Here is a 461,373-nt window from a genome sequence, read left to right as displayed (position 1 = left end):
TCAATTGATTCCGACAACATCCATTTATTTGATTTGAAAACCGAAAAGCGCTATACAGTCTAGGCTTGTCATCAAACTACTTTTAAAGAACTTGTAATCTTCATCTTGTTTGCATATCTCTCATTTAAAATGAAAATATGAATAATAAAATCTCACTATTTTTAACACTATTATTTTATTTTTTTGGATGCTCTAGTGTTCAAGCCCTTGAGGATAGCAGTGAAGGACCCATGCCAGTAGTTGACTATGTTGACCTTGACAGGTTCATGGGTGATTGGTATGTCATTGCAACTATTCCAACGTTTCTTGAGAAGGACGCTTACAATCCTGTGGAGACTTACAAAAGAGATAACGATGGGACTATTGCAACGACTTTCACTTTCAACAAAGGTAGTCTCGATGGCCCATCCAAGGTATTTCGACCTCGCGGATTTGTAATGGATGAAACAACCAACGCGATCTGGGGTATGCAGTTTGTCTGGCCAATCAAGGCAGACTACAGAATCGTCTATTTAGATGACAATTACCAGCAAACTATTATTGGTAGAAATAGTCGTGACTATGTATGGATTATGGCTAGAACGCCATCAATTTCTGAGCAGGACTACACAAAATTGGTTGATGTAGTGGAGTCTCTTGGGTATGAACTCGATGCTTTACAAAAAGCAATCCATGCCAAGTGAAAATAAATAAGAACTTTATACTCTGGATGCTCTTTAATATTCTTGCCAGCGTTATTTTTCTAGCCATTGTTCATAGCTAGAAAATAGGATTTATAAACAGGATTTTTTGGCTTTGCTTTTAGAGTACGTTGTCAGCAGAAACCTCAATAGCATGAAGCATTGAACGACCAAAAGAGCGCATCGTTAAGAGAACATAAGAGTCATCACCGTCTCTAAAGATTATGGTTCCTATATGCTCCATAATAGTTCTAGAAACTCTTCCAACTGTGAAAACCTCAGGACTTAAATCAATCGGACAGATCCTCTCAAGTACGTCTCTGCTTCTCTTGCCACTTACCCTAATCATTGCCCAAGTATCAGACTGGTCAGTATAGTATGCCGGAGCATTTAATTGACTAGAGAGGTGTGACTCTGCATCATGGCCCTCATAAGTATAGTAAGCCAAAACCTGATTTTTTTGTAAACGCCAGAGGGTAATGGATGAATCCTTTGACTCAGTTGAATTCTCCATTTCAGGAAGCTTTAATCCGCAGGACTTGTCAATTGAAGATTCAATATCGCTAAACTTATCTCTTGGAAGCGCTAACATCACTAGAGATTTATCTGTGACTTCAGTTATGTTAAAACCTTCAAGCTCTATTTCAACGCCGCCTAGTGGCGACTCTGGTAATAATTCGTAATCAGACACGTAAACGCCCTCCTTCAGGATCATAGAAGTGCGGGCTACAAATTTCGACCTCTATGTCACTTCCTCTAACTAAATCAACAGCTCGAACAAACTCACCTTTTCTATTTAGTCCGTTTTTAATGAATCCGAGACCGATATAGCACCCAAGCATGGGTGAATAGATTGATGAAGAGATCCAACCCTGATCATTCTCAGTGGTCGGCTTCTCTCTGAGATCAAGCAGATGAGATCCAGCCATTGAATGACCTTTGTCAACAAGGTCTGCTTTGTTGACCGGCTTAAAACCAACCATCTGCATACGATCACTTCGCTGCAACTCTTCTCGCAGGCCAAGCTTGTATCCAATAAAGTCTTTTTTGCCCGAAACCATACCGCCCATTCCAAGATCATAAGCACTGGTTTGACCATTCAGCTCAGGTCCTGCCGCGTGCCCTTTCTCAATTCTCATAACACCGAGCGCCTCAGTTCCGTATGGAACGACATTAAACTCCTCTCCTGCTTCCATCATCGCCCTCATGAGTGAGTCTCCATAGCGCGTTGGGACAGCAATTTCATAGGCTAATTCGCCCGAAAAAGAGATTCTAAAAAGTCTAGCTGGAATGCCTCCACAGACTGAAATCTCGCCTGCAGCCATAAATGGAAAACCCTCATTAGAGATATCATGCTTTGAATCAACAATCTTCTCGAGAAGTTTACGAGAATTTGGACCTGCTACTGCGTATTGGGCGTACTGCTCAGTTACAGAAATCATGTGGACATCTAAGTCAGGCCACAAGACCTGATGGCAGAACTGAAGGTGCCTGTATACACTGACTGCGTTTGCAGTTGTTGTGGTCATCACAAAATGATCTTCAGCCAGTCTAGCGGTTGTTCCATCATCCATAGCCATACCGTCTTCTCTTAACATTAAGCCGTACCTAGTCTTGCCGACTGGAAGCTTAGCAAAAGCATTCACATAGACTTTGTTTAAGAATTCTGAGACGTCAGAACCCTTAATATCAATTTTTCCTAGAGTAGTTACGTCACATATACCAACAGATGAACGCGTTTGAATGACCTCACGATCAACGGATTGACGCCAGTGAGTCTCACCAGGCTGAGGGAACCACTGAGAGCGGTACCACATCCCTACCTCAACAAATACAGCACCCTGCTCTTCCGACCATTTGTGGCTTGGCGTATAACGCGTTGGATAGAATTCCATTCCTCTTCTTCTTCCAGCGAACGCTCCAACAGCCACTGGGTTGTATGGCGGCCTGAATATGGTTGTTCCGGTCTCTTGCATGGACTGACCCATGTTTTCGGCCATAATACCTATACCTAAGACGTTGGCTGTTTTACCTTGATCAGTCGCCATACCTAGAGTGGTATACCTCTTGACATGCTCAACTGATTTAAATCCTTCTTGATTCGCTAGCTTGACATCTTTAGCTGTCACATCATTCTGAAAGTCGACCCAGGCACGATTTTTGCCACTCGGAACGCCCCAGTTAGCAACAACGTTATAAGCAACTGTTGGTGTTGTCGCTGGCTCCAGATCTGAAGCTTTGAAGCCCAACTCCTCAGCAACAAATGAACCTAAATCATGAGCCTCTTTAATTGCATCATTAAGAACCATCGTCCCTTTTGCTCTTCCAGCAACTGACATACCCGGAGGCGTATTATCATCAGGCACAAAAGAAGCAATGTCTTCATTCCACTTTGGGATTCCTCTGTGGTGGCAAGTTAAATGTAAGTTAGGATTCCAACCGCCAGAAACGGCCAGTGAATCGGTATCGATACTTTTGCCGTTGGAGAGCTTAATTGATTTAAGAGCCCTTCTACCTTTAGTATCAACAACATCGGTACCCATAAAAATTTCTGCGCCCTGAATTCCCATGACTGGACTTATAGAACGTGAATCTATCACTGCAACTACCTTCACTCCCTTAGACCTTAAATCTTTTGCAGTTTGCCATCCGTCATCGTTATTAGTATAAACCGAGACCTTTTTACCCGTGGCAACAGCAAACCTGTTCATGTAAGCTCTGACGGCTCCAGCTAACATAATTCCTGGACGGTCGTTATTTCCAAAAGCAATTGAGCGCTCAATTGCGCCAGCGCAAAGAATGGAGCGCTTGGCATAAATTCTCCAGTTGACCTGTCTTGGCTTTTTAGATTCAGCTCTTGATTCAGAGGAGCGATTTTCGAGTGCACCATAAATACCGTGGTCGTAAACTCCAAAAATAGTTGTATCTGACATCAATGTGACGTTGTCCATTGCGCTCAGTTTATCGACTGCATTTTTTGCCCATTCGCTTCCTGCTTTACCATCAATCTTTGCAGTCTCAGAATTTAAACGTCCACCCATCAGGAAGTCTTCATCAGCCAAAATGACCTTTGCTCCTGAGCTGGCAGCAGTCAATGCAGCAGACAAACCAGAAGCTCCCGCACCGATAATTAATATATCGCAGTAACGGAACCCTTTGTCGTAAGTGTCAGGATCTGGCTCAGTTGAGAGCGTTCCTAGACCAGCAGAATTTCGAATGGCTGGTTCATAAAGTTTTTCCCAAAAGGCTTTTGGCCACATAAAAGTTTTATAATAAAAACCTGCACCGAGCATTGGCGAAAAGAAATCAGTGATGGCCATCAAATCAAAGCTAAGTGGCCCTCTATGGTTTTGACTGTTTGCTTCAAGGCCGTTATAAAGCTGTGTTACGGTCGCACGCGTGTTTGGCTCTTTATGTGCTCCGCTTCCAATCTCCATGATTGCATTTGGCTCCTCAGAGCCTACAGTAACTATACCGCGAGGTCTGTGATACTTGAATGATCTTCCGACCAGTTGTTTATTGTTAGCGAGAAGTGCTGATGCAAGCGTATCACCCTCATACCCTCTTAAAATTTGACCATTAAAGGTAAAGGTTAAAGTTTTTTCTTTGTTTATTAGACCGCCGTCTTTTCTATTCGTCTGACTCATTTCCCTCTACCCATTTTTCTTGAGACATCTTGAGCAAGCTCTACATTTGTAATCTCATGTGTTAGCGTATTTCTGGAAACAACAAGCCATGACTGGTCACCTTGCTCGTGATACCAGAGCTCCTGGTGATCCCCAGCAATGTTGTCTCTGATGTATTGATACTGGTAGAAATCTTCAGCTGAGGCCTCTTCTTCCCAATTGGTTGGTCTGTTGATCAGATCGGTCGAACCAAGATAAACAAACTCTTCTGAATCTCGAGGACCTAGCAGTGGATGATTTATGATCATGTCTTGTTCCCCTTAGTGTAAGTTTGGTTGAGCGCCAACGCCCTTTTCATCAATAATCGCGCCTCTCCTAAATCGATCCAGCTTGTAAGCAGATGCAACTTCGTGAGAATTATTCGTTGCTAATAAGTGCGCGTAACAGTAGCCGCTCGCAGGGGTCGCTTTGAATCCTCCATAACACCAACCACCATTAAAGAAAAGCTCTTCTACTTCTGTACTATCAATAAAGGGGGATCCGTCCATCGACATGTCCATGATTCCGCCCCACATTCTTAGCAGCCTGGCACGACCAATTGATGGCATGATCGCCATACCTCCAGAGCATACATCCTCTACAACAGGGAGATTACCTCTCTGAGCATAAGTGTTGTATCCGTCTATATCACCACCAAAGACAAGGCCTCCCTTGTCTGACTGCGAACAGTAAAAGTGCCCAGCACCAAACGTAATCACGTTGTCCATGACTGGCTTGAGTCCTTCAGTTACAAAGGCTTGGAGAACATGGCTTTCAATCGGTAATTTGATACCTGCTTTAGCCATAACTCTTCCGGATGATCCAGCGACACAAACGCCAACCCTGCCTGCCTTAATTTCACCTTTGGAGGTTTGAACACCTAAGCATTTTCCATTTTCAATATTAAAGCCTGTCACCTCACAGTTCTGAATAATATCAACACCAAGGTCACTTGCGCCCCTGGCATAACCCCAAGCAACAGCATCGTGCCTCACAGTTCCACCGCGAGGCTGAGCTAGCGCTGCCTTAATAGGAAATCTTGGATTATCCATATCGAGGAATGGGTATCTCTCTTTCACTTCTTTAGCCTCAATATACTCGCAACCTGCATCAGCAAAAAGCATCGCATTGCCTCTTCTGATAAAGGCGTCTCTCTGAGCGTCTGAGTGAATTAAGTTCATGATTCCGCGCTGTGAGACCATCGCGTTATAGTTTAAATCTTGCTCAAGATTCTCCCATAGCTGCAGTGATAATTCATAAAATGGCTCGTTTCCTGGAAGCAGATAGTTAGAACGAATAATGGTTGTGTTTCTTCCAACGTTACCCCCACCAATCCAGCCTTTTTCAAGGACCGCAACATTGGTAATGCCATGATTTTTTGCTAGGTAATAGGCCGTTGCTAATCCGTGGCCACCTCCGCCAACGATGATGACATCATAGCCATCAGCTTTTGGTTCAGCGTCTCGCCAAGTAGGCTCCCAGCCTTTATGGCCAGTTAACGCCTCTTTTAAAACTTTAAAGGCAGAATAACTAGTTTTACTCACAATTTAACTCCAAGGATAAGGACTGTTAGAAACTGGGTGTAATTTACCCTCTTTAAAACGACTGAACCTGAAAGGCTCAAGAAGCTCTTGCTTCTCGCCTAGCAATTCCTCAGCAACTAAGCAACCAACACCCAACATTTTATAGCCGTGGTTACTATCTGCAATGATTGTTACATTATTGTTAAAGGTATCAATGACAGGGAAGCTGTCCGGAGTAAAGCAACCAATTCCACCCGATGGCTCCTTGTGATAATGAGGCATCATGCCCTCAAATCTTTTGTGGCAATGCGCAAGCGCTGATACCCACATTTCTGGAAAATCTTTACTTGCTGTAAACTCTTTACTTTCTGGACCATAAGGGTCAATAGCCACTTCATTTACTGGCGTATCGACAGTGTAAGGTGAGGCTCCGCCCTGAATACCCCCAAAACCCCAGTCAGGCTTATAATAAATACCCCACATTTGATCGGTGATGAGTGAACCATCTACTGTTGAATATAATGGCGCATCCGTATCTACATGAAGAACTGGTGGAATCTTGCCATCGTTAGTAACCAGAGTTTCAGGTGGAATTTCTAAGACACCCTCTTCCAATTGCCAAAAACGCCACATATCAATATTTTCATGGACCTGACCCTCCAGGTCTTTAAGCTCAATTTGTGTTGGTAAACCCAGCATATTCCAAAAATCACGAACCCAAGGCCCAGCCCCAACAATTAAATTGTCACACTGGATGGTTCCTTTGTTAGTCACAACAGCGGTCACGCTCTGCCCAGCACCTTCGGTTTCGAAGCCCGTTATTTCTGTCTCGAGTGCAACAGTTACGCCAAGGTCTAGTACTTTCTTTGAGAGACCCTCCATGGCCTTCACGTTGTTTGCATAACCGCCCGGCTTCTCATGAAGAACAGAGGTAATGCCCTCAGCCTGCCAATCCTCAAAAAGGTTGAGCATGTAGTCACGAGACTCATCTTCACCTTCAATAAAGACACTTTCATATCCAATTGCAGCCTGCTCAGCATGAATTTGTTTAACGTCTTCTCTCATTTTTTCACATGAAATTTGCATATACCCATTAGCGTGATAACTAAATGCCTCTGGATCGCTTTCCCAAATGCTAACCGAGTGAGCCATCAGCTTACGCATGGCAGGTTGGAAATAGTTGTTACGGACAACCCCGCATGCGATACCAGTTGCACCCGCCGCAATTCTGTCAGCTTTATCAATAATTACGATTCGACCTTCAACATTCTCGCCTTTTTCAATGAGACGTTCTGCGAGGCGCCATGCAGTTGATAATCCGTGAATTCCTGCGCCAGCAATAACGTATTCGGCTTGAGTTGGTAAAGACATATTAATCTCCTTGTGATTTTAGTGTTTTTGAAATATTAAACAAACATATAAATGATTTTTCAGTAAGCATAATTATCAATATTTTGAAAGGCATGTCAGGTTAAAAAATTCAAATCGAATTGAAAATAATTCTATATACTTGAAAAAAATGTATATAGACTCTATTCACACAATATGAAAGGGGTTTCAGTTGAGTTGTGTTTTTTATTAAATCTCTATTTTAATAGCTATTAAAGCATCTAGCGCAAATATGCTCAAGATATTTTAGCAGCTTCTTTGATAGATAAAAAGGCTCAACATGAACACAAAATGTAAAAAGTAAGTATACTTGTATTCAACATTAGGGAAATATTTATGTCACGTAGATATTACAAATTACCGCCGTTAACTTCGCTAGCGACATTCGAGACAGCTGCACGTCATAGAAGTTTTAAAGGTGCAGCAGAAGAGCTTGGAGTCACTCCAGGGGCGGTCAGTCACCAAATAAAGTTTTTGGAAACTGAACTTGGACTCTCTCTATTTGATAGAAAGCACCACGGTAATAATTTAACTGATCATGGCGAATCTTTGTTTGCTGTTCTCCAAAGTAGTTTTACTGCGGTATCCTCAACACTTGCCAATCTTAGACGTTCTGCCAGTGATAAAGAGGTTATTATTAGCGGAACAACAGCGGTTTCATTTATGTGGCTTCCACCTCGATTAGCTGAATTCTGGAAGCAGCACCCGGAGATTCCGGTTAATCAGCATGTAACTGACAATCCTGACTCACAAGGTGTTGCTGTTGACCTGAAGATTTGTTACGGGTTTGTTGAAAACGAGTCGACTCAAAAACATACGCTGTTTCAAGATGAATTGGTTCCTTTGTGCAGCCCTTCATTTGCAAAAGAATTTCCATATAACTCTATCGAAGATTTAGCTCGGGCTCCATTAATTCATCTCCGGGCTAAAGATAAAAACTGGTCGAATTGGTTTTCTTGGTTTAATGCTCTAGGATACAAAGGAAAGATTGCACCGGGCACCCATGTGAATAACTACATGATTGGGCTTCAAGTTGCCAGTGACGGCATGGGAATTGTTCTAGGATGGAAACATCTTTGTAAACCTAAGATTGATAGTGGTGAACTTATAATCTATGGAGACACATCGATCCCTGCGCCTTCTGCTCTCTACATCATGAGTGAAAAAGAAGAATTGCTTCCGGAAAACGTCAAAATACTAAGGGACTTCTTAATCGCTAAACCCTAGTTTAATTTCACGCAAATGAAAAATATTCAATTTTTTATTTGAATTTTATTGTCTTTCTTTAAAATCAATAAACAGTATGATGTCATTTTAAGACGTTTCTAGAAATTTATTGTTAATATTAAGTTAAAGATGGGCATTTCAGAGGACACAAAAGAATTAAATTCTTATATTAATGAGCGAGTTGACATAGCTTCTGTTGCATCTTTTAAGGGCAATGAGCACATCGTAAAGCTCAAGCTTAAGTTTGACATAAAGAGAATACGGAAAGCACTAGATGATATAAAAGCTGGCGCACAGTTCAAAACTGCTGCATCTGGTTTTCATGCTCTTGCAATGACTAAAAGAAAAAATAGCTCTATAGATGCGGACAAAGATTTAGTTGGTCGCTACTACACTCGAATTGACGAGAGCTATCAAGAGATTGCGAAGGATGAACTCGTTGACGAGGCATCATTCTCTGAGCTTGTCGATATTTTCAAGGGCACCTATTTTGAAACAATCTATGATGAGCTAACTGCGCGCTACCCCATTGGAAGAGTTCGAATTCTTGAAAAAGATAGCTTTAATTGTAACTCTTGGCATAGGGATCCAGAGCCAAGGCTTCACATCCCAATTTATACCAACCCTGGCTCGTTATTCATAGTGAATCATCACTGCACTCATCTTCCTGCCGATGGCTCAGTCTATTTCACGGATACGCGCGGCTACCATACCGCTCTCAATGGTGGAGACAAACCTAGAACGCATCTCGTTGCAACCTTGGCATACCCAGAGTACGAGCCTTAATCTTTTAGAACCATGAACAAATCTAATTTAAGCAATCTTGATGCTGTGCTCACTTCAACCGACAAAGCAAAGGGTTTACCGAATCAGCATTATGTAAGCCAAGAGGTCTTTGAAGAAGAGAAACAAGCCATTTTATTTGATAACTGGTCGGCCATAGGAACAGGAAAAGATATTCCAAACCCAGGCGATGTAAAGCCAATAAATTTTTTAGGTATGCCTTTGATTATGGTTCGTGACAGTGATAGCAATATCAATGTCTTTCAGAATACGTGCCGTCACAGAGGAATGATCTTAATTAATGAACCCACCAACATCAAAGGAGTCATACGCTGCCCTTATCATAGTTGGTGCTACAATCTAACTGGAGAGCTCTGCGCCACCCCAATGGTTGGAGGGACTGATACAAATAGCCATGAGTCAATTAAAAATGATGAACTGGGTTTGTTTGAAATCCGATCTGCAGTTTGGCAAGACATCGTCTTTGTCAATATATCCAATAACGCACCAGAATTTTCAGAATACGCCTCTAAAGTTATTAAGAGATGGTCAGAGTTTGTCAAACCTCTCTTTCATGGCGGCGAGCACTCTTCCTTCTCATTGAGCCTGGATACAAACTGGAAGCTTGCTGTTGAGAACTATTGCGAGAGTTATCACTTGCCGTGGGTTCATCCCGAGCTCAACATCACCTCGAGCATAGAAGATCACTATCACATCGAAGAGAAGGGATACTTTTCTGGGCAGGGTTCTCACGTATACAATCAAATCAAGGATGACAACGGAAATGTGTTTCCAGATTTTGAAAGCCTCTCAGAGAAATGGGATACTACCAGTGAATATATTGCGCTCTATCCAAATGTACTTCTGGGTGTTCATAGAGACCACTTCTTTTCGATAATCATTGAGCCACTCTCTACCCATAAAACAGTCGAACATGTATCGCTTTACTATGCAAAAAATCCATCTGAAATGCCTCAATTAAATAGCCTAATCGAATCGAATGCATCTTTTTGGAAAACGGTCTTTAGCGAGGATATAGGCGTTGTCGAAGGAATGCAGAGTGGAAGAAGCGGCTTAATGTTCGATGGTGGTAAGTTTTCTCCAGTAATGGATAGCGCTACGCATTGCTTTCATCACTGGGTTGCAACGAAAGTACAAGAGTTTAGATTAAAGAATGTCACTAATTTATAGTTTTGCTTGATAGGCAATCAGAGTATTCTCAAGAAGAACAGCAATCGTCATCGGCCCAACACCGCCAGGCACTGGTGAGATTGCAGAGGCTATATCCTTAACATCATCAAAATCGACATCGCCGGCAAGAGTGCCATCATCAAGACGATTGATGCCAACATCGATAATCACGGCGCCCTCCTTAACCCAGTCCGATTTAACAAGGTTCGCTACTCCCGCAGCAGCAATAATGACATCAGCTAATTTTGTTTTTTCAGTGATGTTTTTTGTGCCTTTATGACACACCTGTACTGTTGCCCCAGCATTGAGAAGCTCCATCGACATGGGTCTACCTACAATATTAGATGCACCAATGATGACGCAGTCCTTACCGCGCAAGTCATACTTGATTGATTCAAGCATTTTCATTACGCCTTTGGGCGTACACGGACTAATAAATGACTTATTTAGACTTAGCTTGCCAACATTTTCACTACTAAAGCCGTCCACATCCTTTTCAGGAATTATTGCTTCGATAATTTTATTCGAGTCGATATGGGGTGGCAATGGAAGCTGAACCAAAATACCATCTATGGTTTTATTTTCATTCAGGCGATTAATCTCTGAGAGCAGCTCCTCTTCTGTTATATTTGCTGATTTGTGAATTTGATCTGAATAAAAGCCAACCTCAACGCAGGCTCTTGTTTTGTTTCTGACATACACCTGAGAGGCCTCATCATCCCCGACTAGAACGACTGCTAACCCAGGAGGTCTCGAATACTGCTTCACCTCATTTGCAATATTTTTTCTAAGATTTTGAGCCAGTGTTTTGCCGTCAATAATCTTCATTTAAAGATCTCCAATATATTAGTTTGCATGATCGTTATTATCGATGGAATGTCAAATAAAATTATTAATTAATTTCAATTAGATTTGAATTTTAGGGATAGTCCAGATTGTTTGTTTAGTCAATTCCTAAAAGCTTTCTTCTCTGAGTCGCCCAGGTCTGAATCAGATGATCAACAGTCAGTCCTATTGCAGCAACACAAAGCCCAAGCAATAGGCCATTACCAATTCCTTGCTTATCAGACAAGGCTTTAATAATGTATTGACCTAAATCTTCTGTACCAATAAAGGCGCCGATAATGACCATAAATAAAGCGAATATGACAGTCTGATTAATCCCTAAAATGATGTGAGGGAATGCGAGCGGAAGTTCAATCTTGAGCCATCTCTGCATCTTGGTCACTCCAGACATTGAGCCTGCGTCTTGGAGTGATTCAGGAACGCTGATAAGACCTTCTACGGTATATCTCGTTGCTGGAATCGTAGCATACACAATAACTGCAATTAGAACAGAAGTATCAGTGATTCCAAATAAAATCATGACTGGAATTAAGTAGACAAAGGATGGGAACGTCTGAAAGGTATCACAAATTAACAAGATGACTTTAGTTGCAGCTCTGCTTTGTGCACACAATGAGCCAACAGTGATACCAATAATGCCTGATACTATAACTCCAAAACTAGCCATATAGGCGGTAATTAAGGCTCTTTCCCACCACTCCAGAACGGCAATAAACAGTAAAAAAGATCCAACAATGAGAGCTGACCTTACTCCGCCAACAATGTAACCAATACCCATGACTAAAAAGAATGTTGCAACAACAGGCATCGACAAATATGCCTCCCTCATAGGAAATAACACATCCACAATAAGCCATTCATTGAAGCCTTGAAGGGCAAAAAAGAAAGTATCTAAAAACCAATCGATTCCTCCTTGCAATATTGGCTCCAGAGTGACGCCCTTGTTATGAGGAATTAAGTAGAAGTAGTTAATACCCCCATTAAATACAAAAGTACCAACATAAGCAATAATTGAACCTGAAAAGAGAATCACTACAAATAAAAGGGACCATTTATGCCTTTGAATAAAAGGAAGATCTGCAAAGTAGTCAGTCTGTTTGTTCGCCCAAGCAAGTGACAATTTGTCCAGCAATACAGCAATCAGAACAATACAAATACCAAGCTCCATTGCTAAGCCTACCCTGAGCTGATTCAGCGCTAAAAGCAGATTAAAACCAAGTCCTTTCGCTCCAATAAAGGATGCTATAACCGCCATAGCTAGGCACTGCATAATGACTTGGTTTACACCAATTAAAATGTCACGCCTTGCAGTTGGAATCAGAACTTTAAACATGAGCTGGGAACTTGTACAGCCACTCATCATCCCAGCATCCAAAACCTCAGGTGAAACTTTTTTGAGGCCAAGCAAAGTGAGCCTAATCATTGGAGGAGTCGCAAAAATAATGGTCGCAATAGCACCTGCCTGATCTCCAATTCCAAAAAATACCATAACTGGTACTAAGTAAGAAAAGTGAGGCATTGTCTGCGCAATGTTAAGAAACGGTGTCAGGGCAGATTCAACTGTCTTACTCTTGAAAGACCACACTCCAAAAAATAAGCCTAGTGCGAAAGATACTGGAGCAGCAATTAACACAAACGACAAGGTTTCCATTGAGGGTTGCCACTGCCCAAAAACAGAGATATAGATAGTTGAAAAAGCAGCTAAAATAGCCAGACCTCTTCCCTGCAGGGCATAACCCATCATCGTTGCAGTTACACAAACCACAGTCCAAGGAAGTGCTGGCCAAACGGCCCATGGGTTTTCATCAATCCAGTCCCAACTTGTAAAAGTAACAATCGTCTTGATTCCACCTAAAAGAATTTCACGTATTAGCTCAATACTAAATAAAAGCCCAGCAGAGATGCCCCTTGTAATTTGAAAAATTAATGCCTTATCTTCAAATTCCTCAATATCGGGGTCATAAACCTGAACTGGAAACCAGTCATACATTAAAAAGTTTGCAAAATCAGTCACAATGGTAGGTAGATTCCAAAAACTGCTCGAACCTGGATTACCAAAAATCCAAGTGACTAAAGTTGGAATAATAAACAAACCAGCAAAAAAAGAAACTATCGAGTAGGAGAACAACTTTGTCCAGTTCTCCTTAAACCAACCGGCTGGGTTGATAATTTTAGATTGAGAAACCGAATAATAATTTCTGAATACTAATCCCAGAATTATCATCAAAGAAACGAATAGATAAATCCCAGAATTACTGAAAACAGGATTCAAAAAATTGAGCTGAGGTATTCTCACCAGTTGAGGGGGTAACTGCCCACTCATAATCATACTGATGGACTCTGAAAATCCAGTCACTGCAACTATCTTGCCATCCTCAACTGCATTAGTAAAGCCGTCGCGAACATCAATGATTTCGCTGTACTGCCCTGTCATTAAAACTAGAACAAAGAAGCCAAAAAACACTACAGCTAACTGAACTAGTTTTTTATTCTTTGTTAAAAACTCCATAATTTAGTCTTTCTGTTCGCCAGAGCGATCACCGAAGAGTATGTGAAGAATCGTAGAGCAATTCAGTAACCCAATTGTCTTTCCATCATCATCAAGCACTGCAACAGGCTTCTGTTGACTCAGCACTTCTTCAGCAACCGTTTCAATAATGGCATCTTTAGACACCTGAAGATCACTCAACTCTGCATTGTCATCGACAGGATCCATGACAGATTCAATTTTGAGAACCTTTTCCCTTGGAACCTCTTCAGTAAATTTACGAACGTATTCTGTTGCTGGGTTAAGAACAATGTTTGCAGGCGTATCTAATTGCTCAATAATGCCATCCTTCATAATAGCAATTCGGTCTGCCAGCCTTAAAGCCTCATCAAAATCATGAGTCACAAACAAAATGGTTTTATTAAGTACTCCTTGAAGTCTCAGAAACTCATCTTGCATCTCTTTACGAATTAACGGATCAAGTGCAGAGAACGGCTCATCCAGAAACCATATATCTGGCTCAACTGCAAGCGATCGTGCAATTCCTACGCGCTGCTGCTGACCTCCAGATAGCTCTCTTGGAAAGTAATTCTCTCGGCCTCCAAGACCAACCAATTCAACCATCTCCATGGCACGGGTCATACTATCTTGGGTACTGCTGCCTTTGACTTGCAATGGAAAAGCTATATTCTCTAGAACCGTCTTGTGGGGTAGGAGCGCAAAGCTTTGAAACACCATCCCCATTTTGCTTCTTCTGAGCTCAATGAGCTCTTTACCGTTCAGACTAAGTAGGTCCTCACCGTCAATAAAAATTTTTCCAGCAGTTGTATCTGTTAACCTTGATATGCATCTTAGAAGGGTTGATTTGCCTGAACCAGACAAACCCATAATGACAAGCATTTCGCCATGATAGACCTCAAACGAGGCGTTATTAACTCCGACTACACAACCTGCATCTTGGAACTCTTTAGCGTCAACCTTTCCGTTGGAGCTTTTCAAAAGCTTTTCTGCATTTTCTCCGAAAATTTTATAGACAGATTCGCACTTAACGACGGGCTCTTGTGAAGGCATAAATTGTTTTCCTTAATTTGACAATATATCTTGTTGATATATTTTTATTATATGTAATTTTAAGTATCACAGACGAAAAAAAACCCCCATTCCTAGCTAGGTTAGTTCACTTTTATCAATTAAAATGATTGAGAAGAGTGTAACTTAGTTAAATAGTTATGGAGGTATTTCCTCCTGGGTTTGACCCAGGAGAATTTTTACACAATTAAGTGTTTTTGTTACATTCCAACACCTGTCATAGCTCTCCAAGTGTCTTCGTTGTCAGCTAACCACTTCTTAGCAGCATCTTGATGAGTCATACCATCTAGGTCAACAAGAGCAGCCATAGAACCAATCATACCAGCATCAAAAGACATTCTAGAGAACGCCATGTAAGCATCTGGGTGAGTTTTAGGGAACTTATAGTTCGCCGCTTTCTTCAACCAACCTTTAGGTGATCCACAACCACCGTCACCACCATCAGCTACTCTACAACCTTGGTAGTACTCAGGCCACTCGATGAAAACAAAGCCATCAGCATCAGTAAAGTTAGGAGTCCAGTTAAAGATCAATGTAGCACGTCCTTCTCTCTTAGCTGAGTCGAGTTCTGCCCAAAGTGCATCACCACTTCCAGCAAACTTAACCATCCATTCGTCTCCTAGAAGAGCTTTTACACGGTTAGGATAAACATCACCATGCCAACTTTGTGGTCCCTCTAAGATACGACCTTTTCCGCCTGAGTCAGCAGTTGAAAATACATCTGCACAGTTCTTAAGCGCTTCATAGTTTGGTAGACCTGGGCACATGTTTTCATCAATTACCCACTGCGGTACACCAACTTCTTCTAGAGTCATTGCCTCATGAGTTCCAGCATCAATTAGTCCACCCTTTGCCATAGCAGCATAGAATGAAGCACCAAAAGTTGATTGCCAAACTTCATGAGAGATAGTTACGTCACCATTACGAATAGACTCGTAAACACCTTGAGTATCAGCTGAAACGTACTCAACGTTGTTACCCATGTCCTCAAAGATTCCACCGATAACATAAGCCATAACTACCTGGCTTGACCAGTTATGTGTCGGAATAACAATTGGCTTTGATGAGTCAGCAATAGCCTGACCGGATACCGTAGCCAAAGTCATCGACAAAGCAGCTGCAGCTACTTTAGTTGTAAACTTTTTCATTTACTTCTCCTTTATTTTGTTACATTAAATATTTAATAAACATTTAACAAAAAATGGTTCTTTAACAAATACTACTAAAAAACCATACTAACACCCTCAGAAATCAATTACTTTTCTAAGATTGTCTCTCCCTTTAAGAAAACTACATTCTTACTCGAGTCTTCTCAGGATCATAAAATGGAAATCTGACTACCTTTGCAGGTAAGCGTTTTTGATGCCCATCTAATTTTCCTACTTCAACTTCAGTACCAATGTCTGATTCCGAAACTGAAATTCTGCATAATGCAATGTTCTTTTTGAGTATCGGTGAACGCGTTGCACTTGTAATTATTCCTATCTGTTGTTTCCCAATATACACCCCATCACCATGGAGCGCAACCTCATTACTTTCTAATTCTAACCCAACCAAAACCCTTTGGGGAGAATTCTTGCGAAGAATTAAAGATTCTTTTCCGGAAAAATCATCCTCTTTAGTCTTGAGCGGAACTGTAAACGAAATACCAGCCTCAAATGGATCTGTCTGGTCACAGAACTCATAACCTGCAAAGATTAATCCAGCCTCAATTCTCAATATGTCAAGTGCATATAGCCCTAGAGGGCAAATGCCAAACTCTTCACCAGCCTCAGAAATAGCATCCCAAACAGCCTCGCAATCTTTAGGATGAGCGAACACTTCATAACCAAGTTCACCAGAGTAACCCGTTCTGGAAACCATGACAGGTATTCCAAACTCTCCCCCTATACGACCTATTGTGAAACGAAACCATTTAAGATCTTCTATCGTGGTCTGTAATTTGGGTGTCCAAATAATCTTAGAGAGCGTCTCTCTACTTTTTGGCCCTTGAACTGCGACATTGTGAAGCTGATCTGTAGAGGACTTAACACGAACATCTAGACCTCTATCCTCTGCAATCTTTCTGAGTAATTTGCCTCCATCATCAGAACCACCAATCCATCGGAAGTTGTTTTCATCCAGGCGGAAAAGCGTTCCATCATCGACCATACAGCCGTTGTCATAGCACATTGCTGAGTAGACCACCTGTCCAATGGCTAGCTTACGAACATCCTTAGTAATGGCATACTGCATCAAAGCTTCTGCATCTTGACCATACACTTCAAACTTTCTCAGCGGCGCTAGGTCGATCATGACTACCCCTTCACGGCATTGCCAGTACTCTTTGATTGCCCCCAAATTTTCATATTCAAGCGGTAACCAATAGCCGTTATAGTTGTCAAAGTTTTTAGTTAGTTTGGAAGTATTTTTGTGAAAACCGGTTTCTTTTGTCATAGTCGGAATGGATTGTGGGTCAGGCCTAAATGCCGTTGCCGATGAAAAATTATTAGATTCGTCATAAATCCTAACATGAATATCAGTTGGATTCCAGCCATTGGCTGAGGTTGTGTCATCTGGACAAGCTGAAGAGACGCATACAAGGTCGTCAACCGCTCTCAATAAAACGTAATCTCCAGGCCTTGACCAAGAGACATCTGAGGTCAATGAGTGACACTCTTCGATAGCGGTATTAAAGAAGAGATTCACTGCAGCCCAATTTCTTCTGGGTTTGACACCATATTCAGCGAGTGAAGAATTAAAGTTATCTGTACAGCTTATGTGTCCTGGGAAGCCTCGATCTTCGTAATATTTGGCATTACAAGCCAAACCAAAAGTATCGTGACGACAAACCGTATCTTGAATCACCTCAACAAGTGGTATCGAGTTTTGGTTATAAAACTTATCATGCGTTCCTGGGGCAGGATAGCTGGCCAGCATTTGTGAGCGAGTCACAGTAGGATCAAGACACAACTCTACATTATTATTTAAATCTTCAACTAAAAAAGCTTGAAAATCTGAACACTGTTGGCCTTCAACATCTATGATTTGAATGTACTCTCCTGCTTTAACTTTATAAGCAACCGCAGTGGAATCTTTGATTCTAATCTCTTGTGTTGGTTTTGCTAAAGGTTCAGGTAAACGTTCAGAAGGTTTTGTTGGATTTTTTCGAAGAACATTAATCAAAATCTCTGTTGGAGAATTTTGCTGATCGACCAGCATCGGACCACCCTCAGCATCAAACACACACATTAGGTCATTATCTATGTAGAAGGATTGACGCGATTCAGCCGGACTTGAATCTGAAAATAGCTCGGCGCTATTAAGCTCTTTTGAATTAATGTTATTTGAATTGAGCACCTCTATGAGTACTTCTGAGCAATCTTTAGAGGGAATTTTGTTTGTTTTTTTGTTTGGCTTTGTTCTCCAATTTAAGGAGTTTAATGCGGAGGTTTTTTTAGAGTCAAATGCTAAAACACTGCAATTTTGATCTCCTTCGACATCTACAACTTCAACTGAATCGCCCTTTTTTAAATCAATCGAGATCGCTTCACCACCATGGATTTGGTAAGTCTCAAAATCTCCATCATATTTAATATTCGAAACTCTCATTTATTAAAAACCCCTTTTAATAATGTTTGAGTATACATAGAATTATCTGTTGATTATTTTGAATAAATTCATTTTTAAGAATAACTCCATACTCAAAAGAATATTTTTTAGTTTATTCAGCACCTCAGGGGGTGAGGTGCCGAAAAACCAAGGAGAAAATTTAAAGAGAGAAACTCTCTTAAATCTTCCCCTTTTTGTTGCTTACTGTAATTAGAATTTACGGTAAGCGTTATTAAGATCTACCATTGGATGGTTTTCTGACATTTGAAACTTAATTAAAAGTTCGCGTGCAATCATGTCTCTTTCTTGCTGATTGTCAGGGAGTTTAATTGAATCAGGAATTGTCACCCAGCCATTGATATTTCTGTCAAATACAGCGGCTTGATCCTCTTCATAACCCATATGAACGTCCTCTAACCAGTTCAAATCTTTCCAACCCATCTTGTCGATATACTTCTGCAAGAAAGGAGTAATAAACTTAAGGTCAGGAACAAGGTTTACGTCATATCGATAACCAATATGCTGACCAATATCTTTTTCACGATCAGTGTCAAGACCATCAGCTCCAACAACAAACTCTTCTTCTTTATTGCTCATAATTTCTCCTATCTTTAAAAGCGTGTCAAATCTGGACGACCAACAGTGTGCTGTGAACCTGCAATAGGAACTTGAGCACATGCTGATGCTTCCATAGTTAAAGCAGCCAAATCTTCTGGCTCTAGTGAGTGAATATTTGTCTTACCGCAAGCACGAGCAAAAAGCTGGCACTCTATCGCTAAGGTATGTAAAAAGTTATAGACTCTCTCTGAAGCCGCATCTGGATCTAGTCTCTGCCTTAGAACTGGATCTTGAGTCGCAACACCAACAGGACAACGACCTGTATGACAGTGATAACACTCGCCCGCATTAACACCCATTTCTTTAGGATAATCTGCTTCAGGAATATCCCTGTTACAGTTAAGCGCCATAAGCGAAGCATGACCGATCGCAACTGCATCAGCACCTAAAGCTACAGCCTTTGCAACGTCACCACCGTTACGAATACCTCCAGCATAAACCAGTGAGATTCTACCTGTCATGCCGACATCGTCAATCGCTCTTCTAGCCTGACGAATCGCAGCGATTCCTGGTACGCCAGTTTCTTCAGTCGCTAGATGAGGTCCAGCAGCGGTTCCGCCTTCCATGCCATCAATATAGATACTGTCACAACCAGTTTTAGCAGCCATACGAACGTCATCGTAGACTCGAGCAGCGCCCAGCTTTAATTGAATTGGGATTTGTCCATCTGTTGCTTCACGAATCTCTTCGATTTTAAGCGCCAAATCATCCGGTCCTAACCAATCCGGATGCCTAGCAGGAGAACGCTGATCAATACCTGCTGGTAAAGAACGCATCTCAGCAACCTGATCTGTCACTTTTTGACCCATTAGGTGTCCACCAAGACCAACTTTACAGCCTTGTCCAATGAAAAACTCAACACTGTCAGCAAGACGTAAATGGTTTGGGTTAAAACCATAACGAGACTGAATACACTGATAAAACCACTTGTCTGAATAGCGTCTCTCATCAGGGATCATTCCGCCCTCTCCAGAACAAGTTGCAGTTCCAGCCATAGTTGCACCTCTTGCCAAAGCCGTTTTGGCTTCATAGCTTAAAGCTCCAAAACTCATACCTGTAATGTAGATAGGAATGTCAAGCTCTAACGGTCTTGGCGCCTCAGGACCAATGATAGTTTTAGTTAAACACTTCTCTCTGTAGCCCTCGATAACGAAACGCGTCAGAGTTCCTGGCATAAAAGTCAAATCGTCCCATGTCGGAATCTTTTTAAATAGAGAGAAACCTCTCATTCTGTAACGACCCAAATCAGATTTGATATGGATGTCATCCATCACACCTTTAGGAAAGATAAAACTTTTACCTAGTATGCTTTTTTCGTCTATATCACTCATAATATTTCCTTTAGTTAAATTTGTTAAAAGTCCGATTAAAGAATAAGTTTTTTCTCGTTAGGCTCTAAATTGTCATAGTTCCATAACGTCTTACCAGAAACATACTTTTGCATCTTCTCTACACCATTTGGAGCCTTCATACCGTAGTTACCTAATTTTTCAGTAAGATAACGAATATCAAGTTCAGTCATCTCACCTGGAACGCAGTCCACCCCGAGATCTTCAACTTCACCGCCCACATAAATAGTGCCGTCATACATTGAGTCACCTAGGTTCATTCCTGCATCGCCAAGTATGATCATTCGACCACGCTGCATCATAAATCCAGAGAAAGCACCTGTCTTACCGCCAACGATAATGGTTCCGCCTTTCTGATCAATCCCTGTTCGTGCACCAACACTTCCTTTACAAACCAGGTCGCCGCCACGAATCGCAGCACCAAAAGTTGAGCCAGCGTTGCCATCAATAACAACGGTTCCAGCCATCATGTTCTCAGCACATGACCATCCAACTCGACCCTTGATATGCACGTTTGGTCCATCGATCAATCCACAACCAAAATAGCCCAAGCTATCACTGAATGTTAAGTTGAGACGGTTCAAGATACCAACACCAACGCCATGTCTAGACATCGGGTTATCAACTGTAATATCACCGATACCTTTTTCCATTAATGCTCTGATTTCACGATTAATTTCTCTAGGAGTCATATCTAAAGCATCAATCGTCGCACTCTTGCTTGTATCGACTTCAAAGGAATGAAAATACGTCAGATTTTCACTCTCATCAATCGAGAAAAATCTCTGCTGAGTTCTTCCTTTTAACTGCTCCTCATGAAGTCCCATTTCATGAGACTTATCCTGTTTTAGTTTTGCCATACTTTTACCTCCCCGTGATATGGGTCAAATGTTTCAATGTGATGATCAAACAACGTTCTGATTGCCACCTCTTCAGAAGCCAAAGCAATCATGTCATCACCCTCGTAGACAACCATAGGTTTGGCGGCCATAACGTCCTTAGCCATGCCAAGTTGATCCCTAGTTGCAACCAAATATGTAAATACACCGTCTAGATATTCAACAGAATCCTTCATAGCCGTTTCAAGGTCTGAACCTTGATTCATTCTGTCAGCTATATAAACCGCAATAAGTTCAGAGTCACAGTTTGAAGAAAAGCGATGCCCTTTAAGCTCTAGAGCACGTCTATTCGTCCAGTAGTTTGTTAGCTGTCCATTATGAACAACAGAGACATCACTGAATGGATATGCCCAGTATGGGTGTGCAGAGCGAATATCAACATCTGACTCGGTTGCCATTCTCGTGTGTCCAATTCCGTGTGTGCCATTAAAATCATTCAGTCCATACTGCTCAGAAACTTCTGCAGCATCCCCAAGATCCTTAATTAATTCGAGTGAATTTCCAATTGAAAGGATCTCAACACCTTCAATATCTTCAACAAAGTCAGCCAACTTTTTCATATCTCCAGAGAATTGAATCTCATAGCGATGCGAGTACTCAGTTGCGCTCTCTTTCTTTACAATCTTTGCACCTAGATCTTCCATTCTCGAGTTAACAGCAGCGATTCTATCTTCAATCGCAGCGTGTATATCAAAACTTCCCTCAAGGTCAGCTGCCTCAGCAACCTTAAACCTAACCACATGGTTCCCATTATCTTCACCATACATAGCATATCCAGTTGAATCTGGACCCCTATGCTTCAAAGCCTGCAACATTGCTGTCATTTGCTCACCAATGTTGACATCTTTGCCGGCATTCTTATGAATAATTCCTGCTATTCCGCACATATAATCTCCCTTTCCCTGAAAATTGCCCGCCGTTAGGCGGGCACTCTAAATAAACTTAAAAGAAACTGGCCTATGGCAAGCAGTCCAAATAAGTTTCAATATCCCAATCTGTAACTGTGTGATTGAAACGCTCCCACTCATCAGTCTTGTAATGGTGGTAAACCTTATACATCTCATCCGGCATAGCAGACTTAATGACCTCATCATTGGCAAGCTCGGTCATTGCCTCACCAAGAGACATTGGTAATTTCTTAACGTCTTTACCAGCCTCCATCGCCTCATAAATATTTCTCTCTTCAGCCTCACCTGCGTCGATATTGTTATCGATTCCATCACCCATTGCTTTAAGAAGCGCAGAACCCATTAGGTATGGATTAACCATAGAGTCAACAGAGCGGTACTCAAAACGACCTGGCGCAGAAACACGAAGCGCACAAGTTCTATTTTGATAACCCCAGTCAGCAAAGATTGGAGCCCAGAAACCTGTATCCCATAATCTTCTGTATGAGTTCACTGTTGAAGATCCAATTGACGTTAATGCTGGTAAATGCTTAATCACACCTCCAATTGAATTCAGACCAATTGGACCAGGCATTTTTTCATCAATAGATGGATCTGGCATAAATGTATTTTCACCACCTTCTTTATATGTAAAGACTCCTGGCATTCCAGGAAGCTCACCATCGCCTGCAGCAATCTCAGGATGAAAAACATCTTTACCACCCTTCCATAATGACATGTTGTGGTGACAGCCTGAAGCCGAAACACCCATAAAAGGTTTACTCATAAAACATGCAATAAGGCCAAACTCACGAGCCACCTGAGCACAAATTTGACGGTAAGTTGTCAATCGGTCTGCATTTCGTAAAACGTCATCAAACTGAGTGTTAAGCTCTAACTGACCTGGTGCGTCTTCGTGGTCACCCTGGATAATATCAAGGCCCATTTGCTCAGAGTACTCAATTACCTTCATGAATACTGGGCGAAGCTCTTCAAATTGATCGATGTGGTAACAGTTCGGCTTCGTGACTCCGCCATTAGTACCACCATCTTCGCCTCGCTTAAGCCACATCATTTCAGGCTCAGTTCCACAACGCATATCTAGTCCGTACTGATCTTGGAATTCTTTGTGCAGTCTGTAAAGATTTCCTCTACAGTCAGAAGTTAAGGCTGCCCCCGGATTTTCACGCTCTTCACGGTTCCTGTAAAGTCTACAAAAAACTCTTGCAACTCTCTTGTCCCACGGAAGTTGACAAAAAGTATCTGGGTCAGGAATGCCCACAAGTTCTGATGACTCTGGACCATAACCAATATAATTTCCATGGCGATCCACAAATAAGTTTGCTGTTGATCCGTAAACTAATTGAAATCCCTTCTCAGCCAATCTTTCCCAGTGGCGTGCAGGGATACCTTTACCTACAATACGGCCGGTTACTGATACAAATTGATAATATACATATGTAACACCTAAAGCATCGATTTTTGCTTTTACTTCTTTTACAAGTTTATCGCGTCCAGGTTCATTAACGTGTTGTTCTAAATCTGTCATTTAATCTCTCCGAAAAAATAAAAAAAATCTTTTTAAGATTTGCCCCCTAGTAGATTCTATTTAGATTCGTAATTAATTAACCCAAATAAAAACCAGACAATTTACCTTTAATAATTGATAAAAACACTCCAAACTTGAATCAATTTATAACCCTAAAAAAGCTAGGTTTCAGTAAATTAAGATTGGAGTATACTCCTGTTGATATTCCATTGTCAAGAAATTTTTTTTATTTTAAAGAAATTAAATAAAGTTTTGATTTTCTTCTATTTTTTTAACAAAAAACAAGAAAAAAACTGCAAAGTTTTTATATAAAGGAAGGTTTTTTTTGATTATAAATCGACTAAATCATTAATGATTTGATCAGTCAGACGTATTGGAGGAGATAATGGTCAGAAACTGGCACTCATCACTAATAATCTTTTTAGGGCCATGGGGCGTATCAGAATCAAAATAGAGCGAGTCACCTTTTTTGAAGTGGTAGACCTTGTTACCATAAAAATAATCCATCTGCCCTTTGAGCATATAGATGAACTCTACCCCTTTATGCTGAAACTCAGGAAACTCATAATCTCGAGAAGTGATTGTAATTAAACAAGGTTCAACCTTTAGGGACCCTCCAACAGTGTGCCCAAGCAATTGATAGTGTCGACTCTCATCAGAACCAGCCCTCTCTATCGTTAACCCGTTACCTGATTTGATAAAGGTCGGCTCTACATCTTTATCATGCTGCTTAAATAGTGAGGTAATAGAAATATTGAGTGCATGACAAATCAACTGGATTGTTTTAAGGGATGCACTAATCTGGCCATTCTCAATTTTTGAGAGCATACTTGCAGAGAGGAGTGACTGCTTCGACAGTTGCTGGAGCGTTACCCCGGCATTTTTTCTTGCCATACGCACCTGCTTACCTATAGAAGCCTCTAACTGCTTATCACTTCCAAAACTTGGAAGATTTTTATTGATAATGGATACGCCCTTCTCTTTAGGTATTGGTTTATTTGAGGTAGCCACAATAGAATAATTTACTAAGAATAAAAAAAATTATACTACAGGGAAAATTAATAGATTAAAGTATTTTAAATTTTATAGAGGAATAATCCAACTAAGCTCTCGAACGCCTACTTCTTCTCTGCTTTTTGGGCTTAGAGTCATCACCCTGAAAAATTGACTTTGAGCCTTCAGACATAGGCCCAACCCTTGCTTCTATTTCTTCGAGCGATGGAGGAGGGGAAACAACATGCTCATCCATTGCTTTTCGCATGGCCTTTACATGATCAAAACTAGTGCCGCAGCAACCCCCAATAATTTTGGCACCAGAATTTATAGCAATCTGCACATACTCAGACATGAGCTCTTCGGTCCCTGAGTATGTAATGTTGCCGTCAACAAATTCAGGAATGCCGCAGTTGGCTTTCGAAATAACAATGGTTCCAGGGTCAACATTTTTAGAAATATCGTTGATGGTTGCTAAAAGATCTGGCGCACCAATGCCGCAGTTAGCACCGAAACCACTCAAATTAAGATCCTTAGATTTTTTGGCAAGGTTGGACGGGGTAATGCCCATCATCGTCTTTCCAGCCGTATCAAAACTCATTGTTGCGCAGACTGGAAGCCCAATATCCTTAACAGCCTCCATTGCAGCTTCTAACTCTTCCATCGCGTACATGGTCTCAAGCCATAATACATCTGCTCCGCCCTCTGCCAGACCTTCAGCTTGGGCCCTAAAGGCGTCTGTTGCCTCCCGAGGTGTCATCAAACCATGTGGCTCAATCATTTCACCAGTAGGCCCCATAGAGCCGGCAACAATAACCAACCGATCGGCCTGATCAGCCACCTCTCTTGCAATAACTCCTGCCGCTTTGTTGAGTTCAAAGACTCTCTTTTCTAGATTATGTAGTTTGAGTCTATAAGAGGTTCCCCCAAAACTATTCGTTAAAAACAAATCTGAGCCCGCATCAACGAAGCCTTGGTGCAAAGATCGTATTCGATCTTTGTGATCTATGTTCCATGGCTCTGGAGGGTCACCAGTCTCGAGACCCATCCCGAATAAATTTGTACCAGTTGCTCCATCAGCTAAGATGTGGCTCTTGTCTTGAAGCATCTTAAGAAAATTGTTCATGGTATTCATTTAACTCAAATTGCTTTAAATTTTACTGTTTCTCTGAAGATGTTTATATTTTAAATTGATATTTAAATTTTTTTACTATGAATAACTTAGTTTGGATGATTGTTTTCTATGAAAACTGTATATTCAAGAAAACAGAATAAACAAACTCAATAAAAGTCTTATTTTTGATCTGGATTTCCCTACTATTTGTAATGCAAATTTTTAAATAATTAAGCAATGGGAGCGCCTAATCTCTATATAATTTGATTAAAAAAATTAAACTCACAAATTGTGAATATTTTAATTCAACAGCAAATGCAAAATTGCATGCTAATAATCAGCAATATTGGCGAACTTCACCTGTACCAAAAAATTAAAAAACATCACAAATCTTCTCCCATAAATCATAGGAATAATGAAAGAGAATTCTAACTCGCATGAGGATGTGGTCAGTCGCTTTATAAGTTATGGCGAATCAAATTTTGAATCTAATGTAGCGCAGACGAGACCAACCCAAAGCGCCGCTCAACTGGGCGTTTTAAGGCTGATCTATGCGTTTCGATTTTCTGGCCACTTAAGAGCAAAGTTGGACCCTCTGCAAAGACCCAGACACCACTCCACACCACCCTTTACTTTAGAGGAGTTTGGACTCAATGAGTCCGATCTAGATAAAACGTTTGATATGGGCTCTTACCAAGGTCCAAACTGCACAACCCTAAGAGAGCTATTTGACTCTCTCAACAAAACTTATTGCAGTAGTCTTGGCGTCGAATACATGCATATTCCCAATCTTGAAGAAAGAAAATGGATTCAAACTAAAATTGAAACCATGTCGTTGGAGAGTGATAATACTCCAGAATACAAAAAATGGTTACTTCAGAGGATCACTGCTGCCGAAGTATTTGAGAAGTTCCTTCACAATAAGTATGTCGGTCAAAAAAGATTTTCACTAGAGGGGAGTGATACGCTTATTCCGCTCCTGAACGTTTTGATTGAGCATTCTGGTGAGCACGCGATGAAGCGGATTTGTCTTGGAATGGCTCACAGAGGCAGGCTCAATGTACTCATCAATATTATGGGCAAAAGAGCGGAGAATCTTTTTAAGGAGTTTGCTGGCGATCTTGGCCTCAGTAAAAAGCAAACTGGAGATGTCAAGTACCACCAAGGCTTTTCCTCAGACATTCAAACTTCAAAAAAAGATGTTCACCTTGCTCTCATGTTTAACCCCTCTCACCTGGAGTTAGTCAATCCAGTAATTGAGGGCTATGCAAGATACCATCAAGATAAAAATGACGAGTCTGAGAGACAGCAAATTCTTCCAGTCCTTATTCATGGAGATGCGGCCTTCTCGGGACAGGGAGTGGTCATGGAGACACTCAATATGTCTCAATCCAGAGGCTATAGAACTCAGGGAACGGTTCACATTATTATCAACAATCAAATTGGATTTACAACATCCAAGCAGGATGATGCCAGGTCAACAGATTACTGCACGGATGTTGTTAAGATGATCAATGCTCCTGTCTTTCATGTCAACGCTGAGGATCCAGAGATGGTGAGCTTTATCACAAAGCTAGCACTGGACTACCGGATGCGCTACAAGAAAGATGTCGTGATTGATTTGATGTGCTATCGAAGACATGGTCATAACGAGGCTGATGAACCTGCGGTAACTCAGCCACTGATGTATGAAGCGATTCGTAACTTACCTACTACCAGAGTTAATTATGCAGCATCACTGATGAAGCAAGGTGTTATTTCTCAAACAGAAGTAGACGCCATGGTCAAAGATTACCGCAAAGAACTCAAGGCAGGAAACAGAGTCGCTTACAACATTTTAGAGCCCAAAAACAAAAGGGCTTGGGAGCTGCTTTGGGCGGATTACTTTGATGTTACTTGGCATGACCCTTATGAATCAGCTATTAGTAAAAAGCGCATTAAAGATTTAAACAAAAAACTACAACACATTCCTGATGGATTTGAAATTCATCCCCGCGTTAAAAAAATAATGCAGGATAGGCAAAAAATGGCGGATGGCAAAATTAATGCTGACTGGGGGTTTGCCGAAACTCTAGCCTTTGCCAGCCTGACAGAGAATGGTGTTCCGATCAGATTAACCGGACAGGACTGCGGAAGGGGAACATTCTTTCATAGGAATGCGGTCCTTCATAATCAACTTGTAAATGAACAGTATACCCCGCTCAAAAATATTAGCGAAAAGCAAGGCAGAGTCCAAATCTTTGACTCAATCTTGTCTGAGGAGGCAGCTCTTGGGTTTGAGTACGGTTACGCAACCGCTAACCCAGAATCACTAGTCATCTGGGAGGCACAGTTTGGTGACTTTGTTAATGGAGCGCAGGCTATCATTGACCAATTTATATCGTCCGGTGAGGCCAAATGGGGTCGCCTTTCGAACCTTGTTATGCTTCTGCCTCATGGCCTTGAGGGACAGGGACCTGAGCACTCTTCAGGTCGACTTGAGCGTTTTCTTCAGCTTTGTGCCAGTCACAACATGCAGGTCTGCGTGCCATCGACTGCAGCTCAAATATTTCATCTCATGAGAAGACAGATTTTGAGAAAGTTCCGAGCGCCGCTTATTATCATGACGCCAAAGAGCTTACTTCGAAATCCACTTGCCTCATCTCCTCTCTTTAGGTTTACAGATGAAAAATTTAAAGTTGTAATTGAAGAGCGTTATGACAACATCAAACCCAAAAAAGTCGATAGAGTCGTTCTTTGTAGTGGCAAGGTCTTCTATGAACTTTTAACTAGGCGTCAGGATGATCAACTCAATAATGTAGCAATTCTCAGAGTCGAGCAGCTCTACCCGTTCCCTCACGAAGCCCTCACATTGGAAATTAAAAAGTTTACCAATGCTAAGGATATTATTTGGTGCCAGGAAGAGCCGATTAATCAGGGCGCATGGTACACTTCCAGACATAACTTTATGAGAAACCTTACCAAAGGTCAAACCCTTCATGTTGTTGCTCGTGATCTCTACGCCGCACCTGCAGAAGGCAGTGTCAGACTTCACAACATCAATCAGAGTCATATCATTGAAAAAGCATTAGGTCTTCAGCCTATAGATAAAGCCAGGAGCGTTAAAAAATGAAAGAAATAAAAGTACCTGTTCTGCCAGAATCAATAACTGAGGCAACGGTTGCCGCATGGCATAAGAAACCAGGTGACTACGTTGAGCTTGATGATGTCATTGTTGAAATAGAGACGGACAAAGTTGTTTTAGAGGTCCCTGCAGAAGAAGCTGGCGTTTTATCTGAAATTACAGCTGAAGAAGGAGAAACTGTATCTGAGCAACAGGTACTAGGACTCATTGATGACGAGGCTGATTCTGAAGATATTCAATCTAAAGAGAGTCAAGATCAGTCTGAAGAAAAAGTGGAAGAGAGCTCTCCTATAAAGAGCAATGAACCTGAAGCAATTCAAGAGAGTACTGCAAAAGAACAAGACAATACTCCAGACACTCCTGAAGTTGCCTCTGAGCCCACTCCCGAGCCTTCCAATTCAAAGCCGATAGGTAACCGAATGGAAGAGAGAGTGCCTATGACACGAATTCGAAAGACTATTGCCAACAAGCTTCACTCAGCGACACAAAATACAGCAATGCTGACAACCTTTAATGAGGTTGATATGACTGAGATACTCTCAATGAGAGCGAGCTACAAAGAGGCCTTTGAGAAAAAGTATTCTGTTAAGCTCGGCTTTATGTCTTTCTTTGTCAAAGCTGCAGTAGAAGCGCTCAAAAAGTTTCCAACGGTCAATGCCTACATTGATGGCGAGGATATTGTCTATCATGCTTACTGTGACGTTTCTGTGGCAGTGTCATCTGATCGCGGCCTGGTCGTTCCAGTGCTTCGTGATGCCCATAAAATGGGCATGCATGACATTGAGAAAGGCATTGTAGACTTTGCTGTTCGTGCCCAAGATGGAACCCTAGGCATTGAAGAAATGAGCGGGGGTACCTTTACCATATCCAACGGCGGGGTCTTTGGTTCACTCATGTCTACTCCGATCTTGAATTCACCACAAAGCGCCATTCTTGGCATGCATAAAACTCAGGATCGCCCTGTCGCTGTGAACGAAGAAGTTGTCATCAGGCCAATGATGTATCTCGCATTGTCTTATGACCACAGAATAATTGATGGCAAAGAAGCGGTTCAATTTTTAATATCAATCAAAGAAGCGCTTGAAGATCCAGCAAGACTATTGCTAAAAGTTTAGAATAAAAACTCAATCCACAATAAAAAAAGGGCGGTATATCAATACCGCCCTTTTCATTTTTCACTTGTTACAGATTTTTACTTATAGTGGTCCTGCTCGTCAGAGTTGCCTTTAACTAAGACTCCTACCAACATGACTACAGCAATAACTGTCCACCAGCCAGCGGCTGATGAGCCAGAACCGATATACATGCCCATGTCCATCCAAGCACCATCAGCATCCATAAGCTCTGTAAAAGATTCAGCAAAATATCCCATATTAATTCTCCTTAAAAATTAAGATTCAGATTCAGGGCTCGTCATACCTTGAGGGTATGCCTGTGCAGGTACTTTCACTGCATCAAGTCCTCTTTCTTGAACTGCGTCTGGGATACGTAACATTCCAGCTTTGTTCACGATCCAAGACACAACGTATCCTGGAACAAAACCTAGCAAGAACATGACAATTGCACCAACAATTTGGCCAAATAGGCTAATTGCAACAGTGTCTTCCGGAGCAAAAGCGCCAAGTCCTGGAACTCCAGAACCCAAGATACCAAGCATTACAACGCCAAATAGTCCAATCGTTCCGTGAACTGTTACACAGCCAACAGCGTCATCGATACCAAGACCCTCTAGCCAATCCGCACACGGCTTCAGAATAATACCCGCAAGCATAGAAACAGCTATGACAGTTGAACCAAAGTAAACATCAAGACCCGAGGCTACTGAAATAATACCTGCTAGACAGCCAGACATCATCCAGAAAGGATCTCTTGTCATAACCCAAGCACCAATAATACCGCCAGCAGCAGCTAGAGGAACGTTAAACGCTAGCGCTGAAAGTGTCATTGGAGTACCATAAATGGTAGTCGCTCTGTCGCCATACCAACTCCATCCTTCTCCAGGCAGAATGATACAAGCCATGAGGAATCCAAAGAATCCAACAATAATCAGCATTAAGCCAGTTACTGTAAGCGGCATATTGTGACCCGCAAGATGATTCGCAGAGCCGTCAGCGTTGAATTTTCCGACACGTGGACCTAAGTTCAATAGAACACCCAGCGCGAAGAATCCAGCCACAGCGTGCACAAGACCAGCAGCACCAAAGTCGTGATATCCAAACTCAGTGACTAACCATCCGTCAGCGTGCCATCCCCATGCAGCTGCAATACCCCAAGCTGCAGTACCTAGCACAACCGCACAGATTACAAAACCTACGGTTTGTATTCTCTCGATGAGTGCGCCAGATGCGATCGATGCAGTTGTTGCAGCAAATAAGGCGAAAGCACCCCAGAATACACCTGAAGCATTGTCACCCATATTTGGCCCCATGTACTGAGCAGAATCGCCCCAAGCCCATGCGATAGCATTTGCATACTCTAGACCCGATATCTCCATATATCCGGCACCAGCACTAAAGTCTAATGGCCAAGTTGGCAGGGCCCAGTAGAACCACCAGCCAAATAGATACCATGCAGCGATAGTAAACGCGAACGCGAGTAAATTTTTAACACCCGATGACAGTACATTCTGTAAGCGTGTAGCACCCATCTCATAGAGAAGGAAGCCAGCATGAATGAGAACCATCAAAGGAATTGTTACGTAATAGTACGCCTCAGCAAACATCCTGTTTGTGACCTCGGCAGCACCTTTTATAGCGGCTACTTCAGCCGTTAAAGCTAATATTTGATCTTCCAAAACATTATCTCCTTTTTTAGTTTAATCAATCTCTCTCCGTTTTTTTTACTTGCAGGAAATTTTATATCCCTACAAGTAATGAGTATATAGAAAGAATATTGCTAAATCTATCAAAATTATCTTTAAATGAAGTAAAAAATAGAAACTTTCTAAAGATATATATGAAATAACAATTGGTTATTGAAATGATAAAAAATCAAATTTTTTTTATACTAGATTTCAAATTGAACTACATTAATAAAAAATACTGATTTAACTGCCATACAGATCGACTATGCTGATGACTTGCTGCCTGAATTCATCTTCGTAATGCTCTGAAAATTCCTCAAGCGTTGTAAGTGAACTAGAGTCAGGCATCCGGTCAGTATAGATGAGCCCATCGAGGTGATCTAGCTCATGCTGAAAGGTTCCTGCACTGATTCCTTTTGAGGTGAAGCTAACCTCATCACCATTTCGATCCAGAGCCTCAATTAAAATTTCAGGGCAACGCTCAACCCTACCCCTCATGTTGGGAACCGATAGGCAGCCTTCATAGACATTAATTCTATCCTCTGTTAAGAAGGTGACTTTCGGATTGATTAAAACAGTCAATGGAATATCAGGCTTGTATGGGTAGCGAGGATTTTTTTTCACCTCAATCACGCAGATTCTTTTTGGAACTGCAATTTGAGTAGAGGCCAGACCTGCGCCGTTGGCATCCCTCATGGTTTCAATGAGGTCATCGATGAGGTTTTTAATCTCAGCTGATTTAATTTCATCTCTCTTAACCTCGTCTGCTATTTGACGAAGCGCTGGGTTTCCAATGTGTACGATTTTCCTAATCATTGCTTTAGTTTGCTAATTCTATCGAATAGTATTAAACAAAATTAACAATAAGAATCAATAGAAGTAACAGGCTAGCAACCCAAAACAATTGATAAGCCTTGCTCATAATGCCGCGAATATCTCTGAGCTCTTTAATAATTTTGTCAACCTGATCATCGTTCATATTCTTATTCCTTTTTATATTTTAAAAATTAATAGGGGCAATTTTTACAGCCGTTATTGCAGCACTTGCCCTGCTTTACTAGGTACCATTTACTGAACACATAGAGCCCATTATCAATAGTATAGTCTACATTTTTAATGAGTTTTGTTTGGGAGCGGTATGGCTCAACAAATTTCTGAAAGCTCTCCATGCCCTTTTCCTCAACTAAAAAATCTATACGATCATTAATAGCTAATCCAAGGCAGGATGGACAAAAGCAGTCCTCTTCAAGAGTTGGAGACATTACTGGAGGAAAGACCATGCACCAGCAGTTTCCAGTTCCAGCACCGCATCCAAATTCCTGATCACATTTTAAGCAATTCTTAGCTGTCATTTTTTCAGTTGAAACTAAATTTTTTATATTTTAGAGCATTCCATTAAAAGATATATTCAATCAAATATATTTAATGGAAGACTATGCCACACCAGTTCTTAAATAGTTTGTGTGAAGCCTTTCGATTGGACTTTAAGTTTTTTTCAACCTCACCCTCAAAGTCACTCAAACCCTTAGCGCCTAGAAGGTCTTCAAGTGCCTCTGGAATTCCGGGTATGCACATCCATCCCCCGAAAGTATGACTGCAAACTTCGGGATGAAATTGACAAGAATAGGCGTTCTCTGAGACCTGCATGATATGATTCTTACATTGATTTGATGAAGCTAGAATTCTAGAGCCCTGGGGAGCCTCTGTGACCTCTACTAAATGAACATTAACCCATTTTTCTGATGAATCAAAACCATTCAATAGTGGATGATTTTGCCCTTCTATAGTTGGTGTTATTTCGAACAAACCGACTTCATGATTATCAGCTTTCTCTGCCTTTCCGCCAAGAGCTTCAGCGAGTAGTTGATGACCCAGACATATTCCAAGAAAAGGCATTTTCAGATCCTTGACAGCTTGACGAATGGCTTCTTTTTCTTCGATAAGCCATGGATACTTATCCTCCTCCCAAACGTTCATAGAGCCGCCCATGACCCAGAGTGCATCATAATCTCTTAATTCAGGAATTTTCTCGCCCGCATGAAGATCAACCTCATGAAATGAAATATTTTGACTCTCCGCAAAGTCTCTAAAAATGCCAGGATTCTGAGAAGTCATGTGTTTGAAAACAAGGATTTTCTTTTTCAATTCAAATCTTATTTAAATGATGAAGTGATATTGTAAGTTATGAGAAATATAAACGTCTGTTAATATTTTATTGGCAAGATTTAGATAAATTCAATTTAGAAGCTGTATTTATAAGATATTTCGGCTTGCTTTAAAGCGTTCGTTGAGTCAACGTTGTAACCTAATTTAAGATCTTTATAATTCAGACCAACATAACTTGATCTTGCAATCTTGGCGTCTTCTATATGGTTTAGATTGGAGGTCAAAATATGTTTCAATGAAAAACCAAAGTGATCATCAAAATCTCTGCGATAAGATAAGCCATAGGCCATTTCTTTACCCCCAGCCCTCAAACTAATACTTTTATTTTTGTATGATATTGTTCCATCAGATTCAGCTAAATTAGCCATTCTGATTGACATCTCCCCACTATTGATTCTATTGGGCTGACTAACTGACAATGAAAATTGATCGTCTCCTAAAATATTTTTTTGACTTGCCACTAATGCCAGACTTGAAGACTTAACGTTGCTAGCTGAATCAATAAAACTAGAATCAGGTCTTGACATATTTGTTGTGGCTAGAGTTGCCAAACCCGTTAAAGTTAAGTTTTCATTAATATGACTTTGTGCTTTTAAAGCACTAAAAATGGTACTTGTCTTCGCGCCAACTGTTGAAAATGCCTTGCTTCCTTTAAGCCCTAGTAAATTATCTTCCTCTAAAGTAATACCCGTCATGATTGCGAAGTTTGCCTCTTCAGTATCTCCATATTCCAATGAGGCAACAATGGATTGTCTTGACCCAATTGAACTGCTCTTATCATAACTACTTTTAATTGGACTTGAAGCACCAATCAATAACTGTGCATTCTCAAGCTTATAATTCGCATTGATACCCAAATCATCAATATTTGAAGCAAGATATGGCGTTTTAAAACCAGACAAGTCGACCGTTGGGTCTGAGCCCTTTCCAAAGAAACTTTGGACTGGTAGCGTATTATTGCCAAGTGTCAGGCTTGTCTCTAAATTATTACTACTAAATAATGGCGCTGCATTTCCAATGAATTTTCTCTCTGTAGAGTGAATATTTAGGTCAGTGATTGGAGTATCTAAACTTGAAAGCTCTTCTGACAACTTTATTGGTGCTTCGTGATTACTTGGAGTTCCTACTCTTGAAGATATGTCAAAATTAAAACCGCCATTTAAATCATCATAGGCGTATCCAACTTCGCCAATTAAACCATTAGAAACTGCATCACCAAAAGAACTAGATGGCAATATGTATGATGAGCCAAGCGAATTAGACTCACTTGATTGAATTGAGTTGCCAGTATAGACAGACATTGAAGCTGGATTTCCATCAGAAGTGATTGGGCTCAAAGCCGCATAGAAATCTGGAATTCCATGACCCCAAGTGGAGTGATAACCATGCTTTACACTATTGCCATGCGTTGTGAACGTTGTATTGCCTTCCGGTGTAAACCATACATTATTAGCCGAGGCCAATATTCTATCTACTAGTTGTTCAGATGTATGGTTAGGAAAAGCTTGAGCCATCAATGCAACTCCTCCAGAAATCATGGGGGCTGACCAAGATGACCCATAAGATATTCTAGAAGAATTATATTCACTTGTTCCACTGTCCACATAGGTTGCTGCATAAACATCATATCCATCAACTGACAAACAATACTCTGCTGTTGAGCCACATTTATTTCCTTTTAATGTAAATTCTGATGAAGTTGCATTTGATAAGTCCGAGTCACCAGTATATTGAACAACATTAGCAACTATCCATGCCTCACCAAGATCAGGAAATAACTCGGGCAAACCTGCCATTGCGCTTGCATCGGACTCAGCAACATCATTGCCTGCAGACCAAACCATAACCCCAGAGGATTCAAAATTATTTAATGCTGTAACGTAAGTATTGGCATCAGTCAAAGCTTGACCAGAAGATGAGCCGTGCATTAGGGTTGCCAAACCTTGAGCATTCGTTAAGCTATTGCTCGATATGAGCGATTCAAGTTCAGAGATATTGTAACTAGTGCCTCCTGAGGTATAACCCCAGCTTTGGTTTGAAGCTATTGCGCCAGCTGCTCTAGCTGCGTCTAGATCACTTGCATAATCATCTCCCTCGTTAGAACCCTCATATTTTCGAATACTGGATAAAACTAGATCTGCATCTGGTGCCACGCCGCTTCTGGCGCTCACGTCTCCAGCAGCAAACATAGCTACGCCTTGGCAATGATTATTACTTGAAGTGGCTGCGTCAAAGGTACTTTCTCCAGAACCACCATCGTCTAAATTTGTTATTGTTTTATTATCATAAATATCATGATTAACATCACAGTAGAAATCTGCTATGTGTATTGTTTCCCCAACACCAGTCAAAAAAGTTCCATCTTTAGAAAAAGATTGGGCCTTATGCACCCCCATTTGCTCATAAGGGTGAGTCGCTCCGCCAGCTTCTATAGCTGTCCACGTTGATCTGCTTTTTATAGTGTTTTGTGAGGAAGAGCTGCCTTCTGTGAAAGATGTTGACTCAGCTAAAGCATAGTTTGTTGAAGAGGTTGATGGCGAATTGACAGTTGAGGATGAGGAACTACCTCCTCGACATCCAATCAACGAGAGCAATATTGCAACAATAATTAGTTTTTTAAGAATCACTTATATACCAATTAAAGATTCAAAGCCAATATACCTTAGTAACGGGTTATATAGACTGAATTATTGAATATATTGAAAAGATGACTTTCAGCTTTTGTTATCTGCAACAAAGTTAATCCAACTATAATTTAATATTTTCTCATTAAGACTTATTAGTAATGGCATTAAGGTCGATAGAAGCAGTTCTTCCCCCAGACAATCTTCATTTCGTTGGAGATGGGTTTAGAGTTTATGGAATTTTAGGCAGAAGAGAACCTCTAACCATGAAACGTATGAGTCCATTCCTTTTGATGGACTACGCTCCAGTTCATTACTTTCCACCAAATAATGGGGCTCCTCGCGGCGTTGGATCTCACCCTCATAGAGGCATTGAAACAGTCACTATTGCATACAAAGGTAAAGTTGAGCACAATGATAGTACGGGTGCAGGTGGCGTTATTGAAGAAGGTGGTATCCAGTGGATGACCTCAGGCAAAGGAATACTTCACAAGGAATATCACGAAAAAAATTTCAGTAAAAAAGGTGGTGAGATGCAAATGGTTCAGCTCTGGGTTAACCTTCCTGCAAAAGACAAAATGACTGAGCCAAAGTACCAAAATATTGAAAATAAAGATTTAGCGAAAGTAGACCTTGGTAATGGAATTGGAACCATTGATATTATTGCTGGGGAATTTGAAAAAAGTAAAGGGCCAGCTTCATCTTTTACTCCAATGAGCCTCTTTAACGTCAAACTCAACAAAGGAAAGGGAACGAGTTTAAGTTTCAATGAGAGTCATAATACTGGGCTTCTAATTATTAAGGGAAATGTCACCATAAACAACAAAGAGAGAGCTCCAACAAACCACTTTGTGCTTTTTGAAAATAAAGGTAAAGAATTTACAATAAAAGCTGAAGATGAGGCAGAAATATTGGTCCTAAGTGGCGAACCGATTGATGAACCTATAGCCTCTTATGGACCATTTGTGATGAATACAAATGATGAAATTAGGCAAACCATTGATGATTTTAATAATGGCAAATTTGGGCACCTAGACTAAACTGTTTGAATTTATTTACTTTCAACAGAAGCCTCAAGCTTTGGGTACTTGAAACCTAATGTAATTCCCCTTGCGATTGAAAAAATAATGAGTGATGCCCATAGTCCATGATTTTCATACTTAGGTAACAATAATGCCAACATCAACAAATAGACACAGAAAGAAATAAACATCATATTTCTCATATCCGCTGTTCTCGTAGCTCCAATAAAAATTCCGTCTAGCATCCAAGCAGCAGCACCAGCTAGTGGCGCTAGAACCATCCAAGGCAAGTATTCTCGGCTCACTTCTCTTACATTTTCAGCAGTAGTCATGACATCAATAATATTACTTCCAAAAACTGCAAAAATAATCGCCATGACAACAACAGACCCAAAGCCCCACTGAGTTGTCATAATGGCTGACTTTCGAAACAGTAATCTATTTCGAGCTCCAAGCGCTTGCCCAACAAACGCTTCAGCTGCAAAAGCAAAACCATCCATAGCGTAAGCTGTTATATTTAAGAACTGAATGAGCACCTGATTCGCTGCCAGAGTAGCATCATCAAAGCTCGAACCAAGAAAGAGAAAACTCACAAATGCTATCTCAAGCAGAACCGATCGAATCAAAATATCACTATTCACTTTGGCCATCTTGATTAGCCTAGATCTGTCAAATATTTGATTCCAGTTTCTCCAGTAGCCGTTTTTAAATCCCTCCTTTGAAAGCCATAATCCAAAAATCAATCCTGTCCACTCTGCGACAATAGTGGCAAACGCAACCCCTTCAACACCCCAACCTAGCCTCAGAACAAAAACAAAATCTAAAACTATATTGATGGAATTAATAAGCAACATTAGAACCAAAACAGCTCGAGTTCTCTCATTTGCAATAAGCCAACCAGTAATTCCAAAGATTGCTATTGCAGCCGGTGCACTATAGACCCTAATTTGCAAATACTCTTTTGCCAAAGACTCAACCTCAAGGGAAGCTGGAGCCAAACCAAGTGCTGCGCCAAAAAGAGGCACTTGAGTCAGTATTAGAGCTAGGCCAGCACTAAGACCAATGAGGATTCCTCTTACTAGGAGGGCTGATGTCTCTAAATCATCCTTTGACCCAATGGCCTGAGCTGTCAGCCCAGTGGTTCCCATCCTTAGAAATCCAAAGAGCCAATAAATAGCTGAAATAATAATAGCACCTATTCCAACAGCGCCAATTGGCGCAGCTAAGCCCATCTGACCCACAACTGCTGTATCAACAGCTCCCAGAATTGGAATGGTTGCATTGGCTAAAACAATTGGAGCAGCGACACTTAAAACTCTTTTGTGAGTAAGCGTTGTTGAGCTCTTAACCATATAGAATTATTCTAGACTTTAGCTAGAAAGAGTTCGATTGAAAATTTTGAAACGCCAGTAAAGAATGAATGCAAGAATGGCATACAAAAACTTTGCAAAAGTAAACACGCCAGGCAAACTCACAAACTTTGCAAGCCAGCCATAGCCCTTGGTGTTGCTCCAGACATAAATGAAAGCTTCAACTCCCTTAATTTCAGTTCCATCTGGGAACTCTACATAGAGTGCTTTTAGGTATTTGTCACCTTTCTGGCTACAGTTCTCATATTGAAGCTGAGACCTTTTCTTATAATGCTTTATTTCAAAGTTGCAGATACTGCACTCTTCGTTGAATAAAACCTTTCCTTCTGAATCACTTTTCATAATCAGGCCAATATAAAAAAATATGTATCTTTTAGATGATTTATTTAAAGCCCTCAACTACTTGCCAAGAGCTTATTTCTTTGAGTTTAACTGAATTATCCAAACAGCTAAATGTTAAAAAGCTTAGTGCAACTAAAGTAGAAATTTTAGAAATCTTTTTAATTGTATCTAAAGCATTTTTCATACGGATATTATATATTACTAATCATTCAATCTAAATAGCATGAGAAAGTTTCAGTCTTATTAAGGTATAGTTTGATTATTAAAAATTTGAGACTTTCAATTGTTCAAAAAACAACCAAATAATCTGAAAATCGTTCGTTTCTTTTTATTGCAAAGTGCTCAAACTAAGGCAATAATTTTAAATATTTTGTCTATAGTTTTATTTTCAATCATGGTTGTTTTAATTAGGAAAGCATCCGAAAACTTACATGTTCTTGAAGTTGTTTTTTTTCGAAATCTACTCGCTTTGATTGTAATGCTGCCAATAATAAGATCTATTGGTATGACTGCTATAAAAATGAAAAATACAAAGCTATTTTTTATGAGAGCTTTTGTTGGCGCTATAGGTATGATTGCTGGCTTTACCTGCTTAACCCTAATACCTCTTGCACAGGCAACAGCAATCAGCTTCTCTCAACCACTTTTTATTACAATTGGAGCGACTCTATTTTTAGGTGAAATAATTAAAGCTAGAAGAATTGCTGCCATTATTGTTGGAATTATTGGTATGCTAATTATTGTTCAACCTGGCTTTAACGGTTTTACATTTGGAATAATACTAGCAATTATTTCAGCTTTAGCGCTCTCAATAAATGCACTAATTGTCAAAAAGCTTACTCTGACTGACACACCTCAAGCAATCATAATTTGGATGGTAATCATGCTTATACCAATTACTCTAACTACAGCCATACCGGTTTGGCAGTGGCCTAATTTTCAGACTTGGTTATATTTATGGGGGATTGCTATATTAGGGACATTGGCACATTTTGCATGGACTAAGTCCTATGCAATGGCTGAGATTACAAGTCTTGAGCCAATTGGCTTCATAAAACTACCTATTATTGCTCTTTTGGGATGGATGATTTTTTCAGAAATTCCTGGTACCTGGACTTGGGTTGGAGGTTTAATAATTTTTATGTCGACAATTTATATCAGTCATCGAGAGACAAAAGCTGCAGACTCACTGAAGCCAAATGATGGCGCTCAAGAACCTAAACTTTAACTTAGTTATTTAATTTGGTCGGGACGGCAAGATTTGAACTTGCGACCACTTGACCCCCAGTCAAGTGCGCTACCAGGCTGCGCTACGCCCCGAAAAACTATAATACTTAGTTTCTAAATTTGCCGTATAGAAATCCAAAAACAAAAGCAAATATGGCAAATGGCGCCGACATAATAAACCAATAGATTATATTATTTATATTTTGATCTACAACAAATGGCCTAATATAAAACGATGTGGATGCAAAAAGGCTCCATGCTAAGAATGTTCGTCCATAAAATACAGATTTAGATGACAACTCATTCTTTGGTCTCGCAATTCTAAAAAAGAGATAGCCAAAACCTACAGAAATTAAAATACTAATAAAATTGATCATCATTCACTCCTAAATAATGTGTCTTTTTTCTAGTTACAGATAGGGCATTTAGAATCCTTACCAATTTTTACCTTTCTAAAACTTAAATCCATTGCATCAACTAAAAGCAGTGATCCACTCAACTGATCTCCCAAGTTCAATATCACTTTGATTGCTTGCAAGGCCTGCAAAGTTCCAATCAATCCAGCAACGGGAGCTAATACACCATTCTCGATACAGCTATCGTTTTCTTCGCCCTCTTCAGAGTAGAGGCACTGATAACAGGGAAGCTCTTTTTCATGACCCTTAAACACAGATACTTGCCCTTCAAACCTAACTACAGCGGCAGAGATCAGCGGCTTCTTATTCTCCACACAGACCTTGTTGATCTCAAAACGACTTTCAAAGTTATCGGTTCCATCTAGAACAATATCAACCCCCTTGATTAATTCATTAAGGTTGTCAGTATGAATAAGCTCATTAGCAATCGTCACTTTGATTTCTGGATTGAGCTCAGTCAATTTATTTTTGGCTGAATTGACTTTATCATCGCCAATATCCTTAGTTTGATGAATGATTTGCCTTTGCAAGTTGGATAGCTCAACTTGATCAAAGTCTGCAATCACAATATGACCCACTCCTGCTGCAGCTAGGTAGAGCGCTGTTGGAGAACCAAGACCTCCCATGCCAATAATAAGCACAGTTGAGTCCATAATTTTCTGTTGACCCTCAACGTCAACCTGAGGCAGCATAATTTGTTTAGAGTATCTAAGTAGTTCCTGATCTTCCATGGACGTCAGTCTCTAAAATACTTTTGAATTTTTGGCAAAATGACCATTCGACAGTAAGGTTGGTTTGAATTGTCGTTAAAGTAGTTTTGATGGTAGCCTTCAGCTGGATAAAAAACATCGAGCTCGGTAATTTCAGTGACTGCACCTTTGATATTACCAATCACTGAGGTTGCAATCTCCTTCTGTGACTCACTTACATAGAAGATGGCTGAACGATACTGTGTTCCTTTGTCAGCGCCCTGTTGATTAAGGCTGGTCGGGTCATGAGTTGCATTAAAGACATCAAGTAATGCCTCAAATGAGACTACGCTTTCATCAAAATCAATTTTAACGACTTCAGCGTGCCCAGTTTGGCCCGTGCAAATGGATTCATAAGAGGGGTTTTGTGTCGATCCATTGCAGTAACCACTTTTCAATTCAATGACCCCGTTTACGCGCTGAAAAATTGCCTCAACGCACCAAAAACATCCGCCGGCTAGATAAGCTGTTTCCATGTATTTTTCTTTAATATTTAAAACAATATAGTATACTTTATCTCAGTAAGTAGAGATAACTTCAAGGAGTCTATGTGGCTGAAAGTGTTAACAACCGTCATGGTAATGGTCTAGTATTAATACTTCTAGCTTTATCCATTCTAGCCATAGTTTGGCTTTTTACCCCATTCATTGCCTACCTCTTCCTATCGCTTTTAATCTGCATCTCAACCTTTGGAAGTTATAGCAAACTTTCTGAGAAAAGATCAAAAAAAATAGCAGCGCTGATGATGACGCTATTGGTAACCATTCTCTTAATTCTCCCGCTTGGATACATTCTTCTTGTGAGTGGTATCGAAACTACAGCCCTAATTAATAAACTACAGAGCGACTTTCAGCTCAGCGAAATTAGCAGGATTACTGATGAAATCGTTATGAGCCTCCCTTTAACAGACTCAGTTCGAGAGTTTCTGGATAGCTCACTAAGAAATAACTTAGAGAGTATTGCTGTAGGTATAACAGACTTTTCAATCGTTATCCTAAAAAGCATAACAAGCCTATCAAGCCAGTTCATCTTTTTTGTGATTATCACTATCATTTCACTCTACTACTTTTATATTGACGGACCCTCTTTTATTGAAAAGGTAAGAAAAGTCTCGCCACTGGACAACAAGATAAATGACTTGCTTCTGAATCAGTTCTCAGGCCTCTCTTTAACACTTGTTGGTAGCGTTTTTCTTGTGGCCATTACGCAGGGAGTTGCTTTTGCAGTTGGCGTCATGATGGTTGGGCTACCTGCTTTGTTTTTCGGAGTTGCAATGGCTCTAGCAAGCTTTATTCCAATCCTTGGAGGTGTTCTAGTTTGGCTACCTCTCTCAATCTATCTATTTGCAATTGGCGAGCCAACAAGCGCATTTATCATTATATTTTTTGGTGCAATCATAGCGGGCACCTTAATCGATAACTTGTTACGGCCAATTATAATTACGAAACTCTCAAGCTCTATGAAGCATCAGAGCCCTTTGAACCATACACTCATTACTGTCCTCTCGACGCTTGCAGGTATTATCAAGTTTGGTATCTTGGGTTTATTTATTGGCCCCATTATTGCCGCAATGTCGATTACTATCTTTGATATTTATCAAATTCAATTTGGTAAATCAAAGTAAATCTTTGTTAAAATTCTCACCTTAATCTTAAAACCTAAAAATCATGCTGAAAGAGCTCATCGAATACATCAAAGAACACGAAGGTGATAACGAGCTCGGAGACTATCTAGATACTCGCTATGTCAGGCTTACTGATCAGCATTATGATCAGATTGCGAGCGCTATGAGTGAGGGTGAACTGGAATCCAAAAATTCCTCCAAGTGCCCTGCTGAGCGCTTCTTTCTTCACTTCAACGAGACCATTCTGTTTGTCAACAAGCAGACCGAAGAGGATAGTGCAGTCTATGATGTTGAGATGGTCCAGAATGAAGGCGAGTCTGATGACTCGATGGAGCTTCTTTTTGCCTCATTTTCAATTGATGATGGTTACGCACCATCACTAAAAAAGAGAGTAACAAGTGGTAAAACAGCAGATGAGAACGAGCAGCAACAGTTAATGCAATCTGTGATTCCAATTTTAAAAGGGTTTATGGTTGCGATAACCGACTAGGTTTATTTTTTACCGTTTTGAGTCGCTAATTTGAGCTTTGGGCCAGCCTTAAAGGTAACCACTTTTCTTGCACTAATCATGACCTCTTCACCAGTCTTCGGGTTTCTGCCAGGTCTTGGCGTTTTTTCTCTGACAACAAAGTTACCAAAACTTGATAATTTGATTTCCTCTCCAGTCTTCAGTGTCTCTATGATTTGATCAAAGAATTGATTGGTAAGCGCTAATGCTTGAGTTTGAGTGAGTTCTGTTTTCTTGACGAGGGTGTTGGCTATATCTTGTTTTGTAAGGGACATTTGATTATCTTAATTTAGCAGAAAATTTTGTTTCTAAATGGCCTACTATTTTACTAACTTTTTTAGCTAGCTGTTCATCAGTTAGGGTAACTTCTTTCGATTGATAAGTTAAATTTAAGGCTACACTTTTACTGCCCTGCTCAATATGCTCACCTTCGTAGACATCAAACAAGTTGACATCAATTAAATCATTTTGCTTTAAGGACTGAATGGATTGGATCAGTTCGTCACTCGAGATCTCTTTTGAAACCACGATTGCAATATCTCTTTGTGATGCCTGAAAGGATGAGAAAGACTCATAGATTGGCTTTTCGCCTTGCGCAATTTCTGACTGAGTGAGCTCAAAGAGGAAAGCTTTAGGCATCGATAACTTCTTTTGAAGTTTCGGAGAAATAGCGCCTAGCCAACCAATGTGGTTGTCTCCTTTCATTATTTTTGCTGTTTGCCCCATCTGCAGAGCTGGATGCTCAGCCGCCTCAAATTTAAACCCCTTCTTACTGAGATTTAAAAGGGACTCGACATCAGATTTAGTATCAAAGAAGTCGACCTCTCGATCTGAGTCAGCCCATTGCGAGTTATGACGGTTACCCGAGATAATGCCTGCAATTTTCTGTGTCTGACCCTCTACCTCGATGCCAGAGAAGCATAGACCAAGCTCGAAGAATCGCAGGTTGTGGTGCCCTCTTCTGAAATTGGATTTGGCTGAATCAATCAGTCCAGGCCATAAACTTGAGCGCATGACCGCCATGTCATCTGAGATTGGATTTTGCAGTAAGATTTTCTTTGCATCAGGGTCCACTAAATCATGCATCTCATTTGAAATAAAGCTATAGGTGATCACCTCTTGATAGCCCCTATGAACAAGCGCACTGGAAAGATCATTAGAGTTAATTTTGGTCTGAGCTGCATGAGAAATGTTTGCATCGACAGAGAGTCTTTGCACTGGAATCTTGTCGTAACCATAGAGCCTAGCCAGCTCCTCAACGATGTCAGCTGGAATACGAATATCAAAACGGAAGCTTGGCGGAGTAATAGTCCAAGAGTTGTCTTTATTCTTTTTGAAATCGAAATCAAGAAACTTGAATTTCGACTCCACCCAGGCAGGGTCGAGATCAAAGCCGAGCACTTTTGATATTTTTTCAATCGATATTTGAATGGGCTCAAGTTCCGGAAGTGATTTTGCATCAACTGTTTCATTGATTTCTGATGCCTCTCCGCCGCAAATTTCTAGGACAAGCTCTGTCGCCCTATCCATTGCATGGCCAGCCATCTTGAAGTCTACTCCCCTCTCAAAGCGGAGTGAAGCCTCAGTATGTAGACCATAGGACCTTGCGACTCCAGAGATTGCAACGGGCTCAAAGAACGCAGCCTCTAGTAAAATTTCAGTCGAGCTCTCTAGTGTTGAGCTACCCATTCCGCCAATCACTCCAGCGATCGCTATGGCAGATTTTTCATCAGCGATAACGAGCGTATCTTCTGACAATGTAACGCTTTGCCCGTTGAGAAGCTCTAGCTCTTCATTCTTTTTAGCTGACCTGACATTGATATTGCCATTAATTTTGGATAAATCAAAGGCGTGCATCGGCTGACCGAGCTCCAACAAGACATAGTTAGTAATATCAACAATGGGTGAGTGGAGCTGCTGATTAGCGCGTTGAAGTTTTTGAGCCATCCAGTCTGGCGTTGATGCATTGTTATCAACCCCCTCAATAACCCTCGTTAAATACCTTGGACACTCTTTAGGATTGCTGACTGTAGATTTGAAAGCCCTTTTGCCTTTTTGATTCGCTTTAAATTCTAACGCTGGAAGAGATAAGTTATAGTTGACGCAGACCTCTCTTGCAACACCGAGAACGCTAAAACAATCGCCCCTATTCGGAGTAATGTCGAGCTCAATAATTTGATCATCCAGATCAAGAACGGATCGAACATCATCACCAATTTTAGCCTTCGAATCCAGCTCGATGATGCCGTCATGAGCCTCGGATATACCGATTTCAGATTCTGAGCAGAGCATTCCATTTGACTCAACGCCTCTTAATTTAGCGCGTTTAATTTTGAGCCCATTGGGAAGAGTCGATCCGACAGTTGCAACAGCGACCTTTAAGTCTTGCCTAACATTCGGAGCGCCGCAAATAATTTGCAGGTTTTCGCCTGTTCCCACATCAACCTCGCAAAGACTCAGCTTGTCTGCATTGGGGTGCTTACCGCAAGCAACAACATGACCAACAACCAGTCCTTCAAACGGCGGCGCTACAGGTGCAATTTGATCCACCTCTAGTCCAGCCATTGTTAATTTTTCTGAGAGCTCTAAATCGCTCACATCAGGATTAACCCACTCCCTTAACCATCTAGTTGAAATATTCATAATTGATACCTTCTCACTAGAACTGATTTAAAAAACGAACGTCATTTTCAAAAAATAGCCTAAGATCGTTGACGCTATATCTGAGCATCGCGAGCCTCTCTACGCCCATTCCAAAGGCAAGTCCAGAGTACTCCTCTGAATCAATGTCGACCGCTTTCAGTACGTTTGGATGCACAACGCCGCACCCTAAAACTTCGAGCCAGCCAGACTTTTTACAGACTCTGCAGCCCTCTCCTCCACAAATCACGCACTCAATATCGGCCTCAGCGGAGGGCTCAGTGAACGGGAAGTAGGAAGGTCGGAATCTAACCTTGAGGTCTTCCTTCTCAAAGTAGGCTCTCAAAAAGTCAATCAAAAGGCCTTTGAGCTGAGAGAATGAGGCCTCTTTATCAACGATCAGACCTTCAACTTGATGAAACATTGGTGTATGCGTGACATCTGAGTCACAGCGATAGACTTTGCCCGGAACAATCACCCTGACTGGCGGCTTTTGCCTTTCCAGAGTTCTGATTTGAACAGGGGAAGTGTGCGTCCTTAATACGGTATTAGAATCAAAATAGAACGTATCATGCATCGCTCTTGCAGGATGGTGCTCTGGAATGTTGAGCGCGCTGAAGTTATGAAAATCATCCTCAATTTCAGGGCCTAGCTCTATCTCAAAACCAGCCTTAGTGAAAATATCTTGAATGTGATTGAGCGTTTGAGTGATAGGATGAAGGCTTCCTTTTTCTGAGTTCCTGCTTGGTAGCGTAACATCGATTTTTTCATCAAGAAGTCTCTGATTAAGAAGCTCCACTTCGAGCTCTTCTTTGCGAGATTCGATGAGTTTCTGGATTTGGACTTTGGCTTCATTAATCGCCTCGCCCATCTTAGGTCTCTCTTCTTTAGAGAGCTTTCCAAGACCCTTAAGGAGGTCTGTTAGCTCACCCTTTTTACCCAAGTACTGGACTCTTGAATCGTCAAGAGCCTTTAAATCCATAGCACTGGCTATAGATTTGGTGGCGTTGGTGATAATTTTGTTAATCAAAATGCCTACTTGTATTATTTAAAAGACTGCAACCTATGTTACAGTCTTTTAGTAAGATTTTTCTACTGTGCTAATCCAGCTTTTGCTTGATCAGCAATTTTAGCAAAGGCGTCTTTATCGAAGATGGCAATATCTGAGAGAACTTTACGATCAATCTCAACACCAGCCTTGTTCAAGCCATTGATAAATTGTGAGTAGCTTAGGCCATTATTTCTTGCCTCAGCGTTGATACGAACAATCCACAATCTACGGAACTGACGACGACGCTGACGACGGTCACGGTATGCGTACTGTCCTGCTTTGATGACCGCTTGCTTGGCAACGCGATAAACTTTAGAACGAGCACCATAGTAACCTTTGGCCTTCTTTAAAACTTTTTTGTGTTTGGCGTGCGCCTGCACACCTCTTGAAACTCTTGCCATAGTAATACTCCTTTAACTGTAAGGTAACATTCTTTTAACCATAGGTACATCAACCTTCTCAATCGTATCAGGCGAACGTAGCGAGCGCTTTCTGGAAGTACTCTTTTTGGTCAAAATATGTCTCAGATGAGAGTGTTTACTTTTGTAACCACCACTGGCAGTCTTTTTGAAACGCTTTGCGGCGCCTCTATTGGTCTTTAACTTCGGCATCATTTACTCCTTGACCCTCTTCGGGTTCAACTTTTCGGGCTTTCGCCTTACTTTTCTTAGACTTGGGTGCTAGCATCATGCCAAGCTGGCGACCCTCCATTTTTGCCTTCTGCTCAACAGTGGCAAATTCTTCTGTTTCACTTTCAATTCTATCCAGCATCTCCATACCTAACTCACGGTGCTGAACCTCTCGACCACGAAACCAAATCACTACTTTGACCTTGTCGCCGTTCTCAATAAATTTAACCAAGTTTCTAAACTTGATTTGGTAATCCGCTTCCTCAGTTCCAGGACGATACTTAATCATCTTGACGTGAGTCTTTTTCTGTTTTTTCTTAGCGTCGCTCTTTTGTTTCTTCAGTTCATACTGAAACTTTCCAAAATCCATCACACGGCATACCGGTGGATCTGCATTTGGCGAAACTTCAACTAAGTCTAAACCTTCGTTAACTGCTAATTCAAGAGCATCATCATTACTTAGGATTCCTAACTGGTCACCTCTGTCATTTATCACTCGGACTTTGGGTGCACTAATATTTTGATTAATCCTAGTCTTTACCTTTGCTGGGCTTTTAATAATTACTCCTGATTTATTAATTCTGTCAACGCCTCTAAAGACATTGAACCCAAGTCCTCTCCGCCCCTTCGACGAACAGATACTTGATTGTTTTCTTGCTCTCTGTCGCCAACCACTAAAATGTATGGGTAGCGTTGCATTGAGTGCTCGCGTATTTTAAAGCCTATCTTCTCATTCCGCAAGTCCGAAATGACTCTAAGGCCCTGATTTTTTAGATTTATCTCAACATTTTTAGTATATTCCTCTTGTTTTTGAGAAATATTGATAATCACTGCTTGAATCGGCGCCAGCCAAGATGGAAATGCTCCCTCGTAATGTTCAATTAAAATGCCAGTAAATCGCTCGATTGAGCCCACTATGACTCGGTGAAGCATCACGGGTATCTGCTTGGAGCCATCCTCAGCAATATAATGAGCATCAAGACGATCCGGCATAGAGAAGTCGGCCTGAATCGTTCCGCACTGCCACTCACGGTCAAGGCAATCTTTCAATACAAATTCAACCTTAGGTCCATAAAAGGCGCCCTCACCCTCCTGGAGCTCCCAATTGATACCTTTTGCATCTAAAGCCTCTGCGAGTGCAGCCTCAGCCTGATCCCATACCGCATCGGAGCCAACCCTTTTTTCAGGACGCGTCGAAAGTTTGATGTCAATGTTTTCAAAACCGAAATGCTTGTATACCTTAAACGTTAGATCTATAAAAGCTGACACTTCACTTTGTATCTGATCAACGGTACAAAAAATGTGTGCATCGTCCTGAACAAAGTTGCGAACGCGCATAATGCCGTGGAGCGTACCAGAAGGCTCATTACGATGGCAAGAGCCGAACTCTGCAAGCCTTAAAGGTAAATCTCTGTAGGACTTGAGGCCTTGATTGTAAATCTGAACATGGCCTGGGCAATTCATCGGTTTAACTGCATAATCTCTGTTCTCTGAGCTAGTCGTAAACATAGCGTCACCAAACTTATCCCAGTGGCCTGACTTTTCCCACATCGTTCTGTCCATGACCTCAGGCGTATGGACTTCTTGGTAGCCGTTATCTTTAAAGACCTGGCTCATATACTGAACGATAATTTGATAGAGCGTCCAACCCTTGGGATGCCAGAAGACCATACCCGGGGCTTCTTCCTGGGTATGAAATAAGTTTTGGAGTTTTCCAATCTTTCTGTGATCTCTCTTCTCAGCCTCCTCGAGTCGGTGAAGGTGTGCTGCTAGGTCATCTTTATTCTCCCAGGCAGTGCCGTAGACTCTTTGTAGCATCTCGTTATTCGAGTCGCCTCGCCAATAAGCACCGGCCAGTTTCATGAGCTTAAAGGCTTTGAGCTTGCTCGTTGATGGTACATGAGGACCTCTACAAAGATCTACAAAGTCTCCCTGCTTGTAAAGAGACAAAACTTCATTGGTTGGAATCGACTCAATAATTTCTGCCTTGTAATGCTCACCCATGCCCTTGAAAAACTTGACCGCTTCTTCTCGCGTCATCTCCATTCTCTCAATCGGAAGATTTTGCTTGACAATAGCATTCATCTTTTTCTCTATTTTTGCAAGGTCTTGCTCAGAGAAACCCTCCTTGTATGCAAAGTCGTAATAGAAACCATTATCAATCACAGGTCCAATAGTGACCTGAGCTTTTGGATAAATTTGCTGGGTTGCTTGAGCTAAGAGATGCGCAGTAGAATGACGAATCACCTCTAGTGCCTTTTCATCTTTATTGGTAATGATAGCAACGTCTGAGTCACCCTCTATCATGAATGAAGTGTCAACAAGCTGGCCATCCACCTCGCCTGCAATTGCTGCCTTTGCAAGACCTGAACCAATCGATGACGCCACCTCCGCTACAGTCAGTGACTGATCATATGACTTAACTGTGCCGTCAGGCAGTGTTACATTAGGCATAACTCATGAAAAAAACAAAAAATCCAATTTTACCTTGATAGATGACATACCTTTACAAAAAATAAGACTTTAAATCACTTTAGGATGTCAGCTTTAAAGTATATTAGGCCGATATGAAAATCACGCGTCAATCACCCGAATTTTTAATTCTCTTAATGACTATCGGCTCTGCAATCAGCTGGGCTGTTTGGCTGAATCTTCTGAACAACTTTGCGATCGAAGAGATTGACTTCACCGGCGCTGAAATGGGAATTCTACAAAGCCTGAGGGAGGTTCCTGGCTTTCTGGCATTTACTGTCATCTTTGTTTTAGCCTTTGTCAAAGAACAGAAACTGGCCTATATTTCTTTAGCAATGCTTGGAACGGGAATAGTTTTAACAGGCTTTGTTGAAACCAATCTGACCTTCTACCTGGCAACAATTGTGATGTCGATAGGGTTTCATTACTTTGAGACCATCAATGGCTCGCTCACACTTCAGTGGATCGATAAAGACAAAACGGCTGAATTTTTGGGCCGGGTTATTGCAACCAGATCTGCTGCCTCAATCATCGCCTTTAGCTTTGTATGGGTTCTCTTCCAGCAGTTCGAGCTCAGCTATATGTGGCTCTACACTCTGGGCGGCGGCGTAGCCATTGTGATCGTTTTTTATTGCTGGCAAAGCTTTCCATTGTTCCCAGAAAAGGTGACTCAAACTAAAAAGATTATCTTAAGAAAGCGCTACTGGCTCTATTATGCACTTCAGTTTATGAGCGGCGCAAGAAGACAGATATTTGTCGTATTTGCAGGCTTTTTGATGGTTGAAAAGTTTGAGTTTACGGTCGCTGAGATTTCAATGCTGCTCATTGCAAACGCTGCCATTAATGTGGTCTTTGCCCCCAAAATTGGAAGACTTATTCAAAGGTTTGGAGAGAGAAAATCTCTCATCTTTGAGTACATTGGACTGAGCCTTATTTTTGCAGGATATGCCTTTGTAGAGAGCAGTGAGTTTGCGGTCTTTTTGTATATTGCGGATCACCTCTTTTTCTCTATCGCAATTGCACTCAAAACCTACTTCCAAAAGATTGCAGATCCAGCGGACATAGCATCCAGCTCAGGCGTTTCCTTTACTATCAATCATATCGCTGCGGTCTTTATTCCGGTTGCCTTTGGTTTGGTTTGGCTTTACTCTCCATCACTGGTCTTTTTGGCAGGTTCTGGAATGGCCATTATCTCACTCATCCTGGCGCTCAACATGCCGTCAAAACCGGCACTAGGGAATGAGGTTTTATTGGGTAAGTTTTCTTAAAAACTATAGTTCACTCTAAGTTTTTATACTGCCGTTTGAAACCGGATTTGAAAAAAGTAAACTTGTTGTTTACGCTAGCGTTTCTGGATAATAAATCTTTAAACTAATCTTTATTGAAAATTATTATTTTAAATCTATTGTCAAATCAAAGCCGGCGGGAGACATGCTCCAAATACCAGTAGAATTATGGCTAATGGTATTACCCCAAGAAACTTTAAACTGTATATCAAGGCCTTTAGTAAGTGGAGTGACGGTGATGCCTCTTCCTGAGTCGATTCCCCTTCCAGCTAGCCAGTACTTTGTATTGGTCGTACTATCAAAATCATATGGCGCGGAGCTGGTATAGGCCGCAGCATCTAGGTTAGAGTCCAATAAAATATTGGTCCAGCCACCATCCCAATTTGGGAAATTGCGCTCTAACGCAGGTATGTTTGGATTACCTGCGTCAGCAAAGAGATGGTAAGATCGCGAGTTCCATTGCGGATTTGATTCAGCCAGGGTGCCGCACTCGGCACTCCACTTAGTTCGATCACTAGAGTCTACATCATAAAATTTGCGACCATTGGACCAGCAGTAAGTGCCGGTTCCTGTGCTTCCGGTCTGCGCTTCAGTAAACTGTGCTAAACCTTTGGTTGCGCTGTTATAGTCGAGTAACAAAACCGAGTGGGTGAACAATTTATCATGTGTCAGGAAAAAATCACCAATTCCACTGACTGAACTCGTGACGCCTTTTTCTGCAATTAGCTCGAGAGCTGCATCAGATTCATAAATAAATTCGCAGACACTTTGAAAATTATTAGCGTAAGGTAGTTCAGTGCAAAGACCAAATTTATAAGCTGAAACTTTGCGCGCTAAAGAATCCCTTTCTAGGCACCAACCATCGCCAGACACGTCAGTAGTGATTTGATTATCTGAGTTATAAGTACATTCGGTATTGGCAGTCACAACTCCGCTTAAGGTTAATAAGAGTAATACTGCAAATGCTCTAGAGAATTTGTTAGTGATTATTGTTTTCATATTAAATTCCAGTTAAGGTTACTGATGCAGATAATTTCTTGACAATCTTGTTTTCACGCTGAACTAAGCTATACCGTTCATCTCCCAATTTTTCAAGCTTATAGGCTGTGCTAGATAAATCAAATAATTTGGGCTTTGTGCTTTTTTGTCCAAAGCTCCAAGTGTATTTTAGATTGATGCTATTGGTGTCTTTAGTCGCTGCATCTTTATAGTCAGTTCGAACATAGTTAAGTGTGAGGTTGTCTGATAGATTTCCACCTAAGGTGTACTTTCTACCTTTTTTATCTTTCATGCCATCAATGCCTTTCCATGCAAAAGCATTCATTCCAAACTTCATTCCAGGTAGATACGGAAGTGCTACCTTAAAGCCCATATCTCTGCCATCTAAGGCTTTAGAATCTGTACCACTTTTATCTTTCTTATAGCCCGTTGTTCCGTTATAAATATTGACTCTTGACTCCAAAACAGAACTCACAACTTCAAAGCCAACACCATTTCTTTTGTGATCATCTGGAAACTCGTGATCATAAAAAGCGTTAACTCCAGTCATCCAAGTTTCATCATCATTTAGTCTTCGATAGCCCAATCCTAAATTCAATGTAGTTCGCTCATCATATCGATTTAGATTGATCTGATTAAAAAGAAACGAGTTCGGGTTATCACCATAGGCTTTTAGAACTCCAATATCTACGGTTGAATCACCCTCTTTTAGATTCGTGCTGACCTCTACCGTGTCAAAATTGGGGCTTAGCATTGCCCCAATACCTGATGAGATAAGTGAGTTAGTCGCACTCGTCATTCTGCTCATGAGTGAGGACTTAATTTGTTCTGAGTCGTCTGCATTGACACTCAGAGAAACACCAAGAGTCATGGTAAGAGCAGCGCTTAAAATAGTTTGAGTTAGCTTTGAACTGGATATTCTCATATTATTTTTATAGATTTAATAATGCTAATATTTAAATATAAAAATAAGTGTCAAAATCCACTATTTTTGTAGGTCTTTATAACCTATACTTAATCAAACATTTAACCCATTGAAAATTAATAAATAATTAAGTAATCCTCGTTTTTTATTTTGATTTTAGTAGATGATATAGACATCCTCTCTGAGACAATAAAAGACATTTGTACTCTTTTTGAGCTATAATTTTTTCATGAATGAACAGTTTAGAGTTGCTCAAAAATTAGGCCTCATGTTTCGATCTGAAGAATCCCTTCCGGTAGACATCAAATCTTGGGCCATTAAACAACTGAATGCACCCTCACCAGTTCTTGGAACAGAAACGGTTTACTCTGAAATCAAACCTTGGCCTAAATCTCTTCAGCCCAACCTTGATGAGCGAGCCGCTATGATGAGGCGCCACTGGGAGAACACAAAAAAGAGAAGACAAAAAATCAAGGGTTATGACACTGAGGCCGCTAAGCAAGCAAACGATAGAGAGAATCGGATGCATAAAAAAGACATGCTCAAGTTTGCTCACCAAAATGCTTACGGTTCAGATCAAATTCGTCAGAGGCTTGTCTCATTTTGGACCAATCACTTTACGATGGGCGGCTTTGAGTCAAGAGAGCTTTCAAGCCATGCCATGGAAGAAGGCATCCTAGCAAGCTTTGATGACTCATTTTCAGACATGCTATACAAAGCAACAACCCATCCAGCAATGCTCATGTATCTTGATAACCACATCAGCGCTGGACCTAATTCGAACCATGTGAGATGGGCTCGCTCTAGGAATGAACAGGCAGGTCTTAATGACAACCTCGGCAGAGAATTGTTGGAACTTCATACCGTGTCACCGAGCGCGAACTACAGTGAAGATGACATAAGAGATGCAGCAAAAGTGCTAGCAGGATGGGGAATGGATGTTCAAGGAAATCCCCCTAATTCTCTCATCGAGCAAGGTGGCACGACTAATCATTGGGACATGTACAAAAAGAACTGGGCAGAGCCTGGCAGTAAAGTTGTCCTTGGCAAAACTATTTATCAGGGCAAGCAAGGGCTTAGGCAGCTCACTGATTTTTTGGCTAATCATGAACACACAATTACTCATTTATCTTATAAGCTTGCTGAACACTTTGTAAGTGATGAGCCAAAACAGAGTGATGTTGATTTTATTGCTAATGCATGGCGAAAAAATAATGGCAGTTTAGAAAGCATTCATACAGCGGTCATAGAAAGAGCAATAGAATCAAAAGAGCCTAAGTTTCAATGGCCAATGACCTGGCTTTTTCAGGTTGTAAGGCTCACAGATTCGAGGTACTTTAAAGGTTGGAGCGAGGTTGATACTTATTTAGATAGGACCATGGAAACCAGAAGGATCTTTGAAGAGTTGGGGCAGTCTTTTTGGGTTCAAAGGCAACCTAACGGATACTCAAGTAAGAAAGAAGACTGGATATCTGGAGAGATGTTTGAGAGGCGTATTCGTTTTTCAGAGTCCATTTATAATTCAGGTGGTGGCATAAGGGATCCTGAAGTCATTATGGATCGTATCGGAGCAAACAGGGAAACACGAAATTTGATTACCAGTCTTGGTTCTTCTAGAAAAAATCAGTTCATTGCTCTGATGTGCAGTCCAGAACTTATGGGGCTTGATCATGCATAATATAAATTTAACAAGAAGGGATTTTTTAAAGGCATCAGGTGCCTCACTATTCTTATCTGGTATCCCTCTGCCAGGCTTTACTAGTGATAACCCTCCTGGAAACATTTCAGTGATTATCTTAGAAGGCGGAATGGATGGTTTGACTGCAGTTCCTCCGTTTGGTGACCCTAACCTTGAAAAAATGAGAAGCTCTCTCATTCCAGAGGATTACTTGAAACTTAACTCATTCTTTGGACTTCATCCCTCTCTGAAAAAACTGTCATCCTTCATGGCTACGAACAATGCCTCTATAGTTCATGCAACGTCGTTTCCATACAAGAAGAGATCTCACTTTGAAGGTCAAAATCTGATTGAAGGCGGCGGTTTAAGTCCGTTTTCTGAAAAAACAGGCTGGCTTGGACGATCTCTTGAGTTGGCAAAAATCCCTGGTAGAGCGCTTTCACTTGACATGCCTTTAATTTTGAGAGGATACAATGAAAATGATAATTTCTTTCCAGCAAACATACAAAATTCAAACAAAATAAACAATAACCTTGTTGATACACTCTCAAAAGTCCACAGCATGGACAGCGCAAAAATCTTTCAAAAAGTGAAGCAGAAGAGTATTGAAAATCTTGGAGATATACCCAGAGATGCTGAGAGTTTGGCAGAATATGCTGGAAATGCTATGTCAAAAAAAGGAGGTCCAGTCGCATCAGTCATTAGGCTTGATGACTTTGATACGCATGCAAGCCAAGGTGATGGCGAGGGAAAGGATCATGGCGATAGGTTAGCGAAAGTTGATAACGTTATTGCAGCCTACAAGAGAGGACTCGGCACTGCATGGGATAGAAGTATTATCTTGACACTGACTGAGTTTGGAAGGACTGTTGCAATGAACGGCACTTGGGGAACTGATCATGGCTATGGAACCGTTGGTCTGATTGCCGGAGGGAGCATTAAAAAGTCTAGGGTGATAGCGAATTGGCCTGGACTTGCCAAAAATGAGCAGTATGAACAAAGAGATTTGATGGCAACGATAGATTATCGATCAGTCTGCGCTGCATGTATTGAAAAGTCCCTAGGTCTCGATCATGATTTGATTGCAAGTCAAGTGTTCTTTGACTCAAAACTCCCTAGAGTATTTGATTTCATTTTTTCTTGAATCTTAATCAAAAGGACTCTTTAGGTCGCAATTTATGAGACGACTCAAGACATTACTTGTTTTTTTATTATTATTTACAGCTAATATTGTCAATGCTAACTACCTTGATGATTGGCCTGATGATGCGCTTTGCGGTTGGATGCAGCAATCTTCTCCACCTGAGTACATTGCTGATGAGGTTAAAAAAAGAGGCATTCTTTGTACCGACGGCATTGCATCAATTGATCCCAATGCATCATCAGATCAAAGCTCTGATAATTCAGGAATAGAAATTTACGACATTGTCTTTAGTGAAGATGTTCTAGAAGAACTGATTCAAATCGCACCGCAGGAGAATGCTGCAGACTTTACGAAATCTTTTAAACAATACCAGCTAGCTAATCTTCAAAGTCAACTCATCTGTGGATTTAGGCTTCGACGCGTTGTTTATGAAAACAATCCGGAAGGAGAGATTGAAGACTGGAATTTGGCCCACGGATCATTAATTATCAATGGCTCTAAGGTTACGCTGGATGGCAGATGGAAAACAGGTGGACTCTCTAATGACCCCAAATATATGAAAGATGAAGTTAATTTACGCTTAACAAAAGATGGGCACATTGTTGGCAAAATGGCCTACTTTCATTTGTTTGTTAATAACGGCGAGGCAGCAGAAAAACCACTTTTTATTGAACTAAAAAAACACCAAAAATCAAAGACGCTCAATTACAGATCTATAGACTCATACTCGGCTGCAGAAATTTGGATTGATGTTCAGGATTGGGCTGGTGGGGTCATGACTATCTTTAATTGTCTGGATAGTAAAGAGATTGAGAAAAAGAAACTCGCAAAAGATAATGCTGAAAAACTTTACAAAGAAGCGCTAGCTAAAGAAAAAGCTGAACTTAGGCTCTTGAATAAGATTTACCAACCATATGTTTTAGGACCAAATACAGTGTTCAATATCAAATATTTAGATGGAGTTTTTAAAGCAAATGCACCCCCTGAAGATTCTAAAAAACTTCACGATGATGAGCTCCATAAAGCGCATATTAGTGGAGTAATAGAAAGTGATAATTTGAAAAAAAATTTAGCTATTAACTCTCTTGCCTCAATTCGTGAAAGCGAGGACTTTACTGTCTTAGTTCTAATTACCAATGAAAATGAAATAGCGCCTTTGAAAGATTTTGCTAAACCTTCAATTGAGCATTGCGGGAAACTTCCTGGTTGGTGGTGGGATAAGCTGTCCTTTGTCATTTCAACTTATGATATTGAAATTGCTAAAAAACAAAAATGTTACTTTGATTTCTTTAACAATCAAACCAATTCAGAAGCTAAAAGCCTTTACAGGGCAATTCTTTCTGCATCTCCAAGTATAGTTTCTTACCTTGAATCAAATGTAGATCGATAGCTTAAAAGTAACAAAATTACTTTGGTGCCTTGTAGAGCATTATCAGAAAACTTTTAATAGATAAACGCAAAATAATTAAATCCTTAAAAAAAATATATATATTTTCAAAAATATAATCTAGTCCAAAGTGATATACTTTGAGTATTGTAGTTTATTTTGAATTATTTTATGAATGAGCAGTTCAGGATTGCACAGAAGCTTGGCCTTATGTTTAGAGGTGAAACACCACTACCTGATGACATTAAGTCCTGGGCAATAAGCCAACTCAATGCCAAGTCGCCAGCACTTGGAATCAAAAGCTTTAAATCCATGAACTCTGATATTAAGGAGTGGCCTAGAGAGCTCCAGCCTAACCTTAAGAAAAGGGCAGAGATGTGGACTCTTTACAGAGCGAATCGAAAGAAAGAGAGAGAGAAGATTGATGGCCAAGATACTCAGGCAGCTAAAACAGCGAATGAGGAAAAAAATCTGATGGGACAAAAAGATTCTTTGAAGTTTTCTCATAGAAATGTTTATGGTCAGGACCAAATAAAAATTCGCTTTATGAATTTTTGGGCAAATCATTTCACAACGGGCAACATACATGACAATCAAAACGTCATTGGTCACTTAATAGATGAAGCGATACTAGCTAACTTAAATAGCTCATTTTCAGAAATGCTTTACAAGGCCACCTCTCATCCTTCGATGCTGATTTATTTAGACAATATCTGGAGCTCAGGTGAGGACTCAACTGAAACTAGAGAGCAAAGAAGAAACGGCAGACAGGCAGGCCTTAATGATAATTTAGGGAGAGAGCTTTTGGAGCTTCACTCTGTGTCCCCATCAGCAAAATATTCTGAGACTGATATTAGGAATGCGGCAAATGTTCTAGCGGGATGGGGAACTGAGCTAGAAAAACCATTAAACGAAATGAGAGCGTTAGCTAATACGACTGATCATTGGGATGTATACAAGAGAACCTGGGCCCAGCCAGGAGTTAAAAGAGTAATGGGTAAAACCATCAACCAGGGCAAAGGAGGTTTAAGAGAGCTGACAGATTTTCTAGCAATGCATGAGCATACCATTTCTCACCTTTCAATCAAACTTGCCCAGCACTTTGTGAGTGACAATCCTAGCCAATCAGATGTTAGCTATATCGAGAATGCCTGGAGAAAAGGAAATGGTAATTTAGATCAAATTCATACCGCTGTTATTGAAAGAGCAATTCTATCGAAAGAGCCAAAGTTCCAATGGCCAATGACTTGGCTATTTCAAACCATTAGGCTGAGCAATGCTACTTTTTTCATGGGCTGGGATGAGGTCTTTGGATATGATAATAACCTCATGAATCACCGTAAAACTTATGAAGAGCTGGGTCAGAGTTTTTGGCTTGCAAGGCAGCCCGATGGATACTCGAGTGATAAAAATGAATGGCTCTCAGGTGAAATGTTTGAGCGAAGAATCAGGTTTGCTGATGCTATCTATAGAGTTGGACGCCCTCAATTCTCGTCATCAGAAATTATGGATCGAATTGGAGCCAATAGTGCCACTCGAGATCTCGTTAATCGAGTTGGAAAGTACGAGAATGAAAAATTCATTGCTTTAATGTGTAGTCCTGAACTTATGGGGTTAAAAAATGCCTAATATCAATTTAACAAGAAGAGATTTTTTAAAAGCATCTGGTGCTTCTTTATTTTTAGCTGGCCTCCCGATTCCAGGCTATTCTCAGGACAAACCTCCTGGAACTATTTCAGTAATTATTCTAGAAGGAGGAATGGATGGACTGACTGCTGTCCCCCCATTTGGAGACCCAAATTTATTAAAGATGAGAAAAGATCTGGTATCGCAGAACTATCTAAAGCTGAACTCATTTTTTGGGCTGCACCCCTCTTTTAAATATTTTGCTGGTTTGATGGCTAAGAACAATGCAGCCGTCATTCACGCTACTAATTTTCCATATGTGTTAAGGTCTCATTTTGAAGGACAAAATTTAATGCAAGGAGCAGGATTGACTCCTTTTTCTGAAAAGACCGGCTGGCTCGGCCGAGCACTAGATCTTGCAAAAACACCTGGACGAGCTATGTCTCTTGATATGCCTTTAATTTTAAGAGGTAGCAATGAAAATGATAACTTTTATCCAGCAAGCATTTTGAAATCTGGTGACTTAATAACCAATCTAATTCAAAATATTTCAATGACTCACGAGGGTGATGGCGCAGAAGTTTTCAAAAAAGTCCAACAAAAAAGTACTCAGTCAAATGTAATCGTTCCTAGAGATCCTGCCAGTCTTGCCCAATATGCTGGCAAAGTCATGTCCCAAGAAGGTGGTCCACTGGCTTCTGTAATCAAAGTTGATCAGTTTGACACTCATGCTAATCAGGGCGCTGAAGAAAATGGGCAACATGGAAATCAGCTAGCCGTTGTTGATGACATTATTGCTGGTTACAAGGATGGTCTCGGAGATGCCTGGGATAGAAGTATTATCCTTACCCTCACTGAGTTTGGAAGGACGGTCTCTGAGAACGGAACAAGGGGGTCTGATCATGGTTATGGATCCGCTGGGCTTTTGGCGGGCGGCGCCATAACTAAAAGCAATATTATCTCCCAGTGGCCTGGACTTTCTAAGAGTGAACAATTCGAACAAAGAGACCTCATGTCTACTATAGATTACCGCTCTGTCTGTGCAGCTTGCATTGAAAAAGCACTCGGACTGGATCACGATCTGATTGCTGATAAAGTTTTCTTTACCCCTAAATTGCCGCGACTATATGATTACATTTTTTCATAAGATTTGATCACGCTTTAAAGTGATATTAAATCGCTTTAAATATGAAAAAAAATTAAAAAAATTATTATGAAAAAATTATTTTTAGCATTTACTCTATTATTTTTTTCAACTTTTAGCTTTGCTGGTGATTGTCCAGATGGGAGTGATCCAGTCAGATCTATTTCTGATGACGGGACATACTTTGTTTATAATTGTGCTGGTGGGAGTAATAATTCTTCAAACTCATCAAGTCAAAGCTCATCCTCCTCTAGCAGCTCTTCACTCACCAGAGATTCTTCAATAGTAACCTATGAGGTTGTTTTTGCTGCAGACATACTTCAAGAATTACTTGAAAGAGTTCTCTCCAAAACTGATTTTGACTTTAGCAAACACAAGCTCACAAGTAACGCTGACAATTGGCGTTGTAATTTTGATATGAGAAGAGTCAACTACGAAGATTCTGTTGGCGGAACTATTGAGTCATGGTCTTCAGCGCGAGGTGCAATTGTTATTAGTGGCTCCAAGGTAAGCTTTGCAAAAGGATCAGCTTGGGATATGGGCGGTCTGTCAACTGATCCAAGTTATTTGCAGGATGAGGTGAATCTTAAGCTTACTCATGATGGACATATTGTTGGAAGGATGGCCTACTTTCTTTATGGTGTTCAAGAGGGAGAAGTCCCAGTAAGGCCAAGTTATGTGAGCCTAACGAAGCACAATAGATCTAAGCCAATTGATCCCAGTAACATGAAAAAAACAAATGCTGAGCTTTGGATTGATGTTGAGAATTGGGCTGGAGGAATTATACGAATAAAAGGTTGTAAACAAACCAGCGCTCCTAAAACGAATAACAACCAAAGCTCTTCCTCTACTAAAGTAATCGCTACCTCGGATAAGGATCCAACAGTATCTAACATTATTGAAGTCATTCAAGGCGACAGGATTATTGTTGATATTGCAGAGCCGCATGAACTTGCTGGCAGCGGTTTAACAATATTTCTGAAGGATATTGATGCTCCAGATGCCATTAAATCCTGTCCAAAGCAAATGGAGCTTGGTCAAAAGGTTAAGGACATTGTTGCTCAAAAATTAGCAGATGCACAAAGTATTAAACTAAAAAACTTTAGAAAAACAAATAAAGGTATTCGCACTCAAGTCATTGTGGATGGTAAAGACCTAGGGGAAGAATTAATATCTAAGGGTTATGCATCAAATGAATGGGGATACTGGAAAGCTTATATCTGTAGCTCTTTGACGGCCTATTTATCTGCAGAGCAGCACATGTGGAACAAGGATTTTGATAAAGCCATTTTTTGGTATGAGCGCGCAATCGTAATGGAGCCTGATAGCTCTCAAAGAGGAAAAGCAGAATTTGAACTCAACATAGCATATAGAAGTTTGGGTGATTCTATCTCTGCTAATAATCATCTCATCGAATCTGCAAAACAAGGATGGAGTGAAGGTGAATTTCAGCTTGGTGAAAACTATCTTAATGGATGGGATGGATTTACTAAAGACTTAAGCGAGGCCAAATATTGGCTCAAACAGGCTTATGCACATGGCGAAGATAGGGCAGAAAAAGTTTATTGCAGCTCTCTTACCCCAGACAAACAAGCAACATGTAAGTTTTAAATTCTTAGTGTGTATTGCTTAATATGAAAAAAATATTCCTTCTTTTAATTCTATCTTTTTTCTCATTACAAAGCTATGCAGGCTCTTGCCCTGATGGTAGTGATCCAGTAAGGAGTATTTCTGCGGATGGGACTTATTTTGTCTACAATTGTGCCGGAAGCAGTAATGATGCTTCTTCATCAACTAATTCTTCATCCAAAGCTTCAAAGTCATCTAACAAACAGAGCTCTAAAAAAATCGACCGATTTGGAGGTATATCTGAAATACCAGAAGATGCTAACCCAAATTTTGAAACCTTACAATATTATCTTTATAGATACTTATATTCTTTTAATATTCACCCTTTTTGTGGCCCAAATAGTAAAGAACTGCATTGTGAAGATAGTTCACCAAGATATCCCTACTTAGTTGAACCTTCTGATAATCCTTATCAATTTCAATCTAATCTTCGAGAAGATAGATACATAAAAAAACAATTGCAAGATACTGGGTTATTGAGCTATTTACTATATGAAGATGGAGAAATTGTAATTGATGAAATAACGCCTAAAGATAGGTTTGGCGGTATGTTTAGAGATTCAAGTAAATTTCATTCACAATCAGTTGCAAAAACCCTCATTGGTTATGTTGCAGGTCATGCAATATGTGAGGGGTATATTGATAGTGTTGACTCGAGATTAAATGACTGGCCGATACTTGAAAACACGCTTTATCATAATCAAAAATTGATAGATGTGTTGAATATGGCATCAGGCACTCAAGCATATTTCAATGGGTCTAACAGATTTACGAATTCAAATCGAGCTGTCACAAGCCCTACTGTCGAAGACATCATGAAAAGGGAGTTTAAAGGCTCGAAAAAATCAAACTCCATCTACAATTATAATAATTTAAATCCAAATGTTGTCGGCTCGTATCTTATTTATAAGTTAGGTGCTGATAACTTTCAAGCGCTCTTGGATGATGTTTTTAAGAACAAAGCAAGAATTGAAGGTGAGGTCTTCTTTCTTAAAAATGAAGACGCAAAAAAAGATGATCTAAGTATATGGAGTCAATTTTACGCAGCCCGATATGACTATCTAAGAATAGCAAAGGCCATGCTCGATGATTGGGAAAACGATACTTGTGCTGGTCAATATTTAAAAACTATTCATGAAAGAAGGATACCAAAAAATGGCTCCCAAGGCTACGAAGGAAGGGTTGGCTTACCTCAAAGTTATGGAGGTTTTTTTCATACTGGCTATAAAGGAATGGAAAATAGGCCTGTCATGGGTATGGATGGATATGGAGGTCAAACTGTATTAATCGACTTTGAAAGAGGAAGAATTATTGCCACTCAAGCCATTCATGACAATATGAAATTTCCTCAACCAGGTGGTATTGATTTTAAAAAAATGTCATATGAAAGAATAAAAAATGGCAAGCCTAGTTCAAAATCCAAGCCATCTACTGAGCCTGTTGTTGATTCTCAGCAAATAATTAAGGAGAGAAATGCCGCTATAGAGGCTGAGAAAAAAGCAAAACAATACTGGGACGATTATTATGATTGCACTGAAACTACTTCCGGCAAATCAAATATAGATGCCTGTATAAAGAATATTGTTAAAAAACGAGAAAAAACAATTAATTCTAACGATATTAATTTATATGGGGACGCTTTTAAGATGTCAGGAGGAACAGTCTCGATCCCAGAAAGCGCCAATCCAAATAATGAAACTTTGAGATATTTCCTTTATAAATATTTATATTACGCGCCTCAATGCTGCGAAAGTTTTCATAAAGTTGAAGCCTCAAATCCTTACAACTTTCAATTTGATCTTCGAGAAGATAGATACATCAAACAACAAATGCAAACAACGCCATTATTGAGTTACCTCTTATATGAGGACGATAAAATTGTAATCGATGAAATCACTCCTAAAGATAGATTTGGAGATATGTTCACAGACTCATCTGTTTATCATTCAAGGTCAATGGGCAAAAGTATCACTTCCTATTTGGCTGGCCATGCGATATGTGAAGGGAAAATTGAAAGTGTAGACTCCAGATTAGATGACTGGCCGATACTTCAAAATACGCTTTATCATAATCAAAAATTAATTAACCTTTTAAATATGTCAGCAGGTGACTCAGCCTACATTAAAAATGATAACTTCATTAACCCAAAAGGACTAAATACTTTCAATGACTCATCCCTTCAAATGATGATGAAGAATGAGTTCAGAGGCTCAAAAAAATCTTTTGCTCAATACAGTTATAACGATGCGAATCCAAATATAGTTCTGAGTTATCTTTGGTATAAGTACGGTGAAGATGATTTTAAGCGCCTCTTAGATGATGTATTTGCCAAAAAAATAAGAATTGGAGATGAGATCTTTTTTAACAAAACTGGAGTTGCTAAAAAAGATGAAAAATCTCTAATGCATACTTTTTACACGACCCGTTATGACTATCTAAGAATCGCAAAAGCCATGCTTGATGATTGGGAAAACGATACTTGCGTTGGTAAATATTTAAAAACAATTCATGAAAGAAGAATACCAAAAAATGGCGCACAGGGAAGCACTGGAAGAGTTGGCATCCCAGGCAGTTATGGTGGTTTTTTTCATACTGGATTTAAAGGGATGGAAAATAGACCAGTCATGGCCATGGATGGTTATGGTGGACAAACTATAACCATAGATTTTGAGAGAGGCAGAATTGTAGTGACTCAAGCTATTCATGACAGTATGAAATACCCCAAACCAGGAAGTTTCGATTGGAAAAAAATAGTTTATGAGACAATTAGAAATGGCAAGCCAGCTTCAACATCAATTGTAAAAAAACCCGCAGAACCAGCCATTAATCCTGAGCAGATTATTTTAAATAATAAAGCCCGACAAGAGTCTCAGAAAAAAGCAAAAGAATATTGGGACAATTACTATGCTAAGTTATTTTGGGGAACAAGTGCCAAAGGCGCCTCTACTGATGGCTCAGCATCCTTCAGCGAGGACTTTGAAAATGCAGATCAGCGAAAGATAAGAGTAGTCGATGAGCAAAACAACTGGTTCATTAAGCAGGACAATGATGGTAATGCAATGTATTGCAACAAGGCAACCAATAATTGGACAGATTTTATGCTTGGAAGTGCTAATTGGAAAAATTATTCTATCTCATACAAAGTAAAACTTTCTAGTAAAAAATTAGGGACTTTAGAAACACATATTAGAAAAGGTCGAAATAATGGACCTCAATATAGAGCTATTAACAAAATACCTGGCCGCGCTTCAATAGAATTCGCTCACCCTTCTAATAGAGTCAATCAGGGAATAGCAAGCGGTGAAAGAGCAGCCATAGGTGATCAATGGTCAGATATTAAGCTCATTGCTTTAGGGAACAGTATTAAGTACCTCGTTAATGGAAAAGTTGTTGCTAGCACTAATGATGATAGAGCTAAAGAAGGTGCTGTAATGATAGCGGCCTCTAGAAACCTAGAAGTATGTATCGATGACATTGTTGTCAAGACAGAAACTGTAACAGAAGAAAAAGAAACACCTGTCGTTAAAGAAATAACAGAAGATAAATTTAGCTCTGAAAAATCAGAACTATTTAAAAATATTAAATCTACAGATGCCTTGGATGGCTATTATTCATTTACACTTGTTCAGTCTCCTATGACTCAGCTTGGAAGTGGCTCACTTGAAGTCAATAATGGTATAGTCACCATCACTCAAGACAGTAAGGGCATCGTTACGCCAAGTTATGCTAGTTTTGAGGGTCGAATAAATCAAAATGGAGACATTAAAGCTCTATTTTATTTTCACCCTTGTAGCGGCTGTGAAGATCAATTAGTTGAGTTTGAAGGAAACCTCAATAAGAAAAAGTTGAGCGGAAAGTATAACGACTCACAAATTTATTTTTATCTGACAGCTAAAAAAGGTGATGTTATCAAAAAAGTGGCAAAAACAGAAGAGACAAAAACGACAGTGGCAAAGAAAGTTGAGACATCAGACTCTGACCCAACAGTCTCTAAAGTTATTGAAGTAACTCATGGCGATAAACTGATTGTTGATATTGCAGATCCCCACGAACTCGCTGGCTCTAATATTAAGGTAAGTCTAAAAGACATTGATGCACCTGATGCGACGCGCTCTTGCCCCAAACAGATGGAATTAGGACTTAAAGTGAAGGATTATGTCGCTCAAAAACTTGAAAATGCATCAAGCATCAAACTCACCAACTTAAGAAAGACTAACACAAAAATTATTGCGCAAGTCATCGTTGACGGGGTAGACCTCGGAGAAGAACTTGTATCAAAAGGTTATGCCTCTGAAGAGTATGGCTACTGGAAGCCTTATTTTTGTAGTGCACTGAGTGCAACCAATCAGGCTGATCAATATGTTGATACGGATCAAAAGAAGGCTATCTTTTGGTATGAAAGATCCATCGTTCTTGATCCTAAAGGAAGCAAGAATCAGGAATCTCACTTCGCTCTCTCTCAAATGTATTCCAATTTTGGTAATACTGATAAATCGTTAGAGAATCTTAAAAAATCTGCCTCTCTTGAGTGGATTCCAGCAATGGAGCAGCTTGGCTCTCACTACCTGAATGGTAATGGCGTCAAGAAAGATCCTAATCAGGGTAAAAAGTGGCTTAAGAAGGCTTTTGATAAAGGAAGTCAAAGAGCAGAGGATATATATTGTGGATCACTTCCGAAGGCCAAACAAAAGACCTGTAAGTTTTAGTTAAGCACTTTCAATAGACTCAATCATCAGCTGTAAGGACTCGTTTCCTCTAAATGAATTGACGTTTAGTTTATATGCCGCCCTAACCTTCTTGGAATCAAGCTTTTCTTGAAAAAAAGCAATCCCCTCCAGAACTGAATTAGTACCTTGGAGCTTTAGATTGCACTTCAGGTGCTTTTCACCAATAACTCTTTGCTCCAACAGTTCGAAGTCTCCATAGAAGATAGGCTCTTCAAATCCCTGCCCCCATGGAGAGGCTTGACGCAAAAGATCTGCATTCTTAAATGTGATTTCTGATAAGTCAAGTTGGCCATCAGTTAAGAGCTCAATGATGGGTTTTTTGCCTTTGAGATGCCTTGTTATTGCCTCAGTAAATGCATTTTTAAACTTTTCAAAGTTTTGAGGTTTAATCGTGAGGCCTGCAGCCATCGCATGCCCTCCAAACTTCTCAATGAGTCCTGGATTGTCTCGATCTACAAGGTCCAATAAGTCTTTGATATGAACATCAGGAATAGAGCGTATAGACCCCTTTAAAACATCATCAGCTTTGGCAAATACAGCCGAGGGGCACTGATAGGTTTCTTTGAGTTTTCCAGCTACAATGCCAACTACTCCTTCATGCCAAGACTCATCATAAAGCACAATGGCGAAATCACTCTGATCAATGGCTTGACTTTCAACAATAGCGAGCGCCTCATCCTGCATTCTTGTCTGCTCTTTGCGCCTTTTAATATTGAACTCTTCAAGCGTTTGCGCATACCTTCTTGCATCATTCATATCTTCTGAGAGAAGACACCTTATCCCTTGTGAAATATCACTCAGCCTTCCTGCTGCATTAATTCTTGGAGCTACAGTAAATCCTAGGTCTGAAGCCTGCAATGTTTCAATTGGACGCTTAGTAAGCTCAAGGATTGCCAGGATGCCTTTTGAGCAGTTCTTTTGACGAATACGCTTAATTCCCTCATTTACCAAAATTCTGTTGTTTTGATCCAGTTTTACAACGTCAGCTACCGTTCCAAGTGCAACTAAATCTAAAAGCACTCTCAGGTCAGGATTTTGAATGTTATTTTTCTCAAAATAGCCCTGCTTTGCAAGGTGAGTCTTAAGAGATGAGAACAAATAAAAACTAACGCCAACCCCAGCTAAATTTTTCGAGGGAAAGTCACACCCTCTGAGATTTGGATTAATTATTGCATTGGCATTTGGAAGTTCATTTGGCGGAAGATGATGATCTGTGATGATGACATCAATATCAAGTGATCTCGCTAATGCAGCTCCCTCATTACTCGATATGCCGTTATCAACAGTAATAATGAGGTCTGGCTCTTTGTCACGCTTAGCCTCCTTCACAATCTCAGGACTCAATCCATAGCCATGCTTGAACCTGTTAGGAACCAAAAAGTCAACATACTTTGCGCCCATAAGTCTGAGCGCTCTAATAGCGACAGCGCTGGCAGTTGCGCCGTCTGCATCAAAGTCTCCAACGATTAAAATACGCTTATCTTCTATAAGGCATCGCTCTAGAAGCTCGAGGGCAATATTGAGCTGATCAAAGTTCGGTTTAAGGAGCCCTGGAAGAGCCATCGAAAGTTGAGATTCAGACACCCCTCTTGCAGCGTAGATTCTTTTCAGAAAAAGAGGAATATCATCAGAGTAAGACTCATACAATGATTGATCGATCTCTCTAGTCAGCACTTCTGACAAGTCTTACAAAAGTGTCAATGGTCTTATCGCGAGCCATCGAGCCGCCATAGAAGAATGGTGTTTCATAGGCCATTTTAGGGATAGAGTTAACAGAAGTAGAGGTCCAGTATCCATCCATCTGAGTGTTTGGAAAGAAATCAGCATCAATCAGTAAATCACCCTCTCCGTAATAGTCAACAATTGAGTTAAGCTCCTCCCTAGTTGGCAGTCTCCAATCTGAATAGCCACAAAGTTCTGCCTTATTAATGTCCTTAATAAAAGATTGAGTGTTACAATTTTTGCCCCAGTAGCAATTTTTACTGAAGGTGCCATTATCCCTCCCACTCACTCCATCAAACCAGGTGTATGTATTAAGAGCATATTGAACGCCCTTCTTGTCAGTTTTAACTTCCCAAACGAGTGATGTTTCATTATCCAAAACGCATGACCAACTCTCACTCTCTAAAGGAAGCGTTTCACCAGAATTAGAGATCTTGTTAAAGCCAGCATTGGCTGCAATACTGAAAAGTAACATTAAGGGCAATAGAAGACTGTTTCTCATCAAGTTCATCATTCATTCATTAAGTTATTATTCTACCATTTCTATGCTTTCATTAAAGCACTCGAATTCTACTGAGCAGATGATTTTCTCTCAAATATGATGAGTGCAACACCAATAAAAATAAAACTATCCGCCAAGTTAAAGACAGGCCAATAGAAACTGTTCACATGCAGATCAATAAAATCAATGACATATCCGTATAGCGCTCTGTCAATTAAATTTCCAACCGCACCAGAGAGAAGAAAAAACTGTCCAAACAACTTCTGTTTAAATATTGCAGGTGTTTTCTGAGCCCACCAGATAACCCAAAGAGAGACCAAAATAGACACCCCTAATAGGAATATTTTTCCTATCCAGCCACCATCAGACAAAATACTAAAAGCCGCCCCTGTATTATGAAGATAGGTCCAACTCAGATACGGATTAATAGCCACTGACTGGCCTAATTCAAATGAAGCCATAAAGATTTGCTTAGTGAATTGGTCTGACAAAACCAAAACTAAAAATAAGAGAAAGTACTCCTTATGCTTCATAAATAATTCGATTAAAAAAATAAAGTTAACCACTTTAGATTAATATGCACTCAATTAGGCTCAAATACTAACTAAAGGGCAACTATTGAGTCAATGTGTTTATAATTAATCTCTGATTCTATTATAAATATTGTGGAGGTTTCATGGGTTTTTTAACAGGCAAAAAAGCACTCATTGTTGGTGTTGCATCAAATCGCTCAATCGCTTGGGGGATTGCTGAATCAATGGCAGCGAATGGTTGTGAGATTGCCTTTACCTACCAAACTGAAAAACTCAAGGGTCGCGTTGAAAAATGTGCTGAGATTTGTAACTCGTCAATCGTCATTCCCTGCGACGTATCAAGTGATGAGCAAATTAATGAAACCTTTGGTGAGCTTAAAAAGTCATGGGACAGCTTTGATATATTAATCCATTCGGTTGCCTTTGCTGAAAGGTCAGAACTGGATGGCAATTATCTTGAGGTTACAACGCGTGAAGGCTTTTTGAAGGCTCATGAAATTAGCTCATACAGCTTTACCGCGCTTGCAAAAGCAGCAATGCCAATGCTTAATGAAAATGGTGCCTTACTGACTCTAAGTTACTTAGGTGCACTGAGAGCGATACCAAATTACAATGTCATGGGTATAGCTAAAGCCTCACTTGAGGCAAATGTTAGATATATGGCTGCAGCTATGGGCGCTGAGAAAGGCATTAGAGTCAACGCTGTATCAGCAGGAGCTATTAAAACTCTAGCAGCGAGCGGCATCAAAGGTTTTGGTAAACTCCTTGATCATGCAGCAGAAAGCTCCGCGCTTAAGCGTAATGTCAGTATTGAAGAAGTCGGCAATGTAGCTGCATTCTTGTGCTCTGATTTAGCATCAGGCGTTACAGGAGAGGTGACCTATGTAGACGCAGGATATAACTTTTATGAAAAAGGACCTGATCTTTAGAGCAGGTCAGTAAAAACTTTTATCTCAGCGTTTTCTCTTAGTTGTTTAATTAAGGAGACAAACATTTCATTATTCTCCTGGCTTAAATAGAGAGCTGATATACCTGTATCCGATTCACCCTCCGGAGTTCTTACACCAGCCAAATCAATAACCAATGAAGTGAATCTATTAGCACTCTCAGCACTGTAAGTGTGTCTACCCTCTTCAGGTTTTGCAAGAGTAAAAGATAAAGAAGTCACATCATATGGCAACTCATTTGCTCTTGAAATCCAACCTTCATTAACCCACTCTAAATTATTTTCAGAAATGATTTGATTCGCAGTCTGCTCATCATCACTAGAGAGTGCTGAGGCAATATTTTCGGCTAAATTATCGACAACCTCTTTTGCTGCATCGGTCTTCAATGCTACTTCAATTTGACCTTCTACCTCACTTAACTCTCTTTCGCGCTCAGATTGAAGATCAGATAGAGTTAAAACGACAAATTTTTCTGGGCTCATCTCCATGACCTCAGAGTTTTCGCCCCCATCAATCACAGCAGAGCTAAAGGCGGAGGCTACAAATTTTGGATCATACTGGTCGCTTCTCTCAGAAAAATACTCACTCGTTTGAAGCTCTAAACCAAACTGGTCAGCAACCATGTCTAATGACTCTTCATATGACAAGTTCATGAACTCCTCAAGAGAGCCAAACAGTGACTTTTCTTTAGCTTGTTTGATATACAACGAAACAAGTTGGTCTTCGACCTCATCAAAAGATTGCATTGTTTCTGACTCAATACCGGTTAGCTTAATAATATGAAAATAACCATAATCTGTTGGAACAACCTCGCTGACATCACCAATATTCATAGCAAATACAGCCTCATCAAATTCAGCGCCCATTAACTCTCTTTCGAAAAAGCCAAGGTCACCGCCCTCTTCATTCGATGAGGTGTCTTCAGAGTTTACTTTAGCAAGCTCAGCAAAATCAGCGCCCTCTTTAATTTGACCTAACAAATCATTTGCTAACTCTTCACTCTCAACCAAAATATGCTGTGCTCTTCTTCTCTCTGGATTGGTAAACAGTTCAGCATTGTCATCATACAAACTTTTAAGCTCGTCATTAGTTGGGCTTTCCGGCTCTTCCATCGCATCCAATGTGAGCTCAACAAAATCTACCTTGACCTTTCTGCCTTCGATAAAACTGGACCTGTTATCATTAAAATAATCTGAAATTTGGCTTTCAGAGACTCTAACCTGATCAATGTAGTTTTCAGTATTAAGAGCCAAATAAGAAACCTCTCTTTGCTGAGATGCAAGATCGTTTAATTGCTGTGTTTGAGTTACAGACATGAAGGCTGAGCCGCTCAAATTTCTTTTGACTTGTTCGCGATTAAGCGCCTTAGACTGTGCTATTTCATATCCTGCTGGGGTATAACTATTGAGCCTTAGTAGTTGAATATAACGGTCTTGTGAGAACTCTCCATCAACCAAAAATGCTTGGTTCATTTCAATAACTGACTTCACCTCATCATCCAGTGTAACAATGTCTAAGGAGTTGGCATAGTTTTCGATAAGCTTTTCATTAATTAAAGAATCTAGAAGAGTTTGCTTCAGCGTATTATCAATTTCCTGTGTGTATGCAGCACCCAGTTGCTGCTGCAAATTAAGTTGCTGAGAATTCAATTCTTGGTAATATATATTTATGTCAATATCCTCTCCATCAACTTTCGCAATTGAAGTGTTTGCAGAGCGTCCAGCATAATCCTGAATGCCCCATAACGCAAATGGAACTATAAGTATTCCAACGATAAGATAAGATATCCAGCCTTTTGATTTATTTCTTATTGCACCTAACATAATAATTTTTACCGATATTGTTAAAGTCTTTGCTAATTTGAGGATTCTATAAATTTATATCTCTCTAATAGCTTTTGTGAAGCATTATACAAGGCTAAGCGAATCATCTTAAGAAGTTTTATGCCAGAAGCTTTATTGATATTTTTGAGCTAGTTTTTCTAAGAGATTTTCAATATCTTCCAGTTTTGTATCCCATGCAGTTACAAATCTGACAGCTTTTCCATCGAGCTCTTCCTCATTGACATCATATCCATAACTATTCAGATAATCAATGACATCTCGTGGAAGATGAACAAAGACTTCGTTAGATTCTGTGGGATAGGCTAATTCAATATTTGAAAAATGGTTGAGCCCTTCACTTAAAATCTTTGCCATAGCATTAGCATGCTTGGCATTTTTTATCCACACATCATCAGAAACATAAGCATTCATCTGAGAAGAAATAAAGCGCATTTTAGATAGCAGTTGCCCAGATCTCTTATGAAGAAAAGGAAAATCACCAACCATTTCTGGCTTAAAAAATATAATGGCTTCTGCTGCAAGACAGCCATTTTTAGTGCCGCCTAAAGTCAGAACATCCACACCAGATTTCCAGGTCATCTCAGCTGGACTGACATCGAGAGACACCAGCGCATTAGCAAAACGGGCTCCATCCATATGGACACTCATTGCATGTTCATGAGCTATTTTTGCAATATCTCTTATCTCTTGGAGCTGATAGACAGTGCCCGTTTCACAAGATTGAGTAATGCTGACAACTGAAGGCTGAGTAACATGAACATTCCCTGAGCCACGAATAATCTCTTCTAAATCTTTTGCCTGAACCCTTCCATTGCTACTTCTCATAGGATTTAGTTTTGCACCACCTGTAAATAATTCAGGTGCTCCGCACTCATCCGTATTAATATGAGAAAGCTCATGGCAATATATTTTTCCATAGACTGGTGCCAGCGCTGAAAGTGCCAGCGCATTTGATGCAGTTCCAGTGACGGCTAAATAGACTTCCAACTCAGTTTCAAAAACTTCAGATAATGTTATTTTTAAAATTGACGACCATTCATCATCGCCATAAGAGTAAGCAATTCCTAGGTTAGCTTCAATAAGCGCATCCATGACCTCTGGGCATGCGCTAGTGACATTGTCTGATGCAAATAATGGGTTCATGAAATCTCCTTGATTAGATAGGCACTGCAATGACACCTAAGAAATCACCATTAACCACAAGTCCAGGGAAATGCTTACCAGTGAATATCCCATCAATCTTTGCATGATATTCATCTGGTGCAGAACCTGTTCTTTCAATATTATGAACTTTAGCAACTAACTGACCAGCCTGAACTTCATCTCCAAGATCAACGCAGTGCTCAACCAGACCCGTTGATTCACTAAAAATATAACAGCTATCATCAGGCATATCCAAATTTAAGGTTTCATCAACCTCCAATTCGCCCCTGGTTATACCTGCATGTCTTAGAATATTCCTGATGCCTTTTTTTGCAATCTCAACTGTGTAGGCGGAAGTTGATCCGCCCCCGCCAAGCTCTGTACTAATAAACACTTTACCCATGTTTTCAGCAGCAGTATCATACATATTAACGGCATCAATCTCTAAAAGCATTACAGAGTGTGGCGCATTAAATGCCTTCATAGCTGCAATACATTTCTTTTGCTGCTCCTTATCATCTAAAACATGGGCACAGCAAAAAGGCAAGAAGTCCAGTGTCTTACCGCCTGAGTGAAAATCAACAACATAGTCTGCAAGGGGTAACAGAGTTCGTTTAAAATAATCCGCAATTTTTTCAGTAAAAGTTCCCTCTGGATTTCCAGGAAAAACTCGATTCATGTTGCCGCCATCAATAGGCGAAGTTCTTTTTCCTGCTTTAAAAGCTGGATAATTCATTCCAGGAATAATTATCACTCTACCGGAAATTTCATCAGTCTTTATCTGGTTGGCTAAATCAAATAGTGCAATGGGTCCTTCATATTCATCACCATGATTTGCTCCTGTTAAAAGAATTGTTGGACCTTTGCCATTCTTAGCAACTGTAATAGGAATGACAATTGATCCCCAAGCTGAATCATCATGTGAATGAGGCAGTTTTAAATAGCCGTGCTGAACCCCATCTTTCTCAAAATCGACAGTAGAACTAATTGGGTTTTTTTTCATGAATAAGTACTTACAAAAAGCAAAGTGTCATTGTACTTCAACACTTTGATATTTACAATCAAGTGTTAAACCTGATGGGTAAGCTAAATCCTTACTTCAGATTATATAACAAGAATTAATAAATGATTTTCAGTATTTAGTGCTTTAATAATAAAGTTTGCTAATTCTATATCACAATTATTTCTATTCTTGATTCCGAGATAAATATGGATTCAAATACTAAAAAATTAATTTGGAAAAATAGGGTCTGCTATTTTTTTTATTTCTTCTTCAGATTTTTCTTGCTTAAATGCAACCATTGCTAATTCACCGCCAGGCTTAGGAAGTCTGCCACCATACCTAGTTTTAAAGCCCGCAGCAGAAAATGTTGCATCCAACGCAGCATAAGTGAAACCCACTTTTTTAGCCATATATTTATTCCCAGCCTCTATTTGACCCCTGTGGCCATATAGAATATCTATTGGATAAATTGGCCCAAGTGGTGACTCATAAATAACTTCTAAATATTTATCATTAGCAATCAATTCACAAATTGTTTGAAGATCAGGGCATATAATTACAACAAAGCCATCTTCACTAAGAACTCTGTAAAACTCTTTAAGCGCTATTGGAACCTCATGAGCATAAATATGATCTAAGTTATAGGATGAGTATATGGCATCAATGCTTGCAGTTTTAACCAAACTCATGTCTGTCAATGTTCCTAGAACATCAGGTTCGACCACTTCATCAATGTCGAACCTAATTTCTTTCCAATTGCCATTATTAAATCCCTTAAGTTCAGAGATATTTGATAATCCGCAACCTACATTGAGTAAAGTTTTCATTAGTCAAAATATTAATAAAAAACCACATTATATCTAAATACAAAAATCAATTTAATACTATATAAATCGAGGCTTACAAGAGAATTATTACAAAAAGATTTGTATAGAGGATTCAAACAGATTCACTTGCACTAAAAATGCTAAGAATCAATGTTTTGGCGGAGTGGACGGGATTCGAACCCGCGACCCCCTGCGTGACAGGCAGGTATTCTAACCAGCTGAACTACCACTCCGTTTTTGGTGGGCGCTACAAGACTTGAACTTGTGACCCTCGCCTTGTAAGGGCGATGCTCTCCCAACTGAGCTAAGCGCCCAAAAAAATGCCCGAATCAAATCAGGAAACGGGCATATTATACTGACAAAAAATCTAATTAGTTAACAGATTCCTTTAATAATTTTCCTGCTTTAAATGCAGGTACATTTGATGCTGAAATTTGAATAGCAGCGCCTGTTTGGGGGTTTCTACCAGTGCGCGCTGCGCGTGCTCTTACAAGGAAACTACCAAAACCTGTTATGGCAACAGAGTCACCACTTGCTAGTGCACCAGAGATAGCACTAGTTGTTGCTTCTAAAGCTCTAGCAGCATCAGCTTTAGAAAGACCTGAGTTATCAGCAATTGCTGAAACTAAATCTGATTTATTCATTATTCTAACTCCTTAATTTAAAAAAGAATTGATATAAAACCTTGAAAAAAATTTAAAAGGTTTCAATTTTATTATCCATTTATAAACCCTTATGTCAAGCGTCATTCAGGGTTATTTAAGAAAATTTTCAGTAGGAAAATACTAAAAAAATTAACTTTCAGATACATTAATAAGAGGTAGAAAATTTTCATTCCAGATCTCTTTTGTTATTTCTCCTATATGTTTATGAATAATCAAACCCTCTCCACTAATTAGAAAAGTTTCTGGAGTAGCATAAACCCCTAGCTCCATTCCGATTTCACCATTAGGATCAAAAACTATCTCATCGAAAGGGTTACCCATAACCTTAAGGTACTCCATTCCATCACTTTTTGTATCCTTATAATTAATTCCAATGAGCTTTAGATTGGTATTTTTAGCTACATTCATTATCACTTGATGCTCTTTTCTGCAGGTCACGCACCATGAAGCCCACACATTGACAAGCGCTAAATTATTGTCCATTAAATCATTTAATTTAACAGTTTCATTTGAGTAAAAATCAGTGCCTTCAATTATTGGAAACTTCTTTCCAACAAGTGGAGAAGGTAACTTATTTGGATCTGAATTTAAGCTTAGAAACAGAAAAACTCCAACCACTAGAAAAACTAATAAAGGCAGTATTTTTTTCATTCTTTTGCCTCTTGCGATTCAAGTGCAGCTGCAACCTCAGGTGGCATATAATTCTCATCATGCTTTGCTAAGACTTCTGTTGCAATAAAGGTATTTTTACAGGTCGACCTTACACACTTATTTACTATTGATCCTGAAGCTACAACTCCTTGACCTTCTCTAAAAAGGTCAGGCAATATACCTTCATAAGTAACCTCAATTGATTCCAAATTATCTGATACAGAAAAATTAACTAGCATTCCGTCTCTTTTTACGCTGTCATTCTCTACAAGACCGCCCACTCTGAAACTTTTTTCGGTTGGAGCCTTTCCATTAACAATATCTGAGGGCGTATAGAAATATAATAAGTTCTCACTGAAGGCTTTAATTCCAAGATATCCTGCCAAAAATACTCCAGTTACAAGAAGCCCCACCAATACCATTCGGTTTTGTCTTTTAGTCATTTACTTCTTGAAAATTTATTAGTCAGAGATAACAAAGTATTTGCATGATTTCGCTTGGCAGAAACAAAAAGAGCAATGATTGTTAAAGCTGAAACACCATAAGCTAGCCATACATAGAATGCATATTTACCATAAGGAAGAAAAGAAAAAAACTCTACCATAGTCATAACATTAAACTCCTTACTTCCTCTTGAACCCATCGAGAGTTTTGTTCACGAATAAGCACCTCAGTCCTAGCCTTAATTGCAACTAGTAACGCATATAGTAAAATTGACGCAACAAACATCAATGCAAGTGCAATCTGCATATCCAGATCTTTGATGCCTCCAGTTCCTACAGAGTAGCCTTGGTGAAGTGTATTCCACCACTTGACAGAGTAGTGAATTATAGGAAGGTTAATCAGACCAACTATTGCAAGAATTGAGCTGGATTTAGCCGCCGTTCTAGGATTATCAAATGCGCTATTAAGGGACATATAAGCAAGGTACAAAAAAAGCAACACAAGCTCTGATGTTAGCCTTGCATCCCACACCCACCAAGCCCCCCACATAGGCTTACCCCATATTGCGCCTGTAGCCAAAGCAATAATTGTAAATCCAGCCCCGATCGGAGCTGAAACTTTTGCGACAACCTCGGCCATCTTGATTTGCCAAATAAGTCCAATTCCTCCAGAAATTGCCATGACTGCATACACCATCATTGAAAGTATGGCGCTAGGAACGTGAATAAAAATTATTCTGTAACCATCACCCTGTTGATAATCAGCAGGTGAGATCACAAGAGACCAATACAGGCCTAATATTAACAAACTTAAAAATGGCCAAAAAAACCAGGGAGTAAGCCTGTTACAAGTCTGATAAAAAACCTTTGGAGAGGCTTGCCTTTGAATCCATTTCCACATAAATTTATGCAGTTAGAAAAAAGGTTTTATTTTAATGATTTTTCAGCCACGTTGTTTCGTAAATAGATTGGTTGAGGGAGATCCAAAGTTCCCTCAAAACCCTCATTCATTGCCTGAAGTGATAATTCTATTAACGCTGATGATTCTGGTTTAATTGATAAGTCAATTTTACTTATGTTTGAGGCTATTTTTAGCGCTTCACTGCAGGCCTTCCAGCCACTTCCAACTCCAACAAAACTTGAATCTAAATCATCAACCTCTTGAGGATTACATATCTTCATATTATCTATCAAACCGTCAACATAAGTTGCCCAATAAACTTCCCTCATTCTGGCATCTAGTGCGACTGCAATTTTTTTTGATTTTGTAATCTGCATCGCTCTAAATCCGATCAACTCCAATGTTGTAAAACCCATTGTTGGAATTTGCATTGACAAAGACAATCCTTGAACAACACCAATACACATTCTGACGCCAGTAAATGAACCAGGACCTTTCGAATAGGAAATTAAATCAACCTCTTTGAGTTGAGTTTTGGACTCTTTAAAAACTTCATCACAGAGCTTCAGAATATGTCCAGAGGTTTTCTCAACTCCAGACATCGCCCTACTAGTAAACTCTCCAGACTTATACAATGTAACCGATGCTATATCTGTGCAAGTATCAATAGCTAATATATTCAATTTATTATTCTCTTATATTTTTTATGCATCGACAAAATCATATTGACGCGCTTATTAAGCCTCTCAGGATAGTTATCTGGATTTAAGTATGTAGGTCCTTTCAGCAAGGCAACAAGTGTTGCCATTTCCTCAAGACTTAAATCTTCAACATTTTTATCAAAGTAAAAAAGACTTCCACTTGCAAAGCCATGAAAAGCGACGTCCCCTCTTTGAGCTAAATATACCGTATTCATATACCTCTCAAGAATTAAATCTTTATCATAAGATGCCTCTAAAAGAATTGCCATCAAAGCCTCTTCTAACTTTCTGGATAAGGTTTTTTCTCTAGATAAAAGAGAATTTTTAATCAGTTGCTGAGAAATGGTGCTTGCACCCCTAAGTGCTTTATCTTCAAACAAATAACCATAAAGGACTCTAGCGATTTCTTTAAAGTCAACACCATGATGGCTATAAAAAGATTGATCCTCGACCATAAGTAGCATATTAATTAAATTCTCTGGATACTCATCTAATCCATATTCAATCTGATTAACATTGCTTGGAGGCTCCAGTGGTTTTGAAAATTCAGCCTTAACTTCAATATTTAATTTAAATATATAAACAGTCAGGGTGGCTAGAAGAAGAATGACTGCAATCTTGAAAAACCTTTTTTTAATTAATTGCATTCTTAAGACCCTTAATTAATTTCATATCAGTCAATTTGTGACCATTTTTTTCAATGGAGCAGGAAGAATGAACCCAATCAAAATGGCAATTTTTTAGGATTTGCTTAACGCTTTTTGAGTTGACCCCTGATCCCGGCATAATGTTAATTTTTCCGGAGGCTAACTTGTGCATTTCAGACAAAACTGATAAGCCCTCTAATGCTGTATTTTTACCTCCCGATGACAAGATAGTATCAAACCCAAGCTGAATGCCTATCCGAACAGAGTCTTTTGTTTTAGGTATTGTATCTACTGCTCTATGAAGAGTTTTCTTAAGGCCATCTGAATAAGAAATTAATTCTTCTAATAAATCTTGATCAAGACTTCCATTAGATAATATCGCACCAAAAACAACACCTTCAATATTGAAAGATCGAACCATATCGATATCATTTTGCATTTTTTTTAATTCTTCTAAAGAATAAACAAAGTCGCCTTTTCTCGGTCTAATCATTGATCTAGCTTGAATGCCGCACTCGGAGGCATGTTTTAAAACCTCTATGGTGGGTGTTAAACCGCCATACTCTAATGAACTGCAAAGTTCTATTCGATCAGCGCCTCCCTCAACAGCTGCATCAATTCCAGAACAGCTGTCTATACATATTTCAAGATTAGTTTTCATAATTCAAGTTTATATTATTGCTTGATGTAATGCGATAGGAACAGCAATTAATTGATATATGAGATATAACTAGTATAAAATACCCACTTCCTTGCTTGACCTGCAGATGTTGGCAAGCTTTTTTTAATCCATAAGGAGATATAGATGAGACATTATGAAGTAACTCTCATTGTCCATCCTGATCAAAGCTCTCAGGTGACAACAATGATAGAAAAATACAAAGAACTAATCACCACAGGCGGTGGTGTTGTTCATAGGGATGAAGACTGGGGTCGTAAACACTTGGCCTACCCAATCAACAAGATTTATAAAGCGCATTATTTAATGATGAATATTGAGTGTGACAAAGAAACTCTCGATAAATTAAACTATAACTTCCGTTTTAACGATGCTATTCTTCGAAACTTAATCATTTCTAAGAAAGAGGCTATTACTGAGCCATCAATAATGGTAACGGAAGCTGACAAAGATAAAGTCAAAGAACCAAGCAAAGAGAAAGCTACGGTTCAAGACTCTGATCAGAAATAGGAGGAAGTAATGGCTAAAAAACAAGTAACTAAAAGACGTAAGTTCCAAATTCCTGTTAACCGCTTTTGTCGCTTTACCAAAGCTGGCGTCAAAGAGATTGATTACAAGGATGTGGATATTCTTCTAAAGAATATAGACGAGAGTGGAAAAATAACTCCTTCAAGGATCACTGGAACTTCTGCAAAGTTTCAAAGACAATTGACCACTGCCATTAAGAGAGCGAGATTTCTGGCGCTGATTCCGTACACTGACAAACACAAAAAATAGGAGGCCTTATGCAAGTAATTTTGTTAGAGAAAAATGAAAAACTAGGCAACCTTGGTGATATAGCAAACGTCAAATCTGGGTATGCTCGTAATTATCTTATACCTCAAGGAAAAGCAAAGCCTGCTAACAAGGCCAATATGGCTGTCTTTGAAACGCTTCGTGCCGAATTAGAAGCTAAAGAAGCAGCTGCACTCTCTGATGCACAGACTTTAGAGACTGCAATGAAAGATATTGTCTGTACAATTTCTGCTAACGCTGTAGAAGAGGGCAAGCTTTATGGTTCTGTCAGCACAGCTGATATTGCTGAAAATCTTTTGGAGCAAGGTTTCGAAGTCGAAAAGAGAGACATCAACATGCCTGAAGCTATTAGAAACACTGGCGAGTACGAAATTACAGTTTCATTATATGCTGAGGTTGTTGTCCCTGTTAAGGTTGTCGTTATTGCTGCTACTGAAACAGAATAACTCAATTCAATTCAGTTAACTGAGTTAAAATAAAAAGCCCTCATCGAGGGCTTTTTATTTTTCTAAATCATAATAATGGATATTGATAACGCAAAAATACCACCTAACTCAGTGGACTCAGAGCAGTCTGTTCTTGGTGGTCTATTGCTTCATAATGACTCTTGGGACAACGTAGTAAATATTCTTGGATCTGATGACTTCTATCAAACCTCACACCGAATCATTTATGATGCGATAGTGACTCTTTTAGAGCATGATAGACCAGCTGATATTCTTACAGTAAAAGAACAGGTCATAAAGTCTCATGATGAAGATTCTATTGGAGGCTTTGCCTATCTTGCCCAAATAGCTGAGAACACGCCCAGCGTCTCAAATATCGAAGCTTATGCGAAGCATGTTAGAGAGCTTTCGATCTACAGACAGCTTACAAAAATTGGTAAAGAACTAGCCGATACCGCCTTCAATCCTAAAGACATTGAAGTGAATGATCTACTAGACTTGTCAGAGAGAAAAATATTTGAAATAGCTGAGCAGGTTAGCCGGAATAAGCAAGAGATTACGAATGTCAAAGACATTATTAAAGATGTCGTGAATCGTGTTCATGAAATGCAAGAGTTAAAAGGTTACAAAGGTGCAGAGACTGGCTTCTCAGAATTCGACAAGCTCACTTCAGGTCTTCAAAATGGTGACTTAATTATCATTGCTGGAAGGCCTAGTATGGGCAAAACTGCGCTTTCAATGAATATTGTTGAGCATGTAGCAATCCACAATTCAACACCGGTAGCAGTGTTTAGTTTAGAAATGCCAACAGAGCAGTTAGTCATTAGAATGATTTCATCTTTTGGAAGGATTGATTCAAGCAAATTACGCGATGGTGACATGTCTGAGATTGATTGGAATAGTTTTAATCATGCTGTTAGAGCGTTTGAAGAAAACACAATCTTGATTGATGAGACTCCCTCAATAACACCAACAGAAATTAGAGCCAAATGCAGAAGACTCAAAAGACGATACCCAGACCTTGGCCTTATCATGGTGGACTATCTTCAGCTCATGACTGTTCACGGCAAGTCAGAAAACCGAGTTCAGGAAATTTCAGAGATATCTCGATCCCTTAAGTCACTTGCAAAAGAAATCAACGTGCCTGTCATTGCACTCTCTCAGCTCAATCGAGGGGTTGAATCTAGAGCAAAAACTGGGAAAGGTAGAATTCCACAGATGGCTGATTTAAGAGAGTCTGGATCGATTGAGCAGGATGCTGACATTATTGGCTTCATTTATCGAGATGAGGTCTATCATGATGACGCCTATACCAATCCAGAAGAGGTTGGAAAGGCTGATCTCAGAATAGCTAAGCATCGAAATGGTGCAACTGGTAATATCAAACTTGCCTTCGTTGGACAGTACTCAAGGTTTGAGGATTTAGCTTTTGAAGATAGATTCCAGGGAGTCAGTGATGATCAGATGGATGCCTCATACGTTAATAATATGTCAAATTTTGATCAAGGTGATTTTTAAATTCAAATTAATTTATACAGTTTTCAATAGAATTTAATACAAGCCTTTTGTTAGTTAAACATTAAAATGTTGAATTGATGATGAATGATCAAGCACAAACCAAACTAATTTATAACAAAGAAAAAGTAACTTATTCAAGCTTATCAGAGGTTTTTGAACTTAATTTTAAAAAAATATCAAGACTAGTCCCTCTTCTACCATCAGTTAAAGGGGATCTAATTGGAATCAAAAAACCTTCCAATGACCTTTACCTTATCTGTCACGATAAATCTAAATATACTGGCACCTATACTCTCACGCACAGAATTAATTCGCCTCATGGAGTCATTAATAGGCCCGATATTCGATTCAAACTCTATTTTGATGCAAAGCTTTTAGAAGTTGATTCAATTTGCAAAGAGACGAGGATTAATTCTCATCATCCATTAATCAATGACTGTAGCGACTTAGCATTCCAATTAGAGCTCAATGTATTTATGCTTAGATGGCTTGATTACTGCTTGGATAGGTACAATGGAGCAGAATGGGTAGTAAGAAAGTAAAATCGCAGAGCAGTAAATTAGTCATTGCAATCTCCTCGAGGGCTTTATTCAACCTTGATCACTCTCATAAGATATTTAAAGAAGAGGGTATTGAGGCATATGCAAAGCATCAACAAGAGAATGAGCATGTCGTTTTAGAGCCTGGAGTAGGATTTACTCTAGTAAAAAAATTACTTAAGCTCAATAGCAAAAAAACACCAATCGATGTCATTCTTTTATCAAGAAACAGCGCTGATACTGGCCTTAGAATTTTTAACTCGATAGAGCATTATGGCCTTAACATTTCTAGAGCAGCCTTTACTCGTGGTGAGAGCACGCACCCTTTCGTTGGTGCCTTTGAGGCTGATTTATTTTTATCAAGCAACTACAATGACGTACAAAAAGCACTTCAGTCAGGCTACGCAGCAGCATCCATTGTAGAGTCAAAATCAAACAATAGTCACCCTTCCCAGCTCAGAATAGCCTTCGATGGAGATGCTGTTATCTTCTCAGATGAGGCTGAGAGAATTTTCCAAGAGAAAGGCCTTGAGGCTTTTCATAAAAACGAGGTTTTGTCTGAAAAAATTGAACTAAAAGCTGGACCTTTCAAGTCCTTCTTGGTATCGCTGCAAAAAATCCAGTCTACGTTCCCGGAGGAGAACAACCCAATAAGAACTGCTCTAGTCACAGCAAGGTCTGCCCCATCGCACAAAAGAGTAATCCATACGATGCGAGAATGGGGAATTCGTATAGATGAATCATTCTTTCTTGGTGGCCTAGATAAAGGCGTCTTTTTAAGACAATTCGCAGCAGACATTTTTTTTGATGATCAGCAACAGCATTGTGACTCTGCCTCTCAATATGTTCCAACAGGTCATGTCCCAAGTGGAATAAAAAACAACTAAGATTTATTTATCAGTTGGTTACTGCTTTGAGCTCATCTTCAAATATAATTGGTAAAATAAGATTATTTAAAGATAGAAATTATTGATGTCAAAAAAAATTCAAGCTATCCGTGGTATGAATGATCTTCTACCTGCAGATTCACAAATCTGGGGGTTTTTGGATAACACTATCAATAATCTCCTGCTATCTTTTGGCTACAAATACTGCCGCACTCCAAACGTTGAGAGCACTGAAACTTTTTCAAGGGCGATTGGAGAGGTGACAGATATTGTTGAAAAAGAAATGTACACCTGGAAGGACAACAACGGAGACTCTCTGACATTGAGGCCTGAGGGTACAGCTGGAGTGGTCAGAATGATGATTGAACACAACTTACCTAGAGAAGGCATCCAAAAAGTTTTTTATAATGGCCCGATGTTTAGGCATGAGCGACCACAAAAAGGAAGGTATCGTCAATTTCATCAGGTTGGTGCTGAAGTTTTTGGCGCATCGGATGCAAAAATTGATGCTGAACTTATCTCTATTACTGATTCTCTTTGGAAGTCATTACAAATTAATGCTCAACTTGAAATTAACTCACTTGGCTCAGCAGCGAGTAGAGCTTCATATCGAGAAACTCTAACTGGGTACTTTAGTGACAATAAGGACAGACTTGACGAGGACAGTTCAAGGAGGCTTAAAACAAACCCATTAAGAATTCTTGATAGCAAGAACAAGGATCTAAAGGTGCTCATTGCCGAAGCACCTAAGATGATTGATCATCTTGATAGAGAGTCAAATGAACACTTTAAATCATTAAAAAATTATCTGGATCATCTTGAGATTCCTTATAAGGTGAACCCAAAGCTTGTGAGAGGTCTCGACTACTACAACCAAACTGTTTTTGAATGGGTATCTAATGAGCTTGGCTCTCAAGGTACAATTTGTGGTGGAGGAAGGTATGACGGCTTAGTTGAAAAAATGGGAGGCAACCCAACTCCAGCAATAGGCTTTGCAATGGGACTAGAGAGAATTGCTCTTCTGATTCACGATAAATCTAAACAACTTATTTCAGATAGGCCTCATTTATACTTTTTGTCTATGGGAGAGAGCGCTCATTTTGAATCAATGAAGATCTCAAGACAGATCCTTGAAGTGATGCCAAACATAACCATTACAAATGATATAACCATAGGAACTCTTAAAAGTCAGATGAAAAAAGCGAACAAGTCTGGCGCCGACTATGCATTGATACTTGGAGAGGAGGAGTTGGCAAAAAATGTTCTAGGTTTAAAGCCTTTAAAGGGCCAAGGAGTTCAGCAATCAATTGAACTTGAGGGTATCATTCAGCATCTTCAGGAGATTTTATGAAAAACTTTATAGAAATTAGCGATTCGGAAGAAGAGCAAGTTGACAAATTAAAAAAGTGGTGGGATTCCAACGGCAAGCAAATAATTGCTGGAGCAGTTCTTGGTCTTGCAGGGATATTTGGGTGGAATTATTATGTAGATTATCAAGACAGTCAAGCCTTGAATGCTAGGGCATTATATTTAAGCTATGCTTCAGATTCAGCCAATGTGGGTGCTTATGACAAATTAATCAAAGATCACCCTTCCAGCTCATATTCAGACCAAGCAACACTGTTAATGGCTAAATACTTGTTTGAAGCTGAAAACTACTCTTTAGCGTTGGACGCTTTAAAGCCTTTAATGAGTCGAGAGAATTCTGTCATTGCATCTACTGCAGCCCTTCGTTCAGCCTCGCTCTATTTAGAGCTTGGACAGCATCAAGAGGCTCTGGCTGTTCTAAATATGGATAATGCTAACGAGTTTTCAGGTTTATTTTATAACCTTGCTGGTGATGTGCATTTAGATCTCGGCAACAACGAAGAGGCAAGAAATAGTTACGCTCTCGCAATTGAAAACATTACTGATAATTCAAGCTTATCTCAATTAATTCAGATCAAACTTGACGATCTGAATTAATTCCTTTCAGGTTATCCATTGTGAGCTACCCTATCATCTCTCTGGTCGGTAGGCCTAACGTAGGTAAATCGACACTGTTTAATCGTCTCAGTAATTCTCGTCAGGCTCTGGTTTCGGATTATGAAGGCCTAACGCGAGATCGTCAGTATGCAAACATTGAGCTTGAGGATGAGCGCTTCTGCACAATTGTAGATACTGGTGGTCTGACAAATGAAGACTCGGTCATTGATTCAGGTATTCAAAACCAAGTTTTGAGTGCGCTCGATGAGTCCAATGTCATTTATTTTATTGTTAGTAACAAAGATGGCGTTACAGCACTAGACCTTGATATTTCTAGTCAGCTCAGAAAGCTCAAAAAAAATATAATTTTGGTTTGCAACAAGGCAGAGGGATTGAATCTGAGTTCAGCATCTGAATTTTATGAGCTCGGATTAGGAGAACCCACACTCATTTCAGCTGAACACAACCAAGGCATCCAAGATCTTATTGAAAAAACATTACCCCTATTGCCAGAGTCAACTGACATAGAAAAGCAAGACATTGATGGTATTGCGGTAGCAGTATTAGGCAGACCAAATGTAGGCAAATCAACACTAATTAATCGAATCTTAGGTGAGGAAAGAGTAATGGCAGTGGATCTTCCTGGAACGACCCGAGACAGCATATTTATCCCTTTTGAAAGGGAAGGAGAGCAGTTCACACTAATTGATACTGCAGGCATTCGAAGGAAGCGAAGCGTTGATGAAAAAATAGAGAAATTTAGCATCATAAAAGCAATCAGTGCTTTAGAAGATTCCCAAGTTGTAATTCTAGTCTTGGATGCTCACGAAGGAGTGACGGAACAGGATGCCACATTGCTTGGAATGATAGCTGACAAAGGCAGAGCCTTATTGATAGTCGTCAATAAATGGGATGGACTGGATGAGTATCAAAAAAGTGAAGTCAAAAGGAAGCTTGATGTGAAACTCTCTTTCGTTAGTTATGCCTCCATTCACTTCATTTCAGCGCTTCATGGCTCCGGTGTTGGAAAACTATTTGAACCCATCAAAAGGTCCTATGAGCATGCAGGTAAAAGATATCCAACATCACTTCTAAACAAAATCTTAGAGCAGGCAAATAGTTCTCATCAGCCGCCCCCTGTTGCAGGAAGAAGACTTCGACTGAAGTTTGTGAATCAAACTGATGTATTCCCCCCAACGCTCATGTTTCATGGAAATCACGTTCAAAATGTACCAAAGAGTTATGAACGATTTTTAATGAATTTCTTTACTACTTCTCTCAAGCTTACCAATACTCCGATAAAAATCAACTTCAAGAGTGGTGACAATCCATTCAAAGATAAAAAAAATGTCTTGTCTGCGCGCCAAATTCAGAAAAAAAGACGCCTCATGAAATTTGTAAAAAAGAAGTAGTTTAGTAAATGAAATTAAAACCTTGTTGCTGAGAACTCAGATATTGATATAGGGGTCTTAGTCTTTGTCAGTATTGACTCAACAATTTCTGCTGTGATTGGTGCTAAGGTAAGTCCTATGTGCCCGTGTCCAAAAGCATAAACAATATTGTTTCCTTTGCTTGACTGAGAGATTACTGGCCTACTATCAGGGATTGATGGGCGAAATCCAAGCCATGTCCTGCTTGGATTGCTAAGTGTTGGAAAAAATTGCCTAGCGCCTTTTTCTAAGTACTTGATTCTGTGCTGAGAAATTTTAGGACTCAAGCCGCCAAGCTCAACAGTTCCAACTACTCTCAGCCTACCAGACATTGGCGACATATAGAAACCTCCGGCAGCATAGCAGCATGGCCTATTTAGAAGAGGCTCCGCCATGTCATACTCAACATGATATCCGCGCTCTACATCCAGTGGAATTTTATCGCCTGCTTGTTGAGCAAATTTTTTAGAGTAAGCACCTGCTGCAACTACCAACTGTTTAGTTAATATTGTTGACTTGTTATCAAGATGGACTTTGATACCATCATTTACTCTCTCAATTTTTGTTGCGGTTTGACTTATAATCTGACAACCCTTATTGATTGATGCATTTAAAATTAGCTTGACCATTTTTCCAGGGTCATTCATATACGCTCCATCCGGAAAGAAAGAGGCTCCACCCTCAGATAAATCAAGTTTTGGCTCCAGCTTTTTAAGTTCATCAATATTTAAAATCTCTGCATTTAAGCCAAGCTGTATTCTTTTCTCAATATCCCTTATTCCATACTCTAAAAGCTCCTCTTTAGGATAAAGATAGACATTACCATCTGTTTTTATGAAGGACTCTCCACCAACTTGTGAGGAAAGCTCCTCCCATCGCATCCTTGAACCTTGAACTAATGAGGCAATCGCTTGAGCATTTCTCGCGGCGTTCTTTGGCATTGACTGGTATAAAAATTTTATAAGCCAAGGGCATAAGGATAGAATTGCAGAGCGCTTGATTGCTATAGGACTATTCTTATTAAATAGAAGCGAGGGTAGCTGTTTAATTACCTCTGGAGATCCAACTGGCAGAACAGCGTATTCCGCGATAGTGCCAGCATTGCCAAATGAAGTCCCAGTCCCAGGCTCCTCAGGATCAATTAAAGTAACTTCTCTTCCTGCATTCAACATTCTTAATGCAACAGAGAGACCTATAACACCTCCACCCAAAACCGTAATCTCTGTTTTTTTCAAAGACATAATTGAAATTATAAAATCAAAAGATTTTTTTAATTAAGAAAGTATTAAATTATGTGCTTCCTTAGCGGCATTTATAAAACTCTCAAAGAGTGGGTGTCCATCCCTTGGCGTTGAGGTAAACTCAGGATGAAACTGGCAGGCAACAAACCAGGGATGGTTAGTTATTTCAACCATTTCCACAAGAGAGCCATCATTTGACCTTCCAGAAACAGTAAGTCCAGCATTTTCAATTTGTGATATCAGTTTATTGTTTACTTCATATCTATGCCTGTGTCTTTCAGTTACCTTCTCTGAGCCATAGATTTTTTGGGAATGGCTGCCTTTAACTAATTGGCACTCTTGACCGCCAAGTCTCATGGTGCCCCCCAAATCAGAATCAGAATCCCGCGTCTGGGTGTCACCATTCTCATCTTGCCACTCTGTTATTAGACCAATTACAGGATAGTTAGTATTTTCATCAAACTCCGTACTATTGGCTCCCTTCATATTTGCCATATGACGAGCATACTCAATCACTGCAACTTGAAGACCCAGACATATCCCTAAATATGGAATATTATTCTCACGTGCAAATTGAACAGCTTTTATTTTTCCTTCAATGCCTCTTATGCCAAATCCTCCTGGAACCAAAATGGCACTCATATTGCTTAAACTTTCTGCTCCATTTTTTTCAATTTCTTCTGAGTCAAAATAGTGAATATTGACTTTAGTTTGCGTATGAACTCCTGCATGAATAAGTGCCTCTGAAAGAGATTTATAAGATTCTGTTAAATCCATATATTTTCCAACCATTGCAATATCTACACTATGGTTTGGCATTTCCAATCTAGAGACTACATTTTTCCATTCTGTAAGATCGGCTTTTTTACACTTAAGACCTAATTTAGAGACAACAGCATCGTCAAGGCCTTGGCTATGAAGGTCCTCTGGTACTTTATAAATGGTATCTTTGTCAAGCGATATAAATACTGAGTCTTCAGCTACGTTTGTAAATAATGCGATTTTTTTACGCTCAGAATCTTCTAATTCATGCTCTGATCGACAAATAAGTATATCAGGCTGAATTCCTATCCCTCTTAGCTCTTTAACTGAGTGCTGAGTAGGCTTTGTTTTTAATTCACCAGCCACCTTGATATAAGGGAGAAGCGTTAGATGAATAAAAACAGCATTTTCTCGACCCAATTCTAGACTCATTTGTCTAATAGCTTCCATAAAAGGAAGAGACTCAATATCACCTGCAGTACCACCAATTTCAACAAGAGCAATATCCGCTTCCTCGGCACCCTCTTTCATTAATTTTTTTATTTCATCAGTGATGTGCGGAATAATTTGAACTGTCGCACCAAGATAATCCCCTCTTCTTTCTCTTTCAATAACGTTCTCGTAGACTCTTCCAGCAGTAAAGTTGTTCTTTTTTCCGAGCTTAGTTCGAACAAACCTTTCATAGTGACCTAAATCTAGATCAGTCTCTGCACCATCATTGGTTACAAAAACTTCACCATGCTGGAATGGGCTCATCGTTCCAGGATCAACATTTATATAGGGATCAAGCTTTAGGAGTGTGACATTAAGGCCACGATTTTCAAGAATTGAAGCTAATGAAGCGGAGGCAATTCCTTTACCCAAAGAGGAAACAACGCCACCAGTGATAAAGATGTATTTTGTCATCTAAAACTAACAAAGTTTGAAATAGCTATGATACACAAATTTGTGTAGAATATGGGCACATCCAATAAACAATTCATAATGGGTTATAAACAATTCGTAAAGAGACTCTTTCCATATTTAAAAAAGCATCTAGGAAAATTAGTCTTTACCTCAATAATGATGGTTTTTGCTACTCTATTAGAGACGGCAATACCAGAGATTACTGGTCAAATTGTTGATACATTGTTTTCTAACAATCGTTCCAGCAATAAAGCCTTTTATTATTCAGTAATTCTTTTCTCAGTAATTGCCTTAAGTTCTTTGTTTGCATTAACATCTATCAGTGCGAGCTCTTGGATTTCTAATAAAGTCATTTTAGATTTGAGAGTCAATATGTTTTCTAAGCTTATTAGACTACCTAAAGCCTACTTTGATAAACACACAACTGGTGAGACGCTTTCAAAGTTGACATTTGATGTTGAGCAAATATCGGCCGCTGCATCAACCATTTGGCTTGAATTTATTAAGTCTTCGTTCACTGTAATCATTCTAACTGGCTATTTATTCTATAAAAGCTTTCTCTTAAGTCTTATTCTTTTAATTCTGCTTCCGTTGGTATATTTGGCGGTTAAATTATCTACTTCTAGAATTCGCAAAGGATCTATAAAAGTTCAAGAATCTATGGGGAAAATGACTCACCTTTTGGATGAAAATATCTCTGGAAATGATTTGATTAAAATTTATAACGCACAGACTAGCGAAAAAAATAAATTTTTCAAGATTATTAACACCATTAGGCAACAAAGATTTAAAGTTGATCTCGCTGGAGGCCTGAATACCTCAATTGTAAATGCACTGATTGGACTATCTTTGGCCTGTGTAGTTTATTTTTCCTCAACTTTTCTGATCATGACTGCTGGTGATTTTCTAGCTTATTTCACTGCAATGGGTATGCTTGTTAAACCTGCAAAGACTTTAATCAACATAAATAAACCCTTGCAGCAAGCAATTGTAGCTGGGAAAAGTGTATTTGATCTCATAGACGAAATGCCAGAGGATAATTCAAGTAGCAAGCCTATGAATACTGTTTCTGGTGATATTAAATTTGATAAAGTTAGCTTTTCATATGACAGTGAAAAGTCCTCGTTAAATCAAATTGATTTAACAATTAAAAATGGCGAAACTGTTGCACTCGTTGGCTCTACAGGAAGCGGTAAGACAACCTTAGTTAACTTACTAACACGTTTTTATGAACCTTCAAGTGGCAAGATAAGCATCAATAATGAAGACATCAGTTCGTTTGATTTGACCTCATACAGATCAAATTTCTCATATGTAGACCAAAATGTTCGTCTATTTAATGATTCAATCAGTGGCAATATAGCTTTTGGTCAGAAAGATACAATGTCAAAAGAAACTATATTAAATGCTGCAAAAATTTCTAATTCAAGTGAATTTATTGAAAAACTAGTTAATAAGTACGATTCTGAAATTGGCGAGGACGGCGTCACTCTATCTGGAGGACAGAGACAGAGACTTTCGATTGCGAGGGCTATTGCAAAAGATAGCCCAATTTTAATTCTTGATGAGGCAACATCAGCTCTTGATTCAGCAACAGAAAAGCTTGTTCAATCTGCAATTAACAAAATGCAAAAAGGCAGAACAACAATAATTATTGCCCACCGATTAAGCACCATCAAAAATGCTGATCGTATCATTGTGCTTAAGGACGGAGAAATTATTGAACAAGGAACTCATTCAGAACTAATCGAAGCGTCAGGCGAGTATCTGACATTAACACAGCAGCAGACATAAATAGTGCGCTTTTTAATTTATTAGAAAAGGGTCCAGATTCTATTGCTATCGAGTTGTTCTCGACACTGAGATAACTGAGATTTATAGGTGTTTGATTTGTTCTCTACCTTCTTAGCAATTGAAATAAGCCAATCCTTCTGCTCGTAGCTCTTCTTGTTGTAGCCGCCATGTCCTTCATGGTAAGCTAAATATTGTCGATATGCATCTGTCTTGCTAATCTTAGATCTGAGGTTAGATTGGTTAGCGTACCAGCCAACGAAGTCTATAGCATCAGCAAAGTTATCTCTTCGGGCATCTTTTTTACCAGTTTTAAGTTGGTACCACTCCCATGTTGCTTTTTTAGCTTGAGTGTATCCATATGAGTCAGTTGGTCTTGAGCCAGGAATAAATCCGAAGATTTTATTGCGTGGTGGTTTAGCTCTTGAGGCAAAGCGCGACTCTTGATGAATGATAGCCATTTGCAAGTGCATTGGCACTTTCCACTTTTCTTCACTTAATTTAGCTGCACGATACCAACTTACCTTTTCATCAAGCAAGGTACAGATATTTGTTACCTCTCTTGCAGGTGTGGAAAGACATCCAGAGATTGAAATTGCAACAAGTAAACCTAAGACTAGTAGTTTTTTCATTTATCCAAAAAATACAAAGTACGCGATAATAATCTGGAAAACTAGCAAAACACCAAACATTGCTTTAATGTCATTGTCGGTTAGTGGCGCTGACTCTTCAACTATCTTCTCTAACTTAACATCAACAGCAACCAGGCCTTTTTCCGAGGTTTCAACTTTAAATTTAACTCTGGTATCACTTCTTAAACGAGACTTATTAAAAACATTTTTTTGGTGAACAAAGTATTTCTCTCCGTCATCACCTGTAATAAATCCATACCCTTTAGTACCAAATTGGGCGACTATGCCCGTCATTTTTTTTGCCATCACATTCTCACTTTTTGCAGCAAATACACTGCCTTTTCAACAAAATCTACTCCAAGATTTTGGAACATCGGTTCATTTTCAATATCCTCAATACAATGCAATTCTTGAATATCAAATGAACCATTAAATAATTGTTTGACCTCTTCTTTACTGACTGCAAAAGGTGGGCCAGATCTCTGATGCTGAGGATAGTTTAAAGTCAAGAGTAAAATCCTAGCATCAAATTCTATTATATCACTTAAATGTTTAGCATATTTTTGTCTTAAGCCTTCATCCAAGGCAATGAGTGACGCCCGATCATATATTGCTTTCACATTCTCTAAATACCTCGAATCTAAATCAAAAAAATCACCACAATAAAGTTTAATTCCATCACCCTCATACAGTACAAATTGACCAAGGTTTGAAACCAAATAATCCAGATTATTTTCTGAAAAAAATTGCTCAATAGCGATATTACTCATCTCAACGCCAATAACCTTTATATTTTTCTCAAGAAGGTATTGCATGTCATTTGTTTTCCCACAAAGTGGAACAAAGACTGACTCTCCAAATGACAACTCAAACCTATCAAGATATTTATTCAGATGTCTGTTGACCTGCTCTGCATGCCAACCAATTCTGTTACTCTCCCACCTACTGATCCAATCAGTCATTACCAATCCTTGATATAATACAAATGTTCTTTAACCTTGCAAATTAATTTGCACATCATTTAAGAACATAATATATTTTATGGCTTTCAAATGCAATTTTATGATTACTTCAAAAAAGTCAATCTACCAATAAAATAAAATGACTCAAGATATTGGCGACTGGGCTCCTTACTTATCTGACGAAAAAAATAAGGATTATTTTGGCTCTTTACTATCATTTCTCAACTCCAGAGTTGATTATGAAATTTTCCCTCCTCGGGGAACATGGTTTAAAGCCTTTGAGTACTCAAGTTTCAGGGCTACAAAGGTTGTCATTCTTGGGCAAGACCCTTATCATGGAGAAGGTCAGGCAGAAGGTTTAAGCTTTTCTGTTCCAAAGGGAATAGCTGTTCCGCCGTCCCTCAGAAATATTTATAAGGAGCTTGATCAAGATAATGTTGATTTTAATAATCCAGGACATGGTCACCTCGAAAATTGGGCCAAACAAGGAGTTTTACTGCTCAATAGCGTCCTTACAGTAGAAAAGAACTCCCCTGCCTCTCACGCTAATCATGGCTGGGAGGTCTTTACCGATCAGGTTATCACCCTACTAAACGACAATAAAGAGAATTTAGTGTTTTTACTCTGGGGCGCTTATGCAAATAAAAAATCAGTATTAATTGATAGTAATAAGCATTTGATTCTAAGTGCGGCTCACCCTTCTCCATTTTCTGCCCATAAAGGTTTCTTTGGCTGCAAACATTTCTCAAAAACAAATAGCTACCTCAAAGCATCTAATCAGGAATTGATTGATTGGAGCTTATCCATATGAAATTACTGATTGATGACGCAGTCTGGGGCTCTAATCAAATTTTTTCAGAATTTGGCGAAGTGTTTACACTTCCTGGAAGAGAGATAAGAAGCGAAAGTCTAAAGGATTTTGATGCATTAATAGTCAGATCTAGAACTAGAGTCGATGAAAAGCTTCTGAGAGACGCTAATATAAAGTTTGTCGGATCTACTGTTGCGGGATTAGACCATATAGATAAAAACTATCTCGAAGATAATGCTATAACTCTCTCATCGGCTCAGGGGTGTAATGCAAATGCTGTCTCAGAATATGTTATCAGCGCAATTGCAAATTTATCTAAAGACTATGGCTTCAAATTATCTAATAAGACCCTTGGAATCATTGGGGTAGGAAATGTAGGGAGAAGGCTTGAAGTTAAAGCAAAACAACTTGGAATGAAAACGCTTTTAAATGACCCACCTCGAGAGGCTCTAGAGGGAAGTGATAATTTTACTTCTCTAGAAAGTGCCCTAAGTGCTGACATAGTGACGTTTCATACCCCTTTGAAATACTCAGGTCCTCATCCTACTTACAAACTTTTAGATAGTCACAATTTTAAACATATAAATAATGATGCAATAGTCATCAATGCTGCAAGAGGAGGAATCATTAATGAAACGGTCTGGGAAACAACCCAAACAAAAGCAAACATAATTGACTGTTGGGAAAATGAACCCAATATTAACTTAAATCTTCAAAAATCAGCTTACTGGGCAACGCCTCATATTGCAGGGCATTCTATTGATGCTAAATTTATGGGCAGCTTCATGATCTATAAGGATCTCTGCAAATATATCAAAAAGCCACTGAATGATAACATCGAGCATCTAATCAATCCAGAATTAAAAATCATCAGGGAGAACAATCTTCATGAGACTCTTAATTCAATTTACTCATTCCATGCTGATGATAAAGCAATTCAAGACATATCTAATTTTGAAAATTATAGAAGAAATTATCCTGAGCGCTATGAATGGAGGCACTTTGAGACTGAATACAAATTACCAAAAGGTATCTAAACTTTTTAAATTTGGGAGTTGTAAGTATCAAAAGGTACAAAAGAAAATCGCTTTATTCTTAAAGCGTCTTTAGACTCTTTGTCCATCAAATTAAGTGCACTATTAAGTGCTCTGATTAAACCCCTCGAAGAGCATAATGGATTATCCTTATGAGTAACTAAAGGAGGGGCAGGAGAAATAATTGAGCGCCCTATTATCCTTAACTTATCCCCAATTTCAGGCTCTGCTCTATTTATATTTTTATAACTTATTGCGTCGATACAAGCAATATCAACTTCATTATCGATAATTTTTTGAATGCTGTTTTTATGAGAGCCAGTAGTGACAATTTTTTTGTAAAAGTCATCAAAAAAATCAAGCTTTTTTGCAACCTCAATCTCGTTTCGAAAAACATTACTGCCGCTTTGAGAATCATAGCTACTGATTGCGGCAACTAGCCCCCTAGATCCTGTCACGGATCTAATTTGGCTTTTTTTAGAAACCATAAAGTAACTAAAGTAGTTTGGCCCTTCAAGACCTTCAAGATCAAAATGAGGAGTACAAATTGGAATTAATTTTTCTTGAAATTGACTTACCAACGGTAAACCACAGATATGACTAATTCGGGTCTGACTTGATACAATAACATTTTCCTCAATACTGTTCAAAAAATGAATTGGGAGACCCAGACCAGGACTTAATTTTCCAGCTATAAGAAAAAGGTCCTGCCAAGCTTTCTCAAGCTCATCATTTATTGAGTACATTCCAATACCTATAAATTCTTTTTCCATAACTCAGTTAAAAGGCTGGGTGTTTTGGCTTATCAACAGGCTTAAATAGATATTTTTTAAACCAAGTAAAGTAACCTTTTTCTAAGAAATAACTATTAGATTGTTTATATTTTTCTGAATTAGATTTGTATTCTCTTGGTATTTGATGCCAACTCATATTAGGATTTTTATGATGAACAAAATGGTAGCTATTATTTAAAAATAAAATTCTCATTAGTAATGAGGTGTGCATTATTATCGAGCGGTGATTTGGGTTGGAGCTAGGACGGTGCTCATAAAAACTTCTTAACATTGTCAATGCTTGTGCCATATAAGCGCATCCAATATAAACTAAAAAGTGAATATTAAAAAAGGACCAAATGAAATATAAAAATATTACTACAAAGACTTCATGAGAGAACCAAATTAGAAAATTGATTGAAAAAAAATTTTTAAAACTCATCACAAATTCTTTTTTAAGTGCGATGAAATACCAAAAAGGTCCGAGTATTAATCTTCCTAACAAAGTCATGTTAAATTCTGCAAGTTTTTGTCGATAACCGCCTAACATATCCCATTCATCCTTACTAATAAAATAGCTTTCAGGGTCAACATTTGGAATTGTTAAATTTATATCCTCGTGATGCTTGAGATGAGAGCTTTTATAAACCAAGTAAGGTGACCAAAGAGCTAGTGACGGGTAAGCCAATAAATCATTAAATCCTTGATATCTAGTAGGGTGGCCATGAAGGATTTCATGCTGAACAGATCCATGGAAAGTTAAGATGATAATTAGAAAAAGATGCGCGAACGGAATAGTAGAAAAATTGCTCAGCACAGCCCACCATAGAAAATAAACTGAAAAGATGATAACCCATGTGGGAAATTCAGTTTTTAAATCTATTTTGTTATTTTTCATCAGACCAAAGAGCTCATATACTTAGCTAACATCGATAAGGAAGTAATAACTATTAATACTCTAATCAATTTTGGATTAGCCTTTAGTAAATAATGCGTTCCCAAAAAAGAGCCAATCAATTGTCCCAGCATCATAACCAATCCCACAACAAAGGCGATGTGTCCAAATATAAAGAAAACTATAAAACCTGCCACATTAGATGCAAAGTTAAGTGGCTTTGCTAATATTGTGGCTTGAATAATTTCAAGTTTTTTAAGCATCACTCCCGTCATAACAAAAAAAGAACCGGCGCCAGGGCCAAACATCCCATCATAAAATCCCACGCCTGGAACGACATATGATTCAAATCTCTTGTCAGACTTGGAGCTAGAACTAATTGCTTTAGGTTTCGGAGAAACAATAAAGTAAATTGCAATAAAAACAAGAACGATCGGAATTACAAACGAAAGAACCTCGGTATCAACAAACTGAACAATGATGCCACCTAGGACCGAACCAATGAAAGATGCGATCATTAATTTTTTGACCATTTGCCATTCTAACTTTTTTTTTCGAAATAATAAAAAGGTGGCAATACCTGTACCCATGCTGCCTTGCAACTTATTCGTTCCAAGAACATAGATAGGCGGAATACCACTCAGTAAAAGCGCTGGAACTGCAATCAACCCTCCGCCTCCAACAAGCGTATCAAGAAAGCCAGCTATTACTCCAACAAAGAATAAAAACACAAGAATCTCTGTTGTCAAGTTTGAAATTTCCATTGATATTATTATCTGCAGAGAGTAGGAAACCAGTCCTCTCTGAGGCGCTCCCCATTTTTTTGACTTATACCGGGAAAACTTGGTGAAGTCCTTCCTGGACGCTCATTATAAACAACATCGTCCCCCAGCAACCTAAAGGATAGAGTTCTACTCATCTTTTTTTCTAGATTTGCATTTGCAGCATGAATCGTCTTGAAATTGAACGCAATGACATCTCCGGGCTCTGTCTCCCATTCTCTTATTTCATATGCTTCAATATCTGGCATATCCATAAAAACCCCACTATCATCATAAAAACTCTCATTATTAGCCCAGCTAGTGGGTCTAATTTCTCTGTCTAAAAGATGGCTTCCAGCAAGAGATCTCAATGAAACATTTTTGTGTCTTGACTCTAGTGGCAGCCAAAAACTTACGGTTTGATGGCCAGAAACGCAGTAGTAAGGCATATCTTGATGCCATGGGGTAGGCACTCCAGAGTTTGCCTCTTTATAAAAAAAATGATCATGAAAAAATTGCACAGATCTTGACTCCATTAAATTGGAGGCGATGGTGGCTAGAGAAGAATTAAAGACAAAATCCGTATATTCAGGAATACGCTTCCAATTGCAAAAATCTTCTAAGAATTGTCCCTGGTGTTTTTCTTTTTGGTGAACCAAGGATCGATCGCTTGGGTTTTTGAGATGAAAATCAGCACCATTAGCTAATACATCAATCCAATCTTTGAAAAACCCTCGAAGAATAACAACGCCATCCTCTCTAAAACTTTGAACATCGGATTGTTTGATTAATAGTGACATAAGCCTAAAGTAGTTTTTAATTCAAATTAAACATAGCTTAAATAATAACTAAATTCTCAAACCAAAAAGATACATTTTATAATTTATACTTCCTTAAAGAACAAGTAAAAACATCTGTATTATTAACCTAATTTTTACTTTACTATCCACCAATGAAGCTAATTTCAGACACCTTTACTATCAAAAAAATTCCCAAAGTGGTCTGGAGCTCTGAAGACTCTTTTAACTTAAAACCAAAGCCCTTAACCTTCATCTTTCTAGTTTTTGGTTTATTTTTATTTGGATTGGGAGAGAGTCTCCTCATAACTAGCGGAGCTGGTGTTGGGCCCTATACTGTTTTTGCACAAGGAATTTCAAACCTTACTAATTGGTCCTTGGGACTTTCTACATTTGTGATCAGTATTTTTGTTCTTATGTTGTGGATACCGTTGAAACAAAAGCCTGGAATGGGAACAATATTAAATGCTTTTATTATTGCCCTGACAATTGAGTTTTCAGTTTATTTTTTGCCATATCCTGAGCTCTATCCACTTAAGGTATTACAAGTAGTTATTGGTGTCTTGACTATTGGAATTGGAAGTGGGTTCTATTTAATTTGCAATCTTGGAGCTGGCCCTAGGGATGGCCTAATGATAGGACTGCAAAAGGTTACCAATATGCCAATTTATTCTATTCGAACTACAATTGAGATTAGTGTGGTTGTTTTAGGTTCAATATGTCTTTTGAATAATTTAGATAAACTATTAGGAGAAGTTGTTGGACTTGGAACAGTCATATTCGCTCTAGGCATTGGGCCTTCAGTTGCTCTAGGTATTACAATTGTCGGAAAGCTCTCTAAAGAGGCCTAACTATTCAAAAAACGGTTAGGTAACATAATTTCTAACCATAAAATTTGATGAGTCCCACTCATTAGATTGCATAATTTTTTTAAGGTGCATTATTGCATTCCAAACATCTTCATACCTCATATAAAGAGGCGAAATACCAAACCTCAAAATATTGGGCTCACGATAATCACCAATAACTCCTCTTGAGATTAGTGACTGCATAATTGGATAGGCATTTTCGTGCATATATGAAATCTGACTGCCTCTAAGGTTGGAATCATTTGGAGAAAATAATTTAAACTCAAATTCGTCACACTCTTGGTTAATCAGCTCAATAAATACCTCAGAGAGTTGAATACTTTTTTCTCGAACTTGTTCCATAGATATGCCCTCAAAAACATTAAGGCCGCTCTCTACTGCCTTATAGGCAAGAATAGATGGTGTCCCACAGATGAATTTATTAATATTATTTGCAGGCTTGTATTCACGATCAAACGCAAATGGATTGCTATGCCCAAGCCAACCTGATAGTGGCTGCGTTACTTTCTCAATTAAATCATTACGAACATATAAAAATCCTGGCGCCCCTGGCCCACCATTGAGGTGCTTATAGGTGCAGCCAACAGCAAAATCTACTCCGATATTATGCAAATCCATTGGCATTACACCAACACTATGACTAAGATCCCAAACAACGAGCGCTCCTTTATTGTGCGCATAATCAGTAATTTTTTTCATATCACTAATTCGACCAGTCTTATAATCAATATGAGAAAGCATCACTACTGCAGTGGATGAATCTATGTATTTTTCAATATTATTGTCATCATCTTCAATTAACACACACTCATACTGATTATTTGAAATTCGATTTAAACCCTCAAGAATGTAGAGGTCAGACGGAAAATTTGTTGATTCGCTTAAAATTTTTTTTCTATTTTCATTTAATCTTAAAGCGGAAGTAAGTACCTTAAATAAATTAATTGAAGTGCTATCAACCACTATAACTTCTCCAGCCTTAGCTCCAAGAAGTGGTGCAATTTTGTTACCCAGTGTTTGAGGCAAGTTAATCCAATCAGCCTTGTTCCAACTATTTATTAAGTCGCTACCCCACTCCTCGTTAATTGTGTTATTAAGATTATTCAGAGTTGTTTTTGGGACAGGGCCCAGTGAGTTTCCATCAAAATAAATTGTATTTTTTGGAAGATTAAACGCCTCTCGATATTCTGAGAGTGGGTCTTGCTGATCTAGATTCTTTAAATCTTCAAGTTTCAGTGTTTTCATTAAGACTTGATTATTGAATTATCGATAAAATTATAGTCTATATAAAAAAAATCAAAGATCATTCAGCAGGTCCCAAAAGCGATAAAATTAAATGATGGATAAAATTGTTGTTCAAACTGATGACTTTGACCTAACTTCTGAAGTTGAGTTAATTAAGTCAACTAACTCCAGCATTGGGGCAGTAGTTAGCTTTATTGGAACTGTTCGAGATTTAACAAGCGAATCTCTCATCTCCTTGACCTTAGAGCACTATCCAGGGATGACGGAAAAATCACTTAGATCAATTGCTGACAAAGCAAGAAAAAAATGGGAAATTGAATCTGTTACGATTATTCATCGTGTTGGAACTCTTGTCGTTGGTGATCAAATAGTTTTAGTTATTACTTCAAGCAAGCATCGACAAGCAGCTTTTGATTCATGTAACTATATAATGGATTTCTTAAAAACGGATGCCCCATTCTGGAAAAAAGAGGTTTCTGACAAGGAAGAAAAATGGGTTTGCAAGAGAGAAAGTGATGAAGAACAAAAAAAACGCTGGTGAGCTTCAAAAATTCATATCTTCTAGGCTATTAAGATTAGTTAACACCTCCAAACGATCAGATACATCAACCCTTTCTAAATTCTGTTGGCGATACCAATGAGCCATTTTACGACCCCCATCTTTAAGAAAAGAATCAAGACTTTTACTCAAGTTTGACCTCATCAAAGCGAATGTTGCATGCATGATTGAGCCATCATGTGCTACACAAATATCTGCATCTTTTTGTTCCATTTTAATTATTAAGTCATCGATAAGCTTGGAATCAACTAGGGGGCTATCGCATGGAAGAACGAGGAGATACTTAGTTGAACAAACCTTTAACGCTTTTGAAATTCCAGCAAGGGGTCCTTGGAAGTTCATTAAATCATCTGAAATGACTTCTCCATAGGTTGAGTAAGAATCAAAACTTCTATTCGCACTAATATATATCTTATGAACTCTTGAATCTATAACACTTATAAGATGAGCAACCAAAGGTAGTCCCCGAAATTCCACCAAACCCTTATCTACTCCATTCATTCTTAGTCCTTGACCACCCGCCAAGATCACTGATGAAATCTCACGTTTTAAAATTTTTTTCAATTAATTAATGTCCTTTTTTCAAGTTTTTTGTAATTTGGAAATTTTCTTGCAATTGTATAATACACAGTATAGATAAAAAAAAATTGGAACATCATGAATGATCAATCAAACAAATCGAGCTCTCCAATGTTCAGCAATTCTCTCATGAGTGCTGATGATGCGCTCGAATTTTTAATTGATTCAGCTCAGGTTTCAGAGCATACTGAAATTACATCTTTAGATGACTCAATTGGAAGAATACTCTCTGAAGACATTCACTCTAAAATTAATGTGCCAGGGTTCGATAATAGTGCAATGGATGGATATACAATTGCGCTCGATGAGAAAAAACTGGATTCAATAAATCAAACCTTTAGCGTTGTTGATAGAATTGCTGCCGGTTCCACTGGAAAGGAACTTAAAAAAGGGAATGCTGCAAGAATCTTTACGGGGGCACCCATACCAAAAGGGGCAAATACAGTTATCATGCAAGAGGAGTGTCAAGCCTCTGAAGATGGCTCAGAGATAACAATTAGTAGATCTATTGAATTGAATGAAAATATTCGTCCAACAGGCAATGATATTTTAAAGAATGATGTAATCCTTAAAACTGGAAAAAAAATTAAACCTGAAGATATATCCCTTGCAGCATCAGTTGGCATCGGAGAGCTTCACGTCTTTAAAAGGCTTAAGGTTGGAGTCTTCTTCACTGGAGATGAACTGGTTGAGCCTGGTAACTCCTTAACAGTAGGAAAAATTTATAATTCGAATCGATATGCGTTAGTCGCTCTTTTAAAAAACGCTGGGTGTGAAGTTCTTAATCTTGGCAACATTAAAGATAATTTTGATTCAACCTGTGGTGCACTTGAAAAACTATCGAACGACTGTGATTTGATTATGACGACTGGGGGAGTTTCAGTGGGTGAAGAAGATCATGTTAAGCCTGCAGTTGAAAAACTTGGCTCACTTAGTCTATGGAAAATTAAAATGAAGCCTGGTAAGCCACTCGCCTATGGTCAAGTGAAGAATATTCCTTTTATTGGTCTTCCAGGAAATCCTGTATCTAGCTTTGTTACTTACTGTATTTTTGCCCTACCTTACATTAAGAAAATACAAGGAAACAGCAATTTCAAAAATGAGCCAATTAAAGTGAAAACAAATTTTGACTGTAAGCGTGCTAAACCTAGAAGAGAATATGCGCGGGTAAAGATTGACTACTCATCAGAAATTCCTATTGCGAGTTTATATCCAAAACAAGGCTCAGATGTAATGAGCTCAGTTGTTTGGGCAGATGGAATTATTGAGATACCTGAAAATACTGTATTTGATACTGGTACCATTCTTGATTACTACCCACTAAGTGAGCTAACAAGATGAGCAAATTAACACATATCAATTCAAATGGCGAAGCGCAAATGGTTGATGTTTCGGACAAAGAAAGCACTATGCGAGAAGCCAAAGCTGGAGCTAGAGTTGTAATGCAAAGCAACACTCTAGAATTGATAGTCTCAGGCTCTCATAAAAAAGGTGATGTTCTCTCAGTAGCAAAGATAGCAGGCATACAAGCTGCAAAGAAATGCTCAGAACTTATCCCACTTTGCCATCCGTTAATGCTCACAAAGGTCAACGTTGAACTTACTCCCAACACTGATAAGAATTGCATTGAAATCACTGCTACTGCAAAGCTTAATGGAAGAACAGGTGTTGAGATGGAAGCACTAACTGCGGCAAGTATTGCTGCTCTGACTGTTTACGATATGTGCAAAGCAGTTGATCGCTTTATGGTTATTGATAATGTTCAACTTTTAGAAAAAAAAGGTGGTAAGTCAGGCCACTGGATTTTAGAATCATGAATCAAATAGTTGATCCATTCAACAGAAAAATTACCTACTTGAGAGTCTCAGTTACTGATCATTGCAACTATCGTTGTCATTACTGTAGAGATGAGGATCACCAAACTCATACTAAAAAAGCGCAGGTTTTGACCTTCGAAGAAATTGCAAGAATTGTTCGATTGTTTGCTGAACTAGGAGTGACCAAAGTTCGACTCACTGGAGGAGAGCCATTGCTCCGAAAAGATATTCTTGATTTAACTAGAATGCTCGGTGGTATCCCCGGACTGAGTGACATTCCCCTGTCAACTAATGCCCATCTTTTGCCAGCGATGGCTTTGAAGTTAAAAAATCATGGCATCAATAGAGCTAATATCTCTATCGATTCTCTTATCCCTGAGAGGTTTAAAGAAATTACAAGAGATGGAGATTTGGAAACTGTTATCAATGGAATCGATGCTGCGATATCAGTTGGGATGAAACCAATCAAGCTTAATATGGTTGTCATGAAGGGTACTAATGATGATGAAATTGAATCAATGATTGAGTTTGCAATTAATAGAGGCCTAGACCTTCGATTTATTGAAACAATGCCCATTGGTCTTGCTGGAATAGAGGCAGTAGATAGACACCTCAGTGAAAAAGATATTTTAGAGCGGGTTTACTCGGCTTATGGAGATAGACTCATATCCCAAGACTCTAAGCAAACTGATGGCCCTGCAAAAGCGCTTAAAATTGAAGGCACAAACACTAGTATAGGAACAATTTCTGCAGTATCTAATAACTTTTGTAGTAGCTGCAATCGAGTCAGGTTGACTGCCAAAGGTGAATTAATCCTTTGCCTTGGTCAGAAAGACTCTGTTTCTCTTAGAGATGCAATTAGATCTGGTATGAAAGATCAGGAAGTTAAGCAATTAATTCTCAATGCAATTACAAAAAAACCTGAAAAACATTTTTTTGACTCAGTTGTTGATAATATTAGTAATCGACAGATGGTGGAGATGGGAGGATGAAAATTCTTTATTTTGCCTCACTCAAAGAAAACTTAAATACCTCTGATGAAGACTTTTCTTTTAAATCACCAGTCAAAATATCAACGATTAAAGAACAGCTAATTCAAAAATACGGGGAACATCACTTCCCAAAAAATATACTATGTGCAGTCAACCAAGAGATAGCTTCTGAAGATACATTAGTTAATGATTCAGATGAGGTCGCCTTCTTCCCACCAGTGACTGGAGGTTAAAAATATATATGGCAAATAATAAAATTAAGATTGGTTTTCTTACGATTTCAGACAGAGCAGCTAGGGGAGTATATGAAGATATAAGCGGACCAGCAATGCAGGACTGGATTGCAAATGCTGTTACCTGTCCTTATGATACTGTTACGAAAGTGATTGAAGATGAGCAGCCACTAATTGAAGAATCTTTAATCGATATGAGTGATAATCTAGGATGCAATCTTATTCTAACTACTGGAGGAACAGGACCAACAACAAGAGATGTCACCCCTGAGGCGACAGAGGCAGTATGTGAGAGAATCTTTGATGGCTTTGCCGAACAGATGAGGATAGTGTCACTTCGAACAGTTCCAACAGCAATTCTATCGAGACAGATTGCTGGGACTCGAGGCAAAACACTCATGATTAATCTTCCAGGAAAGCCTGTAGCTATTGCGGTTTGTCTTGGAGCTGTTTTTCTTGCAGTGCCAAAATGTATTGAGCTACTTGATGAATCAATAATTACAATCGACAAGTCATTTGTATCTCAAGTATTTGAGTAAATTTTGCATATTTTATGTCTAATCATAGAGACACATCCCTTGACTTAATGAGAGGAACAGCAATCATTATGATGATTGTATTCCATTTTATCTATGATCTAAACACTTTTGGTTTTACAGAAATTCCTTTATTTACGCATTGGCTAGGTATAGCCTGGCGATGCTTGATAGTTTTTTTATTTTTGAGCGCGGTTGGAATTAGCTTAGTCATTGCTCACAGCAAAGGCATTCAATACAAAAAATTCCTCAGACGACTCTCCTATCTTGGAATGGCTGCTCTCATCGTATCATTTGGGACCTTCATTATGTTTCCTGATGGATGGGTTTATTTTGGCATTCTTCATTTGATTTGGGTTTCATCTTTAATCGCTTTAGCATTTGTAAACCAGCCTAAAACCTCACTTTTGATAGCCATATTAATTCTGATTGGCATAATTTTTGATCAACCCAATCTTGGTTTTCTTTCAAATATTTTTGAGTCATTTTTACCTAATGGAAGTGTTGATTACTACCCATTGTTTCCATGGCTATCCTTTGTATTTATCGGAATATTTCTTGGTCATCACCCTTTTTATCAAAAGGTATTTACTTTTCGTTCAAGATTGCTTGAATTAATGGGCAAGCATGCATTATTCATCTACCTATCGCATCAAATAGTTTTATTTGGTATAGTTGCTTTTGTTTACTTTTTGCTTAACTAATAAGCCAAGAGTTTTTTCTTTTTGCTTTGAACAGATTTAGTAAGCTTGGATGATACTGCTATAGGCTCTTTGTTAGCATATGACTCATGATTTTTGGCAACAAGATCTAAATCGTAAAGGTAATTCACCATCACTCCCCAAGAGTCGTCTTTAGCTATTTGATTACTATTTGCAGCTGCATGGATTTTATAGATTGAAGCACCGTTTCCTAAATGAAAATGCGCAACGTGATTAATTGCATCACCACTTTTATTTTTAATTTGAGTCAGATAATGATAAGTAAGTCTGATTAAGGTTGACTGATCAACCTCTTCTTTATTGCAGCAATCGCTTATATCTTTGGAGATGCTATCTGAAAACTCTGCATCTTTTGAGGTATTCATCTTAAGAGCCCATTTCCTAAGTCCTGGAACTGGAGATAGGGTGACAAACTGCTTTATTTCTTTAAACTCCTGCTGAATTTCAGATACCACTTGTTTTATGAGGAAGCTACCAAAAGAAACTCCCTTTAGAGCCATTTGGCAATTAGAGATGGAATAAAAAACAGCTGTATTTGCCTTATGTGGGTTAATAGGTTCAACAGATAAATCCAGAATTGGCATAATAGAATCCGGAACATCGTTCATTAATGCAACCTCGATAAAAATAAGTGGCTCATCCGGCAATGCTGGGTGAAAAAAAGCATAAAGACGCCTATCGGCAGCAGCTACTCTATTCTGAAGATCTTGCCAGTCAGATATATCATGAACAGCCTCATACTCCATTATTTTTTCAAGAACATTTGCACTGGTAGACCAATCAATACGCTCCAATCTTAAAAATCCACGATTAAACCAGGACTTAAATAAGTGTACAAAATCAAAATCTAGCGACTTTAATTCAGGAGAATCCTTAATACATTTTAATAAAGATTCTCTCATTTTTAATAAAGACGAGGTTCCATTAGGAGCTTGATTGAGCCTTCTGAGTAATTCTTGACTCTTTGGTTCTATTAACTTATGCAGCTTTCTTAATTGCCCTTCATCGTTATAGTCTAGATCCTTTAACGCTTTTTTTAATGATGTGCGATTAACACTGAACTGTTTAAGTAATTCTATAAAAAATGTTTTCTTTTGATCATTTGAGAGACTTTCAAATCCCTCTAGAATAGACTTTGCAAGTGAAAAAAGAGTCGCCTCACCATTTTTGCTTACAAGCTGATTACAAAGACTGATTAAATTCTCTGAATTTAGGCTCTTTTTACTTGGACTTCCAATACCTAAACGCTGGATAACTGTATTTAAAAAGTTTTGATGCTGGTTCATATTTGCCCCATTACTAATGGAGCAATAATTGTACAAGATTTTTTATTCAATTGCGCTAAAACGAAAAACGTTGACTGCAATGTAATCATTATAGGCTGTTCCTGACTGCAGCCAATTTTTGGCTTTAACAGCTGAAATTTGAGGATTCAATTTTTCATCAAGTTTAAGATAAAGGCCATACTTAAATACATAATCACTTTCAGTCAAAATTGATATTTCACCATTCGTAACCATAATACTTTTCTGAGGCATACCTTCAGGTTGTGATGAAAATGACTCCTCCCCATATTCAAGCATTAATTCTAATAATCTTTTTTCAAAATATTCCCTACTTAGGGGGCTATGAACATAATAATTTGAAAGCAAATCCTCTGCCTCAAAATCTAAATACTCTTTCAATTCCTCGACGGAACTAAAAGTTTCATCCTCTATCCAAAAAATAACAAAGGCGCCACTAGAGTTTCCAAGATCAAGGAACTCATCTTTATCCATCACTAGAGCTGAGCCATCAAGAATAGACTGTAAAAAATCCTGGTCTAATTTATTAATTTCAGTTTTAAAAGTTGCAAGATTCATATTTTTATCTTGTTTGAAAAAGAAGAGATTTAACTGATTGATAATTAGTAGCAATTCTTCTTAACAACTGTTCACCAACATCATTGTTTATTTTCCCAGACTCTAATTCTTTTACTTTTTGTGCGTACATTTGCTTAAGCGTATTTGATGTAGCTAAGATCTCATATACTGTTGGCGCTCTTCTATCTTTCCAGTCATCAGTAAGCAAAAAAGGATAGTCTGGATCAAAGTTAATTAATTTTTCATCTTTAAGTTGCTTCATTATTTTGTTAATGAAATAAATAATTGGGGAAGCCTTTCTGGAAGTTTTTGAAGATTATCAATCACCATAAATCTATTTTTTCCAAAAATTCTAGACACATACTGATCAGCATAAGGATCTAAGCTAATGCAAAAAGTAATAATCCCATGACTCCTTAACTCTTCAACAGCTTTTTTTGCATCCATTCGAAGATGCTGAGGATCATCAACGTCGATATCTGATGGTTCTCCATCCGTCAAAACTAGCAATATTTTTTTGGCTGAAGACTGCGTCAACAAATCTATTCCGGCATGTCTCATTGCTGCGCCCATTCGAGTTGAAAGCCCTCCCTTTATTCCTGCAAGTCTACCCTTCACTTCATCATTAAAACTATAGTGAAATGGCTTAAATCGATAGTACTGGACATCATGCCTCGAATCTGAAGCAAAGCCAGTTATTGTAAGCTTGTCTCCAATTTTATCGATTGCCCAGGATAAGAGAGAGGTAGCCTCTTTCATCAACTGTAAGATCGTTTTATCACTTCCTACAACCATGTCATTTGTCGATTCCGATAAATCCATGAGAAGGTTTACTGAAACATCTCGTATATGTTGAACTTTTTTTATATAAATCCTATCAGAAGGAGTTGAGCCAGACCTTATGTCAGCAAGCGCCGAAACGCAAGAATCTATATCAAGCTCACTACCCTCCTGTTGCTTCTTTAATTTAACCAAACCTTGAGGCTGCATTTGATCAATCGCATTTTTGAGTTGATTAGCAATTGGCTTATGCTCTTTCAAGATTTTATTAATTGTCTCAAAGTTGCCTTTTTTTAGCCTTCTTTCGTATAAAGTTGCCCAATTTGGACGATACAACTGTAACTGATAGTCCCACTCATTGTAGTGAAAAGGCTCACTTACTGGCTCCTTGCCTTCGATTTCATTAAGACTAACTCCATCAAGCTCATCAGGAAAATACTCAGTCTCAAGAGTCCAAATTTCTTGGGCATCATCACCAGCTGTCTCAACATCTAATTCGTTATACATTTCCATAATATTAGCTTTTCGTCGAATCTGTCTTTGGCTTGCAGGAACATAGTCATTGCCTTCAGAAATCCAATCAAGCTCCTCATAGTCCCAAATATATCGATTATCATCTCTATATGGAATTGGAGCAGCTACAAGAGCCGAAGCACTAATTTTTACATCTGTTTCAGATTTGATTAACTCATAATATTGCATACCCAGGTCAAAACTCATTTCAGATGAATCACTAGACTCTAACATCTTTTCATTAAATAGCTTTAAAAACTCCAAATTGAATGGCTGTTTAGCTCTATATTTTTTGTCAAGTGCTGCTCTAGAAAAATCGACTAGATCAGATATGAATGGATTTAATTCTTTGAGATCGTCATCTTCTGGATGAAGTGCAATCCATATTTTCTTCATGCCAGGGAACTTTTTAATTGTATTGAGTTCGACCCTTAGGTCTTCAATAAGAGAAACGCAGGCAACCTCAAGGGGGTTTAATGTATCTCCCTTAAAAGCAGATTCTGTCTCCATTATATGGGCTGCTGCATGAGAGCAGACAGCTCTGTAGCAATCAATACCTGAAACAATTTTTCCTGAAGCATGTTTATAGTCATCATAGGCATCAGGTATATGCATAACGCCATACTCTATATACGGCTTTAAACCTTTTTTTGTTTCATAATCACCTGCAGTAGGGCGAAGAAAAAAATCACGGTTATAAAATGCCCTAAGATAGAACTGCAATTTTCTTTGATTATCAATAAATAAGGTGCCTCGCCTTTCTTGTTCAATAATTTGTAAAGACTCAGCACTGCTCAATTCAAAGTAGGCAATCTGCGCTTTGAAGTCACGGTTAAATGTTTCAGCGCCATATAATACCCATCGCCTTAAACCACCTAGGGTGAGCTTGCTAGTCAATAAATCGATATTATTGAGCATTGGTCTCATTCCTCTTGGTGCAAGAGCAATCATTCTTTCCAATAATCTAAGATAACCTTTTAATAAGTCAAAATCACTCATTCGCCTAGCGACATTAGGAAGACTAGAAATCATTAAGACTATTACTGCTGCAGAAGTTTGTGATGACATCTTCATTATTGAGAAGATAATTTCACCAATTATTGATTCACCAACTTCCTTTACAACCATTGGTGTTTCCTCAAGGAAGGAAATCACCATATCTTCTCCTTTCCCCATTGCATGAAGAGCGCCAGCTCCATCTAAATAGACCTTAAGGCCATTCGGCGTCATAACCTTTGAAGCCTCTAAAAAGCTCCCGTTGAGAGCATCATGAAGAACATCGGAAGGATTTTTAAATTTATCCTCAAAGTCCGAAAGTTGAACAGAACTCATAATAAGTTTTACTCAAAGAATGTATCTATTGCAGCATTTAAAGTATCAACAATATCCAAATCATCAGTGATTGGATTCACCATGGCAATCTTACAGGCTGATTTTTCACTTACTTTATCTGCAATAAGCTGTCCTGCATATACGCATAGTCTAGTTGAAATACCCTCATCAAGACCATGACCCACAAGGTTTCTAGCCCGTTGAGCTATCTGAACTAACTTTAATGCTATTTCTTCATCAACGCCAGACTCTTTAGTGATAATGTGTGCTTCGGTTTTCTCATCAGGATGCTGGAAATTAAATCCACAAAATCTCTGTTTGGTTGACTGTTTAAGATCCTTCATCAAATTTTGATAACCTGGATTGTATGAAATGACGAGCTGAAAATCTGGATGGGCGTCAATTAACTCACCTTTTTTATCAAGAGGAAGGGTTCTTCGATAATCTGTCAAAGGGTGAATTACAACTGTAGTATCTTGCCTAGCCTCAACCACTTCGTCTAAATAACATATGCCGCCATATCGAGCTGCCATAGCTAAAGGTCCATCTTGCCAAATTGTTCCATCCTTATCGAGCAAGAATCGACCTACTAGGTCACTTGCGGACATATCCTCATTACAAGCGACAGTAATTAATGGCTTATCTAACTTGTAGGCCATGTACTCAACAAAACGAGATTTTCCACAACCTGTGGGTCCTTTTAACATTACTGGCATGCGATTCATGTAAGCTGCCGTGTACATATCAATTTCATCTTCTTGTGGCTGATAGAAAGGCTCTTCAGCAATTTTGTATTGATCTAATTCATTCATTTTTTATTCCTTCAGAAAAAAAACCCCTGCTTAGAGACAGGGGTTTATCCAATCAAGCTAACATGATTTTACTTGATTATTTAAATCCTTTGCCTCTGTAAATAACCATTGATGCGCCTTGAGACTGTGCATAGTTATCGTATCCTATTAAACGGACATGATTATCAGGATTTGCGTCATGACAAGCCTTACATTCAGCCAAAATGGTATCAACATCTGTTTCACCAAACATTGGAAGCTTCCACATATACCAATAATTTCCAGTTGCATTTTCAACTTCTGTATGCTCTACTCCTGGGTTGTATCCTTGGTCAACAATGTACTGAACCTGCTCACGAATTTGCTTATCAGTCATTGCAGGTAAGTAAGAAAAAGTTTCAAACTTTCTGCTAGCATTGTCACTCAGTCGTGATGGATAATCTTGAACTTTACTCATAGTCTTTTCCTTTTTTTAATATTAATTTACGATTCGCTAGATTATTTATGCTGAATATCTAATTTGTCTACCGTATCAAACTCAAATTTAATCTCTTTCCAAGTCTCCATTGCTACCTTGAGTTCTGGTGAGTGTTTCGCAGCACTCGTAAGAATGTCCTTTGATTCTTTTTCTAATTCGCGCCCAGCATTTCGTGCCTCTACACATGCTTCAACTGCAACCCTATTCGCAGCTGCACCAGCCGCATTGCCCCATGGGTGGCCAAGCGTTCCGCCTCCAAACTGAAGAACAGAGTTATCACCAAAAATATTCACAAGTGCCGGCATATGCCAAACATGGATACCACCTGATGCGACCGGTAACATTCCTGGCATTGAGCCAAAATCTTGATCGAAGAAAATTCCACGCGAACGATCCTCTTTAATAAAACTATCACGCATACAATCGATCCATCCAAGTGTAGAATCACGGTCACCCTCAAGCTTTCCTACAACAGTTCCAGAGTGCATGTGATCACCGCCAGAAAGTCGCAAACATTTTGCTAAAACTCTGAAGTGGATACCATGGTTAGGATTTCTATCAACAACTGCATGCATTGCTCTATGAATGTGAAGCAATAAGCCGTTATCACGACACCAATTGGCAAGACCAGTATTTGCAGTAAAACCAGCTGTAAAGAAATCATGCATAATAATTGGAGTGCCTAGCTCCTTTGCATACTCCGCACGCTTATACATCTCTTCTGGAGTAGGTGCAGTAACATTTAGATAATGTCCTTTACGCTCTCCAGTTTCTTTTTCAGCTCTCTCAATAGCATCCTGAACAAAACCGAAACGATCTCTCCAGCGCATAAATGGCTGAGAATTAACATTTTCATCGTCTTTGGTAAAGTCTAAACCTCCTCTAAGACCCTCATAGCAAGCTCTTCCATAATTCTTAGCTGATAAACCCAGTTTTGGCTTTATTGTGCAGCCCAATAAAGGTCGACCATATTTATTCATCTTGTCTCTTTCAACCTCAATTCCATTAGGAGGGCCACCACAAGTCATAACATATGCTATTGGAAAACGAATATCCTCTAATCTCAATGCTCTAAGAGCTTTAAAACCAAACACATTACCAACAAGAGAAGTTAGAACATTTACAATTGAACCTTCCTCGAATAAATCAATTGGGTAGGCAATAAATGCATAGATTGCATCGTCCGAACCAGGAACATCTTCAATTCTGTATGCCCTTCCCTTGTAATGATCAAGATCAGTTAGCAAATCAGTCCAGACTGTTGTCCAAGTTCCTGTTGAGGATTCAGCAGCTACTGCAGCGGCCACTTCTTCTCTAGGTACGCCTGGCTGTGGAGTTATTTTAAAACATGCAAGAATATCGGTATCAACTGGCTCGTATTCAGGCATCCAGTATGTGTCTCTATATTCCTTAACTCCAGCGTCATATCCTTTCTTGGCCATTGGTAATTCCCCTTATTATTTGTCTAAAATGAAGTCATTATAGTTGTTGATAAAAATAATGTAAAATAATATTTATTTATATAATCATTAGTTTTAATTATGATTAATTACACGCTTAAACAGCTTTATAGTTTTGAATCCGTAATAAGGCTTGGAGGCTTTACTAGCGCAAGTAAAGAGCTCCATATCACTCAGCCTGCTGTTTATATGCAAGTCCAACAATTACAGGAAAATATTGGTGCGAAGTTATTTCATATTAATGGAAAGAAAATAAGCCCTACTTTTTTAGGTAAGAAAATATATCAAACTGCAATAGAAACCATAAATACTCTTGAAAACTCCAGGCTTGAAATAAATGAAATACTTAATCCTGACTCTGGTCATCTTCAAATAGCTGTTGCTACTACTGCCAATTCTTTTATCAGCACATTACTCTCGAAATTTAAAAAAGAATTTCCTAAAATGACTTTTTATATTGATGTAACTAATCGGCATGCACTTCTTGATAATTTAAAAAATAATAATGCTGATTTAGTAATTATGGGTGAGCCGCCTAAAGATATCCCATTAATATCGAAAGCCTTTATGGAGAATCCATTGATTGCTATTGCTCATCCTCAAAATGATTTACTTAACAAGAAAAAGGTAACTATTAAGGACCTTTCCAAAGAAACTTTGCTAACTAGAGAGATTGGATCAGGAACTCGAATTACTATTGAGAGGTTTACTGGATTGAATTTTAATTCCGAAATTCAAATTAACTCCAATGAAGCAATTGTAGAGGCTGTACAAGCTGGATTAGGAATAGGATTTGTTTCAATGCATTCAGTAAGTCTTCAGCTCAAAAACAAAATCATTAAACAGCTTAATGTTGAGCCATTCCCAATTATTAGAAAATGGCATATAGTGCATCATGCTGATGCAGAACTATCCCCAATTGCTAGAAGATTTAAACAGTTCATTATCGACAACACCTAGGCTTATGTATATCTATAGCTTAGCTTCGATATTCAGCATTTATCTTTACATATTCATACGAAAGATCAGTTGTCCAGACGCTTTCATTCGTTTTAAAGCCACCTAAATCAATCCGAATTGTGATTTCAGGTTTTTCCATTTCACGACTTCCAGCTTCCTCAGAATATTGGTCACTAATTTCTCCTGATGAGATAATCTGAACTTCATTCAGAGAAATGTTAATATTTTCAAAAGATATTCCCTTTACTCTAGCGCGTCCAACTGCAGCAAGTATTCTTCCCCAATTAGCATCACTGGCAAATAAAGCTGTTTTTACTAGTGGTGAATGGGCAACTGTATAAGCCACCTCTAAACAGTCTTCATTTGACTCTAGTCCACTGACGCTTACTTCAACAAATTTTGTTGATCCCTCTCCATCCTTCACAATCTTGTGAGCAAGATTTCTAGTTAACTCATTCAAAGCTTTTTGAAACTCTTCTTTACATTGAGAATAAAGAATGCCAGATTGATTCGTAGCGCTAAGTGTACATGCATCATTTGTTGAGGTATCGCCATCCACTGTAATACGATTAAATGACTGATTAACTGAAATATCAAGGCATTGCTGCAATTCATCTTGAGAAGCCCCAATATCAGTAACTATAAAACTAAGCATGGTTGCCATGTTCGGCCTAATCATTCCAGATCCTTTTGCAACTCCGGAGAGATTAACTGCAACACCATCGACATTAAATGAGACTGAATAATACTTTTCTACTAGGTCTGTAGTTAAGATACCTTTTGCAACATTACCTAATCCTTCTTTTGTAAGAGAATTAACGAGTTTATTTGCACTTTTTTCAATAGACTCAACAGGAAGCAATTGACCAATTACTCCAGTTGAGAATGGCAAAACCTGTTCAGGTTTGATGCTGAGCTCTTCAGCTATAATTTCGCAGGATTTATAGCTATCTTCCAGACCTTTTTTACCAGTACCAGCATTGGCATTACCGCTGTTAATTAAAAGGGCTTTTATATTAGAATTTAGGTGGTTTTTGGCAACTAAAACAGGAGCAGCACAAAAGATATTTTGAGTAAAAACTGCAGCAGTATTAGTGCCATCAATTAGTGAAATTAGAGATAAATCTAATGAATTATTATTCTTTATTCCCGAAGAAACAGAAGAGCATTTAACGCCATTCACACAAAGTAAATCAATGCTCATAAGTAATTAAAAAGAATAAGTTCTAAAAAATATTTTACCTAATTCGAATAAGATCTATTCTTTTTTAACAAGTCAGGTCTTGAGTATTAATATTTTTCACTGTCCAGTCGAATAAAGAACAGCATAATAATCGCTCCTAAAAATACCATTATTAGAGCAGGAATAGCTGCCCTATCATAAAGTCCTTCTGAGCTCAATTCAAAAACCCTAATGGCTAGAGTATCCCATCCAAAAGGCCTTAATAGGTAGGTTGCAGGTAGCTCCTTCATCACATCTACAGCTACCAACAAGCCTCCAGCTAATATTCCAGGCGTCATCATTGGAAGGTATATTTCCTTGATTAAACGCATTCTTGATGATCCTAAAAGTCTAGCACTCTGTTCAAAAACAGGCTTAATCTGCTCACTGGAGGCGCTGGTTGAGTTATAGGCAATTGCCATAAATCTAGAAATGTATGCAAATAGAAGTAATGCCACTGACCCAAAAAGAATATGATTAATTGATGAACCCCCAAAATGAATGCTCACTAATGAAATATTTTGCACACCATACAAAAGTCCAACAGCCATGACTGATCCCGGTAATGCATAACCTAATGTCGAAAACCTTATAAGAAGCTGCAATGCTTTACTTTCGTCCTTCCGACGACTTGGCAAGGCTAGCATTGTAGCTACAGCAACAGTTAAGATTGTCGCACTCACAGTCAAAATCCCTGTAGAAGAAAGATAATTAAGGTAGAACTGACTAATTTCTTCGCCATATTTTTCAATACTCCAAATAATAAGTTGGAGCATAGGCATTGCAAAAGACAGCATAAATACACCAAAAACGAATAAAAAAGTAATCCAGCCTAAAATTCCTTCTGCACTATAGGGTCTGATATGGGATACATCTGATGAGTAATATTTAGCTTTACCTCGGGCTTTTTTTTCAAAATAAATAAGAAAAAATGCAATTAAAACGAGTATTGATGCTAGTTGTGCAGCAACTTCTATAGAGCGAAAGTCTCCCCATGCTGAATAAATTGCTGTTGTGAAAGTTGAGTAGTTAAAAAGTGAGACTACTCCAAAATCTGCCAATGTCTCCATAAGAGTAACAAGTAAACCAGCGGCAATAGCTGGTCTTGCGAGAGGTACAGAAATCTTCCAAAAAACCAGAAAAGGTTTTGCACCAAGCATTTTTCCAGCCTCAATCATCTGAATCTTTTGTCGCTTAAATGAGGCTCTTGCCATCATGTAAACGTAAGGATAAAAAACCAATACAAATGTTAATATAATTGCCCAACTCCCAGCTCTGATATCAAATCCAGATATTCCAGTAAAATCCCTAAGCCAGACCTGGGCGTAGCCTGAATAGTCAAAAACCCCAAGATAAACAAAAGCTAGAACATAAGCGGGTATTGCAAAGGGCAAGAATAGTGCCCACTCTAACCATCTTCTTCCTGGAAACTCAACCATGACAACTAAATATGCCAGAACGGTTCCTAGAATACTTACCCCTAAGCCAACACCTAGAAGCAATATAAAAGTTGATACAATGAGTTCAGGTAATAAATTTTCAAGAAAATGCCCCCATAGCTCAGTTCCTGGAAAAAACCAAGCTGAACAAACAACAATGATTGGGAACGAAACAGATAGTGCTAGAAGGCCCATTAAAAAATTAGAATTATTTTGCTTACTATTCATTGGGCTTTGATTGCATTACCTACATAATTATTTATAGCCTTCTCTCTGCATGAGTGAAACCGAATCAGCCTGATTTTTTCCAGCAAAAGAAAGATTCATTTTATCCTGATTAAAATCTCCCCATAAGGCAATCAAATTATCTGCTTTAATTTTTTGAGTTGCTGGATACTCTTTATTTAAGCCAACATAGATTTTTTGAGCTTCAATTGAAGATAAAAACTCAAGTAATCTTATTGCGTCATCTGGATTCTTTGAATGTTTTGTGACTCCAGCTCCTGAAACATTAACATGCGTTCCAGTAGTATTTTGATTAGCCCAAAAGAGTTTAAGGGGAGCGTTCGGATCCTCTGCTTGCAGTCTTCCAAAATAGTAGCTATTTACAATTCCCACATCACACTGGCCCGCTAGGATTGAAGTCATTATATGAACATCTTCAGCGTGAGGAGTGGCAGCAAGGTTATCAACCCAGCCCCTCACTACATCAGTTGTTTTTTCCATTCCATCATGATGGATTAGTGAGGATACAAGAGACTTTGTATATACTTTCTTACTTGTTCTCAAACAAAGTTTGCCTTTCCATTTTTTATTTGCTAAATCTTGATAAGTTGATAACTCACTTGGATTAACTCTTTCAGTGCTATAGATTATTGTCCTTGCTCTAACCGATAAGCCACTCCAAAGACCTTCAGGATCTCGAAGATGCTCAGGAATATTATTTTTAATGATTTCACTACTTACTGGTTGAAATAAATTTTGAGATGCGGCATACCAAAGATTTCCAGCATCAACTGTCATAAATAAATCAGCCTTGGTTTTTTTGCCTTCCAATTTAATGCGCTCTATTAACGCACCCCCCTTTCCAGTAAGGTACTTTACTTTTATTCCAGTTTTCGCAGTAAATGCATCAAATAAAGGCTTAATTAAGTGTTCTTTCCTTGTGCTATACACTGTCAGAATATCATTACTTGCCGCTTGCACTGCTGCTGAAAAAGATGTTGATAAAATTGATATTACTATTATCGAAAAGATTGATACTTTTTTGTTCACTTGATACTCCACAGGATTAAGTCAAAAGTTATTTATTTAACTCTTGAGGCAAATATTAAGACCCAATAATTAAGTTTTTAAGTTTGTGCGCATTTTCAGACTGGTCTTTAAGTCCAAATTTAATGTCTTGATTTTTTTCTGACACTATACAACTACCACCAATATTATCCCATACTGCAAGAACCGCGCCAAAGTTACAGTCGTAATGTTTTGGATTGATTGAATGATGCAATTGATGCTGTGCGGGAGAAACTAGAATCTTTTCTAGCCAACTCCAATAACTAAGATTGACATGTGAATGCCTTAAATTTGATCCTAATGAATGAAATATTACAACAAAGGCACTTGAACCAAAAATTTCAATAAGTGACACACTTTCTGCAAAGAAAAAGAAACAAACGCCAAGGCATAATGAGTGAACAATGACCGCTCTAAGACTAAAAAGAATTGCCTCAATTGGATGAGTCCTAAGAACAGTCAATGGAGTTAGATTAGTAGCAGAATGATGAGCCTTGTGAAACCGCCATAATATTGGAACCCGGTGCATTAAACGGTGCAAAAAATACCTTGAGAAATCATCAAGAATAAAAAGAACAGTGGTGAATATTATCATTACCATCCAAACCGGTATAGATGATGAGGGTCTAGAAAATATGAAATGCATATTCTCAAAAATAAATACTGTAAGCGCCAGTTGACCAATTAGTATTGGCGCTAGTATTTTTATAAAAAACTGGTTAATGACCATTAGTTTATAGTCAGCTAATGCAGACTTTGATAGCCAGACCTGAGTACTAAAAAAACCACTGACAATTTCTGTCAGTGGTTTTTTATTAATTACTCTGAGCCAGATTACTGCTATGAAAGCAGCGCTTATTAAATACCCTATAAATAAGCGTTTCTCTGGATTAATAAAGTTAGCAAAAAAATCAGTCATTCTCCGCGCTAGATTTTGCCCCCAGAGAGTTAACTAAATCAGACAAACCTGCAGTTTGATCATTTGACCTGGCAACTACTCCAAATTCATCAACCATGAGGTTTTGTACTTTCAACATATGGACCATATACCCGCCCCATGTCTCTGAATCACTCTGAATATACTCACCGTTTGAGTCTATTCCAGTAACTTGCGTGCTACCTAAAAGAAGAGGACTATAACCAATCAAACGATTTAGCTTAACTGAGGTTGCACCCATGTCTTTTCCACCAACCTGAAGAGCTAAAGCAAAACCTTTTAGCTCGCCCCAATGTTTAGAATAGTTTCGCCATTCTTTAGATACGTCGCCACCAGATTCTAGAATCGCTTCAATTTTCATCATGTCTTTGTATGTTGAGCCTGCATACTTAAATACGGCCTCAGCGATAACTTTTTCCCAGTTGGTTTTAATTGTTTGAGCATAACCTTTTAACTCATCGCGCTCGGAGTCACTCAAAGCACGTCCATTGACTGAAGTTATGAGGTCTCTTCCATCCATGTACGCTCCAACAATATCATGGAGGTAAGTTGTTTTTCCACCCTTGTCAAATGAAGATGCATAGTAAGCATGTCCAAAAGCCATTTCGTTATAAAGATCTACCTTGCCATCATAGTTGTAGTCAGCTACAGCTGCGTCTTTTTGCTTTGCAATATCATAGACATTTTGAGCAGTAAGAGTTAATGTGTGTGCAGGAGCTCCAAAGTAACCAAACGCTTCATCCCAAACATGCTCTTTACCCGTGTATGCTGCACCATCCTTATAAGGCTTGTTGTTTGGTTTATTGTCAGCTTCAAGTTTTTCATCAAGATAATTATCTACTGCTTGATTATAAGTCACAGCTCCCATCAAGAACTTAGAAACTAGTTGAGTATAATCCATAGCGTGCGAAGGATCATAGCCACCCTCAGATTCTGCAGCTTTTTCAAACATAAATGCAACTACTTCAGGCCCAGTCATACTTCCAACCCATCCAGGAACTAGACCTTTGTAAGTTTTACCACTTAAGTTTTTATTAGAAAGTTCTCCAATAGTAGATTGCTTAATGACAAAATCGCCTTTTGTAGCAGGAGCAATAATAGCCCTGCTTGCATCATCACCTGAGAAGTAACTCTGCATAGCACTCATATCACCTTTTGAAATAAGTTTTTTGAGTGAACTCTCAAGAGCATGTCTTGCCATTTGCCCCTTATAAGAAACAGACGTTGTTGAACTACCCGAGTAATCTTTAAGTGTAATTGGAAAATCAGCATATACATTTGACCTAGCAAATGCAGATGTTGAAATTAAAATTGCCGATCCAAGGACGACAGTTAGAGGAACCGCTTTGGCGGTCAATCGCTTATTAAACATTGCTTATTCCTTAAAAAGTTATAGTTTAAATTTTCTCTTATTGCAAATGATAATGACTATCATTTGCGTATGATACCTATTTTCATTTAATAAGCAACTTCTTTTTATTAATTATTCCTACTTTATCTGCGAATACTTCTGCTTCAGTTTCGTCATGAGTGACTAGGATTGATGTAACACCAGCATTTTTTAGAATCTCCCTGACTTGTTTGACAAGTTGATCTCTATTAGATTTATCTAAACTTGAAAATGGCTCATCAAGTAATAATAACTTTGGAGAGGTCGCAAGCGACCTAGCGAGTGAAACTCGTTGTTGTTCACCTCCAGATAACTGATGAGGATATTTTTTTTCAATACCACTAAGACTAATCAAGTCTAAAAGGTTTTTTACCTTTTCTATCCTTTCTTTTTTAGAAAGTTGATTGATTCCAAAACTGATGTTTTCAAAAACTGTCATGTGCGGAAAGAGAGCATAATCTTGAAACACCATTCCAATTTCTCTTAGTTCTGGTTTAACTGAATGAGCACCACCATCACTTAAATTATTTCCATCAAGCGCAACAGATCCTAGATGTGCCCTTTCAAGTCCAGCAATAAAACGAAGAGCTGAACTCTTTCCACTTCCGCTATCACCCAATAAAGCAAAAATATCACCGCTCTCTAGATTCAGATTGAATCCATCTAGGACATGATTATCTTCAAATGAAATTTTTAAATCGCTGACAGTTAACAATTGTAAATACAAATAATAATGATTCGCATTATTATATAAGATAAGGTTTTAAATGGAAACCCTTATTTGAAAATTAGAGTTATTGAATAATTGGTAATTCCTCTGCAGCCCTAATGCTTAGCCACTTAGGACCATCTTCTGTGATGACTATATTTTCCTCATGAACCATTTCCTTTCCTGGCAGGAATGCCATACCTGGCTCTAGGGTCAAAACAACTCCTGGCTCAAGAACAGTATTGTCACTCGCAGTATTAGACGGCCATTCAGTTAATTGCATGCCTAAACCATGCCCAAGTCTGCCAACCGTATTACCAAGCGCTCCTCCCTTTTGAAGAACTTTATTCATGGCATTAAATATATCTGAAGTTGTATTTCCAACCTGTGCAGCTTTAAATCCTGCCTCCGTCGCCTCATAGGTTACTCTGTATGCTTTCTTCGCTTTTTCACTGATTGAACCGAAAGCATAGTTTCTATCAAAGTCACAGTAATAGCTATCAAAAACCGAGCCAGTGTCGATTATGAATAGATCGCCCTCTTCTATGATCTTGTCTGTTGGACCCATAATGATTGAGCCGTAGCCCTCTTGACCAGATCCAGAGACAATATAGGGTGAGTCATCCACACCAAGCTTCAACAGGTGCTGCTTAAAACGTCGACAGTTCTCTTGTTCACTCTCACCTGCTCTGAGAAAACCTTCCAAATCAATAAATCCTTGGGAGGTAATCTGACATATGTGCCTAATCTTCTCTATTTCAGCTTCAGATTTAATGAATCGAACGCGGCGCATAATTTTATTTGCATCTTTGATTTCTATTCCAGGAAGGTTATTGATAAGAGTCTCATAATCCTCCAGAGGCATTCTTAGAGTGCTCTCGAGAGTTTTTGGAACGCCTAACGACTTGTGATTTACCATTAGTAATTTGATGGTTGAAAGCAAAATGCTTACTCCATCATCTTCTGGGTTTGGAGAGGTCCACGTCTGAATATCATCAATCCACGTCGCCCTCATCCCAGATTCTCCGATTGTGGGAATAATGGCTTTTGGCTTTCCTGAACTAGGTATCAGAACATACCAAGGCCTGGTAGGACTCTGAAAAAATTGAGATTTAAAGCCAGTGTAGTATTCAATATCAACTTGTGTAGTTAATAAGATAGCATCCATTTTTGCCTCAAACATCAATTTCTGAATGCTTTCAAGCCTATTCTCATACTCATTGACTGTAAAGCCTCTCTTTGGAATATTCATTTTCTCTCCTTACTTATCAAAGACCATTCAAAACCTGTTCAGATGATTTACCTACTAATTGCTCGTACATCTCTTCATCAGTATCACCCTCAGTTCCAAAGAACAAGACCTTTGAATTCTCATTAATCATGAGTTTAGATTTAAGGCTAGCATCATTACAAGCAATTAAAAATCCTGCCAGGCCTGTAATAGCTGACTCGCCCGCTACAATTGGTGTTTCTCGGTTGGCAAGAAGTTGCATTGCTTTTGGAATTGATTCGTCAGTAATCGACATAAAGTGAGGGACATGACTTTCAAGAATTGACCATGCTAGAACTGAAACCTCACCGCAGGCAAGGCCAGCCATAATTGTATCTAAGTCGCCATGAACTGCTGTTGGCTCTCCATTGGCAGCGCTTTGAAACAAACAGTCAGCGTTAACAGGCTCCACAACAACGAATATGGGAGGACACTCCAGACTCTCCTGCAGAAAAGACACCATCGCAGCTGGAAATCCTCCAACACCGCCCTGTAAGAAAACATGTGTTGGGATATCACTCATTTGCTTCATAGCCTCATCCACCATCACGGTATAGCCCTGCATTACATCTTTGGGTATGTCTGTATAGCCCTCGTAGGAAGTATCAGAAACCACAGTGTAACCATTTGAGTCAGCTACCTCAGCAGCAATTCTAACGGAGTCATCATAGTTTCCTTTGATTCTATTAACAACAGCACCATACTTTGCAATTGCTTTCTCTCTGCCTGGACTTACATTTCGGTGAATATAAATCTCACAATTGCATCCAAATTGCTGGGCTCCCCATGCCACTGATCTTCCATGATTGCCGTCAGTTGCACAACAAACAGTAAGCTCTGAAGTTTTATTTCTGTATGTTCCTTTAATCAAGTCAGACGAATTGGCATTAATACCTTCCTCTTTGAGTTTCTGAATTAATAGATTCGCAACGGCATATGCACCACCAAGCGCTTTAAAACTTTTCAGAGTGAAGCGAGGGTTTTCATCTTTATAGAAGATTGATGCAACGCCAGTCCCTTCAGCCATATCATCAAAGGAATGAAGAGGTGTTGGTTTGTAATTATCCCAAGAGGTAATTTCTTTATTTGCTAACTTAAAGCCCTCTAAGCTTAATATGTCCTGATGCTCGTAATGCGCACCTGACTGAACTTTAGGATTCAGAATATGAGAGAATGATAAAGCGAAGTCACTGTAACTGTTTGGCATAATTTTTCCTTTAAATAGGCAGGAGAATTAAAAGTCTTATTCCCCAGCAGAATTTTTTTGTATTAGTTGTCTCTTTTCTATAGTAATTGAAGCTAGTGCAACCATTATGACACCAATACCTTGAATTATAGTGATTGTATCTAGATATGCAATAAAACCGAAAATTAAAACAAGTAAAGGCTCAGTATAACCAATATTTGCAGTCCTAACAGGACCATATTTCTTTACAGAAATATGATAAAACATCATGCCAATTGCAAAGAGTGTTCCAGAAATAAAACAAAGCAATAACGCTTCTTTTTGTGGCCAATAAAAACCCGTTTCACTTAAAAACAAAATTAAGAAACTAAGCGCAGGGATAAGCGTTGTAAATTTAACAATCTCCCAGTTCCTGAGGCTACCCATTTTTGGTGTAATAATTAAGATTAAAGAGTAAGACAATGCAGAGAGTAACGCCAAAATAATTCCAATAGCCATGGTATAAAATCCCTCATCACTCTGAGAGATTGCAGCAATCCCAGCTATTGCTATTAAAAACATCAGGATTGTAGTCAAATCAAGAGACCTTTTCTTTGTTATCGAAACAATTAAGTAAGTTAGCAGAGGATAAGTAAACAAAACGACGCTCGCAAGTCCAACCGACATATATTTAACTGCCTCAACATAGAGCCAGGACTGCACAGCAAAAAGTAATGAAAGCAAAAAAATCCAAAGACCTAACCTTTGTTGTTTAATTTTTTTAAATGAAAATAAACTTTTAGTTACAAATAGGGAACTACAGAAAGTTGTTCCAAAACGAATAAATAAAAAGAGAAAAACACTCACCTCAAAAGAATAGATTAATGGAATCATGCTTACATTTAAAGCATAAAAAAGAGATGATAAAAGTGCAAATCGAACTAAGAACATTTGTGAATTAAATGTTAATCATTAAGGAATTTGATTTTATAAGATAATTTTCTAGTTAATTTAGTTCATTTCACCTCAAATTAGGGATTTTTTTTCCACTTTTTAGATACTTTAGGATATCATTGCCGCTTCATTTTATTTAAAGGAGAAAAAATGAATTTCGATCAAAATTTGATTGCCCCAGCACTCGGCGTTTTAGGCCTATTGATAGTAGTAATTATCTATCAATGGATTACTAAACAGGATGGTGGAAGTGGCGCTGTTAAAAAAATTGGTGAACAAATTCATATTGGCGCGATAGTATTCATGAAGCGTGAATATAAAATGCTTAGTATTTTTGCATTAGTGTTGCTCGTTCTACTTTATATCTTTCTTGGTGCAGCTAGTGCCTTATGTTTCGTTGTGGGTGCTTTAACTTCAGCTACAGCGGGTTATATAGGTATGAATACTGCCACTATTGCAAACGTCAGGACTGCTCAGGCTGCTCATGAAAGTGGAAGCTCTGCTGCTCTAACAGTTGCTTTCTTTGGTGGCTCAGTCATGGGCCTTTCAGTTGCAGCGCTTGGACTCCTAGGTCTTGGCGGCCTTTATTACTTTTTTGGCGCTGAACATTCTGAAGCTCTCCATGGTTTTGCGATGGGTGGCTCAGTCGTAGCTCTCTTCTCTCGTGTTGGTGGAGGCATCTTCACAAAGAGTGCTGATGTTGGTGCTGACCTTGTTGGAAAAATTGAAGCAGGTATTCCTGAAGATGACCCACGTAATCCTGCCGTTATTGCAGATAACGTTGGAGATAATGTTGGTGATATTGCTGGAATGGGTTCAGACATTTTCGAATCATACTGTGGATCAATGATTGCTACAATTGCGATTGCTTCAACTCTTTCTGCAATGGCTTTAGATATGCTGGGTGGTAACAGAAGTGAGCTTATGTTTCTTCCACTAGCTCTTGCATCGCTTGGTCTTGTTTGCTCGATCATTGGAATCATATTTGTTAAGCTTTCTTCAAACAAATCTCCTGAGTCAGCATTAAGAATGGGTACGATTGGTTCAGCTGTCTTATTTATTGTGACTTCATACTTTTTGATTAGCTCTCTGGACGTTTCAAATAATATCTGGGCTGCTGTTCTTATGGGAAGTATTGGTGGAATTATTATTGGTCTAGTCACTGAGTACTATACTGCTGGAAAGCCTATCAGAGATATCGCAGAAGCAGGACAAACTGGCTCTGCTACAGTTATGATTAAAGGCCTCTCAGTTGGCATGCAATCTGTTGTAATACCAGTCTTGATGATTTGTTTAATCATTTATATCTCGAACCTTTTTGTTGGTTTGTATGGTGTTGGTATTGCGGCAATTGGTATGCTTGCTACAGTGGGCATGACAATGGCAATTGATGCCTATGGACCAATTGCTGACAATGCTGGTGGTATTGCAGAAATGGCTGGCCTTGGTGAGGACACAAGAAATATTACTGACTCACTAGATGAACTTGGAAATACAACTGCAGCAATTGGAAAGGGATTTGCTATTGGTGCTGCTGCACTTGCTGCTCTCGCCATTATTACTGCATATACAGAAACTGTTGCTGCCAACTCTTCAGATTTCTTACTTCAACTTAACAGTGCTGAAGTATTAATTGGTTTATTTATTGGCGGAACTATTCCATTTTTAATTGCATCTCTTACGATGACAGCGGTCGGTGATGCTGCTTTTGAGATGATTGAAGAAGTCAGAAGACAGTTTAAAGAAATCAAAGGTCTTCTAGATGGAAAAGCTGAGCCTGATACAGCTAAGTGTGTTGATATTGCAACTACTGCTGCACTTAAAAAAATGATTCTTCCAGGAGTTATTGCTGTCGCAGCTCCAGTTCTGGTTGGCTTTTTAATTAGCCCAGAGGCTCTTGGTGGTATGCTTGGTGGCGCTCTTTTAGGGTGCGTACTTATGGCGCTTATGATGGCTAATGCTGGTGGTGCTTGGGATAATGCTAAAAAGCACGTTGAAAAGGGTAACTTTGGCGGTAAAGGAACCGATGTTCATGCAGCAACTGTTGTTGGAGATACTGTTGGTGACCCTTTCAAAGACACTTCTGGTCCATCTATGAATATTCTTATTAACGTAATGGCAATTGTTAGTCTTGTGATTGCCCCTCTCCTGTAAATAAGAATCAAATCTATTTCAGCCCTTCTTAATTGGAGGGCTTTAAACCCTTCTTACTGTCTCCAGAAAGCTTTATGGAATATGGCAATAATTGTTAGTACTTCCAACCTTCCAATGAGCATTGAAAAACTCAAAATCCATTTCGCAACCTCTCCCACAGAACTATAATTCTGAGCAACATCGCCAAGGCCTGGGCCTAAATTGTTCATTGTGGCTGCTGTAGCTGAGTATGCAGTAACTTGGTCAAGCCCTGCAAACATTAAAAGCATCAGTATGAGGAAAAAAGATATTGCATAAAGTGAGAAGAATCCAAGAACTGAAACTAAAGCCTTTTCGTTAATACTAGATTTATTTAGTTTAACGCTGACCTGAGCGTTAGGTCTGATGAATTTATGAATTTCTTTCATGCCAAGCCTAAACATGACTAAGATTCGAACAACCTTAATACCCCCTCCTGTTGAACCTACACAGGCCCCAATAAAACTCATCATAATTAGGAATACTGGAATTGCAGCTGGCCAACTACTATAGTTTTGGGAAGTAAAACCAGTAGTTGTAGCAATAGAGATTGTTTGAAATAGACTGTGTCTTACTGTCTCATTTGCAGATTCATACTGGCCATTTAAAGAGAGCGCTGTAATTACTATAATTGAAGAACAAATCAGAACCATAGCGTAGGTTTTAAATTCTGAGTCTTTAATGTAGTCAACCAATGAACGATTATTCCATGCTACAAAATGAAGTGAAAAATTAATACCTGCCAGAAACATAAAAATCATAGCAATTGTTTCAATTGTTGCAGAATTAAAATAACCAATAGAACCATCATGAGTAGAAAATCCGCCTATTGCAACAGTAGAGAAACTATGACTAACCGCATCAAAAATTGACATGCCCGATAAAAAATATCCAACAGCGCATAACACTGTTAATGACAGGTATATTTTCCAGAGGGCTATTGCGGTGTTTCTTAGTTTAGGCGTCAGTCTGTCTTTAGCAATTCCACTCGATTCAGCATGGTAGAGCTCCATACCACCAACCCCCAAAAGAGGCAGGACTGCAACTGCAAGAACAATAATTCCCATTCCACCAAGCCACTGAAGTTGTTGCCTGTAGAAAAGGATACTTTTTGGCAATTCATCAAGCTGATTCAAAACAGTTGCTCCTGTAGTGGTCAAACCTGACATTGACTCAAAGAATGCTTCAGAAAAAGAGAGGCTGCTAATTGAATCGGTAATTAAGAATGGAAGCGTTCCAAAGAGCGACAAAACGATCCAAAAGCAAACTACGATGAGAACACCCTCTCTGAGTCTAAACTCTTTTTTAACCTCTTTAAAAGGCCACCAAAGAATTAAACCCCCTAAAACAGTTAAGGCAAATGAATAGACAAAGGATAGATACTCACCTTCCGAGTATATCAAGTCGACAATTAGAGGTGGGATCTGTGCAAAGCTAAAAACCATAAGAAGAAGGCCAATGGTTTTTGCAACAATACTTAACTGCATTTAAATTTCTACCTTGATTGAAGGGCTAATTAATTTATCATTCATTCTCTAAAAACAAAGCTTCGACTTCATGAATTTTGCCTACATCAATAAGAACCATTAAAACGTGGTCACCACTCTCAATGACTAATTTTTTTGACCCCATCAATAACTCTTCATCTCGAACTATTGCGCCAACAACAACTCCTTCTGGCAACGGAAGATCCTTAACACACACACCAACAACTTGAGACGTATTTTCGTTACCATGAACAACAATTTCTATTGCTTCAGATTTGCCATGCTGTAAAGAATGAACTTGCATAAAATCGCCCTTTCTTAGGTGAGACAAAATCCCACTCACAGTAATCTGATCTGGTGAGACAATAATGTCCACATCCCCACTCTGCTCAGCAAGGTTTGCATAAACATCCCTTTTGACTAGTGCGATGGTTTTATGAGCTCCGAGACGTTTTGCGAGAATTGAAACAATGACATTCACTTCATCAGAGTCTGTCAAAGCCAAAAATAAATCAGTATTTTCAATGCCTTCTTCTTTTAATAAATCCTCATCAGAAGCATTACCTTGAAGGACAAGAGTATTATTAAGCTCTTCACTGAGATATTTGGCTCTATTTTCATCAAGTTCAATAATCCTTAGATTGTGACTCTCTTCAAGAAGCTTTGCTACATTTAAGCCAACACTACCTCCGCCCGCAATAAAGATTTTTTGATAAGTGTTTTCTGCCCTTCTGAACTCCTTAAGGGCTCTTGAAATATCATTTTTCTTTGCAAGAAAATAAACATGATCACCCTCTCTGATTACGGTATCACTTTTTGCAGGAATAGCTCTTTCATTCCTATAAAGACTGACAATGCGTATTTTTACTTCTGGCATGTGCTCTTGGAGCTCTTTAATAGGTCGATTCACAATTGGAGTTCCAATAAAAGCACGAGTCTCAACTAGCTGCACTAGGCCATTCTCAAAGTCAAACACTTGAGATGCTCCTGGCTCATCGACAATGCCTTGAATGTAGTCCGTAATTAGGTTCTCAGGTGTAATTAAGAAATCAATTGGTAGAGCGTCATTTGAAAAAATTTCTGGTCTTAAGAGGTACTCAGTTGTTCTAATTCTTGCAATTTTTTTCTCAACATGATACAAAGTATGGGCCATTCGGCATGCCACCATATTTCTCTCATCAGAATTCATAACAGCAATAACCATATCCATGGACTTAATACCTGCTTTTTCTAAAACACTTGGATATGCACCATAGCCAATAACTGTTTTTATATCTAAGTGCCTTTGAAGCGGTATAAGCATCTCTTCTTTCTGGTCAACAATAGTGATGTCGTTATCATCATCTAAACAGAGATACCTTGCTAAGGTAGAGCCAACCTGGCCAGCACCTAAAATGAGTATTTTCATTTTTTATCTATCCCTAAATCTTTAAGCTTCCTATAGAGTGTTGTTCTCTCAAGGCCAGCAATCTCTGCAACAACAGCAATATTATTATCATTAGCAGCCAGGTGATGAAGCAGGTATTGACTCTCAAAAATATTTCTAGCCTCTTTAAGCTTTAATTCATAGTTGATTCCACTAACATGCTGGGTTTCTTGCTCAGACTCATCTGGAGTCATTATATTTCTTAATATAGGGAGAAAGTCGTGCAAAGGTTTTTTTAGAAAGTCAACTGCGCCTAACTTCATAGCCTTAACTATATCACTAGGCTCAGCATGACCTGACATCATAACAACTGGCGTATCAAGACCTTCAGAATGCCACTCTGACAACAAGGAAATTCCGTCTTGCCCAGGCATCCAAACATCCATGAGGATCAAATCAAAATGATTTGCTGCTAGAACAACTTTGGCTTCTGCTGCACTTCTAGCAAGCATAGTTGAATAGTTAACATCCTCAAGAATATCTTTAATAATCTCAGTATTATCTTTCTCATCATCAATGATCAAGATTTTTCCAAATGTTTGCTCTTCAGTCACTTATCCCCCTTTAAAAATTCGATTATACTCAATTCAATAGTGATTCTTGCACCATGAGGCTTGATATTGCTTGCAAATATTTGGCCATCATGCTGCTCAATAATATTTTGAACAATGGCAAGACCCAAGCCGCCACTCTTCTCTTTGGTGGTGATGTATGGTTCAAATACATGGTCAATAATTTCTTCAGGAAATCCTTTGCCATCATCGATAATTGTTATTTGAACCAACCCCTCTTTGGCTTTCAAAAGTGTTTTGATTTTGATATTGAGAGCCGAGGAATCCTTCTTAGCTTCTATTGCGTTTTTAATAAGATTAATGAGTACCCTTGAGATTGCATCTTGGTCAAGCTGAATCTTTGGCAAATCACCACTTAAATCAAGATCCACTCTAACATCATCGTGATTATCATAAAGAGAGGCCGACTTATTAATTAAAGTATTTAAAGAGGACAAGGTTTTTCTAATTTCTGGTGTATTTGCGTAATCTGCAAAGGCGCTCACCATTGAATCCATAGATGCAACTTGGTCAATTATGGTTTGTGTAGTTTTATCAATAACTCGAGAATCTTTTTCATCCAGCTTATCTAGAAACAAATTACGAAGCCTCTCTGCAGACAATAAAATTGGCGTCAGCGGGTTTTTAATTTCGTGCGCCATGCGAACAGCAACCTCACCCCAAGCCGCCTTCTTTTGAGCTCTGTTAAGCTTAGAAATGTCATTAATAATAATCACATAACCAAGAGATTTTTTTTCAATATCAAGAAAAGCCCCTTGGCAATAAAGAAGACGATTTCTATCATTGAGTGATAATTCAATTTCATGATTCCATTCTAGAGAGTCACTTTCAATCTTGCCATCGATATAATCGAAGAGAGGATTAAGATTTGGATAATCCTTAACAATTGCATCATAAGGCTCAGAAGTATATTTCGAGACATCATCTATTTGAAGCATTTTCCCAATTACTGGGTTAATGATCTGTATTTTCTTTTTTTCATTGAGTGCAATAACACCAAAGGAATATTGAAGAATTGTTTCTAGATATAAATTATGAGTATCCAGGCCCTCTCTAGAAAGCTTAATTCTTCTACTCATCTCATTGAAGTGCCCAATGAGATCATGCATATCTTTGAACTTTGAGTCACGCTCAATCTCAACGTCATAGTTACCAGCAGAAATCTCTCTTGTAGCTATAGATAAGTTATGCATCGGCCTCATGAGCTGATCAATCATTCTTAAAACAATTAATAATGCGCTCAAAACTGCCAATAAAATGGTTGAGGTGAAGTCGATCATAAATCGAGTTTTAATGATTGATGAGTTCAGTGTCAATTCGGCATCTTTTGCAGCATCTCGAAAGCGTGTCATTCTCGAAGTTAGGCTCTCAATATTAATGTCTGGTGCGAAGTGAGCGATTAAGGTAAACTCATCTGTCGACGCTGTAAATCCATCTGCCGAACAATTGGAGTCCGCACGTTTACTTGATGCAGCTAAATTCATCTCACTATCATAAAGCTTAAGCTCACATGCCCAAAAATCACTGGTTAAAAGACTTAAAACAGTTTGCATTTTTTCATTAGAGGCTCGAGGTGCATCAAAATAATTTACTAGTTTGGCAATATTTCGAATACGATCCTCAAAGTACTTAATTGCAATATTATTTGTATTACGATAGAGCTCATCTACTTCACCACCAACCTTCAAATTAAACTCATCAAACTGATTTTCAGCAATTTGAAGGTTGTCTCTGATTGAGCCAAATGAAAAAAGGTAGAAAGATAGTACTGGAAGCAAAACTAAAACTGGAACAATCCTTATAAAAGACCAGGTAAACCTTGAGCCAATCACACCCTCCTCAGTATTTTGTTTTAATTTTTTCATTGAGAGTGTGATGTAGAAAATGGCAACGCCACTCATAATCACATTGAATAAAACTAAAACTAGATACCATTTCTCAATTAATTCTGGATTTAGACCAAGGTAGAACATCCCAAAAAACGAAATTAAGAAAACGCCTATCCAAAACAAAGCACGGGGAGCTTCTTTCAATGAAAAAGCCTGATTAAGCAACATAAATTTTGTTAACCAAAAATTAAAGTATTTCGATTATCTCATAAATGCATTATTTCTAACACAAGTTGTTGATAAAATACAACAACACAACATTTTCAATTCTTTTGATAGAAACCGACAACCAGCTTAGTCTTTACCTAAATCATATTAAGAATGAGGCTCTTCTTGCTATAGACACCGAATTTAGAAGAGTTGATTCTTATTTGCCTGAGTTATGCTTGATCCAGATTGCTACGAAAGATAAACTAGAGTGTATTGACGTACTGTCACTAGATAATCTTGAGCCTTTATTTGTAAAACTTTATGGCAAAAAAACTAAGTGGATTGTTCACTCTGCTAGACAGGATATAGAAGCTCTCTATTCATTATCTAATCGAATTCCCAGTGCGATCTTTGATACTCAAATTGCCGCATCTTTTCTTAATTATCCATTGCAAATCTCTTATCAAAGCCTCACCGAATCACTTGAGGATGTTAGATTGGAAAAAAAATTTACAAGATTTGATTGGAAAAAACGTCCACTTCCAGCTGATGTTTTGCAGTATGCACTTGATGACGTTAAATATTTAATGCCGATCTTTAATAAGCTCTCTAAAGAGCTTATTGAGCATGGAAAGTTAGAATGGGCTGAGGAAGATTGTCAATTTTTGCTAAAAAAAGAAACCTACAACCCCAATCTCAAACAAATCATAAAAAAAACAAAAGGTATTTCGAAAATCTCTAAGAAGCATAGAGATATGGCAATCAACTTAATTTTATGGCGTGAATCAATAGCCCAGACAAAAAACAAGCCTCGTAAATGGGTCATGTCAGATGAAAAAATTATCAACTATGCAACTGGAAATATTAATTTTTCCTCTAAAGAATGGAATCAATTTGACAGCTTCATAAAGAAGAATAAGCAGGAGTTTAAGGATTTAAACCTAATTAAGTCAACAAAACCTCTTTCAGAACAAGAACTTATAAGAAAAGATGAGTTAAAAAGACAAATTACTAATCTTTCAATCGAACATAATTTACCAACTGAATTAATCTGCACATCTAAAAAACTTGTTAAATTTATAAGGGGCAGTGACTCAACTTTATTAAATAGTGGATGGAGATCCAAAATATTTAAAATATAATATTATCTTGTATTCAAACAGATTGGAAAACTATTAAAACAAACACCTTTAGAATTATTTCGGGAAGTCTGAAAGGAAGAAAATTTTCCTTTAAAGACTCTGATAGACTTCGCCCAACTTCAGGCAAAGCTAGAGAAACATTATTTAATTGGCTTCAGTTTGAGATTCATAACAAAACTATTCTAGATCCATTTGCTGGGACTGGAGCTTTGGGTATTGAGGCAATCTCGAGAGGCTCTGGAAAGGTATGCTTTATTGAAAAAGACTTCAATACTCATAAAATACTTGACTCTAATCTAAAACTTTTAGAGTCTGATCGTTACGACCTAATTAACCAAGATTCACTAAAATATCTTGAGAAAGAACAACTTCAACCTTTCGATTTTGTTTTCTTAGACCCTCCCTTTAACCAAGAATTAATTCCTTTGACATTGTCTTTAATCTCGAAACAGAATCTTGTAGATTCAAAAAGTAAAATTTACGTTGAGTCAGAGTTTGAGATAGACCTAGAGCTCTTAAATTCAAACATAAAGTATAATTGTACGATTGAAAAACAAAAAAAATCAGGGAATGTCTATTATTGTCTGATAAGCTTGGTTTAACTATGAAAAAAATTGCAATCTATCCTGGATCATTTGACCCCATAACTAATGGGCACATTGACCTTATAAAGAGAGCCTCTAAACTTTTTGATGAGGTCATTATTGCAATAACACAAAATGCTAGCAAATCTAGTTTTCTATCTATAGAAGAAAGAGTTAGCGCTGCCGAAAACTCAATCAGTTCCCTTAAAAACACCAAAGTCCTAAGCTTTAACTCACTATTGGTTGATTTTGCCAAAGAACACAACGCGCAAATTATCATCAGGGGTTTAAGGGCTGTATCTGATTTTGAGTACGAGTTTCAATTAAGTGGAATGAATAAACGTCTGAATTCTGAAATTGAGACCTTATTTATGACCCCCTCCGAAGAATTTGCCAACATTTCCTCATCTCTAGTTCGTGAAATTCTCCTTCTTGGAGGCGATATCAGCCCTTTTGTGCCTGGTGAAGTTAAAAAAATTCTTCTCGATATAGCAAAAAAATAATTTCCTTATTACCTTGAAATTGGATTTTGTATCCCTAAATAGGGTTTATACAAAAAAACAAGGAGTAAATGAAATGTCTAAAATGATTGGAATTGATTTAGGTACAACTAATTCATGCGTCGCTGTGATGGATGGTGGTGTTGCTAAGATCATTGAAAATTCTGAAGGAGCAAGAACTACACCGTCAATTATTGCATATCCGAAAGATTCTGATGAAATCTTGGTTGGGCAACCTGCAAAAAGACAGGCTGTAACTAATCCTGAAAACACACTATATGCTATTAAGCGCCTGATTGGTCGCCGCTTCGAAGAGGAGGCTGTCCAAAAAGATATCGACTTGGTTCCATATAAAATAATTAAAGCTAAAAATGGCGATGCATGGGTTGAAGTCAAGGGTAAAAAAATGGCTGCACCTGAAATTTCTGCAAGGGTTATCCAAAAAATGAAGCAAACAGCAGAGGATTACTTGGGAAGTGAAGTTACTGAAGCTGTCATTACAGTGCCTGCCTACTTCAATGATTCTCAGCGTCAAGCAACAAAAGATGCTGGAAAAATCGCTGGTCTAGATGTTAAAAGAATCATCAACGAGCCAACTGCTGCTGCTTTGGCCTATGGAGTCGACAAATCAACTGGTGATAAGAAGGTTGCTGTCTATGACTTAGGCGGTGGTACATTTGACGTCTCTATCATTGAGATGGAGGATATTGATGGAGAAAAGCACTTTGAAGTCCTTTCCACTAATGGTGATACATTCTTGGGTGGTGAAGATTTTGATCAAAGAATTATTAATTTCTTGGTTGATGAATTCAAAAAAGAGCAAGGCCTTGACCTAGCAAATGACGCTATGGCTCTTCAGAGACTCAAGGAAGCTGCAGAAAAGGCAAAAATTGAGCTTTCATCCTCTGAGCAGACTGAAATAAGTTTGCCTTATATTACTGCTGATGCCTCTGGCCCGAAGCATCTTAATATTAAAATGACTCGATCTAAGCTAGAGTCACTCGTAGCAGATCTTTTGAAGCGCTCTATCGATCCATGTAAAACTGCTCTCAAAGATGCAGGGCTATCAAGTGGAGATGTTGATGAAATTATTCTCGTAGGTGGCCAAACTAGAATGCCAAAAGTTCAGCAGATGGTTAAAGATTTCTTTGGAAAAGAGCCTAAGAAAGATCTAAACCCTGACGAGGCAGTTTCCATGGGCGCAGCTATTCAAGCTGGTGTTCTTGGTGGTGATGTAAAAGATGTATTGCTACTTGACGTAACACCTTTATCCCTTGGAATTGAAACTATGGGTGGTGTGATGACAAAGCTTATTGAGAAAAATACAACTATTCCAACGAATCAGTCGCAAATTTTCTCAACTGCTGCAGACAATCAGTCTGCTGTTACAGTTCACGTTCTCCAAGGTGAACGTGACGTCGCTAGTGCAAACAAGTCTCTTGGACAGTTCAACCTAGAAGGTATTGCGCCGGCTCCAAAAGGCCAACCTCAGATTGAAGTAACACTGGACTTGGATTCAGACGGCATCTTGAATGTCTCTGCCAAGGATAAGAATACTGGCAAGGAGCAATCGATTACTATTAAATCATCTAGTGGACTATCAGATGAAGAGGTTGACAAAATGATTAAAGATGCAGAAGCTCATGCAGATGAAGATAAGAAGTTCCAGGAGCTTGTCTCATCTAGAAACATGGCTGACTCTCTTGTTCACTCTACAAAGCAATCGCTTGAAGAGTTAAAAGACGAAATCTCCGAAGATGAAAAAACTGCAATCGAAGGAGCTGTTACTGAGTTAGAAGAAAGCATTAAGGGTGACGATAAAGAAGCAATCGATGCTAAAGTGCAAAATCTAAGTGAAAAAGCGCAAGTTCTGGCCCAGAAAGCACAGGAAAAAGCTGGTGCAGAAGGCTCTGCTGAAGCGGGCAATGCAGATACAGGTGAAGACGTTGTAGATGCCGACTTCGAAGAGGTAAAAGAAGAAAAGTAAGTAGCTTTATTTGCTGATTTAAAAAACCTCTCTTGTCTTGAACAAGAGAGGTTTAATATTTTAAGGGAAATATGTCAGAAAGAGATTATTACGAAGTTCTAGGTGTCGATAAAAATGCTGATGAAGCTAAGATAAAAAAGGCCTACAAACGTCTTGCTATGAAGTACCACCCAGATAGAAATGCTGGAGACAAAGCTGGTGCAGAAAAAAAATTCAAGGAAGTTCGCAAGGCATACGATATCATTTCAGATCCTCAGAAAAGATCCGCCTACGACCAATTCGGGCACGCTGGGGTTGAACAAGGTGGTCAGGGCTTTGGTGGTGGAAATCCATTTGGAGGTGCTGGAGGATTTGGTGATATTTTTGGTGATATTTTTGGTGGCGGTAACTCTAAGCCAGATAATCGAGGATCTGACCTTCGTTATGACTTAGAAATTGACTTAAAGCAGGCTGCTGAGAGTGACACAGTAAAAATAAGAGTCCCTAAAAATGATACCTGTGGAACTTGCACGGGAACTGGAGCAAAACCAGGCACCTCTGTAAAAACTTGTGGAAATTGCCGTGGTACTGGTCAAACTACAATGCAGCAAGGATTCTTTGCTGTCCAAAGGCCATGCAGCCAGTGCAATGGTACCGGAGAAAAGATTGAGTCTCCATGTGGAACCTGTCGTGGTCAAGGTGTTGTTCGAAATCAAAAAACACTTTCTGTAAAAATCCCTGCAGGGGTCGATACAGGCAATAGAATTAGACTCAGTGGTGAAGGCGAAGCTGGAGTTCGAGGTGGGCCTCATGGTGATTTGTATGTACAAATTCACATCAAAGATCACCCAATTTTTCAGCGCGAGGGCAACGATCTTTATTGTGAAGTTCCTATTGACTTTGCTACCTCAGCACTCGGAGGCTCTATCGAGGTTCCAACCTTAAAAGGAAAACTCAAAATTAATGTTCCAGCTGGAACCCAGACCTCAAAGTTGTTTAGACTTCGCGGAAAAGGCATGCCAGCAATGAGACACAATGGCTCTGGAGATCTACTCTGTCAAGTTAAAGTTGAAACTCCAGTCAATTTGAATTCAAAACAGAAAAAACTTTTAAAAGAGTTTTCTAGCTCATGTGAAGCGAAGCATCACCCTGAGTCAGATTCTTTCTTTGGTAAAATGAAGTCTTTCTTTGAGTAAGCTTGAAACAATTTGACACAAAGAATTAGTGGGTTATATTTAAAATCTCATTTTTTTATTCAATCTATAATTTATGATAATTAAGAACATCAAAGCTCGCGAGCTTTTAGATTCAAGAGGAAATCCAACTGTTGAAGCTGAAGTCTACTTAACTAATGGAGTGAGTGGAAGCGCAATAGTGCCATCTGGAGCATCAACAGGTCAAAGAGAGGCGCTAGAGCTTAGAGATGGTGATAAAAACCGATATCTAGGTAAAGGGGTTCTTAAGGCAGTTAATTATATTAATTCCGAAATCAATTACGCCTTAAAGGGCATGGATGTATCTAAACAAGAGACTGTTGATCAAGCGATGATAAAACTAGACGGAACTGAATCAAAATCTAGGCTTGGTGCTAACTCAATACTTGCTGTCTCCTTAGCTTGTGCTAAAGCAAACGCAAATGCTTTGGGTGTTCCTTTATATCGCTCGTTTAACTATTCGAATTCGTATGCTATGCCGGTTCCTATGATGAATATTATTAATGGCGGCGAACATGCAAACAATAGTGTTGATATTCAAGAATTCATGATTATTCCTGCAGGCGCTCCAAGCTTTAAAGAGGCCCTCAGATATGGAACTGAGGTTTTTCATCAGCTTAAAACTGTGCTTGATAATAAAGGGCTAAACACTGCTGTGGGTGATGAAGGTGGATTTGCGCCCGATCTTCAATCAAATGAAGAAGCACTCGAGGTTATTATTGAAGCAATCAATAACGCAGGATACAAGCCTGGAAAAGACATTTTTATTGGTATTGACGCTGCAAGCTCAGAATTTTATAGTGATGGAGCCTATAATCTTAGCTCCGAGGGCTTAAAGCTCACAAACGCTGAGTTTACCGATTACCTTGCAAATTGGACAGAAAAGTATCCAATCATCTCAATTGAAGATGGGATGGATGAAAATGATTGGGAAGGATGGGATATGCTATCCAAAAAACTATCGAAATCTGTTCAGCTTGTTGGTGACGATCTTTTTGTTACCAACAGTAAAATTCTAGCCAAAGGCATTGAAAACAATATAGCAAACTCAATTCTAATTAAAGTGAACCAAATAGGAACGCTGAGCGAAACATTTGAGGCGATGAGACTTGCCCACAACGCAAACTATACTTGCGTTATGTCCCATAGAAGTGGCGAAACAGAAGACACCACAATTGCAGATCTTGCGGTAGCAACTTGCTGTGGTCAAATTAAAACAGGCTCACTCTCACGTTCAGACAGACTGGCAAAATACAATCAACTATTAAGAATCGAGGAGGATTTGGGTGAAAAAGCCTCATATCCTGGCCTAAACGCATTCAAAAATCAATCAATAGATTGAGAACAATCTTGTTTTAATACTTAAAGTTAATTTAAGGTTAAAATAGTACATCAATGACTATTATGGGTAACTGATTGGAATCACTGTCCACTTTTTGGCTAAGTGTTTTACTTTTCATTTTAATATTGGCTTCCGCTTTCTTCTCATCTTCGGAAACTTCGATGATGGCTATAAATCGGTATCGCCTTAAAACATTAATCTCAAAAAACAATGTCCAAGCCAAAAGGGTTGAAAAGCTTCTGAATAACATTGATTATTTGATTGGTGCTATTCTTTTAGGTAACAACTTTGTCAACATTTTAGCTGCAAGTATAGCTACTCTGTTATCTATAAAGCTTTATGGTGAAGGCTCGGTCATTATTGCCTCAATGATTCTAACAGTGGTGATTTTAATTTTTGCAGAAAACACCCCTAAAACCTTTGCAGCAAAAAATCCTGAAAGAGTTGCTCTTCCAGCTTCATGGCTTCTTGATTTATTCATAAATCTTTTTAAACCAGTAATTTTTTTAATATCTCTCATATCAAAATTTATTCTTAATATCTTTGGCCTAAAGACTGAAAGTAAAAATGATTTAAATTCTGAGGAGCTTCGCATGGCAGTCAAAGACTCTAAGTCCATGATGTCTAATAGCTATCAGAGAATGCTTCTCAACATCATAGACCTTGAGAAAGTTAAAGTTGAAGACATCATGATTCCTCATAATGAATTAGTAATTGCTGATATCAATGATGAGGAGGAGTTATTTGATCAATTCAAACGAATCCAGCATAACCGACTACTCATTTTTGAAGGGTCTGAGAGTAATATAATTGGAACAATTCATATGAGAGACCTAGTCAATAACTATGCTAAAGATGAAGTGAATATGTCACAAATTAAAGAGCTCATTAGAGAACCTTATTTTGTTCCAGAAGGAACGCCTTTATCGCAGCAACTTGAACACTTTAAGAACCAGAAAAGAAGGTTAGGAATTGTTGTAGATGAATATGGTGAGGTTCAAGGAATGGTTGTGCTAGATGATATCCTAGAAGAAATAGTAGGACAATTCACCTCATCTCAAGGTGAGAGCATTGATGAGATAACTTTGCAAGAAGACGGAAGCTACCTAGTTGATCCCAAAATAAGTATTCGAGAGCTCAATACTGAACTCAAAATAAAGCTACCATTTGACAATGCCAAAACTCTGAATGGACTAATTTTAGAGCAACTTCAAAGCTTTCCTCAACACAATGTTTCTTTGAAAATTGATCCATTGATCATTGAGATTATTCAAGTCAGCAAGCAGGGAGTTAAACTAGTCAAAATCACAAAATTAAATTAGGTATGATTTAAATTAAAAAAAATAATGACTCCAATAAATAAGGAAAAAAATGTTTAAATTTTTTACAGAAAAACAATGGGCATTATGGGCCTATCTTGGTTCAATAATAATTCTATCTTCGCTATGGGTTCAAGTCCAAATTGATGTTAAGATCAATGAATGGTTTGGTGAATTCTACGATATGATTCAGAAAGCATTAGCGGAGCCAAATACTGTTACCATTGAAGAGTACTTTGGTGGATTATGGTCGTTTATAAGCCTTGCTATGATTTATGTAGCAATTGCTGTTCTTGTTTCTTTTTTTACAAATCATTTCTTATTTAGATGGCGAACTGCAATGGTAGATTGGTACCACAGCGTATATGACAAGGCCCGTAAAATTGAAGGAGCCTCCCAGCGTGTTCAGGAAGATACAATCAAGTTTAGTAGAATCATGGAGTCACTTGGCACTAGCTTTATTTCAGCTGTCATGATTATTGTCGAGTTTTTGCCGATCTTATTTGGCCTTTCTATTGGTATTCCAATTTTCTTTTTTGGTGATTGGGAGTATGGACTGGTTGTTGGCGCCCTTATTTGGTCTGTTGGAGGCACGCTTTTTCTAGTTGGACTTGGATTAATTTTAAGGCTTGTTGGTGTTGAATATGATCTCCAAAAACAAGAAGCGGCATACCGAAAAATACTCGTTATTGCTGAAGATGATGCAGATGTTAGACCAAAAACGCTCAATGAATTATTTGATGACGTTCGAAAAATTCACTTTGTAAGCTATTTGCGTTATTTGTATTTTAATATTGGAAATATAGCTTATCTTCAATTAAATGTATTGAGTGCGTATGTTTTTCTAGCGCCAGCAATTGTCGCAGGTGCTGTTACATTAGGTGTCATGCAACAAATCATTAGGGCATTTGGAAGAGTTGAAGGTAGTATGCAATACTTATTAAAAGCATGGCCTACAATTATTGAGCTAGCCAGTGTTTATAAACGCTTAAGAGAATTTGAAACTCAGATTGAATTAATGGATGAAAGACTAACTGAATAGTTTCAAGTTAATGATTGTCCCATTTTAAGAGTCTTATTAAACTCAAAATTCATCCTTGGTACATTATGAGGAAGCAAGAGAATAACTGTTGAGCCCATATTGAACCTGCCTAGCTCCTCTCCCTTGGATAGTTTTATTTGACGAGAATCGTATTCAAAAGTTTTAACTGACTTGTTATAGGGAGGCGTTATTTGACCCTCCCACATAGTCTCCATAGATCCAACAAAAATAGCCCCAACCATGACTAAAGCAATTTCACCGTAATCTGAATCAAAATAACACACAAGTCTTTCATTGCGTGCAAAGACCTGATCAATGTCATCAACTGTCCTTTGATTTACTGAAAAAAGATTGCCAGGAATGTATTTCATTGATTTCAAGCTGCCATCAAGGGGCATATGAATTCGATGATAATCCTTGGGTGACAAATAGATTGTTACAAAACTGGTATAAAGATCGTTTTTAGAATTTTCTGCAAGTAAAGCTTCGACTGAGTACTTCTTGCCTTTTGCCTGGACAATCAATGACTCTTTTATGTTCCCATACTGAGAGACCACACCATCAACAGGTGAGACTACTTTTGATTCAGATATGGGTCTTGAACCGTCCTTGAGAGCTCGAGTGAAAAAGTCATTAAAGTGCTTATATTCATCGATATCTTCAAGCAGTGCCTCATTCAAATTAACCTTGTACTTCGAAACAAACCATGAGGTAAAGCTATTCTTTATCCATGGCGTTTGTATTCTTGCAAATCGAAACATAAGTCTCGATAAAAGATGCTGAGGTAGTAAAAACTGTAAAAATGTCATTAGACAAGCTTATCTAGAATAAAGCTAACGGCGTCCTTAAAATCAATTTCAGCTTTATCTGGAAGAGCTCTTGATTTGTATTCAATTTTTCCATTATCAGCATGAGTATCACTGATAACCAAGCGATGAGGAATGCCTAAAAGTTCTGAGTCAGCAAACATGATTCCAGGTCGCTCTTTTCGATCATCAAGGAGTACATCAATATTTTGCTGTTGACAGTCAACATAAAGCTGGTCAGCAAGTTCTTTGACGCGCGATGATTTATTGTAATTAATTGGAACTATGACCAGTTCAAAAGGGGCAATTGTCCTAGGAAAAATAATCCCTCTTTCATCATGATTCTGCTCAATACATGCAGCAATAATTCTGGTCACTCCAATGCCGTAGCAGCCCATATTCATATTAACCGCCCTGCCATCTTCACCAATGACATTGGCATTCATTGAATCTGAGTATTTTGTGCCTAGCTGAAAGATATGACCAACCTCAATTCCTCTCTTGATTTCAATCAAGCCCTGGCCATCTGGTGAAGGGTCACCTGAAACGATATTACGAAGGTCGCAAGGTGTCATTTTTTGAACATCCCTTTGCCAATTCACCCCAGTAAAGTGCTTATCATTTTCGTTAGCCCCACAAACAAAATCTGACAGACAGGCCGCTGCATAATCAACCAAAATTGAAATATCTATATTTACAACGCCAATAGAGCCAAAGTTGCAACCCAACTTTTTGATCACTTCTTCTTCCTCTGCCATTTGCAGTGGTTGCTTAATGCCCTCAATTTTTGATGCTTTGACTTCATTCAGCTCATGATCGCCTCTTAAAACAAGGGCGACTAGATTATCATCATCACCCATTACTACAAGAGTTTTAATAGAATTCTCTGGCTTAACGTTCAGCAGATTACAGACATCACTGATGGTCTTAACATTAGGAGTTTCAACAATGGTTAAATCCTCTTTAGGCTCTTCTGGAGCTCCTTGAGGAAGAGTTTCAGCCCTATCAATATTTGCAGCATAGTCTGAACTGTCAGAAAAACAGATTGCATCTTCACCTGACTCAGCGAGGACATGAAACTCATGAGAACTATCTCCACCAATTGCCCCTGAGTCAGCTAAAACAGGCCTATAATCAAATCCAAGCCTATCAAAAATATTACAATAGGTCCGGTGCATCACTTGATAAGTCTCGCCAAGAGACTCCTCATCCATATGAAAAGAATACGCATCTTTCATAATGAATTCTCTTGAACGCATTACTCCGAATCGAGGTCGAATCTCATCTCTAAACTTTGTTTGAATTTGATAAAAATTAATCGGGAGCTGTTTATAACTTCTGATGTACTGTTTAGCAATATTAGTAATTACTTCCTCATGGGTTGGGCCCATACAAAAATCTCTATCATGCCTATCCTTAAATCTTAGTAACTCTGGCCCATATTCATCCCATCTTTTTGATTCTTGCCAAAGTTCAGCTGGCTGAGCAACTGGCATCAATAATTCTAATGCCATCGACTTATTCATTTCTTCTCTGATAATTTTTTCAACCTTCTGAATAATCTTTAAACCTATTGGTAAGTAAGAATAAAGACCTGAAGCCAATTTAGCTATAAGTCCCGCTCTTATCATTAATTGATGCGAGATAATCTTGGCATCATTTGGCGCCTCTTTAACTGTAGAGATTAAAAAATCACTGCTTTTCATATAAAATGCTTATAAGCCACTAAATATTTTGATTTTACCTAATGCCTGATTTTCAAACTTTATTAATTTATATTATTCCATTGCTTTTCGCAATTACTCTGCATGAGGCTGCTCATGGCTGGATAGCTAGCAAACTTGGTGATCACACTGCAAGAATGATGGGCAGAGTTACACTTGATCCCACCAAGCACATTGATCCTATTGGAACCATAGCAATTCCTTTAGTTTTATTGATCTCATCATCAGGATTTATCTTTGGTTGGGCTAAACCCGTTCCAATCAACTTCAATGCACTTCGCAATGGGAAAAATGGCATGATATGGGTAGCTTTGGCGGGACCTGTGGCTAATATTGTTATGGCGGTTTGCTGGTTATTTGTAATGATTATTGCGATTAATATGAATATAGCTGTACTCATTGAGATGGGTAGGATCGGTATTCTTGTGAATTGCGTTCTTGCGGTTTTTAATCTATTACCCATCCCTCCCCTAGATGGCTCAAGGGTGATAAGTGCGCTTCTTCCTAATCGATTGGCCTATCAATACAACCAGTTAGAGCAATATGGTCTATATATCCTTTTAGGTTTAATGTTTCTTGGGGGTTTTAACTACCTAGTCAGGCCATGGGTTGAGCTAATTTTAGGTTGGTTTAACTATGCACTGATTGTCCTAGGATGAGCAACTAAGCTCAAGATTTTTAGCCCAATCAGGTGGCTCACTATCATATGACTCATAGTCAAGATGGTTATCAAAGGGCTTTTCAAGAAGCCTAAACAGAATATCAATTTCTTCATATTTTTGAAGGTCTTCGGCTTCTCTAATTGCAACCTCAGCCAAGTAGTTTCGAAGAATATATTTTGGATTAAACTGCTTCATCAAATTTAAGCTCTGTGTTAAATTTTCCTCTTTATTCATTCTTTTTTTATAATCTTTAAGCCAAGATTTAAAATTATCTCCCAATAAATTCTCGTTCTGATTTAAAAGCATTCTCATTGATCTGTGATAGTCTTTTTTCTGAGTATAAAGAAGGTCTAAAAAGTTATTTATCAGGTTATTATCACCTTCATCTTGGAGGATTAAACCGAACTTACTCCTCATCAAATACGAGTACTCTTTGACTAATATTTTTTCATAAGTTGATAAAGCATCCTTTAGCTGGTCTTCTTGAATGAGCGACTCTAAAGCACCAGCTAGTCGCTGTAAGTTCCATAATGCAACTGATGGCTGTCTCTCAAATGAGTATCTTCCTTGAGTATCTGAATGATTACAGATAAAGGCTGGATCATAAGTTTCCATAAAACTGAAAGGGCCATAATCAATTGTTAATCCTAGAATAGACATATTGTCTGTATTCATAACTCCATGAGAAAAACCCTGAGCTTGCCACCTTGCTATCATTATTGAGGTAGATTCTATCACCTGTTTAAAGAGTCCTAAATAATCACCTTGCTCAAGCTCAACCATATGATATTTAATTACAAAATCTGCTAATTTTTTTACGTTTTCATTATGACCTTGGGATGCAAAATATTCAAAGTGACCAAACCTTATATGGCTCTCAGCAACTCTGGTAACGATTGCTGCATTTTCAACATGCTCTCTATAAACTTGTGAGGTACTATTCACTAGTGCAAGAGCCCTTGTTGTTGGAATATTAAGCCCTTGCATTGCTATTGAGCATAGGTACTCACGTATACTTGACCGAAGGACAGCGCGTCCATCAGCGCCACGTGAAAAGGGCGAGGTCCCAGCACCCTTGAGTGAGAGCTCTAACCCATCTATCTCACCAATCAAGCAAGAACGCCCGTCACCTAGCTGAGGGACAAAATATCCAAATTGGTGCCCTGCATAGACAGTAGATATTGGACTTTCATTAGCAAGAGGCTTTTCACCAGAGCAGATACTTAGAAGCTCAATTTCATTGGCTTTGATGCTTAATTCCTGCCTAAGACTCTCATTAATATGAATCAAAGAAGAATTTTCTAGCTTTTGAGTATGTACTTGTGCAAAAAAATCACTACCTAAATCTTTAAATTTAAGAGAGCTTTGCATTTAATATCTCGTTAACTTGTTTTGGGTTAGCTTTTCCTTGGGAAGCCTTCATGACCTGACCAACAAAAAAACCAAGTAATTTAGAATTACCATCTTTAAACTGTTGAACTTGTCCAGGATTATTCGCGATAACATCATCAATGATTAACTCGATAGCGCTTGAATCTGTCATCTGCTTTAAGCCTTGCTTGTCTATAATTTCATCTACTGATCCTTTACCATCCCACATTAATTTGAAAACATCCTTAGCAATTTTTCCAGAAATAGTGTTGTCAGTAATTCTTGAAATCAAAAGAAACAACTCATCTGCAGAGATCGGTGAATCGACAATTTCAATTTGACTTTTATTGAGAGCTGCAGAGAGATCTCCCATGACCCAATTAACAGTAAGCTTTGCATCCGCACCTTGTTTTATAATACTTTCAAAATACTCAGCCACTTCTTTTTGTGATGTTAAAACTTCTGCATCGTAGGGACTTAACCCAAGTGATTCAATAAATCTTATCTTTTTTTCAGTTGGAAGCTCTGGAAGCGCTTTCTTAATCTCTTCCAGAAGTTCATCACTGATGGCAACGGGTAAAAGATCAGGATCTGGGAAATATCTATAGTCATTAGCCTCTTCCTTAGATCTCATAGACCTGGTCTCGTTTTTAATTGAATCATAGAGTCTGGTTTCCTGAACTACAGAGCCGCCCTCCTCCAAAATATCAATCTGTCTTTCAACTTCTATATTAATAGCCTTCTCTAAAAATTTGAATGAATTAATATTCTTCAGTTCTGCTCTTGTTCCAAGACCCTCACCTTGCTTTCTGACTGAAACATTGGCATCACATCGAAAAGAGCCTTCCTGCATATTGCCATCACAAATACCAATGTACTGAACTAAGGCATGAATTTTCTTAGCATAGGCAACTGCCTCTTTTGCACTGCTCATGTCAGGTTCAGAGACAATTTCAAGCAATGGGGTTCCAGCACGATTAAGATCAATTGCAGTGAAGTCGTCATAAAGATCATGGATAGATTTTCCAGCATCCTCCTCTAGGTGGGCACGAGTAATGCCTACTGTTTTATGGTCTCCACTCTCTAAAGTGATTTCAATAGCACCCTCACCAACGATTGGAATCTCAAATTGTGAGATTTGATAGCCTTTGGGTAAGTCAGGATAGAAATAGTTCTTTCTCGCAAAAATCGAGTTTTTATTGATAGCTGCATTAACTGATAGGCCAAAACGGAGAGCCATTTTAACGACCTCCTCATTTAAAACCGGCAATACTCCAGGAAATCCAAGATCTACAGCACAAGCCTGAGTATTTGCTTTAGAGCCAAACGCAGTAGAGGCACCAGAAAATATCTTTGATTGAGTTCTTAATTGTGAGTGAATTTCTAGACCAATTACAGTTTCCCAAGTCATAGACAAGCCCCTAGCTTCCTGCTGGCGAATGTTTATGCCAGTCAGTCCTCATTTGAAATTGATGTGCTGCATTTAAGAGCAGTTCTTCTGACCAGTGGTTTCCAATTAACTGAAGCCCTACAGGCAAGTTACCTGAAAATCCAGCTGGAATGCTCATACCTGGAAGCCCCGCCAAGTTAACTGAGAGAGTATATATATCAGCCAAATACATCGAAACAGGATCTTTAACTGACCCTAATTTAAAAGCAACAGTAGGCGAGACAGGCCCCATGATAAGATCAACCTCTTTGAATACCTTTTTAAAATCTTCACTTATAAGCTGACGTACTTTTTGTGCTTTTAGGTAGAAGGCATCATAGTAACCTGCTGATAATGCATAAGCACCTATCATTATTCTTCTTTTGACTTCCTCCCCAAAACCCTCAGAACGTGATCTTAGATATAAATCATTTAAATCCTTTGGATCTTCACAACGATAGCCATACCTGACTCCATCAAATCTAGAGAGGTTAGATGAGCATTCACATGGAGCAACAATATAGTAAGCCGGTAGTGCATGAATCGAGCTTGGAAGTGAGACCTCTTTAATCTCAGCCCCCATTGACTCATATTCTTTAATAGACTGCATCAATATTTTTTCAACGCCTGATTCAAGCCCCTCAGAAAAGTACTCTTTTGGCAAACCAATCTTTAGACCGTTAACACTATCTTTGAGGCACTGCGTATAGTCAGGAACCGCTTTATTAGCACTAGTAGAGTCATGCTTATCAAAGCCAGCCATTGCATTTAGAATAATCGCAGCATCTTCTGCAGTTTGAGTCATTGGCCCTGCTTGATCAAGGCTTGATGCATATGCAATCATCCCATATCGAGAAATTCTCCCATAGGTTGGCTTAAGCCCAGTAATGCCACAAAGACTTGCTGGTTGGCGGATACTCCCCCCTGTATCAGTTCCTGTTGCAAACGGTGAGAGACGCGCTGCAACAGCTGCTGCTGAGCCTCCTGAGGATCCTCCTGGAACTTTACTGACATCCCAAGGGTTTTTAACAGGGCCGAAATATGAGTTCTCATTCGATGATCCCATGGCGAATTCATCCATATTGGTCTTTCCAAGCATAACCATATTTTCATTATTCAGTCTCTTTGTGACAGTTGCGTCATAAGGAGAAATAAAAGAATCCAACATTTTCGAACCAGCAGAAGTCTTGACTCCCTTAGTACAAAAGATATCTTTATGGGCATAAGGTATACCTGTAAGAATTGAGCTGTCCCCCTGTGTTATTTTTTTATCAGCGTCCTTTGCTTGAGAAAGCGCCTCATCTTCAGTAATAGAAATAAAAGCGTTCAGCTCTGAGTTGTTGATTCTATTTAAATAATGCTGGGTTAGCTCCAGAGAGGAAAAATCCTTATTTTTTAGACCTTTTATTAGCTCTGCAACGGTTAAATTATGCATGATTACTCAATTACTGTTGGTACGAGAAAATGACCTTTACCGGTCTTTGGGGCAATCGCTTGAAACTCTTCAAAAAGATCATCTTCCGACACCTTGTCCTCCCTTAATCGTTGGGACATTTTTAAGGGGTGGGCCATTGGTTCGGAATCACCAGTATCTATTTCGCCTAGTTTGTCCATCAAACTTAGAATATTATTCAGCTCAGCAGTAGCCTGCTCAATGTCTGTATCTTCAATATTGAGCCTGGCTAGGTAAGCAATTTCTTTAACTTTTTTATGATCTAATGACATATTTAAAATAAATTAGTGGCAAAAATTATTGACCACCCCATTAAAATTTTCCTTTGAGTATGAGTCTGTTAGGTATGACTCACCAAGGGCCTTTAAAAGAACTAAGCGTATCTTGCCATCAATTGATTTTTTATCCAGTGACATTGCCTCTATCAAAGTTTCGCTATCAATACTCTTTTTGATAGCTATTGGTAAATTAGCTTTTGAGAGAATATTTTCAACTCTTATCGCATCTTCATTTGATAGATGCCCTTCATCCATAGAGAGTTTGGCCGCCATGACCATTCCTATTGAAACAGCCTCTCCATGAAGATAATTACCGTAACCAAATGCATTTTCTATTCCGTGGCCAAATGTGTGGCCCAAGTTCAATAGTGCCCTCTTACCTCTTTCAAATTCATCGAGTGCCACAATGCTAGCTTTATCTTGACAAGAGTTAAAAATAATCTCTATGATTAAATCTTTATTGCGAGCCATAATTGATTCAATGTTATCCTCAAGCATGGATAAAAAGTCAGCGTTTCCAAGAAGACCATACTTAATGACCTCAGCCATTCCAGCAGAATATTCTTGCTCGCTCAAAGTATCTAGTGTATCAACATCGATAATAACTGCTTTTGGTTGGTAGAAGGCACCAATCATATTTTTACCCAATTCATGGTTGACCCCAGTTTTACCGCCAACGCTTGAATCGACTTGTGAGAGCAGTGTTGTAGGCACTTGAATAAAATTAACCCCTCTTTGATAGGAAGCAGCAGCAAAACCAGTAATATCTCCAACTACGCCACCACCTAAGGCAACAAGTGTAGAACTTCTATCAAATTTAGCCTTCAAAAGTGCATCAAAAACTTTATTTAACGTCTCTAATGTCTTAAATTTCTCTCCATCTGGCAGAACAACAGACTCAACATTAAAGCCTTCCAGAGCTGCTTTAAGCTTTTCAAGATACAAGGGAGCAATGGTTGTATTTGTTACAATCATAACCTGCTTGCCTTCAATGTGATCAGTCATCAATGAGTTCAAAGATAGTAAATCAGTACCAATATAAATTGGATAGGATTTATCAGCAAGCTCTACATTAAGAATTTTTGTTTTATCTGACATTAAGCAAATATCCTATGTTCACCTTCTCCAGATACATTTTCTATGCAACGCCCACATAAATCAATATGGCTCTTATTTTCTCCTATTTCAGGGCGATGATGCCAGCAACGAACGCACTTTTGATGAACACTCTTTCTTACTCTTATTGAAAGAGAACTATCAATCTCTTTGGCATCAGTTGATTTATTACTGAGTTCATGGAGATTTGCTTCTGAAGTAATAAAAACAAATCTTAACTCATTCTTAAGCTCTAACAATGCCTGATAATTCTTTTGATCACAGTAGATATCAACCTCAGCGTCTAGTGATGAGCCGATGTCCTTATTACGGCGCATTTCCTCAAGCTCTTTTCTTAGGTGCGTATTAATATCTCTGGCTGTTTCAATCGCCATATTGTCAAAATTACCTTTTAAGCCCTTGTACCAGGTCTCTAAAAAGACACTCTTCTGACTTGCGCCAGGTAAAAACTGCCAGATCTCCTCAGCTGTAAAGGAAAGGATTGGTGAAAGCCACCTTACCATGGCATGAGAGATATGGAACAATGCACTTTGCGCTGATCGCCTTGCCAATGAATCAGTCTGAGTTGTGTACTGCCTATCTTTAATGATATCGAGATAAAAACCCCCAAGATCGTTAGTACAAAAATTTAGAATTAATTTCATGACAAAATGAAAATTATAATTATCGTATTCTGAAATAACATTCTGCTGAAGATCAAATGTTTTAGAGACAATCCATCGATCTAATAAAATCATTTCTTCATTTTCAACTAAATCTTTATCTGGATCAAATCCTTGCATATTGGCCAACATAAAGCGCATAGTGTTTCTGATTCTTCTATAGCTATCTGCACTTCTATTGAGGATTTCATCTGAGACAGTCATCTCACCCGAATAGTCAGTACTGCCTATCCAAAGTCTTAATATATCAGCACCAAGAGAGTTAACAACTTTTTGTGGAGGTATTACATTTCCTAGAGATTTGCTCATCTTGTGCCCGTTTTGATCAACCGTAAAACCGTGAGTTAAAACTTGTTTGTAAGGCGCTTTATCATTAATTGCACATGAGGTCAACAAAGAAGATTGAAACCAGCCACGATGCTGATCAGAACCCTCTAGATACATATCAGCAACATCAGGCAGGTATTCACTTGCATTCAATACCGCATAATGGCTGACTCCAGAATCAAACCATACATCTAGAGTATCCGTTGTCTTCTCGTAATCTTTTGCGTCAGATCCTAACACCTCTTCTGCGTCAAGCTTAAACCATGCCTCTATACCTTCAACCTCAATTTTTTTTGCTATGACTTCAAATAAAGATTCGGTGTCTGGATGCAGCTCACCAGTATTCTTATTAACAAATAACGTAATCGGCGAACCCCAATACCTTTGACGAGAAATGCACCAGTCTGGTCTATTACCTACCATCAATTCAATTCGTTTTTGACCCCAATTAGGAATCCATTTAACCTTTGGAATCTCTTCATTAACCCTCTCTCTCAAGTTTTTCTGGGTCATTGAGACAAACCACTGAGGTGTAGCTCGGAAAATGACAGGGGTTTTGTGTCTCCAACAGTGGGGATATGAATGCGTTATTGGTTCATGCTTTACAAGGGTGCCTTTTTCATCAAGGATTCCAATAATAGTTGAATTAGCTCTAAAAATATACTCTCCACCAACTCCCTCAGTAGATTCAATAAATACGCCTCTGCCATCAACAGGACAGTCTACTGGCAGGTTATATTTAAGACCAACTATATAGTCATCTTGTCCGTGTGCTGGAGCTGTGTGAACTGCCCCTGTTCCTGCATCCGTAGTGACGTGTTCACCGAGTATGACAGGGACCTCTTTATCATAAAAAGGATGCTCAAGCATAATTCCTTCGAGTTCAGAGCCCTTATAAACCTTGTTCAATTTTTTAAATTTTTGTATACCGTATCTCTCGAGAGAAGATTCTAGCAAATCCTCTGATAAAAGAAAAAGACTCTTTCCTACATCAACAAGTGCATAATTAAATTCAGGATGCAAAGATACCGCTTCATTTGCAGGGAGTGTCCATGGGGTTGTCGTCCAAATGATCAGAGATACCGGTTTTTCTTGCGCAAAAAAATCGCCCTTAACTTTGAATGCAACATCGACCGTATCTGAGTTCTTATCCTTGTAATCCACCTCTGCCTCTGCTAATGCAGAAGAGCACTCAGTGCACCAATGAACTGGCTTGAAGCCTTTTGTAATATGACCATTTTTAACAATCTTTCCCAGTGAGCGAACAATGTCAGCCTCATATTTGAAATTCTTTGTCAAATAGGGATTGTCCCAGTCACCAATAATTCCCAGTCTCTTAAAATCAACCTTTTGTTTTTCAATTTGCTTATCAGCGTAATCTCTGCAAGCAGCTCTGAACTCATCAGCAGTGATTTTATGCCCAACCTTGCCTTTCTTTTTCTCAACCATATGCTCGATTGGAAGACCATGGCAGTCCCATCCAGGGACGTAGGGAGAATCAAAACCGGAGAGTGTTTTACTTTTTACAATGACATCCTTTAGTACCTTATTAACTGCATGGCCAATATGAATATCGCCATTTGCATAAGGCGGCCCATCATGCAAAACAAACAAGGGACTCCCTTTGAATTTATTTCGAATCTGTTGATTTAAATCTTGATCATGCCACTCCTTGAGAAATCCGCCTTCACGGTTAGCTAAGTTGGCCTTCATTGGAAAATCTGTCGCAGGCAAGTTTAAGGTGTTTTTATAGTCAGACATTCTGGCTTATAGTTATTTAAATCTAAAGACGCCATTATACTTGACCCATAGGCTATATCAAGAATGATAATCCATCCAAGATATGAATTTTAGTCTAGAAAAAAATTATAATTTTGGCCTATAAGTCGACTGAATTTAAGAGCGCCTGAACCTGTTTAGGTTTTAGATATTCTGATTGATTCGCCCTCAATTTTTCAGGCAAACGTATGTCACTAAATCTTGTTCTGATAAGACGAGACACTTTAAAGTCTAGCGCCTCCCAGAGCCTTCTGACTTCTCTTTTTCTTCCTTCTCTAACGACCACGTGATACCAGCGGTTAGCGCCCTCACCTCCCCCAATTGTCACTCTATGAAATTTAGCGAAACCATCCTCTAACTCGATACCGTTTGTGAGTTTATTGATGTGCTCATCTTCTACCTTACCTAAAACGCGAACTGCATATTCTCGGTCTATTTCAGAGCTTGGGTGCATTAATTTATTAGCCAAGTCACCGTTGTTTGTAAAGAGAAGAAGGCCTGATGTGTTAAGATCCAATCGACCTACCATAACCCAACGAGTGTTATCGGGTAAGAATTCAAAGACACTTTGTCGACCTTCTTCATCCTTATTGGAACAGATGACACCTGCCTGCTTATTCAGGATCAATACCTTTGTTTCTTCTTCTGAGTATCTACGAAGGTCAATTAACCTTCCATCGATAGTAACTTTATCCGTAATGATAGCTTTATCACCAAGCTTGGCTTCCAGATTATTAATTGATATCCTGCCCTGCTCGATTAATCTCTCAGCCCAGCGTCTTGAGCCATAGCCAGCATTGGCAATGAGTTTTTGTATTCTGTCAGACATAATTTATCTTACTCAGTAAGTTATTCCCATGGCATCTCTGACCTCTTCCATTGTGCTTCTAGCAACAACCCGAGCCCTTTCAGAGCCCTCAAAGATTATTTCTTGAATGAGGTTTGGATTAGACTCATACTTAGCTACCTCCTCTTGGATCGGCTCTAACTCTGAAACAATAGAATCCACAATGGGTTTTTTGCACTCAATACATCCAATTTTGGCACTTTGACAGCCATCCTTGACCCAATTTTGAGTTTGCTCAGATGAATAGATTTGATGCATTTGCCATACTGGGCATTTGTTTGGATCGCCTAGGTCTGTTAATTTGATTCGAGCGGGATCAGTTGGCATTCTGTTGACTTTTTGCTTGACTGTCTCGGGATCCTCTCTTAATGAAATCGTGTTATTGTAGGACTTAGACATTTTTTGCCCATCTAGGCCTGGCATTTTTGATGCCTCAGTTAAAAGCGCTTCGGGCTCTACAAGAATAATCTTTCCTAAGCCCTCTATAAAGCCTAGAAGCCTTTCCCTATCTCCCAGAGTAATATTTTGCTGCTCTCCGAGCAGAGCTTTGGCTTTTACAAGAGACTCATCATCACCAGTCTCCTGATAACTCTTCCTTAATTCTCTGTAGAGTTTTGCCTGCTTTTTGCCCATCTTAGTAATGGCTGACTCAGCCTTCTCTTCAAAATCAGACTCCCTTCCATATACAAAGTTAAACCTTCTTGCTACCTCTCTAGTGAATTCGACATGTGCAACTTGGTCCTCACCAACAGGAACGAGTCCGGCTTTGTAGATCAAAATGTCTGCACTTTGAAGAAGCGGATACCCCAAAAAACCATAGGTCGAAAGGTCTTTAGATTTAAGTTTCTCTTGCTGATCTTTAAATGATGGAACACGCTCGAGCCAACTGAGAGGCGTAGTCATAGATAAAAGCAAATGGAGCTCTGCATGCTCTGGAACCTTTGACTGAACAAATAAAGTAGCTGTGTTGGGGTTGAGTCCTGTTGCAAGCCAGTCCACAATCATATCTGAAACATTTTTTTCAAGATCAATTCTATCCGAGTAGTGCGTCGTGAAAGCATGCCAGTCTGCAACAAAATAGTATGAATCATATTCATTTTGAAGCCTAGCCCAGTTCTTAAGGACTCCGTGGTAGTGGCCCAAGTGGAGTTGTCCTGTTGGGCGCATTCCCGATAGTACGCGATGATCTTTCATTGTATTTTTATTAGTATTATATGGTTAATTATATGGTTAAAATTATTATCCCACAGTTTGGCTATAACATTCCAAACCATCAAGAACCAGATTGTCAAAGATTTGGACAGAGTTGGGAAGTTCATTTTTTATCTCATCAACAAAACCTCCACAAATTGTGACTATTCCATCTGAAAACATTTCATTAAATTTTTCAATTTGATTATTGATGGATGATATAAGCATTGCCTGTGTTCCGTTTTTCCATGAATCTTTTGTGTTACTAGCCAAGCCATCAATATTAGTAGACAAATCTGTCGTTTCGAACTTTGAAAAACTAATTCTAAGGGCTCCAAGACCAGGCATGATTAAACCACCCTGATGAATACCATCCCCATCGATAACATCAAAAGTCGTTGCAGTGCCTGTATCAATTACAAGCAAAGGTTTTTTAGGAAATTGGTTCATTGCGCCAAGCATGGCGAAGAATCTATCTGAACCTAGGCTTGATGGATCATCATAGGCGACTAGCAAATTGTTACATTTTTTTTGAGAGTTTAAAAGATGAAATTCTTTAAATAGACTCTTAATATCTTCGACAATGTCTAAATTAGCAACAGCACTGACCCAAGCTGTATCAGCTTGAGGCAGAGTGCTTAATAAAAATTCATCTACCCTCTTAGAATAGACATCTGACTCTCGAGTGCGCCACTTAATAGCAGAGTTCCCTATATCGATGTAGATGTTAGATTGGGACATCAAAAAGAGCTGCATTAATCCAGAGGTGCGTCACAATACTTGCGCCGTAACCCAGAGCAATAGCCCAAATCCATTTCAGGTGAGATACAAAAGTGTAGTAACCTTTGGATTGTCCCATAAGGGCAACGCCGGCGGCCGATCCAATTGATAGGAGGCTGCCGCCAACTCCAGCTGTCAGGGTTACAAGAAGCCATTGACCTAAGGACATGTCAGGAGTCATGGTTAGAACCGCAAACATTACCGGGATGTTATCGACAATGGCAGAGAGTATTCCTACAAGCACGTTTGCATAGGTCGCACCTAGTTCCACATACATAGCCTCAGAGACTAGAGCCAAATAACCCATAAAGCCAAGGCCGCCAACACTTACAATGACGCCAAAGAAAAATAAAAGTGTATCCCACTCCGCTCTAGAGACCATCGTAAAGATATCAAATCTTTCTGATTTATCTTCATTAGGATTATGACGCTTCACAAAGTAACTGACAATCATCAGGTAACCGAGGCCTGTCATCATTCCCATTGCTGGCGGGAGATGAAGGAAGTTATGGAAGCTTACTGCTGTTGCAATTGTTACAAGAAACATAAAAGTGATTAGTATTCCGCCAGTTTTAATGTCAACTTGTTCACTAATTGCCTTGGGCTTTTCATTTTTGATTGCAAAATGCATAATAGCTGCAGGTATAAGATAGTTGACCGCTGATGGAACAAATAGTACAAAGAACTGCTGAAAGTCAACTAGGCCTTTTTGCCATACCATCAAAGTTGTAATATCTCCAAATGGGCTGAATGCACCACCCGCATTAGCAGCTACAACAATATTCACAAAGCCAATGGATATAAAGCGTGCATTACCAGCACCTACTGCTAATACAACTGCGCCCATTACCAGAGCAGTCGTTAGGTTGTCTGCGATTGGAGACATAAAGAAAGCTAAAATTCCAGTTAGCCAGAAAAGCTGTCTATAAGAGAATCCCCTTGATATAAGCCAAACTTTGAGCTTATCAAAAACCAAACGCTCCCTCATTGATTCGATGTAAGTCATTGCCACTAATAGGAATAAGAATAGCTCTGCAAACTCCAAAAAATTATGTCTAACTGCAGCCTCAGCAGCATGTGGAATATCATTTACAGCATAAATCCATCCAATAATGGCCCAGATAATACCTGCAGCCAGAATCACTGGCTTAGACTTTCTAAGATGGGTGAATTCTTCGATCATCACAAAGAAATATGCACTTACAAATATGATTAACGCAATGTATCCCGCAGCATGGTCAGTTAAATCGATACTTTCGTAGGATGAGGCTGCAAAACTTAGGCTTGGGATTAAGGTGATTAGTAGTAATATGATTTTATTCATTGTTATTAATTTTTAGAATTGGTCCATGTTCATCGTTAAGAGTAATTTCTCTGTCCAGCAAGTCGATATCCAGAGTTGCAATACAGTAAAAATACGAATTGAATTTTACACTATTAACGACAATACCGCTCCCTTTATAACGATTCCCTCTTGCTTTTGCAGCCTTAGAGGATGAACAATAAAGACTGTCGCCAACTTGCATTTCAAAATCAGATTTGAAAGCAAATAATCTTCTCTTTGCCTCTCCCAGATAATGAAGCCTTGCCACAACCTCTTGTCCTGGATAGCAGCCTTTTGAGAAATTAACACCAATTTCATTTATATCTAAATTAAGCATTTGAGGAACAAACTTTTCACTTGAACTTAAAAATACTTCAGGGATTTTATAGTCAATACATGCTTTAGCCCATAGATCATAACCTGAAGAGAAATCTTTTTTCATTAATTCATTGGAATCAATCAACAATGACAAATTTTCATTAATAGAATAAGCATTAGAGTTACTTTCATTGATTAAGCCAATTTGGTTGTATTGACTCGAAATATCCTCAATTTTCACATCTGACATAATCACAAACATCTTGAGTCTTGAGATTACTTTTTCATTTAAATCCTCTGGGAATGAGAGCAGAAAGTCATCACCAGATCTCATTACCCAGAATAAGGCGATTATTTTCCCTTGATGCTGACAGAAACTACTTAACTGAACACCTTTTTTAAGTAGGTTTATATCATTAGATAATTGTGACTGTAAAAAGACTTCAGCATCAGCCCCTGAAACCCTTAATAATGCTCTATTAGTAACAACAACAGTCATTTAATAAGCTCCTTGATAGTTTGAAAGGCTATTTTATCAACTTTATTGATTTGAATTGATTTTTGAACAAAAAAAACCCAGGGCAAGCCCTGGGTTTAACACTAACTTATTACTAAGTTAACTGCTGTATCTAAATCTAGATTTAGAATGCAACAGAAGCCTTAAGTGTAAGTGCATCGTCGAATGAATCATACGTTGCAGAAATCGCAGCACCTGAAGTTAGGTCACGAGATACAGCAATCGTAGTGAAAGCATCTTTCTGAGATGTATTCCAGTGCGTATTAGTGTTAGTTGGAGTAGTTGCAGCACGCTCAGAAGTATGAGTCACAACAACAGTATTTCCTGTAACACCAAATGTTGCAGTTACGTTTGCATCACTGTCTAAAGTTACTGCAGTTCCAGCAACAGTAGTACCTAGAGTCCAAGTAGTTGAACCATCATCATTAGTCAAGCTAATGTCCATTCCAGCGATTGAAGCTGAACCTGTTGTAGAATCACCATCATCAGACAATGTATGCGCAACAGTAACACCTGAGAAAGTACCAGTAACAGTAACATCACCACCATCATTAAGACCGATAGTAGCATCACCAAGAGGCGCATCCAAGCTTACAGTTACAGATCTGTTATCACCACTGTCAGTCTTACGACCACCAGTTGTAGTTACAGTAGTTGAATCATCTTCGTCATACATATCAGCAGATACAGTCAAAGGACCAACAGTTGTAGCAAGAGTTGTTGCAGTAACACCTACAGCAGTATCAATATCCATTGACTGTGTAAATGTTGTAGCACCAGCAGTACCAGTAACTGTTAAATCAGCATCATACGTTGTAGCAGAAGCAGCTGCACCTTTATCATCATATGATACAGAAGCTGTTCCACTTAACGCGATAGCACCCATAGCAGAACCAGAGGCTACTGCTGTAGTTGCGAATAGTGCGATTAGTTTTTTCATTTTATTCTCCATTTAGAATATTTAATTGTTGGTTTTACCAACACCCTTATGCTATCTATAAAAAATAACAATGTGCACATAATAACTATTTTTAATTATCTTGTCAACAACTAATTGAAAAAATAATACAAAAAGTTGTTTTTTTTCAACAATGCTAATAATTTTTCCCCAATTATATTGCTAGAGCTTGATTTAACTTGAATTTAAAAAAACTATTATTATTAAGCTTTTAATGAAAAAAGCTGTAATTTAATTAGATATTTAAATAACTATAATCCTTATTTGTTGCAAATATGAGATTTGTTGAAAAAAAACCGGGCTGTGCCCGGCTTTTTTCGATTTAAAGATACTTATTTTAAAATAGATATCCGCCATGTCCTGCACCTATCATACACAGAAGCATTGGAACTGAAAGAACAACATTAGTTCTGGAGGCCATTGCAGCTGTGAACTTTGCCTTTGCAACATCATCAGCACTTGCCTCAACAATACCGAGAACTTTTTTCTGATTAGGCCAAATAAGAACCCATACGTTAAAGAGCATAATCGTACCCATCCATGCCCCTAAACTCATCATGGCACCCGCGGGAGCTTGAAATAGAAAAGTATCTACAAATCCATACTGTGGTGAAATTGATAAAGCCCATGCGCCTGTCAGCCATGTTGCTGCTGCAGCCATTCTGAACCATAAGAGCGCTCGTGGTGCGACATATTTTCCAATTGCTGCTGGACCTGGCCCACCCTCATCAGCTAATGCATCAGCCAATGCTGGCACCTGAACAAAATTAAAGTAATACAGAAGACCAATCCAGGTTACACCAAACAATACATGAAGCCAAATACTTAAATTTCTGGTAATTAGAGATGAGTTTTCAGGTGAAAGAAAAATTGCTATAAGAATTGCAAGAACAAAACCACTGATTATTGTTCCTCTTACTGAAGTTAATGGATTCATAGTATTAAAATTTAGTTGAATTGATGTAATTATAAATAGTTCAAAATCATTTAATTGTTTTTTTATGATTTATATTTATATTTATAATTATAGTCTTATAAATAAATTAACAACAAAGTAAAGAAATATGCTATTAAATTTTAAGCGTCTTACTTATTTAATATTCTTAATTGGTTTCCTCTCAGCCTCATCAATAATTGCAAATGAAGCTCCTGAAGTGATAGAGTACCAAGGAAGTAAGTTAATTATTAATGGTCAAGGCACTCGTGTTATTTTCTTTATGAATGTATACGAGGGAAGCCTCTACCTTGAAACTAAAAGCTCTGATGCTCAAAAAATAGTTACTGATAATTCATCAATGGCTATTCGTATTGATGTCAAATCAGAAATGGTCACAGCTGATGCTATGAAAAAAGCTTTAAGTGAAGGGCTTGAAAAAGCAACTAATAATAATACAGCCCCAATATCAAAAGAATTAGAGCAATTGTCATCAGCATTTAATTCTTCAGTTTCATCAGGTGATTTCTATGAATTTATTTACATTCCAGAGATTGGTATGCATGTTTTAAAGAATAATGAGCTTGTTGAATCAATACCTGGACTTGATTTTAAGAAAGCTTTCTTTGGAATATTCTTGTCAGACAACCCTATTCAAAAAAATTTAAAAAAAGCGATGCTCGGAGTTTAATACAATATGTCAAATCACCCTATCTCATTCGATGACTGGCAAGACTATCCATCAACCCTTGATCCTATTCATGTGTCTTGGCTTAAAAATGCAAAAAAATCTAAAACTGCTTTTTCAGTTGCTGATATTGAGGGTGTAGAAATTTCTCATAAAAGATTTTTAACTGGAGTTTTGCTGTTCTCTAAAAAAATTGCTGAGTACAGCCCTGAGCAAAATGTTGGTTTACTTTTGCCTAGTAGTGGCGGAGGTGCAATTGCTTTAATAGCAATCCTTTCACTTGGAAAAACTATCGTTAACCTAAATTTTACAGCCGGGAAAAAGGCACTTCAATCTGCAGCTCAACAAGCTGAAGTTAAACACATTTATACTTCTCGTAAATTCTTAGATAAGATGCTAGAGAGAGGTATGGATTTAGAGTCATTTTTTCCTAATGCCAAACTTTTGATGCTTGAAGATATTCGTGAAGAAATTTCAACTATATCCAGAATTGCTACTCTTTTAAAAGCGATCTTATTTCCTGTTAGTTTGATTCGAAAAAGTTACTTTAAACAGGTTTCAATGAGTGATACAGCTGCCATTTTATTTTCAAGTGGTAGTGAGGGCTCTCCAAAAGGCGTTGAACTATCACATAGTAATATTGCAGCGAATGCTAAACAAGCAGCTCTTGAATTGGGTGCTGTTGAGAGCGATGTCATTATGTCTACGCTTCCAACCTTCCATGCATTTGGTTTTGCGATTACAACATTAATGCCTCTATCGGAAGGCATCCCTATTGTTTGCCATGCAGATCCCAAAGATGTAACAACAATTGCGAGTGGAATACAAAAATACTCAGGAACAATATTAGTTGGAACACCAACTTTTCTCAGAATGTATACACTAAGCAAGAAAGTAAACACTAAATCCATGAAATCACTGAGGCTTGTCGTAGCAGGTGCGGAAAAATTAAGATCTGAAGTTAGGGATGGTTTTGAAAAAAAATTTAATATGCCAGTTTTTGAAGGCTATGGAACAACAGAAACATCGCCTGGTGCATCTGTAAATTTACCAGATATTGACTCTCCATTTAAACTTAGAAATAGACCAGGAACCGTAGGCAAGGCATTTAGTGGAACAGAATTTAGGATAGTTGATCCTGACTCTTTGGAGCCTATTCCTACTGGAGAGGATGGATTGATTTTAATAGGAGGCCCTCAAATAATGAAAGGCTATCTAAAGATGCCCAAGAAAACTGCCGAAGTTATTGAGATTATTGATGGCTACAGATGGTATCGAACCGGAGACAAGGGTCATTTGGATGATGATGGCTTTTTAACAATTGTTGACAGGTACTCAAGATTTGCAAAAATTGGGGGTGAGATGATAAGCCTCACAACTGTTGAAGAAGAAATTTTAGACGCTCTTAATGATAAAGACTTGGAGATTGCAGCCACTTGCTTGCCAGACCAACGTAAGGGTGAAAAAATTGTTCTTCTCTCAACCAATAAAATTGAGAAAAGTGCGCTTACAAAAATTCTTTCAGATGCAAAAATTAACCCGCTATATCACCCATCTTCTGTACTTGTTGTTGACGAGATACCAAAACTTGGAAGTGGCAAGACAGACTTTGGTGCTACTAAAAAAATTGCATTAGTCAATGACCAATAATTAGATGAATGCCAGAGTTGCCTGAAGTCGAAACTACCCGTAAAGGCCTAGAGCCACTAATTACTAGTAGAAAAATAGTATCTGTTCATATATATAAACATAGGCTTCGATGGGAGATACCCTCTCATCTTAAAAACACATTAAAGAATCGTACTATAAAAAAAATCTCAAGGCGTGCAAAGTATTTGTTAGTCCACTTTGATCATGGACAGTTGATTATGCATCTTGGAATGTCAGGATCCATAAGCGTAGTCAGCTCTTTTGAGCCATTAAAAAAACATGAGCACTTCGAACTTAAATTAGATAACAGCTCAAGTTTAAGATTTCATGACCCTAGAAGGTTTGGATCAATTCTTTGGCAAAACCTTAACGAAACCATCACTCTTTTAAATAGCCTAGGGCCAGAACCATTGAGCTATGAGTTTGATAATGACTCGCTTTTTAACTCATCTACTGGAAGATTAAGAAATATTAAATCTTTTATTATGGATAGTAGTGTAGTTGTTGGAGTTGGTAATATATATGCATCTGAGAGTCTATTCCTGGCTGGAATATCACCAAAAAGAGAGGCTGGCAAAACATCCAAAAAGCGCTTCAAAGTTTTAACTAATTCCATAAAAAATGTATTAACAGATGCAATTAATAATGGCGGTACAACCCTAAATGATTTTTCAAATGTTGATGGCAATCCTGGATATTTTTCACAAGTGCTTAATGTTTATGGCAGGGAAAATATGCCATGTTTGAGGTGCAGTGGTAAAATTAAAAGAATTATTCAAAATCAACGTGCAACTTATTACTGTCCTAAATGTCAACATTAGACAATCCAAAAGCTTTATATCAGAGTAACTGCTCCACAAACTCTGAGCCTTATGCACTTCAAAATATTGGTGATATGATGTCACCAGAGTTTAGTGAAAATTGCATTATCATCATTGATCCATCAATGCAAGTTCACCATAAAGCTTACGTCATTATTGAGCTAGATAATGAGCTTTATTTTCGTCAATATTTTGAAGAAAATGATAGGAAATTTTTAAGATGTATAAACTCCTCATATGCTGAAATTGAACTAAACAATAACTTTGAAGTTCGAGGGTGCATAGTTCAGCAAAAACAAAGAAAACAGAAGTCACTCCATTATTACCTTCCTAATGTATTTTCTGGAGAAATTGAATTTACCTCAAAGGGAAAAGAGAAGCCTAAATAATAAAACGAGCCCTATTCCATCCAGATAAGATGTGCCATTCTGCCAGAATTCAACCCATCTCTCCGATAAGAAAAAAAATCTTCTGATTCATGAAAAGTACACCTATCGCCACCAGAAATTGAATTTATGTGCAAACCCTCAAGAATCACTTTGGCTGCATCGTATAGATCAAGATAAATTTTATTATTTTTAATTAAAAAAGAACGCTCAAAGTTGACATTTTTGGACAAATAAAGCCTCATAACTTCCTCTCCAACTTCAAAGTAATGCTTTGAAATTGCAGGGCCAAGATGAACGATTAGATGTTCTCCATCCGAATTAAAGGATTTGATTAGATTATCAATAACTCCAGAAACCAGCCCTCTCCAACCAGCATGGGCAAGGCCAACCATTGTCCCATTTTTTTTACTTACAAAGACTGGCAAGCAATCTGCAGTCATAATTCCACAAACAATTCCCACTCTAGATGTAAAACTTGCATCAGCTTCAATAATTGTATTTGTTAATGCAGCATCTATACAAATAGATGAGTGTACTTGATTTATCCATACTGGTGAAGAAGGTAAATTAAACAGACCTTCGAGAATATTTCGATTTTCTATTACATTTTCTTTATTATCATTAACATGTAAAGCTAAATTGAAATTATTAAAGTTTCCAGAGCTTCTGCCTCCATGAATAAATCTTTGTGTAGATATAAGTTTGACATTTTTAGGAAATCCGTCCATTCCTAATAATTAAATTGAATTCATCCTACTAAGAACCTCAAGAAGCTGCTTCATATCATCTGGAAGCTCAATTTTCCAAGTCATGGAATTTCCATTTTCTGGATGTTTTAAGGTTAATTTTTTTGAGTGAAGGGCCTGCCTTTCAAAAGTTTTTAAAGCATCCTTTAAATCCTGTTTTGCTTTTTTTGGAAACCTTAGCCTGCCTCCATAGGTTGGGTCACCAATTAAAGGGTGGCCAATATGAGATAAATGAACCCTTATTTGATGAGTTCTCCCAGTTTCAAGAATAGCTTTTACATGTGTATGATTATCATAACGATTCACAACTCTATAATGAGTTATAGCATCTTTTCCACTTCTGAGAACTGCTTGCTTAACCCTGTCTCGAGGGTGCCTTCCAATTGGTTCATCAACTTTACCGCCGGAAATCATTTGCCCATAAACTATAGCTGAATATTCTCTCTTTACCAAGTGTTGTTGCAGTTGTTCAACAAGATTTTTTTGTGACTTAGAGTTTTTTGCTACTACCATTAAACCTGATGTGTTTTTATCTAACCTATGAACAATTCCAGCTCTGTCAAGTTTAGATAAATTATCATCATAGTCTAATAGCGCATTTGCTAGAGTTCCAGTCCAATTTCCAGCTCCAGGATGAGTAACCATGCCCCATGGCTTATTAATCACAATAATGTCTTCATCTTCAAAAACAATATCTAAAGGAATTTTTTCTGCAGTCCAATTATTATTCTTTTTTTTGTCTATAACAAGACTAACAATTTCATCACCAACAACTTTATCATTTGACTTAAAATTTTTATCATTAATCCGTGCTTTGCCAGATTTAATCTGTAAAGATATTTTTGAGCGCGAAATATTTGGCAACAACCCAGATATTGCAGAGTCAAGTCTTTCCCCTTTGAGTCTTCTAGGAATTATTACTTTAATACTGTTCAATTAGTGCGTCCTTAAATTAATCAAATTACTTTGAAATGTTATCAATACATTTTTTTAATGAATCCTTCCAAGAAGTAGTCTTAATATTAAATTCATTCATTACTTTTTTTTTGCTCATTGAGGAATTTTTTGGTCTTATTGCTTTTGAAGGATATTTTTTTGACAATATGGGATTAATTATGCATTGGTTTCCAGAAATTTTTATCACTTCTCTGGCAAAATCATACCAACTGCAACTACCTTCATTAGAATAGTGAAATATTTCTGATGACTGATCAATCGAATTTATTTTATCGCTCATTATAATTTTCATAATTAATTGACTTAAGTCTCTTGCATATGTTGGGTTTCCAATTTGATCAGTAACAACATTTAAAGTGTCATTTTTTCTTGAAAGTCTTAGAATTGTATCAACAAAATTATTACCGTATTCTGAATACATCCAACTAGTTCTTAAGATAATAGCATTCGTCTTCATAGCCTTTAGAATTGCTTGCTCACCAGCATATTTACTTTTGCCATAGATATTTATAGGAAAAGCATTATCATTTTCATTATAGGGTTCATTTTTACTACCATCAAAGACAAAATCTGAAGAGAGATGGATTAACTTTATTTGATTTTTTTTTGAAATTTCTGCAATTCTTTTCACTGCCAAGTGATTGATTATATAAGCTTGTTTTTTATTGTTTTCTGCTTCATCAACACTTGTATATGCGGCAAAATTGACAATAAAATCAAAGTTTCCAGATTCTATGAAAATTTCAAGCTCAGTTATAGATGATAAATCTAGTTGCTCTCTAGAAGTAAAAACAAAATTATTGGAAATATTTTTTTCATCAGAGAGTTGTTTTAGAGATTTTCCAAGTTGGCTATTTGATCCAGTTACTAAAATATTCATTAACAGCTAAAGCAAAAATTGATTATTTTTCAACGAAGAGTAGCCTTGATCTGCAACTGATAGAATCAACTCTTCTTCAGATATGTGCCAATCGATGTTGATGTCTTTATCATTGAATATCAAGCCTCTTTCATGCTTTTTGGAGTAATACTGATCAACCTTATAGGAAAAAATCGCATCTTCACTCAAAACAACAAAGCCGTGGGCAAATCCTTTTGGTATAAAAACTTGTCTTTTATTCTGATCACTCAGCTCAACTGCAACATATTTACCAAAAGTTGCACTATCTTTTCTAATATCAACAGCAACATCTAAAACTCTTCCTTTACTTACTCTCACTAACTTACTTTGAGTAAATGGAGCTATTTGATAATGTAGGCCCCGTAGAATGCCCATTTGATTTGATTTTGATTCATTATCTTGAATAAAATTTACTTGGTAACCCAGTTTTTTTTCAAGCAAGTCTTGCCTAAATGATTCTATAAAATAGCCTCGCTCATCAAAATGAACTAGGGGTTCTATAACTAAAACTTCTGGAATGGACTGGGCAATAAAGTGCATTTTATTTTTTTTCTTCTAACCTTCTATACAAATATTTCCCATATTGATTGTTACTCATTTGACTAGAAATTATTGATAATTGTTCTTTAGAAATATAACCTTTTTCAAATGCAATTTCTTCTATACAAGCAACCTTCAAGCCTTGTCTTCTCTCAATTGTTTCAATAAAAGTCGAAGCCTCCAAAAGATCTTCATGTGAACCAGTATCTAACCAGGCATAACCTCTTCCAAGTAATGAAACCTTTAAGCGCCCTTCCTTAAGATACATTTCATTAACACTAGTAATCTCTAATTCACCTCTTTTTGATGGCTTGACGGTTATAGCTTTTTTCACTACATCATTTGGATAAAAATATAAACCAGTGACTGCATAATTACTCTTTGGCTCCTTGGGCTTTTCTTCAATACTTATCGCTTTATCATTTTCATCAAACTCCACAACCCCATAGCGAGAAGGATTATTGACATGGTAAGCAAATACAGTTGCTATATTATTTTTTAGGACATTTGATACACCTTGTTCTAAAAAACTAGTTAGTCCCTGTCCATAAAAAATATTGTCTCCCAGAATTAAGGCAACATTATCTGACCCAATAAACTCCTCTCCTAAAATAAATGCCTGAGCTAACCCATCTGGTGCAGGCTGAGCTATATATTCAAAATTCATACCTAAATCAGAACCATTACCAAAAAGACTTTGGAATCTTTGCAAATCCTCTGGAGTCGAAATAATTAAGACATCTTTAATTCCAGCAAGCATCAGAACTGACAATGGGTAATAAATCATTGGTTTATCATATACAGGCAATAATTGCTTAGAAACACTTTTAGTTAAAGGATAAAGTCGAGTTCCTGATCCTCCTGCCAAAATAATTCCCTTCATTTAAATTTCTCCAAGACGAATAAACTTATAATTTCCATTTTGAACGTTACTACACCATTCATTATTATCTAAATACCAAGATATGGTTTTTTCCAAACCTGATTCAAAGTTTTCTTTCGGAATCCACTCAATTTCAGTTTGAATTTTACTAGCATCAATCGCATACCTTAAATCATGTCCAGGTCTATCCTTAACAAAACATATTAAATCACTAAAAGATTTCAATCCATTTAATTTATTTGGAATTTTTGAATCTAAAATAGTACAAATTCTCTTAACTACATCAATATTCTGAATTTCATTATTACCACCAATATTATAGGTTTGACCAGGCTTACCTTTCATTAGAACAGCTACCAGTGCTTGGACATGGTCTTCAACATACAGCCAATCCCTGATTTGCTTTCCATCACCATAAACTGGTAACTTTTCTCCTTTTTGGGCACTAAGAATAATATGGGGAATTAATTTTTCAGGAAATTGGCATGGTCCATAATTATTTGAGCAATTAGTAATTAGAGTTGGGATTTTAAATGTTCTAAACCATGCTCGTACAAGGTGATCTGAACTCGCCTTAGACGCTGAATATGGAGAGCTCGGATTATATGATGTATCTTCAGTAAAAAAATCACTTGTATTCTCCAAATCACCGTAGACTTCATCTGTTGAGACATGAAGAAATCGAAAATTTTCTTTTTTAAGATCTTTAAGCTGCTCCCAATAGCTTTTAGCTGACTCCAAGAGATTGAATGTTCCAATTACATTTGTTTGGATGAACTCAGCAGGACTATCTATTGAGCGATCGACATGCGACTCAGCAGCAAGATGAACTAACATATCTGGCTGATAGTTATTCAGGATTCTATTTAAGTCATTAATATTGCATATATCAGCATTCTCAAAAAAGTAATTTTTATTATTTTTGACTGATTCTAGAGACTGTAAATTTCCAGAATAAGTTAGTTTATCAACGTTTATGACGGTTGAGTGTGTACTATCAATTAAATGTCTAACCATTGCAGAACCTATGAAACCGGCACCCCCAGTGACTAATATTTTCTTATTGATTTTCATATGTAGGTATTAATAATAACCTTATAAATTTATAGCACTTTCTCTACCATCCAGATTTGATAACAAAACAAACCCGCTTAACATCATTTTCTGTCATTTTTGTGTGGAGAGGTAAAACTAGATAGTCTTCTTCAATTTTATCCATATTTGGAAAAATTTTTCCATAAGTGAATTCTTTAAAAATTGAATACCTATCATTTCTAAAATGGACCTGATTGCTTTCAATCCCATGATCTCTTAATTTTTTTTGAAGTGTATATCTATCTTCAACAATAACTGTGAACAACCATGCACCATGCTCTCTGTCATTGAATCCACTCCCAATTATTTTTAACCTTTCACATTTACTTAACTCTTCTTCATAAACTTTGAACAGAGTTTTACGATGATTTGAATGACTATCAAATTCATTAAGTGATGCGATACCCATTGCAGCAGCAATATCAGTCATTTGGTATTTATAGCCAACTTCTGTAATATCATTTTCCCAAATGCCCGCCTGTTTTGACTTCCTATCTATCCCAAACCATCTAATACGCTCTGCTTTATCCAGCAACTCTGTATCTTTAACGATTAACATCCCACCATCACCAGTGGTGATATGTTTTATAGCCTGAAAAGAGAACATTGTAAAATCCGAAATACTTCCAATAACAGCTCCTTTATAACTTGCCCCAACTGCATGAGCAGCATCCTCAATAATTGGCACATTCCATTCATTTGCTATCGTTTGTAACTCATCCATATCACAGGGAAGTCCGCCATAATGAACACAAACAATTGCTTTGATTTTTTCATTCATTAAATCACGTACATGATTAACATCAATGTTCATAGTTTCAGGGTCAATATCTGCAAAATTAATTTTCACCCCCATATAAAGAAAAGGGATGTTTGTTGCGGTACATGTAAAAAGAGGTGCGATAACTTCATCACCAGGTTTCAATCCAGCTAATATATATGACAAGTGTAATGCGTCTGTCCCTGAGCCCACAGCAATAGCTGGCCGATTGGATCCGAATTTTTTACTAAATCTGTCTTCAAATAATTTAACTTTTGGGCCTTGTCCAATCCAGCGAGAGTTTAACGTGTCCACAACATACTGTTTTGCTAGGTCAGATACCTGGGGATAAAACAAAACTATATTGTCAGATTTATCCTCCATAGTAGACATATCTTGCACTGGCTTTTTCATTATCTGGGTCTCTAATATAATCTTGAAAACATCTATAGGCTATATTTTAATACTCTTAAGTTTTTTAATGTTCAATAATAATATTTTCTGGGTTTTGATTTTTGCGATTTATCTCATACATTTGCTGATAAGCGGATTCAATATTTTTGGTAAATTTGGCAGTATCGAATAGAGGTGCAGTTTCAAGATTAGTATTTAATTTTTCTTTAATTTGCTTTAATTGTTTTTTATTTAATGCAAGCTCAATAGCAAGAGACTCATACTCTTTATGGTTATTTGTTATTAATTCATTTAAATGGACTGCATTTAATATGCTCGCTGCCATTCTACTTGGATATGCATTTCCTTTCATAGTTAAAACAGGCAACCCCATTCTGAGAGCATCACTTGCTGTCGTGCCTGCATTATAGGGAGATGTATCTAAAAATAAGTCAGCAACGCGGTATCTCGCTAAATATTCTGGCCTTGGTAAACTTTTTCCAAAAATAAGCCGATTAGAATCTATATTTCTTTTTATTATTTCTGTTGTTAAATTTTTTTGAGAAGACTCGTTATTCACATATATCAATAAAACACTATTCTCAACTCTTTTCAGAATACGAGCCCAACTATCAAAAATAGCTGGTGTTATTTTATATGTGTTATTAAAACAACAAAAAACAAAGCTATTCTCTGGTAGATTAAGTTCTGCTCGGGAAATTTCAATATCTGGGGGCAATTCTTTTGAATCATTTACTTGAAAATTAGGTAAATAGACTATATTTTCGGAATAGTATTTTTGATTTTCCTCTGGAATCATTATTTTATCTGCAATTATATAATCATAATAATCCGCCCCCATTGTTCCAAGATATCCTATGTAACAAATTTGTATTTCAGCAACTGACATCGCAAAAATTTCAGTTCTAGACTTAGCTGTATATCCTCCCAAATCAATTGCAATATCAATTTCATTTAATCTTGCCAACCTAACTATCTCATCATGAGAAGAATTTAATACATCATGAAAGAAGTCAACACCAGCCTTAATTCTTAAATTCATTGGATCTTGTGTATCTGGCCCAAATGAAAATGCGTGAATTTCAAATTTGCTTCTATCATGCAATTCATAAAGTTCAGCAGTTAATGTGGCTACTGGATGCTGCTTAAAATCTGCGGAAAAATAACCTATCTTTATTTTTTTATGTTTTTTATGTTTACTAGTTACAGGAAAAGAATTGTTTTTAGGATAATAAAAACTTGCAAATTGTTCTGACGCTTTTTGTTGAATCTGAGGATCATCAATAAGGCTGAGCAAAGGAAAAGGACCAATGATTTTTTGATTATTTTTTAATCCAAGTTTTAATTCTTCAATTTTAGAGTCCAGACCTTCCCAGATACATAAATTCATTTGAGTATTAATTATATCGCCCAGAAGAAAATCAATCTTCGGATCAATACTGTATGCTTTTTCATAGAAAACTAATGCTTTTTCTTTGTTTTTTTTATCACTAAAAATTGTCCCAAGATTACTTATTGCTTCGGCATAATCTGACTTAATTTCTATTGCTTTTTCATAGTATTTTTTAGCAGCATCAGACATCCTTAAATCTTTGAGAATATTGCCAAAATTATTATATGCCTCTGCATAATTAGGTTTTAGTCTAATTGCTTTTTCACAATATTCAATCGCCTTTGAAGTTTTTCCTAGAGCAATAAGTGAGCTAGCTAGATTATTGTAAGCTTCAGCAAATTCGGGATTAATTTCAATTGCTTTATTGAGACTCTTAATAGCAAGATTTAACTTTCGTTGACGCTTTAGAACTATTCCTTTATTGTAATAAGCTTCAGAAAAATTTGAACTAATTTCTATTGCTTTCTGGTAACTATTCAAAGCATCATCTAGTCTTTCAAGGTCTTTTAAAGTATTTCCAATATTATTATAAATTTCAGCAATATTTGGATTTATTGCTATTGCGCTTTCATAGCTTTTAAGAGCATCATTTAGATCACCTTTCTCTCTTAAAGCATTCCCAAGATTATTATATATTTCTGCAATATTTGGATTAATCAGTATTGCGCTTTTATAGTTAGTAACCGCATCATCAAAATTTTCTAAATCATTATAAGTATTTGCTAAGTTGTAATATGCATCAAGATATTTTGGATTGATTTTTAGAGCATATTTAAAACAATTAATTGCTTTATCCAAGCTACCAAGGGCCTTAAATGTAAGGCCTAAATTCTTATGTGCTTCATAATAATCATCTTTAATATCTATTGCTCTCTGAAACATAATTATCGCCTCATTAAGATGATTTAATGACTTATGACATACACCTAAAATATTATATAAAAGGGGAACATTAGGATACTCCACATTTAGTAAATTAATTGCATCGATTGCTTCAATAAATTTTCCCGAAGAATATAATGACACAACAGAATCAATTTGCTCTTTTGAAAGATTTTTTTTATCCTCGATATTTTTCATTTACTTGCTAACATATATATATTCTGTTTTTAAGTCATTTTGATATCTTGCATAGATCTCTTTTAGGGCAGACTCAAGATTTTTTGTAAATAATTCAGTATCGTATAGTGGAGCAGAAGTTAAATTGATAGATAATTTATCTTTAAGGTCTCTTAATTTTCCTGGGTTTTTAGCCAACTCAATAGCTACTGACTCGTACTCTTCCTGAGAATTTGTTATAAGCTCAGATAAATTTAAAGACCTGATAACACCTGAAGCCTCTTTACTATTAAAAGAATTACCCTCTAAAGTTAAAACAGGCAGCCCCATTCTGAGAGCATCACTTGCTGTCGTGCCCGCATTATAGGGAGATGTATCTAAAAATAAGTCAGCAACGCGGTATCTCGCTAAATATTTTTGTCTAGACAAATTACCACCAAAAAAAAGTCTGCTTGTATCAACATTCCTTTTATCGATTTCTTTAATCAAGTTATTTTGTGATGTTTCATTGTTAACATAAACCATCAGAACACTATTCTCAACTCTTTTAAGAATACGAGCCCAACTATCAAAAATAGCTGGTGTTATTTTATATGTGTTATTAAAACAACAAAAAACAAAGCTATTCTCTGGTAGATTAAGTTCTGCTCGGGAAATTTCAATATCTGGGGGCAATTCTTTTGAATCATTGACTTGATAACTAGGGAGATAAATAATTTTTTCAGAGAAATATTTCTGATTCTGCTCTGGAATCATCCCTTCGCCAGCAATTATATAGTCATAATAATCAGATCCCATTGAACTCAATAAGCCAATATAACTTGCTTGAATTGGAGCAGCTGACATAGAAAATATTTTAGTTCTACAGCCTTCCGTGTAACCTGACAAATCTATTGCAATATCTATTTCAACTGATCTAGACAATAATGCAATTTCTTTATCGGACATTTGGCTTACTTCATGAAAGTAATCAACTCCTTTTTTTATTCGAAGATTCATTGCATCATTTGTATCAGGACCAAATGAAAACGCATGAATTTCAAATTGATTTCTATCATGAAGTTCATAGAGTTCAGCAGTCAAATTAGCGACAGGATGATCTTTAAAATCGGCAGAAAAATACCCAATCTTTATCCTACTATGATTTCTATACTTCTCAAGCTTTGGCAAAATATCACTTGAAGGATATTCAAAATTGGCAAAAATTCTTGAGCTTTTGAACTGAAGTTCTGGATCATCAATTAGGGATAAAAGATCCATTGGTAATATAGCTTTCTCATTGTTATTTATCTTAATTATTAATTCATTCAGCAAATTTTTCAAGTTGCTCCAATCACACATTCGCATCTTAGTTTGTAAAATACTTCCTAAATTAAATTCAATATCAGGTTTGATCTGATGAGCCCTCTCAAAACTTAGTAGAGCCCTCTCAAGATCATTTTGCATTGACAGAATTCGGCCTTGCGTTATGTAACCTTCGACGAAATCTTTCTTAAGAGTCAAACCAATTTTATTGAATTTGTATGCTTCATCTAATTGATTGAGCTTCATTAAAGCAACACTCAAGTTATTATGAGCTTCTGCAAAATTAGGGCTTAACTGTATCGCTTTTTCAAACGATTCAACAGACTCATTTAAAATTTCAAGTTCAGATAGAATATTTCCTAAATTATTTAATGTATCAGCATCATTTGGATTGATGTTGAGTGCATATTGATAAGATTTTACAGCGTCATCTAAGCGGCCAATTTTTTTTAAAACAACACCAAGATTATTATATGCATCAGCATAATTTGGGCGAATCTCTAAAGCTTTTTCATATGAATTAATAGCTTTTTCAATTTGACCTAAGTCTTTATAAACAGTTCCAATATTATTGTGTGTCTCAGCAAATTCTGGGTCAATATCTAATGCATTTTGATATGATTTTTTTGCATCTTCAAGCCTTCCTAAATCAAATAAGGCAATACCTAAATTATTATGAGTTTCTTGATAATTTGGACTAATTTGAATTGCAGTCTGATATGACTCAATAGCTTCCTCTAATCTTCCTAGTTCTCTTAAAACATTGCCAAGGTTATTATGCAGGGTTGGATAATCAGCGTTAATTCTTAAAGCCCTCTCATATGCTTCTTTTGCATCCTCAAATTTCCCAAGGTCTCTTAAAGCATTACCCAAATTATTTAAAGCTTGAGCATAATTTGGATTGATTTTTAAAGCTTTATTGTATGATTCAACCGCCTCATTAACTTGGCCAATGTCCTTTAATGCAACGCCAAGGTTATTGTGAGCTTCTGCAAAGTCTGGTTTCATATCTAGAACTTTTTCAAAATGATCTATAGAGTCTAAATCTCCTAATTTTTGAAGGACAATCGCAAGTGAATAGCGTGCCTCAATGTAGTCTTGATTAATGGTTAAAGCTTTTTCAAAACTTTTGGCAGCTTCATCTAGATTACCAAGATCTCTAAAAACATTGCCAAGATTGTTGTGGGCTTCTGCATAGTCTGGCTCAATACTGAGAGCGCTTTCGTATGAATGAACTGATTTATCTAAATTTCCAATTTCATGCAAAATGCCGCCCAAATTATAATGGGCTTTAGCATAATCTGGCTTTAAAGTGATTGCAGTTTTATACGATTTCACTGAATTATCAGACTGCCCTAAAGCAGCATAACAGGCACCCTGAATATTAAATAACAAAGACTCTTCGGGATAGTCTTTGATTAAAATTGCAATAGTCTCTAGACATTTTTCTAAATCCCCATTAGAAAAAAGATTAATGATAGAGTCAATTTCAATTTTGGATGGTTTAGATGATGGAACATTTAAATGCTTCATAAATTAATCAATATAAATATGATCTGGATCAAGTTTTTTTTGAGACCTATCGATCATCTTTTCAAAAGCAGATTCAATATTTTTAGTAAATATTCCAGCATTAAATAAGTTGGATGTGGATAAATTTAAATTTAATTTAGACTTAATGGCATGAATCATCTCAGGTTTTTTTGCAAGTTCAATTGCAAGAGATATATATTCATCTTCTGAATTAACAACTAACTCATTTAATTGCAGAGCATTATTTAAACTTGTTGCCACCCTACTTGCAAAAGAAGAGCCCTCATAAGTCAAAACTGGAAGCCCCATTTGGAGAGCATCACTAGCTGTTGAGTGAGCATTATATGGGTGAGTATCTAAAAACAAATCTGCTAATTTGATTCTGTTAAGGTGGTCTCCCCTTAAATCCAAACGAGGTGCAAAGATCAGACGGTTTGGATCAATATCTTTTTTTTCTGCTTCCTTTTTAAGGTTGTTTAACGCAGATCTATCTCCACTTGGGAGCCATAAAACACTTTTATCAACGCTCAATAAGATCTTCATCCAGCTAGAAAAAACATTTTCAGTAAATTTATGATGAGAATTAAAACAGCAAAATATAAAACTATCTGATGGTAATCCAGCCTCGGCCTTATTGAATATTTTTTCAGATTTTGCCACTTTTGTATCATTAACCATAAAGCAATCAGGCAAATAAACAATTTTTTCCGAATAGTTAATCTTCTGATCTTCACTAATTATGGTTCTGTCAGCAACTATATAATCCATATATTTAGCGCCCATTGTGCATGAATACCCAAGATAATTTACCTGAATAGGGGCTGCTCTTAAAGCAAAAATTCCTGTTCTCGCTCCAGCAGTATAACCTCCCAAATCAACTGCTATATCGATCTTTAAAGATCTTGAAAGCATGGCAATTTCTTTATCCGACATTTCGCTTACTTCATGAAAGTAATCAACTCCTTTTTTTATTCGAAGGTTCATTGCATCATTTGTATCAGGACCAAATGAAAACGCATGAATTTCAAATTGATTTCTATCATGAAGTTCATAGAGTTCAGCAGTCAAATTAGCGACAGGGTGCTCTTTGAAATCTGCAGAAAAATAACCAACACGAGTTTTTGAAGAAATTGGATATATTTGAATTTGAGGAAGAAGGTGGCTTTCTGGGAAGTAAAACTCTGAATATATTTCTGCAGCTTTATGTTGAAGCGTTGGATCATCAATCAATGCACTTAAAAGCATAGGTCTTATTAATTTTTCACTGTTATTTAGCTTCCTTGGCAAATCACTAACTAAATCTTCAATTCCATCCCAGTCACAAAGATCCATTTTCATATTTAAAATTGAACTTAAGTTAAAATCAATTTTTGGATTAATTGTGTTTGCCTTTTCAAAACTAATTAATGCTTCTTCCTGCTGATCAATTTCAGAAAATAATCGACCTTGAAAAACATACCCTTCAGCAAAATTTGGATTTAATGATAATGCCTTCTGATTTAACTTAAATGCATCATCAATTCTTCCTTGCGTCAACAAAGTAATCCCAAGGTTATTATAGGCATCTTCGAAATCAGGATTAATTTCGATCGCTTTATTAAAGCTTTTAATTGCCTCATCATAATTTCCAATTTCTGACCAAGCATTTCCTAAGTTATTATGAGTTTCAAAATTTTGATTGTCAATCACTAAAGCCGTTTGATAATAATCAACCGCCTTATCAAATTCACCTATTTTTTTATAAGCAGCGCCTAAATTATTATGTGCATTATCAAAATTTGGGTTAATAATTATTGCTTTTTTATAAGCTCTAATTGCAGAATCTAAATCACCAAGCGTAAAAAAAACTACTCCTAAATTATTAAACGAATCAGGATTATCTTCATTAAGAGATATTGCAGTCTGATATGACTCAATAGCTTCCTCTAATCTTCCTAGTTCTCTTAAAACATTGCCAAGGTTATTATGCAGGGTTGGATAATCAGCGTTAATTCTTAAAGCCCTCTCATATGCTTCTTTTGCATCCTCAAATTTCCCAAGGTCTCTTAAAGCATTACCCAAATTATTTAAAGCTTGAGCATAATTTGGATTGATTTTTAAAGCTTTATTGTATGATTCAACCGCCTCATTAACTTGGCCAATGTCCTTTAATGCAACGCCAAGGTTATTGTGAGCTTCTGCAAAGTCTGGTTTCATATCTAGAACTTTTTCAAAATGATCTATAGAGTCTAAATCTCCTAATTTTTGAAGGACAATCGCAAGTGAATAGCGTGCCTCAATGTAGTCTTGATTAATGGTTAAAGCTTTTTCAAAACTTTTGGCAGCTTCATCTAGATTACCAAGATCTCTAAAAACATTGCCAAGATTGTTGTGGGCTTCTGCATAGTCTGGCTCAATACTGAGAGCGCTTTCGTATGAATGAACTGATTTATCTAAATTTCCAATTTCATGCAAAATGCCGCCCAAATTATAATGGGCTTTAGCATAATCTGGCTTTAAAGTGATTGCAGTTTTATACGATTTCACTGAATTATCAGACTGCCCTAAAGCAGCATAACAGGCACCCTGAATATTAAATAACAAAGACTCTTCGGGATAGTCTTTGATTAAAATTGCAATAGTCTCTAGACATTTTTCTAAATCCCCATTAGAAAAAAGATTAATGATAGAGTCAATTTCAATTTTGGATGGTTTTATCTTATTCATATTATTTTTTGTAATAATCTAATACAGTAATCAGATCCTCTAGGTGGTTTTCATATTTTTTCCAAACTTCTGAACTACCCTGATACATTTTCTGTCTTACTTGAAGAGCACTAGTTGTTTTAACAGCCCCTTTGTTTTTATAAAAGTTCAAACAATTTTCATCCCAATCTAGCCCACAGTAATCAATAAGCTTCCGAGTTTCTTGCTCTTGATTGAGAGTAAGATCTTCATATGAAATATTATAAATTTTTGTTGGAAATTTTTTGTCCCAATACCTCATAAGGTCCTCATATAATTTATAGTACTTCCCTAAATCTTTTTGATTATAAGAGTATAGGTTGCCATTAAAGTAATACTTATAAATTGACCAACAAGTAGCCATACTATCTCTTTTCATGTGAATAATCTTTGCTTCTGGAAAAGCTGCAAGAATAAACCCAATATGCCGAAAATTTAAAGGCATTTTGTCAATAAAAATATTATTATTTATCTTTAATGAAGAAATATACTGTAAATAGTTGTTTCTTATCAAAAGCAACTCCTCATTAGAAATAACATCATCAGAATCATGTTGTCTAAAAAACTGGTTAATTATTTTTGACAAAATAGTTAACTCTCCTAAACCACTTACTTTTTGATGACTATCGATAATTTGATGAACTAGAGACGTTCCAGATCGAGGCATGCCAACAATGAAAATGGGTCTCTTATCTTTTGATTTAGTTTTTAACTTTTCAAGGCTAACTGGACTTGAATTAAACAAAGCTTTAACTAATGCAAACCTATTTTTATCTATTGAAAAAGAATAATTTGCCTCTTGTTTTCTCAGTTTGTTTGCTTCGTTTAAGAATTTGAATTGTTTTTCATGATTTCCAAGCTTATCATAGGCGTGAGCTAGAGCAAAATTTAAACCTATTTGATCCGTTAATTCTAAGTTATTTATTTTCAGCAATGACTCCATTTTCTTGATGTGAGGATCCCCATTGGAATAGTCTTTAACCTGACTTAAATTGAAATTTGCCTCTCCCCAATTTGGCCTTAATTGAACTGATTTTTCAATATATTTTAGGTAGGCATTTTTATTGCCTATATCTTTATGAGCAGATGCAAGATTATAGTATGCTGATGAATAATTTGGATTATGCGTGATAGCTTTTTTAAAGCTTTCTATTGCTTCACTTACTTTTCCAATGTCATTAAGGACATTTCCAAGATTATTGTGAGCTTCTGAAAAATCGTGTTTGTAGGCGATAGCCCACTCTAATAAATCAATTGCTTCATCATACTCCCCAAGTTCGTGTAAAGCTCTTCCAAGATTATTAAGTGCATCGGGATATTTATGATTAATTGCTATTGCATTCCTATAAGATTGAATTGACTCATTATCTTTGTTTAATATCTTTAGTACTGCTCCAAGATTGAAGTGTGCTTCAGCATAATGTGGCTTAATGTTTATTGCATTTTCAAACATCTTTGCTGAACCCTCAAGGTGTCCTAATTCTTTGTAACATGCCCCAATTAAATTAAATAATATAGGTACATTTGGAAATTTGTTATTTAATTCTTTAATTTTTTCAACTGCCTCCTTAAATTGGCCAGTTGAATATAAATCCATAACCAAATTAATTTCACTTTTTGAGATTTTTGGTTGTAGATTATTCATAAGCAAGATAGATTTTTTTATGATTCATTCTGAAAATTTGGATGAATAAATTGAACAAAAATTGTTTAAACAAAACAAATGAATTTTAATAATCACTAAATTTTTAATTTTAAACTAGGTTTTTTTTGTAAGCCTCTCTTTTTATAAATTAAAGTGAGTATGATCATAAAATTAGATAAATTGTTAAGACTGAAAAAAAGTTGAATATAATGAGATAAACAAGTTTTTAAAAAACTTTTACTTATCATTAACCTAGAAATAATATCAAATGTCCCTGAAAATACAAAGAATTTTATCTAGTGCAAAAAAAAATACTAAAAAGGGTGATTTAAAGAAAGCTGGAGACTTATATAGATCAGTTTTATCTATTATTCCTGATAATCAAGAAGCAAAAAAAGGGCTACTTTTACTTGAAGAAAGTAAGAGCAAGAGTCCCTCAAAGAAAGAGTTAGACAATGCAATGCGTCTCTACTCTTCAGGCCTAGTAAAGGAATCTTTAGATTCAATAAATCTTCTCATTGAATTACATCCTCATCAGCCACTATTATTTAATTTTGCTGGCGCTTGTTACAGTCAAATTGGTCCAGTTGATAATGCAATTAGTTGTTTTGAAAAAGCTATCACGTTGAAATCTGATTATGCTGAGGCTTATTATAATTTAGGCGTTGCACTCCAAAAGGTTAAGCAAACTGATAAAGCTTTAAAAAACTATCAAAAAGCAACTTCAATTAAACATGCATATCCTCAGGCACATAATAATGCTGGATTAATTGAAATGAATAATGGAGACTATGAGTCCGCTATAAAAAGTCTTGAATGGGCTGTTGCCTACAATCCAAATTATGCTGAAGCATTCAATAATCTTGGAGCTACGTATCAGGAAATAATGAATTATGATGATGCATTGAAGCAATTTAAGAAAGCGACAGTTATTGATCCAAAATATGCACTTGCTCATAACAACTTAGGTATTTTGTTTCAAATGTTAGGCTTTCAAGAGAACGCATTAGAAAGCTATTCTAAGGCTATTGAAATCAATTCTAATTATGCTGAAGCGCATAAAAACATTAGTTCAATAAAAAAATATGATGAAAGAGACTCACAAGTTAAAATCATGGAAAAACTGTATTCGATTGACTCAACAAATAATTCAGACAAAATCCAATTATGCTTCGCACTTGCAAAAGTCAATCAAGATTTAAATAAAGAAAAAGATTTTTTTAAATATTTAAATGAAGGAAACAACCTCCAAAAAAAAGAGCTGGGTTTCTCTTTTGAGTCTTATAAAAAAATACAATCTAATATTATTGATATTGCAAAAGCCTCACCATCTATTGCAAAAAATATTTTGGACAAAAAAAACTCAATCAAAAAACCTCTTTTTATTGTTGGAATGCCAAGATCAGGATCTTCGCTAGTTGAGCAAATCTTATCAAGTCACTCAGAGGTCTTTGGAGCTGGTGAGATGAATAATTTTAAAAATGCTTCAAACCCTTTTATAGAAAAAATTCTACAAAGTAGTTCAGAGAATCTTACTGATAAAAATATTCTTTCCATCGGAACAGAGTATTTGAACTCGCTTGATAAATACAGTATTTCGGAAAAATTTTTTACAGACAAAATGCCATTAAATTTTGAATACATTGGCCTAATTTTAAAGGCTTTTCCTGAGGCAAAAATAATCCATGTTACGAGAGATGCTAGAGCTATTTGTTGGTCAATATATAAGCATTACTTCAGCGTTACAGGAAATAGCTGGGGTTATGACATGAATGATTTGGTTAATTTTTACAGCTTATATGTCAAAACAATGGATACTTGGAATGAACTTTTTCCAAATAAAATTTATGAAATTAACTATGAAAAACTCATTAATGAACAAAAAAGTGAAACTAAAGATCTATTGAATTTTTGTGATTTAAAATGGGATGATAATTGCCTAGAATTTCACAAGAATACTCGTGCAGTAAAAACTGCAAGTCATTCACAAGTTAGAAAGAAAATTTATAAAGGGAGCTCTGAGGCATGGAAGAAATATGAGGCTTACCTAAAACCACTTATTGATGGACTTAGTGATTACTAATTAATAGATCAAAAAAATTTAAATATTTTATAATTTAAAATTTTTATCTTTTAACTTTTAAAAAACATATGAGATTTGATTTTGTACCCTTCTTCAACCCCGGTGAAAATATCCCATGGGAACGAGTGGTTAAAATGATGCGTGAGCAAACTCAAATTGCAGAACAAGGTGACTTTACAACTGTTTGGCTTACAGAACATCACTTTGCTCATAATGGATATCTGAATGCTCCCCCCAACCCCATAATGATGTCTCTTGATTTGGCATCTCATTCAAAAAAAATTCGTGTTGGTCAGGCTCCTATTGTTTTGCCAGATTGGCACCCTCTTAGAGTTGCTGAGGATATCGCGCTTTTAGACAATATGACAGAAGGTAGAGTTGATTTTGGAGTAGCTAAAGGTATTAATGAGAGAGTTACACTCCAATTCAATAAAGAGGCGGATCGCCGTGATAATGAAAAAAGTTATAGACTTTTTATGGAGTCGCTTGAAGTTATTTTAAAGGCATGGACTGAGGATCCTTTTACTCATAAAGGAGAATTTTATGAATTCCCAGTTCCAGGCTGGAAAGAAACAAATCGTTTTTTGATGCCTCTAGAAAAAGAGTACCACTCTGAAGATGGTGAATATAAAGGGATGTACATACATCCAAGACCTTATCAAAATCCTCATCCTCCAGTATGGCTGATGTCAAACTCGCCACATACTTATAAATTGGCATCTGAGAGAGGTTTTAAGGTGATAGGCATGTCAAGCCCTCCGGGAAAACTCGTTAGCTGCTGGGATGCATATGCAGATGCAGAGTCACATGATGGAACTATCCATCAAAGAGGGGACGGTGTGGGAGTATGCACAGTAATCTATGTAGCTGAAACCATGGAGCAAGCTGATAAAGATGTTAGACATTCAATCAATGGTTACTATGAGTATCTGAGTGGCTCGAGACCAGAAGGGAGCTGGACCCGCAAAGCTTACCTTGATGATGATGCAAATCCGACTGATGATGACCTTAATGGTGAGTGGTTTGATTTTCTAATGAAGTATGAACTCATCTGGGTAGGTGATGCTGACTATGTTGCAGAGAAAATTCAAAAATATAATGAGTCGATTGGTCTTAAGCATATCATGCTGCTTCAACAGTTCCCTGGATTTGACTATCAAAATATTCTCAAAAGTATGACTTTGTTTTCTGAGCGTGTTATGCCGAGATTTAGCCCTGATGGTGTATAAAAATTTGGAGATTAATTAATGTTAGAAATTTGGGGAAGAAAAAACGCTAATCAAGTCATTCAAGTTCTTTGGACTCTCTCAGAACTAGGAGTTGAATACAAAAGATCCTCAATTGGCACTAAATCTGGAGATCTTGAAACAGAAGAATATAAGTCTCTCAACCCGAACTCAAAAATACCAACCATTAGGGATAATGGTTTTGTCATGTGGGAATCTCATGCAATCATTCGATATCTAGCCAAGCAATATGGGCTTGGCAGTCTTTATCCTAAAGATCCTCAAAAAGCTGCCATTTCTGATCAGTGGATGACCTGGTCAACAGATAGCTTTATGGGTACTTTTTTTCCAGTCTTCTGGCAACTTGTAAGAACTGAAGAGAAAGATAGAGATTATAAAAAAATAGCTGAAATGGCAAAGCAGAGTTCAGATATTCTTAAGGTTCTTGATGATCACTTAATTAACAATCACTATGTTGCTGGAGATGCCTTTACTTTTGGAGATATTCCGCTCGGAGTTTTAATCCATAAGTACTTTGTGCTTGATATTGAAAGGCCTTCCTTACCTGGAGTTGAGGCTTGGTATAAAAGACTAACCAATCGCCTCCCTTTTCAAGAGCATGCAATGCAGCCCTTTGGCAATTCACCATCAGAATTCTTTGCACTTCAAAAAAAAGGCGAAGAGAATGATAAATAGGAACTATATATGTCAATATTTAACTCAAAAACTTCAACTCAAGATGCTGGAATTACTCCTGCTCTATTGGATAAGATAACAGATGCGTATAATCGAAATGATATAGATGCAGTCATGTCTTTCTTTGCAGAGGATGCTGTCTTTGACCATGCTGCAGGGCCAGATGTGAATGGTACTCGTTTTACTGGTCTTGATACAATAAGAGGTATTTTCCAGGGTCTTTTTGATAATGTTCAAAGTGTAAACTGGACGCCAATTGATACAAGGGTCTCTGGTGACAAGGCCTACTGCGAGTTTCATCGTGTTGCTAAACTAAAATCAGGCGAGGTCCAAGACTTTTTAAGTGTGGATATTCTTACTTTTAGAGAGGGTTTAATCATCCACAAAGATACTTTTTATAAGAACCGTACAAGCTAATTTTAAAGGCACTACTATGGAAAGAACAATACCAATTGATCCAACACTTGAAAAAGGATACAACGTAAGATTGCTAGTGGATGACTTTGATGCCCTCATTGAAAAGTGGTCTAACTGGAGTGAAGATTTTAGGGCTAATGTTGACTCCTCCCTTGACTGCCAATATGGTAATGGTGAAAAAGATAAACTCGATATTTTTAGAAGTGGGAAGCCAAATGCACCCTTATTTATCTTCGTTCATGGAGGCTACTGGCAAAGAGGAGATAAGTCAATCTACAGTTTTGTTGCTGATTCTTTTGTGAATTCTGGGATTGACGTTGCACTCATTGGGTATCAACTCTGTCCTGGCGCTAGTATGACAAATATTGTTGATAAAATTCGAGAAGCGATTGTATGGATCTGGAATAAAGCAGATGATTACTCAATTTCAAAACACAGAATTAACGTCTCTGGTCACTCAGCGGGTGGACATATTACCGGTATGGTTCTAACAACCAACTGGTCAACTATTTCATATAACCTTCCAAAAGATATCATTAAAACAGGTATTCCTATAAGTGGACTTTACCAACTTGATCCGATTAGAAAAACAACTATAGCAGATGCTCTTGGTCTTGATGACGAAGAGAGTCATGCTTTAAGTCCACATTTCTTTGAGCCGAAAACTGACGCCCCAATTCTAGTGACTTTAGGTGGAGGTGAAACTCCTGAATTTCATTGGCAAACTTACAATTTTGTTAAGAAATGGAAAGGCTATAATGCACCACTTGATTATTTTGCTGAACCAGAAGTTGACCACTTTGGAGTTGTAGAAAGACTCTCCAAAAAGGATTCAGAAATTTTTAACAAAGTTAAAGCATGGCTTAAATAATTGAAACTCTTTAAGTGAATTTACACCTTAAGAAGTTTTGCCATTGTTGAACCCATGTCTGAAGGGGTTGGTGAGACCATCACACCAGCATCTTCTAACATTTCAACCTTTTCAGCCGCACTCTCACCACTAGAGCTAACAATTGCTCCAGCATGACCCATAAGTCTTCCTGGTGGAGCAGTCAAACCAGCGATATAAGCTGCCATTGGTTTGGTCATATGTTTTTGAAAGTATTCTGCAGCTTCAGCTTCTTGTGGACCTCCAATCTCACCAATAATCAGTACCGCTTCAGTTTCATCATCCTGTTCAAAATGCTTTAAAATTTCAACAAACGAACTACCGTTTATTGGGTCACCACCAATACCTACACCAGTACTAATTCCAATACCCAGCTCCTTCATTTGGGAAGCGGCTTCATAACCTAAAGTGCCTGAGCGTCCAATGAGTCCAACGTTGCCTTGCTTATAAATATGACCTGGCATAATACCTAACATAGCTTTACCTGGACTAATGGTTCCAGCACAATTGGGACCAGTCAAAATCATGCGATCCTCTGGTTTAGCACGTGCAAAAAGATATCTCTTTACCCGAATCATGTCATGTGTTGGTATTCCATCAGTAATGCTGACACAATATTTAATGCCGCCTTCAGCAGCTTCCATAATTCCGTCAGCCGCATATGCAGGAGGCACAAAGATAATGCTGGCTTCAGCGCCTGTAGCTTCAACAGCATCTTTAACCGTGTTGAACACTGGCCTTCCTAGATGGGTTGTACCTCCCTTACCAGGAGTAACTCCAGCAACGACATTAGTACCATAATCAATCATCTCTTGAGCATGAAATGAACCCATGCGCCCCGTTAGACCTTGAACTAAAACTGGGGTCTTTTTATTAATAAATATACTCATAATAAGCCCTCATTTTCCAGTTGATTTTTTCCATTCAGCTACGACCGTGTGTGCTGCATCTGACAATGTTTCAGCAGTAATAACTTTTTTGCCACTATCTCTTAGTATTTTTTGTCCTTTTTCAACATTGGTACCTGACAAACGAACTACTAAAGGAATATCAATATCGCGTTTGTTTAATAGATCTACAATGCCCTGGGCAACCCAATCACAACGATTAATACCAGCAAAGATATTAACTAAAATAGCCTCAACATTCTCATCTGATAAAACAAGTTCTATAGATGTAGCAACCCTTTGGGCTGATGCACCGCCACCAATATCTAGAAAGTTTGCTGGCTCCCCGCCAGCATGTTGGATCATATCCATTGTTGCCATCGCAAGACCTGCGCCATTAATCAGACAACCAATATTGCCTTCCAATCCAATATAGTTTAGGTCATGCTCAGCGGCATTGATTTCTCGAATATCTTGCTGCGTTTTATCGTGAAATTCAAATATTTCTGGTCTTCGATAGAGTGCATTTGCATCAAATGACATCTTCGCATCAAGAGCAAGAACTTTATTTCCAGATGTCAACACTAAAGGGTTAATTTCCAATAAGTTGGCATCGGTATCTCGAAACGCGCGATAACACTTCATGACTGCCCGACTGGCAGAGCCGATTGCCTCATTAGGTAATCCCAGAGTAAAAACCAGTTGTCGCGCTTGGAATGGCTGCATTCCAACTGAAGGATCAATCCTAATTTTGTTAATTTTTTCTGGCATCTCCTCTGCAACTTGCTCAATGTCCATTCCACCTTCAGTAGAAACAACCAAAGTCACTTTTTGAGTTGCCCTATCCAAAACGATGCTAAAGTAGAGCTCTTTTATAATGTCGGTAGCCTCCTCAACATAGATACTTGAAACCATTTTGCCTTCAGGGCCTGTCTGATTTGTGACTAGGTTATTACCAAGAAACTGGTCACAAAACTGAGAAATTTCTTTAGGTGATTCACATAATTTAACTCCACCTGCCTTTCCGCGAGCGCCAGAATGCACCTGAGCCTTTACAATCCACTTGTCTCCACCTAATTCGTTAGCTTGGTAAATTGCTCCAGTTGCAGAGTGCGCTACACCGCCTCGTGGAACGGGAACCCCATATTGTGCCAATATTTTTTTGGCTTGATATTCATGAATGTTCATATTAACCTTTTAGTTTTGAATTAATTGCATTATCTGTATTTACAATATTCTCTGCCATCTTTGCTGAGGCAGCATCAATCATTCTTCCGTTGAGCTGTGCAGCGCCCCTGCCCTCTTTAGCTGCCTCATCAAGAGCTATAAGAATTTGTTTTGCATGAGATACTTCAGACTCTGGTGGGGTATAGACTTCATTCGCAAGATCAATCTGTGAAGGATGAATTGCCCATTTCCCTTCAAATCCAAGAGCTGCACCTCTTTTTGCAGCGTCAATATAAGATTCTGGATCATTAAAGTCTCCAAAGGGTCCGTCAATAGCTCTTATGCCATAGGCCCTGCAAGCGACTAGCATTTGCGAGAGGCCGGCATGCCATTGATCACCAGGATAATCCGGATTTAAACCCCCAATTACTGTTGTTCTTGCCCTGCAACTTGCCGCGTAATCTGCCACACCGAAGTGCATCGCTTCAAGCCTCTCCTCACGACCTTTTTGCGCAATATCCATCACATTAGCCATTCCTAGAGTCGTTTCAATTAATACTTCGATTCCAATTCTATTTTTTAAACCCTTAGAGGTCTCTATTTGATTCAGCATTGCAGACAACATATAAATATCTGATGCTGTTCCAGCCTTTGGAAGAAGGATAGTATCCAGTTTATCTCCTGCGTGCTCTACAACCTCAACAACGTCCCGGTACATGTAATGTGTGTCAATGCTATTAATTCGAACCGATATAGTCTTTCCGTTGCCATTCCAGTCTAGATCATTGATCGCCTCGATAATATTTTTACGAGCAGGCACTTTGTCGTCTGGAGCGACTGCATCCTCTAAATCTAAAAAAACATAGTCCGCAGAACTTTTAAGAGCCTTTTCAAACATTTTAGGATTTGATCCTGGAACAGCTAACTCACTTCGCTGCAATCTCTGTTTGACTGGCTCATAGATAATATGACTCATAAAACCCCTTTAAAGTAAATACTCCAGAACAATATATCAAGAATTTAATTGAGTAGATTTAGTAATTATCAAAAGCGATTTAAATCAAATCAACTGACCAGTCAATTATGATTGTATTTATCTTTGGGTGGCGTCCCGTAGGAGATTCGAACTACCTGTTTCCAGGATGAAATCCTGGCGTCCTGGGCCACTAGACGAACGGGACAAGAGATATTTTAGAGGGCTCTGCTTTGGTTAAGTAAGTTAAATTTAACTTACTTAATCAAAAAAAATGGCATCCGGTAGGGGAATCGAACCCCTCTTGCCAGGATGAAAACCTGGAGTCCTAACCGATAGACGAACCGGACAAAATCATTATTGCTATGGTGGAGCTAGGCGGGATCGAACCGCCGACCTCAACACTGCCAGTGTTGCGCTCTCCCAGCTGAGCTATAGCCCCAAAAAACTGGGTTGTTAGCAAAAACGTAAATTATAATCTGTATCTCATTTCAGTCAAGTCAAAATTGGTAAAATATTAATTATGGAAAAAATATATAACAGCAACAATTACACGATAGAAGTGCTTTATCATATCGGCGCTTATGAAAACTCAATTCATTTTATTTTTGATGAAGAAACCAAAACATGTGCCATTGTCGATCCTGCATGGGAGCCTGATTTATTTTTAAAAAAAATAGAGGATAAAGGATACACACTAACGGATATCTGGATTACTCATTGGCATGGCGACCATACCAATGCGGTGGACGACCTGGCAAACAAGACAGGAGCAAAAATTACCGCTGGTATTAATGAAATCCCTTATCTAAACATTGAAAACCCTATTCATACTGTTGCCGATAGAGATATGATTAAGCTTGGCAACATTGAAGTTAAGATAATTGAAACACCTGGCCACACAGCTGGCGGAGTTTGTTATCTTCTTGATGAGCACCTCATAGCTGGAGACACTTTGTTTGTCTACGGAGTGGGTATCTGTAGTTTAGCTGGATCAGACCCAGTCACTTTATATCACTCACTCAAGAAACTCATTGCCCAGGTTCCTGATCACATTCACTTGCTGTGTGGGCACAATTATGGCTCTGAGATTACAACCACGATTGCTGAACAGAAAAGAGCTAACCCCTTTTTGTTAATTCAGGATGAGGATACATTCGTTCGTTACAGGATGCATGTCCATGACTCTACTCGAACTTATCCGATGTCGCCAATGACACTAGATGAGGTAAACGCTTTGTTATGATAGGGATTTATGGTGGCTCCTTCGACCCCGTTCATCTAGGTCATCTCATAACTGCAGAATCAATTAAAAAAGAACTTAATTTTGAGCGCTTGTTCCTTTTGCCATGTTGTGTACCTGTTCATAAAAACTCGCTGCACTATTCTTCTAAGCAAAGGTTAGATATGCTGAGCCTTGCAATCAAAGAGTTTCCTGCACTGGAAATCGACACAAGAGAAATTGATCGAGGTGGAAGCTCCTATATGATAGAAACCCTAGCTGAGATAGTAAAAGAATTTAAGGACAATACAATTTGCCTTATCATTGGAATGGATAGCTTTGTAACCTTTAAAACATGGAAAAAGTGGGATAAATTTGCAAAGCTCGTTCATTTAATTATCCTACCCAGAAATACGAATGAACATCCTCAAAAAAGCCTTGATACTTTTGATATTGCTCTTGATAAGAATCATTTGAATAATAAAACAAGTGGGCTTGTATATTTTTCAAATTCTGAGCTGATCGATATTTCGTCAAGTGATATTAGAGGTAAAATTGCCTCCAACCAAAATCTCGATGGTTTGACCCCCTCTTCAATTATTAACATTCTTCAATCAATATGAAACTTACTGAACAGATCAGGGTTGTTGAAAACATCATTGAGGAATTAAAGGGGGAAGACATCACAACAATTAATGTGATGCAGCAGAGCGACGACATGGAAGCCATTGTTATTGCAACTGGACGCTCCATTCAACATGTCAGAGGAATAGCTAATAATGTAAGTATTGAAGCAAAGAGACTCAATATGCCAGTTCTAGGAACTGAGGGTGCTGAATCCAGTGAATGGGTTTTGGTTGATCTGGGCGAAGTCATTGTCCATGTTATGACAGAAAAATCACGAGAATTCTACAAGTTAGAGAGGTTGTGGTCCATCGAGGAAGATGAAGATTAACCTAATTGCTGTTGGCAAAAAAATGCCTGACTGGATAGTCGATGGTATTGAGCATTACAAAAAGCAACTTCCTAAAAACTATAACTTTGAAATCACTTCAATTGAACCTCAAGGCAGAAAAACAAAAAACCCTGAAATGACAAAAAGTCTAGAAGAAAAATTAATTTTAGATGCCGCCTCTAACTCAAATCTCTTAATTGCATTTGACGAGCTGGGAAAACAGCAAACCAGCAAAGAGTTGTCCAAATCAATTGAAAACTGGCAGTTGAACTCTGATAGTGTTGCCTTGATTGTAGGTGGTGCAGATGGGCTCTCAAATAAAGTGAAGCAGAAATGTCATTTAACCTGGGGGCTATCTAAGCTTACATTCACTCACTCAATGGCTCGAATGCTCATAGTGGAACAAATCTATAGAGCATACACCCTACTCAGTAATCACCCTTATCATAGAAGTTAGATAGCTTTAAAGAATTGAATTGACGTTTTCAGGAGGCCTTCCGATAGCAACCCCTTTTTCTGTTCGAACGATAGGTCTCTCGATTAATATAGGGAACTCTAACATTGATTTTATAAGATGGTCTTCACTTAGTGACTTATCCGATAGACCGAGCTCTTTAAATTTAGCCTCTCCTTTACGAAGAAGATCTCTAGCTCCAATATTAAGGTCATTTATTAATGACTTAAGTTCTGATTCACTAGGCGGGCTAACAAGATAATTAACAACCTCAAAGTCCACATCATTTTGTTCTAAAATAGCAACAGTTGCTCTTGATTTTGAGCAGCGGGCATTGTGATAAATCTTAGCACTCATAGTAATTATTCATGAAAAAATATCTTATTATACTCCTCCTGATTGCTCCTTTTCATACAAGCCAAGCGCTAAGTTTTGGTGAAGTAATGGACTCTGTGAAGAAGCTAATGCCCTGGTATGAATCTGTCTCAGAGCTTACCTTTGAACTGAGAGATACCAAAGGAAACATCTTTACTGAAAAAAATACGAAGGGTAAGTATTTAGTCATTAATTTCTGGGCTTCGTGGTGTACCCCTTGTTTGAAAGAGATACCAGCATTTGTAGAATTCTATAAAGAAAACTCTGAGCATGTTGAAATTCTGGGTTTGGATTTTGAGCCCGTTAATATTGAAGTAATTAATGAATTCGTTGAGCGTTTTTCTATCAACTATCCAATCATTCTATATAGTCATATTAATGACACTGAGTTCAATAAATTTGGAGAGATTATCGGCATGCCTACAACCATAATTTACAGTCCTAAAGGTGAACTATTGCAAACCTTTATGGGAGAGATCACAGTGGAAGACCTTAATAAATATATCTCACCACTTAATTAGATTACTGCAGTATGATTTCACCGCCAATAGCAGATGGACTCAATGAAAAGCAGCGTCAATCCGTGACCTTGTCCGAAGACATCAATGCTTTAATTCTTGCCGGGGCAGGCAGCGGAAAGACACGTGTTTTGACTCATAGGATTCAATACCTTGTATCTGAAAAGAATCACCATACTGATGATATTCTTGCAGTTACCTTTACCAATAAGGCTGCAAATGAAATGAAAGAGAGGCTGACTGAACTTTTATATCAGCCAATAGGTAGAATGTGGGTTGGAACTTTTCATTCTCTTGCGCATCGACTCATAAGAACTCATGCAATTGAGGCAAATCTATCACCCACCTTTCAAATTCTTGATGCTCAGGATCAGTACAGGATTATTAAGCGTTTGATGAAGGAAAATGCAATAGATGAAAGTAAGTTTCCTATCAGAAAAATACAATGGTTTATCAATCAGCAAAAAGACGAGGGGATCAAGCCGCAAGATATTGATGTGGGATATAATTTTTTTGTCAAACAAAGCGCTAAAGTATTTGATCTTTATGAAAGGCACTGCCAAGCAAATGATTTGGTCGATTTTGCAGGCCTTTTAGTGAAGAGTTATGAGTTACTCAAAGATAATCAAAAATTATTAGAACATTATCAAAATAAATTTAAACATATTCTGGTTGATGAGTTCCAAGATACCAATCGAATTCAATACCAATTTATCAAAATCCTTCATAATGATAGCAATCATATCTTCTGTGTGGGTGATGATGACCAGTCTATCTATGGCTGGAGAGGGGCTAGAATTGAAAACATTCAAAAAATAGAGAATGACTTTAAACCCATAGAAGTCATCAAACTTGAACAAAACTATCGATCCACAGGGAACATTTTAAGTGCCTCAAATGCACTGATTGCTAATAATCAAAATCGACTTGAAAAGTCGCTCTGGACAGAGTCTGGTGATGGTGATTTGATTAATGTTTTCAATGCTAGAACTGAAACAGAAGAGTCTCAATATGTCGTTAGTGAAATTGAAAATCAGTTTAATCAAGGCAGAAATCTAAATGAGTGCGCCATACTTTACAGATCTAATGCTCAGTCAAGGGTTTTTGAGGAAGCCCTAATCAAAAGAAACATCAATTACAGAATTTATGGTGGGTTACGTTTTTTTGAAAGAGCTGAAATTAAAGATGCAATGGGCTACGTTCGACTTATTGAAAATACTTCTGACAATATCGCTTTTGAGAGGATTGTTAATTTCCCGACTCGCGGAATTGGCTTATCAACAATTGAAAAAATAAGGTCACATTCAGTTGAAAACCATACAGATTTATTTCAATCCTCTATATCAATTAAAAACTCTCTTCCCTCGAGAGCATCCAATGCACTAACGAACTTTATTCACTTGATTGAGTCCATGAGAGACGGCGTCAATAATCTTGATCTAAGCGAGAAAGTTGACAGTATTCTGATTCAGTCAGGGCTCATGAATCATTACTTAAATGATAAAACAGATAAAGCTGGCAGTAAAAAAGAAAATCTAGAAGAACTAGTCACCGCTGCCAAGCAGTATATTCATGAAGAAGAGAGTGAAATGAGTGAAACTGAAGGATTCATTGCGCTTGCAACGCTTGATTCCAGCGGTGACTCTAAACCAAGCAATGATGAGTGCGTTCAACTCATGACCGTTCACTCTGCAAAGGGGTTAGAGTTTCCGGTAGTTTTCTTAGTAGGACTAGAGGAAGATTTATTCCCTTCAAGGCAGAGCAAGGATGAGCCTCACTTACTAGATGAAGAAAGAAGGCTCTGTTATGTTGGAATGACAAGAGCAATGTCTTCACTAACTCTTTCTTATGCCAGTAGACGCTTCATTCATGGACAATCTTTCTACTCGATAAACTCAAGATTTTTGGATGAAATCCCCAGGAACTTTTTAAACTATATTAAAAATCCCAATAGTGATAGTTTAATAACATCATTTGAAGATGTTAAGAATCCTCCCCAAAAAATGGTATCAAGCTCTACAGATTCCAAATACGCTATTGGCCAGCTTGTCAGTCATGCTAAATTTGGAATAGGAACCATACTCAACTATGAGGGGAGTGGGGACTCAATGCGACTTCAAATAAAGTTTCAGAAAGTAGGCACGAAGTGGCTCATTAGCTCCTATGCTAAGCTAGAAATTGTTTAGCCTTGAGACCAAGGCATACCATCATTTCTCCAGCCATTTAGGTTTCCACGATGGTCGTTCTCATCCAAGTCTCCCTCAAAACCACTAGCTACATGAGATACACACGTAAAACCTTTACTTTGTAGACACTTTAATGCCTCATTAGACCTGAATCCACTCCTACAAATAAGAATAAGTTCTGTATCCATGGCGTCACTTCGATCGCTCAGTGCATCAATTACAGAGTTATAAAAAGCATCTGGGTCAGACTCTAAATCTGGCTCATCAAACCAAGGAATAAGAATTGAGTTATCCGGAAACCCTACGTACTTATGTTCGGCTCTCGTCCTGACATCAATCAAAACAGCCTCTGGATTCTCATTCATTCTCTCAACTGCCATTTTTGGCAGGAGGTTTCTCTTATAACTCATATTGCTTCCTATAAAGTTTTCTATATTAATGATACTCTAAGCTCATTTTTTTCTAATGAAAAGTGCAATTGACTCCACATGAGCAGTCTGAGGAAACATATCCATCACACCTGCACTCTCTAAAGAGAATCCTAAATCAATTAGCTTTGCTGTATCTCTTGCCAAGGTGGCTGGGTTGCATGACACATAGACTAGCCTCTCAACTTTGAGCTTAGGTAAGAGCTCAACAATTTCAATCGCGCCTGTTCTTGCTGGATCAATCAATGCTTTATTATATTTTTTTCCTCTGAACCATTCAAATCCTGAAACATCTTCAAAGAGGTCAGCCTTGTAAAATGATGCATTAGCAATATCGTTTGCTTTAGCGTTTTCTTTTGCTCTCTCGACAAGCCCCTTATCCCCTTCTATACCTACAACACTATTCACATACCTTGAGATTGGGAGTGTAAAGTTACCCAGGCCACAGAACAGATCAATCACATCGTCACTTTCGTTTAATTGGAGCAGATCTAGTGCAAGATCAATCATTTTTTTATTTAGCTCAAAGTTGACCTGAGTGAAATCATTAGGAAGAAATGTCATCTCAATAGAGTGATTTGGTATTGTATAAGTCAGCAGAGCTGAATCATTTAAAGGCTTAATTGTTTCTAAACCTCCACTCTGAAGGTACCAAGTTATGGATAATTTTTGCGCGTACTGATCTAGAACCTTCTCATCATTATCATTTAGAGGCTGAAGGTGTCTTAATATCAGAATTGTATCTTGTTCAGCAATCGCCACTTCAATCTGCGGGACATGCTCTTTAATGCTTAAGGATTGAATGCATTCTGATAGGACTTCTAGATGATCGCCCAGAGAGGGGTGTAAAACTTCACATCGACTCATAACAGTTACAAATGAAGATTTTCGTTCTCTGAAGCCAACTAAAACTTTCTCTTTTTTTGCAACATAACGAACCCCTAAACGAGCCTTTCTGCGATAGCCCCAGCTTTCAACTTGAATTGGCTCTAACCACTCTTTCGGCTGTACTTTTGCCTGACCAAGAAAGGCGCTTTGAAGCCAATCATTTTTTGCATTGATTTGATTATGACTCGACAGGTGTTGAAATGAGCATCCACCACATATCCCATATACTGAGCACTTTGGTTCAATTCTATCCTTTGAGGAATCAATAACTTCTACAACATCAGCCTCCTCGTATTTTGCGCGAGATAGGGTCCTTGAAGCAACAACCTTTTCACCAGGCAGCGCTCCTCTAGTAAATATGACTTTATTATCGATATGAGAGATGCCCCTTCCTTCGTGCGAAAGAGATTCAATCTCAATTTCATAAATCTTGGCTTTAAATTTTCTTCTTCTAGACATCTAAAAGTTCCACCCAATGCTTGACTGGAATAGAGCTTCCTTTTTGAAGATGCAGCAAGCATCCAATATTACTGGTAACTATCATGTTAGGTTCTGAAGCATTTAAATGTTTAATCTTGTTGGTTCTGAGTTGGTTTGATATTTTAGTCTCAAAAATTGAGTATGTACCTGCAGAGCCGCAACAAATATGTGAATCTTTGACTGGTTTTTTAGTATATCCGAATTGGGAGAGTATTGACTCAACTAAGCCGCCCAATTGTTGTCCATGTTGCATCGTACATGGCTCATGATAAGTAACGTTTAATTCTGTTAAATGAAGCCCACTTAAATCTTTAGATGAAAGAAATTCTGCAATATCTTCAGTTTTTGAGGACACAAACAGTGCCTTTTGAAAATATGGATCAGAACTTTTAAAAAGCCTAGGGTAATCTTTAATCATCACACCACATCCACTTGCGCTGGAAATGATTGAATCCACACCTGACTCAAGTTGGTGTGTCCATCGATCAATATTTTGTTTTACTTTTTTCATGGCATCACTTGATGCTGCAAGGTGTTGGTCAAGTGCACCGCAACATTGCCCCTGTGATGATTCTAGTACCTCGATATTCAGCTTAGCTAATATATTCTTGATGCTATGATTGATGTTTGGAGCAAGTGAAGGCTGAACGCAACCTGAAATTAAAAGAACTTTAGAGTTTATTTTTTTAGGTTTTAACAGTTTAGAGGTAATCTTTGAGTGGCGGTAAAAATAACCCAATGGTTTAAAAATTATCGGGGTTAAAAGAGTTTTTCTAACTATAAATCGGTAAAGCGCTTGAAACTTTCCTCTCTTAGATTCCATAAGATCTCGACCTATTTCAAGAAGCTGGCCATACTCTACACCTGACGGACAAGTCGTTTCACATGAACGACACGTCAAGCATCGATCCATATGACTTAATGATTTCAGGCTGAATTGGTTTTGCTCTAAAGCAGACTTAATTAAATAAATCCTGCCTCTTGGAGAGTCTAGCTCATCACCCAATAGCTGATAGGTTGGACAGGTTGCTAAGCAGAAACCGCAATGCACACAAGACTCAATAATTTGAGTCGCTTTGTCTCTTGTTTGCTCTGATATATTGATATTTTTAATATCTGCATACATTAAACAAACACTCCATAAGGGTCAAATACATCTTTCAGTCTCTGTTCTATTTCTTCTCTAAGAGGTGAGTCATTAATTTTCTTTGGCTGATTAATTCTTCTTTCATGAGCCAATTTCTCAGGAAAAACTTTAAAACTGATTTGTGTTATAACTGCAAGCTTACCCATCGATCCCACTAAAAGCCTCGAGACATCATAACCAGCAACATTTTTCATAACTTGGCCACCAAAATTTAATAAATCTCCTTTTCCATTGATTATCTGAACCCCCAAAACGCTATCTGACAAATCTGAGCCTGCAGTAGCATAGAGAGATCCAATTGTTTTCTCCTCATCTTTTATAAAGAAAGGCAGCGCTTGATTTTTTTTTCTTAAAGTCTGACTTATGTCTTTAATTAATGTTCCTGCTTTAACTGTTATAACTAATTCTTCTGGAAAGTACTCAACAACACCAGAGTATGATTTCATATTTAATAATTCATCGCTAGACTCGTCAATAGAGTTTGATATTCTTAGCTGACTTGCATTTCTAACTTTTTTTTGAAGTTCTCCGATAGTCTTCATAATTAGAATCGCTCTAATTCTGGATGTGGAAGAATTCCGTGATGAACATGCATATTTCCTAATTCAGCGCACCGATGAAGCGAGGGCACTGCCTTACCTGGATTTAAAAGCGTCTGCGGATCAAATGCAGCTTTTATTTGATGAAAAACATCAAGTTCTGCATCACTATACTGGAAACACATTGCATCTAATTTCTCAACACCAACGCCATGCTCTCCAGTGATGCTTCCTCCCACTTCAATGCAGAGCTTAAGAATTTCATTTCCAAACTCCTCAGCCTTTTCTAATTCTCCTGGAACTCCTGCATCATATAGAATCAACGGGTGGAGGTTACCGTCTCCTGCATGAAAGACATTAGCTACTCTGAGGTTAAATCGCTTTGACATGGCATTGATTTTTTCTAACACATCGGCTAGATACCTTTTAGGTATTGTTCCATCCATACAATAATAGTCGGGTGATATTCTCCCAACTGCAGGAAAAGCTGATTTTCTACCCTTCCATAACAGGAGCCTCTCATCTTCCGACTCTGAGACTCTTAATGAGCTTGCCTTTGAAAGCAGACTGACAACAGTATCAACGTCAGGAATCACAGACTCTTCAGAGCCATCTAACTCACAAAGTAGTAAAGCTTTTGAACCTAAAGGATATCCTGGCTGTGCAAACTCCTCTGACGCCTGAATAGCGAACTCATCCATCATTTCTAATCCCGCTGGAATAATGCCATTCTTAATAATTTCAGCTACACCATTTGCACAATCTCTTACACTGTCAAAGCCAGCCATAATCAGTTTAGCAACCTCTGGTTTTTTAGTCAGCTTTACCGTTATTTCAGTAATGATTCCAAGCAGACCCTCTGAGCCAGTCATCAAAGCTAAGAGACCCAATCCCTCGTCATCCCTCGAAAAAACTAACTCATCTCCATCTATGGTCAATATTTTTATCGATTCAATGTTTTGGATAGTTAACCCATACTTAAGACAATGAACCCCTCCTGCATTTTCAGCAACATTACCGCCAATCGTGCAAGCAATTTGGGATGACGGATCTGGCGCATAATAGAGGTCGTACTCTTCAGCAGCTTCGCTGATAGCTAAATTTCTAACACCAGGCTCAACAACAGCTGTCAACTCTTCTGGGTTAATAGATATCACTTTGGTTAACTTAGATAACCCTAAAACAACACTATCCTTGATTGGCATTGCGCCGCCTGACAGGCCAGTTCCAGCCCCTCTTGTAACGATAGGAGTTTTATTTTTTCGACAAATCTCCAACACCTTTTTGACCTGACCTACCTCATTAGGCAAAACGACTGCCATTGGCTTTTGTTTATAAACACTCAACCCATCACACTCAAAAGGGCGAGTATTTTCTTCACCAATAAGGACTATATTTTTTGGGAGTGATTTTTTTAACTGAGAAATTGTTGACACGTTGAGCCTTCAATTGTTATGGATATTTCTATCATAGATAAATAAATCTTAATTATCTAAAATTAAATTCAAGCGGTTATGAATTTAATTATTAATAATATTTTTTATATCTAAGATAATTATAAAAAAATTATATCTTGTTTTAATTCGCTTTGAAATATTGTCGTCACTAACAGCAAGAATAAAAAATTAACTACTAAATATAAAAATGAAATCATTCATACCGCCTAAAAGATTACTGATGGGTCCTGGACCCTCAGACGTTCACACAAGAATTTTAAATGCGATGGCTCGTCAAACGATAGGTCATCTTGATCCTGCATTTATTGACATGATGGATGAAACGAAGCAGATGCTGAAGTATGCATTCATCACTGAAAATGAGCTTACAATGCCTATTTCAGCACCTGGGTCTGCTGGTATGGAGGCCTGTTTTGCTAACCTTGTTGAGCCTGGTGATAAAGTGATTGTATGCATCAATGGTGTTTTTGGAACACGCATGAAGGAAAATGTCACTCGCGTTGGAGGTGAAGCAGTCATCATAAATGATGAATGGGGAAAGCCGGTTGATTTTCAAAAAGTTGAACAGGCTTTAATCTATAATCCAGATGCTAAAATTGTTGCTTTTGTTCATGCAGAAACCTCAACTGGGGCTATATCAGATGCAAAAAGTATCTGTAAATTAGCTCAACAACATAGCTGTCTTACCATTGTGGATGCGGTAACATCTCTGGCTGGCTCTGAACTAAGGGTTGATGACTGGGGCATTGATGCGATTTATTCCGGCTCACAAAAATGCTTGTCAGCAATGCCAGGGCTATCACCTGTAAGCTTTAGTGACAAAGCTATAAATAAATTTACACATCGCAAAACACCTGTCACTAGCTGGTTTTTAGATCTAAACTTAGTCATGGGTTATTGGGGTAAGGGTGCAAAGCGAGCCTATCATCACACTGCACCAGTCAACACACTGTATGGCCTCCATGAATCCCTGGTCATGCTTACTGAAGAGGGGTTAGAAAACTCTTGGTCACGTCACAAAGAAAATCACCTACTCCTAAAGGCTGGGCTCAGTGAGCTTGGGATTAGTTACTTGGTGGATGAGTCAAGTAGACTGCCTCAGCTCAACAGCGTATACATTCCAGAGGGCAGTGATGACGCCCAAGTTCGCTCTTCATTAATTAACGACTTTAATATAGAGATAGGGGCTGGACTTGGAGACCTAGCAGGAAAGATTTGGAGAATAGGTTTGATGGGGCACACATCAAGAAAAGAAAATGTAGAGCTCTGCTTGAAGGCCCTTAAAGAGGTTTTATAAAAACTTTACTAAGTTTTTATTTTCGCTAGCAATTCTTCATCTGTCTCGACTCTGTCTGGGTCTGGAAGGCAACAATCTACTGGGCAAACCTCGACACATTGAGGGGTATCAAAATGACCAACGCACTCTGTACAGAGGTCGCCGTCAATTTCATAAATTTCTTCGCCCATATAAATAGCTTCATTCGGGCATTCAGGAACACAAACATCGCAGTTAATGCATTCATCTGTAATAAGCAAAGACATAAAAAATCCCTCAATTAAATTATTTAAATCCCACAGCTTTGAAAGTTGTGGATATTCATTTATTAGGGGTATATTTTAACGTAACAGCTCTAAAATATTGATGATTTTGGGTATCATTAATCATTTTATTTCTATGGTTATTATGCGTAAACTTCTAGCTATCTTTTCAATTCTCATTTCAACTCTTTCTTTTGCAAGTCTTGATGATGGCATCTTTGCTCATCTTCAAACAAACAAGGGAGAAATTACAGTTGAACTTGCCTATAAAAAAGCACCTCTTACCGTTACAAACTTTATTGCACTTGCTGAGGGGACAAAGCAGAGTATAAAAGATCTTGGCACTCCCTATTATGACGGGCTAACTTTTCATAGAGTCATTGATGAGTTTATGATTCAGGGTGGTGACCCAAAGGGTAACGGGACGGGTGGACCTGGATATATGTTCGCAGATGAATTTAGTGATCTTATTCATGACAGACCTGGAGTACTATCGATGGCTAATTCTGGCCCTAATACCAACGGCTCACAATTCTTCATTACACATGTACCTACGCCCTGGCTTGATGGAAAGCACAGCGTATTTGGGAGCGTAGTTGAGGGCATGGATGTTGTTAATGCTATTGAACAGGGTGACGTTTTAGAAACGGTAAGAATTGAGCGCATTGGTGAAGAAGCAAATAAATTTGTAGCTAACGAAGATTCTTTTAATTCCTTAATTGAAAAAGCCAATGAAGCTATTATTGCTCAACAGAATCTTCGCCAAAAAGATTTTGAATCCTATGTAGCCTCGAATTTTCCAGATGCTGTAAAAGACGATTTAGGCTACTTCACAACTATCACTTCAGAGGGCAGTGGGGATTTCGCAAGTGTTGGTCAAGTGGTGACAGTGGATATTGCTCTTAGTGCAAATACTGGTGAGATTATGCGCCCTCCAGGAAGCCCCATTCCTTTTCCTTTGGGAACGGGTGAGATTATCAGCATCATAGAGACAAATGTTCAAAAGATGACGATTGGAGAGAAGCGAACTGCAATTGCGACTTATGAATCAGTCTTTGGGAATGCTCCTAGTGGAAACATTCCTCAAGATGCCTTCTTAATCTTTGATTTAATACTCATTTCTGCTGAGGATAACTAGGCATGTTTCTTGAGCTTTTAAGCTTTCTCTCTTCACTAGATACTGGATTCAATGTTCTAAGTTATCTGACTGTTAGGGCGGTCTTTGCGATGATGACAGCTCTTCTGATTACCTTGCTTTTAGGTAAATGGATTATTGGTAAGCTTCAAGAGTATCAAATTGGACAGGTCATTCGTGATGATGGCCCTGAAACGCATCTTGAAAAGAAAGGGACTCCGACGATGGGTGGCGTCCTTATTTTCTTTGCTTTTTTTATTAGTGTTTTAATTTGGGGTGACTGGCAAAACCCATTCCTTTGGATAGTCATTGTTACTGCGCTTTTGTTTAGTTCAATAGGCTTTATTGATGACTACTTAAAGATCAAAAAACAGAACTCTGATGGACTAAGCCGAAGACAAAAACTCTCAGCACAAACAATTAGCACCCTTTTGATCTGTTTTTGGCTTCTCAGTTTAAATTCAAAAACCATTGGCGCTGAACTCTTAATTCCTTTCTTTAAAGATCTAATCATTCCCCTTAATGCAATAGGTTTTTTAATTATTGGCTGGTTTGCAATTGTTGGTGGCTCAAACTCTGTTAACTTGACAGATGGTTTAGATGGCTTGGCCATTATGCCCGTTATTATTATTAGTGGCGCCCTTGGGGTCTTTGCCTATATTGGTGGTAACTATAATTTTTCTGGCTATCTCAACATGCCATTCATGCCTGGAACAGGAGAGGCATTTGTTTTATGTGCGGCTCTTATAGGGGCAGGCTTTGGTTTCTTATGGTTTAACACCTACCCAGCTGAAATTTTTATGGGTGATACTGGATCTTTAGCGCTGGGGGCAGTACTGGCTGTCATTGCCATTATTGTCCATCAAGAAATTTTATTAATCCTTATGGGTGGAATATTTGTAGCAGAAACTTTGTCAGTGATCATTCAAATAGCATACTATAAGAGAACGCAAAAGAGGTTCTTTAAGATGGCACCAATTCATCACCACTTTGAAAAAAAAGGTCTCAAAGAGCCCAAGATTATTGTGCGCTTTTGGATTGTAACGCTAATTCTTGTTCTAATTAGCCTGGCAAGCATCAAGATTAGATAACTCACCAAAGCTTTGAACTGTAAAATATCGTCCCATGAGTATTAAATCAGACAAATGGATTAAAAAAATGTCTCAAGAAAGTGAGATGATCACTCCATTCGAGCCACAACAAATTCGTAAGTCAGAGAATCAGAAGATTATCTCTTACGGAACCTCAAGCTATGGCTATGACGTTAGGTGCTCAACTGAATTTAAAATTTTTACCAATATAAATCACAATATTGTAGATCCTAAAAATTTCGATGAACAAAGCTTTGTCGAGGTCAATGCTAACGAGTGCATAATTCCGCCTAACTCTTTTGCACTAGCAAGCACAGTTGAGTACTTTAAGATTCCGCGATCAACGCTTGTCATTTGTCTTGGAAAATCAACCTATGCAAGATGTGGAATCATTGTGAATGTTACTCCGCTTGAGCCTGAGTGGGAGGGGCATGTCACTCTTGAATTTTCAAATACAACCCCCCTTCCAGCAAAGATTTATGCGAATGAAGGCGTAGCCCAAATGCTCTTTTTTGAGTCTGACGAGATGTGCGAAACCTCCTATAAAGATAGAAATGGAAAATACCAAGGCCAAACTGGTGTAACTCTACCTAAGGCCTAGTTATCATGTCTGAAATTTCTAAGCGTCGCACTTTTGCGATTATTTCTCATCCAGATGCAGGCAAGACGACCGTCACAGAAAAACTCTTGCTATATGGCGGTGCTATCAAAACTGCTGGTAGCGTTAAAGCCAGAAAGGCTGATACTCATGCCACGAGTGACTGGATGGAAATGGAAAAAGAGAGAGGAATTTCAGTGACCTCATCTGTCATGCAGTTTCCGTATGATAATCATGTCATTAACCTATTAGATACTCCAGGACATGAAGACTTTTCTGAGGACACATACCGAACACTAACAGCTGTTGACTCAGCACTAATGGTTATCGATGTTGCCAAAGGCGTTGAGCAGAGAACTATTAAGCTCATGGAGGTTTGTAGGCTAAGAGATACGCCTATTTTGACATTTATTAACAAGCTGGATCGTGAGGGTAAGGAGCCCATTGAACTCCTTGATGAGGTGGAGTCTGTCTTAAACATTGAATGCTCACCAATAACTTGGCCAATTGGAATGGGCAAGGGCTTTAAAGGTGTTTATCATCTTCTTGAGGACAAGGTTTATCTTTTTGAAAGTGGAAAAAATGCGAGTATCGGTGACAATACTATAATTGATGGAATCAACAATACTCAGCTAGATGAAGCTCTTGGAGAAAACTTGGCTAACGAGGCTCGTGATGAAATTGAGCTCATTGCAGGAACAACAAATCCTTTCAGTTTAGATGAATTTCTGGAAGGTAAACAGACTCCAGTTTTTTTTGGCTCAGCAATTAATAATTTTGGCATTGAAAACCTGCTTGATGGATTTATTCAATATGCTCCTACTCCTCAGGGACGAGAGAGTGATTCTAGAATGGTTATGCCGGATGAAAACAAACTATCAGGCTTCGTATTTAAAATTCAGGCTAATATGGATCCAAAACACCATGACCGCTTAGCCTTTATGCGAATAGTGAGCGGGGAGTATCAAAAAGGAATGAAAGTCCTTCAAGTTTCAACTGGCAAACAAATCAAGATTGCTAACGCTGTTACCTTTATGTCAAGAGAAAGAAGCTCAACTGATCTAGCTCATGCTGGTGATGTTATTGGGATTCACAATCATGGTGGAATTGGTATAGGTGACACCTTTACTCAAGGTGAGAAAATCAATTTTCAGGGAATACCAAACTTTGCTCCAGAGCTATTCAGAAGGGCTCAGCTTAAAGACCCTTTGAAAGCTAAAGCACTTCAAAAAGGATTAGATCAGCTTTCAGAGGAGGGAGCGACTCAAGTTTTCAGACCCACTTCAAACAGCTCTCAAATTTTAGGAGCTGTCGGCATATTACAATTCGATGTTGTTGCACATAGACTCAAGTATGAGTACGGTGTTGATTGTCAGTTCGAAACAATCAACGTTGCAACTGCAAGATGGGTAAGCGGCTCAGACAAAGACATTGAGCAATTAAAGATCAAAGCTGGTAATAATATTGCCATTGATAGCGCCGGCATGCTGACTTATCTAGCGCCAAGCATGGTTAATCTTCAACTCACCTTAGAGCGGCATCCAGATTTAACGTTCAGCGCAACAAGGGAGCATTAATTGTCAACAGCCTCTAGTGGCTGAACAACCTCAGCTATATCTTTCTTGTTTAGGTAGCCGATATCTGATCCGTTGGAATCCTGCACAATGCAGCAGTCTGCATTCTGCCTTAACATCTCACACAACACTGAATCGACTGAATCCATTTCATTAACTTTAATATTGGTAGAACCTTTTGCTGGCTTCTGATCAGTCATCACTGAATTTGCATGAAGAACATGTGAGCGATTCACCTTTTTAACAAAGTCTCTAACGTAGTCATCAGCAGGCGTCATTAGAATCTCCTGAGACGTACCATGCTGAACGAGCTCACCACCATTAAGAATCGCAATTCTGTCTCCAATCTTAAGGGCCTCATCAAGATCATGAGTAATGAAAATAATCGTCTTGTGAAGCTCCTCTTGAAGCTCTAAAAGCAAATCTTGCATATCACTTCGAATTAATGGATCCAGAGCACTAAACGCCTCATCCATCATCAGAATCTCTGTATCACAGGTCAGCGCTCTAGCAAGACCAACACGCTGCTGCATACCACCTGATAATTGCGAGGGGTAACGATCTTCATAACCAGTTAATCCAACTCGATCAATCCACCTCTTTGCTCTGCTAGTAGCCTCATCTGCCTTTATCCCTTGCAAATGAACACCAAGACAAACATTCTCCATAATCGTTTTGTGAGGGAGTAATGCAAAGCTTTGAAATACCATTGCAGTTTTCTGTTGTCTAAACTGCCTTAACTTTTCCATAGGCATCTGAATAACATCCTCTCCACCAATCATTATTGATCCAGCAGTTGGTTCTATGAGTCTATTAATATGACGAATCAGTGTTGACTTTCCAGATCCAGAAAGCCCCATGATCACTTCAATGTTCTTGTTGGCTAACTCAAGATTAATATTACTTAAGCCAAGAACATGCTTGTGCTCCTTGAGGAGATCATCTTTACCCATTCCATTATCCACGTGCTTTAGGACAGACTCGGCCTTGGGACCAAAAATTTTAGTCAGGTTAGAAATTTTAACTTTAATGTCCTGAGTCATAGTACGTCTCCTGAACGGTGTTTCTGTATTCTGGTACCAAATGCCTGTGAAACTCTATCAAAAATGACAGCAAGAGCAACAATTGCTAAGCCATTAAGCATTCCCATTGATAGGAATTGGTTTTGAACAGCTTGTAATACCGGCAAACCTAAGCCTGCCACGCCAATCATTGACGCAATTACAACCATGGCTAAGGCCATCATAATGGTTTGGTTGATACCAGCAAAAATATTAGGAAGTGCTAGTGGCATTTGAACCATAAATAGTCTCTGCCTATAAGTCGCTCCAAATGCATCAGCCGCCTCCATGGCCTCTTTATCAACTAAACGAATACCTAAATTCGTTAGCCTTACAATTGGCGGCATTGCGTAGATACATACTGCAATAAGCCCTGGAACCTTTCCAATTCCAAGCATCATAACTACCGGAATCAAATATACGAAAGATGGGATGGTCTGCATAATGTCTAAAACAGGCGTAATCCAGGATTGCGCTCGATCGGATCGAGACATCCAAATTCCGAGCGGTATACCTAGCGCTAGGCAGAGCAATGTTGCCGCTGAAATCATCGTTACGGTAGAGACCATTGGCTCCCACATATCTAGGAAACCAATCACAAAGAATGCTGCCATAACACCAATTGAGACTTTAATGCTTCTGGAACCTAGCCATGCAAGAGCGCCAGCCACAGCCAAAAAGATAGGCCAAGGAGTTGACAGAAGTAGCTTTTCAATGACAATCAAAAAAGTTAAGAGGGGGTCAAAGAATGACTCGATATTGTTTCCAAACTCTCTTGTGAAGTCTTTAAACGCAGCATCAACGCAGTTTCTGGAGCTCATCATCACATCGCCTGGTATGGAAATGACGTTATTCACAAATATGCTGAAATCGGAGGTATTTACAGAGTCAACAACTCTTGAATTTAATGATGCAAAATATTCAGTTTGAGAGGAAGGATCAACAGATCTGATTGCACTCATATTACTTTCAATATTGCTTGATAAGCCCGATATATTAGCTGCCAAAGCCTCAGGGTCGGTAGATCTTATTGCAATGTATTGTCTGTCAAGTCGCTCTACTGTTTTATCAAAATTTGAGACGGCCCTGACCTTAATATCTCCGTAGTTTCCTGCATCATAGCGTCCAGCAAGTTCAATCACTTTTGCACTGAGCTCATTGGCTTTATTAGTAAGAGGAATAAGAACATTTTCAATGGTTGAAACATCGGTTCTTATCGCAGCTTCTTTGACTGCTCTTACGAGAGCCTCAGGGTTATCAACCAAAGGCATTAATTCTTCAGAGACAATCTCGTAACTATTAGCCATTTGTTCAACTCTTGCATGCGTAGAGATACTAACAGTATCAAGGTTGTAAACCATATCACGAGCACCCGGATAATTCTTGTAGATTGAGGCAGATGCATTCACTTGCTCTCTAATCTCAGAGAGCCTCTCAAGGTGTGACTGAACTGAGGAGTTTGAGTTAAGATAGTCAATATTTGCTCTCAAAGAATTGATGCCGTCATTAAGCAAAGCAATCTGAGAACCCATTTCATTCATAAATGCGTCGCTATACTGCTCCGCCTTATCTGCATAATTACTTGAAAGTTTCTGAACATTTTCAGTTAAAGTAGAAGCTTCAGAACTATTACTTACATATCGAGTATTTTCTTCTATCTCTTGAAACAGAGATTCTATTTGAGGAAATAGAGCAACTACTCCATCTGGGGACGATGTCAAATCAACCTGATTATTTAATTCTGCAATGGAACTTTCATAACTATCAATCAATGAACTTTCATTAGAGTTATATAAACCAGAAAGCTCTTGTGTTTTTGACTCAAGCGTTTGAGATAAGACTTGAACCTTTTCAAGAAGCTCTGCCGAGCTATTCACTTCAGTTAGTGGGTTTGAATCATTAGTTAGCTCTTTTAAGGTTTTTGTTTTTACTTCAGCCCTTTCAGCAAGCTTAGAAAAACTATCCGATATCTTTACTAACTCAGAATAATCAGTTGCAGCTTGTGCTTGAGCATTGAGATCATCCGCCCTCTTGGTCATCGCCTGTATAAAATTCAGATCCTTATTGAGTATCCTTAGATCTGCAATTTCAGAAGCAGGGGGTATACATTCAATAATGCTTTGTTGAGGTAGAGGCCTAACTGCTGCCATAATGAGCTCCTTTAATTTTCTGCATATTCTAACAGTTTCAATTCAAAAATTATTAGCAATTAGTCTAATAACTTTTGAATTGATTTAATAATAAAAAATTGCCCGCATTCGACTTAACTACGGGCAATTTTTTTAGTAAGTATTAACTTACTGGTCTTTCAGTTATAGAGAAGCTTCTACTGAGGCAGCAACATCGGCGCTTACCCAAGCTTTCCAAACATCTCCATGAGAAGATAAGAACTCAACAGAAGCGTCCGCTCCAGTTCCACCTGTATCTTCCATCCAAACTAGCATTTCGTTCATGACACTACCAGGCCATGTGCGAGCTTTAAAGTAATCCATAGCTCCTTTAGGTCCGTTATAGAACATATTATCACTAAGTAGAGTGTTAACACGTGAGTTAATCCATGCTGATGGCTCAGGATCTGAACAGTTATCAGCTCCTAGTGCGATACATCCAACCCAATTGTCATCACCAGCATATGGGACACCAAAATCAACAGCTGTCAAACCATACTTTCCAACTAGTGAAGTTGGGTTCCAGTAGTAACCAAACCAGTTTTCACCTTGCTCAGATGCCTTTGCAATTGAACCGTCAAGTCCTGCAGCAGAACCTGGATCAATCAGGTTCCAACCCAAAGCTTCCATATCGAACGCTTTGTAAAGGCTTTGATTTGACAATTGGCAACCCCAACCAGCAGGGCAGCCATGGAAGGCACCTCTTGAAGGGTCTTCTTTGTCTGGGAATAAGTCAGGACGCGCTAGAATTGCTTGCGCAGTAGTCAGCTCTGGGTGAGCATCAAGTGTGTGAGGAAGAACCCACCAACCTTCTCCAAGTCCACTCATTGGTGCAATATTACCAATGTGTAAACGTCCAGCGCCAACAGCACTGTCAACTAGATCTGCCATTGCATTTGCCCAAATCTCTGGTGCAACATCAGGTTGACCAGTTTCATTCATTGAAGTGAATGTAGGCATTGTTGAACCAGCAACTAGCTCAACTTCACAGCCCATCGCCTCTAACATAGCTTTGTCAACATTTGCCATCAATGAAGCTGAAGCCCAGTTCATATCTGCAATTGTAACTTTTCCACATTTTGCAGCATTCGCTGAAGTGCTGAGCAATAAAGCTGCAGCTACCACACCAAATACTTTAGTCGTGAATTTAATATTCATATTTTCTTTCTCCTAAAGGATTATTTTAAAAACAGAGAGTGAACAATTTCATACTCTAAAATGATTATAGCAATAGAAAAATAAATTTTATAGTTTTTTTTAAAAAAAAAGGATGGCATTGCCATCCTTTTTTTCATCCAATTTACAGGGACTTATAACTCTAAAAAACAAATAAAAATCAAAATAAAGATTAAATTGAACTATGAAATAGCAAGTGCAGCGAGATATTACTCTTCAGATGACTCACTAACTTCTTCGCTATCATCATCCTCAGTTTCAGCTATTTTAGCTACAGATACTAAAGCCTCATCATCAGCAATGTTGATTAAAGTAACTCCTTGAGTATTTCGTCCGATAATTGAGACGTCAGACGCCCTTGCTCTTACAAGCGTTCCTTTATCTGAAATGAGCATCATTTCATCTTCATCGGTGACCTGGATAGCGCCAACAACTTGTCCATTCCTATCTGATGTCTTAATTGAAATGACACCAGACCCACCTCTTGCCTGCGCGCGATATTCATCCAACTGAGTTCTCTTGCCGTATCCTTTTTCAGTAGCAGTAAGAATTGGATCATCTGACTCGGCAACAATAAGAGAAACAACTCTATCTTTGTCTGCTAGCCTAATGCCTCTGACACCGATTGCCGTTCTTCCAACCGATCGAACGTCAGATTCTCTGAATCGAATTGACTTGCCAGCTGAAGAGAATAGAAGTATATCGTGCTGACCCGCTGTAATCTCAACTCCGACAAGTTTGTCGTCATCCCTCAGCTCAATAGCAATGATGCCGCCCTTTCTTGGTCTTGAAAAGTTTGTAAGAGAGGTTTTCTTGCAAGTTCCAGAGCTTGTTACCATAAAGACGAATTGATCGTCTGTAAACTCTTTTACAGGCAGTATTGCATTAATGGATTCATCCTTTTCAAGTGGCAATAAATTAATAATTGGCTTTCCTCTTGAAATCCTTGAAGCCATTGGCAACTCATAGACTTTGAGCCAGTGCACCTTTCCAGATGATGAGAAACAAAGCACAGTATCATGAGAATTAGCAACAAACAATTGGTCAACAAAATCTTCATCCTTCATCTTAGTAGCAGCCTTACCCTTTCCACCTCTTCTTTGTGCGTGATAATCACTTAAAGATTGAGCCTTGACATATCCACCATGAGAAAGAGTAACTACTCTATCTTCTTGAGCAATTAAATCCTCTAAAGTGAGATCGATCTTGCTTTCTAAAATCTCAGTCATTCTTGATGAGCCAAAATTATCTCGGATTTCAATAATTTCATTTCGAATCACGTCCATCAAAAGATCAGGAGTCTGCAAAATATCAAGCAAGCTCTTAATTTGCTCTAACAACTCATTAAACTCATTAAAGATTTTATCTTTTTCAAGCCCAGTTAATCTGTGAAGCTTTAAATCAAGAATAGCTTGGGCCTGCTTCTCTGATAATTGATAATCTCCATTTTTTTGAAGGCCAAGAGTAGGATCTAGACCCTGAGGCTTAAACTGCGCCATATCTCTGTCGCCAATCAGCTCTTTAATGACAGATCCTTGCCAAGTTCTTGAGACTAAACCATCCTTTGCATCACTAGGATTTGGCGCCGCTTTTATAAGTTCAATAATCTCATCAATGTTGAATAAGGCGACCGACAAACCCTCTAAAAGATGGGCACGGTCCTTTGCTTTATTAAGTTCATAGATAGAGCGCCTAGTTACCACCTCTCTTCTGTGAGCTATGAATGCGTTTAAAACGGATTTAAGATTCATTAGTTTTGGCATTCCATGGTCAATAGCGACCATGTTGATTCCGAAAACTGTTTGCATCTCAGTGAGTTTATAAAGGTTGTTAAGCATAACCTCAGGAACCTCACCACGGCGAAGCTCTATGACCATCCTCATACCATCTTTGTCTGATTCGTCTCGAAGTCCAGTAATTCCATCAATCTTCTTATCTTTTACAAGCTCAGCAATTTTGCTAATTAGTCTAGCCTTATTTACTTGGTAAGGAAGCTCAGTAACAACAATACTTAACTTGTCTTCACCCTCAACGTGAGATCTTGAGCGAAGATATATCTTTCCTTTGCCAGTCTCGTAAGCTTCACGAATTCCGCTTGCACCATTGATTATTCCTGCCGTTGGAAAATCTGGGCCAGGTAGTACTTCTAATAATTCATCTACCGAAATGTCTTCATTGTCAATGACTCTTAAACAAGCCTCTGCAACCTCAGTAAGATTATGAGTTGGAATATTGGTTGCCATTCCAACAGCTATTCCTGAAGAGCCATTAATTAGTAAATTAGGAACACGGGTCGGCAGGACTGAGGGTTCACTTTCAGAGCCGTCATAGTTATCAATAAAATCAACTGTCTCTTTATCAAGATCGCGCAGAAGTTCATGCGACAGTTTAGTCATACGAATTTCGGTATATCTCATGGCGGCGGCCCGATCGCCATCAACAGAGCCAAAATTACCCTGACCATCGACCAATATATTTCTCATAGCAAATGGCTGAGCCATTCTTACAATCGTGTCATAGACGGCAGTGTCGCCATGAGGGTGGTACTTACCAATCACATCACCAACAATTCGAGCAGATTTTTTGTAAGATTTATTATAGTCATTGCCAAGCACATCCATGGCGTACAAGACCCTTCGATGAACTGGCTTCAAGCCATCCCTAACATCAGGAAGTGCCCTTCCAACAATAACACTCATCGCGTACTCCAAATAGGAGTCACGCATCTCATCTTCTATTGTAATAATTGGGAATTTTTGCTCAAGAATTTCGTTAGAATCGATATCGTCAGACATAGAATAAACCTAAATAAATAAGTAAATTTTATTGTACCCTAGATGAGCAAAAAACACACCAAAAAATGGCTATTTTTATGAGAAAAAAATGGATTAAGAGGAGACTCTAAGAGTTGCGTTTTTTTACTGATTCAGCAAGGTCCTTTAAAAGCTGTTCTGTGTCATCCCAACCAATACAACTATCCGTTATGCTAACACCATACTGGAGAGAGGATAGAGGCCCAACCTTCTGATTTCCCTCATTTAAATGAGATTCAATCATCACTCCAAAGACAGAGTCAGAGCCATTTTCTATCTGACTTGCAATGTTATCGCCAACCTTCAATTGGTTTTTAAATTGCTTTTCAGAGTTTGCATGCGAGAAGTCAACCATCACTCTTGATACGAGACCTTTAGCCTTTAATTTTTCACAGGTCGCCTCAACATGCTCTTTAGAGTAATTTGGACCATCCTTACCGCCCCTAAGGATAATGTGGGCAGTATCGTTACCAAGAGAAGTAAAGTGACTTATTCCGCCGTCCTTGTTTACCGATAATAGATGATGAGGACTATTTGCTGATTGAATAGCATCAATAGCAATTTCAAGAGAGCCGCCCGTACCGTTCTTAAAACCTACCGGGCAAGATAATGCTGAGGCAAGCTCTCTATGCGATTGGCTTTCAGTAGTTCTAGCACCAATAGCACCCCAAGAAATTAGGTCTGACAAGTACTGTGGCGTCAATACATCCAAATACTCAACGCCCACTGGCATAGAAATTTCACCTAAATCAACCAAAAGTTTTCTTGCAGTCTCAAGGCCCTTATCAATATCAAAACTTTCATCTAAGTACGGATCATTGATTAACCCTTTCCAACCAACAGTCGTTCTTGGTTTTTCAAAATAGACTCTCATCACAATAAATAAATGCTCGGACAACTCTTCTTTTAGCTTTAAGAGCTTCTTTGCATACTCCATTGCAGCCTTAGTATCATGAATCGAGCAAGGACCTACCAAAACCATCAGCCGATTGTCATTTCCATAGAGAATATTCTTAATTGTGTTTCTTGAACTAACAACACCTGAGGCTGCCTTTTCAGATAATGGCAGCTTATCGATAAGTGTATTAGGTGACACCATAGGTGCACTTGAAATAATTCTTACGTTATCAGTATTATGTTGCATAACTTACTTTTGATTCGTTATTAGTGCATACGCAGAATGATTATGAATAGACTCAAAATTTTCTGATTCAAGGCAATAATACTTAACTTTTTTGTCTGCATTCAACTCAACTGCAATATCTCTCACAATGTCTTCTACAAATGCAGGATTTTCATAAGCCCTCTCAGTAACAACCTTTTCATCATCGCGTTTTAAAATTGCATAAAGCTCACTCGATGCTTTTTGCTCTGCCAAGTCAATTAAGTCTTCCAGATAGATGGTTGCTCCAACTGATGCTTTTGCTTCTATTGTAATGTGAGATCTTTGGTTATGAGCTCCATATTTAGAGATGCTTTTAGAGCAAGGACAGAGGCTTGTGACAGGCACAACAACTTTAACCGTCAAATCTGGCTTCCCATCACTCAAACTTCCAGTCAATGTTGCCTTGTAATCGAGCAGGCTTTCAACACCAGAGGATGGTGCCTTTTTATTGCGAAAAAAAGGAAAGTCAACAATGATCTGAGCATCATTAGAGTCAAGTTTATCAGCAACTGTTTGTACAAGGCCCATGAAATTATCAATTCCGAAACTGCACTCATTGTCATTCAAAATCTCAATAAACCTGGACATATGAGTTCCTTTGACATTCTCAGGAAGTCGAACGGTCATCGTAAAGTTTGCAACCGAGGGGTGAGATTCGTTATCTCTATTCACAAAGTTGATTGGATGCAAAATATCTTTGATTCCAACCTGATTGATCACGATATTACGTAAATCTTTTGTATTTTGAGTGTCTGGTAATAGTGTATTTTTCATATTTTATTGTTCCGAGTAGGTAACAGCAGATCTGGGAGTTTCCCAGATCAAGACTTCTTTGACCTTGATATCCTCATTATTAATAAGCAAACCAACCTCATCAAAAAAATACTTAGCAATATTTTCAGCAGTTGGGTTGAGAACATCAAATGGCTTTATTTCATTCAAATATTGATGATCTAATCTTTTGATCACCAGCTTCGTTTGTTTCTTTATTTCGCGAAAATCAATTGCTATACCGTTATCATCTAAAACATTAGAGGATACAGATACTTCCACCTGCCAATTATGGCCATGGAGCCTGGCACAGTCACCAGAATAATTTCTCAATGAATGAGCAGATGCAAAGTCAGTAACAATTTTTAGTACGAACATTTTCGGAAAAATTGATAAAAAAAGCGGCATTATACCTGCTTAAATCTTACTATACCACCTACAATTATTGTGAGAATTGAGCGAATTAAAGAAGAAAATGAGTTCCTAGAATGGAGATTTAGTCAATTGCGTCAATACCCAGAGCCTTACCATGAACTCCAGGAATCGTTAAGCCCTTTCTTGCCCTATGACTTGTAAAGTTTACTAAATCCTCAAAGGAGTATGTTTTATGCTTTTTCCCATTCCCATACTCTACCCTTAATTTTTGATGACTTTTAATAGTACAAAGGCCAATTAGAAACTCTTCGCGATTAATAAAATCATCACTCTTAATCTGTATAAGTTTATTGCCTTTACCCTTTGAAAGCTGAGGAAGCTCAGACACTGGAAAAATTAATAACCTAGCCCTGTTTGTCACTACAGCCAAAAAGTCTTCATCTACATCATCAACTTTCGTCACACGCATTGTTTTAGCTTGCTTTGACAAAGTTATGGCATGCTTTCCAGACTTAGTTTTAGATTGGAGATTGCCTAATGATGAAATAAATCCATAACCAGCATCTGATGAGAGAATGATAGGCTGATCATCTTCCCCCATTACCACATCAATAAACTCAGCACCAATGGGTGGAGTTAATCTTCCTGTTAAAGGCTCACCTTGGCCTCTGGCACTTGGAAGTGAGTTAGCTATCAATGTATAAGATCTTCCAGTCGAATCTAAGAAGATTGCCATCTTGTTGCTTCTGCCTTTAGCATCCTTCAAGAAGGCATCACCAGACTTATAGTTTAGAGCAGAGGAATCGATATCGTGCCCCTTAGCTGCCTTTACCCAACCCTTTTCACTGAGCACAACTGTAACATTTTCTGCTGGCATCATATCTTCATCATTAAAAGCCTGAGCTGAAACTACATCTGAAACTATTTGACAGCGCCTCTTGTCACCAAACTCTTCAAGAATCACTCTGAGTTCTTTTTTGATAAAAGTTTTCAGTCTTGCCTCACTTGAAAGCAGAAGTTCAATTGACTTACGCTCTTTATCAAGTTCATCTGCCTCAGTCTTTATTTTGATTTCCTCAAGTTTAGCTAAATGGCGTAACTTAAGCTCTAAGATAGCTTCAGCTTGGATTTCACTAATTTTGAACTTTTTGATAAGGACAGGTTTTGGTTTTTCTTCACTTCTAATAATTGCAATAACTTCATCAATATTTAGATATGCGATAAGAAGTCCATCAAGAATATGCAACCTATCAACAATTTTATTTAGCCTAGAATTGAGCCTATTGACAACGACCTGCATTCTAAATTGTAGCCATTCTTTAAGTAAAGGTATGAGCGGTTTGACTTGAGGCTTACCATCAAGTCCAATGACATTCATGTTCACACGATAATTTTTCTCAAGATCTGTCGTTGCAAATAAATGCAGCATTAGCTGATCACAATCAACTCGGTTCGACCTTGGAACTATAACGATACGTGTAGGATTTTCATGATCAGACTCATCCCTCAGGTCGTCCACCAATGGCAGCTTTTTATTACGCATTTGGGTCGCAATTTGCGCAATGACTTTAGCTCCCGAAGTTTGATAAGGCAGAGCCTCTATTACTATTTCACCATCCTCTTTAACATAGCTAGCTCTCATTTTGACTGATCCATTTCCAGTCTCATACATTTGATAGAGCTCTTCTCTTGAACTCACAATGAAGGCATTTGTTGGATAGTCAGGCGCTGGCAAAATTTTTAATAAACTCTCCAAATCAGTGGATGGCTTTTCGAGAAGTTGAATGCATGCACTAATAACCTCGATGAGGTTGTGAGGTGGCATATCTGTTGCCATACCAACAGCAATTCCTGAAGTTCCGTTAAGCAAGAGATTAGGGACTTGGGCTGGCAAGTGCTGTGGCTCTTTGATTGTTCCATCAAAATTATCTATCCAGTCAACTGTGCCCTGATTAATTTCGCTTAAAAGTAGATCAGCATACGGCGATAATTTTGACTCAGTGTAACGCATTGCTGCGAAAGATTTTGGATCATCTGGAGCGCCCCAATTACCCTGGCCATCAATAAATGGATATCTATACGAAAAGGGTTGTGCCATGAGCACCATCGCTTCGTAGCATGCGCTGTCGCCATGAGGATGAAATTTACCTAGGACGTCTCCTACTGTTCTGGCAGATTTTTTGAATTTTGCAGTTGACTTTAGGCCAAGCTCACTCATCGCATAGATGATTCTTCTCTGAACTGGTTTAAGACCATCTCCAACAAAAGGCAGTGCACGATCAAGAATGACATACATTGAGTAATCAAGGTAAGCGCGCTCACTATAATCCCCAACGCTTTGTTGCTCAATGCCGTTTTGGCTCATTCTTTTCCTAAATAAAAATTAATACAGAATTCAAAATTATTTTGAATGGATAACATTTTAATTGAACTACCTAGTCAGTTAAGATTAATTCCATCAAATCTGGAAAGAATTAACCCGGAGGCCAAGTCATTTGCCTGCCACCTAGGCAATGCAAATGAATATGAGAGACAGTCTGCCCGCCATCATTATTGCAATTCATTACAAGTCTGTATCCTTTCTCTGCAAATCCGCGCTCTTTAGCAACCTTAGCAGCTGTAATTGACAAACTCCCCATGAGAGACTCATCGGTGGCATCATTTGCTGTTGCAATGTGCTCTTTAGGTATCACTAGGAAATGCTCGGGTGCTTGGGCATTTACATCCGTGAAAGCCAATACCCTATCATCTGAGTAGAGTATCTCTGCTGATATGTCACCCTTAATGATTGAACAAAAAATACAGTTTTTCATAAATTGATTTTATATCTTTCAAAAACTAATATTAACACATTCTACTAGAACTTATAATGAGCTCTAGTTTAAGAACAAGGAATAAAAAATGCTTTCTGATGCAAATCTCGCAATACTTTTTACTAAAGCAAGAAGTCACAAATCCTGGCTTAATAAAGAAGTAACTGAAGATCAAATTGATCAAATCTATAATCTATTAAAGTTCGCACCAACCTCTGGTAATTGCTGTCCAGCTAGGTTTACTTTTATTAAAAGTGATGAAGCAAAAGAACGATTAATGCCGACCCTAGATAAAGGCAATATCGATAAGTCAATGAATGCTCCATATGTGGTTATTATTAGCTATGACACAGAGTTTTATGAGTCTTTATCTATCCTTTCTCCCCATAATGATGCCAAAGCAGGATTTATCGGAAAAGAAAACAAAATAAAAAACACTGCTGAGTTTAATTCTGCTCTTCAGGGTGCGTACTTCATGATGGCGTCACGCTCTATTGGTTTAGACTGCTGCCCCATGCTTGGGTTTAACAAAGAAAAACTCAACCAAGAATTCTTTCCAGACGGTAAATATAAGTCCATGTTTATTTGTGGAATTGGCTATGGGGATAGTTCAAAGCTTTATGATAGAGCTCCAAGACTTGAATTTAATCAAGCATGCACGGTTATATAATTTAGATTACCAATACTTTGGATAACTTCGATCATTTGCTAAGTTGTTGTAAAACAATGCCACCAATACTATTAATATTGAACCTATAAGAGTGGGCATCCATAAGAAGTCCCATTTAGAGCCAAGTAAAAAAACGATAAAAGGATTTGAGCCTGCTGGAGGGTGAGGGACTCTAAGGTATTGCATTGCTGCAATAGCAATTGCCAATGCTAGGGCCATACTCCACCAGTCTGAACCCACTAAATGATAGAAAAAAAGGCCAATAAAAGTTGTTAATAGATGGCCTAAAATTACATTTCTTGGTTGGGCAAAGGGTGATTCAGGAAGCACAAATAAAACAAAAATTGATGCTCCAAACGAACCCATAATAATTGGCTGATTAGTGAGATATGCCAAATAACCAATGACACATGCAGCAAAAAAAGCGCCTAAAGATATAAATCCTAAGTCTTTCAAGGAGGGTCTTGGTGGGATGGATGCCGGCGAACCTTTAAGCTTTGTTAGATAAGACATAATCGAGCCTGTTAGAAAAAAACAAATTATATATTACTTAGTAACTTCAATAAAAATCAAATAGTACTTATAATGTTAAATGAAAATTCAAACTAACATTGTAAAGGAGTTAATCTGATGGAAAGGTTGATGGGTAAAAAAGTATTGATAACAGCTGCTGGACAAGGTATGGGACGCGCTGCTGCAATCGCTATGGCTAATGAAGGTGCTAAGGTTTTTGCGACAGACATAAATTTAGATACTTTAGAAACTCTATCTGCAGAGAATCGAGAAATTGAAACTTTTGAGTTAGATGTTATGGATCCAGATGCAATTGCTAAAGCTCCAGAAATAACTGGACCTTTGACTACCTTATTTAATTGCGCAGGGTTTGTGCATAATGGCACTATTTTGGATATGTCTGATGATGATTGGGACTTTTCCTATACATTAAATGTTAGATCCCAATTCCGTCTTATAAGAGCCTACTTGCCTGGAATGCTAGAAAAAAAGGATGGTTCTATTATCAATATGGCATCTGTTGCCTCATCAATTAAGGGAGCTCCTAATCGCTGCCTTTATGGCTCCACAAAGGCTGCTATTCTCGGACTTACACGTGCTGTAGCTGCTGATTATGTTAGTAAGGGTATAAGATGCAATGCACTCTGCCCAGGGACAATATTAACACCTTCTATAGAACAAAGAATGCATGATACTGGAGACTATGAAACATCAAGAAAAGAGTTTTTAGCCCGTCAACCAATTGGTAGATTTGCTTCTGCAGAAGAGGTTACAGGCATTCTGATTCACCTTGCAAGTGATGACTCAAAATTCACTACAGGAACCTTTCAGATTGTAGATGGCGGATGGAGTCTTTAGTAAAAATATCATGCAAGAAATGGATAAAAAAAATAAAATTGGATTCATTGGTGCTGGAATTATGGGCCAAGGTATGGTTCAAAATCTACTTAAAGCCGGCAATGAGGTAAGTATTATTGCTAATAAAAATAGGAGCCCTATAGAGGCGCTTGTGACACTAGGTGCAAAAGAGATGGCGTCATTATCTGATATGGCAATTTGCTGTAATTGTTTTATTTTATGTCTTCCAAGTTCAAAAATTGCAGTCTCAGTATGTGATGAGTTATTTCCCTTACTGCCTCCAGAAACTCTAATTATTGACTGTACAACGAATGATTTAGTATCCGTTGAGAGATTGGGCAAAAACGCAAAAAAAGCAAAACTAAAGTATGTTGAATCTCCTCTAACGGGTGGTCAAAAACAGTCATGGGATGCTATGCTAGGAGCAATAGTTGGATGTGATGAGGCTGATTTTAAAATTGCTAGTAATATTCTTAAACCTTGTTGTGCTGAAATTGAGTGGCTCGGTGAGTTAGGAATGGGAGCAAAAACTAAACTCGTATCTAACTTTTTAGCACTAGGTACTGCAACTTTAGTTGTTGAGGCAATGAAAGCTGCAAATAGCCTTGGAGTTGACTGGGAGAAATTTTATAAACTAGCATCACAAGGTTCTGGACACTCAATGAGCCTAGATCGAATAGCACCCAAGGCAATTTCAGGTTCGCATGATGGTTATGTTTTTACTATTGCTAATACGGTTAAAGATATGGAATATATATCGGATCTTTTGAAAAACCAGCCTGATGCTTATGCTATAAATGAAATATTTTTAGAAATTTATAAAAATGCAGTAAATGCTGGGATGCAAAACTCATTTTTAAGTGCTCGACTTGAGAATACATAGATTTATCTTAAATCTAATTAACTGAATTCAAACTATTTAGTTACTTGAAATAAACATAATTGACAGTTTGTGCCTTCCTGAGTATTGTAATCTGAGATATGGCGCTCGACCTCAAACCATGAATTAGAGACTTTTAGGCTCTGAATAATTTTCTCATAAGGTGCAGCTTCCCACTCCTGTTCTCTTACAGTAAAGCAAATATAACCCTCATTTTTTGTGATTCGTACCATCTCATTAAGAACTTCTGGACCTACATGTCCACAGGTAAAAGTTCCAGCACAAATGACAGCATCAAATAAATTATCCTCATAATCAAGTTTTTTTGTTAAATCGGCTAATTCAAGAGATTTGTAAACATTTTTTTGCTTTGCAATATTTAGCATTTCTTGAGAGAAATCAACGCCAATCAAATTTTTAAACTCATTTTTATTAAGTATCTCGCCTACCAGGCCTGTTCCACATCCAGCATCAAGTATCTTCGCTTGAGTATCCTTGAGATAGCTTAAAAGAAGCTCTGAGGTAATTAAATGGCCCACATAACCAGCCAAATTAATTACGTCATTCTCATATTTTTTTGCCCAGTTCTTGTATATATGCTCCAGCTCAACTAAGTCCGCAGCATGTAATGTATCATAAATTTTAGAAATCATATTTTTCGTATTTTTCATGACTATAAACCAACATTAAGCTAATAAATTATCTTTCTTACTTATCTTTAATAAGACCATAACTATACATAATTAATCCAATCCACACTCCAATAAATCCAATCAATTGATTTGAATTAACTGCCTCATTTTGAAGATAGTAGCCCACTAAAAATTGAAGTGTTGGAGTTATTAAAAATAAAATACCAACCGTTGTCATAGGAAGTAGTTTAGCTCCAGCATTAAATAAAGCAAGGGGAACAACTGTTACCGCTCCAGCTAGAAACAATAAAATGTTGGTAGAAATATCTATATTAAAAAAAGATCCATCAAAGTTTGAATAGAACCATATTGAAAAAACTAAGAAAAATGGAAGCAAAATAAGTGTTTCGATGTATAGCCCTGGAACTGCTGAAGAGGACATTGCTTTTCTTGCAATTCCATAAGCTGAGAATGTAAACCCAACCAAAAATCCAAGCCATGGGAATGAATCCCCGCTAAAAACATAAAATAATGCTCCAACTGTTGCAAAGAGAACGGCTAATTGTTTTAATTTTGAAATCCGCTCATGAAAGAAAAAATACCCGCCAATCATGTTTAGAACAGGTGAAAGAAAATAACCCATAGAAGCTTCAACGACTCGGCCTAAATTAACTGCAAGAATATAGCCTCCCCAATTAATAGTAATGAGAATCGCGGTTATCAATAAAAATAATAACTCTTTCCTTGAGGATAAAGACTCCTTAAAGTTGAGCCTCCATGAAGGTTTAGAATAAACCAGAAAAAACAATACAGGGACGGACCATAACATTCTGTGTAGCAAAACTTCTGAGGGGTTAACATGATTAAGAAGTGCCCAGTATATTGGGAAGCATCCCCACATAAGGTAGCCTGAAAGAGCAAGCAGAATGCCTTTATTCATAAAGCTTAAGCCTTTGAAAAAGACTTTATTGTAGTCTAAAAAACTGTCAGATTATTATTTAATGCTTATAGTAATCTTTTTCGAAGCTGGTATGACTAAGCGTATCGTTTTCTGACGTTTTTTCATTAATCTCATTCAAATTCTCATTTATCCTGAACAAGATAACGACCATCTCGCAAGCAACTCTTGAGGCTAATGACCCCCCAACAACCCAAACTAAACCCCTCCAAAAATCTCCCTCAAGAAAAATATCGCCCAAACCTTTTGTAATAAAGGCGAATAAGAGTATCCAATAAAATAAAGTAATGAGTTTAGGTGTCACCATTTCATCAAGATAGAACATGTAATGGTTATCTAGCTTTTCCAATGTAATTCTAAAAGCTTTTTTAATACTTTCTATAATTTCGTTATTATTCATTTGCTTTATCCTCAAATCCGCCTTCTACCAACATTATAGTATCAATGAAAATAAAATTCTAAATTACTGATTTATTTTTTAAGCAGCTAAAAAAAAGCCCATCATAAGATGGGCTTTTACATAACTCAAAATAAATTAGTTATGGACTTCTACTGTTGTAAATGCACCAGCAATAACTTCTTGCTCTGCATATGAACCGTTTGGAGTTCCGACAGCATCCAATTCAACACCAGTAGCACCAACATAATCAACTGGAAGGCCGCCTGAAATCATTTTCAAACATTCGCCTAGTTTTCCAGCATGGCACTTATTTCCAGGTGCATTTGCTACATTCATAACTTCTGCCTGAATTGCGGCTCTATCAGTTGAACCCGCAGCTTGTGCAGCAAGAATAATGAGAGCCATGGCATCATAAGATTCACCAGAGTAAACTCCTTTACCATCTACTCCACCTGCAGTAGCAACCACTTCCCAAGCAGCTTGAAGCTCTGCGCTCGGCGAAGGCTTAGCACCCCATGATCCGTCTGCAACAGCACCTGCTGTTACTTCACTGATCATACCATCACCAAAAATATAATCAGTAAATGCACCAGTATCTTCTGAAGCAGCAATAATTCCTCTACCACCAGTATCTGCATAGCCTAAAACTGCCAATGTAGCTGAGCCACCTGCAGACAATGCAGCAACATCAGCTGAGTAATCAGCTTTGTCATCTTCATGCGCAGAGAAAACAGTAACTGTTCCACCCATTTCTTCATAAGCAGCAACAAAAGCATCTGCTAGAGCCTTTCCATAGTCACTGTTTGAGTGAGTTACAGCCATATCAGTTTGGCCCCTTGCCATTGCAACTTTTGCAAGCATTGGACCTTGTTTAGTGTCAGGTGCAGCTGTTCTAAAGAAAAAACCTCCGTCGTCTAAAGCATCAATAGCAGGCGATGTAGCTGATGGTGAAATTGAGACAATACCATTAGGTACAATAACCCCTTCAATTACAGCAATTGTATTACCTGAGCAGTTAGGGCCCATAATAGCCATTACGTTGTCCTCATTGACCATTTTCTCAGCTTGTGCAATTGCTACCGCTGCATCTATACATACTGAATCACCTTGAACTACGTTGATTGTTCCTTGAAGGAAACTACCTGAAGCATTTGCTTCAGTCACTGCCAAGTTTGCTCCACCTGACATTGCACCAATCATTGATTCAAGTGGACCCGTAAAACCTTGAAGCTCACCTACAGTCACACTTTTAGCAGCGTGAGATGAAGTTGCCATCATTGCTAAAAGAGCAACACCAGCAATACTTTTTATATTTTTCATTTTATCTCCTAATTTAAAAACAGAATTCCCCCTTGCCTAGCAACCTTACTTGGCAAATTTCCAATGGGAATTTGGGTAATGATAAACAATTTTATATGTGTTGTGTAAATTAAATATAAAAAAAGCGCTGAAAAACCTAGTGCAATATCGCCTTTAGACTCAATTTAACAAATTATAGTTCCTTATTTTTTTCTGGCAGGATACCACCAGGAGAAAATCTCATTATAACGAGCATAATACTTCCCATAAATACTAATCTTAGGTAATGAACTCTATCTTCAATAAACTCCAATGATGAACTTCCCTCTTGCATATTACTTCCAATCATTTCGACAATCCAAAGACCTATAGGTCCTGACTGTATCCACATAAACCAAATAATAAATGCGCCCAATACAGAGCCTAGGTTATTTCCAGAACCTCCAACGATAACCATTACCCAGATTAGGAAGGTAAATCTAAGAGGTTGATATGAAGTAGGTATAAATATACCGTCATAAGTTACTAAAAGAGCTCCAGCTATTCCAACAATTGCTGAGCCCAGAACAAATATTTGAAGATGTTGACGCTTTATATTTTTGCCCATTGCAGATGCTGCTACCTCATTATCCCTAATAGCTCTGACTTTTCTTCCCCATGGAGAATTAAGTGCTAGATTTGAAAGTACAATCAGTGCAATCAAAATAGCTAAAAAGATACTTGAATAGCAGAGCTTAACAAATACTACTGAAGCTGGCTTCATAAGCTCAGCAAGCTGAGTAAGCCTCTCAGATTGAGATAATAGCTCAAGGTCCGCTCTATTAAACCAGGTAACAATGCCCCTTAACCATTCAGAGTTTTGCATATCAATCTCATAAGGTGCTGGCCTTGGCAGGCCAGCTACATTCTTAACACCCCTTACAAACCAGTCTTCATTTTTAACTACATATATAATGATTTCAGATATACCAAGGGTTGCAATAGCGAGGTAATCAGATCTCAAGCTTAAAGTAATTTTACCTATCCACCATGCTGCTCCAGCTGCGGCTAAACCACCTACAATCCAGGACAGCCATACTGGAAGCCCAAAACCTCCCATATAGCCTTCAAGACCTGGATTTATGTCTTCAATAAGACTAGATGCCTCAGAGAATAAATTTCTGGCAATAATATAGCCTACAATTACAACAGCACCTGTAATCCACTTATTTACACCTTTTCTATTGAGTATAACTCCTATTAATATGGTTGCTATACCAGTAATTAAAGCAAAAAACATTTTGAGACCACCCACGTCAACTGCTTCTGCAACAGGCTGCTGAGATATAAGAACCACGCTAACCCCTCCCAATGCTGCAAATCCCATTATTCCAACATTAAAAAGGCCTGCATAACCCCACTGAATATTCACACCTAAGGCCATAATTGCAGATATTAAAGACAAGTTTATAATTCCAAGCACTAAGGTCCATGATTGATTAAAACCTACAAATAAAAGAATGAGGCCCATCAAAGAAAAACTTATAACAGACTTATAAGAATCCCAAATATTATTAATACTATTCATCAACTATCACCTTACCTTTAAATAAACCTGTAGGTTTAATTAAAAGAACTATTACCAAAATAACAAATGAAATTGCATATTTATACTCCGTTCCGATCAGTTGAACTAAAGAATTAGGATGCAAAGATAATGGCAATAGATACATTAGAAATTTTTTGTAGGCATAAGTAAGCAATACCTCAGAAAATGAAACTAAAAAAGCCCCTGCAATGGCTCCTACTGGAGAGCCAATTCCACCAACAATAACTGAGGCAAATATAGGCAACAACAGTAAATGATATTGCTGAGGAGCAAACCCCTTATCTAGCCCATAAAGAGTTCCAGCAATTGTTGTCAAGACGGCAACAAGTAGCCAGGTTATTTGAACCATTTTATCTGGATTAATACCTGATAAAAGTGCCAGCTCCTTATTATCAGAGTATGCACGCATAGCTTTTCCAGTTTTAGTTTTTTGAAGAAAGTAAAAAACAAATGCAACTAGCAATATTGCTATGGTTATGGTTAAAAATTGAGATGTTTTAAGAGCAATACCTTGTTGCATTCCTGTAAAGGCTTTAAATTCTCTGACAGAAAAAATAAACCTCTCACCATCAGCAAACTTTTGTGCTTTTGCGGTCAATATAAATCTTACAATCCCTCCAGTGATAAACATCACACCAATGGATGCCATAACTATTGTAATTGACTTAGCTTTTATCTTTCGATAATGCTGATAAACCAACCTATCCATTGCTATTAGATAGGCAAACATCCCTATAACAGCGAATGGAATAACTAATAGCGCTGTAGGAATTCCAGAAATGATCCAACCTTTGCTGATCAAATAAGAGCTCAATAAAATAACAATCATTGTTCCAAAGGACATGCTATCAGCTTGAGCAAAATTAGAGAACCTGAGAACTGAATACACTAGAGTAACAGCTAATGCGCCTAAAGCTAATTGAGAACCATAAGATAGCGCTGGAAGAATGACAAAGTTCGTCATCAAAGCAAGGGCATTCAAAATATCAACTGAGTCAGACACTTACCCTCCTAAAAATTTCTTACGAACTTCATTGTCATTAATAAGGGCTTTTCCAGTTCCGGTGTGTTCATTGCGTCCTGATACTAATACAAAACCTTTATCAGCAATATTGAGTGCCTGTTGAGCATTTTGCTCAACCATTAAGACTGCCATACCTGCATTTTTAACGTCAAGTATGTTAGAAAAAATCTCATCCATTACGATGGGCGATACTCCCGCAGTTGGCTCATCTAGAAGCATGACCGAAGGCTTAGTCATCATGGCCCTGCCAAAAGCAACTTGTTGTCTTTGGCCACCAGATAATTGTTCAGCCAGTTGCTTACGCTTTTCGAAGAGAATAGGGAAAAGCTCATAGACGTCATTGATAGTATTACTAATATCATCTTTCCTAATAAAACCTCCCATTTGGAGATTTTCTTCGACTGTCATTGATGGAAAAACATTTTTTGTTTGTGGGACAAATGCCAATCCTTGACTAATTCTATCCTGAGTAGAAAGTATAGAAATATCATTGCCATCTAAGGTGACAGAGCCTGAAGTTGCTTCAAGCATTCCTAAAAGAACTCTCATTACAGTTGATTTACCAGCCCCATTTGGGCCAACTATAACTGCAAGCTCACCCTTTTCTACTTCAACAGAGCACTCATGAAGAATTGGAACAACGCCATATGAGGCAACTAGATTTTTACCTTCAAGATACGCCATTAGTTAGCTACCTCAGTTTTGATACCTTTACCCAGATAGGCTTCAATTACTGCATCACTACTCTTTATTTCTTCTGGAGTTCCAGTCGTTAAAATTTGACCTTCTGCAAGAACCACTACTGGGTCACAAAGCCTAGAAATAAAATCCATATCGTGCTCAATCATGCAAAACGTATACCCTCTCTCTTCATTAAGCCTTATGATTGCATCTCCAATTTGTTTTAAAAGCGTCCTGTTAACTCCCGCACCAACTTCATCAAGAAGAACAACTTTAGCATCAACCATCATGGTGCGAGCTAGCTCCAATAATTTTTTCTGCCCACCTGACAGGTTCCCTGCTCTCTCATTTTTGAGATGGCTTATGCTCAAAAAATCTACAACTTCTTCTGCTTTGGCTTGAAGTGCTTTTTCTTCCTCATGGATCTGCTTTCTTTTTAACCAGGTATTTATAAGATTCTCGCCAAGCTGATCAGCTGGAACCATCATTAAGTTTTCAAGGACACTGAGTGTTGGGAACTCGTGTGCAATTTGAAATGTTCTCAGTAAGCCTTTATGGAATAACTGGTGGGAGGTAAGCTCTGTCACATCCTCACCGTCCAATATAATTTCACCCTCGGTAGGCTGATAGAGCCCGGCAATCAGGTTAAACATTGTCGTTTTGCCAGCACCATTAGGACCAACTAAACCCGTTATTGAACCTCTATCAATATGCAAATCAACACCATCTACAGCCTTGATTCCGCCAAAGTGCTTGGATAAGTTTTTTACTGTAATCATGAGTCTTAAGACTTTAAGTTGCCTTTATCTCCTTGAGGTCTATATGATTTTATAAAAGTGCCAAATTATCCTTGAAAATAAATCCATTGGGAGACTTTAAGGCAAAACCTTATTGAATGGCTTTACGACAACACTTGAATAAACACCTGCATTGACATAAGGGTCAGCCTCGGCCCACTCTCTAGCCTGCTTCAGGTCATCAAATTTAGCAACAATTAAAGATCCAGAAAAACCCGCTTCACCCGGGTCTGAGACATCAATCGATGGATGAGGGCCTGCCAAAATAAGTCGCCCTTGGTCTTGAAGCTTATTAAGCCTTGCAATATGATCAGGCCTAGCTCCCTTTCTCTTTTCTAAACTATTTTCAACATCTTGTGAAATAATGGCATAGAGCATAACATCTCCCTACAATTCTAATACATCTTGCATTGAATAAAGACCACTTGGCTTATCAGATAACCAATTCGCTGCTCTCACTGCGCCATTTGCATAAATCATTCGTGAAGATGCTTTGTGAGTAATTTCAACCCTTTCTCCGTCCATAAAAAAGGCTACAGTGTGTTCTCCAACTACGTCGCCACCTCTAATCGATGAGAACCCGATTGTATTTTGATCTCGAGGCTCCTCAATACCCTCGCGACCATAGATTGCACATTCTGCGAGATCTCTCCCAAGTGCATTAGCAATTACCTCTCCCATTTTAAGCGCAGTCCCAGAAGGAGAATCAACCTTATAGCGGTGATGAGCTTCAATAATTTCAATACTTGAATCGGATCCAATAACTTTTGCGGAGGTCTCCAAAATTTTAAGGGTTAAGTTCACACCAACGCTCATATTGGGCGCAAAAACAATCGGAATCTCTTTTGAAGCTTGCCCAATGAGTTCAAGCTCAGAATCAGTAAAGCCAGTCGTGCCAATAACCATTGCTTTCCCCGCATCCTTGCAGACTGCTAATGCATTCAGAGAGGCCTCTGGCCTAGAAAAATCAATCAGAACCTCGAAATTACTTATTGAGTCAATTAAGTTATCACCTTTATCAAAACCAGCACCAAAATCTGATTGCGAGCTGGAATTGATTGCCTCAATGAGTGCTTGTCCCATCTTACCTTTTGATCCGTTGATCGCAATCCTAGTCATTAATCGAGTCCTCTAATAAATTATTTTTTTTGGTCACTGCATCAATCTCTTTGAGAGTCTCTAAAAGAGTAAACATTAAGTTAATAGGCATAGAGTTTTGACCGTCACTTTTTGCCTGATCTGGATTTGGATGAGTCTCCATAAAGACTCCAGAAACTCCAGAGGCCACAGCTGCCCTCGCTAGAACAGGAACCATCTCTCTTTGTCCGCCAGATGTTGTGCCCATACCTCCAGGCTGCTGAACAGAATGAGTTGCATCAAAAATTATGGGACAATTGGTTGACCTCATACTGGACAGTCCTCTCATATCTGAAACCAGAGTGTTGTAACCAAATGAAGTGCCTCTATCGCAAATCATAATTTTCTCATTACCAGTAGATTTAGCCTTCTCAACAACATTTTCCATATCCCATGGCGCCTGGAATTGACCTTTTTTGATATTCACAGGCAATCCTTGGCTACAAACATTTTGAATAAAATTGGTTTGTCTTACTAGAAATGCTGGCGTTTGAAGAACATCAACTACTGAACTCACTTCACCTAAGGGCGTGTCTTCATGAACATCAGTTAAAACTGCAACACCAACTTCTGATTTAACTTTTTCAAGAATCCGAAGACCTTTTTCTATCCCCAAGCCACGAAAACTCTCTGCACTGGTTCTATTCGCCTTATCAAAAGATGACTTATATATAAAGTTGATATCTAACTCTTCACAAACTTTCTTAAGATAACTCGAACTCTCCATTGCTAAGGCCTCTGATTCAATAACGCACGGCCCAGCAATCAAAAAAAATGGGTGTTCAATCCCTGCTTGAAAATCTAGTAAATTCATGAACTTTGCTCAATACATAAATATATACGTAAATTATATTCGTTTAAAATAGGCATAGTTACAAAATCCTTAGAAGCATGGCACAAAAAACACCTGACATTCTTAAAAAAATTGTTTCTAGAAAGCACGAAGAAATTACAGATTCAATAACTAGGGTCCCGCTTGAAAGAATGATTGAATTGTCTTCTAATGCTGATAAAGCTCGAGGGTTCTATATGGCTTTGCACAATAAAGTCCAAAAACAAGAGAGCGGCGTTATTGCTGAAATTAAGAAAGCCTCTCCAAGCAAAGGCGTTCTCAGAGAAGACTTTGATCCCGTTGCAATAGCAAAGAGCTATGAGTCGGGAGGGGCAAGCTGCCTTTCCATTCTAACTGATCGAGATTTTTTTCAGGGAGATCCTTTATACTTAATTAAAGCAAGAGCAGCGGTAAAGATTCCAGTCATTCGAAAAGACTTTATTATTCATCCCTATCAGGTCTATGAATCTAGAGCCATTGGCGCAGACTGTATATTATTAATTGCATCTTGTCTTGATGATGAGGAATTGAAAGATTTAAGTGATTTAGCTACTTCACTTGGAATGGATACGCTGGTTGAAGTGCATGACCGAGACGAGCTTAACCGAGCCTTGAAACTAGACTTACCACTGCTTGGTATAAACAATAGAAACCTTCGTAATTTTGAGGTCACTCTTCAAACGACCATTGACTTACTCTCAGAAATTGGCGATGATAAGTTAGTAATTACAGAGTCAGGCATCAAAACCAAACAAGATATCGAACTGATGCATCAAAACAATGTGTTTGGTTTTTTGATTGGTGAGACCTTTATGAGGGATGTTGATCCTGGTCTTAAACTTAAGGAGTTTTTTAAATGAATATATCTGTAAATTGGGTTGATGGAATGCTCATGGTTGGCAAGTCTCACAGCGGGCACAGTATTACCATGGATGGCCCACCAGAAATTGGAGGAGACAATCTTGGGGTCAGGCCAATGGAAATGCTTTTACTGGGTGTTGCTGGTTGCACCATGATTGATGTTGTCACTACTCTAAAAAAAATGCGTCAAGACCTTACAAATTGTGAAACTAAATTGAGCGCTGAGAGAGCAGAAGAGCATCCAAAAGTCTTTACCGATATTCATATTCAATTCATTGTAAAAGGACAAGATTTAGATCCAAAAAAAGTTGAAAAAGCAATTACACTGTCAGCTGAAAAATACTGCTCAGCATCAATAATGTTAGGGGAAACAGCCTCCATTACTCATGATTTTGAAATTGTAGAATAATATTTGTCAAAAGACCTGTTTCTAAAAACTCGTTCAATATAATTGCAGTATAATATGCCTTCTTCGGAGAGGTGGCCGAGTGGCTGAAGGCGCTCCCCTGCTAAGGGAGTATAGGCTTTAACTCCTATCGAGGGTTCGAATCCCTCTCTCTCCGCCATCATTTTTTTTCCCAAACAACTTCTAATCTTCATCTAACATTCACGCCATTTTTTTATAATGTTGTCATGAAAATTACAAAAGCATTGCACTGGTTTCGTCAAGACCTTAGATTAACAGATAATCCAGCCCTTTACGAAGCCTCTAAACATGATGAAGTATTACCTGTGTTCATTCTGGATGACTTAAATTCTGGTGAACATTCTATAGGTGATGCTAGCCGATTTTGGCTTCATCATTCTTTGAATGATCTTGGTAATAACCTAAATCAAAATTTATCTCTATATGAAGGCGATCCACTTCAAACATTATTAGATATTATTACTAGATTTGAAATTGATGCTGTTTATTGGAATCGTTGTTATGAGCCATGGCGCATTAAACGAGACACTCTAATTAAGGCTGAACTTGAATCCAAGGGGATTTTAGTTAAAACATTTAATGGGTCTTTACTTTGGGAGCCATGGACAATAAAGAAAGACGATGGTACGCCTTATAAAGTTTTTACTCCTTTCTATCGCAAGGGATGTCTTAAATCAGAAGAGCCCAGAGAGCCTCTTCCTAAAGCAAATACTTCAAAATATTTTAGTGACAAAGATAGTTCTTTAGATCTCAATGATTTATCGCTCTTGCCAGAAATTAGATGGGATATTTCAATGCAATCGTTTTGGGATATTGGTGAGGATGGAGCTTTTAAAAAATTATCTAAATTTATTGAAAATGGCATTGAGCAATACAAAGAGGGTAGAAATTTTCCTGCAAAGCCATTTGTATCCAGAATTTCTCCTCACATACATTTCGGTGAGCTGTCCCCAAATCAGGCATGGTTTTTAGCTAAGGAAAAAGGCAGTGATAAGAACATTGATCACTTTTTAAGTGAGTTAGGATGGAGAGAATTTTCCTATTGCCAGCTTTACTTTAATCCTGACCTTGCAACAAAAAACCTCCAAACAAAGTTTGATCAATTTCCATGGGAGCATAGTTCAAAAAATTTATCAGCCTGGCAAAAAGGTCAAACTGGTATACCGATGGTTGATGCGGGAATGAGAGAGCTATGGTTGACTGGCTCAATGCACAACCGAGTTAGAATGGTTGTGGGCTCATTTTTAGTCAAAAATCTTTTGTTAGATTGGCGTCATGGTGAGCGCTGGTTTTGGGACTGCTTAGTTGACGCTGATCTTGCGAGTAACAGCGCAAGCTGGCAATGGGTGGCGGGCTGTGGGGCAGACGCTGCACCCTATTTCAGAATCTTTAATCCAGTAACTCAGGGAGAAAAGTTTGACCCTGATGGACAATACATTAAAGAATTTATTCCTGAATTGAAAGATCTACCTAATAAATACCTTTATAGCCCATGGGAGGCCCCAAAAGAAATTTTAGATAATGCAAATATTACCCTAGGTAAAGACTATCCATTTCCAATTGTAAACCTTAAAGCCTCAAGAGAAAAAGCATTAGATGCATTTAAATCATTAAAAAAAGAAGAGGTTTAGATTCTATTTCTATCTTTACTTCGTGCCAAAAATCTTATCTCCAGCATCTCCCAATCCAGGCAATATATAGCCGTGGTCATTAAGTGAATCATCAATTGCTGCAATAAATAGATCTACATCTGGATGTAATTTCGTAACCCTCTCAAGACCTTCGGGTGATGCAACCAAAAACAAACCGATAATTTTTTTACAGCCTTTTTGCTTCAAGAGATCAATTGTTGCCAGGAGAGTTCCACCAGTAGCAAGCATAGGATCAATAATTAATGCAGTTCTTTGATCAATATCGGTAATCACTTTGTCAAAATAAGCAACCGGATCTAACGTTTCCTCATCTCTGTATAGACCTACTACACTCACTTTAGCATTGGGGACAAGGGTTAAAACTCCATCAAGCATCCCAAGACCGGCACGCAAAATAGGAACAACTGAAAGTTTTTTACCACTGAGCATTTGAGTATTAATTGGCTCCCCTTGCCAACCATTGACTTCTCTGTTTTCCAGAGGTAAGTCTCTTGTGGCTTCATAAGTAAGAAGACTTGCAACCTCATTAGCAAGCTCACGAAATTGTTTTGTACTAATGCCTTGCTGCCTAAGAAGGGCAATCTTGTGAGCTATTAATGGATGATTTATTGCATTGAGAGGCATCGTGAGTCCTAAAAGTTAATCTTAATTTATTTTGATTTTACATGTTTATACAAAATGTAATATTATTCTAAAACTCTTAGGAAGATAATAAGTAAGATATAAATTTTAAATAAAGTCTTTTTGAAATGAAATTTGGAATTTTAGGTGAAGCAAAAATCGCAAGGGAGCATGTCGTTCCTGCAATAATTAATGCTGGACATGAAGTCACTCACGTCGGAAGAAGAAAGCCAGGGCAATCTGCCCTACCCGCAATCTATGGTGATGCCATAGAGACTGATTATGATAGCCTTATCAATGATCCATCCATTGAGGCAATCTATAACCCCCTCCCCAATCATCTTCATGTCCCCTACTCAATTGAAGCACTTAAAAATAATAAACACGTCTTATGTGAAAAGCCCGTTGCACTCAACCTAAAAGAATTAGAGCATCTTGAGAAGGTGGCCAATGAGAGCAAAGCATTTTTCTATGAAGCCTTTATGGTCAGAAGTCATCCACAATGGCAATGGCTTCAAAATCTTAATATTGGTAAATACCAGTCATCTCACTTTATTTTCAGCTACCCTAAACAGCCTGAGGGCAATGTTCGAAATCTCATTAGATATGGAGGCGGCCCGTTATTTGATATTGGTTGTTATGCCATCTTATCGGGCTGTATGATCTTCAAGGGAGAGCCTAAAGTTCTCTCAGCAGTTGCCACAATGTGTGATCAATACGAGACCGAAAAACAGGTTGATGCAACCCTTAGATGGCCGGACGGGGAAACACTCAGCTTTACCGTTTCGGCTGATGCGGCTCTTTGTCAATCATTCACTGTTCTGGGTTCTGATGGATGGGCAGAATTAAATGTTCCAGTCAACCCCCCAGAAAAAACATCTGCCAATTGGTCTGCTGGAGGACTTCATGAAGGAAACTATGTTGAATTTCCAACATGTAATCAGTATCAGCTTATGGTTGAGGAATTTGTGAAGCGTTCAGAGTCTGGAGATAAATCAGACTTCATCTTTTCAAAAATTGTAACTAAAGCAATTAATGAAATTCAAAAAATTGCTGGCTTAACAATTTAATAAATTCATCTAGAATTGAAAAGATTGCGAATCAATATTTCATTATTGATTCCGGCACATGGTATCTTATAACGCTATGAAAACTGACACTCCATTTGTTATTGCTGGACGAACTTTTAACTCAAGACTTCTAGTTGGCTCAGGTAAATATAAAGATCTTAACGAAACAAAATTGGCAACAGAAAATTCTGGCTCTGAAATCATTACTGTGGCCATTCGAAGGACAAATATTGGGCAAAACGTGAATGAAGAAAGCCTTCTAGATGTCATCTCACCAGAAAAATACACGATTCTTCCCAATACTGCAGGTTGCTATAATGCAAAAGATGCAGTAAGAACTTGCCTTCTTGCAAGAGAGTTATTGGATGGTCATAATCTAGTAAAGCTGGAGGTTCTTGGAGATGAAAAGACACTTTATCCCAACATTGTTGAAACTCTTGATGCAGCAAAAACACTAATCAAAGAAAACTTTGATGTCATGGTCTATACCTCTGATGACCCTATTGTTGCAAAGGAGCTTGAAGAAATTGGGTGTTGTGCAATCATGCCTCTAGGCTCTCTCATTGGCTCTGGTCAAGGTATATCCAACCCCTTTAACATTAAATTAATAAAAGAGAGCTCTAACGTGCCCGTTCTTGTAGATGCTGGCGTTGGCTGTGCAAGCGACGCTGCCAGAGCAATGGAGCTTGGGTGCGACGGCGTTCTAATGAACTCAGCTATTGCTAATGCAAATGATCCTGTATTAATGGCAAGCGCAATGAAACATGCCATTATTGCTGGAAGAGAGTCATACCTTGCTGGCAGAATGATGAAAAAAGCCTTTGCTAGTGCAACCTCTCCATTGGAAAATCTTATCTAATTACAATCTCCACTCATGAATTTTTCAAACAAAATAAGTGATCTTGAAAAAAATCACCTATTGCGTTCTAGAAGAATTGCAAATAGTGCCCAAGGCACAAAAATGAAAATTGATAACAAAGATATTATTAATTTTTGCTCAAATGATTACTTGTCTCTTGCGAATCATCCAAAGATCAAGGAGGCCCTAGTTCAAGGTGTTGAGAAGTATGGAGCTGGATCAGGTGCATCGCATTTAGTTAGTGGTCATTCTGAGTCTCACAACCTACTTGAAGAGTCTTTAGCAGAGTTCACAGGGCAGGAGAGTGCCCTGTTATTTTCATCAGGCTATAGTGCTAATCTTGGAATATTTTCTGCTCTTAGGGATGAGATAGAATGGTCAGTTCAAGACAAATTAAATCACGCTTCACTGATTGATGGATGCCGTTTAGTTGGCCTTCCAATTCAAAGGTACCATCATAATAATCTTGAGTCTCTTGCTAACAAAATAAAAAAACAGTCTGGCCCCGGACTTGTTGTTACTGACAATGTCTTTAGTATGGATGGAGATCGAGCGAATATTCAAGGAATTGCTAAGATTATTGACAAATCTAATACTACTCTTATGCAGGATGATGCACACGGCTTTGGTATCTTTGATCCAATTATTCCAAAGCACTCTATCTATATGGCAACTCTTGGAAAGGCTGCAGGCGTTATGGGGGCTTTTGTTTCTGGAGACAAGGACTTCATAGAGTTTCTGATTCAAAAATCAAGGCCTTACACTTATACTACTGCACTGCCAGCTAGCCTATGTCATGCTCTCCAAAAAAGTCTTGAATTGATAAGCCAAGGAGAACAACAAGAGAAATTAATTAATAATATCCAGCATTTTAGGTCTATGGCTGGACAACTTGGACTGAGTTTTGAAGAATCAAATAGTGCAATTCAGCCACTCATAATAGGCTCTAGCTCGAAGGCTTTATTAATTAGTGATGTCTTATTTAAGGAAGGGTTTTTTGTGAGCGCAATTCGCCCCCCCACGGTCCCCCCTAATTCGGCAAGACTTCGTTTTACTGTTGCGGCTAATCATACACTTAAACAAATAGACGCTCTACTTGAAAAGGTCAATGATGCTATGGCATAGAACAATTGGCAAAGGTCAGAACTTAGTTTTATTGCATGGGTGGGCTTTTAACAGCGATATTTTTATTGAGTTAGTAGATAAATATAAGAATGATTACTGTATTACAGTAATCGATTTACCGGGTCATGGAAGAAGTCCAGATGTTGAGGGTGACATTGAAGATTGGTGCAATGAAATCATCAGGTTTATTCCTGAAAAGTCTATTCTCTTAGGATGGTCACTGGGCGGGTTACTCTCTATTTTTATAGCTCATCAAGTTAAAATTAAAGAACTGATTTTAGTTGCTGCAAGTCCATGCCTTGTGAACAATGATAACTGGGATTTTGGAATAAGGCGTGAAGTATTTGATCAATTTGCTGAGAATCTCAAAGTTGATAGTACTAAGGCACTCAAGCGTTTCGTGAGTCTGCAAAGTAAAAATAAATCTCAAATCCAAGAACTACATCACTCTATTCAAAAATATCCAGCCTCTCATAGCGCTTTAAATGATGGTATAGAAATAATTACGCAGTCCGACTTAAGGGCAGAATTTAGAGATATCAATATTCCAAAGAAATGCATTTTAGGAAAACTTGATACACTTGTCCCAGCAAAAATTCAACATTGGTATTCTGATGCTGAGACCAAAACTCAAGTCCTAAAATCTGGACACCTCCCATTTTTAGAAAATAGCTTTCATATCTAATTTTGATTGAGTCACAGCTCTGTATCAGCTCTAATAGATATAAGGATTTTGGTATAATTTAAGTAAATTATTTCACCAATAAAAAAATGAGTGCATTAGTCGGAGTCATTATGGGTTCCAAATCTGATTGGCCCACAATGAAAAATGCCACGGAAATACTGGAAGAGTTAGGTGTCTCCTATGAAGTTAAAGTAGTTTCCGCTCATAGAACTCCTGATTTAATGTTTGAATATGCTGAAACAGCAGAGGCAAGAGGCCTAAAAGTCATTATTGCAGGTGCTGGAGGTTCTGCTCATTTGCCGGGAATGGTTGCCTCAAAAACCGTTGTCCCAGTCTTAGGGGTTCCAGTTCAATCTAAAGCTTTAAGTGGCCAAGATTCTTTATTATCAATCGTTCAAATGCCTGGAGGTATTCCAGTTGGGACTCTTGCTATTGGAAACTCTGGGGCAAAAAATGCTGGCATTCTGGCAGCTCAGATTATAGGAAACCATGATCAGACTGTAAGAGAAAGAGTATGCAAGTTTAGATCAGATCAAACTCAAAACGTTTTAAATAATCCAAACCCAGAAAATTAGAGTATGAAAATTGGTGTTCTTGGTGCTGGTCAATTAGGAAGAATGCTCGCACTATCTGCCTACCCTCTTGGTCATAAAATGAGATTTTTAGCATTAACTGAAGAGGACCCGTCATCCCTACTTGGCAAGACTTTCATTCATGACAATAATCCAGATGTAATCAATAAATTTTCTGATGACTCTGATGTTGTAACTTATGAAAGTGAAAATACAGATCTCACTATTGTCAATGAAATAGCTAAAACTACAAAGATTTATCCTGGAGACTTGTCTCTTCATTTAACTCAACACAGAGGAAGAGAAAAAACTTTGCTGCAAAAATTAAATATTCCTTGTGCACCATTTGCATTGGTAAATAACTTTTCAGATTTAAGTCAAGCTATCAAAAATATCGGCCTTCCTGCTATTTTAAAAACAACAAAAGATGGATATGATGGAAAAGGTCAATTCCTAATTGAAACTGAATCTCAAATGAATGATGCTTGGGAAGCGATGTCTGGGGTTGAGTCTATTCTTGAAGGCTTTATTAACTTCAAAAGAGAATTATCGCTCATTGCAGTTAGAGCAATTGATGGTAATCTAAAATTCTACCCTTTAGTTGAAAACTCTCACCATGAAGGAATCTTAAGACTGACAATGGCTCCAGCACAAGAGATATCTGATTCACTCCAAAAAAAAGCTGAAAGTTATATGAAGCTGCTGATAACTAAAATGAACCATGTTGGCGTTTTAACTCTTGAATTATTTGACTCAGATGATGATTTGATTGTTAATGAGATTGCTCCTAGAGTTCATAATTCTGGGCACTGGACAATTGAAGGGGCACAAACTTCTCAGTTTGAAAATCATATTAGAGCAATTACAAACAGCCCGTTGGGTGATACATCAGTTAAAAGTAAATTCAACGCAATGATTAACATTATCAGTAAGCATGGCCCAACAAACAAGGTTCTTGAAACTAGGAATGCTCACTTACATTTGTATGATAAGAAGGAGCGACAAAATAGAAAATTAGGTCACATAACAATTACTTCTGACTCTTACAAAGAACTTCAGAAATCAATTGCAAATCTTAGTAGCTATCTACCCTAGTCCTCATTGAGATCTAGCTCACTTCCATGCCTCTCTAACTCTTCATGATAAAACTGCTCTGCAAGCTTTTCTTCATACTGATAGGCTGATAATTCACTCACCTCAACTTCTGCTAGAAACTGGCAAACATGGATCATTTCATGGCACATCGTAATGATAAATTTTTTCTGATCTAATGACTCTTCAATCTCGATGAAAAATTTTCCATCGCCCTCATAATCTGTCCAAGCCAGAGCGTCTTGAACCTTATGGATAGTGAGGTCTATAGTAGGAAGGTTGTTCTTATTAAATAAACCATTACAGCAAAAATTAAACAATTGTCGCGAGAGCTCTATTTGTTCCTTATTGCCACCATGAATGTAAATCATAGATTAATGATGTATCTATTTAAAAATGCTTTTCTAGATAATTAATTATATCGTCAGACTCATAAAGCCAACTCACTTCTCCAGCATAATCAATTCTGAGGCATGGAACTTGTACTTTGCCTCCGTTCAATTCGAGCTCTTTTCTAAAATCACCTTGCTGAGCATTACGAGTCTCTAGTTTTAAATTTAATCGTTTAATTGCTCTTCGAGTTTTGATACAAAAAGGACAAGCATAGAATTCATAAAGCTTAAGTGACTCAGTTTGATTATCAACCTGTAATTGTTTTTCAGAGCTCCTTTGAACAACTCTTGGCTTAATCAACCAGTCTAAGAAAATTAAAATTCTTCCAGAACCCTCTCTAAGGAGCTTTAAGATTAATCTCATAGACTTTGCTTGTAAGCAATCAAAGTATTTTCAAGCAAAGTAGCTATAGTCATTGGGCCAACTCCTCCAGGAACTGGTGTTATTGCTCCAGCTGTATCTTTAATAGCATCATAATCAACATCTCCAACAAGCGAACCATCCTCTAAACGATTGATTCCTACATCGATCACGACTGCTCCTTCCTTAACCCAATCACCTTTAACCATCTTTGGAATGCCAACGCCAACAACGAGGATGTCAGCCTCTCTTACTTTGCCTGGGAGATCCTTTGTTTTGCTATTACAAATGGTGACAGTACCTCTAGCATTTAACAGCTCCATCGCCATGGGTCTTCCAACAATATTGGAAGCACCAATGACCACACAATTCATGCCTTCAATCTGACAATCAATTGACTCTAACATTGTCATTACACCTTTAGGTGTACAGGGTCTCAAATGAGACTTATTTTGCATTAACTTGCCAATGTTCTCACTATGAAAACCATCAACATCTTTTAGTGGAGAAATATGTTCAATGACTTTGTTTGCATCGATATGTTTGGGCAACGGAAGTTGCACAAGAATACCATCAATCTGTGGATTATTATTCAATCGCTCCACCTCTTCAAGTAACTGCTCTTCAGTTATGTTTTCGGACTTAATAATCTTGTCAGAAAAAAAACCAGCTTGTTTGCAAGCAAGCTCTTTATTTCGAACATAAACAGCTGATGCTGGATCTTCACCAACCAAAATAACAGCAAGGCCTGGTGGACGCTCAAAAGTACTTACCTCTTCAGCAATTTTTGAACGAAGATTTTTTGCAATTTCTTTACCGTCAATAATATTCATTATTTAAATTCCTTTTTTACTTTTTTTAAATCACTCTCTGTATCCACACCTATTCCAGTTTCAGCTGTAGAAATCTCAACATGTATATCAAACCCGTTTGCTAAAAAAGTAAGCTGCTCTAATTTTTCAGCAATCTCGAGGCTAGATACTTTCATCTTAGAATGCCCTTTTAAGAAATCTGCTTTATAGGCATACAAACCAACATGCCTAAAGCAAAGATCTAAATCTATCTCACTGCTAGATCTAAATGCTGGAACAGGAGATCTTGAGAAATATAAAGCTTTTCCGCGCGAATTATATACAACTTTGACGCAGTTCTCGTCAAAGTATTCCTCTTGCGAATTAATTTTTTCACACAAAGTTGCCACACTCATACCTGAAGTAGCTAGGTTTGAAGCCACTTGATTCAACGCTTCAGGAGCCATCATTGGCTCATCACCCTGCAAATTTACAATGATTTGATGATCCTTAAAGCTCAAGTCAGAAACGACTTGAGACAAACGAGATGTGCCTGAAGTATGCTTCAGACTGGTCATACATACCTCGGCACCAAAGTCTAGTGCAACTTGCCTTATTTTCTCATCATCTGTTGCAATGATCACTCGTGCAGCATTGCTCTTGATTGCATTTGAGTATGTGTGCTCAATAAGAGTTTTCCCATTAATGTCCTTTAATAGTTTTGCCGGTAATCGACTTGAAGCGTATCTGGCAGGAATAATAATGGTAAAGTCCATTATTTTGAGGATTCTATTTTTCTGGCTTCTTCAACGAGAAGAATTGGAATGCCATCAATAATTGGATAGGCTAATTGACTTTTCTCACAAATTAACTCTTCACCAACTAGCTCTAAAGGCGCCTTACTAAGGGGGCATACGAGCATTTGTAATAAATCATTATCAATCACAACTTTGACTCCAACTGATGATAAAACTCAGGTTCTATTTTTGCGTTTACATCCAAGTGCCACATCGCACTAGATTCAAACTGAGAACATTTTACACAATCCTTAGAAGTCATTAGGATTGGATATTCATTATCAAAACTCAAATCTTCTTTCTTAAACTGGTAATGATCTGGAAATGGTTTGGCTATGATGTCAATTCCAAGATCTTCAAGAATTGAAAAGAAATTATTAGGCTTCCCTATTCCAGCAACTGCGTAACATCGCCTCCCCCTAAAAAATTCAAGATCTTTCTTTTCACCTGTAATTAAGTTTAAAAAGCCCTTGTACTCTAATTGACTAGAAATTTCTCCATCCAAAGATGAGCCATTATTGATTATAAAATCGACAGAATTAAGTCTATTTTTTGAGTCTCTTAATGGGCCGGAAGGTAGAAATAAGCCATTACCTAACCTGCTCTTTCCATCAATAACCGCAACTTCAATATCACACCCCATAGAATAGTGCTGAAGGCCATCATCACTAATAATAATGTCTAGTTGATATTGTTGACTCAAATACTCAACCGCTTTGATTCTTTTTTTTGATACTGCAACTACAGCATGAGTTTTCTGCTTAATTAATAAAGGTTCATCACCACACTCCATTGGATTACTTGCGGGCAAAACTTCTAAAACCTCTTTAGAATAATTACCACCATAACCTCTAGAAACCACCCCTACCTTTTTATTTCTTGATTCAAAATAATTTACAATTGAAATCACAATTGGAGTTTTACCGGTTCCTCCAGCGGTTATATTACCAACCACAACTACTGGTACATTGGACTTTTTAACATTCAGAATACTGGACTTATATAGCCAAAAGTGTATTCTAGAAACGGTATAAAAAACTAAAGATAAAGGAAGAAGTAAAAAGTTGATAATGCCAAACTTGCTATGGTTTATAGAACTTAGATTGCCTAACATTTTGATGACTTTAATTACTTTAAAAACATTTATTATGACAAAATATTCTGACCATGAGTGTTGAATTTCAGATTTCCAACCAATATTTAAGATCAAACCGAAAAAAAGGTTTTGTTTCTTTCATTTCAGGCGTCTCAATGATTGGTCTCATTTTGGCTGTAATGTCCTTAATTACAGTCATGTCTGTGATGAACGGCTTTCATGAAGAACTAACAAACAGAGTTCTCAATACCATTTCTCACTCATATATAACTGGGTCAGATGATACGATTGAAAGTTGGGATGATATTCAAATAAAAATTAATTCTAATGATCGCGTTATCGCCTCCTCACCTTATGTTGAAGACTTTGCTTTAATGACCTCAAAGAGCGCAACTCAAGGAGTTAGCGTTCGAGGAATCATTATTGACCAGGAATCTTTAACTTCTGTCCTCTTAGATGATATTAAATATGGATCGCTGAGCCTTGAGGAAAACCAATCCTCTGCAATAATTGGTGTGGGATTGGCAACTCTGATGGGTACTGGAGTGGGTGACGAAATAACTCTTATTGCACCAGCGAGAAATGCACTGGGCATTCTAGTTCCTCAATCTCAAAGCTTTATTATTAGTGGTATTTTTAATGCTGGACTGAACGACTATAACAATGGATTAGCTTTTATTCACCTTTTTGATGCTCAGGATTTATTTACTCTTGGCAATAAAGTTTCTGGAATTCGACTCAAGGTTGATGATCTATTTAAAGCGAATCAAATAACAAACGAAGTTGTAGGATCTTTAGGTGATGGCTATTACGGCGTGGATTGGATGCAACAACAAAAGCATTTTATCAGGGCATTAAATCTTGAAAAACAGATGATTGCTATTATCCTCTCATTAATAATTGCGGTAGCTGCCTTCAATATTGTCTCTATGATGGTGATGGTAGTCACGGATAAAAAATCTGATATTGCAATTCTTAGAACCCTAGGGATGACACCAAAAAGAATCGTTAAAATTTTTTATTATCAAGGGATCAGTATTGGCTTAATTGGAATAAGCATAGGCACTATTCTTGGATTACTTTTAGCAGTTAACATCGAGTCAGTCATTTCTGGAATTGAGAGCATTATTGGATTTCAATTTTTTCCTAAGGATGTCTTTTATATCAATCGTTTTCCATCAAAGATTATGCCAAGTGATGTCATTAGTATTGTGATAGGTTCTTTTGTTTTAGTCATTATTGCAGCCATATATCCAGCAAAACGTGCAGGTAGAATTAATATTTCTGAGGTATTGAGACATGAGTGATATTATCGAGTGTCGGTCCTTATGTTTTAATTATGGTGATGGAGATTCTAAGACATCTGTACTTAATAATTTAAACTTTAAAGTTGAAACTAATGAAAAAATAGCGATCGTAGGTCAGTCAGGCTGCGGTAAATCCACTCTCCTTAATTTAATGGCTGGTCTTGATACACCATCAGAAGGCGAAGTACTCATAAATAACATTAACATCTCTAATCTAAAAGAACGCCAAAGAACAGAACTTAGAGCAAAAAATCTTGGCTTTGTTTATCAATTTCATCACTTGCTTAAAGATTTTTCAGCAATCTACAATACCGCTCTCCCTCTTCTTATTAATGATGTTGATAAAAATGAAGCACTAAAAAAAGCTGAAAATATCTTAAAAAAAGTTGGATTAGAAAATCGTATCACCCATAAACCCTCTGAACTTTCTGGTGGTGAGAGACAGAGAGTTGCTATTGCAAGAGCAATGATTACAGAGCCTGCCTGTCTTTTAGCTGATGAACCTACTGGTAATTTAGATGAAAAAAATGCTCGAGATGTATTGGATTTGATTATCGAACTTAATAACAATCAAAATACAGCGCTTTTGATAGTTACCCATGACCTTTCTATAGCCAATAAGATGTCAAGACGATTCGATTTAACTGATGGCAGCCTTAATGAAAGATAAAGTAATTCTTGTCATAATCGATGGACTAAAGTATCAGACTGCAATTGAACAGTGTGGTTATTTAGAAGCACTTGTGGAGTCAAAAAAGGCACGAAGAATGAAAATGATTGCAGTTTTGCCTACCTTATCTGCACCAATCTATGAAACGCTTCATACAGGACTTGAACCTTTGGAGCATGGCATAACTTCTAACGACAATCTTCGTAAATCTAAATTTAAAAATATCTTCGCAATTGCTAAGGCTAGCGGATTAGTAACAGCTGCTGCCGCGCACTCCTTTTTTTCCACTTTGTATAATGAAGATCCTTATATTCCGATTAGAGATCAAGAGGTTAATGATCCTGATCAAGCTATACAGCATGGACGTTTTTATTCAGAGAATGGTTATTCAGCATTTAATATTGCATTACCATCAGATCATGATTTAATGAATCAAGCGAGTATGTTGGTTAGTCGATATGAGCCCCACTATCTAATGATTCATTCTTGCAGTTGTGATTCTATTGGTCACAAATTTGGAGGAAACTCACTCGAATACGCAAAGCAAGCATGGCAAGTGAACGATCAATTAGCTCAACATATTCCTTTTTGGATCGAGAAAGGATACCGAATTTTAATTACATCAGATCATGGATTTACGGACTCTGGTAATCATGGTGGTAGCAGTGAAATTGAAAGATGGACGCCTTTTTATGACATTGGTCATCCAATACCAGGTGTAGGGAGCAAAGAAGTCTCTCAACTTTCGGTAGCTCCCAGTATTTTGTCAATACTGGGGCTCAGTATCCCTAAAAAAATGAATGCACCGCTGATTGATAAATAAAGAGCTCTGAATCTAGGCTAAAAACTGAATCATAATTCCTGCAGCGATTGCCGATCCAATAACACCAGCGACGTTTGGACCCATTGCGTGCATCAATAAGAAGTTTTGAGGGTTAGATTCAAGACCCACTCTGTTTGAAACTCGAGCAGCCATTGGAACTGCAGAAACACCAGCAGAACCAATCAGTGGGTTGATTTTTGTTTTGCTAAATACATTCATCAACTTCGCCATCAATAATCCGCTCATAGTTCCGATAGCAAAGGCAACCATACCTAATAATAAAATTCCTAAAGTATCTAGTTTTAAGAACTCTGCTGCAATTAATTTAGAACCAACAGCCAGTCCAAGAAAAATGGTCACAATATTAATGAGAGCATTTTGCGTTGTATCACTTAAACGGTCAACCACACCACACTCTTTCATAAGATTTCCAAAAGCAAACATTCCAAGAAGAGGGGCGGCATCAGGAAGCAATAAACCAACAAGCAACAATAGCATGATTGGAAATACAATTTTCTCAGTCTTTGACACTTCACGCAGTTGTACCATTTGTATTTGACGCTCTTTTTCTGTCGTAAAAAACTTCATAATTGGCGGCTGAATGAGTGGCACTAGTGCCATATAAGAGTATGAGGCAACTGCAATAGCACCAAGCAATTCAGGAGCTAATTTTGAAGCAACATAAATAGAGGTTGGTCCATCCGCACCTCCAATAATACCAATCGCTGCTGCTTGCTTTAGACTAAAGTCAAATACACCTAGTGATGTCAACGCAATCGCACCTAACAATGTTGCAAAAATACCGAATTGTGCTGCAGCTCCCAGAAGTAAAGTCTTGGGATTGGCCAAAAGTGGTCCAAAGTCTGTCATCGCACCAACACCCATAAAAATGATTAAAGGAGCTATCCCACTAGCAATTGCAATAGTATAAAAAGTGTACAACATTCCATCCCTATATCCCAAATCACTTACAGTTTGAATTGCCAAAGCGTGCTGAGCACCAGAACTTTCTTTAAATGCATCATAAATCTCTGAAGCTGTATTCCAACTCGCCAAATTAAGGCTGTTAGCCAAAGCACTTAAAACTTCAGGATCAGCTGCATAAATTGCACTTCCCATAGCAGATAAAGCAAGCCCAGCACCAGGGATATTACTTAATATTGCACCAAATCCAATTGGCAGTAAAAGCAAGGGTTCAAATTTTTTTACGATTGCAAGGTACAACAACAGAAGACCAACTAATATCATCGCCCCAGAACCAAAGTCTAGCTGATAGAGCCCGGAGTTTTCCAACAGAGTGTATAAATTTTCCATAATTGATTAAGCTAAAGAAATTATTGCCTGTCCAGCAGAAACCTGATCACCCTCACTAACATTGACGGCTACAACTGTACCTGATCGAGCAGCTTTAACTTCAGTTTCCATTTTCATTGCCTCAAGAATAACAAGCGTGTCTCCTTCGTTAATTTGTTGGTTTGGTGAAACCAAAACCTTCCAGATATTACCAGCAAGTGGTGCTGGAATGTCTTCAGCATTAACTACTGTTGGTGCTGCTTGAGGCGCTGATGCTTGAGGCACTGCAGATGCCTGTCCAGCAACCTGGATTGAAGAAATATCTCCACCAGATTTCACTTCAACAACATACTCTTGGCCATTATGTTTGACTGTATAAACACCATCTTCTTTAGGCCCTTCACTTGGAGCCTGCGGAACTGGCTCGAAGAAATCAGGATTATTTCGATTTTCTAAGAACTGCATTCCCACTTGCGGAAATAGAATGTAAATTAACAAATCATCAATTTTTTCATTTTCTAGTTTGATACCCTTTTCTGCAATGATTGAATCGAATTCTGCTTCCAAGGTATCCATTTCTGGATCAATATTATCTGCTGGACGACAGGTAATTGCCTCACCACCATCTAGCACACGGGCCTGAAGTTCAGCATTGACAGGCGCTGGTGATGCGCCATATTCACCCTTAAGTATTCCTGCTGACTCTTTTGCAATTGATTTATAACGCTCACCCAGTAAAACATTCATAACAGCTTGAGTACCCACAATCTGAGATGTTGGTGTTACAAGAGGAATATAACCTAGATCTTCTCTTACGCGTGGGATCTCTTTTAATACCTCATCGAGTCTATCTAGAGCATTATTCTCCCGAAGCTGGCTTTCCATATTTGTTAACATGCCACCAGGCACTTGAGCCAACAATATACGAGGATCAATACCTTTCAATGAACCTTCAAATTTGGCATATTTTGGACGCACCTTTCTAAAGTAAGCATCAATCTCTTCTAACTGCTCCATATCGATGCCAGTTTTGCGAGGACCATGATCCAAAATCGAGACCACTGCATTAGTCGAAGAGTGCCCATATGTCATGCTCATCGAAGCAATTGATGTATCTACACGATCAATGCCCGCCTCAATTGATTTAATTAAGGTTGCTGTTGAGAGGCCTGTTGTTGCATGGGCATGAAGCTGTATAGGAATATCAATTGCCTTCTTCAGTTTTTTCACAAGGTCATAGGCAACATAAGGCTGAAGAAGTCCAGCCATATCTTTAATACAGAGTGAATGAGCGCCCATATCTTCAATTTGCTTAGCCATATCAATCCAAAGTTCTGTAGTGTGAACTGGACTAAGTGTGTAAGAAATAGTGCCCTGAGCATGCTTACCAACTTTTACCGTTTGGTCAACCGCTGTTTTTAGGTTTCGCATATCGTTCATTGCATCAAAAATGCGTAAAACGCCAACACCATTTTCTGCGCAACGATCAACAAAATTCCTTACCACGTCGTCACCGTAATGACGATAGCCTAATAAATTCTGTGCTCTAAGCAGCATCTGCTGCGGCGTATTAGGCATCGCTTTGCTAATTTCTCTAATTCTATCCCAAGGGTCTTCACCCAAAAAACGAATACATGCATCAAAAGTAGCACCGCCCCATGATTCCGTTGACCAATACCCCACTTTATCTATCTTTTCAGCAATGGGCAGCATATCATCAATTCTCATCCTAGTTGCGAAAAGTGACTGGTGTCCATCTCTTAAAACAAGTTCAGTAATTCCTACGGGTTGTGTGTTGACATCATTTGACATATATTAAGCTCCAGTATGCAATTTAATTGCTTTCTTAATGATTGATTTTGTATCCTCATCTATTAAATTATCCGTTTGGATTGGTGCAACAGAATTACTGGGTGCAAAAGGCTGGATTTTTAAGACAGCAGCTGACATAAACCTAGTCAAAACCACCATTAAAGCCAAAAATACAAATACAAACCCCATCCCAAAAAGGGTTAAGTTGATTGCTTCACTGAGTAAATTATTGTCCATAATAGATAGCCATAAAAAAATTGATTCTATGGTTTAAATTTTAATATCAAATAATTAGTTTTAATCCTAGTGATACCCCAAAATTCAATTATATGAATAATCTTTCAATTCATATTTGGTACCAGTGGACGGGCTCGAACCGTCACTCCCGTGAAGGAACCGGATTTTGAATCCGGCGTGTCTACCAATTCCACCACACTGGCATTAATTAGGTTTATTTGTGTCTGAAAGTAATTCTTCCTTTTGTCAAATCATAAGGAGTCATTTCAACAGTGACCTTATCGCCAGGCAATATACGTATATAGTGTTTACGAATCTTTCCAGAAATATGAGCAAGAACGCTGTGACCATTCTCCAATTCAACTTTAAATGTTGTGTTGGGTAACTTCTCTTTTACGACGCCCTCTAGTTCAATGTAATCACTTTTTGACATATATTCATTCGATATAAATTAAAAACCAAAATGCATTATACCTAAATACTTTTATTTTTTTCATTAGGTATAGGTACAAAACCCATATATGGCAAGAAAAAAACTAAATCGCGATTGAAAATTTAGTGGATGTGTCTTTTTGAATGAACCCAGCCCTGAAGCTTTTGAAAATCTGTCTTTTTTTCGGGTTGTACGATTTTTTCAAGTTCAACAAGCCTATCATTAAGTTCATTAAACGCATTTGTATAGTGTTTGCTCTTAATAGACTCTTGATAGAGCTTAGACTTAAGAGTTGCAATGACTGAAACTAAATCTTCATCATTACTAACTTCATTGATCAGTGAATCTGAATTTAGTTTAGTTTGAGTATTTTGGAAACGCTTCAGATGTTGCGTTGCTTCTGATCGAACATTTCCATCCGATAAAGAATCATCAGTAGCTAAATTGCTTGGATTAAATGGGATTACTCTTTCAGAAATGTTTAGGTCTTGGAGGGAGCCTCGAGTTGTAGGTTGTTGGACGGTGAAGCCACTAACACCTAGTAAGCGTGCAACCCATGAAATTCCAAATCTTATCACCTGAACTCCTGATATAGTTTTGTATATGTTACCCAAACAATTTATATTTGTGGATTTTTTTATGACTTTTTATTAACTAAAAGATTAACTAAATCCTCGTCTGAAGGATTTTCCGTAACCTCAATATTTTTGAAACCATGATCCTTTGCAAGAACTCTGAGCCTTTCACTAAAAACAATAATTTTTTTTGTTAGGAGAATTTGAATAAAATCTACAGAAATACTATGAACTAAACGCATAATATTTACAAGACTCTGTTCACTAGTGGCCATAAGAACGCCATTAGAATAATTCATAAATGTCTCAAATGACTGACTATGTTGAAATGTTAATTCGCATTGAACTCTCTCGTAGACTTCTAAATAATCAACTTGATTTTTAATGCCCAAAGTATTTTTCAAAGTTTCAGAGCCACCCTTGCCTCTTATAATTAGGATTTTATTGTTAGACAAAATTAGACACTCTTTCATCTTTAAAAGCTCCTGACTAGAAGCATTTTTCTTGGGGTAACAGTCAACTTTGATATTTTTTCTCTTGAGTTGATTCGCTGTAGCAGGTCCAACAGCAAAAACTTTAAGAGGGGAAAGAAGCAATTGATCAAAATATTCTTCAGCATAGTTAACCGCATTTACACTTATAAAAATAATGACATCATATTGGTGTGTATGAAAAATAGGTTTAAGCTTTTTTATCTCAAAAGTCGGAAACAAAGCGAAATCAATTTCGTTAGCTAACAAAAGTGATTCAAGGTTTTTAGTTTGCGCTATTGGTCTAGTAATCAGTAGCATGCTAGCATTATAAATATATTTAGTAAAAGACTTTTCTTTTCATTTCTTTTGAATAGTCCAACTTCAATCGAATAACTTCACAAGTGTTTGTTTATTTCAAACTGGGTTGACTTTATAATGGTCAATAAATTTTATTAATACAATAATATGTTAATTTCCATTTTATCTCTTTTAATTGGCTTTGGTTTGCTCATATGGAGCGCAGATACTTTCACAGAAAATGGAGCTAAAATCGCTAGAATTTTTAATATTTCTCCTTTAATTATTGGTCTACTAATTTTTGGGTTTGGTACTTCTGCACCTGAAATGTTAGTCTCGGGTCTGGCAGCATTCGATGGGCATCCTGAACTTAGCATTGGAAATGCTTTTGGTTCTAACATTTTCAATATAGGTCTAGTCCTTGGAGTAACTGCCATTATTTATCCGGTAACAGTTGAAAAGACAGTTTTGAAGAAAGAGTGGGGTTTTCTATTTCTTTCATCTTTAGTTGCAGGTTTTTTACTGATGGACGGCTTCTTGAGCTTTTTAGATGGATTGACCCTTTTAGCCTTACTTTTTCTATTTCTTTATTATGTTTTTAGTGAATCAAAAAAAGGAAACAATAGTGAAATAGAGGTTTCAGAAGAATCAATTGATAACCAAGGTAAGGGAAGGATATGGACTCTTCTATTAGTCTCACTTATCATTTTAGTGTCTAGTGCAAGGCTTGTTGTTTGGGGCGGAACTAATCTCGCCCTGGCTTTTGGAGTGAGTGATTTAATTATTGGGTTAACAGTGGTTGCTCTTGGAACCAGTCTCCCTGAGCTCGCTGTCGCAATTAGCAGTGCTTTAAAAAGACAACATCAAATGATCATCGGAAATATTATAGGATCTAATTTATTTAATACTTTGGGTGTCCTAGCAATACCGGGATTAATCCTACCTTTTCAGATTCCTGAAGAGGTAATGAATAGGGATTTTATTTATATGATTGTTCTTACTCTGTTAATCCTAGTCTTGTCATTTAAACTAAAAATAAACCGATTTGGGGGCATAATCCTTTTAGGAGTTCTAGCCTCATATCTGTACCAATTAGTTTGGATTTAAAATTAAAAAATCTTAATGAGACTAAAGAGCTAGCAGAAACAATTGCTGAGTGCTGCTCTAAAATAAAATCTCCCTGCGTAATCTATTTAGTTGGTGATTTAGGAGTTGGAAAAACTACTTTTGCTCAATTTTTTATAAGATATTTTGGCTTTGATAAGGTCAAAAGTCCAACTTATACTTTAGTGGAATCATACCAAAATGATCAAGCAGATATCCACCACTTTGATTGTTATCGACTAACTGATCCTGAAGAGTTAGAATATATTGGTATTCGAGATTATCTTAAATCAAATAGTCTTCAGTTAATTGAATGGCCAGAATTAGGAAAGGGATCAATAGCAAATGCTGATATTTCAATCAAACTTAGCGGCAATGGAGACTCTAGAGAAGCTCAAATTTTATTTGAATCTAAATTAGGCAGATCAATTCAAAAATGCGTAATTGGATAAGTCTTCTTTTAATTTTTTTCTCATCTATTGCTTCTGGGGAAGACAAAACAACACTCTATGATTTTAGATATTGGTCTGCGCCTGACCATACTCGAATAGTTATCGATAAAGAAGAGGATACTCTTTTCAATATTAAGAGTTCTAATGATTATGTCATTATTAGCTTTGATGATGCGGAAGTTCTATCTGAAACCTTTTCAAATATTTTTTTTAAAGACGATCGGATACAAAAAGTAAGAATTAAGCGCGAAAAAAGCACCATCAAATTAATCGTTCATATCAATCGTAAATTTAATGTAAAGCACTTTACTCTCATCCCAAACGCTAAATATAAACATCATAGACTGGTAGTAGATATTATTGACTCAGAACCAAAGCCTACAAAAAAAATCTTAGAGCCAGTCAAGCCGCCTTCGATAAAAAACCAACAAATTATTCTGGTCGATGCCGGTCATGGAGGCGAGGATTCTGGAGCGGTAGGAAGAAATAAGTCACTAGAAAAAAATGTAAATTTGGCAATAGCAAAAAAGCTTGTAGCCATCATTAATAAAAATAGGGATTTTAATGCGGTACTAAGTAGAGGAGGAGATTATTATATTCCCCTCACAAAAAGACTAACCATAGCCCAAAAACAAAAGGCATCGATGTTTATTTCTATTCATGCCGATTCAGTTGAGAGCGTTAGTGCAAAAGGAGCCTCTGTATATATATTAAGTGAAAAAGGGAATAATAGTAAACTTGCTAGGCAGCTCGAGGATTCGCAAAACGTGGTTGATCAGTTTGGTGGCGTTGAGAAAGTCATTGACAATGATCAATTTTTAAAGAGTATATTGACTGACTATTCTCGAAAAGATAAAGAAAAACAATCATTTCAATTGGCTCAAGAAATAATTTCTCAACTAAGTAAAGTTGGTCCTATTCACAAAAAAATACCTCAAAAAGCTAACTTTGTTGTCCTCAAGTCGCCTTCTATTCCTTCTGTATTAGTTGAGACTGCTTTTATATCAAACCCTACTCAAGAAAAACGCTTGACTAACAAGAGTCAACAACAAAAAATTGCTCAGTCAATTTATGAAGGAATAGTAAGTTTTTATCAAAAACTTGATTAGTCTTTTTGCTTTAATGACTCACTAAGAACAATTGCATCACTTACCAGCTGATGAACGCTTACGACCATGTAAGGATCAAAATCATAATTTGGTAGAACTTTTGAAAACTGTGATTTACAAATAGCACAAATAGCAGCTAAGGTGTTCACTCCACTTTCTTGCTCACTTTTTCTGAGTGCGTGCATCCTCGGTTTAGCGCCTTTTATTCTGAGGTCAATAAGGTCATCAGTGAGAAGTCCCGCACCACCACCACAACAAAAAGTAGAGGACTTTATTGTATTTTTGGGCATATCTATAAAGTTATTGCAGGCAGCTTTTATTACCTCTCTAGGTAAGATAAATTGACCATTTTCTATGTCACCCATATTACTGCCTCGAGCAACATTACAAGAATCATGGAATGTGACTACTCGATGGTCATTGTTTGATTTTTCAAATGTTAATTTATTATTTTTAATTAAATCATATGTAAATTCAATCATATGTTGAGGCTGAGGATATTGACTATCAAGTTGATTTTGAAGTCTCATGGCATACTCATCATCTGCACCACTACCTATACCAGAGAGAGTATTCCAAAAACTATATGCTACTCGCCAAGCGTGTCCACACTCTCCAATAACGACTCGCTTTACATTTAAATCCAGTGCAGCCTTTCGAATTCTTAGAGCACCTTCTCTCATGACATCATAATTCCCAATAAACATTCCAAAGTTAGCGGCCTCTGAAGCATAGGAACTTAGCGTCCAACTGACTCCACTCTCATGAAAAACTTTTGCATATCCAATGAGTCCATCAATATGAGGCTCAGCAAAAAAATCAGCTGAAGGCGAGACCATCAATATTTCAGAATTTTTAATATCTATAGGCAACTTAACATCAACACCAGTATCTTCTTTAATCTCTTCTTCAAGATCCATGAGGGTATCTTTAAGCGCAGGCTCAGGCATCCCAAGATTGTTTCCAATTTTCTTAACTTTACCTAAAATTTGATTAGTATATTTTTGACCCACTCCAATGACATTCATCACCTCTCTTGCTGCCATTGAAATCTCTGCAGTATCTATTCCTGACGGACAGAATACAGCGCATCTTCTGCATTGTGAGCATTGATGAAAATAGTTATACCAATCATCCAACATATCTTCATCAAAGTCCTTAGCTCCAACCAGTCTTGGAAAATACTTTCCGGCAAACGTAAAGTGTCTTCTGTAGACACTTCTAAATAAGTCCTGTCGCGCAACTGGCATGTTCTTTGGGTCAGCTGTTCCTAAAAAGTAGTGGCACTTATCTGTGCATGCACCGCATTTCATACAGCTATCCAAGAAAACTTGAACCGATTTATATTTCGACTTAGTCTCAGCCATTTTATTGATGGCGACTTGTTGCCAATTCTCAACCTTTTCTCCAGGGAATCCAAGGTTATTTTGAATCTCAACTGAAGCCTTAAATGGGCCATCACCAGCCATAGAATCTTTTCTTATTGATGGCGTTTCAACATATGTTGGAAGTTTAATTTGATTATCAGTTGACAAGATTATTCATCCTTTAAATTTTTGGATTCAAGATTTATTTCCAAATTATCTTCTTTTTTAGAGGCCCAATCAGAGAGATGTCTTTTCTTTCGTGCATTATCCACCTGATTAAAGGTAGGTGCAAAAAATACACCTGGTGCGTGCAGTAACTTAGATATTGGGAAAATAGCAATAATACAAAAAACAGGAAGAATATGGAATACAAAGATAATTTCTCCAGGCAATTCTGACCACTTAAAGGTAATCAAACCTGAAGCAAAATTTTTAACCATAAGTATATTGGGATGATAATTCGCAAAAGTCATTATCATTCCGGTTAAAGCAATAAATATAAATACGAGCAACATCAGGTAATCGGAAGGTGCAGATATGTAACGAACCCTATCAACAAAAACTCTTCTAGCTAACAACCCTAAAAGACCAAAAATGAGTGGATAAGCGGCATATTTTAATGGTTCAGTTTTATAAAGAATTAAAGGCACTTCACCTGGCCAAAAATAAACTAAATGTCGAAAAAATAATAAGGCCAAAGCTAAATGAAAACACCATCCAAAAAGCCAGGTCCATTTGTTGGCTTTGAACAGGCTTGCAAACAAAAAAATCTCGCGAAAGTATCTTAACAACACTCCTTTTTTATCCAGTGCAGATGGTGCAATTGGAATCTTAAGTGGAGCAGGTGTTCTCCTATATTGAATCAGTTTATATGATAATCCAGATATAAATATCAGGGCAGAGATATAAAAAAAGAAAATTAAAAAAATACTTATCAGTGACATATGGCTCTATCTCTTAGATAAAAAATGGAAGTCAATGCTTTGTGGCAAAACCAACAATGTTTATTCAAACACAGCCTGTTGGTTTTGGCAAACCAGCGAATCGACATCCTTGCTTTGCAGGGCCATATGGAAAAAGTGAATAAAGATATCGAGAATTTCCCTTGTCATTTCCAAGCTTTTTTGCAATAGCTTTTGTAAGAACCCTTACTGCGGGAGCAAATTCATATTCCTCATAATACTCCTGAAGAAAATTTATGACCTCCCAATGCTCAGGTGATAGTTCTATACCGTCTTCCTCAGACATAGCCTGTGCAATATCAGCTGTCCAATCAGACACCTTAAGCAAGTAGCCCTCTTCATCAACTTCAGCACCTAATATTTCTGCCATAACTGTTATTACCTTTAAGAATTTGCTAGAAAATCATCCACACTCGAGGCTACTCCTCGGCCTTCATTTATTGCCCAGACGACCAATGATTGGCCTCTCCTGCAGTCACCTGCCGAAAAAATCCCATCTTTTGATGTTTTATAATCCCCATGTTCGGATAGGTAGTTGCCTCTCTGATCAAGCTCGATTTCTGAATCGTCACTTAAATAATGTTCTGGAGATAAAAAGCCCATCGACAACAAAACGAGTTCAGCATCCCAAGTTTTTTCAGTTCCTTCAATCTCAGTTAACTTGCCCTTAATCAAATCGACGTTTACTGTTTTTATACCTTTAACATTGCCATCAGTATCTTTGATGAATGCCTTAGTAAGAAGCTGGTAATGTCTTGGATCCTCACCAAAAACTTGACTCGACTCTTCGTGGCCATAGTCTACTCTAAAGATTACCGGCCACTCTGGCCATGGGTTATTGTCTGAACGATCCTCAGGAGGGCGACTCATTAATTCAAAATTAATGATTGATTTAGCGCCCTGTCTCAAAGAAGTTCCAATACAGTCAGTCCCAGTATCACCACCGCCTATAACAATCACATTTTTACCTTTTGCAGATAAATCACTTTGATCTGGCTGACCACTATCAAGAAGGCTTTTGGTATTTGATGTTAGGAAATCCATTGCAGGATAAATACCTTTTGCATCTCTGTTTTCTGCTGGCAAGTCACGCGCTTGAGTGGCGCCGGTTGCAAAAATAACAGCATCGCAAGTCTCCTTAAGCTCTTTGGTAGTTAAATCTTTTCCAATATCTACATTGGTAATAAATTCTATTCCTTCACTCTCCAACAATTGTACTCGGCGCTCAACAACATCTTTACCAAGTTTCATGTTGGGTATACCATACATCAATAGACCACCAATTCTATCACTTCTCTCATAAACTTTCACAGAGTGTCCCATTTTATTCAGCTCATCTGCAGCTGCAAGACCTGCAGGGCCTGATCCAACTATTGCAATATTTTTTCCTGAGCGAGACTCAATCACTTTGGGCTTAATCCATCCTTCTTCAAAGCCCTTATCGACAATTGCTAATTCAATATTTTTAATTGTAACGGCAGGGTTGTTAAGACCGAGGACACATGAACCTTCGCATGGAGCAGGACATACTCTTCCGGTGAACTCAGGAAAATTATTAGTTTTCTCAAGGCGCTCAAGTGCCTCTTGCCATTCGTTTTTATAAACTAGATCATTCCATTCAGGAATTAGATTATCAATTGGACATCCATTTGATGATTGACAAAAAGGAACACCGCAATCCATGCATCTTGAACCTTGTTCTTGAAGCAGATCTAAATTATGGCTACCTGAGAAAATTTCATCATAATCATTTATGCGAACATCAACCTCGCGATATGACTCAACTTGCCTGTCTAGCTCTAAAAATCCAGTTGCTTTACCCATGCCTTCCTTTTAATTTTTGTGCGCAACATTATCTCATAATATCATGAAAAACATTTAAAAAATATCATCAAAAACATCTATTTTTATGGGTGATTTAAGACAATAGATTCTTGTGAAAATGCTAAAAGATATGTATAATTAGCGCTTTTTTTCAAACCCAATATAGGTGCAATCGTGAATTTAATTGATCAAATTGAAAGTGAGCAACTCAGAACAGACATTCCTGAATTTTCTGCGGGTGACACGGTTGTTGTTCAGGTGAAAGTTCGCGAAGGAAATCGCCAAAGACTTCAAGCCTTTGAGGGTGTTGTGATTGCCAAGAAAAACAGAGGGCTAAACTCTGCTTTTACAGTTCGTAAAATCTCTCATGGTGAAGGTGTTGAGAGAGTCTTCCAAACTCACTCTTCAATGATTGATAGCGTTACTGTTAAAAGAAGTGGTAAAGTTAGAAAAGCTAAGCTATATTATTTACGAGGTCTTACAGGTAAGGCTGCTAGAATTAAAGAAAAACTTAATAAAAAGTAATTCTCTATCAAATTTTTATGCCAGCACTAGCTGGCATTTTTTTTCCTCTTTAAAAAATTCTTAAGTAGAATAAATGGTGATGAATAATCAACTCATTGACCAATTTATTGATTTTTACTGGCTAACCACTGGAGCGAGTCAAAATACTCTAAGCGCCTATCGCTCTGATCTTAAAATTTTTAGTAATTGGCTAAAGGATATCCCATTTGAAAATGTCAATAGACTCTTGGTTAATGAATATTTCTCATATCGAAAAGACTCTAAGCTAAGCGCCTCATCTCAATCACGAATTCTCACGTGCCTCCACTCTTTCTTTCAGTATTTAATAGAGCATCAAGTCATCACTAATGATCCAACAGATCAAATGAATTATCCAAAATTAGACAAAAAATTACCTATTTTTTTAAATATTCAAGAGGTAGAAAAGCTAATGAATGCACCTAATATAAATTCTACTATTGGCCAAAGGGATCGCGCTATGATTGAACTTCTCTATTCTTGTGGCCTCAGGGTTTCAGAACTTATAAATTTAAGCTTTCATAATATCAATCTGAAAGATGAGTTTATTCGTGTTCATGGAAAGGGAAATAAAGAGAGAATGTTGCCACTTGGTGAAATTTCAATTGATTATTTAGCTGCATATGAAAAAAATGTCAGACCCCTGCTTTTAAAAAATGGCCAATGTGATAGTTACTTTCTATCAAATCGTGGAAGCGCGATGTCAAGGCAAAATTTCTTTTATATTATAAAGGGTTATGCCGCTCAAGCTGGAATTGACAAAACCATCTCACCACACTCACTGAGGCATGCCTTTGCTACTCATCTTGTTCAAAAAGGAGCTGACTTGCGCTCAGTTCAACTGATGCTTGGTCATAGTGATATCTCAAGCACTCAGCTCTACACCCATATTCAGAACGCGCATCTCAAAACTCAACATCAGAAACATCACCCTAGAGGGTAGAAAAAGTTCTCAAGTTGAATCTAAGTTATCAACTTTATAGAGTAATGGCTTTGTAAGCGCCCTTAAAGACTTTTTTGGTTTTCCATTGTGATCAAAATTATCATCAGATAAAAATTCCTTGAAACAACATTCAAGTCCTTTCCATTCTTTATCAATCATTGCAAACCAAGCAGTATCACGATTTCTTCCCTTGACAATGGCCATCTGTCTAAAGACTCCTTCGTAAGAAAACCCAAGTCTTTGAGCTGCACTTCGCGATCTTAAATTTAGAGCATTGCATTTCCATTCATATCTCCTATATCCATTATCAAAGGCCCACTTCATCATAAGAAACATAGCTTCGGTTCCCTCTGTTGTTCTTTGTAAAAGTGGTGAATAATTGATGTGCCCAACCTCTATTGACCCATCCTTAGGATTAATTCTCAAATAGCTTGCTATACCTATCGCTTTTTTTAGTTTTTTACTAATAATTGCAAAAAAAACTGGGTCTTCTTTACCCTCAAATGACTTTATCCATTGAGAATATGTTTCAAGAATTTCAAACGGCCCATAAGGAAGATATGCCCAGTTTGTACCGTCTTTATCAATTGAGTTTGAAAGAAAAAGCTCTTCAGCGAATTGGCTTGCAATTAGAGGTTTCAGGGTCACCATTCTCCCATCAATTGAGATACCTTTAGGATGCGGAGGAACTTGAAAATCGCCAACTAAATTGCCCTGTTTCATTTGCTAAAAATCCAAAGAATTAATGATTTAATTGATTCTAAATCAGAATAGGTACATGTATTTGAATGATTTAGAACCAATTAATTACTAGCTGCTGCTCCAGAATTGATGAGTTTGATGATGAGTTAATTTATTTGCATCTGATAAGTGACAAAATCAATTGGCTTAGAAATCTGGTTATAAACTTTTCGAGCTCTAGAGTTGTCAGTAGCTGTGATCCAACGAACATAAGGCCAATCATTTTTTTTTGCTTGTATTTTAAGCTCACCAAATAGTAGTTGAACAGCTCCAGTTCCTCTAAAATCAGGATGCACGAAGAGATCGTCTAGGAAACCAACAAGTTGTCCTCTTAGTGGTGAAGGCATTTCTCTGTAATGCATAAATCCAATTAACTCATTTTCGCTAGATTTTACTCCTATAGAATAAAACTTTACTTCATGGCTATGTATCCATGACCAAACAGTATCAAGAATATCTTGGTTCATTTTCATTTCATAGAACTCTGCATAGCCATGATAAAGCTGTGCCCATTTGTCTTTGTCGTTTAGATTTAACGCTGCAACCTTCATATAAATGGTTATTTTAATTGATTAAATACCTCTTCAAGTCTCTTGACTGCTGAATCTACATCCTTGAGCTTGTCTAGACCAAAAAGCCCAAGACGAAATGTTTGATAGTCCTCTCCTTCATCGCATTGAAGCGGAACACCAGCAGCAATTTGCATACCTAAATCTTTAAACTTAGATCCATTATGCAAACCCTTGTCTGAGGTGAAACTGACAACGACTCCTGGAGCTAAAAAGCCATCTGCAGCAACGCTGATAAAACCATGTTTTTTTAGTAGAGACCTAACCCTATCTCCAAGCTCTTGTTGTTTATCTCTAGCATTATCAAAACCAAACTCAGCCGTTTCATTTATGGTGTCTCTGAAGTGTTTGATTGCGTCTGTCGGCATAGTAGCATGATAGGCATGCCCACCATTTTCATAAGCCTGCATCATTTGAAGCCATTTTAGAAGATCACATGAGAAGCTTGTGCTTTGAGTTTCGTGTATCCTCTCAGACGCATTTGAAGATAACATGACCATGCCAAATGCTGGAGATGCGCTCCAGCCTTTTTGCGGCGCACTAACCAAAATATCGACACCACATTTCTGCATATCAACCCATATAGCGCCAGATGCAATACAATCCAATACAAACATGCCTCCAACAGAATGGACTGCCTCAGAGACAGCTTTTATATATTCATCAGGAAGAATGATGCCTGCTGATGTTTCAACATGAGGTGCAAAAACTATGGCTGGCTTTTCAGATTTAATTTTATGAACAACTTCATCAATATCTACTGGAGAAAATGGCTCTTGACTACCAGGATTTTTACGAGTTGCTTTCAAAACAGTTAATTTTGATGGAATTTTTCCAACCTCTAAAATTTGAGACCAACGATAACTGAACCAACCATTTCTTATGACTAAGCAATCTTTGTCATTGGCAAATTGCCTAGCAACAGCCTCCATGCCATAGGTTCCACCGCCAGGTACAAGCACTACCGATTCTGCGTTATAAACTGTTTTGAGCGATGATGAGACGTCATTCATTGCTTGCTGAAATGAGCTAGACATGTGATTGAGTGATCTATCTGTATAGACTACTGAATACTCTAGAAGTCCATCTGGATCAATATTGGGAAGTAAACCTGGCATTCTTAAATTCCATTCAGAAAAAAAATTACAATTCTACACAGAATTAAAAAATGAAGACAAAGAAAAAAATTAAAAAATTGTTAGCTGTAATTGAATTGTGCTACAGGTATTGGACGTCAAGAATTTCGTATCTTATGTCGCCTTTGGGTGCATTTACAGTGACCTCGTCGCCTTCTTCATTTCCCATTAAGGCTCTAGCTATAGGAGAATGGCAAGAAATTTTGCCTTTTTCAATGTCAGCCTCATCCTCACCAACAATTTGATAGATGATTTCGCTATCGTCAGACAAATTTAATAAATTGACAGTCGTTCCGAACACACAGCGACCATCTTGATTCAATTGCTTTACATCAATAATTTGCAAACGAGATAATTTGAACTCTATTTCTTGAATTCTTCCTTCAACAAAGGCTTGCTCTTCCTTTGCAGCGTGATATTCAGCATTTTCTTTTAGGTCTCCATGCTCTCTAGCTGTGGCAATGTCATTCACTATTCTTGGGCGCTCCTCATCCTTGAGTCTGAGTAACTCATCTTCAAGAAATTTAGCGCCACTAACCGTTATTGGTATTGTTTCCATAGATCAATTATGAATAGATTGTAAGGACCTAACAACTAACTTATCTTGGGTTTTCAATCCATCAAGCATTGCGAAGGCAGCAGCAACTGTTGTAGTGCAAGGTATCTTATGGATCAATGCTTGACATCGAATCACTGTAGCGTCTTCTAGGCCTTGAGTATCATCTGTGGAATTAATAATAAGGCTGATTTCTTCATTTTTAATAGCATCAACAATGTGCGGAGACCCTTCTGAAACTTTATTTACCATTGTACATTCAAGACCAGCTTGTGAGAGTATTTCTTGGTTTGTACGTGTAGCAACAATCTCGAAACCCTGACTGATAAGCCTTTCACCGAGTTCAACTAATCTTCCACGATCTAGTGTTCTAAGACTCACAAGAACTTTTCCGCTTGTAGGAACTACATCACCGGCTGCAAGAAAGGCCTTGTCGAAAGCTGAAGGAAAGTCTTTTCCAACACCCATCACCTCGCCAGTTGATCTCATCTCTGGACCCAAAAATGGATCTACTCCTAAAAATTTATTAAATGGAAAGACTGACTCCTTCACAGAATAGTGCACAGGTATAATTTCACTCGTAAAGTTTTGCTCTTCCAAAGAAATTCCAGCCATCACTCTCGCAGCAATATTCGCCAAGGGAGCTCCAGTAGCTTTTGATACAAAAGGAACTGTTCTCGAAGCTCGAGGATTGACCTCGATCACATAAATTTCTTCATCCTGATATGCAAGCTGAGTATTCATTAGCCCAATAACTTTCAATTCTTTCGCCATTAGCTTGACTTGTCTTCTCATTTCATCAAGAACACTTGAGGGTAGAGAATGTGGTGGAAGCGAGCAAGCTGAATCTCCTGAATGAATGCCTGCTTGCTCAATATGCTCCATTATGCCGCCAATAACAATGTCTTTTCCATCACTAATGACATCGATATCCACCTCAATTGCATGATCTAAGAATGAGTCAAGAAGGACAGGGGAATCATTGGATACCTTGACAGCAGTTGTCATATAACGCTCTAGGCTATCATTATCATAAACAATTTCCATTGCCCGACCGCCCAAGACGTAAGATGGCCTAACAACTAAAGGAAAACCTATCGAGTTAGCTATTTCTACTGCTTCATCTTGAGATCTTGCAGTATCATTCACTGGCTGCTTAAGATTTAACTTTTGAATCATCTTCTGAAAACGTTCTCTATCTTCAGCTAAATCAATAGAATCAGGACTAGTCCCAATAATATTTGCACCACTCTTTTCAAGGGCTGCTGCAAGCTTCAGTGGAGTTTGCCCACCATAATGTACAATGATGCCTTCAGGTTTTTCAATTTCGATAACCTGGAGCACATCCTCAAGTGTCAGTGGCTCAAAATAAAGCCTATCTGAGACATCATAGTCGGTAGAGACCGTTTCTGGGTTACAGTTAACCATGATAGTTTCATAGCCAACTTTTTGAAGCGCCAAAGAAGCATGCACACAGCAGTAGTCAAACTCAATGCCTTGTCCTATTCTATTTGGACCACCGCCTAAAATCATTATTTTTTTGTTATCTGATGGGTTTGCCTCACACTCTGACTGATAAGTTGAGTAAAGATAAGCAGTTTCAGTGTCAAATTCAGCCGCGCAGCTATCCACCCTTTTGAAAACAGGTTGAATATCAAGTGCTAGTCTCTTTTTACGAAAGACCTCTTCAGTACAATTCAAGATTTCAGATAACCTCTTATCAGAAAAACCTTTTTGCTTCAGTTCTCTAATGGTTTCAGGTTGGATATCCTCAATCTCTTTACCTTCGATTGACTTTTCTGACAAAACAATGTCTTCGACTTGAGCCAAAAACCATGGGTCAATCTTTGATAGTTCGAATGCATTTTGAAGAGTCATACCCATTCTAAAGGCATCTGCCAAATAGAATATTCTTTCCGCACCAGCAGAGAGAAGTTCGCTTCTTATTTTTGCTTTAGAGTCATCAGCAGTAATATCTATTATTGGGTCGAGGCCGGACTTGTCAGTCTCGAGTCCTCTAAGTGCCTTTTGAAGAGACTCCTGGAAGGTTGACCCCATAGCCATGACTTCGCCAACTGACTTCATTTGGGTTGTTAACCTGTCATCTGCCTGGGGGAATTTTTCAAAAGCGAATCTTGGAATCTTAGTAACGACGTAATCAATTGAAGGTTCAAATGACGCAGGAGTCTTTCCCCCAGTAATATCATTATCAAGTTCGTCTAGTGTATATCCCACGGCAAGCTTAGCTGCTACTTTTGCAATAGGAAAACCAGTCGCTTTTGATGCTAAAGCAGAAGATCTGGAGACTCTTGGATTCATTTCAATAATTGTCAATCTACCGTTATCGGGATTGACAGCAAACTGTACGTTTGAACCTCCAGTGTCAACTCCAATTTCTCTGAGCACCATGAGTGAAGCGTTGCGCATAATCTGGTACTCTTTATCGGTCAGCGTTTGAGCTGGTGCAACTGTAATCGAGTCTCCAGTATGAATACCCATTGGGTCAAAGTTTTCTATTGAGCAGATGATAATGCAGTTATCTTTGTTATCTCTAACTACCTCCATCTCGAACTCTTTCCATCCAAGAATAGACTCTTCTATGAGCAACTCATTGGTTGGAGATAGATCTAAGCCACGTTGACATATCTCAACAAATTGCTCCTTATTGAAAGCAACGCCTCCTCCAGAGCCACCCATTGTAAATGAGGGCCGAATGATTGTCGGGAAGCCGACTTCCTCTTGAACTTTTAAGGCATCTTCAAGAGAATGTGCGATGGCTGCCTTAGGCATGTCAAGACCAATTTTGAGCATCGCCTGGCGAAACAATTCTCTATCCTCAGCCTTATCAATTGCCTGTTTATTTGCACCAATCATCTCAACGCCGTGTTTTTCAAGAATACCATGACGATCAAGATCTAATGCACAATTCAGAGCTGTTTGCCCACCCATAGTTGGAAGAAGTGCATCAGGTTTCTCTTTTTCAATGATTTTCTCAACAGTTTTCCATTCAATTGGCTCAATGTAGGTTGCATCAGCCATTTTGGGGTCAGTCATAATGGTGGCAGGATTTGAATTAACCAGAATAACTCTGTAACCCTCTTCACGAAGAGCCTTGCATGCCTGTGCGCCAGAATAATCAAACTCACAAGCCTGTCCTATGACAATTGGCCCTGCTCCGATGATTAGAATACTTTTAATGTCCTGTCTTTTAGGCATATCTAAATAAAATAAAATGAAAAGTTAAGATTCATTGTTTCATAAGCTCTATAAATTCATCAAACAAGTAACTAACATCATGTGGGCCAGGTGATGCTTCTGGGTGACCTTGAAAACTGTATGCAGGTTTATTCTTAACTCTTATCCCCTGAATACTTTGATCGAATAATGAGCGATGGCTAATCTCAATCGATTCGGGCAAGTCTTTTTCAGAGACTGCAAAGCCATGATTTTGCGAAGTAATCATCACTCTTTCAGACTTTAAATCTTGAACAGGATGATTTGCGCCGTGATGGCCAAACTTCATTTTTTCTGTTCTGGCGCCAGATGCCAGGGATAAAAGCTGGTGCCCAAGACATATTCCAAAGATGGGAATATTCTTCTCTAGTAATTCTTTAATATTTTGAATTGCATAGTCGCATGGCTCAGGGTCTCCAGGACCATTAGAGAGAAAAACACCATCCGGATTCATAGCTAGCAGGTTATGAAGTGAGGCTTGTGCGTTAAAAACCGTCAGTTCACATCCCCTATCTACCAGCATTCTTAGTATATTTTTCTTCACACCATAGTCGTAAACAGCTACTTTAAATTTAGAAGGCTCTTTATTAAAAGTGGAATTAGCAATATCAAATGTTCCTTGATTAAAGGAGTAGGTTTTGGAGGTAGAAACAACTTTTGCCAGATCCATATTTTTAAGGCCAGCGAAATCTTTTGCATACTGAATTGCTAAATCTGAGTTTATTGAATTTGCTGCCATAATGCAGCCTTTGAGTGCTCCATTGATTCTCAGATGTCTTGTCAGGGCGCGCGTGTCGATATTAGATATCGCAACAATATTATTGCTCGAAAGGTAATTATCGAGACTCATCTCTGAGCGCCAATTACTTTGCACTAAAGGCAGATCCCTGATGATGAGTCCTGATGCATAGACATTAGAAGACTCCTCATCAACTATGTTGATTCCTGTGTTACCAATGTGAGGATAGGTTAGAGCTACTATCTGTTGACAATAGGATGGGTCAGTCAGAATTTCTTGGTAACCTGTCATTGCAGTATTAAAGACTACTTCACCAACTGTGTGACCAATAGAACCAATTGATTTCCCCCAAAAAACTTTGCCATCTTCTAGTGCTAATATGGCAATTTGAGGCAAAGTATTACTCCTTTTTGGGGTTCAAAACACGGGAAATTTTACCATGTGTTTATCATTAAATTATCTTGAATTTCACAAACCAATGTTATAATTTAATTTAATAAACAAACTCTATACATTTGTGAAAATAATTGTCAATGGTGAAGAAATATCAATTCCAGAAGATTCAAATATCCAAGATCTTATTGCTGAATTAGGTTATAAAAATATAAGAATCGCCATCGAAGTTAATGAGGCAATTATTCCAAAGTCGAAACATCAGTCTTACCTCTTAAAGAGCTCAGATAGGGTTGAGGTCATTAATGCTGTTGGCGGGGGTTAAGGACCATTCTATTTCTTAGGTGATTCTTGAAGCACTAATTCTGAACCACTCACTCTTATTCTCAGTTTTAATATTATTGAAATTTTTGGAATAGCAATCTATAACTTTCTCGACTTGCTCCTCAAGAATTCCTGATAGAACAATAGTCCCATTGGGTTTGACTATTTCTGAAAATAAAGGCTCAAACTCAATGATAGGGTTAGCAAGTATATTGGCCATTAATAAATCGCAAGGCTTGTATTTAAAATTTTCAGCTGTATGAAGAGTTTTAACGATATCTTCACAATGATTTTTTTTAACATTTTCATAACTTGAAGTTACAGCCTGAGGATCATTGTCTATAGCTGTAACCCTTATGGCGCCTAATTTTGCAGCGGCAATAGCTAAAATTCCTGTACCACAACCAAAATCAATGGCAGTTAAACCAATTGGAGGATTTTCATCCAAAAATTCTAAACATAGACTTGTCGTTTGATGAGTCCCAGTTCCAAAGGCTAATCCAGGGTCCATGTTAATAACTATTGCATCTTCTGAACTCATTTTTTTTGAATCCCATGATGGGCAGACCCAAAGATTTTTTCCAAACTGCATAGAGGGAAAATCCTTTTGACACTCCTCCTCCCAAATTTTATCCTCTACTTTTAAAGAGTCAATTATTTTAATATTACAGCTCTCACTTAATGTGTCAGCAACTAGATTAATATCCACTTCTGATTGGAATAGGGCTTTAACTTGAATTGACTCCCAAAGAGGAGTCTCCCCGACAGGAGGTTCAAAGATTGCATTGTCTTGGCTATCAGAATAAGAGATTGAAATACTCCCAAGACCCATTAAAATCTCCGAGACTAGATCAGCTTGCTGCTTATTGACTTCAAAAGAGATTTGATTCCAGTGCATTGATTTAGTTATACTGGAATCACTATAAGTATTATCTTTATCCAATCAGATCTTTGACAGAATTTAATGCATCTTTTAATTTCTCTGGATCAGTACCTCCACCCTGAGCCATGTCGGCACGTCCTCCGCCTTTACCGCCGATTTGAGATGCTACATGATTCAAGATAGTACCAGCTTGATATTTATCAGTTAGGTTTTTAGTAACCGCAGAGATAAGTGAAACTTTTTTTCCTGACACCACTGCAAGAACAACGACTGCGGTTCCTAACTTGTCTTTTAATTTATCTGCAAGATCCCTTAAGTCTTTAGCAGAAACTCCCGAGACTTCAGTTGCAAGAAGCTTAATGTCATTAATATTCTCAGCTTTGGAAATTAAATCAACACTCTGATCACTCGCTAATTGTTTTTGAAAATTTGCAATCTGCTTCTCAAGACTTTTTTGATCAGAGATTAACTGCTTTATCTTTTCAAGAAGATTAACTGAATTAGATTTTGTGAGGCTAGCAATCATGTCCAAATTATCCTCATTAATCTTATCAAGCTTGTAGGCTTCTAGACCAGTAACTGCTTCTATCCTTCGTATTCCAGAGGCTATGCCGCTCTCTGAAATAATTTTAAATCTTCCAATATCGCCCAATCTTTCAACATGCGTGCCACCGCAAAGCTCAACAGAAAAATTATCATCTCCCATTGAAAGAACTCTAACATTTTCTCCATATTTTTCGCCAAAAAGAGCCACAGCGCCTTTTTTCTTGGCTGACTCAATGTCAGTCTCCTCAGTAATCACTTCAGAATTTCCTAATATTTGTTTGTTTACTAGAGCTTCCACTTGATCAAGATTTGATTTGGACACAGCTTCGTCATGAGAGAAATCAAATCTCAATTTATCAGGCTCAACTAGAGAGCCTTTCTGATTGACCTTGTCACCAAGGATAAGTCTCAATGACTCATGAAGAAGATGGGTGGCAGAATGATTTCCCATAATCTTCTTTCGTCTTTCAATATCTACGATAGCATTGACTTTATCTCCAACTTTAAGAGAGCCTGAATCTAAAATGCCAAAATGCTCAAAAGCACTTGATGCTTGCTTTTGAGTATCCGAAACTTTGAATTGTGAGCTCTTATTGGATAAATTACCCTGGTCACCCACCTGCCCTCCAGATTCTCCATAAAAGCTGCTTTGATCTAGAATAACAATTGCCTCTTGTCCTTCACTAAGTTCATTAACAGGCTCATTATTTTTAATAATGGCAGTAATAGTAGCATTATTATCAAAGTAGTCATAACCAAGAAACTCTGTTGGATTTTCTATAACTACTGATGATTTTTTGGATTCGAAGTCACCAGCCTTTCTTGCACGCTCTTTTTGAATATTCATTTCAGAATCAAAGCCTGACATATCAATCGTTAAACCACGCTCTCTAGCAACATCAGCCGTTAGATCAACAGGAAATCCATAAGTATCGTAAAGCTTAAAGGCCACTTCACCAGAAATTTCACTTCCTGAAATATCTTCAATCGCACTCTCAAGAATGCTCATTCCGGTATCAAGAGTTTGAATGAAACGCTCCTCTTCTTTTTTGAGGGTTTGCTCAACTTGCCCCTGATTAGAAATAAGTTCAGGATAGGCTAACTTGTTCTGGCTTGAAAGTACTGATACCAACTTGTAGAAGAATATTTCACTGATACCCAACTTGTGCCCATGGCGTATAGCCCTTCGAATAATTCTTCTTAGAACATAACCTCTTCCCTCATTTGAAGGGCTAATCCCATCAACAATCATAAATGCAGTTGACCTGATATGGTCAGCAATAACTCTAACTGATGCGTGAGTGGATTCGATACCTTGCTCGTTTGGAACTAGTGCTGCAACTGCATTCGTTAATTCTTTAAAGCTATCGATATCATAATTATTATTTTCGTGCTGAATCACTGCAGCTAACCTCTCAAGGCCCATTCCAGTATCAACTCCAGTTGATTTTAAAGGAACCAAGGTGCCGTCTTGCTGACGGTCAAATTGCATAAAGACTAAATTCCAAATCTCAATAAATCTGTCGCCATCTTCCTCTGGTGTTCCAGGTGGCCCACCTTCTATATGATCTCCATGATCATAAAAGACTTCACTACAAGGGCCGCAAGGCCCTGTATCACCCATTTGCCAAAAATTATCTTTTGCACCGCAGCGAGAGATTCTTTCCAAAGGAAAGCCAATCTCTTTGACCCAAATATTAGCAGCCTCATCATCATCCTCAAAAACACTGACCCAGAGTTTATCTTTTGGAAGGCCAAGCTCTACAGTTAAAAAATCCCAGCAGAAACGTATAGCTTCACTTTTAAAGTAGTCACCAAAACTGAAGTTGCCAAGCATTTCAAAAAAAGTATGGTGGCGGGCTGTATATCCAACATTATCTAGGTCGTTGTGTTTTCCACCTGCTCTAACGCATCTTTGACAGGAAACTGCCCTATTAAAGGGTGTCTTTGCAGCACCTGTAAAAAAATCTTTAAAAGGAACCATTCCTGCATTAACAAAAAGCAAAGTATTGTCATTATGAGGAACTAAAGGGGCGCTCTGCTGAATTGAATGTCCATGACTCTCAAAGTAAGTTAGAAATTTCTGACGTATTTCAGCAGTTTTCATTTCAAAGTTGAATAATTTATAAATGAGATGATTATACTCACAGCCCTAGTTAGTAAGCAAAAAACTCTTGAAAGCGATCACATAAATTTATTTGAACGTCATTTTCAAGCTCTCCTAATTTTTTGATAAAGCATAATTTTTCTATCGTTCTAATTTGATCAATCATGATGAATCCTTTTGCCCCTTCAAAAATGCATTCGACTCGACTGGGTATTGACTCAAATGATGTAGTCATAGGGGCAACTATTAGACTAGGCAGTTTATTCAACTCATCTGGAGTGACTATGGTGCACAGACCAAGATTATCAACTACACGCCCAAATTCTGGATTTTTCATAATGAGCCAGACTTCAAAGCGCCTCATGGGGTCTTACTCCACTCCCATTCAACGCTCAGATTATCAGTATCATTTTCCCAACCCACTCGAACTTTTTTTTCTGGAGTAATCAGTAGACCACTATCCATCACAACATATTCAAGCTCTTTGCCCTCAAGATTAGCCAGTGCAATAAGTGGCTTAGGTATTCTGATACCCTGTGAATTGCCTATTTGAATGATTTTAGCCATAATGTAATTATATTGTAATTACATTATAAATACAAGCCATTTAGATTATAGATTCAAGGCTTCCTGCACCCTCTCTCAAAATTAATATTTCATCTTCAGAGATATCAATTACTGAAGTTGGCTCTGGAGGACAGTGTCCTGAGTCAATAATCAGATCAATTGAATTGCTCAAAACTGTCTTTACATCATTACCATTATAGAATTCATACCCCTGCATTATGAGGGATACACTCATCAAAGGATCTTCCAAGCCCCCTAGAATTGCCTGAACTATCATATTACTTGAAACCCTAACTCCGATTGTCTTTCGATTGCCATTGAGAAGACGATTTGGTATATCCTTAGCACCTTCAAGAATAAATGTATAAGCCCCAGGAAGTATTTTTTTTAACAACCTAAAACCTGAATTATTCAGCTTTGCATATTCTCCAACATGAGACAAGTCTTTTAGCATTAAAGTAAAGTGATGATGTCTTTTTAATTTTCTAATCTTTACTATTCTCTCCATCGCAGTTTTATTTCCAAGAGCACACCCTAAGGCATATCCTGAATCTGTTGGATAGGCAATAACTCCACCCTTTTCAACTGTTTCTGTGACTTTAGTAATTAACCTCATTTGAGGGCTTATTGGATGAATATCAAGAATCAATGCCATTACAAATAGCTCCAAATAGCCCTGCTATTATTTGTCAGTTCAGCTAAATTACCAATTTGAACTCTCTGATTTGGCCATCCATGAAAATCTGAACCAACTGATGCAAGTAAATCGTATTCTTCAATCCATTGATTTCCAAGAGAAATTTCTTGATCAGAGCTATTAGCATTTATAACTTCAATACCATCTCCATTTGCTTCTTTAAAGTCAATGAGCATATTTTTTATTTTAGTATGAGTCATTCGATATCTGAAAGGATGTGCAATTAAAGCTTTACCTCCAGAGGATTGCACCCATTTAATGACTTCTTTAAAATCCTTCCATTCAACCCTCACTCCTCCAGGTTTTCTACCTGTCAAATATCTTCTAAAGACTGACTTCATGTCCTTACAATAGCCTTCACTAATTAACATTTGCGCAAAATGCGTTCTTGTAAGCATATGACCACCACTCAACATTTGGGCTTTTTCTAATGCATCTTTTATGCCGGATCGCCATAATCCAAGAGCTATTTTTTTAGCCCTTTCCTTACGTAATGTTTGATTAAACTCTAAGCCTGTTTGAAGCTCGTCATTATCTATATCTATTCCTAAACCTACAATATGTATAGCGCTATTTCGCCAAAATGCAGATATCTCCACACCATTAACAAGGTTGGTACCTAATTTATCGGCTTCAGACTTTGCTTCAACAATGCCATTAGTGCTATCATGGTCAGTTAGTGCAAACAAATCACAATTTGCATCGCTTGCAAGCTTTACAATATCTCTGGGCGATAGAAAGCCATCAGAAAAGTATGAATGATTATGTAAATCAGCTTTCATTATGATTCTCATTATAGGCTAAAACCATAAATTGCTTAAACAATCAAAATCTAAGAATATTTATTAAAGCCTGAGTTATGAACATGCTCATGTTTCATAATTAACTATAATATTAAGCTTATTCATATCAATATTAAATATGTGCGGTATAGTTGGCGGTGTTACAGATCAAAATATTACCCCGCTTCTTTTAGAAGGTTTAAATCGTTTAGAGTATCGAGGCTATGATTCATCTGGCCTAATTGTTCTTTCTAAACAAAATTCATTTGAACGAGCTAGATCAGTTGGAAAAGTTAGCAATCTAGAAATGAACTTAAAATCTAGAAGTAAAGAAATCAATGGAAAGATTGGTATAGCTCATACTAGATGGGCTACTCATGGAGAACCATCAAGCCTTAATGCTCACCCGCATATATCAAAAAATACTGTCAGTGTAGTTCATAATGGCATTATTGAGAATTATCTTGAATTAAAAAATATTCAAATAAAACAAGGCTATGAATTCAAATCTGAAACTGATACAGAAGTAATTGCGCACTCAATTGATTCAGAAATGCAGTTAGGTTCTTCTCTTGTAGAATCAGTTCAGAAAGCAGTTAAATCTTTTGAAGGTTCGTATGGGATTGGAGTTATTTCATCAAAATACCCAGATCAAATAATTGCTGCAAGAAAAGGCTCTCCTTTATTAATTGGAATTAGTGAAAATGGAAACTATATTGCTTCAGATCAAATGGCCCTATTGTCCAAAACAAACAAATTTATCTTTCTTGAGGAAGGTGATATTGCTGAAGTTAAATTAGATAAAGTTACTATTTATGATTTGGATGGAAAATTAGTGAATCGTCCAGTCCAAAAATCCAAACTTAAAGCTGGCCAGGTTGATAAGGGTAATTTTAATCACTTCATGCAAAAAGAGATTTTTGAACAACCTCAAGCAATAAGAGATACATTAGAATCAAGAATTACTAATGATTCTGTTATTTCTTCATCTTTTGGTCATAAGGCAGATGAAATCTTTAGATCAATAGATCAAATTCAAATTGCTGCTTGTGGAACTAGTTACAATGCAGGACTTGTTGCAAAATACTGGATTGAAGACATTGCAAAAATTCCATGTCATGTTGAAATTGCTAGTGAATACCGATATCGTCGACCTATTCTTTTAGATAACACTCTTTTTGTAACATTGTCACAAAGTGGAGAAACTGCAGATACATTAGAGGCTCTGAAAGCTGCTAAAAAAATTAATAACACATTAAAGTCTCTTTGTATTAGTAACTCAGCAGAATCAAGCCTAACTAGATTGTCTGATTTAACATTCTTAACACATGCTGGTCCAGAAATTGGAGTGGCTAGTACTAAAGCTTTTACTACTCAGTTAGTTTCTTTAGCATTATTGATGTGCTCGATTGGCAAATTAAAAGGCTATATCAGTAGAAGGCAAGAGTCAGAAATTGTTAATGGTTTAAAAAAATTGCCTGGACTTATTAATGAAGCTCTACTTCAAGAAACTCAGATAAAACAACTAGCTAAAAGCTTTACAAATAAAAACAGCGCTTTATTTTTAGGAAGAGGAACTATGTATGCTATTGCAATGGAGGGCGCACTAAAACTAAAAGAAATTAGTTATATTCATGCCGAAGCTTATCCAGCAGGGGAATTGAAACATGGCCCAATTGCACTTATTGATAAAAATATGCCAGTGATAGCAATTGCTCCAAATGATGAGTTGTTAGAAAAATTAAAATCGAATCTACAAGAAGTTAAGTCAAGAGGCTCTAAGATGTTAGTTTTCGAAGATGAAAACTCCAAAGTTCAATCTATGGATTCAATGAAAGTCATTCCAATTACTTCAAACCTTGGAAGAATTTCAGCCCCAATTATTTTTACAATACCTCTTCAATTACTTAGCTATCATGTTGCTTTGTCTAGAGAAGCTGATGTTGACAAGCCAAGAAATTTAGCCAAATCAGTAACTGTTGAGTAGTTTTGGTTGTACATTAAAATTGGTGAAATTGGTTAATTAACAGTCTCCACTGATGCATTCACCGTCTTTCCAATTTGACTCTGAATATATCTGACCATTTTCATCCCATCCAGTCACCTTACCATCATACTTTCCATCTTTGTAATGCTCCTCTGTTCTTATCTGACCAGTTTCATCCCACTCAGTTTTAATTTCAACATCATCTTTGTAAATGTTTTCTTGTGATTTTTGACCATTTTCATAATATAAGTATCCAGTTTCGACAACTAAAGTTCCATCTTTGTAATTTTTTATTAAAGTTGTCAGACCATCCTCATCCCACTCAGTCCATTTGCCATCTAGGTTAGAATCTTTATTCCAACTTCTTTCTTTCTGTTTTTGACCATTCTCATACCACCAAGTGCTTGTTAGACGACTATCTCTTAAAATAAAATCATAGTATTTTTGTTTGTTTTCGTACAACCCAAGAAAGTAACCATTCCCATCTTTGAAATTTCCCTCTGACAGTTTTTCACCGTTTTTATTCCACTGAGTCCAATTTCCATCAGGATTATCATCTTTCCAATACTCTTCATACTCTATCTGACCATTTGGATACCAACTTGTAGATTTACCATGAAGTTTGCCATTCTTGTAACTCGACTCTTGACCTAGTAAACCATCTTCATAATAGTATTTACTTATTCCATCTTCTTTACCATTTAAATAAGTAATCTCTGTTTCTATTTGACCATTATCATAATAATAAAATTTAACTTTGGTTTCACTAATTAAAATATCATTTTCATAGATGTTTTCTTTAATTAGATGACCTTTTTCATTCCATTCTAACCATTTTCCTTCCAACTTCCCTTCTTGATTTGTGTACTCATAACTTTTTTTACCATCCTCATACCAACCAATAGTCTTACCATCCTCAATGTCATTTTTCCAGGTTATTTCACTTTGTATTTGACCATTAGCATAGTATGAGTAATCAGTCTCACTTTCTAGGTTCTCATCATTAGGTAGTCCAGAGTAATTTTTTATAGAAAGTATCTGTGAATTATTGTTATAAGCATATTGAGTTTGATTAACTAAACTATTGTCTTTGTATGTTATCTCAGATTTTTTCTGACCATCTTCATGCCACCAAGTGAATAAACCATCTGCCATTCCATTTTTGTAATTAGAGTCCCATCTTATCTGACCATCTTCATACCAAGAAGTCTGTTTACCATCTTCATTGTTGTCTTTGAAATTTAACTCTGATTCTAACTGACCATTTTTATGCCAAATTAACCACTTTCCATTGATAACTCCGTTACTCCAATTTTCCTCTTTCCATTTCTGACCATTTTCAAACCAAAAAGTAATTTTTCCATCCCAAAGTCCTTTCTTAATATTTCCTTGACTGAAGTATTGACCATTACTTGAATAAACACAAAGTGTTTTTCCAGAGTATGGTTTTTCTGTATTTGGAAGAAAGTAAAGATTATTTCTTACTTGTACTTTGGGTGATTCCTCACAAAAAGTGTCCAATGAAAAATCTAGTTCTACTTCACCATAAGAATTAAAGGAGATCAGAATAGAGAATAGAAAAATGAGTAGTTTTTTCATTTATTTTTTTTCATATTAACTATTATTTTCAATATAGTCACATAACATTTCAAAGAAACCTCCCAAAGCACTATTTGGATCTAAATCAGTCCACTCAGGATTTGTGACATTCTCAGTTTTATAATCTCCTATACCCATCGGAAGTCCATAAAAATTATAAGATAAAACTTTAGTACGTTTTGTTTTACAATCTCCCTGTTTATATGTTTTTCCACTCTTTGAACCTGACTCAAGGGGTTTATCAAAATCAATCATATGCCAGAAATATACAAACTCATCAGTGACATTGGTTTCTCCTATATAAGCACTATTCCCATTGTTTTCACCAATAGGTAACCACTCAGACTTTTGACTAAATAATTCACAAACATAATTAGCAAGGATATATCCAGTGCTTCCTGGAGGTTCATATTGCCATCCCATGTGAGAAGCATCTTCTGACTCATAGAATTTTTGACCCATATTTTGCTGATAATATTTAACTGATATATACTTCATTCGTTTTGATGAACAATCTAACTGCTTATAAACAGCAACACTCCATATTGGTGTAGTATCATCATCTGATACATACAGATAAGAAGAATAATCATGTAACTCCCAATAAAAAATTTGATTATCTTTTTCTATTATTGTTTCATTGTCAACATAAAACCTAGAACCTCCATCACTATCATTAGAGACTATATGAGACCATTTTCCATAAGAGTTAAAGGAAATTAGCAATGAGAATAGAAGTATGAGTAGTTTTTTCATAATAATTCGTTAGTATTTTTGTCCTTTTTTTTAAATATAGATTTAAGACCGAAAAATATACTTGCCTCTATTATTGTTCCAATAAATCTATATACAAAAATCGTATGATATATTTCAAGTCTGCTCATTACGTAGAGCAGAATTACTTCAATAACTATTGTATACAAAATAGCAAAGAAAATAACTTTTGAGTATGACTTAACAAAGATTCCAATTAATAAAGAACCAATTAGCATTGAAGGGTCGACCATTGACCCCAATAAAAATCCTATTTCATAACCCATAAAATCATTCTTTTTGAACTATGAATTTATTGTACTATTCTATTCAATCAAAAACATAGTAATTCACCTCAAACTTTGAGACCTTGCTTGGGAAATGTTGATTTCTGATCTGTTCATTAATTAGGTCTCTTTCGTGTTTTCTCTTTAAGACTGAGATAACAGATGAAGTGAACCAGTTCTTCCCTCTATAGGTCTTTATTCCACTCTGATTCAACCATTGTGATATCTTTCTGTAACCCCACCCTTCTGTATCGTGAAGATGATGAATAAGAAGATAAATGATTTGTTGTCGTTTAGTGTATTCTTTTTGATAGATGAGTTTGTTGGATTGGAACTCCATTGAAAACTCGAGGTATGGAATAATCTCAGGTATTTGATGTACCTTCAAATTCAGTCTGCTACTGTTGAGTAGTTTTACATGGAATCTTTTGAGCTATCTCAAATCTCTTCATTGGTTAAGCAAGGAATGAGATGACTACCAATTTAAATCCTTAAGAGTAATAAATTTACTTCCTTTCTGAATTAATTCAGGATTATTAGCCTTAATATCCTCTAAAAAATTCCAAGCTAAAACTAATATGAAGTCAGGAGGATTTCTCAAAGCTTCAGACTTTGATTTGATTGGTATTCTCATTCCAGGGAGAAACAGGTTATGTTTTAATTCATTATCTTCAATAATATAGTCAATAATCTCATTATCAATGCCATAATAATTGAGAACAGTAGTAGCCTTTGCTGGAGACCCATAGCCAACGATTGTTTTCCCTTGGGATTTCAGATGATTAATTTTGGTTATAGTTGAGTTTTTTAATTCACCAATTCTAGTTGCAAATTTTTTCAGGGTTGAAAAAGAATGCAAATCTTGCTTTTTTTCTTCTGTAAGGAATTCTTCAACACTTTTATCAATTAACTTATCATTTTGAGATATAAATGCCCTAATTGAGCCACCATGAGTTTCAACATGCTCTATTTTCACTAAAATTAAATTTAGACTATTACAAAAAAATTGCAGCGAATTAACAGACCAATAATTAACATGTTCATGATAAATATTATCAAATGTGAGGTCTCTTATTGTATCTGCAAAATATTGAACTTCAATAATAAAAACACCGTTTTTCTTCATGATTTTAAAAACATTTTTTGCAATTGATTTCAAATCATCCGCATGAGCAAAAACATTGAATGCAGTTACAATATCAGCCTTTCCTTTTAACAAAATGATTTCATCAGCTATTTGGCTATTGAAATAACCATGCATAGTATCTAAACCCTTTGAATTTGCTAAGTCAGCTAAATTTTTTGCTGGGTCAACTCCTAAAACACTAACACCGGCATTTTTCAATGGAGCCAAAAAAACTCCATCATTGCTGCCAATGTCCACAACGAAACTTTTTTCATCTAATTTAAAGTCTTTAATGAACTTAATTGCCATTTCTGAAAAATGATCTCTAAAAACTTTACTTGTAGAAGAAACATAAAGATAATCATCAAACATTTCATTAGCTGGAACCGTAAATGAAAGTTGGCAATTAAAGCAGTTTGGGCATGAGTTCAACTCTAATGGATATAAAGTTTCAGCTTGACTCTTTTCTTTTAATAAGCTATTTGCTAGTGGTGACAACCCCAGTGAAATTACTTCTCTAAGGTCTTTTCTTCCACAAACTCTACACTCAGCCTTGTAATAATCAACAATCTGCTTTCTAAAGCTTTCATTGACAAGCTCGTAAAAGATAGTATGAGTGACTCCATAGTTTTCATGCTCTCTTTCCCCTCTAACGAGATTAAGAAAAACAGAATCCTCTAGGAAAACCATCGTATGTGCAACATGAGGATGTATAACTGCTATGTCTCCTGGATTAATGATATTTGTCTCAATTACAGAATTTGAATCAGACAAGTCTTTTAGTACACTAATATATTGTCCTGAAATTAACAAACATTTTTGCTCTTGAATTGGATGATAATGATTTGCCCTCACAGTACCTGCTTTTGACTCAATATAGCCAATTAAATTTATTGGCTCAGTTAGCTCAAAATTACTTATCTTTCCCCTATCATCAATAAACTCTTTCTGTCCTTTTTGAATTAACTCTAAAGTATTAAATTGATTTTTCTTGGACCAATGCTTAATCATTTCCTTTAGGGATTCCTTCAAAGGATATCTAAAATCAAACCCAGTAGACAGAATTTTTTTGTTTGATGTTGTATATCCTAAATTAGGGATCTCATCATCAGTCTCAATTAATTTAACTTCACTATTAATTTCTTTACAAATCTCAGCAACTTTCTTTACTGTAGTATTATCACTTGAACAGTGAAAAACTTCTCTCGAAATGTCATTCTTTTCTGCCATAAACTTCATCGATCGGACAACATCAAAAACCGAAACTAAACTTTTATGTTGCTTTCCACCAGAAAAAAGCCTAATAGTTCCATTTTGAGAGGCAATCTTAGAAAACAAATTTGGCATAATGTTTATTCGCATCGTATCTGCAGCAGAATATCCAAAAACAGTTGCAAGCCTCAAGATAACATAATTTACTTTTGAATTTTGAATATCTATCTCGGATTCAGCCTTCCCAGTAGAATATGAAAGAACAGGAAGAAGAGGTTCAGTTTCAACAATATCAAATTTAGTTTCCTTTAAACCTTCATAAACAACATGGGTGGAAGGGAAAATTAATTTTGCATTTTTTGACATTGAGTTAATTACATTTCTTGTGCCAGTAATACCAACTTCTTCTATTAACCGCTCTTTATCCTCTTTGGCTTCGGTTTTTGTTGATGCAACATCAGTGATTCCAGCTAAATGGTAAACAATATCAGAATCTTTCAAGACTTCTTTGATTAAAGGCAAGTCAAGAATATCTCCATGAATGAAATTTATCCCCCAATTCCTTAATTGTGAGACCCTCTCGGATGCAAATATATTATCAATTACAATTATTTCTTTAAATCTGGCTTCTCCAGAATATAACTTGCATAGTTCTGTCCCAATATATCCCAGCCCACCAGTAATAACAATTTTCATGAATTAAACTCCATTTTAGACATAAAATTCTTTCTCAAAATAATATTGAAAAAGCAGCAAAACTCCAAAAAAAATTCTTAAATCAAATAATTTTATAATGTCAATTATCCATTACTTTAAAATTTAAATTTCAGTAATTCTAAAATTGATAATTACTAAAAATTTTTTTAAATAACAAAAACAAATTCATAAAATGAATTAATAATAAAAATTTAAATTTACTTATATGATTAGTTATTTTAAAAGGTGAATAAGATTAGGAGTAAATAGTAAATTCAATAAAAGTAAGTTGTCATAAGATATGAAGGAAAAGTTGTTTATAAGAAATTAAGGGTAATGTAATATAAATATTATCAAATCATTGCTTATTCCAAGAATGTCCTCAATACTTCTGAGTTACTGTGGAGTAGTTTTGTATGGTCTATTTTAGTGAGTTAATTGGTTAATTTATTTTTAACTCTTTTTAGAATTACTTTAATAAAATACGTGGAAAATATAAATCTAGGGCCGCTAAAAAATAAAAATTTTAAAGCTTTACGATAACGCCAATTAGAAATATCTTTAGTGGATAAACCTTTTTGACTTAGCCAGTTAAACCAATAAAAATATCTAAATAAAAAAACTGATTTTGAACTTCTGCTTATCCCATTAGAAAACATGTATCTCAATAACGACAACCTATCTACTAAAACTTCAGATGCACTATCACTACCGACATGCGCTCTGTAGTATATTAATGTTTCAACAAGCCATATAATTTCACCATAATTAATTAGTGATGCTAATAATGCAACATCTGCGTGCTTACCGGATGGTAAGTCTAAAAATGAAATTTTTTTTAAATATTCAGTCTTATAAAGATACCCCGGAAAAGGCGCAACACCACCATTTCCAACTAAGTATTGTCTAATAAAATCTTTTTTTCTATTAAATTTTTTGATTTGACTAAAATCATGCATTTTTTTAAAACCATCTTCAATTTCCTTTTTAAAAACTAGTGCATTGCAACCAATAGCAGAAAAAGATTGATTTGATAAAATTGAACTTACTTTCAACAAATAGTCAGGATGAAAAATATCATCATCATGAAAAATTACGGCATACTCAGACTTTAACTCTTCAATTACTAATTGATAATGGCTACTTGAAGAAATCGTTGGAAACCTTCTTCTATATGAAATTTTATGGCTTTTAGAATAGTTTTCTTTGAATAGATTGTTTACATCATCTGATTCGGAATTATCTGAAATAATTATTTCATAAGATATATCAGATGCATTAAGATTAGTTGCGGACTCTATAGTTTTGCTTAGGAAATTAGGCCGATCTCTAGATAAAATTACTATTTGTAATAAATTTAACATTAAAAAATAAATGTTCTTAATTTCTTAAAAATCAATCTTGCAATCTTCTTAAAGAATGAATCTGAATAATAATAATTAGTTTTAAGTTGGATTTTCTTTTTTAATGATGCCTCAGATGTTGACATCTTAGCCATTAAATTAAAAATATTGTACTCATTAAGTATCTGATTTCTAGCAACTTCTATCTCTCTAATATTTCTATCATAAAGATTCCCATCTATTACGTCTTTAATTTTTTTTAAAGAAATTTCAAAATTAGAAATATCAATTACTGTCATTGAATTTTCATCAAAATATTTATTGATATTTGGACATCCAGAGTAGATTGGATATGCAAAGCCCAGAAATGAATCAGCAAGCTTTTCTGACCAATAATCTTCTTGTATCTCATTTTCAATAACTAAATGATATTTATAATTCATTACTGCATCCCATTTGTCAGGAATTGGAGTAAATCCATCTCCGAAGACATCTATATAGTGAGAAATATTTGAATTAATCAATGCATTTAAGAATTTAATTCTTTTTGAATGTCCTTCAGACATGTTTTTATTTGAATAAACTATTGAAATCTTATTAAGCTTTTTTAATGGCTTAATATTTGTTAAATCATCGTAATCTAAATTATAATCCTTAGAAAAGATGCCATCTTTAGATTTAATTAAATTAATTCCAACCCACCATGTGAGCCAATTTTGATAAATTTTATTTGAATGCTCTACATCACGATCGCAGGTCACAAGGTGAGAAAACTGCTGCATAAATTTATTTGAAACCTTGCTCATTGTTTCATTTGGCTCCATAGAAACATAAACTATATGATTTGGATCACACAAACACTCTTCATTCTTGATTAAACCTGATCCATGTAAAACAAACCACCAATCACATTTTTTTATTTCACTATTTAAAATAAACTTACAATCCCCCCAAACTCCACTCATTCCTGATGTTTGCCTTAATAATAAATTATTAAGCTCAGATTTTCCTGATGAAACTTTGATTATTTTCATTTTTAATTTATTCAACAAAAGTTAATTTAAAAAAACTTTAATAGAGCTAGTCAACATTTTATGTTAATAAAATGTGATTCAAATTAAAGATTAATGAAATATTATTATTGCTTAAGCTATTTCTAATTTCGACAATTATGATTTCAACTGTGTCGGGTTTGAAGTTTTAAATTAATTTTGTAGAGGCCTATCATCAAAATTACTTGCAGTATTGATTATGGACTTATTAATATCAAATTTTTCCTTTAATCCTAGCTGTTTTTGAGCTTTTTCTATAGAGGGTATATAACGATCAATTTCAGTACTATTTATGGCACTCAAATATTTAACACCGACGTTAAAAAAATTTGAAACAACTTGTGCTAAGTCTCTGATTTCAATCTCTTGATCTGATCCTACATTAAATATTGGGCAATTTATATTAGCATCATCAGCCAAAGTTAAAAGCCATTCAACAAGATCATCTGCATACATATAGCTTCTATAAACTTTACTATCGGCTTTTACAATAATATCTCTTCTGGCTAATCCATCAGATATAAAATTTCCTATTGCGAAGTGTTGACCTCTAGGCAAATACTTACCAACAAACGAAAAGCATCTTGCAATACTAACTTTAAGTCCCGACTGTCCTAATTTTTGAATTGCAAATTCTGCATCTCTTTTAGCATATGCATATGATTTTTTGATTTCATTAAGGTCTTCAATGTTTCCAAATGGCATATCTTCATCCAAATACTTTGAATGTTCTGGCTGATATCCATAAACTGCACCAGAACTGCAAAACACAATTTTGCTCTCTTTATGAAATTTAGTAGCAAGTCGGCAATAATTAAGAGTGCCCTTAATAATATTTTTTTTTTCTTGTTTATTGTGTGTTTTATAGCGTGAAGCATCTGTAGAAGCTGCAGCATGAATTACAAAATCTGCAAACGGCAACCTATCTACTTTACCAATATCTTCATTAATAAATTGAACTGATGAATTACAAAGTTCTGGATAATTTTCTTGAAAACTTCTTACATTGCGTGAAATTATTATAATTTCTTTTATATTCCACTTATCTAGTAATCCTCTTTTATATGCATCAAGAAAAGATTTCCCAAAAAAACCAGTTCCACCTATTATTAATAATGAAGACAAAACAAAATTATAGTTTAATTATTAAGTCTTTTTTCCAGCATTTGTATCCTGCTTTTATCTTCTAACTTGATTCTTGAATAATATCGCTCTTTACTCTTAAGCCATAGCAATTCAAATTCTACTGCTTTAAGTATTGATTTATCTCCATATTTAACTGATTCAGCTGGAAAAACTACTTTTCTAGTTTCATATTTATCAATTAGATTATCACTATTCATTTCACTTATTACTGAAAAGGCGTCTGTTCCAATTCCTCCACCCATAGCTGTTTTGAAACCATTGTTTTTGGCTAAAGAAAATACTGACTTACATAAACTTTTCACCTCATTTGAAGTATTAATCGAATCTCTGCTTAATCCCATAGATCCAACTAAATCAACTCTCCCAATTGTAATTCCTGATAAATTAGAAATATTCGAAATTGAAAGCATATCATTAAAATTATTACACGCAGTTATTGTTTCTATATTTGCTCCAAATTCAATATCAGAAGCATTATCTGGCGCAACAAAATTATCAATTAAATCAGTAAATTTTGATAGAGCATATTTAGTTTCAGCCATTGGTGCAATGCATCCTTTAACACCTAGTGCTAATGCATTATAAACATCTGTCACGGCTTCTACACCCCCAATTTTTAATATTATCGGAAGGCCGACATGGCCTGTAATATCTTTGAGCCTCATCATTTCTTCCATTCGACTTCCTTCAGCCTCAAATTCTGCTTTTATTTCAAAAACTCCATACTCATTTTTCAAGCACTTAACAACATCAATTATTTCCTTTTCTAATTTGTTCACTTTTACTCCTTAAGTATATATTTGAAAACTTCTGATTTTATTGGTTCTTCTATATCTGGAGTCATAAGATGAAGAGGATTCGAAATCATACCTCTAGCCTCTGAAAGCTGACTCGTAATTTTTGGTAAATAAGTTTGTTCTGGATCAATAGGTATTATAAACGCAGCAAAACCAGGTTCTTCAAGATTAACTTCAATTGATTTCTCTTTAAATGATTTAGCACTAATTTTAACTACAGGAACATTCCAAGCCTCAAAAAGTTTTTTCCAGTCAGGCAAACCCAAGCCTGTTAAAGTATCACAACCAACATACCTTCCATTAAAGTAGTTTCTTTGAGTCATTCTAATTGAGGCATAACCCCCATCATCAAATATAAAAATCTTTAAATTACAGTTATTTATTGCTGCAGTTCCAATCTCTTGAAGATTTTGAGAGAAACTTCCATCACCTTCTATTAAAAAAACTCTTTTATTAGGATTTGCTATTGACGCGCCAATTGCTCCTGAAAGACCATAGCCCATTGAAGCAAGGCCTTTATTGGTAATAATTTTTTGTCCAAATTTTTGCTCAAAAACCTGCATCATTATCGTAAAGGCTCCACCACTGCTACAAGGAATGACAATATCGTCTTTACACGCTATTTGAGAAAGTTTTTGAACAAACAAGTGGGGTGAAATAAACTCAGATCTGTTATTAAGAGTACTGTTTTCAACAAGAGGCAAAAGGTTTCTAACTTTTTTACAAAATTTTAACCATACAGTATGATCCCCTAATTCCGATTTCAATAGCTTAATTATAGTGTCGTTTGCATCCAACTCTAGGCCAAGATCAATTTTGGGGTGTCCTTTTTCAAGTTCATTTTTATCTATATCAATTTGTATAATTTTCCCATTTGGGATAAATTCTTGCCAATTAAAACCAGTCTGTTGCATTCCTAATCGTGTTCCAAATGCAACCAATAAATCAGCTTGTTGTAAAAGTACATTTGCACTTCTTTGCCCCCATGTATTTGGTCGACCCACATAATTTGGATTATTTGATCCAATTCGATCCATCCCATTCCAGGTGGTTACAAAGGGCACAGAAGAATCGGTAAAAAGATTTTGTATTTCTGTTGCTGTCTCTCTACTTAAGCCTCCACCAATCATAATTATTGGCCTTTGAGAAGACTTTATTCTGCTAACTAATCTAAATAATTGACTTTGAGTTATTGATTTAAAGTTATGAACTTTTGGCTCATAAATTTTATTAGTAAAGTCAACATTTTTAGCCTGAATATCAAGTGGTATCTCTAAAAAAACTGGAGATTTTCTTCCATTTTCAGAGCTACAAATAAACTTTCCAAATTTTTCCTTATTCCAAGCTTGAGTCATTGTAGTTGACGAACTGCAAATTGAACTCGCAATACTTACACCATCAATTTCCTGAATGCCATTTTGGCGCAACTTTCCTAACGATAAATCAAAAGTTTTAACCTGTCCGCCAATGACAAGCAACTCTCGACTTTCTAGATAAGCACCCGCAATAGCTGAAATTATATTAGTAATACCAGGACCAGCAGTTACAAGAGCTAAAGCCTTACCTTCCTCACTTGATTCATTAAAATATTCTGCAGCAATACCAGCTGCAACCTCATGTATGACTGCCCTACAATCTAATTTTCTACTGAAACTTTCTACTAGGTGCATACTATTACCTCCACTTACAAAAAAGCAGTGGGTGTAGCCCATTTCTAAAAGCCATTCAGCTAATTGATCACTATATTTCATATCGTTTTAAGAGACTCAAAAGAATTAATAATTAATATTTCATTTGTGACACTTTTATTTAACTTGTGTCTAATGAGTTTGCCTTCATTATCAAACAAAATCATAAAAAAAACGCCTTTAAGGTGTTTTTTGTCAGATTTAAAATTATCATAGGCAACTTTCATATCAATATTATTAACTAAATAACTTAAACCCTCAACCATTTCTAATAAATAATATAAATGATTAATTAATTTTCTAGCTTTAATATTCTCTTCTTGAATTAAATTTAAACTGATAGACAAATTAAAGGCTGCAATCATCCCCAATCCTACTGCAACACCGTGACTAATTTTAAACCTACTAGCGCCCTCAAGCGCGTGTCCAAAGGTATGGCCAAAGTTTAACAAAAGTCTAATACCTTCATCGAATTCATCTTCTTCAATAATTTCTTTTTTTGAAATTAAGCTATTAAAAACTATTTTTTCAAAGTCTAAACAATATAAATCTTGATTATGATTTACATATGAAATATGCTTTTCAAATCTAAATTCAGAATGTGCGTATGAAATCTTAACAGCCTCAAAGAGACCCTCAAGTATCTGTTGAATGGTCAACGTTTTACAAAAATTAGTATCCACAACAACTATTTCAGGTGGATAGTAGTTTCCAATAATATTTTTGTACCTCCCTACATTGATGGATGATTTACCCCCAATGCAAGAGTCGGTCATACCTAATAAAGTAGTAGGAACATATACCCAGCTAATGCCTCTCATAAAAGTAGATGCGCAAAAGGTAGAAAGATCTTGTGTTATACCACCTCCTATTGCTAGAATTGAACTGGATCTATTAGCTCCTGAATCTTTTAAATTTTTAATTACTTCTGATACTATTTTTAAGCTTTTATTACTTTCTTTTGCATCAATTTTTATGCATTCCTTAATATTAATAGAAGGCCATAAATCATATACATGTGAATCTATTATAAAAAATGATTTATCATTAATAAAATTGTGAACCGATCCTTTTTCAATTAAAACTTTGTAGTTTTTAATTGAGGACTCTACTTCAAATGTTTCGAACATTTGAAAATCCCAAATCAATTTTTACAAAATTACCCGTAATGCCTGTATTTTCTTCAGAACATAGAGAGTAAACAGAATTAGCCACATCTTTTAAACTCGCTAATCGCTTAAATTTAGATGCATTTCGAACATTTGAAATTTGTGTTGATGAAAGATTAGCATTAGTCATAGGAGAATCAATAACTCCTGGAAGGACGGCATTAATTAAGTGTCCATCTTCTGCCATATCATTACTTAAAGATAAAACCAAACCTTTTAAAGCTGCTTTCGATATTGAATAAGACAACTTATTTTCCTTTGATAAATCTTGCCAAATAGAACTTATCACACAAAATTTAGCAGGTTTATTTAATAAATTACTATTAATTAGAAATTTAAGTGATTCTAGAATATAAAGAACATTTGCCCTATAAATATCTTCATGTAGATCTTTCTTGTAGTTGAAAATGTTATCACTTAAATTCATGCCTTGTGACCAACAAACTGCATCAAAAACTCCAAATTGAGATAATTTTTCAAAGTCTTTAGTTGGCATAACTTGAAAAGGATCCCAAGATAAATATGACTCAGAAATTATCTTTTTTCTCCCTACTGAAAGAGTATTCCAGCTCTTAGAAATAAATTTTTCTACTATAGTTGATCCAATTTGACCTGAACCCCCAAAAACTAGCACATTTTTCATACCTAATCTCTAAAATGATAATCCAAAAAACTCTTCAAACTTTTCAGCAATATAATCCAAATGACGAGTCGTTAGTCCAGGATATACTCCAATCCAAAAGGTCTGATTCATTGTAATATCAGTATTAGTTAAATCACCTACAACTCTGTATTCAACCCCTGAAAAATAAGGTTGCTTAGTTAAATTTCCAGCAAATAAAAGGCGAGTATTAACCATATTGCTATCTAGATACTTTAATAAATCAACACGACGGAATATTGAGGATTTTTTCATTGTTATTGGAAAGCCAAACCAAGAAGGTTTTGAATTTTCTGATGGCTCAGTAAATTCTATAAACTCAGATAGTGTAGACATTCGCTTTAAAAGATAAGAAAAATTTGAGTTTCTTTTTTCAATGAATTCATCTAGCCTCTTCAATTGAGCAAGTCCACATGCAGCCTGCATATCACTAATTTTTAAGTTATAGCCTAAATGAGAATAAGTATATTTATGATCATAACCTGCCGGCAGGTCTCCCAAGTTTTGATCAAACCTTTTGCCACAAGTATTGTCACATCCAGGATCGCAATAGCAATCACGACCCCAGTCTCTAAAAGATTCAGCAATTGAAATTAGTTCAGAGTTATTTGTAAAAACAGCACCGCCCTCTCCCATTGTAATATGATGCGCTGGATAAAAGCTACAAGTTGCAATATCACCAAAAGTACCTACATGCTTATCATCATAAGTGGCTCCTAAAGCATCACAACAATCCTCAACTAACCATAAATCATACTTGGCACATAATTCGTGAATTTTTTTTAAATTAAAAGGATTACCCAAAGTGTGTGCAAGCATAATTGCTTTAGTTTTTGGAGATATCGCAGACTCAATTAAATCTGCATTAATATTATGAGTCGTTAAATCAACATCAACAAAAACAGGTATTGCACCAAATTGAATTATTGGGTTGACAGTTGTAGGAAATCCAGCAGCAACTCCAATTACCTCATCCCCTTTCTTAATAGCCCTTTCACCTAGTTTAGAAGAAGTTAGAGTTGAGAATGCCACTAAATTTGCAGAAGACCCTGAATTTACAGTTATAAGGTGTTCGATACCAATAAATTTAGCCAATTCACTTTCAAACTTTTTATTGAATCTTCCACTTGTTAACCATCCATCCAAAGAAGCATCAACCATGTATTGAAGCTCTGTTGAACCTATAACTTTGCCCGAAGCAGGAATAATTGACCTTCCAGGCTTAAATGTATTTTCTTTGTATTTAATCTCAGCATACTCGTTTACAAGTGCTGATATTTCTAATCTAAGTTCTTCAGCGGATTTCATGTTTTATTTCCATCATATATTCTTTAATCTCTGCAATACATACTTCCTGCATATTCTTATTTTCTAACCAATCAAAATGCCAATTAATAATTTTTTCTAAAGCAAAATTCAGCTGCCATGTTGGCGTCCAATCTAATTTTAATTTAGCTTTTGAAATATCTAATTTCAAAAAGGATGATTCATGAGGATTAGGATTATCGTCAATTTTCCAAGAAGAATTAGGCCACTTTGAACTCATTTTATCAATTATCCATTCTACGGTTTTAATATCTGAATCTTTTGGACCAAAATTCCATCCTTCAGAAAACGAATAAGAGTCAAAATAAATTTCTTTAGCCAATTTTAGATACCCTGATAAAGGCTCGAGAACATGCTGCCAAGGTCTCGTAGCGTTTGGACTTCGAATTAAAACTGGTTTTTTATCCTCAAAAGATCTTAAGATATCAGGAATAAGACGATCTTTGGCCCAATCACCTCCACCAATTACATTGCCAGCTCTTGCAGAAGCGAGCCCAATACCAAGCTCATTATAAAAAGACCTCCTGTAAGCTGATGTTATTATTTCAGCACAGCCCTTACTTGAGCTGTAAGGGTCATATCCTCCCATTGGGTCAGTCTCTTTAAAGCTTTTATCAAAATCTTCATTTTCGTAACATTTATCTGTAGTAATGTTAATTACTACTTTTAAATTCTCACAACTTCTTGCAGCTTCTAAAACATTGGCCGTTCCAATTATATTAACTTCATATGTCTCAATAGGGTTTGAGTATGATTTTCTTACCAAAGATTGAGCAGCCATATGAAAAACAATATCAGGATTGAATTTATTCATAGCTTCATAAAGTAAATGATAGTTCCTAATATCACCAATTTGAGAATCTATCAAATCTTCAACTTTTGCAGCAGTATATAGAGAAGGAGAACTTGGAGGGAGAAGTGCATAACCCCTAACAATACACCCCATTGAGTTAAGCCAAATAGAAAGCCAGCTTCCTTTAAATCCAGTATGCCCAGTTAAAAAAACTCTCTTGCCTTTCCAAAAATTATTTTCATTCATTTTTGACTACCATACTTTCCATGGAGCCTTACCTTCATCCCATAAATCTTGCAGGTAGACCTTTTCTCGTAAAGTATCCATAGGCTGCCAAAAACCATTGTGAGCATATGCCATTAAATTACCATCAGAAGCTAACCCATTTAGAGGCTCTTGCTCCCAAATACAGTCATCTCCACTAAGTCTTTTAATCACTTTTGGAGAAAGAACAAAAAACCCACCATTGATTAAGGCTCCATCTCCCTGAGGTTTTTCAGTAAAGCTAAGTATTTGGTTATTTTGAATATTCAAGGCTCCAAATCTTGCCGGTGAATATGCTGCAGTTAAAGTTGCATCTTTGCCATGGCTTTTATGGAATTGAATTAACTCTGTAATATTAATATCTGAAACACCATCTCCATATGTAAAACAAAATGCTTCTTCCTTTTCTACATATTCAGAAACTCTTAAAAGTCTACCACCCGTCATGGAGTCTTCCCCAGTATCAACTAAGGTAACAATCCAAGGCTCTGCCCTTTCCTGATGTACCTCCATTGAATTTTGTTGCATATCGAAAGTTACATCCGACTCATGAAGAAAATAATTTGCGAAGTATTCTTTAATTAGATAGCCTTTATACCCACAACAGATAATAAATTCATTAATTCCGTGAGCAGAATACATTTTCATAATATGCCATAAAATTGGCTTACCACCTACTTCTACCATTGGCTTTGGCTTTATTACTGTCTCTTCACTTAATCGAGTTCCAAGTCCTCCCGCTAATATTACTGCTTTCATTAAAGTTCCTTATAGATTAATATGATCTTTAGATGAATATCAATTATTCCTGAATCTAAGTTAATTATGTAAAGTATTCAATGGATGTCATAACCTAGATTTACTTTAGTTATAATATTATCAAATGGTAAATGGTAAATAATCAATTGATTAAAAAATGTCTCTTTCCTGCAGCGGGCTATGGAACTCGTTTCTTGCCAGCTTCAAAGGCTGTTCCAAAAGAAATGCTACCTATTCTTACAAAACCTCTTTTACAATATGGAGTTGAAGAAGCATTATCAGCAGGAATAACAAATATGGCAATTGTTACTGGAAGGGGAAAGAGAGCAATTGAAGATCACTTTGATAATTCATTTGAACTGGAATCTCAACTTCAAGGGACAGCCAAAGAACACTATCTTTATGAGATTAAAGATGTAATTCAAAAGTCAACATTTACTTATGTTAGACAGCAAAAAATGCTTGGGCTTGGTCATGCAATTCTTACTGGAGAGCCATTAATAGGGGAAGAGCCTTTTGCTGTTCTTCTTGCAGATGATCTGGTAGATTGTAAGGGCCCATCTGTTTTGGAGCAAATGCTAATTAAGTACAATAAATACAAATGCTCTATAATTGCAATTCAAGAAATTCCAAAGGAAAGCATCAGCAATTATGGAATAGTTAATGGGGATCTTGTTGATAATTCTATTGATACTTTTCGAATCCATGATATGGTCGAAAAGCCTATCGAGTCAAATAGTAATTTGGCTATTATTGGTCGTTACATACTTACGCCAGATATATTTGATATACTTAAAAAAATTCCACCAAACAAAGATGGTGAAATTCAAATTACAGACGCATTATTAATCCAGGCTAAAATGGGAAATGTAATCGGAGTAAAATTCAATGGCGACAGATTTGACTGTGGGAGTATTGATGGATTCATAGATGCTACCAATCATTTTGCAAAAAAACTAGAACACTCATTGATAAAGTAAATCAACAATTTTTGATTTTGGAGAATATTCTGGAACTAGTTGAATTAGTATTTTACGAATTCTTTTTAAGTTACCATTAATTAATTCTTCATTTAAATTTGCTAATATAGGTTCTAGTTGAACCCATTGAATCATTTCTTCTTCTGCACGCATGATTAATTTATTATCTGTTCCAGATGTATTATTGCCAACTAATAGCTCTTCATATAGCTTTTCTCCAGGTCTTAGGCCCGTAATCTTTATCTCAATGTCCCCATCAGGATTATCTCCATTAAGAACTTGTAAGCCACTTAGCTGAATCATTTTTTTAGCTAGATCATAAATTCTAACTGGCTTACCCATATCTAACACAAAAACATCGCCACCCCGGGACATTGCGCCAGCCTGAATAACTAATTGAACTGCCTCAGGAATAGTCATAAAATATCTTACTATGTTTTTATCTGTTACAGTAATAGGACCTCCAGTCTTAATTTGCTGCTCAAATAATGGTATAACAGACCCACTGGACCCTAAAACATTTCCAAATCGCACCATACTAAATTTAGTTTTACTTTCTTTTGCAGCAAAAGCCTGTAATATTAGCTCCGCGCACCTTTTTGATGCACCCATTGTATTGGTTGGACGAACAGCTTTATCTGTTGAGATTAGAACAAATGTTTCAACAAAATTATCTATCGCAGCTTGGGCACAAGCTAGCGTTCCAAAGATATTGTTATTGATTCCTTCAGTAATATTATATTCCACCATAGGAACATGTTTATATGCAGCAGCATGATATATTGTATTTATATTAAATAGACTTAAAACATCATTAAGTCTTTTTTTATTATTAATACTGCCCAAAATTGGAATTATTTCAAGTTCAGGACCTCTGACATTCAGAAGCTCCCTTTCAATATTATATAAACCCAATTCATTAATTTCATATAGGATTATAGTTTTAGGTTTTAATAAAATAATCTGTCGGCATAGTTCAGATCCTATTGAGCCTCCAGCACCAGTAATCATTATGGACTTATTTTCAATATTTTTAGTTAATAAATCTTCATTGGGTTTAACTGTCGTTCTTCCTAATAAATCTTTAATATTAACTTTTCTCAAATCATCAATACTAACTTTTCCTTGAGCAAGTTCAGACATTCCAGGCAAAATTCTAACTGTAACTGGTAATTTTTCTAATTTTTGAAGGATGCTCCTCCTTTTATTTCTTGAAACTGAAGGCATCGCTATAAGAATCTCATCAACTTTCGATGAAAATAATAATTTTTCAATTTTTTTTGATGAGTAAACATTCAGGCCAGAAAGTTGTTTTCCTTGCAAATCTTCTGAATCATCTATAAAGCCAACCGGAGTGTATTGCTTCGATCTCATGAGTGCTGAAACCAATTGAAGTCCTGCATCTCCAGCACCATATATTAGCACCTTTGTACCTTCGTTCTTATCAGCATTTAGTTTTGAACCATACAATATCCACCTGGCAGTAATTCTAAGACCCGCAATAGCCAAAATAGATTGAACCCAATTGATTAAAATTACTGAGCGAGGAAGATCATTAACTTGGCTCATTAACCCAATAATTCCCCATATTAGGGCATAAAGTGAAGCAGCTTTTGCAACTCGCCATAGAGCATCAAAACCTATATGCTTAATTATTGCTGTGTATAACCCGAAATAAACAAATATCGGAATACCTATTACTGGGGATCCAAAAATCAACCAAGTTAATTCATTAGTTGGAAAGTACCAGTAACCCAATCTAACTGAAAATGCCGCTAACAATACTAAAATAAGCACGATAGAATCTACACAAAACATGACTAATTGCTTGTTATATCGTGATAGATTTACAAATCTATTTATCATTTTCTTTTGCTGCTCTGCTCATAACATTTGAAATTGCATCGCAAGTTTTATTTATTTCAAAACTAGAGAGAGTAGGATGTACTAGAAACATTAGTGAATCTTCGCCTAATTTTTTTGCATTAGGCAGCCTTATCTTTGGTCTAAATTGAGAATTTTCAAAAGATTTTTCGAGATAGACCTCTGAACCTGTTCCAGAATAACATGGAACACCTAAATCTTTAATTTCATTAATAATCCTTTCACGATCCCAAGTTGATTTAATTAAGGAATTTTCAACAAATAGATAGCATTTATAAGCTGCATGCTGAACGTGTTTACCAAAAATTGGCACTCTGAGCGCTCGACACTTTCTTGCTGTTTGCCAGATTTGATTTGCATTTTCATTTCTTTTTTTATGCCAATAATCCATTTTATTAAGTTGTAACAGTCCAATTACCGCTTGCATTTCGGTCATTCTCCAATTGGTTCCAAATGAATCATGTATATATCGATAAACATTAGAAGGAGCTCTTTTATGGGCTAAGTCAAAATCTTTACCATGATCCTTGTATGACCACATTTTTTTCCATAAATTCTTATTATTTGTAGTTACCATTCCGCCTTCACCACCAGTTGATATAATTTTATCTTGGCAAAAACTCCAACATCCAATATCACCAATTGAACCAACTGGATTTCCCTTGTACTTTGCTCCATGTGCTTGAGAACAATCTTCGATAACAAAAAGATTATTATCTGAAGCAATTTGGTTGATTTCATCCATTTCACATGGCCACCCAGCCAAATGAACACAAACAATTGCTTTAGTTTTAGAAGTTACATTTTTTTTTATTAATTGTGGATCAATATTTTGTGAATCAAGATCTACATCTACAAAAATTGGAGTTGCACCTGCATTAACTATTGAGCTTACAGAAGCAATAAAAGTTCGTGAAGTAACAATCACTTCATCACCCTTGGATATCTCTAAGGCTTTAAATGCACTATCAAGAGCCAAAGTTCCATTAGCAAGTGCAACAGAGTAGTCAACATTACACCATTTTGCGAATTCATTTTCAAATTCTCTACATTTAGAGCCTGTCCAATAGTTGACTCTATTTGATAATAACACGCTAGAAACAGCATCAACTTCTTCTTGACTAAAAGACGGCCATGGAGAAAAATTAGTATTTAACATTAACTTTCAATCTTCGCCGGGACCCCAAACGCCAAAACACTATCTGGGATGTTATTAATTACAACTGATCCAGCACCAATTATTACGTTATGTCCTATTTCAATATTTTGTCTAATGGATGACCCAATACCAACTAATGTTTTATTTCCAACCCTTACACCTCCAGCTATTGCAGTGTTTGGACATATATGGACACCACTTCCAATCAAACAATCATGCTCAATTGTTGAACTTGTATTAATAATACAAGACTCTCCAATTGATGCGAATGGATTAATAGATGCATTAGCCATTACAACTGTTCCTTTTTTTAATAAGGAATATTCACTTACATAAGAATCAGGATGAATTAAAGAGACTATATTGGCATTTTTAATTTTAAGTAATTCAGTTTTTTTAACCCTAATTTTATTATCACCAATTGCTACAAAACATGCATCATAGCTTGATACACGACCTAGTAAATCATCTGTATTTCCAATAACTTTCCATGATTCAAGTCTTTTAATTTTATTATTATCATCAAAAAAAATAATCGACTCATATCCACATAGATGTGCAATCTCAGCAACTACCTTGCCATGTCCGCTAGCACCAAGAATTGCAATGCTTTTCATTTTTTTGTTCCAGTGAACTTATACATAGTTGCCTCCCCATCAGCTGAAATTCCGTCCCTATTTATAACTTTAATTATAGTCAAAAATAAAATTTTTATATCTAGGAAAAAAGATTGATTTTCAACATACCATATATCATAATTAAACTTTTCCTCCCAACTCAACGCATTTCTTCCATTTACTTGTGCCCAGCCTGTTATTCCTGGCTTAACTTCATGCCTTTTAAATTGCTCTGCTGAATATAATGGTAAATACTCTTCCAGTAGCGGGCGTGGTCCAACTATACTCATAGTTCCATTTAGAACATTCCAAAGTTCCGGTAACTCATCTATGCTTGAAGAACGCAAAAACTTGCCAAACCGAGTCAATCTCATACTGTCTTCAAGATTATTAGAATTTAGATCTGCCCTTATAGTCATAGATCTAAATTTATATAGATTAAACAAATTTCCATTTATACCGGGCCTTCTTTGGATAAAAAAAACTGGAGATCCTAAATTAATTTTGATTAAAAATGCAAAAAAAATAAATAATGGTGCAATTATTGGAATTGAGAGTAAGACAATGAAGATATCTAGAGTTCTTTTCATGGTCATATAAGCTGCTCATATAGTTTCAGAATTAAACTTGATATTTTCTCTTGCGAAAAGTTATCACAAACATATTTTTGAGCACGCAACCCCATCTCCAGACGTAGTTTTTCATTATCTACTAATTTTTTCATAGCTGATTCTAATTCTGATTCTGACTTTAAAGAAACAAGAATTCCAGTAATATCATCTTGAATAGCATCGCTTAAGCCATAAATGTTAGTACCAATTGAGGGTATAGCACAAGATGCAGCTTCAATAACCACACTCCCGAAACCCTCTCTGTAGCTTGGAATAACAAAAATATCTGAGGCCATCATATAGTGCTCCGGTAATGATGTAAAGTCTATGAATCTTAAATATTTGGATGAATTGCCGAGTAAATTATATAAGCTCTCTTGCAATCTATCTTCATCAGGGCCTACAATCAGTAAATATGTATTGTCATTACCTCTTGAAACATTTAAAAAAGCTTTAACAAGCTCAAAGATTCCTTTATCTTCTTTTATCCTTCCCAAAAATAAAAAAACTATGCCGTCATTAGGTATATTTAAATTATTTCTTAATTTATCTTTTTGAAACTTTGAGGGCTTAAAGCGCTTTATATCCACCCCGCTGAGTGATCCTTTTCCCAGAACTAATCCATTCTCTTCATTAAGCAAATTTTCCTTGATTAAGAATTTTTTTTGAGATTCACTATCAACTAACATTAAAGTATTAAGTTTAATAATTAATTGATCTAATGACTTTAATAATATCCTTGCTATTCCTTTCTTATGAACCCAAACTTGGCCAGTAAAAGTATGAAGCCGATTAGGTACTCTTACAATCCAAGCAGAAATTGCAGCCAACAGACCTGCCTTTGGGGAAACTGAATGTATTAAAGAAAATTTATTTTTATGTAGTATATAGATAAGCAAAAAGAGTACATAAAAATCAGAGAAAATATTAATTTCCCGTTTAATTGGGATACTAATAACTCTTACTTGATCTGAAATATTTTCTAAAAAAATAGGTTTTCCATTTAAATTAGTAATTATTGATACATCGTAAATTTTAGACAGAGCATTGATCTGATGAGACAGAAAAACCTTAACTGTCATTGGAGTTGTGGCAATAATTGCTATTTTTCTTTTATAAGAGATTTGAAATCCTCCTCAATTGAAGTCTTAAATTCTAAACTTAATAAATTTTTAATTTTATTGGAATTATAAGTATGCCTTGAAGTTAGTGCATCAATCCTAGATTTTTTAAGAGGAAAGTAAGGATAAAAGCTAAACAAAAATGCTGTCAGCCTGACAAATGATTCTGGCATTCTCATAAGGTAATTATCTCTATCAAGGGCCTCCATGAATGAAAAAATCATTTTTTCTACACTTGTTGACTCAGAAACAATAAATACTTCACCAACAGCATTTTTATTTAAACTACAATTGATTAGTACATCTACAACTTTGTCTACATGAATATAATTAACTATTGACCCCTTTTTACCAATAAAAAAGAATAGACCTTTTTTAATCATTGATATCATTTGAATTAAAGACTGGTTATGCATGTCTTTACTAAAAACATTAGATGGGCGAACAATCACATAGGGAATATTACTATTTATGACCAGGCTATCGGAAATTGTCTTAGTATTTTCATAAACCCCATAAGGTTTTTCTTCAGATTTTTCTGAAATTGTTCCAAATCGATGATTTCCATATGCACCAACACTACTTAATTGAACCCAAAGAGAAATATTACCTTTTGCATTTCTGATTAATTTTTTTGTACCATTAATATGGAGATCGTGCATTAAATGCTCATTTTTCAGTTCACCAGCACAATGATAAAGAATATCTACACCATTTAAAAATTTAGACAAATCATGTTCGGGATTAGTCAAGTCTCCCAAAAAAAAATTAATTCTGTCATTTTTCATGATAGGTTTACGGCTCAATAATCTTATTTCATGATTCGTTTTAAGCAGATTTTCTACAAGCTTTTTTCCTATATACCCAGTTCCGCCGGTAATCGCAATTATCATAATTTAATCAGAATTATTTAAGAAACTTAATTAAAAATTATCACCTTAATCAAAGAAATTAATTATTTAAAATTATTCTAAATAACAATTCATACTCCTCTGACACATAAGAGTTTGAATATCTTTCACTTTTTTTCTTTGAAGGAAAAATAAGCTCACCTTTTTTTAATTTAGTTATCGCTTCTATAATGCCATCTTTAATAGAATCAACACTTTGAGGGGACGCCAAAATACCTCCAACCTCTTTCAAAATATCATAACAGCTTCCTTTTGGTGTTATAGCAAAGATTGGTTTCCTTGCACCAATATAGTCTACAAGCTTACTTGGGAAAAAAACGCTAGATTCAAATGGAGCATCTAAAATAAGTAGTAAGTCCGATTGTGCCATCTCATTAAGTGAATCCTTATAAGATATTGGAGGACTTGTTTGAATTAAACCATCAGGCAGTTCAGTAATTGTTGACAACCAATTTTCATTTCCTATCCATTTTCCAACAAATCTAAATACAACATTACTTAATAGATCTTTATCTTCATTATGAATCTGTATTAATGCTTTTACTAAGTTTTTTGGATTTCTGGGTCCGTAAAAATTCCCTAAGTAATTGATTACAAAAGAGCCATTATTTTTTTTGGGACTCACGTTTCGTGGGTATAGTGAATTATCAAATGAATGAGGTGTTACGAATGTTTTATTGATCCATGATTTAGGATATTTTTTCATTACTAACAACCTAATGCTATTAGTTGTAAAGTTAATAGCATCTGCAGAAGAAAGTGCTTTTTTTTCCAAAAAATATTGAGAAGCTTTGTATCCAAAAAATCTTGTAAGAAATGGATTATCAGCCCAAGGATCACTTAAATGGGCCACCCATCGAATTGATGGATGTCTTTTTTTAATTGATGCTGCTACTAGATGAATAGAATGCCATGTGGACCAAGATAAAATTGAATCATAATTCTCAATGCCTATCTCATTAGCTTTTTTTAACAATCTGCTATTAAAAAATCTAAATCTATCTGGAAAACTTGGAACATATCGTAGGAATTTAAATAGTTTTGTGGAGATAAATCTAGAGGGACTTACTCGATAAATCTCTCCAAAATACTTATTCGTATAAGTATCAAGAGAACTATCCAAATCATATCCAATTTTCCTAGCATCAATAGTAAGAATATCTATATCTATATTTTCTATTTTTGCTAGGGCTTTAATACTTAGAAAGGACTCAGAAGATTGAAGTGGAGGAAAAGCATAAGTTAGCAATAATATTTTTTTGTTTAGAGGCTCAGTACTCATAAAGCTATTTATTTAAATCAACTAACCAGTCACATGTTATTTTTATACCATCTTTAATTCTAGTTTTGGGTCTGAAACCAAAGCTGTTTTTTAATTTAGTTATATCTGCTCTCCTATCAATAACACAATCCCAATCTCTTCTCTCATTAAATTGAATTCCTGCTTTATTATTACAATATAAATTGATATAGTTGGCTACTTCAATAATTGATGAGCCGATTCCTGTTGCAATATTAAATATAGCACTTGATTCAGTCTTGTTGAATAAGATCAAACAGATTCCATCAACAGTATCATCAATAAAGCAAAAATCTCTAGTCTCGTTCCCACTTCCTGTAATGGTTAAAGGCTTATTATTTGTTGCAAGCTTAATAAAGTTAGGTATTACACTTCTATACTCACCAGGGAAATCTCCTGGGCCATATACATTAAATAAACGAACGATTGCGATATCAAGATCGTATTGACTTGACCAAAATTTAGAATAATATTCACCAAGTAATTTTGTTATGGCATATGGGGTATCAGGGTGAAATTCTATATCACCCTCTTTCATTATATCTTTATTGCCATAAACACATGATGAAGATGCATAAACAACTTTTTTAACACAAGCTCTTTTACTAAAATCTAAAACTTTTAAAGTACCCATCCCATTAACCATTAGATCACTATCTGGATGATCAACAGAATTTTGGTTAGCAAATAATGCTGCCAAATGGACTACATAATCTGGATTATAGGAAAAGCACTCAGTGAGAGCAACATCATCAACTACACTTCCCTCGACAAATATAGCCTTAGGATTAATTGACCCCCTATAACTTGATGAAAGGTCATCAATAATAATAACTTCATAATTTTCATTTATTAAGTTATTGGCAAGATTGGTTCCTACAAAGCCAGCCCCGCCAGTTATTAAAACTTTAGCAATGCTCATATTTCTTCACTAGCTCTGAAAAAGAAGTATTTGTTAATTCGTTAGTCATGCTCACACACTCAAAAAATATATTCCAATCGTAAACTTGAGAAGGATCAGCATAAATATTAAACACACCATTCACTTTAGGATCTCTAAAAAACATCATCATTTTTTTAAATTGTTCAATATAGTCATTCTCATTTAGTTTACGAGTTGGTGAGAATCTAAATCCCCAAGAGTCAAGTATTCTTGCAGGATAGTCATAGCAACCACTAACCGGGAGTTCAAGTATACCTGTAGGCATTCTTTGAATTGCACCATTCCACATTCCAGTTACTGGGGTTGTTGAGCTTGAAAAAGAATAATTTAGTTTTTTTAAAACTTCATATAAAAAACGAAGCTGACTTGATTTTTGGTATGTCCCAAAATGGGGCGTCCTAAAACCTAACGGGCTTTCCCCAAAAATATCAAAAAAATTATTATGTGCCTTTTCAATATCATTCTTAACCTCAGCATTACTCAACTTGTCATAAAATAAGGTGCTGATGTATGATTTACTTGATGATACATACGATGTATGTGAAAGGTACCCATGATTAATAAACTCTGCGCCATCATTTTTTAACTTGCTATATTCAGAAGCGCCTTTCTTAAGCAGTTCTCCTGGGACCGCATAAGATGGCATTATATTTAAACTTTTAAGGCGCTGATGAACCTCTCCCACAACCTCAATATCTTTTTCAGTATCACAGTCAAAAGAAAGAATAAAATATTTTCCCTTAATTCCAAATTTTTTAGATTGATTAATATACCTCTTCCTAAAAAAACCTGGAACCGTATTTCCTAAAACAAAACTTACTGAATAAAATGGATTAGCAAGCGCATCATTTATTTTCATTTTTATTTACTAATTTTAAATAGAGATCAGACTCTTTTTTTTCCATAATATCTCCACTATATTTTCTAATCACTTTCAGCCCCTTTGAAATTAAATTTTTTCTATATATTAAATCCTCTGCAAGTTTCTGAATTCCAAATGAAAAGCCCTCAACACTATTTTCTACTAATTCTGCATATTTACCTACAATTTCAGGGGAGCCGCTAACAAGTTTTGGCATAACTAATGCTAAGCCACTTGCAGTAGCTTCTAGCGCAGGAATACATACACCGCCAAACTTAATAGGAAGTGCAAAAATATCATGCTGTCTGTAAACTTCAGCAAGCTCCTCGTTTGGAATTGACTTAATAAATGATACCCTTTCATTTAATTTAGAATCATAGGCCATTTTCAATAATAAATCATAATCTTCACCATCACCAATAAAAGTCATTGAAATATTTTTAGGTAAATTTTTCATTGCACTTAACAAAACCCTTTGACCCTTACCTTCAATTAAATTTCCAACACAAATGACACGAATATTCTCAGATTTTTTTATGTTTTGATTTGGTTTAAATTTATCTAAGTAAACTCTATTATAAATGATTGATAATTTACTCGAATCTACTCCACTATTTTTAGCATAATCGCCAGCAAAATTATAAGCTCCAATAACATGCGAAGCCATTTTAAGGGTTCTGGGCTCAACAGTATATTTACTAAGTAAGTATTTCAAATATCTTTTATCTTTATTAGCTTTATACTGCCCCCTTATATCGAAATCATAATTTGTATGTATTGAAATTAGAAATGGAACTTTAAGAATTTTAGAAATAAATCCTGCGAAAAAACCTTGGTAAATTGGGTTATATGATCTAACAATATCAATATCTATTTTTTCAGCAATTTTTTTAATTTCTGAAAATCTCCTTTTAGGAAAAAACATATCTAATATAGAAATTGATGGAAGGTTATGAATAATGCCTTTTGCCTCACCAATTGTTCTTTGAATTTCCTTAACTGAACACTCATCATCACAGAAGGTAATGAAATGAACTTCGTTAAAAATATTATTTGGATTAAAGTATCGATCTTTGAGCTCACCTTTCTTGACATAAGCAATTAAGGGATCATTTGGAAAAATTAATATTTTCATTAAGCAAGATCTATGAGATTTGAAACAATATATTCAATCTCATTGCGCATGAAAGCATTTATTGGAAGACTTAATACTTCTTTTGAAGCCAACTCTGCTTCTGGAAAATCACCGATTTTGTATCTTAAATCCTTATAGCATTCCTGCAAATGGAGCGGAGTAGGATAATAGATTGCAGTTGGAATACCCTTTTCTTTGAGTTTTTGTTTTATATGGTCTCTATTTTCTGTTCTTATAGTGTACTGTGCCCAAGAACTGGTTCTATCAGAACTTATAACTGGGATCGAAAAGTATTTATAAAGTGATTTGGAATAAATCTCAGCTACATATGAACGCTCAACAAGCTCTTGATCAAAAAAAGGAATTTTTGCCAATAATATTGACGCTTGTATTGTATCTAATCGCCCTCCAATTCCTATGTATTTGTGCCTATATTTCTGATTTTGACCATGAACTCTTAACATTTTTATTTTTTCAAAGTAATCAACATTATTTGTAAAAATAGCCCCACCATCTCCATAACAACCTAATGGCTTAGCTGGAAAAAAACTGGTTATAGATAAATCTCCCAAATTACTATCAGTTATTTTATTTAAAGTCGAACCAAAACTCTGTGCACCATCAACAATTACTTTTAGATTATATTTATTCGCTATTAATTCAATAACATTTAAATCTGCAGGCTGTCCAAAAAGACTAACAGGAATTATAGCTTTAGTTTTTGATGTTATTGCTGATTCAATTTTATTTGAATCTATATTAAAAGTATCTTTTTCAATATCTACAAAGACTGGTTTAGCATTAAGTCTAGAAATTGCTTCAGCTGTTGATATAAATGTAAATGGTGAAGTAATGACTTCATCCCCAGGTTTTAAATCAATTGAAAGCATTGAAAGTAACAGTGAATCAGTCCCTGAAGAGCAAGACAATGCATACTTAGCTCCAGTAAAATCTCCTAAAGCTTTTTCGAGATCATAAACTTCAGAACCTAAAATATAATTTGAGTTATTTAATACCTTCTGAATTCTAAAATTAATATCATCTTTATATTCCTGATACTGCCTTTGAAGATTAGCAAAATCGATATCCATAAACTAAAAAACTCTATAAAGAGTGTCACCAGTTAATTTATATTTTTGGTTTGTATTTTTACAAACTAATTCCATATTTCCAGACAAGGGTAAATCTAATTTTTCTCCATACTCTCCAACCCATCCAATCTGTTTTGCGGGTGATCCAACAACTAATGCAAAAGCGGGCACATCTTTAAGAACAGTGGAACCTGCACCTATAAATGAAAATTCACCTATCGTTAGACCACATAAAATTGTAGAATTTGCCCCTAAAGTTGCCCCTCTTTTTACATTAGTTGGCCGATATTCATCTTTTCTATTAATTAATGATCGAGGGTTGTAAACATTTGTAAACACCACACTTGGTCCACAAAATACAGCCTCCTCAAGATACACCCCATCATAAATAGAAACATTATTCTGAATTTTACAGTTGTCATCAATTTTAACTTTATTACCAACAAAAACATTTTGCCCAAGGGTAACATTCTCACCAATAATTGCATTAGCGGATATATGAACCCAATGCCAAACTTTGGTGCCTGCCCCAATTTGAGCTCCCTTATCAATAATTGCTGTTTGATGAGCTTGAAAATCCATATTAATAATCCAAAGGTAATGAAATAATCATTCCATCTCTAGCAGAGAGGTATGCAGCAATAATTATCTCTAATGACTTAAGCCCTTCACGACCATCTACTTCAGGCTTGGCATTACCCCGAAGAACTTTGATGACATTCTCATAGTATTTGATATGTCCAAATCCATAAACAGAATCTATTTTATAGTTGTTATTTGTGATATCAAAATCATAATCCTTTGAGTCACTAAATTTCCAATATTCAATTTTATTTACAGCTTCACCGCCTACTCTAGCAGAACCCTTATCGCCAAGAATAGTAATGCTTCCCTCTATATTTTTTGGGTAAGTCAACATTGTCACACTCATTGAACCCAACGCACCATTTCTCCATTTTAAGTTCATAACACCGGTATCTTCCACTTCAATATCAAGTGAAGTGTTAATCATTGCTTGAACCTTCTCAACTGGGCCAATTAACCACTCTAAAAGATCCACATAATGGCTTGCTTGATTCATAAAAGCGCCACCATCTAATTCCCATGTTCCCCTCCAATCAGCTTGATCATAATAACTTTGCGGGCGGGTCCAAAAAACATTTAAGTGAACTAAATTAATCTTACCAAAACGTTCTTCTTTTACAGCTCGCTTTAGCAGTTGAAGAGTGGGATTTTTTCTATTTTGCTTAACAACAAATAGATGTACGCCAGACCTATTACAAGTTTTAACCATTTTCACGCCATCTTTCCAGCTTGTTGCCATTGGCTTTTCAGTCATTACATGAACACCATATTTAGCACACAACTCAGCTTGTCTTGCATGAAAGCCACTTGGCGTACAAATTACCACAAGATCTAAAGACTCGTTTTCTAACATTTCTATTAATTTTAGATAGCCTTTTACACCATATTTTTTTTCACTCCTTGATAAAACTTCATAATCACTATCACAGACTGAAATCAAATCAAAATCTACTTTATGCTTTTGAATAGAGTCAAAATGACTTTGAGATATTCGCCCACAACCTAAAACTGCAATCCGGATTTTTTTGTTTAAACTACTGATCATGATTTTTTAAGAAAATATAACCAAAATTTTACCGGTTCAAAATCGAATAATGAAACTCATTAGCATTAAATTTTGCCTTGCCAAATCTTATCCCCTCTTCTTTTTTACTTCTATTTTTATTGGGATTAAATCCTGACAAATCATAAAAACTTACGCCATTTTTAATACAAAATTTAATCACTTCATCTCGAATTAAATCTTGACAAATAATATTCATTTTTTTTGCATCCAAAGAAATATTTAGCTCTGCCTCATTTACATAATTCCTATCCCCGTAAATAACCATAGAACCTAGAATTGTATCCAGATTTAACTTAACCAAAAAAATTTCATAAATAAATTTTTTATCTGAAAAATCCTTTTGATCTTGAATTAATATTTCAGCATCATATTTAATTTTTTTTCCAGTATTTTTTTGAATAATTTGAACCCAATTTACAAAATTTTTAACTGTTTTCTTATCAGAAAAATCTAGTCTTTCACAAGTAATAGAGGTGTTATTTCTTATTTTTTTTAAAGATCTTTTAAGGCTTCTTGAAAATAGAGTATTTATATCAAAGTATGTCTTAGATCGAAGATTAACTATATATGTAGCCCATTTAGAAATTTCTTTATTATCAAAATTTGTATTTTGAGTGTCATAAATTGGAGAGAACTTAACATGTCTAATTCTATTAATACTTATTTCTAAGCAATTATTAATATACTGCAAATTCTCAGAAGAAATATTTTGTTTAGTTATTAATGAATATCTCCACATTGAATAAGAAAAAAATAATTTCAAAATGGGGGTAAGAAGACTTCGCATAAGAAATGGATAATTTCTTACTCTAATATATCCTCTAAATTCATTAAGTCTTATGTGAAATGCAATTACTTCATCTTTTTCATAAAAGATTATCAATTGACAAGAGATATTATATTTAGTTATTAATTTACTTATCCATATTGGCGAAATTAATAGGGTATTTAATTCAAAATCATTTTCACTTAAAAACTTCTCTAGAATCAATGAATTTTTTTTATTAAGTCCATCATATTCAATAAATGAAATATTACTCATAATATTAAAATTATTCAAGTAGAAAAGAATTTATCAAAGAAAATAATTGGCATTTTATTTTTTAACAAGAACTAATAAGTGCTTAAATGCATATTTTTGACAAAATCTTGAGCTTGAAATTAACTCATCAATAGATAAGTCCTTATACTTTATTCGCAAAAACGATCTTAAAAAACTATTTGCGATTAATAAACTCCACCAAGGGCCTCTCAATACAGGAAATAATTGAAAATTTCTCTCTTCAACAATCTTAAATCCTGACTTATTTACAGCATTCAACATTTCTTTATAGGAAATAAAATATGGATATCCCCAATTCGCATTTTTAGCCCAATAATTACTTACATGGGCATTAATATTATTTTTAGTTCCAAATTCTAAAATAGCGACACCACTAGTTAATAAAACTCTGTTGACTTGTTTGAGAACAATCTCAATATCATCAAAATAGTATAGAGAAGAAAAGCAAAAACAAATATCAATCTTATTGTTAGTAATAGGGATTTTATTTACATCTGCTTTAATAAGATTCATGCCTTCAAAATATATTTCACTTAATTTAAACTCATCAAGCATATTTTGTGAAAAATCAAGTCCATAATATGAGTTTTTTTTGGTATCTATGTATTTGGAATATTCACCTGTTCCACAACATAAATCTAATATTTGCTGACCCTGTTTGCAGCTTAAATATTTCTTTAATAATTTAACTTTGGTTTCTATGAAGTCTTTTTCATATGGATGTCTAGCATCGTGAGTCAAATTTTTACCACTATGATATTCTGAAAAAATTTTTTTATTTTGATTCTTCATAACTTTCTATATATTCTTTATATTTTTCACAAACAAAATCGATATTTTCTTCAGAAATAAATAGATTAAAAGGTAAATATAAAAAATTACTCCATTTTTTATTAGTTGTATCCAGTTTGTTAATTCTTAAAATATCTTCATAAATTTTAATTCTATGAATTGGATAATAGCTCCAATAGGTCTCAATTCCATAATTTGATAAATAACTCCCAAGTTCGTACCTATCGATTTTTTTATTTATTTCAATCAAAAAATAATTAGGAACCTCATTTTTTTTGAACTTGCTTTTTAGTCCAAGTTTAGAATTATATTTATTAAATAATTTATTATACGAAAGCCTTATTCTCTCATAATCTTTTATTTGGGAGCATATTAATATTAAGCTCAAGAAAGATATTTTTTTACACTTAAAATATTTTTGAGTTTCATTGGATACCTTATCCTTAAAAGAGTAATAGTCGTCTAAAGATTTTTGCATGTTTATTCTTCTTCTAAAGAAGCTAATAATCACCGATGTCTGTTTTCTGAACCTTAAACTAACTAACTCTCTGAGAAATCTTAATACTACTTTTGATCTCTTTTGACTCTTAAATTCATTAAATTCATCTAAACTGACATTATGTCTCATATATACAAGACCTCCACCAGAACCATTAATCATCTTTCCTAAATTGAAACTGTAAATCAATGCATCAGAGAGTATCTCACTATCATATGAAGTTCCAAATGAAGTAGCATTATCTTCAATAACTATAATCCCCTTAGTTTTTAATTTTTTAAGTAATTCATACTCGCAATTCATCTTTCCAAACATATTTGGAATAATTATGGCCTTAACATCTTTCAAATCACATTCAAAAACTAGGCTCTTTAAATCCAAATTATAATCTTCATCAATATCACCAAAAATAGGCTCAACCCCAGCCTCAAATAGTGCAAATAATAAAGCCCTGCATGTAAATGAAGGAATAATTACTTTATCCCCCTTTTTAAGGCCAAGTGAAATTAAACTGAAGTAAATAGCACTTCTTCCAGAATCAAAAAAATAACAATATTCAAAAGGAATATTATGGATATCTTTTAATTCTTTTGAGATCTCTTGTTGTAATTTAGTACCATTTTTGATAAAGAAGTTTTTGATTATTGCTAAAAATTCATTAATTCTCCAAAAAGGAGTAATCGAAGCAACTCTAATTTTAGATGGCTGGGGAATTTGAAAACTATCATGCTTCATAATTAGAGTTGCATATTATGACACGTCTCATTTCAAATTATTAATTGACATTGCAATAATCTTTTTTCCAATAAAGGATTTATTAGCATTAGTTGGAAGCCTAAGATGATATTTATAATTTTCACTATAACAAGATTGCATATGAACAATCATTTCAATATTTTCATTTTTTTTTCTATCAAAATGTAGTTCCGGAGTTGTATAAAAGTAGAAAGATAAATTAGGCCTGGGAAGAATAAATCTAATTAATTTTCTTATAAGAGGTGATGTGAAATTTATAAGAATATCATCATAATACCTATCACAGATATATAGCCTATTTGTGGAAAATCTATGTAAAGTTTTATGCAACCATATGTCTAAAATAAAAATTGGCAATAAGAAAAGAAAAAATAATTGTATGCTAGGTTTATTGATTACAGATAATTTTCTCCATGCAGAAAATCCATCAATACTTGGAGAAAGATTAATTGATTTTTTTGGAGTGAAGTTAGCCTTAATTAAATCTTTAATTAATTTAGCACCTTTAAAAAAAATTGAAGTTTTTAATAAAAATAAATTTGTTCTACCTGATGGATAAAAGAAACCCCCATAATACTTTCTTTTTGTTTTGAAAAGCAAAGATATGTTTTTATATAAGAGATAAGAGAATGTTGACTTTCCTGCACCATCTGCACCAAGAAGAATAAGACTTTTATGATTCCAAAAATCCCCAAAAATTCGCCTGTACTTAAAGAAAATACTCAAAAATAATTTATCCCCATATTCATAAAAATCATATTCCAATAAGAACAGATATTTATCTTTAAAACTTTGTGCGGAATTAGGATAGAATTCAGTAAACTCTTTAAAGTAGCTGGATTTTATGTACTTTTTAAAATATAATAAATTTGATATCATTATTTCATGATAGTCAATCTCGCCAATTATTTGAATATTGTTAAATTGTTCTGATCGTTTAAAAAGATCATTAATTTTAAGTTTATATCTTTTTTCACTATCAGTCCTTAAATCAATTTTAACAAGCATTTCATGATGATCAAAATACTGTTTAATTTTTCCATTATAGATATCCCATCCATTTCTCTTGAAGACCGTTACTATTTCTAAAATGTGTTCTTCTCTACAATAAATATCTATATCTTTACTGTTGAACTTACTATCATTAATAAGCCAATCATATCTTCTAGCAACCAAATAAGTACCAAAATTTAATTCTGATAAAGTTTCTTCGAGTTTTTGTTTAACACTTATATTAGAAAAAGATATTAAGTCATCAGAAAAATTTAAATAATTATCTAGAATGAAATTATCAAAACTATTACTAGCTTCAGAATAAAAAAACCTAGATAGCAATGCCCCTCTAAAGTCTTTTAAATCAAAAATCTCTCTTTTAAACAAGTTATAAAATATATTTTGATAAGGTTTGCCTAAAGTTGGTAAGACTTTTTCAAAAAACTTTGCATATGTATGAGATTTAAATTCGGTTTGATGCATAGTATTTGCATTGTATATATTTGTAGTTGTCGCATTAGTGTGAGATAAATCCAAATCAATAATATTAATTCTGCCGCTGTTTAATATTATGAAATTATCAAGTCTCAAATCTAAACAATATAGAAGTGAATTTCTTTCCATACAATTTAGCACTTTGTCAATATAAACTAATAATTCAGAAATCTTAGATTCGAAGTCACTATAATTTAATGTATCAATGTATTCAGAGAAAACCACTCCAGGTAGGAAATTTCGAACATATGAATCTTTCAGATGATCAAACTTAAAGCACTTATAAGTAATTAAATTTTCTTCAGAGAGGAGATTAACTAATTGGTACTTTTTAGAAACCAAATCAGAAACTTGAATATTACTTGTATTGGAACGCAAAAAAAACTTTAAAAAAAACTTATCTTTACTTTTTTTGTCTTTAAAGCTTAAAGAACAGGATCGTCCATTGTAAGAAATTACCTTAAGACTTTTTACTTGTAACTCAGTTGATAAGGACAAAGATTTTTTTATCTTAAACTTTAGAACTAAAAATCTAATATTATTAAAAAAACTCTTGATCATTTCGACTCTTCACTAATTGATATAAATGAATCTATATTGGCTTTGAGGACACTATCATGTGAAATTATAACCACTATAGCGTTATACTCTTTTACATAATCTCTTAGTAAATCTAGCATTATCAAGGATATATCTTCGTTAATAGCACTTGAAGGCTCATCAAAAATAATAATTTTCTTTTCACTAAGTAATGCATAAATGAAAGATAATCTTTGTTGTTCGCCACCCGAAAAAGATGAAAGCTTTCTTAAATACAACTCAGTGAGGTTTGAACTATCGAGCTGTAATTTACTAAAGAGGTTATTAATTTTGTTTGAATCAATATCTTTAAATAATTCTCCAATTGTAAATTCATTAGGAATTATATGTTGGGACATGTATAGACTATTTTTAAGAATGGTTTGACTTTTAATAGATGAAACTATTAACTCATTATTCAGTAAAACTTTTGAATCTTTAAAAGTATTTAGCCCCAACATTGACTCTGCCAAGGTTGTCTTACCAATCCCAGAAGGCCCATATAATCCATAAATATTCCCTGGCACCATTGTTACTTCATAAGAGTTTTTCTCGCTAAATGAGCTTATCAAAAACTTTGAAATAACCTTTAATTCATTTATTTCAAAATCCTCAAGGTTTACTGATTTAACCTTTTTCATAATTGATTCAATTTGCATAAGCTTATCAATCAATGGAATATTTGATTTAAGATTCTGTAGCGCATTTCCAAATTGATTCATAAAAGGAATCAATCTAACAAACATTACACCAATAAATAATATCAGTGACAGCTCGAATTCTTGAATATAGAAAATGTAAACTACAAACAAAATTGAGAGCATTGTAGAAGTTTTTATGACAAATTCAATATAAGCCATTCTTTTTTGGATTTCGAACTGATATAGATGTAATTTTTTTACAACATCTACACTTAGTCCTTTATTTACAGCCTCTATCTTTGAGAGCATAAAAAAAACTTTTTCAGTCATTATGTTTTGAATGTACTTAATATAGCTTGTATTAGTATCAGAGAGTGCCTTCCCATAAATTTTTGATTTTTTATATGAATTTTGAAGCATTAAGTATAAAAAAGTGGAAGTTAATCCTAAAAAAACTAGTAGAAAATAATCAAGATAGATTAAATAAATAGAGAATAAAAGTATTACAAGAAGTGCTGAGATCAAATTTGTAAAGCTAAGTACTATCTGGGCAACACGCTCACCCTCAACACTTAAGTAAGATTGAACAATATTGGCATCAATTTTTTTAAAATTATTGATTGAAGTGTTGGCAATTAATGAAAGAACATACTCTCTATTTCTACTAACAATGCTCTCCTTAATTTTAGATTTTGATAAGTTTCTTAAAAAAACCATTAAGTTTGTCAATATTAAAAAAATACATGAAATTATTACTACTATTTGAAACATTGAAAGAGGTAAAAAACTTGATATATCAAATATAAAATTCTTATAAAGCTCGTTATTTACTAATTCTTGATTTTCTAGATAGTAAAAAACTGGATATATTGAAAAAATGGATATAAACTCCATCAAGCTTATAATTATTGAAATAAACAAAAGATTAAAGGCATATCTTTGTGATACAACTTCTAATATTTTATTTAGATAATTAAACTTTATCACAATTAATAACTTGGAATTTTATATATTGTTTTCATAATAGTTTATAGCATCTTGATAATCACTAGGTGTATCAATATCAATCCAAAAAATACTTTCATCAATACTTATTGCAATAACTTTATATTTTGAAGAGAAGATTTGAACGGCTTTAGAAAGAAGAGATTTTAATGAGTTTTTCTTTATAAAATTTTCGTCAATGAGCTCGAATAACAATTTTACAGACTCATTTTGAAATTTATATATTGCTGGCGAACCATAAGTTTTGTCGGTTAAAAGTATATCTTTACCTATGTCGTTTACTTTAAAGTCACCATCAATTGAAACTTTTAGATCTTCAAAAGTAAATTTTGTAAAAAAAAGATCAATCAGCACACTGGAATCTGAGTCTTCATTTATAATTTCATTCAAATATCGCTCATCAATTAGCGTATCTCCATTCATTACTATAAAGCCCCCCATTACATAGTCTTTTGCAAGCCACATTGAAAAACTACTATTAGTTTCTCTATATTGACTGTTAAATATATATGTAATCTTTAGGCCATCATATTCATGTCCTAATGTGTTAATAATTAATTCTTTTTTATAACCAACAACAACAATAATTTCACTTATTTCAGAAAATTTTGATAATTTACTAACATTATGTTCAATTAATGATAAGCCATTAATTTTTAACAATGGCTTTGGAACTCCATATGTTTTGATTCCCATTCGAGCTGAGATACCAGCGGCAAGGATGATTGCTTTCATTTAGTTATAAAGTTTATTAAGATATGTTCTGTATATTTTAACTACCCATAAAAAATTAAAATATATAGTTAAGATAATTAAATAAAAAGCTTGAAAATTTAAAGCAATTGCAAAACATGCAAAACCTAAAATATTTAAATCTGAATTGAATACATTTTTAATAACAATACCATTAATATTTTTAGCTTCTTTATGCTCAGATTTAAAATACATTTTATGAGTGAAATCTAAAATGTGTGTCATTGAGTTTCCAAATAATAAAGCAATCGATAAATACAGATAAATTTGTTCATTAGTTGCACTATAAAGGCCGGCCCCAATAGCAATATACAAAATAAACTTAACGATCTTATCGAAAATAGTATCTAGCCAGCCACCAAAACTAGACTCAAGATACTTTAATCTTGCTACTGGTCCATCTGCGCAATCTAATGATGCTGAGAGTTGATATAAAAAAACACCTATAATTGAGTAACTATAATTACCAATCGATACAAAGTATGAGGCAATTATTGCTATTAAAAGTCCGCTACATGAAATGAAGTTTGGAGATATATCTAATCTCAACAACAGGTGGGAAAGCGCCCTTCCAACTGGTCTATTTAAATGATTAGTGAAAATAAAAATCTTCTCAGCTTTTTTTTTATCAATTAAGCTAAATAGTAATTTAGATGTTTCCAAAAATACTTTATCATTAGTAATTAATGCAAGGTTTAAATTATTAATATTTTCTTGAATAGAAATTCGTGGATCAATAGTAATTTGATTGTAATTAAAAACTTGATTAGCAAAAATATTTACTTCGGATTGCTCATTTGAATTAATTGAGAAAGAAAAACTATCATTTTTTAGAACAAAATTTTTTTTAATAAAAGCTTCTAGAACCGACACCTTATTAGGTTCACATTTAAAATTTACTTTATAAAACCCAAAAAAAGATAAAAATTTAACATTTCTTTCAAGAATAGGCACTCCAAGAAGTTTCAGAAAATCATAGTTAGTTCCAGATAACTCAATTGTTGGTATACTATTCATCATTAAACACTATTAAGCTCTTTGCTATCCTTTCAGCAGCCATACCATCCCAAAATTTTATTTTTTTAGCTTTAATTTCTCTATTGACAAAGGTCTTATTAAAAATATTAATAATACTTTTAGGATCTACACCAGACAAAGTGTTTGTTCCTTGTTCTAATGTAATTGGTCTTTCAGTATTTTCACGAATAGTAATGCAATTTACACCAAGAGCAGATGTTTCTTCTTGAAGCCCGCCACTATCAGTTAAAACTAATTTGGAATCTTTCCAAAGGTTTAAGAAATTGATATAAGAAAGTGGCTCTATGAGCAAAATATTGTTATTAAATTTAAGATTATATTTTTTTATATTTACCCTTGTTCTTGGATGCACAGGAAATATCAAGGGTAACTTTAAGGCAATTTTGTTTAGTGCCATTACGATTCCTTTAAATGTTTTTTCATGATCTACATTCGAAGGCCTATGAAGTGTAACTACAGCATATTCTTTATACTTTTCTTTAATTTGAGCAGATTTAATTTGATTTCCAGAATAATTATTTAATTTTTCTTTTTGATAAAACAAATTATCAATCATTACATTTCCAACAAAATGAATTTTATTAGAATTATGCCCCTCATTTATTAAATTATTAAAAGCTGAAGGCTCAGTTACAAAAAATAGATCTGTTACAGAGTCTATTATAATCCGATTAATTTCTTCAGGCATTTCTTTATCTCCACTTCGAAGACCTGCCTCTACATGAATTAACTTCAAGTTAAGTTTTTTTGCTACTAATGAACAGGCTAAAGTTGAATTTACGTCCCCAACAACTAAGACCATTTGTGGTAAATTATCCAAGCAGTCTCTTTCAAACTCAACTATCATTCTAGAAATTTCTTCTAATGAGCTGCCACCCCTGCCCTTTAAATATGAATCAGGGCTTGGAATGCCTAATTCGTCAAAAAAAATACTATTCATTTTTTTATCTAAATGTTGGCCAGTATGAACCAATCTATAAGAAAAATGTTTTTTATATTTATTAAGCGCTCTAATAATGGGAGCAATTTTCATAAAATTAGGCCTTGCTCCAACTACTAAAGTAATAAAAGTTTTACGCATTTATTTTCTCTTCTTAGTTAAAAATAGATGAAAGGCTGCTGCTAATCCTAGAGCAACTAGGATCATAATTGCTGAATATCTGTATCTTATAAGTGTCCCAATATTTGGCAAGGCAAGACTGTAAACTATACCAAAATATAATGAAAAAGAAATCATAATCCACAATTCTATTTTTTGTCTCCAAATGGCTATAGAAAAAAATGTTCCAATAAGGGAAATGTAAATTAATGCCATTTCAAAACCAGAAATTTTATGTAGGATTTTTGACATACTGGAAGGATGGTCAGCAAACCATGATGATGGGAATGGGGCAAAAAAAGATATTTGAGCAGCTTTAGGAATAAACAAAATCATATTCCTTAAACTATTCAAATGTTTTTCACCATATATTGAGGTATTTGCATTCTCATTTACTTTATTGAAATAAACTCTATTTGAATAAAGCTTTGAAAGATAGTAATCAATTTGAGTTGGTAAAAATTTGGTTTTTTCCCACTTAGGATAAGACTTTATAGCTTTAGTTTTATTTTGCTCTATTTCCACACCTAAACTATTTGAATTTAGCCCATTTGGATTAATTTTTTGTCTGGCTATAACAATATCTTGATTTTCTTTACTTACTATATCAATATCTTGATTTTCTTTACTTACTATATCAATATCTTGATTATTTTTATCTGAAAAAACAATGTTTTGCTCAGATAAGCTATTATCGGTTGAGTCTATAAATGAGCTTTGGCTACCCAAAGCTGGAACTCCCAAAACTGCAGAGTTTGGAAGGAAATAAACCAAACTAAAGACAATTATCTGTATTGTCAATAAAGCAATAATCTTCAATTGAAATTTTTTGTCATTAATTATTTCAATAACTAAAAATAAATTTAAAAAAGCAAAAACAAAAATTATGAAAATAGAAAAGATACTTACCATATATGGCCTCACAAGCCACGTTACAATTATTCCAATAAAAATACACATTAGTGAGAGTGTGCTGTGAATTAAAAATTTGCGTGAGAGATTTACACGTTTTAATCCAAATATCATAACTAAGCCATAAAGAATCAGGAGCGAACCATTAAGTGTAAAGACATCTTTAAGTATCTGTGTAAGCCACAATAATGAAGTTGGAAAGAGTAAATATGGTAAGGCTGAGACAAAGGCTATAAACCTACTTACTCCTAATTTTTCAATTAACATCACAATGCATAGTGCTCCAATCGAATGGAGCAAGGAATATAAGGGTATTAGTAGGTAGGGCTTAGTTGATCCAAACAAAGAATAAATGGCGGATATCAAACCAGTCATTCCCCAGCCACTTGGTCTTAACTGCCATGCTTCCCAGCCAAGCTCATTTATTTTATTAAATTCAAACACAGCTCTAGCTTGATAATTAGCCCAATCTCCTCCAACTAACTGCCCATTACCGCTGTGAAGAAATGGAACAAAATAGGGGAGGATAATTAACTGAACTACAAATGAGATAAGGACTGAATATAAAAAGAAAATAAACCATATATAACTTAAGCTTTTATTATTCAGTATATTATTTAAAGAAACTAACATTGTAGTCAAAATAATTTTTTTATCATATCATTACAGCTATTTTTAATTGAATCGATATAAGTTAATTGGCTTTTAAACTTTAATGAAGCATTCGTACTTAAAACATCATATAGTCTGCTGTTTTTTAGAATCATAATAACATCACGAGCTACCTCTTGATCGGAAAAAACTAGCACAGAGTTAGAAGAATCGCAATATTTTGATATTTCTCCTACAGGAGTAACAATTGGCACAAGACCTAACTTCATTGACTCCATAACTGACATTGCAGCTCCTTCATATAAACTTGTTTGCAAATAAAAACATGCGTTAGCTGCTTTCTTTTCAATTTCATCAAAATTCATTTCATTAAAAAAAATAACTGAATCTTGAATCTCTAACTCCTTGCATAATCTCTTTACTAGTTTTAAGGTACCCCCATCTGAACCAATAATTGTAAAAGTTGCATTCGGATAAAACTTTAAGATTTTAGAAAAAATTTTTATTGCCCTTTCGACTCCTTTTTCTTTTCCAACTCTCCCCCAAAAAATAAAACTAGGCTTTACTTTCTTAACTTTTAATTTACTAATTTTTCTGGCACTGAATGAAATAACTCTACCATTATTAATTTTTAATGAAGAATGATTAAATCTTTCTTTGAGGGAAGTTGCTGAGTCTGCCCATACTTCAGATGAGATTAAAAGAGTAAGTCTAGAGAGAAAATAATCTAAAAAATGGGCATCTTCTGCACTATGAACAAAAAAAATAATTTTTGTTCTTGGAGAAATTAATTTAAAAAGTATTCCAACAAACTGAGCTCTCCAGAGCGAGAGAATCAAAACATCTGGCTTAAGTGAATAAACCCTCTGAACAGCTTTTAACATCATGCTGATATCGAAAAGATCAGCTTTATTTTTAAATATATATTCAACATTGAAACTATAGAGAGGATTATTTATGTTTCTAACGCCTTTCGCGGCAACCTCTACACCACCACCTATTGAGTCCAATGGTATTAAGTAGATTATTTTTTTCATTTAAAAATTTGAAAAATAAAGTACCTAAATTTTACAGCTTAGATTGAACTAAAGTAATTACTATTGCAATATGATTTAACTATTATTTTTTAGCTCTAGTAGCCTCATGTTCAATAAGGATATCAATAACTTTAAAAAAAGAAAAATTGTAATTCCAATTTAAGATCTTTTTAGCCTCTTCATTATCTCCATAAATATCATAAATTTCATTTGGTCTAAATAACTCTTTTTTCTCAACAATAAGTTTTTTATCAAGACTAAGTTTATCAAAAACATATTCTACTATATCTCTGAGTAAAATTGATTCTCCAGAACAAATAATGATATCCATGGGCTCCTTGTGTTGAAGCAATTTCCACATGGCCTCAACATACTTTTTAGCATAACCAAAATCCCTTCTAATCTGTAAGTTTCCAACTTCAAGAAAGTCTAGCCTCCCCTCTTTTATTGCAAAAGCAGAAGTGATTATCTTTCTAGTAAAAAAATTTTCAGCTCTGAATGGTGACTCATGATTAAATAAAATTCCATTAGATGCAAAGACATTAAAAGACTCCCTATAAGTCTTCACCATAAAATAAGACGCCACCTTAGAAATAGCATAAGGGCTTATTGGACTCATTGGCGTTGAGAGTTTAACTGGTAATTTGTCCACAACACCATACATTTCACTGCTTGAGGACTGATAAAACCTACTATTTGGAGAAAATTGTTTTATCGCCTCTAGCAAATTATGAGCTGAACTAGTATTAAAATAAAATGTATCAATAGGGTGTTCAAACGAATTACCAACTGAACTTTGTGCTGCCAAATTATAAATTTCATTTGGCTGGTATTTTTGTAAAATTCGTTTAATGCTTTGAATATTCATCAAATCTAAATTTTCTATCATAATGTCTTCAGCGCTAACTCCTATTGAATTTAGTTTATTGAAAGACATTTTAGTTTTAGGTCTAATTATTCCAACAACATAATATCCTTTATCAATTAGGAGTTTTGCAAGGTAAATTCCATCTTGGCTGGTTATTCCAACAATAATAGCAACTTTCAACTGAGAACCTCATTGTAGATTTTTTTTGTCTCCGAAGCTGTTATTTCCCAAGAGAAAGAATTAAGCCTTTTGTATGCATTTGAAACTAGTTTTTGCTTTGCTGCCTGGTCAAATAGAATTTGTGAAATGCAATGATACATGGAATCAACATTTTCAGGATCAAAATAAACCGCCCCATCCAAGGCTATCTCAGGGAAAGAGCTGGCATCACTGCATGCAACTGGACAACCACATGAAAATGCTTCCAATAGGGGTATGCCAAAACCTTCATATAAAGAGGGGAACACAAATAATAATGCGTTTTTATATAATGAAGAAATTGTATCATCATCTATATTAAACTGAATAAATCTCTCCTCTAAAGAGAATTTTTTAAACAAGCTTATCTCAGAATCTTCAAAATTATTACCACCTGCACAAATAACAAACAGATCAACATTCTCATTAAGTATTTTTGATATGGCAACTACAAATCTTTCAAAATTTTTATACAAACCCCTATGCCCAACAAATAAAAGATATTTTTGAGGCAAAGATGGCAATGATTTCATAACACTATTTTTATTAAGTGAACTAGCCAAATACACAACTCTTATCTTAGATTCTTGAATATTGAAAATTTCAATTAAATCCTTTTTTGTATTTTGAGAAATAGCAATAATTAAATCAGCTCTTTCGCATAAAATCTGCTTCCTACGAGACACCTCATCATCATAAAACTTTTCATGAATCATGTCATAAACTGTCAATATAAGTTTTTTATTTTCAACTAGCTTTAAGTAATATACATCATAGTAAGTTGGATGAATTATGTCAAAATCTTTAACTTTTAAAAAGAATAGAAAGGCTATCCTATTGATTAAAAATAATAATCTCTGTTTTCCCTTAATTGTTTTATTTGGTAAAAATTGATAATGCTTAACGAACTGACCATCACTGATATATTGATTATTTGAGAACAGTAACGGAGCTGATGCTTGAATATCATTGTTATTAAATTTTTTTAGTAGTTCAGAGAAATACCTAGAAATACCTCCATATTTCTGTTCAGTAAAAATATAACTATCATAAATAATTTTCACTTGGATTTAAGCTTTTTTATAATCTGATTCATATCATCCCCAGTTTTTGAAGAAAGAAAAGAAGAGATTAAATAATATAGACCTAATCGATTCATTTTTAAAATAAACCAAAAAAGTAACTTACTAATTTTTTTTCTTGTTAACAGGTGAATCGAACTTTTATTTGAGTACAGATTCAACTTATACTTCTGAGCTAAAAATTCTAGAGTCTTTATATTATAGAAAGAAATATGCTGACCATGTTCAAGTCCATAGTACCACCATTTATCTGGCGCTTGAATTTCATTTGATGATAGGTCTGTTGAAAACAACAAACTATCAGTTACCTTTAGAATATTCTCTAATTCAACTAATGGATATTCAAAGTGCTCAAATGCTTCAAAGGCTGTTGCCATTTCATATTTCTTATTTGAGCTTAATTCAAAACCTCTTGACAATAAATTACTACTATATTTATCAGTCCAGTAAAAGTCAAAACCAATATCTCTCATCACTCTAGTTAAAATTCCGTAACCTCCCGCAAAATCTAAAAAACTCCTTTGACGATTAAATAAAAAAAATATAATTAAAGTAGTGATTTGAGACATATTTCGGTTTCTAACCATAATTCCAGTATCTGAAATATTTATTGATTCACTGTATGCTTCTTTTAGCCAATAAGGCTTTTCAGTTTGCAAAAAATAACAATTTTTACAATGAAAATATTGAATTTGATATTGATTAAGAATCTCAGCCTCAAAAATTAAAGAACTTTCATTTCCACATATCTTGCATTCCATTTGATTTGGATTAATAGTCATAGAAATAACTTTTTAAATTTTTTAAACCTATATAAAAATCTTCTTTTAAAACTAGGGAGAAATTCTTGTTCAATAGCCTTATCATCAAGCAATTTATTATCAAATATAAAATTAGGGTGGATTAAAGGAAGGTGAATCTGAAAACTCTCAGCATTATTATGGTGAGATTCAATATTAACAGTGTGGGTTGCATCTGGAGAAAATCCAATATTTGTTACAAGGTTAATATGAGGTATAACAGTAAGCATTGAATTTTGCCAGCTAGCAAATAGCCACTGATAGTCCCAAGTATTTGTTATTCCATTATTGGCTATTTTTTTCCAATACTGTTCTTCTCTTGAACTCCTTGTTGCTGCACTTAACCCACCTAGTTTTATAAAATTATTAAAATGTTCATATTCTACATCATACTTTTGCCATGCTCTTCTCCAGCTTGCCCAGCCCCAAAACCTTACATATCTTGAAAAATAATAACTTTTTTCAAAATTATGGTTATTTATTGGAGCGTTCCCAGCAATCATTCCAACTCTTTCGTCCTGTTTATAATAATTCAATAATTCTTCACAGTACTTAAAAAAGCTTTGATTTGGCAAAGTATCGTCTTCTAAAATAATACCCATTTCTTCATTTTCAAAAAACCAGTCAACAGCCCCACTGCAAGCATATTTACAGCCTAAATTTTGCTCACGAAATAATTTATAAACTTTGCAATCCCAATCAATATTCGATACAACATAATTCCTGATTGACTCAACAATTTCTTTCTCTTCTGGAAAACTTTCTCTAGGACCATCTGAAGCAAGGTAAATTTTTTTAGGTTTACATTTCTTGATTGATTCAAAAACTCTCTTTGATTCAGATAATTTATTAAAAATCATAAAAAGTATAGGAATATTAAATTGATCTATATTTAAATCATCTTCATAATTAACAATAGTCACAATTTGATTTCCTTAATGTAATCTTGAATTGATTTAGATGCACTCCAACCTAATGCCTTTGTCTTATCAGAAATGACTTTTGCATCCATTCTATTGCCTTTTCTTTCAGGAATCATTTCAATTTCTCCACCAAACATTTGTGCAATATCTAAAACGCAATAAGCATCTGAATTTCCTATTCCAAAATCATCCCCAAGACCTTTTTGTCCAACAAGAATTAACCCTGAAATTATGTCATCGATATGTGTGAAGTTTCTTTTTTGAGTTCCTGGGCTCACAACTTTTAAGGGCATCCCCTTAATTGTTTGCTTTTTAAAAATACCAATTAGGGTGGCATAAATACCTTCATCAATTTCTCTTCCACCATAAACATTATAAAAATAAGTAATGGCATAAGAGATGCCATACCAATCTCCATAATTCTTGACAAGCTCAGTATTAGAAGCCTTTGTCCAGGCATAAGGACTTTGATTTTTTCCTGTTCCACTGTCAGCAAATTTAGTGCTACTGCCGCAGTAAATTAACTTAGCTCCAGTTTTTTTAACAAACTCTAACACCTTAAAAGTTCCCAAAATATTTGAATTCCAAACAATTTCATGGTCTTTGAAGCTCCTCTCTACCCTAGAATATTCACCAAGGTGATATATAACGTCAGGTTGAAAATCGACAAGTAGATCAATATTTTCAGTATCTCCTCTAATGTAATTTACTCCATTAATATGATTTTTTACTGAACCAGTAAAGTAATTATCAAGAGAATAAACATGATAATTAGAATTTTTTAAAAGCTCTTCACATAAATGACTACCTATAAATCCAGCTCCGCCAGTAACCAATATTTTTTTTTCTAGTTGAATCATTTTTTTGTCAAAACCTCATTTTGTTATGCTTTATAGCTCCTCCAAGGGAAGAGTATTGCCAACAACATTAGTTTAATATTCTTCCTTGTTTTTATGTAGATAAAATCTATGAAAAAGCTGGTAACAAAGAAAGAAACATATGAAGCATAAATTGCCCCTAGAGATCCAAATATCGGAATCAAAATATAATTTAATAAAATATTAACCATAGTTCCTATAAACATAGTGTAGAAGGAAAATTTCAATAAATTATCGTTAACAATAAATACGTGTCGCGCAACCCCCATATTTGCAAAAAAAAGTCTGAATGTCATTGCACTCAATAAAACCACAGAATAGGCATAATCTTTTCCAAATAAAAGAAAAATTATCTCTTCTGAAAATAAATAGATAGGTAAAGCTACAATGATAAATAAAACAAAATTTAGCCTGTAATAGTCATATAATTTAGTCTGATATTTTTTAAATGAATGTTTTTTCGCCTCAACAATTGAAGGCATTATAGAGCTCATCAAAATCATTGGTATAAAACAAACACCCTCTATTAAATATAAGGCTGTACTATAATATCCAACATCAATTTGCTCCATCATAGTTCCAATCATCACTTGATCAACCCTTGCCTGAATCATCAAAACTGCTGAAGCAAAAATTACTGGCCATGATTCTAGTAATAACTCCTTCGCTCTATTAATTTTTGGACGCCATTTAAACAAACTTCCTTTTTTAGATACATAAACATAAATTAGACTAAAGAACACCAAAATTGAGTCTAATAAAGTCATCAAAGCGAAAGCAATTAGAGCAGAATTATTAAGAATTAAAGCAATTTTAATTAATGAAATTAGAATAAAAACAGAGTTTTCAACAATAACAACATATCTTGATTCAACTTGGGATTCAAACCAATACTTAATTGGCTCGGAGGATTTAAACAAAAGAGATATTGCAAAAACATAGATTAATGACTGAAATATTTTATCATCTGGGCTTAATACCATTGAAATTGTAATAACAAAAAATACAGCAAAAAAACTGCCAATAACTTGAAGCATGAACGCACTACCAAGTGTCACGTTTGCTTCTTCTGGGTTTTTGACCAAATCTCTAACAAGAATTGCGTTTAGACCCATAGTAGCAAAAGCTGCAACCATTCCCACTATTGCAGAAGCATAATTAAAAATACCAAACTTTTCAGGGCCAAGGTATCTTGCAATCCATGCACCAACGAATAAACCTACAGAAAGTCTAATTATCTTATCAAGAAAAAGCCAGTTTAAATTATCTAGAATCTTAATTAAATTTTTTCTATCACCTAGTTTCTCGATAACAAATTTAGGAAGAAGATTCATAATATTTCTTTTTGACCAATGAATTCAAAAAAACTCTAACAACTCTATTTAGCTATCTCACTTCAATGACACTTGACCAAGAAGGTTGTATGCCTGGATGTGATTCTACTTTTGTTTTCCAGCCATACCAATATTTAGGAAAAATGACTTTTTCTTTTTTTTTCATTAAATATGATCCCCACCATGAAAAAGTACTATTAGAACAAATTCCATATTCACACAAAGACATTAAAGCTAAATCTACTAGAGGATGATTAGTTGATATATATTTATCTGACTCACTTATATGCCTAAATGCCTGCTCAACATAATCACTATCATCAGATAAAAAAATAAAATAAGGATCTCGAATATCTTTTTTAATCATTTCAAGAGCTGATTTGTAGTAAGAAAATGGCAAATTAACTCCCTTTTGATTATTAAAGGTTTCTTTTAAATAATCTCCTCTTCTTAAATGAACAAAAACTTTTTTTCTCCCATTTGGAAAGCTAGAAAATATCTCACTTGCTTGCTGAATAAACTTTTTTTTCAATTCAAAATGAATTTTATTAAAATCTAGAATGTATTCACACTGAAAAAAATCAGTTTCTAAGAAGTTTATTGGAATTAAACCCTTCTTTTTTGAATTTTTATACAGATAGAAGCCTTTATCATTTCGTCTGTGCTCATATAAATTAAATACCCTTTTTTTTGCTAACCATACTAAGGTTGGGAATAATAGGATCCGAAGTACAGAGTTTATTACTCGACCAGGCGTATAAATAAAAAAGTTTGAATCATTGAGTTCCACACCCTCTTTTAATTCTTGCATTCCTCCTAAACAAAATATTTTTTCATTTTCTTTTGAAATACTTCTCAAGTATGCATATTGAAAAAACTCATTTCCAATTCCCCAAGAAGAATAATAAATGATCATTGTAATTGTCTTAAAAAATCATCATATGCAATTCTTAATCCATCGACTAATGAAACTTTTGGATTCCATCCAAGATGATTCAATTTTGAACTATCTAAAAATTTCCTCTGCACGCCTTCAGGCTGAGATTTATCAAATTTAATTGAACCCTTGAAGTCCACAATCTCAGCTATGCAATTTACTAATGTTTCAATTGACATATCCCCACCATAACCAACATTAATATGACTACAGTTTAAATCAACAGATTTAGAATAAGTGTCATTATTTAAATTCATTATAAAAATAGATGCAGAAGCCAGGTCATCAACAAATAAAAACTCTCTTTTTGCTTTTCCACTTCCCCAGACATTCAATGTTTGATTCATTACTTTGGCTTCATGAACTTTTCTTATTAGTGCAGGAATAACATGACTATTTTTTGGATGATAGTTATCTCCAGTTCCATATAGATTTGTTGGAATAATACTTCGATAACTCAAGCCATGACTTTCTCCATATTGTTTGTTATAACTTTCACACATTTTTATTCCAGCTATTTTTGCTATTGAGTAGGCCTCATTAGAAGTTTCAAGTGGGCCAGTTAATAACAAATTTTCCTGCATTGGTTGCTTTGATAGCTTTGGATAAATACTACTAGATCCAATAAAAAGCAGCTTTTTGACTCCATTTTTAAAGGCAGCATCAATAATATTAGTTTGTATCATTAGATTTTGATATAAAAAATCAGCAGGAAAAGTACTATTAGCTAGAATGCCACCAACCCTCCCTGCAGCAATGAAAACTTCATCTGGTGATTCTCTTGTAAAAAAGTCCGATACTTTACCTTGGTTTGTTAAATCAAGTTCTTGATGTGACCTAGTTAAGATATTAACAGACTCTTTTGAAAGCTGCCTGCAGATTGAACTTCCAACCATTCCATTATGGCCAGCTACATAAATCTTTTTTCTCATCATAAAATTTATAAATAGAAATCATGAATTAAATTACAAACTTTTTTAATTTGTGAATCTTCAAGCTGACCCGAAGAGGGCAACCATAAGCCATTTTCACCAACAAAATCAGAAACAACAAAACTACCAGGAATTTTGTATGCTAATTGTTTATTAATTGGTGGGTACATTACTCTAGACCCAACATTTTGATCTTTTAAATAAGATATCAAATTTTCTCTATCTTCCACAAGACAATCAATGAACCAAGGGGTTGTATAAGATAATTCTTGATTGAAAAACTGTATTTGAGAAACCTCTTTTAATAGCGCTTTATAAAGCTTTAAAATTTGTTTTTTTCTATCTAATCTCCAAGATAATTTTTTCATCTGCTCTATACCAATACAAGCTTGTAGTTCTGTAAATTTAAAGTTATAGCCTATTTCATCATGAATATCATTACCTCCAACACTCCTTCCAAAGTCTTTTAATTTTCGTAATTTATTAGCTACCACATCATTATTAGTAACTACTGCCCCTCCCTGACCAGTAGATATAACCTTAGGTGCAGAAAATGAAAAACTACCCACTAAACCTGCTGTACCCATATGCCTCCCATCAGGAAAATACGAGCCCAATGATTGAGCTGCATCTTCTATTAGAACAAGTCCTCTCTCTTTACAAAGTTTTTCAAATGAATCAATTCCTGACTTTGGATACCTTCCATTTGCAGTAACAAGCATTATTGCTTTTGTTTTTTTAGTAATTGCCTTTTTGACGAGTTCTATATCTAAACATAAGGTTTCTGGTTCAACATCAACAAAAACAGGCTCTGCTCCAAACAATTTGATTGAATTAGGTGTCGCCACCATAGTGTAATTAGGAACAATTACCTCATCATTCGCTTTAATTCCAGCTGCAATTGCTGCTAGCGTTAAACTGACTGTACCATTATTTACGACAACGCAATGCTTAGCTCCTATAAACTCAGCAATCATTTTTTCAAATCTTTGCGTTCTATGAAACTCAGTTATAAAGCCATCTTCATCCATATAATCACTAATGGCTTTTTTTTCTTCCTTTCCAAACCAAGGACGCATTTGCATAATAAAATCATTCATGCTTTTACAGCCTCAACATTTAAACTAATTAAAATTCCATTTTCTTTATCCATATGCGGAAAATATGCTTGTGAGTGATCATCATAGTCTCTATGAACACTATCTCGCCAATCATACTTCGCCACATCTTCAAAACCACTTTCATTAAGTAACTTAACCAAACTAGTAAAGTTATAAACAGTCTTATGATAAATTTCTATTTCCTCCTTTTGTGTTTTTATATTCATCTTTCCAAACAATGGCCCTAGAATATTATTAATTTCCCCTGTGTTTTGATAAACCTCAATTAATTTGTCAAAATCAGGGACTGCGATTCTCAAAATTCCCTTTGGCTTTAATACTCTTCGCCATTCTTTTAATACTTCTTTTGCCTTATCACGATCAAAATATTCAAAATTATGAGAAGAGTAGATTAATGAAACCGTGTCATTTTCAAACATTGATAGATTATCTATGTTGCATTGATAATCAATATGCTCCATATCTAACAAATCAATATGAATAAAACCTTTAATATATCGAGACCAACAACCTAAATGTAATTTCATTATAAGATCTATTTATTATTGAACTTTTTCTTATCTGAATCAACATTAATAAATGGGCCATTTTTTGATTCTATAATTTGAGTATCGTCTTCAAGTATCTCATAGCCATGCCCGCCATAGCCAAAAACTGCTAGATCACCTTGATAGAGAACATAATCTTTAAAAAACTCCTCTTTTTCAGTGAACAAAAGCACTTTAACTGAACCTTGTTTGACATAAATTGTCTCTTGGGTTCTTGTTGCATTGCGATCAAACTCCTTATGAATATGAGAATCTAATTTTTTACCCTTATCGTACCACCAAGAACCTACCTGCACAAATAACTCATCTGGCGTAACAAAATTTAAACCTTTAACCCAATCTGACTCACGGTAAATTATTGAGATAATTTGATTATTATGTTTAATCTTTTCCATAAAAAACTCCTATTTATCTCTATCTGACAAAATGGGCTTTTTACAGTCCCACTTAATACCTATTTCTTCATCATTCCATCTGTAAGTAAGCTGCTGATCAGCATCAATATAGTTTCCCTCATATGCCAACTTATAATGATATAAAGCATCTTTACTTTTTACGTGATATGCATTGCCCATCATTGGAGGTAACAATATCAAAATTTGATTATTATGACTAATTGTAAAGTCTGCCCAATGCATATAAGTTTGTGATTCTTTCCTAAGATCAACCACAACTTGTTGAATTTCACCATGAATACAGGTTACCAATTTCCATGATTTACTATCACCATGAATACCCCTTAATACATTATTCTTTGAAAAAGAGAATTTATCATGCTTAAAAAAAAGGCCTTCTGGAAGTAATTCGTCAATCTCACTATGTAAAAATGAAGTCCATATATTGCCTCGTGCATCTTCAGAGATAGATGGGGTAATGATCAAAACATCATTTATTATATTAGACTTCTCAATTTGAAAATCTATGCTCATTCTTTGCCACCATATTCTTCATTTTCTAAATCATATCTAACCATTCCAGAAACAAGCTCATTAAAGGATATTTTTCTTGTCCAATTTAATTCATCTTCAGCCTTAGAAGGGTCGCCCAATAATATTTCAACTTCAGATGGGCGAAAATACCTCTCTGCAACTTTAACAAGGACATTGCCTGAACTAGAATCAATGCCTTGTTCATTTACACCAACTCCCTGCCATGAAATATCAATGGACACCTCCTTAAAAGCTGCTTCAACAAACTCCCTAACAGTGTGAGTTTCACCTGTTGCAATCACATAGTCTTTTGGTGTTTCTTGCTGCAACATTAGCCACTGAGCATAAACAAAATCCTTGGCATGCCCCCAGTCTCGTTTTGCATCCAAATTACCAAGCTCTAAATACTCTTGCTTACCTTGAATAATTTTCGCTACTGCCTGAGTTATCTTTTTGGTAACAAAAGTTTCTCCTCTTCGAGGCGATTCGTGATTAAATAAAATTCCATTACAAGCAAAGAGGCCATATGACTCACGATAATTAACTGTGACCCAATATGCATATAATTTTGCAGCTCCATATGGAGATTTTGGATAAAAAGGTGTTAGTTCATTTTGTGGCTCTGTTCCAGGAATACCTCCGTATAGCTCCGATGTAGAAGCCTGGTAGTACTTACATTTCAACTTTAAATCAATAATTATATCTAATAGTCTAATGGCTCCAATTGCATCAACATCAGCAGTATATTCAGGTACTTCAAAAGATACAGCAACATGGGACTGTGCTCCTAAATTATAGATCTCATCAGGTTGTATTTTCCTCAGAATTCTATTAAGGTTGCTTGAATCAGTTAGGTCTCCATAGTAAGTAATAAAATTTGGATTAGAATCTAGGTGATCAATTCTAGATGTATTAAAAATCGAAGTTCTTCTAATAATTGCATGCACTTCATAATTTTTTTCTAGAAGTAACTCAGCTAGGTAGGACCCATCTTGACCAGTCACGCCTGTTATAAAAGCTTTTTTCAATTCTTTATCCCTCAGTAGTAAAAATAATTCTAACTTTAATATTGATATTCTATTTTTTTAAAGCCTTCCATCAACTTCATGAGCTTTTAAGATATATTTTATATCATAAAGAACAAAATTATCTTTACCAAAGTCATTTAATGTCGCAAGTGGAATATTTTTAAAATGATCATGTGCCACTGCTAGAACAATGCCATCATATTTGTTATTTAACGGCTTTTCAATGATATTTATACCAAATTCTTTGAATGCGTTTTCTTTTTCAACCCAAGGATCATAAACATCAACGTTACAACCTAGATCTTGAAATTTTGTAATCAAATTAATAACATTAGTATTGCGCAAATCAGGGCAATTTTCTTTGAATGTAAGGCCCATAACTAGTATATTTGCATTTAAGAAACTAATATTTTTTTTCTCCATAAGTGATGCAACTTGATTTGCAACATATGACCCCATACCATCGTTCATTCTTCTACCAGATAGAATAATTTCTGGATTATGGCCCAACTCAAGTGATTTATATGCTAAGTAATATGGGTCAACATGAATACAATGACCTCCAACCAACCCTGGCCTAAATGGTAAAAAATTCCATTTAGTTTCTGCAGCTAGAAGAACCTCTTCTGTATCAATCTTTAGCTTTCCAAATATTACTGAAAGTTCATTCATAAGGGCAATATTTAGATCTCTTTGGGTATTTTCGACAACTTTTGATGCCTCAGCAATTTTTATACTACTAGCCTTATGAGTACCTGCTTTAATAATTTCTAAATAAAGATTATCAACTTCATTAGCTATTATAGGGTTTGAACCAGAAGTAACTTTTTTTATATTAATTAGTCGATTAACCTTATCACCAGGATTTATCCGTTCTGGAGAGTAGCCACAAAAAAAATCGACATTGAATTTTAAACCAGAATATTTTTCTAGAATTGGAACACAAAATTCTTCTGTAGCTCCAGGATAAACAGTGGATTCATAAATTACAATATCGTTTTTCTTTAACACACTTGCGACACTTTTTGAAGAACCCTCTAAGGCATCTAATTTTGGAGATTTGTCATCATTAATTGGTGTGGGAACAGTAACTATATATATTGAACAACTTTCAATATCTTTTAAATCAGATGTAAAAGATAGTTGGGAAGAGTCAGATAAGTCTTTCGATCTAATTTCTAGGGTACTATCGATAAATTTTTTTAGTTCTGAAATCCTACGTTTATCAATATCATATCCAACTACTTTGCGTTTCTTTCCAAACTCTACAGCCAGAGGGAGGCCAACATATCCAAGTCCAATAACCGCGATTACTTTTTCAGCCATTTAGATAATCCAATTGAAATGCACTATCTATTTTAATAAAAGTAATTTAGTGCCAAAGAAAAACATTTTATACCATTACGTATTTAATAGTAGCTTCTGTATGAAATATAAGCCTCTAGCTGATATTTTATAACTTGCTTAATTAATATAGTATTTATTATAAAATATCAATTAATGAGTTACTTATAGTCAAATATAGTCAAATATGAATTTCAGTGATATCAATTTCAACAATAAAATAATACTAATTACTGGTGGCGCAGGATTTATTGGAAGCAATCTGGCTTTTTATTTTCAAGAAAACTTTCCAAAAGCTAAAATAATAATCTTTGATTGTTTTAGGAATGAAAATACCTTTTCTAATGGGAATCTCCATAGTTTTGGACACTATAAAAATCTCATTGGATTTCAAGGTGATGTTATTTGTGGGAATATCAATAACAAAGATGACTTATCATTGCTGAATGATCACAATTTTGACTATATTTTTCATCAAGCTGCAATTTCTGACACTAGAGTTTATGATCAAGAAATTATAATGCAAACTAATGTTAATTCTTTTTTTGATATTCTTAATTTAGCAAAAAAACATAGCTCTGTTCTGGTCTATGCAAGCTCTGCTGCAACATATGGCAGTCTTCCTTCTCCTCAAACTGTCGGCAAAGAGAGTCCTGAAAATCCATATGGTTTTAGTAAGTATCTGATGGACCAAATTGCTATTAAATTTGCAAATGAAAATCCTGAGATGTCAATCGTAGGATTAAGATTTTTTAATGTTTATGGGTCAAAAGAATTTTTTAAAGCAACTACATCATCTATGGTTATTCAGCTTGGACATCAAATTCTAGATGGAAAAAAACCTCGTCTTTTTTATAATTCTGATCAAATTTATAGAGACTTTATTTATATTAAAGATGTTATACAGGCTAATATAAAAGCTTGTAGTCCAAAGAAGAATGGTGTTTACAATGTTGGCACAGGTAATCCTAGAAGCTTCTTAGATATTGCTGAAATACTTCAAATCAATCTCAAAACTAAATTTGAAATCGATTATTTTTCAAATCCCTATAAAGGCTACCAAATGAATACAAAAGCCAACATTAAATTGACTTCGGAAAATATTGGCTTTAATCCGATTTATTCTCTTGAGGAAGGGATAAAAGATTACATTCCAGAAATTAAAAAACTTCACCGTGAAGATATTAAATGATTAATTTCAAAGACTCAAATCCTAGGATACTTGTAATTGGCGACTTAATGATAGATCACTATCTTTGGGGGTCATGTAAGCGAATATCGCCCGAGGCACCTGTTCAAGTTATTGATGTTACAAATGAGAGTTATTTTTTAGGCGGTGCTGGTAATGTGGTTAACAACCTTCAAGCATTAGGTGCAGATGCAGAAGTCATTAGTGTCATTGGTAAATGTGATGTTTCTAATAAATTAATTGAATTGTTAGAAGATATTAATGTTAATACAGACAAACTCGTAATTCAAAAGAATCGAATTAGTAGTAAAAAAAGTAGAATAATCTCCTCACAACAGCAAGTAGTTCGTTACGACCGAGAGAGTACCGACGAAATAGATGAAAAATCTCAAAAAGCAATTCTTAATCAACTTAAAAAGAATATTGTGCATTATGATGTTATCCTTCTCTCAGATTATGGAAAAGGCCTACTCACCCATAAATTAACTGAGTCGATAATTTCAACTGCTAATGATCATAACAAGAGAGTTCTTGTTGACCCAAAAGGTCAAGATTACTCTAAATATTCTGGTGCATTTCTTTTAACACCTAATAAAAAAGAAGCGAGTGAGGCAACTAATATTTATATAACTGATGAGGTCACTCTTGAAAAAGCTATTAAAGCCCTAAAAAATCAACTTAATCTTAAATATTCTATTATTACCTTGAGTGAAGAAGGTGTTGCAGTCTATGATAAGGATTTACAGATACACCCTACTGTTGCAAGACAAGTATTTGACGTAACAGGTGCGGGTGATACGATTTTAGCGTCTCTTGGATTTGCCCTCTCATTGAATAGCAATATTGACAGTGCTATTAAATTTTCAAATCTATCTGCTGGAGTTGTAGTTGGAAAGATTGGTGCTGCAACAGCAACCTTAACTGAAATAATCGAATATGAATCAAATCTTAATAAATCCACAAGCGATCAACACATAAAAAATTGGAAAGAGATATCATCTATTGTTAATGAGCTAAAGTCAAAAAACAAAAAAATTGTATTTACTAATGGTTGCTTTGATATTTTGCATACTGGCCATGTAAAATATTTAGAGCAATCCAAAAGCTTTGGTGATGTTTTAATAGTAGGGATGAATTCAGATAAATCAGTAAAAAGTATTAAAGGAAATAATCGTCCAATTAATGCTGAACTAGATAGGGCTTATATCTTAGCCTCTTTAGAGGCAGTTGATTATGTCGTAATATTTGATGATGAAAATCCCTATGATTTAATTAAATTAATTAAACCAAATGTTTTAGTTAAAGGGGGTGACTATGAGGGAAAAGAAATAATTGGAGCTGATATTGCTGAGGATTTGAAATTAGTTAAATTTATTGAAGGAAAGAGCACTTCGAAAATTATCAATAAAATTCAAAAACAGAAATAATTCAAATTATGAAAAATGAAATTCAAAATGAATTAGATGGACACATTCAATCAATAAACCATCTCTCAGAGATAACTGATGAGATTGCCAATGCCTCGCAGCTTTGTATTGATATTCTCAATTCAGGAGGTAAGATTCTTCTATTTGGTAACGGTGGAAGCGCTGCAGATGCACAACATATTGCAGCAGAGTTGGTAGGAAGGTTTAAATTAAAACGGAAAGGTTTGCCGGCTATAGCACTTACAACCGATACGTCGGCTCTCACTTCAATTGGTAATGACTTTGGCTTCAATCATATTTTCGATCGTCAAATTGAAGCATTAGCTGTTGATAAAGATGTTGTTATTGGTATTAGCACAAGTGGTAATAGTCAAAATGTTATCAATGCTCTTCAAGTTGCATCAAATTTATCTTGCAAAACAATTGGATTAACTGGCATAAATGGAGGTATTATGAATGAAATTTGTGATATTGCAATAAAAGTTCCATCTAATAACACCCCCCGAATTCAAGAAATGCACATATTGGTTGGCCACATAATTTGCCACCTGATTGATCAAAACTTTACTATTTTGTAATAGATTTAACTGCATCTAAAATTTCAGACGCTCTAATTAATTTCATACAGTTATGATGCCCTAATGGACAGGTCCTTTTCATGCAAGGCTGACAGTCTAAGTTTTTTTTTACAATAATATTTTTGTTGTTTTTCCATTGAGATGTTTCTTCATCCCTGGTTGGTCCAAAAATTGATACTGTAGGGACTTGGAAAGCTGCAGCAATATGCATTGGTCCACTATCCCCAGTTATAAATAAACTTAAGGTTGAAATTTTCATTATTAACCCTTTAATGTCAGTTTTCCCAGCTAAATTAGAATAATTTGTAACACCTTTCATTATTAAAAGCTGTTCAATTTCATTTGCAATATTTTTTTCCTCTGAAGCTCCAAAAATAATGATTTCATAATGTTGAGCTAATTTTTTGGCTAACTCTGCAAACTCCTCTGAATACCATCTTTTAGAGCTTCCATATGAAGCTCCTGGATTTATACCTAAGTATTTTTTATCGGAATTCATTACAGGAGTCTGGGAATATATTTTTAAATTTCCCGCTTCTAAGTTTAAGTTCAAACTTTCATTTACAAAAGAATTATATTTTTCAACTTGGTGTCTAGACGGATATTTATTTTTGTTAAATTGAAATTTTCTTTTAGAGGAGATAAAAGCCTTAAACATCTTTGCACGCAAAGAATTCCTGAAAGATAAAAAAATATCAAACTCATTTAACTCCCTGAGTATTCTAAATAAATTAGAATGTTTGTTTTTTAAAATATAAGTTTTGACTACTTGTGGATGATTGTCTATTATTTCAACTGAAGCCATAGAACCAACGATTGTTATTTGAGAATTAGTGTATGAATTGGCTATATTTTCAATAGCAGGAAGTGCCATAACTGCATCACCAATCCAGGTTGGCAGTTCAATTAATATCTTCATTTGACTAACTTATAGTGTTTTTTACTCAAATCTAATTTAAAAATTGACTCAATTCTTTTCATCTTTTGGTGTTTTATCTCTTTTTTATTTAACGTGTAATTATTGTCAGCATGATAAATACCATCTGACTTAGGGAGCCAACTAGAAATAATTTCTGGATGATCGCCATTAAACTCTCTAATAATTGACTGATCGAATTTAGAATAGTCGATTATCACTGGATCTTTACCCCAATATTTTTGAACTTTCTCACTTTTGAGATTCATTTGCTGTTCAGTTCTAATCCATCCATAATGAAAACATTGAACATCAACTTTTTTTGCCTTTGGATATCGTCCTTTTTTGTTGCCATCTAAAATAAGCCAAAATAGCCCATCAGGGGCATAGGATCTCACAGAACTCTTTATCACTCTTGCTTCAGACCGATACCAACCAGGCGAATCAAGGTAACTATTTGCATTTCCATAAAAGTGAAGAAAGTCAAAAACTAATGCCTCAACATTAGAACTATTTAAATATAATTTCATTGAATCTTTAATTTTTGATAGATCATTTTCATGATAAAGCTCATCGCCCTCAATGTAGAAAAGCCAATCTCCTGTACAGTTAAATTGTGCAATCATTTTCTGCTGACCATAGACATATCCGCGATCTTTCATATTCTCATTCCACTTTGACTCAATAATACGAATTTTTGAATTCTTTATTGATTTTATTAAACTCAAAGTATCGTCTTCACTTTCACCAACATTGACAATGAATTCATCAACAATTGGTAATATAGATTGAATTGACTCTAAAAAAGGATATCCGAGTATTTGCCCATTTTTAATAAATGTAAATCCGCTAACTTTCATTTGATTTTAATTACTACCTCAAGATTAGATGCAAGAATTCCTTTAGATTGATTTGAAATTAGTCTGATAAATTTTTCAGTTAGTTTAAATAAAATAAGTTTAATTATTCTAGAAGGAGCTTTTTTTATTTTATGTCTGAAAATAAATGGCCTAATGTCTCCTCTGTATTTAACAACCTCTAAACCTAAATTTTTACACCAGAAATGCAATTTAGATAATGTGACAATATTGCAGTGTGTTGGGTCTCCATGCTGATTCCCCAAACCAAGTGGGCTTGATCCATTTGGAAATCGAAGAAATAATGAACCATCTTCTACAAGTTTGTCCTTTAATTGATTAAGAAAAATTTCAGCTTCAGCTGCCTCTATATGCTCAATAACATCAAATAAGACAATTAGATCATATTTTTTTTTACTATCAATTTGATCTATTGAGCTAAATACAGAATAATTGTTATTTTTTGCATTCTCAACAAGTTTGATATTCGATTCTACCCCATCACAAGAATAACCCATTCTATGGGCATATCCTAAAAAAGATCCATTACCAAAACCAACCTCTAGAATATTTGCACCATTACTTATATGCACTAATTTTGAAATATTATCAAAATAAGCCCTCTCTAATTTAGAGAAATTGGCAAAAGTACTTTCATCCCAATCTTTCCATTCTAAATAAATATCTTCATTCATATATATTTTTTGATTAATTTAAAGATAGATTATCAACATTGCTTTTGATAGTATTTAAATAATCATCAATATTATCTTTAGTTAGCAAGACTCCATTTTTCATAGAACTTGATTCATCATTATCAAAAACTTCTCTAAATATCATGTTACTAACCTTAGGTTTAAAATGCCATCCGTTATCAATAAAATTATTTGTTTCTTTGGTTATTTCATTTGCTCCATAAAAAGACCAGACCTTAGCATCAGTATTTAGAACTAGATTTCTAATTGCTTTTAGATACTTATTTTGAATATCTTGAAAATTAGAAAATAAAGCATAGAAAGATACATATTTTGGAAAAATAATAAAAATATCATTCTTAGTTCCCAAATTAGCCAACTTAATTATTTCACTAGAATAAGTATGATAATTAGAAAAATTTGCTTTACTTATATCATTGTTTATTCCAGTATTTTTGACAGCTAGATCATATAAAAACTCATCACTGCGTGAATTCTCTTCGTCAAATTGTTTTAATAGATTTTCGCTTTTGAAGGATTTAATAAGATGCTGAATCGATCTAATGCTGATATCACTATTAAAGTATTTTGTAAAAAATCTCTTTCTATTAAGTTCTTTTTTGTAAATTAGTGACCTATTTTCAAGCTCCTTAAATTTTTCTCTACTTTTATTTAAAGAAAAGGCATCAAAGCTATAAATAAAAAATTTACCCTCTTTTTTAACTTTTTCTGCAAGTTCAAGATTTTCAACCAATGTTGCTCCATCTATTTTAATATTGTGTGTGTTTTTATCGGTTATATCCTCAATTAAAAGTGGATTCACTCGAGCCATTCTGGAGCTACCAATCAAATAATAAAAACCTTTAGAGTTTATTCTAGCTGAAGTCACATTGGGTTTGTTAAACATAGTTAAATTTTTGATAAATTTACCATCTTTAGAATTGTATCCATATGGATCAATTAAATAATTTGCAGTGATAATAAAAAATATAAATATTAAGAGCAATAAAAATAGTTTTTGAATTTGTTTTTTATACAAAATTTTTTTTAAAAATTGAAATAAATAAAATTAACATTTTTTTCTAAATGCATTAATGAAACCGTAAATAATAAAACAATAAAAAATAGGGACTTATTATTTGGTTTATTTTCACTGATGATTTGATTAGAGTTATTTTTAAACAAACAAATATAAAAAGCAATTAATATCCATAAAGTAACCTCTGTATCACTATTGAAGTTATAAAAAACTTCCCCAAATTTAATGTCTTCTGTTTGGAGGAAAAATATCTTTTCCATGAAAACTGGAAGAACTATTCCTGAAAATCCGAACATTCCTTTTAAAACTTTTATTGCTTCTTCCCAATTTTCCGCCCTAAAGAAAATCCAAGTTAAATTTATGAAATTAAATGTTATGAACCATGCGCATAAATTGTTTATCTTTATATTTAGTTTTGACCAAAATCTATGAATGACGACACCAAACCCATGCATTGCTCCCCAAAAAACAAAAGTCCACCCCGCTCCATGCCATAACCCACCAATTAAAAAAGTAGTAAGTAAATTTGTATAGAGTCTAAATTCCCCTCTTCTACTTCCACCCAATGGAATATAAATATAATCTCTTAAAAATCTTGAAAGTGTAATATGCCACCTTTTCCAAAAATCTCTAATGTTTGTTGATTTATAAGGACTATTAAAATTAATTGGCAATCTAATATTAAATAGAAGCGCAATACCTAAAGCCATATCGGTATAACCTGAAAAATCAAAATATAGTTGAAAAGTATAAGATAGCGAAGTAACCCATGCCTCTATTAGAGTTAAGCTATCCATTAAATCGAAACCATTTGTTGCCCAAATAGCGAAGCTATCTGCAATAAAAACTTTTTTAAATAGGCCAATAGTAAAAATTAATATCCCCAAATAAATGTTTTTATAGTTTATTAATTTATTTCTAGCTTTGTTAAACTGGGGCATCATTTCCTTATGGTGAACAATTGGCCCTGCTATTAATTGAGGGAAAAAAGTTACAAATACAAGGTAAGTTAAAAAACTTTGTCTCTCAACATACCCTTTATAACTGTCAACCAAATAAGCTATTTGTTGGAATGTAAAAAAAGAAATTGCCAGTGGCAAAAGTATACTAAACGTAGCATAATTTCCATTAAATGCGTAGTTGATATTCTGGATAAAAAAATCACTATATTTAAAATAGCCGAGCAATAAAAGATTAAATAGTATTCCTATAACCAAAAAAAGCTGTTTAACCTTGACTCTCAAAACTAAAATGCCAATCAAATAATTGACTAAGATAGAAAATAAGATTAATGGCAAATACTTAATATTCCACCAACCATAAAAAAATAGGCTAGAAAGAGCTAAAGAAAGTGTTGCTAATCTTAAAAAATCTAGCTTATTTAAAAAAAAATATAAGCTAAAAGCAAGAGGAAGAAAAATAAAAATAAATTGATAACTACTAAACAACATTATTTGAATTATTCCTATTCAATAATTTCATTTCAAAACATTTATCCCCTAAAACTTCTGCTGCGAAATCAATTAGATCATCAACAGAAAAGCCTTGTAGGCTATTATTTGAGTCTGAAAAAATAGTTCTTGACCAGTCACTTAAGGGTGAAAATAATTCATAACTTTCAATATTATTTTCATGAATTGTAATTACTGGAATATTAAATGTTGAGGCTATATGAGAGATTGATGTATCAGGAGTAATTATAAGATCTAAGTTACTAATTAAAGCTGATGCGTCAAGAATGCTTTTTGAAGTATAAGCTGGAATTACGCAATCTAAATTCATTTTTGAAAGATTTTTTTTAACTCTTTGTTCATTTTCTGGACTGGAAATTACAATAATTATTATTTCTCTGTTTATTTTAAAGAGGCGTGTACAAATTTCCTTGAATTTGTTGAAACTAATTTTTTTTCCCTTTACTGCGCCTTCTAAATTTATTCCAATCAGAAACTTCTTAGGAAACCTAGAAATAAAATCCTTAGCCTTAAGACTTTGTTTTTCAGTATAAAAAATCTCATATTGATTTGATAAAGGCACTATATTAAATGGCTGCAGAATAGAAAGCCATATTTCCCTGAAATGACTATGCTCCAGTTTTTCAGTATAAAAGTCATAGATTTTTAATTCATTGCCATTAATACCATATCTTCCATTTTTTTTAACTGAGATAACTTTTTTTGGATTAATCAATCTTAATCTTATAATTGCATGCCTAACTACCGAATGATCAAATTCAAAACAGACATCAAAATTTCTTCTTCTTAACTTTAATAAAATGAAAAAATCAAGCAATATGTTAGTTTTATTAAGATATATTTTATCCACATACGGATTATTTTTTATAATCTCATAATTGGTCTTACTTGCTAAAACATTAAGCTCAATATCTGGATATGCTCTTTTAAACTCTCTGAATACTGGTGTTGTTATAACCATATCCCCAATCCTGTCATAACGAAGCATTAAGACACTAGAGGTTTTTTTAAGATCAAATTGAATATTTTTTTTATTAGAAATTCTTAATAATAGCCAACCTTTAAATTTATTAAAATTTCTCATAAAAACTTGCTAATACCATTTTTGCAATAAGTCATTTTTTGCTCTATAGCTTTATGAAGCAATAAGTCATTTTTTTGCAAACTTTTTCTACTAGCTTCATTGTGCCAAAGATGAAATTGAATAGCTGATAATTTTAGTGATTTACGATTAATTCCCTTATTCATTAATCTTACAACAAACTCAGTATCTTCACGACCCCACCCTATAAAATCATTATTAAACCCATTTACATTAATGCAATCTTCGCGAAAAAAAGACATATTACAAGTCTTGATACCTTTAAGGTAATTTTTGTTAAGCGAAAAAAATTTAGAAAAAATATTAGAATGAATTGAATTTAATCTATTTTTTATACCACTTTGAAAAAAATTTATTTTTGTTTGTTTTTTCTTCATAACTTCGTATGTCTTCTGCTCAGTAAGCAATGCACGAGAACCCTGAATAAAGAAATTAGACTTTGCATGCTTTAAGTGATCACTGATAAACTCAGGATGAAGGATCATATCACCATCAATAAGAACAATATATTCACTGGATGCTATAGCTATAGCTTTATTTCTTGATTGTGCAGCTCTAAAACCTAAATCTTCTTGATAAGAATGAAAAAAATTTAAATCAGAATCTTTAAAAAACTCAGTAATCAAATTTTTAGTACTATCACTACTTCCATCATCAGCAATAATTATTTCTGACGGCTTAAGAGTCTGTTTCTCTATGCTTTTAAGAACTAAAAATAAAGATTCAGGCTGATTGTAAGTTGTAATTATTAGACTAATACGCATTTATTTGTAAATAAACTCTCAAGAATTGGGTAACATTTAATTTCATATTATATCCATTTAACTTTCATGGAAATTTCAGTCTATATAATTGCTTTTAATGAGGCCGAAAAGATTAAAGACTGTATCAATAGCGTCTTATGGGCAGACGAGATAATTGTTGCAGACTCGTATAGCAAAGATGAAACTGAAGAAATTGCTAAAAGCCTTGGGGCAAAAGTCATTCAAATTAAGTTTGATGGTTTTGGAGATCTAAGAAATAAAGCAATTTCTCATTGCACTAAAGATTGGATTTTTAGTCTTGATTCTGACGAAAGGTGTACTAAAAGTGTTAGAGATGAGATATTATCAATTATTAATTCCGCACCACTAGACATTTATAAAGTTCCACGAAAAAACTTTTTTATGGGCAAATGGGTTAAATACTCAGGCTGGTATCCTAATTACAGACAGCCTCAATTATTCAGAAAAGGTAAGATGTCTTATGATCTTAAACCTGTTCATGAAGGATATATAAGCCATAGTGAAAAGGATATAGGGTATTTAACTAATAGTATATGGCAATTTCCTTTTAAAAATACTTATGAAGTAATTCATAAAGCTAACCGTTATTCATCTCTTGGAGCAAAAAAACTTCAAAAAAAAGGTGTCAAAGGAGGTATCTTGAAAGGCCTAATGCATGGTTTATGGGCATTTATTAAACATTATATTTTCAAACTGGGTTTTTTAGATGGCGGAGCAGGTTTTGTTATTGCTTTTGGTAACTTTGAAGGCACTTTTTATCGCTACGTCAAGCTAGCAGAGATTAGAGCTCAATGGAAACCTCCTAAATCAAATACTATTAAGGATAAAAATTAATGATTACTCCCGTTATTATTTCCGGAGGAAGTGGAACAAGACTATGGCCACTATCTAGAAAAGCTCGACCTAAACAATTTCTAAACTTGATAAACAGTTCGTCTATTTTTCAAAATACAATTCAAAGGCTTCCACAAAATATACAATCCCCCATAGTTGTTTGCAATGAAGATCATCGCTTCTTAGTTGCCGAACAACTTCGTGAGATTAATTGTGCTACTAGTGGAATTATTTTAGAACCAACAGCGAAAAATACTGCGCCAGCAATAACGCTAGCTGCATTAAAATTGTCTAAAAATAATCAAAATGATCCAATTCTGCTAGTACTTCCTGCTGATCATTCAATAGAAGATATTCGTTCATTTCATTCAGCTATTGAAATTGGTAAAGATCTCGCAATGAAAAATAAACTGATTACATTTGGCATCCAACCAACTAGTCCAGATACTGGATATGGCTATATTGAAGCTAATATTGATAATAATAATCCTTACAGCAAAATTAAATCTTTTAATGAAAAACCAAATGAAAAGATTGCTAATACTTACTTCAAGTCTGGAAGGTATCTATGGAATAGTGGTATGTTTATGTTTAAGTGTTCTGTTTTCTTAAAAGAACTAGAAAAATTTCAACCAAAGATTCTTGATGCATGTAAAAAATCTTTTGCTAAAGAGCTTCAAGATCATGATTTTATTAGATTGATAAATAATGAGTTTTTAAAATGCCCTAATTTATCTGTTGACTATGCTGTAATGGAGAATACCAGCAATTCTTTTGTTATTCCATTAGATGCAAATTGGAGTGATATTGGATCTTGGGACAGTTTAATGAAGTCAAAATCTAAAGATAGTTTTGGCAATGCAATAGATGGTGATGTAGTTTTACAAGATGTAGAAAATTCCTTTATATATAGTTCAAATCGATTAATTTCTGCGGTAGGAGTCAAGAATTTAATTGTCGTTGACACAAGTGATGCTCTTCTTGTTTTGGATAAATCTAATTCTCAAAATGTAAAGGATATTGTTAGTAAACTTCAACGAAGCAACCGTCCAGAATTATCTGATAATAGAAAAGTATTTAGGCCATGGGGTTATTTTGATTCTATTGATATTGGTAAAACCTTTCAGGTAAAAAGAATTTGTGTCAAGCCTGGAGAAAAAATTTCACTTCAAAAACATCGACACAGATCAGAACACTGGGTTGTTGTTTCAGGGATTGGAAAGATTACATGTGGAAATGAAATTTTCAATCTCAAAGAAAATGAGTCTACTTATATACCAAAAGGTGAAATCCATAGATTAGAAAATGATGGGGATATTAATCTTGAAATAATAGAAATTCAAACAGGTGACTATTTAGGCGAGGACGACATTATTCGCTTTGAGGATGATTATCAAAGAGATTAACTTTTTCATAGTATTTTTCTAAAATTGAATCAATAGAAATATTATTTACATTTGATTCATCATATAAATATGAAATTTTAGTTCTTTTAGTAGTGAGCATTTCGGGCGCCAATCTTGCTAAAAGTACAATTATATTTGCTTGAATTGCTGTTGCGCCATGAAACAACCCTCCATCACAGCATAATGTCAATCTAGATTTATTAATAACCTCCACTGATTGATTGAAAGTTAACCTGCCAGTCAAATCAAGAAATTTTTCATTAGAAAGCCTCTTAGTAATTTGCCGAGCATCATCTGTAGCATTCTTAGAGCCTATAAAAATAAAATTAGTTTTATTATAATCTTTAATATTTAGTATAAGATCATTCCACCTAGAGTACGTTTTGTATTTCCACTCACCGCCAAGAACTATTGCAACATAATCGCTTGGAACAAGATCTTGAACTATAATCTTATCAAGATCAGAAATTGAAATTAAGTTTTTAGCTATCTCATGAATTTCTCCTTCACTTTTCACGTAGCCAAGCAAATGATTCATTTGATAGAAACTAAAAAGAATTCGATTTACTTCAGGTCCATTAAAATAACCATACATTGACACATATGGAGTTTTTTTTGCTAAGTTGGATTTAGCTTTAATTGTTCTAGAACTATAAGAGTCAAGGATAACTAAGTCATATTTTTCCTTCTCAAGCTCTTTTGTATTTGTAAAAATTCCACTAAAAACCTCATCATCTAAATATAAGTGATAATTTTTTTTATCAGTAAATAAATCAATTTTTCTTCCTTTCAACAAAATTCGACTTGAAAGATCCATAAGACTATCACCCAAACTTGGAGCTGAAAGGTTAATCCAGAGTATATTTTGATGTATTGGCAGAATTTCAAAAATTTCTTTTGTTTTTTGATGCTTTACTGAAATGTAAATTAATCTTTTTAAAAATTTAATATATCTTTTAAAAATATTTTTGTTCCTAAAGTGCTCATCCTTCAAATTAGCTATACTATTTATAAACGGAAGCGTGTATGTCCTTTCAAACTCCATAACTAAGAAACCAACGTTTTATTTCATTAAATATTTTTATAGGATTAATATCGTACAAACACTCACTTCTTCCTTGGTCATTACATCCGGCTTTACCACATGCAACACATGGCAAATTTGATTGGAAAATTGTAATTTGATCATAGGTTTGAATTGTTTTATTCTCCTGAGCTCCGGTTTGCAATTTATTGGACCACGGTGACCACATCTTCAAATTAGTTGGTCCAAATATTGCAAAAATACGCTTATTTTGAGACGCAGCTATATGCATATTTAGAGTATCCATGCCAATGTAAGCACTAGCCAATTCACTTAGAGCTACATATTCTTCGATAGAGGTTTTTCCAATAAGGTCATATAAATTAGGCAGGCTTGGTAATTCTTTTTTAATTCTTTTATCAATAAAATTGTTAGACCCAGTTATTACAATTGGAACCTCAAGTGAATTTAATAATAATAAAAACTGATCTCTTAAGTGTTTAGGATAAATTTTGTAATCATACTGAGAGGAAGGATGAAAAATAATGAAATTCTTAATACCTTTTTGTTCAAGTATTTTATTAACTGAGTTCTTAGCTAGTTTAGATGATTCAATATATCCTTGATTGTCTTCATGTTTAATATTTAGAATGTGTAATGGCTTTAAATTATTTAAAAGAATATGTCTTGTTGGGTCAAAAAAGTAGTAGGAATTCAAAAGTTTCTTTTTCCACCAAGATTTTTTGTGGTTTTTCTCAACTGCACTTATTGATTTTCGCGCAGCAAGGATTGAGTACAAAACACTTCTATCACTTGCTGTAAGGTTGATACTTAAATCATATTTTTTGAATATTGATTTAAAAATTTTTTTTTCCTGAACAAATCTACTATTTTGTTTTTTTTTATATGAAAAAGTAATTATGTTATTTACAAAAGGCAAGGTTTTGGCAATCTGCAATGTGTCTTCGTTTATTAACAAATCAATTTGTGGTGATTTATAGAATTCATAAAGCACCTGTATCAAAGATGAACTCAAAAAAACATCTCCATTAGATCGTTGTATTATTATTAAAATTTGATTAATTTTCTTCAAAATTTTTGTAAAGAAAGGAACTAAAAAAAATGAACACAAGGCTTGTAAAGTGCCCCAATAAATAACTATCACTAAACATTATTAAAAGATACAAAAGTGGAAGAGTAATCCCCATATCTCGAATAAATAAATTTTTTGAAACTAGGGCTAGTTTGACTTGAAAATAAAAAATCGACAAAAAACTTATTAAACCTACTAAGCCAAGTTGAACCAGGATTAAGCTGTACATATTGTGTGGATTAGTTGTAATAGTTCCCTCATAATTTTTATTTTTGATGCTTATTCTCTTAAATTCACTAGGAAAATCTCCTGTACCAACCCCAATAATTGGAGAATCTGAAATGAGATCCCAAGAGTTTTTAGCATAAGAAATCCTTTTGCCAACTGAAGTATTTTTATTTAATTCATATTCTTGTATATTTTGAGCTACAAGATCAACCCTATATTTAAATAAATCACTTGTATGATAAGCGCCAAAGAAAATTCCAGGAATAAGAATTAGCATCGCAAATAAAGATTTAATCTTATCTGAATTAAAGAATTGAAAAATGAGTATCGCAAGCATTCCAAAGTACATCACCTGTCCGGCACGCCCTCCCGTAATAAACATATTAAAAGTCATAGTTACAGCAAAAAAACTGTAGAAGAAAAATTTAATTTTGTCTAATTTTTTATTTAAAAAGATTTCATGATATACAAGATAAATGGCTACAGTTAGTATAGGATTATATGAGACATGACTCATAAATGGTGTTGGATTATTTACCATGTATTGTAAATCTCCTCCTCTCATTACCATTAAAGATAGTGAGTTAGGAATCCTTACAATCTTAAATGGCTCAATCAACTCAAACCATAGTAAATATGAAACTATCTCAGTAAAGCTTATTGCCAATAAAAATAAAGTGACATAGTATTTAATATAATCTCGTTGAACTATAGTGTAAAGAATAGGAAGTAGTAAAATAAAATACCACATTTTATGAAGAATTTTTAGACCCCAAGAAATATCACTAGTCCAAATCAAGCCTAATATGTGAATTAAATAAAAGAAAATACTTGCAAGAAGAAATTTATTACTTGATATTTCATAAAATTTGTTCTTATAGTCCCCAGATAATAGCCAAATTAACACTATCAAAACTATTATAAAATTTGCACCAAATACAGTCAATGGCATCAGAAATGCTAGAGTCATGAGCAAATATTGATAGATTAAATTTAGTCTAGATTTTGGATGCATAAGTGATTATTTTAACTATCTCTATATATAATCAAGATATCAAATTGATTATACTTACTTTGAATTATGACTATAAAGACAATTTTTCTTGATCGAGATGGAGTCATTAATCATGAGGTAAATTATCTTCATAAAATCGAAGATTTTAAATTTATTGATGGAGTTTTTGAATCTTGTAGATACTTTCAGAAACTTGGTTTTAAAATTATAATAATATCCAATCAATCTGGCATTGGAAGAGGCTATTATTCTCTTGAGGAATACTATAATTTAACTGAATGGTTAAAAAATGAGTTTATCAAAAATAAAATAGAAATTTATGATATTTTCTTTTGTCCGCACCATCCAGAAAAAAATTGCTTTTGCAGGAAACCAAAACCTGGAATGTTTTTAAATGCAAAAAATAAGCATGAAATTGACATGAAAAATTCTTGGATGATTGGCGACAAGGAGAGTGACATAAGTGCTGCAAGAAGTTCAGGAGTCACCAATACAATTTTGTTAAAAAGTGGTCATAAAATTGATGAAAATAATACTTCAGCTAAATATATATTAGAGTCTATTAAAGATGCTATTGGAGTAATCCAAAATATGTAAATACTGACCTCTAATTATTATTGAATATATCTCTACTGTAAACTTTATCCTGTGCATCAATAATCTCATTATTTAGTCGATTAGCTAATATCAAATCAGAGGACGATTTAAATACTTGTAAATCGCTGATAACTTCAATGTTATTAAAAAAAACTTCATCTATAGATGGTTCGTAAATCTGAACATGGATTTCGTGCATTTTTAGCCTTTCAATTACACCTAATATTGATGAAAATCTAAAATTATCTGAATCAGACTTCATAATTAATCGATAAATTCCAACTATTTTGGGTTTTTTACTTATGATTGCATTTGCAATATGATCTTTTCGAGTTGAATTAGAATCAACAATAGCTTTTACTAAATTATTTGGAATATTTTTGAAGTTAGTTAACAATTGTTTTGTATCCTTTGGAAAACAATAACCACCATACCCAAAAGATGGATTATTGTAATGTGAACCAATTCTTGGATCAAAGCTCATACCCTCAATAATACTTTCAGTATTTAAATTTTCAATTTCTGCAAAAGAATCAAGCTCATTAAAGAATGCTACTCGCATTGCTAAATAACCATTAGAAAACAACTTTATCGCTTCAGCTTCTGAAGAATTTGTATAAAGAATTTTAATATCTTTCTTAATCGCACCATCAGCAAGTAGCTTTGCAAATTTTTTTGCACGCTCTGACACCTCTCCAACAATTATTCTGGAAGGATAAAGATTGTCAAATAATGCTTTTCCTTCTCTTAAGAATTCAGGTGAAAAAATAATATTAGTAACATCTAAATGTTTTCTTAATGATTCAGTAAAGCCAATAGGAACAGTTGACTTTATAACAATAACAGAATTTTGATTTATTTTAATAATGTCTTTGATTGTTTTTTTAAGATCTTCAGTTTCAAAACTTTGAGTAGCATCATTAAAGTTGGTTGGAACAGCAATAATTATATAATCAGCATTTTTAATAGCCTTATTTTTATCTAAAGTTGCAGATAAGTTAAGCTTTCTAACAGTCAAATACTCTTTAATATAATCATCATCTATAGGAGATTCAAGACGATTCAACATTTGTATTTTTTCTTCAACTAAATCAAGAACTACAACTTCATTTTTTTGGGAAAGAAGTACTGCATTTGATAAACCAACATAGCCAGAACCAATTACTGTTATTTTCATTTATCCAAGTTTTAAAAGTGAATTTGCCATTTTAACAATTTCTTCTTCATCAATATTTGCTATTGAAAAATCATTTTTACTAATCTTAAAAGGATTTACTTCAGATTCAGATTCAATTATTTTATTGATATCTGTCATGAAAGTATTCCTATATCCTGGAGTTGGCCCAAAAATAGTAATTGATGGAATATTTAAAGCCCATGCTATGTGAGTAGGGCCAGTGTCTGGGCCAATCACTAAATGAGCTTTAGAGATTAATGAAATTAAATCATCAAGAGTTGTTCTATTACAAACAGTAGTATTATTTGATAGATTCTTTATTTGCTCACCAATTATTTTTTCCTCATAACTTCCCCATATAATTAAAAAATTAGCATCAATCAATTCAGTTAATTTTGCTAATTTTCTTGCAGGGTATCTTTTTAAATCATCAGACGCACCAGGTATTAAAATAATATTTTTTTTAGAATTTAATACTTTAATGGTTAAATTATTTGAGTGAGAAAACAGAAAAGGAAGTTTGTTTAAAATTTGTTTTTTATAAATAGTTATTCCCATTGCAAACTCTACTATAGAAATATTTCGCTCAATTATATTTTTCTCATAAGGGCAATTAAAAGTAGTGTTATAAAAAATGGATGCGGCCTTCTCCCTAATTGAAAATTTATCAAACCCAATAGTTAATTTTGAAGGAATTAATCGAGAAATTAAAGCTGATTTAATTAAACCTTGCATATCAATAACTAAGTCATATTTTTGCAGCTTACGAACTTTTCTAACTGCTTTAAAAAATGCTAGGATTGATTGTTTCTTTTTAGCTCGCTTTAAGCTAATAGAATGAACACTGTCTATATCTGGATTTGATTCCAATAACTCTTTATATTTCTTTTCAACAATCCAATCAATAGAAATATCACTTTGAGTATTCTTTATAAACTGCAAAACAATCATTGCATGAACAATATCACCTAGTGCAGAAAGTTTTACAATCGCTATTCTCATAAAAACTATTTTACAATGTCACAGTCTTTCAAAGCACCACATATTAATTTACGCATTTAAATGATATAATTTAATCACCCTACATTATGGTCAATTCATATAACTATGAATCTTAAAAATACATTTGATAAACCAACCAATTTTATTCGCAATATCATAGATGAAGACCTTTTGAAGGGTAAATATAATAAAGTAATTACGCGCTTCCCTCCAGAGCCAAATGGTTATCTTCACATTGGTCACGCAAAATCTATTTGTCTTAACTTTGGAACTGCACTAGATTATGATGGATATTGCAATTTAAGATTTGATGACACAAACCCATCAAAAGAAGATATTGAGTATGTCAATTCTATAAAAAATGATGTCAAGTGGCTTGGCTATGACTGGAATGAGGAAATTAAATTTAGCTCTAACTACTTTCAGAAGTTTTATGAATGTGCTCTCGAATTAATAAAGAAAGATTTAGCCTATGTATGCTTTTTGAGCTCAGAAGAAATTCGTGACTATCGAGGCACTCTCAGAAAACCAGGTAAGGATAGTCCATACAGAAATTCAACCGTTCAAGAGAATCTTAAACTTTTTGAAAAAATGAAAGTAGGTGAATTAAAAGAAGGAGAATGCGTTCTTAGAGCAAAAATTGATATGAAATCAAGCTTTATGTGTATGCGAGATCCAACTTTATATCGTATTCGATTTGAAACACATCATCAAACTGAAGATCATTGGTGTATTTATCCAATGTATGACTTTGCTCATTGTATTGGAGATGCTGTTGAAGGAGTTTCCCATTCCATTTGTACTCTTGAATTTCAAGATAATCGAAGAATTTATGATTGGATACTAGAAAATTTAGATGCTTTCAATAAACCTGATAGGCCTTATCAATATGAGTTTTCTAGATTAAACCTTGAATATGCCACAACTTCTAAAAGAAAATTAAAGCTTCTAGTGGATGAAAAGCATGTATCTGGCTGGGATGATCCTAGAATGCCTACAATTTCTGGGCTTAGAAGAAGAGGCTTTACCCCAGCCTCAATAAGAGATTTTTCAGAAAGAGTTGGCGTGTCTAAAGTAAACAGTCTTACTGATATTTCAATATTAGAATCCTCAATTAGAGATGACTTAAATTCTAATGCACCAAGGTCAATGGCAGTAATTAATCCAGTTAAACTTGTCATTGAAAACTATCCTCAAGAAAAAGTTGAATCACTTTTAGCACCTAATCATCCTCAAAATGAAAAAATGGGATCTAGAGAAATATTTTTTAGTAAAGAAATATATATTGACAAAGCAGATTTTCAGGAAACCGCTCCAAATAATAAATTTAAACGACTCGCAATCGATAAAGAGGTTCGCTTAAGGAACGCATATATTATTAAAGCCCTTAGGGTAGAAAAAGATGATAACGGAAATATTACAACTATCTTTTGCTCTTATGATCCAGAGACTCTAGGTAAAAATCCAACTGATGGAAGAAAAGTAAAAGGAGTTATTCACTTTGTAGAGTCTAGTAAAGCACTTCCAGCAGAGTTTAAAATTTATGATCGACTTTTTTTAGACCCTAACCCTTCTAAATTTGAGGACATGTCGATGGTACTAAATCCAGATTCACTTATTATAAAAAATGGCTATGTTGAACCAAATCTTAAAGAGGCTGAGATTCAAAAAGCATATCAATTTGAACGAGAAGGCTATTTTTGTAGAGATATCTCAGATAAAGGCTTGGTCTTTAACAAAACAGTAGGATTAAGAGACACTTGGAATCAATAGTTAATATTTTCTAGCCAATTAGAAAGTTGATTAACTTCAGAATATTTTGTTAAATCAATCTGAAGAGGTGTTACAGATACAAAGTTATTTGATATTGCATTAAAGTCAGTGCCCTTCCCATTGTCATCTTCTTGTCCATTTTCCCCAATCCAATACAATGATGAATCTTTTGGATCTTGAATACTTGGTGCTGATTTATGACGACTTCCTAAGCGAGTACTCTTTATCCCCATAATCTCGCTCATTGGAATATCAGGTACATTCACATTTATAATAGTATTGTTTGACAATGGAGCTTTATAAATCTGCTCAACAAGAACCTTAGCAATATTTCCAGCAGTATCAAAATGATTGCACTCCCAACTTGCCAATGACAAAGCTATAGATGGAAGCCCCAAAAACCTCCCTTCAATGGCTCCAGCTACTGTTCCTGAATAAATAACATCATCACCCAAATTTGCACCAAAATTAATACCAGTAACAACAAGATCAATGGGCTCTTTAATAAAGCCACACAGCGCTAGATGAACGCAGTCACTAGGAGTTGCATTAATAGCATAGACATTATTTTCTATCTGAATTGGTTTTAAAGGCTTTCCTATAGTAAGTGAGCTACTAGCAGCCGATTTATTTTCACTAGGCGCAACGACAATCACCTGGGCAATTTCACTTAATGACTTAGCAAGCTGAATTATTCCATCAGCCTTATAGCCATCATCGTTACTTATAAGGATTCTCATTTAAGAGATATTTAGAGTAACTTTATCTTTTTTTATGCCGACTTTGACAGTTCCACCATTACTTAACCTTCCAAAAAGAAGCTCATCAGCAAGAGGTTTGCGAATTTCTTTTTCAATGAGTCTAAACATTGGTCTTGCACCCATATTTGAATCGTAACCATTTTCAGCAAACCATTTTCTGGCATTATCTGAAACAATTAGCGAGACATTTTTTTGCTCAAGAACATCTTCAAGCTCAAAAATAAATTTGTTTACAACATAAACTACGACCTCTTCACTCAATGAATTAAAGTAGATAATTTCTGAAAGTCTATTTCTAAATTCAGGGGTAAAGGTTTTTTTAAGTTCGCCCTCATAATCCAGAGAATGGTCTTGCTCATTGAAACCTATTGATGCCCTCTGAACGCTTTGAGCACCAACATTTGATGTCATAACAAGTATGACATTTCGAAAATCAACTTCCCTACCGTTTGCATCAGTCAAAACACCGTGATCCATAACTTGAAGAAGTAGGTTAAAGATATCAGGGTGTGCTTTTTCAATTTCATCGAGCAATAGAACAGCATAAGGATTACTATTAACTGCCTCAGTTAAGAGTCCACCTTCATCATAGCCAACATATCCTGGAGGAGAGCCAATTAGCTTTGAAATTGAATGCCTTTCCATATACTCTGACATATCAAAGCGCAATAACTTTACACCCATAATTCTTGAGAGCTGCTTGCAAATCTCAGTTTTTCCGACACCAGTTGGTCCAGCAAAGAGAAATGAGCCCATTGGTTGCTCCACTGGGGATAGACCAGATCTAGACAACTTTATGGCTGTTGATAATGAATCAACTGCACTATCTTGGCCAAATACACCAAGCTTTAGATCATTTTCGAGATTTTTAAGCTGAGATTTATCATCACTACTAACCTGTCTAGAAGGAATTCTTGCAAGTTTAGCAACAATATTCTCAATATCCGAAACACCGATATTAATTTTGCGTTTTGATTTAGGCATTATTTGTTGAAGTGCTCCAACTTCATCCATAACATCTATTGCCTTATCGGGTAATCGCCTATCACCCATATGACGATGAGTTAATTCAGCAGCTGAAGCTAAGGCTGCAGACGAGAATTTAACCTTGTGATGTGATTGATAATATTTCTTTAGCCCATGTAAAATTTTGATTGTATCTTCAACGGAAGGCTCTTCAATATCAATTTTTTGGAATCGCCTTGTTAAAGCATGATCTTTTTCAAAAACTTTTCTAAACTCATCATAAGTTGTAGATCCAATACATTTAAGTGTCCCGTCAGCCAAGGCTGGCTTTAAAAGATTTGATGCGTCTAGCGAACCACCTGAAACACTTCCAGCACCAATTAATGTGTGTATTTCATCTATAAAAAGAACAGCATGTTTATCTTTTTCAAGATCTGTTAGAACAGACTTAAGTCGTTTTTCAAAATCACCTCTGTATTTCGTTCCTGCAATTAATACACCAACATCTAATGAATAAATCGTGGTTTTTTTCAAAACATCTGGAACTTGACCATCAACTATTCTTTTTGCTAGCCCTTGAGCAATTGCAGTTTTTCCAACGCCTGCCTGACCAACAAATAATGGATTATTTTTTCGGCGTCTTGATAAAACTTGAACTGTTCGAAGAACCTCTTCCTCTCGACCAAGTAAAGGATCAATCTCTCCCAGCCTTGCTTTTTCACAAAGATTACTTGTAAAAGAGGCAAGCGAAGATGGTTTAGTTGATTTTTCACCATCAACTTTTTTAGTCTCCTCATCTGGTGAATCCGCCAACTGAGATGAGATACCTTCCATAACGTCTAGCCTAGAGATATTATTAAGTTTCAACATATAAACAGCATGGGATTCTTTCTCAGAAAAAATACTGACAAAAACATTCATAGCATTTACTGAATTTTTTTGTGCGGACTGAGCTTGATAAACACTTCTCTGAAGAACTCTTTGGAATCCAACGGTTGGAACAATATCTATCTCTGCATCTTCTGAAATTATTGGTGTATGTGAATCGATATATTGCTCAAGCTCTGCTCTGAGTTCATCAATATTAACCCTCTTACCTCTTAAGAAAGCTATAACCTCATCCATATTCAGTAACGCTAATAATAAGTGCTCGACAGTAACAAACTCAAGGCGACGATTTCTTGCCTCTGTCATTACCATATTAATTTCTTGTTGTAATCCTTGCTCAATCATAAAATTTGTTTTCTGTAATCATTTTTTCTTTAACTCAATTTTAACATTACTAAATAAGCATTTAATCAAAAAAAAATGGAATTTATGTGGAGATATAAGGTCTTAAATTAGTCTCAATCTGCTCTCAAAGTCTTCACGGTTATGATATCCACCACAAAGTTGACGATAGCCTGTTAAGGATGCTCTTGCATGAAGTACTCTCCAATTATCAAATGTCAAAATCGTCCCTGGCTCGAGCATAAATTCAAATTGTCGACTTTTGTCATTCGCCAAATTATGAAAAAGCTTATAAGCTTCATAAAATTGACCCATTGAATCATTATCAAGCCTAAAAGGCGCTCTATCATGATTATTAAAACTCACCTGAATTACTTTCCCTTGATCATTTAGTCTAAATAAGGGGCGCTTTGCTTCTAGATATGTATCTGTTTTGATATATCTTCCAGGAATATTAATGCTAGATAAAATCTTAAATGACTCTGGATATTCTTTTCTCATTTTTTCAGCAATAGCAAGGCCATCTATCAGCTGATTTTCTCCACCAACTGAATCCTTCTTTAAACAATGAAGAGTTTGAAGGCCAGGAGCATCATGCACATAAGTCCCATCAGTATGTGGCTCAATTGCTAGTGATGTAAAGGCTGTATCATCAGGATTATCAAGTTTATTATCCCAGACCGAAAAACCACCAAAAATAGAGTTTCTTACATAAGCCATTCGCTCCATTAAATCTTTTGTAGCCTGAGAAGTAGCTGGAGCTTCAGAGACTAAAACAAAACCATTTTCTTGAATATACATGAGCCATTTTTTCAAACCTTTATCGCTCATAAAGTCATCATAAGTCATGTTTGGAAAGGTTTTAATTTCACTAGGACAATTCCAAAACGTTTCATTATTCAGATCTTCGGCATTAGGATTGCTGGTTTTTGCCATCGATTCAAGAAGATTAAATGAGACTGAGCTTTCTGTTAAATCTGTCCATCTAACAACAACTTTTTTTGATTTTTGATCAATAACTGTTTCGATTACAGAATTTTGTGGTGTCTCACTAAACACGTCAATTTGTCTCTGCTTTGAATCCGGGTGAAGATCTTTTTCACTCTCGCTATGATCTCTTATCCATAGCCATGGAAAAATCTCATTAGAGCCATCATTCCAAATTATGTTCAATCCATCATTTTGGGGTTTTAATGATTTAATCGACATACATAACTCCTAATTTATTATGAACTAATTTCTCTCAACACTGACATTAATGGTTGGTCATTTTTGCGTGAATATTCTATTACCTGTGAAACTTTTGTTTGAGCTACATCATATGAATATGTGCCACAAACTGCTTCGCCGTCAATGTGGATTTTAAGCATAATTGCTTCAGCTGCCAAGAACTCTTTATGAAAAAACCTCCTCAAGACATCAACAACAAAATCCATAGAAGTATAGTCATCATTTAACAAAAGAACTTCAAATTTATTAGGTAATTTGAGTTTTTGTTTGGCAGTTTTTGATTCAACTTGAGACATCGACATCTATTTAATTTGTAGATTTTTTAATTAACACTGAAGTTGCAATAATTATTACTAATAGAGGGAGGGCAAAAGAACTAAGCAATGGGTTAAATTCAAAGCTTAAAGACATTGCACCTCCGATTCGTGAAATTAATTCGAATGATAATCCAATAGCTACTCCAAAAAATATTTTTCTCCCTAAGGTTGCATCTCTATTAGAGCCAAAAATAAAGAGCATAGCTAATAAAATCATTGCAATAAGTGATATTGGCTTAACAAGTCTTTGATATAACTCCACCTCAAAGACTCCAGCTCTCAATTTATTGTCAGTTAAAAACCGAATCTGCTTGATAATTGTGTATGTAGAAAGATCTTTTGGTTCTTTTTCAAGACTGGAGATTAAGTCCTGATCAAAAGCCACACTCTTGCTGTAAATATTACGTTCTTTTAAATCAATTTTTTCAAATTTATTTTTTTCACTTATTAAATAAATATCAGTTTCATTGAGGCTTAGTGACTTACCATCAAAATTTGCGCTTTCTGAATTAAAAATACTTTCAATCTTATTTGATTTATTAATCCCGAAAATAGTAATTCCACTAAATAAGCGTCCATCAACATTATTTTCAACATTAATAAAATTATCACCATCTCTAATCCAAAAACCATCTTGATTATTCGATAAACTAGCTTGGCCCAAAGCATTCGCTCTCTCACTTTCGGCGTATTTCGTCAAGACTGGCGCTAAGACTTCACCAATAAATATCAATAAAAATATTAAGACGAGTGCATTTTTTACTGTAATCCAAACAGTTCTTAATACCGATAAACCTGATACTCTAAAAATAAGAAGTTGCCCTGTAGAAGCAAGGTGCCCCATCCCTAGAAGACACCCAAGCAAAATTACAGCTGAAGCTTGATCATAAGCAACCTCTGGAATACGTAAAACAATAAATTTAATAGCCTCAATAATAGTATAGTTTGAAGTTCCGACTGAATTTAATTCAGATAGGAAATTAAAAAAACTATAAATGCTTAGCCAAACAAGCATAACGACTAGTGAATACATTAATAGTGTTTTAGCGATATAACGGTCTCTGATTTTCATTAAAATACCACATTGTAATTATTCATTTCAAAACATATTTTTCTATATGCCTAATATTCATCATCATAAGATTTTGATTCTAGATTTTGGCTCTCAATATACTCAGCTTATAGCAAGAAGGGTTCGAGAGATTGGTGTTTATTGTGAACTGGTTCCATATGATGTAAACGTCCATTTTATTAAAAATTTTAATCCTAGTGGAATTATTCTCTCCGGGGGTCCTGATACGGTAAGTGAAGTGGCCTCTGCTAAAGCGCCACAAATTGTATTTGAACTTGGTGTTCCCATCTTAGGAATTTGTTATGGGATGCAAACTATGGCGGTTCAGCTTGGTGGAGAAGCCAATATCGCCAATAAATCTGAATTTGGTTTTGCTCAAATTCGTGCTAGAAATCACTCAGGACTATTGAATAAAATTTGTGATGAAATAAACCCTAACGGACATGAAATATTAGATGTTTGGATGAGCCATGGTATTGAGGTAACAAAATTGCCACCAGGTTTTGAATTGATTGCATCAACAGATAATTGCCCTATTGCAGGATTTGCGAATAAGGATAAACATTATTATGGCCTGCAGTTTCACCCAGAAGTAACTCATACTAAACAAGGAGTAAAAATTCTAGAAAGATTTATTACAGGGATTTGCAATTGTGAACTTGCTTGGACTACTGAAAATATTATTGAGGATTTGATACAAAAAATAAAGCTACAGGTTGGGAAACAAAATGTTCTCTTAGGTCTTTCTGGGGGTGTTGATTCTTCAGTAGTTGCAGTTCTTCTTCAAAAAGCAATTGGTAATCAATTGACTTGCGTGTTTGTAGATAATGGCCTACTAAGACTTAATGAGGGTAACGAAGTAATGAAAACCTTTAGTAAGAATCTTGGAGTTAAGGTTATTAGGTCAAATGCTCAACAATATTTTTTCAAAAAACTCTCAAATGAGAGTGATCCAGAACTGAAAAGAAAAATTATTGGCAATGCATTTATAGAAATTTTCGATCAAGAGGCAACCAAGCTAAAAGATATTAAGTTTCTTGCTCAAGGAACTATATATCCTGATGTTATTGAATCTGCAGGGGCTGCATCGGGTAAAGCAAAAGTAATCAAATCTCATCACAATGTAGGTGGTCTTCCAGAAAATATGAGATTTGATTTGGTAGAGCCTCTCAAAGAACTTTTTAAAGATGAAGTAAGAGAAATTGGAGTAAAAATTGGGCTTCCAAAAAAAATGTTGTTTCGTCATCCTTTCCCTGGCCCTGGTTTAGGTGTAAGAATTCTAGGCCCAGTCAAAAAAGAATTTGCAGATATTTTAAGATTGGCTGATAGTATTTTTATGGATGAACTCCATAACTTTAATTTATATGACAATGTAGATCAGGCTTTTGCTGTTTTTCTACCTGTGAAATCAGTTGGAGTTACTGGCGATGAAAGAAGATATGATTATGTAATCGCTTTGAGAGCTGTAGAGACTATAGATTTCATGACTGCAAGGTGGGCAAGACTTCCATATAACTTTCTAGATTATGTCTCAAATCGCATCATGAACGAAATCAACAGAGTTTCAAGGGTAGTGTATGATATTTCTGGAAAGCCACCCTCCACTATCGAATGGGAATAATAATATCGTTTTGTGTTTTTAAAATTTCAAGTGAATGAAATATCGTCCTGAAATTGATGGTCTAAGGGCACTTGCTGTTCTTCCAGTTCTTTTATTTCATGCAGGATTTTCTCTCTTCAGTGGTGGTTATGTTGGAGTAGATGTTTTCTTTGTCATTAGTGGCTATTTAATTACTACTATTCTAATTAATGATCTTGAAAATAACCGTTTTAGCATATTAAACTTTTATGAACGTCGAGCAAGACGGATATTACCAGCACTGACCTTTATGATGCTTATCTGTATTCCATTTGCCTGGAATTGGATGCTGCCATACCAGACAGACGTTTTTGCAAAAAGTCTTATATATGTTAGTCTATTCGCATCCAACATCTTTTTTTGGCGAACAGGTGGTGATGGATACTTTACTCCAAATACTGAAGAAATTCCTCTATTGCATACATGGAGTTTGGGAATTGAAGAGCAGTACTATTTATTATTCCCAATCTTTCTTTTATTAACTTGGCGATTTGGTAAGAAGCGTATATTTTGGATGCTTGTTATGGTTGGAATATTGAGCCTAGGTATTAGTGAGTGGGGCTGGAGAAACGAAAGAATAGCTAATTTTTATCTCACGCCAACAAGAGCATGGGAGCTGATTAGTGGTTCTATTGCAGCATTTATTATAATAAAACGAGGAGTACAAACTAATAATACATTGTCATTAATTGGACTTGCGGCAATTTTATTCTCTATCTTTGCGTATGATAATAACACTCCTTTCCCAAGCATCTACACACTTGCTCCAGTTTTAGGTGTTGTTCTGATAATTCTATTTGCTGACAAGCAAACATTTGTTGCCAAGGTATTAAGTACAAAATTATTAGTAGGCATTGGCTTGATTAGCTACTCAACTTATTTATGGCATCAGCCACTATTTGTATTTGCAAGACTACGCTTGTTAGATCCCCCGTCAATTAGTTTATATCTTGTACTTTCCATTACCTCTTTATTATTAGGATTTCTAAGCTGGAGATTTATTGAAAGGCCATTCAGGAATAAAAACTTCTTAACAAGGGATAAGATTTTTGTTTATTCAATTCTTGCATTACTGATTCCTATAATAATTGGTAAAGCAATTCAAAATAACTCAGACTATTTTTTATATCAAATTACAGAAGATGGAAAGCCCTATAAATATTATGGTTATGATAATTACAATGATCCAAGAAATGCACCAATTGGCTACATCAGTTGTAAGGGTGGTTTTAATATAACGCCTGAATGCGGCTTTCGTGATTTTAATGATGATGGCAATCTGTCAGCTAATAATATAGTTTGGGGTGATAGCTATGCTCAACATGCAATTGAATTTGTCCAATTAAATGAAGAAGGCTCAACTGCTCAAATTTCTTTACCAAGTTGCCCTCCTTTTCTTAGCCAACTTGAAATGCCAGACTCTAGTAGGGGAGCTAATTCAATAGTCGAGTGTCAATTATTCAATCAAAAAGCTCAAGAATACATTCGCAATAACGGTAGTATCAATAATCTCATAATTAGTAGTCGATTCTATTATGTAAAAAATTTGTCAAATGATGAAATAATTAAAACAGCTAGGTACTTTAAAGAACAACTTGATAATTATTTAAAAACCTTCAGTCGTCAAATAAATGTTAAGATTTTTCCACCTCCATATACTCCACCTTATGATCCTTCTTCATGCGTCAATAAAATATTAGTTCATGGCTATAAAACCTATGATTGTGATTTTCAAATTGACAATTTAAGTAATCTTTCTAATAAGCAAAACTTGTTTATTAATGAACTAAAAAAAATGGGGCTATCGATTTACCCATTAAATGAACTAATATGTAAGGATGGCATCAAATGTTCTGCATTTATTGACTCGGTTAGAATCCATAGAGACAATACGGGACATCTCACTAATATATCTAGTAAATACCTAGGGAATAAATTAAGAGAACAAAGAAACCTTCATTTAGATTGAATGGTTTTTATTACCTGCATATCTAAATGTTTTTATCTTCAATTTTGGGCTTATATATTTCAAAATACATTAACACCACAGAAAGAAATGAAAAGATAAATTTGTAACAAGATTTAAATAAATATACTAGTTTTCTCATGAGGATTAATTCGTGACTGATGCTCTAATTACTGGCTTTATATTGGGACTAACATTAATAGTTGCTATTGGTGCTCAAAATGCTTTTGTTTTAAGACAAGGAATTCTTAGACACCATATCTTTTATATTTCATTATTTTGTTCACTCGCTGATAGCTTTCTTATTTTTCTTGGGGTTATAGGTATTTCATATTTCTTGAACAATTTTTTTTATGAGTATTCAAAAATAATTTTTGGTTTAGCATCACTTTGGCTTTTTGCTTATGGAGTAATAAGACTTAGTTCAGCATTCAAGACAAATTCATCTTTAGCTGTCCCAAGCTATGAAGCACCTAACCTTCTTAGTTCAATTTCAATTATTAGTATTTTTACTTTTTTAAACCCACATGTCTATCTTGATACTGTAATCTTAATTGGCTCAATATCTCAGCAATTTTTTGGTATCAACAGGATATATTTCGCAATCGGTGCCTGTAGTGCAAGTTTTTTATGGTTTTTTTCTCTTGGATATGGTAGCAAGATACTTACTCCTATAATGCAACAACCTAAACATTGGAGAACTCTCGATCTCATAATAGCATTTATTATGTTTGTGATTTCTTATAAACTTGCGTCTCAAGGTGGCTGGCTTTAATCTTTAGATCAATAAAAATTCTATGAATAATGATGAAAAATGGATGAAAGTTGCTATTAATGAGGCTAAATTAGCAATGAAAGAAAATGAAATTCCAGTAGGATCTGTCTTGGTTCAAAATGAAAAAATAATTGCTCAAGCTCATAATCAACCCATTAAAAATAACGATCCAACTGCTCATGCAGAGATTCAGCTTCTCAGAAAAGCTGGCAAGGAAAAAGAAAATTATCGACTAGTTGACTCTACTTTGTATGTAACACTTGAGCCATGTGCAATGTGCTTTGGAGCAATGATACATGCTCGTATTGAGAGAATTGTGTTTGGTGCATCAGACCCAAAAACAGGCGTTTGTGGCTCATGTATGGATCTCAACAAAGAGAACTTTTTTAATCACAAAATTTCTATTACTGGAGGGGTTTTAGATAAAGAATGTAGCGAGTTACTAAGATTATTTTTTAAGTCAAAAAGATTATAGCAATAGTTATTACTACACTGTGTACATTCCACCGTTAACATGCAGGGTTTGTCCCGTAATATACGATCCACCATCACCAGCAAGGAATAATACTGCCTGAGCAATTTCATCAGTAGTTCCTAATCTTCCCATGGGGATTTGCGAAGCTAAAGCTTCTTTTTGGTCATCTGGGAGACTATCAGTCATATCAGTTTCTATAAAACCAGGAGCGATTGCATTGACTGTAATGCCTCGGACTCCAACCTCTCGAGCTAACGACTTTGTAAAGCCGATCATGCCTGCCTTTGCTGCTGCATAATTTGATTGTCCAGCATTTCCCATTGCTCCAACAACTGAGGTGATAGATATAATTCTGCCTGAACGTTTTTTAATCATGCCTCGCAGAACTGATTTTGACATCTTATAAACCGAAGAAAGATTAGTATTGATAATATCTTCCCACTCATCTTCCTTCATTCTTAAAAGAATATTATCTCTAGTAATACCAGCATTATTAACTAATATATCAATTGATCCAAAATCTTTTTTTATGCCCTCTCCAAGACTAGCGATTTGATCATTATTCTTAACATCAAGCACAATGCCTTTTCCTAAAATTTGATTATCAACTAGCATTTTAGAAATATTTTCTGCACCCGCTTTAGAAGTAGCTGTTCCAATTACAGTTGCGCCTGAACTACCTAGAGTTAATGCGATTGCTTTTCCAATTCCTCTAGTGGCACCAGTAACAAGAACTATTTTCCCCTCAAGCATTTGAAATATCCTCAATCGTAGATTTTAATGAATTAACATCTATTATAGCTGAAGCACTTAGTGATTTATCTATTCGCCTTGTAAGACCGGATAAAACTTTCCCAGGGCCAGCCTCAATAAGCCTGTCAACACCTAACTTTCTCATTTTTAGAACAGATGATGTCCAAAGTACTGGTCTATATAGCTGCTCAACCAACTTGGACTTAATTTCTTCAATATTTTTCGAATACTCTGCATCAACATTGTGAATCACTTTAACATCGTTCATTCTAAATTCAATACTATCCACTGAGTTTCTAAATTCATTCGCAGCATCTTTCATTAAAGAGCAGTGAGATGGCACACTGACTGGAAGAACTAATGCTCTTTTTGCTCCAGCCTCTTTTAAAAGCTCACATGCATAAGTCACAGCTTCTTTTTCACCAGCAATAACAACTTGACCTGGTGAATTAAAATTAACCGCCTCTACAACACCTTTGTCACTTGCATTTAAGCATTTTTCGATTATTAGATCGTCATCAAGGCCAAGGATGGCTGCCATTGAACCAGCTCCATTGGGAACAGCAGACTGCATAACCTCACCCCTTTTTCTAACTAACCTTATCGCATCAAAAAAATTTAAAGATTTTGATGCCACAAGCGCTGTATATTCACCGAGACTATGACCAGCCATCGATTCAGGCGCAAGACTGATTTCTTCAGATAGAATTTTATAAGTAGCATAACCAGCAGCTAACATGACTGGCTGCGTATTTTCTGTGAGATTAAGTGCCGCCTGGTCTTCATTAGCTATCTTCCAAAGATCCACATTGATTGCATCACTGGCCTCTTGAAAAGTGTCATTAATAATAGTGAAATTTTGATTTAAGTCAGAGAGCATCCCTAATGATTGAGATCCTTGACCTGGGAATACAATTGAATATTTCATATTAGTAGTAATTATAAAAGGATTATTAATAAAAAAGCGCCATAAGGCGCTTTTTAAGATAAATTAAATGCTATTTTTTTTAAGCAGTTTGAATTGAAACATACTGGCGATTAAATTTACCTTTCTTTTCAAATTGCACTTTACCATCTGCAACAGCAAACAAGGTATCATCTTTACCTTTCTTGACATTGGTTCCAGGATGAAACTTAGTGCCCCTCTGACGAACAAGAATATTTCCCGCCAAAACAGACTGGCCACCAAAGCGCTTTACACCAAGTCTTTTAGATACCGAATCTCTACCATTATTTGTACTACCGCCTGCTTTTTTATGTGCCATAGTTAACTCCTTATGCCTTAATTTTACCGATCTGAACTTCTGTAAACAACTGACGATGCCCTTGTTGCTTCATAGAATGCTTACGGCGTTTGAATTTAAGAATATGTACTTTTTTACCTTTACCTTGAGAAATCACTTTAGCCTCAACGCTTGCCTTTTCTACAAGTGGTGATCCAACTTGAACCTTATCTCCATCGGCAACCATCAGTACTTCATCAAATGTTACTTTTTTACCAGGCTCAACTTCAAGCTTCTCAATTTTAAGTGTCTCACCTTCAGAAACTTTATACTGCTTTCCACCGGTTTTAATTACTGCGTACATAACAAATCCTAATCTGTTTGCAAAAAAAGGGTGAATTATACTTGAACACTGCTCTTAATGAAAGTGGTGTTAATGAAATAAGTTATAATTCTATCTTTTTAATTAACCGAGATTACACATGATTATTTTAGAGACTAATATGGGTGAAATTCACATCACTGTAGACGCTGAAAAAGCACCAATTACTGCAAAAAACTTCACTGACTACGTGGAAGAAGGTTTTTTTGACGGCACTATTTTCCATAGGGTTATTCCAAACTTTATGATTCAAGGCGGAGGTATGACTGAGGATATGCATCAAAAAACAACTAAAGCTAATATCGAAAATGAAGCTAAAAATGGTCTAAAAAATGTCAAATACAGTGTTGCAATGGCTAGAACAATGGCTCCACATTCTGCAAGCTCACAGTTTTTTATTAATACTAATGATAATCAATTTTTAGACTTTCCTGGCCAAGACGGTTGGGGTTATTGCGTATTCGGTGAGGTTGTTGCTGGTCAAGACGTTGTGGACAAAATTGAAAAAGTTGAAACCATTAATCTTGGAGGGCATGCCGATGTCCCAGGGGAGGCAGTAATCATCAATAAGGCATTAATTAGTGAATAGATTCCCTTTATATTAGAGTTAGTCTTACATTTGATTTATGCATACAACACTGATCATCTCTGACCTTCATCTAACGAGTATAGAGGAAGATAAAATTGATTTTTTTGCTAATTTTTGCAAAAAATATGCTTCAAAAGCTGATCAATTATTTATTCTAGGTGACCTTTTTAATACCTGGATTGGAGATGATGTATCACTGGCAAGTTATAAAAAAATTATTAATACTCTCAGAGACTTAAGTCAAGACACAAAAGTCTTTATTATGGCTGGTAATCGTGATTTTTTACTTTCGAAACAGTTTGAATTAAAATCTGGCTGTCAGCTTATCAGTGAACCATATATTCTCGAGCTCAATACAAATAAATTTTTGTTGATTCATGGGGATAGCCTCTGCACTGATGATATTAACTATCAAAAATTAAAAAGAATTTTAAGAAGCCCGATTACACAGTTCATTTTTTTAAAACTCTCTAAAAACATACGACTTAAATTAACTGGACAACTTAGAAAGAAAAGTATTGAAGCTCAGAAATATAAAACTGAGGAATTAATGGATGTTAATCAAGAAACTACAGATTTATTGATGTCAAACTATCCAGGCTTTGAACTGATTCATGGCCATACCCATAGACAAAAAACACACATTGGAGAAAAATATACAAGGCACGTACTTGGTGACTGGTCAAACGCTAAAGGCAACGCAATTAAGATTACAGATAAACTAGAGTGGCTTGAAATCAACCAACCTTTCAAAAAGATCAATTGAACTTACCTTTAAATTGATTTTATCTTCCAATTTAGGCTTTGTTTTAACTTTTACTTGAGTAATCATTGCAAATTCAGGGATTATTAGCCTAGCTTTATTTCCACTAATCTCAATAACAATCCCTTCCCCTTCCCAACTTCTATCTTGCTTAAAATATAGGCACCTAAAGTGCTCAACACTTTGACGAATTGCTTTATTAATTTTAGACATCGAAGCATTGTTAACTTTGATTCTACTTTTGATATCATCTTCACTCAAAAGCTCAAGACCTGATATGTAATTAATGAGCTGATGTTGAACAATTAAATCTAAATAGCGCCTCATAGGACTTGTAACCCTTATGTAGGCCTCCAGACCCAAACTAGAATGCATGGATGGTTTAACTGATAACTTAGAGCGACTAAGACCCTTCGCAGCCTCAAAGGCCTTAGATAATGAGAGATTATGAATATTCTCAATAATTTCATCAGAAAACTTTCCTGATGCTTGTGATAAATAAGGCATTGAAATATTGTTTTCAATTGAATACTTGGAAATGACGCGCCCCGCTAAAACCATCATTTCTGACACCATCTCTCTACTTTCACTCTCTATTTGAGGGAAAACTAAGACCCTCTGGTCTTTAACCTTTATATCGGTTTTGGGCAGATTTAGTCTTAACGCGCCTGTGCTTTCTCTATATTTTTTATGCTCTTTAGCAATTTCGTTAAGTTTTGAAAGCCAGATATTTTCATATAAGGATTTATCTGCCTCCTCATAGCTCATTTTTGTCACCCTGATTTGACTCAAATGTATTTCAATACCACTTATTTCAGAATCATTCATTAAAAAACCAACCGAAATTGCATTAGATATCTCATTTACTCCAAGTGAACAGACTTCAGAAATTTTGGGTGGAAGCATATGAACGATTTGATCAGGAAGATAGAGGTTTGATGCTCTTTTTTGGGCAAATAAATCAAGGTCACTATTGATATCAACATAGCTTGCTACATCTGCAATATGAATCCAAACTCGATCGTCTTCAATACTGATTGCGTCATCTGCATCACTTGAATCAAAGTTATCTATAGCAAAACATGTAAGGTGAGTTAAGTCTTTTCTATCTTTAATGCTTTCATTAAATGCTAAGTCTTCATCGTTATAAATCTTGTTTCTTTGTGGATATGGATTTTTAAATTCTGACCAATACTTGATTTTTATCAAAAGTCGATGTGCGTTTTCTGGAGTATTGTCAATTGACATTGCACTCATTGCCTTTGAGTGTTTTGATTGGTTGTAGGCAACCTGTTCTATTTCATGAATCCAGGAAATATCATTATTTTCAAAATAGTCTTTTCTTAAATGATCAACACACCTTTGAAGGCTCTCTTCCTCCAAAGCTTTCTCTTGTCTACTTAATTTGATAGCTTGAATTTGAGCTAACGGCCTTAAGGCTAAAATATTTTTATTCCAATAAAAATACAAGCCATCTTCTGACATGAGGTTTACAAACCAGGCATTTTGACCTGTAAAGTCATCAAAAAGCCATTCTGTTAACTCTTGAAGCGACAAAGAATCAACATCCAAGTCATTTAAAATTGAAGTATCAACCTCAGGACAGTTGCTATGAACTGATGAAAACTCTGGATGAATGAATCGGAAATCTTTCTCTCTTACTTTTTGCCTGCTTCCATCTGAAAAACTAATCACATACTTATGAGTCGTTGAAGAAACAACTTGAGCTGGCCTTCCTTTGTATGCAACGAGTGCGCCTATTTTCGACAAGGCTTTCTCCACATTTTAAAATCGGTCTAGTTAGAATAGCTATTAGTTTTCAGTTTGTTTCTCTTTGATATGTTTACTTAACATCAAAACTGTAATCACTATCAAAACAAGAGTCAGCCCTAAAGTTCCAAACAGTTTAAAGTTTACCCAAGCTTCCTCTGAGCTCTGCGCAGAAATGCAAAGACTCTCAATGGGGCTTTGACTACAATCAAAGTTAGCTAAATCTATTTTTGGGTCAATCTGGGCGCCACTATTTAAAAATTGATTGCGCGCAGTCAAAGCAATATTTACAAAAAAAGCGTTAATTGCAGCAATAATAATAAATCCAAGGCTCCAAAACCACGTCAGATTTACCCAAGTAGTCCTAGGCAACTGAAGCTCCTTACCCATCATTCTCTCAAGCAAAGTTTTACTTCCAACGTAATTGCTACCAATAAGAACTGCCGCGAAAATAACGTATAAGACACTGACCTTCCACATCACAAATGCAGGATCTCTCAAAACAATACTAATGCCTCCAAATACCACAAGAAGGGCAAATGTGAGTACCTGAGAGGTGACAAATTTGCCAGTACTAAATCTCGAATACATTATTTGAACAAATGTTGAGGCAATCATTGCGTAGATTGCTGCATAGAGACCATAGTACTTATAGACTATGAAAAACAAAATGATAGGACCAAAATCCAAAAGAAACTTCATAACAATTTACTCCACATGTTCCTTAGAACAATAATTTTTACCGTTTTTTACAATGACATCAGACTCAGGAACATGAGTGTCGCAGGCATCACAAGCGATCATTTTTTGACCTTTTGCACTCTTTGAAACTGAAGGATTATTCTGCTTAAATCTCTTCATAAGACTAAACCCAATCCAACCCAAAAGCAGAACTAGAATTAATTTAATAAACAAAGCTATACCTTTATATTTTTAATATCTTAAGGCCAAATTTTACATAATAATTGAGGCGCATTATAAAAGGCTTAGGGTGACTCTCAATTAATTTTTAGAGAATCAATTAAATCATTTATACTAATTGTTCATTTTATTGTTTTAATACTTAAATGCATGAATAGTGAAACCCTCATCAGTTCGACAGGTGCAAAATTAAATGTCTATAGTCTTCTACCTCAAAAAGAAGTAAAGGCAATCATTCATATTGCTCATGGAATGGTGGAGCATGCATTAAGGTACTCACGATTTGCGAGCGAATTATGTCAATCGGGTTTTGCAGTTTATAGTCATGATATAAGGGGTCATGGTCATACTGAAGCAGAGGATGCACCTCAAGGTGTTTTCGCTGATTCAAATGGTTTTCAAGCTATTTTAAAAGATCAAAATGATGTGATCACCATTGCAAAAAGGAGGCATCCAAACAAACCAATCATTTGTTTTGGTCACTCTCTTGGCTCAATCATTAATTTAAACTTTGCTCTGCGATACCCAAAAATGATTAACGGTCTTGCCTGCTGGAATAGTGGAATTGAAATAGGAATATTGCCGCGAGCTTCTCGTATTATCTTATCTGTAGAGTCATTCTTTAGGGATCCTAATCTGCCAAGCCTAATTGCTTGGAAACTTTCCTTTGGTGCTTGGAATTCAAAGTTTAAACCTAACCGAACGGATTTTGATTGGCTCTCTCAGGATGACAAAGAGGTGGATCTTTATGTCAATGATTCACTTTGTGGATTTGAAGCTTCCATATCGATGTGGAGAGATATCCTAGAGGGTGTTTTTTTTGCGGGTAATCAAAAAAATTTGATTAAGTTGAATAAAAATCTTCCAGTTCATATTCTTGGTGGCGGAATAGATCCCTGCACCAATAATGGAAAAGATATGGAAAAACTAGCCCTCAAGCTCAAAAATAATGGGCTATCTGATATTACTTGTAACATTTTAGATAATACTCGCCATGAAAGTCTTAATGAAGTGAACAGGGATCAGACAACAAAAGAATTTATGAATTGGCTTGATTCAAGATTTTAACTATAGACTTTTCAGAATCGATAATTGATAAAAAAAATAATATCGATAGTATATAATTTGCCGTTCTCCAAACATCTCTGCCCGGGTGGTGAAATTGGTAGACACACAGGACTTAAAATCCTGCGGAGGTTAAACTCCGTGCCGGTTCGATTCCGGCCCCGGGCACCATTTCTTAAAATATTTATTTTTCTCTTTTTTAAGTGAATCTCTCACTTTATTATTTTTAAATAAAAATAATAACCATAAATAAATTATGGTAATATTTTCTTTGTTAACAATGATTGTTAGCAATTTATAAACAACAAAAAGGGGATGAATATGAGTAATGTAGAAACTCAAGATTCAGAGTTGATTTATGAGTTAGAGGCAAATCCGCCAAACGCTGAAAAATTCTTTGCTGCACTTCAACATGTGCTTGCAAGCTTTGTAGGCGTTATAACTCCGACTTTGATTATAGGTGGTGCTTTAGGACTGGGTGAGCAAATCCCATACTTAATCAGTATGGCGTTAATGGTATCTGGTGTTGGCACTATCATTCAAGCAAAAAAGCCGATGAATGTGGGTGCTGGAATGATTTGCGTTCAAGGAACAAGTTTTGCTTTTCTTAGCTCTGTTCTTGCTGCTGGTTTTTTAGCCAAAGCTGCAGGTGGAGGACCAGAAGAGATCTTAGCAATGATTATGGGCGTCTGTTTTTTAGGTGCGTTTATAGAGATTGGACTAAGTCAATTTCTGCCACAGCTTAGAAAACTTATAACACCAATAGTTACAGGAACGGTAATAACTATTATTGGTATTAGCCTTATTAAGGTCGGTTTAACTGATCTAGGAGGCGGACAGTGGTTGCTAGATAATAAGCCAGAGTTTTGGGGATCACTATCTAAAATTGCTCTTGGATTTATAGTCATGATTTCAATCATCATATTGAATCGCTCTAGCAATCAATGGATTCGATTGTCATCGATCGTTATCGGTCTTGTTATTGGTTTTATTGTTGCTCTAGTCATGGGTGAGGTAAACACAAGTCAGGTTTTTGCTGTGCAGGAGTCAATCAGCATACCCATACCTTTTCGATATGGTTTTGATTTTGATATTATTGCTTTTATACCAATTGCCTTGATTTACGTCATAACGGCAATTGAGTCTTCGGGTGATATAACGGCAAACTGTATGATCTCAAAGCAGGAAGTAAAAGGAGAGGGATACATTAATCGCATTAAAAATGGTGTTCTCGGTGACGGCGTAAACTCTGCAATTGCAGCTGTATTTAACACTTTCCCTAATACTACTTTTAGTCAAAATAATGGTGTCATTCAGCTGACGGGTATTGCTAGTCGTCATGTCGGTGTATGGATTGGTGGAATACTAATCGTCATGGGATTGTTCCCACATATTGGCTCTCTTCTGAGAGCACTACCAGCCTCTGTGCTTGGTGGGGCAACTATTGTGATGTTTGGAACCGTGGCAATAGCAGGTATCAAAATCCTATCTACTGTGAACATGAATCGTCGCAACATGCTGATTCTAGCTGTTTCTTTTGGCATGGGCCTTGGCGTGCTTCTTGTGCCTCAGTTTGCAGGCGCTTTAGCCAGTAATATTGGTGGCACATTTGGTAAGCTTATGGGCAGTATTTTTAGCTCAGCAATTACAACAGGTGGTCTAACTGTTCTAATTTTAAGTGCCATTATGGGTGAAAAGCAAGAAGACTAGCTGGACACATTTAAGAAAAAGGGTGGTGTATCCACCCTTTTTTATTAATTCATTAACATGATTATTATTTAAATTAATGAAGCAAAATTTGTTCCAATATTAGAAACATTCACTCTAATCAATATGGTATATTCCGATTTAATAGTTAGAAGTTTGTTGAATTAAACTCACTTTTTTCTTTACAAAAGGCTTTTAATAAAGTAAATTTATATTGTGAGTTTGATGTAATTTCAATCCTCAATTAAATAGAGACAGATGGTTAATTTCATCTAAGAATTTTTTTTCTTTGAAAATGTTTATTTATGAGTAATTCAAATCCGTTAGTAAAGTTTGAAAATGTTCAAAAAAGTTATGATGGTGAAGTTCTAGTTGTCAAAGATTTCAACCTAGATGTTGCCAAGGGTGAATTTGTTACTATGCTTGGACCGTCAGGCTCTGGAAAGACGACCTGCCTGATGATGCTTGCTGGATTTGAGCCAACCACAAATGGAACAATCTATTTAAAGGACAAGCCTATTAATAATGTGCCGCCTCACAAGAGAGGTATTGGTATGGTATTCCAGAATTATGCACTCTTCCCTCATATGACTGTTGCAGAGAACTTAGCGTTTCCTTTAGAAGTTCGAAAAATGGACAAATCTGAGAGAGAGGCAAAGGTTAACCGTGCACTTGACATGGTGCAGCTTGGAGAATTTGGTAACAGACGTCCTATGCAGTTATCAGGTGGTCAGCAGCAAAGGGTTGCTGTTGCCAGATCTTTAGTCTTTGATCCGGATTTAGTCCTGATGGATGAGCCATTGGGGGCACTTGACAAAAACTTGAGAGAACAAATGCAGTATGAAATCAAACATTTGCATGAAGAGTTAGGCTTAACGGTCGTTTATGTAACTCATGACCAAACTGAAGCACTTACCATGTCAAACCGAATCGCGGTTTTTGATGATGGAGTTGTTCAGCAGTGCGCATCACCAGAGAATCTCTATGAAAAACCAGAGAACGCTTTCGTTGCAAACTTCATTGGTGAGAATAATCGCCTCATGGGTACTGTAGAATCTATAGACGGTGACAAAGCAACAGTCAAAACTGATTCGGGTGATATAGTTGTAGCCTCAAAGGTTAATGTCAATAAGGCTGGTGAGAGAGCCACGCTGTCACTAAGGCCCGAGAGAATTATAGTTTCACCTTCAAAAGGTAAAACACCAAATACTTATTCAGCCAAGGTAGAAGAATTAATCTATCATGGCGACCATATTCGCACTCGCTTTAACGTGTGTGGACACGACGATTTTATCGTCAAAATTCCAAATTCAATTGGTAATGTCAGTCTCAAAGAGGGCAAAGAAGTAAATATCGGTTGGATGTCGGAGGACTGTCTAGCTCTTGATGGATAGAGTCTAGACTTAATTTAAGGAGAAATATAAATGAAAAATGTAATAACAAAAACTCTGGTAGCAAGTGCTATTTCAACAGCAATGTTGGCTGGCGCTGCGCAAGCAGATGTCACAATGGTTTCTTGGGGTGGTGGCTACTCAGCCTCTCAACAAAAAGCCTATATCGACACTTACTCAAGTGGAGATATTAATTTGATCAGTTACAATGGTGGTCTAGGTGAAGTTCGCGCTCAAGTAGAGTCTGGTAATGTTGTATGGGATATCGTCGACGTACTCCCATCTCAAGCTAGAACGGGTTGTGATGAAGGACTATTTGAAGAGTTAGATCGTAGCATCTTCCTTCCTGCGCCTGATGGAACACCAATGGATGAAGATACAATGGTTCCAGTTCCAAACGATTGTGTAGTTCCACAAATATGGTGGTCATATGTACCATTCCATAAAGCTGACACATTCTCAGGTGAGCAACCTTCAACTATTCATGACTTCTTTGATGTAGAGAAGTTTCCTGGAAAGCGCGGTGTTCATACATGGGGAAATGGTATAGTTGAGATGGCATTGTATGCAAGTGGTGTAGCTATTCCAGATATCTATGATGTCTTGAGTACTCAAGAAGGTCAAGATATGGTTTTTGACAAACTTGATACAATTAAAGACCACGTAGTATTTTGGTCTTCAGGTGCAAAGCCATTGGATCTAGTTAACTCTGGTGAGGTTTCAATGTCACTAGCTTACAACGGTCGCGTTGGTGGTGCTATCTTGAATGATGGTGCAGACTACGTTCCTGTATGGGATGGTCAAGTTCTTGAAGAGGAATGGTTAGTTTTGATGAATGGAGCTCCAAACAGAGCTGCAGCTCTTCACTTCCTAGTTCATGCTTCAAGCACTCAAGCACAAGCTGATCAAGCCAAGTGGATTAACTATGGTCCTATGCGTCTATCTGCACTTCCTGTAATGGAAGCAGGCGAGCCGTGGTTTAACACTGGCGTAAACATTATGGAGCACATGCCTAATACGGCGGAGCACATGAAAGGTGGTATCTTAGCTGATCCAGACTGGTGGGCTGATAATGGTCAAGCTGTAAATGATCGTTATGCTGCTTGGATGGCTCAATAATTAGCTATTTAAAACGAGCTTATTAAATTAAACTCGTTTAAAAAAACAGGTCGGTAACACTACCGACCTGTTTCTAACTCCTAACCTTCTGTTGTTATTATTGATATTGTATGAGTGCGACTTCCAACATAGATACTAAAGGTCAACTTCTGACTAATGATGGCGTTCCGCTCAAAGAAAGCCTAAAAAAATCACTTCGCCGGACTAAAATTCGCTCATTTCTTCTGCTTTTAGCGCCCCTCTTATTTTTATTAATTATGTTTGTAACGCCAATAGGCTCGCTTCTGTCTAGAAGCGTCGATGACACCAGTATAAATATAGTACTTCCAGAAACATTTGTTCAGTATGAATTATGGGAAGATAAATCTCAAATTCCTAATGAAGAAATGTTTGCTGCGGTTATCAATGATATTCGTGTAACTCATAAGATGGAAGATAGTAGAGGAAAGAATATCGGTAAAAATCTACTCGGTAAAGCAGGTACTAGGATGACTTATGAGTTCTCTGGATGGAGAAGCTTATTATTGAAAACAGTCAAATCAGCGACCGCAGTAGATAAAAAATCCAAAGAAGAAGTTAAGCCTTATAAATGGGAAGCACCTTACAAGGAAAAAATGATTAAAAGGGATAAACGCTGGGGTAAGGTTGAGTTCTGGCAATCATTAGGTGCGATGAAAGACCCTTATACCATGGGTTATTATCTCAATGCTGTTGACTTGAGGTATGACGCAAATAAGAACATCATTGAAAAGAAAGAGCACTTAAAAATTTATAAAACGATTTGGATGAGAACGCTTCAGGTTAGCTTAATGGTAACCATTTTCTGTTTAATTTTGGCCTATCCAGTCTCCTATTTATTGGCAACACTTCCAATGAGAACATCTAATCTTTTGATGATTTGTGTTTTGATGCCCTTCTGGACTTCACTCCTTGTAAGAATTGTTGCTTGGATGATAATGCTTCAACAAAATGGAGTTGTAAATGACACCTTGGTTGGCATTCTTCCTTGCTTTGAAGGAATGGTCAACCTTCCATTTTTTGGAGAAACAAACATTGATCTCTGCTTTAGTGATGAAGATCGAATCCCTATGATGTATAACTTTACAGGTACCATTATTGTAATGACGCAGGTCCTACTGCCATTTATGATCTTGCCAATCTATAGCGTCATGAGAGGTATACCGCCTAGCTATATGAAGGCGGCTCAGAACCTTGGTGCAACTCCAACGAGAGCATTTATTCGCGTCTATATGCCCCAATCAGTTCCAGGCATTGGTGCGGGTTGTATATTAGTGTTTATTGTTGCCATTGGCTACTACATTACTCCGGAGCTAGTTGGAGGCAAAGATGGCCTCATGATTGGTAACTTTGTTGCACGTGAAATGCAACAAACCTTGAACTGGGGTCTCGCTGCAGCAATGGGAGCCATTCTTCTCGCTGCAGTTTTAATTCTTTATTGGGCCTATGATCGACTCATTGGTATTGATAACTTGAAGATGGGCTAACTATGAAATTTCCTTCCTATACAACTCCTCGAGAAAAGCTTTGGTTCTATACTTACAGAACATTTTGTGGGCTAGTGCTATTTTTCCTTGTAGCTCCTCTCATTGTTGTAATCCCGCTCTCATTTACAAATTCTGTTTTCCTACAATTTGTGCCCGAGATGAAAATCTTTAGCTTTGAGACTTGGTCCTTTAACTTTGATGGCTATGGACTCAGATGGTACAAAGAACTAGTTGGTGATTGTAGTACTAATTCAGGATCGACAGTATGTACAGATAGGTGGATGATAGGTATTAAGAATAGTGCTTTGATTGCAGTCTTTGCAACCTTCTTTGCAAGCGTATTAGGAACTCTAGCAGCACTTGGCTTATCAAATCGTCATATGCCCTTTAATCGCTTGATCATGGCGCTAATGATCTCTCCGATGATTGTTCCACTTATTATTACTGCGGCTGGTATGTTTTTCTTTTTCGCCAAAGTTAATCTAGTGGCCACCCTTCCGGGATTAATCATTGCGCATACAATTCTAGGGATACCATTCGTAGTCATTACAGTGACCGCCTCACTGGCTGGCTTTGATAATAACCTTCTTCGAGCTGGAGCAACTTTGGGAGGCTCTCCTCTAAGGAATTTTTTAAAAATCCAAGCCCCTCTCATTGCACCTGGTGTGATCTCAGGAGCTCTTTTTGCCTTCATTACCTCATTTGATGAGGTCGTTATAGTTCTCTTTGTTGGTGGACCAGAGCAATACACACTCCCAAGACAGATGTGGTCTGGTATTCGCAATGAGATTAGCCCTACAATTTTAGCTGCGGCAACCATTCTAGTAATATTCTCTATATTACTCCTAACAACTCTTGAAATGCTTCGTCGAAGAGCTGAAAAAATTCGCGGTATTACTCCTCATTAAATTATCTAACTTACATTAACAATTAATTTTTAATGTATAGTTTCTAAATGAGTTCAGTGCCTAAAAATTTAACTAGGGAAAGACTCCTTGCCTTAATTGCCTGCCTTTTAATTACTTTTTGTATGGGCACTATTCATGCCTTCAGCACTCTCATTCAAAACATTGAAATTCAAACTAGTGTTGGCCGAATGGCGTCAAGTTTTGTATACTCTATTGCACTGGTTAATGTCACTTTAGCAGTATTTTTTGGCCATATTCTTTATCGTAAACTGTCACCCAATCTTCTAATTTCATTAATTGCGATATTACCTATCGTTGGTCTTTTTTTCTCAAGTTCACAGAGCTGGCTTGGCTGGGTAATTGGTTATGGCTTTCTTTTTGGTCTATCCAGTGGTCTAGGTTATGGTCTCTCACTCTTTATCGTTTCCTCTATCACCGATAGAGATAAACTTGGATATGCACTAGGACTTGTAACCGCTTCCTATGCATTTGGTGCAGTAGCGTTTTCAATGGCTTATCCATTTTTATTTAGCTATTTTGGATTTAAAAATGGCTATATTATTGGCTTAGTCACTCTTACACTAATAGTAATGATTGCTCTTTTTTGTTATAAAGTTTCTAAGGTTAATATCAAAAATGAATTAAATGGTGACAATCAAATTCAATCAAAAAACCCAAAGATTAGTCAGCTTTGGTTTGGTTATTTTTTAGGGGTTTTTGCGGGACTTATGGCAATTGGACATGCAGTTCCTTTGATCATTTCATTTGGCGGTTCAAAACTAACTGCGGTTTCAGCCATTACTCTGATGACTCTTGGAAGTGCAATTGCTGGAATCTATGCAGGCTGGCTTGTAGATCGATATGGATGCAAGCGCCCGCTCCTTGTTATATTAATTATTAATTGTTTAGCTCTTATCGGTCTTTCAACAATAACAAATATACATCTGTTGTTAGTTTTACTAGTAACTATTGCATCGCTCTATGGAGCTGTAATAGCAATTTACCCAACACTTGTAAATCATTTTGTAGGCAGCAAACTATCAGCAAAAATATATGGGCGGGTCTTTACAGCCTGGGGAGTAGCCGGTCTGATCTCACCTTCACTTGCTGGATGGCTGTTTGAGAAAAATAATAACTATGGCACTTCAATTCTATTTGCTCTATCTTTATCATTTATTGCAGTTCTTCTTATTTCGAAAATAAAATACACTGTGAACTAATAGATAAAAAAGAGTTCTCTAAAAAATGAATCCCTAATATAATTAAACTTATTTATTTCAATAATTTAAACCTATGAAAAAACATATTATTTCAACTGATAAAGCTCCTGCTGCCATAGGAATATACTCACAAGCAGTTGCAGTTAACGGCGGAACAACGGTCTATCTTTCAGGACAAATTCCTCTTATTCCGGAAACAATGGAAATTGTTGAAGGAGGCATTGAAGAACAAATTCATCAAGTTTTCAAAAATCTTAAGGCTCTATGTGAAGCATCAAAAGGCAATTTAAGTGACATAGTTAAGTTGAACATTTTTTTAACAGATCTGAGTAACTTTGCTACTTTGAATGAGATTATGGAAACTTATTTCTCTGAACCTTACCCTGCACGAGCTGCAATTGGAGTGAAAGAACTCCCTAAAGGTGTCGGTGTTGAAATGGATGGCGTCATGGTTATTAGTTCGGACTCTTACAGCTTCTAAATTTATGCCTTCAATCTCTGATCCAATCATCTCGATTAAAGGGTTAGGGAAGAAAACCTCTGATAGGTTAAATCAGCTAGGAATTCATACTTTAGAGCACTTAGTTTTTCACCTGCCCTCTAGGTATCAAGACAAAACTTCAATCACTTCTCTATCAGATACAAGTCTAAATGATGAGATTTTGATTGAAGCAACTATTGACAGAATTGAAGTCATTCCCTCAAGACAAAGGCAGTTATTGTGCTATTTATCTGATAACCAAAATCACAGAATCCTATTACGTTTTTTTCATTTTACTCAGTATCAAAAACAAGGACTGATCCGAGGTGAAACAATGCAGTGCTTCGGAGAAATCAAGATTGGTCGCAAGGGTTTTGAGATGCATCACCCTGAGTATCGCATCATCACCCAAAATCAGAGTCCGCTTCTAGAGCCAACACTGACTCCAATCTACCCTCTTTGTTCTGGCATCAGTCAGAACAAAATGAAGCAATGGGTTAATTACTCTCTTGAGGTATTAAAAACAAGTCAGCTTGATGATTACTTTGAAAAAATTACCCAGCAATCGATGCCAAGCCTGAAAAGTTCATTAATGCTGCTGCATCATCCAGAAAAAGATGAAGACTTATCAGCAATAGAATCCTTTAAACATGTATCTCAGCAAAGATTGATTATTGAAGAGCTTGCTACTCACCAACTTAGTTTGTTGAAAACCAAAAAAGCCCGAAAAGGTAAAAAAACTAACGCCTTCATACTTAAAAACACTTTGAGTAACAAGCTTTTGAACTCCCTTGATTTCAAGTTAACCAACGCTCAGTCTCATTGCATTCAAGAAATAAATGACGATTTAGCAAGTTCAGAACCAATGCTCAGACTACTCCAGGGAGATGTTGGATCAGGAAAAACTATTGTTGCAGTTTTTGCTCTCATTCAGGCTGTTGAAAATAACTTTCAGGCAGCAATTATGGCACCTACTGAAATTTTGGCTCGCCAACACCTTCAAAACTTTACTCACTATCTTGAGTCGTTAAATATTCAAATTGCCTACCTCTCAGGATCTCAAAATACTCAGGAAAGAATGGAGCAGCTGAGTCTTGTCGAGAGTGGCAAAGCAAAAGTTGTGATTGGAACACATGCACTTTTCCAAGAGAGTGTTAGCTTTAAAAATTTATCCCTTGTTATTATTGATGAGCAACATAAGTTTGGAGTTCATCAAAGACTATCCCTTACAAAAAAAGCTAATCATACTCCGCACCAACTCGTCATGACTGCAACACCAATACCAAGATCATTAACAATGAGTGCCTATGCTGACCTTGATACCTCAATCATAGATGAGCTTCCTCCAGGTCGTCAGAAAGTTGAAACCATTGCATTAAATAATGCCAGAAGAGACGAGCTAATAACTAAGATTAGGAAAATCTCAGATGAGGGTCGTCAAATTTATTGGGTTTGTACACTTATTGAAGAGTCAGAAGCTCTCAGAGCAGAATCAGCTGAAAAAACCTTCAATTACCTTAAAGACCATCTTGCGGATTTAACAGTTGTTTTGATTCATGGAAGGCTAACAAAGCAAGAGAAAGAAGGCATTATGAAAGACTTTGAAAATGGTCAAATTAACCTTCTAGTTGCAACAACCGTCATTGAAGTCGGAGTGAATGTGCCTAACGCAAGTCTGATGATTGTTGAAAATGCTGAGCGCCTAGGTTTAGCTCAGCTCCATCAGCTCAGAGGACGTGTTGGAAGAGGCTCTGAGAAAAGCATCTGTATACTCATGTATCAATCACCTCTTAGTAACAATGCTAGAGAGAGGCTTGATATCCTCAGGCAAAGTAATGATGGCTTTATGATTGCTCAAAAAGACCTAGAACTTCGAGGCCCTGGAGAAATATTAGGGACTCAACAAACTGGAATAGCCTCTATGAAAATTGCAAATATTGTCAGAGATGCTTACCTCCTTAAAGAGGCTGGTTATTATTCTTCAAAGATGCTTGAGGCAAACCTAGATAGTCAAAATGCCTTAATCAACCGATGGATAGATGAAGAAAAGACTGATTATTTTGATGCGTAATTTTTTTTGAATTTAAAAAAACCTAGATTCTTGTAAAATACAGCGCTTATGTTTAATCCCGACAAATTTAATTGGCGAATCTTTGATCCAAGCGAGCAAATACCATCTTATGTTAGTATTTGGCTGTTGGATAGTACTTCATTAACGCAAAAACTTAAAGAGAAATATGAAGACTTTGAAGTTAATGTCATCTCACAAAAAGAAAGTATGCCTTACAAGTGCGAAAATCAACTTTTAAACTCGCCTGAAAACATAGAAATTATTGTTAGGGAGGTTGAGCTTCTAGGAAATCAAAAACCTGTAGTCAATGCTCGCTCACTGATCCCTATTAATGAGGATACAATTGATATTTTAAAAATTGGCTCTAGACCTCTTGGAGAAATTTTATTTGATGATCCCAAAATAGAGCGTGGCCATCTAGAGGTAGGAAGTTTTCAAAATTCATGGGCAAGACGGTCAACTTTTAACATCGGTAAAACTAATTTGCTCGTTACTGAGATATTTTTGGAGTCATTGTATGCGTGATAAATTATTCGACAAACAACTAGATATTGCAGATTTTCAATTTGATGATGACGTAGTTAAAGTGTTTGATGACATGGTCAGAAGATCAGTCCCAGGATATGACTCAATGATACAAATGATTGGTCTTGTTGCTAGAATGTATGGTCAAAACAATACCAACTACTATGACCTAGGTTCATCAACCGGGGCTATAACGCTCTCACTCGCCCTAAATAATAAAAACAAGAATAATCAATTTATTGCTATCGATAACTCTGAGGAAATGACTAGGCAGTGCAAAATAAATCTTAACGATACAGTAGATAATCTGCATGTAATCTGTGAAGATATTAATCAAGCTAACATTAAAAATGCATCCATAGTTGTTTTGAATTTAACGCTTCAATTTATTGATGTTAAACTTCGCTCAAGTCTCATAAAAAAGATTTATGAGGGACTAAATCCTGGCGGCATCCTCATCATTAGCGAAAAGGTTCACTTTGATGATGAATTGACTCAAAATCATATTACAAAACTTCATTTGGATTTTAAGAGAGAGAATGGATACAGTGAACTTGAGATTGCAAATAAACGTCAAGCAATCGAAAATGTTCTCATTACTGAATCAAAAGAAGATCATCTTAAGCGCTTAAGTAATTCTGGCTTTATGGAGACTAGTTGCATCTTTCAGTGCCTTAACTTTGTTTCTTTTTTATCTGTAAAATAAACTTACTTATTTTTCGCCTACATTCTGGGTTCAATATGTTATTAATGATTGACAACTATGACTCATTTACTTATAACTTAGTTCAATATTTTGGTGAACTAGGTCAGGAAGTAATTGTTCACAGAAATGATCAAATTACGGTCAAAGAGATACAAGAGCTAAATCCTAAATATATTGTTATTTCTCCAGGTCCCTGCACCCCCAATGAAGCTGGAATTTCACTAGAGCTTATAGAAAAATTAGCAGGTAAATTTCCAATACTAGGAGTTTGCTTGGGTTTCCAAGCCATTGTTCAGTCCTTTGGTGGCAATATCATTGGCGCTCAAAAAATTATGCATGGAAAAGTCTCTCCAGTTCATCATATCTCTAAAAGTGTTTTCAAAGGCCTTAAGAATCCCCTTAATGCAACTCGCTACCACTCCTTAGTTGCTGAGAAGAGCTCCTTGCCTGATTGTTTTGAAATGACAGCATGGACTAACACAGAGTCTGGCGAAATAGAAGAAATTATGGGAGTACGTCATAAAACTCATCCCATCGAGGGTGTTCAGTTTCATCCAGAATCGATTCTGACTGAGCACGGGCATCAAATGCTTGATACTTTTTTACAGGACAATAAATAATTATGGAATTCATTCAATTTTTACAAGGTGAGCTATTACTAACTGGAACATTGTTTGCCCTAATCATTCTATTAATCGTAAATATCTATAGTGAGAAATATAGAAAATATCAAGTGGTTGATACCAATGGGGCGGTTTCACTAATGGATGATGATGAGCTTATTATCATAGATGTTCGAGAGGAAAAAGAGAGGAAAGCCGGATTTCTGAGCAACGACCTCAACATACCAATGGGTCAAGTCAAAGCAAAGATGGACTCACTGGACAAATCAAAAAATATTCTTGTGTATTGCAAAAGTGGGACAAGGTCTGATCGAATTGCAGATATTCTTTCAAAAAATGATTTTCAAAAAGTATCTAGCTTAAAGGGAGGTTTTAATGCTTGGCTTAAGGCTGACCTCCCGATACAAAGATAAGAAAAATGAACAATTCCCTTACTATTATTGGAGCAGGCGCATGGGGAAGCGCACTTGCAATTGCCCTCAGTGATAAATTTGATACCATTTATCTGATTACGAAAAATAAAGAGAAAACTGAGACCATTGGTAATCAGCATCCAGCTCTCACAAAACCCTTCAATAGAAATATTAAGCTTGACTCTAGCTATACGGTTATACCGAAATCGATGGCTGTTCTTATTGCTACCCCCAGCTCTTCCTTTTCTTATGTGCTTGATGCCATTAAAGATGATATTGGTCAGACTCCACTAGCTTGGGTATCAAAAGGCTTTGATCCAGTAAGCGGAAACCTCCTTCATGAAACTTTTAGTAATCAAATTAATAGTCACTATCCTTGTGTTATATCTGGCCCCACTTTTGCAGCTGAAATTGTTGAACAAAAGCCAGCTGCTATTGTTGTTGCATCAAAGGATCAGAAGACACGAGAGTTTTGGTCCAACATCATTCAGACTAAAACTCTACGTGCTTACACAAATTCAGATATTGTAGGTGTGCAGGTTGGCGGAGCAGTTAAAAATGTTCTTGCAATAGCCGCAGGAATTGCAAGTGGACTTGGTTTTGGTGCAAACACTCAGGCCGCATTAATTACCAGAGGTCTAGCTGAAATGACTAGATTAGGAGTTGCATTAGGGGCAGATAAGTTAACATTTCAGGGGCTTTCTGGAATTGGTGATCTAGTTCTCACCTGCTCTGATGACTTGTCGAGAAATAGGCGATTTGGAAAGGAGCTGGCTAAAAATATAGCATCAGATAGAGCTTTGAAGAATATTAATGCAACTGTTGAGGGCTATAAAGCACTAGAGCTAGTACTAAATTTGGCACAAAAACACCAAGTTGAAATGCCAATATGTGAACATGTATTTCAAGTTACTCAAGGTAAAATTTCTCCTAAAGATGCTGTTACCGAACTTCTGTTAAGAAAGCCGAGTGATGAGTAAATAATTTTAGAGATGTTCCTCACTCATCAATATGAGCTTAAATAATAAACAAGTCAGCACTGCTGAAAAAATTCAAAAACAAGATTTAAGAATTCTTCTTAAATTATCACCATTCATCAAACCATACAAAAAAATTGCAACCATTGCTTTGATGGCACTTATTGTGACCTCTCTATCTTTCCTGCTTTTTGGTCAAGGCATTAAATTATTCATTGATGAAGGAATTTATACCCTTCAACATCATCAGTTGATTATCATTGCTGTTGTTTTAATCACTTTGGTAATTGGTACCTTTTTTAGGTTCTATTTTGTTTCATGGATTGGTGAGAGGGTCAGTAATGATGTTCGTTTAGCAGTATTCAATCACCTTTTGAAACTTCATCCACATTACTTCGAGATGAATCGTAGTGGAGAAATAAATGCACGCTTGACTACAGATACTACATTACTTCAGTCCATTTTCGGATTTTCAATCTCGATGGCTTTAAGTAGTGCGCTTTTATTCCTTGGCGGATTAGTGATGATGCTCATCACTAATATCAAACTTGCCTTAATTGTCCTAGTCGCTGTCCCAATCATTCTTCTTCCAATGGCCATCTATGGTCGTCGTTTGAGAGCTCTATCGCGCAAGAGTCAAGATACCGTTGCAGATATCGGAACCTACGCAGGTGAGATTGTACAAAATATTAAAGTAGTACAAAGCTTCACTCGTGAGCCAGAAGAGTCTAGAGCATTCAAAAATGAAGTTGAAAAAGCTTTCAGCGCAGCAAAGAGAAGAATTATGCAGAGCTCTTTGCTCATAGCCGCAGCTATGATTCTGGTTTTTACAGGACTGGGGGCGATGATTTGGTTTGGCGCACAAGATGTCACAAATGGAGATATATCGGCAGGTGAGCTAGCCTCCTTTGTTTTTTACGCAATTATGGTGGCAAGATCAGTAGCAGTTATCTCTGAAATCTATGGACAACTTCAAAGGGTTGCAGGCGCTACAGAAAGGCTACTTGAATTACTCTCTGAAGAATCACAAATTCAACCCCCCTCTCAAGCTAAAGACTTGCCAGATGGAACCCTCTCATTAAACTTTAACAATGTTAGCTTTAGTTATCCATCAAGGCCTGATGAAAAAGCACTTGAGGAAATAAGTTTCAAGGTTGATAAAGGGGAAACTATAGCTATCGTTGGGTTATCTGGCTCTGGCAAAACAACAATATTTGAGTTAATTCAAAGATTTTATGACCCATCCAACGGAAGTATTGAAGTCGGTGAAGTCAATATAATCAGTCTTAATCCGGTAAAACTTAGGGCAAATATTGGTGTCGTACCTCAACAACCGACTCTGTTCTCTGCAGATGTATCTCACAACATTAGCTATGGCAACCCTATTGCAAGCATTCAGCAGATTAAGGCTGCTGCTAAGGAAGCGTTTGCTTTAAATTTCATTGAGAAACTTCCAGAGGGTTTTGATAGTTACTTGGGGGAACAAGGGGTAAGATTGTCTGGTGGACAGCGTCAACGCATAGCAATCGCTCGTGCCATTCTTAAAGACCCTTCAATACTTCTTTTAGATGAGGCAACGAGTGCATTAGATGCAAACAGTGAACAAAAGGTTCAAGAGGCTTTGAAAAGATTAATGCAGGGAAGGACAACACTCATTATTGCTCACAGACTTGCCACCATTATGTATGCCGATCGTATTCTATTGATTGATAACGGCCGCCTTGTGGCAGAGGGAACTCATCAAAAATTACTATCAGAATCTGAACTTTATAAGAGACTCTGTGAACTTCAATTTAATCACTAAGAGTTCCGCACCTTGCATATTTGAAATATAATTGAACTTGAGAATTTAATTTAAAAATAAGGTAAATAAGATTATTTTTTTGTGGATAATAACCTCCAAATTTCAATACTGAATTGATTATCAAATGGTCAATAATTATAGAAATACCCTTAAAAATTTAAAAACTCTTTTCCTCTTATTTGCGCTGTTTACAATCAGCTCTCTTGTTTCTTCAGCATCTCTCTCTTCGTTTAAGCCAAGTTTTGATTCTATAGAAAGTACTGTTGTGAGAAAGGAAGTTTTTTTTAACTATTTACTACCTGTGATTCATAAGAAGAATGCTGAAATAGTAGCTTTAAGAAACGCTATATCTAATAATGAGCTAAATGACAATCAGCTTAACGACTTAGCAAAGAAATATCGTGTTGAAACCCCCTCCAAAGAGCAGTTACTCAAAGTCATAGATATTCTTCCACCATCACTCGTTCTTGCACAAGCTGCAAATGAATCTGACTGGGGAAGATCTAGGTTTGCCAAAGATTTTAATAATTACTTTGGAATCTGGTGCTTCACTAAAGGCTGTGGAGTAATTCCAAAAGATAGAGATGAGGACGCCACGCATGAGGTAGCAAGCTTTAATTCTCTAGAAGACTGTATTGACTATTACGTACTTAATATAAATCGAAGCTATGCTTATGAGGATCTCCGATTAATGAGGAAAAATCAGCGTGAAAGTTTACAACCAATTACTGGAACCCTACTTGCTCAAGGTCTAGGTAATTACGCTTTCCCAGGAGATGAATACATCGAGTCAATTCAAACACTCATAAACTTCAACCAGTTAGAAAGGCATGACTATTTAAACTGAAATTTTTTCTATTAGATATAAAAAAACCCGCTCTAAGCGGGTTTTTTTCAAACTTCTTAAAGTTCGGATTAACGCTTTGAGTACTGCTCGCTCTTTCTGGCCTTCTTCTTGCCCACTTTTTTGCGCTCAACAACACGAGCATCACGGGTTACAAGACCTGCACTTCTTAGATCCGAACGAGTGGCTTCATCATAAGCCATCAATGCTCTAGTAACACCAAGTCTAATTGCGCCAGCTTGTCCAGTATCACCACCACCTTTAACCATGATATTGAAATCAAATTTATTATGCATCTCAACAACATCTAGGGGCTGATTGATAATCATTGAAGAAGTCTCTCTTCCAAAATATTCATCCATAGGTTTTTTATTTACCGTAAAAACGCCCTTACCCTTGGTCATATAAACTCTAGCAACTGATGTCTTTCTTCTTCCAGTTGCATAAAATACTTCTTTATCTGCCATAATCAATATGCCTTAAATTTCTAATAGTTGTGGTTGTTGTGCAGCATGTGAATGCTCTTCGCCAGCAAAAACTTTCATTTTTCTAGCCATTTCTCTGCCCAAAGGTCCTTTAGGAAGCATTCCTTTTACTGCTTTTTGAATAACTTCTTCTGGCTTTTTAGCTAGTAGCTCTTTAAATGGAACTGACTTTAAGTTTCCAACATAGCCTGTGTGATGATGATACATTTTGTCGTTGTACTTATTTCCAGTAACAGCTACTTTTGCAGCATTCACAATAACAATGTAATCTCCAGTATCTACATGTGGCGTGTATTCTGGCTTATGCTTTCCACGAAGACGAGATGCAACCTCAGTCGCCAAACGGCCTAAAGTCTTACCATCTGCATCAACTAAAAACCAGTCTCTTTTAACCTCATGAGTTTTCGCACTAAATGTTTTCATAACTCTTTTATATACGTCAGTTTAGAACAAGCGCACTATTATAATCACTTTTTATTCTTAATGTAAGTTTTCATTTGGCAATTATCCTAAACATCAGAAGCGGTTGATGGCAAAAATTAAGATCTATTTAACCATCAAATCAAGATTTTTTTGATACAGCTCTGTCTCTACATCCATTAAACCCAATATTGTATGAAAAAGGCTATCATGCGATTGAGGTAGGACTGAATTTTCCATAACAATATTTTTGTCAAAAAGCTTTGACATAGATTCATCAAGCCACATAAACGCAGCAACATCTTTTTGTTCATCAGGTGCCATAAAGTAAGGCATACCATGAAGATATAATCCTCCTTCGCCAAGAGACTCACCGTGATCACTCACATAAAGCATTGCAGTATCAGAATCTTTAGAATTGTCCTTGAGTAGCTCTATAACTTTTGAGAGGAAATAATCAGTATAGAGAATTGTATTGTCATAAGCGTTACTAATCTCATTATCACTGCATTCATTGAGTTGATTAGTCTTACATACTGGTTTGAATACTTCAAACTCTTTAGGATATCTTTTATAGTACGCAGGCCCATGACTTCCCATTGTATGCATAACAATTAAAATATCTTTTTTATCCTGCTCTTCAATATAATTTTGTAAATTAACCAACATACCTTCATCTCTACATTCGGGGTCACAAATAGGGTTATTTTGTGAAGAGCGTAAGTCCAAAAACTCTATTCGATCTGCGACACTTTTCGAACTCGAGTTATTTTCTAGCCAAACTACGCTAGCACCGGCATGGCTGACCAGATCAAGCACATTGCTCATATTTTTTCCCTTTGCATGGGAATAGCTATCCCTTCCAAGCAATGAAAACATACACGGAACAGACCATGCAGTGTCAGTTCCACATGAGGTCATGTTACTAAAGGAGATAATGTCCTCTTTTTCAAGCAAAGGGTTAGTTTTCAAACTATAACCATTTAAAGACATATGGTCTCTTCTTGCAGTCTCACCAATTACAAAAATTACTAAGCGTCTTTTATCTGACTTCTTATTAATTACTGCATCCTCGCCAATAACCTCAAAAGGCTTGGCAGATGTTTCGATTTTTGAGTCAACAAACTTAATTGATGAGTATAGAAAATATGAAGGCGTAATGTAAAGCCTTAAATCTCTATTCTCTCTGGCAAAGGAAGAGTAATGCTTCGAGAATGACAATACGACAACTATAAAAACAACTACCAAAGTCACAAATACTTTAAATCTCTGCCAAAATTGAGGCATGAGTGGAATTTTTGTTAATTTAATTTTCCATACAAAGTACGATGGTAATAGCCCCAAAAAAAATAAATACAGGATGAATTGAATACTCATGAGATCGCCAAGTTCACTGGCATCGGTCTCAAATGTATTAGTAATCATGTTATGGTCAAAAACTATTCCATAATTATTGGTGCTATAGGCTAATACTGACGAGAGCAGTAAGAGAAAAATAAGAATTGGTTTAATGCTCCACCTAAAACAAACAAGCAACAAGATGGATGTAAGAAATGAAAATAAAAATAAAGACAACGAGATAACGAATAATGAGTTTTCAACAAACGGATAAATCTGCATTGTTTTTTCGAAAAATGTAAAATTACCTGTTAAGGTTAGAAACGCTCCAACTAACAATACGAGGTAAACTTGCGAAATTTTCTTAGAAAAAAATTGCATTTAACTTAGATGAAAAATTAATATTATATTATCCACTAGAAGATAAAGGAAGTAATGGTTAACTCACATATACACTTAGATTTTGATAATGTTAAAACTCCATCCAGTTCAACTACTGGAGTTATAATTCCATCGACCGGAAAAGACAATTGGGATAGTGTAATTGCCTGCTGTCATTCAAATAAAAATAGTCATTTTGCATTGGGTATCCATCCATGGTTTGTGAAAGATCATCAGATGATTGATCTGTATGATCTTGAAGTTAAAATCGAAGAAGAAAAGCCGATTGCTGTTGGTGAGTGTGGCTTAGATTATGTCAAAGTCAAAGATCAAAATACGCAAAGATTCTTTTTTGATGAACAAGTTGCACTTGCAACTCGATTCGATCTTCCACTAATTATTCATTCTGTTCATGCAACAGAGGATGTTACTGATTTACTTAAGTCCTACTCTAAATCAAGAGGAGTAATTCATGCCTATTCTGGCAGTCTTCAGCAAGCTGAAAATTTATTGAAAATAAACTTTTCTTTTGGATTTGGCGCTGCAATTACCAATCCACATGCATATAAACTGCATGATATTATTAACTTCTTGCCAATTGAATCGATAGTCATAGAAACAGATGATAGTAATAATCCTGATGAGTTAGTACAGGTAGCTGAGAGAGTTGCTAGAATCAAAAAAATTACTGTAGATGAAGTCATTGAGCAGTGTGATCAGAATACATATAATCTTTTTAAAATAAGCTAATGGCTGGAAGTTGTGCTCGAACTGAAATACTAGTTGGTCAGTTAGGTTTAGCTCAGTTAGCAGAGTCTCATGTTGTCATTGCCGGACTTGGAGGTGTTGGCGGCGCTTGTGCAGAGTCCCTTTGCAGAGCTGGTATAGGAGAGCTTACCCTCATTGATTTTGACTTGGTGGACAAGACTGATCTCAATCGCCAGATTATTGCTCTTCATTCAACTCTAGGTCAATCAAAGGTTGAGGTTTTATCAAAAAGACTCAGAGATATAAATCCTGATACTGTGATTAATGAAAAAAATCTATTTATTGATGGCAACATTGCTGAAGAAATAGCTAATGAAGTGGATTACAATTTTGTGGCTGATTGTATTGATGCTATAGCCTGTAAAACAAATTTAATTGATGCTTGTAATCGTTTTAATAAGCCAATAATCTCAAGTATGGGTGCAGGAGGTAGGCTGGATCCCACAAAAGTTACAATCTCAAGAATGGACAAAACAGAATATTGTGGACTAGCACGAGAGCTAAGAAGACAGCTTAGATTAAAATGCGCATCATTAAAATTTCCTGTAGTTCACTCAACTGAAGTTCAAATAAAGGCTCTGCCTCACCAAGCAGTTAATGAAACTGAATTTTCCCCGCCCGGTAGACCGAGGGCAGTCAATGGCGCAATATCATATATGCCTAATATATTTGGATTAATGATGGCAGGACATATTATTCAATCTATACTAAAATCATGACTATTATGACAATTAGTTTACTATGGTAAGAACTGAAACCCCAATTTGTGAATTTAACCTTCCCGCAATTGATTTCAAGCTCAAGGGGGTTGATGAGCAATACTATGATTTAAACTCTCTTAGAGGATCGAATGGTCTTCTAATAATGTTTATTTGTAATCATTGTCCTTACGTCAAATCAATCATTAGCAGAATCATTAGAGATACTGAAGAATTAAAGCAATTTGGTATTAATAGTGTAGGAATTATGTCAAATGATCCAAATGAATATGAAGAGGACTCATTTGACAATATGAAAAAATTGTCTCTAGATCATAACTTTCCATTTCCTTATCTTATTGATGAAACTCAGGAAATAGCAAGAGCATATGGAGCAGTTTGCACACCTGATTTTTTTGGATATAACGATAAGCTTGGTCTTCAATATAGAGGGAGGCTGGATGAATCTCGAAAAGAATCTGTTGATGGCGCCAAGCGTGAACTTTTTGAAGCTATGAAACAAATCTCCATAACTGGCAAAGGGCCTGATAACCAAATCCCTTCAATGGGATGCTCAATTAAATGGTTTGAATAAAGAAACACGTTAAAACATTTGCATTAGACTTCTGTCATTTCAATGTTTAGAGCAAATACAAGGTATAATCCACCCTTTTCTTTAACACCCCCATCCAAATTATGGCTGATCATGCATCTAGCGTTACATTTAATAGCTTTGGCCTCTCTGATGCATTAATTCAAGCACTTGATGACGTTGGCTATGAAACACCCTCAGCTATCCAAGAGCAATGCATAACTCACCTACTCAAGGGTTATGATGTCATTGGTCAAGCTCAAACAGGTACAGGAAAAACAGCTGCATTTTCGCTTCCCTTGATAGACAGGATTGATTTAAAAAACAATCAAGTTCAGCTATTAGTCTTAGCGCCAACACGTGAACTTGCAATTCAAGTATCCGAAGCAATCCAGACTTACTCAAGACATCTGAAAGGCTTTCATGTTCTTCCAATTTATGGTGGTCAATCCTATGATGTTCAATTAAAACCTCTAAAAAGAGGAGTTCATGCAGTAGTTGGAACTCCTGGCAGAGTCATGGATCATCTCAAAAGGGGCACTTTAAAATTAAATTCGCTCAAGGCATTGGTCTTAGATGAGGCGGACGAAATGCTCAGAATGGGCTTTATTGATGATGTTAAGTGGGTCATGGAAAAACTACCAGAAGAGCGTCAAATCGCGCTCTTCTCTGCAACTATGCCAGATGTCATAAGAAGAGTTGCTGAGAAATTTTTAGACAACCCAAAAATAGTCAAAATTAAAACAAAAACCGCAACTGCTAAAACAATCTCGCAAAGATATTGGCTTGTTGGTGGTGTTCATAAACTGGACGCCTTGACTCGTATTTTAGAAGTTGAGGCCTTTGATGCACTTCTAATTTTTGTCAGAACTAAAACTGTAACAATAGATCTTGCAGAAAAGCTCTCAGCCAGAGGCTTTACGGCAGAAGCAATAAATGGTGATATTGCACAAAATCACAGAGAGCGAATAATTCAGCACCTAAAAAAAGGAAAAATTGATATTCTTATTGCGACTGATGTCGCAGCAAGAGGTCTTGATGTGGATCGAATCTCTCATGTTATTAATTATGACATACCACAAGATCCAGAGTCCTACGTCCATAGAATTGGAAGAACTGGCCGTGCTGGAAGAGATGGAAAAGCAATATTATTTGTTGCACCTCGTGAAAGAAGAATGCTGAAAACGATTGAAAGGATTACTCGACAGCCGATTGAGCCAATGATGCTTCCATCTGCAAAAATAATCAATGAGCAAAGGATTGTAAACTTTAAACAAAGGATTACACAAACTCTTGAAAACCAAGATCTTTCAATTTTTTCAGATCTAGTTCTTAGCTATCAGAAAGAAAATGAAGTTGATCTATTTAAAATTGCATCCTCACTTGCCTTAATGGCTCAGGGCACAGAACCTCTTTTACTGAGCGAAAAAGAGATTATTCAACCCAAAATAGACTCCAAAGATAAGAAAACTATTGCAATTTCAATCCACGCAGACCCTCTCAAAGATAATCCATCTATCCAAATGAGAAGATACAAAATATCATTGGGACGAAGAGATAATATTAAGCCAGGCAACATTCTTGGAGCTATTGCGAATGAAGCTGAAATAAGCAGTGCATTTATCGGAGCAATTCAAATACATCAAGACTTCACAACCGTTGATTTACCTGATGAGATGCCAAAAGAAACTCTTCAAATTCTTAAAAATACTAGGGTGTTTGACAAAAAGCTCAACATGGAAGAGCTCACTGAAAAAAACAATAAAACAGCTCCCAGAGAGTCATCTAGTCATTTTAAAAGGGACTCGTCTAAAAAACGAAGAAAAGGTAAGCCAAAAATAAATAGAGATAAAAAATTCTCCAGAAGTCGATCAAGAAGATAGTCATTTGTGGCCAAATTAAATAAATATACATTATTAGTTTTTTAGGTTAAAATTGGCTTTGCTGGTTAATATTCAGCTGATTTTGATGTTGTGTTGTTGCTTCGTAGTATGTCGGTTTCACAGTGATTTGGGTTGGTTGCATCTTTTCCATGTTTTATTTTTTTTTAGGAGACTGCATGTCTACAACAACAGGTCGCGTTAAATGGTTTGACGCAAAAAAAGGTTTTGGTTTTATTGAGCAAGAAAGTGGTGACGATGTTTTCGTTCACTTCAGAGCAATACAAGGTGATGGCTACAAAACTCTTGAGGAAGGTCAAGAGGTTGAGTTTGAACTTGAAGATGGTGCCAAAGGCCCTCAAGCTGCAAACGTCGTAGCAAAATAATTTAAAAGTTTTTTTAAACCCAGCCCAAAGCTGGGTTTTTTCCTTTTTCCCCCTCTAGACTGCTTACAAGTTTTATCTTCGATAAACTAACAGTTTAGAAAAATTTTTCTTATTTGAATAAGATTAAGAAGAGTGTGTGTCTTATTGATTTAAATTAACTCTTTCTTCTTCATTTCTTGGATATCTGAGTCAGTCGATGTATTTTTGTTTAAACTAATTGGGATATGAAAACTTTCTATTGGTATGATTACGAAACTTTTGGCCTTTCTCCAAAAGTTCAAAGAATTGCTCAATTTGCAGGAATTAGAACGGATGAAAATCTTAATATTCTTGATGAGCATATGTTTTATTGTAAACCCACCCGTGACTCTCTCCCAGCACCTGAAGCATGTTCAGTCACTGGTATTACCCCACAACTCTGTGAAGAAAAAGGCTTTATTGAGCATGAGTTCATAAAAAAAATCCATGCAGAGTTTTCAAAACCTGAGACCTGCATTGTTGGATATAACTCAATTGCTTTTGATGATGAATATACTAGGCATACCCTATTTAGAAACTTTTTAGATCCATACTCATGGCATTGGCAACATGGCAATTCAAGGTGGGATATCTTAAATGTTGCTAGATTTTGTTATGCTCACAAAGAGGAAGGAAGCTTGACTTGGGTAAGAAATAATCAAAATCGGCCTATTTTTAAACTAGACAACCTTGCTCCCGCAAATCACATTGAGCACAGTAATGCGCATGATGCCATGGCCGATGTAAGAGCGACCATTGGAATTGCCTCAATCATCAAAAAGACTCAGCCTAAATTCTTTGAATATGCATTGAGTCTAAGAAATAAAAAAGAGGTGGAAAAACTCGTCAAGCTTTTTTATCCAATGCTTTTAACCTCCTCTGGCTTTGGCTATAAGTCTTCATTTACAAGACTCGTAACTCCAATCTGCTATCATCCTGATTATTCTGATCGTGCAATTGTTTTTAACTTGAATCAAGATCCAGAGATTCTTTTAGAGCTTGACGAGGAAGAACTAAAAAAACTCACTTTTACTAGAAAAGCTGACTTACCAAAAGGTCTTGAGAAGCTTGAGTTGAATGAACTAGTATTTAATAAAAGCCCTATGTTTGTTTGCAGTCCAAATGAAGATAGCTTTAAACTCTCGCCCACTCTAATAGAAAAATTTCAGATTGATATGGAGGGTTGTTTAAAAAATTTAGAATTTATCCAGACAAATAGATTAAAAATTCAACAAAAAGTTCAATCAATATATAAACAACCATCTGAAAGAAAGCAAAGTTCAGATGTTGATCAATCTCTTTATGATGGCTTTGTTAGCAATCATGACAGAGCTATTAGTAATGAGATACAAAATCTTTCAACTCAAGATTTTGCTAATTATAGTCCCGCATTTGAAGACAAAAAATTAATAAAACTTTTTTTAAATTTTAAAGCAAGAAATTATCCTCAGTATCTGAATGATTTTGAACAGGAACAATGGTTTGAAATAGTTCAATCTAGAATACAAAATGGTGAAAACGGTTTTCTTTCTATTGATAGCTTTGAAAGAAGCTTGAATCATCTAAAAGATATCAGTCCAGATAAAAAAAATCTATGGAAACAGCTTGAAGACTACGCGAATTCATTTATTTGAAAACAGACTGGTTATTGATAAATATATAAAAATTAAGTATAATATTTCACCCATAGTTAAACCAAAAAGGTTCAAATGAACGCAGAAACAAGAAGTGAAATGTTTAGTAGGCTTTTGAAGCAAATTCCAAATCCTACAACTGAGCTAAACTATTCAACCTCATTCGAACTGCTTGTTGCGGTTACTTTATCTGCTCAAGCGACTGATAAGAGTGTAAATCAGGTAACTGATATCTTGTTTCCCCTTGCGAATACCCCTGAATCAATTTTTGAATTGGGTGAAGATAAGCTTCGAGACACAATTAAATCCATTGGGTTGTTTAACTCAAAGGCAAAGCATATTATTCAAACTTGCAGAATACTCATTGATAAATATAATTCTGAAGTTCCTGAGACCAGAAAAGAATTAGAAGCCCTTCCTGGTGTTGGAAGAAAAACAGCAAATGTAGTTCTTAATACTGCATTTGGACAACCCACAATTGCTGTTGATACGCATATCTATAGAGTGGCCAATAGGACAGCAATTGCTTCCGGAAAAACTGTCCTAGAAGTTGAAAAAAAGTTAATTAAATTTATACCAGATGAGTTCAAAGTTCCAGCTCATCACCTAATGATCCTTCATGGTCGATATGTCTGTAAAGCTAGATCTCCGCATTGCACTGACTGCACACTTCTTGATTTGTGCGAATATGAAGAGAAAAATATCTAGGCAAAGTGTTTACTGCTGACAGATCTGAGCAAAGAAAATATTTAGCTCATGCCTGGGGTAAACACAACTCAAATCAAACTTTAGACCCTTTGGAGCTTCAATTAGTCAAAATAATTGAAAAGCACCCAGAATATCAAAACATTATTAATGATTTAGATACAGAATATTTTCCGGAACAAGGAAGAACAAACCCATTTCTTCATATCAATCTTCACTTAACTCTGCAAGATCAATTAAGTTTAAATCAGCCAAAGGGAATTAAGCAAATATATAGTAATTTATTAAAAAAATATAATGATGCGCACCAGGTCGAGCACATAATGATGGAACACATCGCTGAAATGATTTTTAACTCACAGAAATACAATAAACCAATGGATCTAGAATACTACCTCAGATCTCTGAAAGAGCTTAATTAAATCAATTAATAAGAAACCGCTAGGACCAGTTTACAAAATTCCTTAAAAGTTGTAAGCCATCATTTTGTGATTTTTCTGGATGAAATTGAACTGCAAAAACATGGTCTAGAGCAATCGCAGATACAAATTCATGTCCATAATTTGTAGTTCCAAAAACGCAATCATCGTTGACTGGTTTCACATAGTAACTATGTACGCTGTAAAAACGACTATTATTATCAATATTGAACCAAAGTGGATGATCTTTAGAATGATTTACATTATTCCATCCCATATGTGGTATTTTTAATTCACTATTTTTAAATTTAACAACTTTTCCTGGAACAATTGACAATCCTTTTGTCCCATTATTTTCCTCACTTGAGTCAAATAAAAGCTGTAAACCTAAGCAAATACCTAAAAATGGTTTAGATTTGAATGATGATTTAATTTCATTAACTAACGAGTTTTCCTCGAGGGCGCTCATGCATGAACCCATTGCTCCTTGACCTGGAAATACAATGCGGTCAGAGTCTCTTAAAACTTGAGGATCACTAGTCAATATACAATTATCACTTGGTGCAACATACTCAAGCGCTTTCTGAACGGAACGGACATTTCCCATTCCATAGTCCACAATTGCGATTGTTTGCATGATGTTATGCCTGACTAGTTAGAGCGAGCCCTTTGTTGATGGAATAACTCCCGATTGTCTTTCATCAGGTGTTGTCGCCATTCTAAGCGCTCTACCAAAAGCCTTAAAAACTGTTTCAGCTTGATGGTGTGAATTGATTCCCTTCAAATTATCAATGTGTAAAGTCACTAAAGAGTGGTTAACAAATCCTTGAAAAAATTCTCTAATAAGATCAAGATCAAATGATCCAACCCTATCTCTTGTAAACTTAACACCTAATTCCAGTCCAGGTCTTCCAGACAGATCTATGACGACTCTTGACAACGCCTCATCTAATGGAACATATGAATGGCCATATCGTGTAAGTCCTTTTTTATCCCCTACCGCATCAGAAAATGCTTGGCCTAAAGTAATCCCAATATCTTCAACAGTATGATGGTCATCTATGTCAGTATCACCTTTGCAGCTAATGGTTAAATCCATTAATCCATGGCGCGCAATTTGATCTAGCATATGATCTAAAAATGGAACCCCAGTATCTATATTAGCTTTTCCAATACCATAGAGCTCAAGACTTACCTTGATATCAGTTTCATTTGTCTTTCTCTCTTTAATAACCATTTTTTGATTTTATCTTATGAAATATAGTCTTTGATGAGTATTTCAGCAATCTGAATAGTGTTAAGCGCTGCACCTTTTCGAATATTGTCTGAAACTACCCATAAATTTAGTCCGTTTTCAAAACTAATATCCTCTCTAATTCTGCTGACATATGTTGCATCATTATTAGTTGCTTCAAGGAAAGGTGTTGCATAACCACCATTCTCTCTTTTATCCATCACCTCGACACCTTCAGCATTTTCGAGCAGTTTTCTTGCATCTTCAGCAGTTAATTTCTCTTTTGTTTCAATATGTACCGCCTCTGAGTGACCATAAACTACCGGGATTCTGACCGCAGTAGGATTAACCAAAATTTCATCATCTTCAAAGATTTTTTGAGTCTCCCATACCATTTTCATTTCCTCTCTCGTATAACCATTTTCTTGAAATGTATCAATGTGAGGAATGGCATTAAATGCTATTTGCTTAGGATAAACATCAACCTCAACATCATTGCCATTTAAAAGGTTGGCAGTTTGGGTAGTTAGCTCGGTAATAGCCTCTTTACCACTTCCAGAGACTGCTTGATACGTAGCAACATTGATTCTTGAAATACCTACCGCATCATAGATCGGTTTTAACGCAACTAGCATCTGAATAGTTGAACAATTTGGATTGGCGATAATATTACGATTGGTATATTCAGCAATCGCATGAGGATTGACTTCTGGCACAACCAATGGAATATCTTCATCACGCCTAAAATGAGACGTATTATCTATAACAATACATCCATGTTCTGCTGCTATAGGTGCATATTTTTCTGAGATGCTACCTCCAGCTGAAAATAATCCAATTTGAGCTTGTGAAAAATCAAATGTATCCAGATCTTGAACCACCCATGACTTCCCTTGGCAGGACACTTTACTGCCTGCAGAGCGTTTAGAAGCTAAAGGATATAAATTTTCAATAGGAAAATTCCTTTGATCTAGAATAGAAATCAAAGTTTCACCAACTGCACCAGTTGCCCCAACAATTGCAACGTTATATTTTTGACTCATAATGTTCTAAGGCATTAAAAAAACTACAGATTATAAAGTACTAGGCCTAATCTTCATGAATATCTGCAATACTTTTGTAAATATAGTGCTTCTAAAGAAGAATAATCCCTAGTTTTTTAATAAATTATGGTAGTCGCCATGGCAACTCACCATCATTAAACGATGCAGTGTAAAGTTCAAACCAAGTCTCACGACCCATCCTAAAATTCATTGCTTCAGAAATTTTTGCTATTCTATCTAAATTATTTGTTCCCATAACAGGGCAAATCTTTGCGGGATGTGCCAATAACCAGGCAACAGCAACCGCAGCAATATCAACATTTTGATTGGCTGCTATTTTGGACAAAACCTTGCCAAGAGGCCCCTTGCCCTTCATCAGTCTTCCGCCCCCAAGAGGTGACCAAGCCATTATAGTAGTTGCTCTTTCTTGATGAAAAGCAAGATCGCCATTTGTGAATCCATCAGTGGCAGCTAAAGAAAGTTCAATTTGGTTCGTAACTAATTTACTTTTCATAGCAGATTGCAAAAGATTAAAGTCCCAAGGTCTGAAGTTGGATACACCTACTTCTTTAACTTTCCCAGATAAAACAAGATCATCTAATGCCTTGCCAGTCTCAAAGTGATCCATAAAAGGGTCCTGACGATGTATTAATAACATGTCTAAATAATCTGTTGACATATTTTTTAAAGAGGCATCTACAGAATTAAAAATATGCTCCCTTGAGGTGTCATAATGAGTTACAGATGCATTAGAATACCTAGAAGAGGGGTTTACTATTCCACACTTAGTAATAATCTCAATCTGATTCCTTAAGGATCGATTTTCCTTTAAAGCTTCACCAAACAATGCTTCAGAAGTGTATAAGCCATAAACTGCCGCCTGATCAAATGAAGTAATTCCTTGCTCCAAACAAATATTAATTTTTTCAAGAATATGTTTTGGTGATACATTGGTATCTTCAGCCAAACGCCACATACCATAAACTATTCGACTAAGGCTAGTAGAAGAAGATAGATTAATTCGCTCCATGAGCATTCCAAATTTGACTTTGATTAAACAGAGTTGTTGACTTCAATAAATTGTTGTTTCAATTTAAATTTAGTGCAAAGGTGTTCACAAAGGGCTTGAACTCCATACCTTTCAGTTGCATGATGACCAGCAGAAATATATGTCAGGTTATTTTCTTTTGCTACTGCTGGCGTTCTTTCAGAAACCTCACCACTAAGATAAATATCAACTTTAAGGTTAATTGCCTCATCAATAAATCCTTGAGCTCCACCGGTGCACCATGCAATGCTATTGACTGAATTATTTTTTCTGCCAAATATTTCAGGAACTCTACCTAACTCCTTTTGAATGAGTCTGGTAAAGTTCATTAAATCATTATCTAAATCACCATGCCAGAGCAAACTGTCGTCAACTGACTTCATGTTTTTAATACCAAGAATTCTTCCCAGTTCAACATTATTTCCTACCTCTGAATGAGCATCTAACGGCAGGTGGTAAGCAAATAAATTAATATTGTTTTTAATTAGTAAATCAATCTTTTTTCGTTTGGACCCAACAATAACGTTAGACTCATTATTCCAAAAGATGCCATGATGTACAAAAATAGCATCTGCTTTCTCATCAATAGCCAATTCAATCAAATCTAGATTAGCGCTAACGCCACTGACAATTTTATTTATATTTAGACTTCCCTCTACCTGTAATCCATTAGGACAGTAATCTTTATATTTACTAACACTTAAAAAATTAGCGCAATAATTATTTAACTCATCTCTATTCACCATAATATTCCTTTACAGCCTCTAAAAGAGCATTATTTTCAATTGGCTCACTAATACTTATCCGAATAAAGTTTGAAAGCGCAGAGTCTGGTGAAAACCCTTTGACTAGGATGCCATTAGTGATTAATGCACTATGCAGTGAGTCTGCATTTTCACATCGAACAAGGAGAAAATTAGTTTGAGATGGAAAAACTTTTAACTGAGTAAATAAAGATAGCTCTTCAAAAAGACGCTGTCTTTCCTCAATCAATACTTCTGCATTTTTAACAATCCGCTCTTTATCTTGAAGTAAAAAATTGGCACTTGCTTGTGTAAGCACATTGATGTTATAAGGAAGTCGCAACTTATTTAGTTGGTTAATTGTTTCCTCGCTGCCAATTAAAAGACCAAGTCTAAGCCCTGCAAAACCTATTTTTGATATAGTTCGAAGAACTACTAAGTTTGAGAAATTAGAAATCTCAGATAAAAAACTTCTATCTGAGTAGGCATAATAGGCCTCATCAAGAACAACCAAGGCATCTGAAGTCTTTATAATCTCAATAATTGCATCATAGTCAAAGGCATTTCCAGTCGGATTATTAGGATATGCAATAAATATCAGCTTGGGATTTTTGTTTTTTATAGCTTCGATTGACTTCCTGAGATTAATATCAAAATTAGAATCCAACTGGATTCCTTGATATCTTAAATGGGCATATTTTGACACCATTTCGTACATGACAAAACTTGGCTCAAAGCTCATAATAAGATCGTCCTCATTACAAGCAAGCGCCAATAACTGTATTAACTCATCTGAACCATTTCCAAGAAGAACTTTATACTCTTCTGGAATATCCATAAGATCTCTTAATGTATCCTTAAGTTGGGTGGATGCAGCATCCGGATATCTGTTAACCTCTGCCTTATCAATATACTCAAGAAACTCCTCTTTCAAATCACTTGGAACGCCGAAAGGGCTTTCCATTGCATCTAGTTTAAGTAGATTCTTAGATTCAGGAACATGGTAAGCATTGATATTCTTAATATCTGATCTTAACCATTTTTCAATAAAAGTCATTTTGATTTATAAGAAGCTCTAATCGGATGATACTGCATTTTACCAAGCTTTTTCGCATTTAATAAACATTGGTAAGTGTATTCCAGCCCCTCATCACAAGCATCTTCAACGGCCATTCCTTTTGCAATTAAAGCTGAAATAGCACTAGATAATGTGCAACCAGATCCATGAAATTTACCTGGTAACTTTTTATACTTATATCTGCGTTTTAAGATTGACTCATGATAAAGACGGTGCTCAATATCAACTTTAGAGGAGTCTGAAGTTGTCACTAAGACCCAAGAACAATTCAAACTTGAGACTGCTTCTTGCTCAGCCAGACCAGGAGCCAATAAATTGAGCTCCTCAAGATTCGGAGTAAGTATCGTACTCATTGGAAAAAGATATTTCTTCATGGCACCAATCATCTTATTTGAACTGAAATTTTCCTGGGTTCCAGATATCAGTATTGGATCTAGAACAACATTTAGTGATTTCTTTTTATTGAGCAATCGGGATATTGTTTTTATTTGACTTACAGAGCCCAATAAACCAATTTTTACTGTATTGAATGAAATATCTTCATCAATTAGATCGAATTGCTTTTCTAAAAAACTATCTTTTGGCAACTCAAATGAATCTAATCTTTGAGTGTTTTGAGCAGTTAGTGATGTAATTATGGGTAGCGGAGTGAGACCAAAATGATTAATAGTTTCAATGTCTGCAGAAATACCTGCTGCTCCAGAAGGATCCAATCCTGAAAATAATAAAACTGAATCGGCTTTTGGCCTATCCATGTATTATTGTTTTTCTTTTTGAATTAAATAATCAATTACTTCAAAAATTTTCTCTTCACTTCCAGCACTAGTAGCATTGACAGTGTACTTACCATTGACTATAAAAACAGGAACTCCAGTAATTCGATATTTATAAGTATTAGCTTTTGCTTTGTTAACAGCAACTTTTACAGGAAATGACTTGAAAACCTTGTTCGCCTGATCTTCATCAACACCATTTAATGAGAGCCAAGTTACAAAATCTTGCTGGGTTTTTAGGTTCAATTTCTGAACATGAATCGCATTATATAGTGAGGAATGTAAACGTTCTAACTCACCAAGCTCTTCGAGAACATAATAGAATGTAGATCCAAACTCCCAGCCAGGAAAAACTGCAGGTTGAAGTACTAATTGGGCTGAACTATCCATTGTCTTAGACCACTCTTCAAGCTTTGGATGAACAGAGAAGCAGTGAGGACAAAAATACCAAAACAACTCTCTTACCTCTATCTGATCACCTGTTTCAGTTTCTACAGGTTTATCTAGGACTAAATAATTTTTACCAGCAACAAACTCGGCCTGAGATGTATTGGCAAAGAAAACAAAAATTGCTAGCGCAATTACAGAGGTTAGTGCAGTAATTTTTTTCATGTTATTTGTCATTGTATGTTCAGAACAAAATTATAGTCAAATTAGATAATGCACACTCATTATTTGACGAAAAATTCTATTGCAGTATGTGAAGTGCAATGCATTTAATTATAAAGTTTTTCAATATCATACCTATTCAAATCAAAAGCCTTATTAGTCTCAAATTCTTCCCAAAGATTTAGGTATGAAACACCTTTTTCAGGGTGAATACCATCAGGATTAAGCTCTAAAAGAGGTGCAAGAACAAACGCATATTTAAGTATGTCTTTTCTTGGTACATTAATTTTTTCATCAATCATATCATCATAAATTACAAGATCAAGATCTATAATTCTTGATGAGAATTTTGGCACTGATCTATTTCTTCCAAGTGAGTCTTCAATTTTGTGCAAAATATCTAATACTTCAGAAGCATTTTTATTGGTTTCAACATTGACTCCAACATTATAAAAATCTTTACCTTCAAAACCCTCAGATGGACTTTCAAAAAGTGAAGAAACCTTGATTTTTTCAAAAAAAGTATCAAGTTGATCTAATGCAGATCGAATATTTTTTCGTCTGTCTTGATTTGATCCAATATTCAGATGCAAAATGCTCACTAACTTTTAGTCCTCTCTATGATCACCCCAACTCCACTTGCTCCAGTAATTGCTTCGCCCTTATTAAGGGTAAGTTTAACCCACTGAACATCAAATTCATTAAGTATTATCTGGCAAATTTTCTCTGCCAAAGTTTCTACTAGCTCAAACTTAGAATCTCTTACAAAGCTAGCCACTCTCTTACAAACACTCTTATAGTTGAGAGCCTGATCAATATGATCAGTCTTTGCAGCTGCAGCTATATCTGCTGACATTTCAATATCAAGCACTATGTCTTGACGAATTTTCTTTTCCCAATCATAAATACCTATCACAGTATCTATTTTTAAACCTTCAACAAAAACAATATCCATAATTCATATATTTTTCAAAAAATAGTATTATGATACCTTTGTGATATCAACTTAAAACCACAATAAAAGGTTTTCATTGATATAATTTAAGGCTGTAAAAGAATTTTATTTTGCAAATAATTTAGGAGCACTGCTTGTTTTACTTTTTAATTGGAAGTTATTTATTGGGGTCAATTTCAAGTGCAATTATTATTTGTAAAATGTGCAACTTGCCAGACCCTAGAACGAAAGGCTCAAAAAATCCTGGCGCAACAAATGTTTTAAGAATTGGCGGGAAGTTCGTCGCTGCTTTTGTTCTATTATTTGATGGACTTAAAGGTGCAGTTCCAGTTTTACTGGCTCACTATTTTGGTTTTGATTTATTTAATTTAACTATTATTTTGCTTTGTGCTTTTCTTGGACATGTCTTTCCGATCTATTATGGATTTAAAGGGGGTAAAGGTGTAGCAACATACCTAGGCGGATTAATAGGCCTAAACTTTTTTGTTGGATTAACGTTTTCAATTATCTGGCTAATTGTGGCAAAAGTAATGAAAGTCTCTTCAATAGCCGCTTTGACAGCAACAGTTTTATCACCAATTTATTTTTATTTCATTACAACCCATGATGTAAGAGCCACAATGGTGATTTTTCTTATTAATCTTTTTATTTATTTCACTCATCGAGAAAATATTAGAAGAATTATGAACGGTGAGGAAGGCGTAATTGGCTCCTAAATAAACTATTCTGTTTTAATACTTACCCCACGGTTTAATAGTGCATTAGCAACTAAAGTCAACACAATTATCATTGAAATAGGCACTAAAAAAGCTTTCCATAATTCTACAGAGCCTATACCTAGAAAGCCTAACCTAAATGCATCCATCATGTAATAAATTGGGTTAAATGCTGACAATGCTCGCCAAAAACTTGGCAAAATATCAATACTGTAAAACATTCCACTCAAATAAGTTAGCGGTAAAAGGACAAAGTTTGGAATTATTGAAATATCATCAAAAGTTCTAGCAAAAACCGCATTTATAAATCCTGCCAATGCGAACATAATTGATGTTAAGAAAAAGGTTACTGTAATAATTAAAAGACTAAAGGCTTTAATTTCGACAAAAAAAGAAATCGTAAAAGTGACAGCCAGCCCAACACAAAAGCCTCTAGCTATTCCTCCACTAACAAATCCTAGAAGAATAATCCAATTAGGCGTTGTTGAGACAAGCAGCTCTTCAAAGCTGTTATTATATTTGGTCATAAAAAAAGAAGAAACGGTATTAGCATAAGACTGCATAATTACTGTCATTAAAATAATTCCAGGTACGATGAAATCTATATACTCTATACCCTGCATCTGACCTATCCTACTGCCCATCAAACCACCAAAAATCAGCAAGTATAGTGAAGTGGTTATAACTGGTGGAACGATTGTTTGCACCCAAATTCTAACGAACCTCAGTATCTCCTTAATGACAATCGTTTTGTATGCAATCCACATATTAGTTTAAGTGGTAAGTGATAAGAAAAGTGCTTCTAGTCTATTTTGCGAACTCCTGAGATGAGAGACCTGAATATTTTGCTCTGACAAAGATGCAACCACATCAGATATAGAGACACCCTCCCCTTGAGAAACCTGCAAAGTATTCTCATCAATGATCTCACAGTCACAATCGCTTATTTCAATCTGTCCTGATATTTTCTCAATAGTATCAATAATAATGACCTGTCTTTTTGCCCTAGCAAGAAGCTTCTTCATATTTGACTGTTCCACTATCTCGCCATTATTAAGGATAGCAATATTTCTGCATAGAGATTCGGCTTCTTCTAGATAGTGAGTTGTTAAAATGATCGTCATTCCTTCATTATTTAACTGAGTAAGGTATTTCCACATAGACTGACGAATTTCGACATCTACTCCTGCAGTTGGCTCATCGAGTATCAAAATTTTGGGCTTATGGATTAAGGCTCGTGCGAGCATTAATCGCCTCTTCATTCCACCAGACAATGATTGAGCAACATCAAAGCGCCTGTCCCAAAGCTCCATTTTTTTTAATAAAGCCTCAGCTTGAATTTTGGCTTCTTTTCTTGGAATGCCAAAGTACCCAGCCTGATTGATAAGAATTTCAATATTTGGTTCATGGGGATTAAAGTTAAACTCTTGAGGCATCAATCCAACCATTTTCTTTACCTCATTAGAGTGATTTTTTTGATTCAAACCATTGATTTCAACCTCACCCGATGTGCTCTTTAGTAATCCTGAAATAATGCCAATTGCAGTTGTTTTGCCAGCGCCATTAGAGCCAAGTAAAGCAAAAAAATCTCCCTGTTCAACACTTAAATTTATTCCCTTAAGTGCCTCAAGATTATTAGAATAAGTTTTTGCTAAATAATCGGTTGAAAGTGCAAGAGTCATGTTGTCTTTGATATAAGTATTGATAAAAGAATCATGATAACAATAAAAACAAATAAGGTTTTTCTTTTCAAATAAATTTTAACATTAACCGCCTTTCTCACATTAAATTTGGGATAATTAGTTGGTTCAAATTTAAAGCTATTTAATTAGTCCATATGCCTACTCAAAAAAACGTAGAGTTGCCCGATATAGGTGATTTTGATGCAGTAGATATTATCGAAGTTCTTGTAAAAGTTGGAGATACTGTTAATGAAAATGACAGCATCATTACGCTTGAGACGGATAAAGCTACGATGGAAATCCCAGCCCCGTTTGCTGGAAAGGTTACCGCCCTCTCCGTTAAAGTAGGAGATAAGGTAGCAAAAGGCGATCTCATTTTGACTCTTGAGAGCGAATCAGAAAGTGCTGAAAGCCTTGAAGAGACTCCTGAATCTGCTCAGCCAGTTGATCAGAATTCTAAATCCTCTTTGGCTCAAAAAAACGTAGAGTTGCCCGATATAGGTGATTTTGATGCAGTAGATATTATCGAAGTTCTTGTAAAAGTTGGAGATACTGTTAATGAAAATGACAGCATCATTACGCTTGAGACGGATAAAGCTACGATGGAAATCCCAGCCCCGTTTGCTGGAAAGGTTACCGCCCTCTCCGTTAAAGTAGGAGATAAGGTAGCAAAAGGCGATCTCATTTTGACTCTTGAGAGCGAATCAGAAAGTGCTGAAAGCCTTGAAGAGACTCCTGAATCTGCTCAGCCAGTTGATCAGGCTAAAAAAGATGTTGCCTCAGAAGTTGTTACTAATATAGATGAAAAAAATGAAACTTTTAAAGAAGAAATTTCATTAAATCCTGATTCAAACTTTCATGCATCCCCATCTATCAGAAAATTAGCCAGAGAGCTTGGTGTCAGTCTTTCTGGAATAAAGGGAACAGGAAAGAAAGGCAGAATACTTGATGAAGACCTTAAATCTCACGTTAAAACTCTTCTTGAGAATGGGACTGTGGTTGAAGAAGTGGAAGTCATTCCTTTATCTAGAATTAAAAAACTTTCTGGAAAGCATCTATCGAAATGCTGGAGTACTATTCCTCATGTGACTCAATTTGATGAGGTAAATATTGAACAGCTAGAAAAATTTCGAAAACATCAAAAAGAAAAAAATATTAAGTTGAGCCCTCTTGTTTTTATTATGAAGGCTGTGGTTCAGGTCTTAAAGCGTCACCCAAACTTTAATGCATCACTAGATGAAAATGCAGAGAACCTTATATTAAAAAAATACTTCAATCTTGGAATTGCAGTAGATACTCCAAATGGTCTTCTTGTTCCTGTAATTAAAGATGTCGGAAAAAAATCCCTAATAGAACTATCTGAAGAGCTCGCAGAAGTATCTTTAAGAGCGAGAGAAGGAAAACTTGATTCGAGTGAAATGAAAGGCGCAGGCTTTACAATCTCAAGTTTAGGAGGTATTGGCGGAACACAGTTCACGCCAATTATAAATGCACCAGAAGTTGCAATTTTAGGCGTCGCAAGAACACAAATTAAGCCTATTTGGAATGGATCAACTTTCGAACCTACATCTATGATTCCTCTTGCCTTGTCATATGACCACAGAGTAATAGATGGGGCTGAAGGTGCAAGATTTATGGCAGAATTAAATCAGGTCTTAAGTAATATTATGGAGATGTTGTTATGATTAAAACTCAAGTTTTGGTTATCGGTTCTGGACCTGGAGGCTACACGGCAGCATTTAGAGCAGCTGACTTAGGCAAAAATGTTACCCTTATCGAACGCCATCCATCTTTAGGAGGGGTCTGTTTAAATGTTGGATGTATTCCATCTAAATCACTTTTGCATACAGCAGAAGTTATCAATGAGTCTAAGCATGCAAGTGATCTAGGTGTAACTTTTTCAAAGCCAAAAATTAATCTCGAAGGCGTTAAAAAAAATAAAGACAGTATTGTTCAAAAACTTACAGGTGGAATTCAGGCACTTGCAAAAGCTAGAAAAGTAAATGTCATTAATGGTTATGCAAAATTTATTTCAAAAAATCAAGTAGTCCTTGATGATTCAAACGAAGTTATTGAATTTGAGCAATGCGTCATCGCTGTAGGCTCTAGAGTTACAAAGTTTCCAATGTTTCCATTTGAGGACAAACGTGTTATGGACTCGACTGATGCACTCCTTCTAGATGATATTCCGAAAAGAATGCTGGTAGTTGGAGGTGGAATAATTGGCCTTGAGATGGCAACAATTTACGATGCTCTTGGCAGTGAAATTACAATTGTTGAGCTTGGCGGTCAAATTATTCCAGCAGCTGATAAAGATATTGTTAGCCCTCTTTTTAAGAAAGCCAAGAAAAACTATGCCAATGTCTTTTTAAACACTAAAGTCACTTCGATGAGCACTCTAAAAAAAGGAATCAAAGTAGAATTTGAAGGAAAGGATGCTCCAAAAAATGACACCTTTGATAAAGTCCTAGTAGCTGTAGGAAGGACCCCTAATGGAAACTTAGTTGATGCAGATAAGGCTGGTGTGCATGTAAATGAAAGCGGGTTCATTGAAACTGATAGACAAATGAAAACAAATGTCGAAAACATTTTTGCAATAGGTGATGTGGTTGGCCAGCCTATGCTCGCCCATAAGGCAGTTCATGAAGCTAAAGTTGCTGCAGAAGTCATCTGTGGTGAGAAATCAGGCTTTGATGTGCTAACTATTCCATCGGTTGCATATACAGACCCTGAGGTTGCTTGGACAGGGAAAACTGAGAAAGAGTTGAAGGAGAAGGGTGTTGATTACGAAAAAGGTGTTTTCCCTTGGGCAGCATCAGGTAGAAGTCTAAGTATTGGAAGAAGTGAGGGAGTATCTAAAGCACTATTTGATACTAAATCGGGTAAGATTCTGGGCATGGGAATTTGTGGCACCAATGCAGGTGATTTAATATCAGAGGCAAGTCTAGCAATTGAGATGGGCTGTGATATGAGTGATATTGCATTGACTATTCACGCCCATCCTACTTTATCAGAAACTACCGCATTTGCAGCAGAAATGGCTGAAGGAACAATTACTGATTTGATGCCTCCAAGGAAGAGAAAATAGGTGCTATATGGATATTAAACAAGCAAGAAAAAACGTTATTGAGCAACAAATTAGGCCTTGGGGTGGCCTCAATGAGAGGGCTAACAAAGCTCTGGCAGAAGTTCCTCGAGAAAATTTTGTACCTGAAGAATATCAAAAGCTTGTATTTGCAGATATAGAAATACCACTTAGTGCAGTTGATAGAATGCTGTCCCCTAAAATTGAGGGTAGGATATTAGATAGCCTTAACCTTCAGGGAGAAGAAGAGGTTCTTGAAGTTGGAACAGGAAGCGGCTACCTTACCTCGGTTCTTGCAAATTTATCTAAATCAGTTAAATCTGTTGAAATTGAGCAAGAGCTACATGAGCTTGCAAAAGCAAATATAAAAAAATTAAAGCTCAAGAATGTTGATCTTATCAATGATGATTTTAAGTGTTCAAATTTTCACGAAGAGCAGTTTGATGTCATTGTAATAACGTCTGCACTTCCAATGATTGAGGAAGATTTAAAAAAACTTCTTAAGCTAGGTGGCAAGTTATTTATTGTTGTAGGATCAAAAAATCATATGCATGCCTCTCTGGTTACTAGAACAACCAAAACGAATTGGCACACCAAATCTCTATTTGAAACGCACCTTGAATATTTGAAGGGTCATGAACCAGTCGAACAATTCTCTTTTTAAATTTGAAATAGGCATGCATGCTTAATTCAATTTTAAATTTTATAATTAGAAAGCCAGTTTGGTCATTAATAGCTTTTTTAATCATTGTTTGTACGTCAGCTATACAGATCCAAAACTTTTCTCTTGATGCATCTTCAGAATCATTATCTCTGGAGGGTGACAACAATCTTGAACTTTACTTTGCAACCCAAGAGACCTTTGGGTCAGATGAATCTTTAGTAATAAGTTATTCCGTTAACAATGGAACTGTCCTATCCAAAGATCACTTAACTTCATTAAGATCTCTGAGAGATGATTTATTAGAGTTAGAGGGGGTAAGCTCGGTAACCTCCATTCTAGATGTGTCCCTTTTTCAATCACCGCCACTATCGTTAGTTGAACTTGTTAGTGATGTTTATACAATTGAGAATGGTAAAGCAGATCGGAGCCTCATAGCAAAGGAGTTTAAAAATAGTCCGCTTTATGCAAACAATCTAGTCAGTGAAGATCTTAAAACTACCGCCATACTGATACCTCTAGCAACTGATGATCCAAGAATATTAATTGATGACGAGCTTTTAGAGATACTAATAAAGAATATCCGCATGACAATGGATGCATATCGAGACAATGCATCACTTTATCTAGGCGGAGTGCCGATGATTAGAAATGATGTTATTGACTTCATCAAAAGTGATTTAGTTGTATTTAGTCTTGCAGTCATTCTAACAATGTCAATTATGCTAACCATTTTATTTCGTCAAATAAGATGGGTTCTTATTCCAATAACTATTAGCATCATTGGCGCTTTATTTATGACTGGACTCATTAGCTCCATTGGATGGAAGGTGACAGTCATTTCAGCCAATTTTTTCTCACTGTTGCTAGTTATGACTTTGTCGGTAATAATCCATTTAGTTGTTCGGTATAGAGAAATTTCAAGTCAACATCTTGAACAAAATAATTCAGAGACCATTCGCCAAACCTTAAATCAAATGGTCAGGCCATGTCTATACACTGTTATCACCACAATAGCAGCTTTCGCCTCACTAACTGCAAGTCAAGTTCAGCCTGTCATTGACTTCGGCCTAATGATGAGTATTGGCGTCATGGTTGCATTTATATTGTCATTTATAGGCTTTGCAATAGTTATGATGTTGCTAAAAAAGCCTAAACCTTTAAGAGAATATAAGAAAAATTTAATACTTCAAAAGCTTGCATTATTATCAGATAAAAAAGGTCAGTCTATATTATTGGGCTTTTTGATTATTGCTCTAGTTTCAATCTTTGGCTTGAGTAAGCTCTCTGTTGAAAATAGCTTTATAAACTATTTCAAAAAAAATACCGAAATATATCAAGGTCTCAGTTTTATAGATAAGGAGCTAGGCGGGACTATTCCACTTGAAATTGTGTTCAATGATTTTGCAAGTGCTTATTGGGCTGATGCTGGCTTAAGAGAAGAATTTCATGAAGTTCATAACTATCTTGATAAGATTCCTAGCGTTGGAAAAGTTCTCTCAATTGATACCTTCATGCAAGTTCTTAAAGAATCTAATGATGGAAAAGCACCTAATGGCTTTTTACTCATTTTGGGTAAAAATAATATGCCAGATTTTGCTAAATCTCAAGTTTTAAGACCGCACATTTCGGACGAGACAGATCAAATACGAATTGTTGCTAGGGTGAAGGAAACAACTTCTGATCTTAAAAGAAATGAACTAATTTTGGACATCAAGAAATCATTGGTCGAAGATTTTTACTTTGATGAAGATGATTTTTATTTTACTGGGACCTTTTCACTTTACAACAATCTGCTACAGAGTTTATTTGCATCACAAATACAAACTATATTTACTGTCTTTACTATTATTTTTGTTCTCTTTTTAATTGTATTTAGATCTATATCTATTGCTCTTATCGCTGTCATTCCAAATATTCTTCCATCTCTCATAATCCTTGGGGTGATGGGCTTTGCGGGAATACCACTGGATATTATGACCATTACAATAGCAGCAATAGCAATCGGGATTGGAATCGATAATGCTATTCACTATATCAGCAGATTTAAAGCTGAGTTATTATTGGATGGCGACTTTATAATGTCGATGTATCGGGCTCATAACTCGATCGGCGTGTCTATGTTTTATACCGCAACAACTGTTGCAATTGGATTTCTAGTCCTAACTCTATCAAATTTCATTCCAAGTATATATTTTGGAATCTTTATGGCAATAGCAATGCTGAGTGCAGTTATCGTTAATCTCACTTTGCTCCCAAAATTGCTATTAATTTTTAAACCAAGAATGAGCAAGAAAGTCTTATAAAATAAAAAACCCCGCATCGAATAAGAGTGCGGGGTTAGTCTACTATTAAAAGGAGAAATAAGTTAAATATAGTAGTTTTTAACTTGCGGGAAATTATATATAAAAATAAATTTTATATATTTTTATTTTGTGTCTTTTTGTAACAATTTATTATGTCTATCGATTATCAATTTGATGTTTTAATTATTGGCTCAGGAGCAGCAGGTTTGATGAGTGCAATTCAACTCTCTGATAACCTATCAATTGCAGTAATTGCAAAAGATAAAATACTTGAAGGTTCATCTTATTATGCTCAAGGTGGGATCTCTGCAGTATTGGATCCAGATGATAATTTTGAGTCACATATAACTGATACTATCAATACTGGATTTAACCTAGGAAATGAAGCAAGCATTAGGTTTATGGTTGAACAAGCCCCTCAGGCAATCCATGATTTAGAGAAAACTGGCGTTAAATTTTCGAACATTGATAATAAGTATGACCTAACTACTGAAGGTGGGCACAGTTCCAATAGGGTTGCGCATGTCGCAGATAAAACTGGTCAGTCCATTCAAGTTAATCTTCTAGCGCAAGCAAAGAAGCATAAAAATATTAAATTGTTCGAAGAATATGTCGCGGTTGATCTAGTAGTTAAAGAAAATAAATCTTATGGCGCATATGTCCTAGATAAAAACTCTAAAGAGGTACTAACATTTAGCTCAAAGAAAACTATTTTGGCTACAGGGGGTGCCTCAAAATCCTATCTTTATACGTCCAATCCAGATACTTCCACCGGAGACGGTATTGCTATGGCATATAGGGCTGGATGCAAAATAACTAATATGGAATTTACTCAATTTCATCCCACATGCCTATTTCATCCGCATGCAAAATCTTTCTTAATCTCTGAAACTCTCAGAGGTGAAGGGGCAAAACTTCTTCTACCTGACGGTCAAGAATTCATGCATAAATACGATGACCGACTTGAACTTGCGCCTAGAGATATCGTCGCTAGAGCGATTGATAATGAAATGAAAGTGCATGGGTTTGATTGTGTTTATCTTGACTTCTCCTTTAAAGAGGCAAAATGGATAAAATCTCGCTTTCCTACAATTACTAAGCGCTGTAGTGAGCTTGGTATTGATATATCTAAAGAGGCGCTCCCAGTTGTTCCAGCTGCTCACTATACATGCGGCGGAGTAGATACAAACATAGATGCCCGAAGCAATATAGATAATCTTTATGCTGTTGGTGAAGTTGCTCACACAGGTGTTCATGGGGCAAACAGAATGGCCAGCAATTCATTGCTTGAGTGTATAGTTTTTGCAAAATCTTGTGCTCAAGATATCAACGAAGCCACACTTGATAAAATTCCTCACGCTATTCCTAAGTGGGATGACTCAAGAGTAGCACCCTCTAGAGAAAAAGTCGTGATAGCCCATTTATGGCATGAAATTAGGCTCATAATGTGGAATTTTGTTGGCATTGTTCGAAGTAATAACCGTCTTAAATCAGCCTACCAAAAGATTAAACAAATAAATAAAGAGGTTGATGAGTACTATCAAGTTTACACAGTAACAGAAGATTTGATAGAACTAAGAAATTTGGCTCAAACATCTAAAATTATTGTAGAATCTGCGCTGTCTAGAAAAGAAAGTAGAGGACTGCACTTTAATCAAGACTATCCAAACCAATTAAAAGAAACAGGAAATACTGTAATTACTAAATCATGATATTAGAAATCTTAAAATATCCCGATAAACGCTTAAGAACAATTGCCAAACCCGTTCAAGAGGTTAATAGTGAGATAAAAAAACAAGTCAAAGACATGTTTGAAACAATGTACGCTGCTCCAGGAATCGGACTTGCTGCCACGCAGGTTGATTTTCATCAAAGACTCATCGTGATAGACGTATCAGAGGAGTGTAATGAACCGCTATGCCTTATCAATCCAGAAATTATAGAAAAAAGTGGAGAGATTGAATATGAGGAAGGATGCCTATCTGTTCCTAATTACTATGAAAACGTTAAAAGGTCTAATGAAATTAAGGTTAGTGCCTTGAATGAACTTGGACAGCCTTTTGAGATTGATGCAGATGAAACACTAGCAGTCTGTATTCAACATGAAATGGATCACCTTAATGGAATACTTTTTGTCGATCATTTATCGAAACTTAAGCAAAAAAGACTAAAAAAGAAAGCCGAAAAGCAATCAAAAAAATTATAAATTAGTGAATATTGGAAAATACAAACTCCATTCAAAGGTTCTGCTTGCGCCGATGGCAGGTACGAGTGATAAACCATTCAGAATGATTTGTAGAGAACAAGGGGCTGGGCTGACTACTTCAGAAATGGTTGTTATTCAAAGTCATTTGATGAACTCAAATAAATCAAAGCATCGCCTAGACTTTAGCTCTGAGAAATCTCCAATTAGTGTTCAGATAGCTGGCTCAGAAGCAGATGAACTTGCTGAATCTGCAATAAAAGCACTTGAGTTTGGAGCGGACATTGTTGATATCAATATGGGTTGTCCGGCAAAAAAAGTTTGCAACAAAGCAGCTGGATCTGCCCTCATGCAAAATGAAAAATTAGTTGAAGATATTATTAAAAATGTCGTCAAATCTGTAGATGTTCCTGTTACTCTTAAAATGAGGACAGGCTGGGATGATGACCATAAGAACGCACCAATGATTGCTAAGATTGCAGAAGATAATGGCATCCAAATGATTGCAATTCACGGACGAACTAGAACGCAAAAGTTTAAGGGAAGTGCTGAATTTACAACAATTAAAAAAATCGTAAATCAAGTATCGATTCCAGTTGTTGCAAATGGTGATATTGACTCTCCAGAAAAAGCAAGAGATGTCCTTAACTTCACTGGAGCAGATGCTGTAATGTTAGGAAGAGCTACTCAAGGAAATCCATGGCTGATAAACCAGATCAATGAGTTTCTAACCGATGGAAGCAACGCAGAGGAGCCTTCTCTTGAAAAGAAAATACCTCAAATATTAAAGCACATTAAGCAGATTCATGAATTTTATGGACATAAAATGGGTACACAGCTTTCCAGAAAGCATATTTTTTGGTATTCTATGCACCTTGACCGTGAAAAAGGCTTTGCCTTTTGGCCAAGCATTAACAGGGTGACAGATCACTCTGAGCAATATTCAAAATTTCAAAATTTTTTGTATTCAATATGAAGCAAAGGGGTATACAAGACAGCATCAAAGATAATCTTGAGAAGTATTTCTCTGACTTGAATGGCGAGTCATCGAATGGTGTGTTTAAGATGGTCACTCAACAAGCTGAGTCAGCAACTATTAAGTTTGTTCTTGACAAAGTCAATCAAAATCAAAGCGAAGCTGCGAGAATCCTTGGTATAAATCGTGCAACCCTGAAGAAAAAAGCAAGTCTATATAATCTTTAAGAGTCTATAATTTAACTCTTGAGTTTCTTCACCAAAAAACCCAAAAAATGCCAATCAAAAGAGCTTTAATAAGCGTTTCGGATAAATCTGGAATCGCTGAGTTTGCAAAAAGTTTATCCTTACTCGATATAGAAATTATTTCAACTGGAGGCACTGCAAAACTCCTTCTAGAGATGAATATCCCAGTGACAGAAGTATCAAATTTTACGGGTTATCCTGAAATGATGGCGGGAAGAGTTAAGACACTAAACCCCAAAATTCATGGCGGCATTTTAGCGAGAAGAGGAATTGATGAAGAGGTCATGTCGCAAAATGGAATCAAACCAATAGACCTTGTAGTAGTTAATTTGTACCCCTTTCAAGAAACAATTAAAAATCCAAACTCTACTGAAGAAGAGGCAATCGAAAACATTGATATTGGTGGGCCAGCAATGCTTCGATCAAGCGCAAAAAATCACATTTCTGTCACAGTGGTTGTCGATAGCAAAGACTATCAAAAAGTGTTAAATGAAATCACTGACAACGGAGATACAACACTATCAACAAGGCAGTCACTTGCAATGAAGACTTTTGAGCATACTGCACAGTATGACGGCGCTATAGCGAATTATCTTGGTAGGAAGAGTGATGGATTTTCTAATACTATCAATTTACAATTTGTTAAGTCCCAAACAATGCGATATGGTGAAAACCCGCATCAAAGTGCTGCCTTCTATAAAGAAAATAATTTGTTTGAGGCCTCTGTCTCTTCAAGCACCCAACTCCAAGGCAAGCCGCTTTCATATAACAATTTAGCTGATGCAGACGCTGCGCTTGAATGTGTAAGAGACTTTGAAGAGCCAAGCTGCGTTATTATTAAGCACGCAAACCCTTGTGGAATTGCAACTAGAGAAAACATATCTGAAGCCTACCAAAGCGCATACCTCACAGATCCAACCTCTGCCTTTGGAGGAATCATAGCCTTTAATCGTGAACTAGATAGAAAGACTGCAAAAACTATTATTGATAAACAGTTTGTTGAGGTAATAATAGCTCCAAAAATTGCTGACGATGCAAAAACAATTCTTCAAAGTAAAGAAAATATAAGGGTTCTTGAGTGTGGATATCTAGAGAAAGCGCAAAAATCATTTGATTATAAAAAAATCTCTGGCGGCCTTCTTGTTCAAGATAAAGATTTAGAATCTTTAAATCCTGCTGATATGAAGTGCGTCACCGCATCTAAACCCTCTGAATCAGAGATGAAAGATCTATTGTTCGCCTGGAAAGTTGCCAAGTATGTCAAGTCCAACGCTATTGTTTACGCAAAAAATCAAATGACGATTGGTGTAGGAGCTGGTCAAATGTCTAGAATTTATTCAGCCAAAATTGCAGGAATCAAAGCAGCAGATGAAAATTTAGAGGTTCAAGGATCAGTTATGGCTTCAGACGCATTTTTTCCATTCAGAGATGGAATCGATGCTGCCGCTCAAGCTGGAATCAAGGCAATCATTCATCCAGGCGGATCGATGCGTGATGACGAAGTAATCGCAGCAGCAAATGAGCATGGTATTGCAATGATTTTTACTGGAATGCGCCACTTTAAGCACTAAGGTATTAATATCAGTATCTTAGTGACAAGCAACTTAATCCGCCGTCAAGCTTTTTAAACTCAGACACATCGACCTCAAGTACATTGTAACCAGTAGCGCTAACTTTTTGCTTCGTCATTGGGTACCCGGATGGAATAATAACATTGTCATTAACCCAAATGCAGTTGGCGGCATAACTCTCAGATTCAGGAATTTCAATTTGTTCAAATCCAGAAAAGACAGGGTCGTTTTTAAATTCACCACAAACAACAAGCTTGTTATTTTCTAGATAGGACAATCCAGTCTTTAGATGAAGAACCTCCTTAAGTCTGACAGTCGAACCTTTAAGACCATACCTCACAAGTATTGCAATTAGTTGCTCTGCACCTTGAAGATTAGTTCTTTCAGACAAGCCAACATAATAGTGATCCCCAACCATCATTACGTCTCCTGCCTCTATTGTTCCTGGTGACTCAATATACTCAAGATTTTTGAATTGACTTTCTAGAGTTTTAGTCATTTTTGTAACCTCACCCCTTCTGGACTCCGCTCCAGGACGGGTCATGATTGTGCATTTCGGTGTAATTAAAGCAACATCTTCAACAAACGTAGAGTCCGGATATTCCTCACAGGGATCTAGAACTGTGATCTTTAGGCCACAGGACTTTAGCGCCTCAATGTATTGTTGGTGCTGAATTATTGCTTTAGAATAATCTGGTGTGCCAAGATGTTTAGAATCGGATAAACCATTGACTAGACTTTTTCCAGGAGTTCTAACAATTGCCTTAGTGAACATAACAAGCCTTAATAGTTTTACTTAAGAAGCGATCTAACCAACTCCACCCAATAGCTACTTCCAGTAGGCAGAATTTCATCATTAAAGTCATACTGAGTATTATGGAGCATGCAGCCACCTTCAGGGCTATCTTCAGGAACTAGTCCATTGCCAATCCAGATGTAAGCGCCTTCCGAGGCATTTAGCAAAAAAGAAAAATCCTCAGAGCCCATGCTTGGCTTTTCATTTCTTAATACATTCTCCTTGCCAACAACTTTTTCAGCAGCTTGCGCACATAGCTGAGCATGCTTTGGAGTATTAACCGTTGCTGGATAGTTTGGAATAGAGCTAAATGTTGCTGACGCTCCCATTGATTGACTAATCCCTTGAGCTATATTTTTTATTTTTTCCTTTACTTCCTCACCAACCTCTGACTTGAAGTATCTAAGTGATCCAGTTAGATTCATTTCATTCGGAATGACATTTGACACAAACCCTGCATCAACCATAGTAATACTGATGACTGCCGAATCTAATGGAGCAACGCTTCTAGCCACGACGCTTTGAAGAGCTGAAATAACTTGAGCCCCAATCATAATTGGGTCAACGCACTGATCAGGCATTGCGGCATGCCCGCCCTTTCCTTTAATGGTAATTTTCAGTGTCTCATTAGCCGCCATGACAGCGGTGTCGTGAACAGCAAACTGACCTTCTGCAAGTCCAGGCCAATTGTGCATACCATAAACCGCCTCACAAGGAAATTTTTCAAAAATACCTTCCTCAACCATTACCCGACCGCCGCCGCCACCTTCTTCGGCTGGCTGAAAAATAAAATGGACCGTTCCTGCAAAATTATTATTCTTTTTTAAGTAAACTGCAGCGCCCAAAAGCATTGTTGAATGTCCATCATGGCCACAAGCATGCATTTTCCCTTCATGAACAGATTTATGGCTGAAGTCATTCCTCTCTTGAATTGGTAGTGCATCCATATCAGCACGAAGACCAATAGCCTTGCCTTTTTTTGTGCCATGTATAGTAGCCACTATTCCTGTCACAGCCATACCACGATGCATTTCAATATTATTAGATTCAAGAACAGAGGCGATATAGTCACTTGTCATCTCCTCCTTAAAGCTAAGCTCAGGATGTTTATGAATATGATGACGCCAGGTCACCATTTCTTCATGAAGCTTAGAGTTGTGTTTAATTTCTGACATTATTTTTTATGATCTTAAACATTCGTTATTAGGATCAAAAGGTGATTCATCAATCACAATCGATTTGTACTTTTCACCTAAAATTTCGATCTCGAGTTCAGTTCCAACTGCTGTCAGATCTTTTCTAACAATGCCCAGTGCTAGTGACTTGCCACAGCGCCATCCATAACCCCCTGAAGTACCTCTTCCAACAACCATACCATCTTTATAAATGGCCTCTGAGCCTCTAGCATCAGCATCAGTCACTCCCAACACTTCCATAGTAACAAAGCCATTTATGGCTCCACGATCCTGCCATTCTTTGAGTGCATTTTTACCAATGAAGTCAGCTTCTTTATCAAGCCTAACGAATCGATCCAGGCCTGACTCATACGCAGAGTATTCAATTGACATTTCTCTCGGAATTAATCGATATGACTTTTCAAGTCGCATACTATCCATTGCACGAATTCCAAATGGTTTAATATCAAACTGCGCTCCAGCTTCCATGACTTGATCAAAAATATAGTTTTGCATCTCAATTGGGTGATGAAGCTCCCAGCCAAGTTCACCAACAAAATTAACACGAAGGGCCTCTGCAGAAGCATAGCCTACGTTTATTTTCTTCCCAGTCAGCCACTTAAAATTTTCATTAGACAAATCAGTGTCTGTAAGCTTTTGCAGCACATCACGAGATCTAGGGCCTGCAAGAACTAAAACACCAGTCTGAGTTGTGACTCTCTGAACGCTTACGCTTCCATCTTTTGGCGCAAGTTTAAATAGATAGTCGTGGTCATGTGTTTCAAAGGCACCAGCGGAGACTAGATAATAGCTTTCTGGACCAGTCTTATAGACAGTAAACTCAGCTCTAACTCCTCCGTTCAAAGATAGCATATGAACCAGACTTATTCTGCCAATAGATAGAGGCATCTTGTTAGCAAAAATAGACTCAAGCCACTCCTCTGCTCCAGGACCTTTAACAATGCATTTAGCAAAGGCGGACATATCCAGAAGTCCGACCTTCTCATTAACGTGGTTGCATTCGTTCCCGACATGTTCAAAGTAATTTGAACGTCTAAATGAATTTTTCTCTACAATTCGACCGTCCACTAATGCCTTTGAATGGTTTTTATTCAAGTAAACTTTTTCTGGATCCTCTTGATTTAACTCTTCAGCACTGAGGGAATAATCAAGGCTAGGCATAAACCAATTAGGTCGTTCCCATCCATAAACTGATCCAAATACAGCTCCAAGAGCTTTCATTCGATCATAGCATGGTGCAGTTTTAAGTGGTCTAGCAGCACTGCGCTCTTCATCAGGATAATGAGTTGTAAAAACATTCGCATAGGCCTCTTCATTTTTTTCTTTAAGGTAGCCTCTAGTTGCATAAGGACCAAATCGTCGTGGGTCAACACCCATCATGTCAACCGTTGGTTCTCCGTCAACAATCCACTCAGCTAATTGCCAACCAGCACCGCCAGCGGCAGTTATTCCAAAACTATGGCCTTCGTTAAGCCAGAAATTCTTTAAGCCAGGCGCTGGACCAACTATTGGATTACCATCTGGGGTGTATGCGATAGCACCATTATAGATATCTTTGATTCCAACCTCTCCAAAGGCGGGCACTCGACTAATGCAGCGATCAATATGCGGCATAATGCGGTCCAATTCGCCATTAAATAATTCATATTGGCAATCTTTACTTGGACCATCAACATAACACGCTGGCGCTCCTTTTTCATAAATACCCAGAATCATTCCTCCAGCCTCTTCTCGCAAGTAATATGCTGAATCAGATTCACGAAGAACGGCCATTTCAGGCAAACCTTGTTTTTTTCTTTCCATGATTTCTGGGTGCTGCTCTGTAACTAAGAATTGGTGTTCAACTGGAATGACAGGAACATCAAGGCCAACCATCTCTCCTGTTTTTCTTGCAAAACTCCCAGTACAAGAGACAACATGTTGACATGAAATATCGCCCTTGTCAGTTGAAACAACCCAGCTTTGATCCTTTTGCTGCTGAATGCCTTCTACCAAAGTATGCTCATATATTTCAGCACCCCTATTTCTTGCGCCCTTGCAAAGAGCTTGGGTTAAATCTGCTGGTTGAATATAACCATCGTCTGGATGCTGTATTGCGCCAACTAGTCCTTCAGTATTACAAAGTGGCCAAACCTCTTTAACTTCATCTGGGGTCAGAAATTTAACATCTACACCCACAGTACTTCCAACTCCTGAGTAATATTTATACTCATCCATTCTATCTTGAGAATTAGCAAGACGAATATTAGAAACAACACTAAACCCAACGTTCATCCCTGTTTCTTTTTCAAGATCGTGATAAAAGTCGACTGAATATTGGTGAAGTTTTCCGACCGAGTAGCTCATATTGAATAATGGCAGTAATCCAGCTGCATGCCAAGTGGATCCGGATGTTAAATCCTTACGCTCAACTAAAACAACGTCAGTCCACCCTTTCTTAGCTAAATGATAGAGAGTTCCTGCACCTACAACACCACCACCAATGACAACTACTTGTGCTTTATTTTTCATAACCTATCCAAACTCAAAAAACGTGAATTATATACTTTAATTATAGCAATTGCATCAATAACTTAATGGTAGAATTTTGCGAAATTTATTTGATTAATTGTTTTTTGTTTTCTTGGAGAATTAGATGAAGCTTACGGTAATAAAATGGCGTGATATACCCACACAGGTGATGATAAAAAAAAGCAGAAGAGAGGTTGAGAAAGTTCAGCTAGATAATCGCTTTATGGAAGCCGTTGACTCTGCCGCAACGGTAGGTGACTCAACAGATGCGGACGCCTACCTGACTGATTGGCACAATGATGTCACTGAAATTGAGGATGGGGACTTAAGAGAGCCAGTTGAGAAGAAAGCAGCAGAACTTGAAGCAGAGTTTACTGATGAAATACTTCTAAGTTATGTAAACAATTCTGGTTACAAACCTTAACTTATGAAGTGTATCTACCATGTAAGAATTTTAGGGTTTCCCTAACCTTTGGTTCTTTAAGGAGATATCTAATAATCGTATCTGGTGCATCAAGCAACTCCGCATAGTCCAATTCAGCAGGTTTTTTTGACACTTTATTATTGAAAACCACTGAAATTGTTGCCCAGTGCCTACTCAACTTATAAAAACCGAGCTTCTCCTCAAGCTGAGCCAACTTGTCGCTTAAATAAACATCATCATTCAGTAGTAGTCTTCTAGAATCTATATTAACAACACCATTGACGTGGCTCGCAGCTTTGTGTTCAAGAGCAAACTCAATCAAAACCATGCTCTCACGATGGGCAATTGCCACGACCTCTTCTTTTTTTGATTCATCATGGTGGATTAAAGTTCCTTCAGAATCATTAAAATTGTTTTTTGCAATAATAGGTGTTTTAGTTTTTAATGAAGCCTTTATAGCTCTGGGATGAATCACTCTAGACCCCTCATCAGCCATAGCCAGCATCTGATTAACACTAATGGACTCCAAATAACTTGAACCTTCAACCTGTCGTGGATCACAGTTTGCTATGCCATCAACATCAGAAAAAATTTCAACTTTTTCAGCGCCCAGTGCAGATGCAAGTGCAACTGCAGAGGTATCGCTACCACCTCGACCTAAAGTTCGAATATCTCCCTTATCATTAACTCCTTGAAAGCCAGCCACTACTGCTATAAATCCATTATCAAGCGCTTCAACAATTCGTGATGGATTAATCTCTAAAATTTCAGCATTTCCAGCATTGTCATCAGTCAGAATTCCAGATTGCCTTCCATTAAAAGACTCTGCTGGCATTCCATTATGACTTAATAGGTGAGAAAAATAGGCAGAGCTTAAAGTCTCGCCAACACTCATTACAAGGTCTAACTCCCTAGGATTGATGTTGTGTCCAACATCCCTTAGAAGGGCCACTAAAGTATCTGTAGCATATGGCTCACCTTTTCGTCCCATAGCAGAAACGACAACCACAATTCTTTCACCAGCCTCATGGTAGCGTTTGATATGATGTAAAGCATGAGAACGACAATCCTCGTCTCTGAGACTCGTTCCCCCAAATTTCATAACTATAGGTGCCAAATTCTTCGCCATTAAATTGTTAAAAAAGGCGCCATTATAGTCTTTTCAGGGCTACATAGCAAATTTGAATTGGTCGTAATAGATTGTGAATTTTGAAAATTTAATATTAAATATTAAAAGTCTGTTTAATTCCGTCTAGAACAAAGTCAACTGAGATCATTATTAAGAAAATACCCATTAATCTTTCAATCGCTGTTAAAGCTCTATTGCCAAGCTTTCTCCCAAGTGATTCTGATGAAACCAAAATGATTCCTGAAATTAAACTAGCTACAAATACAGCTAACGTCCAATCTAACCATCTATGTGGCTCTTGAGCCATTAGTAAAATTACTGCAGCGATTGCAGATGGTCCAGCAAGCATTGGAACTGCAAGGGGGACAACTAAAGGCTCTGATTCTTCATCATGGCTAAACATTGGCTTGGTTCCAGGAAAAATCATTCTGATGGCAATAATGAATAGTATGATTCCACCTGCAATTCCTAGTGATGACTGAGCAATTTGAAGGAGTTGAAGCAGAAACCTTCCAACAAACATAAAAAACATCAAAATTAAGAATGCAATAATCAACTCCCTGATGATGATTATTTTTCGTCTTTCCATTGGAATATTTTTAAGAATACTTAAAAATACAGGCACATTGCCTATTGGATCCATAATAATAACAAGTAATAAAATTGAAGCTAATACAGTCACTTAGAGAGCCCTATTAAAAAATTGAAAAAGGGATTTTATAGCAATAGGTTTTTAAAAGTACCTTATTTGGAAAATATCTGAACTCTATGCTACTAACTTAATTTCATAGAAAAGAAGAAATTGCATTGCAAACATACCCCTAAAAGGTGATAATTTATTTATCTGTTGTGTTCGTGGTTGATTTATTTCCCTGAGCCGATTAAGTATAGAAAAGGAGATGAGATTGGGTGCTTTTGTGTAAGCCCGCCTTGAAGCGGGAAACCTACGGTAAACATCGAACTTCCGCCTTGAACCAGAATGGTTCAGGACCATGTCAACGCGGCACAACGGACCCATTATTCGTCAAAGAATTATCTATTCTTTCATTTTTTTCTGCTGCTAAAATTAGACTAAAAATCTTCATAATCAAACATGAAAGAACTAAGAAAAGAGCTCAGAAAAATCAGAAGATCGATTGACCAGCCTTCGAGAAAAAAGTTTGGCAGGCAGCTTCTTTACCAATGCCAAAAGCGGGCCATTTTTAGAAATGCAAAGCATATAGCAATTTTTATTCCAAATGATGGTGAAATCGAAACAGCTGACACAATAAAATTCTTATTGAAGCAAGGGTATTTTGTCTATTTACCAATACTTGCAGGGGAAAAGCTAAAGTTTGCAAAGATGGGTAAATTATTCAAAAAAAACAGATTTGGTATTGAAGAACCAATCTTTAGCCCTCTTCAAGGAGCTCACAGAATGGACATTATTCTTATGCCACTTGTTGGTTTTGATAAACATAAAAATCGCCTAGGTATGGGTGGTGGTTTTTACGACAAAACTCTCAGCTTCCATAATAAAATAAAAAAATTTAGAGTTCCAAAACTCTTTGGGCTGGCTTTCGACTCTCAAGAGATTGATCTCTTGACCGCTCAGCCTTGGGATGTTCCAGTTGACGGCATAGTTACCCCAACAAGATTTATAAGATGATTAATTTTTCTTAATCTTCCCCAGTGCTTGTCTTTGAAAAAAGGATTTCAGTGCAGGAGTCTCATCAATCAGATTCATTCCATAACCCCTAAGCCATCTGAGTGGCTCCATATTCTCTTTATAGACCCAATCCAGGCCCGTCATGGTTTTGTCCATTAATTCGTTATCAAGCCTTCTAGCTCTTGCGTATTTCCTAAGAACTAGGAATTCACCCAGAGTGTCTGAGTTGCTTGCTTGCAACTGTTTGCTTAGCTCTATTACATCAGAAAACCCTAAATTTACTCCTTGGCCTGCTAGAGGATGAATGTTATGGGCTGCATCGCCAATCAAGGAAAGATTCTCAAGAACGTATTGATTTGCACTCCTTGCAACCAAAGGAAAGTATTTCCTACTGCTTTGAAGTTCTAGTGAACCAAATTGATACTCTGAAGCTTCTGTAATGCGTTTATTGAATGCAATATCATCTAGTTTTTCAAGTGTATTAGCTAAAGAATTTTTACAAGACCACACAATCGATGCTTGATGATCCGATAACGGTAAAAAAGCAAGAATGCTATCCGATAAAAATCTTTGCCAAGTAGTTTTATTGAGTGGCTTTTCAGTTAAAACATTAGCAATGATAGCTGCTTGGTTATAGTTCTGCTCCTTGAACTCTATATTGGCTAAACTTCTGACTTTTGATTGGGGGCCATCTGCTCCAATCAATAATTTGCAAGACAAGGTTTGGCCATTATTTAGAACAACTTGATAGCCAACATCATTAGCAATTAGCTCAACTAAACTGGCCTGAATCATGGCGGTAGTTGATGGTTCAGTTGCTCTATAGAGAGCAGATTGAATCACATCATTTTCAACAATGTAACCTAAGTATTCCATTCCCTCATCTTTCGCATGAAAGTTTAGCCGACCATGTGAATTCTGATCCCACACTTTGGTTGCCTCAAAAGCATTCTTTCTCTCTAACTCATTCCATACATTGATCGATTTCAAAAAGTCTATTGAGGCTGGTGTTATAGCACTCACTCGGGTATGAAATTTTGGACTGATTGTTGGATTTAAATCATTTGGGTCAATCACAGCGATGCTGAGAGTCATCTTGTTGGCAAGCTCAGCAGCCATGGATAGTCCAACAATACCACCGCCGATTATAACAACATCAAAATTATTGATTACCCTTCCCCAGCGATAGTCATTTCATTAATGAGTGTGGAGCCAACTTTCAGATTACTTCTGAGGTCAATATCATTTCCAACATAGGTTATATTTTTTAACATCGTTTTCAGATTACCTGCAATCGTAACCCCTGACACAGGATATTGAATCTGTCCACCTTCTACCCAAAAACCACTCGCTCCTCGCGAATAGTCACCCGTTGTAGCATTGACGCCATGCCCCATCAAATCGGTCACAATAAGACCTTTATTCATGATCTTAGTTAATTCTTCGAGCCCTCCATCAAAGTTTGATTCGACCTGGCAATTACTCACTCCACCAGCATTTGCAGTTGTTTCTAGCCCAAGCTGATTTGCTGAATATTGTCCCATCAAGTAGCTAACAACTTTTCCATTTTGAACGAAGAATTGTTTCTTTTTTAATACACCATCAAGATCAAAAGATCTCGAACCTAGAGTTTTCAACTGAAGTGGATCTTCATAAATACTGATTGAATCTGTCACTACAGACTTACCAACCGAGTCAAGCAAGAAAGATGTTTTTTTAAATTGCCTTGATCCACTTAGTGCACCTAATAGTTGAGAAAAGAGCCCTGAAGCCTGTCTTGGAATAAAAATAACAGGGCATTTTTGTGACTTGAGATTTCGTGAACCCAATTTCTTTTGGGCAAAACGAGATGCCTCTTTGCCAACCATAGAGGGGCTCATTAAATTATTTGAGTCCAGAGCAATTGAGTACTCATAAGCAGTCTGCATTTCTGAGTCTCTCTTAGCAATTAAAGAGCAATGCAACGAATGCTTAGTATTTTTTATACTTGTAATCAATCCATTTGAATTTGCATAATATGTTTCGCCTTCATGGCTTGACAACTCAGCACCATCTGAGTTATCTATTTCGTCCTGCTCTAGGGCTATTTCTTCGCACTCTTTAGCAATTTCAATACTCTCTTGAGCATCCAAACTCCAGGGATGATAGAGATCTAAATCTGGAGCATTCCAAGCCATTCTATCTTTTGGAGCTAGTCCGTTAAATGGGTCAGCTTGAGTATATTTAGCAATCATGCAAGCTGATTCAATCGCTTTTTTTAAACTATCCTTGCTAAGATCAACACTCGAAGCTTGTCCTTTATTTTTACCAAAATAAACACTGACATCAAAGCTGGTATCTAAATGATATTGTAACGTTTCAACTTTAGATAATCGAACTGCAGTAGAGACGCCAGAACTCCTACCAACTGAAAATTCAAAATCTGTCGCTTTATTTTGCTTGATTAGGTCAATGACTAATTGAGTTGTTTGATCTAAAGGATTCATAGTGGGGATTATACTAAGTGATTACAATTAATTAAAGCATCAAAGATTGCTTTAGTTATCTTTGAGCTTTTCGTCGGAAGTTTGATGCTGAACCTCTAATAAATGTAGCCTTCGATTATCCGTTTTTAAAACTTTAAATTGAAACCCATGAAGGCTAATTTCACTGAGCTGTTCAGGTAAATAACTAAAACCTGAAATAACCAATCCAGCTACTGTGTCATAATCATCACTCTTTATATTTGAGTCAAAAAAATCATTGAATTCACTCAGTGTTGTATTGGCTTGTAACAAGAATCGACCATCACCATAATCAATGATATTGTCCTCTTCTTTATCATGCTCGTCCTCTATTTCACCAACAATTTGTTCGATCACATCTTCGAGTGTCACTAGCCCTGCAATTTCACCATACTCATCTAAGACGATTGCCATATGAGATTTATTCTGTTGAAACTCCCTCAATAAAGCCCCTAATGGCTTACTCTCTGGAACCGATAAAGCGTCCCTCAAGTACTCTCTATAGTTAAATTCATCATCTTGATTATTTGCCAAATGCGCAAGGAGGTCTTTAGCCAGAATAACCCCTAGAATAGAATCTTGCTCTTCGTTGTGTATAGGAAATCTAGAGTGGGAAGAGGCTACCATAATTTGTAGAAGATTTTTAGTACTAGCCTCAGAGCTAATCATAATCATCTTAGAACGTGGAACCATAACATCCCTTACTTTAAGACTCTCAACCTGTAATGCGCCTTCAATTACAGATCGACTATAAGGATCAATAACAAGGTTTTCCTCAGCCTCTTCTAAGGCTTGCATAAGTTGTGCTCGTGGTTTTAAAGTTTTAGGAAAAAACTTATCAAATATCTTGAATAAAGATGGTCTACTCGGAGGTTTGTCTTCGCTCATATAATTTATAAATATATTTTGATATGTATTTTACCCTGATTTAGGCTTTTTTAATGCTTCTCATTGCCTTAACCTGGGCGGCTCTCTCTTTGCGAACCTCCTTTGGGTCAGCAATAAGAGATCGATATATCTCAACTCTATCTTTTTCTCTTAGAACAGTATCTAAAGTTGCAAACTTAGAAAAAATTCCCACCTGCTGCTTTGACAAATCAATTTCATTATACTTTTCAAGGATGCCTGAGGCTTCAATAGCATCTTTGAGCGTTGTTCCCTCTTCAACTTCAAGGCTAATAAGACTTTGCTTTTCTGCTAGAGCATATGCTACTTCAACTATCATAAATATCACTCATTGCTTGCGCATCTCTAAAGTTAAGTTGGCCTTCATAAATTGCTCGACCAGTAATAGCTCCAATTATTCCATGATGCGCATTTTTTAAAAGTGCAGCTATATCATCCAGATTAGTTATGCCTCCAGAAGCAATGATTGGAATTGAAGTTTGATCAGCAAGAGCTGCTGTAGCATCTACATTTACACCCTGCATCATTCCATCTCGGGCTATATCGGTATAGACAATCGAACTGACTCCATACTGCTCGTACTTTTTTGCTAGTTCAACAACACTAATGTTTGTTTGCTCTGCCCATCCATCTGTTGCCACAAAACCATTATTTGCATCAAGACCAACAATGACTTTGTCTGGAAACTCGAGGCAGAGCTCTTCGACAAAATCTGGGTTTTTAACAGCCATAGTGCCAATAATCAAATAACTAATTCCCGCCTCAATGTATGCGCTTGCAGTTTTAAGATCACGAATACCTCCTCCAATTTGGACTGGCAGTTTTGGGAATGATTTAGTGATTTCGTTAATACAGTCTGCATTGATAGGTCTGCCCTCAAATGCTCCATTAAGATCAACTAAATGAAGTCTTCTTGCGCCCTCCTCAACCCACTTTGAAGCCATCTCAGTTGGATTATTTGAAAACACCGTTGTGTCCTCCATAACTCCTTTACGTAGCCTTACGCACTGGCCATCTTTTAAATCAATTGCAGGGATAATAATCATAAAATTCTTCTTTAGTTTATTACTTCAATTTACAGAAGTAATTATACTCTATGCACTTTTAACTTGAATGTGTTCAGTTTCCTGATATGTCTAGACTGGAAGGAGCTCCTCAAGGCTCCATCTAGGTTTGATAGATATTTCATAATTCTCGTTAGACTGTCCAGCAAGCAGTCGGTAATGCCCAGCAAGTGCAATCATAGCTCCATTATCTGTGCAGAAATTCAGTGCTGGATAGAATACACTTACATCATTTTCAGTTCCCATCTGATTTAATGATTGACGAAGAGAAAGGTTTGCACTCACTCCTCCAGAGACTACTAAAGTTTTATAGCCAGTATGTTTGATTGCTCGATTACATTTGATTGTCAAAGTTTCAGTAGCAGCAACTTCAAATGCTTTAGCAATATTAGCTTTTTCATCAGGAAAATCAAAATAGGTATTTCTTGCAAACGTCTTTAAGCCACTGAAGCTAAAATCAAGACCTGGCCTATCTGTCATTGGCCTAGGAAAAGTAAACCTATTCTTATATCCTTTTTTTGCAAGATTTGCTAATGCAGGTCCTCCAGGATACCCCAACCCAAGAATCTTAGCAGTCTTATCAAATCCCTCGCCAACCGCATCATCAAGTGACTCTCCAAGAATTTTATACTCACCTATCCTGGGAACATCAACAAGCAGCGTATGACCTCCTGAGACTAGGAGTGCAACAAATGGAAACTTAGGCTTTTTTGATTCAAGTAATGGAGCCAAAAGATGCCCCTCCATATGGTGAACACCAAGAGCTGGAATACCTAAACCCCAAGCTAAGCTCTGAGCTATAGAGCTTCCGACCAAGAGCGCGCCTGACAAGCCAGGCCCAGCAGTATATGCAATTCCGGTGAGTTGATTTAATTTGACATTACTCTCTTTGAGTGCATCTTTAATAAGAGGTATAGCCTTTTGAATATGATCTCTTGACGCCAGTTCAGGGACCACTCCACCATACTCTGCATGCAATTTGACTTGAGAAAATAGCTTATGAGATATCAGACCATCATCGCTACTATAAATTCCAATTCCAGTTTCATCACAAGAAGATTCAATACCTAATGTGATCAGATTTTGATTAGCCACCTACCGTCTCACCCAAGTAAACTTTTTTCACTTCTTCATTAGCCAAAATCTCATCCTTACCGCCTTGAGCAATAATTTTTCCAGCACTTAATACATAGGAATGGTTGCAGGTATCTAACATTTCCCTGTAGTTATGATCTGTAATTAGAATGCCAATTCCTTTGTCTCTTAATTGATAAATAATTTCTTGAATATCACCAACTGAAATTGGATCTATTCCTGCAAACGGCTCATCAAGCAATATGAATTTTGGATCCATTGCCAAGGCACGCGCAATTTCTACCCTTCTTCGTTCTCCTCCAGAGAGAGTAATTCCCTTAATGTGGCGGACATGCTCAACTTTGAATTCAGATAACAGCTCTTCTAATCGACCAGGCCTATCTTTTGCAGAAACTGATTTGTTCATTTCTAAAACAGCCAAAATGTTGTCTTCAACACTTAATTTACGAAAAATTGAGGGTTCTTGAGGAAGGTAGCCAAGACCAAGATTAGCGCGTTTATGCATCGGCATGTTGCCTATACTTTTGTTATCTAAATTGACCTCGCCTTTGCTAGATCTGACCAGCCCACAGGCAATATAGAAGCAGGTTGTCTTTCCTGCACCATTTGGACCAAGTAATCCTACAATTTCACCGCCTTTAACTGAAAACGAAACATCGTTTACAACCTCACGTCTTGCATACTTTTTATATAGATTTTTTACTTCTAGCTGATGTCCCATCATTCAATTTTAATGGCTTTGTATTGGAAAGCTATCTTACCCTAAATGTACTCAATATGCATAGAGCTATAGAGCTCTTTGACGCCGTCTTCTGTTAAAACTTTGAGCGCACCTTGATTGGTTATTCCGTCAATTTTGCCTTGAAACTCTTGACCAGACTCTTTTGATTTAATCAAAACCCCTTTAAGCATATCGTAGTCTTCCCAGTGAGATAATAAGCTTGAAAGACCATTCGCCTGAAAGTCGTCTGAAAAGTCTATGATATTGTTGATTATTGAGGCAGTTAAATGCTGAAAATTAGGAAGCCTGTTAGCAATTCTAGATAGATCAACCCAAGGCGCATCAATTACAATTTTATTCGATAGTTTAAAGTTAACGCCAACTCCAATTAAGACATATTGCTTCCCATTGTGTATGTTATTTTCCATCAAAATTCCAGCTAACTTTTTATCTTCATAATAAATATCATTAGGCCATTTAATTTTAAGACCAAAAGACTGGCATTGATACTCTATAGATTTTATTATTGCCAACCCAACAACTAAACTAAGTCCATTTATATTTGTATGCTCATGAAAACTCTTTCGAATCGAAAAAATGATACTTCCATCTTTTTGTGAGGCCCATTTTCTGCCATGCTGTCCATACCCTTTGGTTTGTTCCCTAGTAACACATAACTGTGTCTTGGTTTCGTATGGAGAATTTGCAAGAAAGGCGTTGGTGCTGTCGATTGAGTCAAAAAAGTGACAATCTAAATCATAATCTAAACGCTTCTTTAAAGAAGAATAATGATCCACGTGACTAAGAAAATGATTAAGGAAATTAGAACAGCCGCTGAAGCTGTATCTTTTGCAAAGCCTGATAGTTCATGATGCTCCATCCCAACGCGATCAACTACAGCCTCGATTGCAGAATTAACCAGCTCTACAATCAAAACCAAAAAAATTGGAGTGATTAAAAGCACTTGTTCAATAGAGTTTTCCCCTAGCCAGTAGCCAAGAGGTATCAAAACGACTGCCAACCAAACTTCAAGACGAAATGCGTACTCTGATTGATAGCAAGCCTTGAGTCCTTTTGCAGAGTAAACAGAGGCAGACCAAAGTTTTTTTATACCAGTCGGTTTTTGGTTTTCATTCATATGAATAGCTTCCAAGAGACTCATCAAGTGAGTCGAAATAGTTTGTTAAAATGTAAACCTTAATTTTACAACAAATAAAATCAATGGTTGATTATGAAAGTTGCGCTTGGTGTTGAGTACTTTGGAAAAAATTATCATGGCTGGCAAATACAAAAATCTGGCCTTCGAACAGTACAAAGCGTTGTTGAAACAGCGCTATCTAAAGTAGCCAATCATCCAGTTCGTGTATTCTGTAGTGGGAGGACTGATTCTGGAGTGCATGCAGTTGAACAAGTTATTCATTTTGAGACTGAAACAAAGAGAACAAACAGAGCTTGGCTTTTTGGTGGCAATGTAAACCTTCCCAGTGATGTCAACTTTAAATGGGCTAAGGTTGTCACTGAAGACTTTCATGCCAGGTTTGGTGCCTTTGCTAGATTATATGAATATAAAATTCATCACCACCCTGTAAGGTCCTCACTCAAAGCAGATTACTTTCTCTGGGAACCTAGACCTCTTAATGTTGAACACATGAAAGAGGCAGCAGCTTTGCTTTTAGGTGAACATGATTTTTCTTGCTTTAGGGGAAGCCTCTGTCAAGCAAAGTCTCCCATTAAAACGGTTGAGCATATTCAGATTGAAACATTTGAAGATGAGTTGATTTTTAGCATCAAAGCTAATGCATTCCTTCATCATATGGTTCGAAACATTGTTGGAACCCTTTTAAAAATAGGTAGGGGTGAAAAGAGTGTCGAATGGATGTCATCGGTCTTAGCTAGCAAAGATCGAAAAAAAGCCGGTCCAACTGCAGAGCCTCAAGGGCTGTATTTCATAAAAGCATTTTATAAGGAGATCTAGCTTGGCTCTAGTTCAGGATTTTGTATGTCAAAATCTTGCTCAGCGTCCGTATGATTATCATCCTCGATTTCGTTTTCAAGGTTTTCCATCTCTTGCCAAACATACTTTAAGGCGTCTGCTCTAAGATCAAAGAATCGATTATCCCCATAGCGCTTCTTAAATCCTGATCTAAATAACTCTGCCTCCAGCCTTTCTGTTCTGGCAAAAAGGATCTCCACACCAGAGTTTGAGCATGTCTCAACTAAGCTCGATAAAACCTGTTCGCCGCTGGCATCAACTTGAACTATAGAGGCAACATCAACTATTATGTACTTCAAGTCATCATTATGCCTTGCTATTAAATCCAGCAACTTTGTCTCAAAATATGCAGCATTAGCAAAATAAAGAGAGCCACTCCATTTTGCAACTTTAACTGAGGGACTTACCTCAACTGACTCATCAGCAAACCTTGAGGCAATGATCGAACCATGCTCAACAGATAATTCTGAAAAGTTAGGCTCCATAGTTCTATAGAGGAATAGCCCAAGAGACATGATCACCCCAAAAGCAATACCATTTTCTAGATGCGGTGCAAAAGTGAGTGTCATTATAAAAGTCAGGAGGCCAACAAGACCATCATGCTTTTCAACCTTCCAGGCATGCCTCAAGGGTGAGAAATGAATCAGATTAACAACAGCCATCAGAATAATTGCAGCTAGCGTTGCTTGTGGGAGGTGATAGAGTAAAGGCGTTAACCAGATAATTGTCAAACCTACAATAATCGCTGTAACGACAGATGAGAACCCAGTAACCGCGCCAGCAGTCAGATTCACTGCGGACCTTGAAAAAGAACCCGAGACAGCATAACCCTGAAAGAAGCTTGAGGTTACATTCGATAACCCCTGACCAATGAGCTCCTGATTCACATCTAAACGCTGCTTCGTTGTTGCAGCCATTGACTTGGCAACAGAGATGGCCTCCATAAAACCAATTAATGATATTGTAATTGCATAGATAAATAATGTTCCAACAGCATTAAAATCAAAGCTTGGTAATTTAAAACTTACCAATCCCTCGATGTTAATTGAACTTACTATAGCGCCCCCCATGCCTTGATAGTCAATCAAGAAGGATGCGGCAGTAGAAATCACTGCGACCGATAAGATTGCTGGCAATCTAGGGAAATAACGCTGAAAAATAATAATACCTAGTACCCCTGCAATAGCCATAGCCAGTGTTGGAAGATGAGTATGGTAGATTGCTGCCTCAAGCAGCCTTGCAATCGTCTGGTAACTTTGATCAGCATTACAAATTGTATGAAGTCCATTGATGTCGACTTTCTCAATTCTTTCAATAATAGTTAAAGGCTGGCACGCACTCTCCCAATCAGTGTCGTTCGAATTAATTACTCTGATTCCAAAAACTTTAGGGAGCTGAGATGTTCCAATAATGATTGCTGCTGCGTTTGTAAAACCTGTGACTACAGGGAGAGAAAGGAAGTTAATTACAAAACCTAACCTAAGGATGCCTAGTGAAAATTGAAACACCCCAACGATTAAAGCCAACAGAGCAGCGTAGACAGCATAGCTTGCAGGATCAGTTACTATTTCACCAAGCGCCGCCGCTGTCAGCAAAGAAACTACAGCAACCGGGCCTGTTGAGAGCTGTCTTGATGAGCCCATCATTGCACCAATCAGTACCGGCAAAAAAGAGGCATAAAGCCCATACTCAGGACCAAGCCCGGCAAGCTGTGCATAAGCCATTGATTGAGGAATTAAAACGAAAGCAACAGTTGCACCTGCCACCACATCAGCTTTGAGAGTTTTTGGGTTACTAAGGTCTTTAATCCATAACAAAAATGGAAATAATCTTGTTATCCAAATCATGAAATATGTTTCTGAAGTTAAGTTTTAATCCACTAATAAGTGTACCTAACTAGAACAGATAAACGCAGATTTTTTTTAATTCTGACTAAAAATCTTTGTCCCAATCAACTAGTATTTTATTATTTTTAGAGTCAATAGAAACTAAAAAGGGCTCAATATATGGAATCCAATATTCTTTTTTACCTTTAACCACGAGGACATCATTAGCTCCTGTTTCAACAAAATAATCAACAGTTCCAAGCCGCTCTTCATCCTTATTGATAACATCAAATCCAATGAGCTCATGCCAATAGTATTCACCCTGCGTGAGTTCAGGGAGCTGCTCTTTATTTATATAAATATCTTGTCCAATAAATTTTTGAGAGTCCTCTCGATTATCTATCCCTTTGATATGAGCGACAATTGTTTTTGACTGTTCACGCCCACTAGTAATGTCAATGGATTGGAAATTTCCATCGACTTTAATAGACCAGGGTGAATAGTTAAGGATGTTTGCTCTGGGATTGGTGTATGAAAATACTTTTACCCAGCCCTGTAAACCAAAAAAGCCATTAATCTTTCCGACTAACAGCTTTTTATTGTTTTCTTGAGGCGTCAATGACACCAAATTATTTTTCTTCAGGCTCTTCAGCTGGCTTTTCTGCGGCTTCTTCTGCTGGAGCTTCTGCTTCTTCTGCTGGAGCTTCTTCTGCTGGAGCTTCTTCTGCTGGAGCTTCTGCTTCTGCTGCTGGAGCTTCTGCTTCTGCTTCTGCTGCTGGAGCTTCTTCTGCTGGAGCTTCTGCTTCTGCTTCTGCTGCTGCGGCTTCTTCTGCTGCCGCTTCTTGAGCTGCGGCCTCAGCAGCCTCTTTAGCCTCTAAATCTGCCTTTGCTTTTTCTTCTGCAGCAATCTTTTTAGCCTTTTCATCAGCTTTAGCTGCCTGCATTGCTAACTGCTTTTCACGAATAGATGGGTCTTTATATTCCTTAACAAGCTGCTTGACGCGATCTGAAATCTGTGCTCCCTGAGAAATCCAGTATGACAGTCTGTCTTCTTCGAGTTGAAGCCTGACTTCTTGTCCGCGAGCAACAGGATTAAAGTATCCAATACGCTCAATGTAACCACTGTCTCTTCTCTTTCTAGAGTCTGTTGCTACAATCGAATAAAAAGGGTTTTTCTTGGCTCCACCTCGGGCTAGTCTAATCTTAACCATGGGTTTTTTGCTCCTTTTTGATTGTTAAATTATTAAGGCGGGAAATTATATCAGTTTTAAATGTCGCGTGCTAATTTAATCGCATCTCCGATATAGTTTGCTGGTGTCAGTTTATAGAGCTCATCTTTAGCTTCAAAAGGAATCTCTAACGAGGAAATAAAGTCTTTTATGATTTCAGCATCAATTGTCTTTCCTCTTGTTAGCTCTTTCAGCTTTTCATAAGGGTTTTCTATGCCATATCGACGCATCACAGTCTGAATAGGCTCTGCTAAAACCTCCCAAGAGTTGTCTAGGTCCTCAAGTAGCTTTGTTTCATTTACCTCAAGTTTATTGATTCCCTTACAAATGGAAGAGTATGAAATCAGTGAGTGCGCACAGCTCACTCCTAAATTTCTCAATACTGTGGAATCACTTAAATCCCTCTGCCATCTAGAAATTGGAAGTTTAGCTGCAAAATGATCTCCAATTGCAATTGCCAATCCCAAGTTGCCCTCGGCATTCTCAAAATCAATAGGATTCACCTTATGAGGCATTGTTGAGGAGCCAATCTCGCCCTTAATTGTTTTTTGCGTGAAATAGCCCAATGAAATGTAACCCCAAACATCTCTACAAAAATCAATCAGTATGGTGTTGAACCTGTTTAGCGCATGAAAGTACTCTGCAATATAGTCATGCGTCTCTATCTGTGAACTATATGAAGCATAATTGATACCAAGACCTTCGATAAACTCCTTAGAAACCTTTGGCCAATCAATGTCGGGATAAGCACTCAAATGCGCATTAAAGTTTCCAACTGCGCCATTAAACTTACCCATAATATGGACATCTTTAAGTTGATTGATTTGCCTATTAAGTCGATAAGAGAAGTTAGCCATCTCCTTGCCAAGTGTCGTTGGCGACGCTGTTTGGCCATGAGTTCTGGAGAGCATCGGAATCTTGGCATTATTTTTTGCTAGTTCATTAATGAGATCGAGTGTGCCTGACATTTCGCTCAACAAGACGGCCCTTCCATCCTTAAGCATAAGTGCGTGAGATAAATTATTGATGTCTTCAGAAGTGCATGCAAAATGAATAAACTCACTAACCTTTTGAAGCTCAGGCGTCGAAGATATTTGCTCTTTTAAAAAATACTCAACTGCTTTGACATCATGATTTGTTGTTTTTTCGATTTCCTTGATTGCTTTTGCGTCCTCGATACTGAAGTCATTGGCAATAGCTAATAATTTTTTATTTGATTCGGGGCTGAATGAAGGAACCTCAGGAATATTTGAATTTTTTGATAATGCTTCCAACCAGCGAACCTCAACAAGAAGCCTATACTTCATTAATCCAAATTCACTAAAAATAGGCTTGAGTGGACTTGTCTTGTCGCTGTAGCGTCCATCAATGGGTGAAATAGAGGTCAAGTTTTCAAATGTCATAATACGAACAATTGCTTTAAAAAATTCAAGCCTTCATATCAAAAAGGATAAAATTATACTCTATTTATTTAATCACCTTATATTCAGTACAGTTATGAAAGAAGCTTACCTAAAGCATTGCGATGAAAGAGAGTCAGAAAATCTTCCACCTTTGGCGCTAAACGCCAAACAAACAAAATCAGTAGTTGAATGCCTTTTAGAGGGCAATGATGATGATTTTTACTTGAATCTTCTAACGCACAGAGTGCCGCCAGGGGTTGATGAGGCAGCATACGTCAAAGCAGGCTTTCTCACTAGTGTCGCTAAGGGTGAAGAAACATGCAATGCCATAACAAAAAAACACGCTACTTTTCTATTAGGAACGATGCTTGGTGGCTATAGTATTGCATCGTTAATCGACCTTCTTGATGATGAGGAAACTGCTGAGGCAGCCTGTGAGGCGCTCTCGCACACTATTCTAATTTACGAAGCTCATCAACAAATCCTAGAAAAGTCCTCAAGCAACTCGTACGCCAAAAAAATTGTTGATTCATGGGCATCGGCAGATTGGTTTACATCGAAAGAGCCTCTTCCTGAAAGCATCAATGTGACTGTTTTTCGCGTAGATGGTGAAACCAATACAGATGACCTGTCTCCAGCCACTGAGGCCTGGTCAAGACCAGATATTCCGCTTCATGCGAAAGCGATGCTCATCAAAAAAATGGATAGGCCTCTTGAAAAAATTGAAGAACTTAAGCAAAAAGGTCTTCCTTTAGCCTATGTAGGCGATGTAGTGGGTACTGGCTCTTCAAGAAAATCAGCCATTAACTCAGTGTTATGGCATATGGGAGAACCAATAGACTATATCCCAAACAAAAATAGTGGTGGAATAGTGCTTGGTGGAAAGATTGCTCCAATATTTTTTAACACTGCAGAGGATTCTGGGGCGCTTCCAATACAGTGCGATGTTTCTGAACTGAATATGGGGGATGAAATTACAATATTTCCATATGAGGGGGTTATTAAAGATGCGTCTGGAAAAGTTGTCTCAAAGTTTGATCTTGCTCCAAGCACGATGCCAGATGAAGTCAGGGCAGGCGGCAGGATTCCTCTAATTATTGGTAGAGGTCTCACCGACAAAACGAGATCTGAACTAGGGCTTGATGTCAGTGATGTCTTTCTTCGTCCGGTTGACCCAAAGAATAGCGAATTAGGATTTACCTTGGCTCAAAAAATTGTGGGTAAAGCTTGTGGCGTTAAGGGTATTCGACCTGGAACGTATTGTGAGCCCCGAATGAGTACCGTTGGATCGCAAGACACAACAGGTGCAATGACTCGTGATGAACTAAAAGAGTTAGCCTGTTTAGGGTTTTCGGCAGACCTTGTGATGCAGAGTTTTTGTCATACAGCTGCTTATCCAAAACCGATTGACCTAGAACTTCAACATACACTTCCAGATTTTATGCATTCCCGGGGTGGCGTCTCTCTCAAACCTGGGGACGGCATTATTCACTCGTGGCTGAATCGTATGCTTCTTCCTGACTCAGTTGGCACTGGCGGAGATTCACACACACGCTTCCCAATAGGAATTAGCTTTCCAGCAGGCTCTGGACTCGTCGCATTTGGAGCGTCCATTGGCGTACTGCCTCTTGACATGCCTGAGTCTGTGTTAGTCAGATTCAAAGGTGAAATGCAGCCGGGAATTACTCTAAGAGATCTGGTCAATGCAATTCCTTATGTTGCTATCCAAAAAGGACTACTTACTGTTGATAAATCCAACAAAAAGAATATTTTCTCTGGCCGCGTTCTGGAAATTGAAGGGCTCGGTGACCTTAAGGTTGAACAAGCCTTTGAACTTGCAGATGCTACTGCTGAGCGTTCAGCTAATGGCTGCACTGTCAAACTAAATAAAGAGCCTATTGAGGAATACCTCAACTCAAACATTACACTTCTTGGCTCTATGATTGACTCTGGCTATGATGATAAAAAAACAATAGCAAAGAGGATCCAGGACATGAAAAAATGGCTTGATAATCCAGAGCTTCTTGAGGCTGATGAAGATTGCGAGTATGCAGAAGTTATTGAAATAGATCTAGCAGAAATTAAAGAGCCTATATTGGCATGTCCTAATGATCCAGATGATGTCAGACTTCTTTCATCAGTAGCCAAAACCTCTATCGATGAAGTCTTTATTGGGTCTTGTATGACTAACATTGGGCACTTTAGAGCAGCAGCTCAGCTTCTCAAAGATAAATCTGAGCTGAATACTGTTTTGTGGGTAGTACCGCCCACAAGGATGGATGAAAAACAGTTAAGGGCAGAAGGAATTTATGAGACATTTGAGCGCCTGACAGACAGAACTGAGGTCCCTGGCTGCTCCCTCTGTATGGGTAATCAAGCTAGGGTAGAAGAAGGTGCATCAGTTGTATCTACGTCCACAAGGAACTTCCCAAATAGGCTCGGTGACAACAGTGACGTTTTCTTGGCTTCTGCAGAGGTTGCTGCCATCTCAGCAAAATTAGGCTACATTCCTACACCTGAGGAGTACCTATCGTTAATGAAAGATATTGAGCCTTTGTCTGGTGAAATTTATCAATACCTAAACTTTGATCAGATTGCAGATTATCAAGAGTCTTCATCTAATATTGCACTCGAAGTAATTCTCCAAAGCTAAATAATAGGTAATAAAAAAGCCGCGTAAAGCGGCTTTTTTTAAATCCTATCTTATAACTACTTGATCTTGGCTTCCTTATACATCACGTGCTTTCTAACGACGGGATCGAATTTTTTTACCTCAACCTTCTCAGGATGAATTCTTTTATTTTTTGTTGTAGTGTAGTAGTGACCAGTGTCAGCTGAAGAAACTAGTTTAATTTTCTCTCTCATAAATTACTCCTTATACCTTTTCGCCGCGTCCACGGATCTCTTCTAAAACAGCATCAATACCCTTCTTGTCAATGACACGAAGGCCACGTGCTGATAATTTAAGCTTAACAAAGCGGTTTTCAGCTTCAACCCAAAAACGGTGTGTATGAAGGTTTGGATAAAAACGGCGACGCGTTTTATTGTTAGCATGCGAAACGTTATTTCCGCTTATTGGTCTCTTACCAGTTACTTGACATACTTTAGACATTACGACTACCTAATGAATTTCTAAAAAGTGAGAATTATACGCAAAAAAATGTAGTTTTTTTAAATAAATTTTATATACTTTATGCATAAAAACGGTATCATACCAATCTTTTGGAGGGATGGCAGAGCGGTTGAATGCACTGGTCTTGAAAACCAGCAAGGGCTAATACCCTTCCAGGGTTCGAATCCCTGTCCCTCCACCATTAAATGCCTCTTTTTTTATCCATCCTCATTTTAACAATTACAAACTACCTCATCCCTTGAGTGGTTTGTGAAAAATAAGAAAAATTAATAGATATGACAATAAATTACAAAGCAATTCTCTTCGGATCTATAGGAACAATAGTTGAAACTTCTGAGCTTCAGCTCAAATCCTTTAATCAAGCTTTTTCTGAAGCAGGCCTTGACTGGAATTGGTCAATTGAAGAATATCAAACAATGCTCAAAAAGTCTGGTGGACGAAATCGTATCAATGATTTTGCAAATCAAGTTGGAATCGAGGTCAATGCTGATGAACTTCATCTAAGAAAAACTGAGATCTTTGACAGCTTGATGAGTGATGAAAAAATCTCACTTCGTTCTGGAGTATCTCACTTGATTAATTATGCTCATGAAAATAGTATTCATTTAGCATTCGTGACTAGCACTTCGAAGGCCAACATTGATGCTATGTTCTTTGCGCTTGATAATCAAATTAAAAAAAGTGACTTTAGCTTCATAGGAAATGACAAGATTGTTTCTCAGCCTAAACCTAATTCTGAAATTTACCTTAAAGCGCTCTCTGAACTTAACTTAAGTGCAGATGAATGTATTGCAATAGAGGACACCGAAGTCAGCATGAGATCGGCAATTGACGCAAACTTGAAATGTATTGCATTTCCTGGAGCACTTGCTCATGACAACAACTTTAGTAATGCTCACCTTGTTACTGAAGATCTTTCACCAAATCTTTTATTTGAAAATCAGATTAAGCATCAAAAAAAAATCTAATAATCTATAATAGACTTGCAGCTGCAATGAAGCGGCTGTTTTTTAGCAATGTAGCTTCCAAGGAGCCAATGTCGGATATTATTCCAAGATGTCTACGGAAGATATTAATAGTTCAAGGAAGATAAAAGTGAAATTAGTTACAGCAATTTTAAGGCCCGAAAACCTAGATAAAGTTAGAGAGGCTCTTTGTGATGTCGATATTCCAGGCATGACAGTAACTGAAGTTAAAGGCTTTGGAAAACAAAAAGGTCACACGGAGTTATATCGTGGTACTGAGTTTACCGTTGAATTTGTTCACAAAGTAAAACTTGAAATCGCAATCTCAAATAAAAATTTGGATCTGCTAATTAATACAATTAGCGATATCGCTCGTTCCGGAAAAAAAGGTGATGGCAAAATCTTTGTCACTGACATCGAAAAAGTAGTTCGTATTCGCACAGGCGAAACGGACCACGACGCACTTTAGGAGAGCTCAATGAAAAAATTTATACTATTGGCTTTATTGCCAATGACGGCCTTTGCGGACGTCATAAATGGCGCCGATACTGCCTGGATCATGACATCTACTGCACTAGTCTTGTTTATGACGCTTCCAGGACTCGCACTATTCTATGGAGGACTTGTCCGCTCAAACAACATTTTATCGGTTCTGATGCAATGTTTTGCCATTGCTGGAATTGTTAGCATGTTATGGTTTATTGCTGGATACAGCCTCGCATTCTCAGGTGATAACCCATTTATAGGAAACTTATCTAACTTTATGTTAGCCCAAGTCACTATAGACAGTGTCAGTGGCTCAATTCCAGAGTCGCTCTTTGCAATGTTTCAGATGACATTTGCCATTATAACGCCTGCCCTTATCGTGGGTGGCTTTGCAGAGAGAATGAAGTTCTCTGCTGTACTGTTATTTAGTAGCATTTGGTTATTTGTCGTTTATGCTCCAATTACTCACTGGGTATGGGGCGGCGGATGGCTTGGCGATACCCTTGATTATGCTGGCGGAACAGTCGTTCACATCACCGCAGGTGTTGCTGCTTTGGTTGCGGCTATTGTACTTGGTCCAAGACAGGAATTTCTTAAAAAGCCAATTCCACCTCACAATATGACTATGACTTTTATAGGCGCTGCAATGCTTTGGGTTGGATGGTTCGGTTTCAATGGTGGCTCTGCACTCTCTGCTGGTGGAGATGCTGCAATGGCAATCCTTGCTACTCATATCTCTGCGGCAGCAGGTGCTATGACCTGGATGTTCTATGAATGGATTAAATTTGGAAAACCAACCGCTCTTGGATCAGTAACTGGAATGGTTGCAGGTCTTGGAACCATTACTCCTGCCTCTGGCTTTGTGGGACCTGCTGGAGCCTTAGTTATTGGAATTATTGCTGGTGCTGTATGTTTCAATGCAGTCATCATTATCAAACAAAAATTCAAGATTGATGACTCTCTTGATGTCTTTCCAGTGCATGGCGTTGGAGGTATATGTGGAACAATTTTGGTTGGATTTTTTGCATCGAAAGAGCTTGGAATTTTTTCAGGCCAAGGTGGCTGGAGCCATGAAGCGATTGTGATTAGTGATCAATTACAGATTCAATTAACAGCTGTTGTGGCTACTGCAGTCTATACAGCTCTTGCGACATTCGTGATTCTTAAAATTGTTGATGTTGTAACTGGATTAAGAGTGGATTCACAGACTGAAACCCAAGGTCTTGACCTTGATAGCCATGGAGAAACGGGTTACAACCTTTAACTCTAGACTCTTAATTTAAGAAACTAAAAGCCGGCAATTGCCGGCTTTTTTCAACAAAAAAATTTAATGAAACAATAAAAAACCTATAATAAAATTTCCTTGAAAAATTCATTACCTATTTATGCGCTTTAAATCCATTTATATAAATAAATTAAATCATTTTTTAACTCTAGTTCTCATGTCTTTATCAATGCTCGTATTCAACACAAAGACTTTTGCAGATGAGGAGACTCTCTCTTATCCATTTAATGCTGACAGTGGGAGGTACTGGCAATATGTTAGCGATCGCGTAATGGGTGGAGTCTCAGATGGTCAAGTCTCACTTGAGCAAGACGGAGAAATGTATTATGCGAGACTTACAGGGAACGTTAGCACTGCGAATAATGGTGGCTTCATTCAGTTGCGAGCCAGTGTCTCATTCGCCAACTCAGAAAAAGAGGGAAAAAACCTCCAAGGTGTTCGTCTTAATGTAAGAGGAAATGGAGAAACCTATTACATACATATTAGAACCAATGAAAGCTGGTCTCCCTCTGACTATTATGCTACAACTTTCAAAGCTGATGCAGATTGGAAAATGATTGACCTCCCTTTCAATAAATTCGAACGCAGATGGTCAAAAGATTCGAGATTAGATCCTAAAAAAATTAGGAGTTTTGGTATTGTTGCCTATGGCAGAGATCATATTTCCGATGTTTCAGTCTCAACTATAGAGTTTTACTATTAGTTTGTTTCGGAAGCTCACTCTTGATCCATTTACAAAAATTTTTTTCTTCAATAGATAATGAATTTTTATTTTTATATACCAGGTGATAACCAAAACCTGGAAGCATAATATCAGAAATATAAAATAATTTTCCAGACTCAATCTCTTCATTTACTAACTCATCCCACAAGGCAATACCTTGTCCATCAACAACTGCCTGAAGTCTTGTAGAGGCATCAGTAATTTTGAGGCTACTCTTTGATGGATTATATTCAAGATTAGCTTGCCTATGCCAAGCCTGCATTCCTCCATTACCTCCATAAAAACCGTCATTAAGCAAAGGAATTTTTTTCATTGCTTCCTCTAACGTAATGGATCTAGTTTGTTCATAGATTTTCCTGTTACCAAGAACGAATGATGAAGTGGGCATTAATAATTCATACTCAAAATCACTCCAGGAATCTCCCCATAATATGGCTAATGAAAAATCAGCATTACTAAACTCATCTATTGAATTAATAGACTCAATTTTTAGACCTAAATCGGGACATTGCTCAAAAAAATTAGTTAATCTTGGTGATAGCCATCTTGAAGCAAATGAAGAGACAATTCCTACTTTGACTGTCCCTGAATTCTCACCACGAAGCAGGTTAATCTCTCTCTCAATTTGATTCAATGATGATTCAGCAACGTACCATAATCTTCGACCTTTAGTTGTTAATACCAATCTTGAATTAACACGATCAAAAAGTAAAAATCCAAGCTCGTTCTCAAGCTTAGTAATCTGATAACTAATGGCACTTTTTGATAAATTTAATGCTTCTGCTGCTAGAGTAATACTCTCGAGTTGAGCAACTTTTTCAAATACTCTAAATGAGTCAAAAGATCTGAATTTCATTTTGCAAGTTTAACCCATCCTATCATATTCCTGTCAAATATATTCGAACAGTATGTTTAGTTTTTTAACAACTTTTTCGAAAAAAAAAGGTTAAAAATATAAAAATAAATAGGAGTTCATATGAAAACTAGAACAAAGGTTGTTGTCATTGGCGGTGGTATTGCAGGCTGCTCGACCCTTTATCATCTGACCCAAGAGGGTTGGACAGATGTTGTTCTTCTTGAGCGAAATGATTTGACTAGTGGTACGACTTGGCACTCAGCAGCTCAGGTTACTAATTTTGGAATGAATCAAACAATGGTTGGTTTAAAAACACATTCCATTAATCTATACAAAGAATTGGCTGACGACCCTGATTATCCAATTAACTATAATCATGGTGATGGTGGAATAAGGCTTGCCAATACCAAAGAGCAAATGCAAGGTTATCATCACTTCGCCTCAATGGCTCGGGGCATGGATGTTAATTTTGAAGTAATAGATGCCAAAGAATGTCATCGACGTCACCCATTAATTTCAACAAAAAACTTAATTGGTGGGTTGTGGGATCCATTAGATGGTGATATAGATCCATATCAGTTATGTCACTCTTTGGCGCGAAAAGCCCGACAGGCTGGCGCTGAGGTCTACACAAATACTCCAGTAACTGCTCTAGAGCAATACCAGGATGGGACCTGGAAAGTAACCACCAAAAATGGTGGGGTTGATTGTGATGTTGTTGTAAATGCCTGCGGATATAGGGTTAATGAGGTTGGCGCAATGATGGGTGTTCATCATCCAGTAGCCTCAATGGAGCATCAGTATTTTCTGACCGAAGATATTCAAGAGATTATAGATTCAGGTCGCCGAATGCCTCTTTTAAGGTGCCCAATATCTGACTATTATTGTCGACAAGATAAGAATGGACTTTTGATTGGATTCTATGAACAGAATTGTAAACCATGGGGAATGGATGGGATTGATCCAAACTTTGTCAATGCTCTTTGTCCAGATGATTTAGAGAGAGTTACAGATGTATTAGAGGGAGCATTTGATCGAATGCCTGCGTTAATGAATGCTGGAATAAGAAGTGTCATTAATGGCCCAATTACTTATACAATTGATGGAGCCCCACTGGTTGGAAAAATTCCTGGAAAAGAAAACGCATTCTGCATCATAGGTCTAAGAGCAGGCCTTGGTGAAGGTGGCGGGCATGGCTGGCTCCTTGCTCAACAAATTGTTCATGGTGAAGCATGTTATGATACGTGGTGCCTGGATCCTCGAAGATTTACCTCTCACACAAATGTTGAAATGACTTCGTTAAAGGCTATCGAAGACTATCAAAACGAATTTCGTTTTCACTTTCCACACGAGCACCGCCCCGCAGCTCGCCCTGCCAAAACTACTCCTCTAACTCCAGTCATGGCAAATGCAAATGCAGAATTTACTGTGATTAATGGATGGGAGCGTGTTGAATATATTAAGCCCTCAAAAGACTTCCACCCTTCTCTCTCGTTTCACTTTGATGAAGCATTTGATGTTATCGCAAACGAAGTAAAAAATGTCCAAAATAATGTAGGACTTACCGAGGTGAATGGCTTTAATCGATTTGAAATTACTGGCTCAGATGCCAACAGTTTTGTTGACCGAATGTTTTGCGGCAACATTACCCAGAAATCAGGCCGAGTTGGTTTAGGTTACCTTCTTAATGAGTTTGGAATGATAAAAAGTGAAGCCACTATATCCAACATTCCAGCTTCAGACCGTGGCCCAAAAAGAATGTGGTATGGCTCAGCTGCGGCCTCTGAGTTTCACGATATGGATTGGCTAGTTCAGCAATTAAAAGATGATGAAGATACTTCAATCAAAAGCCTAACAAATGACCAAACAATACTCCTTTTAGCTGGACCAAAAGCGAGAGAAGTCCTCTCCAAATGCAGTCGCGAAGATTGGAGCAAGGAGTCATTTCCATGGCTCAGTGTAAGAGAATGTTTCATTGGCTTTTCTCCGGCCACCGTAATGTCAGTGAGTTTCTCTGGTGAGCTCGCTTATGAAGTGCATGTACCCAATGAATCTCTGTATGCCGCATACCTAGCACTCACTGAAGCAGGAGAAGAGTTTGGAATAAAACTCTTTGGGTCCAGAGCGGTAGAGTCTATGAGAATGGAAAAAGGGTTTCTGGGATGGAAGTCCGATTTAATCACTGAGTTTGATCCTTTTGAAACTGGCCTTGACCGCTTCGTGAATCTAAAGAAAGATAACTTTATTGGCAAAAAGGCATTAAAAAATAGAATTAAACAAAGCCCAAATCAAAAACTTGTCTGTCTAAAGGTAGCATGCAAACATGCCCCAGCATATGGTGGAGCATCGCTAATGGAGAGTGGAAAAGTAGTTGGAACAATTACATCTGGTGAGTGGGGTCACAGAGTTAATCTCAACCTTGCCTATGCATTTGTAAACATTGACAAATCAAAAGAGGGGACACAAATGCATTTAGATTTATTAGGAGAATTGGTCTCTGTTGAGGTCATTCCATTTGGACCCTACGATGAAAGCTATAGTAGAATACTAGCGTAACCTAGGAATAATCGATGGCAAGAAGACAATCAGCACGAGCAGCTAAACAAGCCCAGAGAGCCAAGGCTCCTGAAATCAACCCATGCCCCCCTGGTCAGTCTGGAGGTCAATACAAGCCACTCTCAGACTCTCAAGTCAAAACAATTTATAACGAGTCATTACGGATTCTAGAGCAAATTGGAATGACCGACGTTCCAAAAGTTCTTGAAAAGCAGGCCTTAGAACATGGAGCAAAAATTAACTCTCAGAATAGATTATGTTTCCCAGCATCAATGGTTGAAAGCATCATCTCATCCTCCTGCAAAGAATTTACATTCTTCGGTCGAGAATCAAAGCATGACATAGTCGTTGGCGGTGATAAAGTATATTTCGGTACAGGAGGCGCAGCAGTTCAGACTTTAGATATTGATACTGAAGAGTATCGTCCTTCGACCTTAGCAGACTTATATGACTTTACTCGTCTGATAGATCAGTTACCAAATGTAAGTTGGTTTACACGCTGCTGCATTGCAACCGATGTTCATGATAACTATGAACTTGACGTCAATACCGCCTACGCCCTTCTCAAAGGAACAACCAAGCCGGTAGGAATGAGCTTTCATATTGACGAACATGTTGATCCCATAATTGACATGTTTGATATGGCTCTTGGTGGGAAAGGTAAGTTTTCTGAAAAGCCTTTTTGCAAAGCTCATATCAGTCCTGTCATATCGCCTCTTAAATTTGGCGAAGATGCGGTCATGGTTGCCATAGCCTGCATGAAAAGAGGCGTTCCGATTAATAATATTATTGCTGCCATGCCAGGAGCCACCTCACCTGGACCAATCGCAGGGTCACTCTCACTGACCTTAGCTGAAACTCTCTCAACCCTCATAATGACGAATGTTTTTGAACCTGGATACCCAATGATTTTTGGTAATTGGCCTCTTGCTATCGATTTAAGAACTGGCGCTTTCAGAGGAGGAAGCGGCGAGATGGCATTACTCAATGCTGCATCGGCGCAGTTGTCGAACTCTCTAGGTTTACCCTCGGGATGCGCTTCAAGTATGAGCGATGCCAAAGCACCCGATGCTCAAATGGGAATGGAGAAAGCCCTCACTGCCTTGGCATGCGGTTTAGCAGGTGGAAATATGATCTATGAATCATCAGGAATGATGGCAAGTTTATTGGGCGCATCATTTGAGGCCTTCGTTATGGATGATGAGATGCTGTCGCTTGTTTATAGAATGATAAGAGGCATAGAGGTCAATAACCAAAGTTTAGAGTTTGATTCGATTCAATCTGTCGTCAGTGATACGGGTCATTTTCTAGGTCAACCAGAAACCATGCTATCTATGGAAAGGGATTATTTTTATCCATCGATTGCTGACCGAGAGGAGCCGACTGTATGGCAAGAGCAAGGAGCCCTAGATCATCTTAGCAGAGCCAAAACTAAAGCCAAAGAATTACTGAATCACCATCCAAATTATTTATCGGATGAGATTGAGGCTTCAATTAGAAGATATTACCCTATTCTTCTTTAATTAACCTTAATTGGTAACTCTGATAATAGATCAACAACATGGCCGTAACCTTCAGCCCCCAACCCAGCAATAACTGCATCAACTGCGGGAGAAATAAAAGAAACGTGGCGAAATGATTCACGCAGATGTGGATTGGAAATGTGTAACTCAACCTTGTAACCTGAATATGACTTTAATGCATCATGAATGGCGATTGATGTATGAGTATATGCAGCAGCATTGATTACAATCGCATCTACTTTCTGCATAATTGCATCTTGGATCCATTCTACAATCTCGCCCTCATAGTTAGACTGCATAAATTTAACAATATGGCCATCTTTTGATGCTTTTTCTTGGCAATCTATAGCAATACCTTCTAGAGTATCTCTGCCATAAATTTCAGGCTCACGCGTACCTAAAAGATTTATGTTTGGACCATTTATGACGTATATATTCATTTATTGATTGCTTAGTTTTTTGTTAATTGACCGAATAGCCAGCACGTAACCATGCTTACCAAGTCCGCCAATAAAGCCTAACCCACTCTCAGGGACTTGCAAAGGCTTACTGACATTCCGCTTGAAGATATTTTCTATACGGACTTCAATAACTGGCTTACTTTGATTGCTAATTTCACTAATTGCTGAACTAAAAGCATCGTAATTTATCACTGATGATTTTGAGAGTGCAGCTGGATTAATTATGAAAGCATCAAAATTATTAATATCATTAATCAAGCCACTCAAAAGCTCAGATTCATCATCATTTTGACGAAAATCCACTTCGAGACCAAATTTACCTGAAGTCTCAATGCATTTTTGCTCTATAACAGACAAAGATAAGTCATCATTAGCTACCTCATTATGATCACTTAAATCTGATAATCCAGGTCCATTTATTATTAATAATTTACCGTTACTCATTTATTGATTTAGTCCATCATTTTATAAAATTAACAAATATTCCGTGCAATAAGGCCTATCTAACACTCTGGGATATTATATATACCTCAAGGTTTAATGTATATGGGCTTAATCTTACTCTTTTGAAAGAGTCTAGTTAAGAACTAAATTTATATAGTTAATTTTTTAATAAAGAGTCAATTAATGGGCGGTAGTATGAAAATGGAGGATGTTCTCTATCTGGATCTTTCCCCTCTTCATCCCAATATCTTAAATTTATGCAGTGATCTAAATAATCATTATTTTCAAATTCTTCTATTTCTTTCTCATTCATTGGTCCACCCTGAAGATTAAGAGTATGAACTGAGGCTGCAGATAGGCGCTCAAAATAATCTGCTTTAACTGCACACAAATAACGTTTTGCTGCAACATGCTGACGAATCGGTTCGACAACGGAAGCCGGGAAATATTCTTCCAGAAAATTTGCACCTGCCTCCTCATGAAAGTTGTTCACTCCCTTTGCCAAAGATGACTCAGGAATTTCGTTTTTGTAATGACCTATATCATGAAGAAGTGCTGCCACTATTTGAGCACCATCAGCGCCAGCCTCTTCAGCACATTGGGCCGTTTGAAGCATGTGCTGTGCCATCGTGACCTGTTCACCAAGGTATGATTCAGCGCCGCGCCGAAGAAAAATATCTTCAATAAGGTCTACAACATTTTGCGAAGTAATCTCAGTCATTTTTTTTATCTTCTAATGTATTTAGGAGACTGTAAAGTCCATCTAAATCTGTATAGGCTCCTTGTAGGTGGCGCTTTCCAGTTTTTGAAAACTTAGTTCTGGCGTGCATAACTCGAGTGTTATCGAACAGCATTAAATCCCCCTCAGAAAGCTTGAATTGAATCTTCAATTCGTCTCTCTCAATGACCTCGCTCCAGTGACGGTAGGCCTTATAAAAAAGCCTTACTTTATCTTTTGGGACATTAATTGTATCGATTGATCGGTTGTTATATCTGACCTTGATAATCTCATGATTGTCATTTAACTCGATCATCGGGACCCTTGAGCGGAGATCAGTTTTAGAATCAGTAAATCGATAATTAATCCAGTTACTAGCCAAGGTTAGAAAGCTCTCTTCGCTTTCATCACGAAGAATTGAGGCGGCCTTAAAGCCGTCAACCAAGATTGAATCTCCGCCCTCGGTAGAGCTCTCGAGACAATGCAGCAGCTGCACCGTTGGGACAGGGTCTCGGTATGGATTATCGGTGTGAGATCCAAGCCCTAGGTTGGTATAAGCAAGATTGTTTGGGTTGACTTCAGTTCTCACCTCAAACAGAGCTCCATAGTTGGTCTCCCGAGTGTAACCCATTTCACTGATGACTTTTAATACTTGTCCTTCAACTGTCGGGACACCCATTAAAACAAAAAAACCTATGTCTCTCAAGGAGCAAAGCGCTTTTAATTTTATCTCATCCTTGCTCATTAAATCATAGTCAATTAGTGGCAGTCCATTCTCAAAACTATTTTTTTGCCAGAGCATTTTTTGTTTCTCGCTCCTGTCATCAAAGTGATCATTGAGGTCATAGCAATTGGAGAGTAGCCAATCTTGCGTAAAGACTGATAAGTGATTTTCAGGCTGAAATAGGATACAAACATCTCCGTTTTCATCCTTATAAGCCTTCTCTATGGATACATCTTCAGGTAAGTCTTTAACACTAAAGAGTCTTTGGCCATTATTCTCGTTTCTTGATTCAGGCATCTGGCAGTTATCCCTGAGCCAGTAGCTGAAGAGTGAGCTTTTATTCCCATCATTCCAGTCAATCACCAGCTCGTCGCCGACTATAGAAATTTTTTTGATTAAGTCGATTGTATCCCCTTCATGTATAAAGTACTAAAAGTTAAGATTGGCTTTACATTGCCATGTTTTTACTTTTTGATTGTTGGCCAAAGAAAGAGACCTCTTTAGGGTACTCTGGTAACTCAATACTGTAACTAGTACACCTGACAGTTCCAGTTTCTTTCCCTCTAACAACCATTCCAACAAGCTCACTAGGGAGATGGTTTGGTGAAAGAGCTACTGCATCCTCAGCCTTATAGGTCACAATAAAGAGAGATCTTGAATGGGCCGATAAATTCGGCGCTGAACCATGCAGTAACTTTGAATGCATGAGGCAAGCAGAGCCCGCCTTTCCAGTGCACTTTATAGCTTTGTTCTTGTTCGACTCCATAACTTTGTCATCCACTGCACCTGTAAAAATACCATTCTGCCAATGAGAGTGGAGTGGCCCGTTATGTGTCCCTGGGACGACCTCTAATGGCCCATTATCCAGAGTCACATCATCCAAAAAATAAAGCACCGTCATAATGTCCTCATTTGAATGCGGCTCAAAAGGAAAGTCTTGGTGGAACTTTACTTCAGTTCCAGCACCAGGTAACTTGAGATTTATTTTGTTTCCCAAATGAGTGATATTTGGACCAAAGATTTCAGAAACTAAATCCAGTGCATTATTGTCTTTGACAACATCCAGGCAAATATCAGAAATCTCTGCTGGGGAAGTTATTCTTCTAACCGCAGGTGTTTCAGGTGAGTGTGTTTTTGGCTCAAGATCAAATCGAGGTCTGCCGTCCATGATTCTGCCGAAGGGCTCTTTATGTTTTTTGCTCTCCTCAACCCACTTGGATAGCTCAGAATTTAGTGATGCGAGTTGTTCACTGGTAATGGCGTTCTCAAAGAAGAGGTAACCATCCCTATGAAACTGGTCAATTAAGTCTTTATTTTCGTGCATATCAAGCCTCCAAATCGCATTATGTACCAAACTCGAGAAAAAATAAAGAAAAATTTAATGGTTGATTAGAAAGAATATAAAATTATCGCCATGGAAATGCTATTTGAAAATTTAAACTTTATGCACTGGCTCGTTCTTGGGCTTTCGCTTATCATCCTTGAGCTTTTTTTGTGGGCAGTCTTTCTGCTCTGGATCGGAGCCTCTGCTATTACAGTTAGTATATTTTTCTACCTTATGCCAGATACTTCGTGGCCAATACAGCTTCTCATTTTCGTTGCCCTATCTTTAACTTCAACCAGTCTTGCGAAACGTTACTATCCTGTTAAAACTGTTGACGATGAACTGCACGAGAAAGCCAAAACCTTTATAGGAAAGGAGTGCAAGGTCAGCTCCATTGAGGATGGCATTATCAAGGTTCAGATAGGGAAATCGCTTTGGTTCGCCAAGGGGAAAAATCTAAGCATCGGGCAGGCAGTTAAAATCATTAATGTCGAATCTTCGACCTTCATTGTTGAACCAGTCGACTCTTAATTAGGTTAGCTGATTCCGTACTGAGACCTATAGCTCTCTATATCATTTAGGACCTTTGAGTCGTTGCTTGATCTAAGATAATCTATGATGTGTGACAGATTGATGATGCTCAATACTGTCATTCCAAAAATCTGTTCAACCTCTTGTATGGCAGAGAGCTCCCCCGTGCCTTTTTCTTGACGGTCAAGCGCCACAATAACCCCTTTGGCTTTAGCGCCGCAATTGTTAATGATATCTTGGGCCTCTCGAATCGCAGTACCGGCTGTAATGACATCATCGATGATGAGGATGTCTCCCTCTAAAGGATGCCCAACGATGCTTCCACCCTCGCCATGATCTTTCACCTCTTTTCGGTTAAAGCTGTAAGGTACGCTTTGATTGAATTGGTCATTCAGCGCGATAGAGGCAGCAGATGCTAATGGTATACCCTTGTAGGCAGGGCCAAACAAGACATCAAACTTGAGACTACTTGCCACAATCGCATGGGCGTAGAATTTTCCTAGTTCGGATAGATGACTCCCAGTATTGAAGAGACCTGCGTTAAAAAAATACGGGCTCACCCTTCCAGACTTTAAAGTAAACTCACCAAACTTTAATACGCCGGTTTCGAGTGTGAAGTCCACAAAATCCTTCTGATACTGTTCCATCAAATATTCCTAAACAATTAAAATGAATGCAATGAGAATTATAACAATTAATGTCAATGGAATTCGTGCGGCTGAAAGAAAAGGCTTCTTCAATTGGCTAAAAAAACAAAACGCTGACGTTGTCTGCCTCCAAGAGATTAAGGCGCAAGAGGACCAGCTTGATGAGCGCTTTTATCCCGATGATATGCATACCTTTTATCATAGCGCTGAGCGAAAAGGTTATAGCGGGACAGGCCTCTACTGTAAATCTAAGCCTGATAAGATTTCTTTCAGTCCTTGGGATGATATGAATTCGGAGGGTAGAATTATACAGGCCGACTTTGGAGATCTCAGCGTGCTCTCAATCTATCTGCCCTCTGGCTCATCAAAAGAGGAGAGGCAAGCCCTAAAAATGGAGTTTATCTATGAACGTTTTCTACCTCACTTAAAAGACCTGCAGAAAGATGGAAGGAAATATATCATTTGTGGAGACTGGAACATCGCCCACAAAAAAATTGATTTAAAAAATTGGCGTTCTAACCAGAAGAACTCAGGCTTTCTTCCAGAGGAGCGGGCATGGCTGGATATACTTTATGACGAGGTTGGGTATATCGATTCGTTCAGAGAAATTAATAAAGAAGAGTTTCAGTACACCTGGTGGTCAAATAGAGGGCAGGCTTGGTTAAACAATACGGGTTGGAGACTGGATTATCAGGTGGTCAGTGCAAACCTTGCTGGAGCTGCGCATTCCTGCGAGATTTATAAGGATGAGCGCTTCTCAGATCACTCCCCTTTGACTATTGATTATCGAATATGACAGATACAAAACATCATCGAAAAATTCAAAGTTTTGTTAAGCGCTCTGGAAGACTTTCTAAAGGGCAATCACTGGGACTCAATGAGCTATGGAGTGATTACGGGATTAACATAGCTAGTTCAACGCTGGACTTTGAAGAAATCTTTTCGAATCAGAATAATGTTACCCTGGAGGTGGGTTTTGGGAATGGTGACAGCCTTCTTGAGATGGCCATAGAACAGCCTTACCAAAACTTTCTGGGTATTGAGGTTTATGAGGCTGGGGTCGGCAGACTGATCAACGAGGCGAGCAAGAAAAGTATTAGCAATCTTAGGGTCATCAAGGAGGATGCGGTCGAAGTTCTTGAAAACAATATACCCAACAAAAGCATTTCCAATTTCCAACTATTTTTTCCTGATCCTTGGCACAAAAAGAGGCACCATAAGCGTAGAATTGTACAAAAGAGTTTTTTAGATCTGTTATCCAGAAAACTACAAGATAGCGGAATGGTTCACATCGCAACCGACTGGGAGGACTATGCGGAGCAGATAATGGATACGCTTGAATCTCACCCGCACTTTAAAAATCGCGCTGGAGACCATATGTATTCTGAAAGGCCTGAATATAGGCCGCTTACAAAATTTGAAAATAGAGGTCAAAAATTGGGTCACGGAGTTTGGGATATTATCTTTACAAAAAAAAAGGGGGGTTAAATGTTATTTCCTATATTTGTAGTAGTCACTCTTGCTGAAATCTACGTACTGGTCAGTGTCGGTCAAGCGATTGGCGGACTATCGACAGTACTCCTCGTCATTATTACTGCATTTATTGGATCAAGCCTTCTGAGACAGCAGGGCTGGTCTACTATGGCAAAAGCGCAACAAAGCATGGCCGAAGGAAGAACGCCTGCGATGGAAATGCTAGAGGGAGTTGTAATTTTGGTTTCTGGAATCCTGTTGCTCACGCCCGGCTTTTTGACAGACGGTCTTGGACTTCTTGGACTGATGCCATGGAGCAGGCATTACTTTATCAATCACTTCCTCGAAAAGAATGCAGAGAGAGTCTTTAGGTCAAGAAATTCAGTATTTATTCATCGCTCAGATTCAACTGAAACAAAAAACAAAAAAGATGAAACTATTGAAGGTGAGTTTTGGGAAGACAAATAAGCTTAATACCTTCAATAGAATCTAGTTCCTAGCATGCAAGATAAAAACACTCTCGACGATTGGCTCAATTGGCAAGAAGCCCTAATGGAAGAAACAATCGTTCTTGGCCTTGACCGTGTCCAAATCGTCTATGACAGACTATTTCCAAATGGAGTCCCTTACAGCGTAATTACGGTTGCTGGAACCAATGGCAAAGGCTCTACTGTCTCCTTTATTGATAGCATCTATTACCAATCTGAATTTAAGGTGGGTCGCTCTACCTCTCCTCACCTATTGAAATACAATGAGCGCTTCGCAATAGATGGGGTTGATGTTTCAGACGAAGTCATCATCAACGCGTTCGAACTCATTGAAACAGAACGAAACGACGTTACCCTCACCTACTTTGAATTTTCAACGCTAGCAGCATTAATCATCTTTGCAGAGGCCAAGGTCGACCTTGCAATACTTGAGGTTGGCCTAGGAGGAAGACTCGACTCTGTCAACGTTGTCGATAGTGACGTCAGCGTAATCACTAATATTGCGATCGACCATACTGATTATCTTGGTGACACGCGTGAGGCCATTGGCAGGGAAAAGGCGGGCATTATGAGAACGTCTAGACCTTGCATTTGCGGGGACCAGAATCCACCAAAAAGCCTGCTGTCGTATGCCAAAGAAATCAAGACTCCAGTTACTTTCATTTCCGAAGGCTACCCGAGTGATATAGGGCTTGAAGGTGCTCATCAAAGACTCAATGCAGCAGTTGCAATCAAGGCCATTGAAAGCCTCATTGACAAGTTTCCAGTCTCAGAACAAATGATTACTGATGGCGTCAAGACAGCAACTATAAAAGCGCGCTTTGAAAGAAAAATGATAGGGGACAAGCTCATTATTCTTGATGTAGCTCACAACCCAGCTGCGGTAAAAACACTTGTAGATACCTTAGCAGAGTCGCCTATGAAAACAGTCGCTATCTTTTCAGCACTAATCGATAAGGATATTATTGATATGGTCAACCTGGCCTCAGAGTCAATCCAGCACTGGTATCTGGTTCCCTTGTCGTCAGAGAGAGCGATTGAATCAAGAGAGCTTAAAAATAAATTTTCCAACCCAAACTTAACATCAATTTGCGATGATATGAACGACGCTATAAAGCAGTCATTAGCACTAAAAGACATCGAGAGAGTAGTGATTTTTGGCTCTTTTTATACGATTGCTGATGCAACCCTTATTATTGATCAAATCTAATTTCTATAAGAGTGGGTAGATAACTACAAAGCCCTTGAAACTATTGTAAAATTGAATCTATCTATCAGGGAGCTCATGAGCAATTTTTTTAACAACGTTTGGAGTGCTATCAGTTTACTGGCTTGGTCAGATTGGGTTACCCTTATAATTCTCATCGTATTTGTTGTTAGGGGCTTTGTTCAGGGCCTTGCGAAAGAGGTAATCAGCTTTATTTTTGTTATTTTTGCAATAGTCATAGCCTGGCTGTATTACGAAACCTTCGCGAAAACTTTTTTAAACTCCTGGATTAGCTCAGACAATCAGTCGATTTATGCTCTATCATTTGGTGGAATATTTCTGAGTATTTGGTTGGTTAAAAAAGGCTTGTATAGAATCGCGAGCGCCTCATCAAGCAATCAAAACCCAAATGAACTCAACCGCCCATTTGCAAATATTGTTATCAGCCTCTTAATAGCTACCATCAGCTTTAACTATTTAGGCATGATTTCAGATCTCAATACATTTGATTCATTAATAGCAAATGAATCGCTTAGAAATTTTGTCTCATTTATAGTGCTCTTTGCAATATTGACGCTTGCTCTTCTAGCGCTATCAAAGATTCTTAATATTAAGATTGATACAGAAAATCCTTCATTAATGGCGCCTGCTTATGAGGGTATATTAAGAGCTCTGAGTACTTTAGATGTTCTCATCAATGCAAGAAATATTGTTGGACTTAAGAATAAATTTTTTGGCGCAATATTAGGTCTATTCAAAGGAGGTACGTTCGTCTTAATTGCCGTTCTTATTCTTCAAAGCATGTCTTGGGTTACTCAAAATCATGCCTGGGTAGAAACTACTGGCGCACTAAGAACATTTCAGGACTGGTCTGTTGACATCAAGCCAGTCTTGTCAAAACATCTGCTATTTGTTGAATTGGAGCCAGGTGATGTTGTTGTAGAGTTTATAGAAAGCGAAATTTTAAAGGAATAAAATATGTGCGGAATTATTGGAATCCTCTCAACAACAAAAAAAGATGTAGGTCTATACATTTATGATGCACTTACAATTATTCAGCATCGTGGACAAGATGCCGCAGGAATCACGACTGCTAGCAAAGGTCGATTCTTCATGCGAAAGGGTAATGGCCTAGTACGAAACGTATTTAGAACCAAGCATATGGAAAAACTCATAGGTGATATGGGTATCGGCCACATTCGCTATCCGACTGCAGGAAGCTCTTCTGAAGCTGAAGCTCAGCCCTTTTACGTTAACTCACCTTACGGAATAGCATTTGCACACAATGGAAATTTGACTAATGCCAATGCACTTGCGCAAGAAATCTTCGAACAAGATCTGCGACATATCAATACTAATTCAGATTCCGAAATACTGCTCAATATATTGGCTAGTGAAATTGCCGAAGAGCAGAAGCATAGAATTAATGAGAATGATATTTTTAAAGCTGTAACCAAACTTCACCTAAGAGTCAAGGGAGCTTATGCGGCCATCGGAATGATTCCAGGTTATGGAATATTTGGCTTTAGAGACCCTAATGGCATACGTCCTCTCATACTTGGAGAAAGGACAACCAGTGAGGGAACTAAATACATGCTGACCTCAGAAAGCGTTGCTTTGACAGCACTTGGATATAAAATTACACGGGATATAGCCCCCGGTGAAGCGGTTGTCATAGACCGCAATGGGCAGGTTCACTCTCACCAGTGCTACACAAATTCAAGGCTATCGCCCTGTATTTTTGAGTTTGTTTATTTTGCAAGGCCTGACTCAATTATCGATAACATCTCGGTCTATAAGTCTCGACTAAGAATGGGCGAAAAGCTTGCCGATAAAATTAAATCAAAATGGCCGAATGAAAAAATAGATGTCGTGATGCCCGTTCCTGATACTTCTCGAACAGCAGCACTTCAATTGGCTAACCATTTAGATGTGAAGTATAGAGAAGGCTTCATTAAAAATCGCTATATCGCTAGAACATTTATCATGCCAGGGCAAAAACAAAGAAAAAAATCAGTGCGTCAAAAACTAAGTGCAATTGAACTTGAGTTCAAAGATAAAAATGTACTGCTTGTTGACGACTCAATTGTGCGCGGAACAACGAGTAAAGAAATTGTTCAAATGGCTAGATCTGCAGGTGCAAAGAAGGTCTTTTTCGCTTCAGCTGCACCTCCCGTTCGATATCCTAATGTCTATGGTATTGATATGGCAAGTAAAAACGAATTCATAGCGCATGAAAAAACTACTGAAGAGGTTTGTGAGGCAATTGGTTCAGATAAATTAATTTATCAAAACCTTGATGATTTGATTTGGAGTGTTCAACAAGGCAACCCAGCAATTAAAACATTTGATTGCTCATGCTTTGATGGGAATTATCTAACTAATGATATCGATAAGCCATACCTTGATAACCTTGCAGCAGAAAGATCTGATCAGGCTAAAGAGGGCAATATCACCAACGAAAGCTCTGAATTGATCTACAATGATGCTGATTAATCAACAAAACTATGGAAGATAAAGGATTTAAAACTAAATCAGTTCGTGAGGGTCATCAATCCTCAAGCGAGCAGGAACACTCTGCTGCCATTTTTTTAACATCCAGTTATCGTTTTGATAGTGCTGAACAAGCAGCTGAGCGCTTTGAGACAAATCAAGGCAATGTCTACTCAAGATTTACTAACCCAACAGTAAGTGCTTTTCAAGGTAAACTGGCTGCGCTCGAGGGTGCTGAAAAATGTCAGGCGACAGCCAGCGGCATGTCGGCCATCTTTGCAACCATTATGACCATACTTAAGCCGGGCGAGCACATGGTTGCCTCTCGATGTATGTTCGGAACAACCATTGTTCTTTTAAATAGTATTATTGAAAAATTTGGCATTCAAGTTACCTTTGTCGATTTGCCAGATCTTGATGGATGGCAGAAAAGTATTCAAAAGAATACAAAATTATTTCTTTTAGAGACTCCTTCCAATCCTTTGGGTGAAGTTGTAGATATAGAAAAACTATCTGCAATTTCAAAGAAAAATGAAATTGTTCTTGCGGTAGATAACTGCGTAATGTCTCCTGCACTTCAAAGGCCATTATCACTTGGCGCTGATCTTGTGATTCACTCAGCTACAAAATACATTGATGGTCAAGGGAGATGCCTTGCTGGAGCGGTTGCTGGTAAAGCGTCAATTGTTGATGCAATTAGTTCGTTTACACGAAGCACTGGGCCCACACTCAGCGCTTTCAATGCCTGGGTTGTCCTCAAGGGTCTTGAAACTCTGAGCCTAAGAATGAAGGCCCATAGCGAGGGCGCCCTAAAACTTGCTCTTTGGCTTGAAACTCAAGCTTTTGTTGAGAGAGTTCATTATGTTGGACTAGAAAGCCATCCTCACCATAAGATAGCTAGCAAACAGCAGACAGGCTTTGGAGGTATTGTTTCATTTGAGGTCAAAGGGGGTAGAAATGAGGCATTCAAACTCATCAATAATACGAGAATGATTTCAATTACTGCGAACTTGGGTGACGCTAAAACAACGATTACTCACCCATCAACTACAACGCATGTAAGGCTGACAAATGAAGAAAAAGAGCAAACACATATTTCAGAAAGCTTGATTCGCATCTCTGTCGGACTTGAAAATATTGAAGATATCATTGATGACATTAGGCCTTAAGTTGAATTACGCCTCAATTCAACTATGTTAAAATTTATCCATCAAAAGATTTGACAGGACTTATGAAGCAAAACAGCTACTCTTATGAAGATTTAATCCAATGTGGAAAGGGTGAACTGTTTGGTCCTGGTAATGCTCAACTGCCTCAGCCACCGATGCTGATGTTTGATCGTATAACAAATATCAGTGAGAATGGTGGTGACTATGGCAAAGGTGGGATGACTGCTGAGCTCGATATAAATAAAGATTTATGGTTTTTTGATTGCCACTTTAATGAGGACCCGGTGATGCCTGGATGCTTAGGTGTGGATGCTATGTGGCAGTTAGTCGGTTTTTATCTTGGCTGGCTAGGTGGCCCTGGAAGGGGTCGTGCGCTTGGTTCAGGCCAAGTCAAGTTCACAGGACAAGTCCTCCCAACAAGCAAAAAAGTGACATACAACGTAAGCCTTTCGAGAGTTATTGCGCGAAAACTTTATATGGGAATTGCCGATGCTACTATGGAGGTTGATGGCAAAACTATCTATGAGGCAACAAACCTTAAGGTTGGATTGTTTACTGATACCTCAGCATTCTGATGAATAGAGTCGTAGTTACTGGTATGGGCATCGTTAGCAGTCTTGGTGCTAATAAATTAGAAGTCTTAGAGTCCCTTAAGTCAGCAAAATCTGGAATTGCGTTTAGCGAAAAATATAGGGAGATGGGTCTAAGATCTCATGTTCATGGTTCTATTCCAGAAGTTGATACTAGCGAGATTATTGACCGTAAGATGCTCAGGTTTATGGCAGATGCAGCAATTTACAATGCTGTAGCCTTAGACGAGGCTATCAAAGAATCTGGCCTGAGTCCTGAAATGATTTCTCATGAAAGAACAGGTCTCATTATGGGCTCTGGCGGAGCCTCCAATCAAAATATTGTAGAGTCGGCGGATATTTTAAGAGAGAGAGGCATCAAAAGAGTTGGGCCTTACCGCGTTCCAAGAACAATGGGCTCAACAACCTCAGCATGTCTTTCTACCCTATTTAAAATCAAAGGTATTAACTATTCAATCAGTTCTGCTTGCTCAACCAGTGCTCACTGCATTGGAAATGCAATGGAACAAATCCAGTTGGGTAAACAAGATGTAGTCTTTGCAGGTGGAGGAGAAGAGCTTGATTGGTCTCTAACTATGTTGTTCGATGCAATGGGCGCCCTCTCTTCAAAATACAATGATTCACCTTCACAGGCGTCGCGCGCTTTTGATGCGGATAGAGATGGGTTCGTTATTTCAGGAGGTGGAGGCGCTCTAGTTCTTGAATCTTTAGATCATGCACAAGCCCGTGGGGCAAAAATTATTGCTGAGCTTGTTGGCTATGGAGCAACTTCGGATGGCTATGATATGGTAGCACCTTCTGGAGAAGGAGCTAAAAGATGCATGGAGATAGCAACTGCTAGTGTAAGCGGCGCCATCGATTATATTAATGCTCACGGCACATCAACTCCTGTTGGAGATGTCAAAGAGCTTGGCGCAATAAAAGAGGTTTTTGGGGATAATATACCTCTCATAGGTTCTACTAAGTCTTTGTCTGGGCATGCTCTTGGAGCGGCAGGGGTTAATGAGTCAATCTACTCACTCTTAATGCTTCAAAATGACTTTGTTGCTGAATCTGTTAATATTGAAAATCTTGACATTGAAGCCACTGGAATGCCTATTGTGATGGAAACAAAAGATGTAAAACTGAGCCGAGTACTTTCAAATAGTTTTGGCTTCGGTGGAACTAATGCTTGTCTTGTTTTTGAGAAATTTAGCTAATATAGCCGACTAAGGCCTGGCATCAATCTCTTTTTTCTCTTTTTCAGATGGGAGCATATCCTCCTTTGAAATCCCAAGGGCAAGAATCATTGAACTTGCAACATAAATTGAAGAGTAGGTTCCAATAATAACACCCACAATCAACGCACCAGCAAAGCTGTTGATTACTTCACCGCCTAAATAAAACAAAGCAAGAAGAACGAGCAAAGTCGTAAGTGAGGTCATGATTGTTCGAGATAATGTCTGGTTAAGGGCTTCATTGACGATAGGCTCAGGCTCTACATGACGAGTTGCCAAAAAGTTTTCACGTATTCTATCAAAGACAACAATCGTGTCATTCAGAGAATAACCAATAACTGCAAGGATAGCTGCTAGAACTGTCAAATCAAATTCAATCTGAAGAATCGAAAAAACTCCGAGAGTGATAATGACATCATGAACTATAGCTGCAATTGAACCCAAGGCGAATCGATATTCGAATCTGAATGCGACATAGATTAATATACCTATAAGGGCATATAGCATCGCAAGCCCGCCATCATTAGTGAGCTCTTCTCCTACCTTTGGACCAACAAATTCGACTCTCCTTACATCAATACCTTCACCTAGCATCCTGATAATAGATGAGCTTAACTTTGCACTAGATGTTGCTTGTGGCTCTAACTGAATAAGCACCTCAGTGTCTGAGCCAAAATATTGTACGTTGGCTCCTTTGTATTCTGCTTCTGCAAGTTTAGTTCTTATGCTTTCTAGGTCAGCAGTTTTTTCATAACCTAACTCAATTAGTGTACCGCCCGTAAAGTCGATGCCGAATTTTAATCCTTGCAAACCCAAGGAGGCTATTGAAACTATCAGCAAAATGGCAGAGAAAATCAATGCAAACTTACGTTTACCAACAAAATCAATCACAGGAATATTTAAAGATCTGAGACTCATATTGCTAACTCCTCAACTTTTTTACCGCCATAGATTAGATTGATAATTGCTCTTGAGACAATGATTGCTGTAAACATTGATGTGATGATGCCAATAGTTAAAGTGACCGCAAAACCCTTAATAGGGCCGGTACCAAAACTAAACAACACAATCG

At 36.7% G+C, this 461,373-nt stretch carries 451 protein-coding genes, 10 tRNA genes and 1 other RNA gene (2 of these 462 cut by a window edge); 165 read left to right on the top strand and 297 right to left on the bottom strand.

Features of this window, described 5'->3' with window-relative positions:
- Both ugpC and ACMAZA_RS03410 read left to right on the top strand, forming a co-directional pair.
- On the top strand, positions 1–63 hold the 3' portion of the coding sequence (gene ugpC / locus ACMAZA_RS03415; protein WP_435190040.1) for a sn-glycerol-3-phosphate ABC transporter ATP-binding protein UgpC. The gene continues 993 nt to the left of window position 1, outside the view; the window shows 63 of its 1,056 coding nt (coding positions 994–1,056); its start codon lies beyond the left edge, outside the window; its stop codon occupies positions 61–63.
- A 167-nt stretch (positions 64–230) separates the two neighbouring features.
- On the top strand, positions 231–683 hold the full coding sequence (locus ACMAZA_RS03410) for a lipocalin family protein (protein WP_435190462.1): 453 nt from the start codon (positions 231–233) through the stop codon (positions 681–683).
- 118 nt (positions 684–801) lie between these two features.
- Here ACMAZA_RS03410 and ACMAZA_RS03405 read toward each other — a convergent pair whose 3' ends face one another.
- Genes ACMAZA_RS03405 through ACMAZA_RS03385 form a run of 5 tightly spaced genes read right to left on the bottom strand, consistent with a single transcriptional unit; the run spans position 802 to position 7,239 of the window.
- On the bottom strand, positions 802–1,371 hold the full coding sequence (locus tag ACMAZA_RS03405) for a sarcosine oxidase subunit gamma (RefSeq protein WP_435190038.1): 570 nt from the start codon (positions 1,369–1,371) through the stop codon (positions 802–804).
- Positions 1,364–4,327 (bottom strand): sarcosine oxidase subunit alpha family protein, encoded by a 2,964-nt coding sequence (locus tag ACMAZA_RS03400; protein ID WP_435190036.1) that lies wholly within the window; start codon positions 4,325–4,327, stop codon positions 1,364–1,366. Before ACMAZA_RS03400 ends, ACMAZA_RS03405 begins: the two co-directional genes overlap by 8 nt.
- Positions 4,324–4,614, bottom strand: coding sequence for a sarcosine oxidase subunit delta (locus tag ACMAZA_RS03395; protein ID WP_435190034.1), 291 nt, complete (start codon positions 4,612–4,614; stop codon positions 4,324–4,326). Before ACMAZA_RS03395 ends, ACMAZA_RS03400 begins: the two co-directional genes overlap by 4 nt.
- Positions 4,615–4,626: 12 nt before the next feature.
- A complete protein-coding gene (locus tag ACMAZA_RS03390) occupies positions 4,627–5,889 on the bottom strand; it encodes a sarcosine oxidase subunit beta family protein (protein WP_435190032.1) in 1,263 nt (420 codons plus the stop codon).
- A 3-nt stretch (positions 5,890–5,892) separates the two neighbouring features.
- Positions 5,893–7,239, bottom strand: coding sequence for an NAD(P)/FAD-dependent oxidoreductase (locus ACMAZA_RS03385; protein ID WP_435190030.1), 1,347 nt, complete (start codon positions 7,237–7,239; stop codon positions 5,893–5,895).
- 354 nt (positions 7,240–7,593) lie between these two features.
- Here ACMAZA_RS03385 and ACMAZA_RS03380 point away from each other — a divergent pair, with 354 nt between their 5' ends.
- The 3 genes from ACMAZA_RS03380 to ACMAZA_RS03370 all read left to right on the top strand — a co-directional run bounded on the left by ACMAZA_RS03380 (position 7,594) and on the right by ACMAZA_RS03370 (position 10,458).
- Entirely contained in the window at positions 7,594–8,484 is an 891-nt protein-coding gene (locus tag ACMAZA_RS03380; protein ID WP_435190028.1) for a LysR substrate-binding domain-containing protein, read from the top strand.
- 129 nt (positions 8,485–8,613) lie between these two features.
- Positions 8,614–9,270 carry a hypothetical protein gene (locus ACMAZA_RS03375; protein WP_435190026.1) on the top strand — a complete coding sequence of 219 codons (657 nt, stop codon included), beginning with the start codon at positions 8,614–8,616 and terminating at the stop codon, positions 9,268–9,270.
- Positions 9,271–9,282: 12 nt separating this feature from the next.
- Positions 9,283–10,458: an aromatic ring-hydroxylating oxygenase subunit alpha gene (locus tag ACMAZA_RS03370; protein WP_435190024.1), complete on the top strand. Its 1,176-nt coding sequence runs from the start codon at positions 9,283–9,285 to the stop codon at positions 10,456–10,458.
- Here the strand turns inward: ACMAZA_RS03370 and folD (ACMAZA_RS03365) are convergent.
- From folD (ACMAZA_RS03365) to bmt, 12 genes are all read right to left on the bottom strand, one after another.
- A complete protein-coding gene (gene folD, locus ACMAZA_RS03365; protein WP_435190023.1) occupies positions 10,453–11,286 on the bottom strand; it encodes a bifunctional methylenetetrahydrofolate dehydrogenase/methenyltetrahydrofolate cyclohydrolase FolD in 834 nt (277 codons plus the stop codon). The genes ACMAZA_RS03370 and folD (ACMAZA_RS03365) overlap by 6 nt on opposite strands.
- Before the next feature lie 115 nt (positions 11,287–11,401).
- A complete protein-coding gene (locus ACMAZA_RS03360) occupies positions 11,402–13,813 on the bottom strand; it encodes an ABC transporter permease (protein ID WP_435190021.1) in 2,412 nt (803 codons plus the stop codon).
- 3 nt (positions 13,814–13,816) lie between these two features.
- Entirely contained in the window at positions 13,817–14,863 is a 1,047-nt protein-coding gene (locus ACMAZA_RS03355; RefSeq protein ID WP_435190019.1) for a quaternary amine ABC transporter ATP-binding protein, read from the bottom strand.
- Between the two features lie 218 nt (positions 14,864–15,081).
- Positions 15,082–16,029 carry an ABC transporter substrate-binding protein gene (locus ACMAZA_RS03350; protein ID WP_435190018.1) on the bottom strand — a complete coding sequence of 316 codons (948 nt, stop codon included), beginning with the start codon at positions 16,027–16,029 and terminating at the stop codon, positions 15,082–15,084.
- 142 nt (positions 16,030–16,171) lie between these two features.
- Complete coding sequence (locus tag ACMAZA_RS03345; RefSeq protein ID WP_435190016.1) at positions 16,172–18,472, bottom strand: DUF1989 domain-containing protein; 2,301 nt, start codon at positions 18,470–18,472, stop codon at positions 16,172–16,174.
- Positions 18,473–18,682: 210 nt separating this feature from the next.
- Entirely contained in the window at positions 18,683–19,069 is a 387-nt protein-coding gene (locus tag ACMAZA_RS03340; RefSeq protein WP_435190014.1) for a hypothetical protein, read from the bottom strand.
- Between the two features lie 14 nt (positions 19,070–19,083).
- Positions 19,084–20,421 carry an FMN-binding glutamate synthase family protein gene (locus tag ACMAZA_RS03335; RefSeq protein WP_435190013.1) on the bottom strand — a complete coding sequence of 446 codons (1,338 nt, stop codon included), beginning with the start codon at positions 20,419–20,421 and terminating at the stop codon, positions 19,084–19,086.
- 35 nt (positions 20,422–20,456) lie between these two features.
- Positions 20,457–21,299 carry a GXGXG motif-containing protein gene (locus ACMAZA_RS03330; RefSeq protein ID WP_435190011.1) on the bottom strand — a complete coding sequence of 281 codons (843 nt, stop codon included), beginning with the start codon at positions 21,297–21,299 and terminating at the stop codon, positions 20,457–20,459.
- Positions 21,287–22,225 (bottom strand): glutamine amidotransferase, encoded by a 939-nt coding sequence (locus ACMAZA_RS03325; protein ID WP_435190009.1) that lies wholly within the window; start codon positions 22,223–22,225, stop codon positions 21,287–21,289. The genes ACMAZA_RS03330 and ACMAZA_RS03325 overlap by 13 nt, the downstream gene beginning before the upstream one ends.
- Before the next feature lie 70 nt (positions 22,226–22,295).
- Positions 22,296–23,774, bottom strand: a complete 1,479-nt coding sequence (locus ACMAZA_RS03320) for a glutamine synthetase family protein (RefSeq protein WP_435190007.1) — start codon at positions 23,772–23,774, stop codon at positions 22,296–22,298.
- Positions 23,775–24,134: 360 nt separating this feature from the next.
- On the bottom strand, positions 24,135–24,785 hold the full coding sequence (locus ACMAZA_RS03315) for a helix-turn-helix domain-containing protein (RefSeq protein WP_435190005.1): 651 nt from the start codon (positions 24,783–24,785) through the stop codon (positions 24,135–24,137).
- A gap of 91 nt (positions 24,786–24,876) precedes the next feature.
- On the bottom strand, positions 24,877–25,893 hold the full coding sequence (gene bmt, locus ACMAZA_RS03310; protein WP_435190003.1) for a betaine--homocysteine S-methyltransferase: 1,017 nt from the start codon (positions 25,891–25,893) through the stop codon (positions 24,877–24,879).
- Between the two features lie 403 nt (positions 25,894–26,296).
- Between bmt and ACMAZA_RS03305 the strand changes: the two genes are divergently transcribed.
- Positions 26,297–28,993 carry a 2-oxoglutarate dehydrogenase E1 component gene (locus ACMAZA_RS03305; RefSeq protein ID WP_435190002.1) on the top strand — a complete coding sequence of 899 codons (2,697 nt, stop codon included), beginning with the start codon at positions 26,297–26,299 and terminating at the stop codon, positions 28,991–28,993.
- Complete coding sequence (gene odhB / locus ACMAZA_RS03300) at positions 28,990–30,120, top strand: 2-oxoglutarate dehydrogenase complex dihydrolipoyllysine-residue succinyltransferase (protein WP_435190000.1); 1,131 nt, start codon at positions 28,990–28,992, stop codon at positions 30,118–30,120. Before ACMAZA_RS03305 ends, odhB begins: the two co-directional genes overlap by 4 nt.
- A gap of 77 nt (positions 30,121–30,197) precedes the next feature.
- On the opposite strand, the gene ACMAZA_RS03295 is transcribed toward odhB, so the two are convergent.
- The 7 genes from ACMAZA_RS03295 to ACMAZA_RS03265 all read right to left on the bottom strand — a co-directional run bounded on the left by ACMAZA_RS03295 (position 30,198) and on the right by ACMAZA_RS03265 (position 36,601).
- Positions 30,198–30,377 (bottom strand): hypothetical protein, encoded by a 180-nt coding sequence (locus ACMAZA_RS03295; RefSeq protein WP_435189998.1) that lies wholly within the window; start codon positions 30,375–30,377, stop codon positions 30,198–30,200.
- An 18-nt stretch (positions 30,378–30,395) separates the two neighbouring features.
- Positions 30,396–31,799, bottom strand: coding sequence for an ammonium transporter (locus ACMAZA_RS03290; RefSeq protein ID WP_435189996.1), 1,404 nt, complete (start codon positions 31,797–31,799; stop codon positions 30,396–30,398).
- Between the two features lie 252 nt (positions 31,800–32,051).
- The gene (def, locus tag ACMAZA_RS03285; protein WP_435189994.1) at positions 32,052–32,624 is read right to left on the bottom strand and encodes a peptide deformylase; all 573 of its coding nucleotides are present in this window, start codon (positions 32,622–32,624) and stop codon (positions 32,052–32,054) included.
- 31 nt (positions 32,625–32,655) lie between these two features.
- Positions 32,656–32,787, bottom strand: a complete 132-nt coding sequence (locus ACMAZA_RS03280) for a hypothetical protein (protein WP_435189992.1) — start codon at positions 32,785–32,787, stop codon at positions 32,656–32,658.
- Positions 32,788–32,815: 28 nt separating this feature from the next.
- Positions 32,816–33,160, bottom strand: a complete 345-nt coding sequence (locus ACMAZA_RS03275) for a DUF5522 domain-containing protein (RefSeq protein WP_435189991.1) — start codon at positions 33,158–33,160, stop codon at positions 32,816–32,818.
- Between the two features lie 70 nt (positions 33,161–33,230).
- Positions 33,231–33,953 (bottom strand): type 1 glutamine amidotransferase, encoded by a 723-nt coding sequence (locus ACMAZA_RS03270; protein WP_435189989.1) that lies wholly within the window; start codon positions 33,951–33,953, stop codon positions 33,231–33,233.
- A gap of 95 nt (positions 33,954–34,048) precedes the next feature.
- On the bottom strand, positions 34,049–36,601 hold the full coding sequence (locus ACMAZA_RS03265) for a S8 family serine peptidase (RefSeq protein WP_435189988.1): 2,553 nt from the start codon (positions 36,599–36,601) through the stop codon (positions 34,049–34,051).
- Between the two features lie 158 nt (positions 36,602–36,759).
- Here ACMAZA_RS03265 and ACMAZA_RS03260 point away from each other — a divergent pair, with 158 nt between their 5' ends.
- Positions 36,760–37,638 carry a pirin family protein gene (locus ACMAZA_RS03260; protein WP_435189987.1) on the top strand — a complete coding sequence of 293 codons (879 nt, stop codon included), beginning with the start codon at positions 36,760–36,762 and terminating at the stop codon, positions 37,636–37,638.
- Between the two features lie 11 nt (positions 37,639–37,649).
- On the opposite strand, the gene ACMAZA_RS03255 is transcribed toward ACMAZA_RS03260, so the two are convergent.
- Together ACMAZA_RS03255 and ACMAZA_RS03250 are read right to left on the bottom strand one after the other, a co-directional pair.
- Positions 37,650–38,972 (bottom strand): MATE family efflux transporter, encoded by a 1,323-nt coding sequence (locus tag ACMAZA_RS03255; protein WP_435189985.1) that lies wholly within the window; start codon positions 38,970–38,972, stop codon positions 37,650–37,652.
- 18 nt (positions 38,973–38,990) lie between these two features.
- Positions 38,991–39,332 (bottom strand): thiol-disulfide oxidoreductase DCC family protein, encoded by a 342-nt coding sequence (locus ACMAZA_RS03250; RefSeq protein WP_435189984.1) that lies wholly within the window; start codon positions 39,330–39,332, stop codon positions 38,991–38,993.
- 283 nt (positions 39,333–39,615) lie between these two features.
- Between ACMAZA_RS03250 and ACMAZA_RS03245 the strand changes: the two genes are divergently transcribed.
- Positions 39,616–40,560, top strand: a complete 945-nt coding sequence (locus ACMAZA_RS03245; RefSeq protein WP_435189983.1) for a DMT family transporter — start codon at positions 39,616–39,618, stop codon at positions 40,558–40,560.
- A gap of 15 nt (positions 40,561–40,575) precedes the next feature.
- On the opposite strand, the gene ACMAZA_RS03240 is transcribed toward ACMAZA_RS03245, so the two are convergent.
- From ACMAZA_RS03240 to msrA, 4 genes are all read right to left on the bottom strand, one after another.
- Positions 40,576–40,652, bottom strand: a tRNA-Pro gene (locus ACMAZA_RS03240).
- Positions 40,653–40,666: 14 nt separating this feature from the next.
- The gene (locus tag ACMAZA_RS03235) at positions 40,667–40,936 is read right to left on the bottom strand and encodes a hypothetical protein (RefSeq protein ID WP_435189981.1); all 270 of its coding nucleotides are present in this window, start codon (positions 40,934–40,936) and stop codon (positions 40,667–40,669) included.
- 29 nt (positions 40,937–40,965) lie between these two features.
- Entirely contained in the window at positions 40,966–41,706 is a 741-nt protein-coding gene (locus tag ACMAZA_RS03230) for a HesA/MoeB/ThiF family protein (protein ID WP_435189979.1), read from the bottom strand.
- A gap of 5 nt (positions 41,707–41,711) precedes the next feature.
- Positions 41,712–42,200 (bottom strand): peptide-methionine (S)-S-oxide reductase MsrA, encoded by a 489-nt coding sequence (gene msrA, locus ACMAZA_RS03225; protein WP_435189977.1) that lies wholly within the window; start codon positions 42,198–42,200, stop codon positions 41,712–41,714.
- A gap of 74 nt (positions 42,201–42,274) precedes the next feature.
- Here msrA and ACMAZA_RS03220 point away from each other — a divergent pair, with 74 nt between their 5' ends.
- On the top strand, positions 42,275–43,348 hold the full coding sequence (locus ACMAZA_RS03220; protein ID WP_435189975.1) for an AI-2E family transporter: 1,074 nt from the start codon (positions 42,275–42,277) through the stop codon (positions 43,346–43,348).
- A gap of 43 nt (positions 43,349–43,391) precedes the next feature.
- Positions 43,392–43,838 carry a hypothetical protein gene (locus tag ACMAZA_RS03215; protein WP_435189973.1) on the top strand — a complete coding sequence of 149 codons (447 nt, stop codon included), beginning with the start codon at positions 43,392–43,394 and terminating at the stop codon, positions 43,836–43,838.
- Positions 43,839–43,840: 2 nt separating this feature from the next.
- On the opposite strand, the gene ACMAZA_RS03210 is transcribed toward ACMAZA_RS03215, so the two are convergent.
- From ACMAZA_RS03210 to thrS, 7 genes are all read right to left on the bottom strand, one after another.
- Positions 43,841–44,131 (bottom strand): integration host factor subunit alpha, encoded by a 291-nt coding sequence (locus ACMAZA_RS03210; protein WP_435189971.1) that lies wholly within the window; start codon positions 44,129–44,131, stop codon positions 43,841–43,843.
- Positions 44,132–44,135: 4 nt separating this feature from the next.
- Complete coding sequence (pheT, locus tag ACMAZA_RS03205; protein WP_435189969.1) at positions 44,136–46,499, bottom strand: phenylalanine--tRNA ligase subunit beta; 2,364 nt, start codon at positions 46,497–46,499, stop codon at positions 44,136–44,138.
- Positions 46,500–46,515: 16 nt separating this feature from the next.
- Positions 46,516–47,478, bottom strand: a complete 963-nt coding sequence (pheS, locus tag ACMAZA_RS03200; RefSeq protein ID WP_435190460.1) for a phenylalanine--tRNA ligase subunit alpha — start codon at positions 47,476–47,478, stop codon at positions 46,516–46,518.
- A 110-nt stretch (positions 47,479–47,588) separates the two neighbouring features.
- Entirely contained in the window at positions 47,589–47,948 is a 360-nt protein-coding gene (gene rplT, locus ACMAZA_RS03195) for a 50S ribosomal protein L20 (protein ID WP_020025064.1), read from the bottom strand.
- Positions 47,949–47,960: 12 nt separating this feature from the next.
- Positions 47,961–48,158, bottom strand: coding sequence for a 50S ribosomal protein L35 (rpmI, locus tag ACMAZA_RS03190; protein ID WP_082345018.1), 198 nt, complete (start codon positions 48,156–48,158; stop codon positions 47,961–47,963).
- Positions 48,136–48,756 carry a translation initiation factor IF-3 gene (infC, locus tag ACMAZA_RS03185; protein WP_435190459.1) on the bottom strand — a complete coding sequence of 207 codons (621 nt, stop codon included), beginning with the start codon at positions 48,754–48,756 and terminating at the stop codon, positions 48,136–48,138. Before infC ends, rpmI begins: the two co-directional genes overlap by 23 nt.
- Entirely contained in the window at positions 48,738–50,630 is a 1,893-nt protein-coding gene (gene thrS / locus ACMAZA_RS03180) for a threonine--tRNA ligase (protein WP_435189967.1), read from the bottom strand. The genes infC and thrS overlap by 19 nt, the downstream gene beginning before the upstream one ends.
- A gap of 113 nt (positions 50,631–50,743) precedes the next feature.
- On the opposite strand from thrS, the gene ACMAZA_RS03175 reads away from it, so the two are divergent.
- Positions 50,744–51,916: an MFS transporter gene (locus ACMAZA_RS03175; RefSeq protein ID WP_435189966.1), complete on the top strand. Its 1,173-nt coding sequence runs from the start codon at positions 50,744–50,746 to the stop codon at positions 51,914–51,916.
- A 123-nt stretch (positions 51,917–52,039) separates the two neighbouring features.
- Here the strand turns inward: ACMAZA_RS03175 and ACMAZA_RS03170 are convergent, their stop codons facing one another.
- Positions 52,040–52,933 carry a hypothetical protein gene (locus tag ACMAZA_RS03170; RefSeq protein ID WP_435189964.1) on the bottom strand — a complete coding sequence of 298 codons (894 nt, stop codon included), beginning with the start codon at positions 52,931–52,933 and terminating at the stop codon, positions 52,040–52,042.
- Position 52,934: 1 nt separating this feature from the next.
- Entirely contained in the window at positions 52,935–53,858 is a 924-nt protein-coding gene (locus tag ACMAZA_RS03165) for an inverse autotransporter beta domain-containing protein (protein ID WP_435189962.1), read from the bottom strand.
- Positions 53,859–54,087: 229 nt separating this feature from the next.
- Here ACMAZA_RS03165 and ACMAZA_RS03160 point away from each other — a divergent pair, with 229 nt between their 5' ends.
- The 7 genes from ACMAZA_RS03160 to ACMAZA_RS03130 all read left to right on the top strand — a co-directional run bounded on the left by ACMAZA_RS03160 (position 54,088) and on the right by ACMAZA_RS03130 (position 67,172).
- Positions 54,088–55,536 (top strand): DUF1800 family protein, encoded by a 1,449-nt coding sequence (locus ACMAZA_RS03160; protein ID WP_435189961.1) that lies wholly within the window; start codon positions 54,088–54,090, stop codon positions 55,534–55,536.
- Positions 55,529–56,680 carry a DUF1501 domain-containing protein gene (locus tag ACMAZA_RS03155; protein ID WP_435189959.1) on the top strand — a complete coding sequence of 384 codons (1,152 nt, stop codon included), beginning with the start codon at positions 55,529–55,531 and terminating at the stop codon, positions 56,678–56,680. Before ACMAZA_RS03160 ends, ACMAZA_RS03155 begins: the two co-directional genes overlap by 8 nt.
- Before the next feature lie 34 nt (positions 56,681–56,714).
- Positions 56,715–58,070 carry a hypothetical protein gene (locus ACMAZA_RS03150; protein WP_435189957.1) on the top strand — a complete coding sequence of 452 codons (1,356 nt, stop codon included), beginning with the start codon at positions 56,715–56,717 and terminating at the stop codon, positions 58,068–58,070.
- 168 nt (positions 58,071–58,238) lie between these two features.
- A complete protein-coding gene (locus ACMAZA_RS03145; protein ID WP_435189955.1) occupies positions 58,239–59,696 on the top strand; it encodes a DUF1800 family protein in 1,458 nt (485 codons plus the stop codon).
- Complete coding sequence (locus tag ACMAZA_RS03140) at positions 59,689–60,840, top strand: DUF1501 domain-containing protein (protein WP_435189953.1); 1,152 nt, start codon at positions 59,689–59,691, stop codon at positions 60,838–60,840. The genes ACMAZA_RS03145 and ACMAZA_RS03140 overlap by 8 nt, the downstream gene beginning before the upstream one ends.
- A gap of 66 nt (positions 60,841–60,906) precedes the next feature.
- Positions 60,907–62,448 (top strand): hypothetical protein, encoded by a 1,542-nt coding sequence (locus ACMAZA_RS03135; RefSeq protein WP_435189952.1) that lies wholly within the window; start codon positions 60,907–60,909, stop codon positions 62,446–62,448.
- A 23-nt stretch (positions 62,449–62,471) separates the two neighbouring features.
- Complete coding sequence (locus ACMAZA_RS03130; protein WP_435189950.1) at positions 62,472–67,172, top strand: thermonuclease family protein; 4,701 nt, start codon at positions 62,472–62,474, stop codon at positions 67,170–67,172.
- On the opposite strand, the gene recJ is transcribed toward ACMAZA_RS03130, so the two are convergent.
- From recJ to lspA, 3 genes are all read right to left on the bottom strand, one after another.
- Positions 67,173–68,867 (bottom strand): single-stranded-DNA-specific exonuclease RecJ, encoded by a 1,695-nt coding sequence (gene recJ, locus ACMAZA_RS03125; RefSeq protein WP_435190458.1) that lies wholly within the window; start codon positions 68,865–68,867, stop codon positions 67,173–67,175. It lies immediately after the preceding gene.
- Positions 68,857–69,417 carry a DUF1566 domain-containing protein gene (locus ACMAZA_RS03120; RefSeq protein WP_435189948.1) on the bottom strand — a complete coding sequence of 187 codons (561 nt, stop codon included), beginning with the start codon at positions 69,415–69,417 and terminating at the stop codon, positions 68,857–68,859. Before ACMAZA_RS03120 ends, recJ begins: the two co-directional genes overlap by 11 nt.
- Before the next feature lie 68 nt (positions 69,418–69,485).
- The gene (lspA, locus tag ACMAZA_RS03115; protein ID WP_435189946.1) at positions 69,486–69,950 is read right to left on the bottom strand and encodes a signal peptidase II; all 465 of its coding nucleotides are present in this window, start codon (positions 69,948–69,950) and stop codon (positions 69,486–69,488) included.
- 143 nt (positions 69,951–70,093) lie between these two features.
- Here lspA and ACMAZA_RS03110 point away from each other — a divergent pair, with 143 nt between their 5' ends.
- On the top strand, positions 70,094–70,879 hold the full coding sequence (locus tag ACMAZA_RS03110; RefSeq protein WP_435189945.1) for an enoyl-ACP reductase FabI: 786 nt from the start codon (positions 70,094–70,096) through the stop codon (positions 70,877–70,879).
- Here the strand turns inward: ACMAZA_RS03110 and ACMAZA_RS03105 are convergent.
- From ACMAZA_RS03105 to ACMAZA_RS03040, 14 genes are all read right to left on the bottom strand, one after another.
- On the bottom strand, positions 70,876–72,720 hold the full coding sequence (locus ACMAZA_RS03105) for a SurA N-terminal domain-containing protein (RefSeq protein ID WP_435189944.1): 1,845 nt from the start codon (positions 72,718–72,720) through the stop codon (positions 70,876–70,878). The two genes, ACMAZA_RS03110 and ACMAZA_RS03105, sit on opposite strands and share 4 nt — an antisense overlap.
- 132 nt (positions 72,721–72,852) lie before the next feature.
- Positions 72,853–73,884, bottom strand: coding sequence for a threonine aldolase family protein (locus ACMAZA_RS03100; RefSeq protein ID WP_435189942.1), 1,032 nt, complete (start codon positions 73,882–73,884; stop codon positions 72,853–72,855).
- A 13-nt stretch (positions 73,885–73,897) separates the two neighbouring features.
- Positions 73,898–74,887, bottom strand: a complete 990-nt coding sequence (gene doeB, locus ACMAZA_RS03095) for a N(2)-acetyl-L-2,4-diaminobutanoate deacetylase DoeB (RefSeq protein WP_435189940.1) — start codon at positions 74,885–74,887, stop codon at positions 73,898–73,900.
- A 227-nt stretch (positions 74,888–75,114) separates the two neighbouring features.
- A complete protein-coding gene (locus ACMAZA_RS03090; RefSeq protein ID WP_435189938.1) occupies positions 75,115–75,714 on the bottom strand; it encodes a class I SAM-dependent methyltransferase in 600 nt (199 codons plus the stop codon).
- 156 nt (positions 75,715–75,870) lie between these two features.
- Positions 75,871–75,947: transfer RNA gene (locus tag ACMAZA_RS03085), tRNA-Asp, on the bottom strand.
- A gap of 5 nt (positions 75,948–75,952) precedes the next feature.
- Positions 75,953–76,028: transfer RNA gene (locus ACMAZA_RS03080), tRNA-Val, on the bottom strand.
- Between the two features lie 57 nt (positions 76,029–76,085).
- Positions 76,086–76,358 (bottom strand): HU family DNA-binding protein, encoded by a 273-nt coding sequence (locus tag ACMAZA_RS03075; RefSeq protein ID WP_435189937.1) that lies wholly within the window; start codon positions 76,356–76,358, stop codon positions 76,086–76,088.
- A 150-nt stretch (positions 76,359–76,508) separates the two neighbouring features.
- Complete coding sequence (locus tag ACMAZA_RS03070) at positions 76,509–77,030, bottom strand: DsbE family thiol:disulfide interchange protein (RefSeq protein WP_435189935.1); 522 nt, start codon at positions 77,028–77,030, stop codon at positions 76,509–76,511.
- Positions 77,027–77,473, bottom strand: coding sequence for a cytochrome c maturation protein CcmE (gene ccmE / locus ACMAZA_RS03065; RefSeq protein ID WP_435189933.1), 447 nt, complete (start codon positions 77,471–77,473; stop codon positions 77,027–77,029). The genes ACMAZA_RS03070 and ccmE overlap by 4 nt, the downstream gene beginning before the upstream one ends.
- Complete coding sequence (gene ccmD / locus ACMAZA_RS03060) at positions 77,470–77,640, bottom strand: heme exporter protein CcmD (RefSeq protein WP_435189931.1); 171 nt, start codon at positions 77,638–77,640, stop codon at positions 77,470–77,472. The genes ccmE and ccmD overlap by 4 nt, the downstream gene beginning before the upstream one ends.
- A complete protein-coding gene (locus ACMAZA_RS03055) occupies positions 77,637–78,374 on the bottom strand; it encodes a heme ABC transporter permease (RefSeq protein WP_435189929.1) in 738 nt (245 codons plus the stop codon). Before ACMAZA_RS03055 ends, ccmD begins: the two co-directional genes overlap by 4 nt.
- Positions 78,375–78,400: 26 nt before the next feature.
- Positions 78,401–79,057 carry a tRNA (adenosine(37)-N6)-threonylcarbamoyltransferase complex dimerization subunit type 1 TsaB gene (gene tsaB / locus ACMAZA_RS03050; RefSeq protein ID WP_435189927.1) on the bottom strand — a complete coding sequence of 219 codons (657 nt, stop codon included), beginning with the start codon at positions 79,055–79,057 and terminating at the stop codon, positions 78,401–78,403.
- A complete protein-coding gene (locus ACMAZA_RS03045) occupies positions 79,054–79,722 on the bottom strand; it encodes a transglycosylase domain-containing protein (protein ID WP_435189925.1) in 669 nt (222 codons plus the stop codon). Before ACMAZA_RS03045 ends, tsaB begins: the two co-directional genes overlap by 4 nt.
- Positions 79,709–80,383, bottom strand: a complete 675-nt coding sequence (locus tag ACMAZA_RS03040) for a copper homeostasis protein CutC (RefSeq protein ID WP_435189923.1) — start codon at positions 80,381–80,383, stop codon at positions 79,709–79,711. The genes ACMAZA_RS03045 and ACMAZA_RS03040 overlap by 14 nt, the downstream gene beginning before the upstream one ends.
- 144 nt (positions 80,384–80,527) lie before the next feature.
- Between ACMAZA_RS03040 and rpsF the strand changes: the two genes are divergently transcribed.
- The 9 genes from rpsF (at position 80,528) to der (ending at position 87,963) form a co-directional block, all read left to right on the top strand.
- Positions 80,528–80,911: a 30S ribosomal protein S6 gene (gene rpsF, locus ACMAZA_RS03035; RefSeq protein WP_435189922.1), complete on the top strand. Its 384-nt coding sequence runs from the start codon at positions 80,528–80,530 to the stop codon at positions 80,909–80,911.
- A 9-nt stretch (positions 80,912–80,920) separates the two neighbouring features.
- Positions 80,921–81,178, top strand: coding sequence for a 30S ribosomal protein S18 (rpsR, locus tag ACMAZA_RS03030; protein ID WP_435189921.1), 258 nt, complete (start codon positions 80,921–80,923; stop codon positions 81,176–81,178).
- An 8-nt stretch (positions 81,179–81,186) separates the two neighbouring features.
- Entirely contained in the window at positions 81,187–81,642 is a 456-nt protein-coding gene (rplI, locus tag ACMAZA_RS03025; protein WP_435189919.1) for a 50S ribosomal protein L9, read from the top strand.
- Between the two features lie 75 nt (positions 81,643–81,717).
- Positions 81,718–83,160: a replicative DNA helicase gene (gene dnaB / locus ACMAZA_RS03020; RefSeq protein ID WP_435189917.1), complete on the top strand. Its 1,443-nt coding sequence runs from the start codon at positions 81,718–81,720 to the stop codon at positions 83,158–83,160.
- 77 nt (positions 83,161–83,237) lie between these two features.
- Complete coding sequence (locus ACMAZA_RS03015; RefSeq protein ID WP_435189915.1) at positions 83,238–83,702, top strand: DUF1249 domain-containing protein; 465 nt, start codon at positions 83,238–83,240, stop codon at positions 83,700–83,702.
- Positions 83,684–84,586: a 5'-nucleotidase gene (locus tag ACMAZA_RS03010; RefSeq protein ID WP_435189913.1), complete on the top strand. Its 903-nt coding sequence runs from the start codon at positions 83,684–83,686 to the stop codon at positions 84,584–84,586. The genes ACMAZA_RS03015 and ACMAZA_RS03010 overlap by 19 nt, the downstream gene beginning before the upstream one ends.
- A gap of 85 nt (positions 84,587–84,671) precedes the next feature.
- Complete coding sequence (gene hisS, locus ACMAZA_RS03005; protein WP_435189911.1) at positions 84,672–85,937, top strand: histidine--tRNA ligase; 1,266 nt, start codon at positions 84,672–84,674, stop codon at positions 85,935–85,937.
- A complete protein-coding gene (locus ACMAZA_RS03000; RefSeq protein WP_435189909.1) occupies positions 85,934–86,551 on the top strand; it encodes a YfgM family protein in 618 nt (205 codons plus the stop codon). The genes hisS and ACMAZA_RS03000 overlap by 4 nt, the downstream gene beginning before the upstream one ends.
- 20 nt (positions 86,552–86,571) lie before the next feature.
- Positions 86,572–87,963 carry a ribosome biogenesis GTPase Der gene (der, locus tag ACMAZA_RS02995; protein ID WP_435189908.1) on the top strand — a complete coding sequence of 464 codons (1,392 nt, stop codon included), beginning with the start codon at positions 86,572–86,574 and terminating at the stop codon, positions 87,961–87,963.
- 14 nt (positions 87,964–87,977) lie between these two features.
- Here der and ACMAZA_RS02990 read toward each other — a convergent pair whose 3' ends face one another.
- Both ACMAZA_RS02990 and ACMAZA_RS02985 read right to left on the bottom strand, forming a co-directional pair.
- Positions 87,978–89,222 (bottom strand): NAD(P)/FAD-dependent oxidoreductase, encoded by a 1,245-nt coding sequence (locus ACMAZA_RS02990; protein ID WP_435189906.1) that lies wholly within the window; start codon positions 89,220–89,222, stop codon positions 87,978–87,980.
- Between the two features lie 33 nt (positions 89,223–89,255).
- Positions 89,256–90,890, bottom strand: coding sequence for a CTP synthase (locus ACMAZA_RS02985; protein WP_435189905.1), 1,635 nt, complete (start codon positions 90,888–90,890; stop codon positions 89,256–89,258).
- A 78-nt stretch (positions 90,891–90,968) separates the two neighbouring features.
- On the opposite strand from ACMAZA_RS02985, the gene ACMAZA_RS02980 reads away from it, so the two are divergent.
- Positions 90,969–92,684 (top strand): ABC transporter ATP-binding protein, encoded by a 1,716-nt coding sequence (locus ACMAZA_RS02980; RefSeq protein ID WP_435189903.1) that lies wholly within the window; start codon positions 90,969–90,971, stop codon positions 92,682–92,684.
- A 20-nt stretch (positions 92,685–92,704) separates the two neighbouring features.
- On the opposite strand, the gene ACMAZA_RS02975 is transcribed toward ACMAZA_RS02980, so the two are convergent.
- From ACMAZA_RS02975 to ACMAZA_RS02965, 3 genes are read right to left on the bottom strand one after another with little or no spacing between them, the layout of a single operon-like run.
- Positions 92,705–93,313 carry a transglycosylase SLT domain-containing protein gene (locus tag ACMAZA_RS02975; protein ID WP_435189901.1) on the bottom strand — a complete coding sequence of 203 codons (609 nt, stop codon included), beginning with the start codon at positions 93,311–93,313 and terminating at the stop codon, positions 92,705–92,707.
- Positions 93,314–93,619 (bottom strand): cold-shock protein, encoded by a 306-nt coding sequence (locus ACMAZA_RS02970; protein ID WP_435190457.1) that lies wholly within the window; start codon positions 93,617–93,619, stop codon positions 93,314–93,316.
- Positions 93,619–94,275 (bottom strand): thiopurine S-methyltransferase, encoded by a 657-nt coding sequence (locus tag ACMAZA_RS02965; RefSeq protein WP_435189899.1) that lies wholly within the window; start codon positions 94,273–94,275, stop codon positions 93,619–93,621. Before ACMAZA_RS02965 ends, ACMAZA_RS02970 begins: the two co-directional genes overlap by 1 nt.
- 139 nt (positions 94,276–94,414) lie before the next feature.
- Here ACMAZA_RS02965 and ung point away from each other — a divergent pair, with 139 nt between their 5' ends.
- Both ung and ACMAZA_RS02955 read left to right on the top strand, forming a co-directional pair.
- Positions 94,415–95,086 carry a uracil-DNA glycosylase gene (ung, locus tag ACMAZA_RS02960; RefSeq protein WP_435189898.1) on the top strand — a complete coding sequence of 224 codons (672 nt, stop codon included), beginning with the start codon at positions 94,415–94,417 and terminating at the stop codon, positions 95,084–95,086.
- Positions 95,083–96,123, top strand: a complete 1,041-nt coding sequence (locus tag ACMAZA_RS02955; RefSeq protein WP_435189896.1) for a 4-phosphoerythronate dehydrogenase — start codon at positions 95,083–95,085, stop codon at positions 96,121–96,123. Before ung ends, ACMAZA_RS02955 begins: the two co-directional genes overlap by 4 nt.
- A 5-nt stretch (positions 96,124–96,128) precedes the next feature.
- Here the strand turns inward: ACMAZA_RS02955 and ACMAZA_RS02950 are convergent, their stop codons facing one another.
- The 4 genes from ACMAZA_RS02950 to ACMAZA_RS02935 are packed head-to-tail and all read right to left on the bottom strand — an operon-like array spanning position 96,129 to position 99,349.
- Positions 96,129–96,893 (bottom strand): phosphate/phosphite/phosphonate ABC transporter substrate-binding protein, encoded by a 765-nt coding sequence (locus ACMAZA_RS02950; protein WP_435189894.1) that lies wholly within the window; start codon positions 96,891–96,893, stop codon positions 96,129–96,131.
- A gap of 7 nt (positions 96,894–96,900) precedes the next feature.
- On the bottom strand, positions 96,901–97,791 hold the full coding sequence (locus ACMAZA_RS02945; protein ID WP_435189892.1) for a fatty acid desaturase: 891 nt from the start codon (positions 97,789–97,791) through the stop codon (positions 96,901–96,903).
- Complete coding sequence (locus ACMAZA_RS02940; RefSeq protein ID WP_435189889.1) at positions 97,791–98,552, bottom strand: TSUP family transporter; 762 nt, start codon at positions 98,550–98,552, stop codon at positions 97,791–97,793. Before ACMAZA_RS02940 ends, ACMAZA_RS02945 begins: the two co-directional genes overlap by 1 nt.
- Before the next feature lie 8 nt (positions 98,553–98,560).
- The gene (locus ACMAZA_RS02935) at positions 98,561–99,349 is read right to left on the bottom strand and encodes a phytanoyl-CoA dioxygenase family protein (protein ID WP_435189887.1); all 789 of its coding nucleotides are present in this window, start codon (positions 99,347–99,349) and stop codon (positions 98,561–98,563) included.
- Between the two features lie 152 nt (positions 99,350–99,501).
- Between ACMAZA_RS02935 and ACMAZA_RS02930 the strand changes: the two genes are divergently transcribed.
- Entirely contained in the window at positions 99,502–100,197 is a 696-nt protein-coding gene (locus ACMAZA_RS02930) for a YczE/YyaS/YitT family protein (protein ID WP_435189885.1), read from the top strand.
- 15 nt (positions 100,198–100,212) lie between these two features.
- Here ACMAZA_RS02930 and kynU read toward each other — a convergent pair whose 3' ends face one another.
- Complete coding sequence (kynU, locus tag ACMAZA_RS02925) at positions 100,213–101,460, bottom strand: kynureninase (protein ID WP_435189884.1); 1,248 nt, start codon at positions 101,458–101,460, stop codon at positions 100,213–100,215.
- Between the two features lie 94 nt (positions 101,461–101,554).
- On the opposite strand from kynU, the gene ACMAZA_RS02920 reads away from it, so the two are divergent.
- Complete coding sequence (locus tag ACMAZA_RS02920) at positions 101,555–102,001, top strand: molybdenum cofactor biosynthesis protein MoaE (protein WP_435190455.1); 447 nt, start codon at positions 101,555–101,557, stop codon at positions 101,999–102,001.
- Positions 102,002–102,004: 3 nt separating this feature from the next.
- Here the strand turns inward: ACMAZA_RS02920 and mobA are convergent, their stop codons facing one another.
- Positions 102,005–102,583, bottom strand: coding sequence for a molybdenum cofactor guanylyltransferase MobA (mobA, locus tag ACMAZA_RS02915; RefSeq protein WP_435189882.1), 579 nt, complete (start codon positions 102,581–102,583; stop codon positions 102,005–102,007).
- 93 nt (positions 102,584–102,676) lie between these two features.
- Here mobA and ACMAZA_RS02910 point away from each other — a divergent pair, with 93 nt between their 5' ends.
- The 6 genes from ACMAZA_RS02910 to ACMAZA_RS02885 are packed head-to-tail and all read left to right on the top strand — an operon-like array spanning position 102,677 to position 106,880.
- On the top strand, positions 102,677–103,939 hold the full coding sequence (locus ACMAZA_RS02910; RefSeq protein WP_435189880.1) for a molybdopterin molybdotransferase MoeA: 1,263 nt from the start codon (positions 102,677–102,679) through the stop codon (positions 103,937–103,939).
- Complete coding sequence (gene moaC / locus ACMAZA_RS02905; protein WP_435189878.1) at positions 103,936–104,415, top strand: cyclic pyranopterin monophosphate synthase MoaC; 480 nt, start codon at positions 103,936–103,938, stop codon at positions 104,413–104,415. The genes ACMAZA_RS02910 and moaC overlap by 4 nt, the downstream gene beginning before the upstream one ends.
- Positions 104,412–105,407 carry a GTP 3',8-cyclase MoaA gene (gene moaA, locus ACMAZA_RS02900; RefSeq protein WP_435189876.1) on the top strand — a complete coding sequence of 332 codons (996 nt, stop codon included), beginning with the start codon at positions 104,412–104,414 and terminating at the stop codon, positions 105,405–105,407. The genes moaC and moaA overlap by 4 nt, the downstream gene beginning before the upstream one ends.
- A complete protein-coding gene (gene moaD, locus ACMAZA_RS02895; protein WP_435189874.1) occupies positions 105,404–105,640 on the top strand; it encodes a molybdopterin converting factor subunit 1 in 237 nt (78 codons plus the stop codon). Before moaA ends, moaD begins: the two co-directional genes overlap by 4 nt.
- Before the next feature lie 8 nt (positions 105,641–105,648).
- Positions 105,649–106,179 (top strand): molybdopterin adenylyltransferase, encoded by a 531-nt coding sequence (mog, locus tag ACMAZA_RS02890; RefSeq protein ID WP_435189872.1) that lies wholly within the window; start codon positions 105,649–105,651, stop codon positions 106,177–106,179.
- Between the two features lie 14 nt (positions 106,180–106,193).
- On the top strand, positions 106,194–106,880 hold the full coding sequence (locus ACMAZA_RS02885) for a heparan-alpha-glucosaminide N-acetyltransferase (protein ID WP_435189870.1): 687 nt from the start codon (positions 106,194–106,196) through the stop codon (positions 106,878–106,880).
- Here ACMAZA_RS02885 and ACMAZA_RS02880 read toward each other — a convergent pair.
- The 7 genes from ACMAZA_RS02880 to ACMAZA_RS02850 form a co-directional block, all read right to left on the bottom strand.
- Entirely contained in the window at positions 106,877–108,184 is a 1,308-nt protein-coding gene (locus ACMAZA_RS02880) for a malonyl-CoA decarboxylase domain-containing protein (RefSeq protein WP_435189868.1), read from the bottom strand. The two genes, ACMAZA_RS02885 and ACMAZA_RS02880, sit on opposite strands and share 4 nt — an antisense overlap.
- 42 nt (positions 108,185–108,226) lie before the next feature.
- Entirely contained in the window at positions 108,227–108,760 is a 534-nt protein-coding gene (locus ACMAZA_RS02875) for a hypothetical protein (protein ID WP_435189866.1), read from the bottom strand.
- A 4-nt stretch (positions 108,761–108,764) separates the two neighbouring features.
- Complete coding sequence (locus tag ACMAZA_RS02870) at positions 108,765–109,022, bottom strand: hypothetical protein (RefSeq protein ID WP_435189865.1); 258 nt, start codon at positions 109,020–109,022, stop codon at positions 108,765–108,767.
- A complete protein-coding gene (locus ACMAZA_RS02865) occupies positions 109,022–111,385 on the bottom strand; it encodes a nitric oxide reductase activation protein NorD (protein ID WP_435189863.1) in 2,364 nt (787 codons plus the stop codon). Before ACMAZA_RS02865 ends, ACMAZA_RS02870 begins: the two co-directional genes overlap by 1 nt.
- Positions 111,386–111,393: 8 nt before the next feature.
- Positions 111,394–112,197, bottom strand: a complete 804-nt coding sequence (locus ACMAZA_RS02860; RefSeq protein WP_435189861.1) for a CbbQ/NirQ/NorQ/GpvN family protein — start codon at positions 112,195–112,197, stop codon at positions 111,394–111,396.
- 76 nt (positions 112,198–112,273) lie between these two features.
- Positions 112,274–112,633 (bottom strand): ribulose bisphosphate carboxylase small subunit, encoded by a 360-nt coding sequence (locus ACMAZA_RS02855; RefSeq protein ID WP_435189860.1) that lies wholly within the window; start codon positions 112,631–112,633, stop codon positions 112,274–112,276.
- 41 nt (positions 112,634–112,674) lie between these two features.
- Positions 112,675–114,096: a form I ribulose bisphosphate carboxylase large subunit gene (locus ACMAZA_RS02850; protein ID WP_435189858.1), complete on the bottom strand. Its 1,422-nt coding sequence runs from the start codon at positions 114,094–114,096 to the stop codon at positions 112,675–112,677.
- 99 nt (positions 114,097–114,195) lie between these two features.
- On the opposite strand from ACMAZA_RS02850, the gene ACMAZA_RS02845 reads away from it, so the two are divergent.
- Positions 114,196–115,074 carry a LysR family transcriptional regulator gene (locus ACMAZA_RS02845; RefSeq protein WP_435189856.1) on the top strand — a complete coding sequence of 293 codons (879 nt, stop codon included), beginning with the start codon at positions 114,196–114,198 and terminating at the stop codon, positions 115,072–115,074.
- A gap of 19 nt (positions 115,075–115,093) precedes the next feature.
- On the opposite strand, the gene argJ is transcribed toward ACMAZA_RS02845, so the two are convergent.
- From argJ to ACMAZA_RS02800, 9 genes are all read right to left on the bottom strand, one after another.
- Positions 115,094–116,278, bottom strand: coding sequence for a bifunctional glutamate N-acetyltransferase/amino-acid acetyltransferase ArgJ (gene argJ, locus ACMAZA_RS02840; RefSeq protein ID WP_435189854.1), 1,185 nt, complete (start codon positions 116,276–116,278; stop codon positions 115,094–115,096).
- Positions 116,279–116,364: 86 nt separating this feature from the next.
- Positions 116,365–117,963 carry an ABC transporter permease gene (locus ACMAZA_RS02835; RefSeq protein ID WP_435189853.1) on the bottom strand — a complete coding sequence of 533 codons (1,599 nt, stop codon included), beginning with the start codon at positions 117,961–117,963 and terminating at the stop codon, positions 116,365–116,367.
- A gap of 27 nt (positions 117,964–117,990) precedes the next feature.
- On the bottom strand, positions 117,991–119,010 hold the full coding sequence (locus ACMAZA_RS02830; protein ID WP_435189851.1) for an extracellular solute-binding protein: 1,020 nt from the start codon (positions 119,008–119,010) through the stop codon (positions 117,991–117,993).
- A 55-nt stretch (positions 119,011–119,065) separates the two neighbouring features.
- A complete protein-coding gene (locus tag ACMAZA_RS02825; RefSeq protein ID WP_435189849.1) occupies positions 119,066–119,947 on the bottom strand; it encodes a sterol desaturase family protein in 882 nt (293 codons plus the stop codon).
- Positions 119,940–121,337: a DUF4856 domain-containing protein gene (locus tag ACMAZA_RS02820; protein ID WP_435189847.1), complete on the bottom strand. Its 1,398-nt coding sequence runs from the start codon at positions 121,335–121,337 to the stop codon at positions 119,940–119,942. Before ACMAZA_RS02820 ends, ACMAZA_RS02825 begins: the two co-directional genes overlap by 8 nt.
- A gap of 82 nt (positions 121,338–121,419) precedes the next feature.
- The gene (locus ACMAZA_RS02815; protein ID WP_435189845.1) at positions 121,420–122,070 is read right to left on the bottom strand and encodes an ABC transporter ATP-binding protein; all 651 of its coding nucleotides are present in this window, start codon (positions 122,068–122,070) and stop codon (positions 121,420–121,422) included.
- 79 nt (positions 122,071–122,149) lie between these two features.
- Positions 122,150–123,316, bottom strand: a complete 1,167-nt coding sequence (locus ACMAZA_RS02810) for a M24 family metallopeptidase (RefSeq protein WP_435189843.1) — start codon at positions 123,314–123,316, stop codon at positions 122,150–122,152.
- Positions 123,317–123,332: 16 nt separating this feature from the next.
- A complete protein-coding gene (locus ACMAZA_RS02805; RefSeq protein WP_435189841.1) occupies positions 123,333–124,541 on the bottom strand; it encodes a diaminopropionate ammonia-lyase in 1,209 nt (402 codons plus the stop codon).
- Positions 124,542–124,577: 36 nt separating this feature from the next.
- Positions 124,578–125,450, bottom strand: a complete 873-nt coding sequence (locus tag ACMAZA_RS02800) for a DMT family transporter (RefSeq protein ID WP_435189839.1) — start codon at positions 125,448–125,450, stop codon at positions 124,578–124,580.
- Positions 125,451–125,603: 153 nt separating this feature from the next.
- Here ACMAZA_RS02800 and ACMAZA_RS02795 point away from each other — a divergent pair, with 153 nt between their 5' ends.
- Positions 125,604–127,607 carry a sodium-translocating pyrophosphatase gene (locus tag ACMAZA_RS02795; protein ID WP_435189837.1) on the top strand — a complete coding sequence of 668 codons (2,004 nt, stop codon included), beginning with the start codon at positions 125,604–125,606 and terminating at the stop codon, positions 127,605–127,607.
- A gap of 53 nt (positions 127,608–127,660) precedes the next feature.
- Here ACMAZA_RS02795 and ACMAZA_RS02790 read toward each other — a convergent pair whose 3' ends face one another.
- The 4 genes from ACMAZA_RS02790 to ACMAZA_RS02775 are packed head-to-tail and all read right to left on the bottom strand — an operon-like array spanning position 127,661 to position 133,167.
- Positions 127,661–129,112, bottom strand: a complete 1,452-nt coding sequence (locus tag ACMAZA_RS02790) for a TrkH family potassium uptake protein (RefSeq protein ID WP_435189835.1) — start codon at positions 129,110–129,112, stop codon at positions 127,661–127,663.
- Between the two features lie 37 nt (positions 129,113–129,149).
- A complete protein-coding gene (trkA, locus tag ACMAZA_RS02785) occupies positions 129,150–130,520 on the bottom strand; it encodes a Trk system potassium transporter TrkA (protein WP_435189833.1) in 1,371 nt (456 codons plus the stop codon).
- Complete coding sequence (locus tag ACMAZA_RS02780; RefSeq protein ID WP_435189831.1) at positions 130,517–131,092, bottom strand: response regulator; 576 nt, start codon at positions 131,090–131,092, stop codon at positions 130,517–130,519. The genes trkA and ACMAZA_RS02780 overlap by 4 nt, the downstream gene beginning before the upstream one ends.
- Positions 131,089–133,167, bottom strand: a complete 2,079-nt coding sequence (locus tag ACMAZA_RS02775) for a sensor histidine kinase (RefSeq protein ID WP_435189829.1) — start codon at positions 133,165–133,167, stop codon at positions 131,089–131,091. The genes ACMAZA_RS02780 and ACMAZA_RS02775 overlap by 4 nt, the downstream gene beginning before the upstream one ends.
- A 68-nt stretch (positions 133,168–133,235) precedes the next feature.
- On the opposite strand from ACMAZA_RS02775, the gene ACMAZA_RS02770 reads away from it, so the two are divergent.
- The 8 genes from ACMAZA_RS02770 (at position 133,236) to ACMAZA_RS02735 (ending at position 142,258) form a co-directional block, all read left to right on the top strand.
- The gene (locus ACMAZA_RS02770; protein WP_435189827.1) at positions 133,236–134,291 is read left to right on the top strand and encodes a ribonuclease D; all 1,056 of its coding nucleotides are present in this window, start codon (positions 133,236–133,238) and stop codon (positions 134,289–134,291) included.
- Positions 134,288–134,893, top strand: coding sequence for a 16S rRNA (guanine(966)-N(2))-methyltransferase RsmD (gene rsmD / locus ACMAZA_RS02765; protein WP_435190453.1), 606 nt, complete (start codon positions 134,288–134,290; stop codon positions 134,891–134,893). The genes ACMAZA_RS02770 and rsmD overlap by 4 nt, the downstream gene beginning before the upstream one ends.
- A gap of 2 nt (positions 134,894–134,895) precedes the next feature.
- Positions 134,896–135,378, top strand: coding sequence for a pantetheine-phosphate adenylyltransferase (coaD, locus tag ACMAZA_RS02760; RefSeq protein WP_435189825.1), 483 nt, complete (start codon positions 134,896–134,898; stop codon positions 135,376–135,378).
- Between the two features lie 73 nt (positions 135,379–135,451).
- Positions 135,452–137,362, top strand: a complete 1,911-nt coding sequence (gene dnaK, locus ACMAZA_RS02755; RefSeq protein ID WP_435189823.1) for a molecular chaperone DnaK — start codon at positions 135,452–135,454, stop codon at positions 137,360–137,362.
- Positions 137,363–137,433: 71 nt separating this feature from the next.
- On the top strand, positions 137,434–138,537 hold the full coding sequence (gene dnaJ / locus ACMAZA_RS02750) for a molecular chaperone DnaJ (RefSeq protein WP_435189821.1): 1,104 nt from the start codon (positions 137,434–137,436) through the stop codon (positions 138,535–138,537).
- 73 nt (positions 138,538–138,610) lie between these two features.
- Positions 138,611–139,897, top strand: a complete 1,287-nt coding sequence (gene eno, locus ACMAZA_RS02745; RefSeq protein ID WP_435189819.1) for a phosphopyruvate hydratase — start codon at positions 138,611–138,613, stop codon at positions 139,895–139,897.
- Between the two features lie 74 nt (positions 139,898–139,971).
- Complete coding sequence (locus tag ACMAZA_RS02740; protein ID WP_435189817.1) at positions 139,972–141,219, top strand: HlyC/CorC family transporter; 1,248 nt, start codon at positions 139,972–139,974, stop codon at positions 141,217–141,219.
- A gap of 49 nt (positions 141,220–141,268) precedes the next feature.
- Positions 141,269–142,258: a putative transporter gene (locus ACMAZA_RS02735; protein ID WP_435189815.1), complete on the top strand. Its 990-nt coding sequence runs from the start codon at positions 141,269–141,271 to the stop codon at positions 142,256–142,258.
- A 2-nt stretch (positions 142,259–142,260) separates the two neighbouring features.
- On the opposite strand, the gene asd is transcribed toward ACMAZA_RS02735, so the two are convergent.
- On the bottom strand, positions 142,261–143,019 hold the full coding sequence (gene asd / locus ACMAZA_RS02730) for an archaetidylserine decarboxylase (protein ID WP_435190451.1): 759 nt from the start codon (positions 143,017–143,019) through the stop codon (positions 142,261–142,263).
- Between the two features lie 47 nt (positions 143,020–143,066).
- Positions 143,067–144,770, bottom strand: a complete 1,704-nt coding sequence (locus ACMAZA_RS02725; protein ID WP_435189813.1) for a proline--tRNA ligase — start codon at positions 144,768–144,770, stop codon at positions 143,067–143,069.
- A 41-nt stretch (positions 144,771–144,811) separates the two neighbouring features.
- Here ACMAZA_RS02725 and ACMAZA_RS02720 point away from each other — a divergent pair, with 41 nt between their 5' ends.
- Positions 144,812–145,447 carry a site-2 protease family protein gene (locus ACMAZA_RS02720; protein WP_435189811.1) on the top strand — a complete coding sequence of 212 codons (636 nt, stop codon included), beginning with the start codon at positions 144,812–144,814 and terminating at the stop codon, positions 145,445–145,447.
- Here ACMAZA_RS02720 and ACMAZA_RS02715 read toward each other — a convergent pair.
- From ACMAZA_RS02715 to ACMAZA_RS02655, 13 genes are all read right to left on the bottom strand, one after another.
- The gene (locus ACMAZA_RS02715) at positions 145,439–146,821 is read right to left on the bottom strand and encodes a protein adenylyltransferase SelO (protein ID WP_435189809.1); all 1,383 of its coding nucleotides are present in this window, start codon (positions 146,819–146,821) and stop codon (positions 145,439–145,441) included. The genes ACMAZA_RS02720 and ACMAZA_RS02715 overlap by 9 nt on opposite strands.
- Positions 146,805–148,232, bottom strand: coding sequence for an Asp-tRNA(Asn)/Glu-tRNA(Gln) amidotransferase subunit GatB (gatB, locus tag ACMAZA_RS02710; protein WP_435189807.1), 1,428 nt, complete (start codon positions 148,230–148,232; stop codon positions 146,805–146,807). Before gatB ends, ACMAZA_RS02715 begins: the two co-directional genes overlap by 17 nt.
- A 10-nt stretch (positions 148,233–148,242) precedes the next feature.
- On the bottom strand, positions 148,243–149,685 hold the full coding sequence (gatA, locus tag ACMAZA_RS02705; RefSeq protein WP_435189806.1) for an Asp-tRNA(Asn)/Glu-tRNA(Gln) amidotransferase subunit GatA: 1,443 nt from the start codon (positions 149,683–149,685) through the stop codon (positions 148,243–148,245).
- Between the two features lie 2 nt (positions 149,686–149,687).
- Complete coding sequence (gatC, locus tag ACMAZA_RS02700; protein WP_435189804.1) at positions 149,688–149,975, bottom strand: Asp-tRNA(Asn)/Glu-tRNA(Gln) amidotransferase subunit GatC; 288 nt, start codon at positions 149,973–149,975, stop codon at positions 149,688–149,690.
- Positions 149,976–149,987: 12 nt separating this feature from the next.
- Entirely contained in the window at positions 149,988–151,079 is a 1,092-nt protein-coding gene (gene aroB, locus ACMAZA_RS02695) for a 3-dehydroquinate synthase (protein ID WP_435189802.1), read from the bottom strand.
- Positions 151,079–153,847 carry an isoleucine--tRNA ligase gene (gene ileS, locus ACMAZA_RS02690; RefSeq protein WP_435189800.1) on the bottom strand — a complete coding sequence of 923 codons (2,769 nt, stop codon included), beginning with the start codon at positions 153,845–153,847 and terminating at the stop codon, positions 151,079–151,081. Before ileS ends, aroB begins: the two co-directional genes overlap by 1 nt.
- A gap of 118 nt (positions 153,848–153,965) precedes the next feature.
- A complete protein-coding gene (locus ACMAZA_RS02685) occupies positions 153,966–154,694 on the bottom strand; it encodes a pseudouridine synthase (protein WP_435189798.1) in 729 nt (242 codons plus the stop codon).
- A 12-nt stretch (positions 154,695–154,706) separates the two neighbouring features.
- The gene (locus ACMAZA_RS02680) at positions 154,707–155,906 is read right to left on the bottom strand and encodes a tryptophan--tRNA ligase (RefSeq protein WP_435189796.1); all 1,200 of its coding nucleotides are present in this window, start codon (positions 155,904–155,906) and stop codon (positions 154,707–154,709) included.
- A 45-nt stretch (positions 155,907–155,951) separates the two neighbouring features.
- A complete protein-coding gene (locus tag ACMAZA_RS02675) occupies positions 155,952–156,644 on the bottom strand; it encodes a type III pantothenate kinase (protein WP_435189794.1) in 693 nt (230 codons plus the stop codon).
- Positions 156,631–158,007, bottom strand: a complete 1,377-nt coding sequence (nhaD, locus tag ACMAZA_RS02670) for a sodium:proton antiporter NhaD (protein ID WP_435189792.1) — start codon at positions 158,005–158,007, stop codon at positions 156,631–156,633. Before nhaD ends, ACMAZA_RS02675 begins: the two co-directional genes overlap by 14 nt.
- Positions 158,000–158,824 (bottom strand): YgfZ/GcvT domain-containing protein, encoded by an 825-nt coding sequence (locus ACMAZA_RS02665; protein WP_435189790.1) that lies wholly within the window; start codon positions 158,822–158,824, stop codon positions 158,000–158,002. The genes nhaD and ACMAZA_RS02665 overlap by 8 nt, the downstream gene beginning before the upstream one ends.
- A 142-nt stretch (positions 158,825–158,966) precedes the next feature.
- A complete protein-coding gene (locus tag ACMAZA_RS02660) occupies positions 158,967–159,782 on the bottom strand; it encodes a hypothetical protein (protein ID WP_435189789.1) in 816 nt (271 codons plus the stop codon).
- Positions 159,783–160,137: 355 nt separating this feature from the next.
- Complete coding sequence (locus ACMAZA_RS02655) at positions 160,138–160,737, bottom strand: urate hydroxylase PuuD (protein ID WP_435189787.1); 600 nt, start codon at positions 160,735–160,737, stop codon at positions 160,138–160,140.
- A gap of 127 nt (positions 160,738–160,864) precedes the next feature.
- Between ACMAZA_RS02655 and ACMAZA_RS02650 the strand changes: the two genes are divergently transcribed.
- From ACMAZA_RS02650 to ACMAZA_RS02635, 4 genes are read left to right on the top strand one after another with little or no spacing between them, the layout of a single operon-like run.
- Positions 160,865–161,425 (top strand): chalcone isomerase family protein, encoded by a 561-nt coding sequence (locus ACMAZA_RS02650; RefSeq protein WP_435189785.1) that lies wholly within the window; start codon positions 160,865–160,867, stop codon positions 161,423–161,425.
- Between the two features lie 6 nt (positions 161,426–161,431).
- Positions 161,432–163,072, top strand: coding sequence for an AMP-binding protein (locus ACMAZA_RS02645; protein ID WP_435189783.1), 1,641 nt, complete (start codon positions 161,432–161,434; stop codon positions 163,070–163,072).
- Between the two features lie 8 nt (positions 163,073–163,080).
- Positions 163,081–163,893, top strand: coding sequence for a bifunctional DNA-formamidopyrimidine glycosylase/DNA-(apurinic or apyrimidinic site) lyase (mutM, locus tag ACMAZA_RS02640; protein ID WP_435189782.1), 813 nt, complete (start codon positions 163,081–163,083; stop codon positions 163,891–163,893).
- Positions 163,881–164,282 (top strand): S24 family peptidase, encoded by a 402-nt coding sequence (locus tag ACMAZA_RS02635; RefSeq protein WP_435189780.1) that lies wholly within the window; start codon positions 163,881–163,883, stop codon positions 164,280–164,282. The genes mutM and ACMAZA_RS02635 overlap by 13 nt, the downstream gene beginning before the upstream one ends.
- An 11-nt stretch (positions 164,283–164,293) precedes the next feature.
- Here ACMAZA_RS02635 and pgeF read toward each other — a convergent pair whose 3' ends face one another.
- The 11 genes from pgeF to ACMAZA_RS02580 form a co-directional block, all read right to left on the bottom strand.
- Complete coding sequence (gene pgeF / locus ACMAZA_RS02630) at positions 164,294–165,010, bottom strand: peptidoglycan editing factor PgeF (protein WP_435189778.1); 717 nt, start codon at positions 165,008–165,010, stop codon at positions 164,294–164,296.
- Positions 165,011–165,019: 9 nt separating this feature from the next.
- Positions 165,020–165,964 carry a 23S rRNA pseudouridine(1911/1915/1917) synthase RluD gene (rluD, locus tag ACMAZA_RS02625; protein WP_435189776.1) on the bottom strand — a complete coding sequence of 315 codons (945 nt, stop codon included), beginning with the start codon at positions 165,962–165,964 and terminating at the stop codon, positions 165,020–165,022.
- A 25-nt stretch (positions 165,965–165,989) separates the two neighbouring features.
- The gene (gene rfbD / locus ACMAZA_RS02620) at positions 165,990–166,865 is read right to left on the bottom strand and encodes a dTDP-4-dehydrorhamnose reductase (RefSeq protein WP_435189774.1); all 876 of its coding nucleotides are present in this window, start codon (positions 166,863–166,865) and stop codon (positions 165,990–165,992) included.
- 6 nt (positions 166,866–166,871) lie between these two features.
- Positions 166,872–167,426 carry a dTDP-4-dehydrorhamnose 3,5-epimerase gene (gene rfbC / locus ACMAZA_RS02615; protein WP_435189772.1) on the bottom strand — a complete coding sequence of 185 codons (555 nt, stop codon included), beginning with the start codon at positions 167,424–167,426 and terminating at the stop codon, positions 166,872–166,874.
- A gap of 1 nt (position 167,427) precedes the next feature.
- Positions 167,428–168,309 (bottom strand): glucose-1-phosphate thymidylyltransferase RfbA, encoded by an 882-nt coding sequence (gene rfbA, locus ACMAZA_RS02610; RefSeq protein ID WP_435189770.1) that lies wholly within the window; start codon positions 168,307–168,309, stop codon positions 167,428–167,430.
- A complete protein-coding gene (rfbB, locus tag ACMAZA_RS02605; protein ID WP_435189768.1) occupies positions 168,310–169,383 on the bottom strand; it encodes a dTDP-glucose 4,6-dehydratase in 1,074 nt (357 codons plus the stop codon).
- A 43-nt stretch (positions 169,384–169,426) separates the two neighbouring features.
- Complete coding sequence (locus ACMAZA_RS02600) at positions 169,427–170,578, bottom strand: DegT/DnrJ/EryC1/StrS family aminotransferase (RefSeq protein ID WP_435189767.1); 1,152 nt, start codon at positions 170,576–170,578, stop codon at positions 169,427–169,429.
- Between the two features lie 64 nt (positions 170,579–170,642).
- The gene (locus ACMAZA_RS02595) at positions 170,643–173,051 is read right to left on the bottom strand and encodes a tetratricopeptide repeat protein (protein WP_435189765.1); all 2,409 of its coding nucleotides are present in this window, start codon (positions 173,049–173,051) and stop codon (positions 170,643–170,645) included.
- Positions 173,052–175,868, bottom strand: a complete 2,817-nt coding sequence (locus ACMAZA_RS02590) for a tetratricopeptide repeat protein (protein ID WP_435189764.1) — start codon at positions 175,866–175,868, stop codon at positions 173,052–173,054.
- A gap of 3 nt (positions 175,869–175,871) precedes the next feature.
- The gene (locus ACMAZA_RS02585) at positions 175,872–178,574 is read right to left on the bottom strand and encodes a tetratricopeptide repeat protein (protein ID WP_435189763.1); all 2,703 of its coding nucleotides are present in this window, start codon (positions 178,572–178,574) and stop codon (positions 175,872–175,874) included.
- Position 178,575: 1 nt separating this feature from the next.
- Positions 178,576–180,237, bottom strand: a complete 1,662-nt coding sequence (locus ACMAZA_RS02580; protein ID WP_435189761.1) for a tetratricopeptide repeat-containing sulfotransferase family protein — start codon at positions 180,235–180,237, stop codon at positions 178,576–178,578.
- 268 nt (positions 180,238–180,505) lie between these two features.
- On the opposite strand from ACMAZA_RS02580, the gene ACMAZA_RS02575 reads away from it, so the two are divergent.
- The 5 genes from ACMAZA_RS02575 to ACMAZA_RS02555 all read left to right on the top strand — a co-directional run bounded on the left by ACMAZA_RS02575 (position 180,506) and on the right by ACMAZA_RS02555 (position 185,530).
- Positions 180,506–182,320 carry a sulfotransferase gene (locus ACMAZA_RS02575; RefSeq protein WP_435189759.1) on the top strand — a complete coding sequence of 605 codons (1,815 nt, stop codon included), beginning with the start codon at positions 180,506–180,508 and terminating at the stop codon, positions 182,318–182,320.
- A 68-nt stretch (positions 182,321–182,388) separates the two neighbouring features.
- Positions 182,389–183,549, top strand: coding sequence for an LLM class flavin-dependent oxidoreductase (locus ACMAZA_RS02570; protein ID WP_435189758.1), 1,161 nt, complete (start codon positions 182,389–182,391; stop codon positions 183,547–183,549).
- 18 nt (positions 183,550–183,567) lie between these two features.
- The gene (locus ACMAZA_RS02565; protein WP_435189757.1) at positions 183,568–184,242 is read left to right on the top strand and encodes a glutathione S-transferase family protein; all 675 of its coding nucleotides are present in this window, start codon (positions 183,568–183,570) and stop codon (positions 184,240–184,242) included.
- Positions 184,243–184,251: 9 nt separating this feature from the next.
- Positions 184,252–184,659: a nuclear transport factor 2 family protein gene (locus ACMAZA_RS02560; protein WP_435189755.1), complete on the top strand. Its 408-nt coding sequence runs from the start codon at positions 184,252–184,254 to the stop codon at positions 184,657–184,659.
- 16 nt (positions 184,660–184,675) lie between these two features.
- Complete coding sequence (locus tag ACMAZA_RS02555) at positions 184,676–185,530, top strand: alpha/beta hydrolase (RefSeq protein WP_435189753.1); 855 nt, start codon at positions 184,676–184,678, stop codon at positions 185,528–185,530.
- 20 nt (positions 185,531–185,550) lie between these two features.
- Here the strand turns inward: ACMAZA_RS02555 and sucD are convergent, their stop codons facing one another.
- From sucD to ACMAZA_RS02525, 6 genes are all read right to left on the bottom strand, one after another.
- The gene (sucD, locus tag ACMAZA_RS02550) at positions 185,551–186,438 is read right to left on the bottom strand and encodes a succinate--CoA ligase subunit alpha (RefSeq protein WP_435189751.1); all 888 of its coding nucleotides are present in this window, start codon (positions 186,436–186,438) and stop codon (positions 185,551–185,553) included.
- 9 nt (positions 186,439–186,447) lie between these two features.
- Positions 186,448–187,623: a malate--CoA ligase subunit beta gene (locus ACMAZA_RS02545; protein ID WP_435189749.1), complete on the bottom strand. Its 1,176-nt coding sequence runs from the start codon at positions 187,621–187,623 to the stop codon at positions 186,448–186,450.
- A 1-nt stretch (position 187,624) separates the two neighbouring features.
- On the bottom strand, positions 187,625–188,578 hold the full coding sequence (locus ACMAZA_RS02540; protein ID WP_435189747.1) for an HpcH/HpaI aldolase/citrate lyase family protein: 954 nt from the start codon (positions 188,576–188,578) through the stop codon (positions 187,625–187,627).
- Between the two features lie 128 nt (positions 188,579–188,706).
- Positions 188,707–188,783, bottom strand: a tRNA-Glu gene (locus ACMAZA_RS02535).
- Positions 188,784–188,850: 67 nt separating this feature from the next.
- Positions 188,851–188,925: transfer RNA gene (locus ACMAZA_RS02530), tRNA-Glu, on the bottom strand.
- Between the two features lie 16 nt (positions 188,926–188,941).
- Positions 188,942–189,017: transfer RNA gene (locus ACMAZA_RS02525), tRNA-Ala, on the bottom strand.
- 81 nt (positions 189,018–189,098) lie between these two features.
- Between ACMAZA_RS02525 and ACMAZA_RS02520 the strand changes: the two genes are divergently transcribed.
- From ACMAZA_RS02520 to rlmH, 4 genes are read left to right on the top strand one after another with little or no spacing between them, the layout of a single operon-like run.
- The gene (locus ACMAZA_RS02520) at positions 189,099–189,821 is read left to right on the top strand and encodes an MBL fold metallo-hydrolase (protein WP_435189745.1); all 723 of its coding nucleotides are present in this window, start codon (positions 189,099–189,101) and stop codon (positions 189,819–189,821) included.
- The gene (gene nadD, locus ACMAZA_RS02515) at positions 189,818–190,420 is read left to right on the top strand and encodes a nicotinate (nicotinamide) nucleotide adenylyltransferase (RefSeq protein WP_435189743.1); all 603 of its coding nucleotides are present in this window, start codon (positions 189,818–189,820) and stop codon (positions 190,418–190,420) included. The genes ACMAZA_RS02520 and nadD overlap by 4 nt, the downstream gene beginning before the upstream one ends.
- Positions 190,417–190,752, top strand: coding sequence for a ribosome silencing factor (gene rsfS, locus ACMAZA_RS02510; protein WP_435189741.1), 336 nt, complete (start codon positions 190,417–190,419; stop codon positions 190,750–190,752). Before nadD ends, rsfS begins: the two co-directional genes overlap by 4 nt.
- Positions 190,742–191,209 (top strand): 23S rRNA (pseudouridine(1915)-N(3))-methyltransferase RlmH, encoded by a 468-nt coding sequence (gene rlmH / locus ACMAZA_RS02505; RefSeq protein WP_435189739.1) that lies wholly within the window; start codon positions 190,742–190,744, stop codon positions 191,207–191,209. The genes rsfS and rlmH overlap by 11 nt, the downstream gene beginning before the upstream one ends.
- Positions 191,210–191,215: 6 nt before the next feature.
- On the opposite strand, the gene arsC is transcribed toward rlmH, so the two are convergent.
- Positions 191,216–191,563 carry an arsenate reductase (glutaredoxin) gene (gene arsC, locus ACMAZA_RS02500; RefSeq protein WP_435189737.1) on the bottom strand — a complete coding sequence of 116 codons (348 nt, stop codon included), beginning with the start codon at positions 191,561–191,563 and terminating at the stop codon, positions 191,216–191,218.
- Between the two features lie 11 nt (positions 191,564–191,574).
- Between arsC and ACMAZA_RS02495 the strand changes: the two genes are divergently transcribed.
- Entirely contained in the window at positions 191,575–192,102 is a 528-nt protein-coding gene (locus tag ACMAZA_RS02495; protein ID WP_435189735.1) for a TlpA family protein disulfide reductase, read from the top strand.
- An 11-nt stretch (positions 192,103–192,113) separates the two neighbouring features.
- Positions 192,114–194,285, top strand: a complete 2,172-nt coding sequence (gene uvrD / locus ACMAZA_RS02490; protein WP_435189733.1) for a DNA helicase II — start codon at positions 192,114–192,116, stop codon at positions 194,283–194,285.
- Here uvrD and ACMAZA_RS02485 read toward each other — a convergent pair.
- Genes ACMAZA_RS02485 through ACMAZA_RS02465 form a run of 5 tightly spaced genes read right to left on the bottom strand, consistent with a single transcriptional unit; the run spans position 194,282 to position 199,203 of the window.
- The gene (locus ACMAZA_RS02485) at positions 194,282–194,695 is read right to left on the bottom strand and encodes a rhodanese-like domain-containing protein (RefSeq protein WP_435189731.1); all 414 of its coding nucleotides are present in this window, start codon (positions 194,693–194,695) and stop codon (positions 194,282–194,284) included. The two genes, uvrD and ACMAZA_RS02485, sit on opposite strands and share 4 nt — an antisense overlap.
- A 42-nt stretch (positions 194,696–194,737) precedes the next feature.
- On the bottom strand, positions 194,738–196,060 hold the full coding sequence (gene rlmD / locus ACMAZA_RS02480) for a 23S rRNA (uracil(1939)-C(5))-methyltransferase RlmD (RefSeq protein ID WP_435189729.1): 1,323 nt from the start codon (positions 196,058–196,060) through the stop codon (positions 194,738–194,740).
- Positions 196,053–197,207, bottom strand: coding sequence for a glycolate oxidase subunit GlcF (gene glcF, locus ACMAZA_RS02475; RefSeq protein WP_435189727.1), 1,155 nt, complete (start codon positions 197,205–197,207; stop codon positions 196,053–196,055). The genes rlmD and glcF overlap by 8 nt, the downstream gene beginning before the upstream one ends.
- Positions 197,207–197,770, bottom strand: coding sequence for an FAD-binding protein (locus ACMAZA_RS02470; RefSeq protein ID WP_435189726.1), 564 nt, complete (start codon positions 197,768–197,770; stop codon positions 197,207–197,209). Before ACMAZA_RS02470 ends, glcF begins: the two co-directional genes overlap by 1 nt.
- 2 nt (positions 197,771–197,772) lie before the next feature.
- Entirely contained in the window at positions 197,773–199,203 is a 1,431-nt protein-coding gene (locus ACMAZA_RS02465) for an FAD-linked oxidase C-terminal domain-containing protein (RefSeq protein WP_435189724.1), read from the bottom strand.
- Positions 199,204–199,411: 208 nt separating this feature from the next.
- Between ACMAZA_RS02465 and ACMAZA_RS02460 the strand changes: the two genes are divergently transcribed.
- Positions 199,412–200,521 carry a pyridoxal-phosphate-dependent aminotransferase family protein gene (locus ACMAZA_RS02460; RefSeq protein WP_435189722.1) on the top strand — a complete coding sequence of 370 codons (1,110 nt, stop codon included), beginning with the start codon at positions 199,412–199,414 and terminating at the stop codon, positions 200,519–200,521.
- Between the two features lie 8 nt (positions 200,522–200,529).
- On the opposite strand, the gene ACMAZA_RS02455 is transcribed toward ACMAZA_RS02460, so the two are convergent.
- Complete coding sequence (locus ACMAZA_RS02455) at positions 200,530–200,766, bottom strand: YfhL family 4Fe-4S dicluster ferredoxin (RefSeq protein ID WP_435189720.1); 237 nt, start codon at positions 200,764–200,766, stop codon at positions 200,530–200,532.
- Between the two features lie 142 nt (positions 200,767–200,908).
- Here ACMAZA_RS02455 and ACMAZA_RS02450 point away from each other — a divergent pair, with 142 nt between their 5' ends.
- The 4 genes from ACMAZA_RS02450 to ACMAZA_RS02435 are packed head-to-tail and all read left to right on the top strand — an operon-like array spanning position 200,909 to position 205,164.
- Positions 200,909–201,901 carry a peptidylprolyl isomerase gene (locus ACMAZA_RS02450; protein ID WP_435189718.1) on the top strand — a complete coding sequence of 331 codons (993 nt, stop codon included), beginning with the start codon at positions 200,909–200,911 and terminating at the stop codon, positions 201,899–201,901.
- 2 nt (positions 201,902–201,903) lie between these two features.
- Positions 201,904–202,989, top strand: coding sequence for a phospho-N-acetylmuramoyl-pentapeptide-transferase (gene mraY, locus ACMAZA_RS02445; protein ID WP_435189716.1), 1,086 nt, complete (start codon positions 201,904–201,906; stop codon positions 202,987–202,989).
- Positions 202,990–203,023: 34 nt separating this feature from the next.
- On the top strand, positions 203,024–203,590 hold the full coding sequence (gene dcd, locus ACMAZA_RS02440) for a dCTP deaminase (RefSeq protein ID WP_435189715.1): 567 nt from the start codon (positions 203,024–203,026) through the stop codon (positions 203,588–203,590).
- Positions 203,591–203,595: 5 nt separating this feature from the next.
- On the top strand, positions 203,596–205,164 hold the full coding sequence (locus ACMAZA_RS02435; RefSeq protein WP_435189713.1) for a peptide chain release factor 3: 1,569 nt from the start codon (positions 203,596–203,598) through the stop codon (positions 205,162–205,164).
- Here ACMAZA_RS02435 and ACMAZA_RS02430 read toward each other — a convergent pair.
- The 9 genes from ACMAZA_RS02430 to ACMAZA_RS02390 form a co-directional block, all read right to left on the bottom strand.
- A complete protein-coding gene (locus tag ACMAZA_RS02430; protein ID WP_435189712.1) occupies positions 205,161–206,204 on the bottom strand; it encodes a quaternary amine ABC transporter ATP-binding protein in 1,044 nt (347 codons plus the stop codon). The genes ACMAZA_RS02435 and ACMAZA_RS02430 overlap by 4 nt on opposite strands.
- A complete protein-coding gene (locus tag ACMAZA_RS02425) occupies positions 206,201–208,372 on the bottom strand; it encodes an ABC transporter permease subunit (protein ID WP_435189710.1) in 2,172 nt (723 codons plus the stop codon). The genes ACMAZA_RS02430 and ACMAZA_RS02425 overlap by 4 nt, the downstream gene beginning before the upstream one ends.
- A 162-nt stretch (positions 208,373–208,534) precedes the next feature.
- Complete coding sequence (locus ACMAZA_RS02420) at positions 208,535–209,548, bottom strand: glycine betaine ABC transporter substrate-binding protein (RefSeq protein ID WP_435189709.1); 1,014 nt, start codon at positions 209,546–209,548, stop codon at positions 208,535–208,537.
- A 227-nt stretch (positions 209,549–209,775) separates the two neighbouring features.
- Complete coding sequence (gyrA, locus tag ACMAZA_RS02415; RefSeq protein WP_435189707.1) at positions 209,776–212,361, bottom strand: DNA gyrase subunit A; 2,586 nt, start codon at positions 212,359–212,361, stop codon at positions 209,776–209,778.
- A 106-nt stretch (positions 212,362–212,467) separates the two neighbouring features.
- The gene (locus ACMAZA_RS02410; protein ID WP_435189705.1) at positions 212,468–213,523 is read right to left on the bottom strand and encodes a 3-deoxy-7-phosphoheptulonate synthase; all 1,056 of its coding nucleotides are present in this window, start codon (positions 213,521–213,523) and stop codon (positions 212,468–212,470) included.
- A 3-nt stretch (positions 213,524–213,526) separates the two neighbouring features.
- On the bottom strand, positions 213,527–214,318 hold the full coding sequence (folE2, locus tag ACMAZA_RS02405; protein ID WP_435189703.1) for a GTP cyclohydrolase FolE2: 792 nt from the start codon (positions 214,316–214,318) through the stop codon (positions 213,527–213,529).
- A 3-nt stretch (positions 214,319–214,321) separates the two neighbouring features.
- Positions 214,322–214,693, bottom strand: a complete 372-nt coding sequence (queD, locus tag ACMAZA_RS02400; protein ID WP_435189702.1) for a 6-carboxytetrahydropterin synthase QueD — start codon at positions 214,691–214,693, stop codon at positions 214,322–214,324.
- A gap of 118 nt (positions 214,694–214,811) precedes the next feature.
- Positions 214,812–217,055: a DNA topoisomerase IV subunit A gene (gene parC, locus ACMAZA_RS02395; protein WP_435189700.1), complete on the bottom strand. Its 2,244-nt coding sequence runs from the start codon at positions 217,053–217,055 to the stop codon at positions 214,812–214,814.
- Between the two features lie 109 nt (positions 217,056–217,164).
- Positions 217,165–217,503, bottom strand: coding sequence for a histidine triad nucleotide-binding protein (locus ACMAZA_RS02390; RefSeq protein WP_435189698.1), 339 nt, complete (start codon positions 217,501–217,503; stop codon positions 217,165–217,167).
- Positions 217,504–217,591: 88 nt separating this feature from the next.
- On the opposite strand from ACMAZA_RS02390, the gene ACMAZA_RS02385 reads away from it, so the two are divergent.
- On the top strand, positions 217,592–218,173 hold the full coding sequence (locus ACMAZA_RS02385) for a malonic semialdehyde reductase (RefSeq protein WP_435189696.1): 582 nt from the start codon (positions 217,592–217,594) through the stop codon (positions 218,171–218,173).
- 6 nt (positions 218,174–218,179) lie between these two features.
- Here the strand turns inward: ACMAZA_RS02385 and ACMAZA_RS02380 are convergent, their stop codons facing one another.
- On the bottom strand, positions 218,180–218,686 hold the full coding sequence (locus ACMAZA_RS02380) for an HPP family protein (RefSeq protein WP_435189694.1): 507 nt from the start codon (positions 218,684–218,686) through the stop codon (positions 218,180–218,182).
- 117 nt (positions 218,687–218,803) lie between these two features.
- On the opposite strand from ACMAZA_RS02380, the gene ACMAZA_RS02375 reads away from it, so the two are divergent.
- Together ACMAZA_RS02375 and ACMAZA_RS02370 are read left to right on the top strand one after the other, a co-directional pair.
- The gene (locus ACMAZA_RS02375) at positions 218,804–219,544 is read left to right on the top strand and encodes an SDR family oxidoreductase (RefSeq protein WP_435189692.1); all 741 of its coding nucleotides are present in this window, start codon (positions 218,804–218,806) and stop codon (positions 219,542–219,544) included.
- A 19-nt stretch (positions 219,545–219,563) separates the two neighbouring features.
- Entirely contained in the window at positions 219,564–220,427 is an 864-nt protein-coding gene (locus ACMAZA_RS02370; protein WP_435189691.1) for an NAD(P)-dependent oxidoreductase, read from the top strand.
- Between the two features lie 32 nt (positions 220,428–220,459).
- Here the strand turns inward: ACMAZA_RS02370 and ACMAZA_RS02365 are convergent, their stop codons facing one another.
- The 11 genes from ACMAZA_RS02365 to kdsA form a co-directional block, all read right to left on the bottom strand.
- A complete protein-coding gene (locus ACMAZA_RS02365) occupies positions 220,460–221,095 on the bottom strand; it encodes a class I SAM-dependent DNA methyltransferase (RefSeq protein WP_435189689.1) in 636 nt (211 codons plus the stop codon).
- Positions 221,096–221,132: 37 nt separating this feature from the next.
- Positions 221,133–221,996: an EamA family transporter RarD gene (gene rarD, locus ACMAZA_RS02360; protein ID WP_435189688.1), complete on the bottom strand. Its 864-nt coding sequence runs from the start codon at positions 221,994–221,996 to the stop codon at positions 221,133–221,135.
- A gap of 58 nt (positions 221,997–222,054) precedes the next feature.
- On the bottom strand, positions 222,055–222,414 hold the full coding sequence (locus ACMAZA_RS02355) for a DUF4282 domain-containing protein (RefSeq protein WP_435189686.1): 360 nt from the start codon (positions 222,412–222,414) through the stop codon (positions 222,055–222,057).
- Between the two features lie 135 nt (positions 222,415–222,549).
- Positions 222,550–223,734, bottom strand: a complete 1,185-nt coding sequence (locus ACMAZA_RS02350) for an ABC transporter substrate-binding protein (RefSeq protein ID WP_435189684.1) — start codon at positions 223,732–223,734, stop codon at positions 222,550–222,552.
- A 172-nt stretch (positions 223,735–223,906) separates the two neighbouring features.
- The gene (locus tag ACMAZA_RS02345; RefSeq protein WP_435189682.1) at positions 223,907–225,280 is read right to left on the bottom strand and encodes a branched-chain amino acid ABC transporter permease; all 1,374 of its coding nucleotides are present in this window, start codon (positions 225,278–225,280) and stop codon (positions 223,907–223,909) included.
- Positions 225,273–226,304, bottom strand: a complete 1,032-nt coding sequence (locus ACMAZA_RS02340; RefSeq protein WP_435189681.1) for a branched-chain amino acid ABC transporter permease — start codon at positions 226,302–226,304, stop codon at positions 225,273–225,275. Before ACMAZA_RS02340 ends, ACMAZA_RS02345 begins: the two co-directional genes overlap by 8 nt.
- Complete coding sequence (locus ACMAZA_RS02335) at positions 226,305–227,009, bottom strand: ABC transporter ATP-binding protein (RefSeq protein ID WP_435189680.1); 705 nt, start codon at positions 227,007–227,009, stop codon at positions 226,305–226,307. It lies immediately after the preceding gene.
- Positions 227,009–227,785: an ABC transporter ATP-binding protein gene (locus ACMAZA_RS02330; protein WP_435189678.1), complete on the bottom strand. Its 777-nt coding sequence runs from the start codon at positions 227,783–227,785 to the stop codon at positions 227,009–227,011. The genes ACMAZA_RS02335 and ACMAZA_RS02330 overlap by 1 nt, the downstream gene beginning before the upstream one ends.
- A 96-nt stretch (positions 227,786–227,881) precedes the next feature.
- Entirely contained in the window at positions 227,882–228,181 is a 300-nt protein-coding gene (locus tag ACMAZA_RS02325) for a YciI family protein (protein ID WP_435189676.1), read from the bottom strand.
- A 9-nt stretch (positions 228,182–228,190) separates the two neighbouring features.
- Entirely contained in the window at positions 228,191–228,922 is a 732-nt protein-coding gene (gene dapB, locus ACMAZA_RS02320; protein ID WP_435189675.1) for a 4-hydroxy-tetrahydrodipicolinate reductase, read from the bottom strand.
- The gene (kdsA, locus tag ACMAZA_RS02315; RefSeq protein WP_435189674.1) at positions 228,915–229,754 is read right to left on the bottom strand and encodes a 3-deoxy-8-phosphooctulonate synthase; all 840 of its coding nucleotides are present in this window, start codon (positions 229,752–229,754) and stop codon (positions 228,915–228,917) included. Before kdsA ends, dapB begins: the two co-directional genes overlap by 8 nt.
- 77 nt (positions 229,755–229,831) lie before the next feature.
- On the opposite strand from kdsA, the gene trpC reads away from it, so the two are divergent.
- From trpC to ACMAZA_RS02295, 4 genes are all read left to right on the top strand, one after another.
- The gene (gene trpC / locus ACMAZA_RS02310; protein WP_435189672.1) at positions 229,832–230,632 is read left to right on the top strand and encodes an indole-3-glycerol phosphate synthase TrpC; all 801 of its coding nucleotides are present in this window, start codon (positions 229,832–229,834) and stop codon (positions 230,630–230,632) included.
- Positions 230,629–231,042: an OsmC family protein gene (locus ACMAZA_RS02305; RefSeq protein WP_435189670.1), complete on the top strand. Its 414-nt coding sequence runs from the start codon at positions 230,629–230,631 to the stop codon at positions 231,040–231,042. The genes trpC and ACMAZA_RS02305 overlap by 4 nt, the downstream gene beginning before the upstream one ends.
- Positions 231,043–231,107: 65 nt before the next feature.
- Positions 231,108–231,199, top strand: a tRNA-Ser gene (locus tag ACMAZA_RS02300).
- Positions 231,200–231,266: 67 nt separating this feature from the next.
- Positions 231,267–232,691, top strand: a complete 1,425-nt coding sequence (locus ACMAZA_RS02295) for a cryptochrome/photolyase family protein (protein WP_435189668.1) — start codon at positions 231,267–231,269, stop codon at positions 232,689–232,691.
- A gap of 15 nt (positions 232,692–232,706) precedes the next feature.
- On the opposite strand, the gene upp is transcribed toward ACMAZA_RS02295, so the two are convergent.
- Entirely contained in the window at positions 232,707–233,336 is a 630-nt protein-coding gene (gene upp / locus ACMAZA_RS02290) for a uracil phosphoribosyltransferase (protein ID WP_435189667.1), read from the bottom strand.
- A 125-nt stretch (positions 233,337–233,461) separates the two neighbouring features.
- Between upp and ACMAZA_RS02285 the strand changes: the two genes are divergently transcribed.
- From ACMAZA_RS02285 to ACMAZA_RS02260, 6 genes are all read left to right on the top strand, one after another.
- Positions 233,462–234,403 carry a Gfo/Idh/MocA family protein gene (locus tag ACMAZA_RS02285; protein WP_435189665.1) on the top strand — a complete coding sequence of 314 codons (942 nt, stop codon included), beginning with the start codon at positions 233,462–233,464 and terminating at the stop codon, positions 234,401–234,403.
- 76 nt (positions 234,404–234,479) lie between these two features.
- Complete coding sequence (locus tag ACMAZA_RS02280; RefSeq protein WP_435189663.1) at positions 234,480–235,262, top strand: thiazole synthase; 783 nt, start codon at positions 234,480–234,482, stop codon at positions 235,260–235,262.
- A gap of 15 nt (positions 235,263–235,277) precedes the next feature.
- Positions 235,278–236,387: an aminotransferase class I/II-fold pyridoxal phosphate-dependent enzyme gene (locus ACMAZA_RS02275; RefSeq protein WP_435189661.1), complete on the top strand. Its 1,110-nt coding sequence runs from the start codon at positions 235,278–235,280 to the stop codon at positions 236,385–236,387.
- Positions 236,371–237,072: an alpha/beta fold hydrolase gene (locus ACMAZA_RS02270; RefSeq protein WP_435189659.1), complete on the top strand. Its 702-nt coding sequence runs from the start codon at positions 236,371–236,373 to the stop codon at positions 237,070–237,072. Before ACMAZA_RS02275 ends, ACMAZA_RS02270 begins: the two co-directional genes overlap by 17 nt.
- An 86-nt stretch (positions 237,073–237,158) precedes the next feature.
- The gene (purE, locus tag ACMAZA_RS02265) at positions 237,159–237,647 is read left to right on the top strand and encodes a 5-(carboxyamino)imidazole ribonucleotide mutase (protein WP_435189657.1); all 489 of its coding nucleotides are present in this window, start codon (positions 237,159–237,161) and stop codon (positions 237,645–237,647) included.
- A gap of 3 nt (positions 237,648–237,650) precedes the next feature.
- The gene (locus ACMAZA_RS02260) at positions 237,651–238,739 is read left to right on the top strand and encodes a 5-(carboxyamino)imidazole ribonucleotide synthase (protein ID WP_435189655.1); all 1,089 of its coding nucleotides are present in this window, start codon (positions 237,651–237,653) and stop codon (positions 238,737–238,739) included.
- Here ACMAZA_RS02260 and ACMAZA_RS02255 read toward each other — a convergent pair.
- Genes ACMAZA_RS02255 through lpxK form a run of 6 tightly spaced genes read right to left on the bottom strand, consistent with a single transcriptional unit; the run spans position 238,736 to position 242,191 of the window.
- Positions 238,736–239,107, bottom strand: a complete 372-nt coding sequence (locus ACMAZA_RS02255; RefSeq protein ID WP_435189653.1) for a hypothetical protein — start codon at positions 239,105–239,107, stop codon at positions 238,736–238,738. The two genes, ACMAZA_RS02260 and ACMAZA_RS02255, sit on opposite strands and share 4 nt — an antisense overlap.
- Before the next feature lie 19 nt (positions 239,108–239,126).
- Positions 239,127–239,492 carry a glutathione S-transferase N-terminal domain-containing protein gene (locus tag ACMAZA_RS02250; protein WP_435189651.1) on the bottom strand — a complete coding sequence of 122 codons (366 nt, stop codon included), beginning with the start codon at positions 239,490–239,492 and terminating at the stop codon, positions 239,127–239,129.
- Complete coding sequence (gene folD / locus ACMAZA_RS02245; RefSeq protein ID WP_435189649.1) at positions 239,489–240,322, bottom strand: bifunctional methylenetetrahydrofolate dehydrogenase/methenyltetrahydrofolate cyclohydrolase FolD; 834 nt, start codon at positions 240,320–240,322, stop codon at positions 239,489–239,491. The genes ACMAZA_RS02250 and folD (ACMAZA_RS02245) overlap by 4 nt, the downstream gene beginning before the upstream one ends.
- Positions 240,322–241,056: a 3-deoxy-manno-octulosonate cytidylyltransferase gene (kdsB, locus tag ACMAZA_RS02240; RefSeq protein ID WP_435189647.1), complete on the bottom strand. Its 735-nt coding sequence runs from the start codon at positions 241,054–241,056 to the stop codon at positions 240,322–240,324. The genes folD (ACMAZA_RS02245) and kdsB overlap by 1 nt, the downstream gene beginning before the upstream one ends.
- Entirely contained in the window at positions 241,056–241,226 is a 171-nt protein-coding gene (locus ACMAZA_RS02235; protein ID WP_435189645.1) for a Trm112 family protein, read from the bottom strand. Before ACMAZA_RS02235 ends, kdsB begins: the two co-directional genes overlap by 1 nt.
- On the bottom strand, positions 241,223–242,191 hold the full coding sequence (lpxK, locus tag ACMAZA_RS02230) for a tetraacyldisaccharide 4'-kinase (RefSeq protein WP_435189643.1): 969 nt from the start codon (positions 242,189–242,191) through the stop codon (positions 241,223–241,225). The genes ACMAZA_RS02235 and lpxK overlap by 4 nt, the downstream gene beginning before the upstream one ends.
- Before the next feature lie 53 nt (positions 242,192–242,244).
- On the opposite strand from lpxK, the gene ACMAZA_RS02225 reads away from it, so the two are divergent.
- The 3 genes from ACMAZA_RS02225 to ACMAZA_RS02215 are packed head-to-tail and all read left to right on the top strand — an operon-like array spanning position 242,245 to position 244,973.
- Positions 242,245–243,480: a lipoprotein-releasing ABC transporter permease subunit gene (locus ACMAZA_RS02225; RefSeq protein WP_435189641.1), complete on the top strand. Its 1,236-nt coding sequence runs from the start codon at positions 242,245–242,247 to the stop codon at positions 243,478–243,480.
- Complete coding sequence (locus ACMAZA_RS02220; RefSeq protein WP_435189639.1) at positions 243,473–244,150, top strand: ABC transporter ATP-binding protein; 678 nt, start codon at positions 243,473–243,475, stop codon at positions 244,148–244,150. Before ACMAZA_RS02225 ends, ACMAZA_RS02220 begins: the two co-directional genes overlap by 8 nt.
- The gene (locus ACMAZA_RS02215) at positions 244,140–244,973 is read left to right on the top strand and encodes an alkaline phosphatase family protein (protein WP_435189637.1); all 834 of its coding nucleotides are present in this window, start codon (positions 244,140–244,142) and stop codon (positions 244,971–244,973) included. The genes ACMAZA_RS02220 and ACMAZA_RS02215 overlap by 11 nt, the downstream gene beginning before the upstream one ends.
- A gap of 12 nt (positions 244,974–244,985) precedes the next feature.
- Here the strand turns inward: ACMAZA_RS02215 and ACMAZA_RS02210 are convergent, their stop codons facing one another.
- The 7 genes from ACMAZA_RS02210 to ACMAZA_RS02180 form a co-directional block, all read right to left on the bottom strand.
- Complete coding sequence (locus ACMAZA_RS02210) at positions 244,986–246,287, bottom strand: sodium ion-translocating decarboxylase subunit beta (RefSeq protein WP_435189635.1); 1,302 nt, start codon at positions 246,285–246,287, stop codon at positions 244,986–244,988.
- 6 nt (positions 246,288–246,293) lie between these two features.
- The gene (oadA, locus tag ACMAZA_RS02205; RefSeq protein ID WP_435189633.1) at positions 246,294–248,078 is read right to left on the bottom strand and encodes a sodium-extruding oxaloacetate decarboxylase subunit alpha; all 1,785 of its coding nucleotides are present in this window, start codon (positions 248,076–248,078) and stop codon (positions 246,294–246,296) included.
- Positions 248,079–248,081: 3 nt separating this feature from the next.
- Positions 248,082–248,315 carry an OadG family protein gene (locus ACMAZA_RS02200; RefSeq protein ID WP_435189631.1) on the bottom strand — a complete coding sequence of 78 codons (234 nt, stop codon included), beginning with the start codon at positions 248,313–248,315 and terminating at the stop codon, positions 248,082–248,084.
- A gap of 116 nt (positions 248,316–248,431) precedes the next feature.
- A tRNA-Leu gene (locus tag ACMAZA_RS02195) sits at positions 248,432–248,518 on the bottom strand.
- An 11-nt stretch (positions 248,519–248,529) separates the two neighbouring features.
- A complete protein-coding gene (gene infA / locus ACMAZA_RS02190; protein WP_018402165.1) occupies positions 248,530–248,748 on the bottom strand; it encodes a translation initiation factor IF-1 in 219 nt (72 codons plus the stop codon).
- Between the two features lie 122 nt (positions 248,749–248,870).
- Complete coding sequence (locus ACMAZA_RS02185; RefSeq protein ID WP_435189629.1) at positions 248,871–249,326, bottom strand: hypothetical protein; 456 nt, start codon at positions 249,324–249,326, stop codon at positions 248,871–248,873.
- A gap of 59 nt (positions 249,327–249,385) precedes the next feature.
- Positions 249,386–250,114, bottom strand: coding sequence for a uroporphyrinogen-III synthase (locus ACMAZA_RS02180; protein ID WP_435189627.1), 729 nt, complete (start codon positions 250,112–250,114; stop codon positions 249,386–249,388).
- A gap of 147 nt (positions 250,115–250,261) precedes the next feature.
- On the opposite strand from ACMAZA_RS02180, the gene ACMAZA_RS02175 reads away from it, so the two are divergent.
- The 3 genes from ACMAZA_RS02175 to ACMAZA_RS02165 are packed head-to-tail and all read left to right on the top strand — an operon-like array spanning position 250,262 to position 252,758.
- Complete coding sequence (locus ACMAZA_RS02175; RefSeq protein ID WP_435189625.1) at positions 250,262–251,200, top strand: calcium/sodium antiporter; 939 nt, start codon at positions 250,262–250,264, stop codon at positions 251,198–251,200.
- Positions 251,191–251,649 carry a tRNA (adenosine(37)-N6)-threonylcarbamoyltransferase complex ATPase subunit type 1 TsaE gene (gene tsaE / locus ACMAZA_RS02170; protein WP_435189623.1) on the top strand — a complete coding sequence of 153 codons (459 nt, stop codon included), beginning with the start codon at positions 251,191–251,193 and terminating at the stop codon, positions 251,647–251,649. The genes ACMAZA_RS02175 and tsaE overlap by 10 nt, the downstream gene beginning before the upstream one ends.
- Positions 251,634–252,758: an N-acetylmuramoyl-L-alanine amidase gene (locus ACMAZA_RS02165; RefSeq protein WP_435189622.1), complete on the top strand. Its 1,125-nt coding sequence runs from the start codon at positions 251,634–251,636 to the stop codon at positions 252,756–252,758. Before tsaE ends, ACMAZA_RS02165 begins: the two co-directional genes overlap by 16 nt.
- On the opposite strand, the gene dsrK is transcribed toward ACMAZA_RS02165, so the two are convergent.
- From dsrK to ACMAZA_RS02145, 4 genes are all read right to left on the bottom strand, one after another.
- Entirely contained in the window at positions 252,755–254,293 is a 1,539-nt protein-coding gene (gene dsrK / locus ACMAZA_RS02160; RefSeq protein WP_435189621.1) for a sulfate reduction electron transfer complex DsrMKJOP subunit DsrK, read from the bottom strand. The genes ACMAZA_RS02165 and dsrK overlap by 4 nt on opposite strands.
- A 2-nt stretch (positions 254,294–254,295) precedes the next feature.
- A complete protein-coding gene (locus ACMAZA_RS02155; RefSeq protein ID WP_435189619.1) occupies positions 254,296–255,069 on the bottom strand; it encodes a respiratory nitrate reductase subunit gamma in 774 nt (257 codons plus the stop codon).
- 64 nt (positions 255,070–255,133) lie between these two features.
- Positions 255,134–255,457, bottom strand: a complete 324-nt coding sequence (locus ACMAZA_RS02150) for a TusE/DsrC/DsvC family sulfur relay protein (protein WP_435189618.1) — start codon at positions 255,455–255,457, stop codon at positions 255,134–255,136.
- 14 nt (positions 255,458–255,471) lie between these two features.
- Positions 255,472–256,911 carry a glutamate synthase subunit beta gene (locus ACMAZA_RS02145; RefSeq protein ID WP_435189616.1) on the bottom strand — a complete coding sequence of 480 codons (1,440 nt, stop codon included), beginning with the start codon at positions 256,909–256,911 and terminating at the stop codon, positions 255,472–255,474.
- Between the two features lie 174 nt (positions 256,912–257,085).
- On the opposite strand from ACMAZA_RS02145, the gene rplS reads away from it, so the two are divergent.
- Together rplS and xerD are read left to right on the top strand one after the other, a co-directional pair.
- Entirely contained in the window at positions 257,086–257,436 is a 351-nt protein-coding gene (gene rplS, locus ACMAZA_RS02140; RefSeq protein WP_435189614.1) for a 50S ribosomal protein L19, read from the top strand.
- A gap of 79 nt (positions 257,437–257,515) precedes the next feature.
- On the top strand, positions 257,516–258,397 hold the full coding sequence (gene xerD, locus ACMAZA_RS02135; RefSeq protein WP_435189612.1) for a site-specific tyrosine recombinase XerD: 882 nt from the start codon (positions 257,516–257,518) through the stop codon (positions 258,395–258,397).
- Between the two features lie 9 nt (positions 258,398–258,406).
- On the opposite strand, the gene ACMAZA_RS02130 is transcribed toward xerD, so the two are convergent.
- From ACMAZA_RS02130 to carA, 6 genes are all read right to left on the bottom strand, one after another.
- Positions 258,407–259,120, bottom strand: a complete 714-nt coding sequence (locus ACMAZA_RS02130) for a GNAT family N-acetyltransferase (RefSeq protein ID WP_435189611.1) — start codon at positions 259,118–259,120, stop codon at positions 258,407–258,409.
- Positions 259,121–259,245: 125 nt separating this feature from the next.
- The gene (locus tag ACMAZA_RS02125) at positions 259,246–259,689 is read right to left on the bottom strand and encodes a GNAT family N-acetyltransferase (protein WP_435189609.1); all 444 of its coding nucleotides are present in this window, start codon (positions 259,687–259,689) and stop codon (positions 259,246–259,248) included.
- 8 nt (positions 259,690–259,697) lie between these two features.
- Positions 259,698–260,825 carry an aminotransferase class V-fold PLP-dependent enzyme gene (locus tag ACMAZA_RS02120; protein WP_435189607.1) on the bottom strand — a complete coding sequence of 376 codons (1,128 nt, stop codon included), beginning with the start codon at positions 260,823–260,825 and terminating at the stop codon, positions 259,698–259,700.
- A 100-nt stretch (positions 260,826–260,925) separates the two neighbouring features.
- Positions 260,926–261,402: a transcription elongation factor GreA gene (greA, locus tag ACMAZA_RS02115; RefSeq protein ID WP_435189606.1), complete on the bottom strand. Its 477-nt coding sequence runs from the start codon at positions 261,400–261,402 to the stop codon at positions 260,926–260,928.
- Positions 261,403–261,405: 3 nt separating this feature from the next.
- Positions 261,406–264,615: a carbamoyl-phosphate synthase large subunit gene (gene carB / locus ACMAZA_RS02110; protein ID WP_435189604.1), complete on the bottom strand. Its 3,210-nt coding sequence runs from the start codon at positions 264,613–264,615 to the stop codon at positions 261,406–261,408.
- A gap of 31 nt (positions 264,616–264,646) precedes the next feature.
- A complete protein-coding gene (gene carA / locus ACMAZA_RS02105) occupies positions 264,647–265,768 on the bottom strand; it encodes a glutamine-hydrolyzing carbamoyl-phosphate synthase small subunit (protein ID WP_435189603.1) in 1,122 nt (373 codons plus the stop codon).
- Between the two features lie 121 nt (positions 265,769–265,889).
- On the opposite strand from carA, the gene thiS reads away from it, so the two are divergent.
- Positions 265,890–266,090 (top strand): sulfur carrier protein ThiS, encoded by a 201-nt coding sequence (thiS, locus tag ACMAZA_RS02100; protein WP_435189601.1) that lies wholly within the window; start codon positions 265,890–265,892, stop codon positions 266,088–266,090.
- Between the two features lie 15 nt (positions 266,091–266,105).
- Here the strand turns inward: thiS and prmA are convergent, their stop codons facing one another.
- Genes prmA through ACMAZA_RS02070 form a run of 6 tightly spaced genes read right to left on the bottom strand, consistent with a single transcriptional unit; the run spans position 266,106 to position 271,671 of the window.
- Positions 266,106–266,987 carry a 50S ribosomal protein L11 methyltransferase gene (prmA, locus tag ACMAZA_RS02095; protein ID WP_435189600.1) on the bottom strand — a complete coding sequence of 294 codons (882 nt, stop codon included), beginning with the start codon at positions 266,985–266,987 and terminating at the stop codon, positions 266,106–266,108.
- A 37-nt stretch (positions 266,988–267,024) separates the two neighbouring features.
- Positions 267,025–269,625: an alanine--tRNA ligase gene (alaS, locus tag ACMAZA_RS02090; protein WP_435189598.1), complete on the bottom strand. Its 2,601-nt coding sequence runs from the start codon at positions 269,623–269,625 to the stop codon at positions 267,025–267,027.
- A gap of 49 nt (positions 269,626–269,674) precedes the next feature.
- Complete coding sequence (locus tag ACMAZA_RS02085; RefSeq protein ID WP_435189597.1) at positions 269,675–269,989, bottom strand: type II toxin-antitoxin system PemK/MazF family toxin; 315 nt, start codon at positions 269,987–269,989, stop codon at positions 269,675–269,677.
- Entirely contained in the window at positions 269,986–270,192 is a 207-nt protein-coding gene (locus ACMAZA_RS02080; protein ID WP_435189595.1) for an AbrB/MazE/SpoVT family DNA-binding domain-containing protein, read from the bottom strand. The genes ACMAZA_RS02085 and ACMAZA_RS02080 overlap by 4 nt, the downstream gene beginning before the upstream one ends.
- 40 nt (positions 270,193–270,232) lie before the next feature.
- On the bottom strand, positions 270,233–270,847 hold the full coding sequence (locus tag ACMAZA_RS02075; protein ID WP_435189594.1) for an L-threonylcarbamoyladenylate synthase: 615 nt from the start codon (positions 270,845–270,847) through the stop codon (positions 270,233–270,235).
- A complete protein-coding gene (locus ACMAZA_RS02070) occupies positions 270,847–271,671 on the bottom strand; it encodes a PHP domain-containing protein (RefSeq protein WP_435189592.1) in 825 nt (274 codons plus the stop codon). The genes ACMAZA_RS02075 and ACMAZA_RS02070 overlap by 1 nt, the downstream gene beginning before the upstream one ends.
- A 139-nt stretch (positions 271,672–271,810) precedes the next feature.
- Here ACMAZA_RS02070 and glmS point away from each other — a divergent pair, with 139 nt between their 5' ends.
- On the top strand, positions 271,811–273,658 hold the full coding sequence (gene glmS, locus ACMAZA_RS02065) for a glutamine--fructose-6-phosphate transaminase (isomerizing) (RefSeq protein WP_435189590.1): 1,848 nt from the start codon (positions 271,811–271,813) through the stop codon (positions 273,656–273,658).
- 36 nt (positions 273,659–273,694) lie between these two features.
- Here glmS and ACMAZA_RS02060 read toward each other — a convergent pair whose 3' ends face one another.
- The 15 genes from ACMAZA_RS02060 to rfbF all read right to left on the bottom strand — a co-directional run bounded on the left by ACMAZA_RS02060 (position 273,695) and on the right by rfbF (position 290,329).
- Positions 273,695–275,257, bottom strand: a complete 1,563-nt coding sequence (locus ACMAZA_RS02060) for a toxin-antitoxin system YwqK family antitoxin (RefSeq protein WP_435189589.1) — start codon at positions 275,255–275,257, stop codon at positions 273,695–273,697.
- Positions 275,258–275,272: 15 nt separating this feature from the next.
- Positions 275,273–276,013 carry a surface-adhesin E family protein gene (locus ACMAZA_RS02055; protein ID WP_435189587.1) on the bottom strand — a complete coding sequence of 247 codons (741 nt, stop codon included), beginning with the start codon at positions 276,011–276,013 and terminating at the stop codon, positions 275,273–275,275.
- Entirely contained in the window at positions 276,010–276,297 is a 288-nt protein-coding gene (locus ACMAZA_RS02050; RefSeq protein ID WP_435189585.1) for a hypothetical protein, read from the bottom strand. Before ACMAZA_RS02050 ends, ACMAZA_RS02055 begins: the two co-directional genes overlap by 4 nt.
- A 43-nt stretch (positions 276,298–276,340) precedes the next feature.
- Entirely contained in the window at positions 276,341–276,685 is a 345-nt protein-coding gene (locus tag ACMAZA_RS02045; protein WP_435189584.1) for a recombinase family protein, read from the bottom strand.
- A gap of 87 nt (positions 276,686–276,772) precedes the next feature.
- Positions 276,773–279,331: an NAD-dependent epimerase/dehydratase family protein gene (locus ACMAZA_RS02040; protein ID WP_435189583.1), complete on the bottom strand. Its 2,559-nt coding sequence runs from the start codon at positions 279,329–279,331 to the stop codon at positions 276,773–276,775.
- Between the two features lie 434 nt (positions 279,332–279,765).
- Positions 279,766–280,695, bottom strand: a complete 930-nt coding sequence (locus ACMAZA_RS02035; protein WP_435189582.1) for a glycosyltransferase family A protein — start codon at positions 280,693–280,695, stop codon at positions 279,766–279,768.
- Positions 280,695–281,708 carry a glycosyltransferase family 10 domain-containing protein gene (locus ACMAZA_RS02030; RefSeq protein ID WP_435189580.1) on the bottom strand — a complete coding sequence of 338 codons (1,014 nt, stop codon included), beginning with the start codon at positions 281,706–281,708 and terminating at the stop codon, positions 280,695–280,697. The genes ACMAZA_RS02035 and ACMAZA_RS02030 overlap by 1 nt, the downstream gene beginning before the upstream one ends.
- Positions 281,709–281,879: 171 nt before the next feature.
- Positions 281,880–282,851: an NAD-dependent epimerase/dehydratase family protein gene (locus tag ACMAZA_RS02025; protein WP_435189578.1), complete on the bottom strand. Its 972-nt coding sequence runs from the start codon at positions 282,849–282,851 to the stop codon at positions 281,880–281,882.
- Positions 282,852–282,865: 14 nt separating this feature from the next.
- Positions 282,866–283,651, bottom strand: coding sequence for an aldolase/citrate lyase family protein (locus ACMAZA_RS02020; protein WP_435189576.1), 786 nt, complete (start codon positions 283,649–283,651; stop codon positions 282,866–282,868).
- Positions 283,652–283,653: 2 nt separating this feature from the next.
- Entirely contained in the window at positions 283,654–285,420 is a 1,767-nt protein-coding gene (locus ACMAZA_RS02015; RefSeq protein ID WP_435189575.1) for a thiamine pyrophosphate-binding protein, read from the bottom strand.
- On the bottom strand, positions 285,417–286,487 hold the full coding sequence (locus ACMAZA_RS02010) for a 3-dehydroquinate synthase (protein WP_435189573.1): 1,071 nt from the start codon (positions 286,485–286,487) through the stop codon (positions 285,417–285,419). Before ACMAZA_RS02010 ends, ACMAZA_RS02015 begins: the two co-directional genes overlap by 4 nt.
- Entirely contained in the window at positions 286,471–287,169 is a 699-nt protein-coding gene (locus tag ACMAZA_RS02005; RefSeq protein ID WP_435189571.1) for an SDR family oxidoreductase, read from the bottom strand. Before ACMAZA_RS02005 ends, ACMAZA_RS02010 begins: the two co-directional genes overlap by 17 nt.
- Before the next feature lie 9 nt (positions 287,170–287,178).
- Positions 287,179–288,495, bottom strand: a complete 1,317-nt coding sequence (rfbH, locus tag ACMAZA_RS02000) for a lipopolysaccharide biosynthesis protein RfbH (RefSeq protein ID WP_435189569.1) — start codon at positions 288,493–288,495, stop codon at positions 287,179–287,181.
- Positions 288,482–289,552, bottom strand: coding sequence for a CDP-glucose 4,6-dehydratase (gene rfbG, locus ACMAZA_RS01995; protein WP_435189567.1), 1,071 nt, complete (start codon positions 289,550–289,552; stop codon positions 288,482–288,484). Before rfbG ends, rfbH begins: the two co-directional genes overlap by 14 nt.
- A gap of 6 nt (positions 289,553–289,558) precedes the next feature.
- On the bottom strand, positions 289,559–290,329 hold the full coding sequence (gene rfbF / locus ACMAZA_RS01990) for a glucose-1-phosphate cytidylyltransferase (RefSeq protein WP_435189565.1): 771 nt from the start codon (positions 290,327–290,329) through the stop codon (positions 289,559–289,561).
- Positions 290,330–290,475: 146 nt separating this feature from the next.
- Here rfbF and galU point away from each other — a divergent pair, with 146 nt between their 5' ends.
- Complete coding sequence (gene galU, locus ACMAZA_RS01985) at positions 290,476–291,309, top strand: UTP--glucose-1-phosphate uridylyltransferase GalU (protein ID WP_435190450.1); 834 nt, start codon at positions 290,476–290,478, stop codon at positions 291,307–291,309.
- Here galU and ACMAZA_RS01980 read toward each other — a convergent pair.
- The 37 genes from ACMAZA_RS01980 to ACMAZA_RS01800 all read right to left on the bottom strand — a co-directional run bounded on the left by ACMAZA_RS01980 (position 291,295) and on the right by ACMAZA_RS01800 (position 329,772).
- Positions 291,295–293,175, bottom strand: a complete 1,881-nt coding sequence (locus ACMAZA_RS01980; protein ID WP_435189563.1) for a polysaccharide biosynthesis protein — start codon at positions 293,173–293,175, stop codon at positions 291,295–291,297. The two genes, galU and ACMAZA_RS01980, sit on opposite strands and share 15 nt — an antisense overlap.
- Complete coding sequence (locus ACMAZA_RS01975; protein ID WP_435189561.1) at positions 293,165–294,352, bottom strand: DegT/DnrJ/EryC1/StrS family aminotransferase; 1,188 nt, start codon at positions 294,350–294,352, stop codon at positions 293,165–293,167. The genes ACMAZA_RS01980 and ACMAZA_RS01975 overlap by 11 nt, the downstream gene beginning before the upstream one ends.
- Complete coding sequence (locus ACMAZA_RS01970; protein ID WP_435189560.1) at positions 294,352–294,969, bottom strand: acetyltransferase; 618 nt, start codon at positions 294,967–294,969, stop codon at positions 294,352–294,354. Before ACMAZA_RS01970 ends, ACMAZA_RS01975 begins: the two co-directional genes overlap by 1 nt.
- On the bottom strand, positions 294,966–295,559 hold the full coding sequence (locus ACMAZA_RS01965; protein WP_435189558.1) for a sugar transferase: 594 nt from the start codon (positions 295,557–295,559) through the stop codon (positions 294,966–294,968). The genes ACMAZA_RS01970 and ACMAZA_RS01965 overlap by 4 nt, the downstream gene beginning before the upstream one ends.
- A gap of 2 nt (positions 295,560–295,561) precedes the next feature.
- Positions 295,562–296,662, bottom strand: a complete 1,101-nt coding sequence (locus tag ACMAZA_RS01960) for a glycosyltransferase family 4 protein (protein ID WP_435189557.1) — start codon at positions 296,660–296,662, stop codon at positions 295,562–295,564.
- A gap of 20 nt (positions 296,663–296,682) precedes the next feature.
- Positions 296,683–297,594, bottom strand: a complete 912-nt coding sequence (locus ACMAZA_RS01955; RefSeq protein WP_435189555.1) for an NAD-dependent epimerase/dehydratase family protein — start codon at positions 297,592–297,594, stop codon at positions 296,683–296,685.
- Between the two features lie 58 nt (positions 297,595–297,652).
- Positions 297,653–298,894, bottom strand: coding sequence for a hypothetical protein (locus tag ACMAZA_RS01950; protein WP_435189553.1), 1,242 nt, complete (start codon positions 298,892–298,894; stop codon positions 297,653–297,655).
- A gap of 4 nt (positions 298,895–298,898) precedes the next feature.
- Positions 298,899–299,834: an NAD-dependent epimerase/dehydratase family protein gene (locus ACMAZA_RS01945; RefSeq protein ID WP_435189551.1), complete on the bottom strand. Its 936-nt coding sequence runs from the start codon at positions 299,832–299,834 to the stop codon at positions 298,899–298,901.
- Positions 299,821–300,714, bottom strand: a complete 894-nt coding sequence (locus tag ACMAZA_RS01940) for a polysaccharide deacetylase family protein (RefSeq protein WP_435189549.1) — start codon at positions 300,712–300,714, stop codon at positions 299,821–299,823. The genes ACMAZA_RS01945 and ACMAZA_RS01940 overlap by 14 nt, the downstream gene beginning before the upstream one ends.
- A complete protein-coding gene (locus ACMAZA_RS01935; RefSeq protein WP_435189548.1) occupies positions 300,701–301,852 on the bottom strand; it encodes a glycosyltransferase family 4 protein in 1,152 nt (383 codons plus the stop codon). The genes ACMAZA_RS01940 and ACMAZA_RS01935 overlap by 14 nt, the downstream gene beginning before the upstream one ends.
- Positions 301,852–302,943: a DegT/DnrJ/EryC1/StrS family aminotransferase gene (locus ACMAZA_RS01930; protein WP_435189546.1), complete on the bottom strand. Its 1,092-nt coding sequence runs from the start codon at positions 302,941–302,943 to the stop codon at positions 301,852–301,854. Before ACMAZA_RS01930 ends, ACMAZA_RS01935 begins: the two co-directional genes overlap by 1 nt.
- Positions 302,944–302,946: 3 nt before the next feature.
- Positions 302,947–303,525, bottom strand: a complete 579-nt coding sequence (locus ACMAZA_RS01925) for an acyltransferase (RefSeq protein ID WP_435189544.1) — start codon at positions 303,523–303,525, stop codon at positions 302,947–302,949.
- A gap of 1 nt (position 303,526) precedes the next feature.
- Complete coding sequence (locus ACMAZA_RS01920) at positions 303,527–304,573, bottom strand: Gfo/Idh/MocA family protein (RefSeq protein WP_435189542.1); 1,047 nt, start codon at positions 304,571–304,573, stop codon at positions 303,527–303,529.
- 28 nt (positions 304,574–304,601) lie between these two features.
- Positions 304,602–305,636, bottom strand: coding sequence for a hypothetical protein (locus ACMAZA_RS01915; protein ID WP_435189540.1), 1,035 nt, complete (start codon positions 305,634–305,636; stop codon positions 304,602–304,604).
- Between the two features lie 54 nt (positions 305,637–305,690).
- The gene (locus ACMAZA_RS01910; RefSeq protein WP_435189538.1) at positions 305,691–306,449 is read right to left on the bottom strand and encodes a class I SAM-dependent methyltransferase; all 759 of its coding nucleotides are present in this window, start codon (positions 306,447–306,449) and stop codon (positions 305,691–305,693) included.
- Positions 306,433–307,683, bottom strand: coding sequence for a DegT/DnrJ/EryC1/StrS family aminotransferase (locus ACMAZA_RS01905; RefSeq protein WP_435189537.1), 1,251 nt, complete (start codon positions 307,681–307,683; stop codon positions 306,433–306,435). Before ACMAZA_RS01905 ends, ACMAZA_RS01910 begins: the two co-directional genes overlap by 17 nt.
- 27 nt (positions 307,684–307,710) lie before the next feature.
- A complete protein-coding gene (locus ACMAZA_RS01900) occupies positions 307,711–309,753 on the bottom strand; it encodes a hypothetical protein (RefSeq protein ID WP_435189535.1) in 2,043 nt (680 codons plus the stop codon).
- Positions 309,750–311,129 carry an ATP-binding cassette domain-containing protein gene (locus ACMAZA_RS01895; RefSeq protein WP_435189533.1) on the bottom strand — a complete coding sequence of 460 codons (1,380 nt, stop codon included), beginning with the start codon at positions 311,127–311,129 and terminating at the stop codon, positions 309,750–309,752. Before ACMAZA_RS01895 ends, ACMAZA_RS01900 begins: the two co-directional genes overlap by 4 nt.
- Positions 311,130–311,417: 288 nt before the next feature.
- On the bottom strand, positions 311,418–312,152 hold the full coding sequence (locus ACMAZA_RS01890) for a sugar phosphate nucleotidyltransferase (RefSeq protein WP_435189531.1): 735 nt from the start codon (positions 312,150–312,152) through the stop codon (positions 311,418–311,420).
- Positions 312,153–313,190 carry a CDP-alcohol phosphatidyltransferase family protein gene (locus ACMAZA_RS01885; protein ID WP_435189529.1) on the bottom strand — a complete coding sequence of 346 codons (1,038 nt, stop codon included), beginning with the start codon at positions 313,188–313,190 and terminating at the stop codon, positions 312,153–312,155.
- Complete coding sequence (wecB, locus tag ACMAZA_RS01880; protein WP_435189527.1) at positions 313,180–314,289, bottom strand: non-hydrolyzing UDP-N-acetylglucosamine 2-epimerase; 1,110 nt, start codon at positions 314,287–314,289, stop codon at positions 313,180–313,182. Before wecB ends, ACMAZA_RS01885 begins: the two co-directional genes overlap by 11 nt.
- Positions 314,290–315,852 (bottom strand): hypothetical protein, encoded by a 1,563-nt coding sequence (locus ACMAZA_RS01875; protein WP_435189526.1) that lies wholly within the window; start codon positions 315,850–315,852, stop codon positions 314,290–314,292. It lies immediately after the preceding gene.
- A 5-nt stretch (positions 315,853–315,857) separates the two neighbouring features.
- Entirely contained in the window at positions 315,858–316,868 is a 1,011-nt protein-coding gene (locus tag ACMAZA_RS01870) for a glycosyltransferase family 4 protein (protein ID WP_435189524.1), read from the bottom strand.
- An 82-nt stretch (positions 316,869–316,950) separates the two neighbouring features.
- On the bottom strand, positions 316,951–317,916 hold the full coding sequence (locus ACMAZA_RS01865; RefSeq protein WP_435189523.1) for a GDP-mannose 4,6-dehydratase: 966 nt from the start codon (positions 317,914–317,916) through the stop codon (positions 316,951–316,953).
- Entirely contained in the window at positions 317,913–318,998 is a 1,086-nt protein-coding gene (locus ACMAZA_RS01860; RefSeq protein WP_435189521.1) for a glycosyltransferase family 4 protein, read from the bottom strand. Before ACMAZA_RS01860 ends, ACMAZA_RS01865 begins: the two co-directional genes overlap by 4 nt.
- Entirely contained in the window at positions 318,995–319,798 is an 804-nt protein-coding gene (locus ACMAZA_RS01855; protein WP_435189520.1) for a class I SAM-dependent methyltransferase, read from the bottom strand. Before ACMAZA_RS01855 ends, ACMAZA_RS01860 begins: the two co-directional genes overlap by 4 nt.
- A complete protein-coding gene (locus ACMAZA_RS01850) occupies positions 319,795–320,739 on the bottom strand; it encodes a nucleotide-diphospho-sugar transferase (RefSeq protein ID WP_435189518.1) in 945 nt (314 codons plus the stop codon). Before ACMAZA_RS01850 ends, ACMAZA_RS01855 begins: the two co-directional genes overlap by 4 nt.
- The gene (locus tag ACMAZA_RS01845) at positions 320,736–321,599 is read right to left on the bottom strand and encodes an NAD-dependent epimerase/dehydratase family protein (RefSeq protein WP_435189517.1); all 864 of its coding nucleotides are present in this window, start codon (positions 321,597–321,599) and stop codon (positions 320,736–320,738) included. The genes ACMAZA_RS01850 and ACMAZA_RS01845 overlap by 4 nt, the downstream gene beginning before the upstream one ends.
- Positions 321,600–321,622: 23 nt before the next feature.
- The gene (locus ACMAZA_RS01840; protein WP_435189515.1) at positions 321,623–322,951 is read right to left on the bottom strand and encodes a flippase; all 1,329 of its coding nucleotides are present in this window, start codon (positions 322,949–322,951) and stop codon (positions 321,623–321,625) included.
- Positions 322,952–323,003: 52 nt separating this feature from the next.
- Positions 323,004–323,867: an alpha-1,2-fucosyltransferase gene (locus tag ACMAZA_RS01835; protein WP_435189513.1), complete on the bottom strand. Its 864-nt coding sequence runs from the start codon at positions 323,865–323,867 to the stop codon at positions 323,004–323,006.
- Positions 323,864–324,820 carry a GDP-L-fucose synthase family protein gene (locus ACMAZA_RS01830; protein ID WP_435189511.1) on the bottom strand — a complete coding sequence of 319 codons (957 nt, stop codon included), beginning with the start codon at positions 324,818–324,820 and terminating at the stop codon, positions 323,864–323,866. The genes ACMAZA_RS01835 and ACMAZA_RS01830 overlap by 4 nt, the downstream gene beginning before the upstream one ends.
- Positions 324,821–324,828: 8 nt before the next feature.
- A complete protein-coding gene (locus ACMAZA_RS01825) occupies positions 324,829–325,920 on the bottom strand; it encodes a DegT/DnrJ/EryC1/StrS family aminotransferase (protein ID WP_435189509.1) in 1,092 nt (363 codons plus the stop codon).
- Positions 325,917–326,468: a class I SAM-dependent methyltransferase gene (locus ACMAZA_RS01820; protein WP_435189507.1), complete on the bottom strand. Its 552-nt coding sequence runs from the start codon at positions 326,466–326,468 to the stop codon at positions 325,917–325,919. The genes ACMAZA_RS01825 and ACMAZA_RS01820 overlap by 4 nt, the downstream gene beginning before the upstream one ends.
- A gap of 8 nt (positions 326,469–326,476) precedes the next feature.
- Positions 326,477–326,884, bottom strand: coding sequence for a hypothetical protein (locus tag ACMAZA_RS01815; protein WP_435189506.1), 408 nt, complete (start codon positions 326,882–326,884; stop codon positions 326,477–326,479).
- 9 nt (positions 326,885–326,893) lie between these two features.
- On the bottom strand, positions 326,894–327,418 hold the full coding sequence (locus ACMAZA_RS01810) for a dTDP-4-dehydrorhamnose 3,5-epimerase family protein (protein WP_435189504.1): 525 nt from the start codon (positions 327,416–327,418) through the stop codon (positions 326,894–326,896).
- Positions 327,415–328,446 carry a GDP-mannose 4,6-dehydratase gene (gmd, locus tag ACMAZA_RS01805; RefSeq protein WP_435189502.1) on the bottom strand — a complete coding sequence of 344 codons (1,032 nt, stop codon included), beginning with the start codon at positions 328,444–328,446 and terminating at the stop codon, positions 327,415–327,417. Before gmd ends, ACMAZA_RS01810 begins: the two co-directional genes overlap by 4 nt.
- Before the next feature lie 57 nt (positions 328,447–328,503).
- Positions 328,504–329,772 carry a nucleotide sugar dehydrogenase gene (locus ACMAZA_RS01800; RefSeq protein ID WP_435189500.1) on the bottom strand — a complete coding sequence of 423 codons (1,269 nt, stop codon included), beginning with the start codon at positions 329,770–329,772 and terminating at the stop codon, positions 328,504–328,506.
- 205 nt (positions 329,773–329,977) lie between these two features.
- On the opposite strand from ACMAZA_RS01800, the gene rfaD reads away from it, so the two are divergent.
- The 3 genes from rfaD to gmhA are packed head-to-tail and all read left to right on the top strand — an operon-like array spanning position 329,978 to position 332,984.
- On the top strand, positions 329,978–330,982 hold the full coding sequence (gene rfaD / locus ACMAZA_RS01795) for an ADP-glyceromanno-heptose 6-epimerase (RefSeq protein ID WP_435189498.1): 1,005 nt from the start codon (positions 329,978–329,980) through the stop codon (positions 330,980–330,982).
- Positions 330,979–332,406: a D-glycero-beta-D-manno-heptose-7-phosphate kinase gene (rfaE1, locus tag ACMAZA_RS01790; protein ID WP_435189496.1), complete on the top strand. Its 1,428-nt coding sequence runs from the start codon at positions 330,979–330,981 to the stop codon at positions 332,404–332,406. The genes rfaD and rfaE1 overlap by 4 nt, the downstream gene beginning before the upstream one ends.
- Before the next feature lie 8 nt (positions 332,407–332,414).
- Positions 332,415–332,984 (top strand): D-sedoheptulose 7-phosphate isomerase, encoded by a 570-nt coding sequence (gene gmhA, locus ACMAZA_RS01785; protein WP_435189495.1) that lies wholly within the window; start codon positions 332,415–332,417, stop codon positions 332,982–332,984.
- Here the strand turns inward: gmhA and waaF are convergent.
- The 7 genes from waaF to ACMAZA_RS01750 are packed head-to-tail and all read right to left on the bottom strand — an operon-like array spanning position 332,974 to position 339,829.
- Positions 332,974–333,903, bottom strand: a complete 930-nt coding sequence (gene waaF / locus ACMAZA_RS01780; RefSeq protein ID WP_435189493.1) for a lipopolysaccharide heptosyltransferase II — start codon at positions 333,901–333,903, stop codon at positions 332,974–332,976. The genes gmhA and waaF overlap by 11 nt on opposite strands.
- Positions 333,900–334,760 carry a glycosyltransferase gene (locus ACMAZA_RS01775; protein WP_435189491.1) on the bottom strand — a complete coding sequence of 287 codons (861 nt, stop codon included), beginning with the start codon at positions 334,758–334,760 and terminating at the stop codon, positions 333,900–333,902. Before ACMAZA_RS01775 ends, waaF begins: the two co-directional genes overlap by 4 nt.
- Entirely contained in the window at positions 334,757–335,452 is a 696-nt protein-coding gene (locus ACMAZA_RS01770; protein WP_435189490.1) for a class I SAM-dependent methyltransferase, read from the bottom strand. The genes ACMAZA_RS01775 and ACMAZA_RS01770 overlap by 4 nt, the downstream gene beginning before the upstream one ends.
- A 13-nt stretch (positions 335,453–335,465) precedes the next feature.
- On the bottom strand, positions 335,466–336,491 hold the full coding sequence (locus ACMAZA_RS01765; RefSeq protein ID WP_435189489.1) for a hypothetical protein: 1,026 nt from the start codon (positions 336,489–336,491) through the stop codon (positions 335,466–335,468).
- Between the two features lie 8 nt (positions 336,492–336,499).
- The gene (locus ACMAZA_RS01760) at positions 336,500–337,942 is read right to left on the bottom strand and encodes an MBOAT family O-acyltransferase (RefSeq protein ID WP_435189487.1); all 1,443 of its coding nucleotides are present in this window, start codon (positions 337,940–337,942) and stop codon (positions 336,500–336,502) included.
- The gene (locus ACMAZA_RS01755; RefSeq protein ID WP_435189486.1) at positions 337,932–339,047 is read right to left on the bottom strand and encodes a glycosyltransferase family 9 protein; all 1,116 of its coding nucleotides are present in this window, start codon (positions 339,045–339,047) and stop codon (positions 337,932–337,934) included. Before ACMAZA_RS01755 ends, ACMAZA_RS01760 begins: the two co-directional genes overlap by 11 nt.
- Positions 339,044–339,829 (bottom strand): glycosyltransferase family 2 protein, encoded by a 786-nt coding sequence (locus ACMAZA_RS01750; protein ID WP_435189484.1) that lies wholly within the window; start codon positions 339,827–339,829, stop codon positions 339,044–339,046. The genes ACMAZA_RS01755 and ACMAZA_RS01750 overlap by 4 nt, the downstream gene beginning before the upstream one ends.
- Positions 339,830–339,895: 66 nt before the next feature.
- Here ACMAZA_RS01750 and ACMAZA_RS01745 point away from each other — a divergent pair, with 66 nt between their 5' ends.
- Positions 339,896–340,684, top strand: a complete 789-nt coding sequence (locus ACMAZA_RS01745; RefSeq protein ID WP_435189482.1) for a glycosyltransferase family 2 protein — start codon at positions 339,896–339,898, stop codon at positions 340,682–340,684.
- On the top strand, positions 340,684–342,090 hold the full coding sequence (locus tag ACMAZA_RS01740) for a mannose-1-phosphate guanylyltransferase/mannose-6-phosphate isomerase (protein ID WP_435189480.1): 1,407 nt from the start codon (positions 340,684–340,686) through the stop codon (positions 342,088–342,090). The genes ACMAZA_RS01745 and ACMAZA_RS01740 overlap by 1 nt, the downstream gene beginning before the upstream one ends.
- Here the strand turns inward: ACMAZA_RS01740 and ACMAZA_RS01735 are convergent.
- Genes ACMAZA_RS01735 through ACMAZA_RS01725 form a run of 3 tightly spaced genes read right to left on the bottom strand, consistent with a single transcriptional unit; the run spans position 342,056 to position 345,405 of the window.
- A complete protein-coding gene (locus ACMAZA_RS01735; protein WP_435189479.1) occupies positions 342,056–343,135 on the bottom strand; it encodes a glycosyltransferase family 9 protein in 1,080 nt (359 codons plus the stop codon). The two genes, ACMAZA_RS01740 and ACMAZA_RS01735, sit on opposite strands and share 35 nt — an antisense overlap.
- Entirely contained in the window at positions 343,125–344,150 is a 1,026-nt protein-coding gene (locus tag ACMAZA_RS01730; protein ID WP_435189477.1) for a glycosyltransferase family 9 protein, read from the bottom strand. Before ACMAZA_RS01730 ends, ACMAZA_RS01735 begins: the two co-directional genes overlap by 11 nt.
- 43 nt (positions 344,151–344,193) lie before the next feature.
- Positions 344,194–345,405, bottom strand: a complete 1,212-nt coding sequence (locus ACMAZA_RS01725; protein ID WP_435189476.1) for an O-antigen ligase family protein — start codon at positions 345,403–345,405, stop codon at positions 344,194–344,196.
- Between the two features lie 111 nt (positions 345,406–345,516).
- On the opposite strand from ACMAZA_RS01725, the gene gmhB reads away from it, so the two are divergent.
- Positions 345,517–346,047, top strand: a complete 531-nt coding sequence (gene gmhB, locus ACMAZA_RS01720; RefSeq protein ID WP_435189475.1) for a D-glycero-beta-D-manno-heptose 1,7-bisphosphate 7-phosphatase — start codon at positions 345,517–345,519, stop codon at positions 346,045–346,047.
- A 10-nt stretch (positions 346,048–346,057) separates the two neighbouring features.
- Here the strand turns inward: gmhB and ACMAZA_RS01715 are convergent, their stop codons facing one another.
- Together ACMAZA_RS01715 and waaC are read right to left on the bottom strand one after the other, a co-directional pair.
- Positions 346,058–347,224, bottom strand: coding sequence for a nucleotide sugar dehydrogenase (locus ACMAZA_RS01715; RefSeq protein ID WP_435189473.1), 1,167 nt, complete (start codon positions 347,222–347,224; stop codon positions 346,058–346,060).
- Complete coding sequence (waaC, locus tag ACMAZA_RS01710) at positions 347,225–348,226, bottom strand: lipopolysaccharide heptosyltransferase I (protein WP_435189471.1); 1,002 nt, start codon at positions 348,224–348,226, stop codon at positions 347,225–347,227.
- 105 nt (positions 348,227–348,331) lie between these two features.
- Here waaC and ACMAZA_RS01705 point away from each other — a divergent pair, with 105 nt between their 5' ends.
- Positions 348,332–349,999: a glutamine--tRNA ligase/YqeY domain fusion protein gene (locus ACMAZA_RS01705; protein ID WP_435189470.1), complete on the top strand. Its 1,668-nt coding sequence runs from the start codon at positions 348,332–348,334 to the stop codon at positions 349,997–349,999.
- Here the strand turns inward: ACMAZA_RS01705 and surE are convergent.
- The 5 genes from surE to lptG form a co-directional block, all read right to left on the bottom strand.
- Positions 349,993–350,739, bottom strand: a complete 747-nt coding sequence (surE, locus tag ACMAZA_RS01700) for a 5'/3'-nucleotidase SurE (RefSeq protein ID WP_435189468.1) — start codon at positions 350,737–350,739, stop codon at positions 349,993–349,995. The two genes, ACMAZA_RS01705 and surE, sit on opposite strands and share 7 nt — an antisense overlap.
- Positions 350,740–352,959, bottom strand: coding sequence for an ATP-dependent Clp protease ATP-binding subunit ClpA (gene clpA, locus ACMAZA_RS01695; protein WP_435189467.1), 2,220 nt, complete (start codon positions 352,957–352,959; stop codon positions 350,740–350,742).
- A gap of 102 nt (positions 352,960–353,061) precedes the next feature.
- Entirely contained in the window at positions 353,062–354,165 is a 1,104-nt protein-coding gene (locus ACMAZA_RS01690) for a trimethyllysine dioxygenase (protein ID WP_435189465.1), read from the bottom strand.
- 17 nt (positions 354,166–354,182) lie between these two features.
- Positions 354,183–354,482 carry an ATP-dependent Clp protease adaptor ClpS gene (locus ACMAZA_RS01685; RefSeq protein ID WP_435189463.1) on the bottom strand — a complete coding sequence of 100 codons (300 nt, stop codon included), beginning with the start codon at positions 354,480–354,482 and terminating at the stop codon, positions 354,183–354,185.
- A gap of 10 nt (positions 354,483–354,492) precedes the next feature.
- Complete coding sequence (lptG, locus tag ACMAZA_RS01680; RefSeq protein WP_435189461.1) at positions 354,493–355,575, bottom strand: LPS export ABC transporter permease LptG; 1,083 nt, start codon at positions 355,573–355,575, stop codon at positions 354,493–354,495.
- A gap of 46 nt (positions 355,576–355,621) precedes the next feature.
- Between lptG and guaA the strand changes: the two genes are divergently transcribed.
- The 4 genes from guaA to tadA all read left to right on the top strand — a co-directional run bounded on the left by guaA (position 355,622) and on the right by tadA (position 360,430).
- The gene (gene guaA / locus ACMAZA_RS01675; protein ID WP_435189459.1) at positions 355,622–357,196 is read left to right on the top strand and encodes a glutamine-hydrolyzing GMP synthase; all 1,575 of its coding nucleotides are present in this window, start codon (positions 355,622–355,624) and stop codon (positions 357,194–357,196) included.
- Positions 357,197–357,230: 34 nt separating this feature from the next.
- Positions 357,231–359,183, top strand: coding sequence for an acyltransferase family protein (locus ACMAZA_RS01670; RefSeq protein WP_435189457.1), 1,953 nt, complete (start codon positions 357,231–357,233; stop codon positions 359,181–359,183).
- Positions 359,184–359,334: 151 nt separating this feature from the next.
- Positions 359,335–359,955 (top strand): LysE/ArgO family amino acid transporter, encoded by a 621-nt coding sequence (locus ACMAZA_RS01665; RefSeq protein ID WP_435189456.1) that lies wholly within the window; start codon positions 359,335–359,337, stop codon positions 359,953–359,955.
- A gap of 22 nt (positions 359,956–359,977) precedes the next feature.
- Entirely contained in the window at positions 359,978–360,430 is a 453-nt protein-coding gene (tadA, locus tag ACMAZA_RS01660; protein ID WP_435189455.1) for a tRNA adenosine(34) deaminase TadA, read from the top strand.
- A gap of 12 nt (positions 360,431–360,442) precedes the next feature.
- Here tadA and fabG read toward each other — a convergent pair whose 3' ends face one another.
- The 4 genes from fabG to rplU all read right to left on the bottom strand — a co-directional run bounded on the left by fabG (position 360,443) and on the right by rplU (position 362,770).
- Positions 360,443–361,183 (bottom strand): 3-oxoacyl-ACP reductase FabG, encoded by a 741-nt coding sequence (gene fabG / locus ACMAZA_RS01655; RefSeq protein ID WP_435189453.1) that lies wholly within the window; start codon positions 361,181–361,183, stop codon positions 360,443–360,445.
- Complete coding sequence (fabD, locus tag ACMAZA_RS01650; RefSeq protein ID WP_435189451.1) at positions 361,176–362,111, bottom strand: ACP S-malonyltransferase; 936 nt, start codon at positions 362,109–362,111, stop codon at positions 361,176–361,178. The genes fabG and fabD overlap by 8 nt, the downstream gene beginning before the upstream one ends.
- Before the next feature lie 79 nt (positions 362,112–362,190).
- Positions 362,191–362,448 carry a 50S ribosomal protein L27 gene (rpmA, locus tag ACMAZA_RS01645; RefSeq protein ID WP_435189449.1) on the bottom strand — a complete coding sequence of 86 codons (258 nt, stop codon included), beginning with the start codon at positions 362,446–362,448 and terminating at the stop codon, positions 362,191–362,193.
- 10 nt (positions 362,449–362,458) lie between these two features.
- Positions 362,459–362,770: a 50S ribosomal protein L21 gene (gene rplU / locus ACMAZA_RS01640; RefSeq protein ID WP_435189447.1), complete on the bottom strand. Its 312-nt coding sequence runs from the start codon at positions 362,768–362,770 to the stop codon at positions 362,459–362,461.
- A 118-nt stretch (positions 362,771–362,888) separates the two neighbouring features.
- On the opposite strand from rplU, the gene ACMAZA_RS01635 reads away from it, so the two are divergent.
- Positions 362,889–363,377: a peptidylprolyl isomerase gene (locus ACMAZA_RS01635; protein WP_435189445.1), complete on the top strand. Its 489-nt coding sequence runs from the start codon at positions 362,889–362,891 to the stop codon at positions 363,375–363,377.
- A gap of 37 nt (positions 363,378–363,414) precedes the next feature.
- Positions 363,415–364,143: a UDP-2,3-diacylglucosamine diphosphatase gene (locus tag ACMAZA_RS01630; protein WP_435189444.1), complete on the top strand. Its 729-nt coding sequence runs from the start codon at positions 363,415–363,417 to the stop codon at positions 364,141–364,143.
- Here the strand turns inward: ACMAZA_RS01630 and ACMAZA_RS01625 are convergent.
- From ACMAZA_RS01625 to ACMAZA_RS01615, 3 genes are read right to left on the bottom strand one after another with little or no spacing between them, the layout of a single operon-like run.
- The gene (locus ACMAZA_RS01625) at positions 364,099–365,910 is read right to left on the bottom strand and encodes a ribonuclease catalytic domain-containing protein (RefSeq protein WP_435189442.1); all 1,812 of its coding nucleotides are present in this window, start codon (positions 365,908–365,910) and stop codon (positions 364,099–364,101) included. The genes ACMAZA_RS01630 and ACMAZA_RS01625 overlap by 45 nt on opposite strands.
- A gap of 42 nt (positions 365,911–365,952) precedes the next feature.
- Positions 365,953–366,612 carry an inner membrane-spanning protein YciB gene (locus tag ACMAZA_RS01620; RefSeq protein WP_435189440.1) on the bottom strand — a complete coding sequence of 220 codons (660 nt, stop codon included), beginning with the start codon at positions 366,610–366,612 and terminating at the stop codon, positions 365,953–365,955.
- Positions 366,613–366,618: 6 nt separating this feature from the next.
- Positions 366,619–366,825 (bottom strand): PP0621 family protein, encoded by a 207-nt coding sequence (locus ACMAZA_RS01615; protein WP_435189439.1) that lies wholly within the window; start codon positions 366,823–366,825, stop codon positions 366,619–366,621.
- Between the two features lie 156 nt (positions 366,826–366,981).
- Here ACMAZA_RS01615 and ACMAZA_RS01610 point away from each other — a divergent pair, with 156 nt between their 5' ends.
- The 17 genes from ACMAZA_RS01610 to ACMAZA_RS01530 all read left to right on the top strand — a co-directional run bounded on the left by ACMAZA_RS01610 (position 366,982) and on the right by ACMAZA_RS01530 (position 384,193).
- Positions 366,982–367,899 (top strand): alpha/beta fold hydrolase, encoded by a 918-nt coding sequence (locus ACMAZA_RS01610; protein WP_435189438.1) that lies wholly within the window; start codon positions 366,982–366,984, stop codon positions 367,897–367,899.
- A gap of 79 nt (positions 367,900–367,978) precedes the next feature.
- Positions 367,979–368,067: transfer RNA gene (locus ACMAZA_RS01605), tRNA-Leu, on the top strand.
- 150 nt (positions 368,068–368,217) lie between these two features.
- Positions 368,218–369,606 (top strand): uracil-xanthine permease family protein, encoded by a 1,389-nt coding sequence (locus ACMAZA_RS01600; protein WP_435189436.1) that lies wholly within the window; start codon positions 368,218–368,220, stop codon positions 369,604–369,606.
- A 302-nt stretch (positions 369,607–369,908) separates the two neighbouring features.
- Positions 369,909–370,997 carry an ABC transporter ATP-binding protein gene (locus tag ACMAZA_RS01595; RefSeq protein WP_435189435.1) on the top strand — a complete coding sequence of 363 codons (1,089 nt, stop codon included), beginning with the start codon at positions 369,909–369,911 and terminating at the stop codon, positions 370,995–370,997.
- 30 nt (positions 370,998–371,027) lie between these two features.
- Entirely contained in the window at positions 371,028–372,113 is a 1,086-nt protein-coding gene (locus tag ACMAZA_RS01590) for an extracellular solute-binding protein (protein WP_435189433.1), read from the top strand.
- 110 nt (positions 372,114–372,223) lie between these two features.
- Positions 372,224–373,618 carry an ABC transporter permease gene (locus ACMAZA_RS01585; protein ID WP_435189432.1) on the top strand — a complete coding sequence of 465 codons (1,395 nt, stop codon included), beginning with the start codon at positions 372,224–372,226 and terminating at the stop codon, positions 373,616–373,618.
- A 2-nt stretch (positions 373,619–373,620) separates the two neighbouring features.
- Positions 373,621–374,526, top strand: coding sequence for an ABC transporter permease (locus ACMAZA_RS01580; RefSeq protein WP_435189430.1), 906 nt, complete (start codon positions 373,621–373,623; stop codon positions 374,524–374,526).
- Between the two features lie 47 nt (positions 374,527–374,573).
- On the top strand, positions 374,574–375,746 hold the full coding sequence (locus ACMAZA_RS01575) for an MFS transporter (RefSeq protein WP_435189428.1): 1,173 nt from the start codon (positions 374,574–374,576) through the stop codon (positions 375,744–375,746).
- Between the two features lie 73 nt (positions 375,747–375,819).
- Positions 375,820–376,227, top strand: a complete 408-nt coding sequence (locus ACMAZA_RS01570; protein WP_435189427.1) for a RidA family protein — start codon at positions 375,820–375,822, stop codon at positions 376,225–376,227.
- Positions 376,228–376,231: 4 nt separating this feature from the next.
- A complete protein-coding gene (recG, locus tag ACMAZA_RS01565; RefSeq protein WP_435190448.1) occupies positions 376,232–378,298 on the top strand; it encodes an ATP-dependent DNA helicase RecG in 2,067 nt (688 codons plus the stop codon).
- A gap of 48 nt (positions 378,299–378,346) precedes the next feature.
- Entirely contained in the window at positions 378,347–378,823 is a 477-nt protein-coding gene (locus ACMAZA_RS01560) for a chorismate--pyruvate lyase family protein (protein ID WP_435189425.1), read from the top strand.
- Positions 378,816–379,529, top strand: a complete 714-nt coding sequence (cmoA, locus tag ACMAZA_RS01555; protein WP_435189423.1) for a carboxy-S-adenosyl-L-methionine synthase CmoA — start codon at positions 378,816–378,818, stop codon at positions 379,527–379,529. The genes ACMAZA_RS01560 and cmoA overlap by 8 nt, the downstream gene beginning before the upstream one ends.
- A 35-nt stretch (positions 379,530–379,564) precedes the next feature.
- On the top strand, positions 379,565–380,149 hold the full coding sequence (locus ACMAZA_RS01550; protein WP_435189421.1) for an anthranilate synthase component II: 585 nt from the start codon (positions 379,565–379,567) through the stop codon (positions 380,147–380,149).
- Between the two features lie 2 nt (positions 380,150–380,151).
- Entirely contained in the window at positions 380,152–380,565 is a 414-nt protein-coding gene (locus ACMAZA_RS01545; protein ID WP_435189420.1) for a rhodanese-like domain-containing protein, read from the top strand.
- Between the two features lie 5 nt (positions 380,566–380,570).
- Entirely contained in the window at positions 380,571–381,545 is a 975-nt protein-coding gene (locus ACMAZA_RS01540; RefSeq protein WP_435189418.1) for an NAD(P)H-dependent glycerol-3-phosphate dehydrogenase, read from the top strand.
- Positions 381,546–381,576: 31 nt separating this feature from the next.
- The gene (locus ACMAZA_RS01535) at positions 381,577–383,346 is read left to right on the top strand and encodes an ABC transporter transmembrane domain-containing protein (protein WP_435189416.1); all 1,770 of its coding nucleotides are present in this window, start codon (positions 381,577–381,579) and stop codon (positions 383,344–383,346) included.
- A gap of 124 nt (positions 383,347–383,470) precedes the next feature.
- Positions 383,471–384,193, top strand: coding sequence for a glucosaminidase domain-containing protein (locus ACMAZA_RS01530; protein ID WP_435189415.1), 723 nt, complete (start codon positions 383,471–383,473; stop codon positions 384,191–384,193).
- A 68-nt stretch (positions 384,194–384,261) separates the two neighbouring features.
- Here the strand turns inward: ACMAZA_RS01530 and rpsI are convergent, their stop codons facing one another.
- The 3 genes from rpsI to ACMAZA_RS01515 form a co-directional block, all read right to left on the bottom strand.
- On the bottom strand, positions 384,262–384,657 hold the full coding sequence (rpsI, locus tag ACMAZA_RS01525) for a 30S ribosomal protein S9 (protein ID WP_435189413.1): 396 nt from the start codon (positions 384,655–384,657) through the stop codon (positions 384,262–384,264).
- A gap of 12 nt (positions 384,658–384,669) precedes the next feature.
- Positions 384,670–385,098 (bottom strand): 50S ribosomal protein L13, encoded by a 429-nt coding sequence (gene rplM, locus ACMAZA_RS01520; protein ID WP_435189411.1) that lies wholly within the window; start codon positions 385,096–385,098, stop codon positions 384,670–384,672.
- A 123-nt stretch (positions 385,099–385,221) separates the two neighbouring features.
- Complete coding sequence (locus ACMAZA_RS01515) at positions 385,222–386,814, bottom strand: phosphoethanolamine transferase (protein ID WP_435189409.1); 1,593 nt, start codon at positions 386,812–386,814, stop codon at positions 385,222–385,224.
- Positions 386,815–386,868: 54 nt separating this feature from the next.
- Here ACMAZA_RS01515 and ACMAZA_RS01510 point away from each other — a divergent pair, with 54 nt between their 5' ends.
- The 8 genes from ACMAZA_RS01510 (at position 386,869) to ACMAZA_RS01475 (ending at position 393,917) form a co-directional block, all read left to right on the top strand.
- Complete coding sequence (locus ACMAZA_RS01510) at positions 386,869–387,564, top strand: TatD family hydrolase (protein ID WP_435189407.1); 696 nt, start codon at positions 386,869–386,871, stop codon at positions 387,562–387,564.
- Entirely contained in the window at positions 387,564–388,301 is a 738-nt protein-coding gene (locus ACMAZA_RS01505; RefSeq protein ID WP_435189405.1) for a tRNA threonylcarbamoyladenosine dehydratase, read from the top strand. Before ACMAZA_RS01510 ends, ACMAZA_RS01505 begins: the two co-directional genes overlap by 1 nt.
- A gap of 22 nt (positions 388,302–388,323) precedes the next feature.
- Positions 388,324–388,875: a thioredoxin family protein gene (locus ACMAZA_RS01500; RefSeq protein ID WP_435189403.1), complete on the top strand. Its 552-nt coding sequence runs from the start codon at positions 388,324–388,326 to the stop codon at positions 388,873–388,875.
- A 101-nt stretch (positions 388,876–388,976) separates the two neighbouring features.
- Positions 388,977–390,755, top strand: coding sequence for a DEAD/DEAH box helicase (locus ACMAZA_RS01495; protein ID WP_435189401.1), 1,779 nt, complete (start codon positions 388,977–388,979; stop codon positions 390,753–390,755).
- A gap of 176 nt (positions 390,756–390,931) precedes the next feature.
- The gene (locus ACMAZA_RS01490) at positions 390,932–391,138 is read left to right on the top strand and encodes a cold-shock protein (RefSeq protein WP_435189399.1); all 207 of its coding nucleotides are present in this window, start codon (positions 390,932–390,934) and stop codon (positions 391,136–391,138) included.
- Between the two features lie 224 nt (positions 391,139–391,362).
- Positions 391,363–392,790 (top strand): exodeoxyribonuclease I, encoded by a 1,428-nt coding sequence (gene sbcB / locus ACMAZA_RS01485; protein ID WP_435189397.1) that lies wholly within the window; start codon positions 391,363–391,365, stop codon positions 392,788–392,790.
- 75 nt (positions 392,791–392,865) lie between these two features.
- Positions 392,866–393,498 carry an endonuclease III gene (gene nth, locus ACMAZA_RS01480; RefSeq protein WP_435189395.1) on the top strand — a complete coding sequence of 211 codons (633 nt, stop codon included), beginning with the start codon at positions 392,866–392,868 and terminating at the stop codon, positions 393,496–393,498.
- Positions 393,499–393,503: 5 nt separating this feature from the next.
- Entirely contained in the window at positions 393,504–393,917 is a 414-nt protein-coding gene (locus ACMAZA_RS01475; protein ID WP_435189394.1) for a DUF1841 family protein, read from the top strand.
- A gap of 19 nt (positions 393,918–393,936) precedes the next feature.
- Here ACMAZA_RS01475 and hisH read toward each other — a convergent pair whose 3' ends face one another.
- The 10 genes from hisH to folB all read right to left on the bottom strand — a co-directional run bounded on the left by hisH (position 393,937) and on the right by folB (position 401,397).
- Positions 393,937–394,551, bottom strand: coding sequence for an imidazole glycerol phosphate synthase subunit HisH (gene hisH / locus ACMAZA_RS01470; protein ID WP_435189392.1), 615 nt, complete (start codon positions 394,549–394,551; stop codon positions 393,937–393,939).
- 18 nt (positions 394,552–394,569) lie between these two features.
- A complete protein-coding gene (gene hisB / locus ACMAZA_RS01465; RefSeq protein WP_435189391.1) occupies positions 394,570–395,151 on the bottom strand; it encodes an imidazoleglycerol-phosphate dehydratase HisB in 582 nt (193 codons plus the stop codon).
- A gap of 14 nt (positions 395,152–395,165) precedes the next feature.
- Complete coding sequence (locus ACMAZA_RS01460) at positions 395,166–396,191, bottom strand: aspartate-semialdehyde dehydrogenase (protein WP_435189389.1); 1,026 nt, start codon at positions 396,189–396,191, stop codon at positions 395,166–395,168.
- A gap of 124 nt (positions 396,192–396,315) precedes the next feature.
- Complete coding sequence (locus ACMAZA_RS01455; protein WP_435189387.1) at positions 396,316–397,221, bottom strand: aldo/keto reductase; 906 nt, start codon at positions 397,219–397,221, stop codon at positions 396,316–396,318.
- A gap of 23 nt (positions 397,222–397,244) precedes the next feature.
- The gene (locus ACMAZA_RS01450; protein ID WP_435189385.1) at positions 397,245–397,985 is read right to left on the bottom strand and encodes a Nif3-like dinuclear metal center hexameric protein; all 741 of its coding nucleotides are present in this window, start codon (positions 397,983–397,985) and stop codon (positions 397,245–397,247) included.
- Positions 397,975–399,039: a histidinol-phosphate transaminase gene (gene hisC, locus ACMAZA_RS01445; protein WP_435189383.1), complete on the bottom strand. Its 1,065-nt coding sequence runs from the start codon at positions 399,037–399,039 to the stop codon at positions 397,975–397,977. Before hisC ends, ACMAZA_RS01450 begins: the two co-directional genes overlap by 11 nt.
- Positions 399,036–399,815: a bifunctional hydroxymethylpyrimidine kinase/phosphomethylpyrimidine kinase gene (thiD, locus tag ACMAZA_RS01440; protein WP_435189381.1), complete on the bottom strand. Its 780-nt coding sequence runs from the start codon at positions 399,813–399,815 to the stop codon at positions 399,036–399,038. The genes hisC and thiD overlap by 4 nt, the downstream gene beginning before the upstream one ends.
- Before the next feature lie 3 nt (positions 399,816–399,818).
- Positions 399,819–400,445 carry a thiol:disulfide interchange protein DsbA/DsbL gene (locus ACMAZA_RS01435; RefSeq protein WP_435189380.1) on the bottom strand — a complete coding sequence of 209 codons (627 nt, stop codon included), beginning with the start codon at positions 400,443–400,445 and terminating at the stop codon, positions 399,819–399,821.
- A 104-nt stretch (positions 400,446–400,549) separates the two neighbouring features.
- On the bottom strand, positions 400,550–401,044 hold the full coding sequence (gene folK, locus ACMAZA_RS01430) for a 2-amino-4-hydroxy-6-hydroxymethyldihydropteridine diphosphokinase (RefSeq protein WP_435189378.1): 495 nt from the start codon (positions 401,042–401,044) through the stop codon (positions 400,550–400,552).
- Entirely contained in the window at positions 401,044–401,397 is a 354-nt protein-coding gene (gene folB / locus ACMAZA_RS01425) for a dihydroneopterin aldolase (protein WP_435189376.1), read from the bottom strand. The genes folK and folB overlap by 1 nt, the downstream gene beginning before the upstream one ends.
- Before the next feature lie 134 nt (positions 401,398–401,531).
- Between folB and plsY the strand changes: the two genes are divergently transcribed.
- A complete protein-coding gene (gene plsY, locus ACMAZA_RS01420; RefSeq protein WP_435189374.1) occupies positions 401,532–402,113 on the top strand; it encodes a glycerol-3-phosphate 1-O-acyltransferase PlsY in 582 nt (193 codons plus the stop codon).
- 5 nt (positions 402,114–402,118) lie between these two features.
- On the opposite strand, the gene ACMAZA_RS01415 is transcribed toward plsY, so the two are convergent.
- Both ACMAZA_RS01415 and ACMAZA_RS01410 read right to left on the bottom strand, forming a co-directional pair.
- Complete coding sequence (locus tag ACMAZA_RS01415) at positions 402,119–402,880, bottom strand: ABC transporter permease (RefSeq protein ID WP_435189372.1); 762 nt, start codon at positions 402,878–402,880, stop codon at positions 402,119–402,121.
- Between the two features lie 6 nt (positions 402,881–402,886).
- Positions 402,887–403,795: an ABC transporter ATP-binding protein gene (locus tag ACMAZA_RS01410; RefSeq protein ID WP_435189370.1), complete on the bottom strand. Its 909-nt coding sequence runs from the start codon at positions 403,793–403,795 to the stop codon at positions 402,887–402,889.
- A 155-nt stretch (positions 403,796–403,950) separates the two neighbouring features.
- Between ACMAZA_RS01410 and ACMAZA_RS01405 the strand changes: the two genes are divergently transcribed.
- The 9 genes from ACMAZA_RS01405 (at position 403,951) to purH (ending at position 414,842) form a co-directional block, all read left to right on the top strand.
- Positions 403,951–405,480, top strand: a complete 1,530-nt coding sequence (locus ACMAZA_RS01405) for a dihydrolipoyllysine-residue acetyltransferase (protein ID WP_435189368.1) — start codon at positions 403,951–403,953, stop codon at positions 405,478–405,480.
- Positions 405,477–406,883, top strand: a complete 1,407-nt coding sequence (lpdA, locus tag ACMAZA_RS01400) for a dihydrolipoyl dehydrogenase (protein ID WP_435189366.1) — start codon at positions 405,477–405,479, stop codon at positions 406,881–406,883. The genes ACMAZA_RS01405 and lpdA overlap by 4 nt, the downstream gene beginning before the upstream one ends.
- Positions 406,884–406,890: 7 nt before the next feature.
- A complete protein-coding gene (locus ACMAZA_RS01395; protein WP_435189364.1) occupies positions 406,891–407,544 on the top strand; it encodes a protein-L-isoaspartate O-methyltransferase family protein in 654 nt (217 codons plus the stop codon).
- Positions 407,545–407,561: 17 nt separating this feature from the next.
- A complete protein-coding gene (locus ACMAZA_RS01390; protein WP_435189362.1) occupies positions 407,562–409,847 on the top strand; it encodes an efflux RND transporter permease subunit in 2,286 nt (761 codons plus the stop codon).
- A 152-nt stretch (positions 409,848–409,999) separates the two neighbouring features.
- Entirely contained in the window at positions 410,000–411,559 is a 1,560-nt protein-coding gene (gene nadB / locus ACMAZA_RS01385; protein ID WP_435189360.1) for an L-aspartate oxidase, read from the top strand.
- Positions 411,556–412,053 (top strand): peptide deformylase, encoded by a 498-nt coding sequence (gene def / locus ACMAZA_RS01380; protein WP_435189359.1) that lies wholly within the window; start codon positions 411,556–411,558, stop codon positions 412,051–412,053. Before nadB ends, def (ACMAZA_RS01380) begins: the two co-directional genes overlap by 4 nt.
- Before the next feature lie 4 nt (positions 412,054–412,057).
- On the top strand, positions 412,058–413,026 hold the full coding sequence (gene dusB, locus ACMAZA_RS01375) for a tRNA dihydrouridine synthase DusB (protein WP_435189357.1): 969 nt from the start codon (positions 412,058–412,060) through the stop codon (positions 413,024–413,026).
- Complete coding sequence (locus ACMAZA_RS01370) at positions 413,023–413,253, top strand: helix-turn-helix domain-containing protein (protein ID WP_435189356.1); 231 nt, start codon at positions 413,023–413,025, stop codon at positions 413,251–413,253. Before dusB ends, ACMAZA_RS01370 begins: the two co-directional genes overlap by 4 nt.
- A gap of 47 nt (positions 413,254–413,300) precedes the next feature.
- On the top strand, positions 413,301–414,842 hold the full coding sequence (gene purH / locus ACMAZA_RS01365) for a bifunctional phosphoribosylaminoimidazolecarboxamide formyltransferase/IMP cyclohydrolase (RefSeq protein WP_435189354.1): 1,542 nt from the start codon (positions 413,301–413,303) through the stop codon (positions 414,840–414,842).
- Positions 414,843–414,852: 10 nt separating this feature from the next.
- Here purH and ACMAZA_RS01360 read toward each other — a convergent pair whose 3' ends face one another.
- The 3 genes from ACMAZA_RS01360 to ACMAZA_RS01350 are packed head-to-tail and all read right to left on the bottom strand — an operon-like array spanning position 414,853 to position 419,345.
- Positions 414,853–415,617, bottom strand: coding sequence for a dimethylarginine dimethylaminohydrolase family protein (locus ACMAZA_RS01360; protein ID WP_435189352.1), 765 nt, complete (start codon positions 415,615–415,617; stop codon positions 414,853–414,855).
- 17 nt (positions 415,618–415,634) lie between these two features.
- On the bottom strand, positions 415,635–416,813 hold the full coding sequence (locus tag ACMAZA_RS01355) for a M20 aminoacylase family protein (RefSeq protein ID WP_435189350.1): 1,179 nt from the start codon (positions 416,811–416,813) through the stop codon (positions 415,635–415,637).
- 6 nt (positions 416,814–416,819) lie between these two features.
- Positions 416,820–419,345 carry a GcvT family protein gene (locus tag ACMAZA_RS01350; protein WP_435189349.1) on the bottom strand — a complete coding sequence of 842 codons (2,526 nt, stop codon included), beginning with the start codon at positions 419,343–419,345 and terminating at the stop codon, positions 416,820–416,822.
- A gap of 124 nt (positions 419,346–419,469) precedes the next feature.
- Between ACMAZA_RS01350 and ACMAZA_RS01345 the strand changes: the two genes are divergently transcribed.
- Positions 419,470–419,769 (top strand): virulence factor, encoded by a 300-nt coding sequence (locus tag ACMAZA_RS01345; RefSeq protein ID WP_435189347.1) that lies wholly within the window; start codon positions 419,470–419,472, stop codon positions 419,767–419,769.
- Between the two features lies 1 nt (position 419,770).
- On the opposite strand, the gene ACMAZA_RS01340 is transcribed toward ACMAZA_RS01345, so the two are convergent.
- On the bottom strand, positions 419,771–420,898 hold the full coding sequence (locus tag ACMAZA_RS01340) for an aspartate kinase (RefSeq protein WP_435189345.1): 1,128 nt from the start codon (positions 420,896–420,898) through the stop codon (positions 419,771–419,773).
- A 94-nt stretch (positions 420,899–420,992) separates the two neighbouring features.
- A complete protein-coding gene (locus tag ACMAZA_RS01335) occupies positions 420,993–421,580 on the bottom strand; it encodes a MarC family protein (protein WP_435189344.1) in 588 nt (195 codons plus the stop codon).
- 156 nt (positions 421,581–421,736) lie between these two features.
- Here ACMAZA_RS01335 and ssrS point away from each other — a divergent pair.
- A non-coding RNA gene (gene ssrS / locus ACMAZA_RS01330) (6S RNA) lies at positions 421,737–421,917 on the top strand.
- 74 nt (positions 421,918–421,991) lie between these two features.
- The gene (locus ACMAZA_RS01325) at positions 421,992–422,546 is read left to right on the top strand and encodes a 5-formyltetrahydrofolate cyclo-ligase (RefSeq protein ID WP_435189342.1); all 555 of its coding nucleotides are present in this window, start codon (positions 421,992–421,994) and stop codon (positions 422,544–422,546) included.
- Here ACMAZA_RS01325 and ACMAZA_RS01320 read toward each other — a convergent pair whose 3' ends face one another.
- The 9 genes from ACMAZA_RS01320 to ACMAZA_RS01280 all read right to left on the bottom strand — a co-directional run bounded on the left by ACMAZA_RS01320 (position 422,547) and on the right by ACMAZA_RS01280 (position 429,974).
- Positions 422,547–423,716: an FAD-dependent oxidoreductase gene (locus tag ACMAZA_RS01320; RefSeq protein ID WP_435190446.1), complete on the bottom strand. Its 1,170-nt coding sequence runs from the start codon at positions 423,714–423,716 to the stop codon at positions 422,547–422,549.
- On the bottom strand, positions 423,716–425,032 hold the full coding sequence (locus tag ACMAZA_RS01315; RefSeq protein ID WP_435189341.1) for a metallopeptidase TldD-related protein: 1,317 nt from the start codon (positions 425,030–425,032) through the stop codon (positions 423,716–423,718). Before ACMAZA_RS01315 ends, ACMAZA_RS01320 begins: the two co-directional genes overlap by 1 nt.
- Positions 425,033–425,083: 51 nt before the next feature.
- The gene (locus ACMAZA_RS01310) at positions 425,084–425,938 is read right to left on the bottom strand and encodes an HlyC/CorC family transporter (protein WP_435189340.1); all 855 of its coding nucleotides are present in this window, start codon (positions 425,936–425,938) and stop codon (positions 425,084–425,086) included.
- A 40-nt stretch (positions 425,939–425,978) separates the two neighbouring features.
- A complete protein-coding gene (locus tag ACMAZA_RS01305; RefSeq protein ID WP_435189339.1) occupies positions 425,979–426,275 on the bottom strand; it encodes an RnfH family protein in 297 nt (98 codons plus the stop codon).
- Positions 426,265–427,002, bottom strand: coding sequence for a 1-(5-phosphoribosyl)-5-[(5-phosphoribosylamino)methylideneamino]imidazole-4-carboxamide isomerase (gene hisA, locus ACMAZA_RS01300; protein ID WP_435189338.1), 738 nt, complete (start codon positions 427,000–427,002; stop codon positions 426,265–426,267). Before hisA ends, ACMAZA_RS01305 begins: the two co-directional genes overlap by 11 nt.
- A 90-nt stretch (positions 427,003–427,092) precedes the next feature.
- On the bottom strand, positions 427,093–428,100 hold the full coding sequence (gene tsaD / locus ACMAZA_RS01295) for a tRNA (adenosine(37)-N6)-threonylcarbamoyltransferase complex transferase subunit TsaD (protein ID WP_435190444.1): 1,008 nt from the start codon (positions 428,098–428,100) through the stop codon (positions 427,093–427,095).
- 7 nt (positions 428,101–428,107) lie between these two features.
- Positions 428,108–428,839: an LPS export ABC transporter ATP-binding protein gene (gene lptB, locus ACMAZA_RS01290; protein ID WP_435189336.1), complete on the bottom strand. Its 732-nt coding sequence runs from the start codon at positions 428,837–428,839 to the stop codon at positions 428,108–428,110.
- 38 nt (positions 428,840–428,877) lie between these two features.
- Complete coding sequence (locus tag ACMAZA_RS01285) at positions 428,878–429,633, bottom strand: biotin--[acetyl-CoA-carboxylase] ligase (RefSeq protein ID WP_435189334.1); 756 nt, start codon at positions 429,631–429,633, stop codon at positions 428,878–428,880.
- Positions 429,612–429,974, bottom strand: a complete 363-nt coding sequence (locus ACMAZA_RS01280) for a diacylglycerol kinase (protein ID WP_435190442.1) — start codon at positions 429,972–429,974, stop codon at positions 429,612–429,614. The genes ACMAZA_RS01285 and ACMAZA_RS01280 overlap by 22 nt, the downstream gene beginning before the upstream one ends.
- Positions 429,975–430,067: 93 nt before the next feature.
- Between ACMAZA_RS01280 and truA the strand changes: the two genes are divergently transcribed.
- The gene (gene truA / locus ACMAZA_RS01275) at positions 430,068–430,811 is read left to right on the top strand and encodes a tRNA pseudouridine(38-40) synthase TruA (RefSeq protein WP_435189332.1); all 744 of its coding nucleotides are present in this window, start codon (positions 430,068–430,070) and stop codon (positions 430,809–430,811) included.
- Here truA and ACMAZA_RS01270 read toward each other — a convergent pair.
- The 4 genes from ACMAZA_RS01270 to purB form a co-directional block, all read right to left on the bottom strand.
- On the bottom strand, positions 430,808–432,676 hold the full coding sequence (locus tag ACMAZA_RS01270; protein WP_435189331.1) for a SulP family inorganic anion transporter: 1,869 nt from the start codon (positions 432,674–432,676) through the stop codon (positions 430,808–430,810). The genes truA and ACMAZA_RS01270 overlap by 4 nt on opposite strands.
- An 85-nt stretch (positions 432,677–432,761) precedes the next feature.
- Positions 432,762–433,280, bottom strand: coding sequence for a ribosome maturation factor RimM (gene rimM, locus ACMAZA_RS01265; RefSeq protein WP_435189329.1), 519 nt, complete (start codon positions 433,278–433,280; stop codon positions 432,762–432,764).
- Positions 433,281–433,284: 4 nt separating this feature from the next.
- Positions 433,285–433,866: a 30S ribosomal protein S16 gene (gene rpsP, locus ACMAZA_RS01260; RefSeq protein ID WP_435189327.1), complete on the bottom strand. Its 582-nt coding sequence runs from the start codon at positions 433,864–433,866 to the stop codon at positions 433,285–433,287.
- Between the two features lie 56 nt (positions 433,867–433,922).
- Positions 433,923–435,287 carry an adenylosuccinate lyase gene (purB, locus tag ACMAZA_RS01255; RefSeq protein ID WP_435189325.1) on the bottom strand — a complete coding sequence of 455 codons (1,365 nt, stop codon included), beginning with the start codon at positions 435,285–435,287 and terminating at the stop codon, positions 433,923–433,925.
- Between the two features lie 94 nt (positions 435,288–435,381).
- On the opposite strand from purB, the gene acnB reads away from it, so the two are divergent.
- Complete coding sequence (gene acnB / locus ACMAZA_RS01250; protein ID WP_435189323.1) at positions 435,382–437,940, top strand: bifunctional aconitate hydratase 2/2-methylisocitrate dehydratase; 2,559 nt, start codon at positions 435,382–435,384, stop codon at positions 437,938–437,940.
- A 56-nt stretch (positions 437,941–437,996) separates the two neighbouring features.
- On the opposite strand, the gene rpmG is transcribed toward acnB, so the two are convergent.
- Both rpmG and rpmB read right to left on the bottom strand, forming a co-directional pair.
- Positions 437,997–438,152: a 50S ribosomal protein L33 gene (gene rpmG / locus ACMAZA_RS01245; protein ID WP_435189321.1), complete on the bottom strand. Its 156-nt coding sequence runs from the start codon at positions 438,150–438,152 to the stop codon at positions 437,997–437,999.
- Between the two features lie 10 nt (positions 438,153–438,162).
- Positions 438,163–438,399, bottom strand: coding sequence for a 50S ribosomal protein L28 (gene rpmB, locus ACMAZA_RS01240; protein WP_435189319.1), 237 nt, complete (start codon positions 438,397–438,399; stop codon positions 438,163–438,165).
- A 112-nt stretch (positions 438,400–438,511) separates the two neighbouring features.
- Between rpmB and ACMAZA_RS01235 the strand changes: the two genes are divergently transcribed.
- The 5 genes from ACMAZA_RS01235 (at position 438,512) to ACMAZA_RS01215 (ending at position 441,859) form a co-directional block, all read left to right on the top strand.
- Positions 438,512–438,601: transfer RNA gene (locus ACMAZA_RS01235), tRNA-Ser, on the top strand.
- A 94-nt stretch (positions 438,602–438,695) separates the two neighbouring features.
- Complete coding sequence (locus ACMAZA_RS01230) at positions 438,696–439,388, top strand: HAD family hydrolase (protein ID WP_435189317.1); 693 nt, start codon at positions 438,696–438,698, stop codon at positions 439,386–439,388.
- A gap of 127 nt (positions 439,389–439,515) precedes the next feature.
- The gene (locus tag ACMAZA_RS01225) at positions 439,516–439,854 is read left to right on the top strand and encodes a P-II family nitrogen regulator (protein WP_435190441.1); all 339 of its coding nucleotides are present in this window, start codon (positions 439,516–439,518) and stop codon (positions 439,852–439,854) included.
- Between the two features lie 9 nt (positions 439,855–439,863).
- Positions 439,864–441,135, top strand: coding sequence for an ammonium transporter (locus ACMAZA_RS01220; protein ID WP_435189315.1), 1,272 nt, complete (start codon positions 439,864–439,866; stop codon positions 441,133–441,135).
- Between the two features lie 121 nt (positions 441,136–441,256).
- Entirely contained in the window at positions 441,257–441,859 is a 603-nt protein-coding gene (locus ACMAZA_RS01215; RefSeq protein ID WP_435189313.1) for a CIA30 family protein, read from the top strand.
- Here ACMAZA_RS01215 and ACMAZA_RS01210 read toward each other — a convergent pair.
- Positions 441,840–442,736, bottom strand: coding sequence for a LysR family transcriptional regulator (locus ACMAZA_RS01210; RefSeq protein ID WP_435189311.1), 897 nt, complete (start codon positions 442,734–442,736; stop codon positions 441,840–441,842). The two genes, ACMAZA_RS01215 and ACMAZA_RS01210, sit on opposite strands and share 20 nt — an antisense overlap.
- A 120-nt stretch (positions 442,737–442,856) precedes the next feature.
- Between ACMAZA_RS01210 and ACMAZA_RS01205 the strand changes: the two genes are divergently transcribed.
- On the top strand, positions 442,857–445,292 hold the full coding sequence (locus ACMAZA_RS01205; protein ID WP_435189309.1) for a GcvT family protein: 2,436 nt from the start codon (positions 442,857–442,859) through the stop codon (positions 445,290–445,292).
- A gap of 14 nt (positions 445,293–445,306) precedes the next feature.
- On the top strand, positions 445,307–446,815 hold the full coding sequence (locus ACMAZA_RS01200; RefSeq protein WP_435189307.1) for a trimethylamine methyltransferase family protein: 1,509 nt from the start codon (positions 445,307–445,309) through the stop codon (positions 446,813–446,815).
- Here the strand turns inward: ACMAZA_RS01200 and ACMAZA_RS01195 are convergent.
- The 5 genes from ACMAZA_RS01195 to ACMAZA_RS01175 form a co-directional block, all read right to left on the bottom strand.
- Positions 446,812–447,255: a type II 3-dehydroquinate dehydratase gene (locus tag ACMAZA_RS01195; protein WP_435189305.1), complete on the bottom strand. Its 444-nt coding sequence runs from the start codon at positions 447,253–447,255 to the stop codon at positions 446,812–446,814. The genes ACMAZA_RS01200 and ACMAZA_RS01195 overlap by 4 nt on opposite strands.
- A complete protein-coding gene (locus tag ACMAZA_RS01190) occupies positions 447,256–447,720 on the bottom strand; it encodes a type II 3-dehydroquinate dehydratase (RefSeq protein WP_435189303.1) in 465 nt (154 codons plus the stop codon).
- A 157-nt stretch (positions 447,721–447,877) separates the two neighbouring features.
- A complete protein-coding gene (locus ACMAZA_RS01185; RefSeq protein WP_435189301.1) occupies positions 447,878–448,441 on the bottom strand; it encodes an HD domain-containing protein in 564 nt (187 codons plus the stop codon).
- On the bottom strand, positions 448,434–449,525 hold the full coding sequence (locus ACMAZA_RS01180; RefSeq protein WP_435189300.1) for a gamma-butyrobetaine dioxygenase: 1,092 nt from the start codon (positions 449,523–449,525) through the stop codon (positions 448,434–448,436). The genes ACMAZA_RS01185 and ACMAZA_RS01180 overlap by 8 nt, the downstream gene beginning before the upstream one ends.
- An 85-nt stretch (positions 449,526–449,610) precedes the next feature.
- Positions 449,611–450,486, bottom strand: coding sequence for a phytanoyl-CoA dioxygenase family protein (locus tag ACMAZA_RS01175; protein ID WP_435189298.1), 876 nt, complete (start codon positions 450,484–450,486; stop codon positions 449,611–449,613).
- 90 nt (positions 450,487–450,576) lie between these two features.
- Between ACMAZA_RS01175 and ACMAZA_RS01170 the strand changes: the two genes are divergently transcribed.
- Positions 450,577–451,017, top strand: a complete 441-nt coding sequence (locus tag ACMAZA_RS01170) for an NfeD family protein (protein ID WP_435189297.1) — start codon at positions 450,577–450,579, stop codon at positions 451,015–451,017.
- Positions 451,018–451,022: 5 nt separating this feature from the next.
- Here the strand turns inward: ACMAZA_RS01170 and pyrE are convergent, their stop codons facing one another.
- Positions 451,023–451,664 (bottom strand): orotate phosphoribosyltransferase, encoded by a 642-nt coding sequence (gene pyrE, locus ACMAZA_RS01165; RefSeq protein WP_435189295.1) that lies wholly within the window; start codon positions 451,662–451,664, stop codon positions 451,023–451,025.
- A gap of 31 nt (positions 451,665–451,695) precedes the next feature.
- On the opposite strand from pyrE, the gene ACMAZA_RS01160 reads away from it, so the two are divergent.
- From ACMAZA_RS01160 to fabB, 9 genes are all read left to right on the top strand, one after another.
- Positions 451,696–452,460: an exodeoxyribonuclease III gene (locus tag ACMAZA_RS01160; RefSeq protein WP_435189293.1), complete on the top strand. Its 765-nt coding sequence runs from the start codon at positions 451,696–451,698 to the stop codon at positions 452,458–452,460.
- A complete protein-coding gene (gene trmB / locus ACMAZA_RS01155; protein WP_435189292.1) occupies positions 452,457–453,152 on the top strand; it encodes a tRNA (guanosine(46)-N7)-methyltransferase TrmB in 696 nt (231 codons plus the stop codon). The genes ACMAZA_RS01160 and trmB overlap by 4 nt, the downstream gene beginning before the upstream one ends.
- Positions 453,153–453,605, top strand: a complete 453-nt coding sequence (locus tag ACMAZA_RS01150) for an FxsA family protein (protein ID WP_435189290.1) — start codon at positions 453,153–453,155, stop codon at positions 453,603–453,605.
- Between the two features lie 33 nt (positions 453,606–453,638).
- Positions 453,639–454,835, top strand: coding sequence for a bifunctional folylpolyglutamate synthase/dihydrofolate synthase (locus tag ACMAZA_RS01145; RefSeq protein ID WP_435189288.1), 1,197 nt, complete (start codon positions 453,639–453,641; stop codon positions 454,833–454,835).
- 75 nt (positions 454,836–454,910) lie between these two features.
- On the top strand, positions 454,911–455,807 hold the full coding sequence (locus ACMAZA_RS01140) for a CvpA family protein (protein ID WP_435189286.1): 897 nt from the start codon (positions 454,911–454,913) through the stop codon (positions 455,805–455,807).
- A 3-nt stretch (positions 455,808–455,810) separates the two neighbouring features.
- On the top strand, positions 455,811–457,328 hold the full coding sequence (purF, locus tag ACMAZA_RS01135; protein ID WP_435189284.1) for an amidophosphoribosyltransferase: 1,518 nt from the start codon (positions 455,811–455,813) through the stop codon (positions 457,326–457,328).
- Positions 457,329–457,339: 11 nt separating this feature from the next.
- The gene (locus tag ACMAZA_RS01130) at positions 457,340–458,494 is read left to right on the top strand and encodes an O-succinylhomoserine sulfhydrylase (RefSeq protein ID WP_435189282.1); all 1,155 of its coding nucleotides are present in this window, start codon (positions 457,340–457,342) and stop codon (positions 458,492–458,494) included.
- A 62-nt stretch (positions 458,495–458,556) separates the two neighbouring features.
- A complete protein-coding gene (fabA, locus tag ACMAZA_RS01125; RefSeq protein WP_435189281.1) occupies positions 458,557–459,069 on the top strand; it encodes a 3-hydroxyacyl-[acyl-carrier-protein] dehydratase FabA in 513 nt (170 codons plus the stop codon).
- Positions 459,069–460,283, top strand: a complete 1,215-nt coding sequence (fabB, locus tag ACMAZA_RS01120; protein WP_435189279.1) for a beta-ketoacyl-ACP synthase I — start codon at positions 459,069–459,071, stop codon at positions 460,281–460,283. The genes fabA and fabB overlap by 1 nt, the downstream gene beginning before the upstream one ends.
- Positions 460,284–460,292: 9 nt before the next feature.
- On the opposite strand, the gene secF is transcribed toward fabB, so the two are convergent.
- Together secF and secD are read right to left on the bottom strand one after the other, a co-directional pair.
- A complete protein-coding gene (secF, locus tag ACMAZA_RS01115; RefSeq protein WP_435189277.1) occupies positions 460,293–461,219 on the bottom strand; it encodes a protein translocase subunit SecF in 927 nt (308 codons plus the stop codon).
- Positions 461,216–461,373, bottom strand: the end of a protein-coding gene (secD, locus tag ACMAZA_RS01110; RefSeq protein WP_435189275.1) for a protein translocase subunit SecD. It continues 1,690 nt past the right edge of the window; only the last 158 of its 1,848 coding nucleotides appear in the window; the start codon falls outside the window, past its right edge; its stop codon occupies positions 461,216–461,218. Before secD ends, secF begins: the two co-directional genes overlap by 4 nt.

The sequence above is a fragment of the Pseudothioglobus sp. nBUS_23 genome (genome assembly GCF_051201565.1).
Taxonomy (GTDB): domain Bacteria; phylum Pseudomonadota; class Gammaproteobacteria; order PS1; family Pseudothioglobaceae; genus Pseudothioglobus.
The sequence above is the reverse complement of the archived record's forward strand: the minus strand, read 5'-3'. Positions and strand labels throughout refer to the sequence as shown.

Bases quoted from the DNA above. Each gene is read 5' to 3' on its own strand.
- ACMAZA_RS02920 (WP_435190455.1), top strand. From the start codon at position 101,555: ATGGATAAAATTGTTGTTCAAACTGATGACTTTGACCTAACTTCTGAA.
- ACMAZA_RS01455 (WP_435189387.1), bottom strand. From the start codon at position 397,221: ATGGAGCGAATTAATCTATCTTCTTCTACTAGCCTTAGTCGAATAGTT.
- ACMAZA_RS02855 (WP_435189860.1), bottom strand. From the start codon at position 112,633: ATGAGTAAAGTTCAAGATTATCCATCACGACTGAGTGACAATGCTAGC.
- folD (WP_435190023.1), bottom strand. From the start codon at position 11,286: ATGAAGATTATTGACGGCAAAACACTGGCTCAAAATCTTAGAAAAAAT.
- ACMAZA_RS02970 (WP_435190457.1), bottom strand. From the start codon at position 93,619: ATGGCAAAAAAAATGACGGGCATAGTCGCCCAATTTGGTACTAAAGGG.
- ACMAZA_RS01280 (WP_435190442.1), bottom strand. From the start codon at position 429,974: ATGAATGAAAACCAAAAACCGACTGGTATAAAAAAACTTTGGTCTGCC.
- ACMAZA_RS02660 (WP_435189789.1), bottom strand. From the start codon at position 159,782: ATGAAAAAACTAATCGCACTATTCGCAACTACAGCAGTAGCCTCTGGT.
- ACMAZA_RS02590 (WP_435189764.1), bottom strand. From the start codon at position 175,868: ATGAAGCATTTAAATGTTCCATCATCTAAACCATCCAAAATTGAAATT.
- ACMAZA_RS01505 (WP_435189405.1), top strand. From the start codon at position 387,564: ATGGCTGGAAGTTGTGCTCGAACTGAAATACTAGTTGGTCAGTTAGGT.
- doeB (WP_435189940.1), bottom strand. From the start codon at position 74,887: ATGAAAAAAAACCCAATTAGTTCTACTGTCGATTTTGAGAAAGATGGG.
- ACMAZA_RS02865 (WP_435189863.1), bottom strand. From the start codon at position 111,385: ATGAGTTCTGTTCAACTTTCGGACTTTGAGGATAAATTTAAAAATCCT.
- ACMAZA_RS02430 (WP_435189712.1), bottom strand. From the start codon at position 206,204: ATGACTCAGGACATTAAAGTTAAAATTTCTAACCTGACTAAAATTTTT.
- ACMAZA_RS01500 (WP_435189403.1), top strand. From the start codon at position 388,324: ATGGTAAGAACTGAAACCCCAATTTGTGAATTTAACCTTCCCGCAATT.
- xerD (WP_435189612.1), top strand. From the start codon at position 257,516: ATGAATAATCAACTCATTGACCAATTTATTGATTTTTACTGGCTAACC.
- ACMAZA_RS01885 (WP_435189529.1), bottom strand. From the start codon at position 313,190: ATGATGAATAGTATACCAACAATTGAGTTATCTGGAACTAACTATGAT.
- ACMAZA_RS02555 (WP_435189753.1), top strand. From the start codon at position 184,676: ATGGAAAGAACAATACCAATTGATCCAACACTTGAAAAAGGATACAAC.
- ACMAZA_RS02035 (WP_435189582.1), bottom strand. From the start codon at position 280,695: ATGTTAAATTTATTACAAATAGTAATTTTATCTAGAGATCGGCCTAAT.
- lspA (WP_435189946.1), bottom strand. From the start codon at position 69,950: ATGAAGCATAAGGAGTACTTTCTCTTATTTTTAGTTTTGGTTTTGTCA.
- ACMAZA_RS01745 (WP_435189482.1), top strand. From the start codon at position 339,896: ATGGAAATTTCAGTCTATATAATTGCTTTTAATGAGGCCGAAAAGATT.
- purE (WP_435189657.1), top strand. From the start codon at position 237,159: ATGAGTGCATTAGTCGGAGTCATTATGGGTTCCAAATCTGATTGGCCC.
- ACMAZA_RS02085 (WP_435189597.1), bottom strand. From the start codon at position 269,989: ATGAGGCGCTTTGAAGTCTGGCTCATTATGAAAAATCCAGAATTTGGG.
- ACMAZA_RS03410 (WP_435190462.1), top strand. From the start codon at position 231: ATGCCAGTAGTTGACTATGTTGACCTTGACAGGTTCATGGGTGATTGG.
- pyrE (WP_435189295.1), bottom strand. From the start codon at position 451,664: ATGGAACAGTATCAGAAGGATTTTGTGGACTTCACACTCGAAACCGGC.
- ACMAZA_RS01945 (WP_435189551.1), bottom strand. From the start codon at position 299,834: ATGAGCATTGCTAAAGTTTTAATAACTGGCGGGGCTGGCTTTGTAGGA.
- ACMAZA_RS01150 (WP_435189290.1), top strand. From the start codon at position 453,153: ATGTTATTTCCTATATTTGTAGTAGTCACTCTTGCTGAAATCTACGTA.
- ACMAZA_RS01270 (WP_435189331.1), bottom strand. From the start codon at position 432,676: ATGATTTGGATAACAAGATTATTTCCATTTTTGTTATGGATTAAAGAC.
- ACMAZA_RS02950 (WP_435189894.1), bottom strand. From the start codon at position 96,893: ATGGAAAAAGAATTTATAGGTATTGGAATGTACTCAATAAATGATGAG.
- ACMAZA_RS01570 (WP_435189427.1), top strand. From the start codon at position 375,820: ATGAAAAAACATATTATTTCAACTGATAAAGCTCCTGCTGCCATAGGA.
- ACMAZA_RS01530 (WP_435189415.1), top strand. From the start codon at position 383,471: ATGGTCAATAATTATAGAAATACCCTTAAAAATTTAAAAACTCTTTTC.
- ACMAZA_RS02180 (WP_435189627.1), bottom strand. From the start codon at position 250,114: ATGCTACTGATTACTAGACCAATAGCGCAAACTAAAAACCTTGAATCA.
- rarD (WP_435189688.1), bottom strand. From the start codon at position 221,996: ATGAATAAAGGCATTCTGCTTGCTCTTTCAGGCTACCTTATGTGGGGA.
- ACMAZA_RS01870 (WP_435189524.1), bottom strand. From the start codon at position 316,868: ATGAAAAAAATAATCTACTTAATACCATTGGACTCAATAGGTGGTGGT.
- ACMAZA_RS01460 (WP_435189389.1), bottom strand. From the start codon at position 396,191: ATGAGTCAAAAATATAACGTTGCAATTGTTGGGGCAACTGGTGCAGTT.
- ACMAZA_RS02870 (WP_435189865.1), bottom strand. From the start codon at position 109,022: ATGAAGCAACTTAAAGATGAAAAATTAATTAACTTTGATCCAGACTAT.
- ACMAZA_RS01210 (WP_435189311.1), bottom strand. From the start codon at position 442,736: ATGAAATTCAGATCTTTTGACTCATTTAGAGTATTTGAAAAAGTTGCT.
- rpmI (WP_082345018.1), bottom strand. From the start codon at position 48,158: ATGCCGAAGTTAAAGACCAATAGAGGCGCCGCAAAGCGTTTCAAAAAG.
- ACMAZA_RS02225 (WP_435189641.1), top strand. From the start codon at position 242,245: ATGAGTGTTGAATTTCAGATTTCCAACCAATATTTAAGATCAAACCGA.
- ACMAZA_RS01515 (WP_435189409.1), bottom strand. From the start codon at position 386,814: ATGCAATTTTTTTCTAAGAAAATTTCGCAAGTTTACCTCGTATTGTTA.
- mog (WP_435189872.1), top strand. From the start codon at position 105,649: ATGGCAAATAATAAAATTAAGATTGGTTTTCTTACGATTTCAGACAGA.
- trpC (WP_435189672.1), top strand. From the start codon at position 229,832: ATGGCACAAAAAACACCTGACATTCTTAAAAAAATTGTTTCTAGAAAG.
- cmoA (WP_435189423.1), top strand. From the start codon at position 378,816: ATGCGTGATAAATTATTCGACAAACAACTAGATATTGCAGATTTTCAA.
- gatC (WP_435189804.1), bottom strand. From the start codon at position 149,975: ATGTCATTAGATCATAAAAAAGTTAAAGAAATTGCTTACCTAGCCAGG.
- ACMAZA_RS01145 (WP_435189288.1), top strand. From the start codon at position 453,639: ATGCAAGATAAAAACACTCTCGACGATTGGCTCAATTGGCAAGAAGCC.
- secF (WP_435189277.1), bottom strand. From the start codon at position 461,219: ATGAGTCTCAGATCTTTAAATATTCCTGTGATTGATTTTGTTGGTAAA.
- rfaE1 (WP_435189496.1), top strand. From the start codon at position 330,979: ATGATTAATTTCAAAGACTCAAATCCTAGGATACTTGTAATTGGCGAC.
- ACMAZA_RS03350 (WP_435190018.1), bottom strand. From the start codon at position 16,029: ATGAAAAAGTTTACAACTAAAGTAGCTGCAGCTGCTTTGTCGATGACT.
- purF (WP_435189284.1), top strand. From the start codon at position 455,811: ATGTGCGGAATTATTGGAATCCTCTCAACAACAAAAAAAGATGTAGGT.
- ACMAZA_RS03215 (WP_435189973.1), top strand. From the start codon at position 43,392: ATGCTGAAAGAGCTCATCGAATACATCAAAGAACACGAAGGTGATAAC.
- ACMAZA_RS03320 (WP_435190007.1), bottom strand. From the start codon at position 23,774: ATGACAGATTTAGAACAACACGTTAATGAACCTGGACGCGATAAACTT.
- ACMAZA_RS02645 (WP_435189783.1), top strand. From the start codon at position 161,432: ATGTCAAATCACCCTATCTCATTCGATGACTGGCAAGACTATCCATCA.
- ACMAZA_RS01925 (WP_435189544.1), bottom strand. From the start codon at position 303,525: ATGGATTTTCAAGCTCATCAAACAGCAATTATTGATAAGGGAGCTCAA.
- ccmE (WP_435189933.1), bottom strand. From the start codon at position 77,473: ATGACTAAAAGACAAAACCGAATGGTATTGGTGGGGCTTCTTGTAACT.
- folB (WP_435189376.1), bottom strand. From the start codon at position 401,397: ATGGATATTGTTTTTGTTGAAGGTTTAAAAATAGATACTGTGATAGGT.
- parC (WP_435189700.1), bottom strand. From the start codon at position 217,055: ATGAGCCAAAACGGCATTGAGCAACAAAGCGTTGGGGATTATAGTGAG.
- lpdA (WP_435189366.1), top strand. From the start codon at position 405,477: ATGATTAAAACTCAAGTTTTGGTTATCGGTTCTGGACCTGGAGGCTAC.
- ACMAZA_RS02655 (WP_435189787.1), bottom strand. From the start codon at position 160,737: ATGAATCCATTAACTTCAGTAAGAGGAACAATAATCAGTGGTTTTGTT.
- ACMAZA_RS02930 (WP_435189885.1), top strand. From the start codon at position 99,502: ATGAAGCTAATTTCAGACACCTTTACTATCAAAAAAATTCCCAAAGTG.
- ACMAZA_RS01970 (WP_435189560.1), bottom strand. From the start codon at position 294,969: ATGAAAAGCATTGCAATTCTTGGTGCTAGCGGACATGGCAAGGTAGTT.
- fabA (WP_435189281.1), top strand. From the start codon at position 458,557: ATGAAGCAAAACAGCTACTCTTATGAAGATTTAATCCAATGTGGAAAG.
- ACMAZA_RS03040 (WP_435189923.1), bottom strand. From the start codon at position 80,383: ATGAAAACTAATCTTGAAATATGTATAGACAGCTGTTCTGGAATTGAT.
- ACMAZA_RS01930 (WP_435189546.1), bottom strand. From the start codon at position 302,943: ATGGATATCGATTTTGCTAATCTTCAAAGGCAGTATCAGGAATATAAA.
- ACMAZA_RS03110 (WP_435189945.1), top strand. From the start codon at position 70,094: ATGGGTTTTTTAACAGGCAAAAAAGCACTCATTGTTGGTGTTGCATCA.
- ACMAZA_RS02285 (WP_435189665.1), top strand. From the start codon at position 233,462: ATGAAATTTGGAATTTTAGGTGAAGCAAAAATCGCAAGGGAGCATGTC.
- ACMAZA_RS01490 (WP_435189399.1), top strand. From the start codon at position 390,932: ATGTCTACAACAACAGGTCGCGTTAAATGGTTTGACGCAAAAAAAGGT.
- ACMAZA_RS01450 (WP_435189385.1), bottom strand. From the start codon at position 397,985: ATGGTGAATAGAGATGAGTTAAATAATTATTGCGCTAATTTTTTAAGT.
- ACMAZA_RS02380 (WP_435189694.1), bottom strand. From the start codon at position 218,686: ATGTCTTATCTAACAAAGCTTAAAGGTTCGCCGGCATCCATCCCACCA.
- ACMAZA_RS03325 (WP_435190009.1), bottom strand. From the start codon at position 22,225: ATGTGCGGAATAGCAGGAATTATTCATAAGAATGCCGGCAAAGATGTC.
- ACMAZA_RS01685 (WP_435189463.1), bottom strand. From the start codon at position 354,482: ATGTCTCAAGTTGAATCAAAAACTGCCAAACAAAAACTCAAATTACCT.
- ACMAZA_RS01545 (WP_435189420.1), top strand. From the start codon at position 380,152: ATGGAATTCATTCAATTTTTACAAGGTGAGCTATTACTAACTGGAACA.
- dcd (WP_435189715.1), top strand. From the start codon at position 203,024: ATGAGTATTAAATCAGACAAATGGATTAAAAAAATGTCTCAAGAAAGT.
- ACMAZA_RS02060 (WP_435189589.1), bottom strand. From the start codon at position 275,257: ATGAAAAAACTACTCATTTTTCTATTCTCTATTCTGATCTCCTTTAAT.
- fabG (WP_435189453.1), bottom strand. From the start codon at position 361,183: ATGCTTGAGGGGAAAATAGTTCTTGTTACTGGTGCCACTAGAGGAATT.
- def (WP_435189359.1), top strand. From the start codon at position 411,556: ATGATATTAGAAATCTTAAAATATCCCGATAAACGCTTAAGAACAATT.
- gyrA (WP_435189707.1), bottom strand. From the start codon at position 212,361: ATGTCTGACGATATCGATTCTAACGAAATTCTTGAGCAAAAATTCCCA.
- ACMAZA_RS01755 (WP_435189486.1), bottom strand. From the start codon at position 339,047: ATGAGAAATTTTAATAAATTTAAAGGTTGGCTATTATTAAGAATTTCT.
- ACMAZA_RS01890 (WP_435189531.1), bottom strand. From the start codon at position 312,152: ATGAAAGCAATCATCCTTGCCGCTGGTATCTCAGCTCGAATGGGAATC.
- purB (WP_435189325.1), bottom strand. From the start codon at position 435,287: ATGACATTTGAAAACTTGACCTCTATTTCACCCATTGATGGACGCTAC.
- ACMAZA_RS03385 (WP_435190030.1), bottom strand. From the start codon at position 7,239: ATGTCTTTACCAACTCAAGCCGAATACGTTATTGCTGGCGCAGGAATT.
- ACMAZA_RS01840 (WP_435189515.1), bottom strand. From the start codon at position 322,951: ATGAATCTTCTTCCTAAATTTGTTATCGAGAAACTAGGTGATAGAAAA.
- sucD (WP_435189751.1), bottom strand. From the start codon at position 186,438: ATGAGTATATTTATTAATAAAAAGACCCCAGTTTTAGTTCAAGGTCTA.
- ACMAZA_RS01855 (WP_435189520.1), bottom strand. From the start codon at position 319,798: ATGACTATTAATCCAAATCAAATGGAATGCAAGATATGTGGAAATGAA.
- ACMAZA_RS02305 (WP_435189670.1), top strand. From the start codon at position 230,629: ATGAATATATCTGTAAATTGGGTTGATGGAATGCTCATGGTTGGCAAG.
- ACMAZA_RS02325 (WP_435189676.1), bottom strand. From the start codon at position 228,181: ATGCTCTATGCCATTATTTCACAAGATGTTGAAAATAGTTTAGAAAAG.
- hisH (WP_435189392.1), bottom strand. From the start codon at position 394,551: ATGCAAACAATCGCAATTGTGGACTATGGAATGGGAAATGTCCGTTCC.
- ACMAZA_RS01635 (WP_435189445.1), top strand. From the start codon at position 362,889: ATGATTATTTTAGAGACTAATATGGGTGAAATTCACATCACTGTAGAC.
- ACMAZA_RS01620 (WP_435189440.1), bottom strand. From the start codon at position 366,612: ATGAAGTTTCTTTTGGATTTTGGTCCTATCATTTTGTTTTTCATAGTC.
- ACMAZA_RS02665 (WP_435189790.1), bottom strand. From the start codon at position 158,824: ATGACTGTTGTTGTTACTAATAGAGCATTATTAAGGGTTTCAGGGGCT.
- glmS (WP_435189590.1), top strand. From the start codon at position 271,811: ATGTGCGGTATAGTTGGCGGTGTTACAGATCAAAATATTACCCCGCTT.
- ung (WP_435189898.1), top strand. From the start codon at position 94,415: ATGACTCAAGATATTGGCGACTGGGCTCCTTACTTATCTGACGAAAAA.
- ACMAZA_RS03280 (WP_435189992.1), bottom strand. From the start codon at position 32,787: ATGAACGATGATCAGGTTGACAAAATTATTAAAGAGCTCAGAGATATT.
- ACMAZA_RS03140 (WP_435189953.1), top strand. From the start codon at position 59,689: ATGCCTAATATCAATTTAACAAGAAGAGATTTTTTAAAAGCATCTGGT.
- mutM (WP_435189782.1), top strand. From the start codon at position 163,081: ATGCCAGAGTTGCCTGAAGTCGAAACTACCCGTAAAGGCCTAGAGCCA.
- ACMAZA_RS03335 (WP_435190013.1), bottom strand. From the start codon at position 20,421: ATGAGTGATATAGACGAAAAAAGCATACTAGGTAAAAGTTTTATCTTT.
- ACMAZA_RS02425 (WP_435189710.1), bottom strand. From the start codon at position 208,372: ATGGCAGCAGTTAGGCCTCTACCTCAACAAAGCATTATTGAATGTATA.
- gmhA (WP_435189495.1), top strand. From the start codon at position 332,415: ATGAAAAATGAAATTCAAAATGAATTAGATGGACACATTCAATCAATA.
- ACMAZA_RS01580 (WP_435189430.1), top strand. From the start codon at position 373,621: ATGAAATTTCCTTCCTATACAACTCCTCGAGAAAAGCTTTGGTTCTAT.
- acnB (WP_435189323.1), top strand. From the start codon at position 435,382: ATGAAAGAAGCTTACCTAAAGCATTGCGATGAAAGAGAGTCAGAAAAT.
- ACMAZA_RS01415 (WP_435189372.1), bottom strand. From the start codon at position 402,880: ATGTGGATTGCATACAAAACGATTGTCATTAAGGAGATACTGAGGTTC.
- ACMAZA_RS03135 (WP_435189952.1), top strand. From the start codon at position 60,907: ATGAAAAAATTATTTTTAGCATTTACTCTATTATTTTTTTCAACTTTT.
- ACMAZA_RS01670 (WP_435189457.1), top strand. From the start codon at position 357,231: ATGAAATATCGTCCTGAAATTGATGGTCTAAGGGCACTTGCTGTTCTT.
- ACMAZA_RS02585 (WP_435189763.1), bottom strand. From the start codon at position 178,574: ATGAATAAGATAAAACCATCCAAAATTGAAATTGACTCTATCATTAAT.
- ACMAZA_RS01550 (WP_435189421.1), top strand. From the start codon at position 379,565: ATGTTATTAATGATTGACAACTATGACTCATTTACTTATAACTTAGTT.
- ACMAZA_RS02560 (WP_435189755.1), top strand. From the start codon at position 184,252: ATGTCAATATTTAACTCAAAAACTTCAACTCAAGATGCTGGAATTACT.
- ACMAZA_RS02880 (WP_435189868.1), bottom strand. From the start codon at position 108,184: ATGAACCAGCATCAAAACTTTTTAAATACAGTTATCCAGCGTTTAGGT.
- ACMAZA_RS02150 (WP_435189618.1), bottom strand. From the start codon at position 255,457: ATGGCAGAAATATTAGGTGCTGAAGTTGATGAAGAGGGCTACTTGCTT.
- ACMAZA_RS02635 (WP_435189780.1), top strand. From the start codon at position 163,881: ATGTCAACATTAGACAATCCAAAAGCTTTATATCAGAGTAACTGCTCC.
- ACMAZA_RS01950 (WP_435189553.1), bottom strand. From the start codon at position 298,894: ATGAGTACTGAGCCTCTAAACAAAAAAATATTATTGCTAACTTATGCT.
- ACMAZA_RS01370 (WP_435189356.1), top strand. From the start codon at position 413,023: ATGAAGCAAAGGGGTATACAAGACAGCATCAAAGATAATCTTGAGAAG.
- nadB (WP_435189360.1), top strand. From the start codon at position 410,000: ATGTCTATCGATTATCAATTTGATGTTTTAATTATTGGCTCAGGAGCA.
- ACMAZA_RS02130 (WP_435189611.1), bottom strand. From the start codon at position 259,120: ATGAAACAGGGCAATTTAGTTGGCGATTTTCAAGTTCCTCCGCATCCT.
- ACMAZA_RS02965 (WP_435189899.1), bottom strand. From the start codon at position 94,275: ATGACTGATTGGATCAGTAGGTGGGAGAGTAACAGAATTGGTTGGCAT.
- ACMAZA_RS01690 (WP_435189465.1), bottom strand. From the start codon at position 354,165: ATGTCGATTAAATCATTAAAACCCCAAAATGATGGATTGAACATAATT.
- ACMAZA_RS02875 (WP_435189866.1), bottom strand. From the start codon at position 108,760: ATGAATCTTGCAACTTTTAAAACTGAAATTAATAAATTAGACCAGGAT.
- ACMAZA_RS02720 (WP_435189811.1), top strand. From the start codon at position 144,812: ATGCCTGATTTTCAAACTTTATTAATTTATATTATTCCATTGCTTTTC.
- fabB (WP_435189279.1), top strand. From the start codon at position 459,069: ATGAATAGAGTCGTAGTTACTGGTATGGGCATCGTTAGCAGTCTTGGT.
- coaD (WP_435189825.1), top strand. From the start codon at position 134,896: ATGAAAAAAATTGCAATCTATCCTGGATCATTTGACCCCATAACTAAT.
- nadD (WP_435189743.1), top strand. From the start codon at position 189,818: ATGATAGGGATTTATGGTGGCTCCTTCGACCCCGTTCATCTAGGTCAT.
- ACMAZA_RS02145 (WP_435189616.1), bottom strand. From the start codon at position 256,911: ATGGGTAAAGCAACTGGATTTTTAGAGCTAGACAGGCAAGTTGAGTCA.
- uvrD (WP_435189733.1), top strand. From the start codon at position 192,114: ATGATTTCACCGCCAATAGCAGATGGACTCAATGAAAAGCAGCGTCAA.
- ACMAZA_RS01390 (WP_435189362.1), top strand. From the start codon at position 407,562: ATGCTTAATTCAATTTTAAATTTTATAATTAGAAAGCCAGTTTGGTCA.
- ACMAZA_RS02980 (WP_435189903.1), top strand. From the start codon at position 90,969: ATGGGTTATAAACAATTCGTAAAGAGACTCTTTCCATATTTAAAAAAG.
- ACMAZA_RS02725 (WP_435189813.1), bottom strand. From the start codon at position 144,770: ATGAAAAGCAGTGATTTTTTAATCTCTACAGTTAAAGAGGCGCCAAAT.
- ACMAZA_RS02050 (WP_435189585.1), bottom strand. From the start codon at position 276,297: ATGGGTTATGAAATAGGATTTTTATTGGGGTCAATGGTCGACCCTTCA.
- ACMAZA_RS01905 (WP_435189537.1), bottom strand. From the start codon at position 307,683: ATGAAGCATGATAGTTTTCAAATTCCCCAGCCATCTAAAATTAGAGTT.
- ACMAZA_RS01895 (WP_435189533.1), bottom strand. From the start codon at position 311,129: ATGGTTTTTTTAAGAAACTTATCAAAATCTAAAATTAAGGAGAGCATT.
- ACMAZA_RS01705 (WP_435189470.1), top strand. From the start codon at position 348,332: ATGAATCTTAAAAATACATTTGATAAACCAACCAATTTTATTCGCAAT.
- def (WP_435189994.1), bottom strand. From the start codon at position 32,624: ATGATTAGGAAAATCGTACACATTGGAAACCCAGCGCTTCGTCAAATA.
- moaD (WP_435189874.1), top strand. From the start codon at position 105,404: ATGAAAATTCTTTATTTTGCCTCACTCAAAGAAAACTTAAATACCTCT.
- ACMAZA_RS01835 (WP_435189513.1), bottom strand. From the start codon at position 323,867: ATGATCATTTATTATTCTTCTTGGGGAATTGGAAATGAGTTTTTTCAA.
- thrS (WP_435189967.1), bottom strand. From the start codon at position 50,630: ATGCCTAATGTAACACTGCCTGACGGCACAGTTAAGTCATATGATCAG.
- kdsA (WP_435189674.1), bottom strand. From the start codon at position 229,754: ATGAATTTACTAGATTTTCAAGCAGGGATTGAACACCCATTTTTTTTG.
- ACMAZA_RS01940 (WP_435189549.1), bottom strand. From the start codon at position 300,714: ATGAAAATAAATGATGCGCTTGCTAATCCATTTTATTCAGTAAGTTTT.
- ACMAZA_RS01900 (WP_435189535.1), bottom strand. From the start codon at position 309,753: ATGATCAAGAGTTTTTTTAATAATATTAGATTTTTAGTTCTAAAGTTT.
- dapB (WP_435189675.1), bottom strand. From the start codon at position 228,922: ATGACTAGGATTGCGATCAACGGATCAAAAGGTAAGATGGGACAAGCA.
- ACMAZA_RS02860 (WP_435189861.1), bottom strand. From the start codon at position 112,197: ATGAATGAATTAGATCAATACAAAATTGCTGAAGAGCCTTTCTATCAG.
- ACMAZA_RS02350 (WP_435189684.1), bottom strand. From the start codon at position 223,734: ATGAAAAATATAAAAAGTATTGCTGGTGTTGCTCTTTTAGCAATGATG.
- ACMAZA_RS01215 (WP_435189313.1), top strand. From the start codon at position 441,257: ATGCGCTTTAAATCCATTTATATAAATAAATTAAATCATTTTTTAACT.
- ACMAZA_RS01340 (WP_435189345.1), bottom strand. From the start codon at position 420,898: ATGGCGAAGAATTTGGCACCTATAGTTATGAAATTTGGGGGAACGAGT.
- ACMAZA_RS01910 (WP_435189538.1), bottom strand. From the start codon at position 306,449: ATGAAGAATCAAAATAAAAAAATTTTTTCAGAATATCATAGTGGTAAA.
- rfbC (WP_435189772.1), bottom strand. From the start codon at position 167,426: ATGCACTTTATTGCCCAGTCCATTCCAGAAGTTTTAGTTATAGAACCC.
- ACMAZA_RS02990 (WP_435189906.1), bottom strand. From the start codon at position 89,222: ATGTCTTTGAAAAAAACAGAGATTACGGTTTTGGGTGGAGGTGTTATA.
- gmhB (WP_435189475.1), top strand. From the start codon at position 345,517: ATGACTATAAAGACAATTTTTCTTGATCGAGATGGAGTCATTAATCAT.
- ACMAZA_RS02215 (WP_435189637.1), top strand. From the start codon at position 244,140: ATGAAAGATAAAGTAATTCTTGTCATAATCGATGGACTAAAGTATCAG.
- ACMAZA_RS02600 (WP_435189767.1), bottom strand. From the start codon at position 170,578: ATGAAAAAGCCAGTGCAAGATATGTCTACTATGGAGGATAAATCTGAC.
- ACMAZA_RS01560 (WP_435189425.1), top strand. From the start codon at position 378,347: ATGTTTAATCCCGACAAATTTAATTGGCGAATCTTTGATCCAAGCGAG.
- rpmG (WP_435189321.1), bottom strand. From the start codon at position 438,152: ATGAGAGAGAAAATTAAACTAGTTTCTTCAGCTGACACTGGTCACTAC.
- ACMAZA_RS02055 (WP_435189587.1), bottom strand. From the start codon at position 276,013: ATGAAAAAACTACTCATACTTCTATTCTCATTGCTAATTTCCTTTAAC.
- folE2 (WP_435189703.1), bottom strand. From the start codon at position 214,318: ATGAAAAATACACTATTACCAGACACTCAAAATACAAAAGATTTACGT.
- odhB (WP_435190000.1), top strand. From the start codon at position 28,990: ATGAAAGAAATAAAAGTACCTGTTCTGCCAGAATCAATAACTGAGGCA.
- ACMAZA_RS02850 (WP_435189858.1), bottom strand. From the start codon at position 114,096: ATGGCCAAGAAAGGATATGACGCTGGAGTTAAGGAATATAGAGACACA.
- ACMAZA_RS02675 (WP_435189794.1), bottom strand. From the start codon at position 156,644: ATGTCCCAATCTAACATCTACATCGATATAGGGAACTCTGCTATTAAG.
- ACMAZA_RS02955 (WP_435189896.1), top strand. From the start codon at position 95,083: ATGAAATTACTGATTGATGACGCAGTCTGGGGCTCTAATCAAATTTTT.
- ACMAZA_RS03275 (WP_435189991.1), bottom strand. From the start codon at position 33,160: ATGACAGCTAAGAATTGCTTAAAATGTGATCAGGAATTTGGATGCGGT.
- ACMAZA_RS03395 (WP_435190034.1), bottom strand. From the start codon at position 4,614: ATGATCATAAATCATCCACTGCTAGGTCCTCGAGATTCAGAAGAGTTT.
- pgeF (WP_435189778.1), bottom strand. From the start codon at position 165,010: ATGGACGGATTTCCTAAAAATGTCAAACTTATATCTACACAAAGATTT.
- ACMAZA_RS03015 (WP_435189915.1), top strand. From the start codon at position 83,238: ATGATGAATGATCAAGCACAAACCAAACTAATTTATAACAAAGAAAAA.
- ACMAZA_RS01810 (WP_435189504.1), bottom strand. From the start codon at position 327,418: ATGAGCATAGATTTTCAAATTGAGAAGTCTAATATAATAAATGATGTT.
- ACMAZA_RS03155 (WP_435189959.1), top strand. From the start codon at position 55,529: ATGCATAATATAAATTTAACAAGAAGGGATTTTTTAAAGGCATCAGGT.
- alaS (WP_435189598.1), bottom strand. From the start codon at position 269,625: ATGAAAACTGCTGAAATACGTCAGAAATTTCTAACTTACTTTGAGAGT.
- rplU (WP_435189447.1), bottom strand. From the start codon at position 362,770: ATGTACGCAGTAATTAAAACCGGTGGAAAGCAGTATAAAGTTTCTGAA.
- asd (WP_435190451.1), bottom strand. From the start codon at position 143,019: ATGTTTCGATTTGCAAGAATACAAACGCCATGGATAAAGAATAGCTTT.
- glcF (WP_435189727.1), bottom strand. From the start codon at position 197,207: ATGTATGCAGATATTAAAAATATCAATATATCAGAGCAAACAAGAGAC.
- ACMAZA_RS01510 (WP_435189407.1), top strand. From the start codon at position 386,869: ATGGTTAACTCACATATACACTTAGATTTTGATAATGTTAAAACTCCA.
- rfbD (WP_435189774.1), bottom strand. From the start codon at position 166,865: ATGAATATTTTAGTAACTGGATCAAATAGCCAACTTGGAAAATCTCTA.
- recG (WP_435190448.1), top strand. From the start codon at position 376,232: ATGCCTTCAATCTCTGATCCAATCATCTCGATTAAAGGGTTAGGGAAG.
- ACMAZA_RS01395 (WP_435189364.1), top strand. From the start codon at position 406,891: ATGGATATTAAACAAGCAAGAAAAAACGTTATTGAGCAACAAATTAGG.
- rpmB (WP_435189319.1), bottom strand. From the start codon at position 438,399: ATGTCTAAAGTATGTCAAGTAACTGGTAAGAGACCAATAAGCGGAAAT.
- ACMAZA_RS03230 (WP_435189979.1), bottom strand. From the start codon at position 41,706: ATGGAAGATCAGGAACTACTTAGATACTCTAAACAAATTATGCTGCCT.
- ACMAZA_RS03400 (WP_435190036.1), bottom strand. From the start codon at position 4,327: ATGAGTCAGACGAATAGAAAAGACGGCGGTCTAATAAACAAAGAAAAA.
- ACMAZA_RS02575 (WP_435189759.1), top strand. From the start codon at position 180,506: ATGTCCCTGAAAATACAAAGAATTTTATCTAGTGCAAAAAAAAATACT.
- ACMAZA_RS02120 (WP_435189607.1), bottom strand. From the start codon at position 260,825: ATGCCAGGTTTACTTCCCAATATTGATCCAGATGGACTTCTAGAGTAT.
- ACMAZA_RS01820 (WP_435189507.1), bottom strand. From the start codon at position 326,468: ATGAAATTACATTTAGGTTGTTGGTCTCGATATATTAAAGGTTTTATT.
- ACMAZA_RS01535 (WP_435189416.1), top strand. From the start codon at position 381,577: ATGAGCTTAAATAATAAACAAGTCAGCACTGCTGAAAAAATTCAAAAA.
- ACMAZA_RS02545 (WP_435189749.1), bottom strand. From the start codon at position 187,623: ATGAACATTCATGAATATCAAGCCAAAAAAATATTGGCACAATATGGG.
- ACMAZA_RS02595 (WP_435189765.1), bottom strand. From the start codon at position 173,051: ATGAAAAATATCGAGGATAAAAAAAATCTTTCAAAAGAGCAAATTGAT.
- ACMAZA_RS03175 (WP_435189966.1), top strand. From the start codon at position 50,744: ATGAAAATCACGCGTCAATCACCCGAATTTTTAATTCTCTTAATGACT.
- thiD (WP_435189381.1), bottom strand. From the start codon at position 399,815: ATGGATAGGCCAAAAGCCGATTCAGTTTTATTATTTTCAGGATTGGAT.
- ACMAZA_RS03255 (WP_435189985.1), bottom strand. From the start codon at position 38,972: ATGGTTAAGAGCTCAACAACGCTTACTCACAAAAGAGTTTTAAGTGTC.
- ACMAZA_RS01955 (WP_435189555.1), bottom strand. From the start codon at position 297,594: ATGATAATTGCGATTACCGGCGGAACTGGGTATATAGGAAAAAAGCTT.
- ACMAZA_RS01495 (WP_435189401.1), top strand. From the start codon at position 388,977: ATGGCTGATCATGCATCTAGCGTTACATTTAATAGCTTTGGCCTCTCT.
- ACMAZA_RS02775 (WP_435189829.1), bottom strand. From the start codon at position 133,167: ATGTTGCTTAATCAGGCTTTTTCATTGAAAGAAGCTCCCCGTGCTTTG.
- surE (WP_435189468.1), bottom strand. From the start codon at position 350,739: ATGAGAATCCTTATAAGTAACGATGATGGCTATAAGGCTGATGGAATA.
- ACMAZA_RS02220 (WP_435189639.1), top strand. From the start codon at position 243,473: ATGAGTGATATTATCGAGTGTCGGTCCTTATGTTTTAATTATGGTGAT.
- sbcB (WP_435189397.1), top strand. From the start codon at position 391,363: ATGAAAACTTTCTATTGGTATGATTACGAAACTTTTGGCCTTTCTCCA.
- rfbA (WP_435189770.1), bottom strand. From the start codon at position 168,309: ATGAAGGGAATTATTTTGGCAGGAGGATCAGGAACTCGACTTTATCCT.
- ACMAZA_RS02485 (WP_435189731.1), bottom strand. From the start codon at position 194,695: ATGAGTTATAAGAGAAACCTCCTGCCAAAAATGGCAGTTGAGAGAATG.
- ACMAZA_RS03090 (WP_435189938.1), bottom strand. From the start codon at position 75,714: ATGAAAACTTTACTCAATGTAGGTTGCGGATTATCAAATATCTCTGAA.
- rfbF (WP_435189565.1), bottom strand. From the start codon at position 290,329: ATGAAAGCAGTAATATTAGCGGGAGGACTTGGAACTCGATTAAGTGAA.
- queD (WP_435189702.1), bottom strand. From the start codon at position 214,693: ATGTTCGTACTAAAAATTGTTACTGACTTTGCATCTGCTCATTCATTG.
- ACMAZA_RS02715 (WP_435189809.1), bottom strand. From the start codon at position 146,821: ATGCAAAGCTCTCTTAAATTTAAAGATTTAGGTAGTGATTTTTTTGCA.
- rfbH (WP_435189569.1), bottom strand. From the start codon at position 288,495: ATGAAATCCGCTGAAGAACTTAGATTAGAAATATCAGCACTTGTAAAC.
- ACMAZA_RS01305 (WP_435189339.1), bottom strand. From the start codon at position 426,275: ATGATAGTTGAAGTAGCATATGCTCTAGCAGAAAAGCAAAGTCTTATT.
- carB (WP_435189604.1), bottom strand. From the start codon at position 264,615: ATGCCTAAAAGACAGGACATTAAAAGTATTCTAATCATCGGAGCAGGG.
- ACMAZA_RS03380 (WP_435190028.1), top strand. From the start codon at position 7,594: ATGTCACGTAGATATTACAAATTACCGCCGTTAACTTCGCTAGCGACA.
- ACMAZA_RS01935 (WP_435189548.1), bottom strand. From the start codon at position 301,852: ATGAAAATATTAATTTTTCCAAATGATCCCTTAATTGCTTATGTCAAG.
- ACMAZA_RS01435 (WP_435189380.1), bottom strand. From the start codon at position 400,445: ATGAAAAAAATTACTGCACTAACCTCTGTAATTGCGCTAGCAATTTTT.
- waaC (WP_435189471.1), bottom strand. From the start codon at position 348,226: ATGAGAATAGCGATTGTAAAACTTTCTGCACTAGGTGATATTGTTCAT.
- ACMAZA_RS03130 (WP_435189950.1), top strand. From the start codon at position 62,472: ATGAAAAAAATATTCCTTCTTTTAATTCTATCTTTTTTCTCATTACAA.
- infA (WP_018402165.1), bottom strand. From the start codon at position 248,748: ATGTCAAAAAGTGATTACATTGAACTAGAGGGCGTCGTAAAAGAGAAG.
- ACMAZA_RS02470 (WP_435189726.1), bottom strand. From the start codon at position 197,770: ATGAAGACTATCGGAGAACTTCAAAAAAAAGTTAGAAATGCAAGTCAG.
- ACMAZA_RS02375 (WP_435189692.1), top strand. From the start codon at position 218,804: ATGGAAAGGTTGATGGGTAAAAAAGTATTGATAACAGCTGCTGGACAA.
- trmB (WP_435189292.1), top strand. From the start codon at position 452,457: ATGACAGATACAAAACATCATCGAAAAATTCAAAGTTTTGTTAAGCGC.
- ACMAZA_RS02345 (WP_435189682.1), bottom strand. From the start codon at position 225,280: ATGAATAGTATTAATAATATTTGGGATTCTTATAAGTCTGTTATAAGT.
- ACMAZA_RS03305 (WP_435190002.1), top strand. From the start codon at position 26,297: ATGAAAGAGAATTCTAACTCGCATGAGGATGTGGTCAGTCGCTTTATA.
- rpmA (WP_435189449.1), bottom strand. From the start codon at position 362,448: ATGGCACATAAAAAAGCAGGCGGTAGTACAAATAATGGTAGAGATTCG.
- ACMAZA_RS02335 (WP_435189680.1), bottom strand. From the start codon at position 227,009: ATGGCGTATCTTGAAGGTAAAAATCTAGTTGCCTCATATGGCGTTGTT.
- dnaB (WP_435189917.1), top strand. From the start codon at position 81,718: ATGGATATTGATAACGCAAAAATACCACCTAACTCAGTGGACTCAGAG.
- ACMAZA_RS02580 (WP_435189761.1), bottom strand. From the start codon at position 180,237: ATGAATAATCTACAACCAAAAATCTCAAAAAGTGAAATTAATTTGGTT.
- ACMAZA_RS01205 (WP_435189309.1), top strand. From the start codon at position 442,857: ATGAAAACTAGAACAAAGGTTGTTGTCATTGGCGGTGGTATTGCAGGC.
- ACMAZA_RS02940 (WP_435189889.1), bottom strand. From the start codon at position 98,552: ATGGAAATTTCAAACTTGACAACAGAGATTCTTGTGTTTTTATTCTTT.
- ACMAZA_RS02260 (WP_435189655.1), top strand. From the start codon at position 237,651: ATGAAAATTGGTGTTCTTGGTGCTGGTCAATTAGGAAGAATGCTCGCA.
- ACMAZA_RS02945 (WP_435189892.1), bottom strand. From the start codon at position 97,791: ATGAAAAATAACAAAATAGATTTAAAAACTGAATTTCCCACATGGGTT.
- waaF (WP_435189493.1), bottom strand. From the start codon at position 333,903: ATGAAGATATTAATTGAACTGCCAACCTGGATTGGTGATGCAGTTATG.
- rlmD (WP_435189729.1), bottom strand. From the start codon at position 196,060: ATGTCTAGAAGAAGAAAATTTAAAGCCAAGATTTATGAAATTGAGATT.
- ACMAZA_RS03330 (WP_435190011.1), bottom strand. From the start codon at position 21,299: ATGGCAAAACTAAAACAGGATAAGTCTCATGAAATGGGACTTCATGAG.
- ACMAZA_RS03210 (WP_435189971.1), bottom strand. From the start codon at position 44,131: ATGTCCCTTACAAAACAAGATATAGCCAACACCCTCGTCAAGAAAACA.
- ACMAZA_RS02330 (WP_435189678.1), bottom strand. From the start codon at position 227,785: ATGATTACAGTAAAAAACTTATCCAAGCACTTTGGCGGAATCAAGGCT.
- ACMAZA_RS02385 (WP_435189696.1), top strand. From the start codon at position 217,592: ATGCTTTCTGATGCAAATCTCGCAATACTTTTTACTAAAGCAAGAAGT.
- ACMAZA_RS01920 (WP_435189542.1), bottom strand. From the start codon at position 304,573: ATGATCAGTAGTTTAAACAAAAAAATCCGGATTGCAGTTTTAGGTTGT.
- rplM (WP_435189411.1), bottom strand. From the start codon at position 385,098: ATGAAAACATTTAGTGCGAAAACTCATGAGGTTAAAAGAGACTGGTTT.
- ACMAZA_RS02155 (WP_435189619.1), bottom strand. From the start codon at position 255,069: ATGTCACTGATAAGTATTTTTTTAATTTTCTTTTTTTATATCTCTGCC.
- hisC (WP_435189383.1), bottom strand. From the start codon at position 399,039: ATGACTTTTATTGAAAAATGGTTAAGATCAGATATTAAGAATATCAAT.
- nhaD (WP_435189792.1), bottom strand. From the start codon at position 158,007: ATGAATAAAATCATATTACTACTAATCACCTTAATCCCAAGCCTAAGT.
- ACMAZA_RS02910 (WP_435189880.1), top strand. From the start codon at position 102,677: ATGAATGATCAATCAAACAAATCGAGCTCTCCAATGTTCAGCAATTCT.
- msrA (WP_435189977.1), bottom strand. From the start codon at position 42,200: ATGGAAACAGCTTATCTAGCCGGCGGATGTTTTTGGTGCGTTGAGGCA.
- ACMAZA_RS02355 (WP_435189686.1), bottom strand. From the start codon at position 222,414: ATGAATAATAACGAAATTATAGAAAGTATTAAAAAAGCTTTTAGAATT.
- ACMAZA_RS01130 (WP_435189282.1), top strand. From the start codon at position 457,340: ATGGAAGATAAAGGATTTAAAACTAAATCAGTTCGTGAGGGTCATCAA.
- ileS (WP_435189800.1), bottom strand. From the start codon at position 153,847: ATGTCTGACTATAAAAACACCTTAAACTTGCCTGCGACAGATTTTCCA.
- ACMAZA_RS01345 (WP_435189347.1), top strand. From the start codon at position 419,470: ATGAAGCTTACGGTAATAAAATGGCGTGATATACCCACACAGGTGATG.
- ACMAZA_RS03345 (WP_435190016.1), bottom strand. From the start codon at position 18,472: ATGAGAGTTTCGAATATTAAATATGATGGAGATTTTGAGACTTACCAA.
- ACMAZA_RS03295 (WP_435189998.1), bottom strand. From the start codon at position 30,377: ATGGGATATTTTGCTGAATCTTTTACAGAGCTTATGGATGCTGATGGT.
- rfbG (WP_435189567.1), bottom strand. From the start codon at position 289,552: ATGAATGAAAATAATTTTTGGAAAGGCAAGAGAGTTTTTTTAACTGGG.
- ACMAZA_RS02210 (WP_435189635.1), bottom strand. From the start codon at position 246,287: ATGGAAAATTTATACACTCTGTTGGAAAACTCCGGGCTCTATCAGCTA.
- ACMAZA_RS02825 (WP_435189849.1), bottom strand. From the start codon at position 119,947: ATGACTGATTTTTTTGCTAACTTTATTAATCCAGAGAAACGCTTATTT.
- ACMAZA_RS03120 (WP_435189948.1), bottom strand. From the start codon at position 69,417: ATGAGAAACAGTCTTCTATTGCCCTTAATGTTACTTTTCAGTATTGCA.
- ACMAZA_RS02790 (WP_435189835.1), bottom strand. From the start codon at position 129,112: ATGCAGTTAAGTATTGTTGCAAAAACCATTGGCCTTCTTCTTATGGTT.
- truA (WP_435189332.1), top strand. From the start codon at position 430,068: ATGAAAGTTGCGCTTGGTGTTGAGTACTTTGGAAAAAATTATCATGGC.
- ACMAZA_RS02885 (WP_435189870.1), top strand. From the start codon at position 106,194: ATGTCTAATCATAGAGACACATCCCTTGACTTAATGAGAGGAACAGCA.
- ACMAZA_RS01325 (WP_435189342.1), top strand. From the start codon at position 421,992: ATGAAAGAACTAAGAAAAGAGCTCAGAAAAATCAGAAGATCGATTGAC.
- ACMAZA_RS01310 (WP_435189340.1), bottom strand. From the start codon at position 425,938: ATGAGCGAAGACAAACCTCCGAGTAGACCATCTTTATTCAAGATATTT.
- argJ (WP_435189854.1), bottom strand. From the start codon at position 116,278: ATGAGCATTGATTTACTTTGTGTGAATGGCGTTAAATGCTCTTCTGTT.
- ACMAZA_RS02270 (WP_435189659.1), top strand. From the start codon at position 236,371: ATGATGCTATGGCATAGAACAATTGGCAAAGGTCAGAACTTAGTTTTA.
- greA (WP_435189606.1), bottom strand. From the start codon at position 261,402: ATGGAAACAATACCAATAACGGTTAGTGGCGCTAAATTTCTTGAAGAT.
- oadA (WP_435189633.1), bottom strand. From the start codon at position 248,078: ATGTCAAATGATGTCAACACACAACCCGTAGGAATTACTGAACTTGTT.
- ACMAZA_RS03250 (WP_435189984.1), bottom strand. From the start codon at position 39,332: ATGAAAAGTGATTCAGAAGGAAAGGTTTTATTCAACGAAGAGTGCAGT.
- guaA (WP_435189459.1), top strand. From the start codon at position 355,622: ATGCCTAATATTCATCATCATAAGATTTTGATTCTAGATTTTGGCTCT.
- ACMAZA_RS01960 (WP_435189557.1), bottom strand. From the start codon at position 296,662: ATGACAGTTAAGGTTTTTCTGTCTCATCAGATCAATGCTCTGTCTAAA.
- ACMAZA_RS01980 (WP_435189563.1), bottom strand. From the start codon at position 293,175: ATGATAAATAGATTTGTAAATCTATCACGATATAACAAGCAATTAGTC.
- ACMAZA_RS03045 (WP_435189925.1), bottom strand. From the start codon at position 79,722: ATGCAATTAATTAAAAAAAGGTTTTTCAAGATTGCAGTCATTCTTCTT.
- rplT (WP_020025064.1), bottom strand. From the start codon at position 47,948: ATGGCAAGAGTTTCAAGAGGTGTGCAGGCGCACGCCAAACACAAAAAA.
- pheS (WP_435190460.1), bottom strand. From the start codon at position 47,478: ATGGATTTAAAGGCTCTTGACGATTCAAGAGTCCAGTACTTGGGTAAA.
- ACMAZA_RS03145 (WP_435189955.1), top strand. From the start codon at position 58,239: ATGAATGAGCAGTTCAGGATTGCACAGAAGCTTGGCCTTATGTTTAGA.
- ACMAZA_RS01170 (WP_435189297.1), top strand. From the start codon at position 450,577: ATGGAAATGCTATTTGAAAATTTAAACTTTATGCACTGGCTCGTTCTT.
- rpsP (WP_435189327.1), bottom strand. From the start codon at position 433,866: ATGGTTAAGATTAGACTAGCCCGAGGTGGAGCCAAGAAAAACCCTTTT.
- ACMAZA_RS01575 (WP_435189428.1), top strand. From the start codon at position 374,574: ATGAGTTCAGTGCCTAAAAATTTAACTAGGGAAAGACTCCTTGCCTTA.
- rsfS (WP_435189741.1), top strand. From the start codon at position 190,417: ATGAAACTTACTGAACAGATCAGGGTTGTTGAAAACATCATTGAGGAA.
- ACMAZA_RS03235 (WP_435189981.1), bottom strand. From the start codon at position 40,936: ATGATCAATTTTATTAGTATTTTAATTTCTGTAGGTTTTGGCTATCTC.
- ACMAZA_RS01200 (WP_435189307.1), top strand. From the start codon at position 445,307: ATGGCAAGAAGACAATCAGCACGAGCAGCTAAACAAGCCCAGAGAGCC.
- ACMAZA_RS03165 (WP_435189962.1), bottom strand. From the start codon at position 53,858: ATGAGAATATCCAGTTCAAAGCTAACTCAAACTATTTTAAGCGCTGCT.
- ACMAZA_RS01190 (WP_435189303.1), bottom strand. From the start codon at position 447,720: ATGAGTAACGGTAAATTATTAATAATAAATGGACCTGGATTATCAGAT.
- ACMAZA_RS02975 (WP_435189901.1), bottom strand. From the start codon at position 93,313: ATGAAAAAACTACTAGTCTTAGGTTTACTTGTTGCAATTTCAATCTCT.
- ACMAZA_RS01175 (WP_435189298.1), bottom strand. From the start codon at position 450,486: ATGCACGAAAATAAAGACTTAATTGACCAGTTTCATAGGGATGGTTAC.
- ACMAZA_RS02075 (WP_435189594.1), bottom strand. From the start codon at position 270,847: ATGGCATTGATTCTTGATATTCATCCAATAAGCCCTCAAATGAGGTTA.
- ACMAZA_RS02540 (WP_435189747.1), bottom strand. From the start codon at position 188,578: ATGAGTCATATTATCTATGAGCCAGTCAAACAGAGATTGCAGCGAAGT.
- ACMAZA_RS02680 (WP_435189796.1), bottom strand. From the start codon at position 155,906: ATGAAAGATCATCGCGTACTATCGGGAATGCGCCCAACAGGACAACTC.
- kynU (WP_435189884.1), bottom strand. From the start codon at position 101,460: ATGAAAACACTGAAACTTGAAGATTTAAAGAATCTAGATCAGCAAGAC.
- rplI (WP_435189919.1), top strand. From the start codon at position 81,187: ATGCAAGTAATTTTGTTAGAGAAAAATGAAAAACTAGGCAACCTTGGT.
- ACMAZA_RS03150 (WP_435189957.1), top strand. From the start codon at position 56,715: ATGAGACGACTCAAGACATTACTTGTTTTTTTATTATTATTTACAGCT.
- ACMAZA_RS01160 (WP_435189293.1), top strand. From the start codon at position 451,696: ATGAGAATTATAACAATTAATGTCAATGGAATTCGTGCGGCTGAAAGA.
- ACMAZA_RS01185 (WP_435189301.1), bottom strand. From the start codon at position 448,441: ATGACTGAGATTACTTCGCAAAATGTTGTAGACCTTATTGAAGATATT.
- ACMAZA_RS02255 (WP_435189653.1), bottom strand. From the start codon at position 239,107: ATGATTTACATTCATGGTGGCAATAAGGAACAAATAGAGCTCTCGCGA.
- ACMAZA_RS02010 (WP_435189573.1), bottom strand. From the start codon at position 286,487: ATGTTCGAAACATTTGAAGTAGAGTCCTCAATTAAAAACTACAAAGTT.
- hisA (WP_435189338.1), bottom strand. From the start codon at position 427,002: ATGATTATTATCCCTGCAATTGATTTAAAAGATGGCCAGTGCGTAAGG.
- ACMAZA_RS02565 (WP_435189757.1), top strand. From the start codon at position 183,568: ATGTTAGAAATTTGGGGAAGAAAAAACGCTAATCAAGTCATTCAAGTT.
- ACMAZA_RS03055 (WP_435189929.1), bottom strand. From the start codon at position 78,374: ATGTGGAAATGGATTCAAAGGCAAGCCTCTCCAAAGGTTTTTTATCAG.
- ACMAZA_RS01775 (WP_435189491.1), bottom strand. From the start codon at position 334,760: ATGAAAGTTAGCGGATTTACATTTATTAAAAATGGGCAAATACTCGGA.
- ACMAZA_RS02800 (WP_435189839.1), bottom strand. From the start codon at position 125,450: ATGTTCTTAGTTCGATTTGCACTTTTATCATCTCTTTTTTATGCTTTA.
- ACMAZA_RS02250 (WP_435189651.1), bottom strand. From the start codon at position 239,492: ATGAGATTAATCTTAAAGCTCCTTAGAGAGGGTTCTGGAAGAATTTTA.
- ACMAZA_RS03260 (WP_435189987.1), top strand. From the start codon at position 36,760: ATGGCATTAAGGTCGATAGAAGCAGTTCTTCCCCCAGACAATCTTCAT.
- ACMAZA_RS01725 (WP_435189476.1), bottom strand. From the start codon at position 345,405: ATGACTCTAGCATTTCTGATGCCATTGACTGTATTTGGTGCAAATTTT.
- ACMAZA_RS02410 (WP_435189705.1), bottom strand. From the start codon at position 213,523: ATGCAACATAATACTGATAACGTAAGAATTATTTCAAGTGCACCTATG.
- ACMAZA_RS01585 (WP_435189432.1), top strand. From the start codon at position 372,224: ATGAGTGCGACTTCCAACATAGATACTAAAGGTCAACTTCTGACTAAT.
- ACMAZA_RS02435 (WP_435189713.1), top strand. From the start codon at position 203,596: ATGTCTGAAATTTCTAAGCGTCGCACTTTTGCGATTATTTCTCATCCA.
- kdsB (WP_435189647.1), bottom strand. From the start codon at position 241,056: ATGGACTTTACCATTATTATTCCTGCCAGATACGCTTCAAGTCGATTA.
- ACMAZA_RS01875 (WP_435189526.1), bottom strand. From the start codon at position 315,852: ATGTTAGTTTCTTTAAATAATATACTGAATAATAAAAGCTTAAGTTAT.
- ACMAZA_RS03370 (WP_435190024.1), top strand. From the start codon at position 9,283: ATGAACAAATCTAATTTAAGCAATCTTGATGCTGTGCTCACTTCAACC.
- ACMAZA_RS02165 (WP_435189622.1), top strand. From the start codon at position 251,634: ATGCGTAATTGGATAAGTCTTCTTTTAATTTTTTTCTCATCTATTGCT.
- ACMAZA_RS02935 (WP_435189887.1), bottom strand. From the start codon at position 99,349: ATGTCACTATTAATCAAACAATCCGATGTTCAAAGTTTTAGAGAGGAT.
- nth (WP_435189395.1), top strand. From the start codon at position 392,866: ATGAACGCAGAAACAAGAAGTGAAATGTTTAGTAGGCTTTTGAAGCAA.
- ACMAZA_RS01410 (WP_435189370.1), bottom strand. From the start codon at position 403,795: ATGACTCTTGCACTTTCAACCGATTATTTAGCAAAAACTTATTCTAAT.
- rpsI (WP_435189413.1), bottom strand. From the start codon at position 384,657: ATGGCAGATAAAGAAGTATTTTATGCAACTGGAAGAAGAAAGACATCA.
- ACMAZA_RS01845 (WP_435189517.1), bottom strand. From the start codon at position 321,599: ATGATTCAACTAGAAAAAAAAATATTGGTTACTGGCGGAGCTGGATTT.
- ACMAZA_RS01350 (WP_435189349.1), bottom strand. From the start codon at position 419,345: ATGAAAAATAAAGCACAAGTAGTTGTCATTGGTGGTGGTGTTGTAGGT.
- rpsF (WP_435189922.1), top strand. From the start codon at position 80,528: ATGAGACATTATGAAGTAACTCTCATTGTCCATCCTGATCAAAGCTCT.
- ACMAZA_RS02200 (WP_435189631.1), bottom strand. From the start codon at position 248,315: ATGGACAATAATTTACTCAGTGAAGCAATCAACTTAACCCTTTTTGGG.
- ACMAZA_RS03010 (WP_435189913.1), top strand. From the start codon at position 83,684: ATGGGTAGTAAGAAAGTAAAATCGCAGAGCAGTAAATTAGTCATTGCA.
- ACMAZA_RS01405 (WP_435189368.1), top strand. From the start codon at position 403,951: ATGCCTACTCAAAAAAACGTAGAGTTGCCCGATATAGGTGATTTTGAT.
- lptG (WP_435189461.1), bottom strand. From the start codon at position 355,575: ATGAAAATCAGAGACCGTTATATCGCTAAAACACTATTAATGTATTCA.
- ACMAZA_RS03160 (WP_435189961.1), top strand. From the start codon at position 54,088: ATGAATGAACAGTTTAGAGTTGCTCAAAAATTAGGCCTCATGTTTCGA.
- ACMAZA_RS02280 (WP_435189663.1), top strand. From the start codon at position 234,480: ATGAAAACTGACACTCCATTTGTTATTGCTGGACGAACTTTTAACTCA.
- rlmH (WP_435189739.1), top strand. From the start codon at position 190,742: ATGAAGATTAACCTAATTGCTGTTGGCAAAAAAATGCCTGACTGGATA.
- ACMAZA_RS03105 (WP_435189944.1), bottom strand. From the start codon at position 72,720: ATGTTAGGTGCAATAAGAAATAAATCAAAAGGCTGGATATCTTATCTT.
- ACMAZA_RS01595 (WP_435189435.1), top strand. From the start codon at position 369,909: ATGAGTAATTCAAATCCGTTAGTAAAGTTTGAAAATGTTCAAAAAAGT.
- ACMAZA_RS01800 (WP_435189500.1), bottom strand. From the start codon at position 329,772: ATGGCTGAAAAAGTAATCGCGGTTATTGGACTTGGATATGTTGGCCTC.
- ACMAZA_RS01735 (WP_435189479.1), bottom strand. From the start codon at position 343,135: ATGGAGTTTGAAAGGACATACACGCTTCCGTTTATAAATAGTATAGCT.
- ACMAZA_RS01360 (WP_435189352.1), bottom strand. From the start codon at position 415,617: ATGTTCACTAAGGCAATTGTTAGAACTCCTGGAAAAAGTCTAGTCAAT.
- gatA (WP_435189806.1), bottom strand. From the start codon at position 149,685: ATGCATAATTTAACCGTTGCAGAGCTAATAAAAGGTCTAAAAAATAAG.
- tadA (WP_435189455.1), top strand. From the start codon at position 359,978: ATGAATAATGATGAAAAATGGATGAAAGTTGCTATTAATGAGGCTAAA.
- ACMAZA_RS01590 (WP_435189433.1), top strand. From the start codon at position 371,028: ATGAAAAATGTAATAACAAAAACTCTGGTAGCAAGTGCTATTTCAACA.
- clpA (WP_435189467.1), bottom strand. From the start codon at position 352,959: ATGATTGAGCAAGGATTACAACAAGAAATTAATATGGTAATGACAGAG.
- mraY (WP_435189716.1), top strand. From the start codon at position 201,904: ATGTTTCTTGAGCTTTTAAGCTTTCTCTCTTCACTAGATACTGGATTC.
- ACMAZA_RS02080 (WP_435189595.1), bottom strand. From the start codon at position 270,192: ATGGCTAAAATCATTCAAATAGGCAATTCACAGGGTATCAGAATACCT.
- ACMAZA_RS02370 (WP_435189691.1), top strand. From the start codon at position 219,564: ATGGATAAAAAAAATAAAATTGGATTCATTGGTGCTGGAATTATGGGC.
- ACMAZA_RS03000 (WP_435189909.1), top strand. From the start codon at position 85,934: ATGAAAAACTTTATAGAAATTAGCGATTCGGAAGAAGAGCAAGTTGAC.
- ACMAZA_RS02005 (WP_435189571.1), bottom strand. From the start codon at position 287,169: ATGAAAAATGTGCTAGTTTTTGGGGGTTCAGGTCAAATTGGATCAACT.
- ACMAZA_RS03360 (WP_435190021.1), bottom strand. From the start codon at position 13,813: ATGGAGTTTTTAACAAAGAATAAAAAACTAGTTCAGTTAGCTGTAGTG.
- ACMAZA_RS03375 (WP_435190026.1), top strand. From the start codon at position 8,614: ATGGGCATTTCAGAGGACACAAAAGAATTAAATTCTTATATTAATGAG.
- ACMAZA_RS02040 (WP_435189583.1), bottom strand. From the start codon at position 279,331: ATGAAAATTGTTATTACTGGTGGGCTGGGATATATTGGGACAGAACTA.
- dnaK (WP_435189823.1), top strand. From the start codon at position 135,452: ATGTCTAAAATGATTGGAATTGATTTAGGTACAACTAATTCATGCGTC.
- rpsR (WP_435189921.1), top strand. From the start codon at position 80,921: ATGGCTAAAAAACAAGTAACTAAAAGACGTAAGTTCCAAATTCCTGTT.
- ACMAZA_RS02735 (WP_435189815.1), top strand. From the start codon at position 141,269: ATGTTTAAATTTTTTACAGAAAAACAATGGGCATTATGGGCCTATCTT.
- ACMAZA_RS02795 (WP_435189837.1), top strand. From the start codon at position 125,604: ATGAATTTCGATCAAAATTTGATTGCCCCAGCACTCGGCGTTTTAGGC.
- ACMAZA_RS02030 (WP_435189580.1), bottom strand. From the start codon at position 281,708: ATGAAAATAATCAAAGTTTCATCAGGAAAATCTGAGCTTAATAATTTA.
- pheT (WP_435189969.1), bottom strand. From the start codon at position 46,499: ATGAATATTTCAACTAGATGGTTAAGGGAGTGGGTTAATCCTGATGTG.
- ACMAZA_RS02070 (WP_435189592.1), bottom strand. From the start codon at position 271,671: ATGAAAGCTGATTTACATAATCATTCATACTTTTCTGATGGCTTTCTA.
- purH (WP_435189354.1), top strand. From the start codon at position 413,301: ATGCCAATCAAAAGAGCTTTAATAAGCGTTTCGGATAAATCTGGAATC.
- ACMAZA_RS01230 (WP_435189317.1), top strand. From the start codon at position 438,696: ATGACAATAAATTACAAAGCAATTCTCTTCGGATCTATAGGAACAATA.
- ACMAZA_RS01540 (WP_435189418.1), top strand. From the start codon at position 380,571: ATGAACAATTCCCTTACTATTATTGGAGCAGGCGCATGGGGAAGCGCA.
- ACMAZA_RS02520 (WP_435189745.1), top strand. From the start codon at position 189,099: ATGGAAAAAATATATAACAGCAACAATTACACGATAGAAGTGCTTTAT.
- ACMAZA_RS02390 (WP_435189698.1), bottom strand. From the start codon at position 217,503: ATGAAAAACTGTATTTTTTGTTCAATCATTAAGGGTGACATATCAGCA.
- upp (WP_435189667.1), bottom strand. From the start codon at position 233,336: ATGCCTCTCAATGCAATAAATCATCCATTAATAGCTCACAAGATTGCC.
- ACMAZA_RS02295 (WP_435189668.1), top strand. From the start codon at position 231,267: ATGAAAATTACAAAAGCATTGCACTGGTTTCGTCAAGACCTTAGATTA.
- ACMAZA_RS01315 (WP_435189341.1), bottom strand. From the start codon at position 425,032: ATGAATCCTTTAGATCAAACAACTCAATTAGTCATTGACCTAATCAAG.
- ACMAZA_RS02495 (WP_435189735.1), top strand. From the start codon at position 191,575: ATGAAAAAATATCTTATTATACTCCTCCTGATTGCTCCTTTTCATACA.
- ACMAZA_RS03340 (WP_435190014.1), bottom strand. From the start codon at position 19,069: ATGAGCAATAAAGAAGAAGAGTTTGTTGTTGGAGCTGATGGTCTTGAC.
- trkA (WP_435189833.1), bottom strand. From the start codon at position 130,520: ATGAAAATACTCATTTTAGGTGCTGGCCAGGTTGGCTCTACCTTAGCA.
- ACMAZA_RS02845 (WP_435189856.1), top strand. From the start codon at position 114,196: ATGATTAATTACACGCTTAAACAGCTTTATAGTTTTGAATCCGTAATA.
- ACMAZA_RS01915 (WP_435189540.1), bottom strand. From the start codon at position 305,636: ATGAGTAATATTTCATTTATTGAATATGATGGACTTAATAAAAAAAAT.
- gatB (WP_435189807.1), bottom strand. From the start codon at position 148,232: ATGACTTGGGAAACTGTAATTGGTCTAGAAATTCACTCACAATTAAGA.
- ACMAZA_RS03070 (WP_435189935.1), bottom strand. From the start codon at position 77,030: ATGAAAAAAATACTGCCTTTATTAGTTTTTCTAGTGGTTGGAGTTTTT.
- aroB (WP_435189802.1), bottom strand. From the start codon at position 151,079: ATGTCAGATAAAACAAAAATTCTTAATGTAGAGCTTGCTGATAAATCC.
- ACMAZA_RS01140 (WP_435189286.1), top strand. From the start codon at position 454,911: ATGAGCAATTTTTTTAACAACGTTTGGAGTGCTATCAGTTTACTGGCT.
- ACMAZA_RS01975 (WP_435189561.1), bottom strand. From the start codon at position 294,352: ATGTTAAATACTAATTTTTCTCCATGGCCGTCTTTTAGTCAAGAAGAA.
- ACMAZA_RS02570 (WP_435189758.1), top strand. From the start codon at position 182,389: ATGAGATTTGATTTTGTACCCTTCTTCAACCCCGGTGAAAATATCCCA.
- ACMAZA_RS01760 (WP_435189487.1), bottom strand. From the start codon at position 337,942: ATGTTGTTTAGTAGTTATCAATTTATTTTTATTTTTCTTCCTCTTGCT.
- moaC (WP_435189878.1), top strand. From the start codon at position 103,936: ATGAGCAAATTAACACATATCAATTCAAATGGCGAAGCGCAAATGGTT.
- ACMAZA_RS01750 (WP_435189484.1), bottom strand. From the start codon at position 339,829: ATGCGTATTAGTCTAATAATTACAACTTACAATCAGCCTGAATCTTTA.
- ACMAZA_RS03100 (WP_435189942.1), bottom strand. From the start codon at position 73,884: ATGAACCCATTATTTGCATCAGACAATGTCACTAGCGCATGCCCAGAG.
- ACMAZA_RS02450 (WP_435189718.1), top strand. From the start codon at position 200,909: ATGCGTAAACTTCTAGCTATCTTTTCAATTCTCATTTCAACTCTTTCT.
- ACMAZA_RS01965 (WP_435189558.1), bottom strand. From the start codon at position 295,559: ATGAAAAGAACTCTAGATATCTTCATTGTCTTACTCTCAATTCCAATA.
- eno (WP_435189819.1), top strand. From the start codon at position 138,611: ATGATAATTAAGAACATCAAAGCTCGCGAGCTTTTAGATTCAAGAGGA.
- ACMAZA_RS02015 (WP_435189575.1), bottom strand. From the start codon at position 285,420: ATGAAATATAGTGATCAATTAGCTGAATGGCTTTTAGAAATGGGCTAC.
- ACMAZA_RS03355 (WP_435190019.1), bottom strand. From the start codon at position 14,863: ATGCCTTCACAAGAGCCCGTCGTTAAGTGCGAATCTGTCTATAAAATT.
- ACMAZA_RS01770 (WP_435189490.1), bottom strand. From the start codon at position 335,452: ATGAATGAAGATATTTATTTAGAATGGAAAGATTGGGATGAAAGTACT.
- ACMAZA_RS01740 (WP_435189480.1), top strand. From the start codon at position 340,684: ATGATTACTCCCGTTATTATTTCCGGAGGAAGTGGAACAAGACTATGG.
- ACMAZA_RS01195 (WP_435189305.1), bottom strand. From the start codon at position 447,255: ATGAATATATACGTCATAAATGGTCCAAACATAAATCTTTTAGGTACG.
- ACMAZA_RS03075 (WP_435189937.1), bottom strand. From the start codon at position 76,358: ATGAATAAATCAGATTTAGTTTCAGCAATTGCTGATAACTCAGGTCTT.
- ACMAZA_RS01355 (WP_435189350.1), bottom strand. From the start codon at position 416,813: ATGTCAGAAATTAAACACAACTCTAAGCTTCATGAAGAAATGGTGACC.
- ACMAZA_RS01830 (WP_435189511.1), bottom strand. From the start codon at position 324,820: ATGAGAAAAAAGATTTATGTAGCTGGCCATAATGGAATGGTTGGAAGT.
- lpxK (WP_435189643.1), bottom strand. From the start codon at position 242,191: ATGTTAGGCAATCTAAGTTCTATAAACCATAGCAAGTTTGGCATTATC.
- ACMAZA_RS01815 (WP_435189506.1), bottom strand. From the start codon at position 326,884: ATGGAAAAGATTAAACATAATAATCAAATTATCTCAATAATTTACCGT.
- ACMAZA_RS02125 (WP_435189609.1), bottom strand. From the start codon at position 259,689: ATGAAGGTTGCAGCGTTAAATCTAAACGACAAAGACAAATGGGCACAG.
- hisB (WP_435189391.1), bottom strand. From the start codon at position 395,151: ATGGTTATTAAAGAGAGAAAGACAAATGAAACTGATATCAAGGTAAGT.
- fabD (WP_435189451.1), bottom strand. From the start codon at position 362,111: ATGAAATATTCAATTGTATTCCCAGGTCAAGGATCTCAATCATTAGGG.
- ACMAZA_RS02275 (WP_435189661.1), top strand. From the start codon at position 235,278: ATGAATTTTTCAAACAAAATAAGTGATCTTGAAAAAAATCACCTATTG.
- ACMAZA_RS02420 (WP_435189709.1), bottom strand. From the start codon at position 209,548: ATGAATATTAAATTCACGACTAAAGTATTTGGTGTGGTAGCTGCAGCT.
- ACMAZA_RS02175 (WP_435189625.1), top strand. From the start codon at position 250,262: ATGTTAATTTCCATTTTATCTCTTTTAATTGGCTTTGGTTTGCTCATA.
- dnaJ (WP_435189821.1), top strand. From the start codon at position 137,434: ATGTCAGAAAGAGATTATTACGAAGTTCTAGGTGTCGATAAAAATGCT.
- folD (WP_435189649.1), bottom strand. From the start codon at position 240,322: ATGAATATTATTGACGGTAAAGAAATTGCAAAAAATCTTCGTTCAAAA.
- ACMAZA_RS02810 (WP_435189843.1), bottom strand. From the start codon at position 123,316: ATGAATATTCCAAAGAGAGGCTTTACAGTCAATGAGTATGAGAATAGG.
- rfbB (WP_435189768.1), bottom strand. From the start codon at position 169,383: ATGAAAATCAATAAGAAAATATTAGTCACTGGGGGTGCCGGTTTCATA.
- prmA (WP_435189600.1), bottom strand. From the start codon at position 266,987: ATGCACTGGAATCAAATCTCTTTTGAAGTCAATAAGCAGCAAGCTGAT.
- ACMAZA_RS01220 (WP_435189315.1), top strand. From the start codon at position 439,864: ATGAAAAAATTTATACTATTGGCTTTATTGCCAATGACGGCCTTTGCG.
- hisS (WP_435189911.1), top strand. From the start codon at position 84,672: ATGTCAAAAAAAATTCAAGCTATCCGTGGTATGAATGATCTTCTACCT.
- ACMAZA_RS02455 (WP_435189720.1), bottom strand. From the start codon at position 200,766: ATGTCTTTGCTTATTACAGATGAATGCATTAACTGCGATGTTTGTGTT.
- ACMAZA_RS02685 (WP_435189798.1), bottom strand. From the start codon at position 154,694: ATGTCTGACAGAATACAAAAACTCATTGCCAATGCTGGCTATGGCTCA.
- ACMAZA_RS02365 (WP_435189689.1), bottom strand. From the start codon at position 221,095: ATGAAAAATACGAAAAATATGATTTCTAAAATTTATGATACATTACAT.
- ACMAZA_RS02820 (WP_435189847.1), bottom strand. From the start codon at position 121,337: ATGTTTAATAAGCGATTGACCGCCAAAGCGGTTCCTCTAACTGTCGTC.
- bmt (WP_435190003.1), bottom strand. From the start codon at position 25,893: ATGAACAATTTTCTTAAGATGCTTCAAGACAAGAGCCACATCTTAGCT.
- ACMAZA_RS02650 (WP_435189785.1), top strand. From the start codon at position 160,865: ATGCTATTAAATTTTAAGCGTCTTACTTATTTAATATTCTTAATTGGT.
- moaA (WP_435189876.1), top strand. From the start codon at position 104,412: ATGAATCAAATAGTTGATCCATTCAACAGAAAAATTACCTACTTGAGA.
- ACMAZA_RS01630 (WP_435189444.1), top strand. From the start codon at position 363,415: ATGCATACAACACTGATCATCTCTGACCTTCATCTAACGAGTATAGAG.
- rfaD (WP_435189498.1), top strand. From the start codon at position 329,978: ATGAATTTCAGTGATATCAATTTCAACAATAAAATAATACTAATTACT.
- arsC (WP_435189737.1), bottom strand. From the start codon at position 191,563: ATGAGTGCTAAGATTTATCACAATGCCCGCTGCTCAAAATCAAGAGCA.
- ACMAZA_RS01825 (WP_435189509.1), bottom strand. From the start codon at position 325,920: ATGAATGATTTTATTATGCAAATGCGTCCTTGGTTTGGAAAGGAAGAA.
- ACMAZA_RS02835 (WP_435189853.1), bottom strand. From the start codon at position 117,963: ATGAATAGTAAGCAAAATAATTCTAATTTTTTAATGGGCCTTCTAGCA.
- ACMAZA_RS01610 (WP_435189438.1), top strand. From the start codon at position 366,982: ATGAATAGTGAAACCCTCATCAGTTCGACAGGTGCAAAATTAAATGTC.
- ACMAZA_RS01715 (WP_435189473.1), bottom strand. From the start codon at position 347,224: ATGAAAATAACAGTAATTGGTTCTGGCTATGTTGGTTTATCAAATGCA.
- ACMAZA_RS02460 (WP_435189722.1), top strand. From the start codon at position 199,412: ATGAAATCATTCATACCGCCTAAAAGATTACTGATGGGTCCTGGACCC.
- ACMAZA_RS01600 (WP_435189436.1), top strand. From the start codon at position 368,218: ATGAGTAATGTAGAAACTCAAGATTCAGAGTTGATTTATGAGTTAGAG.
- ccmD (WP_435189931.1), bottom strand. From the start codon at position 77,640: ATGACTATGGTAGAGTTTTTTTCTTTTCTTCCTTATGGTAAATATGCA.
- ACMAZA_RS03170 (WP_435189964.1), bottom strand. From the start codon at position 52,933: ATGAAAACAATAATCACTAACAAATTCTCTAGAGCATTTGCAGTATTA.
- ACMAZA_RS02985 (WP_435189905.1), bottom strand. From the start codon at position 90,890: ATGACAAAATACATCTTTATCACTGGTGGCGTTGTTTCCTCTTTGGGT.
- wecB (WP_435189527.1), bottom strand. From the start codon at position 314,289: ATGCGTAAAACTTTTATTACTTTAGTAGTTGGAGCAAGGCCTAATTTT.
- lptB (WP_435189336.1), bottom strand. From the start codon at position 428,839: ATGATGGGACATCAGCTAGAAGTAAAAAATCTATATAAAAAGTATGCA.
- ACMAZA_RS02805 (WP_435189841.1), bottom strand. From the start codon at position 124,541: ATGCCAAACAGTTACAGTGACTTCGCTTTATCATTCTCTCATATTCTG.